This is a genomic window from Micrococcus sp. IITD107 (assembly GCF_041927415.1).
In the GTDB taxonomy this organism is placed as follows: Bacteria; Actinomycetota; Actinomycetes; order Actinomycetales; family Micrococcaceae; genus Citricoccus; species Citricoccus terreus.
In genome coordinates this window covers 283,240-741,214 of record NZ_JBHFFN010000001.1, presented here as the reverse complement: position 1 = coordinate 741,214, position 457,975 = coordinate 283,240, and the positions used below count along the sequence as shown (strand labels likewise).

The window sequence follows — 457,975 nt, the reverse complement described above, 5'->3', positions numbered from 1 at the left end:
CGGCATCCGTGGGACCGGCGCACGAGTCAGAGGTGCCCACGGACTGGGATCGGGCACAGGATGTGGCGACCCCGGCCATGGGGCTGAACGGTGACCAGCTGCTCGACCTGGTGCGCCTGCCCGCCACGGCAGACACCGGCCCCGGCACCTGCAGCTCCGCCGCGACCACCGCAGAGATGGGAGCCGTGGAGGCCGCACTGGGGTCCCGCTACGCCCACATCACCGTGACGAACACCGGGTCCCAGGCGTGCACGCTGCAGGGATACCCAGGAATCGGGGCACGCGGAGCGTGGGACCATCCGTTCGTGCTGCAGGTCGAGCAGACGGCCCTGACGCCGACCTTCGGGTACCACCCGGAGACGGAGTCCCTCACCCCGGAGGCGGTGCTCCTGGACCCGGGTGAGTCCGCAGTGGTGCCGTTCCGGTACACCGGAGACCTCGGCGGCAGTGACGCTGAACCACTGGACGCCCTGGTCCTGCAGCTGGCCAGAGACACCCCGCCGGTCCTGGTGCAGGCGGCCGCAGAGCAGGCGTTCGATCTCTCCATGTTCACCACGGTGTCCGTGGGACCCTTCCAGCTTCAGCACGATCCCGACGACGAGGAGGACAGCAGTCCATGAGCGCCACGCCCCCGAATACCGGCCCGGCCCGCAGCCAGCGCCCGCCCACCTGGGCCACCACGCTGCCGATCATCCTGGCCACGTTCCTGACCAACATCGTGATCGATCTGACCACGGACTGGAGCATGGCCGTCCGATGGGCGGTGGCGCTGGTGGTCGGCGTGCTCGTGGGCGCTGTGGTGCTCGCCTGGTGGCAGCGCTCCCGGGGGACGCGCGCCTGAGCTGCAGCTGAGGGTTTAGCGCACGGGCGGCGGGTCGTCCGTGTCCACCAGCAACGTGAACGGTCCCGAGTTCACCAGCGAGACCTCCATCATCGCCCCGAACCGCCCCGACTCCACCTGCGCACCCTGCGCGCGCAGCTCGGCCATGAAGCGTTCGTACAGCGGTTCGGCCTGATCGCCGCGTGCGGAGCGGGTCCAGGAGGGCCGCCGCCCCTTGCGCACGTCCCCGTAGAGGGTGAACTGACTGACCACGAGCAGTGGCGCCGCGGCGCTGGCGCAGGACCGCTCGTCCTCCAGCATGCGCAGGTTCCACACCTTCTGGGCGAGCTGGACGGCCTGGGCCTCGGTGTCCTCGGCGCTCACCCCCAGCAGCACCACGAGCCCTGGACCGGACAGCTCGCCGACCACCTCACCTTCGACCGTGACGGAGGCGGACCGGGCTCGTTGCAGCACTGCTCTCATGACACCATTGTGGGCACACCCGTGCCGCCCGCCGGCCCCCACGTCCGCCGTGTCCGTGGCCACCGATAGGCTGGACGGGTGAGTGACCTGTTCAGTGCCGCGTTCGACGGACCCAACGGATCCGACGAGTCCGCCGCCGAGGCCCAGGACGCCCGCACCTCATCGACCGGACGCACGCGCCCCTCCGCGCCTCTGGCCGTGCGCATGCGGCCGCGCAGTGTGGACGAGGTGGTCGGCCAGCAGCACCTGCTCCACCCGGGTTCACCCCTGCGCAAGCTCGCTGAAGGGGGAGGCGCCCGCGGAGCCGCCGGGCCGTCGTCGTTGATCCTCTACGGGCCACCGGGGACCGGCAAGACCACCTTGGCCCATGTCATCGCCCGTGCCCCGGACCGCACGTTCGTGGAGCTGTCCGCCATCTCCTCCGGAGTCAAGGACGTGCGCGCGGTGATGGACCAGGCCCTGACCGACCGCGACCTCTACGGCCGCACCACCGTGCTGTTCCTGGACGAGATCCACCGCTTCAACAAGGCCCAGCAGGATGCGCTGCTGCCCGGCGTGGAGAACCGCTGGGTGGTCCTGGTGGCCGCCACCACGGAGAACCCGTCCTTCTCGGTGATCGCCCCGCTGCTCTCGCGGTCGCTGATGCTGACCTTGCGGCCCCTCACGGACGAGGACATCTCCTCGCTGCTCCAACGCGCCGTGACGGACGAGCGTGGACTGAACGGCTCGGTCGAACTGACCGAGGACGGGCTGGACTATCTGGTGCGCATGGCCCAGGGGGATGCCCGTCGAGCCCTGACCACGCTGGAGGCCGCGGCAGGAGTCACCATCGATCGCCAGCAGATTCCCGACGACGACACCCAGGACGAGCAGGACGGCTCCCCGGGAGTGCCCCGCATCAGTGTGGAGGACGCCGCCCAGGCCATGGACCGGGCGGTGCTGAGGTATGACAAGGCCGGCGACCAGCACTACGACGTGATCAGCGCGTTCATCAAGTCCATCCGAGGCTCGGACGTGGATGCGGCTCTGCACTACCTGGCGCGGATGCTCGAGGCGGGCGAGGACCCGCGGTTCATCGCCCGGCGCCTGATCGTCTCTGCCTCCGAGGATGTGGGGATGGCCGATCCCACCGCTCTGCAGACGGCTGTCGCCGCGGCCCAGGCGGTCCAGCTGATCGGCATGCCGGAGGGAAGGCTGGTGCTGGCTGAAGCCGTGGTCCACCTGGCCACCGCGCCCAAGTCCAACGCGTCCTATGCCGCGATCAACGCCGCAGTGGCCGATGTGCGCGCCGGCCGGGCAGGGCAGGTGCCTGCGCACCTGCGTGATGCGCACTATCCGGGAGCCCAGGCACTGGGCCACGGCAAGGGCTACGTCTACTCCCATGACGAGCCGCACGGCGTGGCCCGGCAGCAGTACCTGCCGGACACGCTCAAGGACCAGCAGTACTATCGCCCCACGGACCGCGGCGTGGAGCGTGGACTGGGGGAGCGCTGGCAGCAGCTGCGGGCTCTGATCCGCGGCATGCCGGGTCCATCTCGAGACCGCGGCACCGGACAATAGGCTTTGGCTCGCGTCATCAATGCTGTTGTTGATGCTGTTATCGGAATAGTCGGAGCGCCTGGCGTGTTGAGATGATCTGGGCCGCCGTCCGACGGCCGTCACCCCCCACCTGTGAGGAGACCCTGTGACCACCCCAGCACAGAACCCGGCCGCTCGACTGATCCCGAACACCACCGAGGTGGACTACCGGATCCTGGAGAGCGTGGACACCTATCCCCAGGCCCAGGCGCTGGTGGACCGGCTCTCCGACGGCGGATTCCCGGTGGAGAAGGTGCGGATCGTGGGCACCGGCCTGCGCTCGGTGGAGCAGGTGGTCGGTCGACTGACCACGGGCAAGGCGGCCCTGCAGGGTGCGCTGCAGGGTCTGTGGTTCGGCCTGATGGTCGGCATCCTGCTGGGCATCTTCGCGGCTCCCGGCAGCTGGCTGTGGACCGTGCTGGTCGGTGTGGGCATCGGTGCCGTCTGGGGCGCGATCTTCGGGGCCATCTCCCACGCCATGACCGGCGGCAAGCGAGACTTCGCCTCACTGTCCACCTTCGAGGCGGAGGCCTATGACGTCCTCGTGGAGGCCACGCACGTCTCCCAGGCGGCCGAGATCGCCCGCGCGCCGCAGGGTCCGGCCGCCCAGGGCTGACCTGGTAGAGTAGTGCGCTGTCTGGCAAGCGCCGCCAGTTCTCCTCTGCTTCCTGTCCACTCGGGCGGGCATGAGGTCCTCGTTCTCGACATCGCCTCCGGGCGTGGTCCGATGTGCGGCGTTGCAGCGTATGACGGGCAGCGGCATGCCCCTCAGCTCTCCGATGGACGACCGGAGGCCAGGTTCCAGCCCACCCTTGTCTCCGTGGTTCCACGGTGCGCCGGCACGCAGTCACGCGGTCCGGCATCAGGGCTGGAGATCAACCACAACCGTGCCGCCTGACAAGAAAGGAGCCCTCGTGGCTTCCAACCTGCGTACCCGCCGTACCGTGCGTCACTCGCGCGCCCTCGGCATCGCCCTGACTCCCAAGGCCGAGAAGTACATGGAGCGCCGTCCGTACGGCCCCGGCCAGCACGGCCGCGCCCGTCGCAAGGCCGACTCCGACTACTCGGTGCGTCTGAAGGAGAAGCAGCGTCTTCGCGCCCAGTACAACATCCGTGAGGCCCAGATGCGCCGCTACTTCGAAGAGGCCAAGCGCACCTCCGGCCTGACCGGTGAGAACCTGGTGGAGCTGCTGGAGATGCGCCTGGACGCCCTCGTGCTGCGCTCCGGCTTCGCCCGCACCATCCAGCAGGCCCGCCAGATGGTCGTGCACCGCCACATCATGGTGGACGGCAAGCGCGTGGACATCCCCTCCTTCCGCGTCAAGGAGGGACAGATGATCCACGTGCACGAGCGCTCAGAGAAGATGGTGCCCTTCCAGATCTCCGCCACCGGCGCCCACCAGGAGGTCCTTCCGGCCGTCCCCGGGTACCTGAACGTGGAGATCGAGAAGCTGCAGTCCACGCTGACCCGCCGCCCGAAGCGCTCCGAGGTCCCCGTGACCTGCGAGGAGAACCTCGTGGTGGAGTACTACGCTCGCTGATCCTGCGAGTGCGCAGCGGCATCGCCGCCCTGCAATCCTGAGACGGCCCGGTCCTCACGCCAGAGGATCGGGCCGTTCCGTTCCCGGTGGGCACCCTGGCGGTACAGTGGTCCAGGCACTCCCGAAAGGACTTCTGTGATCAAGCGTGTTCTCATCCTCGGTGCCGGTGCGGCCGTCGGATGGATCGGCCACACGGCATTCAGCAAGGGCCGTCAGCAGCTCGGCGACCGCGCGGACCGTGCGGTCCGCGATGCCGTGAACCCAGAGACCTGGGGGCAGCAGGTGGGCCAGATGGCCGCCTCCGCCCTGGCCGCCGGTGCTCGTGGCTTCGCCAGCCAGCTGCGCGACGAGGTCCCATCGTGGCGCACCGCGGGCGAACCCCGCTCCACATCAGGAGAGAGCACCGACCCTGGGCATCGGTCGGCGCCACGTCAGCAGGCTCGTTCGTCGTCCACCTCGGGATCGCCCGATCCTGAGGCGGAGCGCCGAGCGGCAGAGCACCGAGCCCAGCTCCAGGAACGGATGAAGGACATCGCGGCCTCCACGGACTGGAGGGCAGTGGCTGAGGCGGCCGCCTCCCGGAACTGGAGAGGTGCGGCCAACAGCTTCATCAGCACTGGGCTCAGCGGGTCACGGACCACAGCTCCAGGCCAGACCATCCCCGGCACCGTGACCGATCCCACCCCCACCGACCCGTCCAACCCCGGAGAACGAAAGCAGTCATGAAGTCACAGGAAATCGCCCAGCGTTGGCTCCGGTTCTTCGAGTCCAAGGGACACGCGGCCGTACCCTCGGCCTCCCTCGTCTCCCCGGACCCGTCCCTGCTGTTCACCATCGCCGGCATGGTCCCGTTCATCCCCTACTTCCTGGGCCAGCAGACCCCTCCCCATCCGCGGGCGGCGAGTGTGCAGAAGTGCATTCGCACCGCAGACATCGAAGAGGTGGGCAAGACGGTCCGCCATGGCACCTTCTTCCAGATGTGCGGCAACTTCTCCTTCGGCGACTACTTCAAGGAGACCGCGATCCCTCTGGCCTGGGAGCTGCTGACCACCTCTCAGGACCAGGGCGGCTATGGCCTGGATCCTGAACGCATCTGGGTCTCCGTGTATGAGGAGGACGACGAGGCCGCACGCATCTGGCGTGAGGATGTGGGCTTCCCTGCCGAGCGGATCCAGCGATTCGGCAAGGCCGACAACTACTGGAACACCGGACAGCCCGGCCCGGGTGGGCCCTGCTCGGAGATCTACTACGACCGCGGTCCCGAGTACGGCCAGGACGGCGGCCCTGCGGTGGACGAGACCCGGTTCATGGAGATCTGGAACCTGGTGTTCATGCAGTACCAGCTCTCCGAGGTCCGTTCCAAGGAGGACTTCGACGTCGCCGGAGAACTCCAGCACAAGAACATCGACACCGGTCTGGGACTGGAGCGGCTGGCCATGCTGCTGCAGGGCGTGGAGAACATGTACGAGACCGATCAGGTCCGTCCCGTGCTCGACCGGGCCGCTGAGCTCTCCGGCAAGGAGTACACCTCCACCGAAGACCCGTCCGATCCGCACTACGCCGATGACGTCCGACTGCGCATGATCGCCGACCACATCCGCTCGGCGCTGATGCTCATCTCCGACGGCGTGGTCCCCGGCAACGAGGGCGGCGGCTACGTGCTGCGCCGCCTGATCCGCCGCGCCGTGCGCGCCATGCGCTTGATGGGGGTCACCGATCCAGTGCTGCCTGAGCTGCTGCCGGTCTCCCGCGATGCGATGAAGGGCACCTACCCCGTCGTCGAGACCGACTTCGAGCGGATCTCCCGCATCGCCTATGCCGAGGAGAAGGCGTTCCTGCGCACCATCACCGCCGGCATCGCCCGGCTCGAAGGTGCCGTGACCGCTGCCAAGTCCGCAGGCACCGGCATCTCCGGTGCCGACGCCTTCGAGCTGCATGACACCTTCGGCTTCCCCATTGACCTGACCCTGGAGATGGCCGAGGAGGCCGGAGTCCAGGTGGATGAAGCAGCCTTCCGCACCCTGATGACCGAGCAGCGAGACCGTGCTCGTCAGGACGCCAAATCCAAGAAGTCCGGCCATGCGGACACCAGCGGGTACCGTCAGCTGCACGCCGAGGGGGACACGGTCTTCACCGGCTACACCGAGCACACCACCGAGTCCCGGATCCGGGGGCTGCTCAGCGGTGGTGAGGTCGTCCCCTCCGGCGCGGCCGGTCAGGAGCTGGAGGTCGTCCTGGACGCCACTCCGTTCTACGCCGAGGCCGGTGGACAGGCAGCCGACACGGGTCTGATCACCGGTGACGGGTACGTCCTGGAGGTCCTGGACGTCCAGGCCCCGGTCAAGGGACTGAGCGTGCACAAGGTCCGCGTGAAGGAGGGCGAGGTGCCCAGTGGCGCCGTGGCCCTGGGACAGATCGACCTCCAGCGCCGCCTGGACGCGCAGAAGGCCCACTCCGGAACGCACATCATCCACGCGGCGCTGCACCAGATCCTGGGCCCTGAGGCCACCCAGTCCGGGTCCTTCAACAAGGAGGGCTACCTCCGGTTCGACTTCCGGTGGAGCGAAGCGCTCTCGGCGATGGCCCGTTCAGAGGTCGAAGACCTCTCGAACATCGCCATCCGCGACAACCACACCGTGCTCACCCAGGAGATGTCCCTGGACCAGGCCAAGGCACTGGGTGCCATGAGCCTGTTCGGCGAGAAGTACGGAGACCGGGTTCGCGTGGTGGAGATCGACGGCGCCTGGTCGCGTGAGCTCTGCGGAGGCACCCATGTGGGCTCCACCGCCGAGATCGGCTCCCTGGCTCTGCTGGGCGAGCAGTCGGTGGGATCGGGCAACCGCCGCGTGGAGGCGTTGGTCGGGCTGGATGCCTTCCGGCACCTGGCCACCGAGCGCACCCTGGTCAACGAGTTGACGGAGATGCTCAAGGTGCCGGCCGATCAGGTCAAGGACCGCATCAGCGGAACGATGGCGCGTCTGAAGCAGGTGGAGAAGGAGCTGGCCGGGCTGCGCGCGGCACAGCTGCAGGCAGAGGCCGGACGCCTGACCGCCGGTGCCCGCGAGGTCCAGGGCATCACGGTCCTCACCCACGAGGCCGGGCCGGTCGGGTCGGCCGATGAGCTGCGGACCCTGGGCCTGGACCTGCGCGGTCGCCTGGAGTCCGCCGCCGGCAACGCGGCCGGGACACCGGTGGTGGTGGCCCTGTCCGGGATCGCCAAGGACCGTCCGCTGGTCCTGGTGGCCACGAACCAGGCCGCTCGCGACGCCGGCCTGAAGGCCGGCGCGCTGGTGAAGACTGCCTGCGGCGTGCTGGGCGGCGGTGGCGGCGGAAAGGACGACGTCGCCCAGGGCGGCGGCCAGCAGGTGGAGAAGATCGCCGAGGCGCTCTCCGCTGTGGAGGACGCGGTGCGTGCAGAGGCCGGCCGCAGCGCATGACCGCTGCGGGAGTGCTCCGGGGTGTCCGTCTGGGCGTCGACGTCGGCAAGGCCCGTGTGGGCCTGGCCGCCGCCGATCCGGACGGCATCCTGGCCACCCCGGTGACCACACTCAAGCGTGATGCCAAGAAGGGCTTCGACCAGCGGATCATCTGCAAGGAGGCCCTGCAGCGCGATGCCGTGGTCGTCTATGTGGGTCATCCGGTGAACCTGCAGGGGAGGCCGACCGCCTCCACCGAGGACGCCGTGCACTACGCCGAGCAGCTGGCCGAACGTCTGGTGCGAGAGGGCAGTGCCGCCCAGGTGCGGCTCGTGGACGAACGGCTCTCCACCGTCACCGCCCATCAGCAGCTGCGGGAGGCCGGCCGCTCGACCCGTGACCACCGCTCGGTGGTCGATCAGGCGGCGGCGGTTCAGATCCTTCAACAGGCCCTGGATATGCAACAATCTCAGCACAAGGATGTCGGCCGCCTCGTGGGCGTGCCCGCCGAAGGACAGAAGGATTCCCCGAGTGACTGATCAGACCCCTGACGACGCAGCCGAGGACCAGCCCCAGGCACGTGCCCGGCGGGAGCAGGAGCACCGGGAGGATCGGGATCAGTCGGCGGAGCCGCAGACGTCCACCAACGATGAGCCCGAGACGCCGGCTCCACTGGTGCCGGAGGACGAGCGGGAGTACCCCGTCCTGGACGACGCCATCCACACCACCGATCGTGATGGAACACCGATCATCGTGGCCCCGTCCACCTACGGTCGCGGCTACCAGACCGTCACGGTCAATCCAGACCGGCCCCATGATGAGGCCAAGCGTGAAGCTCGTCGCAAGCGCCGGCGCCGCCGCAACTTCGTCCTGGCCGGTGCCTTCGGCGTGTTCGTGCTCGCCGTGGCGGTGCTGTCCCTGACCCTCAAGGGACTGCTGCCTCAACCCACGGCCGAGGACTATCCCGGTCCGGGCGGTGAGCCCGTGAGCTTCACCGTGAACGAAGGTGAGGGCGCCCTGGCGATCGGCAGCCGACTGGTCGAGCAGGACATCGTCGCCAGTCAGGACTCGTTCATCACGGCCATGAACCAGGCGCGTTCGAGCAATGACATCCAGCCGGGAGACTATGAGCTGAAGAAGCAGATGCCGGCCGCTGATGCCGTGTCCGTGCTGCTGCGCGAGGGACAGGAGGCCGTGCACTACGTGGCGATCAACCGCGGCATGCGTCTCTCGGAGGCATTCCAGGCACTGAGCACCTCCACCGGTCGATCGGTCGCGGAGTTCGAAGACGCCGCTGAGGACCCCACTCAGTTCGGACTGCCGTCCAGTGCGCCGAGCCTGGAGGGGTACCTGGCCCCGGGCGAGTACCGCTTCCCCGTCACGGCCGAACCGGCCGAGATCCTCACGATCCTGACCGAACCCACCTTTGAGGAGTTGGAGGACCTGGGGATCACCGACGAGGAGGAGCAGTTCCGCATCGTCACCATCGCCTCGATCGTGGAGGCTGAGGCGCTGCCGGAGGACTACGCCATGGTGGCGGGCATCATCGAGAACCGCTTGGAGCCCAACGAGGAGACCAACGGGTACCTGCAGATCGACGCCACGGTGATCTACGGGCTGGGACAGCGTCAGCTGCAGTTCTCCGAGTCCGAGAAGCAGAACGCCGACAACAAGTACAACTCGTACTACTACAAGGGCCTGCCGCCGGGGCCGATCGGTGCGCCGTCCCGCCAGGCGCTGGACGCGGCCGCCGATCCTGAGGACAGCGACTACTTCTACTGGATCACCACCAACATCGAGACCGGCGAGACGAAGTTCTCGGAGGACTACGCCCAGCATCGTGCCTACCAGCAGGAGTACCGGGAGTACTGTGCCCAGAACGCCGAGATCTGCGGGAACGCTGGGTCCATGGCAGGCGACGGTGCCACTGCGGCGCCCGAGGAGTGATCTGCGGTGAGCCTCTCCCGTCCCCGCGCCGGGGTGCTGGGGCACCCGATCGCGCACTCGAAGTCCCCGGTGCTGCACCGTGCGGCCTATCAGGCCCTCGGCCTGGACATCGCCTATGACGCCCATGACCTGAGTCCGGAGCAGCTCGACGGGTTCGTGGGAGAGATCCGTGCGGGCCAGGCTGCCCGAGGCGCCGACCGCTGGGTGGGCTGCTCGGTCACCATGCCGCACAAGGCGGCGATGGTGCCACAGATGGACCAGGTCTCTGAGCGCGTCCATCTGCTCGGTGTGCTCAACACCGTGGTCTGGGACCGCGACGGGACTGCCACCGGCCACAACACCGATGTGGACGGGATCGTGCGGGCGCTGGAGTTCGCCGGGCATGATCCGCTGCAGCGCGGAGGGACCCTCACCGTGGTCGGGGGAGGCGGCACCGCTGCGGCCGCTGTGGCCGCCGCGCGCGGGCTTGGACTGGACGCCGTGCAGCTGCTGCTGCGCAGCCCGGAGAAGGCTGCGGACCTGATCCGGCTGGCCGCGCAGCTCGAGCTGCAGGCCACAGCCCACCCCCTGGAGGAGCTCAACGCTCGAGCTCCCTCCAGCCGGGCTGTCATCGTGACGCTGCCGCCGCGGGCGGCCGACCCCCTGGTCGCCGCCCTGACGCCTCCGGCCTCGGACGGCGTGCTTCCCCCGCTGCTCGACGTGGCCTACGACCCCTGGCCGTCCGCCCTGGCCCTGGCCTGGGAGTCCCATGGTGGTCGTGTGGTCAGCGGACTCGAGATGCTGCTGTACCAGGCCGTGGAGCAGGTCCGGCTGTTCACCGAGCAGCTGCGCCGGGGTGATGCCGAGCCGGACTGGGCGGACGTCACCGCACACATGGCCGGCGCCGTGGGACTGCCCCCGCGCTGATCCCGGGGTTCACACGTCCGGGGTGAGCGGCCTCGCGTGAGAGAATCGCAGCTATGGTGCGCTGGTTGACAGCGGGCGAATCACATGGGCCCGCACTCGTAGGAATCATCGAAGGGCTGCCCGCGGGCATCCCCCTGACGACCGCCATGGTCCAGGAGGCGCTGGCCCGCCGGCGCCTGGGCTATGGACGCGGCGCACGCATGAAGTTCGAGCAGGACCAGGTCACCCTCGTGGGCGGCGTCCGGCACGGCCGCACCCTCGGCTCTCCCGTGGCGATCGAGGTGGGCAACACCGAATGGCCCAAGTGGGAGAAGGTCATGTCCGCCGATCCGGTGGACCAGGACGAGCTGGACGGGCTGGCTCGCAATGCCCCGCTGACCCGTCCCCGCCCGGGCCACGCCGATCTGGCCGGGATGCAGAAGTACGGCTTCGAGGAGTCCCGGCCCCTGCTGGAGCGCGCCTCCGCTCGCGAGACCGCTGCACGGGTGGCTCTGGGCACGGTGGCGGCCTCGTTCCTGAACGAGTTGGGCATCACCCTGGTCTCCCACACCACCGCCGTGGGCACGGTGTCCGTCCCGGAGGGGACCGCACTGCCCACACCGCAGGATGTGATCGCCCTGGACGCTGACCCGCTGCGCTGCTTCGATGCGGCGACCTCCGAGGCGATGGTGACCGAAGTGGATGCCGCCCACAAGGACGGGGAGACCCTCGGCGGCGTCGTCGAGGTGCTGGTGCATGGAGCCCCGGTGGGCTTGGGCAGCCATGTGCACTGGGACCGTCGGCTGGACTCCCGGCTCTCCGGAGCCCTCATGGGCATCCAGGCGATCAAGGGTGTGGAGATCGGCGACGGGTTCACCACGGCGGCCCGTCGTGGCAGTGCCGCGCACGACGAGATCGTGCGCGGTGAGGACGGTCATCCCGTCCGGGTGTCCAACCGCGCCGGCGGGATCGAGGGGGGCATGAGCACCGGGGGAGTGATCCGGGTGCGCGCCGCCATGAAGCCCATCGCCACGGTCCCCAAGGCCCTGCGCACGGTGGACACCTCGACCGGCGAGTCCACCCGCGCCCACCATCAGCGTTCGGACGTCTGTGCCGTCCCGGCGGCCGGCGTGGTCGCCGAGGCCATGGTCGCCCTGGTGATCGCCGAGGCAGTGGTGGAGAAGTTCGGTGGGGACAGCATCCCGGAGACCCGCCGGAACCTGCACGGCTACCTCGCCGCACTGGCGCCCCTGCCGCAACCGGACGACGTCGATCCCCAGCGCGCCGCGGCGCCCATGGGAGACCCCCTGCAGTGAGGCCCGACGACGGCCAGGGCACCTCGGGCGACCATCTCGCCCCGGTGCCGCATCAGGCCTCGACCACCGATCGCGTCCGGTCACTGGTGGAGGCTCGGACCGACAGCACACAGGTGCCCGAGGACCCCCGGTTCGCCGCTCGCCCGATTCAGGTTCCTGTGGTGCTGATCGGACCCATGGGCTCAGGGAAGTCGACCGTCGGCGCCAAGCTGGGCGACCTGCTGGGAGTGGCCGCCCTGGACACCGATCACCTCTTCGACGAGGTGCACGGACCCATCCCGGCCTACTTCGCAGTCCACGGGGAGCCGGCCTTCCGGGCGGCCGAGTCCGAGATCGTCCTCACCGCCCTCTCGGTGGCCCGGCCCACGGTGCTCTCGCTGGGCGGCGGATCCGTGATCTCCGCCACCACGCGGCAGGCGCTGCGTCAGGGTCCTGCCGTGTCCTATCTGGATGTGGACGAGACGGAGGCCCTGGCCAGACTGGGTGGGGGAGAGGGGCGACCGGTGCTCGCCGGAGACCCGGCCCGGACGTGGCGCCGTATCCGCTCCGAGCGCGAACACCTGTACCGTGAAGTGGCGACCTGGACCGTGACGACCACGGGCCTGGACGCCGATCAGGTGGCCGAGCGCATCGCCGATCTGCTGGCCGCCCAGGCCGTGCAGGCCCCTCCGACCGTCCCTGACCGGCAGCACCCCGACGACCAGCACCCAGGAGATGCCCGCTGATGAGCGAGCCCACCACTGACCCCGTCCAGCAGACTCCCGCCCCCGCACCGGAGTCGCCCGAACCGACCGTCATTCCGGTCTCCGGAGGCTCGGCCGCCGCTGCCTCAGGAGGCTATGACGTCGTCGTCGGGACCGGACTGCTGGGCCGTCTGCCCGAGCTGCTGGGGCCCCAGGTCCGCCGAGTCCTGATCATCCACCCCCGAGCGCTGCGCGCCACCGGAGACGTGGTCAAGTCCGACCTGGAGACAGCAGGCTTCACCGCTCTCTCGGCCGAGATCCCGGACGCCGAGGAGGGCAAGCACATCGAGGTGGCGGCCTTCTGCTGGCAGGTGCTGGGCCAGAACGACTTCACCCGCTCGGACGCCATCGTGGCGGTGGGCGGCGGTGCCGTGACCGATGTGGCCGGATTCGTGGCCGCCACCTGGCTGCGCGGAGTGCGTGTGGTGCACATGCCCACCACCCTGCTGGGCATGGTGGACGCCGCCGTGGGCGGCAAGACCGGCATCAACACCGCCGAGGGCAAGAACCTGGTGGGCGCCTTCCACCCGCCGGCCGGTGTGCTGGCGGATCTGGACACCCTGCTGACCCTGCCCCGCAACGAGCTGGTCTCCGGACTGGCCGAGGTGGTCAAGTGCGGCTTCATCGCCGACCCCACGATCCTGGAGATCATCGAGTCCAACCCGGAGCAGGCTCAGAACCCCCACTCCACCCAGCTGCGCGAGCTGATCGAGCGGGCCATCTCGGTCAAGGCCCGCGTGGTCTCCGAGGATCTGCGCGAATCCGGGCTGCGCGAGATGCTCAACTACGGGCACACCCTGGGCCATGCGATCGAGCACGCCGAGCGGTACCAGTGGCGCCACGGGGCCGCGGTGGCAGTGGGCATGGTCTTCGCCGCGGAGCTGGCCCGTTCCGTGGGTCGCCTGGATGACGCGACGGCGGACCGGCACCGCAACGTGCTGGAGTCACTGGGGCTTCCCGTCACCTACCGCGGAGACCGGTGGGAGACCCTGCTGGAGGGCATCCGCCGGGACAAGAAGAACCGCGGCGACCAGCTGCGCTTCGTCCTGCTGGACGGGCTGGCCGATCCCACCACCTATGACGTGCCGGACGCCTCGCTGCTGTTCGCGGCGTACCAGGAGATCGCCGAACAGTGACCGGCCAGGAGGTGGTGCTGCCGTGCGTGGCCCGCACGCGCAGGGTCACCCCTGGAGTGCCCGTAGAATGGGTCACCGGATTGACGACTGCATGACCGCTGACCGACGGAGAGAATGACTGTGGCATCGACGAACGACATCAAGAACGGCACCGTGCTGAACCTGGACGGTCAGCTGTGGAACGTCATCGAGTTCCAGCACGTGAAGCCGGGCAAGGGCGGGGCGTTCGTGCGCACCAAGCTCAAGAACGTCACCACCGGCAAGACCGTGGACAAGACCTTCAACGCCGGTGCGAAGGTCGACACCGCCACCGTGGACCGCTCGGACTACCAGTACCTGTACCAGGACGGCGAGGACTACGTGTTCATGGACACGAAGACCTACGACCAGATCAATGTCCCCGCCTCCGTGGTCGGCGACGCCGCCAACTTCATGCTGGAGAACCAGGAGGTGACCATCGCGCTCAACGAGGGCACTCCGCTGTACCTGGACATGCCCGCCTCGGTCATCCTGGAGATCACCTACTCGGAGCCGGGCCTGCAGGGCGACCGCTCCTCGGCCGGCACCAAGCCCGCCACCCTGGAGACCGGCTATGTCATCCAGGTGCCCCTGTTCGTGGAGCAGGGCACCAAGGTCAAGGTCGACACCCGCACCGGGGACTACCTCGGCCGCGTCAACGACTGATCGACGGTGAGCGCACGAGGCAAGGCCCGCAGGCGGGCACTGGAGATCCTCTTCGAGGCGGAGGCCCGCGGGACGGTAGCCACGGACGGCATCACCGCCCGCCGTGAGTCCACCGAACAGGTCATCAATCCCTACACCGTGGAGATCGTGAACGGCGTGGTGGCCGAGCAGGAGCGGATCGACGAGTTCCTCTCCTCCTACGCCCAGGGGTGGACCCTGGACCGGATGCCGGCCGTGGATCGGATCATCCTGCGGGTGGGCTCCTGGGAGCTGCTGTTCAACGACGAGATCCCGGACGGCGTGGCCGTGGCCGAAGCGGTCTCCATGGCCAAGGAGATGTCCACGGACGCCTCCCCGGACTTCGTCAACGGTCTGCTGGGCCGGCTGCAGCAGCTCAAACCCACCCTGCTGGCCTGACCCAGGGCCACTCCGATCGGTTGCCCTGGCGTGTCCGGTCACACAGTGGCCGGCGGGCCAGGGCGTCCCGACCCGCTGATACAGTGGACTGCGGACCACACACCCCCACCACGGGGATGCGTTTCCTTTAAATTCCGTCCTGTGAGGCGGGGAAGGAGGCAGTGTTGGCAATGTCCCCAGCGCCCGATCCGGCGCCGACGACTGCTGCACCGCGAGCGGCCCGGACCGTGCTGTCCGCCGCTGACGTCGACCGGGCGCTGACCCGGATCGCCCACGAGATCCTGGAGTCCAACAAGGGCCCGGAGAACCTCGTCCTGCTGGGCATCCCCCGCCGCGGCTACCCGCTGGCCCAGCGTCTGGCGGCCAAGCTGGCCGGCATCGAGCCGGGATTCGACCCAGAGGCCTCCACCGGACAGCTGGACGTCACCATGTACCGTGACGATCTGCGCCGCTCCACCTCACGCACCCCGGCCCCCACCCGCCTGCCGGCCCGCGGCGTGGACGGGGCCGTCGTCGTGCTGGTGGATGATGTGCTCTTCTCCGGCAGGACCATCCGCGCGGCGTTGGACGCGCTCTCGGACATCGGCAGACCTGACGTGGTCCGACTGGCTGTCCTGGTGGACCGCGGCCACCGCGAACTGCCCATCCGTGCGGACTTCGTGGGCAAGAACCTGCCGACCTCCACCGCCGAGCGCGTCCAGGTCCGGTTGACCGAGATCGACGGGCCGGACGGCACCGGTGAGTCGGCCGAGGACGGCGTGAGCATCTTGGACCGTGCCGACGAGCCCGGTGATGCACGATGAAGCACCTGCTCTCCACGGCCGACCTCTCCCGGTCCGATGCCCTCCAGATCCTGGACACCGCCGAGGAGATGGCCGCCGTCTCCGGGCGCGAGGTCAAGAAGCTGCCGGCCCTGCGCGGCCGCACCGTGGTCAACCTCTTCCTCGAGGACTCCACCCGCACCCGCATCTCCTTCGAGGCCGCGGCCAAGCGGCTGAGCGCCGATGTCATCAACTTCTCCGCGAAGGGCTCCTCGGTCTCCAAGGGCGAGTCCCTCAAGGACACCGTGCAGACCCTGGAGGCGATCGGCGCGGACGCGATCGTCATGCGCCACTGGGGATCGGGCGCCGCCGCTCAGCTGGCCTCCTCCGGCTGGATCACCTCCGCCGTGGTGAACGCCGGGGACGGCACCCATGAGCACCCCACCCAGGCCCTGCTGGACGCCTTCACCCTGCGCCGGCACCTGAGCCGCCGTCACGGTTCTGCCCCGCACGGGCGGGACCTGGAGGGCATGCACGTGGTGATCGTGGGGGACATCCTGCACTCCCGGGTCGCCCGCTCCAATGTGTGGCTGCTGACCACGCTCGGCGCCCGCGTCACCCTGGCCGCCCCGCCCACCCTGATGCCCTTCGGGGTGGATGCCTGGCCGTGCGAGGTCACCTACTCCCTGGACGAGGCCCTGGCCACCGGACCGGACGCCGTGATGATGCTCCGCGTGCAGGCCGAGCGGATGAAGGACGCGTTCTTCCCCTCCGCCGCCGAGTACACCCGCTCCTGGGGTCTGACGGACGAGCGCCTGGCCGTCTTCGAGTCCACCAGCGCCGCTGACGCCATCATCATGCACCCCGGCCCCATGAACCGCGGACTGGAGATCTCCTCCGCCGCCGCAGACTCACCGCGCAACACCGCACTGGAGCAGGTCACCAACGGCGTCTCCGTGCGCATGGCCGTGCTCTACCTGCTGCTCTCCGGCAGCGCCACCGACTCCCAGGAGGCCACCGTATGACCGCCACCGAACCGTCCCATCTGATCCTCGGTGCCACGCTGCCGAACGGGACCACCGCCGATGTCCTGATCCAGGGCGAGGTGATCGCCGCCGTCGGGACGGACGCCGCGGACCGCGCTGACGAGGCCACCGTGCGCATCGAGGCCGCTGGCCGGGTGCTGCTGCCGGGACTGGTGGACCTGCACACCCACCTGCGTGAGCCCGGCAAGGAGGACGCCGAGACCGTCGAGACCGGCACCCGCGCCGCGGCCATGGGCGGCTTCACCTCCGTGCACGCCATGGCCAACTCCACGCCGGTGGCAGACACCGCGGGCGTGGTGGAACAGGTCTGGCAGCTGGGCCAGGAGGCCGGCTGGTGTGATGTCCACCCGGTGGGTGCGGTCACCGTGGGCCTGGCGGGCGAGCAGCTGGCCGAACTCGGCGCCATGGCCCAGTCCCGCGCCCAGGTCCGGATGTTCTCCGATGACGGCATGTGCGTGCACGACCCCGTGCTGATGCGCCGAGCACTGGAGTACGTCAAGGCCTTCGACGGCTTCATCGCCCAGCACGCGCAGGAGCCGAAGTTGACCGCCGGTGCGCAGATGAACGAGGGGGAGCTCTCCTCCATGCTCGGTCTGGCCGGCTGGCCTGCCGTGGCCGAGGAGGCGATCATCGCCCGCGACGTGCTGCTGGCCCAGCATGTGGGCTCGCGGCTGCACGTCTGCCACGTCTCCACGGCCGGTTCGGTGGAGATCATCCGGTGGGCCAAGGAGCGCGGGATCGAGGTGACCGCCGAGGCCACTCCGCACCACCTGCTGCTCACTGAGCAGCTGGTGCGCACCTACAACCCGGTGTTCAAGGTCAACCCACCGCTGCGCCGTGAGTCGGACGTCATGGCCCTGCGCGAAGGCCTGGCGGACGGCACCATCGACACCATCGGCACCGACCACGCCCCGCACACCGCCGAGACCAAGGAGTGCGAGTGGACGGTGGCCGCCATGGGCATGACCGGTCTGGAGACCGCCCTGCCCGTGGTCCAGCACGCCCTGGTGGACACCGGTCTGATGGACTGGGCCGGCGTGGCGCGGGTGATGAGCGTGCATCCGGCGCGCATCGCGCGCCTGGAGACCCAGGGGCAGATGGACCCCGACGGCGGCCTGGCAGCAGGTGCCCCGGCCCACCTGGCGCTCTACGACCCCGGCATCACCCGCACGGTGGATCCGGAGACGCACACCACCAAGTCCCGCAACAGCCCGTACCGCGGCATGGAGCTGCCGGGCCAGATCACCGACGTGTTCTACGGGGGGCATCCCGTGGTGCGCGACCGTGCCCTGTCCACCCCGCGCCAGCACCGCTGAACCAGACTGCATCCCGTATCCCCTCCAAGCACCGAAGGACCAGACCGCCTGTGACCGAGAACGCCGCAGCCTCCCCCCTGACCTTGCTGACCGTGGCGGCGATCGCCGCCCTGATCTTCGCACTGATCGCCTGGGGATGGCGCAACCGCAAGCGACGTCAGCAGGACCTCGCCGCTCCCGCCGGGGTCCCGCAGCGGGTTTTGGACGCCGAGCCGCTGGCCGGCGCCGAAGGGATGTATGTCTCCACCGTCCGCGGTCGTGACTGGCTGGACCGGATCGCCGTGCATGGCCTGGGTCTGCGCACCACCGCGCGCCTGGAGGTCCACCCGGACGGCGTGGCCCTGCTGCGCAGCGGAGCCGAGAACCTGTTCATTCCCGCTGCGGACCTCACGGATGTGCGTCTGGAGTCAGGGATGCAGGGCAAGTTCGTGGAACGCGACGGACTGCTCGTGGTCTCCTGGATGCTGGGAGCGGACGTGGTCTCCACCGGCTTCCGCACCCGGGCCGCGGCTGACCGGGCCCCGCTGATGGAGGCCCTGCAGTCACTGACCGGCACGGCCACCGCCGCCGTTCCAGCCACCCCTGATCCCACTGACACCACCGACCGTTGATTCGCCGCTGACACGCCGTTGAGAAGAGAAGAACCCATGAGCCAGAACCACTCCCCGTCGGCCGCGTCCGCTGCAGGATCCGCTGCAGGATCCGCTGCCGCCCAGCCTGCTCTGCTCGTCCTGGAGGACGGCACCGTCCACCGTGGCCGGTCCTACGGCGCCGTGGGCACCACCCTCGGTGAGGCCGTCTTCACCACCGGGATGACCGGGTATCAGGAGACGCTGACCGATCCCTCCTACGCCCGCCAGATCGTGGTGCAGACCTTCCCGCACATCGGCAACACCGGGGTGAATGACGAAGACCCGGAGTCCCGGGCCATGTTCGTGGCCGGCTACGTGGTGCGTGACGCGGCCCGCCGCGCCTCCAACTGGCGTGCCCAGCGCACGCTGGACGAGGAGCTGCAGGCCCAGGGCGTCGTCGGGATCCAGGGGGTGGACACCCGGGCGATCACCCGTCACCTGCGCTCCGAGGGCTCCATGAAGGCTGGGATCTTCTCCGGAGAGGCTGCCGAGCGTCCGGTCGCCGAACTGGTGGCCGAGGTCCAGGGCCAGCCCTCCATGGCCGGGGCGCGCCTGGCCGAGGAGGTCACCACGGACCAGCCGTACACGGTGGAACCGGCCGACCACGGATGGGAGGGCGAGCCGCTGTTCGAGGTCGCGGCGATCGACCTGGGCATCAAGGCCGCCACGCCCCGCCACCTGGCCCAGCGTGGGGTGCGCCTGCACGTGCTGCCGGCCACGGCCAGCTACCAGGACATCGCCGCGCTGGATCCGGACGGTGTGTTCCTCTCCAACGGTCCTGGCGATCCGGCCACGGCCGACGCCCAGGTGGAGCTGCTCACCCAGGTGCTGGACGCCGGGCTGCCCTTCTTCGGGATCTGCTTCGGCAACCAGATCTTCGGACGGACGCTGGGCTTCGGCACCTACAAGCTGCCGTTCGGCCACCGCGGTCCCAACCAGCCGGTGATGGACAAGGCCACCGGACGGGTGGAGATCACCTCCCAGAACCACGGGTTCGCCGTGGATGCGCCGCTGGGTGAGGTGGTCACCGCGCCGAACGAGCGGTTCGGCCGGGTGGAGGTCTCCCACTGGTCCCTGAACGACCAGGTGGTCGAGGGACTGCGCCTGCTGGACCGCCCCGCCTTCTCCGTCCAGTTCCACCCCGAGTCGGCGGCCGGACCGCATGACTCCGCCGGTCTGTTCGATCGGTTCATCACTCTCATGCAGCAGCGCTCGGCCGCCGCCGGCACCGCCGCCGCCCAGACCACCTCCGAAGGAGCCTGACCCACGATGCCCAAGCGCACTGATCTGAACTCTGTCCTGGTCATCGGCTCCGGTCCGATCGTGATCGGACAGGCCGCCGAGTTCGACTACTCCGGCACCCAGGCCATCCGGGTGCTCAAGGAGGAGGGCATCCGCGTGGTGCTCGTGAACTCCAACCCGGCCACCATCATGACCGATCCCGAGCTCGCCGATGCCACGTACGTCGAGCCCATCACCCCGGAGGTGGTCGAGAAGATCATCGCCGCTGAGCGTCCGGACGCCGTGCTGCCCACCCTGGGCGGCCAGACCGCGCTGAACACCGCCATCGCCCTGGACAAGAACGGGGTGCTGGAGAAGTACGGCGTGGAGCTGATCGGCGCCAACATCGAGGCGATCGAGCTCGGTGAGAACCGTGAGCTGTTCAAGGGCGTGGTGGAGCGCTGCGGCGCCGAGTCCGCCCAGTCCGAGATCGTCCACACCATGGATGAGGCCCTGGCCGCCGCCGAGAAGCTGGGTTACCCCATGGTGGTCCGCCCCTCCTTCACCATGGGCGGGCTGGGCTCGGGCATGGCCTATGACGAGGCCGACCTGCGCCGGATCGCCGGAGCGGGCCTGCAGTACTCGCCCACCTCGGAGGTGCTCCTGGAGGAGTCGATCCTGGGGTGGAAGGAGTACGAGCTGGAGATGATGCGCGACCGCAACGACAACGTCGTGGTGGTCTGCTCCATCGAGAACTTCGACCCGGTCGGCGTGCACACCGGCGACTCCATCACGGTGGCCCCGGCCATGACCCTGACCGACCGCGAGTTCCAGAAGATGCGGGACATCTCCATCGCCGTGATCCGTGAGGTCGGCGTGGACACCGGTGGCTGCAACATCCAGTTCGCGGTGAATCCCGAGGACGGCCGGATCATCGTGATCGAGATGAATCCCCGCGTCTCGCGCTCCTCGGCCCTGGCCTCCAAGGCCACCGGCTTCGCCATCGCCAAGATCGCCACCAAGCTGGCCGTGGGCTACACCCTGGACGAGATCCCCAACGACATCACCCAGAAGACCCCGGCCTCCTTCGAGCCGGTGCTGGACTACGTGGTGGTCAAGGTCCCGCGCTTCGCCTTCGAGAAGTTCCCGGCGGCCGACCCCACGCTGACCACCACCATGAAGTCGGTGGGCGAGGCCATGGCCATCGGCCGCAACTTCACCGAGGCCCTGCAGAAGGCTCTGCGATCCCTGGAGCAGAAGGGCGCCGAACTGGACTTCTCCTCGGTGCCGGACCAGGCCGAGCTGGCTGAGCTGATGGACCAGGTCAGGATCCCGACGACGCAGCGCCTCTCCCAGGTCCAGCGCGCCCTGATGGGTGGGGCCAGCATCGAGGAGATGTTCGAGGCCACCGACATCGACCCCTGGTTCCTGGACCAGCTGGTGCTGATCAACGAGGTGGCGGCGCAGACCGCTCAGGCTCCGGAGCTGACCGAGCAGGTGCTGCGTCACGCCAAGCGGCACGGGTTCTCCGATGCTCAGATCGGCCTGCTGCGCCACATGGACCCCTCCGTGGTGCGCGGCGTGCGGCACGCGCTGGGGGTGCGCCCGGTGTACAAGACCGTGGACACCTGTGCCGCCGAGTTCGAGGCCTACACCCCGTACCGGTACTCCACCTATGACCTGGAGGACGAGGTCACCGAGCATGAGAAGCCCTCGGTGATCATCCTGGGGTCGGGGCCGAACCGGATCGGACAGGGCATCGAGTTCGACTACTCCTGCGTGCACGCCACGATGGCCCTGCGCGACGCCGGGTACGAGACCGTGATGGTCAACTGCAACCCGGAGACCGTCTCCACGGACTATGACATCTCCGACCGTCTCTACTTCGAGCCGCTGACCTTGGAGGACGTGCTGGAGATCATCGCCGCCGAGGAGCGCACCGGCGGGGTGATGGGCGTGTTCGTCCAGCTGGGCGGTCAGACACCGCTGAAGCTGGCCCAGCAGCTGGCGGATGCCGGAGTGACGATCCTGGGCACCTCCCCGGAGGCGATCGAGCTGGCCGAGCACCGCGGCGAGTTCGATCAGGTCCTGCAGCGTGGGGGACTGGTGGCCCCGAAGAACGGCACGGCCGTCTCCTTCGAGGACGCCAAGCGCGTGGCCGACTCGATCGGCTACCCGGTCCTGGTCCGTCCCTCCTTCGTGTTGGGCGGCCGTGGCATGGAGATCGTCTATGACGAGCCCTCGCTGTCGCGGTATGTGGAGCACGCCACCGAGATCACCCCGGAGCACCCCATGCTGGTGGACCGCTTCCTGGAGGACGCCGTGGAGATCGACGTGGACGCGCTCTTCGACGGCACCGACCTGTACATGGGCGGGATCATGGAGCACATCGAGGAGGCCGGCATCCACTCCGGCGACTCCGCCTGCGTGCTGCCCCCGCTCACCCTGGGCCCGGACACCGTGCAGCGGGTGCGTGAGGCCACGCGGATCATCGCCGAGGGCGTGGGCGTGCGCGGACTGATCAACATCCAGTTCGCCCTGGCCGCTGACGTGCTGTACGTGATCGAGGCGAACCCGCGGGCTTCCCGCACCGTGCCGTTCGTCTCCAAGGCCACCGGCGTGCAGCTGGCCAAGGCCGCGGCGCTGATCGGCACCGGCAGCAGCATCGCTGACCTCAAGGACCAGGGCATGCTGCCCTCCACCCATGACGGCTCCACCCTGCCGTTGGACGCCCCGGTCTCGGTGAAGGAGGCCGTGCTGCCCTTCACCCGCTTCCGCACGCCGGAGGGTCGGGTCGTGGACTCCCTACTGGGCCCGGAGATGCGCTCCACCGGTGAGGTGATGGGCATCGACCGGTTCTACGACACCGCCTTCGCCAAGGCCCAGACCGCTGCCGGCGGACCCCTGCCCACCTCGGGCCGGGTCTTCGTCTCGGTGGCCAACCGGGACAAGCGCGGTGTGGTCATGCCCGTCAAGCGTCTGGTGGACCTGGGCTTCACCATCGTCTCCACGGGCGGCACCGCCGAGGTGCTGCGCCGCAACGGCATCCAGGCGGACGTGGTGGACAAGATCGCCGCTGCGGACGACGAGACCGGGGCCGGCACCATCCTGGAGCAGCTCACGGCCGGTGAGGTCGCCTTGGTGCTCAACACGCCCTCGGGTGGTGACTCCCGCGGGGACGGCTACGAGATCCGCGCCGCAGCCACCTCCATCGGCGTGCCGATGATCACCACGCTGGCCGAGTTCGGCGCGGCGATCCAGGCCATCGAGGCGGTGCGCGAGCACGAATGGTCGGTGACCAGTCTGCAGGACCATGACCGAGCCCTCCAGGAGGCCATCACCCGCGCCGGGGCCGCACAGTGAACCAGCCCGACGACGTCCGGCAGGCGAGCGTTCCGGCGCCGGTCCGCGTTCCCTTCGGTCAGCGGCTGGACGCCGCGATGCAGGAGCACGGTCCGCTGTGCATGGGCATCGATCCCCATGCGGGGCTGCTGGCCGAGTGGGGACTGACGGACACCGCTGAAGGCCTGGAGACCTTCTCGCTGCGGTCGCTGGAGGCGGCCGCAGCGGAGGGGGTGGCCGCGATCAAGCCGCAGGTCGCCCTGTATGAGCGTCACGGATCGTCGGGCATCGCCGCGTTGGAACGGCTCCTGGGCCAGGCGCGCGAGGCCGAGGTGCTCACCATCGCTGACGCCAAGCGCGGTGACATCGGCTCCACCATGGCTGGATATGCAGAGGCCTGGCTCTCGGACGGATCCCCTCTGGCCGCAGACGCGGTGACCCTGAGCCCCTACCTGGGATACGAGTCGTTGCGACCGGCCATCGATCTGGCCGTCCAGAACGGCCGAGGCGTGTTCGTCCTGGCACTGACCTCCAATCCAGAGGGAGCCTCGGTCCAGCATGTCGGCGGCGCCGACGGGTCGGTGGCGCGGTCCATCGCCCGGGCCGCTGCCGTGGACAATGCTGAGGCCGGGCAGGACCATCTGGGCCCCGTCGGACTGGTGGTGGGTGCCACGGTAGCTGAGGATGCTGCGCGGCTGGGCCTGGATCTGGCCACCGTGGGCGGTGCGTTGCTGGCCCCTGGCTTCGGCGCCCAGGGAGCCACCGCCCACGGCATGAAGACCGGGTTCGGGCAGGCCTGGCCGCACGTGGTGGCGACGTCCAGTCGAGCCATCCTTCAGGACGGACCCACGATCGAGGGCCTGCGCCAGGCGATTCGTCGAAATCGGGCTGATCTGGCCGGATGACCTGTCGGCTTTCCTGGAATCGAGCCCCGGTTACCGATCAGTTTCACATTTCACTGCACCTTTGATGAGGCCTGTGCATTGTATTCAGAGGGGCACAGGTCGCTGTATAGTCTGAACCCAGATCTTGTATTCTCAGGTGTCTTTGTGGGAACCAGAACCCCACCCCGACTGGATCTCGACACCCCAAGGTGGTTCAGCATGGCATTGAAGGATCTTTCACCCCAGGAACGTGCGGCCGCTCGCGCCAAGGCGCTGGAGGCCAGGTCGGCACGGGCCGACCTGAAGGAGCAGTTCCGGCAGGAGAAGATCGGACTGCGTGAGGTGTTCGCAGCGGCGGACCAGGACCCGGCGATCGCGCGGATGCGCACCATCGACCTGCTCCAGACCCTCCACGGAGTGGGGGAGGTGCGTGCCAACGGCATCATGGACTCCTGTCAGGTGTCCCGTAGTCGTCGCCTGGGAGGCCTGGGCCGTCGCCAGCGCGAGGCGCTGATCGCCTATATTGGCCGGTAGGCCGCCTCTGGCTGGCAGGTCCCTGCACGAGCTCGCCGGGTGCGGAGGCCCGCCAGACCCCCTGCACCTGATCCACCAGCGCCTGTCCGGGAGGACCTGTGACCTCATCCAGCCCCGATGCTCCCGCGATTCCCGGACCTCGACCGGTCCGGACTCGTGAGGAGCTCAGCTCTCCAGACCGTCCACAGGTCACGGTCCTGGCCGGACCCACTGCGGTGGGCAAGGGGACGGTCTCGCAGTTCATCCGCGAGCACTTCCCTCAGGTGTGGCTCTCCGTCTCCGCCACCACCCGAGCGGCTCGGCCAGGCGAGGAGGACGGGCGGCACTACTTCTTCGTCAGTCCCGAGCGGTTCGACGAACTGGTCGAGCAGGACCAGATGCTCGAGTGGGCGGTGGTGCACGGTGTGAACCGCTACGGAACGCGGCGGGACACCGTCCAGCAGGCGTTGGACCAGGGACAGCGTGTTCTGTTGGAGATCGACCTCCAGGGAGCTCGCCAGGTGCGCGAGTCCCTCCCGGAGGCGACCTTCGTCTTCCTGGCCCCGCCGAGTTGGGACGAACTGGTCCGCCGCTTGGTCGGGCGCGGCACGGAGTCGCCTGAAGAACAGCGGCGTCGCCTGGAAACGGCTAGAATGGAACTCGCTGCCGAGCCGGAGTTCGATGCTGTGGTGGTCAATGACACCGTGGAGCGCGCCGCTGAGGAGCTGGTGCGCATCATGGGCCTGGACCCCGCTGAGCGTCGCTGAGCTCGGCACCGGCTGCCTGAGCAGCCCACCAGACTCCGCCCTCACACCGAGTGGCGTGACCCCTAGACAGACCGTGGAGACCCTGTGACCGAACTGTACGAAGGCATCGTCAACCCGCCCATCGACTCCCTGCTGGACAAGGTTGACTCCAAGTACGCCCTGGTGCTGTTCGCCGCCAAGCGAGCCCGCCAGATCAACGCCTACTACTCCCAGTTGCACGAGGGCCTCTTCGAGTACGTCGGCCCCCTGGTGGACACCAAGCTCAACGAGAAGCCGCTGTCCATCGCCCTGCGCGAGGTCGATGAGAACCTGCTGGAGATCGCCCCGGCCGTGGACGAGCCGGCCGAGCCCGCCGCTGACGAGTTCGCCGACTTCAGCCTGGAGGGCCAGGACGACTCTGCAGCCTTCTCCGATGAGGGCTTCCTGCCGGACGCTCCGGTGGCCGACGCCACCACCGACCCCGGCACCGCCACGGACGACGTCCCCGCGGCCGAGCAGGCCGAAGGCGGCGATCTGGACGGCACCCCCACCGAGGGTGACGAAGACCAGCAGTGACCCCCTGCTCCGGCCGGTGCCTCACGGCGCCGGCCGGAGCTGTCTTCAGGCCCAGAGCTCCGGATCTGCACCGGAGTGCAGCAGACAGGAGTGCCACGGATGCGGATCGTCCTGGGAGTGACCGGCGGAATCGCCGCCTACAAGTCGGCGTTGCTGCTGCGCCTGATGAAGGAGGCCGGGCACCACGTGGACGTGGTCCCCACTCCAGCGGCACTGAACTTCGTGGGGATGGCCACCTGGGAGGCGCTCTCGGGGAGGCCGGTGCACACCGACACCTTCGAGGCTGTGGACCAGGTCAACCACGTGCGCCTGGGCCGTGAGGCCGAGCTGGTGGTGGTGGCCCCGGCCACGGCGGACTCCCTGGCTCGAGCGGCGACCGGCCTGGCCTCGGACCTGCTGGGCAACGTCCTGCTGACGGCCACCTGTCCGGTGCTGATGGCGCCGGCCATGCACACCGAGATGTGGCTGCATCCGGCCACCCAGGCCCATGTGGCCACGCTGCGCGAGCGCGGTGTGCACGTGATGGACCCGGACTCGGGCCGACTCACGGGACGGGACTCCGGCCCCGGTCGACTGCCGGAGCCGGATCGGATCTGGTCCGAGGCACAACGATGGGCCGCCACCGCTCCTCGTTCCTCGCGCCAGTCAGCCCAGACTGCATCCGAGGACTCACCCCAGAGCGCTGCCCGGCATGAGTCCTGGGCATCAGTGCTGTCGTCCCCCTCGCCCTCGAAGACCGCCGCCGGCCCTCTCACCGGCCGGGCCGTCGTCGTGACCGCCGGAGGCACCCGCGAGGCACTGGATCCGGTGCGCTATCTGGGCAACCGGTCCTCCGGGAAGATGGGCGTGGCCCTGGCTGAGGCCGCTCTGGCCGCTGGGGCGTCGGTGCGGTTCATCGGGGCTGCCATGGACGTGCCAGCGCCGAGCGGTGCGGAGGTCACCCGCGTGGAGTCCACCGAGGAGCTGCGCGAGGCGGTGTTCGCCCACTGTGCCGGAGCCGACGGACTGATCATGGCTGCAGCTGTGGCCGACTTCCGCCCGGCCGACTACACCGACGCCAAGATCAAGAAGACCGAGGACGGGACCAGCCCGGTCATCACGCTGGAACGGACCCCGGACATCCTGGCCGAGACGGTGCGCCGCCGAGCCGAGGGAACGGACGTGCCGCCGGTGATCGTCGGCTTCGCCGCCGAGACCGGGGACGACTCAGGCTCCGTGCTCGAGTACGGCGCGGCCAAGCTGCGGCGCAAAGGCTGTGAGGCGCTGGTGGTCAACCAGGTCGGGCGGGACCAGGTGTTCGGTCAGGACACCACGGAGGTCACCGTGCTCTTCGCCGACGGGCGTGAACCGGTCCAGGCGGCGGGAAGCAAGGCCGAGGCGGCAACCGTGGTGGTGGAGCAGCTCGCGGTCCTGATGGGCCGTGACGTCCAGCCTGGCTAGGATGGTCCGGTGACTGACGCTGCGAACACCTCCCAGAGCCCGTACGAGTCCTACTCCGGAGTGGGAGGACGCGGACTGCGCCTGTTCACCTCCGAGTCCGTGACGAGCGGACATCCGGACAAGATCTGCGACCAGATCTCCGACTCCATCCTCGACGCGCTCCTGGCCGCCGACCCTGACGCCATGGTGGCAGTGGAGACCCTGACCACCACCGGACTGGTGCACGTGGCCGGAGAGGTCACCACCTCGGCCTACGTGGAGATCCCCACGATCGTGCGCCAGACCATCCTGGGGATCGGCTACGACTCCTCGGCCAACGGCTTCGACGGCGCCCGGTGCGGGGTGTCGATCTCGATCGGCCAGCAGTCACCGGAGATCAACGAGGGCGTGCAGTACTCCTGGGAGTGGCGCAACGGCTCCCGCGATCCCCTGGACCGTCAGGGCGCCGGGGACCAGGGCATCATGTTCGGCTACGCCTCCTCCGAGACCCCCGCCTTCATGCCCACGCCCATCTACCTGGCGCACCGACTCTCCGAGCGACTGACCCGCGTGCGCCAGTCCGAGAACGGGCTGGCCTACCTGCGCCCGGACGGCAAGACCCAGGTCACCGTGGGCTACGACGAGCATCACCTGCCCGTCTCGGTCGAGACCGTGGTGGTCTCCACCCAGCACACCGACGACGTCAGCCTGGACCAGCTGCGCCAGGACATCGCCGACCACGTGATCGCACCGGTGCTGCGAGACTCGGGACTCAAGCACGACCACACCCAGCTGATCGTCAACCCCGGGGGCCAGTTCGTCATCGGCGGCCCTGTGGGCGACGCCGGACTGACCGGACGCAAGATCATCGTGGACACCTACGGCGGCATGGCCCGCCACGGCGGCGGCGCCTTCTCCGGCAAGGACCCCTCCAAGGTGGACCGTTCGGCGGCCTACGCCATGCGGTGGGTGGCCAAGAACGTGGTGGCCAGCGGCCTGGCCGAGCGCGCCGAGTTCCAGGTGGCCTACGCGATCGGCAAGGCCCGTCCGGTCGGCCTCTATGTGGACACCTTCGGCACGGCCAAGGTCCCGGAAGAGCAGATCATCGAAGCGGTCAACCAGGTCTTCGACCTCCGCCCGCTGGCGATCATCGACCAGCTGGACCTCAAGCGTCCCATCTACGCCCGGACCGCGGCCCACGGCCACTTCGGCCGCACCGATCCGGACTTCACCTGGGAGCGGCTCGACCGCGTGGACGCTCTGCGCGCCGCCGTCGGCTGGTGACCGCCGCGCCGCCTCCGGACGACGCGCTGTTCATCCTGCCCGATCCGGAGGAAGGGCCCCGAGGCCTGCCGGAGGTTGCGGGGGGATGGCCTGACGATCCCGTGGCCCAGGTGCTGCTCGACAGCCCGGTCCCGCACCTGGACCGGGAGTTCGACTACCTGGTGCCCCGGGAGATGGACGCTGACGCCCGTCCCGGCGTGCGGGTCAAAGTCCGGTTCGGGCACCGCGAGGTGACCGGGTGGCTGATCAGTCGCACAGCAGAGCCGTCCACGGGGGCGAAGCTGCAGCCTCTGCGCCGGGTGGTCTCCGCCGAGCAGGTGCTCGCTCCTGAGGTGCTGGCCCTGGCCCGGGCAGCGGCGCGACGCTATGCCGGGACCACCGCGGACGTCCTGCGCCTGGCCCTGCCCCCGCGGGTGGCCAAGGTCGAGAAGGAGCTGCGCGAGGCGCAGGTGGTTCCGGAGGCGACCGGCCAGTCCGGGGTCACGGATACACCCTCGGGTGCTGAGGCTGAGGAGACCTCATCGGAGCCTGCATCCCAGCGGGCTCAGGTCTGGTCTGAGCTGTCCGGGGCAGAGGCCTTCTGGACGGCGGTCACTGAGGGTGGACACCCTCGTTCTGCCGTGGTCCTGCCCAGCGCGCACGGCGCCTGGGACGCCGCCGTCATCCTGGCCGACTCGGCAGCCCTCGCCGTCAGCGCAGGGCGAGGGGCCGTCGTCGTGGTCCCTGACCAGCGGGATCTGGACCGGCTGTGCCGCGCGCTGGACGAACGGGTGGGGCCAGAGGGCTACGCCCGGCTCACGGCTGAAGACGGCCCGACGCCGCGCTACCGGTCGTTCCTGCAGCTGCTGCAGGGCTCACGACGGATCGCCGTGGGGACACGGTCGGCGATCTGGGCCCCGGTGCAGGACCTGGGGCTGATCCTGGTCTGGAACGACGAAGACTCGCTGCTGGCCGAACCCCGAGCTCCCTATGCCCACACGCGGGAGGTCGCCCTGCTGCGGTCCGAGCTGGACGGCGCCGCGCTGATGTTCGCCTCCACTGCTCGAACTCCGGAGATCCAGCGGCTCGTGGAGTCCGGCTGGCTGCAGGAGCTGGCGGTGGACCGTCCGGGCCTGCACGCTGCGACGCCGCGCGTGGTCTCCACCGCGGACTCCTGGGAGTCCGAGCGTGATCCGTTCCTGCAGCGGGCACGTCTGCCTCAGGCGGCCTGGCGTGCGGCCCGGGAGGCGCTGGAAGGGCGTCACGGGGAACCCGGTCCGGTGCTGGTGCAGGTGGCCCGCAGCGGGTTCATCCCGGCGGTGCTGTGCCAGGACTGCGGCACTCCGGCGCGGTGTCAGGCCTGTGCCGGGCCGCTGGGTTACCCGGACCGTCATGCCGCCGCGCGCAGTGAGCTGGCCTGCAGGTGGTGCGGACGCCGTGAGCGTCGGTTCGCCTGTCCCGAGTGCGGGGGGCAGCGGCTGCGTGCTGGTTCACGTGGCGTGGACCGGACGGCGGAGGAGCTGGGCCGGGCCTTCCCCCACACTCCGGTGCTGTCCTCCTCGGGCGACCACATCCTGTCCACCGTGACAGATCGTCCCGCGCTGGTGGTGGCGACCACGGGCGCGGAACCGGTGGCCGAAGGCGGCTATGCGGCGGCGCTGCTGCTGGATGGTGACGCGCAGCTGCAGCGTGAAGGTCTGCGGGTGCCGGAACAGGTGCTGGCCCACTGGTTCGCGGCGGCATCGCTGGTACGGTCCCGGCGGGACGGGGGAGTCGTGGTGGTGACGGCCTCGCAGCAGGAGGTCGTCGGTGCCCTGGTGCGGATGGATCCTGCAGGCTTCGCCTCCCGCCAGCTGGAGGAGCGGCGGCAGCTGCACCTGCCGCCGGGCGCCCGCATGGCCGAGGTCATGGGTCCGGCGCCGTCCGTGGAGGCCTTCCTGACCCTGGTGGACGAGGCACTGGCCGTGCAGCCCCAACGCCCGGGCGCTCCTGCAGGGGCGCATGCCCTGCCGTGGATCGGACCGGTGCCGGTGGAGGATCCGCGCGTGCTCGGCACGGCGGAGGCCTACGACGACGTCCCTCACCGTGCGCTGCTGTTCTTCCCCTATGCGCGGGCCGAGCAGGTGGTGGGCGCGTTGCGTGCGGCCCGGTCGGCCGCCAGTGCGCGGCGGGAGCATGAGCCGGTACGCGTCCGTGTGGATCCGGCGGATCTGCCGTAGGCTCTGCGGACCGGATCGGTGACGGGCCATCCGGCGGCCCAGAGGCCACCGGGGCCACACAGGGGGAGACCATGACCACCCAGGGCATCCGTCAGATCACCGGCGTCACCATGGCAGCGGGATAGGGACTGGCACTGCTGTCCGGCTGCGCACAGGAGCCTGCCCAGTTGACCTCCGGCACGGCAGCGCAGGCCTGCACGGAGGACACCTCGGCAGACACCGTCACGGTGGATGTGCTGGAGGAGAACGCCCCGGTGGGCACGGCGGAGATCCCCGTCCTGCACAACGACTGCGACTGAGCCGCGAGTCAGCTGTTCGTCCACTGGGTCAGCGGGTCACGAACTCCTGCAGCAGCCGGGCGGTCTGCGGTGCGCGTTCGTAGTGCACCAGGTGACCCACGCCGTTCAGCATCTCGAGCCGGACCGACGGCGAGACCTCACCGACCCGCTCGGCCAGGTGCTCCTGTCCGGCCACGGAGCCCAGCTCGTCCTGCGCTCCGGCCACCAGCAGCACCGGCAATTCCAGCTGATCGGCCACGTCCAGCACCGTCCCCGACGTCGAGGCACGGTAGGACTCCACCAGCACCTGGCGGGTGTCGAACGCGGAGAAGTACTGGTGGTGCTGATCATGCAGGTAGGCCAGTGTGCGCCGGTCCTGGGTCTTGGTCATCACCGTCCCGGTGATCCACACGACCACCGGCGAGCCGAGCAGCGCCATGCCCAGCCGTTCGGGCACCGCGGCCGAGACCTCGTAGTAGCCCTGGGTCACCCGCGCCAGGACCCGTTCGAAGACTGAGCCATCTGCGCTCAGTGCCGGTTCGCAGATCGGGTTGAGCAGGGCCAGGCCCTCCCACCGGCTCGGCGACTGGGCGGCCAGGTGCGAGGCCACCACCGAGCCGAAGGAATGCCCCACCAGCGTGGGGCGAGATGCCCCGTGGCGGTGCGTGCCGTCGTCGGGAATCACGCCCAGCTGAGTCATGGCCTTCCCGATGACGGCCGCATAGTTCTCCACGGAATGCTCGGCCTGGGGGAAGGCAGGGGAGTGGCCGAAGCCGGGGAGCTCGGGCAGGTAGAGCTCGAGCTCGGGCAGGCAGTCGGCGATCAGCGCCAGGCCGTGGTGGTCACCGCGGAAGCCGTGGACCATCACCAGCGGCGCCGACGGTGCGAGGTGGTCGGCAGCCGACTCCGGGGTGTAGTGCCAGACGGCCAGGGGAGTGGGCTCTCCGGAGACCGGGTCCGGGACCTGCACCATCAGCCGCTCGGGCGTGCGTGCCGGGCGGCCGGTGATCAGGGAGGTGTCCCGAGGAGCGTGGGGGACCAGGATGCGGTCGCGCAGCCGGATCGGCAGGGGAGCGGCGGGACGGGATGGGGTGCGCACCGGCCCAGCCTATCCAGGCCGTCCCGACCCAGGGACCCGCCTCATCCGAATCACGTGCGCAGCTCATGGCGAGACACGCCGTGGCAGAACCCTGTTGGCGTGATCGTGTTCGGGAGGTGGGTGTGGTGTGCGTCTCGGTAGGCTCACTCCATGAGCGCCAGCACCGGTTCCTTCGTGATCAGCATCGACCAGGGCACCACCTCCACCCGCGCCGTGGTGATGGGGCAGGACGGCCAGGTCGTGGCCACCGCCCAGCGCGAACACCGTCAGCACTTCCCTCGGCCAGGCTGGGTGGAGCATGATCCCGCCGAGATCTGGGAGAACACCCGTGAGCTGACCGGCCTGGCTCTGACGCGCGCCCGCCTGCGCCCGGCTGATGTGGCCGCGGTGGGGATCACCAACCAGCGCGAGACCACCGTGCTGTGGGACGCGGACACCGGCCGTCCCGTGCACCGTGCGATCGTCTGGCAGGACACCCGCACGGACTCCATGATGAACCGCCTGCGAGCGGACGGGCACGAGGACGCCGTCCGGGAGAAGACCGGCCTGCCGCTGGCCTCGTATTTCGCCGCGGGCAAGATCGCCTGGACCCTGGAGCACGTGCCGGAGGCCGCCGAGCTGGCCGCCAACGGGAGACTGCGTGCCGGGACCATGGACACCTGGCTGCTCTGGAACCTCACCGGTGGACCGGACGGAGGAGTCCACGCCACCGACGTCACCAACGCCTCACGCACACTGCTGATGGACCTGACCACGTTGGACTGGGACAGCGACCTCGCCGCCGTGTTCGGGATCGACCCGGAGCTGGCCGCCGCCATGCTGCCCCGCATCCACCCCTCTGTGGGTGAGCTGGGCACCATCAGCGGCCCGATGTCCCTGGCCGGCATCCCCGTCTGCGGCATCCTGGGCGACCAGCAGGCGGCCACCTTCGGTCAGGCCGCGTTCAGCCCCGGGGACGTGAAGAACACGTACGGCACCGGGTGCTTCCTGCTGCAGAACACCGGCACGACGACGGAGACCTCCTCCCACGGTCTGGTCACCACGGTCGCGTATCAGGTGGAGGACCAGCCGGCCCACTATGCGCTGGAGGGCTCCGTGGCGGTGGCCGGGTCTCTGGTGCAGTGGCTGAGGGACAACCTGGGGCTGATCCGCACCTCGGCGGAGGTCGAGGCTCTGGCCGGGTCCGTGGAGGACAACGGTGGGGTCTACTTCGTGCCCGCCTTCTCCGGTCTGTACGCCCCGCACTGGCGACCGGACGCCCGTGGGCTGATCGCCGGGCTCACCGGCTACGTCACCGCTGGCCATCTGGCCCGCGCGGCGGTGGAGGCCACGGCCTATCAGACCAGGGATGTGCTCGAGGCCGTGGTGGCCGACACCGGGCAGCGTCCCGAGGAGCTGCGCGTGGACGGCGGGATGACGGTGAACGATGACCTGATGCAGTTCCAGGCCGACATCCTCGGTGTTCCCGTGGTCCGTCCCTTCCAGACCGAGACCACGGCCGCAGGGGCAGCCCACGCTGCCGGTCTGTCCGCCGGTCTGTGGTCCGGACTGGATGAGCTGGCCGGACTCTGGCAGGAGGACCGTCGCTGGGAGCCGGGCATGGACGCCGCCCGGCGGGATGACCTGCTCGAGCACTGGGACCGTGCCGTGGCCAAGTCCATGGACTGGGTGCAGGACGGTCCGGGTGCCTCCCGTGGCTGAACCGCGCGTGGTCCCGCCCCTGTTCACCGGACTCAGTGCCTTTCCGCTGACCCCGCTGCGTCAGGACCGGGTGGACGAGCGATCCTTCGTGCACCTGGTGGAACGCTGCGGTGCCGCCGGGGTCGACTCGATCACCGCGCTGGGGTCCACCGGCTCCTACGCCTACCTCCACCGGGACGAACGAGCGGCCGTGGCGCGGCTGGCCGTGGAGCATGCAGGACAGACACCGGTGTTCGTGGGGATCGGGGCCCTGCGCACCTCCGATGTGCTCGCCCATGCTGAGGACGCCCAGGCCGCAGGCGCCGCCGCTCTGCTGCTGGCCCCGATGACCTATCAGCCCCTGACCGATGACGATGTGGTCGGCCTCTTCGCGGCGGTCACCGCGTCCGCCTCCGTGCCGGTGATCGTCTACGACAACCCGGGGACCACGCACGTCACCTTCACCCCGGAGCTGTACGGGCGGATCGCACAGCTGCCCGGCATCGCCTCGATCAAGATCCCCGGAGTGCCCCCGGACCCGGACGAGGCGCGAGAGCATGTCTCAGGGCTGCGTGACGTGGTGCCGGAGCACATCGGTCTCGGGGTCTCCGGAGACGCGCATGCCGCCCGTGGCCTGCTCGCCGGCTGTGACTCCTGGTACTCGGTGATCGGCGGCACCCTGCCCGAACTGGCTGTGGCGATCACCCGCGCCGCGCAGCAGGGCCGCCCGGAGGAGGCTCAGGAGCTCTCCGCCCGGCTGCAGCCGCTCTGGGATCTGTTCGCCGAGCACGGCAGTCTGCGTGTGGTGGCCGCGATCGCCGAACAGCTCGGCGTGGCGGAACGCTCCTGCCTCCCGCTGCCCCTGCGCGGACTGGACGCCGCCGCACGCGCCCGCGTCGCCGACGTGATGGAGGAGTCCGTCGCCCCGCTCTGCCAGCGCTGAGGCACGGAGTAGAATGGACTGGCACACCGGTGCGCCCCCGGCGCCTGCCCGCCCTCAGCGGCAGGCGCCTGTTGTTGCCCTACGGGACGCGCCGTCGTCGGGAAGTTTCCCTGCACCCGCCCACCAGATGACAGGACCAGCGTGAACCAGCCAGCGCAGAGCACCCCAGAGACCACCGGGCCCCAGGAGTACTCGTTCCGGGCCCTAGAGGAGCGCTGGGGCGGGTACTGGGAGCAGGCCGGCACCTTCACCCCTGCCGATGACGGCTCGCGCGAGCGCAAGTACGTGCTGGACATGTTCCCGTATCCCTCGGGCGATCTGCACATGGGGCACGCCGAGGCCTTCGCCATGGGCGATGTGGTGGCCCGGTACTGGATCCAGCGCGGCTATGACGTTCTGCACCCCATCGGTTGGGACTCCTTCGGTCTGCCCGCCGAGAATGCCGCCATCAAGCGCAACGCGCACCCGGCCGAGTGGACCTACGCGAACATCGAGACCCAGAAGGGCTCCTTCCAGCGGTACGGCATCTCCGCGGACTGGTCGCGCGAGCTGCACACCTCGGACCCGGAGTACTACCGGTGGACGCAGTGGCTGTTCCAGCAGTTCCACCGGAACGGTCTGGCCTACCGCAAGGACTCCCCGGTCAACTGGTGCCCCCAGGACCAGACCGTGCTGGCCAACGAACAGGTGGTCAACGGGGCCTGTGAACGGTGCGGCACCGCGGTGACCAAGAAGTCGCTGAACCAGTGGTACTTCCGCATCACCCAGTACGCCGACCGCCTCCTGGAGGACATGGCCGAGCTGGAGGGACACTGGCCCGAGCGCGTGCTGGCCATGCAGCGCAACTGGATCGGCCGGTCCGAGGGCGCCCACGTGCGCTTCGAGGTGGAGGCTGTCGAGGGTGCCGACGGTGCTGCACCGGTCGAGCCGATCACCGTGTTCACCACCCGCCCGGACACCCTCTACGGGGCCACGTTCATGGTGGTCGCCGCGGACGCCGACCTGGCCCTGGACCTGGTGACCGAGGAGCACCGGGCTGAGCTGGAGCGCTACCGCGAGGAGCTCACCCACGTCTCGGAGATCGAGCGTCAGGCCACCGACCGCACCAAGTCCGGCGTGTTCCTGGGCCGCTACGCCCTGAACCCCCTGAACGGGGAGCGCCTGCCGATCTGGGCCTCGGACTACGTCCTGGCCGACTACGGCACCGGTGCCATCATGTCCGTGCCTGCACACGATCAGCGTGACCTGGACTTCGCCCGCGCCATGGACCTGCCCGTGCGCATGGTCGTGGACACGGGGGAGGAGGACCCGGCGGTCTCCGGTGTGGCCACCACCGGCGAGGGCACTTTGGTGAACTCCGGCGAACTGGACGGACTGGACAAGACCGCCGCACTGGCCCGGGCCATCGAGATCATCGAGGAGCGGGGCACCGGTGAGGGCACCGTGAACTACCGTCTGCGCGACTGGCTGCTCTCCCGCCAGCGCTTCTGGGGTGCGCCCATCCCGATCATCCATTGCCCAGACTGCGGTGAGGTGCCCGTCCCGCAGGACCAGCTGCCGGTGCTGCTGCCCTCGGACGTCTCCGGCGAGCAGCTGGCGCCCAAGGGGCAGTCCCCGCTGGCCAGCATCGAGTCCTGGGCGAACACCGACTGCCCGTCCTGCGGTGGCGCGGCGAAGCGGGACACGGACACCATGGACACCTTCGTGGACTCCTCCTGGTACTACATGCGCTACATCTCCCCGAACGACTCCACCCAGGTCTTCGACCGTGCGTCCGTGGATCGGTGGCTGCCGGTGGACCAGTACGTGGGCGGTGTGGAGCACGCGATCCTGCACCTGCTCTACTCCCGGTTCTTCACCAAGGCGATGTACGACATGGGCCTGATCGGCTTCACCGAGCCCTTCAAGGCCCTGCTGAACCAGGGCCAGGTGCTCAACGGCGGCAAGGCCATGTCCAAGTCGCTGGGCAACGGCGTGGACCTGGGCGAGCAGCTGGACCGGTTCGGTGTGGATGCCGTGCGGCTGACCATGGTCTTCGCCTCCCCACCCGAGGACGACGTGGACTGGGCGGACGTCTCCCCGTCCGGCTCGGCCAAGTTCCTGGCCCGCGCGTGGAGACTCGCCCAGGACGTCAGCCTGGGCGGTGCCCCGGCCGGCACGGCTCCCGACGGCGGCGATCGCTCCCTGCGTCAGGTCACCCACCGCACGGTGCAGGACGCGGCCGGGCTGCTGGACGAGCGCAAGTTCAATGTGGTGGTCGCCCGCACGATGGAGCTGGTCAACGCCACGCGCAAGACCATCGACTCCGGCGCCGGGGCGGCCGATCCCGCCGTGCGGGAGGCCACCGAGGCCGTGGCCATCCTGCTGAGCCTGTTCGCCCCGTACACCGCTGAGGACATGTGGGCTCTGCTGGGTCATGAGCCGTCCGTGGCCCGTGCGGGCTGGCCCACCGTGGACGAGTCACTGCTGGTGCAGGACACCACGGTGGCCGTGGTCCAGGTCAAGGGCAAGGTCAAGGACCGTCTGGAGGTCGCACTGGACATCTCCGCCGAGGAGCTGGAGTCGATGGCGCTGGCCTCGGAGGCGGTGCAGCGCTCGATCGGCGATGCCCCGATCCGTAAGGTGATCGTCAAGGAGCCCAAGCTGGTCAACATCGTCATCTGATCCTGCGGGCGGGCCGAGGTGTCTCGGCTCGCCCAGCAGATCCACCCGACGCAGAGGAGAGGAGCAGGATGGCCGAGATCGTCCAGTGGCACGACGACCTGCTCCAACGGCTGCGTCGCCGGCGCGGCGGTCCCTCCGGCCGCGCCAAGTACAGTCCGCGCCGACCGCGTCGTCGGGATCGGACCGCGGTGGTCACGGACTCCTCAGCGGCGCTGCCGCGCGTGGTGTTGGAGCACCCTCTGGCGGCCGGACTGCGCCAGGTGCCCATGCCCGTGATGATCGGGGACCAGATCCACAGCGAGGGCACCGCCGAACTGGACCGCGACCTGCCTCTGGCCCTGGCCGCCGGCACCACCGTGCGCACCTCTCGACCGGCCCCGGGCGTATTCTCCGGGGTCTACCAGGAGGTCGCCGAGGCCGGCTTCGCGCGCATCATCTCCATCCACCTCTCCGGCAAGCTCTCCGGCACGGCCGACGCCGCACGGATCGCCGCGCGTGAGGCGCTGATCCCGGTGACCGTGGTGGACACCGAGACCACCGGGTTCTGCCAGGGCACCGTGGTGCTGGACGCCCTGATCCGCGCGGGGTTCCATGAGCCGATCGAGGAGATCGCCGACGGTGCGCAGCGAGCCGCAGCGGACTCCCGGGTGGTCTTCACCGTCCCGAACCTGGAGCAGCTGCGGCGCGGCGGCAGGATCGGCACGGTGGCCGGGCTGCTCGGCAGCCTGTTGCAGGTCAAGCCGGTGCTGACACTGGCGGACGGCGTGGTCTCCCTGGTCGACCGTCCCCGCACCACAGCCAAGGCCGTGGATCGCATGGTCGAACTGGCCCAGGAGTCCTCCCAGGGCCGGCCGGTGCGGATCGCCGTCCACGGCTTCGGCAACGACTCTGCCGCCCACGAGCTGGCCGCTCGAGTCCAGCCAGAATCAGCCACCCCGGTGCCGGTCATCACGCTGCCCGCCGTCCTGGCGGCACACCTGGGCCTGGGCGCGCTGGGCATCACCGTCAACCCCGTGGACGAGGCAGCCCTGGGCCTGCTGCCCTGACCCGTCTCCCGTCACCCCACCAGAGCGGGAGGATCCACGGGGGATGAGCTGTTCCCGCAGTCACCCGCACAGGCATAGCGTCGCACCATGACACCATCCCCCGGTGGTCGTACCTCGGTGACGGCCCCTGCAGCTCCGCCGTCGCGGGTGCGGGTGCACAACTTCTCGATCTCTCTGGACGGCTTCGGCACCGGAGAGGGACAGACTCTGGACGCACCGTTCGGACACGCCGGACACCGTCTGCTTCAGTGGGCCCTGCCGACAGCCACCTTCGCGGCGATGGGACTGCATGGTGCGTCGACAGCCACCACCGGTGTCGACGATGCGTCTGCAGCTCGGTGGGCGGATGGCATCGGTGCGGAGATCATGGGCCGGAACAAGTTCGGGCCGCAGAGGGATCCCTGGGAGGACACGGACTGGCGAGGCTGGTGGGGTGCGGACCCTCCGTTCCACACCCCTGCCGTCGTCCTGACCCACCACCCTCGGCCCACGCTGCGGATGGATGGGGGAACCAGCTTCCACTTCATGGATGCCGCCCCCGTGCAGGCGCTGGCCGCCGCTCGCGCCCTGGCCGGTGGCCGAGACATCCGGATCGGTGGGGGTGTCTCCACGGTCCGCGAGTTCCTGGCGGCTGACCTGATCGATCAGATGCACCTCGTGGTGGCGCCGGTCCTGCTGGGCCGCGGCGTTCGGCTGTGGGACGGACTGGAGGGGCTGGACCAGCGCTTCCACATCGAGTCGACGGCCTCGCCCAGTGGTGTCACCCACCTGATGTTCTGGCGGCGCTGACTCCTGCACAGCTGAGCCACCGAGGTCGCCGGTCCACAGAACCCGGGACGTTCACCGCATCCAGGGATCCTGAGAGCCAGTCTGGAGGCATGCCCCGCCATCGTGAAGGACTGCACCGCTCTGACATCACCGAAGCCATCGACGCAACCGTCGACCCCAAGGGCAGTCGTGAGGACCTGACGGATGTCGAGTGGGAGGAGGCCCCGCCACCTGCACCCCTGTGGCGTTCGCGGATCCTCATCCCCGCAGTTCTGATGATCGCTGTGGTCGCCGTCGTGTGGTGGACCGTCTCCTGGCTGACCACTCCCGGCATCTCCGACTCCGAGACCGTCCCGGCCTCGGTGCCGCTCTCCGCGGGGGCGGCATCCGCGGAATCGTCAGTGCAACGGGGTTCACCGACCGCGGACGGGTCCAGTGAGCAGGCGCAATCGGACGATGAGGCGATCGTCCACGTGGCAGGACAGGTGCGCACACCGGGCATCGTCCGTCTTCCGGCCTCCTCGCGGGTGGTGGATGCGGTGCAGGCGGCCGGCGGACCCACAGACGAGGCACGCCTGGACCTGGTGAACCTGGCCGCACCGTTGACAGACGGCGCGCAGATCCTCGTTCCCGGCTCGGATGACGCAGCGACGTCACCCCCGGGGACCGTCCCATCCGGTGCTGCTGCGGGAGCAGGCGGGGCCGGCGCGGCCACGGTGAACGTGAATCGCGCGGATGCCACCGCCCTGGAGAGCCTCCCGGGGATCGGCCCAGCACTGGCCCAGCGGATCATCGACCATCGAGAGCAGGTCGGACCCTTCGGATCCTTCGACGATCTGGACGCCGTGTCCGGAATCGGCCCGGCGATGCTCGAGCGGCTGGACGGGCTGGTCTCCTGGTGAGACCAGAGCACCAGCACCAGCGCCCACTCACACTGGGGCCGCCGTGAGCGCGGCAGACGGACCAGCCGCCACGGGCCGTCCACCTCTGCCCGTGGACGTGCGACTGGTGCCCTCGGTCCTCCTGACCCTGGCCTGTGCCCTGTGGGCCCCGGTGGCACCCTGGGGGGCCGTGCGGCAGCTGCCGCTGGTGCTGATGGTGGCAGCTGGTCTGTGCACGGCGACCGTCCTGGTGGTCCGTCACCGTGAGCGCCATCTGTGGACTGGCCTGCAGACCGTGCTGGCGATGATGTCCGTGGCCCTGTGGATCGGGTCCATCGTGAGCGTCCAGGCGATCGCCCACCGGGAGGAGTCCAGGGCCCTGGGATGGGAACAGTCTGTGACAGCGGAGGCCACGGTGCTCGTGGAGGGGATGGCAGCTGGCCCCGCCGTGTATGCACCAGGACGGTTCGCAGACCGCTGGTACGTCCCAGCGGAGGTGGAGTCGTTCGGTCATCCGGGGGCCGCCGCCCCGCGGGAAACCCAGGTCCAGGCGGCCGGGGACGTCAGCTGGTCCTCGGTGGCACCAGGTGATCGCCTCTGCTTCACGGCAGACCTGGAGGGGGCGGGCGCCACGGTCTTCGCCCGAGTGCGCACCGTTCCTGACACCGGGCGGTGCGGCCCAGGCCGTTCCGATGTGCACGGACAGACCGGACGTGATCACCTGCGTGAGGGCCTGCGGCAGGCTGCGGCCGGGACCGTGGCGAGGGCCCCGGAACTTCTGCCTGGCCTGATCCTGGGGGACCGTTCCGTGCAGAGCCCTGAGTTGGACACGGCGATGAAGGACTCTGGCCTGTCTCACCTCTCTGCCGTCAGTGGCGCGAACTGCACACTTCTGGCCGGGGCCATCACCATGGCGCTGCGCACTCTCCGTGTCCGTCGACCTGTAGTGCTGGCCGCGGTGTTGGGCACCTTGGTCATGTTCGTGATCGTGGTGGGTCTGGAACCGTCCGTGATACGCGCCGCGGTGATGGGCGGCATCGGGGCTGCCGCCCTGTTCTTCGGGCGAGGTCGCCAGGCGCTGCCTCTGCTGTGCGTGGCGGTCTGCGTGCTGCTGTGCTGGCAGCCTGGCCTCGCCACCGAGGCGGCCTTCCAGCTCTCCGTCTGCGCCACCGCGGGGATCGTCCTGGGCGCTCGGCCTGTCGAACAGTGGCTCACCGCAGTGCTCTCCAGGTGGCTTCCCGGACCGGTGGCTGGAGTCCTCAGTGCGGCCCTGGCCGTCACGGTGTGCGCGCAGATCGCCTGCCAGCCGGTGCTCCTGCGCCTGTCCGGCAGCATCAGTGCCTACGCCGTCCCGGCGAATCTCCTGGCGGCGCCTCTGGTCCCGTTCGTCACGGTTCCCGGAACCGTGGCGGCAGCCCTGGTGCCGCTGCTGCCCGGCGTGGCGGAACTCATCCTGTGGTGGGTGGCCTGGCCGGCGGCAGGGATCGGCTGGATCGCCACCACGGTCTCCGCCTGGCCGGGCGCGTTGCATCCCTGGCCGGAGGGGTTGGTGGGCGGGGCGCTCATCGGCGTGCACCTCCTGTCCAGCCTCGCACTGCTCTGGCTGCTCCTGCGGTGGGAGAGGGTCCGTCCGGCACGGGTCCGTCGCACCGGTCGGGGCCGCAGGACTCCGGAACCTCGCCGAGTCCTCTGGGCCACGCGGGCCTGCTGGGCGGTGATCGCCGCGGGCATCGGCAGCCAGGCCGCGATCCTGGTGCCGCCTCCCGTGGGAACGGTCCCGGCCGACTGGGCGCTGGCGGTGTGTGACGTCGGTCAGGGAGACATGCTGGTCCTGCGCTCTGGCGCACGCTCGGCCGTGGTGGTCGACACCGGACCCGAACCCGGCCCGGCATCGGCGTGCCTGGACGAGCTGGACGTGGGACAGGTGGACCTGCTGGTGCTGACCCATCTGCATCAGGACCATGTCGGTGGGACGGTTGCTGTCCTGGACTGCTGCCCTCCTGCGCGGACCATCTACTCCACCTCACAGCGTCCGGTCGGCACCCATGGCGAGGACACCGTCTCCCGTCAAGCGCCGGCCGAGGCCGAGCTGGTGTCAGCGGGGGAGCAGGGCCACCACGGTCAGCAGGGCTGGGCTGTGGACTGGACGGTGCTCGCCGCCGATCACGCGGCCCGGTCGGAGAACGATGCGTCCGTCGTGCTCCACGCGGTGCTCACGGCGCCACAGGGACGTTTCACCGTGCTGCTCACCGGGGACCTGGAGGAGCAGGCGGCAGCGAACCTGGTCAGGGCCGGAGGCCTGCCCGAGTCAGTCGATGTGCTCAAGGCCAGCCATCATGGGGCACGCAACGGCGGGCTCGACATCGCCGAGACCGTGCATCCGCTCGCCAGCGTGATCTCGGTGGGAGCCGACAACGACTACGGCCACCCCCACTCACAGATCACCGGGGCGCTGTCCCGCTACGGTCCCGTGGTGCGGACCGATCACCACGGCACCTTCGTGTTCTCGGTCCGGGACGGGATCCTGGAGCCGACCGTCCGACCACGCCGCTCGGCACCGGCCAGCCGATAGGATGTCAGCCATGCCCGCACCGAGTCGTTCCCGCCGCACCAAGACCTCTGGCGCGGACTGGCGCACCGTCGGACGCGCTCCGCTGATGCTGCTCAAGGGGCCGGAGGACTTCATCGCCACCCGGGTGACGGACCGGGTCCGAGCTCAGCTCCGGGAGGCAGATCCCGGACTGGAGACCCACCGGATCGCCGCCGCCGACTACCAGGCAGGCCAGCTGTCCATCCTGGCCAGCCCCTCGCTGTTCGGTGAGGCCAAGATCATCGTGGCCGAGGGGCTTCAGGAGATGAACGAGGCCTTCTTGGCCGACTGCCTGGACTATCTCAGCGCTCCGGCAGAGGACGTCACCCTGATGCTGCGTCACACGGGGGGCAATCGCGGCAAGAAGCTCCTGGACGCGGTGACCCAGGCCGGAGTGCTCGTGGAGTGCCAGCCGATCAAGTCCGAAGCGGAGAAGTCCGAGTTCGTGGCCCAGGAGTTCCGTTCGGTGCGTCGATCCATCGACCCGGAGGCCGTGCGGGCGCTGATCGACGCCAACAGCTCCTCGCTGACCGATCTGGCGGCGGCGATCCGTCAACTCCTCTCGGACACGGAGGGTGCCGTGACCGTGGAGGTCGTGGATCGGTACTACGGAGGACGGGTGGAGGCCACCGCCTTCAAGGTGGCCGATGCGGCTCTGGCCGGCCGACCAGGACCGGCCACCGCACTGCTGCGTCATGCCCTGGCCACGGGCGTCTCGGCGCCGGCCTTGACCGGGGCCCTGGCCATGAAGGCACGTCAGATCGCCCGGATCGTGGATGCCAGGATCGGACAGGGCCAGATCGCCTCCGTGCTGGGGGTGGCTCCGTGGCAGGCACGCCAGGTGCAGGAGAGCGCCCGATTCTGGAACCCGGCCAGCATCGCGGCCGCCATCGAGTGGATCGCCCAGGCCGACGCCGAGGCCAAGGGGCTGTCCAAGGACGCCGAGTACTCCGTGGAGCGGGCCGTCACCCGGATCGCCCTCACCGCCCGCCGCTGACGGCTCACGTAAGCCTCTCAGGACACAGCGAAGCCCCCGACCAGGACGGTCGGGGGCTTCGCTGAAACGTCTGTGCTGCGGGTGTCAGCCCTGGGAGCCCAGGCCCAGCACGCGCTTGGCGATGCCGGACTTGCGGTTGGCGGCCTGGTTCTTGTGGATGACGCCCTTGCTCACGGCCTTGTCCAGCTTGCGGCTGGCGGAGGCCACTGCCTTGGTGGCGGCCTCCTGGTCACCGGCGGCAACGGCCTTGTCCACGGCGCGGATGAGCGTCTTGAGCTCGGACTTCACGGCGACGTTGCGCTGGCGCGCCTTCTCGTTGGTGAGAATGCGCTTCTTCTGGGACTTGATGTTGGCCAAGTTCGGTCCTTCTGGTTGTCAGTTGACGTGGTCGGTGAGGGAGTTTCTCGGTCATCGGCGACTGAGCGGCGTGGGGATGCCATGGGAGCCGATCCAAGAGTGCCCGTCGACCTGCGCGGACACACAGCGATAGATCTTAGCATGATCACCAGAGCAGACGGTCGCGGCCCGCCGGTGCCGTCCGTGCTCGTGCCGTGTCCTCAGGACCAACCCTGGTTCTGACGCAGCGCCTCGGCCACTCGCCCGAAGATCTGCTCCGAGAGGACGCCGCCTTCACGGCGCACGTCACGCGGGTTGACCAGCAGGATGCGGTCCAGCTTCACCTCGGAGGGCCGACCCTTGGAGTCCCAGGGGCCGGAGCCGATGTCCAGGTAGTCCCGATCGCGGGAGACGGCGTTGTTGCGGTCCCGCGTGGTCAGTTGGGCGCCGAGCAGATAGCCGTCCTGGCGCCCCACGATCAGCACGGGCCGGTCCTTGCCACGGCCGTCCAGCTCCTCGAACGGGACCCAGGTCCACACCACCTCGCCCGGACCCGCCTCGCGTCCGGCCACCGGCGCATACTCCACGTGCGCGGATCCGTGGAAGTCGCCGGGGTAGTCCAGCACCTGTCCCTCGGGGGCCACGCCGGCCCCCTGTCCAGCTGGACCACCGGATCGGCCGGCATGGCCGCCGAGGTCTCCGGACGTCGTCGGGAACCCGGTGCCTCGGGGCGGACGCGGGGAGGTGCCGCGGCCCGCGCGATCCGGCGAGCCGGCGCCGCCACGCTGCTGCTGAGACCGCTGGACCTGCTGGACCACGCGGTAGACCTGACGGCCCACGGACAGGATGCGATTGAGATTCCACGCCATGGTGTCCAAGATAGCGGCCGGGCTGAAGCATGGAAGAATGGGCAGTCAGTCCCTCTCCGCTCCACCCGAAGGAAGATGCCTGTGTCGCCCATGGCGCGCAACGCCCCGGTGCCCTCTGCCACCGATCCTGCGGTGATCCGCAACTTCTGCATCATCGCGCACATCGATCACGGCAAGTCGACCCTGGCCGACCGGATGCTCCAGTCCACCGGCGTGGTCCAGCCGCGCGACATGAAGGCCCAGTACCTGGACCGCATGGACATCGAGCGCGAGCGCGGCATCACCATCAAGTCCCAGGCCGTGCGCATGCCCTGGGAGGTGGACGGGACCGCCTACGCGCTGAACATGATCGACACCCCCGGGCACGTGGACTTCACCTATGAGGTCTCCCGCTCGCTCGCCGCGTGCGAGGGCGCCATTCTCCTGGTGGACGCCGCGCAGGGGATCGAGGCCCAGACCCTGGCCAACCTGTACCTGGCCATGGAGAACGACCTGGCCATCATCCCGGTGCTGAACAAGATCGACCTGCCCGCGGCCGATCCGGACCGGTACGCCAAGGAGATCGCCGGACTGATCGGGTGTGAGCCGGAGGAGGTGCTGCGCGTCTCCGGCAAGACCGGTGTGGGCGTGGAAGAGCTGCTGGACAAGGTGGTCGCCACCATCCCCGCACCCCAGGGCGACGCCTCCGCCCCAGCGCGGGCGATGATCTTCGACTCGGTGTACGACACCTACCGCGGCGTGGTCACCTATGTCCGCGTGGTGGACGGCAAGCTGCACCCGCGCGAGAAGATCGTGATGATGTCCACCGGCGCCACCCACGAGCTGCTGGAGATCGGCGTGTCCGCCCCGGAGTCGGTGCCGAGCCAGGGCCTGTCCGTGGGCGAGGTGGGATACCTGATCACCGGCGTGAAGGACGTGCGTCAGTCCAAGGTCGGCGACACCGTCACCAACTTCGCCAAGCCGGCCTCGGAGAACATCGGCGGCTACGAGGATCCCAAGCCCATGGTGTTCTCCGGCCTCTACCCGATCGACGGTTCGGACTACCCGGTGCTGCGGGACGCGCTGGACAAGCTCAAGCTCAACGACGCGGCCCTGATCTATGAGCCCGAGACCTCCGTGGCCCTGGGCTTCGGCTTTCGCGTGGGCTTCCTGGGGTTGCTGCACCTGGAGATCGTCCGTGAGCGCCTGGAGCGCGAGTTCAACCTGGACCTGATCTCCACCGCACCGAACGTGGTCTACGAGGTCACCACCGAGGACCGCTCCGTGGTGACGGTGACCAACCCCTCGGAGTTCCCGGAGGGCAAGATCCACGAGATCCGCGAGCCCATGGCCTCAGCCACGGTGATCGTCCCGGCGGAGTTCATCGGTGCGGTGATGGAGCTGTGCCAGTCCAAGCGCGGTCAGATGCGCGGCATGGACTATCTCTCCGAGGAGCGCGTGGAGATCCGCTACTGGATCCCGCTGGCCGAGATCGTCTTCGACTTCTTCGATCAGCTCAAGTCCCGCACCAAGGGCTACGCCTCCCTCGACTGGAAGGCCGACGGCGAGCAGGCCTCGGACCTGGTCAAGGTGGACATCCTGCTCCAGGGCGAGGCGGTGGACGCCTTCAGTGCCATCACCCACCGGGACAGCGCCTACTCCTACGGTGTGATGATGACCGGCAAGCTCAAGGAGCTCATCCCGCGCCAGCAGTTCGAGGTGCCCATCCAGGCGGCCATCGGCTCCCGGGTGATCGCCCGTGAGAACATCCGAGCCATCCGCAAGGACGTGCTGGCCAAGTGCTACGGCGGCGACATCTCGCGCAAGCGCAAGCTGCTGGAGAAGCAGAAGGAGGGCAAGAAGCGCATGAAGATGGTCGGCCGCGTGGAGGTCCCCCAGGAGGCGTTCATCGCCGCACTGTCCTCGGACGGTGCCAGCGGTGAGAAGTCCGGCGCGAAGAAGTAGCCGGTCGCCCCTGTGCCCTCCATCCTTCCCGACGGCGACCCCGCACCTGCCCACGGACGGCTGCCTTCCAGCGCCGTCCAGCAGGTGAAGGACGCCGAGGCGTCCGGTTCTGCCCGCACCTTCAGCCTGTACGTCCACGTGCCCTTCTGCACGGTGCGCTGCGGGTACTGCGACTTCAACACCTACACCGCCGAGGACCTGGGGCCCGGAGCGTCCCGCACCTCCTATGCGGGCACCGTCACGGGCGAACTGGACTTCGCCGCTGAGGCACTCCGAGCCTCCGGTGTTCCAGACAGAGCCCTGCACACCGTGTTCTTCGGCGGCGGCACCCCCACCCTGCTGCCGGCCTCCGACCTGGTCTCCATCCTGGGCCGGGCCCGGGAGCTGTGGGGCTTCGAGCCGGGGGCGGAGATCACCACGGAGGCCAATCCGGACTCGGTGACCCGTGAGTCCCTGCAGGAGCTGGCCGAGGGCGGCTTCACCCGGGTGTCCTTCGGGATGCAGTCCGCCGTCCCGCACGTGCTGGCCACGCTGGAACGCACCCATCGTCCGGAGAACGTGCCGGCCGCCGTCGGGTGGGCCCGTGAGGCGGGGCTGGTGGTCTCTCTGGACCTGATCTACGGCACGCCGGGGGAGTCCCTGGCGGACTGGCGCACCTCGGTGGAGGCCGCCGTGGCACTGGAGCCGGATCATGTCTCGGCGTACTCGCTGATCGTGGAGGAGGGCACCAAGTTCGGCGCGCAGGTCTCCCGCGGCGTCGTCCCGGATGTGGATCCTGACGACCAGGCGGACAAGTACCTGCTCACCGAGGAGCTGCTCGGTGCTGCTGGCTTCCGCTGGTACGAGGTCTCGAACTGGGCGCGGGACCTGGAGGGCGCCGGGGTGCACCAGGCGCGGCACAACCTGGCCTACTGGCGGGACCAGGACTGGTGGGGTGCAGGGCCCGGCGCGCATTCCCACGTGGCCGGGGTGCGGTGGTGGAACGCCAAGCACCCGGCCGCCTACGCCCAGCGGCTGGCCACCGGAGTCTCCCCGGCGGTGGGCCGGGAGACCCCGGATGCGAACGCGCGTCTGCTGGAGCAGGTCATGCTGGGCGTTCGGCTGGCCGAAGGTCTGGACGTCACGATCCTGGACCAGGCTCCCGACGGCGGCCAGTCGGCTCGGCAGCAGATCGCCGCCTTGATCGGTGAGGGCCTGCTGGACGGTCGCGCCGCACTGGCCGGGCGTCTGGTGCCGACCTTGCAGGGCCGTCTGCTGGACGACGCGATCGTCCGGAGGCTGCTGGGCTTCTGAGGCCGCGTCAGTGGATCAGGCGCAGGTTCAGCGGGTAGCGGTACGGCCGGCCCTTGTTGCACTGGATGCCAGCGTTGACGCCGGAGACGGTCATGAACAGCCAGATCACCACGGCGATGATCCCGAAGATCCCCCCGACGACCGGCAGCAGCGCCAACAGGTTCGCCACGATCGCCACGGCAGTGGGCGGGAGGGTGAAGTTCAGCGCCTCCTTGGCCTCCTGGGCGGTGAACGGCCCGCGGTGGCGGAAGACCAGGAAGATCACCAGAGAGGGCAGGAAGCCCAGAAGCGCACCGAAGTGGGCGAGCGTGGCCCACTGACGGTCCTCGGAGGGGGTCAGCGGCTCGGCGCGGTCGGACGAGCCCTGAAGGTGCTGGTCGCGACGTGGACCGGCGGACGATCGCGTCCGATTCGGCCCGGGCGTGTGCTGCTGGGACACCTGGTCTGCCTTTCGATCTGCTGCAGGGTGGACGGCTCTGATCTGGATGGCCGCCGGAGCGCAGGCCCACCGGCCCGGACGCTGGAGTCAGTCTATCCCCGGGAAGGCAGGCTGGTGCGGAGCCCGTGCCGCTAGGGGACGGTCAGGAAGTCGATGACCTCTTCCACCCGTCCCAGCAGTGAGGGCTCCAGATCGGCGTAGGTGGTGACCTGGGCCAGCAGGCGCTTCCACCCCAGGCCGATGTCCTCCTTGGTCCGGTGCGGCCAGCCCAGCCCGCGCAGGATCCCGGTCTTCCAGTCCTGTCCCTTGGGCACCACGGGCCAGGCCTGGATGCCCAGCACCTGCGGCTTGATGACCTGCCAGACATCCACATACGGGTGTCCGACGATCAGCACGTTGTCCCTGGCCCCGGGCACGCGCATGGCCTCGGCGGCGATCCGCTCCTCCTTGGACCCGGTCACCAGGTGGTCCACCAGGATCCCGAGGCGGCGCTCGGGGCCAGGATTGAAGTCGCGGATGGCCCCGGCCAGGTCGTCCACGCCGTGCAGGGGCTCCACCACGATCCCCTCCAGGCGCAGGTCTTCGCCCCAGACCTTCTCCACCAGCTCGGCGTCGTGGACGCCCTCCACCCAGATGCGGGAGGCACGTGCGGTGCGGGCGCGGGCGTTCTCCACCCGGACCGACCCCGACGCCGTCCGCACCGGCTTCTGCGCAGCCCGCGCCGCGGCGCTGGGTGCGGGCACCAGTTCGACCGGCTCACCGTCGATCAGGAACCCGTGGCCCAGGGGGAAGGACCGGGTCCTGCCTCTGCGGTCCTCGAGCACCACCAGGTGCACGCCACCGGACTTCTCGGTCCGGATCACCGCACCGGTGTATCCGCTCTGTGCGTCCTCGACCACCGTGCCCACCTGCGCCGGCACCGAGGCGACCGTGCGTGCGGCAGGGCGGAAGCCGCCGTCGAGGGATCCTGGTCCCCAGTTGTTCCAATCCACGGGAGTCGAGGCTAGCAACGCCGGTGGCGCACGAAGCGGTACGGCTCGCGGCTTCTCCGGGCGTCGCCGAGGCGGGGGTACTACACTTGGCACTTGGACCCCCGGAGTGCTAACTGTGCTCCGGCTGTGCTGTGACACCCGAGGAGGGATGAGATGAACGAGATGCCGCGCCGCCTGCAGGTGCTGCAGGCCATCGTGGAGGACTATGTCTCCTCCCGGGAGCCCGTGGGCTCCAAGGCCCTGGTGGAACGTCACCAGCTGGGCGTCTCCTCCGCCACCGTGCGCAATGACATGGCCGTACTGGAGGAGGAGGGGCTGATCGTGGCCCCTCACACCTCCGCCGGCCGTATCCCCACGGACAAGGGGTACCGCCTCTTCGTGGACAGCCTCTCGGAGGTCAAACCGCTCTCCGCTGCCGAACGCCGTGCAGTCCAGGCGTTGCTGGACAACGCGGACGATGTGGACGAGATGATGGCCCGCACCGTGCGGCTGCTCTCCCAGCTGACGCACCAGGTGGCGGTGTTGCAGTACCCGCACCTGGACACCGCCACGGTCCGCCACCTGGAGTTCGTGGCCCTGGCCCCGCACCGAGTGCTGGTGGTGCTGATCCTCTCCAACGGCAAAGTGGACCAGCGGGTGCTGGCCACCGAGCAGGACGCCACCGATGAGCAGCTGCTTGCCCTGAAGCAGGTCTTCCTCACGCATCTGGACGGGCTCACCCCGGCCGCGGCACCTGCCGTCCTGGCCGTCGTCCCCACCCAGGTGCCCGAGCAGGACACCGGGCTGGCCCGCAGCCTGGCCCACATGCTGGACCAGCTGATCGCCGCTGGACGCGAAGACCGGATCATCATGGCCGGCACCGCCAACCTGGCCCGGTCCACCGGGGACTTCCCCCTGACGATCGGACCCATCCTGGAGGCCCTCGAGGAACAAGTCGTGCTGCTTCGACTGTTGACGGAGATGGAGCAGGATGTGCGGGGCCTGAGCGTGAGCATCGGCTCGGAGAACGCGGGCTCGCTCGCCGACACGTCCGTGGTGGCCGCCTCCTACGGGCCCGGCTCCGTAGCGAAGCTCGGTGTGGTGGGGCCGACGCGCATGGACTATCCCGGCACCATGGCCGCGGTCCGTGCGGTGGCCCGCTACCTCTCCCGCATCCTGTCCCAGTAGAACCACAGACCACCTCTCCATTCGGAAGGAACACCGCAGACCGTGTCAGACCACTACGAGGTCCTCGGCGTCAGCAAGGACGCCTCCGCAGAGGAGATCAAGCGCGCCTACCGCAAGCTGGCCCGCAAGCTCCACCCGGACGTGAATCCCGCACCGGACGCCGCTGAAGAGTTCAAGGCCGTCACCCGTGCCTATGAGGTGCTCTCGGACGAGTCCAAGCGACGCAACTACGACGCCACCGGCCATGAGAACGGCACCGGTGGCTTCGGCGGAGGCGGCTTCAGCGGCGACTTCGGAGGGTTCTCCGACATCTTCGAGACCTTCTTCGGCGGTTCTGGCGGGGGCACGGGCGGCCGTGGCCCGGCCAGCCGTTCCCGGCGGGGTCAGGATGCCCTGATCACGGCACGGATCGATCTCGAGGACGCCGTGTTCGGGGTGGACAAGACCCTGGAGGTGGACACCGCCGTGACCTGCTCCAGCTGCGACGGCTCCTGCTGCCAGCCGGGGACCTCGCCGGAGACCTGCTCGATCTGCGGAGGTCACGGGATGGTCCGTCGTCCGGTGCGCTCGATCCTGGGCACCGTGATGGCAACCGAGAACTGTACGGCCTGCCAGGGCTACGGCACCACCATCCCGCACCCCTGCAAGGAGTGCTCCGGCCAGGGCCGGGTCCGCGAGCGCGCCGCGCTGACCATCAAGATCCCCGCGGGCGTGGCCACCGGCACCCGCATCCAGCTGGCCGGGCGCGGCGAGGCCGGCCCGGGCGGCGGACCCAACGGTGACCTCTACGTGGAGATCGACGTCCGTCCCCATGCTGTGTTCACCCGGGACGGCGACCACCTGATGGCGGCCATGACCTTGCCCATGACCGCGGCCGCTCTGGGCACCACCCTGACGCTGGAGACCTTCGACGGCGAACAGCAGATCGAGGTCAAGCCCGGCACCCAGTCCGGCGAGGTCCACACCCTCAAGGGCCTGGGCGTGGGTCGACTGCGGGGGCAGGGCCGAGGCGACCTGAATGTGAACCTGCAGGTGGAGACCCCCACCCGGCTCGACGACGACCAGCGGCGTCTGCTGGAGGAGCTCGCCTCCCTGCGCGGAGAGGAGACCTCTCCGGGGCAGGTGGAGCACCGGGGCATGTTCGCCCGTCTGCGGGAGAACTTCGAGCAGTTCAAGAACCAGTGACCCACCATCTCTTCTACGCCGAACCTGGCGGACTGGACACGGCTGCCCCGGGGCAGACGGTCTCGATCGGCGGACCCGAGGCGCGCCATGCCGTCCAGGTCATGCGCCTGGAACCGGGGGAGTGGGTCGACCTGGCCGACGGGGCCGGACGCAGGGTCTCAGGCCCCATCACCGCCGCCAGCACCACGGACCTCACTGTGCAGGTGGACAGCGTCGTGGATGAGCCGGCGCCAGCTCCACGGCTGGTCCTGGTCCAGGCCCTGGCCAAGGGGGATCGCGACCTGCTGGCCATCCAGACCGCCACCGAACTGGGCATCGACGCTGTGGTCCCCTGGCAGGCGGAGCGGTCCATCGTGCGGTGGAAGGGCGAGAAGGCCGCCAGGGCCCAGGCCAAGTGGGATGCCTCGCTGCACGCGGCCGCCAAGCAGGCCCGGCGCAGTCGCATTCCGAGCACGCGTCCGCTCACCGTGGGCACCGCCGTCGCGGAGCTGACAGGTCCCGACGTCCTGGTGCTGGCGCTGCACGAGGACGCCGCCTATAGCCTGGGTGAGGCGGTCGACCGTCACCTGGGAACAGCCGGATCGTCCGCGTCCGCTGAGCCGACCTCCGCAGTCGGGGCCGCCCATCCGGCAGAGGTGGTCCTCGTCGTCGGGCCGGAAGGGGGGATCAGCCCCCAGGAGCTGGAGGCACTGACCCAGGCCGGAGCCCACCCGGTTCGCATGGGGCAGCACGTCCTGCGGTCCTCCACCGCCGGCCCGGCCGCCACCGCCGTCCTGCAGCAGCTGCTGGGCCGCTGGCAGTCCTGACCGTGATGGACCCGGCCGGTAGACTTGCCGCGGGAGGAGGGCGACGCCCGCTCCCCGCGTTCTCACACCTGATGACACCCACCCCCAGGAGCTGAAGCACACCCCGTGACAGACCCCAAGGACCCGTTGGACGCCACTGCCCCCACCCTGCCGGACGCGCTGACCGCCGCCACCCTGGGTGCGGAGCCGGAGCTGGACCAGATCACCATCACCTTCCCCACTGCCGAGGAGATGGTCCGGACCTTCGGCGCGCAGGACGCGCTGCTGCGCATCCTGGAGGGCATCTACCCTCGGGTGGACCTGATCGTGCGCGGGGAGGACCTGGAGATCACCGGTGCCGGCAAGGACGCCGAACAGGTGCGCCAGGTGGTGGAGGACCTGCACGGGATGTCCCGGCGCGGGACCGTCATCACCCCGGCCGTGATCGAACAGGTCATCGGCCTGGTCCGGGGCGGCTCCGGCGCGGCGAAGTCCGGGCTGCTCTCCGAGTCCATCCTCTCCACCCGGGGCAAGAAGATCCGCCCCAAGACGGTGAACCAGCAGAACTATGTGGCGGCGATCGATCAGAACACCATCGTGTTCGGCATCGGCCCGGCAGGCACCGGCAAGACCTACCTGGCCATGGCCAAGGCGGTCCAGGCGCTGCAGGCCCAGGAGGTCAACCGGATCATCCTCACCCGCCCTGCGGTGGAGGCCGGCGAGCGGCTGGGGTATCTGCCCGGTTCGCTCAGCGAGAAGATCGACCCCTACCTGCGTCCGCTCTACGATGCGCTGCATGACATGGTCGAGCCCGAGTCGATCCCGCGGCTGATGGAGGCCGGCACCATTGAAGTGGCGCCACTGGCCTACATGCGCGGGCGCACGCTCAATGACGCGTTCATTATCCTGGACGAGGCCCAGAACACCACGGGCGAGCAGATGAAGATGTTCCTGACCCGGCTCGGGTTCGGATCCCACATGGTGGTCACCGGGGACACCTCGCAGGTGGACCTGCCGCGCGGCACCGACTCCGGACTGGCCCAGGCCGTCGAGGTGCTGGACGGCCTGGATGACGTGGCTGTGGTCCGGCTGCAGTCCACGGACGTGGTGCGCCACCAGCTGGTCAGCCGGATCGTGGATGCCTATGAGGAGCGCGTGCCGACCCAGCACGGGCGGCCCCGCGGACCCCAGGGCGACCACCGCGGACGGAAGGGGGGCGGCCATGGCCGTTGAGGTGGTCAATGAGTCCGGTGTCGAGGTGGACGAGCACGCCCTGCTGGAGCTGGCCCACGCGGTGATGGACGGACTGCACGTGCACCCGGCGGCCGAGCTGGCTGTGCTCTGTGTGGACGAGGCGGCCATGGAGCAGCTGCACCTGGACTGGATGGACCTTCCCGGTCCCACCGATGTGATGAGCTTCCCCATGGACGAGCTGCGCCCTGGCACGGCCACCGCCCCCACCGAGGGGCTGTTGGGCGATGTGGTGATCTGCCCCCAGGTCGCCCGGCTGCAAGCCGAGCGCGGCGGACACTCCACCCAGGATGAGATGCAGCTGCTGCTCACCCATGGGATCCTGCACCTGCTCGGCTTCGACCATGAGGACCCCGCTGAACGTCAGGAGATGTTCGAGCTGCAGGACCGTCTGCTCTCCGAGCACCTGGGTCGTCCCGCCCCACGACCCACCATGGACTGACCAGCGCCCCGCTGCGGCACCGCCGCGTCGAATCCCTGCCCCTCGAACTGAGAGACCCCTGACCTGTGTTCACCCCGATCGTGCTGGCCCTGCTGCTGGTGGCATTCCTCGCCCTGTCCTGGGTGCTCTCCGCCGCAGAGACCTCGCTGACCTACCTCTCGCGCAAGGAAGCCGAGGGGATCGTCGCCAAGAAGCCGAAGAGCCCGATCCTCACGGTCATGGCCCAGCTGCCCGAACACCTGCAGGCGCTGCGGTTCTGGCGGATCTTCGCCGAGACCGCCTCCGCGGTGGCCGCCGCCCTGCTCTTGGACTGGTTCCTGGACTCCACGTGGTGGTCGGTCCTGACGGCCACCGTGCTGATGGGCCTTGCCTCGCTGCTGCTGGTGGTGTGGTCACCTCGCCAGGTCGGGGCCCGGCATGATGTGGGCACCGCCCGCACCACGGCCGGTCTCGTGAGGGTGCTCACCCGCGTGCTGGGCCCGTTGCCGGCCAAGTTCGCCGCGCCGGGCACCCGGACGGAGGACGAAGAGGAGGAGGCCGCGGAGATCGAGGAGCGCCATTTCCGCGAGTTCGTGGCCCGCGCCAATGACGCCGATGTCCTGGAGGACTCCGAAGCGGAGCTGATCCAGTCGGTGTTCGACATGGGGGACACCATCGTCCGCGCCGTGATGGTGCCGCGCACGGATGTGGTCACCGTGGACTCCGGGACCTCCCTCGAGGACACCATGAACCTGCTGCTGCGCTCAGGCTGCTCCCGCGTGCCGCTGATCGGCGAGAGCGCGGACGAGGTGTTCGGCATGATCTACCTCAAGGACGTGGCCCAGGCCCTGCACCGCGCACGCATGGACCCGCACGAGCTGGTGGACGGGATCGTGCGCGAGGTCCGCTTCGTGCCCGAGTCCAAGCCGGTCTCCGAGCTGCTGCAGGAGCTGCAGCGCGAGGCCACGCATGTGGCGATCGTGATCGATGAGTACGGCGGCACCGCTGGGCTGGTCACCCTGGAGGATCTGATCGAGGAGATCGTCGGCGAGATCTCCGACGAGTACGACCAGCAGGACCGCCCCGAGGTCGAACCGGTGCAGGATGGACTGTTCCGCGTGGACGCACGGATGAACGTGGACGACTTCGCGGAGATCTTCGACATCGACCTCGAGGACGAGGATGACATCCACACCGTGGGTGGCCTGTTGGCCAAGGAGCTGGGCCAGGTGCCGATCCAGGGCTCCGAGGTGGAGGTCCAGGGCCTGATCCTGCACGCGGAGACCTTGGAGGGCCGGCGCAACCGGGTCGCGCGCCTGTTGGTGCGCCAAACCGAGGACTCCACCGGGCAGATCCGCCTGGACGGGTACGACGACGCCACGCTCCAGGGTGCCCACGGCACCTTCGGATCCACCACCGACTCCCGGGAGGGACGATGACCACCGACGACCTGCTGCTGGACCCCAGCGCCGCACCCGAGGGCTTCCGCGCCGGATTCGTCTCCCTGGTGGGACGCCCCAACGCCGGCAAGTCCACGCTGACCAACGCTCTGGTGGGACAGAAGGTGGCGATCACCTCCTCCAAGCCGCAGACCACCCGGCACACCATCCGCGGGATCGTGCACCGGGAGATGTTCCAGCTGGTGCTGGTGGACACGCCCGGACTGCACCGTCCCCGCACGCTGCTGGGCCAGCGGCTGAACGATCTCGTGGCCGAGACCCTGGGCGAGGTGGACGCCGTCGGCTTCTGCATCCCCGCAGATGAGAAGATCGGCCCGGGGGACCGGTTCATCGCCCAGCAGCTGGCCATGCTGAACCGCACGCCCGTGGTCGCCCTGGTGACCAAGACGGACAAGGCGAACCCGGCCCAGGTGGCCGAGCAGCTGCTGGCCGTCACCGAACTGGGTGACCAGGTGCTCGGGCCGGAGAACAAGGGAATCGGCTTCGCCGCCGTCGTGCCGGTCTCCGCCGTGAAGGGACACCAGGTCGAGGACGTGGCCCAGGTGCTCGCCGAGCAGCTGCCGGTCTCGCCCCCGCTCTACCCCTCCGGGGAGCTGACCGATGAGCCGGAGCTGATCATGGTGGCCGAGCTGATCCGCGAGGCGGCCCTGGAGGGCGTGCGCGATGAGCTGCCGCACTCGGTGGCCGTGGTGGTGGAGGAGATGAACCTGCGCGAGGACCGGCCCCAGGACCGGCCGCTGCTGGACGTGTACGCCAACGTCTTCGTGGAGCGGGACAGCCAGAAGGCCATCATCATCGGCAAGGGCGGTTCCCGGCTCAAGCAGATCGGCCAGCAGGCCCGGACCGGGATCGAGAAGCTGCTGGGCACCCCCGTCTACCTGGACCTGCGCGTCAAGGTGGCCAAGGAGTGGCAGCGCGACCCGAAACAGTTGGGCCGCCTGGGCTTCTGAGCCGCGCGCGGTGCTAGCCTGATCAGCATGCGTGACCGACAGCACAGCCTGTGCGCCCCGGACTTCCGGGCCAGCGCCGCAGGTGGACTCTGGCTACTGAGCTGCCGCAGCGAGGGCGTGCAGTCAGCCGTGGTCGCCTCCACGCACTGACACGCCAGGGCACCTGGCCGGGCCGGACCCTCGTTGCGGAGGAGACACAGACCGCCCCGCCACCACACAGTCAGTCCTTTTCGCCCGCCGGAGCATCCGGCCCTCAGAGAGACGGTGAGTCGCCATGCAGAACTTCCAGAAGACCTCCGGGATGAACTTCGCCAAGTACGCCCCGTTCCAGGACCAGATCGAGGTCAGCCTCCCGGACCGCACCTGGCCGGACCAGGTCATCACCAAGGCACCCCGCTGGTGCGCGGTGGATCTGCGCGACGGCAACCAGGCGTTGATCGACCCCATGGGCCCGGACCGCAAGATGAAGATGTTCGAACTGCTGGTGCGGATGGGCTACAAGGAAATCGAGGTCGGCTTCCCCTCGGCCTCCCAGACCGACTTCGACTTCGTGCGTCAGCTCATCGAGCAGGACCGCATCCCCGAGGACGTCACCATCCAGGTCCTCACGCAGTCCCGTGAGCACCTGATCGAACGGACCTACGAGTCCCTCGAGGGGTGCCACCGGGCGATCGTCCACCTCTACAACTCCACCTCGGTGCTGCAGCGCAAGGTCGTGTTCCGCGAGGACCAGGACGGGATCGTGGACATCGCCACCACCGGCGCCCGGCTGTGCCGCAAGTACGAGGAGCAGATGACGGGCACGGAGATCATCTACCAGTACTCCCCGGAGTCCTTCACCGGCACCGAGCTGGACTTCGCCGCCCGGATCTCCAACGAGGTCGCTGAGATCCTGGAGGCATCCACCGACCGGCAGATGATCCTGAACCTGCCGGCCACCGTGGAGATGGCCACCCCGAACGTGTACGCGGACTCGATCGAGTGGATGCACCGCAACATCGCCCACCGCGAGGGCATCATCCTCTCCCTGCACCCGCACAACGACCGCGGCACCGGGGTGGCCGCGGCCGAGCTGGGCTTCATGGCCGGTGCTGACCGGATCGAGGGCTGCCTGTTCGGCAACGGTGAGCGCACCGGCAACGTGGACCTGGTCACCCTGGGCATGAACCTGTACTCCCAGGGCATCGACCCCATGATCGACTTCTCGGACATGGACGAGATCCGCCGCACCGTGGAGTACTGCAACCAGCTCAAGGTCGGCGAGCGTGTCCCGTGGGGCGGCGACCTGGTCTTCACCGCCTTCTCCGGCTCCCACCAGGACGCCATCAAGAAGGGCTTCGAGGCGATGGACGCCGAGGCGACGGCCGCCGGCAAGGGCATCGACGAGATGATCTGGGGCGTGCCCTACCTGCCGATCGACCCCAAGGACATCGGCCGGTCCTACGAGGCCGTGATCCGCGTGAACTCCCAGTCGGGAAAGGGCGGTGTGGCCTACCTGCTCAAGTCCGAGCACAACCTGGACCTGCCTCGCCGCGCCCAGATCGAGTTCTCCCACGTCATCCAGACCATGGCCGACCGCCAGGGCGGCGAGGTCACCGGAGCCCAGCTCTGGGACGTCTTCCAGGACGAGTACCTGCCCGCACCGGAGGGACAGCCGCGCTGGGGCCGGTACCGCCTGGGCTCGGTCCAGTCCGAGACCGCGGCGGACGGCACCTTCACCATGACCGCTGAGGCCGAGGTGGACGGCCAGCTGCGCACCCGCACCGCCGAGGCCAACGGCCCCATCGCCGCGCTGCTCAAGATCCTCGCTGAGGAGGGCACCGACGTCCGCGTGCTCGACTACACCGAGCACGCGCTCTCCGAGGGCGGTTCGGCCATGGCCGCGGCCTATGTGGAGGCAGCGATCGGCGATCGCATCCTGTGGGGCGTGGGCCTGGACCACAACACCACCATGGCCAGCCTCAAGGCCGTGATCTCCGCTGTGAACCGCGCCGTGCGGGATGCCGAGCAGGTCTAGGTCCGGCGGATCGGGCTCCGGCTACGCGGCCAACAGCTACCGCACCGAGGGGCTGGTGCTGCGCACCTACTCCCTGGGCGAGGCCGACCGGATCATCGTACTGCTGACCCCGCAGCACGGCCAGGTCCGGGCCGTGGCCAAAGGGGTGCGCCGGACCACGTCCAAGTTCGGCGCCACCCTGGAGCCGTTCATGCTCTCCAAGCTCCAGCTGGTGCGCGGGCGGAACCTGGACATCATCACCCAGGCGGAGTCGGTGCGGCCCTACGGATCGCTGATCGCCGCCGACTATGACGGCTACACGGCGGCCTCGGCCATGGTGGAGACAGCGGAGCGTCTCACCCTGGCCGAGGTCCCCGGCTCTCCGGTTCCCGACGACGGCCCCGGCACCTCCCAGCTCCAGGTTGGGCTTCCGGGGCTTGTCACCGCTCCCACCCAGTACCGTCTGCTGCACGGCGCCCTGGCGGCCCTGGCTCGGCGGGCCCATGCCCCACGTCTGCTGCTGGACTCCTATCTGCTGCGGGCCCTGTCCACGGCAGGCTGGGCCCCCACCTTCACCCACTGCGCCCGGTGCGGAGACCCCGGACCGCATCGCTCCGTCAACGTCACGCTGGGCGGAACCGTCTGCCCGGACTGCCGTCTGCCCGGATCCTCCACCCCGGCTCCGGAGAGCATCGCTCTGCTGGCCGCTCTGCTGGCGGGGGACTGGGAGGTGGCCGACGCCGCGCCGAGCGGTGCCCGCCGGGAGGCGGCCGGTATCGTGGCCGGGTACCTGCAGTTCCATCTGGAACGCCATCTGAAGTCCATGTCCGTGATGGACCAGTACCGCTGAGGAGCCTCGTGACCCAGGATCCGTACCCGCACGCCGGGGGAGCGCAGCCGCCCCAGATCGATCCGCGGTTCATCCCGCGCCATGTGGCGATCGTGATGGACGGCAACGGCCGCTGGGCCAACCAGCGTGGTCTGCCGCGCACGGAAGGACACCGGGCCGGCGAGGCCGCCCTGCTGGATGTGATGGCTGGCGCCGTGCAGCTGGGGATCGAGCACGTCAGCGTCTATGCCTTCTCCACGGAGAACTGGAAGCGATCACCGGAGGAGGTCCGGTTCCTGATGGGCTTCTCCCGGGATGTGCTGCGCCGTCAGCGGGACACCCTGGACTCGTGGGGGGTGCGGATCCGCTGGAACGGGCGCCGTCCCCGACTCTGGAGCTCGGTGATCAAGGAGCTGGAGATCGCTGAGCAGCAGACGCGGCACCACACCCGCTGCAACCTGACCATGTGTGTGAACTACGGCTCTCGCGCGGAGATCACGGACGCCGTCCAGCGGATCGCCGCCGAGGTGGCCGCCGGGCGTCTGAAGCCCAGCGGGATCCGTGAGGAGACGATCGCCCGTCATCTGGAAGAGCCGGACGTCCCGGACGTGGACCTGTTCCTGCGCACCTCGGGGGAGCAGCGGCTCTCGAACTACCTGCTCTGGCAGTCCGCCTACGCCGAACTGGTGTTCCTGGACGAGCTCTGGCCGGACGTGGACCGCACCACCCTGTGGAAGGCCGTGGAGATCTACGCCCGGCGTGACCGCCGGTACGGGGGCGCTGTGGACCGGGCGAAAGCCTGATCGCTGCCGACGGGTCGCCGCCCTGTCATGCCGCTGGGAGGCAGGTGGTGGCTGGGACTCATTCCTCGTCGTCGGGAATGAGGGGGTCCACCGCGTGGCCTGGCGTGGTGTCCGGGCCCACATAGACCGACATCCACCGGAACAGCTCACGGGCCGCCTGGCGGCGCACGTCTCGGCGTGAGGCCATGACATCGTGCATGGCGCCCTCGTGGCGCACCACCGTGACGTGCCGTCCCAGCCGGGTGGCGCGCTGGGCCAGCACCTCCACGTCCAGGACACTGTCTGCGGCCAGCATCTCCTCGTTCCACTTGGTGCCGAACATGGTCTTGGCGGCCAGCATGACGTACACCGGCTCAGCCAGCCCGAGCCCGGCGGACACCTGACTGTGCCCGGCCATGACCGCCTTGAGCCAGCCCGAGGGGACGTCGAAGGCGTACTGCGGCCGCCACGCGGGGTGCAGGTCCCAGTCCCCGTCCGCCGAGACCGAGAGGGAACGCCAGTAGTGGTCCACCTTGGGCAGCTTCAGGAAGCTCTTGGGCTGGACGCGCGTCACCGGGTTGACCACCGCACTGGCCATCAGCCGCACCAGGGTGGATCCCTGCATCTCCAGCCAGGGACTGTTCAACACCAGCGCGCGCAGCCTGCCCTGGTGACGGGCGGACCACAGGGCGGCGGTCAGACCGCCCGTGGAGTGGCCCATCAGCACTGGCAGAGCCGGAACCTCCTGCGCGATCTGGTGGAGTGCGGCGCCGATCTCGTCGTCGTACACCTCCAGGGAGTCCGCCCACCCCGGAGTCTGGCCCGGCCGCAGGGAGCGGCCATAGCGGCGCAGGTCCAGAGCATAGAACGCGTAGCCGTGCGCTTCGAAGTGCTCGGCGAGCGGGGCGTTGTAGAAGTAGTCCGACCAGCCGTGCAGATACAGCAGCGGGATGCGGTCCTCCCGGCCCGGTATGGGATCAGGGCGGACCAGGGTGGCCACGTTCTGGCCCTCCTCGTCCACCTCAAGGGGAATGGTCAGACGTTGGAAGCCCTCCAGCACGTCCGGAACCCACTCACCGGGCGGAGAGTCCTCGAGCAGGTCAGGTCCATCCGCTGGGGTGATCATCCACCGAGCCTAACGGTGGCCCGGCAGCCCTGCTGCGGGAGCAGCGTGACGAAGGGCCCAGGTGCCGAGTTGCCGCCCCGGGGTGCCTACGATGGAGTCATGCTCGCACGCCACGGACTCCAGCTGCCCCGCGTCTACCCGACCTTCTTCCGACTCGCCTTCGCCGAGATGGACGCCGAGAAGGCCCATCACACCGGCTTCGGGATGATCCGGGCCGCTGAGTCCACGGGCGCCTCAGCCGCACTGCGCCGGTTCACCCGGCCGGATTGCCGCCTGGCCACGCGGGTGATGGGACTGGACTTCCCCTCACCGTTCGGATTGGCCGCGGGCTTCGACAAGCAGGGCCTGGGCACCTCTGCCCTGGCAGACCTGGGGTTCGGGCACATCGAGGTCGGCACCATCACCGGTCAGCCGCAGCCGGGCAACCCGGCACCGCGCCTGTTCCGTCTGGTGGAGGACAAGGCCCTGATCAACCGGATGGGCTTCAACAACGACGGCTCGGCCGCCGTGGCACCGCGGCTGAAGGCCACCCGGGCGAGGTTGACTCGCCGGTTCGGTGCCCGTCGTCCCATCCTGGGGGTGAACATCGGCAAGACCAAGGCCGTGCCCCTGGAGGATGCCACTCGGGACTATCTGACCTCCACCAGCGCGCTGGCCCGTCACGCCGACTACCTGGTGGTCAACGTCTCCTCGCCGAACACGCCGGGGCTGCGCCAGCTGCAGGCGATCGAGTCGCTGGCACCGCTCCTGGCGGCGGTGGGCCGGGAGGCGGACCGGACCACCGGTCGGCACGTGCCCCTGGCCGTGAAGATCGCTCCGGATCTGGCCGATGAGGACATCGATGCCGTGGCCGCCATGGCCCAGGATCTGAAGCTGGACGGCGTGATCGCCACCAACACCACCATCGAGCGCGGGGGACTGGTCACTCCGGGTGCGGAGGTGGAGCAGATGGGTGCCGGTGGACTCTCCGGTGCACCGCTGAAGGAACGGTCGCTGCAGGTGCTGGACCGGCTGCGGGCTGGTCTGCCCGAGCAGATCGGACTGATCTCGGTCGGTGGCGTCACCACCGGTGCGGACGTGGCTGAGCGCCTGGAGCGCGGTGCTGACCTGGTCCAGGGTTACACGGCGTTCCTCTACGAGGGCCCGTTCTGGGCCGCCCGGATCAACCGGGAGCTGGCCGCGGCCAGCTCCGGGATCACGCGGGGTACTGGCCGCGCTTGACCTGAGGCTTGGGCAGGCGCAGGCGGCGCAGCTGCAGGGCGCGCATGACGCCATACCAGGCCACGCCCTTCTCGACCTCGCCGAACTTCTCGGCCAGCTTCCTCTTGAGCGTGCGGCTGAGCAGGATGCCCTCCAGGATGACCAGCACCACCAGGCCCCACAGGGAGAAGGTCAGGATCAGCTGGAGCTCGGGGACGGGGATGAAGGCCAGCAGGACATAGACCAGGACCACGATCATCAGCCATTCGGCGATGCCGGTGCGAGCGTCCACATAGTCACGGGTCCAGCGCTTCTGTGGGCCCCGGTCACGAACCGGCATATGCCGCTCGTCGCCGGTCTCCAGGGCCAGGCGCATCTTGCCGCGTTCCATGGCCTCGGCCTGACGTGCGGCCTGGCGTGCCGCCTTCCGGTCATCCGGGACCAGGGGACGCTTGCGGGCGGCTTCGCGCTCACGACGCGTGGGAGTGGGCGCATTCTTGCCCTGAGAGCGGTCAGGCCGGTCCATCGGCTCGCCGTTGAGCACGGCGCCGGTCTCAGCAGGGGCGTCGACGGCGTGGGAGCCGTTCAGGGTCTCAGGGGTCTTCTTGCGTCCGAACACCGGTCCATCCTACGCGAGGCGGGCCCCGGAACCGGGCAGATCCGGGCAGTTCCACGCTGATCGGACTAGCCTGGCCCCATGTCTGAATCAAGCACTTCACAGCAGATTCCCGCCACCGCCGCCGAGCCGCTCTCTCCGCAGGTGCACCAGAGCATCGCCGAGGCGGTCGACCGGCAGCTGCCCCGGACCATCCAGACGCTCACCGAGCTGGTGTCCATCCCCGGGATCGCCTGGGACTCCTTCGATCGCGAACCGTTGGAGAGGTCGGCACAGGCCGTGGCGGAGCTGCTGCGTGGCCTCGGACTCCAGGACGTGCAGATCCTGACGGAGGACAAGCCAGCTGACGCCTCCGGTGAGGTGCGTCCGGGAGGACCGGCCGTCGTCGGGACCCGCCCGGCGGCGCCCGGGAAGCCCACCGTGCTGCTCTACGCCCACCACGACGTCCAGCCCACCGGAGACACCGCGCTGTGGGAGACCGAGCCGTTCACCGCGGTGGAGAAGGACGGACGCCTGTACGGGCGGGGGGCCGCCGATGACAAGGCCGGGATCATGGTGCACATCGCCGCACTGCAGGCCCTGCTGGCCTCCGAGAACGACACCGGTGTGGGCGTGACGTTCTTCATCGAGGGGGAGGAGGAGGCCGGGTCCCCGACGTTCCGGACCTTCCTGGAGGCCCACCGGGACCGTCTGCAGGCCGATGTGATCGTCGTGGCCGACTCCAGCAACTGGAAGGTCGGTGTGCCGGCGCTCACCACCTCCCTGCGGGGACTGGTGGACGGCGTGTTCGGCGTGCGCGTGCTGGAGCATGCTGTGCACTCGGGCATGTACGGGGGCCCGGTGCTGGATGCGCCGACGCTGTTGGCCCGGCTCATCGCCACCCTGCACGACGACGAGGGCAATGTGGCCATCGCCGGACTGAAGCAGACCCAGACCGCCGCGGTGGACTACCCCGAACAGGACTTCCGCGCCGACGCCTCCGTGCTGGAGTGCGTCCGGCTGGCCGGCACCGGCCCACTGGCTGATCGGCTCTGGAACCGTGCAGCGCTGAGCATCATCGGCACGGACGTCCCTCAGATCGAGGTCTCCTCCAACACCATCCAGCCGGTGGCGCGGGCGAAGTTCTCACTGCGTCTGGGCGCGGGGATGGATCCTGCTGCCGCGATGAAGGCCATCGAGTCGCACCTGAAGGCCCAGGACGTCTTCGGCGCCGAGGTGTTCTTCGAGGCGGGGGAGACCGGGCTGCCCTTCCACACCGACACCGATGCACCTGCCGCTCAGGCCATGCTCGCCTCCCTGCAGGAGGCCTGGGGTGTGGAGCCGGTCGAGACCGGGATCGGAGGCTCCATCCCGTTCACCGCCGACCTGGTGGAGGTCTTCCCCGAGGCCACCATCCTGGTCACCGGTGTGGAGGACCCCGATTCGCGGGCGCACTCGGCCAACGAGTCCCTGCACCTGGGTGACTTCCGTCATGCGATCGTCGCCGAAGCACTCCTGCTGGCCCGGCTGGGAGCCGAGTAGTCTGGGGAGGTCGCTGGCCGTCGTCGGGAATGAACCGCGCTGAGGCGGCGTTGGCAACCACAACGGGTCCCCCGTGACCCCGCACCAGACCGTCCCTGCGCATGTGCGCGCAGCGTGCCACGGTCCACCGAACGTCAGAAGGAGCATCATGGCCCTCTCCGCCGAAGAGACCGGAGTCGAGATCGCCGCGGCCCAGCCGGCCGACGACCTGCCCACCCACGAGGTCGAGCTGACCGAGGTCGCCGCCACCAAGGTGCGCACCCTGCTCGAGCAGGAGGGACGGACGGATCTGCGCCTGCGTGTCGCCGTGCAGCCTGGCGGCTGCTCCGGCCTGATCTACCAGCTCTACTTCGATGAGCGCGTGCTGGATGGAGACGCACTGCGGGACTTCGACGGTGTCGAGGTCATCGTGGACCGGATGAGCGTGCCGTACCTGAGCGGTGCCACCATCGACTTCGAGGACACGATCTCAAAGCAGGGCTTCACCATCGACAATCCCAACGCCGGTGGTTCCTGCGCTTGCGGTGACTCCTTCCACTGATCGGACCGTCGCCATCCCTGCCACCAGGGTCGCCGCCACCCCGAGAGACGGCGGGTCGCCGGGCATGACATGCCCGGAGACCCGCCGTTTCCATGTCATGGTCTCCCGAATGACCGGGGTAAGCTCTACAGTGAGTAGTAAACCTAGGGGCCGATCCATGACCTCTGTGAGCCGACTTCGGACGGCAGGCACGGAATGTGGCACGGCAATCGCACCGAGATGAAGAGGAAGGGCCGTCTGTGAGATCGCAGAATCAAGCCGGCAGCCGCGGTAGGCGTCTCCTGAAGGGGGGAGCGCTGGCCACCGTGGCCGCACTGGTCCTGACCGGGTGCTCTGAGCAGGTCCAGCGTGGCTGGCTGCCGGGCACGCGTGAGACCACCAACAACACCGCTCAGCTCACCGACCTGTGGGTCAACTCCTGGATCGCCGCTCTGGCTGTGGGCCTGGCGGCCTGGGGCATGATGCTGTGGTGCATGGTGGCCTACCGTCGCCGCAAGAATGAGCAGGGTTACCCCCGCCAGATCGCCTACAACGTGCCGATCGAGGCACTGTTCACGATCATCCCGATCATCATGGTCTTCACCCTGTGGGGCTTCACCGACCGCGTGCAGCGTTCCGTGAACGCCCCGGTAGATGACTCCCCGCTCGTGGTGTCCGTGTACGGCAAGCAGTGGTCCTGGGACTTCAACTACCAGTACGAGGGCCAGGAGAAGCACTACACCGGTGTCCAGGCCCAGCTGGACGGCACCGAGGGTGTGGAGGAGACTCTGCCGACCCTGTACCTGCCGGTCGATGTCCCCGTCACCTTCGAGCTGGAGTCGCGTGACGTCATCCACTCGTTCTGGATCCCTGCCTTCCTCCAGAAGCTGGACATGATCCCCGGCAAGACCAACTACCTGTACCTGACCCCGCAGGAAGTGGGCCAGTTCCAGGGCAAGTGCGCAGAGCTCTGCGGTGAGTACCACTCGGAGATGCTGTTCAACGTCGAGGTCGTGGAAGAGGACGAGTTCCAGCGCCAGCTCGATCAGATGGACGATGGCCTGCTGGAGTACGAGTACAGCCGTAACCCCAATGAGAACGATGGTGGCGCCACCCGCCAGGAGATCCCTCAGGGTGACCCGGAGATGGATCGGAGCAACGACTGATGACCACCTATGAGTACACGAGTGACGAAGGACGTGCTGCGGCACAGCCTCGTGTGGTTCCGGTCTCCAAGGGCAAGATCATTGTCAACTGGCTGACCTCTACCGACCACAAGACCATCGGGTACATGTACCTGATCACCTCCTTCCTGTTCTTCTGCATCGCGGGCGTGATGGCCCTGCTGATCCGTGCTGAGCTCTTCGAGCCCGGCATGCAGCTGCTGCAGACCAAGGAGCAGTACAACCAGCTGTTCACCATGCACGGCACGCTGATGCTGCTGATGTTCGCCACCCCACTGTTCGTGGGCTTCGCCAACGTCATCGTCCCGTTGCAGATCGGTGCACCGGATGTGTCCTTCCCGCGTCTGAACGCCCTGGCGTTCTGGTTCTTCCTGTTCGGCTCGCTGATCGCCACCGCTGGCTTCCTCACCCCGCAGGGTGCGGCCTCCTTCGGCTGGTTCGCCTACGCACCGCTGTCGAACACCACGTTCTCACCGGGTGTGGGCGGTGACCTCTGGGTCTTCGGCCTGGCATTGCAGGGCTTCGGCACCATCATGGGTGGCATCAACTTCATCACCACCATCATCACGATGCGCGCCCCGGGTATGACCATGTGGCGCATGCCGATCTTCACCTGGAACACCCTGATCACCGGTATCTTGATCCTGATGGCCTTCCCGCCGCTGGCAGCCGCCATCTTCGGCCTGGGCCTGGATCGTCGCTTCGGCGGACACATCTTCGATCCAGAAAATGGCGGCGCCATCCTCTGGCAGCACCTGTTCTGGTTCTTCGGACACCCTGAGGTGTACATCATTGCGCTGCCGTTCTTCGGCATCGTCTCCGAGATCCTGCCGGTCTTCAGCCGCAAGCCGATCTTCGGCTACAAGTCCCTGGTGTTCGCCACCACCGCCATCGCTGCCCTGTCCGTGACCGTGTGGGCACACCACATGTACGTCACCGGCTCAGTGCTGCTGCCGTTCTTCTCGCTGATGACCATGCTGATTGCGGTACCGACCGGCGTGAAATTCGTGAACTGGATCGGGACGATGTGGCGAGGGTCCATTACCTTCGAGAACCCCATGCTGTGGGCACTGGGCTTCATGGTGACCTTCCTCTTCGGTGGTCTGACCGGTGTCATCCTGGCTTCCCCGCCGCTGGACTTCCAGGTCTCGGACACCTACTTCGTGGTGGCACACTTCCACTACGTGGTCTTCGGAACCGTCGTGTTCGCGATGTTCGCCGGCTTCTTCTTCTGGTGGCCCAAGTTCACCGGCAAGATGCTCAACGAGCGCCTGGGCAAGATCCAGTTCTGGATGCTGTTCATCGGCTTCCACGGCACCTTCCTCATCCAGCACTGGCTGGGCGTCATGGGTATGCCTCGTCGTTACGCGGACTACATGGTCGAGGACGGCTTCACCCTGATGAACCAGTTCTCCACCGTCTTCTCTCTGCTGCTGGGCGCCTCGATGATCCCATTCTTCTGGAACGTGTACATCACGGCCCGCCACGGCAAGAAGGTCACGGTGGACGACCCCTGGGGCTTCGGTGGATCTCTGGAGTGGGCCACCTCCTGCCCGCCGCCGCGGCATAACTTCCACTCCCTGCCCCGCATCCGTTCCGAGCGTCCCGCTCTGGACCTGCATCACCCCGAGCTGCTGCCGTACTCCCCGCAGAACGAGCCGGAGCTCTTCGGACAGAAGGCGAGCGTCGAGTGAAAGCCAACATCAAGATCTTCGCGATCATCGGAGTCTTCTTCATCATCATCGCCACGATCTATGGCTTCTGGGTCCGCTGGACCGAGTGGGCTGGGATCCCCGCCATCTACGCCCTGGGCGGCATGGCACTGATGATCTCCTTCTACCTGTGGCTCACCGACCGCAAGTTCGGTGTCGGGCCCGCAGATGATGAGGACGGCGAGATCGAGCAGTACTCGGGCACCTACGGCAACTTCGCTCCGTGGAGCTGGTGGCCACTGGGCCTGGGTGCGGCCGCAGCCATCGTGGTCCTCGGCCTGGCCATCGATTGGTGGATCTTCTTCATGGGAGCCGGACTGGGCGTCTACTTCCTGGTGGGGTGGGTCTACGAGTACTCCCGCGGTCAGCACGCGCACTGATCATCTGAACTGAATCAGCAGGACATAGTCGGCTGTGGCCCCTCTACGGAGGGGCCACAGCCGTTTCTGGCGTCATGATGAGGAGACCTCCCTGCTTCCACGGGATTCAGATGGACCTGCATGGACCTAGGCCTGCGCGCTCCGTGAGCTGAACGTGCTTCAGCCATCGGGACGCCCCCTCGGTCTGCGCGGGGGCCCCGAATCCAAGCTGTGACCGGACAGTGATGACGAGAGGGCACACATGGGGGAGGTCGGCAGATGAACACTGGTGGGAGCGTCATGATCGGGCGCATGATGGAGCATGACACGCTACCTGGTCTCCTTTCGGAGCAACACGATGCGCCTGGCCCCAGGCGGGCTTGATGCCGTCATCGATTCCTCCCACCGAGTCATCCGCGAGGCTAAGGCAGCCGGTGTCCACCTGTTCAGCGGGGGAATCGACGAGAACGTTGATCCGGTCATGGTGCACTCTGATGGGAGCGTGACCGCAGACACCTCGGATCTGGATGGTGGATTCTGTGTCATCGAGGTCCCTACGCGGATCGAGGCGGAGAGGTGGGCGGCTCGCATCGCTCAAGGTTGCCCCGCGCCCCAAGAGCTCCGTGAGTTCGGGGAAGACCCGGAGGCATAAGGGCATCGACGACGGCCGTGATCTGACCGGTTCTGGTGGGTGTCCCTCGCGCTGGCCTCGCGCAACTGGCGGTTCTCCCGCCCTCAGCTGCTTGATGCGCTCCGTCTGCCTGGAGTGCACTGCCTGGCGTTCTGCGGTATCGATCTGGGCTGACGGACCCAGAGCGGCGAAGGGAGTTCCTTCCCGGTCCCCAGGCAGTCGCCGGCGCACTGACAGGCCTCATCAGGGTGGGGTACTCATCCGGGTGGTCCAGCACGAGGCTGGAGGCACGCCGTTTGATCTCCTCGGGAGTCCTCCTCGGCCTGCTCTGCATCTTCCAGACTCGAAGGAGCCCGTCATCACTCCGAGGACGGTTCACGACGAATGAATATTCGGCGTTCTGAGCGCCATCCGTATTGAGTTTGAGAGCCAGTGACTGCTTGAGACGTTGGGCGCCTTGAGAGCCATCGGTATTTTCGTTCAGAGCCACCTGCTTAGGCTCCTTCCGCTGGGTGTAAAGGGCACCCGGCGGAAGGAGCAATTCAATGGTAAGGAAGATCAAGGCCAAGCTCGTGCTGCAGTTACGGGCTGAGGGCCTGTCCGGGCGGGCGATCGCCGCGTCTCAGCAGATCTCGCGGAACAGTGTCGCCGAGGTGCTGGAGGCCGCCGACGCGGCCGGGGCGCGGTGGGACGACATCGCGGCACTCCCCGACGCGGAGGTGTATTCGCTGTTGTTCCCCGGCCGTGGGGAACACGAGAGTGTCTTCGCCGAGCCTGATTGGTCCCGGGTGCACCGGGAGATGGCCCGGGTAGGGGTGACGATGAGGTTGCTGCACGGCGAATACGTGGACCAGTGCGCTCAGGCGGGATCCCCGTCGATGGGCTATGACCGGTTCTGCAAGTCCTACCAGCGGCATGTGCTGGTCACCGGATTGGCCTCCCGGATCGGACACAAGGCCGGCCAGACGGTCGAGGTCGACTGGTCCGGGCCCACGATGCAGCTACTCAATCCGGCCACCGGAGAGTTGAGCCGGGTCTACTTGTTCGTGGGGTGCCTGCCGTATAGCCGGTACTCCTTCGTGGAGCCGACCCTGGATATGAAGCAGGACACCTGGCTGCGGGCGCATGTGGGCATGTTCGAGCACTTCTCCGGCTCGGTGCCGAGGATCGTGCCTGACAATCTGAAGACCGGGGTGATCAAGCACCCGAAGGAGGGCGAGATCGTCCTGAACGAGGCCTACCGGGAGATGGCGGCCCACTACTCCGCGGCTGTGCTCCCGGGACGGGTGAAGAAACCGAAGGACAAGGCCAGTGTGGAGAACACCGTGGCCCACGTGGCAACCTGGATCATCGCCGCCCTGCGCAAGCGGCAGTTCACCACGCTGGCCGAGCTCAAGGCTGCCATCGCCGTCCAGCTGAAGGCCTATAACGCGGAGCCGTTCCAGAAGCGCGCCGGCTCCCGCGCCTCGGTGTTTGAGTCGGAGGAGAAGGCGTTGCTGCGCCCGCTGCCGGCCGCCGCCTATGAGATCAGCCGCTGGGTCTACGGGCGCCGAGTAGCGCGCAACGGGCACGTGGCCTTCGCCCGGAACTACTACTCGGTGCCCTACCCACACGTCGGGGCCAAGGTCGACCTGCGGGTCACGGACACGATGCTGGAGGTCCACCGTGGCCATCAGCGGTTGGCCAGCCACCTGCTGGTGGCGGAGAACGTGGTGAATGAGTACCGCACCCACGACGCCGACCTGCCGGCCGGACCGAAGTACCGGCAGTGGGACGAGCACCGCGTCAGAGAATGGGCCGGGCGCATTGGACCATCGACGGTGACCGTGGTGGACAGGGTCTTCGAATCCGTTCCAGTGGCCGAGCAGGGCCTGAACCCGGCGCTGGCGGTGTTGCGGCTGACCCGCCGGTTCTCCGCCGAACGGGTGGAGGCGGCCTGCGGCATCGCGTTGGCCGGACCGATCCGCTCCCCGCGGTATGCCCACCTGCGCCCGATCCTGGACACCGGCCAAGACAGACCAGGAGCACTCTCCAGCAGCTCGCCCGGGACCCCGCCGGCCGAGGAGATCGGCGGTTACGTTCGTGGCGCCTCCTACTACGCGGTGGGAGGCACCCGATGAGCCGGATCGACACCGAGACCAAACGCAAGCTCCGTGAGATGGGCGCCACCGCCCTGCTGGAGTCCCTCGAGGCCCGGGACGAGACCCTGATGCTGGGCCTGGGCTTCGAGGACCAGGTCAGGCTCGTCGTGGACGAGGCCCACACCTCCTTCACCCATGCCAAGGTCGAGGGCCTGATCCGGCGGGCCGGACTGCGCTACCCCAACGCCGACCTACGCCGGGTGGACCTGCTCACCGAGCGCGGCCTGGACCAAGGGGTGATCGCCCAGCTCGGAACCTGCTCGTTCATTGACCGTCAGCAGAACGTCGTCTTCCAGGGCTTCACCGGCTCCGGGAAGTCCTATCTGGGGTGCGCGCTGGCCAAGCAGGCCTGCCAGCACCGGATCCGGGCGCACTACATCCGGATGCCGGACCTGGCCGAGGCATGGGCCCTGGCCCGGGACAAGCCCCACGGGCAGCAGACGTTCTTGAAGAAATACGCCGCGTTCACCCTGCTGGTCATCGATGAATGGCTCCTGGACCACCCGGACGAGGGGATGCGCAGCATGCTGCTGGAGCTGCTCGAGCGCCGGTATGGGAACACCTCGACGGTGTTCTGCACCCAGTACGCCCAGAAGGATTGGCACCAGCGACTTGGCTCCGGAGTCCACGCCGACGCCATCATGGACCGGATCGTGCACAACACCCTCTGGATCGAGACCGGTAGCTTCAACATGCGCGAACACACCGCGATGAACGGTCTCTAGAAACCGCCGTTGAGAGCCGGTGGCTCTGACCCCATCGGCCACCGGCTCTCAACGGCAATACAGGTGGCTCTGAAAGGCAATACTGGGTGGCTCCCAGACCCTCAAATACTCAACGAACAAGCGGCACTTCGTTATCGCCCCGTCCAGGACCACCCAGATTCCCCCGAAGTCCACCTCGGCCTCAGCAGCCGGCGCGTGCTCCTGCGGGACGAATGCCGCCATCCGGCGAACGGCCTCGACATCGATCTGCGCCACATCGATGCGCGCCCGATGCACCCGCACTGTAAGGCCCGCACCGTGGACTACGTCAGTTCCTCAGCCCCGTGCTCCTCGATCAGCCGGGCCAGAAGCAGCCAGCCTCCAGGCCACCCCTTGGCGCGGTGTGGGTTCCGGCAGGGCCGCCGACCCCAGGGCTTGAGGGACCGGTCTGCGGTGGACCCCATACCGGGCGGTCAATGCGCGAACGGCCACGAGAACCGCCCCAGGTGCCCGGCGAGTCACCCAGCCGGCCAGGGACAACCGTCCTCCTGGGGTCACCCACACCTGTCACAGTCACCGTGAGAGATGGTCCGGTGAACGTCTAGGACTCCACGAGGCGGTGGCATCGAACATGGGTGCGGTCACAGGAGGGTGAGTGTGTGGAACCGACAGATCTGGCCCTTCCAACGGCTGAGGCCCCGCACCAGATGGTACGGGGCCTCAGGGGCTCAGCGGAACTGATCAGCGATCGATGCCGTGCGCTCCATGGTCTGCCTCGACGGCGTCGTGGTGCCCATGAGCACGAGCGGCAGTCAGCTCATCCCGGGTCACGGGCTCGACACGCTCCTCGTAGAACCACTTGTTCAGCTTGGCGCGCTGCTTCTCGAGCCCGGAGACCTTGCCATCCTTGCCCGGCTGAGCGGGGACAGGGCGGCGGTTCTCGAAGCCGACCAGGCGGTAGAGCTCGTAGTCGGAGAGGTGCTCATGACGCTCACGGAACTCGCCCGCCGGAGTCATCTCGATGACGCCAGCCTCGCGGCCGTGCAGAGCGATCTCGCGATCCTTGCGCTGCAGTGCCAGGCAGATGCGACGCGTCACGATGAAGCCGATGATCGGCCCAGCGAAGTACAGGAATCGCAGGATGTACAGGACATCGTTGAGCGACATGTGGAAGTGGGTGGCGATGAGGTCCGAGGAGGCCGCAGCCCACATCACGCAGTAGAAGATGATGCCGGCTACGCCAGCGGCGGTGCGGAACGGGGCGTTGCGCGGACGGTCGAGCAGGTGGTGCTCGCGGTCGTCACGAGTGACCCAGCGCTCGATCCACGGCCAGACGATCATGCCGACCATCAGGATGCCCACGGGGATCATCGGCAGCAGCACACCCAAGGGGATGCTGTTGACGCCCCACGGGAACGGAATGTCCCACTTGAAGGAGAAGTCGCCGAGCACACCCGGCATCAGGCGCAGAGCGCCGTCGAACCAGCCGATGTACCAGTCCGGCTGGGTGCCAGCCTGGACGGGAGAGGGGTCGTACGGACCGTAGTTCCAGATCGCGTTGATGGTGAAGAAGCCTGCGAGCAGGGAGATCACACCGAACACGATGAAGAAGAAGCCACCGGCCTTGGCCGCGTACACCGGTCCGACGGGGTAGCCGACGACGTTGTCGTTGGTGCGTCCCGGGCCGGGGTACTGGGTGTGCTTGTGCACGACGACCATGAACAGGTGCACGACGATCAGCAACAGGATCGCAGCCGGCACGATCAGGATGTGCAGGACGTACAGACGGCCGATGACCGCGTAGCCGGGGAACTCCCCGCCGAACAGGAACATCGAGATGTACGAGCCGACCACCGGGATGGCCTTCAGGATGCCGTCGATGATGCGCAGGCCGTTGCCGGAGAGGACGTCGTCCGGCAGCGAGTAGCCAGTGAAGCCGGCAGCGAGGCCGGCCAGCAGCAGCAGGCAGCCCACGACCCAGTTGAGCTCACGCGGGCGACGGAACGCACCGGTGAAGAACACACGCAGCATGTGCACCGACATGGCCGCCACGAACAGCAGTGCCGCCCAGTGGTGGACCTGGCGCATGAACAGGCCGCCGCGGATGTCGAAGGAGATGTCCAGGGAGGAGGCGTAGGCCACCGACATCTCCAGGCCGTACAGAGGCTTGTAGGAGCCCTCGTACGTGGTGTGGGCCATGGAGGGATCGAAGAAGAAGGTCAGGAAGGTGCCCGACAGCAACAGGATGACGAAGCTGTAGAGGGCGACCTCACCGAACATGAACGACCAGTGATCGGGGAAGATCTTCCGGCCGAACTCCTTGACCATGGGGGAGACCCCCATGCGGGTGTCCACGAAGTTCGAGATGCGTCCGGTACGCGTTGCCGCGCTGTACTCAGTGGTTGTGCTCATGTTGATCAGCCACGCTCCCAGTAGACGGGACCCACGGGCTCCTGGAAGTCGCTGCGCGCGACCAGGAAGCCCTCTTCATTGACGGTGATGGGCAGCTGCGGCAGCGCGTGGCTCGCCGGGCCGAAGACCACCTTGGCCTCGCGCGTCACGTCGAAGGTCGACTGGTGGCACGGGCACAGCAGGTGATGGGTGTGCTGCTCGTACAGGGCCACGGGGCAACCGACGTGCGTGCAGATCTTGGAGTAGGCGACGATGCCGTCCACGTTCCAGTCTTCACGACCTTCAGAGACCTCCAGCTTGTCCGGGTCCAGACGCATGAGCAGGACCACAGCCTTGGCCTTCTCGTTCAGCTTGCCGTACTGCAGCTCGTTCAGACCTTCGGGGATGACGTGGAAGGCCGAGCCGATGGTCACGTCCGAGGCTTTGATCGGGGTGCCGGAGGGGTCACGGACCAGGCGCACACCCTCATCCCACATGGTGTGGCGGAAGCGCTCGACGCCGAAGTTCTCGGCGGCCAGGTCGCTGCGGTTGTCGGTGTCATCCAGATCGCGGAAGATCGCGATGGCCGGAAGCGGGGCCAGGGCGACGGCGCCGATCAGGGTGTTGCGCAGCAGCGGACGACGCTTGATCTGGGACTCCTCGAGGATGTCCTCGATGATGCCCTGGGCATCGGCACGGTCGGCCTCAGTGCGGACCTCGTGACGCTGCTCGACCATCTCGTGGTCCGGCATCAGGGTCTTGGCCCAGTGCACGATGCCCACGCCGATGCCGAGCATGGCGAAGGCGGTACCCAGACCCAGCAGCATGTTCTGCAGACGCAGGGTCTCTGCGGCGGTGTCCGGCCCGACCTGGCCGATCACGAAGTAGCCGACGAAGAAGAGGATGGTGCCCAGGATGGACAGCAAGAACAGGAACGCCACCTGGCGCTCGGCCTTCTTTGCGGCCCTGGGGTCTTCGTCAGCCAGTCGCGGACGGTGCGGAGGGAGTCCGGGGTTGTCGATGGCGTACGTGCCCGAGTCCTCCACACCGGCGTGCTCGACGGCGTCCGAGTGGTGCCCCGGACCCCCGTAGCCTTGCTCGCCCATAGATCTCAATCCTTTGCTTCGAGTGATGTTGACGTTGTGTGCGATCGGCGCCCCCACGGCGCCGGATCAGGTCAGGAGGACCGCGAGGTCAGCCAGACCATGAAGCCGATCAGGATGCCGAGGCCGGCGGTCCAGATGAACAGGCCCTCAGAGACCGGACCCAGCGAGCCCAGTGCGGCACCGCCCGGGGAGGGGTTGGCCTCGATGGTCTTCAGGAAGGCGATGACGTCGCGCTTGTCCTCAGGGGTGAGGTTGGCGTCGGAGAAGACCGGCATGTTCTGCGGACCGGTGGCCATGGCCTCGTAGATGTGCTTCTCGCTGACGTCGGCCAGGCCAGGGGCGAACTTGCCGCGGGTCAGAGCACCACCGGCGGCGGCGGCGTTGTGGCACATGGCGCAGTTCACGCGGAACAGTTCACCACCGCGGGCGATGTTGACGTCCTCGTGGTCGGTGTCCAGGTACTCGTCCTCGGGGACAGCCGGGCCGGCGCCCAGGGAGGCGACGTAGGCGGAGAGCTGCGCGGTCTGCTCATCGTTGAACTGAGCCGGCTTCTTCTGAGCCTGGGGACCCTGCATCTGCATCGGCATGCGGCCTGTGCCGACCTGGAAGTCCACGGAGGCTGCGCCGACGCCCACCAGAGTGGGACCGTCCTCGGTGCCGACGGCGTCGAAGCCGTGGCATGTGGCGCAGTTGGCGTTGAAGAGCTTCTCGCCCTCACTGATGTCCTCGGCGCTGTAGCTGGTGCCGGAGGTGGCGGCCTGTGCCTGATTCATGGTGCTGGCCAGGGCGTACATTCCGCCGGTGAGCAGAAGTCCCAGGACCAGCAGCACCACACCCGCGAAGGGGTGGCGGCGGTTCTGTGCGAGTGCCTTCACTGGATGGTTCCTAACGTGTTGTGACCGAAGCTGGTGTGACGGTTCCGTCTCCGGTCGGCCTGATCAAGGTGCGAGCGTCCCGGTGACGTTCGGGTTACTTCAAGAAGTAGACGATCGCGAACAGCACGATCCAGACGACATCCACGAAGTGCCAGTAGTACGAGACGACGATGGCCGAGGTGGCCTCGTGGTGCCCGAAGCGCTTGGCCAGGAAGGCGCGCCCGATGATGAAGAGGAAGGCGATCAGACCGCCGGTCACGTGGATCGCGTGGAAGCCGGTGGTGATGTAGAACGCGGAGCCGTAGGCGTGTGCCCCGACGGTCACGCCCTCGGAGAAGAGCACCGCGTACTCATAGGACTGCACGGCCACGAAGACCGCGCCCATGATGAAGGTGAGGATGAACCACTCGACCATGCCCCAGCGCTTGAAGGCGAAGATGCCTCCGGTGCGGCGCGGCTGGAGACGCTCTGCGGCGAACACGCCGAACTGAGCCGTCACTGAGGAGAGCACCAGGATGATGGTGTTCACCAACGCGAGGTTGACGTTGAGGATCGCCGTGTTCTCGGCCCACAGTTCCGGGGAGGTGGAGCGCAGGGTGAAGTACATGGCGAAAAGGCCGCCGAAGAACATGAGCTCGGATGCCAGCCAGACCATGGTGCCGATGGAGACCATGTTCGGGCGGCTCGGGAGCCCCGCGGCATGCTGGGGGAGGGTATGGGTTGCAGTCGTCACCCGCCCATTATGGCCCGAAAACTCCCCAGGCCACCAATGCGTCGAACGTGTCGGCGTGCCTCGGACATTCCCGCCTTCGGGGCATCTCACCGAACTCGCCCGGATTTCCAAGGTTTTCCTCAGGAATCGACCCCCTCGACACAGCCGGACCCGGTGCAGAAATAGCCGCCGGCGGGGTCTACCATGGCGGCGTGAAGACTCCTGCCTCAGAACTGACCTGGCCGTACATCTTCCAACGCCTGCTCGGGCGGGAGGACCTCTCTCAGGACGAGGCGGCGTGGGCCATGCGCGAGATCATGGCCGGTGCCGCCACCGATGCCCAGATCGCCGGTTTCCTCATCGCCCTGTCTGCCAAGGGGGAGACCGTGGCAGAGCTGTTGGGCCTGACGGAGGTCATGCTGGACCACGCCGTGGCACTGGACATCCCCGGAGAGACCCTGGACATCGTCGGTACCGGAGGTGACCGCCTGGGCACTGTGAACATCTCCACCATGTCCTCCCTGGTCGCTGTGGGTGCAGGTGCCACCGTGGTCAAGCACGGCAACCGCGGTGCCTCGTCCACCGCGGGTGCGGCCGATGTCATCGAAGCTCTGGGCGTGGACCTCTCCCTGAGCGTGGACAAGGTCATCCAGTGCGCCACTGAGGCGCACATCACCTTCCTCTTCGCCCAGGGCTACCATCCGTCCATGAAGTATGTGGCCCCCGCGCGCAAGCAGCTGGGCGTGCCCACTGCGTTCAACTACCTGGGACCTCTCTCCAACCCCGCACGTGTGAAGGCTCAGGCCCTGGGCTGTGCCAGTGAGCGCATGGCGCCCCTGCTGGCTGGGGTGCTGGCCGACCGCGGCATGCGCGGCCTGGTGTTCCGGGGCAGCGACGGCCGGGACAAGATCACCACGTCGGGACCCTCCACGATCTTCGAAGTGCGCAACGGCTCGGTGCAGGAGCACCAGCTGCAGCCCCAGGACTTCGGAATCCCCCTGGCGGCGGTGGAGGACCTGGCCGGTCAGGACGGTGTCCACAACGCGAGCATCGTGCGCAGCCTGCTGGCGGGGGAGAAGGGACCGGTCCGTGATGCCGTGCTGCTCAACGCCGCCGCCGGTCTGACGGCCGCGGACACCCAGGCCGAGAGGCACCTGTTCGAGCGGATCGCCGCGAACATGGAGCGGGCACAGGAGTCCATCGACTCCGGGGCCGCCGCACGTGTCCTGGAGGACTGGGTGCGCGTCTCGCGCTCCTGAGCTGAGCCCGCACAGACCGAAGGCCACCCGGCACGTGCAGGGTGGCCTTCGTGGTCAGGGAGAGCAATGGAGTCGGCGCGGCGCTCAGGAGTCGAATCCCAGCGCGAACCCCTCCTCCAGGTCGTGCTGGGAGTAGGCGCGGAAGGCGAGCATGGTCTCGGTGTCTCGGATGCCCTCGACCTTGGAGAGCCGATCGGAGATGGTGTCGGCCAGCTGGTCATACTCGCGCACGCGCACCATGGCCACCAGGTCCCAGACACCGGTCACGGAGTACACCGCAGTGATGTTCTCCAGGTCCGCGAGCTCGGTGGCGCATTCGGGGATACGGGTCGGATCGGTCTTGATCATCACGAATGCGGTCACCATGGCGGTTCCTCCTGGTCTTGACGTACAGGTCCCGACGACGGCTGGTCGCCGCAGCGGGAGGGGCGCCTCCCAGCGGGGGAGGCACGGTCAGTCTAGGACGCGCGGTCGGTCCGGCTGCGGCGCCGCAGCACTGTGACCAGGCGGCGGCCCAGCAGCAGCACCAACAGGGTTCCCGCGGCCACGAGCTGGAAGGCCAGCGCAGCGGTCTGATCGAACAGGCTCACGCGCAGCAGCAGCCCGCCGAGCACGGTGATCATCCAGCTGAGCACACCGGCCGGCCAGATCTGATGCCAGGTGTTCCAGTGCCGGGTCACCGCGGCGGCCACCAGCAGGGCGATCAGGAACGGTGCGGCGGTGCCCAGCACTCCGGCCAGATCCAGGCTGGAGTCATGGGACCGGCGTCCCAGTGCGGCGAACGCGATCACCAGGACGGCGTCGATCCCCAGGGTGATCCAGGGCCAGGCAGTGGAACGGTTTCTCTGGCCGGTGTGACTCATGGTCATCGATCTTCCCCCTGGGGGGCCTGCTGGGCGTCCAGGACGGCGATCACGGTCTCCACGGGCAGCTGTCCCGGTGCAGAGACCTGCCCGATGGAGGCAAACGTGGCGGCGGATCCGAACAGGCCTCCGCAGAGTCGGGAGGGCGTTCCCTGGGCCCCCATGGACATGGTGATGATCGGCCGGCTCATCCGTTCGGCAGCCGTCAGGGTGGACTCGAGCAGCGTCAGGACGTCCTGAGGGGTGTGCGGCATGACGGCGATCTTCAGCACGTCCGCCCCGGTGGCCTCCATCTCGGCCAGGTGGCCCAGGATCTGTGGGGCTGACGGGGTGCGCTGGAAGTCGTGGTGGGAGGCGATCACCGTGGTCTCGGAGGCCTGTGCGGTCTGGATGGCCTGCCGGGCAGTGGAACAACGGTGCTCCACGTCCACCGCATCCACTGCGGCGCAGGCGCTCAGTGCGGCCACCAGGTCCAGGTACTGCTGATCCGAGACCTCTGCCGCACCACCCTCCGCCGCCGTTCGCACGGTGGCCAGCAACGGGATGCCGCCAGCGGTCTGACGCACACGCGTCGCCAGCGCCGTCAGGTCATCCGCGCTGCGCTGGGCGTGGTCGTCCAGCAGGTCCACCCGCCACTCCACCAGGTCGATCCGCTCGGTGAGCGGATGCTCGGCCACCGCCTGCGCCTGGCGCATCAGCTCGTCTTCACTGGCGCCCGTCAGCGGCACGATCACCGCAGTGTGTCCCGAGACCAGCGTGCGCTCACCGATCGTCACGGTGCTGCTTGGATCCACGGTCGCCTCCTTCATCCTGCTGACCCTGGGGGTCGGCCATCACTGTACCGGCACCCACCGGGAGCCGAAGCCCCAGGGCGCGGGCCGGCGCCGTGGTGGTGGCGTGCCGGATGGCGGCGGCACTGATGCCGATGCTCTCCAGGTGCGCCGCCGCTCGGTCCATGGTCAGGGTGCTGCCGGCCAGGATCTCGGTGCCCGCCAGCACCGCCCGTCCCTCCAGCACGCTCAGGGTGCGATCGCCCAGACGGTGGGTGCCGCCGGTGCATCCGGTGGGGGAGAGTGCGTCCGTCACCACGGCGATCCGCTCTGGCGCGGCGATGAAGAGCAGCCGGAGCAGCGGGGCGTGGACGTGGACGCCGTCGGCGATCACCTCCAGCGTCACCTCGGGCGTGTCCAGTGCTGCGGCCACCGGTCCTGGCGCACGGTGATGCAGTCCAGGCATGGCATTGAACGCGTGGGTGAGCAGGGTGGCTCCGACTTGGAAGGCGCCCCGGGCCTGCGCATAGTCGGCCCCGGTGTGCCCGACGGCGGCGCGCACCCCCGCCGCGGTCAGGTCCCGGATGGCCTGCAGGGCACCGGGCAGCTCCGGGGCGAGGGTGACCTGACGGAGCAGTCCGTCTCCAGCTCCCAGGAGGCGATCGACGAGGTCGGCAGTGGGGGAGACCAGATGGGCTGGATCGTGGGCACCGCGATGGCTGGCCGCCAGGAACGGGCCCTCCAGATGCACTCCGGCCAGGATGGTGTCCGGGCGCGCACGTCGGTAGGCCGCCAACGCACTGAGCTGGGCCTCCAGGCGGTCGATCGGGGCGCTGACCAGCGAGGCCACCAGGGCTCCGGTCCCGTGCCGCGCGTGCAGCTCCAACGCCGGCGTGGGGTCCGTCTCCCCGTTGATCTCGACCCCGGCCCCGCCATGGCAGTGGATGTCCACGAACGCGCCTGGGGACCGGTGCGGATTCATTCGCGCTCCCGCAGCCCTTCGACCCCCAGGGCGCGGATGGCCTGGCGGGTGCGGTGGGCGGAGGCGGCGAAGCGCTCTGCCAGCTCGGGGTGGTCGTCCCAGGCGTCGGGGATCAGGTGCAGACGGGCCCGCTGGGTGCGGTCCATGCTCAGTCCCTGGATCATGGTGGGGGCGAATTCGGCGTCGGTGACGGTGAACCCGCCCTCGGGCTGTTCGGTGAACGTCAGCTCCACGATCGCGCCGTCGTAGGTCCCGGGGCGGCCGGACTCCTGCAGGGCCATCATATTGCCGGTCCCGTAGACCACCCAGACTCCGTTGACGATGTCCACCGGCTGCACCCAGTGCGCGTGCTGACCGAAGATCACATCCACCTCACCGGAGGCGGTGACCTGCTCCGCGAAGCGCTGCTGCTGGCGGTCCGGCATGGTCTGGGAGACGATCGCCACCTTCACGCCCTGGTCCGTGGTGTGGATGAACGGGCGCTCGGCCTCCTCTTGGGTGCGGTAGGCGCCGGTGGCCTCGACTCCTGCCGCCTCCAGAGTGTCCAGAGTGCGCACGAGTCCCTCGAACCCCACGTCCAGGGTGTGGTTCGAGGCGGTGGTGCAGACATCGAAGCCCAGCTCGGCGATGGTGTCCGCGATCTGCGGCGGAGCGGAGAAGTCCGGGTAGCTGGTGTAGGGACCTCCCTCGGGCGCGAACGGCACCTCCGCTTGGCAGACGGCCACATCGGCGGCGCTGATGTACTCCTGAATGTCCTCCAGCTGAGGCAGGAAGTCCATCTCACCGTTGCCCGTGTCCTGGGCATCCATCTCCGCGACCTCCCACAGGGGGGAGTGCCAGAGCAGGTCGCCGGAGACGTTCAGGGTCATGGTGCGCGGCTCGGCAGGTTCAGTCGAGGACGGGGCCGCGGACGGGGATGCCGCAGACGGACGACCCGACGACGGCGCCGTTGCCGAGGCATTCGCCTCACCAGAGGCGAGGGCCGAAGGCGGGGAGGAAGAGTCGTCCTCGGGTGTCACGGCGCAGCCGGTCGCCAGGAGAGCGACAGTGAGCAGGGCGGCACCGCTGCGCCCACTCCTGCGGTGGGCAGAGGACGCGCAGGATGAAGTCACCGATCCATCGTGACACAGCGGCGCCGTCTGACCGGCATCCACCCGCATGATCGCGCGCAGACTCACGGCAGCATGATGCTCGGATCGGTGACGACGTGGTTCAGAGGCTGCCAGCGACCAGTCGTCCGCCGACGACGGTGGCGGTGACGCGCACCGACTCGATCTGCTCGGCGGGGACCGTGTACAGGTCCTCCGAGAGCACCACGAAGTCCGCGAGCTTGCCGGGGGAGAGGGTGCCGAGGTCCGCTTCCCGGTGGACGGCCCGTGCGCTGCCCACGGTGTAGGCACGCACGGCCTGCTCCACGGTGATCCGCTCGGCAGGCACGAAGTCTGCACCGGAGGAGGTCTGACGGTTCACCAGTGCGGCGCTGTTCAGGATCGGGTCGGCACTGACCACGGAGACGTGTTCCAGGCGGTGCCGGGCGTCGGGGCGGGGTCGGATCTGCTGGGCCTCCTCGATGATGTCCATCACCACATCCAGGGCGGCGTCGCCGATGGCGTGGATGGCCAGCTGCCAGCCCGCCAGGTGGGCACCGATGAGACGCTCGCGCAGATCGGACTCGGGGAACTGCAACAGCCCCTTGTTCTCCCGCCCCTGGTCCAGATCAGCCTGGTAGTCGCAGCACATGTAGGCCGAGCGCCCGATCAGGGAGCCGTCGGAGATGACCTTGGTGGGTCCGATCCGCAGCCGGTCATCACCCATGCCCGAGCGCAGACCCAGATCCAGCGTGTAGAGCGGATGGCCTTCCTGCTCGGTCTCGCCCACGCGGTGCAGCGTGGTCAGATAGGGCATGACGGTGGCGCGCACGCCCAGCCGGCCCTGCTCCTGGGCGATCTGGAACCCGGCCAGGTCGAACCGAGACATGCCGATGTGATCCGGCGCGCCGATCCCGGGCTCCACGATCGAGGTGATGCCCAGCTTGAGCACCTCCTCCGAGCCCGCGGCCACCATGTCCGCCACGTCCTGGGCGGTGTTGGCCGGGATGTGGTCCATCACCAGGGACCTGGCCGTCTCCTGCAGGAGCCCTTCGGCCTGGCCGCTCTCGCTGGAAGGCACGGCGCCGCCGTCGGGAACGGGGACGTCACGGCGCTCCGGGAAGCCGGCGATCTCGAAGGCCTTCGTGTTGGCCACGCCGATGTGGCGGGAGTTGTGGATCAGGTAGACGGGGTGGCCGTGGCTGACCTCGTCCAGCTGCTCGGCGGTGGGGTGCTCGCCCAGCCGGTTCTGGTCGTAACCCTGGCCGATCACCCAGCTGCCTTCCGGCGCGTCTGCGGCGAACGCATCCACCGCGGCCAGCAGCTCCTCCATGGAGGAGACGGCGCTGGGGCGCAGGTCGATCTGCATGCTGGCCTGGCCGATATGGGTCAGGTGGCAGTGGGCGCCCTGGAAGCCCGGCACGACGGCGGCGCCTCCCAGGTCGTGGACCTCGCGGAGGGCGGTGGCCGGCAGATCCTCATCGAGGCTGACGATCCGACCCTGGTGGACGCCGACGGCGTGAGCGGTGGGACGCTCGGGATCCTGGGTGTGGAAGACACCGTTCGTGAAGAGGACGTCGAAGACGGGGGTGATTTGGGAGCACATGTGAGGCTCCGATCCTGGTCAGGGGAGGCGGAGCGTGGCGTCGAGTCCCGCAAGGGATCGGAGGCCCGCCTGCCGCATCGGTGTTCACTCCCGTATCTCGCACAGACTACGGGGTGGCCGGTCAGGTGACTCGCGTCAGGGCAGGGGAGTGACCTGTGTCCTTCAGACCCTGTGGCGCTCCAGGACGGTGCCGGTGCTGCCGAAGAGCACGCCGAGCGCGCCACCCACGATGATCATCAGCCAGTTCTCGTGGGCCACGGCGAAAGCAGCGCCGAGGACCAGGCCGACGACGATGTGGAGCATCAGTCGGTCGGCAGAGCTGACGCCGCCTGCGGGCGCGGGTGCCGTCCGATCGGTCTGGAGGTCGCTGTGCTGAACGGTGCTGGTGGTGGCGTCGGCGGTGAGCATGACTCCATCCTGTCCGGGGACGGGCCCCGCGCGGATCCTCCGAACGGACCGTATCGCCACCCGGTCACCTCATCCTCGAGGATGAGGTGGTACATCCGGGGGAGGACAAGACTGGTCATCGGTATCGATAAACAATAGATTGTTCTCGAGAAGCGGTGGGTTCCAGTGAGAGGTCGATGTGTGATGGATGTCCGACGAGGCAGGCAAGGCACCAGCGCCAGGCTCTCCGTGCTGGGGTGCAAGGCGACGATCGCCGTGGTGTTCCTGGCGGTCCTGTGGGCGCAGGTGTTCGTAATCCCGCGGGTGCTGCGGGATGTGGTCGGGATGTGGAGCGCCCAGCGCGTCCTCGACCTGAGCCTGGTGGGAGCGGTCACGGTGGTCGTGGGGACGTTGGCCGCCCAGGTGGTGCTGGTGTGCATGTGGCGCCTGCTGACGCGCGTGCGGCAGTCCACGGTGTTCGAGGCCCGCTCGTTCCGCGAGGTGGACGTCATCATCGGGTGCATGGCCGTGGTGACACTGTGCCTGCTGACCGCGGGCGTCGCCCTGGCACCCGGAGACGCGGCACCGGGGATCGTGCTGATGTTCGGCGTGGCAGGCGTGGCCGCTGGGGGAGCGGCGGTGCTGATGGTGGTCATGCGCATGCTCCTGACGCAGGCGGTGGAGATGCGCGCGGAGCTGGCGGAGGTGATCTGAGTGCCGATCGTGGTGGACATCGACGTCATGCTCGCCCGGCGCAAGATGCCCGTGGGGGAGCTGGCCCAGAGAGTGGGCATCACGCCGGCGAACCTGGCTGTGTTGAAGAACGGTCGAGCCAAGGCGGTCCGGTTCTCCACACTGGAGGCACTGTGCGAGGTGCTGCAGTGCCAGCCCGGCGATCTGCTGCGATGGGAGCCGGACGCGAGAGGCCAGTCGCCCTCAGGGACGGGCTGAACCGGCGACGATGATGCAGACGGCAACAGGGGAGTCGCCTTTCCCGAGATCTCGGTTACTGCAGTGGGTGAACTGATCGTGGACTGTCAGGTAAGCATCTATCTGTTACCAATGACTAGGAGAAGTGCCAAGTAGTTGCGAACAAGCGGCGAGCCTTCGCTTCGCAAGTAGTTGGCATGATCCGATCCAGTGCCGGCCTGCTCCTAACTACCCCATCACGAACGTGGTAGAGAGGCAAGGGAACATGAGCAGGCAACGCTGCGGAAACTAGAGAACCTGGATACAGTCCAGGCGCATGCAGAATCCCGTCACTACGCACCGTCTCCCAACAACTGCACCGCGAACGCATCCTGGATGTGGCCGACCTTGCAGGCATGCCCAAGGGCCGGGCCGTGGTCCTGGCCTCGGGCAATCGCCCGACCCTGATCCGCACCCAGCCCTGGTACACCGGCCCGCACGCCGAGGCCGTGAAGGCGTCCATCGCTGCGCACGACCCGCAGGCCACTCAAACGATCCGCGAGGCCGAGGACGAACAGCAAGCCGTGGAAGTCAGCAACCGGACCAGGGGGGCCTCGTGAGCGACTGGGGCGAGGACGACTACGACGGCATCCAAGCCCAGCCCAGCGAGCCGGAGCCGACTGAACCTCCGGCCGAAGAACCGACGCTGTACTACGGGTCCGTGGATGAGTTCGTGCGCGAGTACCTGCGCCACGTCTATCGGCGGGCGATCAACGGGCGCAGCCGCGTCTGGGCGGCCCGCTGGTGGGAGTACGACGAAGCGGTGATCCGCCTCGAAGCGCTCTGGCGTGCCTGGGAGCACCCACGCCTAGACCCGGCCACCGGCATGAGCGTGTGGTTCCGCGACCACGCCGATCCGCACATGGCCGTGCTCATGGACCCCGACGGACCGTTCGCGGCCGCCGACGCCAACACCGAGACCAACCACGCCCGCAAGGGCCAGCCGCTGCCGTACCAGGCCCCACCCGAGGGCCTGTTTCCCGACGTCCGTGAAGCGGGCCGTGAATCAGCGTGAGTCTCGCGCCTTAGAGTGCGTCGAGGTGTGCTCTGCGGGGCCAGGCTCGTATGTGAAGACTGTGGAGGGTGATGATGAACGATCCGACGGCCGTTGATTCCTTGCTGGAGGGCCAGCCCGATCTGCTGACCACCGATGAAATCTGCACAATCATGCGCGTCAGTCAGGGCACCGTGCTGCGGTGGATGAAGGACCAGAAGCTGCCCGTGATCTCGGTGGGACCCAGACTGCGCCGGGTACAACAGGAACACTTCCGCGAGTGGTTGTTGCAAGCCGACGAGATCAAAGACTGAGTGCTGAGATCCTGCGAAGGAGAAGGAGTCACCCCACGGTCTCGGTGAGGAACTGAACCGGGCGGGGCGCCAGTCTTGAGCGCGGGGGGAGCGATGAGGCACCGTGTGTTCATTCCCGTCTAAGACCCGCCTTCACAATAGTGTCCAAGCGCCGGTTTGGGACCCACTCTGACGGCATACTTCCGTTGGCTCTATGGGTGTAAAAGAAGGCATACCCGCCCTGACACCTTAAATCCGGCATTGCCTTTACTAGAGAGGCCGGAGGAACGGTTATGGGTGCATGTCGATTTCAGAAGTGGCCGGCACGGATTTCAGAAGTCGGCTGCACGAACCGCCAAGATCCTGCCTCAACAAAGGTTCTATAGCCTGAACTCATGGAAATGGCCTGTGCAGATTGTGGATGTGTGGTCCAACGCGGCATGATCGTGCACGCCTGCGATCGCCATCCAAGTTGTTGCTGCCGGGACGTGCCGGTCGCGCAAGTCAGCGACACTGCGGGCGAATAGCACCCGTCGTGATGGGAGCTCAACGCGTCGGCGACGGCGTCGGGCGGTGCGTGACGACCCGGGGAATGAGTCGGACGTAAGTGACCATGCCGACGAACTCGACCAGTGTCTGAGTGACCACGACGACCCCGACCAGGGACAGCGAGTCGGGCAGGGCCAGGGCGAGGGGCAGTATGACCAACGAGTTGCGGGTCGCCCCGGAGAAAACCAACGCCCGGGACGCCGGTGCATCCTGTCTGAAGACCCGGCCGGTGAGGATGCCCAGCGGGACCATAACGACCAGGAAGGCGACATAGACCGGGATGACCCGCAGCAGCGAGGACAGGTCTGCCCGGACGGCGTCGATCTGCGAGGCCACCACGACGGTGAGGGTCACCATCATCAACGGCACCATCAGCGCCTCCATTAGATCCATCACCCGCCGGGCCGCGGCGGAGCGTGCGGCCAAGAACTGGGTGATCGCGGCCAGGGCCAGGGGTATGACGATCAGCAACAGGAACGCCTCGATGAACGGGGCCACGTCGATGACGTCGAACAGTTCCGGTCCCATGAACAGGCCCAGGTAGACCGGTAGCAGCAGCATCTGCACGAGCATCAGCAGCGGGGCCGCGGCCAGCAGTCGGTCGTGGGCGGCTCCGGCCAGTCCGGAGAAGACGATGACGTAGTCGATGCACGGGGTCAGCAGGACCAGCAACACCCCCAGCAGCAGGGCCTGGTCGTCGGCGATGAACCGGGAGAGTCCGTAGACCACGACCGGGACGACGGCGAAGTTCAGCACCAGCAGTCCGGCCAGGAACCGGCCATCGCGCAGTGCCCGGCCGAGCCGGGTCAGCGGCACGCCCAAGAACGTGGCGTACAGCAGGATCATCAGCGCCGGGTTGATCGCCTGCTCCAAGCCCGGGGCGGTGGAGGGGGCGAGCAGTCCGAACGCGGCGCCGGCTCCCAGCGCCACCAGGTACAAGGGGATCCGCCATCGTTCCAGCCAGCCGATCATGAACTTCCTTTCCGGGCGAGGACCTTGCGTCCATCCTCGCGCAGCTGCCCGGTCGGCGAGACGTGCCGGTAGAGGGTCTGCCGGGTGATCCCCAGCTCCTGGCACAGGGCAGGGCATACCCGCTTGGACACTCGATCCTGACTGGCAGCGGCTGAAGTCGGCTGCATGGATATAAGGAGTCACCGGCACGAACTGTAACTTTGTGAATGCTAGGACTGTCCATAAGGGGACCCCTCACCGACACGCCAGCGACTGCCATCCCTGGTAGCGAGGCGCTCCGGGCATAGTTCAGGGAAGTGTGTGCCCACGCCGGCCGTACTTGGGTCGGCGAGTCAGCGCCACAGCCATTGCGTGTGCTTGGGCCGCGCAGTAGACAGGGAGCACTGGCACGGCCTCGAGGATGGGAAGATCGCCATGAGCAGCAAGGTGCGCCAGAGTCCGACCACCCCGGCGGGTCAGGGGAAAGGGGCAGGACTGGCGGCGCTGGAGCAGGGAGCGAACCTCTTCCAGGGAACCGCCCCGCTGAAGGACTTCGATGTCTACGTCGTTGGGTTCCATCCGGCCATGGACGACCCGCAGATGCAGATGGAGGCCCACCACTACTGCCGGGTGGTCAACGACGACTTCATCCAGTGTGTTCTCTTCGACGGCAACACCCGCGAGGCTAACCTCATCGGCATCGAGTACATCGTGTCCGAAGCGCTCTACCGGACCCTGCCGGAGCAGGAGCGCAGTTACTGGCATCCGCACAACTTTGAGATCCTCTCCGGACAGCTTGTCGCCCCGGGACTGCCCGATGTCGCCGAGAAGGCCTTCATGAAAAGACTGCTCAACAGCTACGGCAAGACGTGGCACACCTGGCACACCGGCCGGCACGACGGCGATCCGGGTCACCCGTTGCCGATGGGCGACCCGATGCTCATGTGGTCCTTCAACCGGGACGGTGAGTGTGATCCGTCGCTGGAGCAGAACCGGGAGGAGGCGATGGGATTGGACACCGTCAAGACGCGGGGCGAACGTCAGTCCTTCGTCTCCGAGGCGCATCCTCAGGAAGGTGTGAACAGGATGCGTGATCAGTTCACCGGGACCTCACCGATCCCCGGCGTCGTGGACGTCGAGGACGCTTGAGTCTGTCGCATGACAGCGGAGGAAGGTGCCGACAGGGGATTGACAGTCTCCGGCGTCGAGCCGGCCGTTGAATCCAGCAGCGATGAGATCGGGCTTGTCAAGGCTCTAGTCAGGATGCCGCTTGACTGGCAAAGAAGAGTTTGGACATCCGGGCATGGACGCGGTGTGGGCCTCAGGCGTGGCGCACGGAGGCGGCCTCCTGGTCCCGCAGGGCGGTGGTCTCCAGTTGGATGGTGGCGTGGTCGAACGAGACGGGGAAGTGCTCCTTGACGCAGGCGAGGACTTTTTCCAGGATTCGCGGGGCGTGGCCGGACTCGAAGCACCGGTCGTCGACGACGACGTGGGCGGAGAGCACCGGCAGGCCGGTGCCGATCATCGAGGCGTGCAGGTCGTGCACGTCTCGGACGTGCTCCAGGCCCAGGATGTGTTCGCGGACCTCGTCGAGGTCCACGCCCTGGGGGGTGAACTCCATCAGCACCCGCACCGTCTCGCGCAGCAGTGAGAAGGCGCGCGGCACGATCAGGGCGGCGATGAATAGGGCGGCGATGGTGTCGGCCTGCTGGAAGCCGGTGGTGTTGATGACGATCGCCGCGACGATCACCCCCACGGATCCCAGGGCGTCGTTGAGGACCTCCAGGAAGGCCGCGCGCATGTTGAAGTTCGCCCCCCGGCTGGAGGCCAGCACCGCGATGGCTGCGACGTTGGCGACCAGCCCGATGACGCCGAAGACCAGCAACTCGGTGCCGGGCACCTGCGCGGGTTCGAACAGTCGACGGATGCCCTCGACGGCGGCGTAGGTGCCGACCACCAGCAGCAGCGCCGCCTGGCCCAGGGCGGCGATGACCTCGATCCGGGCAAAGCCCCAGGTGCGGGAGCTGCTGGGCGGGCGCAGCATCATGGTCGCGGCGATGAGAGCCACGAGCAATCCCGAGGCGTCGCTCACGGCGTGGGCGGTGTCGGTCAGCAGCGCCAGGCTGCCGGTGACCACGCTGCCGACCGCCTGGGCCAGAACAATGATCGCGGTCAGGCCGAAGGCGATCAACAGTCGGGTGCGCATCCCTCGATCGGCTTGCTGCGGCACCTGACCGTGGCTGTGGCTCTGGCCGTGCTGGTGTCCGGCGCCCATCAGCCCTCCTCGGTGATCAGTGCGTCGTGGTCGTGGTGATCGCGCAGGGACAGCGACACCCCGGAGGCCCCCAGCAGCGCGTCCGCGCCCTGCATCAGATCGGCCAACCGGGACGGATCGGCCAGACAGAACCACGAGGACCGGCCCTCGGCACGCACCCTGACCAGGCCGCAGTCCCGCAAGCAGGCCAGGTGCTTGCTCACCGTCGACTGCGCCAGGTGCATGTGATCCACCAGGTCCCGGACCCGGTGCTCACCGCTGGCCAGGTGCTCCAGCAACGCCAGCCGAGTCGGTTCGGCCAGCGCATGGAACAACGCCGCGTAGGCGCCGCGGTCCTCGAACCCCGAGGGCTCGTCACGGATCGGATATATCGTCATACAACGATGATAGCCACAACCGGCGATTTGACAAGGTTGAGAACGCTACGATCGGCGTGCCGTCGGGGCGCCCGCCTTGCCCGAAGCCCGGGGGCGCCCTCAGGGCCGGGGCGCTCAGGCCGGTGAGCGTGACCTACGGCACCAGCGCCGTGCGCAGGAGTGGCGGACCCGCGACCGCCCGGGGCGCGCGACCAGCGGTCCTCCCGGACCAGACAGTCGGGAGACAATGGAGTCATGTACGCGCCGATCGACCTCCAGACCCCTCTCGTCACCCAATGGGTCGGCACGCTCGTGGCCATCGTGGGGCTGGCGGTCCTCGCCCACGGGCTGTGGCGCCGCAAGCGTTACCAGGCCCACTTGGACGACGAGGACGCCCGCTTCGCCGGACCGGACCGGACGAAGGATGCCGTCCGTGAGGTGTTCGCGGGGGCGGGGGTCCTCGTCATCGGCCTGGCGGCTGTCGCCTATGCGGTCTACGGAGACATCACCTCGCAGAACAACATCCAGGAGAACGTCGCCAAGAAATACGGGGTCGAATCGGTGGAGGACAAGGGGTGGCGCGGCAATGCGCTGCGCGCCGACGTCACCATGCCGGACGGCACCGTCCACCGGGACGTCCAAATCATCTTCGAGGACTCCGGCGAACCACAGATCAGCCGCGACCTGAGCGGCCCCGCCACCGACGGCACCGAGTAGGCCACACCGGGCGTCCGCGTTGGCTCCCGGGCACCCCGTGGCCAGGCCACGGCCCCAGCATGATCCGACCTCCACGTACCACCTGCAGCTCAGCGCGGCTGCCACGGGCGGACATACCCCATTGCCGTTCACGTCGGAGGCCGGAGGGTCGGGCCCGGGGGCGCGGCCGGTGGGGGCCGCAGTAGACAGTAGGCCTCGCCTCACCGCTGGACACGACAGAGCGGGATAGCGCCGGTGGGGAACAGCACGCAGGCGGCGCCATCATCGCCCGGCCCTGCCGCCCAGTGCCGTGGACCGGGGGACAACTGGTGGGCAGGCAGCCTGCGCCAGCCCGGCACCACCACCGACTCGAGGCAGGGCGGTCCGGCGGTGTCCCTGGATAGCAGGACGGACGACCCGAATCTGAGAGGCCGGCGCCGGGGCCACACGGCCCGGTCATTCTCCGGAGCCCGGTCGTCCTGCCTCATCACCATGCCCTCTCACCGGGGCCGGTGCCCTGGGCGGCGCGGGCAAGGACCGTAGGCGCTGTCCTCAGTGGTGGCCGGCCCGGGGATCAGGCCTCCGCGGCCTTCCACCGGCGGGCGGAGACGAACGAGTGGACGCCCAGGACCACATAGAGCAGGAGCAGGGCGAAGGTGATCGTGCTGGTGAACACGGCCGTAGGACGCTCCGCGGTGCCGGCGATCAGTGCGCCCAGCTGCAGGACGTTCATCGAGGTGCCCAGGATGCCCAGCACGGCCACGGCCAGGGCCAGGTGGATGCCGAGCTTCTGATTCTTCCGGCCAATGAGGCCCGCGACCAGGATCACCGCTCCCAGGATGGCCGGGATCAGCGCCGTCCAACTGGCGAACGCCGTGGCGATATAGGCGATGGCGCCGACGGCGATGAGCAGGACGCCGAGTCCAATGGTGATGCGAGGCATATCGCTCCTTAGGCAGATGGGGCCCACACATGTTCTACTTCTACGCGCTGTAGTAGAACCTTCTTCTACGCAGTGTAGTAGAGATGGCGTTCCGGCCTGTCGCCGCAAACCCAGCCGGGGTCTCGCATCCGCACCGCCGACCGCATCGCCATCAGGCAGGTCCGGGACGCACCCGGCGCGTCGGGACGGCACGTTGCCGGCGGCCGAACAGGGGTCGGCCCAATCCCCGTCAGTACGGCACTTGGCCACCCCGCCGGCCATGTCCTGGACCAGGTGCGTGTCCGCGCAAGCCGTGCAGGCCTGGGGGCGCTGGGAACAGGCCTGGATGCACTCGGCCAACATCTGCCGGCCGATGCCCCCCACCTGCATCGGGGAGGTGTCCAGCATGGTGCTCACGGGATGGGTCGCGGTGCGCTCCTTCGTCGATCCGAGGGATCGACGCCCACGCCCGCCCGGTCACCGACCGCGGACCGCCCCTGCGGCGCGGACGGAGGGGCCGAACCTTGAAGGTTTCGTGAAGATCGCCGCCCGCCACGGACACCGTCCGTGGTCGCCGCAATGGTGGGAAACCCCGCCGTTACTGGGATTCCGGGCCGACGCCGGCCCATGGAGGGGGCGCGGAGGCCCGCTGGCCTCCCGTGCTTCCTTCCGGGGCCCGAGGCGTGAAAGCGGCTGAGCCACCGTGAACACCATTTCCTCCCGGCCGCTCGGGACAGAGTCAGCTCACCGAAGCCCCGGGGCCCCGCGGGGTGAGCCGGTCACGGCACCGCGGACGCCGAGGAGTCCCCTACTCGCACCCGGGGCCGGGGCTCGTGGGCTCAATACTGCCGGCCTGCCCGGTCCCGGCCTCCTCGCCGCCGGGGAACAACCCCACGTCGACCTCACGTCGCGAACCCAGATCCGAGGGGCCGACCCATGCCCGCCGCACGTACACACCAGGCCCGGACCGGCGCAAGACCTGGCTGGCCTGCCCTGGGCACCGGGACTGGCTCACCGACTACCTGCGGTCCCGCGGACTGCTGAAGGACGTACTGCGCCTTGACTGAGACCCTGACGGACCGGCCGACGAAGCGCGGCCGCCTCGACTACCGCTTCCTGATCTCGCCCCAGTGGCTCGGCGGCCTGGCCTTCTGCGCCCTCTTCGCCCTCGCCTGCGCCCTGCTGGGCCAGTGGCAGATGGACCGCCGCATGGAGACCGTCGCCGAGATCAACAAGGTGCTCTCCAACTACGACGAGCCGGCCGTGCCGCTGGCCGGCAACGCCGGGCTGTTCACGGACGTGCGGCCGGAGCAGGAGTGGACCCCGGTCGAGATGCACGGGGAGTACCTCGAGGAGGACACCCGGATCGTCCGCAACCGACCCCTGGCCGGCAAGCCGGGCTACGAGGTGCTCGTCCCGTTCCGGGCGGACACCGGCGACGTGATCGTGGTCAACCGCGGCTGGCTGCCCATCGGAGACACCACCCCCGGCCGTCCCGACGTCGTCCCGACGCCCCCCGCGGGCGAGGTCACGGTGGTCACCCGCGTCAAGCCCGGTGAGCCCGACCTGGGCCGGGACGCCCCCGAGGGCCAGCTCGCGTCGATCGACCTCGCGGCGTTCGAGGACAGCGTCGGCTACGACGTGGCCGACACCGCGTACGGGCAGCTCGCGACGGAGTCCCCCACCCCGGCCGTGGCGCTGCAGCAGCCGCCGAAGCCTCCGCTGGACGAGGGCCCGCACCTGTCCTACTCCCTGCAGTGGTTCATGTTCGGGCTGATGAGCTTCATCGTGTGGGGCTACATGGCCCGGCAGCGCGCGGTCAACGACCGCGACGACCGGGAACTGGGGCTGACCGAGGACGACGGCTACCTCTCGGCCCACCGCGCGCCGCGCGCCCGCCCCGTGAAGCGCCGCGGCGGGCGGCCCACGGACGAGGAGGTCGAGGACGCGATGCTCGACGCGGTCGACTCGCGGCACTAGATCGTCACCATCAGCATGTCGCCGTCCACGGAGGCGGTGAACTCGGTCAGCGGTTTCTGGGCCGGGCCGCCGTAGGGCACGCCCGTTGCCACGTCGAAGTGCGACCCGTGGCAGGGGCAGGCGAAGGTGGGTTGGCCCCGATTCTGGCCCGGGGCCACCGTGCACCCCTGGTGTGTGCACACGGCGGAGAAGGCACGCACCGTGTCCTCGGATTCGCGGTGCAGCAACATGGTTCGACCGTCGATGGTCACGGACGCCTGGCCACCGACCGGCAGGTCCGCGGCGGGCAGGGCCGGGGTGGGGGAACCACCGGGGTGCTGTGACGGTGCGCTGGCCTCGGCCTGGAGGTCCTCCGTGCAGCCCGTCAGGCCCACCGTGGTGGCCACTCCCACCGCACCGATGACCGCACCGCGCCCCAGGAAGGCCCTCCGGGAGGTGCCGCACCCGCCACAGGCGGTGTCGCCGTCGCGGTGACCCGAAGCGGTGGGGGTGCTGGCGGTGGAGGTGTAGGTGGTGGGATCGATCGCGGAAGTCATCCGTTCATTATTCGCCGTCCGTCTCCGATCGGTGGACGCCCGTGACGTGGTTCAGGCGAGTTGGCTCAGACCGCGGCCGCGCCACATCCGTCCGGTTCAATGCTGCTGCTCGGGAACGTAGTCTCGGCTCAGACCGTGTCGGTGCGTTGGGAGGTGGAGGCCATGCCGAGGATGTCCACCCTGGAGGCCGCGTTCTGTCGCAGTGCGCCGTGGCGCCTTGTGGCCCGGCGGCTGGTTCCCTGGGCGACGCAGGGTGTGCCCCTGGCCGGGAGGGTGCTGGAGATCGGTGCAGGCAGCGGAGCGATGGCCCAAGCGATCCTTGCGGCCCACCCCCGGCTGCGTCTCACCACGACCGATGCGGACCCGGCGATGGTCCGGTCCGCGCAACGGCGCCTCGCCCGGTCCGCGGCGGAGGTACGCCAGGCCGATGCCACCGCCCTGCCCTTCGCCGAGGAGTCCTTCGACACGGTGCTGAGCTTTCTCATGCTCCACCACGTGATCCACTGGGAACAGGCGGTGGCCGAGGCGTCCCGGGTCCTGCGGCCGGGCGGGTTCTTCGTGGGCTACGACCTGCTCGCCTCGCGCGCCGCCGCCTGGCTGCATGTGGCCGACCGCTCGGCGCACCGGCTCATCGAACCGGCCGCGTTCGGACCGGCCCTGCAACATGCCGGCCTGGAGCCGGTCCGCCTCCAGGTCTCCCGCGGTGGTCGGGTGCTGCGTTTCATCGCGCACAAGCCCGGCACCGTCCAGGCCGAACCCGGTGCCGACAGGGGAGCGCGCCGAGCCGGGCGGGGCGGACCGAGGGTCCCTGGCCTCATCAGCGCTACCAGCGCCAGCGGCGCCGCGCCCGCGCCGCCCGGCCTGGAACCCGTGCCTCGACGGGAGCATCGTGGTGCGGATTCTCCCCTTCCTTCTACGGGCTGTAGAATTCCGGGGACGTCCTGCCCCGAGGGAGAGGTCCCGGAAGTACGCCATGTCCTGCGCCCAGCATTCCCGTGAGTCCGATCGCCGGAGCCCGGACCACCCGGGCTGGCCGGGACGGCGCGGCGTGCTGGCCGGTTTGGCCGGTGTGGCGTTTTTGCCGCTCCTGGCGGCCTGCGGGGCGGAGGATCCACTGGCCGCCCAGGCCGGCAACGCCGATGGCAAGAACTACATCGCCGGCGACGGGTCCGTCCTGGAAATCGCCCCGGACCAGCGCGGTGCACCGGTGCAGTTCAACTCGACCCTGTTCTCCGGGCAGCCGATCAGCACCGAGGACTTGGCCGGGGATCCGGCGGTGCTGAACTTCTGGTACGCCGCCTGCGCCCCGTGCCGGGTGGAGGCCCCGGACCTGCAGGCCCTGCACGAGCAGTTCGCCCCCGAGGGCGTCCAGTTCTTGGGCATCAACGTTCGGGACACGATCGCCACGGCGCAGGCTTTCGAGCGCAATTTCGGGATCACCTACCCCTCGGTGGAGGACCGGGGCGGGGAGGTGCTGCTGGCGATGACCGACTACGTGCCGCCGCAGGCCGTGCCCACCACCATCGTGCTGGACCGCCAGGGCCGGGTCTCGGCCCGGATCCTGGGAATCGCCGAGCCCTCCACGCTGCGCACCCTGATCACCACCGTGCTGGATGAACAGGCCTGAGCGTCCCATGACCGCCTGGACACGTCCCCTGACCGCCACCGGGACTGCGGCGGTCGGCCCCGGCGATGGGATCGGCCTTGCCGGTTCGCCGCCGCCGACGCAATGCCCCGGTGACGAGAGGCAGTCCAGGGACGAGAGGTGGCCGCGGTGAGCCAGCAGGACAACGTGCGGGTGGCCCGGGACGAGGCCGCCCAGGCCAATACCCCGCCCCCGCCGGAGTCTCCCGCCCCGGACGGTGGCTCTCCCCGCGGACGCCAGGACGTGGAACTGCCCGCCCTGGGCGTCTGGGGCACGCTGCGGTTCGCTTGGACCCAGCTGACGTCCATGCGCACCGCGCTGATGCTGTTGCTGCTGCTCGCCGTCGCCGCGGTGCCCGGGTCCCTGTTCCCGCAGCGCCCGGCCGGGCCGGGAATCGTCCAGAACTACATCGACGACAACCCGGTGCTGGGGGAGTGGCTGGACCGGTTCCAGATGTTCGATGTCTACTCCTCGGTCTGGTTCTCGGCGATCTACCTGCTGCTGTTCGTCTCGCTGATCGGCTGCGTGGCCCCGCGCGCCGTCAAGCACGCCAAGGCGCTGCGCTCGGCCCCGCCGCGCACCCCGCGCCGGCTCTCCCGGTTGCCGGAGTACGGCCGGGTCGTCCTCGAGTCCTCCGGTCCCGCACCCGTCGAGGCGGTGGAGCAGGCGGCGAACTACTTGCGCAAGCGCGGCTACCGCATCGAGGTGCGTGAGGAGCCCGACGGCGGCGCCTCCGTGGGCGCCGAACGCGGCTACGTGCGCGAGGTCGGCAATATCGTCTTCCACCTGTCCCTGATCGGGGTACTGGTGTTCATGGCCACCGGCTCGCTGCTGAGCTACCGCGGCCAGAAGATTCTCGTCGAGGGGGAGGGCTTCGCCAACACCCTGATCGCCTACGACGCCTTCACCCCGGGCAGTGCCTTCTCCGAGGAGATGCTCACTCCGTTCTCGATGACACTGAAGCGTTTCGAGTACGTCTATGACCGGCAGTCCCCGACCCACTACGGCCAGCCGCTGGATTACACGGCCGTACTGGACGTGCAGGACGGTCCCGGCGACACGGCCCGAGAGGTCGAGCTGAAGGTCAACCATCCACTGGACTTCCAGGGCACCCGGGTCTACCTGGTCGGCAACGGGTACGCCCCGGTGGTCACCGTCCGGGACGGCAACGGGGACATCGCCTTGCAGGGTCCGGTGGTGGCGCGGGTCCAGGACAATGTCTTCACCTCCTTGATGACTATCAAGGCCCCGGACGCCCGTCCCGACCAGCTCGGCTTCGTCGGCTTCTTCCTGCCCGCCGCCTACACCGGCGAGGACGGGGTGGCGGTCTCGATCGACCCCGCCCCGCTGAACCCGGAGTTGAACCTGAACTCCTACTACGGCGACCTCGGCCTGGACGAGGGCGACCCACAGAACGTGTACGTGCTCGACACCGAGAACCTCACCGAACTGAACTCCCGGAACCTCGAGGCCGGCGGCATCACGCTCAAGCCCGGGGAATCCTACGAGCTGCCCGAAGGCAAGGGCTCCATCAGCTTCGACGGGCTTAAGCGCTACGTCGGCCTGGACATCCTCTACGACCCGGGCAAGTGGGGCGTCGGCTTCTTCGCCGTGCTGGCCCTCGTGGCCCTCGGCGTGAGCCTGTTCGTGCGCCGCCGCCGCGCGTGGGTGCGTGGCACCACGGGCCCCGACGGGTCCACCATGGTCGAGTACGGGCTGCTGGCCCGTGGCGAGGACTTCGGCCTGCGCGAGGAGAACCTCACCCTGCGCCGGCAGTTTGAGAAGTTGTGGCCGGTGCAGGCACCAGAAGACATCGAGAGCACCGAGGGACCGATCGTCGTCGCCGGTGCCGCACAGAACCGAGTGGAGTGACCCATGCAACCCATCAACTATCAATTGGCCGCCTACAGCGACCTGTTCATGCTGATCGCCGCCATCGTCTACGCCGCGGCCTTCATCGCCTTCGCCCTGGACATGGCCAGCTCCTCCAAGACCATCCGGGCCCTGGAGTCCGAACTGGCCGAACAACAGGAGCGCACCGATGCGGCCCGCTCCTCTGAGGCCCGCCACAAGCAACTAGTCGGGGCCGCAGGGGGGGCGGCAAGCACCCCGACGCCGGGCCACGGCCCAGGCACGACGGCATCACCGGCCGCCGGGAACGCGGTGGGCGGCCTGGTGGACGAAGACATGGACTACACCGGGGCCACCCGGCGCCCGGCCGCCAACGTCGCGGTGGCACTGATGGTCATCGCCGCCGCCCTGCACGCCTTCGCGGTCATCGCCCGGGCCCTGGCCGCGCACCGGGTGCCGTGGGGCAACATGTACGAGTTCTGCACCACCGGCGCACTGCTCGTGGCCGCGGTCTACCTGCTGTTCCTGATCCGCAAGGACATCCGCTTCCTGGGAACGTTCGTGGCCGGGCTCGTGGTGATCATGATGGCCGCGGCCACGATGGGCTTCCCCACCCCGATCGCATACCTGCAGCCGCCGCTGCAGTCCCCGTGGATCGTCATTCACGTCTCCATCGCCGTGCTGGCCTCGGCGCTGTTCACCCTGACCTTCGCCATGAGCATCCTGCAGCTCATCCAGCACCGCCGCGAGGCCAAGGCACCCACCGGTGCCACCGGCGGGTTGGTCTTCATGCGCCTGGTGCCGTCCGCGCTGAGCCTGGAGAACTGGTCCTACCGCCTCAATGCGGTGGGCTTCATGATGTGGACGTTCACCGTGATCGCCGGCGCCATCTGGGCCGAGGCCTCTTGGGGCCGGTACTGGGGCTGGGACACCAAGGAGGTCTGGAGCTTCGTGATCTGGGTGGTCTACGCCGGGTACCTGCACGCCCGCGCCACCCGCGGCTGGACCGGGGAGCGCGCCGCCTGGCTGTCGATCATCGGCTACGCCTGCGTGGTGTTCAACTTCACCATCGTCAACATCTACTTCCCAGGCCTGCACTCCTATGCCGGCCTGCCCTCATAGAAACGCGGAGAGGGACCGGTACCGCCGAACCGGCCCGACTGCTCGCCGAGTCGCTCGGTGTGCCGGCTGCTGAAGGCTTCCACGCCGGCCCGGGAGCGGACCGGTTCGGGCCCCGCGGTCCGGCCCTGCATGTTGATGTTCCCGGCGTCGACCAGGCCGGTAGCTGGACCGGTTTTCATCCCGGTCCTGCTGCCCGCGGGCAGGCTGCCTCCGGAGTTCAGCCAAAAGCCCGTGATGGTGCTCCCCGCCTCTGGCCCGCGCGGTGGATGTGCTCGGGGCGCGCCGGCCGTGGCCCCCAGCGTCGAGGTCCTGAGGAGTGACGGTGGCGGCCGGCCCTTGTCGGGCTCCCTCTGTGGGTCTTCCGCCGAGCACGGCAGTCAGGTCACCCCCTGGTGTATAGTCATCGCATGCTGACTATTGCTTCGCGGGTTGACGTGATGAACCGGTTGGGTCGGGCAATGGCCGATCCCACCCGGTCCCGGATCCTGCTGTCCCTGTTGGAGGCGCCCGGGTACCCGGCCCAGCTCGCCCGCGAGCTGGGGCTCACGCGCACGAACGTGTCGAACCATCTGGCCTGCCTGCGCGGGTGCGGGCTGGTCGCGGCGGAGCCGCAGGGCCGACAGACCCGGTACGAGATCGTCGATCCGCACCTGACCGCGGCCCTGACCGCGTTGGTAGAGGTGACCCTCGCGGTCAATGAGACCGCACCGTGCCTGGACCCGGCCTGCACCGTGGCCGGGTGCTGCACCGGGACGGGGGGTGCGGTGTGAGCTCGGCATGTGGCTGCGATGAACCCTCCCCGAAGTCGGCGGCAAGCACCGAGGCGGAGGAGGTGGAGACCCCGTGGTGGCGCGACCGGAGCATCCTGATCCCGGTATTCTCCGGGGTCGCGTACCTGACCGGGCTGGTGCTGGAGTGGTCCGCCGCCCCGACGGCCGCGCTGGCCGTGTTCTGGATCGGATTGGTGCTGGGCGCGTCCACGTTCGCGCCCAGTGCGGTGCGCAACCTGGTCACCCAGGGCAAGGTCGGCATCGCGCTGCTGATGACAATCAGCGCGATCGGGGCCGTGATCCTGGGCTATATCGAGGAGGCCGCGGCGCTGGCCTTCCTGTACTCGATCGCCGAGGCCCTGGAGGACAAGGCGATGGACCGGGCCCGCGGCGGGCTGCGCGCCCTGTTGAAGCTGGTGCCGGAGACCGCGACGGTGCTGCGCGACGGCGCGCCGGTGCAGATCCCGGCCAAAGAGCTCACGGTCGGTCAGATGCTGCTGGTGCGGCCCGGGGAGCGGATCGCCACGGATGGCCTCGTGCGAACCGGCCACAGCAGCCTGGACACCTCGGCGATCACCGGGGAGTCCATCCCGGTGGAGGTCGGACCGGGAGAGGCGGTGTCGGCCGGGGCGATCAACACCGCCGGGGCCCTGCAGATCCAGACCACCGCCGGCGGGACGGATAACTCGCTGACCACGATCGTGGAGCTGGTCGAACAGGCCCAGGCCGAGAAGGGGGAGCGGGCCCGGCTGGCGGACCGGATTGCCCGGCCGCTGGTGCCCGGGGTGATGATCCTGGCCGTGCTGGTCGGGGTGATCGGCTCGCTGGTCGGGGACCCGGAGCTGTGGATCACCCGGGCCCTGGTGGTGCTGGTGGCCGCCTCGCCGTGCGCGCTGGCCATCGCGGTGCCGGTAACCGTGGTCTCGGCCATCGGCGCGGGCAGCAGGTTCGGGGTGATCATCAAGTCCGGTGCCGCCTTCGAACGCCTCGGCGGCATCCGGCACCTGGCCGTGGACAAGACCGGGACCCTGACCCGCAACGCCCCGACCGTGACCGCCGTCATCACCAGCGACGGAATCGCCGAGGACCAGGTCCTGGGCTGGGCGGCCGCGCTCGAGCAGCACAGCACCCACCCCCTGGCGGCCGCCATCACCGCCGCGGCCCCCACCGCGCCCGCGGCCCAGGCCGTGTCCGAACAGCCCGGTCACGGCCTCACCGGCACGGTCGACGGCCACCCGATCGCGGTCGGCAGCCCCCGATGGATCGACCCCGGGGCGCTGGGACCCCGCGTGGAATCTCTGGAAGTGGACGGCCAGACCTGCGTGTTGGTGACCCGCGACGGCACGGTCGTGGGCGCCATCGGGGTCCGCGATGAACTGCGCCCCGAGGTCCCCGAGGTCGTCCGCACCCTGGACCGTCACGGGGTACACGTCACCATGCTCACCGGAGACAACGCCCGGACCGCGCACGCCCTGGGACGCCTGGCCGGCATCGAGGATGTGCGCGCCGAGCTCCGCCCCGAGGACAAGGCCCGCATCGTCACCGAGCTGGCCCGCACCCGACCCACGGCCATGATCGGTGACGGCATTAACGACGCCCCGGCCCTGGCCGGAGCGAACGTGGGGATCGCGATGGGCGCCACCGGCTCCGATGCCGCGATCGAATCCGCGGACGTCGCCTTCACCGGCCACGACCTGCGACTGATCCCGCAGGCGTTGGCCCACGCCCGCCGCGGCCGGGCAATCATCAACCAGAACATCGTCCTGTCCCTGCTGATCATCACCACCCTGCTGCCACTGGCCATCACCGGCGTGCTGGGCCTGGCAGCCGTCGTGCTGGTCCACGAGGTGGCCGAAGTGATCGTGATCGCCAACGGCCTGCGCGCCGCCCGCACCCCCCGCCAGCCCACCGCCCAGCGCACCGGCAGCGCCCTCACACCCGCCGACCAGGTGCCGGCGGCCTAGCTGGGGGCCTGTCGGAGGGAGGGTCCGGGGTGTCGCTCTTGGGGCAGGCGACACCCTTGAAGTCCGGTCTCGCGCGCCGCCGACCCGGAGCCGGTGCTGCACGTGGCAGCGGAGTAACGGTCAGGCCGCCACGTCGGAGGGGGCCGGAGGCGAGGTATCGGCTTCCGGGCGTGGGGGCCGGGAGAGGACCAGGGCGGTGAGCAGGAAGGCCATCGGGGCGAACCCGGCCGTCAGCACCGAGATGCCGGCCAATTGCTGGTCCAGGGTGACCGGTGGCCCCCAGGTGCGCGCCATGCCGACGAACCAGTCCGGCTCCAGCACCGGCAGCACGCCGGTGGCCAGCACCACCGCCCAGACCAGCAGCGTGCCGGCCAGGACCGCAGCTGTGCGGACCCGGACGGGCCGGGGCACCGGGTGGTCGCCGAAGGGTCCCAGCACCGAGGCCATGAAGCAGAAGCCCACCGTCAGGAAGTAGAGGTTGGCCAGCTGGTGAGCGATCCAGTAGTCCAGCACCAGCCGAAAGAGCGGGGTGTAGTAAAGCAGCCCGAGCGAGACGGCCAGTATCGCGGCGCTGCGGGCCGGGGCTGCCAGGGCCGGACGGGCCGCGTCCAGCCACTCCCGGGGTCCGCGGCTGCCGTCGGTGCGCCGGGCCACGGTTCGGGAAACCAGGTCCAGCGGGGCCCCGAGGGCCAGCAACAGCGGCACCAGCACGGCCAGGGCCAGCAGCATCAGGGTGTGGGCGCTGAACAGCACCATCCCGTAGATCGTCGGCGCCGCGCAGGTCACGTAGAGCAGCAGTCCCAGTCCGGCCAGCCAGCTGGCGGTCCTCGGCCAGGGCCAGGTACGCGCCCGGCGCGCCCCCAGGAGGTAGACGACGGCGGCGGTGAGCGCGAGGGCGACCCAAATCCAGTCCCACCGCCACTCGGTGAACCACTGAACCCAGGTCAACTCGGGGGGTAGCAGGTAACCGGTGAGGACCTCGGCCGGGGTGATCGCCGGTTTGAGCTCTTGCGGGACCGGGGGGGCGGTGCGTCCCAGGGCCCCGGTGACCCCGATAATGCCGGCCATGATGCCCAGCTCGGCCAGGATCAGCCGCCAGGCGGTCCGGTCGGCCGGGACGGTGCCGAGCCGGCCGATGGACCACCGGCGGTGGGCCAGCCCGATGGCCCCGAGCAGCACGGTTCCGGCGGCCTTGAGCAGGACTAGCTGGCCGTACGCGGTGACCAGCCCCTCCCACGAGCCCAAGCGCATGGCGGAGTTGACCACCCCGGAGGCCAGCACCAGGAAGAACGCCACCCCGGCCATCGCCGAGAAGCGCTCCAGCACCGTCTGGGACAGCCGGCCCTCAGCCCCAGTGTCCCCGGGCCGGGAGGGGGTCAGGGTTGGGGCGATGATCGTCAGGGCGGCGACCCCGCCCACCCAGAGGAGCACGCCGAGCCAGTGCACGACCAGGGCTCCGACACCGGCGTAGTGATCGTCGCTGCCGGCGGCGTGGCCGACCAGGGAGATCGGGATGGTTGCTGCTGCGGCCAACCCGGCCGTGGCGCCCAGCCCGGCCGGGGAGCGGATCAGGAAGGTCAGGGTGGACACGACGAAGGCGATCACCACGACGGTGGCCCAGGCCTGGCCCACGACCAGGTCGGTGACGAAGTACGCCAGTTCCCGGGCGAACGCTTCGCTGCCCGACACCGGTTGGCCGGACAGGTCGACATAGGTGAACACCAGCACGATCACCGCCGACAGCGCCCAGAGCACGGACACGGCCGAGGCGGCGGTCATCACCCGGGTGGACGCCGGATGGGCCTCGCGCGTGCCCTGCCGATCCCCGCGGTCCCGGGCGCCGGCGCGCCGGGGCGGCAGGAGAGTGGTCGCGAACAGTAGACAGCCGACCACCACGGCCAGCGCCAGGTGGTGCACGGTCACCGCGATCGGCAACACCCACCGGGCCAGGGCTCCCGGGTCCAGGGCCTCGCGTTCGGCGAGGGCCCCGGTGAACGCAGCACTGGCCACGACGCCGGCCGCGGCCAGGACGAACGCGGCCACCAACCAGGCCGCCGCCCGCCCCGACCGGTTAGAGGTAACAGGGCGGATCGGAGCGTCCGAGCCTGGTCGAGGGCCTATCGGCGCCCCTGTCGGTGTGCCGGCGGTGCTCACTGGGGGTCCGTGGCGTCCGCGCGGCGGCGGGCCAGCAGGGCCACGACGACGATCACCAGTGCCAGCACCAGGATGACCCCCAGGGTGATGACGAAGCCGACGGGGAACCCCGCGGTGGACTCCTCCGCTGTCGCCGGCTCAGTCCCGGCCGCGGGGGTGGGCGCTGCCTGTGACGGCTCAGAGACGGTGGGTACCGGCGGGGCCGGCGCGGTGGCCGGGGTGCCGGACGGGGACGCTTGAGCTTCCGTCCCGGTCACGGTGAAGTCGAAGGTGCCCTCGATCGGATGAGAGTCCGAGGACACCACGCGCCAGGTCACCGTGTACTCTCCTGCCGGGGCCTCGGGCCGCAGCGGCTGGGCGGCGCTGTTCCCGACGATCTGCACCTCCCCGGTGGTCCAATCCGTGCCCTGGGCGTCCTCGACCAGGATCTCGGCGCCCAGGGCGAGCGGGGTGTTGCTGAAGGACACCTCGATGGCCTCCGGCGCCGCCTCCAGGGCCTGCCCGTCGGACGGGTTCGTGCCGGTCACGACATCATGGGCCACGGCCGGAGAGACGGGCCCCAACAGGGCCAGCACCAGGGCGGCCAGCACGGTCAGGATGGGCATGGCGGGCCGCACCGCGTATGGACGCAACAACTTCTACCTCCTGTAGAAAACGCCCCCCAGCCTACCAACGGGGCCCCGCCTCCGCCGTCAGGTGTGACCGGTAGCGCATCGGAGGAGTAACCTCGGGCCGGAGCACGGGCCGGAGACGGTGGTTACCGGGAGGAGCCGGAGGGCGTTTCGGTGGCGAGTTGTTCGAGGTAGGCGTTGTACGCATCGAGCTCCGGGGTGCCATGGAGGTCGGCCTCGGCGTCGGCCCGGCGAGCCTGGCGGGTATCGGCGCGGAACCATTGGTGCGCGATGAACACCAGGATCAGCACGGTGGGCAACTCACCATAGGCCCAGGCCAGCCCGCCGGCGACTTTCTGGTCGGCCATCGGGTCCAGGTCCCAGCTGGCCGGCGGGGTGGCGAAGAACTCCACGATCGGTGTGGTGGCCATCATCAGCACCACCCCGAAGAAGGCATGCAGCGGCATCTCGATGGCCACGTCGAGCAGGCGCCCGCCATAACCCTGCTTGGCCGGCAGCGGATCACTGGACAGCAGCGGGACGGTGAACAGGACCCCCGAGGCCAAAAACACCAACTCCAGCCCCGTGTGGCCGTACCAGGTGGGCAGTAACCGGTCGTCCAGGCCGCTGAGGTAGATCCCGTAGTAGGTGATCAGGAACAGCGGGATGGTGAAACCCGGGTGCAGGGCGACCCGGCCCCAGCGGGACCGCAGACCGGCATGGGCCCAGCGCAGCACCACCGCGCCCGGTCCGCGGTGGGGGGTGGCCCGCAGCAACAAGGTGCCCGGACTGCCTAAGACCAGCAGCGGTGGGATGGCCATCATCAAGGTCAGTTGCTGGAAGATGAACACCGAGAACATCTTCAGCCCGTAGCCCTCGACGCCCGCGCCCATCGTCACCGCGATGGCGGCGCATCCCACCAGAAAGCACAGGGTTCTCCACACCGGCCACCGCCGCCGCGCGCTCCACAGCCGCAGCGCCCCGGCCAGGTACAGCACGCCCAGCACCACGGCGATGGCGGGGATCAACGGGATCGGCTGCAGCGTGGGTGCCAAGAAGTTTTCCATGCTGGGAGGCTCCGTGGGGATCCACACCGGCCCGTCCATGCTGCGCTCACCCATCGGTACAAAGAGCCTCGACCATCATCGTCCCAGTCTCCCACACCCCCACCGGGGACCTCGCCTCCCGGGTCGAGACCCCCCGGGGCGTGCTCCCTCCACCCCGCAGCGCCCTGCGGCGCCGGCGGCGAGGCTCAGGGGCACGCCCCGCGGGCGGATCGCGCACCGGGCTCGCCCCGTGAGGCTCAACTCACCTCGGAGCACCCCACCCCAGGGCTCCTCGGGCGCGCCAGTCCGGCTGTGCCGACGTCGCGGGTAACACGGCGACCCTGCTGCCACCGCCCCGCAGAAGGCGGTCCGCTCACGAGGTCGGGCCCAGGGGTCCTCAGCGGCAGGGCGCCGCGCCCGGGCCTGGACAGGGCGGGACCCCGGGTGATCCGGCCTGCGTGAGAAGAGGAATAAAAACGCATTGGCCGGGCCCGGGGCCCCTGTCAGCATCTCCTGTGCCTTGGTGAGATGTACTCAGCATAGGAACCCCCGGTGGGCACCACCCGCACAGCGACTGACAGCTCCCTGGCAATCCGCAACCGGCGCGGGACGTCCTGGACGGCGCTGGGGCGGGGCATTACTGCCTGGATACGCTCGATGGTTCCTCCTCGCCGCCGGAGCGCCCCTGGAGGCGGTCCCGGACGGCGAGAAACTCAGGCGAGGCATCCCTGGGCGTCCGTATCGCCGGCCCTATCGATCCGCCACCGGCTGCCGCGCCGGCCGGAGATCTGCCGGCGGTCCTCGGGGCGGGGGGCCTCCCGTGCTCCGGCCTGTGGGGCGACCGCGGATGACGATGGATCGGTGCATCCGCCACCCCGGCCTCAGTGGACACCGGTCGTCTCGCCCGCCGGGGGCCACAACGCCACGGAGGGCAGCGTGGCGGTCTGCGTGGGCCTGATGGTGGGGGTGCGCTGAGGTCGGCTTGACCCGCAGTGTTCAGCGGACACTGTATAGTTCAGTACATGATGACTGTTACCTCTCGTGTGGATGTGATGAACCGGTTGGGCCGGGCGATGGCCGACCCGACCCGGTCCCGGATCCTGCTGACCCTGCTGCAGGGACCGGCCTACCCGGCCGAGCTGGCCCGGGACCTGGAGTTGACACGCTCGAACGTGTCGAACCATCTGGCGTGCCTGCGGGACTGCGGGATCGCGGTCGCCGTGTCCGAGGGCCGGCAGACCCGGTATGAGATCGCCGATGCGCACCTGGCGCGGGCGCTGACCGCGCTGGTCGATATCACCCTGGCGGTGGATGAGAGCGCCTCGTGCCTGGACCCGGCGTGCTCGGTGCCCGGCTGCGGCCACCCGGGGGTGGAGGCGTGATCCTGTCCTCGATCCTGCAGGCGATCGGCCTGTTCTTGGTCACGAACATCGACGACATCATCGTGCTCTCGCTGTTCTTTGGCCGCGGCGCGGGCCAGCGCGGGACCACCGCCCGGATCCTGGTCGGCCAGTACCTCGGCTTCGTCGGCATCCTGGGCGCGGCCGTGCTCGTGACCCTGGGTGCGGGTGCGTTCCTGCCTCCGGAGGTCATCCCGTACTTCGGGCTCATCCCGCTGGGCCTGGGACTGTGGGCCGCTTGGCAGGCCTGGCGCGGGGACGACGACGATGACGACGAGGCCAAGATCGAGGGCAAGAACGTCGCCGCCTGGACCGTGGCCGGGGTGACCTTCGCCAACGGCGGGGACAATATCGGCGTCTACGTCCCGGTCTTCCTCAGCGTGGGCCCGGGCGCCACGGTCGCGTACTGCGTGGTGTTCCTGGTGCTGGTGGCGGCGCTGGTGGGCCTGGCCAAGTTCGTCGCCACCCGCCGGCCGATCGCCGAGGTGTTGGAACGCTGGGAGCACATCCTGTTCCCCATCGTGCTGATCGGCCTGGGGGTCTTCATCCTCATCAGCGGCGGCGCCTTCGGCCTCTGACCGCTCCGGCCCCCGGCCGCGCAAACCCGCTGACCCACACCCCGCCGGCCCGGTCACCACACGGCGACCGGGCCGGCCGGGCGCGGGTTCGGGCGGGGGTGGTGAAGGTCCCGGTGAGGTTCTGCGGCTGGTCCGTCCACAGCATCCAGACCCCGGAGACCATCAGGACCCCGACCACCAGCAGACAGCCGCCGATGACGGTGACCACCCGGATGTTGCAGCGGATGCAAGGACAGGGCGGTGGTGACCCAGTTGATGCCGGCCGTGGCGGCCAGGACGGGGAAGGGTCCAGCCTGTACCGGTCATGCCCCCAGCGAAGCGCGCCGTAGAGACGCCGGTCGCTCCTAATTGGTTCTGCCCGCGAAGTGAGGTAAGGGCTGACCGACCGTTGAGCGTTCCTGACGCCGCGCCCACCCGCGCGTCCGCCACAGCGGAGTGGGCACCCCCGCCAGCGCCGGGGACAGTGGGGTGGCGTTGATCACCATTCCCAGGGCCCAGCTGATGAGCACGGTGAGGACGAGTTTGGCGCCGTCGTGCAGGATGCCGACGTTTACGAGGGTTTCCAGCAGCCACCCGTGGAAGAGGACCACCACGGTGCCGGTCCGCACCACGGAGTTGACCGGCCGGGACGGGACCCGCGTGATCCGGTCCACCACGGTGCTGAAGATCAGCACGAGGCCGGCGGCGGTCAGGGCGCCCACCGCCGGGGTGAGCAGGAAGGTGCCGAAGCCGGCGAACTTGATGTTCAGCGGTTCCACCCCGAGCCGGACGGCCAGCAGCCCGACGCCGACGCATCCGGTCCCGATCAGGGCCCGATTGCGCTGGATCCGGGGCAGGACACCGCGGCGGAACCCTTCACCGGCCAGCACGAAGACCAGGCACGGCAGGGCCAGCCCGAGCCCCAGGGGGGTGCGGCCCAGCAGGGAGTCCGGGAGCAGGGCCAGGGCGAGCCCGGCCACCGAGACCGCCCAGGCCACCCACGCCGGGAACCGTTCCAACCAGCGGCGCAGCAGCACCACGAAGAACAGCACGGAGATGAACCAGAACGCCCACCACGGCGGGGCCTGGTCCGAGCCGCCGTACCAGCCGTTGGCCATCAGCGGCCAGAACCCGTCGGGGGCGTCCCGGGTCCACGCCCAGGCGGCCACGCTCATGATCACGGCCCAACTCAGGTACGGCACCGCAAGGTTTGTCCACCGGGCCCGCAGCTCGTGCCCGAAAGGGCGTCCTCGGGTCCAGAAGTAGCCGGTGAGGAAGAAGAACAGCGGCATCCGCCAGATCTCCAGGTACTCACCGCCGGGCAGTCGCGGCCCGTAGGCGTGGCCGGCGACCACGGCGACGATGGAGACGATACGCAGAACGTCCACGCCGGTGTTCCGGCGGGGACGCGGTTGCGGCGACGCCGCCGGGCTCAGTGGGGGAGAGATACGGGCCTTTCGGTGCCGGTGTCCCGCGGGGCCGGTGTTCGGGTCCATGCCGGTGGGTGGGTTCGGTCCTAGACGGGGGTGGTGAAGGTGCCGGCCAGGTTCTGCAGCTGGTACATCCACAGCATCCAGACCCCGGAGACCATCAGGACCCCGACGACCACCAGCAGGGAGCCGCCGATGATGTTGAACACGCGGATGTTGCGGCGGATGTAGCTCAGGGCGGTGGTGACCCAGTTGATCCCGGCCGCGGCCAGCAGGAACGGGATGCCCAGGCCCAGGCAGTAGAGGAAGCCCAGTAGGGCCCCGCGCCAGGGATCGCCGGTGGTGGTGCTCAGCGCCAGCACGGCGCTCAGGGTCGGGCCCATGCAGGGGGTCCAGCCCAGGCCGAACACCACCCCGAGCAGCGGGGCCCCGGCCAGCCCGGTCCGGGGGGCCAGGGTGGGTTTGAGCGTGCGCTGGAAGAGGGAGAACTTGCCGACCATGACCAGGCCCATGACGATGACCAACACGCCTAGGACGCGGATCATCGGATCCTGCCAGCGCACCAGCCAGTGCCCGATGGTGCCGAAGGCGGCCCCGTAGAGGGTGAAGACCGCGGCGAAGCCCAGGATGAACAGCCCGACCCCGGTCAGCACCCGGCGGCGGTTGTCCGGGTGGGTGGGGTTGGACAGCCCGGAGACGTAGCCGAGATAGCCGGGCACCAGCGGCAGGATGCACGGGGACAGGAACGAGACGATCCCGGCGATCATTGCCAGCGGGGCGGCGATGAGCAGCGCCCCGGAGTTCACCATCTCGGCGAAGTAGTTCCCGATGCTCACACCGACCCCCGCCCGTCGGTGCGGCCCATCGGGCCGGCACAGACACCGTGGGGGCGTCGGCGGAGAGCGGGCCCGGGCCTCGTCATCGAGGAGGGCATGGTGGAAGGACGGGGCACGACGGGCAATCTCCTAAGAGCGGGGAGTGGGGTTCACCGGTGGGACCGGCTGCCCACCACAGGGGTGCCACTGCTCCGGACGCAGTACAGCAGTACACCTGGGCCGGTGCTGGTCACCGGGTGAGGGCAGGGTCCCGGTGGTGCTGCCGGGCGGCGGTGCCATAGTTCGGACATAGGCTCACCGCGCTGCCGGTGGCGGCCAGGAGGGTTTCGGCGGCAGCGAGCAGGTCCATCAGCTCGGGACGGGCCAGAGAGTAGTAGATGCTGCGCCCCTGGGTGCGGCCCTGCACGAGTCCGCAGTCCCGCAGGCAGGCCACGTGAGCCGAGACGGTGGACTGGGCCAGCCCCAGTTCCCCGGCCAGGTCCCCGACGCGAACCTCCCCCCTGGCCATCCGCTGAGCGATGGCCAGGCGCTTGGGGTCCCCCAGGGGATGAAACAGGGCCGCGGCCGGATCCAGGCCGGGCCCGGCACAGCCAGAGATGATCGCCATCTACCGATCATAACAAGGGGGGCCTGCCGTCCCGGTTCCCGCGGCGACCGGCCCGGTGCGCCGCGGTGGGGCCCGGCGGACGGTGCGCCGTTAGGACGGCTTCCAGGGGATGACGGTGCGCAGTTTGCCCCCGGCGGACAGCTGAGGGGGCTCAGGGTCAAGGGTCACACGCACGTGTGCCAGCGTCTGGTCGATCAGCACGCGCCTGAGCTGGTCGCAGGCTGCCCGCCCTGCCCGGGTGGGGTCTGTGCCGGGGGCCGGGCGCAGCCGCAGAGCGAGGCTGGCTGGGCCGGTCTGGATGATCTGGGACTGCTGCACATCGGGGACGCGATCCAGGGCCGAGCTCAGGGTCAGCGGGGTGAGCGTGGCGGTGGTGCCGTCGAGGCGGGAGAAGGGCAGCAGGTCCGCGGTGCGGCCCTGGACCCTCAGAGCCGGCAACGGATTGGCGCAGGGGCAGGGGTCGGGGCGCACCAGCACGCTGTCGCCGAGGTCGTTACGCAGGATCGGCTGGACGCGGTTAGCCAGGTTGCTCACCAACACGGTGCGTGAGGGCTGGCCCTCGGGCACGGGCGCGTGGTCGGCGTCCACCGGCTCGAGCAGTACCCAGTCGCTGTTGACATGCAGCCAGCCCCGGGCGCAGCTGTAGCTCAGGAAGGGGCATTCGGTGGCGGCGTAGCTGTGGCGCACCGTGGCGCCGAAAGCCTCAGCGATGTGGGCGTATCCGCCCTCGGCCAGCCCCTCGGCCGCAAGCACGACCAGGACCGCATGGATGTCCAACCGCCCCGCGTCCTGTTCGGCTGCCAGTAGCTCCCCGGTGGCGGCATAGGGGGCCAGCACGGCCGGGTCGAAGGCGTTGAGCTGCTCCACCAGCTGCGGCAAGGGGTCGTGCACCGAGAAGGCGCCGATGCGGGCGGCGGCCGGCCCCCGGCGCAGGCCCGCGGTGACTGCCCCGGACGCGAAGTGCCCGCCGGTGGCGGCCACCACGGCCAGACGTCCACCTCGGGTGAAGATGCGCACCAGGTCGGTCGGGGTGAGCCAGTCGCGGAGCATCCGCCCGGCCATCGCGACGGTCACGGCCCTGGACCGGTCATCGAGCAGGTACAGGCCCCGGACCCCGGTGGTGCCCGAGCTGGTGGCCACGGTGTAGCGGCCCAGCAGTCGGTGGCCGATCAGGGCGGGATCGGACACGAAGGCCTGGACATCGGCCAGGGTGAGGGCCGGATCGGTCACCCACTCGTCGAAGTGGGCCATCAGCGCGGCCTTGGTGGTGCTCGGCAGCACCCGCGGGTCGGTGATGCGCTCGGGCAGCCCCTGGTAGCGGCGGCGATAGTACGGGGAGCAGGTCCGGGCGTGCGCCACCATCACCGCCAGGCGGTCCCGTTGCCGGCGCACCAGGGCTTGGGGGCCGCCCTGGCGGGCCGCACGCGCCTCGAGCAGCAAGCGCAGGGCCTGTTTTGGCATGTCACATCCCAAGGCCGCAAGGGCAGGTGCTCCGGGGCGCCATGGTTGGCGGTCGGCGGGTGGGGCGCCTCCCCGGAGATCACCCATTATTGCGCTAATATCGCGATGTGACGATCACATGGGATGCGATGCCGCCTCGGCGCGGGCCGGTCCGGCCCACAGTGACCGGGAAGCCGGGGACATGAGCGCCGTCCCGGCCCGCCCGGCCGACGCCCGGGCGCGCGGCAGGTGTCGGGCCAGGGCGTCCCTGCTCGTGACGGCCCTCGCGCTGGCCGCAGTGGACCTGGTGGTCAAGGCCGCCGCGGTCGCCGGGCTCTCGGGCGGGCAGACGGTGGATGTGGGGCCGGTCAATCTGCGCCTCTACTACAACCCCGGGGTGGCGTTCAGTATGGGCGCGACCCTGCCTTCGTGGGTTATCATCACCGGCACCGGGCTGGTCATCGCCGGGCTGCTCTGGTACCTGTGGTCCTCGGTGCCCACCCTCACCGCGCTGTCACGTGCCGGTGGCACCGTGTTGCTCGGCGGGGCCCTCGGCAATTTCCTCGACCGGCTCGACGGGACCGGGGTGGTGGACTATCTGCACACGACCTGGTTCCCCACCTTCAACCTCGCCGACGTCTTCGTCACCTCCGGGGTGATCGCCTTGGCGCTGGGAACGATGTGGCGTCCGACACCCGACCCCACACCGAAGCCGTAACAGCCCCTGGCCATGCCCGCTTCGACGCCCGCATGCCCCCGGCAACCCCCGGCGACGATACACGTTGTGATGTACCGTTGGGGGCATGGGCACCATGACTCCGACGCATGTCTCGGCGCTGTCCCGGCTGGGCCATGCCCTGGCGGACGACACCCGGACCTGGATCCTGCTGGCCCTGCGAGCCGGCCCGGCCCGGCCCTCCCAGCTGGCTCAGGAGTTGGGGGTGTCCAAGCAGGTGATGTCCAACCAGCTGGCCTGCCTGCGTGGCTGCGGGCTGGTGTCCAGCACGGCCGAGGGCCGCAACGTCTGGTACACCCTGGCCGACCCCCGCCTGGGCCAGGCCCTGGGGGACCTGCTGGAGCTGACCGTGGCCATCGACCCGGACTGCTGCTCCGCCCAGGGGTGCACCTGCGCATGAGCGCCCCGGCCCGGAGGTCCACGCCCGTCTCGGCCGAGCGTTGCCCGGACCGGGCCCGCTGGCGGGACTGAGCATGCTTTCAGCATCCTCGGGCAAGCTGAGGAGGCTGAGCGGATGACCCATCGAGGAAGAGAGGCGTTGGTGTGAACGGACACGATCATCCCCATGCCCTGCCGGCGGCGGGCCGGCGGGGCCGGCTGGCCGTGGTCTTCGGGATCACCGCCACGATCATGGTCGCCGAGATCATCGGCGCGCTGGCCTCGGGCAGCCTGGCGTTGCTGGCCGATGCCGGGCACATGTTCACCGACTCCGCCGGGCTGCTGATCGCCCTGATCGCCGCGTCCCTGGCGCTGAAACCGGCCACGGCCAAGCGCACCTGGGGGTACCAGCGAGCCGAGATCCTCGCCGCCGCCGCGCAGGCGGCGGTGCTGCTGGCCGTGGGCGGCTTCGTGGCCGTGGAGGGCGTGCGCCGACTCCTGACCCCGCCGGCGGTCGAATCCACCACCATGCTCTGGTTCGGGGTGATCGGGCTGGCCGGCAACCTCATCGGCCCGGCGATCCTGGCCTCGACCCGGGGGCAGAACCTGAACATGAAGGCCGCGTTCCTGGAGGTGCTCAACGACGCCCTGGGCTCGGTGGCGGTCATCGTCTCGGCGATCGTGATCGCCACCACCGGCTGGACCCGGGCCGATGCGGTGGTGTCCGTGCTGATCGCCGCGCTGATCGTGCCCCGGGCCCTGATCCTGCTGCGCGACACCATCGAGGTGCTCATGGAGACCACCCCGAAGGGCCTGGACCTGGAGGCGGTCCGCACCCGGCTGGGCCAGTTGCCGCACGTGGTCGAGGTGCAGGACCTGCACGCCTCGCGCATCGACTCCGATACCCCCGTGCTCTCGGCCCACGTCACCGTGCGCGATGAGTGCCTGACCGCGCAGCACCTGGGGACCGTGCTGGCCGATCTGCAGCGGTGCGTGGCCGAGGACTTCCACGTGGCCATCGAGCACTCCACCTTCCAGATCGAACCGGCCGCCCACCGCCACACCGAGACCCACCACCCCTGACCCGCCCCTTACCCTGATACCACCGCCATCCCTACCCGATTGGAACCCTTGTGAGCACACCGACCCGCAATCCCACCCCCGCCAACTCCTCAACCTCGGGCACCACGTCCCGCAAGGCCAAGACCATCGTCTGGGTCGTGCTGGCCGCCGTGGTGGTCGCCGGGGTGATCGCCGGGGTGGTGGCCGTCGGCGCCGCTCGAAACGCCACCCCGGACGCCGCCGCGACGCAGGCCGGCCAAAGCGCCGCCCAGGGGTCCGGGCCGACCACCGCGGAGGAAGCCGGAGAGCTCGTCGTGCGCCCGAACAGCCGGGTGCTGTCCAAGGCCCCGAACGAGCAGGCCGTGCTGGTGGAGTTCCTGGACTTCGAGTGCGAGGGCTGCGGGGCGGCCTACCCGGTCGTGGAGGAACTGCGGGCCGAGTACGCCGACACGGTGACCTTCGTGACCCGTTACTTCCCGCTGCCCGGGCACCGCAACGCGATGCCCGCGGCCGTGGCGGTGGAGGCCGCCGCCCAGCAGGGTGAGTACGAGGCGATGTACCAGCGGATGTTCGAGACCCAGGCCCAGTGGGGTGAGGCCACCGAGGACAAGAGCCCGGTGTTCCGCGGTTATGCCGAGGAGTTGGGCCTGGACATGGCCGCCTACGACAAGGCGGTGGCCGACCCGGCCACCCGCGCCCGGGTCGAGGCGGACGTGGCCGACGGGACCGCGCTCGGCGTGCGGGGCACCCCGACCTTCTTCCTGGATGGTGAGATGCTCACCCTGACCTCCCTGGAGCAGTTCCGCGCCGAGGTCGACGCGGCCGCAAGCAACTGAGCCGCACCATGCGCACCCCTGCCACCGACACCGACTCACCCGTGAAGACTGAACCCCTCACCGACCTCCCCACCGAGCGCGCAGCCGATCCTGATCCGAGTGCCCCGGCGCCGGTGCCGGCTGTCGCCCGGCACCGCCCCTTCGGTCTGGTCCTGCTGGTCACCGGGGTGGTCGGTTGGGTGGCCTCGGCGATCCTGGTGCTCGAGCGCCTGGAGTTGTACGAGGATGCCGGGCACATCACCAGCTGTGACATCAATCCGTGGGTGTCCTGCGGGCGGGTGATGGGCACCTGGCAGTCCGAGCTGTTCGGCTTCCCCAACCCGCTGATTGGGATCGTGGCCTTCGCCGTGGTGATCTCGACCGCGATGGTGGTGCTCTCCGGGGCCCGGCCCGGGCGCTGGTACTGGGCCGGGCTGCAGGTCGGGGTCACCGCCGGGGCGGTGTTCGTGGCCTGGTTGTGGTTCCAGGCGTTGTTCGTGATCCACATCCTGTGCCTGTACTGCATGATCGTGTGGGCGGCGATGATCCCGCTGTTCATCCTGCTCACCGTGCGCAACCTCGCCCACGGGGTGATCCCCGCCCCCGCCGCGGTGGTGCGGTTTGCGACCGGCTGGGCCGGGACCCTGGTGGCCGTCGTGTACGTGGTCGTGGCCGGCTCGGTGTTCTGGGCCTTCTTCCCCGCCCTCACTGGCTACTGAGACCCCGGCCGTACCACCGCACTCTCGGTACCACCGCGGCGGGCCCACAGGAGCCGACCAAAACGTAGGCGGCCTGGCCTACGGGACGCCGGATTCCGGAGTGCCGGTCCCGTGGTCGGCGTCCGGCTCGTCCCGGTGCTGTTCGGAGGTACTGCTCATTCGCTCTCGTCTGTTCTCCCGCCCCCTGACCCCTGGTCCCTGACGGCGAACCCGGGGATTTCGGGACGACAAACAGGGGACCTCGAGGGCCCGGACGTTTCGGGATGGTCAGCGGCGCCCCGCGATATCATGGAGAGATATGACTTCCACACCCCAGGCGCCGGCGGATCCTGCGCCGGATAATGGCCTGGCGAACCGGTACGGGCGCCCCCCAAGCTCGGGGCCGTCGTTCCCCGCCCGCTGGGGCAAGTGGATCGCCGCCGGGGCCCTCGCCGTGGCCGTGACCCTCGCGGTGTGGTTCACCGCGGCCACCAACGGCCAGACCCTGGACTGGAAAGACGTGGGGTACAACATCAAGTCCCCCACCCAGGCATCGGTGACGTTCCAGCTCACCAAGGACTACGAAGACACGGTCGAGTGCGCCATCCAGGTGCTGTCCGAAAACTATGCCGTGGTCGGTTGGCGCACGGTCACCATCGGCCCCGAGACCCCCTCCGCGGAGAACACCCCGTCGGACAAGACGAAGTACTACGACGTCGACCTGCGCACCGACGCGCTCGGCGTCACCGGCGGCGTGAACTCCTGCTGGATTCCCGACCCCGCGTGACGCCCCCCAGATGGCCGGAACCCCCGCTGGGCCAGCGAGACGGTTCTGCGCGACTCACTTCCGGAGCCCGGCTCGAGGCATCGGCGCCACCAACCGTCAACAGGAGTTCTTGTCTCAGCCACATCGATGGCGCCCTCGGCCGCCTTCCCGGGAGCTGCCCTGGCAGGCGGCGAGTCGGCGTCGTCAGCGAACAACAGCGCTGACGTCGCGTCGACAGCTCTGGCGACCTGAGGCGCCACCGGCTGCACCACCACGCACGGAGCATCACCGCAGTGACCAGGAGGCCTCCGGCCTTGGCCCCTCCGGGCAGGCAATCGGGCATTCCCTGAGGCACGCCGACCTGCACCTGCTGATCGGTCCTGCTGGGTTTCGTCTCCGCCGGCGCCGCCCGGCTGGCCCCCGCATCGCCCAGGCCGTGGCCGGCCCGGAAACCCGGGCGACGGTGCCTGGTTACCGAGACTCGATCGTCCCGCCAAAGTGAATGTTCGTGTACCTTAACTTTTCATGGCGGACAGTGGCGCGCGACACGAGTTCACTCAGGCGGTGCGGGCGCCGTCGGGGGAGGAGTGGGTACGGCGCCAGCCGCTGCCCTGGCTGTTGGGACCGGCCTTCGTGGCGTCGGTGGCCTACGTGGATCCGGGCAACGTGGCGGCCAACCTCACCGCCGGGGCCCAGTACGGGTACCTGCTGGTGTGGGTGCTGGTGGCGGCCAATGCCATGGCCGTGCTCGTGCAGTACCTCTCAGCCAAGCTCGGGCTGGTCACCGGCTCCTCCCTGCCCGAGCTGCTGGGGAAGCGGTTGCCGCGGGGCCGGCGGCTGGCCTATTGGGTGCAGGCCGAGGGCGTGGCCGCGGCCACCGACCTGGCCGAGGTGATCGGCGGGGCGATCGCCCTGCACATCCTCTTCGGCATCCCGCTGCTGGCCGGCGGGCTGATCATCGGGGCGGTGTCCATGCTGCTGCTGGCCCTCCAGTCCCGGCACGGGCAGCGGCCCTTTGAGTTCGTGGTGACCGGGCTGCTGGTCATCGTCACCCTCGGCTTCGTCTCCGGGCTGTTCTTCGGCCCGGTCTCCTGGGGCGGGGCGGTGGCCGGGATCGTGCCGCGATTCGAGGGCACCCAGACCGTGCTGCTGGCCGCCAGCATGCTCGGGGCCACCGTCATGCCGCACGCCATCTACGCCCACTCCTCCCTGGCCCGGGACCGCCACGGCAGCCCGCCCCCGCCGGCGGCCCTGCCGCGACTGCTCAAGGCGACCCGGTGGGACGTGGTGCTGTCGCTGCTGGTGGCCGGGTCGGTAAACATCGCCATGCTGCTGCTGGCCGCCGGCAACCTCGCCGGGGTGCCCGGCACCGACAGCATCGACGGCGCCCACGCGGCGATCGCCACCGCCCTGGGCCCGGTGGTCGGCGTCGCCTTCGGCCTGGGACTGCTGGCCTCGGGGCTGGCCTCGACCTCGGTGGGCTGCTATGCCGGGTCCACCATCATGGCCGGGCTGCTGCACCGGCTCGTCCCGCAGGTGACCCGCCGGGCCGTCACCCTGATCCCGGCGCTGGTGATCATCGCCGCCGGGGCGGACCCGACCTGGGCGCTGGTGCTCTCCCAGGTGGTGCTGAGCCTGGGCATCCCCTTCGCCCTGATCCCGCTGGTCGCTCTGACCGGCAACCGCACCCTGATGGGGTCCTTCACCAACGCCAGGGCCTTGCGGGTGGCGGCCTGGGTGGTGGTGGGCCTGATCGTGGCACTGAATCTGGCCCTGATCGGGCTGATGGCCACCGGCCAGGGCTGATGATCGCCGGACAGGGCCGAGACCGGGTGTTGGGTAGCGTGGCCGGCATGGATCCGAGCGAGCTCACCCCGGTGGCCCAGGACTACCTCAAGGTCATCTGGTCGGCCACCGAATGGGGGGACCCTCCGATCACCACCACGGCCCTGGCCGCCCGGTTCGGCACCAGCGCCCCGAACGTCACCGACACCGTCAAGCGCCTGGCCGGCCAGGGGCTGGTCGAGCACCGCCCGTACAAGCCGGTCACCCTCACCGCGGCCGGACGCGACTACGCCGTGGCCATGGTCCGGCGCCACCGACTGCTCGAGACCTTCCTGGTCATCGCCCTGGGCTACGCCTGGGACGAGGTCCACGAGGAGGCCGAACGCCTCGAACATGCCGCCTCCGAGACCCTGATCGAGCGCATCGACGCCCTGCTCGACCACCCCGTCACCGACCCGCACGGGGACCCCATCCCCACCGCCACTGGACACGTCCACCGCCCCGCTCAGGCCACCCGGCTTAGCCACGCCACTCCGGGGCCCTACACCGTGGCCCGAGTCTCCGACGCCGACCCGGGCCGGCTCGCCCGCTTCCGGGAGAAGAACCTCCTGCCGGGCCAAGTCCTGCACATCACCGACCGACACCCCGATGGCACCCTCACCGGACTGCTCGGCCGACCCCGCGGACCGATCGATCTGGGTCTCGAGGAAACCACCGCCATCTGGGTGACACCCGCTCCCGGTCCCTGACGAACGACACCTCACTAGCCAGGCAGACGACCTCCTGCTCAGGACCTGGCCCGAGGAACCCCAGGAGCGTGATCCGCATCTTCACGATGTGCCAGAAATGCACATGGTTAATCTTCAAGTGCTGGCCTGACGTATTCGTGACCGGCGTATTCTCTCGATTCCAGAGCGGGAGCGGGCTACGCGGGGAGCCCAAGGTCAGAGATCGGTGCTGCGGTGGTTGATGTAGTCGGTGAAGGTGGCGCCCGCGTCGCGGCGGTGTTTGTCGGTGACTTGGTAGCTGTAATTGAGGGCGTCGGCGACGATGGGCGCGGGCATTTCCAGGACCAGGGCCCGCAGAGAGGCGTTGCGGGCGCCGAGCAGGTCGATGCCTCGCTCACGCAGGCGGCTCATGATGGTGTTCTGGTGCAGGTGTTCTCCGGGCCTCATGCCGGGGAAGAGCCAGGTGTTGGCCCGGTGCGCGGAGGTGTTCGTGTGCGGCAGCGCGTCAAGATGTGCCCGCACGATCCTGTCGAACGGGGGCGGGATCTGGAGTCGGTCGTCGGTGAAGCTCACGGTGAGCTTGCCCTCGGTGTCGTGGATCTGTGCCAGGCGCATCCGCGAGATGCGGGTGAGCGATTGACCGTAGAGCAGCAGGAACAGAGCGGCGACTTGCAGTGTGCCCGGGATCTGAGTTGAGGGTTCGGTGAGGGTCCGGAGGTGTTCCAGCCGCTGGGCCTGGCTGATGACAGGGGTGGCCTGGGCGATGCGGTAGGGGAAATCCACGGTGGGCAGGTGCCCGTGCTCGACGGCCCAACGCACGAAGCCCCGAGCCAGACTCCGGGTGGTGGGCCCACCGGCCAGCCAGGCGTCCACGTCGTGCTGAGTGCATTCCGCGGGGCTGTGTCCGCGGGCCCTGAGGTGTCCCAGCAAGCCGATGGCCATGGTGATGGACTGCTTGGCGGCCAGGAAGGTGCCCTTCTTCAGGCCCTCGGTGGCCTGAAGGTGATGTATCCGGTTCAGGTGCACCCAGAGGGCGTACTGCCGGATGATCCGGGCGTCCTCGGCGGGCAGGGCGCTGACCTTCGTCTCGAGCCAGGACTGGAAGCGTTCGATGTCCAGGTTCACCGGCTCCAGTAGTTGGTGCTCGAGGCACAAGGCGCGCAGGAAGGCGACTTTGCCGGGGCAGGGGTGCTCCTGGAAGGTCTGGTGAGTCAGGGGCAGCCGGCCTTGGGCCAGATCCCGCAGCAATTGTTCGGCGTGCCGGTTAATGGTGAGCCAGATCCGGGCGCTACGGGCGTGCTTCTGGCCGGTCAGGGCGGTAAACAGGGGGAGCAGTGGTGCAGCGATGGCCCCGGTGCCATCGTCGAGCAGCACGGTGAGGTCATCGGCCAGGCAGCAGTGGGCGCAGAGTCCGGTGCGCACGAACTGGTCCTCGCGCCCGCACCGGGTGCAGTGGAAGTCGGCCGGGATGCTGGTGCAGTCGGCGCAGGCCGGGGCGCCGTCGAGTAGCCCGGGCAGTAGGCGGTGTTGGGCGCAGCCGGGGCAGGTGCCGTGCAGGCGGGTGGCGCGCTGGTAGCAGCGCCGGCAGATCCGCCCCCCGGGCCAAGTGGCCGCGAACCTCACCCCAGTGCGGTCGCAGCGGGCGCAGGGCCCGATGAAGGCCGGCCGGCTCATTCGGGCCGGTGAATGCGGGCCCTGATCGGGCGGATGGCGTCTCTCTTCGCGGTGCTGGCCTCGGTGCCGGTGGCCTGGTGCCGGACCGGAGTGGCCACCACCGTGGTGGGGCAGAGATCTTCGAAGCTGCACTCCAACACGTCCAGCAGCGCCCCGAGCAGAGTCAGGTTCATCCGCTCCGGGGTGGCCCCGAGCAGCCGGTAGAGCTGGGAAGACGACAGGCTCACCCCGCGATCGTGCAGGTGGGGGATGAGCTCGGAGAGGTTGTTCATCCCCCGGGCGGCCATGACCTCCCGCAGCCGCCAGGTGTACTCCACGTGCCGTTTCATGGGTCAGTACTCCTTGCTGGTGGTCATTGCGGTCGCGGCCATCCGGTGGACGGCCCCGTCCACGACCCGGGCCCGGTAATCGGGGGACAGGCCGGTGTAGATCGAGGTCGTCGAGGCGTGCTCGTGGCCGACCTGTTGCTGGATGAAGAACGCGTCGTAGCCGGCCTCGATCAGGTGGGTGACGTAAGACCGGCGCAGCGAGTGGAAGTCCAGGTCATCATCCAGCCCGGCCTCCCGCTTGACCTCCTTGAAAGCCCGGCTCAGCGAGTCCGCGGCGATCGCCGCGGTGCCCCGCTCGCTCGGCCACAACCAGGTCGAACGGGCCGGGGCGTACAACGGGCGCACCTGATCGGTCCATTGCCGCAGGCATTCCACGGCCCAGTCGAACTCCGGCACGGTCAGCACGCTGCGCCGCTTCGGCGGGGAACCGCGCATGGCCTTGCCGTGCCGGACGTAGATAATTCCCGCGTTGCCGAACTGAGGTGCCCGCGGATTGGTGGCGATGTCGACCAGGTCCAGGCAGCGGACCTCGTTGCGGCGCAGCCCCCACGCGTAGGCGACCTTCATGATCGTCGCGGTGCGGAACGCCGGGATCCACCCCTTGGCCCCGGCCTGGCGAATGCGCAGCACCCGGTCATCGGCGCAGTCGAAGAGGTCCTCGAGCTCGTCCCGGGTGTACGGGCGCTTGCCCGGGGTGGCCACCGCATCCTGGGCGTGACGGGCGGTGTTCCACTCGTGGAAGACCTGCGCCGGGTGCTCACCGAACCGCTCCCAGCACTGCTCGCCCCACCCATACGCCGGGTCCGTCAGGTACTCCAAGAACATCCTCAGCGCGTTCTGGTACCCCAGCACCGTCGACCGGGCCGCACCCTTGACCGCCCGCAGCTCCAGGAAGAACTCGTCCACCACCGAGGCCGTCCACTGCCACGGGTAGGCCTCGGCGAACCGCCGGAACCGCATCACCGTGGACCGGCGGCCCTCCACCGTGCCCGCCGAGAGGTTCCGGGCGAACTGCTGGGCCGCCCACCCGTCCAGCATCGCCACCCACACCGTCTCGGCCTCGTTCAGCACGCCCGTCCCGCAGCGCAGCACCAGCGGAACACTGCCGACCGGACCGACCTCAGGCGTTCGCATAATGAGCGAAATCTTCGCACTAACCGCGAACCACCGTCAATGCTTGCCGTAAACCGCTGGTCAGCCCGGTGTTCTTGGCCCCTGTGTCCGGACATCGGTGTACTGCAAGTGCTCCGCGGCCCGCTCAGAAACCGATCTCCAGCGCTCCGTCATGGGGGAGTCGTCCCAACCGGCGGATTCGCAGAAATCGCCAACATGCCATGGTCGAGATGACATAAGGTAGATTATCGGCGTTTGGGAACGGGTCCAGGCAGGGGCTGGGTGGACCAGTGTGTCGCGGTGGTCTGCTGATGCAGTGCGAGTGACGGGCGGCCGTCCTGGTGGACGTGGGTGCTGATCGCGTCAGGCCGGGTGGTTCTCCGGGGCATTTCACGCACGTGCGGCGCTGAGTGAAGCCATGGCCGATAAGAACGCTCGGTCAGGAACGTTGCGGTTCACCAGCATTCAGCCCACTCGAGCGTCAGCACCGCCTCAAGGGGCAGGCTGGTCATCCTGCCCTTCGCTCTGCACTCAGCCAGGTGCGTTCTCTCACGTCTAGCTTTACATCATTCAAACGCAGGGTGCTGGGATGGTCGACGCTGAGCTGTTCACTCAGGATCCCTGCGGTGATCAGACCGGGCGGTGAATCGTCGCCGATACTCCGAGGGTGTCGTCGAGAAGGCCGCACCGAAGTTCTGCCGCATGGTGATCGGGCTGGAGAACCCGCACTCGGCCGCGATCTGATCGATCGGCAGGACCGTCAATTCCAGCAGACGCCGGACCTCATCCAGGCGGCGGGCACGCAGCCAGGCGGCCGGCGTCGTGCCGGTCACCTGCCTGAAGGCCCGGATGAAGGTGCGCCTGCTCATGTGGGCCGCGGCAGCGAGGTCGTCGACCGTCAGGGGGTCCTGCAGGTGCGTCAACGCCCAGTCCAGGGTCTCGGCGATCGGGCTGGACTCCTTCTTCTTCTTCGGCAGGACCGGGCGGTCGATGTACTGGGCCTGCCCTCCCCCACGGTGCGGTGCCACCACGAGGCTCCGTGCCACCTGATTGGCGGCCTCCGCGCCGAGTCGGGTGCGCACCAGGTGGAGACAGGCGTCAATGGCCGCGGCCGTCCCCGCGGAGGTCAGCACGTCCCCATGGTCGATGTAGAGGACGGTCCGGTCCACGGCGATCTCAGCATGCCGACTGCTGAAGTCCTCCAGCGCCTGCCAATGGGTCACCGCCGGGCGTCCGTCCAGCAGTCCAGCCTCGGCCACGGCGAAGGCCCCCAGGCACAGCCCCGCCACGGAGGCACCCCGGCCGTGAGCTGTACGCAGTGCCTGGGCCAACCTGGCAGAGGGCGGCCTGTGGTCCTCATGCCAGGCAGGGATCACGACGACGTCGGCAGCCGCCGCTGCACCCAGGTCCTGCAGGCCCTCCACCCGGTACCCCTCAGCCGTGCGGATCGATCCGCCGTCCTCGGTGAACAGGACCGTCTCCCACGGGGCCAGCCCCAGACGTGCGACCTCGCCGAACACCATCTGAGGCACCGACAGGTGGAACATCGTCACGCCCTCGACGCCATAGACCGCGATCCGCACGCTCATTCCCCTCTCTGTGGCCCGAATCCATCATAGGTATGCACGCGTGCCACTGGCAGTCAGGGGGTGGACCCCGGGATGCTGGATGGACTGCGTGAGATCCGCACCCTGACGAACTGGAGGTCCCACCCCATGACTGCACCCCGCCGCGCCCTGATCGTGGTCGATGCCCAGCAGGAGTACTTCACCGGACTGCTGCCCATCCAGTACCCACCGCGGGAGGAGTCGATCCAGCGGATCGCCGACGCCATCCGCGCGGCCGAGCAGCACGGGGACCCGGTGGCCGTGGTCCAGCACTCCGCAGGTGCGGGCGCGCCGGTCTTCAACCTGGAGGCGCCCGAAGGGCAGCTGCATGACGCCGTCGAGCAGCTGCGATCGGAGGACTGGAAGACCGTGGTCAAGCAGTTCGGTTCGGTCTTCCCCGGGACGGATCTGCTGGACTGGCTCCGCGAGCGGCAGGTCGACACCATCACCCTGGTGGGATACATGACCAACAACTGCATCATCGCCTCCGCCAGCGACGCCGAGGTCCACGGCCTGGCCGTGGAGGTCCTCTCGGACGCCACCGGGGCCATCGATCTGGCCAACGCCGCCGGTGCGGTGAAGGCAGAGACCGTCCACACCACGCTGATGGCACTCCTGCACTCCAACTTCGCCGCCGTGGCCTCCACCTCGGACTGGGTCACTGCCCTGGAGGTCGGTGCGCCTCTGGCCACGAGCAACCTGGTCGAGTCTGCTGCCCAGGGTCGCGCATGATCCGGCCGCATCCGCAGGGCACGGCTCCGTTCGTCCTCTCCGTCCTCGACAATGCGATCACCGGCAAGGGCCATACGGCGCAGGAGGCCTTCGCCGGGGTGATCGACCTGGCGTGCGCCGCTGACCGTCGAGGTTTCGAGCGGTTCTGGATGTCTGAGCACCACGCCATGCCGGGTGCCTCCACGTCGTCCCCGCAGCTGATGGTCGCTCGGCTGATCGGAAAGACCGAGCGCATCCGTCTGGGTGCCGGCGGGATCATGCTGCCCAACCACGTCCCGCTGGTGATCGCCGAGCAGTTCGGCATGCTCGAGGCCCTGGCGCCCGGACGGATCGATCTGGGACTGGGCCGAGCTCCCGGGACGGACGGTGCCACCGCCGCGGCCCTGCGTCGCCACCAGGGAGCCAACGAGCAGTTCCCGGATCAGGTGGACGAACTCTTCGCCTTCCTGGAGGACACGCATCCCCCAGGGCATCCCTACGGGCGAGTCCATGCGGTGCCGGGGCCCTGGCAGTCTGAGCAGAACCATGTCACGGGCTCGGACTCACTCCCCCAGATCTGGATCCTGGGATCCTCGGTGTACTCCGCCCAGTTGGCCGCGCGGCTGGGACGTCCCTATGCGTTCGCCCTGCAGTTCGGCAGTGCGGACGTGGTGAGCGCCATGCAGATCTACCGCGAGCAGTTTCGTCCCTCATCTGTGCTGGAGGAGCCGTACAGCCTGCTCAGCATCGGGACGATCGCCCTCGACGACCCGGCTGAGGCCCGCCGACATGCCGCCACCTCGGCCATGGGCATGATGCGGATGTTCCTCGGCCAGGGCTTCTCCATCCCCCATCCGGACGACGTGGAGAGGATGGCCTCCGGGGTGCGCGAGGGACAGTTCATCCGGGAGTGGACGGAACGCACCCTGCACGGCACGGCAGCGGATGTCGCCCACGGACTGGAGGCGCTGCATCAGCACACCCAGGTGGATGAAGTCATGCTGGTGACCGGTGGCCACTCCCGTGAGGTCCACACCCGCACCCTCGAGCTGATCGCAGACCACTACAGCCTGCCCGAGCACTGAGTCTCTCCGGGGTGTCTCACCCGTCGAACCGGACGTAGGCACGCACCGGCGACGGGCCGACGTCGTGGGTCTCGGTGAAACCCAAGGCCGTGTAGAAGGCGCGCTGGGAGTCATCGTCGTCGGTCAACAGCACCTTCTGGCGCACAGCGGCGAAGGGCTCGAACGCCGCCTGCACCAGTGTCCGGCCGATGCCGCGCTGGTGCAGGCCAGGGTGGACCAGCACGTCCTGCAGGTAGGCGATGGTGGCGCCGTCGCTGATCACCCGTGTCGGCCCGGCCAGTCGGTCCCCGTCCCACGCGCAGACCACGTGCGAAGAGCCGTGCAGCGCACGACCCAGCGTCTCAGGATCGCTCGTGTAGGCACTCCAGCCCACGGAGTCGTACAGGGCGAGGACGCTCTCCATCGGAGGGGCGTCAGTGGTGAGGGCGAAGGTCATGGGTGCCGCTGTATCGGGCGACTCCCCGGCCCGCCCTTCCTGCACAGGGTCCCGGCGACCTGGAGTGGTCACCAATTCCGCCTCCGCGTCTCCCGCGCACAGTCTCGTCGCGTCACGCTGATGCCATGACATCTGACCCGACACCACCCGTGAACGAGGTCCGCCTGGCCGGCAAGGTCAGCGGCGAGCCCACTGAACGGGAGCTGCCCAGCGGGGACCTTCTGGTCCAGTTCCGCCTGGTGGTCCCCCGCCCGCAGCGGAAGAAGGGGCCCGACGCCGGCTCACGCGCCTCCGTGGACACCATAGACATCGCCTGTTGGACGGCTCGCACACGCGCATCCGCAGTGAGATTCACCGACGGACTGCAGGTGGAGGTGAGAGGCGCCCTGCGCCGACGCTTCTTCGCCACCGGGGCCGGACGGGCCTCCCGCTACGAGGTCGAGGCGGTGCGGGTCCGGCGGCGTTGACGGGCCCGTTGACTCGGGCCGAGCTTGCTCTAGCCTGGCCAGATGGGTGTATGGGGACCAGCGATCTTCTCGGACGACACAGCCAGCGACATCCGCAACGAGTACCGCGAGCTGCTCGAGGACCAGGTGCCGGACGAAGAGGCCACCCAGCGGATCCTCCACCGCTACCAGGACCTCGACGACGACGAGGTGCATGTCCTGTGGCTGGCCCTGGCCGCCGCGCAGCAGCAGGCGGGACGCCTCGAGGATCGGGTCAGGGACGAGGCACTGCGGATCATCGACACCGGCGAAGGCCTCGAGTATTGGGCTGAGGAGGCTGACGACGGTGATGGGGCGGACCTGAAGAAGCGCAAGGCCGCCCTGCAGGCCCTGCGCACGAAGCTGACCGCGCCCCAGCCGTCCCGGAAGAAGACCCGTCGGCCGTACCGGCCCACCACGGACTTGGTGCCCGGAGACCTGCTGTCCTACACCCCTGAGCAGGGCGCCACCCTGGTGTTCCGGGTCATCGGCATCGAGAGCAACCGGCACTTCGAGGCACCGGTCATGCAGCGTCTGGACTGGTCCGAGCACACCGCACCGACCTTCGACCAGGCGGTGGCCCTGCCGAACCATCCTGGTGCCCCCAGGCCGGACGGAAGTGTCGATGACTGGTGCATCTGCGCGGGCAGCGGCCGCACGAAGGACCCGGACTGGCAGGGCATCGGCATGCAGCACCTAGGTCGGCAAAAGGTCTGGACGGCAGTCGACGACGCCCATTACTCCTTCGCGAACTGGGCGTTCTACGCCACGCAGTTCGAACACCCGTTCGCCCAGGAACGCCTGGGCAGCTGAAGCACCCGCACCACGCCGACTCTCTGACACGATGGACGCATGACAGCCACTCCCCTCTTCGACCTGACCGATGACCAGCTCCGCTCACGGGCGAGCGTCAAATGGGGCACCGTCGGATCGGAAGTGATCCCGGCCTGGGTCGCCGAGATGGACGTGAAGATCGCCCCGGCCATCACCGAGCGGCTGCAGCAGGCCCTGGACGCCCATGACACCGGGTACCCCGGCGAGGTAGCCGGCCTTCAGTCGGCTTTCGCGCGCTTCGCCGCCGACCGATGGAAGTGGTCGCCGCGCCCTGAGGATGTGACCGTCCACGTGGATGTGGCCAGTGCTTCCGCCACCGTCATGTCCCACCTGGCCGGCCCGGACCGCGGCGTGGTCATCATGCCTCCGGTCTACAACAACTTCTACACCTGGGTGGAGCACGCTGGACTGCACCCGGTGGAGGTCCCCCTGCTCGATGTCGCCACCGGTGGACGGATGGACCTGCAGGGCGTGCGCCGGGCGCTGGAGGACGGCACCCGGATCATCCTGCTGTGCAGCCCTCAGAACCCCCTGGGCCGGGTCTACACCGGTGAGGAGCTCGCCGCGCTGGCCGAGCTGGCCGCAGAGCACCACGCCACGGTCATCTCCGATGAGATCCACGCTCCCCTGGTCCACTCGGGCGTGGAGTTCGTCCCCTACCTCACCGTCTCGGATGCGGCCCGGACGACCGGGATCGCCGTCCATTCAGCGTCCAAGTCCTGGAACATCGCCGGGCTGAAGTGCGGACTGCTCGTGCGCTCTCCGCAGGGCCCCTGGCCAGAGCAGGTGGACCCGGCGATCACTCAGACCGAGGCAGGCCACTGGGGTGTCCTGGCCGCCGAGGCCGCGTTCCAGGACGGAACTGAGTGGTTGGACGAGGTCGTGCAGCACTTCGAAGACCAGTCCCAGCACCTGGTCGCCCTACTCGAGAAGCATCTGCCCGGAGCCCGCTGCCTCCCGCCGCAGGCCAGCTTCCTGGCCTGGCTGGACTTCAGCCCGCTCGGACTGGAGGACCCCGCGCAGTTCTTCCTGGACCACGCGCAGGTCATGCTCTCCCCCGGCGAGATCTTCGACCCCTCCTGCCGTGGCCGGGTCCGGCTGAACATGGGGACCTCGAGGGAGCGTCTCGAACGGATCATCGCAGCCATGGGCACCGCCTGGGCCGACCACCGGAACTGACCGAGCCTAGAGCTCGGCGGCCACGCGGGTGGCCTGCTCGATCGCTCGCTTGGCGTCCAGTTCCGCGGCCACATCCGCCCCGCCCACCAAGGTGTACGGCACCCCGGCCTGGTCCAGTCCTGCGGTCAGCTCCCGGCAGGAGACCTGACCGGCACAGATCACGACGTCGTCCACCTCCAGCACTCTGGCCGCGCCGGGAGTGCTCGGAGACTCAGCGGACACGAACGGCAGATCGGCGATGGCCGCCTTGCCCGCCTCCACCACCCGCTGAGCCTGACCTGCCAGGCCAGCCGGCCGTCGTCGGGAGCTCTCGGCCTGGACCGTCAGGTGCAGCCCCAGATCGTCGATCCGTTCGTAGGTGGCACCGGTGATGAACTCCACGCCTCGAGCCTTGACCGCCGCCCGGTGCACCCATCCGGTGGTCTTGCCCAGCCCGGCCCCCATCTTGGAGGTCTTGCGCTGGACGAGGTACACCTGACGCGGTGAGGGCTCCGGATGCGGCTTCTGCACTCCGCCGGCCGTGCTGAAGGAGGCGTCCACGCCCCAGTCGCGCTGCCACTCCCCCAGCTCCTGGGGTTCGTGGGCGGACGTGTGCGCCTGGAACGGGCGGTCCTCTGAATGCGGTTCAGTGAGCAGCTCTGCGACATCGAATCCGATGCCGCCGGCGCCGATGATCGCCACGCGCGGCCCGATCACCGCCTTGCCGTCCACCACGTCCGCGTAGGAGTGCACGTTCGCCCGGTCAGCGCCCGGGATGTCCACCTCGCGGGGCAGCACCCCGGTGGAGAGGATGACATGGTCATACCCACCCCCGGCGAGTTCCTCAGCGGTCGCGCGCCGCTCCAGATGCAGGGCCACCCCGGTGTCCTCGATCCGCTGCCGGAAGTACCGCAGGGTCTCGGCGAACTCCTCCTTGCCGGGGATCTGCCGAGCCAGACGGAACTGCCCGCCGATCTGCGCACCGGCCTCGAACAGGTCCACCTGGTGGCCCAGTGATGCAGCGGTGGTGGCGGCGGCCAGACCCGCCGGGCCGGCTCCGACCACGGCGATGCGGCGGCCCGTGGGGGTTGGTGCCGGTGTGCCGGAGATCGGGCGCACCGGCAGCAGCTTCCGGAACGGCTCCTCGGTCTCGCGTCCGGCCCGCGGATTCACCAGGCAGGAGGCGTTCCTGTGCTGGAAGGTGTGGTCCAAGCACGCCTGGTTGCAGGCGATGCAGGTGTTGATCCGCTCCGGGGACCCGGCCTGCGCCTTGAGCGCCCAGTCGGGATCGGCCAGGAACGGGCGGGCCATGCTGACCAGATCGGCCTGGCCCTCGGCGAGGATCTGCTCGGCGGTCTGGGGCATGTTGATCCGGTTCGAGGCGGCCACCGGGACGGACACGACCTCCTTGACCCGGCGGGTGAAGTCCACGAACGCCGCCCGCGGCACGGAGGTGACGATGGTGGGCACGCGCGCCTCATGCCAGCCGATGCCGGTGTTGAGCAGGTCCACGCCTGCGGTCTCCAGCGCCCGGGCCAGGTCCAGGGTCTCCTCCAGGGTCTGACCGTCCGGCACCAGGTCCACCATGGACATGCGGAAGGTGATCAGGAAGTCCGGCCCGGCCGCGGCGCGGATGCGGCGGACGATCTCGGTGGCCAGCCGTCGGCGCCGTGCGGGGTTGCCGCCCCAGGCATCGGTACGGTCGTTCGTGCGAGGGGAGAGGAACTGATTGATCAGATAGCCCTCCGAGCCCATGATCTCCACGCCGTCGTACCCGGCCTGCCGGGCGAATCCGGCCGCCCGCACGAAGTCCTTCACGGTCTGCTCCACCCCGCGGGTGGACAGCGCCCGAGGAGTGAACGGGGTGATGGGCGACTTCCGGCGAGAGGCGGAGGCGATCAACGGGTGGTATCCGTACCGGCCAGCGTGCAGCAGCTGCAGGGCGATCCGCCCACCGGCCTGGTGCACGGCCTCGGTGATCACCCGGTGCTTGCGGGCATCGCGTGTCGAGCTCATGGTCCCCGAGGTCGGATCCAGCAGACCGGTCAGATTCGGGGAGAACCCGCCGGTGACGATCAGCCCCACTCCCCCGCGTGCACGCTCGGCGTAGAACGCGCCCAGCTTGGAGTAGTCCTGCCCCCGGTTCTCCAGGCCCACGTGCATCGAGCCCATGATCAGACGGTTCGGCAGCTCCACACCGCCCAGTCGGATGGGTGTGAACAGGTGAGGGTATGCGGCGGAGGTCATGCGGCTATGTTACTCACTGGTAACCGCCGTGTCTGCCTCCCCGCCGTTGCGTGCAGTCGGCAGGAACCGAGCCCACCACCTGAGCTGATGCTCGAACCGCGCCTGCCGGTGCCACGGGGTGCCGGAGCGGGAGAGCTCGTGGTTCTCACCGGGGAAGATCAGCAGTTCAGACTCCACGCCCTGGGCCCAGAGCGCGTGGTAGTACCGCTGGGCGTGTTCGAGCGGACAGCGCAGATCGTCCTCGGAGTGGATCACCAGGGTGGGTGTCCGGACCCGGTGGACCTGGGCCAGAGGGCTCTGGCGCTCCACGGTCGCACGGTCCGTGCCGAAGTACTCGGGGGTGAAGAACCAGCCGATGTCGCTGGAGCCGAGCGCCGAGAGCGGATCCAGGTAGCCCCGCTCCACGATCGCTGCCGTGAACCGGTGGTCGTGCGCGGTGACCAGGGCGGTCATCAGTCCACCGTAAGAGCCGCCCATCACCCCGAGCCGCTTCTCATCCATCACGCCCACACCGGTCGAGCCGAACTCGGCCAGGGCCCCGTCCAGGAACCCGAGGATGTCCTGCAGGTCCACGGTGCCCATGGCGTGCTTCACGGCTGCACCGTGGGCGGCTCCATAGCCGTTGGAGCCGCGCGGATTGCACATGACCACGGCGTACCCGGCCTCCACCAGCACCTGGGTCTCATCGAACCAGTCGTGCGTGTACTGCGCATAGGGGCCGCCATGGATGTTCAGCAGCACCGGATGCGGCCCCTGCCCCTCCGGCACGAAAACCCAGCCGTGGACCCCCTGGCCGTCCGCGGAGGCATAGGTCCGTTCCTGCCCCAGAGCCACCGTGGTCTGCTCCCGCAGCGGTCCGTTCGGGTCGAACAGCGTGGTCAGTCCGGTCCCCCGGTGCTGGATGCCCACCTGGCCCGGCGAATCCGGGGTGGCGTAGGAGACGGCCAGGGTTCCACCGGCCTCGGAGGCACCCACCACGGACCCGGGCATCTCCACCAGCACCTCGGGCTGGCCGTGGTGGGTCATCCACACCAGCACGGTGCGTCCGCGGTCCTCGGCCAGCGCGAGCACATTGTCCTGTCCGGACAGGCGCAGCGGCCCGCCGGAGCAGTTCATGGTCTCCAGATCCGTCAACAGGCGGGGAGCCAGCCCCTGCGCCGGCTGCTCCCACCCCTCGGCCGCCTGCCGCACGGCATTCGCGGCCGAGAGCACATAGACACCGGTGTTCGAGGCCACGAACTCCTGGCCTGACTCCCCCAGGTCCGAGCCGAGCAGGTACAGCCACTCGCCGTTGCGGGAGACACAGGCACCGTCGAAGGAGAGGGTGCCCGCCGTCCCGCCGGCCACCAGCCGCACCGGTCCCGACGACGGCCCCTCACCTGCCGCGTCCACCTTGCCGGAGGCGGGACGTGCCTCCAGGACGGCCACGGCTGAGCGCAGATCCCTGCCGAATCCGGCGGCCGGAGTGGTGGTGAAGAAGATGTGCCGGGAGTCAGCGGCGTAGACCGGATCGTGGGCCTCACGCTCACCATCGGTGAGCTGACGCGCCTTCGGGAACCGGCCGTCGTCGTGCCTGTCCTTGTCCTTCTCCTCGGACCGTGCCTTCGCGGCCCTGCCACGGGGCTCGAAGACCGGCTCCTCGTCCAGGTCCGGCACGGCGATCTCAAACAGGCGCGGCAGCCGGTCGGCAGTGTAGCCGAGCCCGTTGATCCGGTAGTCGGGGCCGGTGACCAGCCGCGGGTCCTCCTGCGCGGCGCTGACCCCCTCCACTGTTCCGTACCGTCCCTCCTCCGGTTCGGCCGAGGTGAAGCACAGCCACGAGTTGTCCGGGGACCAGTTGAACCCGCGAACGCCCAGGTGTCGATCCGTCAGGATGCGTGCCTCACCGCCACCCACCGGTAGGACAGCCAGCTGGGGCGCAGATCCGGGAGCGCTGCGCAGGAAGGCGATCATGGACCCGTCCGGGGAGAACCGAGGACTGGTGTCCGCATATCCACGGGTGAGCCGGCGTGGCGGACTCGACTGGTCGGTGGGGACCAGCCAGAGCTGTCCGGTGTACCCGTCAGTGCCGAAGTCGGCTCGGGAGGTGGCCACCACCAGCTGACGACCGTCCGGGGACAGGGACGGGGTGCCGGTGGAGACGATGAGCTCAAGCTGGTCAGGACGCATGGGACCACATTAGATCCCCACCGGAGGTCACGATGCGGTTCCGTCTGCGTGCGGCGCATTGTCCCGCCCTCATGCTCAGGGCAGGATGGGAGGACGCGCGCAGAGCAGCGCCGCGTCTCGATGCCCGGCATCGAGGAACCGACCGGCGGCACAACCCCCGCCAGGAGAGGACAGCACCTGTGGGCGACTGGATCGGCGAGAACCTCTGGGCCCTGTGGCTGACCCTGGCCGTCGCCCTGGCCGTGGTCGAGGTCCTGGTGCTGGACCTGATCTTCCTGATGCTGGCCGCCGGATCTGCTGCAGCGCTGGCCACCGCACTGGCCGGAGGCGACCCCTGGCTGCAGATCGCGGTGTTCGCCGCGGTCTCCCTGCTGATGCTCGTGGTGGTCCGCCCCACCGCGCTCAAGCACCTGAAGAAGGGCAGCCCGGACCAGCTCACCAACGCCGACGCCTTGCCGGGACGGACCGTTCAGGTGCTGGAGGAGACCACCGCCACCACCGGTCTGGTCAAGGTGGACGGAGAGATCTGGACCGCGCGTGCCCCGGAAGGCCAGACCATACCGGCCGGCAGCACCGCCGAGATCGAGACCGTGGACGGGGCCACCCTGCGCGTGGCCGCCCAGCCGGAGATCGACTGGGACTCCGGCCGCACCGCCTGAACCGGCACAGAGACATCCGAGCCGGCGCCCCTGACGTCGGCCACAACACGCGGCAGACCAGCCGCAGGAGGGACGTGACGGTGGAAGTCATCATCGTGCTCATCGTCGTCGCCGTCGTGGTGGGGATCATCCTCGCCCGCGCCGTGAGGATCGTGCCCCAGGCACGCACCGGCGTGATCGAACGGCTCGGCAAGTACCAGCGCACCCAGGGGGCAGGCCTGACCCTGATGGTGCCGTTCATCGATCGCATGCTGCCGCTGATGGACATGCGCGAGCAGGTCGTCTCCTTCCCGCCGCAGCCGGTCATCACCGAGGACAACCTGGTGGTCTCGATCGACACCGTGGTCTACTTCCAGGTCACCGACGCCAAGACCGCCACGTACGGCATCGCCAACTACATCCACGCCGTGGAGCAGCTGACCACCACCACCCTGCGCAACGTGGTGGGCGGGATGAATCTGGAGGAGGCCCTGACCAGCCGCGACTCCATCAACAACCAGCTGCGTGGCGTGCTGGACGAGGCCACCGGCAAGTGGGGCCTGCGGGTCTCGCGCGTGGAGCTCAAGGCGATCGACCCGCCGCTGTCCATCCAGGACTCCATGGAGAAGCAGATGCGTGCCGAGCGCGACCGCCGTGCTGCCATCCTGACCGCGGAGGGCACCAAGCAGTCCGAGATCCTCACTGCCGAGGGGCAGCGCCAGGCCGCCATCCTCGCCGCCGAGGGCGACGCCCAGGCCCGGATCCTGCGGGCCAACGCGGAGGCCGAGGCCATCCACTCGGTGTTCGAGGCGATCCACGAGGGCCGACCGGATCCGGACCTGCTGGCCTACCAGTACCTCCAGACCCTGCCCAAGCTGGCCGAGGGCGACTCCAACAAGCTCTGGATCATCCCCTCCGAGTTCACCGACGCCCTGGGGCGGATGGGTGCGGCCTTCGGCGGCGACCAGCTGCAGAACCTGGCCCAGGCCGCCACCGGCGGCTCGCGCCGCGCCGAGCCCCAGGAACAGGCCGAGCCCGACGACGGCCAGGACCAGAGTGCTCAGGTCACCTCCGGCAAGCGCAAGACCCCCCGTCCGACCACGGCGGCTGAGCTCTCGAACTCGGGACTGAGCATCGCCCAGGTCACCGACACCTCGCTGGAGGAGGCACTGGCTCCGCCTCCGGAACTGGACGAGCACCACTCCTCCACCGCCGAGGCCGCCCTGAACGCCCCCACTGATCCGGAGCACCACCGCCCCGCCGCTCCGCAGCGTGATCCTGAGGTCCACCTGGATCAGGACGAGCACGGGCGTGGGAACAACCCCGGACTCTGAGGCGTTGGAGACGGTAGACCCCGGTAGACTCGAGGGTCGACGTCGTACCGCCCTGCTGACCGCGGGGCCGGAAGGGAGAACGAATGAGTGACCGCAGCCTGCGCGGCATGCGCCTGGGCGCACAGTCCATGGAGTCTGAGGCCGGAGTCGAGCCGGCACCGCGTCAGCAGGTCCGCTACCGGTGCGAGGACGGCGAGGAGGTGGCCGTCTGGTTCTCCACGGAGGCCGATGTGCCCGCCACCTGGACCACCAAGACCGGCAAGGAGGCTCTGCTGGTCAACGGTGAGAAGCCGGAGCCGGGCAATGAGAAGCCGGTCCGCACCCACTGGGACATGCTGCTGGAGCGCCGCAGCGTGGAGGAGCTCGAGGAGGCCCTGAAGGGTCAGCTCGCCAAGCTCCGTGAGCGCCGCGGGGAGACCGCCGGCGCCTGAGCTGGCCCCCCCTCAGACAGCGAAGAACCCCGGCAGTCCCTCACGGACTGCCGGGGTTCTTCTGAACACAGGCTTTCCCCACTCAGATCACGTGCACGCCAAGTGCTGAATCCGCCCGGCGTGTCGCGACATCTTCTGCGCACGTGATCTGTGGTGTGACTCAGCCGCGGAGCAGAGACTGCAGCTTCTCCCACCGGGCGGCCAGACCCCAGAGGGTCACGCTGGCCACAGCCTCGGCGATGATGTCTCCGCTCATCTTGGACTCACCGAACTCTCGCTCCACGAAGGTGATCGGCACCTCCACGATCCGCTTGCCCAGCTGAGCGGTGCGGAAGGTCATGTCCACCTGGAAGCCATAGCCTCGGGACTGCACACCGGCCAGGTCGATCTGCCGCAGGGTGTCCGCGCGGTAGGCGCGGTAGCCGGCCGTGACATCCGTCAGGTCCAGGCCCAGCATCAGCCGGGGGTACAGGGAGCCGGCGGCGGAGATCAGCTTGCGGTGCATCGGCCAGTTGACCATCTTCCCGCCCGGGGCCCGGCGCGAACCGATGACCAGGTCGGCACTCTGGATGGCCTCCAGCAGTCGGGGCAGCTGCTCAGGCTGATGGGATCCGTCCGCGTCCATCTCCACCAGGACGTCATAGCCGCGGTCCAGCCCCCAGCCGAAGCCGGCGATGTAGGCCCCGCCCAGGCCGTTCTTCTCGGTGCGGTGCAGCACATGGACGTTCTCGTCCTCGGCGGCGGTCTGGTCTGCCCAGCGTCCGGTGCCGTCTGGCGAGTTGTCGTCCACCACGAGCACGTCGACCTCCGGCACGGCGGCGCGCAGGCGTCGCAGGGTCAGCGGCAACGACTCGATCTCGTTGTACGTGGGAATGATCGTGAGCACTCGCATCAGCGGGGCAACCCTCCACAGGCTTGATCTCAAAGGTCTGGACCGGCGGCGAAGGCGTCAGGGGAACTCCTGTGGCCGGTGGGCACTGGTGGTCCAGTATAGGACGGGGTCAAGGAAACTCCGGGGATCGGTGCACTGTGGTTCCGCCCACGACGGTGGCCAGCAGCCGGGGCTCGGCGCTCTGGGCGTCCAGCACCGGCAGCAGCGGCGTCCCGGCACGGGTGTCCGTGCTCCAGGCTGAGACCCGTCCATCTGGGGCCTGGACGCTGAGGGACTCGACCTCCCACACGGCGAAGGTGGCGGGCGAGGAGGGGGCCAGCCGCCCAGCCATCTGCTGGTCCGGCTGCACGGATCCCGCCGGCAGCACGCGCAGTCCAGCGCGGGTGGCCACGGTGAATCCGCCTCGAGCCGAGATCCGCTGCTGAGCTTCGGGGTGCTCCAGCAGTGCGCGCACCAGTCGCCACGGCTGCGGGTGCTGGTCCCCTGATCCCCAGGAGACGGGGACACCGGCGGCCAGCAGTGCCCCGACCGGTGCGGCCACGGCACCATCCTCATCCGGGACGACGGTGACGGACACGCCCAGGGTGGACAGTGTCTGCACCTGGTCGCTGGAGAGTCCCCCGTTCCAGACCAGCCGATGACCGGCCCGTCCCAGGGCGGCCGCCCCCAGGTCCTGGGTGAGCTCGCTCAGGATCCGCAGCAGGGTGGCCACCGACTCGGAGTCCTGCGGGATGACCACGGTCTGCGCGGCGCGTTCCGTGGTCGCTCGCAGCACTCGTGCCGTCTCCTCACCCCCAGCGTCACCGGTGGGCATCTGCCAGCCGACGGCGACGTCGTCGGGAATCTGGTCTGCTGTGGCGACCTGCTGGTAGGTGACCTGAGGGTCAGCCGAGGCCGGTCCGGCGGTCAGGAACACGCCAGCCTCCGCGCCGTCGCCCGAGGCCCGGGTGGACCAGGAGTCCACGAACGCCGGGGTGACCAGGGCCCCGTTCAGGTCCACGGTCTCCTGGTCGGTGACGCCGGTGGCGCGCAGCATGCGCTCGGCAGAGTCGTCCGCTCCCACCCAGGCGATCAGGCCGTTGTCCACGATCATCGCCGTGGCGTAGGGGTCTGCGACCGAGTGGATGACGCCGTTGAGGTAGAGGGTGCTCATTCACCCAGGCTATCGACAGAGGAGAAGGAGACCACGCCGCGGCGGACGAGATCTGCCGCACGTCGGCACTGGCGGGGCAGGCCGGGGTGGCCCGGGACGTTGGCCATCTGGTCCAGCACGTCCACCACCTGACGAGCCCACCGCACGAAGTCGCCGGCGGCCAGGTCCGATCCTTTCAACGCCTCGGCCAGACTGCGTCCCCGCGCCCACCTGTGGATCGGCCAGACCAGACCGGGGTCCGGCTCCGGGGTGGGCTCGAGCTGGGCACCGCGCTCGGCCAGCTGCAGCTCGTGCCAGATCTCTCCGGCGGAGTCGAGGGCGTCCTGGAGCCGGGGCGTGGGCAGCTGCGGCACACCGGCGCTCTCCTCCCCCTTGGCGTCGAACACCAGCAGTGCCGCCAGCCCGGCCAGCTCCTCGGGGTTCATGGCATCGGCCACGCCGTCCTCCAGCAGCAGTGAGGTCAGCAGGTCCCGCTCCCCGTAGATCCGGCGCAGCGTCTGCCCCCGCGCCGTGACACCCTGATGCCCGGCCGGCGCACCCTCCAGCGGACCGGCGTCGCCGACCTCGGGATCCACGTAGCCGTAGGAGGTCAGCAGCTGGACCAGCCGGTCGAAGGTGCGGGCGATGGTGTTGGTCCGTCCGGCGATCCGGCTGTTGAGCTGATCCACCTCTCGGCGCAGCTTCCACCACCGCTCGGCCCACCGGGCGTGCTCTTCACGGTCCTTGCAGCCGTGGCAGGGATGGCGCTCCAGGGCCCGGCGCAGGTCCGTGATCCGGTCCTGCTGACCGTCGTCGCGGAAGCGGAACCCAGAGGCGGTCCGGCCCCCGGGTGCCGGACGATGCTCCCTCACGGCCGCCCGCATGGCCGAGGCGATGTCCTTGCGCTGGGTCGGCGTCTTGACCTGGATGGTCTGGGGCAGCTTCGCCCCGGCGATGGGAGTCACCGGCTCCACCAGGTCCTCCACGCCGATCCGGCGCAGCTGGGCGTCGTTGGTGATCACTCCGACCCGCGGGTTGGAGGGATTGCCGGCGGGGAAGACCACGACGGCGGTCCCCACCTTCCGCGGCCCCGGCACCTCGATCACGTCTCCGGGCAGCAGGTCCACCAGGGACTGCTGGGCGGCCCGGCTGCGGGCGCGGTTTCGGCCCTTCGAGTCCTTCTTCTCCGCTTCGGCCAGCTCCTTGCGCAGCCGGGCGTACTCGGTGAAGTCCCCCAGGTGGCAGGTCATGGACTTCTCGTATCCCGCCATCGACTCCTCGCGACTGCGCACCTCCCGGGCCAGGCCGACCACCGAGCGGTCGGCCTGGAACTGGGCGAACGAGGACTCCAGGATGGCCCGGGAGCGTTCCAGTCCGAACTGGGCGATCAGGTTCACGGACATGTTGTACGTGGGTCGGAAGGAGGAGTTCAGCGGGTAGGTGCGTCGGGAGGCCAGTCCCGCCACGGCCGCGGGATCCAGCCCTGGGCGCCACAGCACCACGGCGTGGCCCTCCACGTCGATCCCTCGGCGTCCGGCACGCCCCGTCAGCTGGGTGTACTCCCCCGCCGTGATGTTCACGTGGGACTCGCCGTTGAACTTCTCCAGCTTCTCCAGCACCACGGTGCGCGCCGGCATGTTCACGCCCAGGGCCAGCGTCTCGGTGGCGAAGACGACCTTGACCAGTCCGGCACCGAACAGCTTCTCCACCACCTCCTTGAACGGCGGGAGCATGCCCGCGTGATGTGCGGCGAAGCCACGCGAGAGTCCGTCCCGCCATCCCCAGAAGCCCAGTACGTCCAGGTCCTCGGCCGGCAGTGACTGGGCGGCCTCGTCCACCACGTGCTGGATCTGCTGCTTCTCCCCCGGTGTGGTCAGGTCCAGTCCGGCGGCCAGGCACTGCTCCACGGCACCATCGCAGCCGGCCCGGGAGAAGATGAAGGTGATGCACGGCAGCAGTCCCTCACGTTCGAGCACCCGGACCATGGTGGGACGGGAGACGCGCAGGGGGCTGCCACCGCGGTGACCTCCCTGGCTGCGGTCATCGGCGCGGTACCCACCCCGGGCACCCTCGCCTCCCCGAGAGTCGAAGCGTGCGGTGACCTGACCGCCACGGTGAGCGGCCGACGTCGTCCCTCGGCCCTGGCGACCTTCGTCCTGGTGGCCACGGCGTCCCCGGCCGCCCTGGGGACCGCGGCCCTTCTGGCCGCCCTTGGTCCGGCCCCTGGGGCCCGATCCGCGTCCGTCCCGATGCTGGTGGCGCCCTGGGCGGCCCCAGTCCGAGCGTTCATCGCGGCGGCGCTGATCCTCCGCCAGCTGGGCCAGCTCCGGATTGAGCACCAGCCGGTCCTGGGCCGCGGCCTGGTCCTGCGGCGCGTCGGACTCGGGCGCGGCGGCATCGAAGGCGACCTCCGTGGCGAACAGGTCATAGAGCGTGCTGCCGGCCATGATGTACTGCCACAGCGGGACGGGACGGTGCTCGGAGACCACCACCGAGGTGGATCCACGCACCGTGTCCAGCCAGGCGCCGAACTCCTCGGCGTTGGAGACGGTGGCCGAGAGGGAGACCAGCTGCACGTGCTCGGGCAGGTGGATGATGACCTCCTCCCACACGGCGCCGCGGAACCGGTCGGCGAGGTAGTGCACCTCGTCCATCACCACGAACCCCAGGTTGCGCAGCGTCTCCGAGTCCGCATAGAGCATGTTGCGCAGCACCTCGGTGGTCATCACGACGACGTCCGCGTTGCCGTTGATGGCCGTGTCACCGGTGAGCAGTCCCACCTTCTCCGGCCCGTACCGGGCCACCAGCTCGGTGAACTTCTGATTGCTCAGCGCTTTGATGGGAGTGGTGTAGAACGCCTTCTGTCCTCGGGCCAGGGCCAGGTGGATGGCGAACTCGCCCACCACGGTCTTGCCGGCGCCGGTGGGTGCAGCCACCAGCACGCCGTGACCCTGCTCCAGCTCCTGACAGGCCTCACGCTGGAACGGGTCCATCTCGAACCCGAGCATCCGGGCGAACTGGCCCAGTTCGGTCCGGGACTCAGCGTTGCGGCGTCGTGACGCGGCGTAGCGCTCGGCGGGGCTGAGGTCCTCCTGGGAGGGGGCATCCTGGGGGCTGCGGTCCGCGGGGGTCTCCATGCCGTCAGCCTAGGACACTGTGAAGCCACGGTGGCGGCAGGGGTGGATCAGAGCTGGTCCAGTGGCGTGGGTCCCTGGTGGATGGACGCCTCGATGTCCTGTTCTTGGGCCAGGCCACGCTTGGTTCGACGACGGTCGTTGACCAGGCACAGGCCGATCGCGATCCCGAAGAGGGTGACCAGCGGAATGGCCAGGTAGAACATGGTCATGGCGTCACCACCGGGTGCCGCCAGAGCCGCCAGCAGGGCGATGAGGAAGACGGTGATCCGCCAATGCTTGATGATCTGACGTCCCTTCAGGACGCCGATCATGTTCAGACCGACCAGGATGACCGGCAGAACCAGGGAGATCCCGAAGGCCAGGAACAGCCGCAGGACGAAGGGGATGTAGACGTCCACGTGGATGTTGTTCGTCAACTCGCCCGGCGTCAGTCCGACGAAGAACTGCGCGGCCTCGGGCAGCACGAGCCAGCCCAGCCCCACACCCAGGACGAACAACGGAACCGCGGCGACGATGAAGCCCAGCGCGTAGCGCTTCTCCTTCTTCTTCAGTCCCGGGACGATGTAGGCCCACGCCTGATAGAGCCAGACCGGCGAGGAGATCACGATGCCGATGAACAGCGAGACCTGGATCATGATGTCCAGGGGCTGACCCAACGCCGTGAACTCCACGGCCACCTGACGTTCGTCCGTGGAGAGACGGGTCACCGGGTCCACGAGGGCGTTGAAGACCGGCTCGTAGAGGAAGAACGCCGCAATGGTCGCCAAGAGCAGGGCGATGCCCGACTTGATCAGTCGATTGCGCAGCTCGATCAGATGGTCCTTCAGGGACATCTGACCGTCTGGGGTCTTGACCCGCCGCTTCTTCAGACGCGGACGGGCCACCTTGCCCTGCTTGACGGAACGGGCCGACTCGGCCGCAACGGCGACCGGGTCAGCGGAACGGGGAGCCATCAGTGATGGACCGCCAGACTACGGAAGGTCAGAGCGGTGGGAGCCGGTGCCGTGGGCATCGCGGTCACGCACGTCCTCGTCCACGATGCGACCCTCGACCGGGTCGGCATCTGCGGCGCCCCCACGCTGGGTCTTGTCCTCGTCCTTCATCTGCTTCACCTCGGACTTGAAGATCCGCATCGACTGGCCCAGATTGCGAGCCATGGCAGGAAGCTTGGGCGCGGCGAAGAGCAGCAGCACCAGCGCGATGATGATGACCAGTTGCCACCCTTGCAGTCCAGCGAACATGAGGAAGTCCTTTCGGTGTCTCTGATGGAGTCTACGTCACGGTGTACGGCCGGAGGGCGTCTTCCAGCCACTCTTCGGCGGCGTTGCGCAGCGGGGAGGGAGCCATGATGGTGAGCTCTCCGCCATGACGCGCCACGGTGGAGAAGGCGTAGTCCGGGGAGCTCAGCTGCACCTCGGCCACCAGGGAGCCGTCTGGCAGTGAGGCAGAGCTGGTGGGGTGAAACCCGTCGGCCAGGTCCTTGATGCGGTGTCCGAACCGGAGCGTCACAGCGATCTCATCGCCCTGGGCCATGAAGAGACCCGGAGCCGCGGGGAGCGGGCGCGGGATGAAGGTGTGCTCCGTCCATCGATGCCCGGCGATCCGATCCAGTCGGAAGTTGCGCAGGCCGTGGGCCTGTCGGCACCAGGCGCGCAGGTAGAGCTGACCGTTCTGCGTCTCGATGCGCAGCGGCTCGACCTGCCGGCGGGTGACCTCGTCACGTCCGGCGCCGTGGTAGGTCAGCTCCAGAACGGTGCGGGACTGCACGGCACGATGCAGGTCGGCCACCAGGTCCTCATGGGGCCCCATATCCAGACCCACGTGCACCGCATCGGCCGTGCCGCGCGTCTGGGTGGGCAGAGCCTGGATGATCTTCACGCGAGCACGACGGGCGGCCTCGACCAGAGACGGGTCCAATCCCGGGACGCTGGCCACCAGGTCCAGGCCGACCACCAGGGCGTGGGCCTCGGGCGTGGTCAGCTGGATCGGGCGGTCCAGTTCACCGGCGTTGAGGATCTCGATGTCCTCGCCGTGGTCGATCACCTCGAACTGACCGCCGGCGAAGTACCGTTCGGGCATGCCACAGTACTTCAGTGTGCGGATGCAGCGGTCCAGCTTCGCCGAGGTCAGGTCCAGTCTCTCCCGCAGCTCGGTCCGGCTCATCCGGCCACGGTGGTTCACCAGTCCCACGATGTCCACGAGATCGGCGACCTTCTCACGGTCGGAATCGCGGTTCCGAGTCGGCTTCACCGGGTGGAGCTTCACCCTGGGGGGCGGCTGGCGCTGAGCGGTCAGGGCGGACTGGAGCAGTCCATGCACGTCCGCCCGCAGATCAGGGTGGTCGCTCGGCACGACGGCAGATGCTCCAGCGGCGGCGATCTGGCCGGCGAACTCCGTAGGCCGGGAGTACTCCACGCAGATCTGGTCCCAGCCGTGGGTGGGTCCGGAGGTGGGGTCCGGTCCCAGGTCCCTGGCGCCGACGCGCAGCCATTGGACCGCTCCAGGCGCAACGAGCAGCCTGGCGTTCTCCGGCTCGGTCTCACCGGTGGCGGCGCGCCGGAACTCGTGAACATCCAGGTCCGCAGGGCGCTCCTGCACGTCCCCGGTGACGGACCCGGGGGGAATGCTCTCCGGTTCGCTGGTGAAGCGGGTGACACGGAACATGCGCTGGTCCTGCCGATCCAGATCCCAGCCGATCAGGTACCACTGTGATCCGGCGGTGAGCAGCAGCCACGGCCGGACGGTGCGGACCGCGGGGTCTCCCCCGGCCGCGGTGCGGTACCCGAAGGTCACGACGGCACCGGAACGGATCTGCTCCTCCAGCTGCATCAGGCGCCGGTCAGCTCCGGCCAGTCGGGCTCCGAAGGTGTCCAGGTCCGCCTGTTCTGCTGCGCTGAGCCAGAGCTCCTCGCGGTCCAGTCTGCCCAAGGCCCGCACCACGGCCCCGTGTGCGGCCGTGCCCTCCCAGAGGGATCGGGCCCGCAGCAGGGCGAGCCGCTCGGAATCGTCGAACTGCACATCAGGCAACGTCAGACGACTGCGGTCCACTCGGTAGCGGGTCTGCTCACCTTCTTCGGTGCCCTTCTGAGGCGCTGCGTCGCCGACGATCTCCAGCGGGATGCCGATCTCCCGCAGGGTCTCCTTGTCGCGGGAGAACATGCGTTCGAAGGCATCCTCGCTGCTCTGCTCTGCATAGGCATCGATATGTCCTCGCAGGTACTCGCGGGTGCGCCCGACTCGACCAGCGGTGAGCAGCAGCCACAGCAGCGAGACGATCCGCTCCTGGGACGCAGTGTTCTCGCTCACCGGATCAGCGGACGTCCACCAGGTCCACGACGAAGATCAGAGTCTCCCCGGGACCGATGTCCGAGCCGGCACCGGTCTCTCCGTAGGCCAGGTGCGGAGGGATCTCCAGACGGCGACGACCCCCGGGCTTCATGCCCAGCAGGCCCTGGTCCCAGCCCTGGATGACCTGGCCGACACCGACCGTGAAGGGCAGTGGGGTTCCGCGGTTCCAGGAGGCATCGAACTCGGCCCCGGTGGACCAGGCAACACCGACGTAGTGGCAGTTCACCTGGTCGCCGGGCTCGACAGCATGGCCCGAGCCTTCGATCAGGTCCTCGATCACGAGCTCCTCGGGAGGGGTGTCTCCCGGGAAGTCGATCTCAGGACGGGTGCGATCGTAGTTGCGCTGTCCGAAGGACATGTGGCTTCCTCTCTGCGGTACGGATCAGTCGGTGGGGCGGATCAGGAGTCCGAGGGGCTCGGCTCTGCCGATGGCGACTCAGCAGGCGCCGACGCCTCGTCGGAGGGAGCAGGGGCCGGTTCTGCAGGCTGGGCTGCGGGCATCGCATGCAGGATGTCGACCACGAACACCAATGTCTCATCCTGCAGCTCGCTGCCTTCGCTGGCACCGTAGGCCTTCTCCGGCGGGGCGACCAGGAGCACCTGGGAGCCCACCTTCTGTCCGGCCAGGCCCTCAGACCAGCCGGTGATGACCTGGTTCAGGCCGAAACCGGTGGGAGTGCCGCGCTTCCAATCGGAGTCGAACTCCTCACCGTCAGACCACTTCACACCCTTGTACCGCACGGTGACATGGTCGGTCTCGCCCACGGTCTCACCCTCCCCCTGGATCAGGGGCTGGACCTTGAGGTCCGTGGGGGCCTCGCCCTCGGGCTTCTCGATGGTCGGCTCGCCGGTCTCCTCGTTCAGGGTGACTTGGGGCAGGGAGTCGTCGGTGACCTCCACCGGCTCACCTTGGGCCCGGACTGGGGACGTGCCGGCGATCTGGAAGACCATCAGCTGATCGCTGCCGCCCTGCTGCCCCATCTGGGAGCCGGGGACGAAGAACGCCACCTGAGCTCCGACCCGGTTCTGGTCGAGCATGTCGTACAGGACGGCGTTGCCCTGCTTGAGGCTCTCGTCCACATAGACGGCCTCGGACCCCTGGGTGAAGTTGTCCGCCTGGATCTCTCCGCTCTCCGGGTCGGCCAGGGCCGTCTGGACCAGGGCGAGGTCGCCGGGCTCGATCTCCTCGCCGTCGCCGTCCTTGAGCACCCGGGAGGAGACCTCACTGGCCTCGATCTGCTCCTCGACCTTCACGCTGGGGCTGCCGTCCTCGGCCACCTCCAGGCTGATCCCCTCCAGGGCTTCCAGGTCCCCTGCGCCGCGCGGTTCCGGTGCTGCGCAGCCGGCCAGCAGCAGGCTGCCGGTCAGTGCCACAGAGAGCGGAGCCGCACTGAGGAGCCGACGACGGGACGAGCGTGGGGTGGGGATGCGCTGGGAGGACATGAGTTCCTTTGCTGACGATCTGGATCGGGCCGGATTCATCCTGGCACGTCACACTGGGCGGATGCTGGACGGTCCTGACCGTGTCGGATCGTCCGCCGCTGAGGGCTGAGGCAGGGTGGCCAGCAGCTCGTCGAGTCGCTCGGACGTGGTGGCGAAGGGGTCCTTCGTGCTCACGGACATCATCGGGCGGTCATTGAACTTGAGCGTGGTCCAGTCCACCGAGTACTCCTGCCCCGCGGCACGAGCCTCGGTGATGAATCTCCCGCGCAGGCAGGCACGGGTGGTGCTGGGCGGAGCGTCGATCGCCTCCTGCACCTGATCATCGGTCAGCACCCGAGCGGCGGCTCCGCGAGACTGGAGCAGAGCGAACAGACCGCGACCGGGGGTGATGTCGTGGTAGGACAGATCCAGTTGATCCAGGCGCGGCGCATCGTCAGCCAGACCGTTGCGGTCGCGGTACCGGGTGAGGAACCGGTGCTTGATGGCCCAGTCGATCTCCGTGTCGATCCCGGTGAAGTCCTGAGTCCGCACGGCCTCCAGCGACCGTTCCCACAGGTCGAGGACGGCAGCGACCCGGTCGTGATGGGGACCGTGGGCCGCGACGAATCGAGTGGCCTGTTCCAGATAGTGCTCCTGCAGCTGCAGGGCTGACCGATGCCGCCCCGAACGCAGGTTCAGCTGTGCCGTGCCGCTGAGGTCATGGGAGACCTGGCGGATGGAGCGGATCGGGTTCTCCATCTGATGGTCGCCCAGTGACCAGCCGGCCTCGATCATCCGCAGCACCAGATCGGTGGCGCCGAAGCGCACCAGCTGGGTGGTCTCGGACATGTTGGAGTCCCCCACGATCACATGCAGGCGGCGGTAGTCCGCAGCGTCGGCGTGTGGCTCATCCCGGGTGTTGATGATCGGCCGGGAGCGGGTGGTGGCCGAGGAGACGCCTTCCCACACATGGTCGGCGCGCTGGGAGAAGGCGAAGTGCGGCTGCGCGGCAGCGCCGAGGGCGTCCTCTGACGGCCGGGTCACCCAGGTGCCGGCACCGGCGTAGAGCTGCCGGGTCACCAGGAACGGGATGAGCGCTTCGGACAGGCGTCGGAACTCGACGGTGCGCGGGATCAGGTAGTTCTCGTGGGAGCCATAGGAGTTCCCGGCGGAATCGGCGTTGTTCTTGTAGAGGTAGATCGTCCCCTCGAACCCGTCCTCGCGCATGCTCGCCGTGGCCGAGTCGATCAGCCGCTGCATGATGATCTCCCCGGCCTTGTCCGTGGCGATCAACTCATCCAGGGTGGAGCACTCGGCGGTGGCGTACTCCGGGTGGGAGCCGACATCCAGGTACAGGCGCGAGCCGTTGGGGATGAAGACGTTGGAGGAGCGCCCCCACTCCACCACAGGGCGGAACAGGTAGCGGGCGACCTCCTCCGGCGTCAGCGGACGGCTGCCGGGGTGGGAGTAGTGCACCCCGAACTCGGTCTCGACGCCGATGATCCTGCGATCCACGAGGTCACTGACCGCCCTTCTGGACGAAGCCCTTGACGAACTCCTCGGCATTGGTCTCCAGCACGGAGTCGATCTCGTCCAGGAGGCTGTCCAGGTCTGCGGTGTTCGCCTGCGATGCCGCTGCACCGCCGCCGGGAGCCGGGGCGGGGCCGGGACCGAGGTCCTCCTCGCGCGGGGAGCTGGAGCCGGACTGCTGCTGCGGCATCGGGTGTTCCTCTCGTTCTGGGTCCTGAAGGGGGCCTGCGTCCAGCCTACGCGGCGGTGTCAGGGGCCGGTGCTGAGATGGCGTTGCCGGTCGACCGCGTCCAGGACCTGCAGCAACTCCTGCACCGAGCCGCCGTCGTCGTCGAAGACGGAACCGGTGTGCGCTGCCGTGCCGAGCAGCGGCTCGCGCTGGTGGAAGCGATGGACGGGACCATCCGGGTCAGGACGCAGCAGCAGGGTGTCCCAGCTGGCGCCGACCACGGCCCGTCCGTGCACGTCCACGGTCCGTCCGCGCAGCCAGGCCCGGGTGTCGGCCGGGGGCAGGTGCATGGCCTGCTGGATCACCGTCTCCTCCACCAGAGTGCGCATGGAGCCCCGCCGCACCAGGGCATGGTGCAGCCCCTTGTCCAGGCGCAGATCCGCGTACTGCAGGTCCAGCATGCCCACCCGTGGGTCGTCCCAGCCCGCCCCGTGGCGCTCCCGGTAGCCGGAGAGGAGCTGGTGCTTGGCCACCCAGTCCAGACGGTCGGCCAGCCGTCCCGGATCGGTCCGGAACAGATCGAGCGTCTCGCGCCAGGCCATCAGCACGTCCTGGGTGGCAGGATCATCCATCCCGAACCGCTGCACGTGTGCTTCTGCCGCGTCCAGGTAGACCTCCATCAGGTCCACGCCGGTCAGCTCGCGCCGGTCCGTCAGGGGGACCGTGGCCTGCAGCGTGGGGTCGTGACTGATCCTCTGCAGCGCCGCCACGGGATCCACCAGCTCCAGGCGCGGACAGGTCCCCAGCTCGATCATGGACAGCACCAGGGCCGTCATCCCACAGCGCAGCCAGGTGGAGGTCTGGGACAGGTTCGCATCCCCGATGATCACGTGCAGCCGCCGGTAGCGGTCCGCCACGGCGTGAGGCTCATCGCGCGTGTTGACGATCGGACGCCGGATGGTGGTCTCCAGCCCCACCTGCTCCTCGAAGAAGTCCGCCCGTTGGCTGATCTGGAATCCGGGGGTCCGTCCGGTCACCCCGATTCCCACTCGACCTGCCCCGCAGATCACCTGCCGGGCGGCGAAGAACGGGAGCAGGTGGGCGGCCAGTTCGTCGAAGTCCAGGGCCCGAGCCACCAGGTAGTTCTCATGCGCACCGTAGGAGACCGACTTGTTGTCCGTGTTGTTCTTGTACAGCAGCACCTGCGGGGATCCCGGCGCCTGCGCGATCCGCTTCGAGGCCGCCAGGGCCACCCGGTCCCCGGCTTGGTCCCACACCATGGCATCCAGCGGGTGGGTGGTCTCCGGAGACGAGTACTCGGGGTGGGCGTGGTCCACGTACAGCCGGGCGCCGTTGGGCAACACGAGGTTCATCAGCAGATGCACCCGTTCGCCGTGCTCGTTGTACCCCTCCCCCAGCCGGGGCCGCACCTCGTCCGTGAGCTGGGAGGGATGCGCCACGGACCGGGGCATGGTCCAGCCGCGCGCGTCCACCAGGGGCGACTCCTCGCCGTAGTCCCATTCGGTGCCGGCCACGGAACCGCCCTGAGAGGTGACCAGGTCCGCGTAGGCGTTGACCACCTCGGTGGAGAGCTGGGAATGCCCGGCCCCTGGGTTGGCCGGCGCATGCACCCCGAACTCGGTCTCCAGGCCCATCACCCGGTGCACACCCCACCCTGCGGTGTCCCGTCCTGCCGGGATCAGCGCGGCGATCTCCGCCTCATCTCGGCCTCCCGGCACCAGGGCGAACTGCCCCTGCCAGGCCGGCTGAGCCGCCGTCGGGCCGTGGTGTCCTGAGCGGGTGGCACGGGGAACCTGGGGCACATGGGTCATGAGGGATCTCCCGACGACGGCTCCTCACCCGAGCCGGTCACCTTGCCGGAGGCCAGATGCGGGGTGTGCACGAGCATGCGCAGCTGGGCCACGCGGCCTTCGCGGTGACCGGAGATGCGGGCCCAGTCCTCCGGGGTGCTGGTGTTGGGCAGGTCCTCCTGCTCCCCGAACTCCTCGGTGACCGCACGCAGCAGATGCTCCCCGCGCAGGCCCTTCACCCCGGACCCGCTGGCGGAGAGGAACTCCTTGATGGCGTGCTTCTTGGCCCGGTCCACGATGTTGGCCACCACGGCCCCGGAGGCGAAGTCGGCGAAGTGCAGGGTCCGGGTGGAGCCGTCCGTGTAGGTGACCTCCACGAACTCGGTGTCCGGGGTGCGGGCGAACATGGCGTCGGCCGTGCGCTGGATGAGCGAGTCGACGGCGGCCTGACGGTCGCCCCCGGCGGCCTGGACCTCGTCAGGGTGCAGAGGCAGGTTCGGAGTGAGGTACTTGCCGAAGATCTCCGCCGCGCCGTCCCGGTCCGGACGGTCGATCCGGATCTTCACGTCCAGCCGGCCCGGGCGCAGGATGGCCGGGTCGATCATGTCCTCGCGGTTGGAGGCGCCGATCACGATCACGTTGTCCAGGCGCTCCACGCCGTCGATCTCCGCCAGCAGCTGCGGGACGATCGTGGTCTCCACGTCCGAGGAGACGCCGGAGCCACGGGTGCGGAACAGGGACTCCATCTCATCGAAGAAGACGACCACGGGGTAGCCGTCGGAGGCCTTCTCCCGGGCCCGGGCGAAGATGGTGCGGATGTGGCGCTCGGTCTCGCCCACGTACTTGTTCAGCAGCTCTGGGCCCTTGATGTTCAGGAAGTAGGAGCGGCGCTCCTCCGTGGACCGAGAGGCCAGCGAGTTCGCCACGGCCTTGGCGATCAGGGTCTTGCCGGTGCCGGGAGGGCCGTAGAGCAGGATGCCCTTGGGCGCCTTGAGCCCGTGCTCGCGGTACAGCCCGGGATGCAGGAACGGCAGTTCCACGGCGTCACGGATCTGCTCGATCTGGGGACCCAGTCCGCCGATGTCCGCGTAGCTGACGTCCGGCACCTCCTCCAGGACCACGTCCTGGACCTCGGTGAGCGGCACCAGGTCCAGAGCGTGGCCGGTGCGCACATCCACGGTGACGGCGTCTCCCACGCGGATGCGTTCGGCGGAGAGACGGTCGGCACGGCGCACCACGCGCTGTTCGTCGCCCCGCCCCACGATCACCAGCAGGCCGGAGTCCAGGACCTCCTTGACGCGGGCCAGTTCGCCGGTGCGCTCTGCGGGCAGCACCGAGACGATGGTCAGGGACTCGTTGAGCAGCACGTCCGCGCCGGAGGTGATGCGGTGCAGCTCGATCAGCGGTGAGGCGTTGACCCTGAGTTTGCGGCCGTTGTGGATGACGTCCACGCTGGGTTCCACGGTGGCGTCGATCTCCACGCCGTCCACGGCGTCACGCTTCTCGTTCACCGCCAGCACGGTGGCGTAGCTGAAGGGTGTCTCTCCGTCCAGCTCCAGGGCGGCCTTCAGGACGGTGATCTCCTCGCGAGTGGCCTCCAGCAGGTCCACCATCCGGCGGTTGTTCCGCGCGGCGGTCTCCAGCTGGTACTCCAGGGTCCGGTTCTTCTCCACCAGCGTGGCGGCGCGGCGCTTGGCCCCGTCCAGCTGGTTGAGCAGCTGGGCCTGGGAGACGCCGCCCGCGCCGGTGTCGGTGCTGGGGGGTCCGGGGTTCGAGGAGGGATCGGCCATGGATCCAGCCTAGTGGCCTGCTCTGACCGCCCGCCTGCTGAGGCGAGACGTGACGGCTACTGGCCGGCCGTCGTCGGGCCCTGCGGGGCGCTGGACTCCGGCTGCGGGTCGGTCTCCGATGCGGCGCGGACTGAGCGCTCGGCCATGGAGGCGGCCTCCCGGGCGGACTTGCGGGCCTTCTTGTCCGTCACGGTCCGCTCCCCCAATGCCTGCGGGGTCCACCGGGTCTCATCCGACGGCAGCCAGGCCTCCGTGTCCTCCGCGGAGAACTCCGAGACCTTGGAGCGCTTCTTCAACAGCATGGCCTCCTGACCGGTGGCCAGCCGACGGCAGGTCATCAGGAACCCGGTGTGGGCCACCATCCGGTGGTCCGGACGCACCGCCAGTCCGTCCAAGTGCCAGCCGCGGACCATGGTCTCGGAGGCCTCCACCGGAGTGAACCGTCCATCCTCACGGATCGCCTCGGCCACGCGGGACATCTGCGTGGCGGTGGCGATGTAGTTCAGCCACACTCCCCCGGGTGCGAGCACGGTGGCCACCGCGTCCAGGCACTCCCAGGGGGCGAGCATGTCCAGCACCACACGGTCCACGGATCCGGGCTCGTGGTCCTGGTCCATCTGCTGGGCGTCCTTCAGATGGACCTGCCAGGCGGGGTGCTCGGCGCCGAAGAAGGTGGTGACGTTGGCCTGGGCGATCTCCGCAAACTCAGGGCGGCGTTCGTAGGAGTGCAGCCGGCCCGAGTCCCCCACAGCGCGCAGCAGGGAGATGGACAGGGCGCCGGAGCCGACGCCGGCCTCGACCACCGTGGCGCCGGGGTAGATGTCCGCCAGCTGCACGATCTGCCCGGCATCCTTGGGGTAGACCACGGTGGCACCGCGCGGCATGGAGAGCACGAAGTCGTTGAGCAGGGGCCGCAGCACCTGGTACTCGTGTCCGGAGGAGTTCTGCACCACCACGCCCTCGGGGCCGCCGATCAGATCGTCGTGCCGCAGCACGCCCTGGTAGCTGTGGAACTGTCCGCCGCGAGCCAGGGTGATGGTGTTCATCCGCCCCTTGGCATCCTTGATCTGCACGCGCTGCCCCTCCCGCAGCGGACCGCGGCGAGCTGAGGCTCCAGTGGCGGATGCGCTGGGTCGATCGGTGCGGGGGCGAGGCTCGGTGCTGGTCATCGGCGGCCAGATCTCCTTGAGGGTGGGGCGGTCCTGCCGATCCAGCAGGCATTCCAGAGTACCGAAACCAGCAGACCTCAGCGCTCTGTGCGGCGCAGCGAGAGCCGACGCATCACATCGGCCTGGCGCAGCACGCCGCAGACCTGGCCGTCGAGCCCGATCACCGCGTACTCCGAGCCGTCCACCCGGGACAGCCGGTCCACCAGCGGCGCACCGCGGTCGGCATAGCCCACCACCGCGCCGCTCGTCAGGGCACGGGCGACGGCAGAGACCGGCGTGTGCGGCAGAGCAGAGCTCGGGACGGTGGACAGCACGTGCTGGTCCAGGACCGCCTCCGGGCGTCCGGTCTCGGAGAGCACCACGACCTCGGCCCCGGCCGCGAAGGCCAGCACCTCGGACAGTGGAGTCGAGGCGGGCACACCGACTGCTGGGCGCATCAGCTCGCCCACCCAGAGGTGAGGGACGCGTTGGCGCAGCCGCCCGACGCGGATGGCCTCGGAGGCTCCGTTCCAGAGGAAGAAGCCCACCATCACCAGGATCACGATCAACGGGATGTCCGCCGGACGACCCTGAAGGAATGGCACCACCACGAGCAGCACGGCCAGCAGCAGCACGATGCCGCGTCCGGACCAGCCCGCTGCCACCGTGCCCTTGTCCTGACTCCCGGTGGCGGCCCAGACCGCCGATTCCACGATCCGCCCGCCGTCGAGAGGCAGACCCGGCAGGACGTTGAACAGGGCGACGAGCCAGTTGGCGTAGACCAGGATGTCCAGCAGCAGCCGGGCCACCCCTTCTGGTGGGGCCACCGCGGCGATCAGCGTCCCGGCCAGGGCGATGAGCACGTTCGCGGCCGGGCCGGCCAGGGCCGTCACCAAGGACCGCCCCGGGGTGGCCTGGAAGGCGCCGAACTGGGTGTGGCCACCCCACAGGTTCAGCACGATCTCCTGCGCCGGCCAGCCGAAGGCCCGAGCGCTGACGGCATGGGCCAGCTCGTGCACCAGAACGGACAGGGCCAGCAGCACCGCATACAGGAAGGCGATCCCGTAGGCTCCGATGCCGAGCTCCGGGAACAGTCGTGCCACCTGGGGACCGAACAGCAGCACCACGAAGCCGGCGATCAGCAGCCAGTTCCACGACAGGTAGACCGGAACACCGACCAGCCGCCCCAACCTGATCCGGCCGCGGCGTGAGACGCGGTCCGGCATCAGCCCAGACCCTGCGGCGGAGCGCCGGCCGCCGCCAGCTGACCGATGGCGCCGACCACCTCGGCGAGGTCACCCACGCTGCGACCGGCCAGGGTGTCCCACTGACGCCGGCGCGGATCCTCGGGCAACTCCGTGACGAGCGGGACGGCCACCGTGGGCAGGCCGGCGGCGGTGGCGGAGGTGACCCCCGGCAGGGAGTCCTCGATGACCAGGCAACGGCTTCGATCCACGCCCGGGTGCCGGTCCTGCATCCGGGACAGCGCAGTGAGATACGGCTCAGGGTGGGGCTTGCCTCGGGTGACCTGGTCACCGGTGACCATGAACTCGAAGGACCCGTCCGGGGCACGGTCCAGGATCACCTGGGCCAGCGGGGTGTGGGACATGGTGACGAGGGCACAGGGCACGCCGGCCTGGTGGAGGGCGGCCAGCAGCTCCCGGGCTCCGGGTCGCCACGGAAGGTTCTCCTGGACGCCTGCCATCACCTCCCGCAGAGCCGTGTCCACGATGGTCTCCACGTCCAGGTCCAGTCCGGCCTGCTGCAGCAGCCGCGCGCCATGGTCCAAGGACTGCCCGGTCAGGGACTGTGCCAGCCCCTCGGTCCAGGTCCCACCCTGGTCTTCGAGCATGCGTCGGTGGCTGGCGTTCCACAGCGGCTCCGTGTCCACCAGGGTGCCGTCCATGTCCCAGAAGACCGCATCCAGGCGGGAGGGGCGGTGCTGCGTGGTCTCAACGCCGGCTGGTGACGGGGACGGAGGGCGGTGATCGCCCTCGAATGGGGGGTGTCCGGAACGGTCGAGGGGCATGCATCGAGTCTAGTGTCGAGCCGCCCCGTCCTCAGCACGGGAGACCTAGAGTGGGTCCATGACCACAGACCGTGGATCCGATGATCCGACCGACCGGCAGCTCGGCGCGGGGCTGCGCTCCTACCTGAGGCGTCTGGACGAGCGCGATCCGCACCGCCGACCGGTGATCCTGATGACCGCGTTCGAGGGGTGGAACGACGCCGGGGACGCCGCCACGGATGTGCTTGACCTGATCCGCGAGCAGATCGATGCCACCGAGCTCGACTCCCTCGCGGATGACGACTACTACGACTACCAGTTCACCCGCCCCACGGTGAGCCGCGACGAGGACGGCCGTGGCACCCTGACCTGGCCGAGCACCAGGGTGTTCCGAGGCGTCCTGGATGCAGGACCGGGCGGAGACACCGGCCTGGAACTGCTGATCGTGCGCGGTGTGGAGCCCAGCTTCCGCTGGAGGGCCTTCACCGCCGAGCTGCTGGCCTTGGCGCGGCGCCATCGGGTCGACGCCGTCCTGACCTTGGGTGCGCTGCTGGCCGATGCCCCGCACACCCGTCCCCTGCCGGCCACTCCCTCCAGTGCCGACCCGCAGCTGCGTCAGGCTCTCGGTGTCTCCCAGCCCACCTATGAGGGTCCGACGGGAATCGTCGGCGTGGTCACGGACAGTGCCGTCGATGCAGGTCTTCCCACCGTCTCCGTATGGGTGGCGGTGCCGCACTATGTGGCCCAGAGCCCGTCACCCAAAGCACAGATGGCGCTGGCCGGCCGGATCGAAGAACTGCTCGAGACCACCCTGGACCTGGACCTGCTGGCCGAGGACGCTCAGGCCTGGGAGCGTGGCGTGGACGAACTGGCCACGGCAGATCCGGAGGTCTCCGCCTATGTGCAGCAGCTGGAGAAGGCGCGGGACACCGAATCGCTGCCGGAGGCATCGGGCGAGGCGATCGCTCGCGAGTTCGAACGGTATCTCAAGCGGCGCGATCCCGGCCACGGCTGACCCCGGTCCATGTGCACCGGCACCGAAGGCGCCGATCAGTCGGTGAGGCGGATGCCCAGCAGGGAGTCCACGACCGTGCTGACGGACAGCTGAGCGTCTGACACCGGCGACGAGTCCTGACGATCACGAGCCTGGGCCCCATCGGCCCACCGGTCCAGCTCCACCAGGGCGGCGGGGGCATCCAGGTCGTGGGACAAGGCGTGATGCAGGGACTGCAGGAGCTGTTCGCCGTCCCCGGGCTGCTCCTCGGTCAGGGCGGCGCGCCAGCGCTCCAGGCGTGCGGAGGCGTCCGGCAGGGACTGATCCGTCCACTCCCAGTCCGCACGGTAGTGCTGAGAGAGCAGGGCCGTGCGGATCGCCGCCGGGTCAGCGCCCTCGCGGAGCAGGTTCGAGACCAGGACCAGGTTCCCCTTGGACTTGGACATCTTCTCCCCGTCCAGGGCCACCATGCCGGCATGCAGGAAGGTGTGGGCCAACGGACGTCCGTCCACGGCGGTGGCGTGGGCGGCACTGAACTCATGATGGGGGAAGGTCAGATCCGATCCACCGCCCTGCACCGAGAACGGGACGGGCAGCAGCCGACGTGCGATCGCTGAGCACTCGATGTGCCAGCCGGGGCGTCCCTCGCCCAGGGAGCCGCCTGCCCAGCTGGGCTCACCTGGACGGGCGGCGCGCCACAGCAGCGGGTCCAGAGGTGAGCGCTTGCCCGGGCGCTGCGGGTCGCCCCCGCGCTCCGGGAAGACCTCGGCCATCTGCTCGGGTGACATGCCGGAGATGCTGCCCAGCGTCCAGTCCGTGGCGGACTCGGCGGCGGCGATGTCGAAGTAGATGTCGCCGTCGGGATCCTCGCCCTGGCCGGGCACCGCATAGGCGGTGCCGTTCTCCACCAGGCGGGTGACGGTCTCGGCCACCCAGTCCACGGTCTCGGTGGCACCCACATAGTGGTCCGGGGCCAGCACGTTCAAGGCCTGCATGTCCGTCCGGAACAGCTGGGTCTGGTCCTGCGCCAGCTCCCGCCAGTCCATTCCGGTGGCCTCGGCCCGCTCCAGCAGCGGATCGTCCACGTCCGTGACGTTCTGCACATAGCTGACCGGATAGCCGCAGGCGCGCCAGTACCGGTGGAGCAGGTCGAAGCTCACGTAGGTGTTGGCATGGCCCAGGTGGGTGGCGTCATACGGGGTGATGCCGCAGACGTAGAGCGAGGCCTCTTCGGAGGTGCCCGGGTGCTGCAGGGCACCGCTGGCGGTGTCCATCAGCCGCAGACGGTCCGGCTGGGCCGGCAGGAGGGCGGGGGACGGTGTGGACCAGGACTGCATGGGTTCCTTGCTGTGTGAGAGGGTCAGGCGCTGATGACGCCGAAGCCGAGCAGCAGATACAGGGCCAGACCCAGTCCGATCCGGTACCAGACGAACGGCTTGTAGGAGTTCGTGGAGATGAAGCGCATCAGCCAGCCGATCACCACATAGGCGGTGACGAAGGCGATGCCCGTGGCCAGCAGCGTCTCGCCCATGCCGTAGGGGCCCTGCGCGCCGGGCTCGGCCAGGGACTTGAAGAGCTTGTAGAACCCGGAGGCGAAGACCGCGGGGACGGCCAGCAGGAAGGCATATCGGGTGGCGGCCTCACGGGTGTATCCCAGGGCCAGGCCCATGGTGATGGTGCCGCCGGAGCGGGAGACGCCAGGGATCAGGGCCAGGGCCTGGGCCAGCCCGAAGAGGATGCCGTCCTTGACGGAGAGCTTCTCGAGTGGTTTGACCTGCCGGCCCAGGGTGTCCGCGGCCGCCAGGAGCACGCCGAAGACGATCAGCATGGTGGCCACGATCCACAGGGACCGGAAGGAGGAGTCGATGTAGTCCTCCAGCAGCAGCCCGAGCACGGCGATCGGGATGGAGCCGATGATGATCAGCCAGCCCATGCGGGCATCGGGATCGTTCCGGGCGACCTTGCCGACCAGCGAGCCGAACCACCGTGAGATGATCCGGACGATGTCCTTCCAGAAGAAGATCAGCACGGCCAGTTCGGTGCCGATCTGGGTGATGGCCGTGAAGGCCGCTCCCGGGTCCGCCGCATTCGGCAGGAACTCACCGACGATCCGCAGGTGGGCGGAGGACGAGATGGGGAGGAATTCCGTCAGGCCCTGCACCAGGCCCAGGATGATCGACTCTAACCAGTTCACGTCCAGCACCTTACGGCACGGGGAGATCGCTCAGGAGCATCCGCGCATGCGCCACGGCCACAGGTGACGGAGCGCACGCTGCTCACGGGCGGCGCCGGATCAGACCTCAGCGGTCCGAGGAGTCGGCAGTGTCGAACTCCTCGTCGTCCTCGGAGTCCTCGCTGTCATCGTCGTCGAGGTCGTCGTCCTCGTCATCGTCGTCCAGGACGTCGAGCGGAGTGTACTCACCGGTGGCGGCGTACAGCGCATCCTCGTAGGCGTCGAAGGCATCGGCGATGTTGAAGTACGCCGACTCCAGCGCCGGATCGTCATCGCTGCGCTTGCCTGTGGCGGCGGCGAGGTGCTCATGCAGGGCTGATACGAAGGCCTCCAGGGCCACGCGCGGATCGATGCTCATGCTCACACGGTAGCCTCAATCTGCCACGACGGCACCTGCCGAGAGGAGACCGATGCGCGAGCAGACCATGTCCAGCACCCTGGACTCCATCACGCACCGTCAGAACTGGGAGTACCTGGTGATCACCGTCTCCCCGGATGAGTCCCTGGCGCAGGCACGTCGCCGGCTCGTGGAGCATGCCGAGTACGGCAAATGGGAGCTGCAGCGCTCCATCGTCTACCGCGGCGGGATGCGCCGGTTCTGGATGCGCCGGCGCATCATCCGGGTGAGATCCACGCTGAGCTGACCGGCCGTCGTCGGGAATCAGCTGGTCAGCGGCCCCAACGCCAGGTTGGCGAAGGTGTTGTGGGCCGATTCATCGTCTGAGGGGTGGAAGACCCCGGCCATCACGTCCCGGTAGAGCCGAGTGATCTCCGCGGCGCGGTGGAACCCGGCACCGCCCGAGGCCTCCAGCGCATAGTCCACCTGGGCCTTGGCCGTCCGCACCGCCTGGGTCTTGGTGGCCACCAGCCGGGGGAACCACTCCGGCCCCCAGTCGGCTCCGGCCACGATGTCCGCCACGACCGACCGCAGCAGCGTGTCCTGGGTGATTCCCCGCAGGGTCGCCTCCCCGGCCTTGTAGCGCAGCACCGGGTCGTGGCTGAGCGGCTGTCCCGTCACTCGAGAGGTCCGGCGGGCCAGCGCCTCGGCGCCCAGCTGTGCGGCCCGCTCCCCCACGCCGGTGTAGACGGCGGCGATCAGGGTCAGGAACGAGGCGAAGATCCCGAAGGTCAGCGGATCCGCGTTGGGCCCTGCGGGGATGCGTCGCACGATCCGGTCAGCGGGCACCACAGCCCCCTCCAGGCGGGTGGTGTGGGAGTGGGTGGCACGCATGCCGAGCATGTCCCAGGACGAGTCGTCCGCGCTCCAGCCTGCCGACGCCCGGTCCAGGAACCCGAACACCAGCTGCGCGCCGTCCGGGGTCTTGCCGAACACTCCCAACCGGGTCCACACCGGTGAGAGGGTGGTGAAGATCTTCGTCCCGGTGAAGCGGTACCCGCCGTTCTCCAGCGGCTCCGCCACCGTTCCAGAGTCGAAGAGCACGGCGTCGTTGCCGGCCTCGGAGATGCCGAAGGCGAAGATCTCCCCGGCCGCCGACTCGCGGTGGATGAACTCCAGGGAGTCATCCCCCCGGGCGGCCAGGATCGAGGCGACACCGTTCCACACGTGGTGCATGTTCACGGCCAGCGCGGTGGCCGGCGCGTGCTGGGCCAGCAGACGCTGACCCCCGACGACGTCGCTCAGGTCCCAGCCCAGCCCTCCCATTTCCCGGGGAGCCAGCGCGCCGAGGTACCCGACCTGGGCCAGGTCTGTCAGGTCCTGGTGCGGGAAGGCGTTCTGCTCATCCAGTGCGAAGGCCCGTTCCCGGAAGGACTCCAGCAGTGCTGGGGTGAGCACTGTGGAGAGGTCAGCGTCGGAGTGGGGGCGGGTGGTCATCGGGCCTCCAGGAGTCGGGCGAGCACACGGCATCCGAAGTCCAGTGCCTCCACGGGGACACGTTCGTCGATCCCGTGGAACAGGCCGGTGAAGTCCAGGTCGGCCGGCAGCTGAAGGGGCGCGAATCCGTAGCCGGTGATGCCCAGGCGGGACAACGACTTGTTGTCCGTTCCGCCGGACATCATGAACGGCAGCACCGGCGCACCGGGATCCTCAGCCTGCACCGCAGAGACCATCAGGTCCACGAGGTCACCGGAGAAGGGCACCTCCAGGGAGATGTCCTGATGCTCGGGGGTGAAGTCGACTCCGTCACCAGCCAGCTCCCTGAGGATCTGCAGGACATGATCCTCCTGTCCGGGCAGAATGCGGGCGTCCACGGTGGCCGAGGCCTTGCCCGGGATGACGTTGTGTTTGTATCCGGCAGTCAGACCGGTGGGGTTGGTGCTGTTGCGCAGGGTGGAGCCGACGAACTTGGCGGCATTGCCCAGGGCCTCCAGCTGAGGCGTGGGATCGGTCTCGTCGAACTCGACGCCACAGAGCTCGGCCACCTGCTCCAGCAGGTCCCGTGTGGTCTTGGTGTAGTCCAGCGGCCATTCGTGGGCCCCGATCCGCTGGATGGCCCCGGCCAAGCGGGTGACGGCATTGTCCGGGTGGACCGCCGAACCGTGGCCCGGTGCGCCCGTGGCCGTCAGGTTCAACCAGGCCAGCCCCTTCTCGGCGGTCTGGAGAAGATAGGCTCGCTGGCCCTGGATCTCCGTGGAGAATCCCCCGACCTCGCTGATGGCCTCCGTGGCGCCCTCGAACAGCTCGGGGCGGTTCTCCACCAGCCATCGAGCGCCATAGATGCCGCCGGCCTCCTCGTCGGAGAAGAACGCGACGATCAGATCCCGCCGGGGACGCTGGCCTGACCGGTGGAGGTGCCCGAGGACGGTCAGGATCATGGCATCCATGCCCTTCATGTCCACCGCTCCGCGACCCCAGATCATCCCGTCCTTCAGCTCGGCGCCGAAGGGGTCCACCGACCATTCATCAGGGTCGGCCGGGACGACGTCCAGATGCCCGTGCAGCACCAGCGCCGGTGCGTCAGCGTCCCAGCCGACGACTCGTCCGATCACGCTGGCGCGACCCGGAGCCGACTCGATGATCTCCGGCTCCATCCCCGCCCGGCGCATCAGATCGGCACAGTACTCGGCGGCCTCAGGTTCCCCTCGGGACTCATTGCCCCCGTAGTTCGAGGTGTCGATGCGGATCAGGTCCTGACAGATCCGCACCACGTCATCGCGGTACGGGCTGGGCGCGGCATCGTCGGCGGCGGAGGTGGGCAGGGAACGCTCGTCGGTACTCATGATGCCAGCCTAGCCAGCACCTCAGACACGAGAAGGCCCCGGACACTCAGGTCCGGGGCCTTTCGAATTCCGTGCGCGGAGGGGGACTTGAACCCCCACGCCCTTGCGGGCACAGCGACCTCAACGCTGCGCGTCTGCCAATTCCGCCACCCGCGCTCACGGTCTGCCTCGTCGTTTCCGGCTCAGGCAGCGCCCACTAGCCTAACACGACTCCTGAGCCTCTCTGTCCACTCCGAACTGCCCGCTCGAACACGGTCCCTGCCTCTCCACCGGGCGGCGTCCTGACCGACGACCAGGGCCCTGCCCTGCAATAATCGACGAGATGCAGCTGAGCGTCCCTGGGCACCGCTTGGTGTCCGATGCCCTGTGCTGCACTGACCCGCTGCGACCGACCTGTGAGACGAGGACCGCCTACATGTCTGATCTTCCCGACGACCGCCCGCTGCTGCACCGCGTTGCGGAGGCGCACGGCATCCAGGTCTCCTACCAGGGACATGACGGCCTGCGTCACACCGTCTCAGATGAGACGCTCGTGGCGGTGCTGGCGGCCCTGGACTGCCCGGTGGACCCCGCAGATCCGGAGTCCCTTCATCAGGCTGAGGCGCAGCGTCGTCTGGTTCCCTGGCGCCAGGTGCTTCCTCCGACCGTCATCACCCGCGCCGGCACCACGTCCTCAGTCTCGGTGCATGTTCCCCACGGCACCGCCGTGACGGTGACGGCGGTGCTGGAGAACGGCGACCGGTGGCCGCTGGACCAGCTCGAGGACTTCACCGCTCCCGTCGAGGTGGACGGCACCCTCACCGGGCAGGCCACATTCCGCCTGCCGGCAGAGCTGCCCCTGGGGTGGCACACACTCGAGGCCGTGGTCGGCCACGACGTCGACGGTCGCACCGATGCGGACCCTGCGCTGGGCTCGGCGCACCAGGCGACCCTGATCACCACGCCGGAGCGGATCACCACCGCCGACACCTACGCGCAGCGTCGCGGTTGGGGATTGGCCCTGCAGCTCTACTCCACCCGTTCCACGCGGTCCTGGGGCATCGGAGACCTGGCCGATCTGGCCGATCTGGCCGCGCAGACGGCCGAACAGGGCGGGGACTATGTCCTCTCCAATCCGCTGCATGCCTCCGTGCCAGCCCCGCCGGTGGTGGCTTCTCCGTACTCGCCGTCCACGCGGCGGTTCGTGCACCCTCTGTATCTGCGCATCGAGGACATCCCCGAGCTGGCCCATCTCGGCCCCGCTGATCGTCAGCGTGTGGAGGATCTGGCAGTCCATCAGCGCTTCGCCAACACCCGGACGGGTTCGCTGGACCGAGACGCTGCCTATGCGGACAAGCTGGTGGCCCTGCGGCTGATCCACGGCGTCCAGCTCAGCCCCGCTCGCCGATCCGCCTACCGTGCCTACCGCGAGGCTGAAGGGTCCGGCCTGGCGGACTTCGCCCTCTGGTGCGCCCTTCGGACGGTCTTCGATCCCGTGCACCCGGTGTGGTCCGATCCGGAGCTGGTCCCCGGCGGAGCCACAGCCGAGCGGTACCGTGCCGAGTTGGCCGAGGAGATCGAGTTCCACACCTGGCTCCAGTGGCTGTGCGATCAGCAGCTGGAAGCGGCTCAGCGCACTGCTGTCACCGCCGGGATGCGCATGGGCATCATGCAGGACCTGGCCGTGGGTGCTGACCGCAACAATGCCGACGGCTGGATGCTCCAGGACCTGTTGGTCCCCACCATGTCGGTGGGGGCGCCACCGGACATGTACAACCAACTGGGCCAGGACTGGTCCCAGTCCCCGTGGCATCCGATCCGTCTGGCCGAAACCGGCTACCGCGCCTACCGGGACATGCTGCGCACGGTGCTGCGCCACGCCGGTGGCATTCGGGTCGACCACGTCCTGGGCCTGTTCCGCCTGTGGTGGCTGCCTGTGGGCGGATCCCCGACTGACGGTGCCTACGTCACCTACGACCATGAGGCCATGATCGGTGTGCTGGCGTTGGAGGCCGAGCGGGCCGGCGCCGTCGTGGTGGGCGAGGACCTGGGCACCTTCGAGCCGTGGGTCCAGGACTATCTGGCCAGCCGGGGTCTGTTGGGCACGTCGATCCTCTGGTTCGAGCAGCGCGACGGCGTCCCTCTCCCACCGGAGCAGTACCGCCGTCAGTGTCTGGCGGCCGTGAACACCCATGACCTCCCCCCCACTGCAGGCTACTTGGCCGGCGTGCACCTGGTGCTCAGGGAACGCCTGGGACTGCTGGCGGGCAGCGCAGAGGCTGAGCGGGAACGTGCGGATCGGGAGATCGGCGTGTACCTGCAGGCCGCGCAGCAGGAAGGGTTCCTGCCCCACGGCTCGCTGGAGGACCTGCTGGAGCTGGCGGAGCGGGACCCTGATCGGATCGTCGAGGCGCTGTACCGCTATCTGGCGCAGGCGCCGTCCGTGCTGCAGGCGGTGGCGCTGGTCGACGCCGTCGGTGAGGTGCGGATCCAGAACCAGCCCGGCACCCAGCAGCACCAGTACCCCAACTGGGAGGTGCCGTTGGCCGATCGTCAGGGCGCGCCGGTGCTGGTGGATCGCCTGAACGAGGTCCCCGGCTTCGCGCGACTGCTCCACGCTGTGGACGATCAGCTGCGTCAGCCCTCAGCCGGATGACGGCCTTGACCGATGACCGCTGAGTTCCGCCAGGGAGCTGACCGGCTGCCTGCTGTGGTGATGGTGTGCCTGCACACCTCTCCCCTGGCCCAGCCCGGCAGCGGTGATGCCGGCGGACTGAACGTCTACGTGCGGCATCTGGCGCAAGGCCTGGCCGACCTGGGTCACCCCGTCTGGGTGCTCACCCGGCAGGACGCCCCGGGCCAGGTCCCGGTGCCGCTCACCGCGGCAGCAGACCATCCCGACGACGGCTCCCTCGCCTGGGTGCTTCCCGTCCCGGCAGGACCGCCCTCACCGGTGGACAAGGACGATCTGCTGCCCTGGATCGACGCGTTCGCCGAAGCCGGACTCACCGAGCTGGAACGTGCCGGAGCGTGGGAGAGCGGACGGCCCGTCGTCGTGCACTCCCACTACTGGCTCTCCGGTCTGGCCGGAGCGAAGCTGGCCCGCCAGCTGGACGCGCCGTTGATCCACACCATGCACACCCTGGCCGCCGTGAAGCTGGCCCAGGACCCGGCGGCACAGGAGAGTGAGGCCCGAGAGCCGGCAGAGGCACGGTTGGCGCGGACCGCTGACCTCCTGGTGGCCAACACCCCGGTGGAACGGCAGCAGCTGATCGAGCTGGCCGGGGCGCCCGAGGATCGGATCGCCGTGGTGCCCCCGGGCGTGGACACCCACGTGTTCACCCCCGAGGGAGCCTCCGACTGGCCAGGGAAGCAGGCTGCGGTGAAGCTGCTGTTCGCGGGGCGAATCCAGTCCCACAAGGGGCCCCACGTGGCCATCGCGGCGTTGGGCGGCCTGCGGCGGACCGTCAAGCCGAACGGTTCCGACGGTGCCGCTGCCCCGGTGACGCTGCACCTGACAGGTGCTCGGTCGGGATCAGAGGCCCTGGACCTGGTGGACCTGGCGCGTCGATCCGGGGTGGAGGACTGGGTGACCGTCTCGGACCCGCTCTCCCCCGTCCAGCTGGCGGCCGCCTTCCGGGCAGCCGACGCCGTGCTGATGCCCAGCCACTCGGAGTCGTTCGGCCTGGTCGCCCTGGAGGCCCAGGCGTGCGGGACCCCGGTGCTGGCGCATCGGGTCGGCGGACTGGTCCACGCCGTGGAGGACGGAGTGACCGGGCGTCTGCTGCCGGATCTGGAACCCGCCACGTGGACAGCGGCATTGAACGACATCCTCGAGGACCTGGCTCCCTGGACAGCACTGGGCCCGGCGGCGGCGCGCCGGGCCCAGCTGTTCGGGTGGGACGTGATGGCCCGGACCATGTCCGGACTCTACGGTCGGATCAGCGGACCGGAATCTCCAGCACACCGGTGAAGTGCGGCTTGGAGCTGCGGCCGTTCCACCCCGTGACCTCCGTGCGCTGAGCGTCCGGGTGCGCATAGCTGACCTGCACCGTGCCGGGCAGCACCACGGGCGTGGCGAAGCTGATCGACCAGGAGTGTCCGGCGCCGACTGGCTCTCGGCCGGCCAGCATGCGTCCGGCCAGGTACATCCCGTGAGCGATCATCCCCTTCATTCCCAAGGCCTTGGCCGTCAGGGGATGCAGGTGGATCGGGTTGTAGTCTCCGGAGACAGCGGCATACTCTCGCCCGGTGGACCCGGAGAGTCGCCACTGCGCGGTGACCTCGGGTGGGGTGAAGTCCGGGTGAGCCGCCTTCGGGGGCCGTTCAGCGTCCTGCAGCCGGACCCCCTTGGCCAGATAGGTGGAGGTGCCCTCCCACAGCAGCTGCGGCTCCGACCCTTCTTCGGCGCTGCGGTGCACGGTGACCACTAGATCCACCGTGGTCCCAGAAGGGTGTGCGGCCAGGTCGGTGGCCGTGGCCATGATCTCCAGATCGGTCTCAGCAGGCACCGGCAGGTGATGCTGGACGCGGTTCTCCAGATGGACCATGCCCATCAGCGGCAACGGGAAGTCCGGCTCGGCCATCAGCTCCATGGCGGCCGGGAACGCCGCGACGTGGACGAGCACCGAGGGCAGGTCCTGAGGATCCACTGCCCCGAAGAGCTGTGCATAGTCCTCCACCTGGTTCTGGGAGATCCGGTGCCCGTGGACCACCACGGCATGGCCGGGCAGCTGCCGGGGACGACGCCGCCTGGTCACAGCGTCACGGACCGTCTGGGTCACGGCCGAGCGGTAGGTGGTGATCAGTGGGGCCATCTGTTCACGTTCCATCTCAGGCCCCCATGATTCCCTGGCCGCAGACCCGCAGCACGGTTCCGTTGGTGCCGCCGGCGGCATCCGAACCGAGGAAGGAGATCGCCTCAGCTACATCCACCGGACGTCCGCCCTGGGACAGCGAGTTCATCCGCCGTGCGACCTCACGGGTCAGGAACGGCATCTTCCCGGTCATCTCGGTCTCGATGAAGCCCGGAGCGACCGCGTTGATGGTGCCGCCGCGCTCGGCCAACAGCTCGGCTGAGGCCGAGGCCATGCCGATCACGCCGGCCTTGGAGGCCGCGTAGTTGGTCTGGCCACGGTTGCCCGCGATGCCGGAGGTCGAGGCCAGGGACACGATGCGCAGGTGATCACCCACGACGTCTCGAGCCTGGTCGGCCAGGAATGCCTGGTTCATGGCCAGCTGAGACTCGATGTTCACGGCGATGACCGAGTCCCAGCGGGCGGCGTCCATATTGGCCAGCATCTTGTCCCGGGTGATGCCGGCGTTGTGGACCACCAGGTCCATTCGACCGTGGCGGGTCCGGCAGTGCTCCAGGATCCGTGCTCCGGCATCGGGTGCGGTGATGTCGAGCTGGAGGCTGGTGCCGTGAATGGAGTTGACCACTGCGGCCAGCTGCTCACCGGCCGCCGGCACGTCCACACCGACCACGGTGGCCCCGTCCCGGTGCAGGGTGCGGGCGATGGCCTCACCGATGCCGCGGGCGGCGCCGGTCACCACGGCGACCTTGCCTGCCAGCGGCCGGTCCCAGTCCTGAGGCAACGCACCCTCGGAGGTCCCGACCGTCAGGAACTGTCCGGAGACGAAAGCGCTGCGGGCCGAGAGCAGGAAGCGCAGGGCACCGACGGCGCCGGGTGCGGACATCTCAGTTCCTCCGGCGAGGACCAGTCCGTTGGCGGTGCCGCCACGACGCATCTCATGAGCCAGCGAACGGGTCAGTCCTTCGACCCCCTTGCGTGCCGAACGTGCCGCAGGATCCGTGGCGTCGGAGGGATCCGCGGAGACGGTGATCACGCGCGCCGAGGACCCCAGCTGCCGCATCACCTGTCCGACCTCCAGTGCCGTGTCCGAGAGGTCAGCCGGGGTCTGGACCGCGTCGAAGCAGGCCACCACGGCGGCGAAGCGGTCCTTGGCTCCGGCATGCCGGCGGACATCCACTCCCCAGTCCAGCAGCTGGTCGGCCACCTGCTGGGCGGCGGGACCGCTGCCCAAGACCAGTGCCAGACCATCCAGGAGGGGCTGGCCAGGTGTATGCCGACGCAGCTCGACCGGCTGCGGGAGCCCGAGGGCTGCGGCGATCTTCTTGCCCAGGGGCTGGTTCACCAGGGCGGTGTAGGTGTCAGTGCTCACGGGGTGTCTCTCCTGTGGGTGAGGTGCAGTTCAGGTGGAGGATCGGTGCCGGACCTGGGGCTCAGCGGCCACGCAGGATGGCCACGATGCCCTGTCCGCCGGCGGCGCAGACGGAGATCAGGCCCAGGGATCCGGCGCCCTTCTCATGCAGCATCTTGGCCAACGAGGCCACGATGCGGCCACCGGTGGCGGCGAAGGGGTGACCGGCGGCCAGTGACGAGCCGTTGACGTTGAGCTTGGAGCGGTCGATCGCACCCAACGGGGCGTTCAGTCCCAAGCGGGTGCGGCAGAAGTCCTCGTCCTCCCAGGCCTTCAGAGTGGAGAGCACGGTGCCGGCGAAGGCCTCATGGATCTCGTAGTAGTCGAAGTCCTGCAGGCTCAGACCCTGGCGCTCCAGCAGTCGAGGCAGCGCGTAGGCCGGTGCCATCAGCAGGCCCTCATCGCCGTCCACGAAGTCCACGGCACCGGTCTCGAAGTCCACGAACTCCGCCAGGACCGGCAGTCCACGCTCGCTGGCCCACTCCTCGGAGCCCAGCAGCACGGCGGAGGCACCGTCGGTCAGCGGCGTGGAGTTGCCGGCAGTCATGGTGGCCTTCTCGCCGAGATCCTTGCCGAAGGCGGGCTTGAGAGAGCCGAGCTTCTCCAGAGTGGAGTCCGGGCGCAGGTTGTTGTCCCTGCTCACGCCGCGGAACGGCGTGATCAGGTCGTCGAAGAAGCCCCGGTCGTAGGCGGCGGCCAGGTTCTTGTGGCTGTCCAGGGCCAGCTGATCCTGGGCCTCGCGGGTGATCTCCCACTTCAGCGTGGTGCGGGCCTGGTGGTCGCCCATGGACATGCCGGTACGAGGCTCACCGGTGCCAGGTGCCTGCGGAGCCAGATGCCCCGGACGGAACTTGGACAGGGCGGTGAGCTTGGCCTTGGTGGACTTGGCTCGGTTGAGCTCCATCAGCACTGCGCGGGCGGCGTCGGAGAACACGAGGGGTGCATCCGAGATGCTGTCCACTCCGCCGCCGATGGCCGAGTCCAGCTGTCCGAGGCGGATCTTGTTGGCCAGGCCGCCGATGGTCTCCATGCCGGTGGCGCAGGCGATCTGGACCTCGTGGGCTGGGGTGCGAGGATCCAGGGCGGTGCCCAGGACGGCCTCGCGAGTCAGGTTGAAGTCCTTGGAGTGCTTGATGACGGCGCCGGCGGCGACCTCACCGATCTGCTCGCCCTGCAGTCCGAAGCGGGCCACCAGACCGTCCAGGGTGGCGGTCAGCAGGTCCTTGTTCGAGGCGGTGGCGTACTTGCCGTGTGAACGCACGAAAGGCGTGCGGTTGCCGCCGACGATCACCGCGGGTCGCAGCTCGCCGCCAGCGATGGCGGCCTTCGGGGAGTTCTTCGAGGTGTTCGAGGACGCAGAGGTCATGACGGGTCCCTTCCAGGGTCGTTCGGCGCTGAGTGCACGGTGAGGCGGAGGTGCTCGACCGTTTCTGAGACCCACAGTACCTGATACGCTCAGTCCCGTGAACACATCATCTGCTGTGCCTCCCGGACGGGGGCACACCCCGTCAGCTGCCACCGCCGATGGTCGCAGCACCCGGTGGGACGAGCACCGGCAGCAGCGCCGGACCCAGCTGATCCGCGCGACCCGAGCTGCGGTGCACGAATTGGGTCCTGATGCCTCCATGGAGGAGATCGCCGTGCATGCCGGCACCTCCAAGTCGGTCTTCTACCGGTACTTCGGAGACAAGAACGGACTCCAGAGAGCTGTCGGAGAGCGGTCGATCCAGTACCTGGAACGCGAGCTGCTCTCGGCCGTCGACGCCTCGGCCCACGCCCTGGAGGGGCTGTACAACATGGTCGAGGCTTATCTGCGCCTGGCGGAGTCCTCGCCGAACGTCTACGTCTTTGCCACGCGACTGCCCTCGGAGGAGCCCAGCCGCACCGCTCCCCGTGCCGGTTCGTCCGGGCCACCGCCCATCCAGGGGTTCTTCACCCGGATCGGATCGGTGATGGACCGTCACTATCGAGACCACCTGCGTCAGATCGGCCGTGAACCGGGACCGGACTCAAGCGCCTGGTACTGGCCAATGGGTGCCATCGGGATGGTGCGCGCCACGGGCGAGGCCTGGCTGGCCACCCCCACCGGGGCCCCCAGACCGAGCGCACAGCGCATGGCCCGAACCCTGACCACCTGGCTGACCGATGGCCTGGCCGGGCTGGGCCCGCTCCAGCCCCCCACCGATTCCCCTTCCACCTCCACCTCCACGACCCGACAGGAGTCATCATGACCACGACCTCTGAGACCACCGACCTGACCGGCGGCGGGACTGTTCCCCCGCTGGCCGACGCCGACCTGGTGGACGCCCCCATGACCTCCTCGGCGCCCGAGCCGATCGAGCCGGGCGGGCTGGACCTGTACACCGTGCAGGAGCTGCTGCTGGGCCGGTGGTCCGCCGAGCGGCGCACCGCACGGGAGAACGTGAAGAACCCGGATCTGCACAAGATCGAGGGACTGTCCATGGCCGAGCACCGCGAACGCGTGCTGGGTCAGCTGCAGATCCTGGTGGACACCGGCGCGGTCAACAAGGCCTTCCCGGAGAAGTTCGGCGGCGAGAGCAACTTCGGCGGCAACATCGCCATGTTCACGGAGCTGGTCACCGCTGACCCCTCACTGCAGATCAAGTCGGGAGTGCAGTGGGGACTGTTCGGCTCCGCCGTGCTGAACCTGGGCACCGAGCGGCACCATGACGCCTGGCTGCCGGACATCCTGAGCCTGAAGCTGCCGGGGGTGTACGCGATGACCGAGATCGGCCACGGCTCGGACGTCGCCTCGCTCGGCACCACCGCCACCTACATCCCCGAGGACGACGAGTTCGAGATCCACACGCCGTTCAAGGCCGCCTGGAAGGACTACCTGGGCAACGCCGCGCTCCACGGCAAGGCCGCCGTGGTGTTCGCCCAGCTGATCACCCAGGGCGTCAACCACGGCGTGCACTGCTTCTTCGTGCCGATCCGCTCCGAGGACGGCGAGTTCCTCCCCGGGGTCGGCGGCGAGGACGACGGACTCAAGGGCGGTCTGAACGGCATCGACAACGGTCGACTGCACTTCACCCGGGTGCGGATCCCGCGCACGAACCTGCTCAACCGCTATGGCGATGTGGACGAGAACGGGGTCTACACGTCCCCGATCGCCTCCCCCGGCCGCCGGTTCTTCACGATGCTGGGCACCCTGGTGCAGGGGCGCGTCTCCTTGTCCCTGGCCTCGGCCGCAGCCTCCGCCCTGGCTCTGAAGGGTGCCATCACCTACGGCAACCAGCGCCGCCAGTTCAATGCCACCTCGGACACCCACGAGGAGGTGCTGATGGACTATCAGCTGCATCATCGGCGACTGATCGACCGACTGGCCCGCACCTATGCGGACAGCTTCGCCTCCAATGAGCTGCTGGAGAAGTTCGACGCCGTGTTCTCCGGCACCGAGGACACCGATGACGACCGTCAGGAGCTGGAGACCCTGGCGGCAGCCATCAAGCCGCTGGTGACCTGGAACGGACTGGACACCCTGCAGGAGTGCCGTGAGGCCTGCGGCGGCGCCGGGTTCATGGCCAAGAACCGCTTCGCCTCCCTGCGCGCCGACCTGGACATCTACACCACCTTCGAAGGTGACAATAACATCCTGCTGCAGCTGGTGGGCAAGCGTCTGCTGACCGACTACTCCAACGAGTTCAAGGACTTCTCGGTGGGCACCATGTCCCGCTACGTGGCCGGCCACGCCACGGAGGCCATGGTCCACCGCTCGGGACTGCGGCGGGTGGTCCAGGCGGTGCAGGACGCCGGCTCGGAGCGCAAGAGCGCGAACTGGTTCAAGGAGGAGGAGGTGCAGCGCAGCCTGCTCGAGGACCGGGTCCGGACCAAGACCGCCAAGGTCGCCCAGGCCCTGATGCCCGCCGCCAAGAAGAGCCAGGCCGAACAGGCGGCCGTGTTCAACCGCAACCAGACCGAGCTGATCGACGCCGCCCGCAATCACGGTGAGCTGCTGCAGTGGGAGTCGTTCACGCGGGCTCTGGAGAAGATCACCGACGAGCACACCCGTCAGGTGATGACCTGGCTGCGCGATCTGTTCGCACTGCGCCTGATCGAGGACGACCTGGGCTGGTTCGTGGAGAACGGCCGCGTCTCCACCCAGCGCGCACGGACTCTGCGGCAGTACATCAACCGCCTGGCCTACCGCCTCCGTCCGCATGCCCAGGACCTGGTGGACGCCTTCGGCTACGAGCCTGAGCACATCCGCATGGACATCGCCACCCAGGACGAGGCCCAGCGCCAGAACGAGGCCGCCGAGTACTACCGTCGACTGCGTGCCTCCCAGGACGCTCCCGTGGATGAGAAGGTCCTGCACGCCCGGAAGAAGAAGGCCGACCGGGCCGCCCAGAAGTAGCCCCGGGTCCTCTGGACAGGGACCGCAGGTCCCGTTCACGACGTCGGCCCCTCACCTTCTCGCTGAAGGTGAGGGGCCGACGTCGTGGTGGCGTGGGTGGGAGGTCAGGACTCCAGCACGGAGCGGTAGACCTCCAGGGTGCGATCGGCGATCGACTCCCAGGAGAAGTGGTCGATGGCCCGCTGGCGTCCGGCTCGGCCCATCTGCGCGGCGCGCTCCGGATCGGACAGGACCGAGGTCAGGGCGGCGGCGAAGTCCTGGACGAAGCGGGTCTCATCCACCGGGGTGCCGGTTCCGTCGGCGACCTGGTCGAGCTGGACCAGCAGTCCGGTCTGGCCGTCCTGGACCACCTCGGGGATGCCGCCGGTGGCCGAGGCGACCACAGCGGTGCCGCAGGCCATGGCCTCCAGGTTCACGATGCCCAGGGGCTCGTAGATGGAGGGGCAGGCGAAGACCGTGGCGTGGGAGAGCACGGCCATCACGTCCCGGCGCGGCAGCATGCCCTCGATCACGATCACGCCGTCTCGGTTGGCCTGCAGCCCGGCGATCAGATCGGAGACCTCGGCGGCCAGCTCCGGGGTGTCCGGGGCACCGACACAGAGCACCAGCTGCACGTCCGGATCCAGCTCGGCGGCGGCGCGCAGCAGGTAGGGCACCCCCTTCTGGCGGGTGATGCGGCCGACGAAGGCCACCGTGGGCTGGTCCGGGTCGACGCCGTGGCCGCGCAGGATCTGCGCGTCCGACTCCTCGGTGGCCGGGGTCCAGAGCGCCGTGTCGATGCCGTTGTGGACCACTTGGACCTTGCCGGGGTCCACGTCCGGATAGGCGGTGAGGATGTCCTGACGCATCCCCGCCGACACGGCGATCACCGCGGCGGCGGAGTCATAGGCCGTGGCCTCGGCCCAGGACGAGATCCGGTACCCGCCCCCCAGCTGTTCGGCCTTCCACGGGCGCAGCGGCTCCAGGGAGTGTGCCGAGAGGATGTGTGGGACGCCGTGCAGCAGCGATCCCCAGTGGCCGGCCATGTTGGCGTACCAGGTGTGGGTGTGGATCAGATCGGTGCCGGCCAGCTCCTGCAGGATGCCCAGATCCGTGCCCAGGGTCTGCACGGCGGCGTTGGCGTCCTCCAGTCCGCCGGGCACCTCGTGTCCGGTGACGCGGGCGCCCTCATAGTCGGGCTCTCGGTCAGCCCCGAACGCGTGGACGCGCAGCTCCACTCGGGAGGCGAGCACCCGGGAGAGCTCGGCCACGTGGACCCCCGCTCCGCCGTAGATGGTCGGGGGGAATTCCTTGGTCACAATGTCGATCCGCACGACTCCAACGTAGTGCAGTGGCGCGCCGGGCCGATAGTGTGAAGGGAAGATCACACCGACGATGAAGCGGGGTCTATCAGATGGCGCAGAAGAAGGTGCTGGCCGTGGTGCTGGCCGGTGGCGAGGGAAAGCGGCTGATGCCGCTGACGGCAGATCGGGCTAAACCGGCTGTTCCGTTCGCCGGGTCCTACCGGCTGATCGACTTCGCCCTGTCCAACCTGGTGAACTCCGGGTACCTGAAGGTCGTGGTCCTCACCCAGTACAAGTCGCACTCCCTGGACCGCCACATCTCTGAGACCTGGCGGATGTCCACCCTGCTCCAGAACTACGTGGCCTCCGTGCCGGCGCAGCAGCGGCGCGGCAAGGAGTGGTTCCTGGGCAGCGCGAACGCGATCTACCAGTCGATGAACCTGATCCACGACGCCCGTCCGGACATCGTGGTGGTCATCGGCGCCGACCACGTCTACCGGATGGACTTCCACCAGATGGTGGACCACCACGTGGCCTCCGGCGCCGCCGCCACCGTGGCGGCCGTGCGTCAGCCGCTGGAGCTCGCCTCCTCGTTCGGCGTGATCGAGACCCGCGAGGATGACCCGTCCCGGATCGCCCGTTTCGTGGAGAAGCCGCCGACGACCCAGGGCCTGCCGGACGACCCAGGACAGTTCCTGGCCTCCATGGGCAACTACGTCTTCACCGCTGACGCACTGATCCAGGCCCTGAACAAGGACGCCCAGATGGAGGACACCGACCATGACATGGGTGGCGACATCGTCCCCTACTTCACGGAGCTCGGTCAGTGCGGCGTCTATGACTTCACCACCAATGAGGTGCCCGGTGAGTCCGGGGCCACGCACTACTGGCGTGACGTGGGCACCCTGGACTCCTACTATGACGCCCATATGGATCTGGTGAAGCCCTGGCCGGACTTCAACCTGTACAACTCGGACTGGCCGATCTTCACCCGCCAGTCGATCTCTCCCCCGGCCAAGCTCGTGCGCTCGGCCACCAAGCGACCGGGCACCGCCGTGGACTCCATGCTCTCCCAGGGTGTGGTGGTCTCCGGCGGCACCGTGGCCCAGTCCGTGGTCTCCACGGACGTGAGGGTGCTCAACGAGGCGTGGGTGGAGCAGTCCGTGCTGCTGGACGGCGTGGTGGTCGGTGAAGGCGCCCATGTGCGCAACGCGATCATCGACAAGAACGTGGTGATCCCGGAAGGCGTGCGGATCGGCCTGGACCGGGCTGAGGACGAGGCCCGCGGCTACACGGTGACAGAGTCCGGGCTCACCGTGGTCTCCAAGGGCCAGTTCGTGCCGCCCCTGGGGTGACCTGCGTCCTGATCACCCGGGGCGGCTGGCCTCAGGCGTACCGGGTGATCAGGACCTCGACGTTCAGAGCCGATCCACCGCCGCCGGAGACGATCCCCTTCAGCGGGGTCACGTCCCGGTAGTCGCGGCCGCGCCCCACCAGCACGTGCAGGTCTCCGGCCGGCTTGTGGTTGGTGGGATCCCAGCTGTGCCAGGAGCCGTCCCACCACTCGAGCCAGGCGTGGGACTGGCCGGCCACCTTCTCCCGCAGCGGGGCATCCGGACGCGGGTGGATGTACCCGGAGACGTACCGGGCCGGGATCCCCAGGGTGCGCAGCGCGCCGATGCCGATGTGCGCCAGATCCTGGCACACCCCCTGACCACTGGTCAGTGCCTCAGCGGCGCCGAACTGCACGGAGGTGACGCCAGGCTGGTAGGTCATGGTTCCGGCGAGCCAGTCGATGATGGCCTTGGCCGAGGAGTTCGGGTCCCCGGTGCGCAACCGCCGGACCTGCTCGGCGCCCTCCTCGGTCAGGGTGGACAGCCGGGTCTGAGGCAGGAAGTCGGAGAACTCATGGACGGTCTCCATCGACTCCAGCTGCTCCCAGGTGACCACCTCCCCGGCGTCCTCGCCGAAGGGGTCCTCCGGTGAGCGGTGGACCTCCACCGTGGCGGTGGCCAGCACCTCCATGGCGTCATGCGGGACGTGGATGTCGAAGGTGCTCACGCGCGATCCCCAGTAGTCCCGGTACGCCATGGCGGTGGCCTGCTGGGGAGTGATGGTGATGGAGGACTCCAGGGTGACCTGGGAGGCATCGGTCAGCGGGGTCATCCGTGCCTCGTTGTAGGAGGTGGAGACGCGGTTGTTGTACTCATACCGCGTGCGGTGGGAAATGTAGAGACGACTCATGACACCTCTCCGACCCAGGACAGTTCCTGTCCCCGGGAAAAGTACTTGTGGGTGATGGCCTCGGAGGCCCGCGCACAGGTCTCCTGCACCTGGTGCAGGTACACCGGGAGGTTCTCCTCCAGCGTGTCCGGCGTGGAGTACTCCAGGGAGGAGCGCATGTCCCCCACCAGCCGGCGGGCATCGTCCATGAACCCCACCCGCTGATAGGACGGGTCCAGGGCCATCAGTGCGTCCTCGGCGTCCTGCAGGGCCCGCAGGACCGAGCGCGGGAAGAGCCGGTCCAACAGGAGGAACTCCGCGGCGTGGTCCTCGGCCACGGAGGAGCGCTGGGTGCGCAGGAAGGACTCGTAGGCTCCGGCGCAGCGCAGCATGTTCACCCAGGACAGGCCCAGGGTTTCGGACTCCCGGGTGAGCATCATCCGCGCGGTGTTGTCCGCCCGTTCCAGGGATCGGCCCAGCTCCAGGAACAGCCAGGCTTCGTCATGGCTCATGGTGGAGTCGGTCAGGCCACGGATCATGGCGGTGCGCTCCAGGATCCAATGGCAGAACCGGTACGTGCCCACCATGTCCTTGCGATGCTGGCCCAGTCCGTACCAGGTGGTGTTGAGCGCCTCCCAGAGTCCGGAGGAGACCGTCTCACGGGCACGGCGGGCATTCTCACGAGCGGCCCCCAGAGCCCCGGAGATGGAGTGCGCGGCCACCCGGTTGTAGGCGAGGGTGTCCAGCAGTGAGGTGAGGGAGTTCTCCTCCTGCGGGGGCACGCCCATCGCCGCGAGCAGGTCCCCGGTGACCTGTTCCTGCTCGGCCGGGCTGGCTCCGTTGAGTCGTTCCAGGTGGACGTCCAGGATGCGGGCGGTGCCGTCGGCACGCTCGACATACCGGCCGATCCAGAACAGGGATTCGGCGATGCGGCTCAGCATGAGCGCTCCCCCTCTGCGGTGGTGTCGGTGCAGGGCTGGACAGGGGCACCGGCCTGACGGAACTGCTGCTGCTGTTCGCCCTGGGACTGGTGCTGGCCGCGGCGGCCCTGCTGCTGCTGTTGGCGACCACCGCGTGGGGGGCGCCGGTAGGAGGAGGCGGTGGCCGTCGTCGGGCCCTGCTGGTCCGCCGAGGACGGGACCTCCGGGAGCTGCAGCGCATCCTCATCGGTCTCGGCGCTCTGACCCACTTCATCCACGGGGCTCTGCTGGGACTCCAGCTCCCAGTCGTTGCCGACCACATGGATCTGCGGCTCGGGGGTGGGCTCGGGCTGCGGGCCGACGGCCGCCTGCGGGTCGGCGATCACCCAGGTGTCCTTGGAGCCGCCGCCCTGGGAGGAGTTCACGATCAGCGACCCCTCCTTGAGAGCCACGCGGGTCAGTCCGCCGGGAAGCACCCAGACGTCTTCGCCGTCGTTGACCGCGAACGGACGCAGGTCCACGTGGCGGGGACTGAACTGTCCACCCGCCAGGGTGGGGACCGTGGAGAGCTGCAGCACCGGCTGGGCGATCCAGCCGCGCGGATCGGCAAACACCTTGCGGCGCAGCTCCTCCAGCTCTGCGGGCGAGGCGTCCGGGCCGATCACCAGTCCCTTGCCGCCAGAGCCGTCCACGGGCTTGACCACGAGCTCGTCGAGCCGGTCCATCACCTCCTCGCGGGCTTCGCGCTCCTCCAGGCGGTAGGTGTCCACATTGGCCACGATCGGCTCTTCGCCCAGGTAGTAGCGCACCAGGTCAGGCATGTAGGTGTAGACGAGCTTGTCATCGGCCACACCGTTGCCCACGGCGTTGGCGATGGTGACGTTGCCGGCTCGGGCGGCGTTGATGATGCCGGGGCAGCCCAGCACGGAGTCGGACCGGAAGTGCATGGGGTCCAGGAACTCGTCGTCGATCCGCTTGTAGATCACGTCCACGCGCTGCTCCCCGTCCGTGGTGCGCATGTAGACCTTGTTCCCTCGCGTCACCAGGTCTCGGCCCTCGACCAGCTCCACGCCCATCAGCCCGGCCAGCAGGGCGTGCTCGAAGTAGGCGGAGTTGAACACGCCTGGCGTCAGGACCACCACCACCGGGTTCTCCACATTGGACGGAGCCGACTTGCGCAGGGCGGCCAGCAGCCGGCGCGGGTACTCCTCCACAGGGCGCACGTTCACCGAGCCGATCGCCTCCGGCAGACCCTTGGACATGGCCCGGCGGTTCTCCAGCACATAGGACACGCCCGAAGGGACACGGACGTTGTCCTCCAGCACCCGGAAGGTGCCCTCAGCGTCCCGGACCACGTCGATCCCGGAGATGTGCACGCGCACACCGCCGGCGGGACGGAACCCGTGCACTGCCCGGTGGAAGTGCTCCGAGGTGGTGATCAGGGAGCGCGGGACCACGCCGTCCTTCACCACGCTCATCTGGTCATAGACATCGTCCAGGAACGCCTCCAGCGTCCGCACCCGCTGGGTGACGCCGCGCTCGAGCACGTCCCAGTCATCCGCCGGGATCACCCGCGGCACGATGTCCAGTGGCCAGGCGCGTTCCTCACCGGCATAGTCGAAGGTCACCCCACGGTCCAGGAAGGTCCGGGCCATGGACTCGGCCCGAGCGGTCACATCCGTCAAGGAGAGGGTGCGCAGGGCCTGCTCCACGGGCCGGTAGTCCTCCCGCAGGGTCAACCCGGGCGAGAACATCTCATCCCACGCGGTGCTGCGGTCCAGCGCTGCGGCATAGCCGTCGAAGAGGTCTGACATGCACTCCAGTTTTCCACGGACCGCCCCGAAACCCCGCATGATGTCCAGAACCGGCCCAGCCAGGCGCCGTTGGCCGACCTCCGGCGGTGTGACCCAGGACATGAAACGGTGATTGAATACCGGCATGCCCGACTCTCTGCTGAACCTGGACCAGGCCAACCTCTGCCGCCAGGAGGCCGCCGACCGTTCGGCGCTGATCTCCACCCACACCTATGACGTGCAGGTGGACGTCAGCGGCGCCCAGGACCTGGACCGCCCGGACTTCCCCACCGTCACCACCATCACCTTCTCCTGCGCGGAACCAGGGTCCACCACCTTCCTGGACTATCTGCACCACAGCGTGGAGTCCGTGGAGCTCAACGGGGTTCGGCTGGACCCCGCACAGCACGTCGGAGCGGCACGGATCCTGCTGCCGGACCTGCAGGCCGAGAACACGGTGACCGTGGTGGGCAGCTCCCGCTACTCCTCCTCCGGTGAGGGTATGCACCGCTTCCAGGACCCCGCTGACGGCCAGGTGTACCTCTACACCCAGTACGAGCCCGCCGACGCGCGCCGAGTCTTCCCCAACTTCGAGCAGCCGGATCTGAAGGCACGATTCACCTTCCACCTCACCGGCCCCGCCGACTGGGTGCTGGCCTCCAACCAGCCGGAGTCCGGGCGGCGGCCGAGCCGTCCGGCAGACGGGCCCGACGGCGGCTCCGTCACCGTGGACTTCTCCCCCACCCCCGCGCTGTCCACCTACATCACCACCCTGCTGGCCGGTCCCTACCACCGGGTGGAGGACACCTGGGGCGGCCACCCGGAGTCCGGCGCGCCCGAGGTGAGGCTGGGACTCTACTGCCGCCAGACCATGGTCCCTGCCCTGGACGCGCACACCCTGTTCGGGGTGACCAAGGCCGGTCTGGACTTCTTCCACGGACTGTTCGGCGTCCCCTACCTGTGGGGCAAGTACGATCAGGCGTTCGTGCCCGAGTACAACCTCGGTGCCATGGAGAACCCCGGACTGGTCACCTTCACCGAGCAGTACCTCTTCGAGTCCCAGGCCACCCAGGCCCAGTTCGAGGGCCGGGCGACCACGATCATGCACGAGATGGCCCACATGTGGTTCGGGGACCTGGTGACCATGACCTGGTGGGACGATCTCTGGCTCAAGGAGTCCTTCGCCGACTACATGGGCACCCTGGCCGTCGCCGAGGCCACCGAGCACACCGGTTCCTGGACCACCTTCGCCTCGCGCCGGAAGGCCTGGGCCTATGTGCAGGACCAGTACCCCACCACCCATCCGATCGTCGCCAACATCACCGACCTGGAGGCGGCCCGTCAGAACTTCGACGGGATCACCTACGCCAAGGGCGCCTCGGTGCTCAAGCAGCTGGCGGCCTACGTGGGCCGGGACGCCTTCATCTCCGCCTCCCGCGAGTACTTCGCCCGGCATGCGTGGGGCAACGCCGAGCTCGCCGACTTCCTGGCCGTGCTCGGAGAGGCCTCCGGTCAGGACATGCAGGCCTGGGCCGAGACCTGGCTGCAGACCTCCGGCGTGCCCGAGCTGTGGCTGGAGGACTCTCAGGAGGGCGACGGCGCTCTGGTGCTGCGCCAGGAAGGATTCGATCCGGCGGCCGGTCAGGCCGTGCTGCGCCCCCACGTGCTGAAGGTGGGCCGCTATGAGCCGGATGCCCACGGCACACTGGTGCGCGTGGCCGAGGCCGAGGTCCACGTGCCGGCAGGCGCCTCCGGTGACCGGACCGTCGTCGGGAATCTGGGACGTGGAACAGCGGACGGCACCCGCCTGCTGCTGGTCAATGACGAGGACCTGACCTACGCGAAGATCCGCCTGGACGAGAAGTCACTGCGCGCCGTGCTGGAGCACCCGGTTCAGGACAGCCTGGCGCGGGCCACCGTATGGGCGGCGCTGTGGAGCATGACCCGCGACGGGCTGATGCCGGCGCGGGTGTTCGTGGACGCGGTGGCACGGCTGTCCGCCTCCATTCCGGATGTGGGCGTGTACTCCCAGGTCGTGGAGCAGGCGGTGACCGCCGTGGAGCGCTTCACCCCGGCCGATGAGCGCGAGCAGGTGCGCGGCGTCCTGGCCGAGGCGCTCATCAGCGCACTGCGCGAGATCGGGCCGGGCAGCGACCGGCAGCGCTCGGCCTTGCGTGCCTACGCCCGGCTGGCCCGTGCTGCCGGGGAGCCGACGGCGGATCAGTTCATGCAGGTGCTGGAGCCGTTGGCCCGCCGTGCCCAGACGGGGGTGCCGGAGGGACTGAGCGTGGATGCTGAGGCACGGTGGTTGGCGCTGATCGCGCTCGCCGCCCTGGGCCGGGTGGACCGCTCGGCACTGGATGCCGCCCGCCAGGACGAGGTCACCGCTCGCACCTCGGTGTGGCACGGGACCGCCGTGGCCGCCCTGCCGGAGCCGGCCCTGCGTGCCGGCGTGTGGGAGGCGGTGATGACCGGGCAGGCCGACGGTGAGGTCCTCTCCAACGACCAGCTGACCGCGCTGGCCGACGGTTTCACCGCCTCGCGGCCGGACCTGACCGCTGCGTTCTCCGCCCGGTTCTGGCCAGAGCTGGAGGGGATCTGGTCCAGTCGATCCAACGGACTGGCCAGCCGCACCATCCACGGGCTGTTCCCCGCCGCCCAGGATGCGGTGCCGGGCGGACCTGCGGCACAGGAGTCGCACCCGGTGGTGCAGTCGGCGCAGTCCTGGCTGGATGACCACCCGGCGGCCCCGCGCGCACTGCGCCGGATCATCGTGGAGGAGCTGGACAACCTGCGACGCGCCCTGCGCGCCCAGGCGAGCTGAGGCTGGGAGGGGACCGGCCGTCGTCGGGACGGACTGACGGCGGCCGGTCGCCCGGTGCGAGGACCAGCCGAGAAATCAGGGCACGCGGTGGGTCCACTCCGGGGTGCTGAACTTGGTGCGGGCCAGTTCCTCGGCGCGGGCGATGTCCTCCGCGGAGAGTTCGGCGAGCTGAGCGCCGGTGCGCTCGGTGAAGGTCTGGATCATCACGTCCCAGATCTCCGCGCGGCTCAGGCCGGTCTGCCTGCGCAGCGGGTCCACGCGCTTCTTGGCCGAACGGATGCCCTTGTCCCGGATCTTCTCCTTGCCGATCCGGAGCACGTCCATCATCTTGTCCGCGTCGATGTCATAGCTCAGCGTGGCGTGATGGACCATGCCGCCGTTGGCCAGACGTTTCTGCGCGGCGCCGCCGATCTTGCCCTGGGGTGTGGCGATGTCGTTGAGCGGCTGATAGAACGCCTCCACGCCGGTGCGCGCCAGCGACTCCATGGCCCACGCGTCCAGGAACGGGTAGGAGTCGGCGAAGCTCATCCCGTCCACCAGGGACTGAGGCAGGTAGAGCGAGTAGGTCAGGCAGTTGTCCGTCTCCATGAACATGGCCCCGCCGCCGGTGATCCTCCGGACCAGGGTCACCCCGTGGTGTTCCATCCCCTCGGGGTCCACCTCGTTCACCACGGACTGGAAGGAGCCGATGAACACCGCAGGATCCGTCCACTGCCACAGGCGCATGGCCGGTGCGCGGCGACCGGCACCCACGTCCTCAGCCAGGATCTGGTCCAGAGCGGCATTGACGGCCACCGGCAGCGGTGTGGGCGGGATGACCTGCCAGGCGTGGTCCTCCCAGGTGGTGGCATGCCCCAGGGCGCGGCGCACGGCCGTGGCGACGGACTCAGGATCGAAGCCGAACATCACGGTCTCCGGCCCGACGGCGTCACGCACCGTCTGCGCGATGGTCGCGTGGGGTGCATCCGTGGGCAGACCCCGCAGCGAGGCGTTGATCTGCTCGAGGGCCTCGTCTGGCTCCAGGAAGAAGTCGCCGTTGATGCTGGCGGCCGTGACGGTCGCACCGGTCTCATCCGTGGTGAGGTCGGCGACCACGAGCTTGCCGCCGGAGACCTTGAACTCTCCGTGGTGGGTGTGCTGGGGCTGGGGCGCGGCGAGGTTCTCTGCTGAAGTCACCGGTCCATCCTAGGCTCGGAGGATGACCGCACTGCCAGCTCACCCGTCCCCGCCCGCCGGACCCGCAGACCCCACTGCCGGGACGGTCCCTGCCGGTGTGGCCCTGCTGGGGTGGGTGGCGGCCCTGGCGGTCCCCCTGTGGGTCGGCGCCGGGCGGTTCCTGACGGGCACGGCCGGAGACCTGGCCCTGGTCTACGCCCTGACCCTGGTTCCGGTGCTGTTGGTGCTCTCCGTGGTGGCGTTGGCCGTGCCCGGCAGCCGGCCTGCTCGCCGCCCGTCGGTCCGGGCAATGGTGGCCCTGGGACTGGCCTGGATCTGCGGCCTGGGTCTGGGTCTGACGCTGCCGGACACCGGTGAGGGCGCGTCCTCGGTCCTGGAGGCCTGGGCGGGGCCGGAGATGAGCGGGGTCGCGGCGGCCCTGAGCAACCCCTTCGCCATCCTGATGGTGCTGCTGGCCGCCATCGGCTGTGTGCTGGCGGTGCGGGACTCCCGCCCCGGTGGCCCGTCTCGAGTGACGGACGAGGACGACCGGCAGGGCACGGGCCGATTCCCTCTGCTGGACGTCTGAGGCGGGTCCAGAGACAGCACTGGACCCGACTGCCGGAGCAGACGGGTCCAGGTGAAGCTGTGTGTCGGCGTGAGCCGGTCCTGCGCGAGGGCGGGAGGATCAGGCGTCGGCCTTCTTGCCGCCGAAGCCCTTGAAGCGGGCGTTGAAGCGCTCCACGCGGCCGGCGGTGTCCATGATGCGCTGCTTGCCCGTGTAGAACGGGTGCGAAGCGGCCGAGATCTCGACGTCGATCACCGGGTAGGTGTTGCCGTCCTCCCACTCCATGGTCTTCTCGGAGGTGGCGGTGGTGCGGGTGAGGATCTTCTCGCCGGAGGCCAGATCGTTGAAGATCACCAGCTGGTACTCGGGATGGATGTCAGTCTTCATGGGTATTCCTTCGCAGGTGCCACTGGATTTTGCCAGCGGCGGGAAGAGGTCAGGGTTGGATGGCCGCAGAACGGCCAGCTGTCCACTATACACCCCGGGCGCGCAGCTCCCAGAACGCCACGGCGGCCGCGGCGGCGACGTTGAGCGAGGACACCCCGGCGGACATGGGGATCATCACGTGGTCGTCGCAGGCGTCCAGGGTGGCATGCCGGACACCCGGTCCCTCGCTGCCCAGCACGAGTGCCAGCCGCTCCACCTCACGCAGGTGCGGTGCATCCAGGAGAACCGCACGGTCGGTCAGCTCCAGGGCCACCACCCGGAACCCCAGGTCCTGGAGGCGGCGCACCCCCGGGACGGTGCCGTCGTCGGGATGCTCGCCGGAGGCGAAGCGCGACCAGGGAACCTGGAAGACGGTGCCCATGGAGACACGGATGCACCGGCGGTACAGCGGGTCAGCCGAGGCCGCACTGAGCAGTACGGCGTCCATCCCCAAGGCTGCGGCGGATCGGAAGATCGCGCCCAGATTGGTGTGGTCCACCAGGTCCTCGACCACCACCACCCGTCGGGCGCCGTGAAGCACCTCCTCCACCGAGCGCGGGGCAGGACGGTCCATGGCGGCCAGGGCTCCGCGGTGCAGGTGGAAGCCGGTGATCTGCTCCAGCATCTGGTCCGAGCCGGTGTAGACCGGCACGTCCGGGTGCACGGCGAACACGTCCTGCATGGACTTCAGGTAGCGGTGGGAGAGGAAGAACGAGCGCGGGGTGTGCCCGGCGTCCAGGGCACGGCGGACCACTTGGGAGGACTCGGCCAGGTAGATCCCGTGCTCAGTGTCCTGGCGGCGGCGCAGGGCGGCGTCGGAGAGGGAGCAGTACATCTGGACGCGCGGGTCCTGTGCGTCGGTCAGTTCAATGGGCTGTGCTGGGGAGGTCACGCCGGCCCCGCTCAGCCGTTGGCCAGGCGCAGCAGCATGCTGACCAGGCCGGCCAGGCCCACCACCACGATCACTGCGCGCAGCCAGTTGGGATTGATCCGCCGGCCGATGCGTGCGCCCAGGCTGCCGCCGACCATGGAGGAGACGGCGATCAGCAACACGGCGCGCCAGTCGATCCGGTCGAAGGCGAAGAGCAGATAGGACACCGCCGCGATCAGGTTCACCGCCAGGGAGAGCCAGGTCTTGACCGCGTTGGCGTGGACCAGGGTGCCGGCCATGAACACACCCAGGATGCCCATCAGCAGCACACCCTGGGCCGCCACGAAGTAGCCGCCGTAGATGCCGGCGGCGAAGACGAGGATCCACAGGGCGGGGCTGATGGGACGGGAGGGGACCTGGGGCTCGGCTGCGCCGGCCGGCTGGCCGGGCACCTCCGCTGTGGGATCGGCCTTGCGTCTCCGGACCCAGGCCTGCAGCCGCGGCTGGAAGATCACGAAGCTCAGCGCCACCACGATCAGGATCGGCGCCGCCACCCCGAAGACCTCGGGAGGGAGCAGCATCAGCAGGAACGCGCCGATGACGCCGCCGGAGAGCGAGGCCAGGGTCAGCGGCACCAGCACCGCCCGGGACTCGCCGAGCTCGCGCCGGTAGCCGACCGTGCCGGAGACCCCGGCGGCCACCAGACCGATCGCATTGGAGATCTGGGCGGTGACCGGAGGGAAGCCCATGGCCACCAGGACAGGAAAGGTCACCAAGGTGCCGGACCCGACCACCGAGTTGATGGTGCCGGCCCAGAGTCCGGCGAGCAGGATCAGCAGGACCTGCCAGAGGTCCAGTCCGAGCACGTCCAGGGTGAGGAGGTCTCCCACGCCGGTCAGGCGGCGACGGCCGTGTACCGGCCCTCGGTGACGGAGACCTTCAGCGGGACCCCGAACGTCTCGGACAGGTTCTGCTCGGTCAGGGTCGTCTCGAGTTCGCCGGCGGCCACCACCGAGCCGCCGCGCATCAGCAGGGCGTGGGTGAACCCGGGTGGCACCTCCTCCAGATGGTGGGTGACCAGCACCAGCGCGGGGGCGTCCTCGTCCTGGGCCAGCTCGGTCAGGGAGGACACCAGGGATTCCCGGCCGGCCAGGTCCAGGCCGGCGGCGGGCTCGTCCAGCAGCAGCAGCTCCGGGTCGGTCATCAGGGCGCGGGCGATCAGCACCCGCTTGCGCTCGCCCTCGGACAGGGTCCCGAACCGGCGGTCCTCCAGGCCCTCCAGACCCCACTGGGCGGCCAGGTCACGGGCCCGGTCCTCGTCGAAGGACTCATAGCCCTCGTTCCACCGGCCGGTCACCCCCCAAGAGGCGGTGACGATCGCATTCAGCACGGTCTCGTTCTCCGGCAGCTGGGTGGCCAGTGCGGCGGAGGACAGGCCGATCCGCGGACGCAACTCGAAGACGTCCACCGCCCCGATCACCTCGTCCAGGATCCCCACCATGCCGGCGCTGGGGTGCAGCCGTGCGGCGGCCACCTGCAGCAGGGTCGACTTCCCGGCACCGTTGGGGCCCATGATGATCCAGCGCTCCCCCTCGCGCACCTGCCAGCTGATCTCCCGGACCAGCTCCTTGCCGCCGCGGGACACGGTCACGGCGGCCAGCTCCAGCACGGAGTCGCCGGAGGGGATGAACAGGTCCGGGTCCATGGGTCGGTCGGGGACGTGCGAGGTCTCGGAGACAGGAGGGGTCATGGACAGAACACTAGGCTAGGACCGCCCCCCGAAGCACGAAAGGCCCCGGCATGCCGCGCACTCCTTCCCCCGACTCCTCCCGTCCTGCAGGCCTGACGGTCCTCTACCGCGCCGCGGGCTCCGGTGAGGCCAGCACTCCCGACGACGTCACGCACCTTCCGCAGGACGCTGAGCGGGTCTCCGGCGTCGGCTTCCAGGGCTGGCGCTGGACTGCGGCCGACGGAACTGACATCGCCTCGCCGGCCGGCGATACGCCGGGTTCTGTCCTCACGCCAGACCTGGTCGAGGCCGGCTACCACCTGGCGGAGGTGCCCGCGCCGGCCGCCGGTGCCGAACGGCGGATCCTGGTGATGGACGTGGACTCCACACTGATCCAGCAGGAGGTCATCGAGCTGCTGGCCGCCCACGCCGGACGGGAAGCAGAGGTCGCCGCGGTCACCGAGGCGGCCATGCGCGGGGAACTGGACTTCGCCCAGTCACTGCATCACCGCGTGGAGGCCCTGGCCGAACTGGAGGCGAGCGTGATCGAGAAGGTGGTGGCCGCCGTCGTGCCTCAGCCAGGTGCCCGGGAACTGATCGGCGCCTTCCGCACAGCAGGGTGGGCCGTGTGTGCGGTGTCAGGGGGGTTCACCCAGGTGCTCCAGCCGTTGGCCGCGGATCTGGGCCTGGATCGGCACCGGGCCAATGAGCTGGAGATCGTGGACGGTCGACTCACCGGCCGGGTCATCGGACCGGTGGTGGACCGCGCGGTCAAGGCCGAGTCGCTGCAGGAATGGGCCGCGGAGTTCGGGGTGGACCAGACCGGGACGATCGCCGTGGGCGACGGCGCCAATGACATCGACATGCTGCAGGCTGCGGGGCTGGCCGTGGCGTTCTGCGCCAAGCCGGCCCTCCGCGAGCACGCCGACATCGAGCTGGACGTGCCCTCACTGGACGTGATCCGGGTCCTGGCCGGACTCTGAGCCGTCTCGAGGTTCTGCACCTCCGAACCGGAAAGGCCCTGCCGCACGGGGCAGGGCCTTTCCGGTCAGGGGGTGTGGAATCGTCGGACGTCAGCCCTGATGCTCGGCGTCGGGGTCTCCCCCGGCGGCGGTCAGGAAGTCCTCGGCCCCGCCCACGTACTCGGTGTAGCCCACCGGCAGGTCGTTGCGGCCCACCAGGACGGCGATCTCGGCGGCGAACTCCTCCACGGAGTAGAGCTTCCCGGCGGCCTCACGGCGGGCCTCGATCGCACCCGGCTCGGCACGGTTGAGCATGGTGGCGGTGATGGTGCCCTCGATCATGTCTCCGGAGACCACCACGAACCCGATGCCCCGGTCGCGCAGATCCGGGATCCGCTCCCGCAGCGCGACCTCACCGGCGCGCTTGGACTGGGCCACCGGGGTGTAGGCGTCCATGGTGGGCACGGAGTCGATGAAGTGCGCCTGGTGACTGGTCACGAAGATGACCTGGGAACCGGCCTTCAGGTGCGGCAGCGCGGCCTCGAGCATGGCCAGCTGGGAGTCGCGGTTGAGCACCATGGCGTAGTCCTCGCCCATGGAGGACTCCATGCCACCGGAGGCGTTGAGGACCAGCAGGTCCAGGGAGCCGAACTCCTGCACCGCCGTGTCCACCATGGCCCCGCGCCCCTCGGCGGTGGTGATGTCCGCCCCCACCGCAACAGCCCGGCCGCCAGCGTCCTGGATCCCGGCCACCACCTTGTTCGCACGGGGCGCCTTCTGGCGATAGTTGACCACCACGCCGGCACCGCGTGCGGCCAGCAGCTTCGCCGTCTCGGCACCGATGCCACGGCTGGAGCCGGTGATGATCGCTCCTCGTCCGGCCAGGTCCTGGGCGGTGCTCGGGGTGCTGCTGGGGGTCTGCTGTGAGTCGCCCTGCGGGCTGCTGTTCTGCGCGTCGCTCATGGGGATCAGTGTCCCATGCCCAGGCCGCCGTCCACGGGGATGACGGCCCCGCTGATGTAGGCCGCCTCGTCCGAGGCCAGCCACCGCACCACTCCGGCCACTTCGGAGGCAGCCGCGAAGCGTCCGGCGGGAATGGACTTCTGATAGCTCTTCTTCAGGTCCTCGTCCAGCGCCTGGGTCATCTCGGTGTCGATGTACCCGGGGGCCACCACATTGGCGGTGATGTTGCGCGAACCCAGCTCACGGGTCAGGGACCGGGCCATGCCCACCAGCCCGGACTTCGAGGAGGCGTAGTTGATCTGTCCCGGGGAGCCGTAGAGACCCACCACGGAGGAGATCAGGATGACCCGGCCCTTCTTCAGGCGGATCATGCCCTTGGAGGCTCGCTTGAGCACCCGGAAGGACCCGGTGAGGTTGGTGTCGATCACCGAGGTGAAGTCCTCTTCGGACATGCGCAGCAGCAGCTGGTCCTGGGTGATGCCCGCGTTGGCCACCAGCACCTCCACCGGACCGTGCGCGGCCTCCACCTCGGAGAACGCCCGGTCCACCGACTCGGCGTCGGTGACGTCAGCCTGCACGGCGAACAGTCCGTCCGGTGCCTCACCGGAGCGGGAGGTCACCGCCACCCGGTCCCCGTTCTCCCGGAACGCCTGGGCGATCGCCAGCCCGATCCCCCGGTTGCCGCCGGTCACCAGGACACTGCGTCCGGTGGGAGTCTCGGTCTGGGTATTCTCCTGGGCCATGGGTCCTCCTGGTGCTGGGGTACGGTGAGGGCGCTCACCGGGTGCTGGTCCACCACTCTAGTGAGGACAGTGAGACAATGGAGGACATCTGTTTCGCCCTTCGCCCGCACGGAGACCGTCATGTCCAGCCGCCCCGCCGCCCCCGGCTCCTCGCCCGGCGCGCGCAGGTCTGCTCGGCACCACCCCTCCCACGCGGCTGACGAACCCGCAGTCCAGCGGATCACCAGCGCCCCCGAGCCCCATTCGGCTGACCTGGATCGGCGGATGGGCCGCTACCTGTGGCAGATGGGCATCCGCACCGGTTGCTTCGTGGGCGCCTTCTTCGCCTCCGGCTGGCTTCAGCTGGTGCTGATCATCGGCGCGATCGTCCTGCCCTACATCGCCGTGGTCCTGGCCAACAACGGCACCGTGAGCAACGGTGAGGTGCTGCAGCAGATCCCCGCGGATCAGCCCGCGCTGGGCTGGGAGGGCCACCAGGGCTCTCCCACGGCAGAGCGGCCCGACGACGGCCCCGTCCAGGGAGTCGTCCTGGTCACCCGCGCACTGCCCAGCGGCACGGGCAGTCACGCCCAGGATGAGGCCTCCTCCCCGACCTCCGGCGACGGGGCGGTCTGAGCATGACGGAGAGGACACCCGGAATGAGCACGCCTGGACTCCCGGATCTGCTCGGCTCGCTGGGCTCCGCCACCGGCCGATCGGCACAGACTCGGCAGCAGGCTGCCGGGCCGGATCAGGCGCAGTGCTCACGCAAGGGCTGCCGTGGTGCCGCCGCCTGGAGACTGGAGTGGAATAACCCGAGGATCCACACCCCGGATCGCCGCAAGACCTGGTTGGCCTGTGCCGAGCATCGGGACTGGCTCACCGACTACCTGCAGTCTCGAGGACTGCTCAAGGACGTGCTTCCCCTGGACGCACCGGAAGGACGTGCATGACCGGCACCATGGACCCCGATCAGACCCTGGAGGACCAGGCACCGGCCGCCGAGCGTAAGCCCAAGCTGGACTTCGGCTTCGTGCTCTCGGCCAAGTGGCTGGGTGGGCTGGCGTTCTGCCTGCTCTTCGCCTTCGCCTGCGCCCTGTTGGGACAGTGGCAGATGGACCGCCGCATGGAGGCCGTGGCCGAGATCAACAAGGTGCTGGAGAACTATGACGAGCCCGCCGTTCCCTACTCCGAGGCGCAGGACCTGTTCACCGACTTCCAGCCCCAGGACGAATGGACGCCGGTGGTGCTGCAGGGAGAGTATCTGGAGCAGGACACCCGGATCGTGCGCAACCGGCCGCTCAACGGTCGTCCCGGCTACGAGGCCCTGGTTCCGTTCCGCACGGACACCGGCGAGGTGATCGTGGTCAACCGCGGCTGGCTGCCGATCGGCAACTCCCCCGGTCGCCCGGACACCGTCCCCGCGCCACCCTCCGGTCCCGCTGAGGTGACCGTCCGGGTCAAGCCCGGCGAGCCCACCCTGGACCGCGACGCCCCGGAGGGACAGCTGGCCTCGATCGACCTCGTCGCGTTCGAGGAGTCCGTGGACTACCCGGTGGCCCGGGCCGCCTACGGGCTGCGGGCCGTCGAGGACCCGGCACCGGCCACCTCACCGCAGCTGCCGGCCAAGCCCCCACTGGATGAAGGACCACACCTGTCCTATTCGCTGCAGTGGTTCATGTTCGGCCTGATGAGCTTCGTGGTGTGGGGCTACCTGGTGCGCCAGAAGGCGGTCAACGACCGTGAGGACAGGATCCACGGGTTCACCGAAGAGGACGGATACCTCTCGGCCCACCGCCCCGAGCGCGCCAAGCCGGTGCGGCGCCGCGGAGGGCAGCTCACCGACGAGGAGATCGAAGACGCCCTGGTGGACGCCGGCGAATCCCGCTGACCCCACCGGAACGGATGATCCGGCTGGGGGCCTGGCCGGTCAGGCCAGGGAGATCAGGTCCTGGTACTCCGCGTTCCACAGGTCCTCCACGCCGTCTGGCAGCAGCACCACCCGTTCCGGGTCCAACGCCTCCACGGCGCCTTCATCGTGTGTCACCAGCACCACGGCGCCCTGGTAGGTGCGCAGGGCGTTGAGGATCTCCTGGCGTGAAGCCGGGTCCAGGTTGTTGGTGGGCTCGTCCAGCAGCAGCACGTTGGCCGAGGAGGCCACCAGCGTGGCCAGGGCCAGACGGGTCTTCTCACCGCCGGACAGCACCCCGGCCGGCTTGTCCACGTCGTCGCCCTGGAACAGGAAGGACCCCAGGATGTTGCGGGCCTCGGTGTCCTTCAGGTCCGGAGCGGCCGTGCGCATGTTCTCCAGCACGGAGCGCTCGGTGTCCAGGGTCTCGTGCTCCTGGGCGTAGTAGCCCAGCTTCAGGCCGTGCCCGGCCACGATCTGGCCGGTGTCCGGCTGCTCCACTCCGGCCAGCATGCGCAGCAGGGTGGTCTTGCCGGCGCCGTTGAAGCCCAGGATGACCACGCGTGAGCCGCGGTCGATGGCCAGGTCCACACCGGCGAAGATCTCCAGGGAGCCGTAGGACTTGGAGAGGTCCTCGCCCATGAGCGGGGTCTTGCCACAGGGTGCCGGCTCGGGGAACCGGATGGCGGCCACCTTGTCCGCGGCCCGCTCCCCCTCCACATCCTTCATCAGTCGCTCGGCCCGTTTGATCATGTTCTGGGCGGCCACAGCCTTGGTCGCCTTGGCCCGCATCTTGTTGGCCTGGTCCATCAGGGCCCCGGCCTTCTTCTCGGCGTTGGCGTACTCGCGGCGGCGGCGGGCTTGGTCCTGCTCGCGCTGGAGCTGGTAGTTCTTCCACCCCATGTTGTACACGTCCATCACCTGACGGTTGGCGTCCAGGTAGAGGACCTTGTTCACCGTCATCTCCATCAGGTCCACATCGTGGCTGATCACGATGAACCCGCCGGGGTAGGACTTCAGGAAGTCCCGCAGCCAGACGATCGAGTCATGGTCCAGGTGGTTCGTGGGCTCATCCAGCAGCAGCACATCGGCATCGGAGAACAGGATCCGGGCCAGCTCCACACGACGCCGCTGTCCACCGGAGAGGGTCTTCAGGGGCTGCTCGAGGATGCGGTCCGGCAGGGCGAGGTTCGCGCAGATCGTCGCCGCCTCAGACTCGGCCGCGTAACCGCCCTGGGAGGTGAACTCGGCCTCGAGCCGAGCGTAGCGGGACATCGCGCGCTCACGGATGGCGTCGTCGGCGTTGGCCATGTCGTCCTCGGCCTGGCGCATGCGGCGGATGGTCTGATCCAGGTCACGTGCGGAGAGGATGCGCTCCCGCGCCGTCTGCTCCATGTCCTCGATCTTGGGGTCCTGCGGCAGGTAGCCGATCGACCCGCGGCGGGTCACCGTCCCGCCGGTGGGCTGTCCGCCGCCGGCCAGGACCTTGGTCAGCGTGGTCTTGCCGGCGCCGTTGCGTCCCACCAGGCCTACCTTGTCCCCCTGGGCCACGCGGAAGGTGACGCCCTCCATCAGGAGTCGTGCTCCGACGCGCAGTTCAAGATCGGTGACGGCAAGCACAGTGAGGGAACTCCTACAGACGATGGGGTCCCGCCTCGGTCGGTGACGCACAACACGGCCGGAGCCGGGCCCGGCCTAGACTGCCGGTGGTGCATTGCGGGACCCGTCCAGTCTACGGGTCGGACCGCAGCACCGTGTCCCGTCGGTGCCGCCGACCTCCGCCCCTGAGCTCAGGAGTCCGTGTGTCCTCATCCGTCCCCGCCCAGCCCCACCGCACCCTGCACGGCGCTTCCGCTCTGCCGGTGCCCACCCAGGTGGCGGTGACCGGAGTGTTCGCGGCGCTGATCGCCGTGGCGGCCATGCTCCCGCCCATCCCGGTCGGCGGCTTCGGCGTCCCGATCACCCTGCAGACCTTCGCGGTGATGCTCACCGGAATCGTCCTCGGTGCCCGGCTGGGCTTCCTGGCCGTGCTGCTCTACCTGGTGGCCGGCCTGGCCGGACTGCCGGTCTTCTCCGGCTTCAGCGGTGGGCTCGGCGTGCTGGCCGGGCCCAGCGCCGGCTACCTGCTGGCCTTCCCGCTGGCCGCTGCATTGGCCGGAGCCCTGACCACGCTGGTGCTGCGCCGCACGGCCGGCCGCGGCTTCGGGCGGTGGGCACTGGTGTTCCTGTCCGCCATGGTGGCCTCCTTCACCTTCGTGCACCCGATGGGCATCGGCGGCATGATGATCGCCCTCGAGCTGGACGTGATCACCGCGCTCGGCGCCGACATGGTCTTCTGGCCCGGCGACGTGCTCAAGAACGTCCTGGCCACCGCGGTGGCCGTCACCCTGTTCCGGGCGTTCCCGGGTCTGGCACAGCGCCGCTGGTGATCTCGGACCGCCTGCCCGCCGCCTCCGCGGGGAGCATCACCTTCCGGCAGGTCGGCGTGGAGGTCCCGACGACGTCCCCCGGGCAGGAGCAGCGCCCCGGCTCCCAGCCGGGCACGGTGCGGATCCTGGAGGGTCTCGATCTGGAGCTGACCGAGGCGCGGGTGTGCGTGATCGGGGCCAACGGCTCAGGCAAGTCCACGCTGATCCGACTGCTCAACGGACTGGTCAGCGCCTCCACCGGGCAGGTCAGTGTGCACGGCCTGGACCCGGCCGTGCAGACCGCCGAGGTCCGCGCCCAGACCGGGTTCGTGTTCACCGATCCGCTGGTCCAGCTGGTCATGCCCACCGCAGGAGAGGACGTGGAGCTCTCCCTGCGGCGGACCCATGCCCGCCGTGCTCAGCGCCGCTCGGCCGCCGCCGATCTGCTGGCCGAGTTCGGCCTGGGTGGGCTGGCGGACCGAAGCGTCTACGATCTCTCCGGCGGTCAGCGCCAACGACTGGCCCTGGCCACCGTGCTGGCCACCGACCCCGTCCTGCTGGTGGCCGATGAGCCCACCACCCTGCTGGATCTGGCCTGGACCCTGGATGTGCAGGAGCTGCTCCTGTCCCGTCCGGGCACCGGCCGTTGCCGGCAGCTGGTCTACACCACCCATGACCTGGAGTTCGCCGCGCTGGCGGACCGCTGCCTGGTGATGGACCGTGGCCGAGTGGTCCACGACGCCGCCGGCCCCGATGCGGTGCGCTGGTATCGAGAGCTCGTGCACTCCAGACGGACCGGCCAGGACTGAGGCGCCGTCCATGACCACGTTCGCGCGGCTCTTCGATCACCGCCCTGGTTCCTCCCCGGTGCACCGTGCGCCGCTGGGACTGAAGTACCTGGTGGTCCTGGCCGTCACCGTCCTGGTGGTCTCCTGGAGGGCACCGCTGGTGGCCCTCGCCGCGCTGGCCGTCGTCGTGGTCCTGCACGGTGCGGCGGGTCTGATCGGAAAGTTCCTGGCGCCGCTGCGCAGACTGTGGCCGCTGCTGCTGGTGGTCGGTCTGGCCCGCTGGATCTCGGAGGTCTGGGTGCGCCCGGCCGGACAGGCCGCTGGACCGGACGTGGGCGGAGCCGTGCTGAACGCTGGGGTGGTCGTGGTGGGGGTGTATGCCGCTCTGACCGCTGCGCGGCTGCTGCTGCTGACCACCCCAGGACCGGACCTGTTGGACGGGATGGAACGGTTCTTCGGGCTGTTCCGGCCGCTCGGCGTCCACCCTCAGGCGGCGGCGCTGGCGGTCAACGTGATGGTCCGCTCGATCCCCTGGGTGGGGACCGCCGTCGAGGAGACCTCCGAGGCGCTGGCCGCCCGGGGTGTGCGACGCACCCCACAGAGGCTGATGCTGCCGGTGCTGGTGGCCACGGTGGGATATGCCCGTGCCACAGGAGAGGCGCTGGCCGCTCGAGGGCTGCCGGACGAGCCGGAACACCGCCACCAGGAGGACACGGCGCCCTGATGCCGTTCAGCTCGCTCCCCCACTACACTCAGGCGCATGAGCTTCAACGACAACATCAGACTGGACTCCTCCCGCGTCCGGGACTCTCGCGGTGGTGGAGGCGTGGGCCGGGGCGGTGGCATCGCGATCGGCGGTGGCGCGGGCCTGTTGGTCCTGCTGTTGTCCATCTTCGCCCCGGGGCTGGCCGAGGATCTGGGCCTGACCGGAGGAACCCAGACCCAGCGGCAGCAGCCCAGCGGCCCGCAGGCGATCGACGAGTGCCAGACCGGCGCCGATGCCAACGAGCGGATCGACTGCCGGATCCTGGCCACCGTGGAGTCCGGCGACGCCTTCTGGAAGCCGTACCTGGCCCAGTACCAGGTGCAGTGGCGCGAACCCGGCGTGGAGCTGTTCGCCGGACGGGTGAACACCGCCTGCGGTGCGGCCACCTCCGATGTGGGCCCGTTCTACTGCCCCGGGGATGAGTCCATGTACTACGACACCGAGTTCTTCGATGTGCTCGAGTCCCGGTTCGGCGCCTCCGGCGGACCGCTGGCCGAGGAGTACGTGGTGGCCCACGAGTACGGGCACCACATCCAGAACATCGTGGGCTACCTGCAGTACTCCCAGCAGGGCGGTACCGGCCCCACCTCCGGGGCCGTCCGCGTGGAGCTGCAGGCCGACTGCTACGCCGGCATGTGGGCCGGCCATGCCGCCACCACCACGGATCCAGAGTCAGGCGAGACCTTCCTGCAGGAGGTCACCGAGACCGATCTGCGTGATGCCCTCTCCGCCGCGGCCGCGGTGGGCGACGACCGCATCCAGCAGGCCTCCACGGGCCGGGTGATGCCCGAGGCGTTCACTCACGGCACCTCTGAGCAGCGGATGAAGTGGTTCATGCACGGCTACCAGACCACCGACATCAACCAGTGCAACACCCTGGACCACCCGAATCTGGACCAGCCCTGATCGGCTGACCCCCATCACCGGATCTCCACGGACACTTCGCAGACGAGAACGGGACGTCACCTGGCAAGGTGACGTCCCGTTCTCGTGATGGCGGTCTGATCAGATGTTGAACCCGAGGGCTCGCATCTGGTCGCGGCCGTCGTCGGTGATCCGCTCCGGACCCCACGGCGGCATCCATACCCAGTTCAGTCGCCACTCGTCCACCATGGTGCTGACGGCACGAGAGACCTGATCCTCGATCTCATCGGTCAGCGGGCAGGCGGCGGTGGTGAGCGTCATGTCGATCAGCAGGGCCCCGTCCTCGGCGTAGTGCACGCCGTAGAGCAGCCCGAGATCGACCACATTCACGCCCAGCTCGGGGTCGATGACGTCCTTGAGCGCCTCCTCGATGTCGTCGAGGGGTGTCTGTGTGTTCTCCGTCATCAGGTTCCTCAGGCTCCGGCCGTGGCGGTCTCGAAGCGGACGTAGCCCTCGTTCTCCAGGCGGTCGGCCAGCTCGGGTCCACCGGACTCGGCCACCTGGCCGTCCACGAAGACGTGCACGTAGTCCGGCTTGATGTAGCGCAGGATCCGGGTGTAGTGGGTGATGAGCAGGGTGCCCATCTGGTTCTGCTCCTGGGCCCGGTTGACGCCCTCAGAGACCACGCGCAGGGCGTCCACGTCCAGGCCGGAGTCGGTCTCGTCCAGGACGGCGAACTTGGGCTTGAACAGCTCCAGCTGCAGGATCTCCACGCGCTTCTTCTCACCGCCGGAGAAGCCCTCGTTCACGTTGCGGTTGGCGAACTCGGGGTTGATCTTCAGCGCCTCCATGGCGGACTTGACGTCCTTGGACCAGTGACGCAGCGAGGGGGCCTCGCCGTCGATCGCGGTCTTGGCGGTGCGCAGGAAGTTGGTCATGGTGACGCCGGGGATCTCCACCGGGTACTGCATGGCCAAGAACAGGCCGGCGCGGGCGCGCTCGTCCACGTCCATCTCCAGGACGTCCTCGCCGTCCAGGGTGATGGAGCCGGAGGTGACCTCGTAGCGGGGGTGGCCGGCGATCGTGGCGGCCAGCGTGGACTTGCCGGAGCCGTTGGGGCCCATGATGGCGTGGGTCTCACCGGTGTTCACGGTCAGGCTCACGCCCTTGAGGATCTCCTTGGGGCCTTTCTCGGTCTCGATCGAGACGTGCAGGTCCTTGATCTCCAGGGTTGACATGCGTGTTCTCCTCACAGGTTCCGTCTCAGGGACGGAGTGGTCTTCAAGTGGTGTGGTTCAGGGGGTGCGGGAGCGGTCTCCCGCGGTCGGAGGCGAGCCTCAGGCGTTGAGCACGGTGGAGGTGTCGACGAACACCTCTCCGTCCTGTTCGGTCAGCGCGTACACGGACACCGGATCGGTGGCGGGCAGCTGGTTGGGCCGTCCGCTCACCAGGTCGAAGGCCGACCCGTGCCCGATGCACTCCAGCGCGCAACCCTCCACGAAGCCGTCCGAGAGCGACACCTCCTCGTGGGAGCAGATGTCGTCCAGGGCGTGCAGGGTGCCGTCGGAGTCGCGGGCCACGGCCACGGGGTGTCCGTCCACCTCGAACCGCTGGACCTCGCCGGGCCCGATCTCGCTGGAGGCGCAGACGCGCTGACCGGCCGCCATCAGAGCTGGGTCACCTCGAGTTCGGTCTCCATGATCTCGGTGAGCTCCTGCTCGACGTCCTCGATCCCGATCTTCTGGATGATCTCGTTGAGGAAGCCGCGCACCACGAGCTTGCGCGCCTCGGACTCGGGGATGCCGCGTGCCATCAGGTAGTACAGCTGCTCCTCGTCGAAGCGGCCGGTGGCCGAGGCGTGCCCGGCACCTTCGATCACGCCGGTCTCGATCTCCAGGTTCGGCACGGAGTCGGCACGGGCACCGTCGGAGAGGAGCAGGTTCTGGTTCTTCTCGTAGGTGTCCGTGCCTTCGGCCTCCTTGCGGATCAGCACGTCCCCGACCCACACGGTGTGAGCGTCCTGGCCCTGCAGCGCGCCCTTGTAGAGCACGTTGGAGGTGCAGTTCGGCACGGCGTGGTCCACGAACAGACGCTGCTCCAGGTGCTGGCCGGCGTCGGCGAAGTACAGGCCGTAGAGCTCGGACTCGGCACCGGGACCGGTGAACCGTGCGGTGGGGGTGAGCCGGACCAGGGAGCCGCCATAGGAGATCGCCACATGCTTGAAGGTGGCGTCCTTGGCCACAGCGGCCTGCTGTGCCGAGGCATGCACGGCGGAGTCCTCCCAGGCCTGGATGCTGGTCACGGTCAGACCGGCCCCGTCCTGGACGTCGAACTCCACGTTCTGGGCCACCACGGCCGAACCGCGGTGGGTGATCACGACGTCGGCGCGGGCATGGGGTCCCACGACCACCAGCAGGTGCTGGGCCGACGCCTCGGCCGCGGTGCCCTCCACGGTGATGCGGATGGGCTCGCCCACCTCAAGCTCGGCGGGCACGGTGACCACGGTGGCCTGCTCGAAGGAGTTCCAGGCGGCGGCGGACACCCGGTCGTCCGGGGTCAGCACGGAGCCCAGGCGGGCGTCCTCACGTCCCACGGTCTCCACGGTGATCCCGTCTTGCGCCTGGACCTGCACGGACGGTGCCGTGCCGGTCAGCCGGGACTGGTCGCCGTCGGGAAGGTGCAGGCCAGCCAGACGCTGCAGCGGGGTGAAGCGCCAGTCCTCCTCACGTCCGGTCAGGACCGGGAAGTCGGCCAGCTCACGGGAGGAGATGCGGTCCGCGCGGGAGGTGCCGAAGGCGGCGCGGCCGTCGGCCCCGGAGACCTTCGCGGAGGGGTCCACGTGGGACTCCACCGCACCGGTCTCGGCCGAGCCGGGAACGGTGGCATCGGTGCCAGCGGTCAGCTCGGTGGCCAGCTGCTCGCCCTCTTCCCCCATCCCGGGGATGACGGGGGTCCCGGCGCCCTCGGTGGAGAGCTCGTCCAGGGTGATGTTCTGTGTGTCGGTCATATCAGCCCACCGATCCTTCCATCTGCAGCTCGATGAGCTTGTTCAGTTCCAGTGCGTACTCCATCGGCAGCTCACGGGAGATCGGCTCGATGAACCCGCGCACGATCATCGCCATGGCCTCCTGCTCGGACAGCCCGCGGCTCATCAGGTAGAAGAGCTGCTCCTCCGAGACCCGGGAGACCGTGGCCTCATGCCCCAGGGTGACGTCATCCTCGCGGATGTCGATGTACGGGTAGGTGTCCGAGCGGGAGATGGTGTCCACCAGCAGGGCGTCGCAGACCACGGAGTTGGCCGAGTTCTCGGCACCCTCCTTGACCTGGACCAGACCGCGGTACGCCGCCCGGCCGCCGCCGCGCGCCACCGACTTGGAGACGATCGAGGAGGAGGTGTTGGGCGCCAGGTGGACCATCTTGGATCCGGTGTCCTGGTGCTGGTCCTTGCCGGCGAAGGCGATCGAGAGGGTCTCGCCCTTGGCGTGTTCACCGGTGAGGTAGACGGCGGGGTACTTCATGGTGACCTTGGAGCCGATGTTGCCGTCGATCCACTCCATGGTGGCGCCCTCTTCGCAGACGGCGCGCTTGGTCACCAGGTTGTACACGTTGGTGGACCAGTTCTGGATGGTGGTGTAGCGCACGCGGGCGCCCTTCTTGACCACGATCTCCACCACGGCGGAGTGCAGCGAGTCGGACGTGTAGATCGGGGCGGTGCAGCCCTCGATGTAGTGCACGTACGAGTCCTCGTCCGCGATGATCAGGGTGCGCTCGAACTGGCCCATGTTCTCGGTGTTGATCCGGAAGTAGGCCTGCAGCGGGATCTCCACGTGCACGCCCTTGGGGACGTAGACGAAGGAGCCGCCGGACCACACCGAGGTGTTCAGGGAGGCGAACTTGTTGTCGCCCACCGGGATGACGGAGCCGAAGTACTCCTTGAAGATCTCCGGGTGCTCCTTCAGGCCGGTGTCGGTGTCCAGGAAGATCACGCCCTGCTCCTCCAGGTCCTCACGGATCTGGTGGTACACGACCTCGGACTCGTACTGCGCGGCCACACCGGCCACCAGACGGGCGCGCTCGGCCTCGGGGATGCCCAGACGCTCATAGGTGTTGCGGATGTCCTCGGGCAGGTCCTCCCAGGACTGGGCCTGCTTCTCGGTGGAGCGCACGAAGTACTTGATGTTGTCGAAGTCGATCCCGGAGAGGTCTGCGCCCCAGGTCGGCATCGGCTTGCGGTCGAAGTACTTCAGGCCCTTCAGGCGCAGGTTGAGCATCCACTCGGGCTCGTCCTTCTTGGCCGAGATGTCCCGCACCACGTCCTCGTTCAGGCCGCGGCGGGCGTTGGCGCCGGCGTCGTCGGAATCGGCCCAGCCGAACTGGTAGGCGCCGATCGCCTCCAGCTCGGGGTTCTTCTCCAGGATCTCGGAGATGACACCGGGGTCGGTGTCCTCCGTGATCCGATCGGTGATCTGATCGGTCATCTCAACCTCTCTCACTTGCACTTCTGGCAGTTCGGTTCAGTCTTGGGTGGGTCTGGTGGTCGGTGGCCTCCGGCTCAGCCGGTGGCGGTTCCCGACGACGGCCGGTCGGCTCGCGCGGGAGGCTTGCGTCCCAGCGGGACATGGGTGGTGCACACATGCCCACCGGTGGGCATGGTGGACAGGCGCCGCACATCCACGCCGAGCAGGCGGGCGAAGACCTCGGTCTCCTCCTCGCAGAACTCCGGGAACCGTGCGGCGACCTCCTGCAGGGGACAGTGTCCCTGACAGATCTGCGCGGCCCGCATCACCGGCAGTGAGGTCCGGTCTGACTGAGGGGCGTGCTGACGGTCCGGACCGGGTCCGGTGGTGGGCAGACCGGCCAGGCGGATGCTGGCGGCGAAGCCGAGCTCGTCCAGGACCCGTGCCAGCGTGTCCGTCCGCACCTGCAGATCCTGGACGGACTCACCTTGTGCCTCGGCGGCGGTGATCGCCTCGAGGAAGCGGCGCTCCACTTCGGCGAAGCGGTCCTGGGCCACCAGGCGGATCGCCTCGACGCCCTGCATCTGCGCCAGCCGGCCCAGCGCGTCCGTGGCGATGGTGAGGTAGTCGTCGCCCAGATCGGCCTGGCCCTGCTGGCTGACCACATACCGGCGGGATGGACGCCCGGCACCGCGGTTGCCGGCGATCAGCTTGATCTCCACGGTCCCCTCCTCGGAGAGGACGTCCAGGTGCCGACGCACCGCTGCGGCGGTCAGATCCAGCTGACGTCCCACCTCGGCGGCGCTCACCGGCCCGTGCGTGAGCACGACCTGCAGCACCCGCTCACGGGTGCTGTCTCCGGTCAGCACCGCTCCGGTGCCGGTGGGCACACTGGAGTCCGGCGCTGTGCGCGCGACGTCGGGGGAATACACAACTTTATTCTTACCTATTCGGGATACCGGTTCCAAGTGAGGGGACCCTCAGTCGAGGACGATTCCGCTCCCAGCGCAGGCGACCCCCGGGTCTCAGACCGTCGGGCGCGACTTCTACACGACGTAGAACTCAACGCACGCGCGGCTAGACTGTCTCGGTGTCCTCTGTGCCCCCTTCCCCTGCAGCGTCGGTGACGTCCGTGCCGGCCGACCCCGCCGTCACCAGACACCTGCATGCGCAGGGCCCTGCCCCCACCGGTGACGTCCAACTCCAGTTGACTGATGTGCACCACAGCGTGCGCAGCCGCCGTTCCACTGTGGAGATCCTGCGGGGAGTGGAGCTGACCGCCCGCGCAGGCCAGGTCACCGCCCTGCTGGGACCCAATGGAGCCGGCAAGACCACCACCCTGATGGTCGCGCAGGGACTGGAGCGCCCCACCTCCGGCACCGTGCGTCTGCTGGATCAGGATCCTTGGCGGGCTGGCGCGGATCTGCGCAGCCGGGTCGGCGTGATGCTCCAGGACGGCGGACTGCCCCTGGCCGCCACACCGGAGCCACTGCTGCGTCATGTCTGCACCCTGTACCGCGATCCCGTGGACATGCCGCGGCTGATGGAGCGTCTGGGCATCGACGAGTTCGCCCGCCGAGACATTCGGCGCCTCTCGGGCGGTCAGCGCCAGCGCGTCTCGCTCGCCGCCGCGCTGGCAGGGCGGCCCCAGGTGATCTTCCTGGACGAGCCCAGTGCCGGACTCGACCCGGTCTCCCGCCAACTGGTGTTCGAGCTGATCCGCGAACTGCGGGCCTCCGGCATGGCCATCATCCTCACCACACACCTGCTCGATGACGCCCAACGCCTGGCCGACCACGTGGTCCTGCTCCGCCAGGGCCGCGTGGTGCGCCGCGGGACTGTCTCTGAACTGACCTCCACCTCGGAGGCACCGGCCCTGCACTTCCGCGTGGACCGAGCAGTGCCCTCCGTGGCGCTGGATGAGGTGCCTGCGGGGCTGACCGTCCAGGCCGAGCCGGGCCACTCCTCTGCCGGCGGCGGGACGCCGACCGGCAGCTCCTATGTGGTGCACGGTGCCCAGAGACCCTCGGACCTGGAGGCCCTGGCGGCCTGGTGGACCCGTCACGACCTGATGCCCACGGATCTGCATCTGGCCCGCCGGTCCTTGGAGGACGTCTTCCTGGAGGTCACCCCGTGAGCGGTGTCGAGTCCTCGCTGCAGCCCGCGCGCGCAGCCCACGCCCAGCCGCTCGTCCGCCGGGTGCTCTCCCAGAGCGGATACGAGACCTGGACCGCCCTGAAGAACGGCGAGCAGCTGCTCGTCTCGATCATCCTGCCGCTGCTGGCCCTGTTCGGGACCGTCTGGACCGGACTGCTGGACACCCCCACCACTCGAGGGATCGATCTCGCCGTCCCCGGCGTGCTCGCTCTGGCCGTGCTCAGCTCGGCCTTCACCGGCCAGGGGATCGCCACCGCCTTCGAGCGCCGCTACGGGGTGCTGGCCTACCTCTCCACGACTCCCCTGGGGCCGGCCGGCCTCCTGCTGGGCAAGGCTCTGTCCGTCCTGACCCTGCTGACCGTGCAGGTCACCGTGATCGGCGGCGTGGGCCTGGCCCTGGGATGGCGTCCTGACCTGGCCGGCATCTCCTGGGCGGTGCTGTTCCTGATCTGCGGTGCGGCGACGTTCACGGCTCTGGGGCTGCTGATCGCTGGGACCACCAAGCCCGAGGCCACCCTGGCGCTGACGAACCTGCTCTGGGTCCTGCTCGGCGCGCTGGGCGGGGCGGTCTTCCCCGTCCCGGACGTGGGCATCTGGTCCGCGCTCGCCGCGTTCCTGCCCTCGGCCGCACTCGGCGACGGCCTGCGTGCATCCCTCCTGCACGGCACGCTGGACGGACCCGCCCTGCTCATCCTGCTCAGCTGGGCGGTCCTGGCCACCCTGGCCGCCGTGAGGTGGTTCCGGTGGAGATGACCGCCCCTGCACTGACCTGTCCTGATCCCCTGACCCCTAGGAACCTGACGTGACCTCCTCCACCCAGCCTGCCGCCGTCGGGACTGGTCCTGACGTGGGCCTGCCGCACGATGCCGCTGTGCCCCGGTCTGCTGAACCCGTGCTGGACGGGCCCCGGTGGCTGCCCTCCACCATCACCCGCACCACCTACTGGCTGGCCATCGCCTCACTGATCTCGGAGATCGGGATCATCGTCACCGGAGGTGCGGTGCGTCTGACCAAGTCCGGCCTGGGCTGCCCTACCTGGCCCAAGTGCACTCCCGAGTCCCTGACCAACACCCCGGAGATGGGCATCCACGGGATCATCGAGTTCGGCAATCGGACCCTGACCTTCGTGCTGGGCTTCATCGCCCTGGCCATGCTCCTGTGGGTCTGGCGGATGCGGCGCAGCCACCCGTCCCTGTTCGGGATGTCCTTCGGCCTGCTGCTGGGCATTCCGGCGCAGGCGGTGGTGGGCGGCATCACCGTGCTGACCCAGCTCAATCCCTGGGTGGTGGCGGGGCACTTCATGGTCTCGGCGACCATGGTGTGCGTGGCCACGCTGCTGGTCAACCGCGTGGGCCTGGAGTGGCGGGTCCGCTCCGAGTCCGGCACACCGCCGCAGCTGGTGGACGGCCCGACGACGCCGCTGTCCCGCGGTCTGGCCTGGATCGTGTTCATCTCCGGCTGGGCCGCGGTCTACCTCGGCACCGTGGTGACCGGCACCGGCCCACACGGCGGTGACGCCACCGCGCCCCGGCACGACTTCGACCCGTTGATCGTCACGCGCATCCACGTGGTGCCGGTGTACATCATGGTGGCCGCCGCGGTGCTGCTGATGATCGTGGTGCTGCGCCAGGACTCCTCCCGGGGGCAGCGGATGTCGACCGTCCGCGTGCTGATGGTGGTGCTCTTCCAGGGACTGATCGGGTACGTCCAGCACTTCAACGGTCTGCCCATCCTGCTGGTCCTGCTCCACATGCTGGGGGCCGCGCTGATCGTCTGGGCCATGACGAATGCGCTGGACCGTCAGCGCTCCACGTACACGGCCCGCGTGGCTGAGGCCGTGGAGGCCGGTCCCGAGCAGATGGCCCAGGCCCGGGCGTAGAAGCCCCGGGCCCCCGGGCATGCTCCGGGGAGGGCAGCGGAGCACAGACGAGACAGGCCGACCGGAACGATCCGGTCGGCCTGTCCTGTGTCCGGGACTGTGTGGGAGTGCCGGGTCAGTGGATGACGCCGGGCACCGGCATCAGCGGCGAGCCCACGAAGGGATCCACCGCCAGGGCGACGAACAGCAGCGTCAGATAGGTGATGGACAGGTGGAAGACCTTCATGGCCTTCTTGTCCGTGAAGTCCGGCTTCTGGGCTTCGCGGTAGAGCACATGGCACTCGTAGATGAACCAGGCGCCGGTGGCCACCGCGGTGGCCGTGTAGACGATGCCGGCCCAGCCCATGGGCACCAGCAGCAACGAGCAGGCCACGGTGGCCCAGGCGTACAGCACCACCTGGCTGGAGACCACGCGGGCGGAGGCCACGGCCCCGAGCATGGGCACCTCGGCGTTCTGGTAGTCCAGCTTGTACTTCAGCGACAGCGGCCAGTAGTGCGGCGGGGTCCAGAGGAAGATGATCAGGAACAGCACCACGGCGGGCCATTCCACGGTCTCCCGGACGGCGGCCCAGGCGATCAGGACCGGGAAGCAGCCGGCGATCCCGCCCCAGACGATGTTCTGCTCGGTGCGCCGCTTGAGCACCAGGCTGTAGACCACCACGTAGAAGAAGATGGCGCCGGCCCCCAGCAGGCCTGCCAGCAGGTTGGCACCGAAGGTCAGGATGGCCAGGGAGAGCACCGTGAGGACCCAGGAGAAGACCAGCGCCTCGCGCGGCGTCACCTCACCGGTGACCAGCGGACGGTTCTCGGTCCGCTTCATGACGCGGTCGATGTCCCGGTCGATGTAGCAGTTGAAGGCCCCTGAGGCACCGGCTGCCAGTGCACCGCCGACCATGGTGGCGACCATGGTCAGGATGTCTGGGAATCCCCGCTGGGCGAAGATCATGGTGGGAAGCGTGGTGACCAGCAACAGCTCGATCACCCGCGGCTTGGTCAGGGCGAGGTAGGCCGCGGCCTTCCGCTTGAACCCGATGCCCTGGCGCACCGTGGCGTCAGCCGCGTGCTCCGGAGTGCCGGTGGTGGGTGCGTCAAGGGAGGTGGGCATCTACTTCTCACGGTTCGAAGGCAGGAACAGGACAGAGGGCAGGGAACAGCCCATATACAGGGTCCAGTGTACCGCCGAAGGTCATCTGGAACCGGCATTGCGTCAGACCCGGACCCAGACCACCCTGATCGGGCTAAGCTGGCAGAGGCCGCCAGCGGCCTGCCCTGGACGGCTCAGTCGCCAGATCCGGGGCTCCGTCTCGACCCGTCAGGAGCATCACTGTGACCTCAGCCCCGGCAACTCCCACCGACGAGAAGGCCCTGGACCGGACCCGTCCGGCCCGTGAGTACACCTACTCCGATCAGGATCGCCGGGCCGTGGACACTCTCCGCGTGCTGGCCGCCGACGCGGTGGAGAAGGTCGGGAACGGACACCCCGGCACGGCCATCTCGCTGGCCCCAGTGGCCTGGCAGCTGTTCCAGAACGTCATGCACCTCGACCCGACGGACCCCCAGTGGGCCGGACGGGACCGTTTCATCCTCTCCGCCGGCCACACCTCGCTGACCCAGTACCTGCAGCTGTTCGCCGCCGGCGCAGGTCTGGAGCTGGAGGACCTGGAGTCTCTGCGCACCTGGGGTTCGAAGACTCCCGGCCACCCGGAGCACGGCCACACTGACGGCGTGGAGATCACCACCGGACCGCTCGGACAGGGCCTGGCCTCCGCCGTGGGCTTCGCCTATGCCCAGCGCCGACTCCGTGGACTGCTGGACCCGGAGGCGGCCCCGGGCACCAGCCCCTGGGACCACCACGTGTTCGTCATCGCCTCAGACGGTGACATGCAGGAGGGCGTCACCTCGGAGGCCTCCTCCTTGGCCGGGCACCAGCAGCTGGGCAACCTCGTGGTGATCTACGACGACAACGAGATCTCCATCGAGGACGACACCAAGGTCGCCTTCAGCGAAGACGTCTCCGCGCGTTACGAGGCCTACGGCTGGCATGTCCAGCGCGTGGACTGGACAGCCTCCGGCGACTACATGGAGGACACCGAACAGCTGTACCGGGCCCTGGAGTCGGCCAAGGCCGAGACCGGGCGTCCGTCCCTGATCAGTCTGCGCACCATCATCGGCTGGCCCTCGCCCACCAAGCAGGACACCGGTGGCATCCACGGCTCCAAGCTCGGCTCTGAGGAGCTGCGCGGCCTGAAGGAGATTCTGGGCTTCGACCCGGAGGCCTCCTTCCAGATCGAGGACGAGGTCCTGGCACATGCACGCAGCATCGCTGGGCGTTCAGCCGAGTACCGCGCTCAGTGGGAGCAGGCCTACCAGCAGTGGCGCACCGACCGCCCTGAGGCGGCTGATCTGTACGACCGCCTGAAGGATCGCCGTCTGCCCGACGGGTTCGCGCAGGCCTTCCCCCGGTTCGAAGCCGACTTCGGTCCTGAGGCCACGGGCCTGGCCACCCGTGCCGCCTCCGGCAAGGTGCTGTCCGCGCTGGCGCCGGTGATGCCTGAGCTCTGGGGCGGTTCGGCCGACCTGGCCGGGTCCAACAACACCACCATGGACGGCGAATCCTCCTTCATCCCTGCCGAGGCTCAGACGGACACCTGGAGCGGTGGCCCCTACGGCCGCACCCTGCACTTCGGCATCCGCGAGCACGCCGCCGGAGCCATCGTGAACGGGATCTCCCTGGGATCTCTGCTGCGCGCCTACTCCGGCACGTTCCTGATCTTCTCGGACTATCAGCGACCGGCCATCCGGATCGGGGCACTGATGTCCACCCCGGCCATCTATGTGTGGACGCACGACTCCATCGGCCTGGGCGAGGACGGTCCTACCCACCAGCCGGTGGAGCAGCTGGCCAGCCTGCGGGCGATCCCCGGACTCGACGTGGTCCGCCCGGCCGATGCCAACGAGGTCTCCTGGGCCTGGCGGACGATCCTGGAGAACACCACCCATCCGGCCGGCATCGTGCTGTCCCGCCAGAACCTCCCGGTGTTCCCCCGTGATGAGCAGGGCTTCGCCTCGGCCGAGGGCACGGCGCGGGGAGCCTACGTGCTCCTGGACGCCACCGATGCCAGGGGCTCGGTCGTCGAGCCCCGGGCCATCCTGATCGGCACCGGATCCGAGGTGCAGCTGGCCGTCGAGGCCCGCGATGCCCTGCAGGCCGAAGGTGTCCCCACCCGTGTGGTCTCGGCCCCGTGCCTGGAATGGTTCGACGCCCAGGACGAGGACTACCGCCGCTCGGTGCTGGGCGACCTGACCTCCCTGGACGGGCCGGTCCGGGTCTCCGTGGAGGCGGGGGTCTCCCAGGGCTGGATGAAGTACACCGGCTTCCGCGGTGCCCAGGTCTCCCTGGAGCACTTCGGAGCCTCCGCCGACTACCAGACCCTGTACCGCGAGTTCGGCATCACCGCTGACGCGGTGGCCCAGGCCGTGCGCGACCTCACGGCCAGCGCGTTCTGACCGGTCTGCGCGCCCAGCCGATCCGATCACCTCAGGAGCACACCATGACGGAGCAGAACCAGAACACCCAGGCACTGGCCGAGGCCGGTGTGTCCATCTGGCTCGACGACCTCTCGCGCCACCGCATCACCTCAGGCAACCTCCAGGAGCTGATCCAGACACGCTCCGTGACCGGCGTGACCACCAATCCCTCCATCTTCGCCGCGGCGTTGAAGGACGGCGGTCCGTACCGCGAGCAGCTCCAGGAGCTCGCCCGGGAGGGAGTCGATGTGGAACGCGCCGTCTTCGAGCTGACCACTCGAGACGTGCGTGAGGCCTGCGATGTGTTCGCACCCGTCCACCAGCAGACCGATGGCGTGGACGGACGCGTGTCCATCGAGGTGGACCCGCGCTCTGCCCGCGAGGCCGAGGCCACGGTGAGCGAGGCACGCGAGCTGGCGGCCGCCGTCGGGCGAGACAATGTGCTGATCAAGATCCCGGCGACCACTGAGGGGCTGGAGGCCATCACCGCCGTGCTGGCCGAGGGCATCAGCGTGAACGTCACGCTGATCTTCTCCCTCACCCGGTACCGCGAGGTCCTCAACGCCTGGCTGCTCGGCCTGGAGCAGGCCCTGGCGGCCGGACACGCGCTGAAGGACATCCACTCCGTGGCCAGCTTCTTCGTCTCCCGTGTGGACACGGAGGTCGACCGCCGTCTGGACGCCTCGTCATCCCCCGGAGCCGGCGACCTGCGCGGCCTGGCGGGACTGGCCAACGCCAGGCTCGCGTACCGCATCTTCACCGACACCCTGGACACCGAACGATGGCGTCTGCTCGCCGATGCCGGAGCCCGGCCGCAGCGTCCCCTCTGGGCCTCGACCGGCACCAAGGACCCGGCCCTGCCGGACACGCTCTACGTGACCGGACTGGTGGCTCCCGGCACCGTGAACACCATGCCCGAGAAGACCCTGGAGGCCCTCGCCGACCACGGCGTCGTCCAGGGGGACACCATCAGCTCTGCCTATGAGACCTCGGATCGGATCCTGGACTCCGTGGGCCATGCTGGGGTGGACTACCAGGACGTGGTGCGGACGCTGGAGGACGAGGGTCTGCAGAAGTTCGTGGACAGCTGGCAGGAGCTGCTGCAGACCGTCCGCACCGCCCTGGACCAGCACCGTTCGACCACCTGACCACCGACGACGTCGATGCCGTTGACCAGACCCCTCTGAAGGAGACCCTCATGAGCTCGCTTGGACTGCAGGCCACCGGAGCCGCCCTGGAGGCGGTGGACCGGCACGTGCCGACCCTGGTGGAGGACCGCGTGGCCAGTCGACTCGCGCAGAAGGACCACACCCTGTGGGGGCCTGCTGCGGAGGAGGAGGCGTCCCAGCGTCTGGGCTGGATGGACCTGATCGAGGACTCCAGGGCCGTGCTGCCTCAGATCGAGCAGCTGCGCCGGGATCTCCAGAACGAGGGCATCACCCGGATCGTCCTGGCGGGAATGGGCGGTTCGTCCCTGGCGCCTGAGGTCATCGCGGCCACCGCGGGCCGGGAGCTGACGGTCCTGGACTCCACCGACCCGGAGATGGTGGGCAACGTGCTGGCGGCGGACATCCAGCAGACCGCACTGGTGGTCTCCTCCAAGTCCGGATCGACGGTGGAGACCGACTCCCAGCGTCGGGTCTTCGAGCAGGCCTTCACCGACGCCGGGCTGACGGCCGGTCGTCACATGATCGTGGTCACCGATCCCGGCTCACCGCTCGAGCAGACGGCCACGGAGGCCGGCTACCGTCAGGTCTTCACCGCCGATCCCACCGTGGGTGGCCGGTACTCCGCGCTGACGGCGTTCGGGCTGGTCCCCACCGGGCTGGCTGGCGTGGACGTGGCCGCTCTGCTGGACGACGCCGAAGAGGCCATGGAGATGCTCCGAGACGACGACGTGGACAACCTGGGCCTGCAGCTCGGCGCCGCGCTCGGTGGGACCACTCCCCTGCGGAACAAGCTGATCTTCTCGGACGAGGGCTCCGGCATCCCCGGTTTCGCCGACTGGGCCGAGCAGCTGATTGCGGAGTCCACCGGCAAGGAGGGCACCGGTGTCCTCCCCGTGGTGGTGCACGCCGGCGATCCTGAGACCCAGTCTCCACTGGCGGAGGCCGCCGATCTGCTCCAGGTGCGCCTCGTCGCCGGCCCCGAGGACCGGGACGACGAGGAGTCCCTGGAACCCCGGACCGGAGACCATGCGATCGAGGTGTTCGGCTCACTCGGAGCCCAACTGATCCTGTGGGAGTTCGCCACGGCCGTGGCCGGGCGCCTGTTGGGCATCAACCCCTTCGACCAGCCTGACGTCGAGTCGGCCAAGGCCGCCGCTCGTGGCCTGTTGGACAGCCCCACTGAGCAGTCCCCCGCCGATCGCACGCTGAACGGGATGGACCTGCGCGGTCCAGCCGACATCATCGACGCCGAGGACCTGGCCGCTGTGCTGCGCGGCGTGGCCCAGGCCGTGCCCGCCGACGGCTACCTGTCCATCCAGGTCTACCTGGACCGGCTGGGCATGGCCGAGGTGGAGCAGCTGCGTCCCGCTCTCGCGTCCCTCGCCGGGCGTCCCGTCACCTTCGGCTGGGGGCCACGGTTCCTGCACTCCACCGGTCAGTACCACAAGGGCGGTCCCGCCCACGGCGTGGTGCTGCAGATCACCGCAGACTCGGACACGGACCTGGAGATTCCCGGCCGTCCCTTCACCTTCGGCACGCTGATCGCCGCTCAGGCCGCCGGTGACGCCTCGGTCCTGCGAGAGGCCGGACTGACGGTGGTGCAGGTGCACCTGACGGACCGCCGCGCCGGTGTGGCCGAGCTGCTGGGCGCCGTGAGCAGTGCCTGAGGTGTCCGGCGGACGGAATCCGCTCCGCAGCCCGCTGGATCGGCGCCTGACCCGGATCGCCGGTCCCTCAGCCCTGGTGCTCTTCGGAGTCACCGGAGACCTGGCTCGCAAGAAGCTGCTTCCCGCGATCTACGACCTGGCCCACCGCGGCCTGCTGCCGCCGAGCTTCTCACTCGTCGGATTCGGCCGGCGGGACTGGACCGACGACCAGTTCACCGCTGAGGTGCGCAGCAGCGTCGAGGCCTCCTCGCGCACCGAGTTCAACGAGACGGTCTGGAACCAGCTGCGCGGCGGCTTCCGCTTCGTCTCCGGCGGGTTCGACGACGCCACGGCCTATGAGGACCTCGGCGCGGTCCTGAGCGAGCTGGAGGGCTCCCGTGGTACCGGGGGGAACACGGTCTTCTATCTCTCCATCCCCCCGGACTGGTTCGAGGAGGTCAGCCGCCAGCTGGCCGATCATGGACTGGCCGGCCGAGACGGTCAGCGCACGTCAGCGGCGGCCACTGCACCCTGGCGTCGCGTGGTGATCGAGAAGCCCTTCGGCCATGATCTCACCAGCGCCCGAGAGCTCAACGAGGTGATCGAGCAGGTCTTCGAACCCGATGCCGTCTTCCGCATCGACCACTATCTGGGCAAGGAGACCGTCCAGAACCTGCTGGCCCTGCGCTTCGCCAACCGCCTCTTCGAGCCTCTGTGGAACTCGAACCATGTGGACCACGTGCAGATCACCATGGCCGAGGACATCGGAATCGGAGGCCGTGCCGGATACTACGACGGCGTGGGTGCGGCCCGTGACGTGATCCAGAACCACCTGCTCCAGCTCCTGGCCCTGACCGCCATGGAGGAGCCGATCTCCTTCGCCGCCGATCACCTGCGTGCAGAGAAGGAGAAGGTGCTGGCCGCCGTCGTGGTCCCCGAGGACGACGACGCCCTGGCGGCGTCGTCGGCCCGGGGACAGTACACCGGAGGGTGGCAGGGCGGTGAAGAGGTCACCGGCTTCCTGGACGAGGAGGGGTTCAATCCAGACTCCACCACGGAGACCTACGCTGCTCTCAAACTGTGCATCCACACGCGCCGCTGGGACGGCGTCCCGTTCTATCTGCGAGCAGGCAAGCGTCTGGGCCGCCGGGTCACGGAGATCGCCGTGGTGTTCAAACGCTCCCCCAATCTGCTCTTCCCAGGCCACGACTCCGACGAGTTCGGTCAGAACGCCGTGGTCATCCGTGTCCAGCCGGATGAGGGTGTCACCATCCGCTTCGCCTCCAAGGTCCCCGGCACCCAGCGCGAGGTGCGCGATGTGACCATGGACTTCGGCTATGGCCACGCCTTCACCGAGGACAGCCCCGAGGCCTACGAGAGGCTGATCCTGGACGTCCTGCTCGGCGAACCGCCGCTGTTCCCCCGCCAGGCCGAGGTGGAGCTGTCCTGGAAGATCCTGGATCCGTTCGAGGAGCATTGGGCGGCACAGCCGGGCCAGCCCGAGCCCTACTCCCCCGGCAGCTGGGGCCCGGCCGGTGCTGACGCACTGATGGCTCGTGACGGACGCACGTGGAGGAGACCCTGATGATCGTCGACCTCACCGATGTGACCACCTCCACGGTGGCCAAGGAGATGAACCGACTGCGCGAGTCCGGCGGCGTCGTCGCTCTCGGCCGGGTGCTGACCCTGGTCATCTCCACCCGCCCGGAGTACGTGGAGAAGGCGCTCACCGCCGCGAACCTGGCCAGTCGAGAGCACCCCTGCCGGATCATCGTGCTGGCCGCCGGGGATGCACAGGCACCCACCCGCCTCGACGCACAGATCCGGGTCGGCGGAGACGCCGGGGCCTCAGACGTCGTCATCCTCCAGGGGCAGGGCGCCAACGCCACAGAGTCCGAATCGCTGATCGGAGCGCTGCTGCTCCCGGATGCACCCATCGTGGTCTGGTGGCCCCACGATGCCCCGGAGGTGCCCGCCGCATCGCCGCTGGGACGCATCGCCCACCGCCGGATCACGGATTCAGCCGCCGGTCCTCACGCGCGCAGCGCCCTGATGGCCCTGCGCACCTCGTACCGGGCCGGGGACACCGATCTGGCCTGGACCCGGCTGACCGGATGGAGGATCCAGCTGGCGGCCATCTTCGACCATCTGAACGCCAATGAGATCAGGTCCGTCACCGTGGAGGGCGCCGTGGACTCGCCCTCGACTATCCTCTTGGCGGCCTGGCTGACCCAGTGTCTGCACGTCCCGGTCACCATGGCCCGGTCCAAGGCCGGCCAGGGCATGCGGGCAGTGCGCTTCAGCAGGATCGGCGGTGACGTCGTGCTCTCTCGGATGGCCGGTGACGTGGCCTCGCTCTACCAGCAGGGCCACCCCGTTCAACGGATCGCCCTGGCGCGCCGGACCGACCAGGACTGCCTGGCCGAGGAGCTGCGCCGGCTCGATCCAGATGAGGTCTTCGGCGATGTGGTTCAGAACGGGCTGGCCCTGACCGACCTGAAGGAGGTGGCTCCCAGTGAACGCTGAGACCCCTGACGACCAGCTGCGAGTCCACACGGACCGGCAGGCACTCTGCAGGACCGTGGCGGAGGATCTGCTCGACGTCCTGCGCGAAGCGGTGGACACGCGCGGAACCGCCTCAGCCGTCCTGACCGGCGGCGGCACCGGAACTGGGATCCTCGAGGCTTTGGCCGCACCGGAGCTGGCTGGGCAGGTGGACTGGTCCGCAGTCCATCTCTGGTGGGGCGACGAACGGTTCCTGCCTGCCGGCAACGGGGAACGCAACGAGGTCCAGGCCACGGATGCCCTGTTGAGCGCGCTGGTGGAGGACCACGGTCTGCCGCCGGAGAACATCCACCGGATGCCGGCTGCGGCTCCTCAGGCGGCCCGGTCAGTGAACGAGGTGCACGATGCCGCCAGGGTCTACGCAGCCGCGCTGGCTGACCACGCCGCGGCCGACCCGGGCCCGGACCCCCGTCTGCCGGTGCTGGATGTCGTGCTGCTCGGCATGGGGCCGGACGCACATGTGGCCAGTCTGTTCCCCGGCCTGCCCGGGCCCTCGGCCACCGGCCAGACGGTGATCGGGGTGACGGACTCCCCCAAGCCTCCTCCGGAACGGATCTCCCTGACCCTGGAGTCATTGGGAACGGCCCGTCGGGTGTGGCTCGTGGTCGCTGGCCAGGACAAGGCCGAGACCGTCTCCACCGTCCGGGATGCCCGCGAACGAGGACAGCGGGACGCGAATCGCCTGCCGGCCACTGCGGTCAACGGAACCGTGCAGACCCGGTGGGACCTGGACCGGGGCGCCGCCGGGTTGGAGGACACCGGCGCCGACTGACACCGGCACACTGCATGACGAAGGGGCTCAGACCAATCGGTCTGAGCCCCTTCGTCCGTCGGCCTGACCGGAGGTCAGAAGTCCTGGGAGAAGCGCATGATCAAGCCGAGCGCGACGACGATGGCACCCCAGAACACCCCCAGCAGGATGGTGAGGCGGTTCAGGTTCCGCTCAGCCACACCGGAGGCACCGAGGGACGAGGTCACTCCACCTCCGAACATGTCCGACATACCACCGCCGCGGCCCTTGTGAAGCAGGATCAGCAGAGTCAGCAGCAGGCTGATCACGCCCAACGCGATCTGCAGGATGAGGGTCAGGACGTCCACGATGCTCTTTTCTGCGCGGCGGTCAGTCGGTCAGGAGGTGATGCTCGAACCTGACAATGCTAGCAAACTCGTCCACCTCCAGGCTGGCACCGCCCACGAGCACGCCGTCCACGTCACGTTCACGCAGGATGCTCGCCACGTTCCCGGACTTCACTGAGCCGCCGTAGAGCAGCCGCACTCGCGAGGCTGTGTCGGCGTCGTACAGGTCCTCGAGCTCGGCACGCAGGGCTCGGCACATCTCCTGGGCGTCCTCCGGGCCGGCCACCTCACCGGTGCCGATGGCCCACACCGGCTCATAGGCCACCACGAGGTCGGCGACCTGGTCGGCGCTGAGCCCATCCACTGCGGCCCGCATCTGCCCCAGGGTGTGCTCCACATGCTGACCGGCCTGACGGACCTCGAGACCCTCACCGACGCACAGGATCGGGCCCAGGCCGTGCTCCAGGGCGGCCTTGACCTTGCGCTGCACGACCTCGTCGGACTCAGCGTGGATCGTCCGGCGCTCCGAGTGACCCACCAGCACGTAGGTGCAGCCCAGCTTGGAGAGGAACTGCCCGGAGATGTCGCCAGTGTAGGCACCGCTGGTCTCCGGCGAGAGGTCCTGTCCACCGTAGACCAAGGGAAGACGGTCCGCGGCCACCAACGTCTGCACGCTGCGCAGATCGGTGAACGGCGGGAAGACCGCCACTTCCACCCGCTCGAAGTCATGGTCGGCATCACTGAGCGTCCAAGAGAGCTTCTGAACCAGGGTGACTGCCTCGAGGTGGTCCAGGTTCATCTTCCAGTTGCCGGCGATCAGCGGCGTGCGGTCATAGACGCCATCGGTCTTCGCGGTCATCTCAGGCACCATCCTTCTCGGACGAGCTCAAGGCCTGGACGCCCGGAAGGGTCTTGCCCTCCAGGTACTCCAGCGACGCACCGCCGCCGGTGGAGATGTGCCCGAACTGAGAGTCCTCGAAGCCGAGGGTGCGCACAGCGGCCGCAGAGTCTCCACCTCCGACCACGGTCAGGCCGCGCGACTCGGTCAAGGCCTGGGCCACCGACCGGGTGCCGGCGGAGAAGGCCTCGAACTCGAAGACACCCATGGGGCCGTTCCAGAACACGGTGCGCGCCTCACGGATCTCCTGGGAGAAGGCCTCCGCGGTCTCCGGCCCGATGTCCAGTCCCATGGCTGAGTCACCGTGGGCACCGGTGGTCAATGCGTCCACCGGCAGTACCTCGTGCTCTGCATCCGCCGAGAACCCGGAGGCCATCACGATGTCGGTGGGCAGCACGATCCGAGCTCCACCCCCAGCGGAGCGCTTGAGGTAGTCCTGCACGACCTCCACCTGGTCCTCCTCCAGCAGCGAGGAGCCGACGTCGTGACCCTGTGCCTTGAGGAAGGTGAAGAGCATGCCTCCGCCGATCAGCAGAGTGTCAGCCCGGTCGATCAGGTTGTCGATGACAGCCAGCTTGTCCGAGACCTTCGATCCGCCCAGCACCACGACGTAGGGCCGCTCGGGTTCACCGGTCAGCTTGGAGAGGACATCCAGTTCAGTGGCCACCAGGGTTCCCTGGTAGGCGGGCAGTCGTGAGGCGATGTCATACACGGAGGCATGCTTGCGGTGGACCGCTCCGAACGCGTCGTTGACATAGGCCCCGCCCTCGCCCACGAGGGCCGCCATCTCATCGGCCAGGGTCGAGCGCTCGGACTCGTCCTTGGAGGTCTCGCGGGCATCGAATCGGACGTTCTCCAACAGCAGGACCTCACCATCCTGCAGTTCTCCTGCCAGGGCCTGAGCGGAGGATCCGGTGACGTCCTCGGCCAGCCGCACGGTCAGGTCACTGATCTCGGCGAGCCGATCTGCGGCGGGCCGCAGGGAGTACTGCGGGTCCGGCTGACCCTTGGGTCGGCCCAGGTGCGCCATCACGATCACCCGTGCGCCGGCCTCAGACAGGGCCCGGATCACCGGAAGAGAAGCACGGATACGTCCGTCGTCGGTGACAGTGCCGTTGTCCAGCGGCACGTTCAGATCGGAGCGGACCAGCACGGTGCGTCCATCGACACCGGCGGAGATCAGGTCTTCAAGGTTCTGGGAGCTCATCGTGGGATTCTCTTCTCGCAGCAGGGCCAGGTGGTGGGAATGCGACCACGGCCCGTGCGGACGATGTCCGCACGGGCCGTGGTCATGGGGTCAGAGCTTGGAGGCGACCAGAGAGGTCAGGTCCATGAGCTGGGAAGTGTAGCCCCACTCGTTGTCGTACCAACCGATGATCTTCACGGTCTTGCCGATCGACTTGGTCAGCGGAGCGTCGAAGGTGCAGGCGGCCGGGGAGGTGATGATGTCCGAGGAGACGATCGGATCCTCCGAGTAGACCAGGCGACCCTTCAGTCCCGCGGTCTCGGACGCCGCCTTGAACGCCGCGTTGACCTCCTCCTCGGAGGCTTCACGCTCCAGCTCGACGGTCAGGTCGGTGGCCGAACCGGTGATGACCGGCACGCGCATGGCGAACCCGTCCAGCTTCCCCTTCAGGGCCGGGAGGACCTCGCCGATGGCCTTGGCCGCACCGGTGGAGGTGGGCACCATGTTCTGCGCCGCGGCCCGAGCACGGCGACGGTCCTTGTGGTGCGGGTTGTCGTGCAGGTTCTGGTCGCCGGTGTAGGCGTGGATGGTGGTCATGATGCCGTCCACGATCCCGAAGGAGTCGTTCAGGACCTTGACCATCGGTGCCAGACAGTTGGTGGTGCAGGAGGCGTTGGAGATGATGTCCATCGAGGAGGCGTCGTACTCGACCTCGTTGATGCCCATCACGAAGGTGCCGTCGACGTCTTTGCCGGGGGCCGAGAGGATGACCTTCTTCGCACCGGCCTCGATGTGCTTGCGCGCATCCGGGCCCTTGGTGAACTTGCCGGTGCACTCGAGCACGATCTCCACGCCCAGCTCACCCCACGGCAGCTGACTCGGGTCCTTCTCCTGGAAGGTGCGGATGGTGACGCCGTTGGCCACGATGTTGCCGTCGACGACCTCGATGTCGTGGGCGTAGCGGCCCAGGATCGTGTCGTACTTGACCAGAAGGGCCAGGTCCTCTGGGTCGCTCAGGTCATTGATGGCCACGATCTCCAGATCGTGCCCCTCCTGCTCGATGACGCGCAGGGCGTTGCGTCCGATGCGGCCGAATCCGTTGATGGCGATCTTGGTCACTGTGAAGCCTTTCAGTGGGGCTGATGGTGCAGGACGTCGGGTCTGGAATCCAGGGTGCAGACTCGCTGAGGGCGGGCCGGTGGTGCCGACCCGCCCTCAGCGGAGGATCACAGGGTGATGAGCTTCTGGGCGCCGGTGCGTGCGGCCTCGAAACGGGCGGAGACGTCAGCCCAGTTCACGATGTTCCACACGGCCTTGACGTAGTCGGCCTTCACGTTCTGGTAGTCCAGGTAGAAGGCGTGCTCCCACATGTCCAGCTGGAACAGCGGGATGGTGGCGACGGGAACACCGTTCTGCTGGTCGTAGAACTGCTCGATGACCAGGTTTCCGCCGATCGGCTCGTAGGCCAGCACAGCCCAGCCGGAGCCCTGGATGCCCAGAGCCGCAGCGGTGAAGTGAGCCCGGAACTTCTCGAAGGAGCCGAAGTACTCGTCGATGGCTGCGGCCAGCTCGCCCTCAGGCTTGTCACCGCCGTCCGGGGAGAGGTTCTTCCAGAAGATCGAGTGGTTGGTGTGTCCACCCAGGTTGAAGGCCAGGTCCTTGGAGAGCTGGTTGATGGAGCCGAAGTCCTCGGCATCGCGGGCAGCGGCCAGCTTCTCCAGGGCCGTGTTGGCGCCCTTGACGTAGGTGGCGTGGTGCTTGGAGTGATGCAGCTCCATGATCTTCGCGGAGATGTGGGGCTCCAGTGCCGCGTAGTCGTACGACAGCTCGGGAAGGGTGTATTCAGCCATGGTTCCTCCTTGGTGGACTCTTCGGCTCGGGCCGACCTGTCACGGCCGAACCCGGTCAGGGTGGGCATCGAGCCCGGATGCGCCTGAAGGCGCACGGGGCAGAGCCATCACCTCTCATCCTAGGCAGAACGGGGGCCTGATGGTCCACCCGTTCCGCTGTCAGCGGGAATGTTCAGGAGACGTTCAGCTCTCCGGGTCATCGGCCGTCACAGCGGCGTCAGTCCCGGGCAGGCCCTCCTCGGCAGCCCGCTTGTCGGCCATGGCCAGCAGACGCCGGATCCGTCCGGCGATCGCGTCCTTGGTCATGGGCGGATCGGCGAGCCGCCCCAGCTCATCGAGGGAGGCCTGCTTGTGCTGGATCCTGAGTTCGCCGGCGTAGCGGAGGTGGTCCGGAACCTCTTCCCCCAGGATCTGCAGGGCACGTTCCACCCGTGCGCCGGCCGCGACGGCAGCCTGGGCCGAGCGGCGCAGATTGGCATCGTCGAAGTTGGCCAGTCGATTGGCGGTCGCGCGGACCTCTTTGCGGGTCCGACGTTCCTCCCAGACCAGGACGGTGTCATGGGCGCCCATGCGCGTCAGCAGAGCAGAGATGGCGTCTCCATCGCGGATCACCACCCGATCCACGCCGCGCACCTCGCGCGCCTTGGCCATGATCCCCAGGCGCCGGGCCGCTCCGCACAGGGCCAGTGCCGCCTCCGGACCTGGACACGTGACCTCGAGCGCGGAGGAGCGACCGGGCTCAGTCAGAGACCCGTGTGCCAGAAAGGCTCCGCGCCACACCGCCTCGGCGTCGCCGACCGAGCCGTTGACGATGGTGGAGGGCAGTCCGCGAACTGGCCGCCCCCGCACGTCCAGCAGGCCGGTCTGCCGCGCCAGTGACTCGCCGTCGCGAATGACGCGGATGACGTAGCGGTTGCCGCGGCGGAGGTTGCCGCCCGAGACCACGATGATCTCGCTGCCGTGGCCATAGACCTCCCCGATGGCCGCACGCAGTCGACGTGCCGTGGCGGCCTGGTCCAGCTCGGCCTCGATGACGATCCGGCCGGAGATGATGTGCAGGCCGCCGGCGAACCGGAGCATCGCCGAGACCTCAGCCTTGCGCTCAGAGGAGCGCTGCACGGCAACGCGTGCCAGCTCCTCCTTGACTGCTGTGGTCAGGGCCATGTGATTCGCCTCGCATATCGGGTCGGGTGATGGGGACAGTGAGCCTCACTGCGGAACGGTGGTGCCGCTCAGGAAGTGCCGAAGGCCTCCTGGAAGGCGACGGCGAGCCGCAGGGGGTCATGCACTGCACCACTGGATCCGGCCCCCACCTTACTAAACAGGACTCGGGCACCGAGCCGGGCGGAGGCCTCTTCGAAGGACTGGCGGTCACGCACGCTGCCCGGGTCGGCGATGATCACGTCCAGGGCGAGTCCGGGTGCCGTGGTGCGCAGGACCTCGAGGTGGTCTTCGGCGTTCATCCCCGTGGTCTCGGTGGTCTCGGTGGTGAGGTTCATCACCAGGGCCCGACGAGCCGGAGTGTTCACCAAGGCGTCCCGCTGTTCGGAGAGCATCAGGTGGGGCAGGACCGAGGTATACCAGGAGCCGGGCCCCAGGATCACCCAGTCAGCCAGTTCGATCGCCTCGAGGGCCTCCGGGCAGGCCGGAGCGTTCTCCGGTTCCAGCCGGATGTGCGACACCCGACCGTTTCGACCGGCCTCGGCCAAGGCCGCCTGTCCGTGGACCACCTGATGGCGCAGGGCCCCTGACTCCTCGGACAGGATCGTCCCGGACATCACCAGGGGGACAGTGGACATCGGCAGGACCTTGCCGCGGGCCCCCAGCAGAGCGCCGGCCCATCGCAGGCCGGCCACCGGGTCCCCGAGCAGTTCCCAGAGGGCCACGATGAGCAGGTTGCCCAGAGCGTGGTCATCCAGGGTCCCGTCCACCCCGTCTTTGGATCGGAAACGGTGCTGCATCACATCGCGCCAGGTGGTGCCCCAGTCCGTGTCATCGCACAGTGCCGACAGGGCCATCCGGAGATCCCCAGGCGGCAGCACGTCCATCTCCTGACGGATGCGTCCCGAGGAGCCGCCGTCGTCGGCCACGGTGACCACGGCGGTGATCTCCCCCGCAATCAGTCGCAGGGCAGACAGGGTGCCGTACAGTCCGTGTCCCCCACCCAGTGCGGTGACGCGCAGTGAGGGATCGTAGGGGTGCGTTCCGGAGGATCGGGGACGCGGACGAGTGGTGACCGGAAGCTGGCCGGTGAAATGGATGGTCATTCCCGCCCCATGTCCCGGTGCTGCAGGTTCACGGTGACGCGCGGCAGCTGGCCGAGTCGCCGTGCCAACTCGGCGGAGACGGCGACGGAACGATGCTTGCCGCCGGTGCAGCCCACTGCGATCGTGGCGTAGTGCTTGTTCTCTCGGCGGTAGCCCTCCAACACGGGCTGGAGCATGTCATGGAAGGAGCTGACGAACTCCTCGGTGCCGTCCTGGCCGAAGACGTAGGCGGCCACCTCCTCGTCCAGCCCTGTATGGGGCCGCAGCTCCGGCACCCAATGCGGGTTCGGGATGAACCTCACGTCGGCCACGAAGTTGGCGTCCTGGGGCAGGCCGTACTTGAACCCGAAGCTCATCACGTTCAGCCGCAGGACGATGGGCCCGTCCTCCGTGAACAGCTCGGTCACGGTCGTGGCCAGGGCGTGGACGTTCATCTCCGTGGTGTCGAGCACGAGGTCGGCCCGGTCCTTGAGCTCTTTGAGGAGGATCCGCTCTGCGGCGATCCCGTCCGGGATGCGGCCTGATCCCTGCAGGGGGTGTGGACGGCGGCCGGATTCGAAGCGACGCACGAGCAGCTCGTCCGCGGCGTCCAGGAACAGCACCCGGTACTCCACACCGTTGGTGCGGAACTGGGTCAGCGCCTCCTGGATGTGCTCGAAGAGCTTGCGCGAGCGGACATCGATCACCAGTGCCAGCTTCGGGATGGCCTCCGGTGATCGCGCCACCAGGTCCGCCAGGGTGCCGAACAGCTGCGGCGGGATGTTCTCCACCACGTACCACCCGTGGTCCTCCAGAGCGTGGGCGGCGGTGGTGCGGCCTGCCCCGGACATCCCAGTCACGATGAGCACTTCGGACCTGGGAGGCTTCACCGGTGTCAGATCCTCGTTCATGGTTCCAGCCTACCGATCCTCGGGACCCCCCGAAGACCCCGAGGTGAGGTGACGGTGGATGCTCTCCGCCAGCGCGGGACCCACCCCGGGCACCTGCTGGATCTCCTCCACTGTGGCGCCGCGAAGACGTTTGACGGACCCGAAGTGCTTGAGCACGGCGGCCCGGCGTGCGGGGCCGAGCCCGGTGACGCCGTCCAGGGCGGAGGCGGTCATCGACGTGGAGCGTCGCTGCCGGTGGAAGCTGATGGCGAATCGATGGGACTCATCGCGCAGGCGCTGCAACAGGTACAGCCCCTGGGAGGAGCGCGGCAGCACGAGGGGGAACTGCTCTCCCGGCAGCCACAGCTCCTCCAGGCGTTTGGCCAGACCGACGACCGGAAGGTCAGTGATGCCCAGATCCGCCAGCGCGCGGGCGGCCGAGGCCACTTGGGGCGGGCCGCCGTCGACCACCACCAGCGACGGCGGATAGGCGAAACGCCTGCTGGATGGCGCCCGAGCCGCGTGGCCCTCTCCGTCCGACTCGGATGCGCTCTGCTCCCCCACCGGTGCGTCGTCGTCGGGGTCCTCCGGGATCTGGCCGGAGGCCAGGGGGCCACGCTGCGCGAGGTCCTCCACATAGTGTCGGAACCGGCGGGTGAGGACATCGCGCATGGCAGCGGTGTCGTCCTGGGCGGCGTCCCCGGTCACCGTGAACTTGCGGTAGTCCTGCTTCTTGGGGAGCCCGTCCTCCACGACCACCATGGACCCGACGACGTTGGTGCCCGAGACGTGGGAGATGTCGTAGCACTCGATCCGCAGCAGCGGCTCCGGCAGCTCCAGGGCCTCCTGCAGCTCCTGCAGGGCCGCTGACCGGGCGGTGAGGTCACCGGAGCGCCGGGTCTTGTGCAGACGCAGAGCCAGATCGGCGTTCTCCTGCACCGTGCCCATCAAGGCCCGTTTGTCTCCGCGCTGGGGCACCCGCAGGCTCACGGCCGCTCCGCGCAGCCCGCTCAACCAGGTCTGGACCTGGTCGGCATTCTCAGGCAGCTGGGGCACCAGGATCTCGCGCGGGATCCGACTGGTGTCCTCCAGGGCGCCGTAGACCTGCTCCAGCAGCGCCTCGATCATCTGGGGACCTGAGGCGTCAGAGACCTTCTCCATCACCCAGCCGCGCTGGCCGCGGATCCGCCCCTCCCGCACATGGAAGACCTGGACGGCGGCCTCGAGCTCGTCCTCCGAGAGCGCGAAGATGTCCGCCTCAGTGGAGTCCGGCAGCACCACGGCATTGCGCTCGAAGACGCGTCTGAGGGCGGCGATGTCATCCCGACGCCGGGCGGCGTCCTCGTACCGCAGATCGGCCACGGCCTCGGACATCTCCTGCTCCAGACGCCGGATGTGCTTCTGCGCATCCCCGGCCATGAAGTCGCAGAAGTCCTGAGCCAGTGCCCGGTGGTCCACCTCGCTGATCCGACCCACGCACGGTGCGGCGCACTTGTCGATGTAGCCCATCAGACAGGGTCGGCCGGAGAGCTCGGCGCGGCGGAACACTCCGGAGGAGCAGGAGCGCACGGGGAAGACCCGCAGCATCAGGTCCACGGTCTCGCGGATCGCCTTGGCTGGGTGGAAGGGACCGAAGTACTTCACGCCCTTGCGCTTGTCCCCGCGCATCACCATCACCCGGGGGTACGTCTCGTTCATGGTCACGGCCAGGTACGGGTAGGACTTGTCGTCCCGGTACATGATGTTGAACCGCGGCGCATACTCCTTGATCCAGGTGTACTCCAGCTGCAGCGCCTCCAGCTCCGAACCCACCACGGTCCACTCCACGGCCGCGGCGGTGTGGACCATGGTGCGGGTCTTGGGGTGCAGCCGTGACGGGTCGGCGAAGTAGGAGGTCAACCGAGAGCGCAGGCTCTTGGCCTTGCCCACGTAGATGACGCGCCCGTCCGGGTCGCGGAAGCGGTAGACGCCTGGCTGGGTGGGGATCTCCCCGGTCTTCGGGCGGTAGCTGGACGGGTCGGTCATGCCTGAGACGAGGAGCTGTTGTACTCATCCACCCGCTCCTGGCCGGTCAGCACGGCGATCGCGTCCATCACCTGGGCCGTGGCGTCGCGGCGGACCGGCAGCGGGTGCTTGCGCCCGAGATGTTCGAACTGGAGGGGTTCGCCCACGGTGACGGTGAAGTGCCGCGGTCGGAAGCCGTTGGAGCCGGGAGGCTGCAGCTGTTCGGTGCCGATCAGCCCCACGGGGACCACGGGGACGCCGGTGGCCAGGGCCAGCCAGCCCACGCCCGTGCGCCCTCGGTACAGACGACCGTCCCTGCTGCGCGTGCCCTCGGGATAGATGCCCACTCCCTGTCCGTCCTCGACCAGCTCCACGAGCCGGTCCAGGGCGGCCACCGATGCCGCCTGCTCTCCTCGTTGAACGGGGATGGAGCCCACGGACTCGAAGAACTCCTTCATCACCCAGCCCTTCACACCGGACTGGGTGAAGTACTCGGCCTTGGCGAAGAAGTGCACCATCCGCGGCATGGTGGCCTGGATGATCACCGAGTCCAGGAAGGACAGGTGGTTGGAGGCCACGATGAACCCGCCCTCAGTGGGCACGTTCTCCAACCCGGTCACGGTGGGCCGGCAGGTGGTCTTCAGGGCCAGTCGGAATCCGGTGCGCAGTGCAGGGCTGGTCATGACACCCCATTCTGCAGTGTCCTGCACACGGTGGGCAGATCCACCGGGTCGGAGCACAGGGCCGTGGCGGACTCCAGCTCGCCGGGAGCGGAGAATCCCCAGGTCACGCCCACACTGGGCAGGCCGTGGTGCTCGGCTCCGTCCAGGTCATAGTGCCGGTCCCCCACCATCACCACATCGATCACGGGGCGTGCCTGGTCTCCGGTGGACCTCCCGACGGCGGCCAGGGCCTGGGCGATCGCCTCCACCTTGGTGCCGTGGGCAGGCAGGGGCGCCTGCTCGTCGTCGGAGGCGCCGCAGACGGCGTGGAAGACGTGGTCCAGCCCCTGCAGGGCCAGCAGGCGACGCGCAGCGGACACGGGCTTGGAGGTGGCCACGGCCAGGACGTGGTCCTGGGCCAGGTCCTCCAGCGCCTGAGGGATCCCGGGGTAGGGGCGGCTGGCGGCCATGCCGGTGGCCCAGTATGCGGCCCGGTAGTCCCGGATCAGCGTGGACACGTTCTGCTCGGTGACGCCGTCCAGGTTGAGCAGGCCGGTGCGCAGCGGTGGGCCGACGAGGGAACGCAGCTGCTCCGGCGTGGGGGTGGGCAGACCGTGCCGGACCAGAGTGGCGGCGATGCCCCCGGTGATGGAGCCGGCCGGGTCCACCAGGGTTCCATCCAGGTCCAGCAGGATCACCGGCCGACCGTCCACCGCCCCGCTCTGGTCCAGTTCCACCGATCTCACAGGATCTCCGCCAGGAACCGTCCGGTGTGGCTGGCCTCCACCCGGGCGACCTCCTCCGGTGTGCCGGTGGCCACGATCCTGCCGCCGCCGGAACCGCCCTCCGGACCGAGGTCGATGAGGTGGTCTGCGGTCTTGATGACATCCAGGTTGTGCTCGATGGTGATGACGGTGTTGCCCTTCTCCACCAGTCCGTTGAGCACGTCCAGCAGCTTGCGGATGTCCTCGAAGTGCAGACCGGTGGTGGGCTCGTCCAGCACGTAGACGGAGCGGCCATTGGAGCGGCGCTGCAGCTCGGTGGCGAGCTTGACCCGCTGGGCCTCGCCGCCGGAGAGCGTGGTGGCCGGCTGGCCCAGCCGCACATAGCCCAGTCCGACGTCCACCAGGGTGTTGAGGAAGCGGGAGATCTTCGTGTATGCGGAGAAGAACTCGGCGGCCTCCTCGATCGGCATGTTGAGCACCTCGGCGATGTTCTTGCCCTTGTAGTGCACCTCCAGGGTCTCCCGGTTGTACCGGGCCCCTTCGCACACCTCACAGGGGACGTAGACGTCCGGCAGGAAGTTCATCTCGATCTTCAGGGTGCCGTCACCGGAGCACGCCTCGCAGCGACCGCCCTTGATGTTGAAGGAGAACCGTCCGGGCTGGTAGCCGCGCACCTTGGCCTCGGGCGTCTCGGCGAACAGCTGCCGAATGGCGTCGAACACGCCGGTGTAGGTGGCCGGGTTGGACCGTGGCGTGCGTCCAATGGGGCTCTGGTCCACGTGCACCACCTTGTCCAGGTGCTCGAGTCCCTCCACGCGCCGGTGCCGCCCGGGCACGTGGCGGGCGTTGTTGAGCTGATTGGCCAGGACCTTGTACAGGATCTCGTTGACCAAGGTGGACTTGCCTGAACCGGAGACACCCGTGACCGCGGTGAACACGCCCAGGGGCACCTCCACCGAGACATCCTGCAGATTGTTCTCCCGGGCCCCGACGACGGTCAGCTTCCGTTCCGGATCCAGCGGCCGGCGCTGGGCCGGGACGGGGATGGAACGTCGTCCGGACAGATAGTCGCCGGTGATGGACCGCTTGTTCTTCTTCAGACCGGCCAGGGACCCGGAGTGCACGATCTCTCCACCGTGCTCGCCGGCGCGGGGGCCGATGTCCACGATCCAGTCCGCCTCGGCGATGGTGTCCTCGTCATGCTCGACCACGATCAGGGTGTTGCCCAGGTCGCGCAGGCGCAGCAGGGTCTCGATCAGGCGCCGGTTGTCCCGCTGATGCAGACCGATGGAGGGCTCGTCCAGCACATACAGCACTCCCACCAGGCCCGAGCCGATCTGGGTGGCCAGACGGATGCGCTGGGCCTCACCGCCGGAGAGGGTGCCGGCCGGGCGCTCCAGGTTCAGGTAGTCCAGTCCCACGTCCAGCAGGAAGTGCAGGCGGGCCAGGATCTCCTTGAGGACCTGATCGGCGATCTGCAGGTCCCGCTCGCTCAGGTCCAGCCCCTCCAGGAAGTCGATCATCTCCGGCATGGGCAGGTTCGAGGCCTCGGCGATGGAGCGTCCACCGACCAGCACGGAGAGCGAGGTGGGGTTCAGCCGGGTGCCGTTGCAGGCCGGGCAGGGGATCTGCCTCATGTAGGACTCGTAGCGGTCCCGGGCCTGATCGGACTCGGTCTCCAGGTGCTTGCGGTGGATGTAGTCCACCACGCCCTCGAACCCCTGCGTGTACTTGCGCTCCCTGCCGAAGCGGTTGCGGTACTGGACCACCACCTTGTAGTCCTTGCCGTGCAGGATCGCGGTGCGGGCCGTCGTCGGGAGATCCTCCCAGGGCGTGTCCATGGAGAAGCCGAGCTCCTCGGCCAGACCGGACATCAGGCGCTGCCAGTACTCCGAGGTGGACTTCCCCATGGACCAGGGCGCCACGGCGCCCTCGCTCAGGGCGAGCTCCGGGTTGGGGACCACGAGCTCCTCGTCCACCTCCAGACGGGTGCCGATGCCGGTGCAGGTGGAGCAGGCGCCGAAGGGGTTGTTGAAGGAGAAGGAGCGCGGCTCGATCTCATCGATGGTCAGCTGGTGGCCGTTGGGGCAGGAGAGCTTCTCCGAGAACGAGCGGTAGCGCGGGGTGCCCTCGGCGTCCACCGCATCCCATTCACCACTGTTGGCCTTGCCGGGATCCACCTGGGCGTCCACGTCCACGAAGTCGATCACCACGAGGCCGTCGGCCAGCTTCAGGGCGGTCTCCACGGAGTCGGTCAGCCGCTGGCGGATCCCCTCCTTCATGGCCAGGCGGTCCACGACGACGGCGATGGTGTGCTTGACCTGCTTCTTCAGCTTCGGCGGATCGGAGAGCTGGATCTGTTCGCCGTCCACGATCGCCCGGGAGAAGCCCTGGGTCGCCAGCGAGGAGAACACGTCCACGAACTCGCCCTTGCGGCCGCGGGCCACCGGGGCCAGCACCTGGAAGCGGGTGCGTTCGGGCAGGGCGGTGAGCTGGTCCACGATCTGCTGCGGGGTCTGGCGCGAGGCCGGCTCGCCGCATTCAGGACAGTGCGGGACGCCGATGCGCGCCCACAGCAGCCGCATGTAGTCGTACACCTCGGTGATGGTGCCGACGGTCGAACGCGGGTTGCGGTTGGTGGACTTCTGATCGATGGAGACCGCTGGGGAGAGCCCCTCGATGAAGTCCACGGCAGGCTTGTCCACCCGGCCCAGGAACATGCGGGCATAGGAGGACAGTGACTCGACGTAGCGACGTTGCCCCTCGGCGAAGATGGTGTCGAACGCCAGGGAGGACTTGCCCGAACCGGACAGTCCGGTGAAGACCACCAGCGAGTCCCGGGGGATGTCCAGGTCCACGTTCTTCAGGTTGTGTTCACGGGCCCCCTGGACGACGATCCGATCCGGATCGATGCTCTTGCCGCCGGACGCCGGACCTGAGGCGAGGCCGCGTCCCCGCCCCGACGTCTGGGCGGCTCCGCGGTCAGCGGTGGAGGTGCGGGCGGTGGACGGGGATGACTTCTGACGGGATGCGGACACGCCCTCCACTGTATTCCAGCACCCCTGTCGAAGTCATGTTCGAATCCGGTGGATCCGGCATCTTCCCGGGCGTGCTTCGCGCAGGGCGGAACAGCGTCAGCGCGGTCCGCCAGAGCCGAACACGGACTCTAGCTGCCGGACCGCCTGAGCGCGACTGAATCCCAGGGATCGTGCCCGTTCGGCATACACCTGGGCGGCCTCCAGCAGGTGCCGACGCGACTCGTCTCCATTGTGGGCCACCACCGTGCCCAAGCGAGGCCGTGCCGTGACCACGCCGGCCTGCTCCAGCTCCTTGTACGCGCGCGCCACGGTGTTGGCGGAGACGCCCAGGCCCGAGGCCAGCGCCCTCACCGTGGGAAGCCGCGTGCCCACGCCCAGCCGCTGCTGCTGGATCAGCTCGAGCAGACCGGTGCGCACCTGTTCGAAGGGCGGGACCGTGGAGTTGGTCTTGATCGTCAACGCGTTCAGAAGCCAGACCGGGATCTCCGTGGTGGTCATCTCTCCGGTCCTCCTCCAGGCGGCACCCGCACCACCTGGCGCGAGCAGGGCAGTCAGTCCTGCCCAGTCTAAAGAGGTTTCGCCTTCAGGCCAGAAACAGATGCCAGCAGTCGGTGCTCTCTTGCCCCCGGGCAGGTGTGCGTCCCTAGACTGTCCCCCATGCCCACAGCTTCCTCAGCGATCCAGCTGCTCCATGACCTGCCCCGTGTGACGATCCGTCAGCGCTCGGTCTCGGAGATGGACAACAACGTCTACCTCATCACCTCCAAGACCTCCGGCGTGCAGGTCTTGATCGACGCGGCGGCTGAAGCTCCCGCGATCGGCGAGCTGATCGAGTCGGCGCGTGAGGACACCCCGTGCGCACTGCGCCTGACCACCGTGATCACCACCCACCGGCACTGGGACCACATTCGGGCATTGGCCGAGGTGGTGGAGCAGACCGGTGCCGGCACCGCCGCCGGCGTGGACGACGCTGAGGCGATCACCGAGGAGACCGGCGTGGCCCAGAAGGGTCTGCTGCAGCACGGCGACACCGCCACCTTCGACGGGATCAGCCTGCGCGTGGTGGGCCTGCGCGGACACACCCCCGGCTCTGTCGCCCTGGTCTACGAGCCGGAGGACGGGGCACCGATCTGCTTCAGCGGCGACTCCCTCTTCCCCGGAGGGGTGGGCAACACCCAGCAGGACCCCGACCGGTTCGCCTCACTGTGGACCGATGTGAAGGAACGCCTCTTCGACGCCTACCCCGATGACACCGTGGTCCATCCAGGACACGGCGCCTCCACCACCCTGGGCCAGGAACGTCCCCACCTGCAGGAGTGGCGCGAGCGGGGCTGGTGACCCGGCGATCCTGGCGCCGCGGCGGATGGTCTCCGCCCGCCCACTAGGCTGGCAGGGATGCTCCTCACCGACCTGCTTCCCCTGCCCCATACCGACGACACCGGCACCGATCCCACCATAGGCACCCCCGAGCCCGATGCGGTCTACGATGCCTTCCTGCACTGGACCCGGCAACGGGAGATCACGCTCTATCCGGCCCAGGATGAGGCGGCCATGGAGCTGGTCCAGGGCCACCACGTCATCCTGGCCACCCCCACCGGGTCGGGGAAGTCGCTGGTGGCCGTGGCCGCCCATGCCCACGGGCTGGCCATCGGACGTCGCAGCTACTACACCGCGCCGCTGAAGGCCCTGGTCTCGGAGAAGTTCTTCGCCCTCGTCGAGATCTTCGGCGCGCAGAACGTGGGGATGGTCACCGGGGACTCCTCGGTCAACGGGGATGCGCCGATCATCTGCTGCACCTCGGAGATCCTGGCCAACCTGGCCCTGCGCCAAGGGTCGGGCCTGGAGGTGGGACCGGTGGTGATGGACGAGTTCCACTTCTACGCCGACCCGCAGCGTGGCTGGGCCTGGCAGGTCCCCCTGCTGGAGCTGCCCCAGGCTCAGTTCCTCCTGATGAGCGCCACCCTGGGTGACACCACCCGCTTCGAGAAGGACCTGCAGGAGCGGACCGGACGCACTGCTGTCACCATCGCCCACGCCGAACGGCCCATCCCGCTGAGCTATGAGTGGTCGGAGCAGCACGTGCAGGATGCGGTGGAGGAACTGGTCACCACCCACCAGGCACCGGTCTATGTGGTCCACTTCTCCCAGCTGGACGCCGTGGAACGAGCCCAGTCCCTGTCCTCCCTGTCGATCGCCACGCGGGAGGAGAAGGACCGCATCGCCGAGCGCATCGCCGGGTTCCGCTTCTCAGCCGGATTCGGCAAGACCCTGAACCGACTGGTCCGCGCGGGCATCGGCGTCCATCACGCCGGCATGCTGCCCAAGTATCGTCGCCTCGTCGAGCGGCTGGCCCAGGAGGGCCTGCTCAAGGTCATCTGCGGCACGGACACCCTCGGGGTGGGCATCAACGTGCCCATCCGCACCGTGCTGATCACGGCACTGAGCAAGTTTGACGGCGAACGCACCCGCCTGCTCAATGCCCGCGAGTTCCACCAGATCGCCGGTCGAGCCGGACGGGCCGGATTCGACACCGCCGGCACCGTGGTGGTCCAGGCCCCGGAGCACGTGATCGAGAACGCCCGAGCCCAGGCCAAGGCCGCCGCGAAGTTCGCCGGGGTCAAGGACGAGGCCGAACGGGCCAAGCGGATGAAGCAGTCCACCAGGTCCTCACCCAAGAAGACACCACCCCAGGGGTTCGTCTCCTGGGGCCGGGCCACCTTCGAGAAGCTGACCACCGCCGAGCCCGAGGCCATGTCCAGCCACATGCGCGTCAACCATTCGATGCTGCTGAACATCCTCGAGCGGCCCGGCGATCCGGTCATCGCCGTCCGACGGCTGCTGCGCAGCACGCACGAGACCCCTGCTCGGCAGGCGGCCCTGATGCGACGTGCTCTCGGGATCTTCCGTGAACTGCTGGCCACCGGCGTGGTGGAGAAGCTCCCCCAGCCCGATCCCGAAGGCCGCACGGTCGAGCTCACGGTGGACCTGCAGCCGGACTTCGCCCTGAACCAGCCGCTCTCCCCCTTCGCGCTCGCGGCCTTCGAGCTGCTGGACCCGGCAGATCCGGAGTACGCACTGGACATGGTCTCGATCATCGAAGCCACCCTGGATCCGCCACGCCAAGTCCTCTCAGCCCAGCTCAAGAAGGCCAAGGGCGAGGCCGTGGCGGCCATGAAGGCCGAGGGCATGGACTACACCGACCGGATGAACGCGCTGGACGAGATCACCTACCCCCAGCCGCTCGCCGAGCTGCTGGAGCAGCAGTTCGAGGTGTACCGAGCGCAGGCACCGTGGCTCAACGACTTCGAGCTCTCCCCCAAGTCGGTGGTGCGCGACATGTTCGAACGGGCCATGGGCTTCACCGACTACGTGAACTTCTACGGGATCGCCCGGTCCGAAGGCGTGCTGTTGCGCTACCTGACCGATGCCGTCAAAGCCCTGCGCCAGACCATCCCCCAGGACGCCCGCACCGAGGAGATCGACCTCATCCTGAGCTGGCTGGACGAGATGGTCAAGCAGACCGACTCCTCCCTGCTCGAGGAGTGGGAGGACCTGCTGGCCGGGGACATCGACGAGCTGAAGAAGGACCATGAGGCCCTCGAGCCCCCTGCTCCCCCACGCCTGACCTCCAACGTCCCCGTGTTCACGGTGATGGTGCGCAACGCCATGTTCCGGCGGGTGCGCCTGTTCGGTGACGAGCAGGACCGGGCCCTGGCCGAGCTGGACGCGCCCGACGGCGGCCCCTCACGGAACGCGGTCTTCTCACCGGATGACTGGGCGGACGCGATGGACGGCTACTTCGGTGACTACGAGGACATCGACGATGGGCCCGCGGCCCGCGGTCCGCAGTACTTCCGGGTCAACACCACGCCATCGCCGGAGCCGGGAGGCGGCGTGCCCGAGGGCGTCACCGGTCAGCGTTGGTGGGCGGTGCGGCAGATCCTGGTGGATCCGGAGGGCAATCTGGACTGGGGCATCAACGCCATGGTGGACCTGGACGCCTCGGACGAGTTCGCCCGTCCGGTCATCCAGGTGGTCTCCGTGGGCGCACCTGAGGCAGGCTGGGCGCTATGAGCCCTCAGCACAGCGAATTCCTCCCCGGCGATCCCCGAGGATTCGCCGATCCCACCGCGGCTGCGCATCGTGTCGGTCATCAGGACCGTCTCCTGGACGGCACCGCGATCACCGATCACTGGTTCGAGCTGCCCCTGGACCACGCTCACCCGGCGGGGAGGACGATCACCGTCTATGCCCGTGAGTACGTCCATGCCGACCACGCCGGGTCCGCAGTCTCCCCCGGGCATCAGGATCTGCCCTGGCTGCTGTACCTGCAGGGCGGGCCCGGCGGCCAGGGCGTGCGCCAGGCGCGCTTGGGCGGATGGATGAAGGAGGCCGCCCAGCGCTTCCGCATCCTGATGCTGGATCAGCGCGGAACGGGCCGTTCCACCCCGGTGACACGCCAGACCCTCCCGGCAGAGGGCAGCCCAGCACAGCAGGCCGACCACCTGGCGCATTTCCGGGCGCCCTCGATCGTCCAGGACGCGGAGATGATCCGCCGTGCCCTGGGGGCCGACCCCTGGACGGTGTTCGGCCAGAGCTTCGGCGGATTCTGCACGCTGAGCTACCTCTCCTGGCACCCGGAGGGCATGGCCCGTGGCCTGATCACCGGCGGACTGGCTCCGCTGGACGGAGCCGCCGACCGGGTGTACCGAGCGACCTACGCACGCATGAGGACCCGCAGTGAGCAGTTCTTCTCGGCTCACCCGCAGGACCGAGACCAGCTGGCTCGGGTGTACCGACGTGCCCGGACCGGCTTGGAGGTGCTGCCCGACGGCTCACCGGTCACCGTCGGTCGGGTGCAGATGCTCGGCATGCTCCTGGGCGGGAACACCCGGATGGACCAGCTGCACTATGTCCTGGAGCAGGCCTTCGCCGACGGCTCCACCGATCCCGGTTCAGACCGGGAGACCGCGCCGGAGGACCGGCCGCTCTCGGACGCCTTCCTGCACCTGCTCTACCAGCAGGTCAGCCGGGCCGCCAACCCGCTCTACCTGGTGATGCACGAGTCGATCTACGCCCAGTCGGCCGAGATGACCCACGGACGGGAGGCCACCGGCTGGGCAGCCCAGCGAGTCCTGGCCGAGCACCCGGACTTCGATCCGGACCGGGCCGAGACGCCGTTGTTGACCGGGGAGATGGTGTTCGACTGGTACCCGGAACTGGATCCGGCCCTGCAGCCGATGGCCGAGGTCACCGAGCTCCTGGCCCAGCGCACCGCCTGGGGCCCCCTCTATGACCTGCAGACCCTCGAGGTCAACACCGTTCCGGTCGCTGCCGCAGTGTACACAGACGATGTCTATGTGGACCGAGACCTGTCCCTGGAGACCGCCGGACGCGTCCGCGGCCTGCAGGTCTGGGAGACCGATGAGTACCACCATGACGGCATCGGCGACGACGGGCCGGCCATCCTGCGGCGCCTGCTGGAGATGACCGAGTCCTGACCCACACACAGAGACCCCATTGAGACGGCACAGGCCCCGGAGCGCGAGCTGCACTCCGGGGCCTGAACGGCAGGCGGTGGGTCAGACCTGGGGACCGCCGCGGTCCACGATCTGCTGAGAGACCGGCGCCGACTGCCCGGTCGCCTGAGCGGAGGCCAGGCGCGTCTCATGGGCGGTGCGGATGATCCGGGAGTAGCTGTCCTTGTGGTCGATCAGCTCGTCCCGGAACTTCTGGGGCACCTGCTCGGCGGCCTGGGTCCACTTGTCCATCAGGGCCTCGGCCTCGCGGCGGTCCTGCTCCGGGGACTCCTCGGCCAGCTTGGTGTAGCGGAAGGAGTAGCGCTCGGCGTTCTGCAGCGCCCGCAGGGCCTGTCCCTTGGGGCTGGAGAGCGAGACCACCACGGTGATCGCCAGGATGCCGACGACCACGAGCAGGGACATGGTGGTCGGAATGGTCTGGACCGGAACGTTCTCACCGTTGTTGATGAAGGGCAGGTTGTTGTCGTGCAGGGCGTGCAGCACGAGCTTAACGCCGATGAAGGCCAGAATGGCCGCCAGACCGTACGAGAGGTACACGAGGCGATCCAGCAGACCATCGATCAGGAAGAACAGCTGGCGCAGTCCCATCAGCGAGAACGCGGTGGCGGTGAAGACGATGTACGCCTCCTGGCTGACGCCGAAGATGGCGGGGATGGAGTCGAAGGCGAAGAGGATGTCGGTGGCGCCGATGGCCACCATGACCAGCAGCATCGGGGTCATCACCCGCTTGCCGTTCTCCCAGGTGAAGAGCTTGTCGCCGTCGTACTTGTCCGAGGCCGGGAGGATCTTCTTGGCCAGGCGGACCATGATGTTGTTCGCCTCGTCCTCGGAGTCGTCGTCATCGCGCAGCTCGCTGCGGAGCTGCTGACCGGCCACGAGCAGCAGGAACAGGCCGAAGAGGTAGAAGACGTCGGACCAGGCCTGGATGATCACCGCGCCCAGCAGGATGAAGGCGGTCCGGGAGATCAGGGCGAAGGTGATGCCGAACAGCAGCACCTTCTGCTGGTACTCGCGCGGCACCTTGAAGGAGGCCATGATGATGAGGAAGACGAAGAGGTTGTCCACACTCAACGCCTTCTCCAGGATGTAGCCGGTGTAGTACTCCACCGCATGCTGGGTGTCGCCGAAGGCGAAGAAGACGAGGCCGAACAGCAGGGCGATGCCGACGTAGATGGCGGACCAGATGGCCGCTTCCTTGATCGTCGGGATATGCGCCTTGCGCACGTGGAAGATGTAGTCGAAGGCGAGCAGGCCCACGATCAGTGCGATCGTGATACCCCAGGTGAGACCGTTGATCTCCATAGGCTGACAGACTTTCCGTGAAGAGGGTCCGGCTGTGCCTCGGTGCGCCGCCCCACGGATGGACATCAGGGCGAAGTGCACAGAGACACCCGGTCGGGTGTGTGCCGCAAGTCTCTCCGCCCCACTGTCCGCCGTTGCGTCCAGTGCTGGCCCCTGCGCCCGGCTGACCGCCGCCTCTCGGCTCGGCCCGCGTGCTGACGTCCGCAGTGTTCGGGATACTCCCCTACGCCGTGGGAAAGTCTACAGCCTGATCTGCGGGCCGCCTCGGACCGCCACCGCACAGAAACACTGATACTGAGGGATTATCAACTGATCTGCCAGAGCCAGAGCAGCAGCACGCCACCGGCGGCCAGCCCCCACGAGGTCAGCGAGCCCACCAGGAACTCCTCGGCGCGGCCACCTCGGCGACGGTCGGCGGAGATCTCCGGGAACCGCACGATCCCCTTGGCGGCCATCAGCGCTCCGATGATCCCTTCGGCGCCGGCCAGCGCCAGGCCGAAGACGAGGATCCGCTCCATGGGGCCGATGTACCGCCCTCCCTTGAGTTCGAGCTCCTCCTCGGAGCCGGAATCACCCGCGTCGGACGCCACCGCCGGGGGCGCGTCGGCATCAGCACGACCGGCCAGAGAGAGCACCGATCTGGTGATCCTGTTGCCGGACTCCGTCAGGAACAGCACCACCACGGCCCCAGCCGCCAGCACCGGGACGCCGGACGTCCCTCCCATCCGCCCGGCCAGCACATCCACCAGGGTCGAGACGGCCAGGATGGCCGACAGGACCGCGCCGGCCGATCTCCACCGCTCCTGCGTCCAGCCCCAGCCCACCATGACGGCCGCTCCCACGGCGGCCGGGAGCAGCCCGAGCGGGCCCATCAGCACGCCGCAGATCACCGCGACGACGGCCGTCACCACCACCTGGACCGTCACTCGGGCGGCCACGCGCCATGCCGGACGGGCGTGCAGGAATCCGCGCAGCAGCACGTCCAGCAGGTCATGGGCAGCGACAGCCGCCAGGATCACGAGGGTGAAGGAGATCGTCACCGGCCCCGCTCCTCTCGTGGAACCTCACCCAGCAGTCGGTCGGCCTCCAGCAGGTGAGCTCCTCCAGAGCGGTGGACCGCCTGCGAGACAGCGGACTGGGAGACCCCCTCCTGCTGCGCCGCCTCGGTCTGGGTCAGTCCGTCCAGCAGATGCCCGAGCAGTCGGCGTTCCCGGGCCTTCAGCCGCCCCACCACGTGATCGCGCAGCAACAGCTGAGCATTCAGCGACGCGGTCAGCTCCGGCGCGGGTCCGACATAGGCGGTGGCCAGTCCGGACGGCCGGTGCGATCCAGCGGCCTCGTCGACGGCTTCCCGAGCCCGGTACCAGGCCGTCCCCTCCAGGATGTCCCCCTCGGCACGTCGCTCGACCACGCGCAGCTCTCCCTCACCGAGCCCGTACCGCAGCACGACATTCTCGGGCAGGAACACGGCGACCCGCAGCGTGGCTCTCAAGGCGTCCTGCCAGGTGCGGTAGACCGCCTGGAACTCATCCCCCACCGTCGCCCAGCCACCCTGGAGGGGACGCACAGCCTGCTCGGCTCGCGCGAACGCCTCGTGGATCCGCTGTTGGGCGGACGCGCGGTCGGCCAGCTGTCGCGAGCCCACGATGTCGGCCACCAAGGCCACTGCCGGGCGGTTCTGCTCTGTCATGAGCTGGACAATACCACTGATACCGTCCCAATATCAGCACTTTTGTCAGGCGTGGCCTTCACGCTTGATCTGGCGCAGCTCCTTCTTCAGCTCGGCCACTTCATCGCGGATGCGCGCCGCCAGCTCGAACTGGAGGTCGACAGCGGCCTGGTGCATCTGGGCGCTCATCTGGGCGATGAGGTCCTCCAGATCCTTGGCTGGAAGCGCAGCCAGGTTCGCCGCGCTGGCCGGCGTGCCGCCGCCGTCGTGGTCCTGGCTGTCTGCGGCACCCGCCGCGGCCGCCTTGGCCCGCTGCTCATCGGTGATGGCTGCGGTGTATCCGCGCTTGCCGGCCCCGTACTCGAAGCCGACCTTGATCCCGCCCATGCCGCCGAGCAGGTCAGCGGTGTCCGCGTCCTCGCGCGCCAACTGATCGGTGATGTCGGCGATCCGCTTGCGCAGCGGCGTGGGATCGATCCCGTGCTCCTTGTTGTACGCCTCCTGGACCTCGCGCCGGCGGTTGGTCTCGTCGATCGCCAAGCGCATGGAGTCGGTGATCCGGTCGGCGTACATGTGCACCTGACCGGAGACGTTGCGGGCGGCACGGCCGATGGTCTGGATCAGCGAGGTGGAGGAGCGCAGGAAGCCCTCCTTGTCCGCATCCAGGATGGCGACCAGCGAGACCTCCGGCAGGTCCAGGCCCTCCCGGAGCAGGTTGATGCCGACCAGGACGTCGAAGGTCCCCTTGCGCAGCTCACGCAACAGCTCGACGCGTTTGAGGGTGTCCACGTCCGAGTGCAGGTACTGCACCTGCACCCCGTGCTCCAGCAGGTACTCGGTCAGGTCCTCGGCCATCCGTTTGGTCAGGGTGGTGACCAGCACCCGTTCGTCCTTCTCCGTGCGGACGCGGATCTCCTCGAGCAGGTCGTCGATCTGACCCTTCGTGGGCTTGACCACCACCTCGGGGTCCACCAGCCCGGTGGGACGGATGATCTGCTCCACCACACCGTCGGCCTGGGCCAGCTCGTACTTGCCCGGGGTGGCGGACATGTAGACGGTCTGGCCGATGCGCTCCAGGAACTCGTCCCACTTCAGCGGACGGTTGTCCATGGCCGAGGGCAGACGGAAGCCGTGCTCCACCAGAGTGCGCTTGCGGGACATGTCCCCCTCGAACATGGCGCCGATCTGCGGAATGGTCACATGGGACTCGTCCACCACGAGCAGGAAGTCGTCCGGGAAGTAGTCCAGCAGACAGTGCGGGGCCGAGCCGCGGGGGCGGCCGTCGATGTGCAGGGAGTAGTTCTCGATCCCGTTGCAGTAGCCCATCTGCTGCATCATCTCGAGGTCGTAGGTGGTGCGCATGCGCAGCCGCTGGGCCTCCAGGAGCTTGTTCTGGGACTCCAGCTCCTGCAGCCGTTCGCGCAGCTCGTCCTCGATCGAGGTGATGGCCCGGTGCATGCGCTCGTCGCCGGCCACATAGTGCGAGGCCGGGAAGATGTACATCTCCTCCTCGTCCCGTACCACCTGGCCGGTGAGCGGGTGCAGGGTCTGGATGGAGTCGATCTCGTCCCCGAAGAACTCGATCCGCACCGCGAGCTCTTCGTACATGGGGATGATCTCCACGGTGTCCCCGCGCACGCGGAAGGTGCCGCGGTGGAAGTCGGTGTCATTGCGCACGTACTGCATCTTCACGAACTGGCGCAGCAGATCGTCCCGGTCCATCTGCTGGCCCCGCTGGAGGGTGACCATCTGCTCGATGTACTCCTCGGGGGTGCCCAGACCGTAGATGCAGGAGACGGTGGCCACCACGACGACGTCACGCCGGGTGAGCAGGGCATTGGTGGCTGAGTGCCGGAGACGTTCGACCTCTTCGTTGATCGAGGAGTCCTTCTCGATGAAGGTGTCCGTCTGCGGGACGTAGGCCTCCGGCTGGTAGTAGTCGTAGTAGGAGACGAAGTACTCGACGGCGTTGTTCGGCAGCAGCTCGCGGAACTCATTGGCCAGCTGGGCGGCGAGGGTCTTGTTCTGCACCATGATCAGCGTGGGCCGCTGGACCTGCTCGACCAGCCAGGCCGCGGTGGCGGATTTGCCGGTGCCGGTGGCGCCCATCAGGACGACGTCCTTCTCCCCGGCGTTGATCCGCTCGGCCAGTTCGGTGATGGCTTTGGGCTGGTCTCCGGAGGGCTGGAACTCCGAGACGACCTCGAACGGGGCCACCACACGGTTGATCTTCTGGGCGAGGCTCATGTCTCTACGCTACGCCGCAGCCGTGGTGGTGGCCCCGTTCAGGGGGTAATTTCTCAGCCGGCGGACGGCTCCGGCTCGGGCTGCTCTCCGCGGAGGACCGGTTCCACGTAGGCCTCCCAGAACCGGCCGGTGGTGCGGATGAGATCCTCCAGTCCGGCATCGTTGACGATCACCACATCCGCTGCGGCGCGCCGCTGTTCGTCCGTGGCCTGCGCGGCGATGCGCGCCCGTGCCTCGTCCTCGTCCATCCCCCGGTCCCGGACCATGCGGGCCACGCGCTCCTCAGCGTCGGCCAGGACCACCAGGACGAGGTCGTACAGGGATGCCTGACCGGTCTCCACCAGCAGGGGCACGTCCTGCACCACCACGGCCTCCGGTCCGGCCTGCTCCACGACCCGTCGCCCTTCGGCGCGCACCAGCGGGTGGATGATCGCGTTGAGCCGCTCTCTCGCGTCGGCGTCTGAGAAGACCAGTCGAGCCACGGCGGCACGGTCCATCTCACCATCCGGGCCGATCACCTGCTCTCCGAACTCCTCCCGCACGCGAGCCAGGCCCGGAGACCCGGCGGCCACCACAGCCCGGGCGATGGCGTCGGCGTCCACCACCACGGCGCCTCGCCGAGCCAGCTCAGCGGCCACGGTGGACTTGCCGGAGGCGATGCCACCGGTCAGGCCGATGTGCAGCCGTGGGCGTGGGCCGCTCTCAGGGTGTTCCTGTGGCGACTCAGACATGGTCCACCGCCGTCGAACCGGCGCCGGACGCCTCGCGCAGCACCGGAGAGACATGCTCGTCCCAGACGCCTACGACCTGGCTCCGCAGCTCGTCCAGGCCAGCGTCGTTGACGATCACCACATCGGCCAGCTGACGACGCTCCTCGTCGGTGGCCAGGCTGTCGACGCGGGTCCAGGCGTCCTCGCGGCTGATGCCGAACTCCTCGATCATGCGATCGACCTGGGTCTCAGCCGGCGCCTCGACCACGACGACGAGATCGAAGTGCGGGGCCTGACCGGTGGCCACCAGGTCACGGATGTCCTGGACCACCACGGAGTGCTGTCCGGCCTCGCGGCCGCGCACACGCGCCTCCTGGCGCACCAGCGGCAGCACCAGGTCGTACAGACGGGCCCGGGCGGTCTCGTTGCCGTTGGCCAGGTCCTGGAGTGCCAGCAGGTCGATCGAGCCGTCCTCGGCCTGGATGCTGTCACCGAAGATCCGCACGACCTCCTGGTGGGCTTCGGTGCCCGGCCGCAGCACGTGCTGCCAGATCTCGTCGGTGTCCAGCACCACGGCGCCGAGCTCGCGGAAGACCTCGCCCACGGTGGACTTGCCGGCCGAGAGCCCACCGGTGAGGCCGACCTGGAGGACCGGCTGGCCCTCCTGCTCGCGCTGCCAGTGCCAGGTGCGCGGCTGATGGGTGTCGTGCTCGGGCTCGGTGCCGAGCTGGTACTCGGGACGGATGACGAAGTCCTCGACGGCGGAGGCATCCTCCTGGGCGCGGCGATGGTACTCCTCCGCCGGGAGGACGCGCTTCCACTGACGGGTGCGCAGCGGACGCGCCGAGCCGGCATCCTCACGCAGGGCCTGCAGCAGCAGGATGCACTGCATGCAGGAGAGGAACATGACCGGTGCACCGATCACGATGATGACCTCCTGCAGCGCGTCCAGGCCCTGCTCGCCGGAGGTGGTGAGGATGGCGGTGCAGACGGCGCCGACGGCCAGTGCCCAGAAGATGCGCTGGCGACGCGGTGCCTCGTCCTCATGGCCGTTGGCCATGGCGTCCATCACCAGCGCACCGGAGTCGATCGAGGTGATGAAGAAGACCGTGATGATGATCAGGGTGACGACGGCGATCACACTGAAGGCCGGGAAGGACTGCAGGAACTGGAACAGGGCGGCCTGCGCGTTCCCCTCCTCCACGATCGTCTCGGTCAGTGACCCGGCCGTGCCCTCAGCCCGGTCGATCCGGAAGGCGTTGTAGCCGTAGACCCCCATCCAGACGATGACGAAGGCGGTGGGCAGGCCGATGGTCGCGGCCACGAACTCGCGGATGGTGCGACCCTTGGAGATGCGAGCCACGAACATGCCCACGAATGGTGCCCAGGTGACCGTCCAGGCCCAGTAGAAGACCGTCCAGTCGCCGGACCACTCACCGTTGCCGAAGGTGTCGTTGAAGAAGGACAGGGCCGGCAGTGCGGCGATGTAGGCACCGGCCGACTCGACGATGCCGCGCATGGTGTTCATCGTGGCGCCGAACATCAGCACGAAGACCATCAGGGCGATGGCCAACACGATGTTGATGTAGGACAGGCGCTTCACACCCTTGTCCATGCCGACCAGCACCGAGGCCAGGCCTACGGCCGTGATGACGGCGATGATCGCTGCCTGGATCCAGCCGGCCATCGGGATGCCGTAGACGTAGGACATGCCGCTGTTGATCTGCATGGCGCCCAGGCCCACGGAGACCGCGAGGCCGAACACGGTGGCCACGATGGAGATGATGTCGATCAGCTTGCCCCAGGGGCCGTGGATGCCGTCGCCCAGCAGCGGCTGGAACGCGGAGGACACGCGCGGAGGCAGCTTGCGCTTGTAGGTGAAGTAGCCGAAGGCCAGGCCCGGGACGATCAGCATGCCCCACATGTGCACGCCGAAGTGGAAGTTGGCGATCGACATGGCCTCGGTGGCCGCCCGGTCGCTGGCCGGCTCGGTGCCGTACAGCGGCGGGTTGGCGAAGTGGTTCATCGGCTCGGCCACACCCCAGAACATGAGCACAGCGCCCACGCCGGCGGCGAACAGCATGCCGAACCAGGCCAGTCCGCTGTACTCCGGCACAGCGTCGTCGTCGCCGATCTTGAGTCGCCCGTAGCGGCTGATGGCCAGTCCGATGGCGAAGATCACCAGGAAACTGGCGGCGAGGGTGAAGTACCAGCCGGCGTCGTAGCGGAGGAATCCGGCGGCCTCACCGAAGAAGGTGCGGACCTCGACCGGGAAGATCCCCATGGCGGCGGTGAAGAGGATGATGACGGCTGCCGACAGGAAGAAGATGGGTGCGCTGGTGCGCAGCCCGAGCATGTTGTGCAGTCTCGTGAGCATGTGCGAGTGCTTCCGGGTTGACGGGGATCCGCCCCATGACGGACCCTGTGCGCGGTGGGCACGATCACCTAGGCTACCGGGGACCGGCCGACCAGCGCAGATCGGAGGGTCAGCAGGGCGCCCGATGTTACCGAACCGTAGTCTTCTGGTCTGTGGAGGTCTGCCCTGTCAGCCCAGGCCCCTGACCTCTCTAGAGTGGTGTGCATGGTCTCCGACTCCCCCACTCCTCACGGCTATGCTGTCCTGCCACAGAGGTTCAGGACCACGCCGGTGAAGCATGAGATCGAGGTGCGGAACTCGCAGTTCATCGCCCACCTGGCACGGGTCGAGACGGAGGATCAGGCCAGGGACTTCATCGAGTCGGTCCGCCGGGAGCACCGCCAGGCGCGGCATGTCTGCACGGCCTTCGTGCTGGGTGACCGCCAGCAGACGCGGCGCTCCAACGACGACGGCGAGCCCGCGGGCACAGCAGGCGCCCCCATCCTGGAGGCGCTCACCCGCCGGGAGACCACGCCGACTCACGGTGATCGCCCACCTGCCGGGGCACCCGAGGTGCGAGACCTCTCCGACGTGTGCGCCGCCGTCGTGCGCTATTTCGGAGGCGTCAAGCTGGGCGCGGGCGGCCTGGTGCGGGCCTACTCGGAGTCGGTCTCGACCGCCCTGGACACCGTCCGGCTGGTCCGGCGAGAGCCGATGCGGATCTGGCAGATCCAGGCGGATCCTGGCAGAGCTGGACTCTGGGAGAACGAGTTCCGAACGGCCGGCTGGACCGTGGACGCCGTGGACTACGGTGCCCGCGATGTCACGGTGAGGCTCGCCCTGCCGGAGACCGAGGAGGCCGCGTCGCTCTTGGAGTCCCAGGTGGCGGCGCTCTCCGGCGGCCAGGTCCAGCCCCAGGCCGTTGGCGAACGATGGATCGATGTCACCGGGAGGACCTCATGACCTCGACCGTTCCTCCCGGGCAGACGCCGGACGCCGTCCTGGGTCGTCTGGCCACGACCCTGACACAGGACTTCCCCTTCGCGGACCTGGTGCGGGATCCCCTGCCGACCGGCGCTGGACTGCAGGCGCACGACGCCGCGGACCTGCTGCTGCTGGACACCGTGGCCACCTGGGCGCAGGCCCGGCATCCCCTCGACCCGGTGGTGGTTCTGGACGACCGGCATGGTGCGCTGACCCTCCCGCTGCTGGCCGCCGGGGTCTCGGTCCGTCTGGGCCAGGACTCCCTGTCCCATGAGCGCTCAGTCGCTCTGAACGCCCAGCGGTTCGCAGCGCATCTCGCAGCATCCGGACAGCTCACGCGGGGGGAGATCGGCCCGGAGCTCCTGGCCGGTGCCCGCACGGTCCTGCTTCCGCTCCCCCGGTCCCTGGACGCGCTGGACCAGACCGCGCATCTGGTGGCTGAGCATGCGCATGAGGATGTGGTGGTGCTGGCCGGCGGTCGGGACAAGCACATGAGCCCGCGCATGAACGAGGTCCTGACTCGCAGCTTCACGTCCGTGGTGGCTGGGCGTGGCCGTTCCAAGTCCCGGGTGATCACCGCTCGTGGGCCCCGGCGCGGGCGCCCGGCTCCCTTCCCGCGCACGCGTGCGCAGGAGCTTCCCGACGTCGGCTCAGTCACCTTGGCTGCCTACGGCGCCACCTTCGGCGGGGCACGTCTGGATCCGGGCACACGCCTGCTGCTCGAGGCGATGGCCGCCGCCGTCCACTCCGGCACACTGACGACCGAGCGGGCGATCGACTTGGGCTGCGGCAACGGCACCATCGCCCTGTGGCTGGCGTTGCAGTGGGCTGGACTGAGCGTGCTGGCCACTGACCAGTCTGCGGACGCCTGCCGCTCCGCCGAGCTGACAGCCCGGGAGAACGGCGTCCTGGACCGAGTGGAGATCAGGCGGGACGACGCTCTGTCCTCAGTCGACGAGGCGTCCGAGCCGCTCGTGGTGCTGAATCCGCCGTTCCATGACGGCAATGCCGTGGACCCGGGGGTGGCTCAGCGGCTGATCGCCGAGGCCGCCCGAGTGCTCGAGGACGGTGGCCAGCTGTGGTGCGTCTGGAACTCACACCTGCGGTACCGGCCCCTGCTGGAGCGGCTCGTCGGACCAACCCGCCAGGTGGCCCGCGACCGCCAGTTCACGGTCACCGTCAGCTCTCGGCGCCGCTGAGGGACCTCAGAGAGCAGCTCTCAGCCCCCCACGGTGCCGATGATCCGCTCCCGCAGGACCTGGATCTCACGGCGGCGCGGACACTGTGCGTTCTACGCAAAGACGCCCGGTCCCTCCGACCTCCACGCAGGGTGGGGATCGGGGAACCGGGCGTCTCGTGGCTGCTCAGACCCTCAGGGAGTCCACGGCGAACCTGATCTGCAGATCAGTTGCCGGTGAGCTTCTCGCGCAGGGCGGCCAGAGCCTCGTCCGAGGCCAGGGTGCCGGCGTCGGTGGCCGGAGCCTCCGAGGAGTACGAGGTGGAGCCGGACTCGACCGGGCCAGCCTCTGCCTCTTCGGTGGCGGCACGAGCGACCTGCTCCTTGTGAGCCTCCCAGCGGGCCTGGGCGTCGGCGTACTGCTGCTCCCAGGCGGCGCGCTGGGTCTCGAAGCCCTCGAGCCATTCGTTGGTCTCCGGGTCGAAGCCCTCGGGGTACTTGTAGTTCCCCTCCTCGTCGTACTCGGCGGCCATGCCGTACAGCGCCGGGTCGAACTCGGTGCCCTCGGGGTCCACGCCCTCGTTGGCCTGCTTCAGGGACAGCGAGATGCGGCGACGCTCCAGGTCGATGTCGATGACCTTGACGAACAGCTCGTCGTTGACGGAGACGACCTGCTCAGCGGTGTCGATGTGACGCGAGGCCAGCTCGGAGATGTGCACCAGGCCCTCGATGCCGTCCTCGACGCGCACGAACGCACCGAACGGAACCAGCTTGGTGACCTTGCCCGGCACGACCTGGCCCAGGGCGTGGGTGCGGGCGAACAGCTGCCACGGATCCTCCTGGGTGGCCTTCAGCGACAGCGAGACACGCTCGCGGTCCATGTCCACCTCGAGCACCTCGACGGTGACCTCCTGGCCGACCTCGACGACCTCGGAGGGGTGGTCGATGTGCTTCCAGGACAGCTCGGAGACGTGCACCAGGCCGTCCACGCCACCCAGGTCCACGAAGGCGCCGAAGTTGACGATGGAGGAGACGGTGCCGGTGCGGACCTGGCCCTTCTCCAGCTTGTGCAGGAAGTTGGAGCGGACCTCGGACTGGGTCTGCTCCAGCCAGGCGCGGCGGGACAGGACCACGTTGTTGCGGTTCTTGTCCAGCTCGATGATCTTGGCCTCGAGCTCCTGGCCGATGTACGGGGCCAGGTCGCGGACGCGGCGCATCTCGACCAGGGAGGCGGGCAGGAAGCCGCGCAGCCCGATGTCCAGGATCAGGCCGCCCTTGACGACCTCGATGACGGAACCGGTGACCACACCGTCCTCGTCCTTGATCTTCTCGATGTCGCCCCAGGCGCGCTCGTACTGAGCCCGCTTCTTGGACAGGATCAGGCGCCCTTCCTTGTCCTCCTTGGTGAGGACCAGGGCCTCCACGGAGTCACCCACGGCGACGACCTCGTCCGGGTCGACATCGTGCTTGATGGAGAGTTCGCGGGACGGGATGACGCCCTCGGTCTTATAGCCGATGTCCAGCAGGACCTCGTCACGGTCGACCTTGACGACGGTGCCTTCGACCAGATCGCCATCGTTGAAGTACTTGATGGTCTCATCGATGGCGGCGAGGAAGTCCTCAGCAGATCCGATGTCGTTGACGGCGACCTGCGGGGCGGTGGAGGTGATGGTCATGTAGTAGGGGCTCCGATGTGGATTGTTCACTCGGCCGGGGTTCGGCGCCGAAGCGCGGGCACCCGGATAGTGGGTTCGTATGGATGATGGTCTTCGCACAGAAAGTGCTCGGCCAGTCTAGTCCCGTGGACAAGCAGAAATCAAAAGCCTGTCATGGAGTGCACGGGACGGTCCTGAGCGAGCATCCGTCCCAGCTCGGCCACGGCACCGGGGCGATGCTCGGTGACCAGCGCGCTCTGGCGCAGCACCTCTGGGGAGATCCCGCCCAGCCACACGCTGCCCAGCTCCGCCACGTCCATGCTGAGGTCCGGCGCGGCGGTGGACTCGGCGCGTGAGACCGTGGCCTCTCCCCCGACGACGTCCACGCGCCAGGTGCCCTCGGCCCACCCCATCGAGTCGGTCACCGTCAGGAGGATCGACCCGTCCTGGGACCAGGGACGCGCCGAGAGTGCCGCCGGAACGTCAAGGATCCGCAGCCAGAGCCGGTCCTGGGTGAAGGTCGTCCGGATCCGCCGACGGTCCACCACCATCGCCTCGAGCAGACCATCGTCCGGTGCCGCCTGCCAGCTGATCCGGTCGATCAGGTCCAGCGATCCCAGGAACTGCCACAGAGCGCGGTGACTCTGCGCCGTCGTGGTGATGAGGGACTGGACCTCCATGGTCTGGGGTTTCTTGTCCCAGCCGGCGAAGCGATAGGTGACGAAGCCGCGGGGTCTGCCGCCGTCGTCGTAGTGGACGGCCGCGTAGAGGCCGGTGCCCTTGCCGCCGTTGCGGTGCAGGTTCGCGTCCGCCTCCTCCACCCGGTAGGAGGCCGTGCGCTCCACCGAGCCGGGGGTCTGCAGGTAGGCACGGCGATACAGCTCGTCGCCGAGCCCGTCCAGCTCGCGAGGCTCCACCAGCCGGACCGAACCGGTGGGGGCCGGTCCGCGGAGGGGCAGACCGCCCTGGACCTCGACCTCGATGGACCGGAAGGAGTTGGCCACGCCGAAGCCGAAGCGGGAGTAGATCCCTCCCTCCGAGGCCGTCAGCGCGGCGACCGGCACACCCCGGTCCAGGGAGGTCTGCAGGGACTCGCCCATCATGGCGCGCAGGATCCCCCGGCGCCGGTGGGTCGGGGACACCGTGACGTTGGAGATCAGCCAGGCCGGGACCTCACGCCCGCCGCCGACATGCAGTCCCTTGACGAAGTCCACGAAAGTGCCCACCGGGTCGGTCTGGGCCGGGTCGGCGTCCTGGGGGTAGACGCCCAGGAACCGGCGTCCGTCCTGGAGGCTCAGGCCGAGCCACTGGTCCAGGGCCTCTCCGGTGGGCGGCTCCTCGTAGAAGCCCCGCTCCACGGTCCGGTACTGACGGGCTACGGCCGGGTTCTCGGCGGCGGAGACGCTGGACTGGGTGAGCTCACGCAGGATGAGGCCGTGCTCGGCCAGGTGGTCCGTGATGGGGGTGCGGGTGTCAGTGTGCGGCATCGTGCCAACTCTGCCCGGCGCCCACTGAGACGTCCAACGGGACAGTGAGGTCCGCGGCCCGTCCCATCCGTTCGGTGAGCAGTGTGGTGGCGGCCTCCAACTCCTCCACGGGCACCTCCAGGACGAGCTCGTCATGGACCTGCAGCAGCATCCGGGTGGCCATCTGCTCCTGCTCCAGACCGCGGGCCACATCCAGCATGGCCCGCTTGATGATGTCTGCGGCCGAGCCCTGGATCGGCGCGTTCAGGGCGGCGCGTTCGGCCATGTCCCTCAGCTGGCGGTTGTCGCTGTTCAGGTCCGGGAGGTAGCGGCGTCGCCCCTCGATGGTGGAGGTGAACCCGTCCTGACGAGCCTGTTTCACCACGTCCTGCAGGTAGTCGCGCACGGCGCCGAAGCGGTCGAAGTACCCCTTCATCAGCTGCCGCGCCTCGTCCACGGGGATCTGCAGCTGCTTGGAGAGCCCGAACGAGCTCAGCCCGTAGGCCAGGCCATAGCTCATCGCCTTGACCTTGGCGCGCATCTCGCCGGTGACGTCCTCCGGCTCCACGCCGAACACCTGGGCGCCGACGAACCGGTGCAGATCCTCGCCCTCGCGGAACGCCTGGATCAGACCGTCGTCCCCGGAGAGGTGGGCCATGATGCGCATCTCGATCTGGGAGTAGTCCGCGGTCAGCAGCCGGTGTCCCTCCCCCGCGACGAACACCTCTCGGATCCGGCGGCCCGCCTCGGTGCGGACCGGGATGTTCTGCAGGTTCGGGTGCAGGCTGGAGAGGCGACCGGTGGCGGCCGTGGTCTGCGAGTACGTGGTGTGGATCCGGCCATCCGGCGCCACCGACTCGCGCAGGCCCTCCACGGTCTGGCGCAGCTTGGTGGCGTCCCGGTGGCGCATCAGGTTCTCCAGGAACGGATGCTGGGTCTGGGCCAGCAGATCCTGCAGGGACTCGACATCCGTGGAGTAGCCGGTCTTGGTCTTGCGCGTCTTGGGCATGTCCAGCTGTTCGAACAGCAGGGTCTGCAGCTGCTTGGGGGAGCCCAGGTTCACCTTTGCCCCGCCGGTCTCCTCGGCCACGGAGGCCCACGCCGACTCCTGGGCCGCCTCGATCGCCTCGGTGAACTCCCCGTACAGGGTGTCCAGCTGCTGCCGGTCCACCTCGATGCCGGCCAGCTCCATCTGCACCAGCACATGGGCCACGGGGATCTCCAGGCCCTGCAGCAGCTGCTGACCACCGCGCTCCACCAGCTGCGGGGTGAAGGTCTCGGAGAGCCGGCGCACCATCCACGCGGATCGCACGGACTGCTCGGCCTGGGCGCGCAGCTGCTCGGCGGCGTCAGGGTCCGTGCCGTCCAGGTCCAGTTCGCCTTGGCCGCTGGACTGTCCCTGGTCCGACTCCACCTCGAGGGTGGACTGCAGGTGGGTCTGCACCAGCGCATCGAGTCCGTAGGAACGGCGGTCCGGCTGGATCAGGTAGGCCGAGAGCGCCACGTCGTCCACCACACCGGCCAGGGTGATGTCCTGCCCCAGTCCGCTGCGGTGTCCCGCCGAGGCCAGGGCCTTGGCGGCGGCCTTCATGTCATGCACGGCCTTGTCTTGGCCGGCATCGGCCAGATACCTCCCGACGACGGCCCCCACCTCCGTGCCTGCCGCACCGGTGTCCTCGCCCCGCACAGCGAGGGACACGTACAGACCCCGCTCCTCGGTGGCCAGGGCGACTCCCACGGGCACGCCGTGGTCTCCGGGGGCCGGCACCTTGCGCTTGGGCAGCAGCGCGGGACCATCGAGCACCACGTGCACGCCCATCAGCGCCGAGGACTCCTCCTGCAGGAACCGCTCCAGCTGGTCGGCGGACTCGGCGATCTCGAACTCAAGGGTCTCCTCGGCCTCGGGCGCCGGGGCATCCTCCCCGAGACGTTCGGCGATCGTGTCGAACAGGCGCTGACGGACCGTGTTGAACTGCAGGGCGTCGAAGAGCTCCTCGATCGCCTCGCGGTCCGGCTGCTCCAGTGCAGTGGCCTCCAGCTCCACGGGCAGCTCCAAGTCCCGGATCAGGGCGTTGAGCCTGCGGTTGCGGCGCACATCCTCGGCGTGGGCACGCAGGTTCTCACCGGCTTTGCCCTTGATCTGTTCGGCGTGCTCCAGGACCTGCTCGGAGGTGCCGTACAGGCCGATCCATTTGGCCGCCGTCTTGGGCCCCACTCCCGGGACGCCGGGCAGGTTGTCCGCCGTCTCCCCCACCAGGGCCGCCAGGTCGGGGTAGTTCGCCGGATCGACCCCGTACTTCTCGCGAATGGCATCAGCGTCCATGGGCGGGATGTCGGAGACGCCCTTCTTGGGATAGAGCACCAGGGTCTGGTCGGTGATCAGCTGGAAGGCGTCACGGTCGCCGGAGACCACGCGGGTCTCCCAGCCGACGGCCTCGGCGCGGGCGGCGAAGGTGGCCACGATGTCGTCGGCCTCGAAGCCGTCCATGGTCACGGTGGGGATGTTCATCGCCTGCATGACCTTGACGATCAGGTCCACCTGGCCGTGGAACTCCTCAGAGGTCTTGGACCGCCCCGCCTTGTACTCGGTGTAGTCCTCTGAGCGGAAGGTGGGGGTGTCCAGATCGAAGGCGACCGCCACGTGCGTGGGCCTCTGCTGGCGGATCATGGTCAGCAGCATGTTCGTGAACCCGTAGACGGCGTTGGTGTGCTGACCGGTGTCGGTCACGAAGTTCTCCACCGGGAGGGCGTAGAAGGCACGGAACGCCATGGAGTGTCCGTCGATGACGAGCAGGCGAGAGGGCGTGGCGGAATTGCTGGAGTCGGTCACGGGTGCCAGCCTAGTGCTCATGGACCAGCCCAGCGATGTCAGCTACACCCCCGGTGTCACCCCGCAGCCCACCCCCGAGGAACGGGAGGCGCTGATGCGGGCTCACGGCATCCCGCCGGAGATGTTCGACCGGATGGGGCCCTTCGGCGTCAGCCCCCTGGCGGCGAAGATGGGCATCGTCTTCCAGGAGCTGACCGCAGATCTGCTGGTGGCCACCATGCCCGTGGCCGGCAACGAGCAGAACGCCGGGCTGCTGCACGGCGGTGCCCACCTGGTGCTCGGGGAGACCCTGGGTTCGGTGGCGGCCGTGCTGCATGCCCAGGAGAAGTTCGGCGAGCTTCGGCCGGTGGTCGGCATCGAGATCGGGGCTTCCCACCAGCGGGCGGCCGCCTCCGGCACCGTGACCGGGACCTGCACCCCCATCCACCGGGGGCGGACCCTGACGACCCACGAGATCGTGGTGACCGACGAGGCCGGGCGGCGACTGTCCACCATCCGGATGACGAACATGATCCTGGACCGGCCGTCGTCGTGACCTGCCTGCCGCTCACGTGCAGGCGAGAGCACCCGCCGGCGTGTAATCTGTAGAGGCCGCGTGACCGAGCAGGTCGCGCAGCCAGGCCCGAATGGCGGAATTGGCAGACGCGCCGCACTCAAAATGCGGTACCTCACGGTGTGTGGGTTCAAGTCCCACTTCGGGCACCACTGGCCTCGACCCCTTGCAAACAAAGGGATCGGGGCCTATTCATTTCCCGCCGACGGCAGCCGCGAGACCTCCCCACCGACCGTTCCGGGGACACTTTTGGGGACACTTCGCTCAGACCCCGCGCTCGCGGCAGGTGTCAGGAGGGTGTTGAGCCGGTCGGCGGCGTCGGCGATGAGCTCGGGCATGACGTGGCTGTAGGTGTTCATGGTCAGGGTGATGGTGGAGTGGCCGAGGATCTCCATGACGACCCTGGCGGGGACTCCGAGCTGCAGCATGATCGTTGCGGCAGTGTGCCGGGCGTCGTGCAGGCGCACGTCGGGGACGCCGGCGACCTGCAGGAGGGCCTTCCAGTGGGCGCGGTCGGTCTGGTGCCGCACGGGGCGCCCGTCGGCCCGTGCGAAGACCGGCTCGTAGGTCTTGCCGTCCTGAACGTGAGGGGTCCACTTCTCCCCCGCCTGGACGCGCTCCTCGAGCTGGGTGGTCCGTTGGGCGCGCAGCTGCTCGATCAGGGCCGCGGGGAGCTTCAGGACTCGTTCGGAGCTGGTGTCGTTCTTCAGGGTGGCGAAGCGGGCGGGTACGCCGGCCACGGGTCGGGCCCACTGCTGGTCGATGGTGATGGTCCCGGCCTTCAGGTCGACCTTGTCCCAGCACAGCCCGAGCACCTCGGACTGGCGTAGGCCCAGGGACAGGGCCAGGGTCCACCGTGCGGGCTGGGCCGTGGTGGCGGCCGAGGCGAGCAGCTGGCGCGCCTCGGCGCCGGTCAGCGGGGTGATCTCGGTCCGCTCGGCCGAGGGCACGTCCACTCGGGCGCAGGGGTTGGCCACCAGGTGGCCGCGCTGCACGGCGACCTTCAGGGCCCGCGAGAGCACCCGGTGGGCCTTCTGGATCATGGACCCGGCCCGGCCGCCCTCGCGCATGACCCGGTGGAGGTGCTCGATGTGCTCGGGGGTGAGCTTGTGCAGCCGGACGTGGCCCAGGGTCGGGGTGATCCAGACTCGGTTCAGGGACTTGTAGGCGTCCAGGGTGGCGGGCTTCACCCTCGTGGCGGCCGGGCCTTCGAGCCAGTGGGTCATCCACTGTTCCAGGGTGGTGCCCTTGTCCAGCACCAGGACGCCGGCCTCGGCCTGCCTCACGACCTCCTGGGCCGCGCGCCGCGCCTCGGCCGACGTCGCCCCGTAGACATTGCGCCGGCGGGCCACACGCTGGCCCTTGGCGTTCAGCCGGGTCCCGACGGTGACCTTCACGACCCACCGCCCGTCAGCCTGCTTGACCGGCTTGGTGCCCTCACCGTTGCCGCGCCGTGTGCTCATGACCGTTCCTCCGAACCTGTTCCAGGGGGCACGAAACCAATCGGCGCACGGTGCCCGGTGTGCCAGCGGGAACGACGAGAATGCGGGAGAGTCTACTGTTCGTTGATTGGCAGCGGCATGGTAGGAGCCGCTTGGTCGATTCCCACGAGGGCGTAGGTGCTACGGCGGGGCCTTGAGTCGGCAGAGACCGTGTAGGTGGTGACCTCCACTTCGGCAATGACAGGCTGGTCCAGGTGCTCAAGGCGGCGGACCTGCCTCATGAGGTTGCTGGTGGGGACGGAGATCCGGTAGGTCCGTTCGTCTGCTGCGCGGAGCCAAATGGCGGCTACTGACTGGCGATGCCCATCGAGAATGCCGTGGAGACGTCGCCGCGTGGTGGTCTGAGATTCCACCCGCGTGGCCCGAAGAATCCGGAAGGCTCCGGCCTGGTTCATGCTCAGACCGACATGGTCTGTCCCTGGGGCGTCGTACATGCCATCGATGTTCCACCCAGCCTCGTAAACCTTCTTGACCGTCGAACGGAGTTTCCCGATCGCCTCAACGGGCAAGGTGGCGAGGTCATCGGCCAGGTCATCGTCCGTGGCATCACTGCCTGCAGCTTGCAGGACTCCAGCGACCCTCCGGAGGGCATCGGACTCTGCCGTGAGCGTAGGGTCATGGGCTTGGCCCTGGCCATCAATCGCTGGCTCATCTGGCTCGACTGCCTCGAAGGTGACACGGACACTGCCAGGGCCGAACGATGCACGGAGCGTGGTCGGAAGTCGCCGCTTGCGGCGCAGTGGCTTCGAGATCTCCTTGACGGTCTCGGAGAAGCCTGTGACGAACCTGCCGAATCGAGCCGCGTCCGTTGAATGGTCCACAACGTCCCCGTCCCGCAGGTGCAGCTCCAGCGTCGCCTGCGTCGTCTGTGGCTCGAACTCGTGCAGCACTGCGGCCAGGTCCGGGTCCTCCATGGCCATGATTCGGAGAGAGTCGCGCTCGTGGTTGCTCAGCTCGTCGTCCGCTCCGACCAACGAATGCCAGTACTGGCGGAAAGCGTCCTGGCGCTGCTGGATCTGGTCGTTCACAGCAACACCTCCACGTATCCCTTGGTCGAGCCCTGCATGATCCGCCGGTCGCTGCCACGAATCGAGGACCATAAGATTTCCCAGTACGCACGGCGTGCTTCATTATCCCGTGGGAATGCGAAAGCGTCGATCAACCCGCCGTAGGGCCGCAGCGGATCCTTGCCCTCTCGCCGAATGGTGAACACCTTCGACTTCTCCCAGTCTTGGAGGGACTGATACTGCTCAGGCTGGATGCCCAGGCAGAAGTCGACATCACTGGGCGCCGCGAAGTCCTTGTGCGTCACGAACCCGCCGTCCATGAAGATCTGCGCACCAGGAAAGTACGCCGATACCTGCGTGGCCCATGGAAGCACCGCGCTCCAGATCCGCTCACGCTCTACTCGGAAAGGCGCATCCTGAACGAAGACCTCGTAGATCTCATCCAGCGTTGCCGGGTGGGCTCCGGGGGGCAACAAGGGATAAGGGCGATCTTGCAGTGCCGGAAGGACCACGTTCAGTCCTCCCTGGCCTTCACACCATCAGGCTGCCGAGTATCCAGATAGTCCTGCCACATCTCATCAGGCCCACCCACCGCTCCCCCGGTCTTCTCGCCAGAGCTAATAACCGGGCCATCATCAGCACTTTCGCGCTCGCGGTCCTGGTGGTCTGCTGGGTGGGTGTCCTGCTCATGAGTGCTCTCCATCCGTCGTCGGATCTCGCCAAGCAGCTCCTCGTTGGAGGCTGCTTCGAGACCAGCGACGGTCACAGAGGTGGGAAGACCCATTGCCCTGGCGACGCTGGCCAGCACGTGTTCGACGTCGATCCTGAACGCCTTCGCCAGAGCGGTGACAGTCGCGCTGTCGGGCCTCCGGTCCAGCGAGTCACGGTTGTCATTCAGGAGCTTGCTCAGGACCTGGCGGCTGGGCCCACCGGCGCGTTCCACATCGGCAGGACGCATCCGGCGCAGGTCCATCTGCTCCTGGACGAATCGTCGGTACTCGTGCATGGCCTCAGTCTTCGGAGAGTTGGTGTCGGGCGCCATTGGTCGCCAGACGGACGGTCAACCACGATTCAGCGCGCCGCGCCGATTCGTTGTCAACCAGAGTAGGCGACGGGGACTGCATATCCCGCGAAGAAGCAACGAAAGAACGGCAATAGAGGGGTTGACAGGATGTCAACCCAGGGTGGAGAGTGGTTGCGTTACGGTTGACAACTAGAAAGGCAGCGGCAACGATGGACCTCACGCAGAAGCGCAGACGACGAGCGAAAGGACGCTGGATGAGGCTCCGCGACTACCAGCTGCTCGTCCGGTACATGGAGGACCGAGATATGACTCAGGCTCGCCTCGGGCGGTACGCCGAGGTCTCTCGGCAGTTCATTCATTGCCTGACTACCGGACAGAAGACCACGTGCACGCCGGCCGTTGCCGAGCGCATTGAGGAGGCCCTCGGCTTGCTCAAGGGCACTCTTTTCGAGCCCAAAGGGTTGCCTCAGGAGCAACTCTCGACACCTCATGGTGGACGACTCGAGAGGGTCGCGTCGTGAGAGAGCGCATGGCCCGGAAATGAAAGTGCCCCCACCTGGGCCAACAGGTGAGGGCGATGTCGGAGTACCAACCAATCAGATCAAGCACTCAGCAACATGAAGGAGTCTATCGTGGCCACTCCCACGAAGCCGAAGAGACGAGTGTCTGAGGCGACCCGCCTCTACTCGATCCCCGGGGCCGCCGATGTGCTCGGCGTCTCGGTCCGAACTGTCTACCGACTGATCGAGCAGGGCCGACTGCGCGCGATCGACATCAGCGAGTCGCCCCGGCCCCGCGCCCGTGTCCGTGCTGATGACCTGCAGCAGTTCATCGACGTGCGAACCCCGGAGAGTGCGTTCCGCCGTCGTCGCCTGGCGGTGGCGTCATGAGCACGCTCAGAACGCGCACTGCCCAGCGGGACTACCGGTCAGTCGTCGTGAGCTCGGACGAAGTCCGGAACCACGATCGTGTCGTACTTATCGAGAAAGTCCCTCAGGGCGTCGAAGACCGCATCGTCCTTGAGCTCAATGTCCTCCGAGGCGTCGTCGGATTCGATGAAGTGAACCTGAGTACCACCGTTCACTACGAAGAGTGCACTTTGGACCGGATCACCAGGCAGCTGGACGCGTACAAGCGTCGTCTCTCCCGCGAGCATGCGGTCAGTGAGAAGCCGGCGAATCGGGACGAAGACGGCGTTAGCGCCGTTCCCCGTGAAGTTGAACGTCGAACCATTGATGATCATTTGAGGCATGATGCTTCCCCTTCTGTAGGTGCCGACCCGGCTGTGGAAGAAACGGGTCTGGCTGTTGTTGAGCCTACGGATGGGGATGACAGTGCGGTAGATGGCCCTTTCCCCTCGAGGGCTGCCCGTGCTGAGGGGGTGGGCGCGGCCGGTGCGAGTGCGGCGCCCACCCCTGACTCCAACACGTTCTTCGAGTGCCCCTCGTGTGGGTGGGCGACCGGCGTCGCGGGCGCTTCGTTGGACTACTACGAGGATCGGAAGCTGTTGGAGCAGTGGGAGGAGGACGTCCAGCTCCACACAGCCGACTGCGCGGAGCGCCTGCACCCTCGTGATGAGGGCACGGTCGCCCTGCCGATGGCGGTGTTCAAGAAGCTGAACCCGCACACCGGCATCCCGGGAACCATTCTTCGTTGCCCGCTGTGCCGGACGTCGTACTGGTTCGAGCGGACCAAGCACGGCCGGAAGATGCTGGTCGAAGCGATTGCGGACCACATGGATCACACGAGGGTTGCCCGATGAGCGCGGCGCTGCAGCAGTTCGAGTTCGAGGGCACGTTGCTCCGGACGGTGGAGATCGACGGTGAGCCGTGGTTCGTGGCGAAGGACGTGGCCACGGTCCTTGGGTACCGGGCCGCCAGCGACATGACCCGCACTCTCGCCGAGGACGCAAAGGGTACGCACCAGGTCGAGACCCTTGGTGGGGCCCAGTCTCTTGGGGTGATCTCGGAGCCGGCTCTCTATCACGTGGTGCTCCAGCGGCAGGACGGCTGGGTGAAGGCTCCTGAGCTGCGTGATCAGGTGAAGCGGTTCCAGCGGTGGGTCACTCACGACGTGCTCCCGCAGATCCGGCAGACCGGCGCGTATGGCGCTGCCCCGGCGGCGCACCCGGACATGCTGACCCGCTCGGACCTCGCTCGCATGGTGCTCGCCGCGGAGGAGGAGAAGGCCGCGGCGGTGGCCCAGCTGGAGGCCGCGGCGCCGAAGGTGGCCTATCACGACCGGTACGTCGCCAATGATGACGCGGTCACGGTGAAGGTGTGGGCAGCACAGTTCGGTCTGTCTGAGCCGCAGGCACGTGCCCTGCTCGTGGGCCGGAAGGTCATCTACTCACAGGTGATCGGTCAGAAGTACTCCGCCCGGGAGAACCGTGTGGTGGAGGTCCGGGAGTACCGGGCCTACGCCAGGTTCATCGAGTGGTTCGATCTGCGGCCGCAGCACAATGCGCCGCGGCATCACAACGGCCAGGTCCGGCAGACGCTCTACGTCCGCCAGGAGGCCGCCCTGCAGCTCGGGCAGAAGCTCGGGCTGGGCGCCGCTCAGCCACACATGGAGGTGGCCGTCTGATGGCTGAGCGCGAGCGTGCGAATCAGATCGTGATCCGTCGCCGTGGGCGTGAGAAGCCGGCGGCGCTGAAGCCGTGGGTGTTCTACCGGGACGCTCGGTCGCTGGAGAAGGCCGTGCAGAAAGCGTGCCGGGTGTTGGAGGGCACATTGGGGATCACTCCCCCGGACCACGTGGAGATGGTTGGTGATTGGCGTCAGTGCCGGGGCCGGTTCCGCACTGACGGGGTGGAGTACGAGTTTTTCCCGGTTGCTGATCCGTCCCGCCCGGCTCAGGTGCAGGCCCGGCCCGCTCCGGTGGAGGGGGTGTCTCAGCGGTGGTGAGCCTTGTCGAGGTGACGTCGGGCTGGTCGTTCGCGGCCCGTCGTCGGGTGTTCGTGTGGGCGCCGATCGCGCTGGTGGCCGGGTGTGTGTTCCTGGCGACGGCGATGTTGGCGAATGGTCCGGCCGTGGTGGCCGGGCTGGTGATGGTGGCGGCCGCGTTCGGCGCGGTCCTTGATGACAGAGACGACCGGCCCGAGTGGGCCGATGAGCAACAGGAGCAGGACATGACAGAGGCACTGATGGATGACCACGCCCGGAAGGACGGGGCCATGGCCCTGGTGCAGGCCGCTGAGGTGGCTGTGGACCGGGCCCGGGCCGCGTTGGCCGAGGCGGACCGCGTGGGGCTGCTGGAGCAGGCGGAGATCTTGGAGGCGCTGATGAGACGGTCCTTGGAGCTCTACCCGGAGGCCGAGCGCAAGGCTGACGAGGCTGAGGTGTACGACCAGGAGGACTCGGCCTGGCCGGAGGACCAGCTGGCGGCCGCGCGCCGCCCGGTACCGGCACTGGATCTGGCTGTGTCTCGGCTGGACAGGATGGACGGTGTCGGTCGCGGCTCTCGTCCGGTGGACCGTGTGGTGTTCGGGGGTGCCCTGTGAACGCGATCTCGCAGTCGACGTATGAGCCGATGTTGGTGGACAAGCTCCGCCCTCACCCCCGGAACATCCGTCACGAAGTGAAGCCGTCCGAGGAGTTGGTGGACTCGATCCGGTCTTCGGGAATCCTGCAGCCCCTGGTGGTGGCACCGCACCCGACGCTGGAGGGTGACTACACGGTGATCGCGGGTCATCATCGGTTGGCCGCGGCGAAGAAGGCCGGCCTGCTGCAGGTCCCGGCGGTGATCCGGCACGACCTGCTGGGCGATGAACAGCAGATCCCGGCCATGGTGGCCGAGAACCTGGCACGGAAGGACCTGACCCCGACGGAGGAGGCCGACGCCTACCAGACCATGCTCTCCTTCGAGGGGTGGGACGTGAAGCGCGTGGCCCGGGAGACCGGGTCCGGCGCCCGCCGGGTCCGTGAGCGGGCCAAGCTGGCCGGCCTGGCCGAGGAACACCGGCAGGCCCTGGACTCCGGGCAGCTGACCCTGGAGCGGGCCCTGGCGATCGTCGCCCTGGATGACCACCCGGATCTGCAGGAGCAGATGGTGCAGAAGGCCACGACGGAGACCCACAACTGGGAGTTCTACCGCAAGCAGATCACCGAGCAGGCGGAGTGGCGCCGGCAGATGCCGAAGGTCCGCAAGGAGCTCGAGGCCGCTGGGGTGAGCATTGTGGACCGGCCTGAGGTCAGCTATTGGGAGCCTGAGTATCCCTACGCTCGTGTGCACCGATGGGACGGGTCGTTCGAGGAGGCCGCGGCTGCCGGGCTCAAGGCCATCGTGGACGAGGACTCCCGTGGCACGCCGGACTGGGTGCGTGAGAAGTCGGCCGTATCCGAGACGGAGGAGACCGACGAGGAGCGGTCAGCCCGGGAGGAGCGTGAACAACGTGAAGCCCGGATCCGCGAAGCGGAGGCCGCGCTGGCCACGGTCGTGGAGGTCGAGACCCAGTGGATCAAGACCGTCTGCGACAGAGCCCGCCAGGGTGAGAAGGACATCACTGACGTGATCCGGGCCTGGTTCGGCCATGAGTTGGTCAAGCTCTACGCCTACGGCGGCGGAAGCCAGCCGCGGCAGAACCTGGCCAGCCTGTATGACATCAAGGACCGGTGGGACCGGGCGACAACAGAAGAGCTGGAGGAGTGCTTCACCGGCAACGCCGACTTCAACACCTGCCTGTTCACTCTCACATCGGCCCGGGGCAACATCGCCAACCTGCATGCGTGGAGGCCGGAGCATGGCCACAGCAACGGCTGGCTGGCCCTGCGCGCTGATCTCGGCTGGGAGCTCACCGACGCGGAGAAGGCTGCCCAGGCCCTCGCGGCCGAGCTGTACCCGGCCAAGCCTGCCCCCGCGCCCGACCAGGACGAGGACCTGGACGACGAGGACGGTGAAGACCAGTGACCGTCGAGCTCCCCGTCGTCCGCCAGAACGGGCGCCGCTATCCACGCGCCCAGGTCCGCCGCGGCGAAGACCTCCGGTGGGAGGTCACGACCGAGCTTCGCCCCGGGATCTTCGTCTCCGATGCCGGCACGACCACGACTGCGGCCACGAGCTTCATCACCTGGCCCAGCGCCCTCTACACCGCCCACCAGGACATCAGCCAGCTGCGCCGCTACCAGGAAGCCCCGGGAGTGGGTGATCCCCTGTGAGACGTCACGGAGCCGCACCCACCACGATGACCGCTGAGGCCCCGCGCTCCCAGGCCTGGAAGATGAGGGCCCGGTGTGTGGGGACTGACCCGGAGCTGTTCTACATGGTCTCGGCTGAGGCCACGGAGACCGCCCTGGCGATCTGCGCGCAGTGCCCGGTCATCGAGGCCTGCCTGGCTGAGGCGCTGCAGCAGGAGGGCACCAGTGGCCGGCACGCCCGGTTTGGGGTCCGTGGCGGCACGACGCCGCTGGAGCGCTTCAAGCACGCGGCCCGGCCCAGGAAGTCCCGGACGGTCAAGCGCCGCCCGGAACGCAAGCCCCGGGCGGAGTTGACCGCGTGAGCATCTCAGTGATGGCACCGGCCACCGCGGGCACGTTCACAGTGCTGTTCCCGATCGACGACGTGGACATGAAGCTCGGTGAGCTCAAGGACGAAGCCCGCGACCGGACTACCGCCGCCGCAGACGAGGCAGGTCTGATCCGGACTTCCCCGGTCCAGATCGAGGTCAACCAGCAGACCCGCCTGATCTCCACCAAGGTCCAGGTGAAGTGGCACGGCGCCCAACCCGTCATCAGGGGGTACGTCGACTGATGAATGACGGACCCAGTTGCCCCCACTGCGGAGGCGAGGCCTTCCGCCACGTTCGTGACCTGCCGAACGGAACCATCATCGTCGCCTGCCTGATGTGCAAGGCGGCCTCTGACCCCAAGGAGTGGACATGACCAACGAGTTCCGGTGCCAAGCCTGCGGCGCCCGCGTGACCGGGTCCCTGACCTACATCGAGAACGTGGCCGACAGCCACCTCTGCCCAGCCCCGGCACCTGAGCGGCTGAGGCGGGTGACTGCCTCGGGAGCCGTGGTCTACGTGGACGGCACCACACCGGTCTGCCGCGTGGTCGTGGACCACCCTGAGCACCCTGCGGAGTTCCGGCACCGCCTGATCGGGTGGATCGGCACCGGAGGGTTCACCCCGAACAAGCACGCCAACACCGTCCTCGGCCCCGAAGTCCTCCGGGCGCTCGCGGATCTGGTCGAAGAGCTGTCCTGAGCGAGGTCCCGACGGCGGCGCCGCACCCTGACCCGCCGAACCATGACCATCTGTGGGTCTGCCAGGTGTGCGGCCGGCCCCGAGTAGTACCGGGTCTCGCGAGGGACTGCGAGAGAAGACATGAGAGAGGTGAACGATGAGAGTGACAGCCAATGCGAAGGCGCTTCTGAACGCTCTGGCGGCGTTGACGCCGTTCGTGGACAAGGGAAGCGACGCAGGGCCGGCAGGGATGATCCACCTGTCCTATGTCCAACACGGGGGCCTGGTGGCCACTGCCTATGGGTGGGGCCCCGCGGCCGCGTGGGTGGATGCTGAGTCAGAGGACGGTGAGTTGGCCTCGTTCGCGATCGAGGCGCGTGACGCGGCCACTGTCCAGGGTGCGTTCCGGCGCTCCACAGGTGGGATCGTGATCGATGTCGAGTCCAAGGTGCTCAAGGCGGTCTCGAAGACAGTCCAGATCGTGGGAACCCAGGCCGTGGAATCACGGGTGGAGAAAGACGAGATCGCCTACTCGATCACGTTCCGCGAAGATTCGGGCCTATTCGGCAACAGGATGCTGAAGGTCTCTACCGCTGCCCAGCCGGAGGTGAACCTGGCCGAGCTGTGGGAGGACCTGGAGGCGCCTCTGCTGCATCCGGTGCCCGCCTTGGATGAGCACTCCGCCTCCGTCGTCGGCCTGTCCCGGTTCAAGGCTGCCGAGAACGTCTACGGAAAGACCCCGAAGATCACGGCGGCCGCGCCTGGTGGTTCTTTGCTCGTCCGTGTCGGGCAGGACTTCATCGGCCGCGCGCTCGGCTACGGCGAGTCGGGCGAGTTTGACCGGGACCGCTCAGCATGGAGCCAGCGGCTCAGAGCACAGCTGGAGGCCGCGGCATGAGCGGGGAGAGATCAGGACGAGCCGGGCATGAGTGCACCGGTGATCAGCGGTGCGGCTCCACTGGCGAGGACCCCGCCGACGGCACCGGCGGTGGTATTGGAGACCCATGTTCCCGTGGCGCGCAAAGCTGCTTTCAGGAAGTGTTCGCGGTCTTCTTCGGAAAGGACAACAGCGAGGGGCAGAGCGGCGCCCGCGGCTTCGTTGGTCCGCGCCCGCAGTTTGACAAGGTCGACCTCATCGTCGCCGAGCAGCTCGAGGCACTCCCGGATCATCTGAATGAGGCGATCCCGGTCTTCATGGAAGTTCTCGGGAACCGCCCCGAGGATCTCGCGCATTTCTTCAAGGGCCTCTCGGAGACACTCGCGATCCTCATCCGAAAGAGAGAGGGGTGACCGAGTGGCTTCGAAACGGTACAGGCGACCGAGCGATCGCATTGCTGTTTTGTTCTCAGTACTCAGTGGCTCGACCGCTGACTGGGACCACTTGGCTTCAGGAACTATGACGACCTTCCAGAGAGACCGTATCAGCTCCTCATATTCGGCACGATCCTCGAAGCCGCTGATGAAGTCCTCCGCAGCGAACAGATACTCAAGGGCTTCCCGGTGTCGAACCCAGTCGACCCGCCCATTTCCAATCCGCTGGGCCTGTACAACGGCGTTCTTCGACCACCAGTCGTCAAGAATTTCCAGGAGGCTAGTGAACGGGTTCGTCTGCATGACAAGGATCCTAACCACGAATGGCAGTGACGCCTGATGCCCTTCTTCCAAGTCGATGACCAGCTACAGGTCAATCAGAAAGCAATCGCGCTCGCTGAGATGGCGATGGACGACAACCTCCGCGGTATCGCTGCCCTTGGACTTTGGACGCTGTCGGGGTCCTGGGTGCAGGCCGCCGGCACTGACGGGCGCATCCCGCTGACGCAGCTCACCCGCTTCCTGCTGAACCGACGCGTCGCCGTCGAGCTCGCGGATCTGCTGGTAGAGCGCCGGCTGTGGCACGCCACCGGTCATGACTGCCCGGTCTGCCCCCAGCCCGATGCGGACGCCTACGTGTTCCATGACTGGTTCCAGATGAAGTACGACCATGCGGTCGATGTCAGGCTCAAGCGAGCCAAGTCCAAGGAACTCAAGGACCCGGCGCTGATCGCTTCTGTTTGGGCGCGGGACTGCACAGACGACCCGGCCGTCGCGGCCGTTGGGCGCTGCAGGTACTGCAAGACCGAGTTGAAGCGCAAGGATACTCGGTCGCAGAACCGCCCGGAGATGGATCATGTGGATCCCAAACTGGCCGCGGGCGTGACCAACGTGGTCCTGTCTTGCTACCAGTGCAACCGCACGAAGGGCCAGCGCACGCCTGAGCAGGCGGGCATGACTTTGCACCCAGCGCCCCGCCAAACTGATGCGGCCGCTGCTGATCGGACTCCCCAGGCTGCCGCTGACGCTGGCGCCGGGTCGAAGCCTGGCGCAGCTGGCCCTCATACCGATGTCAGGGCCGGTGCTGAGCGTTTCCCCGTGCCGCCGGCGCTTGAGCCTCCGAGCTCGAGCACCGGGACCAGTGAACAGGACCAGCCTGGTACCAGTGGTGGTCGACCTGATGGAGATGCTCTCCTCGGGCGTACGCGTGGGCACGAGCGCCCGGGCAGGGCAGGGCAGGGCAGGGCAGGGTCTGGAAAGGGTAAGGGCCAGGGTTCCGGTGGGGCTGGGCTTGGTGAGGGTTCGGGCCAGGGCTCAGGCCAGGGTGGCCGCCGCCGTCGTCGTGGATCCCGTGGCCGTGGAAGATCTGGTCAGCCTCAGACAAGACCGGACCACAAGCAACCCTCGGGAGGTGACCCACCAGTGCAAGGGACGAATGAACCTCCGATAGGCCGAGCTGGTGATGCTCCTGAGGTGCTGACCGGTGGCCGGTATGGGTCTCCGTACTTCGGGTGGAGTGGGCCTCCGTCGTTCGTGGAGGAGTCGGTGTGCGTGGAGCACGGTCTGGACAAGCCGTGTCGGAAGTGTGAGGGAGGCGAGCAGTGAACCAGGTGGAGTACAGGGCGATGGCGGCCAAGGACATGACGGAGAGGGCGCTGCAGGAGAAGGTGATCAGGCTGGCCCGGTCGCTGGGGTGGTTGGTCTATCACACCCATGACAGTCGGCGGTCGGTGAAGGGCTTCCCTGACCTGGTGCTGGTGCATCCGAAGCGGGGCTTGCTTTGGCGTGAGCTGAAGACGATGAAGGGTCGGCTCTCTGCTGAGCAGGTGGAGTGGCTGACCGAGCTCGAGGCTGCTGGCCAGGATGCTGCCGTGTGGCGTCCGGATCAGTGGGTCTCGGACGAGATCGCGAAGGAGCTGGGGCTGTGATGGGTGATCTGACCTTGGCTCAGGAGGTGTCCTCGGCCGTGGCTCGTCTGACGCGGACGACTCCGCAGCTGGTGGTGGCTGGGGGTGATGACGTGGTCTATCTGGCTCCGGCTCTGCTGGGCGAGTTGCGCGCCGCGGCGCATCCATCGGGTGAGTCATCGTCTGGGTCGGTCTCGGTGACCGCGGGTGCGCCGGCCTCGCTGGACGCACTGGATCTGATGGTGCGACTGGAGACCGAGATCAACCATGCGTACTGGCTGGTGCGTGATGCGACCAGGCGGCCAGGGTTCGGTGGGTACACGCTCGAGGAGCGCCTGGAGTACGCGGCCGCTCGGGTCCTGGAGAACGAGGGGCCGGTGCCGTTCCAGGGTCCGGGCGTAATCCGTGAGCGTGCTCTGGGGATCTTGGCTGACGCACCCAAGTGGGTGAGATCCATCGAGCGGTTCTTCGACCCACCCAAGGTCGTTCCGCTGACGGGGCATGCCTGTCCGGTCTGCTGGGCGGAGAAGACCGCAGTGCAGATCGAGCCAGGCGAGTTCGTGGATCAGGCGGCACTGACGGTGACGTTCGGTGCGCAGCTGGTGGCGGCGTGTGGTGAGTGCGGTGCCCGGTGGCCGGGTGATCAGATGCTGGACCTGGCGGCCCAGATCGGTGGGGACACGCAGGTGATGCGGCATGTGCTTGGAAACGCGACGGGTGACACCGTATCCTGAGAGTGCTTACCAGAGCTGTCGAAACTTTCAGAAGCCCCGGGCCCATCGGTCCGGGGCTTCGTCGTTCCCGGAGGTGTGCTCATGGCCCTGGCCTCGACGGCCTCGCGCGGGTATGGCGGGGACCACCAGAAGATGCGGAAGAAGTACGAGCCGCTGGTCAAGGCAGGCAAGGCCACGTGTGCTCGGTGTGGTGATCCGATTGCCCCGCTCGAGCCCTGGGACCTCGGGCACACCGACGACCGCACCGCGTGGACTGGTCCCGAGCATCGTGACTGCAACCGTCGAGCCGGGCAGGTGAACGCAACGGCAACGCGCCTGGAGCGCAACGCCATGACCGTCCGCGACTGGTGATCCGCTCCCGGGGAGGGGCGTCGATATCCCTGTGATTCTGCGGCCAGATGACTCCGCCCGGTAGTCATCTCCCTCCCCGACCGCACCGACGTTACGTTACCGATCCAGCCTGCCGACGCAACGGTAACGCCTAGTCAGGACGAGGATGGTGGTCAGCGTGGAGGTCGCGTGCGCTGAGTGCCATGAGCCGTTCGAGGCCAAGAGGTCCACGGCCCGGTACTGCTCGGACCGGTGCCGGGTGCGCGCTCACCGCAAGAAGGGCCCGAGGATGCCCTCACCGGTGAAGAAGGCCGCGGCGCAGGCCACGGCCCGCGCTGCGCTCGCCGACACGAACGAGGCTTCCACTCCCCCTCCCGTCGAGGACGAAGAAGCCCCGGTCCTGGACACGGTGGAGGCCACCGTCCGCGCCGAGCTGGTCAAGGCCGGCAAACAGGGCACCGTGCTCGGCCAGGCCGCCCTGGTCCTGGCTCGCCGCCTGGACATCCCCTCCCTGGATACCGGCTCTGCGATCGCCGCCCTGGTGAAGCAGCTGGCAGCCACCCTGGACGCCGCGCTCGCGGACGCTGAGGAGGATGTGGACGAGTTGGAGATGATGCGCCGTCGCAAGCAGGAGAAGCTGGCCAGCGGATGATGAGGGAGGTCCGTGATGATCGGGGCTCCGACGCTGGTTCCGCCGGCGTACTTGACCGGACCGGACTACCACGACACGTTCGGCCCCGAGGTCGCGGACCTGTGCGAGGCGATCGGGTTCGCCCCTGACCCGGAGCAGCGGCTCGGCCTGGACATGCTCTTCGGCTTCGACAAGAAGGGCAAGTCCACCGCGTTCGAGTTCGCCTGCATCTGCTGCCGACAGAACATGAAGACCGGCCTGTTCAAGCAGGCCGCCCTGGGATGGCTCTACATCACCGACCAGAACCTCGTGGTCTGGTCCGCCCATGAGTTCAGCACCTCGCAGGAAGCCTTCCGGGACATGGAGATTCTGATCGAGGGCAGCACCTTCCTCTCCAAGCGCGTGAAGAAGATCAACCGGGCCAACGGCGAAGAGGCCATTGAGCTGCGGACCGGCCAGCGTCTGAAGTTCAAGGCCCGCACCAAGCACGGCGGCCGTGGCCTGACCGGAGACAAGATCGTCCTGGACGAGGCCTTCGCCCTGCAGCCGGACCACATCGGCGCGCTGATGCCCACCCTCTCCGTCCGACCTGACCCGCAGCTGGTCTACGGCTCCTCCGCCGGCGTGGCTCACTCCGAAGTGCTGCGCGGGATCCGCGATCGCGGACGGACCGGAGCCTCTCCCCGTCTGGCCTACTGCGAATGGTGCGCCCCGCGCCGCTCCTGCGCTGCCGATAACTGCGACCACGAGCCCCGCAAGTGGGACGGCTGCCAGCTGGACAACGTCGAGAACTGGCATGCCGGTAATCCCCTGCTCGGGCGAGTACGGGCAAACGGCTCAGGACTGACCCTGGAGTACGTGCGGGCTGAGCGCGAGGCTATGGGCGGGGTGCTGATCCAGGAGTTCATGCGCGAACGCATGGGCTGGTGGGACGACCCCTCCACAGCCGACATCTTCGGTGCCGGAAAGTGGGAGAAGGGCGAACGCGAGAACCGCCCAGAGGGGCTGGTCCTCTCTGGACTGGCCGTGGCCGTGGCCATGGACCTGAAATCCTCCGCAATCGTGGGCGCCGGTGTCAACGACGAGGGCGTGTGGCTCCGCGTCCTGCAGCACGGCCCCGGCACGAACTGGGCCGTAGACCGCGCCAAGCAACTCCAGGAGACCTACGGGGTTACCGTCGTGATCGACGGTAAGGGACCCGGCGCAGTCCTGATCCCCACCCTGGAGCGCGAGAACGTCACCCTGCACGTGGCCACCACCCAGGACGTCCTGGACGCTTTCGCCAACCTGCGCTCGCGGGTCACCGACGGCACGGTCCTCTACACCCCCGCCAAGGAACTTGACGCCGCCGTGCAGGGCGCCGCGCTCCGCCCGGTGGGTGACCGCTTCGCGATCGGCCGCAAGGCCTCTACGAACGATGTCAGCCCCCTGGAGGCCGCATCCCTGGCCTCCTGGCAGGCTACCCTCGGCCCCACCCCGAGCCGGTCCGCGTACGAGTCCGACGACTACGACGACGAGGACCTCATGTACGTCTGACCCACTGAGGAGACCCATGGATCTGGCAGCACTGATCATCTTCGCCCTGGTGGTGGCCGCGCTCGCGGTCGCCGTGGCGGTGTTCACCGGTCACTCCTGGTGGTCAGAGCGGCGCGCCTGGCGGCGTGTGACAGCTCGCCGGGTGGTCGTGAACCTGGTGAACGGGGAGGCCGTGGACGGGCTCCTGGTGGCCCGTGACGGACCTCTCCTGACCATCCGGGACGCTGCCCTGATGGGTGCCTCCGACGAGCCTGTCCCGATCGACGGTGAGCTGCTGCTGCACCTCGGCCAGATCGACTACATGCAGTTCCCCAGTTCCTGACGTGAGGCGGTGATCCCATGGGCTTCGTTGTCTCGCAAGGCCAGGTCGCCGCTCTCTCCCGGGCACAGATCACCGTCTCCAACTCGATGCAGGTCACCGAGACCTACACCGCGGCGTACGAGGCGATCTGGCGGGCCCATGGTTCGGTGCGCACGGTGATCGGGTTCCTGGGACGTAACATCGCCCAGCTCGGCCTGCACGTCTACGAACGGGTCTCCGATGAGGACCGCCGTCGTGTCCGTGACCATGAGCTGGCTCGGCTACTGTCCCAGCCCTCCCCTTTCCAGACCCGGTACGACTTCTTCGACGCCATGGTCCAGGATCTGGCGATCTTCGACCGGTACCTGGCAGTCAAGGCCAAAGCCACTGGCTCTGAGTCGACGCGGGCTCTGATCCGTGTACCTCCGACTCAGTTCAAGCCCGTGGGTGAGAACTGGATCTACCCTGAGGCGTTCGAGGTCAAGGGCTCCAAAGGCAAGAGGTCGTACACACCGGACCAGGTCCTGTTCATCACCGGGTACTCCCCCACCGGTGACCTGCTCGGGTCCTCCCCGATCGAGTCCCTGCGTGCGGTGCTGGCTGAGGAGTACGAGGCCGCTCGCATGCGCGCCCAGACTTTCCGCAACGGCGCCCGTACCAATGGGTACATCGAGCGGCCCCTGGGCGCGGACTGGTCCAACCAGGCCCGCGACCGGTTCAAGGCCGGGTGGCGCGCCCAGTACGTCGGCAACGGCCCGCAGGCCGGTGGCACCCCGATCCTCGAGGACGGGATGAAGTTCGTCGCGGCCTCGCAATCGGCCAAGGACCTGCAGTACATCGAGTCGCGCAAGCTCACCCGCGAGGAGGCCGCGGCCGCGTACTTCATCCCGCCCCCAATGGTCGGTCTACTGGACCATGCCACGTTCTCGAACATCAAGGAGCAGCACAAGCACCTGTATCAGGACACGCTCGGCCCCTGGCTGCAGCGCATCCAGCAGGCACTGATGCTCAGTCTCTCCGGCGACTTCCCCGACATGGGCTCCCTGTACGTGGAGTTCAACATCGAGGAGAAGCTGCGCGGCTCGTTCGAGGAACAGGCCGCCCAGCTGCAGACCGCCACCGGTGGTCCGTACATGACCCGCAACGAGGCCCGCGCCCGGCAGAACCTCCCGGCGATCGAGGGCGGGGACGAGCTGATCGTCCCGCTGAACGTGATCACCGGCGGGCAGGCCTCCCCCACGGATGCCGGCACCCAGAACCTGACGTCTGCACCGGCTGCGCTGGTCAAGGCCCGGGCCAAGGGCACCGAGTTCGAGATCAAGGCCGTCACCTCCGACGCGGTTCCCGAAGATCACCAGGCCCGACTGGCCAAGCTCTTCGCCGGCTTCTTCGCCCGGCAGCGCCGCGCGGTCCTCTCTGCCGCTGGTGCGAAGGACGCCGACTGGTGGGACCAGGACCGGTGGGACAACGAGCTCTCCGAGGACCTGCTTGACGAGGCACTGTCCGTCTCTGAGGCCGCAGCCATCGGCGTGCTGACGGAGATGGGGATCGACTCCGACGAGTACTCCCAGGACCGGACCAAGGCCTTCCTGAAGAAGGTCACGGCCCGGATCGCCGGTCAGGTCAACGGCACCACGTACGAGGCGCTCGCCGCCGCGTTCGAGGACGGAGGGGCCGAGGCCGCCGAGCACGTGTTCGACGTGGCCGAGGAGTCCCGGGCCACGGCCTCGGGGATGACCGCGGCCGCCACGTTCGTCGGGTTCGGCCTGGTCGAAGGACCACGGCAGACTCGGCCCAAGGCGCGCAAGCGGTGGCAGGTCAACTCCGGCAACCCCCGCGCCTCCCACGCCTCCCTGAACGCCGAGGAGGTCGGCATCGATGAGGAGTTCTCCAACGGCATGCCCTGGCCGGGCAGCTTCACCGGAGACGTCGAAGAAGTGGCCGGGTGTCAGTGCTCGGTCGTGATCATCACCTGACCGCAGGAAGGAATCATCATGCGCATCAAGAATGTGCCCCTCGGCCGGGTGAAGGCCGGCCCCGACGACGGACTCGCCGAGGGCGAGTTCATCGTCTACCCCTCCACGTTCACCCGGCAGCCGGACTCCTACGGCGACGTCGTCGCCAAGGGAGCGTTCACCGAGACCATCCAGCAGTGGAAGAACTCCGGGGACACCCTCCCCGGACTGTTCGGTCACCGGATGGACGACCCGGACTTCTACATCGCCTCGGCTCTGGACCTGGGCGAGGACGACCACGGCTGGTGGGTCAAAGGAGCCTTCGACATGGAGTCCCCCAAGGGCCCCCACACCTACCGGCTGGTGAAGTCCCGCCGGCTGCGCCAGCTCTCGTTCGCCTTCGACGTCCTCGAGGAGGGCGCCGTGGAGCTCGAGGACGGCACCAAGGCCAACGAGCTGCGCAAGCTGCGCGTCCACGAGTTCAGCTTCGTGCCGATCGGCGCGAACCAGGACACCTCCGTGGTCGCCATCAAGGCGCTCGCGGAGAACGCCATGGTGGAGCTGAAGGCTGGCCGGGTGCTCTCGGCCAAGAACGAGTCCACGCTGCGTGAGGCCCTGACCCAGATCCAGGGCTCGGCGCAGCAGATCAAGGATGTCCTGTCGGCCACGGAGCCGGCAGGCAATGACCAGGAGAAGGCCAGCGGTACCCGCGAGGTCAACGACGAGGAGCCCGGTCGGGCCAAGTCGGAGGAACCCAGCGCCAGCCCGTCCGCAAAGACCCTGGCAGAGGCGTTCGAGCTCGAAGTAGCTCTCGCCTGACCACCTGAACACCCGGGCCCTGGAGAACGTCTCCGGGGCCTTACCCATTCCCTGGAAGGAACACCACCATGTCGAAGCTGAAGATGCTTCAGGACTCGGCTCAGGCGGCTGCCAAGTCTGCACGCGAGATCGCTGAGAAGGCTGCTGCCGAGGGCCGGTCCCTGACCGCTGATGAGAAGTCCGACTACGACCAGCAGATGGCCAAGGGCCGTGACCTGCTGGAGCAGATTAAGACCGCCAAGGCCGACGCCGAGGTCCTGGATCAGGCCAAGTCCCTGGCCCAGGACATCGGCGGCCACGCCGTGGACGACCTGGTCCTGCAGAAGTCCGCGGACAACACCGAGAAGCGGATGAAGAACCTGGGCCTGGAGGTCGTCTCCTCGCCCCAGTTCAAGTCCATGCTCTCCCCGTTCAAGAACGCCGATGGTTCGATCCACATCCCGGATCGCGCCTCGGTCAAGTCCGACCCGATCAAGCTCAAGTCGCTGTTCACCGGCGGCTCGGGCACCTCGGCGGGCGCGTTCGTGGTCCCGGAGCAGACCGGCATCATCGAGATGCTCGGCCGTCGCACCCTGACCATGCGTGATCTGATCAGCGTGCGCCGCACGTCCTCGGACACCGTGGAGTATGTGCGCCAGACCGCACACACCAACGCCGCGGCCGCCGTGCCCGAGGCACAGTCCGCAGCCCCGATCGACGGGACCACGGTCACCAACGTGACCGGCGGCCTCAAGCCCGAGGGCTCCTGGACCTTCGAACGTGTCTCCACCTCGGTGAAGACCATCGCCGAGTGGGTCCCGGTCACCAAGCGCGCGCTGGCTGACGCCGCGCAGCTGGAGGACCTGATCCGCGACGAGCTCGAGGCCGACCTGGCCGAGGCCGAGGAGAACCAGATCCTCAACGGTGACGGCGTCGGTGAGAACCTGACCGGCATCCTGAACACCTCCGGGATCCAGACCCAGGCCTTCGACACCGACATCTTCACCTCGGTGCGCAAGGCCATCACCAAGGCCCGCGTGATCGGCCGCGTGGTCCCCAACGGCGTGGTCCTGAACCCCGTCGACGTTGAGCGCGTGGACCTGGCCCGTGAAAACGGGACCACCGGCCGCTTCCTGGGCGCCGGCCCGTTCACCATGGGACCGCGCACCCTGTGGGGTCTGCCGATAGTGGAGTCCGAGGCCATCCCGGAGAAGACCGGCCTGGTCGGGGACTTCGCCAAGGCCGTCCTGTGGGACCGCGAGGACGCCACGGTGACGTTCTCCGACTCCCACGCGGACTTCTTCGTTCGCAACCTGGTCGCGGCCCTGGGCGAGGAGCGTGTGGCCTTCGGGACCACCCGCCCGACCGCCATGGTCGAGACCACCGTGGCCGCCTGACCGGCATCCACAACCAGCGGTGGCCCTGTCCTGACCGGCAGGGCCACCGCGCCCACCATCTGACCTGACCAACAGGAGAGCATCATGCCGTCCCTGAAGCACTACGAGATCACCAACGACCGCGGGTACACCACCACGATCAAGCTGTCCGACCCGGACGCGAAGAAGCGCGGTCTGCTCGGCAAGGACATCGACCCCGAGGCCAAGAAGCCGGCCCGCCGTTCGACCCGGGCCAAGCAGACCCCGGCGCCGAAGAACAAGCAGGCCACCGCTCCGGACGACAAAGCCGCCGACTCCGACGGAGAGAAGCAGGCCGACGGCGAAGCAGAGGCCTCCGCCAAGGAGGGCTTCGGCGAGGCCTTCGAGAACAAATCCTGAACCACTGAGAGGAGGGGGCAACCATGACCGAGCCCATGCTCACCGCACAGGACCTGATCGGGTACCGAGGTGCCCCCTTCTCTCAGCCAGCGATCGACGGAGCCGTGGACGCCATCCGCACCGCATGCGAATGGCACATCGCCCCGGAGATCGAGACCACCCAGACCCTGCAGACCTTCGGCACCGACATGCTGGTCCTGGACTCACTGCGCGTCGTCGCCGTCACCAAGGTCGTGGGCTCCACACTGTTCGGAGACGAACAGCCGCTGGATACCGCCCGCGTGCGGATCCTGGACAACGGGATCGTCTACCTGCCCGGCGGGTTCCCAGAGATCACCACCATCACCTACCGCCACGGCTTCACCGAGTGCCCCGACGCTCTGAAGGGCATCGTGGCAGAACGCGCCCTGAGCGGCTCCCAGGGCCGAGTGAAGTCCGAGTCCCTGGCCGGACGATCTATCGCACTGGCGGACGGGTACGACCCCGCAGGCGAGGCCGTGCTCTCCCGCTACCGGCTCGGAAGGGCACCCTGATGAACCTCATGACCGAACCGGTCGGACTCAGACGCCGCGGACAGCCCACCGGAGACTACGACGACTACGGCAACCCCATCTACGCGGCCCCGACCACCACAGTCGTCCACGGGTGGATCGAGCCCCGCACTTCAGGGGAGAACACCGCGGCCCGGGAGCAGATGGTCTACGGCTACTGGGTCAACCTCCCACTGGACACCGCGCTCGCGGGCGTGGATGCCGTGGTGCTGTTCGGCACCCTTACCGTCACCGATCCCCCGCAGCTGGTGGAGGGCACCGGTGAGGAGTACTTCGTGGTCGGTGAGCCTGGCCGCCAGCCTGGCGGGTTCCTGGTGCCGGGCTTCATCAAGGCCGCCGTGGAGAGGGTGACCGGCTGATGGCTGAGGTCACGATCTCTTACGAGCTGATCCAGAGGGCTGCACAGCACGTCGACGTTCGGGAACGGACCAAGGAGCTCGCCGAGAAGGTCGCACGCCGCGCCGAGCGGATCGCGGCCGAGGAGGGCGTGGAGATGACCGTGACGGTCCAGTCCGGCACCCGCCCGGGCGGCCGACCGTTCTCCAACGTCGTCAGCGACAACGTCGAGCAGGAGTGGGGCGGCCACCGGGTCAAGCGCCGGCGGATCCTGGGCCGTGCCGGTGAGGGGGTCTGATGCGCTGGCCGGACATCGAGAAGGCTCTCACCGCCGGTCTCCGGGCCGAGGCGATCGCGGACCGGGTCGGCACCAAGGTCCCGGACAACATCGAGCAGCTGTCCCGGTTCGTGCGGATCGCTCGCGGTCCCGGCTCGGACGACTCGATCACCGACTCCCCACTGATCGACGTGGAGTGCTTCGCCCAGGACTACGGCGCCGCGTCCGCTCTGGCCGAAGACATCCGCCAGTACCTGCACTCCCTGACCGGGCACCGCGTCGGCGGAGTCCTCATCGACCGGGTCACCACGGCCACCGGCCCGACCTACGTCGACTACGGCAACCCCGGAACGAACCGGTTCGTGGCCTCCTACCGCCTCGAATACCGGCAGCACTGACCCACAACTGAATAACCCCAACCGTGGCCCCCTGGGCCTGCAGAGCACGCCAACCAACCCTGAAGGAGGGCCACCATGGCAACGTATAACGAGGTCAAGGGACACAACCGGGCGAACATCCGGAAGATCCTCGAACACAGCATCTTCATGAAGCCGGCCGAGGACACCGACCTGGAGATCACCAAGGTCTGGGACTCCTCCGGCGTCTTCGTCCCCGAGGGGTACACCCCGGTCGGACTGACCACCAAAGCCGACGGCGCATCCTGGTCTCGCGATCAGGAGGTCTCCGACGTCGAGTCCCAGGGCTACGGCTCGTACACCCGCCGCGACTTCATCAAGGACATCCCCGGCCTGGGCTTCACCATGCAAGAGTCCAAGCGTCAGAACCTGGAGATCCACCACGGCGTGGACCTCTCCGGAGTCACCACCGACGCCGACGGCAACTTCTACTTCGACAAGCCCTCCCGACCCGCCTCCCGCCAGTACCGGGTCTTCGCCCTGGGCAAGGACCACGACGGACCTGACGCGATCTACGTGGCCCGCTGGCTGCCCCTGGTCGACGTCACCGAGAACGCCGAGCAGGCATGGAAGGACGGCGAGGAGCTGAAGTACCCCGTCACCCTCTCCGCCACCGTCGATGACAAGTTCGGCACCTCCATGCGCGAGATCTGGGGAGGCCCGGGCCTGGACCACGCCGCCATGGGCTTCCCTGCCCCCGCCGCAGCCGGAGCCTGATCGGCCCCACTGACCGGTGGCCCGGCTACCTGGTGGGCCGGCCGGGCCACCTTCAGCACCCCCACGCCCACCACCTGAACGCACCCCGCACCACAGCCAAGGAGGACCCCCGTGGCCACCAAGAAGAAGACCCCAGATCCCACCACGTTCACCCTCACCAAGGGTGACCGCGAATGGACCACCGCCGACCGCACCGAGGTCACCAACCTCCGCGCTCGCGGGTGGAAGCTCGAGGCCGCGCCCGAGCCCGAAGCAGCCGAGGCCCAGGTCCCGGACGCTGCAGCTGACGCTCCCGCCACTGCAGGCAAGTAGCCGGCAACCGCAATACCCCACCATCTGAAAGGCCCACCACCATGGCAACGAAGAAGCTCTCCGAGTTCAAGACCTGGGACCAGTACGTCCAGGAGGCACAGCACGACCCGTTCGTGCTGCAGATCTCTGAGAAGGAGTCCGTCACGATCGAGGCCCCCACCGGGCACCGGCTGATCCAGTTCAACCGTGCCGCCCGCTCCGGTGATGCCGAGGCGATGCTGATCATGCTCTGCGGTGACGCCTGGGAGCAGCTCGAGGAGCGCGTTATGGGCGCCGGCCACAAGGCCATGGAGTCCCTGATGATCGATCTGATGGAGTTCTTCGACCTGACCGAGGAGGTCACCCTGGTCGGGCCCGGCAAGGGTGACAAGCCTGGCCCGGTGAAGACAGTGAAGGATCCGCGCGAGATCTCCAAGCTGCTCAGCCAGGGGTACCGCCCCGTGGGGGAAGCCGTCTCCCGTACCTGATCCACATGGTGGATCGGTACGGGGACGAGATCGAGGCAGACCTGCACCATATCGGCCTGGACCTGCTGGACTTCTTCCGTGGCCGGTACTCCTGGCGGAAGCTGGACGTGTTGCTCCAGCGCATGCCGCGCACCAGCTTCTTCGTCGCGGCGATCGCCAACGACGCCGAGCACGCCGAACGGGTCTTGGTCCTGGAGGAAGAGCGCAAGCGCCGCGGGATCCCCGAGCCTGTCGCTCGTCCGTCACTGACCGAATACTCGGCCGAGGTGGCCCGTCTGGATCTGGTCGTGGACTGGCTGCAGGCGATGCACCTCAAGCTCGAGCACCTGCGCTCGGGCCGCCCGCCGGGACGGCATGTGCCCCAGCGTCGACCGGAGACCGCTCTGGACAGGGCCAAGGCCCTGCGCCGGTGGGCACAACACGACGCACTCGTGGATGAAGTCGAGCAGGCACGTGCCCGGAGGGCAGCAGTCGGATAACTGAACACTGGATGGGGGTGCTGGTATGGCTCAGGCCGATGATGCAGTCTGGCTGCCGGTACTCCCGTCCATGAAGGGCTTCGGCCCGGCGCTGGCCAAGGGTGCCGCCTCGGACGCGGACAAGGTCGGCAAGGACACCGGCGCCCGGTTCGGCAAGGCCCTGGCGATCGGAGTCACCGCCGTCGGCGCAGCTGGGCTGGCCGCTGGTACGGCGCTGTACAAGGTCGGCGAGGTCTTCGACGACGTCACCGACACCATCCGCACCGGCACCGGGGCCACCGGCAAGGACCTGGACGCCATGGTGGCCTCGGCCAAGCGGGTCGGCCAGAACGTGCCCGCGGAGTTCTCCGCGATCGGCACAACCATCGCCGATGTGAACACCCGTATGGGTCTCTCAGGTGACGTCCTGGAGACCGTGGCCTCCCAGTACTTGGAGGCTGGCCGCATCCTCGGCGAGGACGTGGACATCACCAAGACCTCGGCCGCGTTCAACGCCTTCAAGATCGAGGGCGAAGACGTCGTCGGGGCCATGGACCACCTCTTCCAGGTCTCTCAGGCCACTGGCGTGGGAATGAACGACCTGGCCTCCAATGTCTCCCGCAACGCCCCGGCGCTGCAGACCCTGGGCTTCTCCTTCGAGGAGGCCACCGCGATGGTGGGTTCCTTCGACAAGGCCGGCATCAACTCGGGCCAGGTCATGGCCGCCATGTCCAAGGGCCTGGTCACCCTGGCCAAGGACGGTGAGAAGCCCCAGGAGGCCTTCCAGCGCGTTGTCGGGGAGATCGACGGGTACATCGCCAAGGGCGACGAAGCCGGGGCAGTGAACCTGGCCTCCAAGGTCTTCGGCACCCGTGGTGCCACCCAGTTCATCGGCGCGCTCAAGGCTGGCACCCTGAACCTGGACGACATGTCCAAGGCCGCCGGGCAGACCGGGGACAGCATCCTCGGGGTCGGTGAGGACACCGCCGACTTCGCCGAAGAGTGGCAGAAGTTCAAGAACAACGTCCTGGTCTGGCTCGAACCGATGGGCGCCGCCGTGTTCGGTGCTCTCGGCACGGTCATGGGCGAGGTCACCGAGGGGGTGAAGCTGTTCGGAGCCGCCTGGGAGGCGAACGACGGCAAGATCACCTCATCCGGGCTGCCGGGCCTGTTCGAGCGCCTGGGACACTTCTCTCGCCAGACCTTCGACTACATCAAGGCCAACGTCGTCCCCACCCTGCAGAACCTGTGGAACTGGGTCGTAGAGAACAAGGGCGCACTGCTCTCACTGATCCCCGCAGTGGCCGCCGGCGCGGCGGTGTTCGGCGCCTATTTCGCGATCACCAAGGCCATGGCCACCTACAGCGCGATCATCGGCTGGTTCAAGGCCACCACCCTGGCCCAGCAGGGCTTGAACGCGGCCATGCGCGCCAATCCCATCGGCCTGGTCGTTGCCGCGCTCGCGGCCCTTGTGGCAGCCGGTGTCTGGGCGTACAACAACGTCACCTGGTTCCGGGACGGGGTGAACACCGCCTGGCGGGTGATCTCCTCAGCGGTCTCCTTCGCCTGGACCCGAGTGGTCCAGCCCGTGTTCCGTGCCCTTTCGGACTTCGTGACCAAGGTCCTGGGCCCGGCCATCTCCTGGTTCTGGTCTCGTGTGGTCCAGCCCGTGTTCGGGTGGGTCGGTGATCGGATCTCCGGGATCTGGAATGGCGTGGTGAAGCCGGTCCTGACGCTGATGCGCGACATCTTCGTCAAGGTCGTCGGCCCGGCGATCAACGACTGGTGGACGAACACCGTCCGGCCCGTCTTCCGTGCCGTCGGTGGCTGGATCTCCGACACCTGGAAGAAGCACATCCAGCCGATCCTGGCCGCCTTCGGCGCGTACTTCGACAAGCATCTGTCACCGAAGATCCGGGCCGGTGTCGAGGTCATCGGTCGAATCTGGTCGGGACTGAAGAAGTCCTTCGCCGATCCGATCAACTGGGTGATCACCAACGTGTGGAACAACGGCATCGTACGTGCGTTCAACTCCGTGGCAGATGCCGTCGGCTCCAACGCCAAGCTGGGCCGAATCGGGATCATCGGCACCGGTGACTCCATCAAGCGGGGCAACTCCAAGGGCGTCGGCGGTGTCACCACCGTGGGCATGCGCGCCAAGGGCGGACCCGTCCGCGCCGGGCAACCCTACATTGTGGGCGAGGAAGGACCAGAGCTGATCTGGCCCAACCAGCCCGGGTGGGTCTCCACGGCCGCTCAGACCGCCAAGGTTCTGGCCGCCGGACAGGACATGCCCCTCGGCCTGTCGCAGGCCGCAGCGGGCCGGCGCCCCTCCGAGGCGATGCTCCCGATGGGCGGGAACATCATCACCGACGGGCTCGGCGCGATCGGCAAGGGACTCTCCTGGGTGGTCGGCGAGCTGGCCAAGGGCGCTCGCGGGCTGCTTGATCCGCTGCTGGGCATGGCGACTAGAACGTTGTCGGGCTTCGGCCTGGCGGGTCAGATGGCTGGCAGCACGGTGAAGAAGGCTGCGGACCTGATCTTCGGGTGGGCCGGTGGCGAGGACAAGAAGGGTGCCGAGGGCGGGTTCTTCGGTGGGGACTACAACGGTCCTCGCTCGGGCCTGGTCCGTCCTGCTGGTGGCCCGATTACCTCGTGGTTCGGGAAGCGGTGGGGCTCGATCCACTCGGGCATTGACTTCGCGGTGCCGATCGGCTCTGCCATCCGGGCTGCCTGGTCTGGTGTGGTCCAGCGTGCCGCGTGGAACGCTCTTGCCGGGCACACCGGCAAGGGCATGGTCCTGGGCCACGGCGGGGGCAGGGGTTCGTACTACGGGCACCTCTCCCAGTGGCTCAAGGCCCCGGGCGCGACGGTGAAGGCCGGCGAGGTGATCGCACTGTCGGGCAACACGGGTCGGTCCACTGGTCCTCACCTTCACTGGGGTGCGCTGCAAAACGGCCGCCCTGTCAACGCCAACGCCCTGTTCCGAGACAACGGCGGGTCAGTCCCCCATGGGCTGAACCTGGTCTGGAACGACACAGGCCGGGACGAGCTGATGCTCAACCACAAGGACGCCATGGCCACCGCTGAGGCGCTCCGGGCCCCGCAGGTCCCCGGAACGATGATCGTCCGGATCGGTGAACGCGAGTTCGTCGGGTTCGTAGAGGACATCGGTGATGCTCGGTTGGCCCATCACGTGGGTGGGGCTGTGCAGGTGCGTCGGCAGTTCGCCGGCGCGTGATCAATCAGAGAGGACGGTGAGCCGGTATGGCCATCAGCTGGGGATCCCCCACGAGCTCGAGCGGCAATGCGCTGCGGCTGGGCTATGAGCTGACCGTCTCACCGTCCTCTCCGACGGCGTCGACCACCTCGGTCACGGTGACCTTGAAGCTGTACGCGGGCACCCGGTTCGGGTCCTACGATGACTTCAACTCGTACTCCGTCTCGGGGGACTTCACTGCCTCGGGGTCGAAGAGCCTGAACCACACGTCCAGTTCGTCCTGGTCTACGACCAACGTGACCCTGATTGGGTCCTGGTCCAAGTCCGTCAGCCTCTCCTACACCACGAGGGCTACGGTGCGCTTCTCGGCGACGATGTCCGGCGTGGAAGCTGCGCCGGGGACCGCTCGGGTCTCTGGTGCGGTGACGGTGCCGTTGCGTCCGGTGTCCGCTCCTGCAGCGCCGACCAACGTGACCGTGCGCCGTGCTCATGACGCCCAGCACGGTCTCTACTGGGACCGGAACGCCACGACGGCGGCACCCTACGACCGGCAGCGCATCGACCGCTATGACTCCGTCACAGGTGGTTACAAGACGATTGCCACCGTCTCCGGAACGGCCACTGCGTTCACGGATTCCTCGACGGTGGCCAACCGCCGGTACAGGTATCGGCTGGTGGCGATCAACGCTGCGGGATCTTCAACTCTGGGTGAGTCCAACGCGAGCCCGTTCTTCTTCACCAGTCCCACGGGCCCTTCGGAAACTCAGGCCACCAAGCGGGGCGCGGACATCTTGGTCCAGTGGTTCCGCCGTGCCCTGGATGTGGCCCGGTACGAGGTCCAGGACTACGCGGACGGGATCGCCCAGACGCCAACAGTCCTGACGACAGCCAACGCCGCTCAGTGGTGGCACACCAGCGCGGACCCGTCCAAGACCCACCGGTACAGGGTCCGGGCGGTGATCGAGGACCCGGTCGTGGGCCGCCTCGAATCTGCCTGGTCCGTCTACTCCAACACGGTCCAGCTGCAGGCCCCGCCGGCGGCACCCTCGAACCTGAAGCCAGGGTCCGGGGCGATCGACGCGACTGAACCGGTCCCACTGACCTGGGCTCACAACGCCGTGGACACCACGGAGCAGACCGCCTACGAGTTCCAGCACCGTCCCCAGGGCGGTACCTGGACCACGACCGGCAAGGTCGCCAGCCCCACCTCTCGGCACACGGTGCCCGCGGACACGTGGGCCAACGGACAGTCGATTGAGTGGCAGGTCCGCACCTGGGGCGATCACGCAGACGCCTCGCCATGGTCTCCTCTGGCGGTCCTGGGGACCTCGGCGCGACCAACGGGAACGATCCTCTCTCCGACCGGCACCCTGAACGGGTCTGTTCTGATCGCTGAGTGGGCGTTCTACGACTCGGAGGACTCCCAACAGGCCTCGGCGCGTGTCTCGCTCTACGACGCCGCTGGCGCCCTCCTGGAGCGTCAGACCATTGTCGGCCCGGCCATGTCCTACCGGTTCAGCACAAGAGTGCAGGACGGGCAGGAGTACCGGCTCGGGATCCAGGTGATGGATGCGGCCGGGGTGTGGTCGCTGGAGGCCCAGCAGGCCATCCCCGTGGCCTACGCCTCCCCGCCCTCCGCACTGGTGGACGCCACCTGGGACCTGGAGACGGGGACGATCTCCGTGCAGATCACCCATCCAGAGCCGGATGCAGCTGAGGTCGATGCCGTCTCGTGTGAGCTATGGCGATCGGCCAACGGCGACGAGTGGGTGCAGATCGCAGCCGACCTGCCGCTGCAGACCACAGTGGTGGACCTGATCCCGGCCACCGAGGGCGTCAACCACTACCGAGTGCTGACGTACTCGGCCCTGCCCTCCACCGCGGAGAGCCATTCACTGGCAGTCCCAGTGAATGGCAGGGGCTGGATCTTCATCAACGCCGGCCCGAACTTCTCCGAGATGGTCAAGGTCAGAGACAACGCCAAGACCAGCTTCTCCCCCACCCGCGCTCGCAGCCTGCACCACTTCGCGGGTCGTCAGTACCCGGTGGAGGTGGCCGGTCAGGCACGCACGCTGGGGATCACTGCTCAGGTGCGCCTGGGTGGTGGTTCCTCGACCTGGGACGAGATTGAGCAGCTGCTCGATGGTCCGGCCCCGTTCTGCTACCGGGACCACACCCGGCGGGCGTTCGTGGGTAACCCGTCCTTCTCACACTCGTTCGAGCGAATCATCCGTGAGGCGAGTCTCTCCTTCGATCGGATCGACTACCAGGAGTAGGAAAGGGGGGTGGGCCGGTGAGCGCGCAACTGTTCCTGATCGACCGGCCCACCTGGGTCAACCCGGCGCCGCTCCTGGCCGCGAATCGTGAGCAGGAGTGGTCGTTCAAGCTGCTGAACCAGAACGACGCCCTGGTGGATGACCTGGACGGGGTGACGGACTGCTCTCTGACGTTCAACGTCAACGCAGAGGTCCGGGGCGGTGGGTCCCTGACCTACCTGGGGCCGGAGATCGACTGGCATCGTCACCGTATCCAGCCCTGGATCACGGTCCGCGCGTCTGGCCAGGAGCAGTCGTGGCCGCTGGGCGTCTTCATCCCCTCCCGGCCCCGGGACCAGTACGGCGATGCGCAGGAGCCGGTCACCTTGGACCTGTACGACAAGTCCAAGATCCTCGGCGAGATCGAAGCGGATACCGGGTACTCCCTGCCAGCCGGCGCCGTGGTCACCGACCGGGTTCGCGACGTGCTCACACGCAACCGGATCCGCCCACTGGCCGTCACCGACTCCCCGGCCACCGCCCGCACTGGCCGGGGGTGGGAGTGGGGCACTGCCATCAAGACCGTGGTCAACGAGATGCTCGAAACGATCAACTACTTCAGCCTCTACGTCGACCCCTACGGCGTCTACCGGGCAGACCCTTACACCCGCCCCCAGGACCGCTCGCCGGCCTGGCACTTCCGCGACGACGCCCAGGGCATCTACTCACCCGGATTCACTCGGGAACGCGACGAGCATGGCGTCCCCAACCGGGTCGTCCTGGTCTCTGCCGTGGAAGCGGACGTCCGACCGCTTATCGCCCGAGCACAGATCACCGACCCTAAGCACCCCATGTACTGGGCGAACATCGGCCAGATCCGCAGCTACCGTCGCGACAACGTCGCAACCACAGACCAGACCACCCTTGATGCCATGGCCACCCGCATCCTCGAGGAGAAGCAGCGCGTCAACTCGACCTACCAGATCGAGCACCTTCCCATCCCGATCAACATCAACGACGCCGTCCACTTCACCCGCGCTGCCCGCAGCATCGACGCCCTCACCACCGTCCAGTCCATGGAGCTCTCCATGGACAGCGCACTGTGCCGCACCACTCTGCGAGAGGTCATTGCAGCATGAACAACCCCCTTACCGGCCTCGTCACGCAGCGCGCGACTCCCGCGTCCGCCTCAGAGGTGCCGAAGCCCACCGGCCCGGTCACCACCCGAGGATTCGCCGACGTCACCAGCACCGCTCCTCTCCGGATCCAGCGCATAGGCGACGACCACCCCTACGAAGAAGACCCCATCAACCTCGCACCCGCTGTTGAAATCGGTGACTTGGTGCGGTTCGAGCGGGACGACGGACAGCTGATCATCCTCGGCCGCGTCCACAACAGCTGACAGGAGACCTCACCGTGGGATTCCAGCACTACGATGGCGGCGTGATCGCCGACCAGGCCACCGGGCGGCCCCTCATGAGCCAGACGGTGGAGATCTTCGACGAAGAGACCGACGCACCGATCCAGGCCTACCGGGAAGGCCAGCCGGTCCGCCTGGTCACCGGCGCCCACGGGTTGATAGGCCAGTTCCAGACCGAGGATTCCACCCGCCGGGTCCGCATGGAGGTCGGCCCGGTCCGGCTGCGCCAGTGGTCCCAGGAGATGGTCGATGCTGCCGCTGACGCCTCCGGGTCCATCTCGGCTGCCCTGGAGCAGGTCGAGGTGGCGCGATCGGAGGCCGCGGCGATCGTGCCCCGCATGGAGCAGATCGAGGCCATGGCCGGGCTCGCCCCGGGCGAGGTCACGGACGCTCAGACCGCGAACCTGATCACACGCGCTGACACCTCCACCCGGGACGCGCTTAACGCCGCGACTGTGCAGGTGGTCAACTCACCGGCTGAGCAAATGCTCTACGTCACGCCCCGAGGCAAGGACACCAACGACGGACTGACTCTGAGCACTGCAAAGCAGACGCTGGCCGGGGCTGTCCAGGCCCTCGGCGGCAAGCCTGGGGTTATTCACCTTGGCGTGGGCACCTTCCCCGTGACTGGCACCATCCCACTCCCCTCAGGAACCCTCATCCAGGGCGTGGGCCGAAATATTGGCGCCTCGCTCATCAACTTCACCGGGACAGGTGTCATGTTCCGGGCCAACCCGGGCACCCGGTCCTACAACCAGAAATTCCAGGACGTACTGCTCAACGGTCCCGGTAAAACATCTGCGACGACGGCATTGGACCTGGCCGACGTATCGCAGGCTCGTCTGGATGGGGTGACCATTGGCAGTTTCGGTACGGGCATCCATCACCGCTCGCAGGTGCTCGGTGGTGCCGTGTACAACACGGTGACCGACGCTCTGATCAACTCTTGTGGCACCGGCGTCCGGTTCGACAAGGACGGGTCCAACGGCTCCAGGTGGTTCGGAGTCAAGTTCGGGGCCTGCGATATCGCCGTGGACATCATGGACTCGAACCAGAACAACTGGCTCGCGTGTCAGTTCGAGCTGAACGGGACCGCCTTCCGCATTGACGCGACGCTGGCCGGACTCTCGGATAACAACTCGTTCGCCTACTGCCGCTTCGAGCGGAACACCGCCCCATGGCACATCGGGTCCGCCAACGTTAGGGACACGGTCATCGACCGGCCTGCTTTTTTCGGGCCGCTGGGAACGCCAGTGGACCTGGGACAACGCACTCAGATCAACGCATCAGCCCCCCTGCTTCCCCCGCCTGGTTCGCAGCGGGTGACTCTGACCCGAAACGGCGACTTCACACTGGGGAACGGGGAAGAGATCGTTCTGATGAACGCATCTGGGACCACCGCCACCCTGCCAGCCGCTACCACCGTCAAGCCTGGCCGGACCTACACGGTGAAGAATATCTCCCCTTCCACCACCACCCCAGTCCATGTGGCGACGGATGGTGGAACCATCGACGGGTCCGCATCAGTGGACCTGGCCCGATGGCAGTCCGGCGTCTACATGTCAGACGGCACTAACTGGCTCACCATCTGACCTGTCCTCATCACCGGAATAGCGCGCTCCACCCCGAGGCCCCGCCACCGTGCGGGGCCTCTCTCATGCCAGCACCACTAGGAGGTGCCAGTGGAAGCAATCGACGCCATCCCCTGGGGCGCACTCACACCCTCAGCCCTCCTCCTGCTCGCCGTCCTGCTCGTCCTACGCGGCGACGTCATCCCACGCCGCACCGTCGAACGCGAGCTGGCCTCGAAAGACGCGGAGATCGCCACCTGGCGCAAAGCGTACGAGACCGAGGGGGAACAGTCCCGCGTCCTCACCGAGACCAACCGCGTCCTCACCACCGAGGTCGGGGCCACCATCGCCAAGGTCATGGATGCACTCCAAGAACGGTCCCAGAGAGGGGCTGACCATGAGTAACCGCCACCGCTGGATCCCTTGGCTCCGGTCCCACGAGTCCCCCGCAGACACCGGGGCGCTCGAAGCAGTCAAAGATGCCCAGCAGGGGCTCTCCCAAGCCAAGGCTGAGCAGGCCCGTGCCCAGCAGCTTGCCCGAGACCTGCGCGCCATCCGGCAGAAGAACCACTTCTCAGAGGCCATCGCCGCCGCCTACAGGGGGGAGCACCCATGACCGCAATCGAGACTGTGATGCTCGTCGCCAACATCGTCGCACTCGCCACCGTCGGCATCTTCATCGCCGCCTACTCCCGGGTGCGCTGGTGGGTCACCCCCACCGGGCAGAACGTCATGGCGGTCGCCGTCGTCATAGTGGCACTGCTCACCGTTGGCGTGCTCCGCCGATTCGACGCCCCCGCCACCGACCCCCTGGTCCTCATCGCCCACGTCGCCACCAGCATCACCATGGCCTGGCGCACCGCCCTGCTCTGGCAAGCCCAGCACCCCCACGACCCCGACGACCAGGAGGACTGACCCATGACCGACACCACTGCACACCCGGAGACCGAGGACGACCACACCCCGGCGGACGCCGAAGTCGTCCACACCGACGACGAGGAGAACTGACCATGGTCACCTACGCACCCCCGGTAGGACCGAACTCCCGGCACCTGCTGCCCGGCTCCGACTACGCCGCCGCCGGTACTGGACCCAACGACCCGGTACGCCGAGGCCCCCACGCGGGCCTGGACTTCCAGCCGGTCGCCCGCGGCAATGCTGACCCCGTTGACTGGCTGGTCGGCGGCACGATCACCCGCATCGTCCGCAACCGCGTCCAGGGGTCCGGGGCCGATTCGCTGTACCGCCACCACACCGGGAACGCCGTCGAGTGGGCCGGAGACGACGGACGGCTCTGGCACTACCGGCACATGCCACAGTGGGCCATGAAGGACCTGCGGGTCGGTCAGCGCGTCGAGGCCGGTCGGCTGGCCACCCACATGGGCACCACCGGCAACAGCAACGGCGTGCATGTGCACATCGGCTGCCGCGTCGATGGGCGCTTCGTGGACCCTGAACCGATCCTGCGCAACGCGGGGGTCTGGCCCATTGGCTACACCGCCAAGCCGGCCCCGGAGCGGATCACACCGGCCTCTGTGGACCCGTCCAAGCACGTCCGCTCTGAGCTGTCCATCCGGCAGATCTGCATCAAGGCTGGGCACGGGGACGAGAAGACCTCCACTGGGCTGCTGATCGAGCGGTACCAGCACCGTCAGCTCGCCCCCTACCAGTTGGTCCACGACCGCCAGTGGGGCACTCGCACTGATGCCCACTACCAGTGGACCCTCGCACTCCAGCGCGCCATGAACGCCTGGAAGGGCAACAAGGTGGCTGAGGACGGCGACTACCGGCGGGTCACCAAGGAGCGCGTACTGGACCTACAGCGACGCAACCTCAAGGGCGCGTATTGGCGGGCTGGCGGACGTGTCGCAGACGGAATCCCCGGCCCGATCTTCTGCAAGATGCTTGGCATCCGACCCCACCCGTAAGGAGAGATCATGGCTGAGACCATCACCCCGACCGGGCGGGTTATCACTCCCGGCACCCCCACCCAGGTGGCGCATCCGGGACGGGCTATGGTGCGCACAGCCGCCTCCTACGCCCTGGCCGCCCTGGCAATCGTCATCGCCGCCATCCCCGTCATCCAGGAAACCCTGGGACCGCACCTGCCGGAAGCGTGGGTAGCCTGGCTGGTCGGCGCGGCCGCACTCCTCGGTGCCGTGCACACGGCGGTCACCCGGATCATGGCCCTGGACCAGCTACAGGACGCCCTGCGCAAGCTCGGACTGGGGACCGGCGTGGAGACCGAGCAGCCCATTGAGGTTGACCAGACTCCACCGCCGGCGGACTACACGACGCGCCACCGGGCAGACTGACCAGCCCCACACACGACACCGCCCCCCACCCGCATCTCGCGGGTGGGGGGCGGCTCTTTGCGCGTTGGGTTCAGTAGGACCATTCCCAGGCGCCGCCAGTCTCGATGAACATGTTCTCGTAGACCAGAGTCCCACTAGGGTCGGCCACGTCTAGGACGAGTTGGCCCTCTGCGGATTCGTTGTCACCCAGTTCGCCGGGTAGTTGCTCGGCGTCCCGGAGGCAACTGAACGCACCAAACGTTCCTGGGTCAGCGTTGGACGTTTTGCCATCGGCGCCGATGGTCTTGAACTCCATGGGCAACATGGTGAATCCGGACTCGTATGTGGCCGCGCGGACCCCGTCGAAAGTTTCGATCTCCACATCCAGGACGATGAAGTGCCCGTTCTCCGGCTCGGCTGAGGGATCGCCCGTGCACCGGGGGTCTGCGGTGATCTTGTTGATGCGGAAGTCAAGCAGAGTCTCCGCGCCGTTGGTCATCCCTGCCCAGTCGCCAAGGTCCTTCACGAGATTGCCCCGAGCATTGGTCTCCCCGTCGCCGTAGTCCTTCTCGGATGAGTCAGAACTGGATGCGCTCGACGAGTCGCTCACTGCGGGGGACACCGATGCCGAGGGCGATTCGGAGGCCGACCCGGACGGTGATTCGGATGGCGACGCTGAACTAGAGGCCTCAGCTGACGGCGTCTTGGTCGGCTCAGCTGTGACGGTCACAGTGGCGGGTGCGGCCTCAGGCGTGCCCTGGCCACAGCCGGACAGAGCGAGTGATGCGACGGCGCCGAGAACGAGAGTCGGAAGGGAACGAGGGATGGGCATGGGTCCTCCAGATGAGCAGTGGTGGTCTCAGGCTACTTCCCGTTCTGGCGGGCCAACAGCCGGGAGCATGCCCTCCCTTCTCCGGGGACACTTTTGGGGACACTTAACGGGCACGAAGTGTCATTCTGTGGCACATCGTGGGACGGTGTAATCTGGAGGAGTTCCGCGTCCCCCTTGGGATTCCGGGGCAGACCGAACAGCGACACGGCTTGTCGCACCGCTCTCAAAATGCGGTACCTCACGGTGTGTGGGTTCAAGTCCCACTTCGGGCACATGTCAGATCTTTCAGCTTCCGCGCCGACTCCGGAGCGCCTGCGGGTCGTGGTGGCCGAGGACGAACCGCTGATCCGGATGGACATCGTGGAGATCCTCACCGCTGAGGGCTACCAGGTGGTCGGGGAGGCCGAGAACGGCCAGCGCGCCGTGGACCTGGTCCAGCAGCTGGTGCCGGACGTCGTGCTGATGGACGTGAAGATGCCCGTGTTGGACGGCATCAGCGCCGCCGAGCAGATCGCCTCGGAGAAGATCGCCCCGGTGGTCCTGCTGACCGCGTTCAGCCAGCGCGAGCTCGTGGAACGGGCCCGGGATGCCGGTGCCATGGCCTATGTGGTCAAGCCGTTCAGTGAGAAGGACCTGGTGCCTGCGATCGAGCTGGCCGTGGCCCGCTTCGACGAGCTGCGGGCCCTGGAGGACGAGGTGTCCGACCTCGCCGAGCAGTTCGCCACCCGCAAGATCGTGGAGCGCGCCAAGTCCCTGTTGACCTCGCAGATGGACATGAGCGAGCCGGAGGCCTTCCGCTGGATCCAGAAGTCCTCCATGGACCGTCGGCTGACCATGCGTGAGGTGGCCCAGACGGTCATCGACCAGATGGGCTGACCCCGCACCGGAAGCCGGTACGGGGTCAGCGCGCCAGCGGCGGCGGGACCGGCTCAGTAGGCCGAGCGGGCGGGCCAGATGCCGACCGGCTCGTAGTACGGACGCTCGTAGCCCTCCAGAGTGGCACTGCTGTCCAGCAGGTCACCGATCCGGTGCACCTTGAGCGTGTTGGTGGAGCCGGCCTGTCCGGGAGGTGACCCGGCGGCGATGACCACCAGGTCGTTGATCTGGGCGATGCCGGCCTGGGTCAGTCCCTCGTCCACCTGTGCGGTCATCTTGTCCGTGGAGTCCGCGAACGGCACCATCCAGGGATGGACTCCCCAGGACAGGCACAGGATGTTGTGTGTGTGCTCCACATGGGTGAACGCGTAGATCATCTGCTGCGGACGCAGTCGGGACAGCCGGCGCGCGGAGTCGCCAGTCCGGGTGAAGGTGGCCAGGTGCTTCACATCGAGCTGGTTGGCGATCTCCACCGCAGCGCGGGTGATGGCGCCGCCGCGGGTCTTGGGGCGTGACCCCAGCGGCTGGATCCGGTCCAGCCCGTGCGTCTCCGTGGACTCGATGATGTTGGCCATCGTCCGCACGGTCTCCACCGGGTACTTGCCCACGGAGGTCTCGCCGGAGAGCATCACGGCGTCGGCGCCGTCCAGCACGGCGTTGGCGCAGTCGGAGGCCTCGGCGCGCGTGGGACGTGGATTGTCGATCATCGACTCCAGCACCTGGGTGGCCACGATCACCGGCTTGGCCCAGCGGCGGGCCAGCTCGATGGCACGCTTCTGCACCACCGGGACGTCCTCCAGGGGCAGCTCCACACCGAGGTCACCACGAGCGACCATGATGGCGTCGAAGGCGTCCACGATCTCGTGGATGGCCTCGACGGCCTGGGGCTTCTCGATCTTGGCGATGACGGGGATCTTCCGCCCCTTCTCCTCCATGATCTCGTGCACGCGGGAGATGTCCTGACCGGAGCGGACGAAGGACAGGGCCACCATGTCCACCCCCAGGTCCAGCGCCCAGCGCAGGTCCTCCTCGTCCTTGTCCGAGAGGGCTGGGACGTTCACAGCCACACCGGGCAGGTTGATGCCCTTGTTGTCGGAGACCTTGCCGCCGACCGTCACCTCGGTGATCACGTCGGTGTCGGTGACCTCCACGGCGCGCAGGGCGACCTTGCCGTCATCGATCAGCAGGGTGTCGCCCACGCGCACATCCTGCGGCAGACCGGCGAAGGTGGTCCCGCAGATCTCCCGGGTGCCCTCGACCTCACGATTGGTGATGGTGAAGGTGTCCCCGACGGCCAGCTCGTGCGGCCCATCGGAGAACCGCGCCAGACGGATCTTGGGTCCCTGCAGGTCGGCGAAGATCGCCACTGGCCGACGTGCATCCGCAGCGGCCTGGCGGACCGTGGTGTACGTCTGCTCGTGGACCGTGTAGTCGCCGTGGCTCATGTTCATCCGAGCGACGTCCACTCCGGCATCGATCAGGGCTCGGGTGTTGTCGTATCCCTGGGTCGCAGGACCGAAGGTCGCGACGATCTTGGCATGTCTCATGCAGTCAGCCTATCCAGCCCCGAGGTCCAGGGCGCACCGCGCTCTGGACCTCGGGGCCATTGTTCGTGTGGTGATGGTCTGAAGTTCATCGGCGGATCAGCCCACGCCGATGGCCCGGTCCTGGGGACGGACCGGTGAGGGCAGGCGCGTCCAGCCCTCCAAGTGGCGGTCCACGGCGGAGGCGCACGCCCGTCCCTCGGCGATGGCCCACACCACCAGCGATGCCCCTCGGCCGGCGTCGCCGCAGGCGAACACGCCTGGCACCTGGGTCATGTAGGTCTCGTCCCGGGCCAGCAGGCCGCGGTGGTCGCTCAGGCCCAGCTGCTCCTGCAGGCCGGTCTCCTCGACCCCGGTGAACCCCAGGGCCAACAGCACCAGATCCGCAGGGATCTCGTGCTCGGTGCCGGGGATCGGTCCGCGGGAACCGTCCGGACGGTACTCGGTCTCAGCCACCTTCAGGGCGCGCACCCGCCCGTGCTCATCGCCGAGGAACTCGACCGTGGAGGCCAGATAGGTGCGCGTGCCGCCCTCCGCATCGGCCGTGGACACCTCGAACACGTGGGGCGTCATGGGCCAGGGCTCGTTGGCCGGGCGCTGGCACGGCGGCTTGCGTCCAATCGCCAGCGTGGTGACCGAGGCGGCGCCCTGACGGTGGGCGGTGCCGATGCAGTCTGCACCCGTGTCACCGCCGCCCAGCACCACCACGTGGCGGCCCTCAGCAGTGATCTGGTCGGGGACCTCGTCACCGGCCACCACGCGGTTGGACTGGACCAGGTACTCCATGGCCGGGTGGATCCCATCCAGAGTGCGCCCGGGCAGCTCCAACTCGCGGGGCCGTTGCGCTCCGGTGGCGACGATCACGGCATCGTAGCCGCGCCGCAGCTGATCCCAGGAGATGTCCGTGCCCACGTCCACACCTGTCCGGAAGCGGGTGCCCTCGGCCTCCATCTGCTCCAGACGACGGTCCAGGATGTCCTTCTCCATCTTGAAGTCCGGGATCCCGTAGCGCAGCAGGCCACCGATCCGGTCGTCGCGCTCGTACACCGCCACGGTGAAGCCAGCGCGAGTGAGCTGCTGGGCCGCTGCCAGTCCTGCAGGACCGGAGCCGACCACGGCCACCGTGTGGCCGTTGAGACGTTGAGGGATCACGGGCTCGAGCCAGCCGTTCTCGAACACCGTCTCAGCGATCGAGACCTCGACCTGCTTGATGGTGACGGCGGGCTGGTTGATGCCCAGGACACAGGAGCTCTCGCAGGGAGCCGGGCAGATCCGGCCGGTGACCTCGGGGAAGTTGTTGGTGGAGTGCAGCCGTGCGGCCGCCTCCTCCATCCGCCCTTGGCGCACCAGGTCGTTCCACTCCGGGATCAGGTTGCCCAGCGGACAGCCGGTGTGACAGAACGGCACTCCGCAGTCCATGCAGCGGCTGGCCTGGGTGCGGACCACAGACGGGTCCTGGCGCTCATAGACGTCCTTGAAGTCCATGATGCGCACCGGCACCGGACGGGACGGGCGCTCCTGGCGCTCACGATGGGTCAGGAATCCACGGGGATCAGCCACGGGTCGCCTCCAGAATGCGTGCCCAGGCGGTGTCCCCGTCCGGGTCGAGTCCCTCGTCCATGACTCCGGCGCGCGTGCGCAGCACGGCGTCGTAGTCGCGGGGAAGGACCTTGGTGAATCGGTCCAGGGAGCTGGGCAGGTCCGCCAGCAGTGCGGCGGCCACCTCCGAGCCGGTCTCGGCGTGATGCCGCTCCAGCAGGTCGGCGATGATGCTTCGGTCCTCCGGGTCCGGCTCCAGCAGGAGCAGTTCACCGGTGGTCATCGCCAAGGGGTTCAGGTTGTCCCGGTCCAGGTCCAGGACCCAGGCCGTGCCGCCGGACATGCCGGCACCGAAGTTCCGACCGGTCCGGCCCAGGATCAGCGCCTGGCCGCCCGTCATGTACTCGCAGCCGTGGTCACCGATCCCCTCGACCACCGCTGTGGCTCCGGAGTTGCGGACCAGGAAGCGTTCTCCGACCCGGCCGCGCAGGTAGAGCTCCCCGCTGGTGGCTCCGTAGCCGATCACGTTGCCGGCCACCACGTTCTGTTCGGCGGCGAATCCGGCTGAAGCGTCAGGTCGCACCACGATCCGCCCGCCGGAGAGTCCCTTGCCCACGTAGTCGTTGGCGTCTCCGGAGAGTCTCAGTGTCACACCGGCGGGAAGGAAGGCACCCAGGGACTGGCCGGCCTCCCCCTGCAGGTTGACCTCGATCGTGTCGGCGGGCAGGTCCTCGGTCAGACGCGCCCGCGTGACGTGGAATCCGAGCATGGTGCCCACAGCACGATCGGTGTTGATGATGCGCTCGGTGACGCTGACCTTCTCACCGCGCTCCAGGGCCGGAGCAGCGGCCTCGATGAGCCGGTTGTCGAAGTGCTGGTCCAGCTCGTGGTTCTGCGGTCCAACATTCAGCAGCGGACCGGTCCCCTCCCGGTCCGCAGGGTCGTACCCGTCCAGGATCGCGGACAGGTCCAGCCCTGCGGTCTTCCAGTGGTGCTTGGACTCGTCCACGCCGAGGCATTCGATGTGGCCGATGGCCTCGTCCAGGGAGCGGAAGCCCAGTTCGGCCAGGTATTCGCGCACCTCCTGGGCGATGAACTCGAAGAAGTTGACCACGAACTCGGGTCTGCCGGTGAACCGGTTGCGCAGCTCCGGGTTCTGGGTGGCCACACCGACCGGACAGGTGTCCAGGTGGCAGACGCGCATCATGATGCAACCCGAGACCACCAGCGGTGCGGTGGCGAAGCCGTACTCCTCGGCGCCGAGCAGTGCGGCGATGACCACGTCCCGACCGGTCTTGAGCTGACCGTCCACCTGGACCACCACACGGCCACGCAGCCCGTTGAGCATCAGGGTCTGCTGCGCCTCGGCCAGGCCCAGCTCCCAGGGAGCACCGGCGTGCTTGAGCGAGTTCAGAGGTGAGGCTCCGGTTCCGCCGTCATGACCGGAGATCAGCACGACGTCGGCCTTGGCCTTGGTCACGCCAGCGGCCACCGTGCCCACTCCGGACTCGGAGACCAGCTTCACGTGGACGCGGGCCTCAGGGTTGGAGCGCTTGAGGTCGTAGATCAGCTCCGCCAGGTCCTCGATCGAGTAGATGTCATGGTGAGGCGGCGGGCTGACCAGGGAGACGCCCGGGGTGGAATGGCGGGTCTCCGCCACCCACGGGTACACCTTGGAGCCCATCAGCTGCCCGCCCTCGCCGGGCTTGGCGCCCTGCGCCATCTTGATCTGCAGGTCGTCAGCGGTGGCCAGGTACAGGCTCGTCACTCCGAAGCGTCCCGAGGCGATCTGCTTGATGGCACTGCGCCGTTCCGGGTCCAACAGCCGCTCGGGGTCCTCTCCACCCTCGCCCGTGTTCGACTTGCCGCCCAGCCGGTTCATGGCGATGGCCAGCGTCTCGTGGGCCTCCCGGGAGATCGAGCCGTAGCTCATGGCGCCCGTGGAGAAGCGTTTGACGATCGCCTCCACCGGCTCCACCTCGGTGACCGGCACCGCTGGACGCGAGCCACGCTCCAGAGTCAGCAGCCCCCGCAGGGTCATCAGGTCCCGAGACTGATCGTCCACCCGGCGGGTGTACTCCTTGAACACGTCATAGCGGCGCTCCCGAGTGGAGTGCTGGAGCCGGAACACCGTCTCCGGATTGAACAGGTGCGGTGGGCCTTCCCGGCGCCACTGGTACTCACCTCCCACCTCGAGCTCGCGGTAGGGGTTGATGTCATTGCCGTCCGGCGGGTAGGCCTGCTCGTGTCGCGCTCGGTTCTCGGCCGCGATCACGTCCAGACCCACCCCGCCCATGGGCGAGTGGGTGCCGGCGAAGTAGCGGTCCACCACGGAGCGGGCCAGGCCGATCGCCTCGAAGGTCTGGGCACCGCAGTAGGAGGACACCGTGGAGATGCCCATCTTGGACATGATCTTCTGCACCCCCTTGCCCAGAGCCTTGATCAGGTTGCCGACCGCCTGCTCAGCGGTGAGGTCCTGCAGGGCGCCGATCCGCACGAGCTCCTCGGCGGACTCCATGGCCAGGTAGGGGTTCACGGCCGAGGCGCCGTAGCCGATCAGCACCGCCACGTGGTGCACCTCGCGGACGTCTCCGGCCTCGACGATCAGCGAGGTGCGGGTCCGGTTGGCCGAGGCCAGCAGGTGGTGGTGGACGGCCGAGAGCAGCAGCAGTGACGGGATCGGCGCCCACTGGGCGTTGGAGTCACGGTCAGACAGGACCACGTAGTGCACTCCGCGGTTCACCGCGGCCGAGACCTTCTCACAGATCTCGGTGAGGCGGGCCTCCAGGTCGGCTGCGCCGCCGTCGGGCCGATAGAGCCCCCGCACCTTCAAGGCCACGCGGGTGCCGTCGTCGTCCCTGAGGTTGGCGATCTGCGCCAACTGGTCATTGTCGATCACCGGGAAGTCCAGGTTGATCTGACGTGTGCGCACCTGGCGAGTGGAGAGCAGGTTCCCATCCGGCCCGATGGAGGTGCGCAGCGAGGTGACCAGCTCCTCGCGGATCGCGTCCAGCGGAGGGTTGGTCACCTGGGCGAACGACTGGGTGAAGTAGTCGAAGAGCAGCCGCGGCCGCTGGGAGAGCACCGCGATGGGGGTGTCCGTTCCCATGGCGCCCAGGGGCTCTGCACCGGTGGCCGCCATCGGCTTGAGCAGCACCCGCAGCTCTTCGGAGGTGTACCCGAAGGTGCGCTGACGGTGCTGGATGGAGGTGGACGAGGGCAGCACGTGCTCGCGCTCAGGAAGAGAGCCCAGGTCCAGCAGGTTCTCCTCGACCCACTGCTGCCAGGGCTGCGCCGAGGCCACCTCGGACTTGATCTCGTGGTCCTCCACGATCCGACCCTCAGCGGTGTCCACCAGGAACATCCGCCCCGGAGCGACCCGGCCCTTGCGCACCACCCGCGCCGGTTCGATCTCCACCACACCGACCTCAGAGGCCAGCACCACCAGGCCATCGTCGGTGACCCAGTACCGGGCCGGACGCAGACCGTTGCGGTCCAGCACGGCGCCCACCTGAGTGCCGTCGGTGAAGGAGACCGCCGCCGGGCCGTCCCAGGGCTCCATGAGCATGGAGTGGTACTGGTAGAACGCCCGACGGGCCGGATCCATGGTGGCGTGGTTCTCCCACGCCTCCGGGATCATCATCATGATGGCATGGGCCAGCGGACGCCCGGAGAGCATCAGCAGCTCGGCGACCTCGTCGAAGGAGGCTGAGTCCGAGGCGCCCGGCGTGCAGATGGGGTAGAGCTCCTCGGGCACCTCCCCGAGCAGCTCATGCGCCAGCATCGACTGGCGGGCCCGCATCCAGTTGCGGTTGCCCTTGACCGTGTTGATCTCACCGTTATGGGCCACCGTGCGGAAGGGCTGAGCCAGTGGCCAGGACGGGAACGTGTTGGTGGAGAAGCGTGAGTGCACGATCGCCAGGCGCGTGGCGAATCGGGGGTCGGAGAGGTCGGGGTAGAAGGGCTCGACCTGGGCGGTGGTCAGCATGCCCTTGTAGACGATGGTCTTCGAGGAGAGCGAGGGGAAGTAGACCCCGAGCTTGTTCTGGGCCAGCTTGCGCAGGCGGAAGGCCCGGGCGTCCAGGCTGCCGACCGCATCGGAGACATCGGCGATCCGGAGGAAGAGCTGGACGAAGCGTGGCATGCAGTCCCGTGCCGAGCGGCCGATCACCGAGTCGTCCACCGGGACCTCACGCCAGCCGAGCACCTGCAGACCCTGTGCCTGAGCCAGACTCTCGACTCCGGTGACACAGGCGGAGAACTCGGCGTCGTCGTCGGGAAGGAAGGCGGTTCCGGCGGCGTACTCCCCCGGCGCCGGCAGCGGGAAGTCCACCACGGCCCGGAAGAACTCGTCAGGCAGCTGGGTCAGCAGTCCCGCGCCGTCTCCGGTGCCCTCGTCCGCGCCGACGGCGCCGCGGTGCTCCAGATTGCGCAGCGCGGTGAGCGCGTGCTCCACGATGTCATGCCCCGGGGTGCCGCGCAGAGTGCTGATCACGGCCAGTCCACAGGCGTCCCGCTCCTGGTCGGGGCGGTAGAGGCCCTGTTCACCGGGACGCGAGGCGAAACGGTTGAACGGGTTCTTGGGGTCCCGGGCCAGCTGGGCCTCGGCGGTGTCGGCCGGCAGCGGGGTGCCCTCAGGCTGCTGGCCGTCGGCCTCGGGCTGCGGGGCGTGATCGGACGTCATGACGTCGGTCCTTCCTGTGGGCGACGGGAGTCGCGGGGAAGGGGACGTCGTTGGCCCCGGTCCAGGACGGCGATGCCGCCCGGGAACAATGTGCAATGCGGTCGATCCTAGCGGCCAGGCTCACATGCCTGTGCCGTGTGTCACTCCTGTGACGCAGTGTTGCGCGAGGCCTGTCCCGGTGTCCGATCCGCCGGCTCCACGGGGGTCGTCTCCAGTGCGCCAGGATCGCTCTCCTCGACCGCGTCCGGCTCCGGCTCGCGTCCGGGCAGCCACACGGAGTCGGCTTCGGCACGCCTCTCCGGGGTGCGCGGGCGGGTGGCCCAGAGCCAGATCAGGAACGCCACCGCGATCAGGAACAGCAGCAGCGAGGTCCACACGTTCAGCCGCTCGGTGATCCCCAGGATGGTGATCATCTCGGCGTCGTCGATGCGCAGGCGCTCGATCCACACCCGTCCGGCCGTGTACCAGGCCACGTAGGCCCAGAGCATCATGCCGCGGCGCAGACGCAGACGCCGGTCCAGCAGCAGCAGGATGGCCACGCCGAGCAGGTTCCAGAGCATCTCGTAGAGGAACGTGGGGTGGAACAGGGTCCCGGCCATGTACTCGGAGGGGAAGTTCGGGTGGCCGGACGAGACCTGCAGGCCCCACGGCAGATCGGTGGGCCCGCCGAAGAGCTCCTGGTTGAAGTAGTTGCCCAGCCGTCCGATGGCCTGGGCCAGCAGCACGCCCGGGGCGACCACATCGGCGTAGGCCGAGAGCTTCACCCCGTACCGGCGGCAGCCGATCCAGGCTCCCACGGCGCCCAGGGCCACGGCACCCCAGATGCCCAGGCCGCCCTCCCACACACGCCAGATCCTGGTCAGGTCACCGGTGCCGTCGAACCCGGGTCCGAAGTAGGCGTCCGGGGAGGAGAACACATGGTACAGACGAGCGCCGACCAGCCCGAACGGAATGGCCCAGAGGGAGATGTCCACGACTCGCCCCTCGGGACCGCCGCGGGCGGCCCAACGGCGGGAGGCCAGCCACAGTGCCACGATGATCCCGGCCAGGATGCACAGGGCGTAGGCATGCAGCTTCGTGAAGCCCAGGTCGAATCCGTCCCAGGTCGGGGCCGGGATGGCGGCGGGGACCACGACGGCGGCCAGCGGGCTCACGCGGTGGCCTCGCGCTGGGTGCCACGTGCCAGGTCTGCGGCGAGCCGGCCGACGGCGGCCGGTCCCCCGTCACGCAGGGCGGCGACGAGGGCGGTTCCCACGATGGCACCGTCCGCGTACCGGCCGATCTCCCGGATGTGCTCCGGGCGGGAGACGCCCAGTCCCACGCAGACGCGGGGAGCGCCGGCCTCATGGGCGGCGGCGACCACGGACTCGGCGGCGTTGGACACCTGGTCGCGGGCACCGGTGACGCCCATGACCGAGACGCCGTAGACGAAGCCACGGGAGACCTCGGTGATCAGCCGGACCCGTTCCGGGGTCGAGCTGGGGGCGGTCAGGAAGATCCGGTCCAGTCCGTACCGGTCCGAGGCCGCGAACCACTCCTCGGCCTCCTCGGGAACCAGGTCTGGCGTGACGATGCCCGCTCCCCCGGCCTCGGCCAGACGACGGGCGAAGGCGTCCACGCCCATCCGGCCCACCAGGTTCCAGTAGGTCATCACCACCACCGCCGCGTCGGTGCGCTCGGTGACGGCCCGGACGATCTCGAAGACCTGATCCACGCGGAACCCGTCCGCCAGGACCTGGCTCGTGGCGGCCTGGATGACCGGACCGTCCATCACCGGGTCGCTGTAGGGGATTCCGATCTCAATCACGTCCGCGCCGTTGCGCCCCAGCTCCACGGCGGCCTCGATCGAGTCCTCCACCGTGGGGTATCCGGCCGGCAGGTAGCCGATCAGGGCGGTGCGGCCCGCTGCGCGAGCCCGCTCGATCGCCTCGGTGGTCAGGGAGCGGACGGAGGAGTCCTGGGTACGGCTCGTGTCCTGGGGGGTCGATGCGCTCATCAGTCCTGTGCTCCTTCGGGTCGAGCGGCCACGGCCGCGGCGTCCCCGCCTTCGGGCGTGGGGGCATCGGGCAGCATGTCGAACCACTTGGCGGCGGTGGAGACATCCTTGTCACCACGGCCGGAGAGGTTGACGACGATGATCCGCTCCTGCCCCGACGGGGTGTCTGCTGAGACCTCGCCGGCGTCCGCCCACCGCCGGGCCAGGCGCAGGGCACCGGCCAGGGCGTGGGATGACTCGATGGCCGGAATGATCCCCTCGGTCCGGCACAGCCGTTCGAAGGCGGACATGCATTCGTCGTCGTTGACCGGCTCGTAGATCGCCCGTCCGGTGTCGTGCAGCCAGGCGTGCTCTGGGCCCACCGCGGGATAGTCCAGCCCCGCGGAGATCGAGTGGGAGTCGATGGTCTGCCCATCCTCGTTCTGCATCAGGTAGGTCCGCGCGCCGTGCAGCACGCCGGTGCGGCCCAGGGTGATCGAGGCGGCGTGCCGCCCGGTGTCCATGCCTTCGCCACCGGCTTCCAGTCCGTAGAGCTGGACCTCAGGGTCGTCCAGGAACCCGTGGAAGATGCCCATCGCGTTGGAGCCCCCGCCCACGCACGCCATGACGGCGTCCGGCAGACGGCCGGTCTGCGCCAGGACCTGTGCCCGGGCCTCCTCCCCGATGACCCGGTGGAACCACCGCACCATCGCCGGGAAGGGAGCCGGTCCGGTCACCGTGCCGAGCAGGTAGTGGGTGGTCTCCACCGAGGCGACCCAGTCACGCAGAGCCTCGTTGATGGCGTCCTTGAGCGTCCGGGCCCCGACGGTCACGGGCACCACCTCGGCCCCGAGCAGACGCATGCGGGCCACGTTGAGGGCTTGGCGCTGGGTGTCGGCCTCCCCCATGTACACGGTGCACTCCATGCCGAACAGCGCGGCCGCGGTGGCCGTGGCCACTCCGTGCTGCCCCGCTCCGGTCTCGGCGATCAGTCGGGTCTTGCCCATGCGCCGCGCCAGCAGCGCCTGGCCGATGACGTTGTTGATCTTGTGGGAACCGGTGTGGTTCAGGTCCTCGCGCTTGAGGAAGATGCGCACCCCGGGCACTGCTGCGGCGAAACGCGGGACCTCGGTGAGCAGAGAGGGGCGGTTGACGTAGTCGGCATACAGCGACTCCAGTTCAGAGATGAACTCCGGATCCTCCTGAGCCTGCTGGAAGGTGCGGTCCACCTCGTCCAGTGCGGCGATCAACGACTCCGGCATCCACCGACCGCCGTAGGGGCCGAAGTAGGGTCCCTGCTGACCCTGGTAGGGCCCGTCGTGCTGCAGATCGGGCTGCTGGGTGAACGGTGTGGAGTCAGTCATGGACCTGCTCGTCTCCTGCGGGTGGTGCGGTGGGTATGGGACCGAGCCTCGGCTGAGGGTCAGCGGACGGCCGCGGAAGCGGACCGGAAGTCCCGGATGGCCTGAGCCGGATCGCCGTGGCGGACCAGGGCCTCGCCGACGAGGATGGCGTCCGCGCCGTGACGGGCATACTCGGCCACGTCCTGTGGTCCGTCCACGCCGGACTCGGCGATCTGGGCCACGTCCGAGGGCAGCAGAGGCGCCAGACGACCGTAGGAGGAGGGATCCACCTCCAGGGTCTTCAGGTTCCGGACGTTCACCCCGATGATGCGCGGCTTCAGGGCGGCCGCGCGTTCGATCTCCTCCGGGGTGTGCGCTTCGATGAGGGCGTTCATGCCGAGCTCATGGGTCAGGTCGAGGAAGCCTCGCAGCTGGGCGTCGTCCAAGGCGGCGACGATCAGCAGGACCAGGTCGGCGCCGTGGGCGCGGGCCTCATGGATCTGGTACTCGTCCACCGTGAAGTCCTTGCGGAGCACGGGGATGTCCACGGCCGCACGCACGGCATCCAGATCGGCCAGAGAGCCGCCGAAGCGTCGCTGCTCGGTGAGCACGGAGATCACGGCTGCACCACCGCGCTCATAGCTGCGGGCCAGGTCAGCCGGCGCGGCGATGTCCGCCAGGGCCCCCTTGGAGGGACTGGAGCGCTTGACCTCGGAGATCACGCGCAGCCCGGAGGCATCGGATCGACCACCGCGCAGTGCAGCCCACGCGTCACGGGCCGGCGCGACCTGGAGGGCCCGCTCGCGCATCTGCGCCAGGGAGGTCTCCCGACGACGCGCCTCCAGGTCCTCTCGGACGCCGACGATGATGTCGTCGAGGACTGTGGGCATCAGTGGCGGGCGATCTGAGAGTTGTCCACGCCCTTGCCGGCCTTCTTCAGCACGAATCCGGCGATCAGACCGGCCACGATGAAGGCACCGCCCACGATCACGACGATCCAGGTCTCGGAGAGCATGCCGAACATGATGATGACGGCACCCACGATCGCCAGCAGCACCAGAGCCCAGCTGGCCACGGAGTTGCCGTGGCCGATCGGCTCGGCGTGGGTGGGGTCGTTCAGCACCCGGCCGTCGTCGGTGATGGTCAGCTCACCGCCGCGGCGATGGGCGGCGGTGTGGTCGGTCGTGTGCGAGGTCGACATGACCCTGCCTTTCCTGAGGTGGGATGCTGCGCGACGCCCCTGGCCACTCCCGGGAGGAGCAGCGCCTCGTGTGCGCAGTCGTGTCATCGTGTCTTGCTGTCATTCTGCCACGACGCGCGGGGTGACCCGGTGGATGTCTCCCGTCATGTCCCCGGCGGCGGACGCTCCAGGCCTCAGGTGGGGTCATTCCCCCGTGAGAGCTGGTCCCAGGCGTCGATCTCATCCAGATCCTCGTCCGGCCGACTCTGCTCGGTACCGCCCGGTCCGCCCTGAGGACGGGACGTGCCAGAGGGGTCAGCGGACGAGCCCGTGTCATACCGTCGGCTGGTCAGAGCCCACCGACGGCCGAAGACCAGTACGGCCACGCCGCAGAGCGCCAGGGCAACGGACACCGCCAGGGCGATCCACGGCCAGACGGTCACGACGTACTCGGACGCGAGGGCTGTGGTGCCGGTGGCACTGCCGACAACCGACTGGGCCGCCTCCGCGGGGTTGGCCGCGACCTGCACAGAGGCCACTGCCCCGGCCAGTCCGGCCAGGACCAGCAGAGCGGCGATCACCGTCCGTGCGACACGACGGGCGATGGACAGCGCCGCACCGCCAGCCATGCCGACCAGCGCCATCGCCGGGACCACGGCGGCCGCGTCATTGCCGGTGGTGGCCACCGAGGTCTCGGACAGACCGTCGAGACCAGAGGCCTGGACCCAGGTCTGGGCACCGGCACCCAGCAGGGCTGCTCCAGCGGCCACGGCCCACAGGACGGCGGTGCGGCGGGTCACCGCGCCGCGTCGGACCGGCCGGCCCACCTGCTGCACCTCCTCGCTCATGCCGACCCCCGCTCGCTGCCGCTCAGGTCCGTGAGGGAACCGGCCGCCAGCACCGCCCGCATCGGCGCGCTGGCCTTGGTCACCGTCTCCTCGGCCTCCGTCAGCGGAACGGAGTCCGCCACGATCCCCGCGCCGGCCTGGACGTAGGCCATGCTGTCCACCAGCAGCGCCGAGCGGATGTTGATCGCCATGTCCATGTTCCCGGAGAGGTCGAAGTACCCCACGACACCCCCGTAGGGGCCACGACGCTGAGGCTCCCACTCGTCCAGCAGCTGCAGGGCCCGGGGCTTGGGGGCCCCGGAGAGGGTGCCGGCCGGGAAGGCGGCGGCCAGCACGTCCAGCGCCGAGACCGAGTCGTCCAGTCGCCCCTCCACGTGGGAGACCAGGTGCATGATGTGGCTGAAGCGCTCCACCTCCATGAACTGGGTGACCGAGACAGTGCCCGGGCGGCAGACCTTGGAGAGGTCGTTGCGGGAGAGGTCCACGAGCATCAGGTGCTCGGCGCGTTCCTTCTGGTCATTGACCAGGCTCTTCTCCGCCAGGTGGTCCTCCTCCACCGTCGCACCGCGGGGGCGGGAGCCGGCGATCGGGTGCGTGACCACACTGCCGTCCTTGACGGTGACCAGCGCCTCGGGTGACGAACCCACGATCTGGTACTGGCCGCCGTCGGGCCGTTCGAAGGTGAACAGGTACATGTAGGGGCTGGGATTCATGGCGCGCAGCACCCGGTAGATGTCCAGTGCCGAAGCCGTGGTCTCGGTGCTGAACCGCCGGGAGACCACCACCTGGAAGACCTCGCCGTCCACGATCGCGCGCTGGGCCTTGGCCACCGCGTCCAGGAAGCCCTCCTGGGTCCAGGAGTCCTGGATGTGGGCGGCGACGTCGATGTCCTGCCAGTTGCTCGAGGCCGCGGAGACCGGGTCCGCCTGCGGCTGGCGCAGTCGGTCCGCCATGTCCTCCAGCCGGTCCACGGCGTGCTGCCAGGCCTGCTCGGCACCGGACTCCAGGCCGTCCTGGTTGATGGCGTTGGCCACCAGGGTGACGGTGCCGTCCACGGTGTCATGCACGGCGAGGTCGGTGATCAGGTTCATCGCCAACTCCGGCAGCCCGAGGTCATCCGGCGGGGGTGTGGGCAGATGCTCCCAGCGGCGCACCGTCTCCCACCCCAGGAATCCGGCCATCCCGGAGACGAGGTTGGGCAGCTCCGGGTGGGCCTGGTTCCCGGTGCCGGCCGAGAGATGCTCCAGGGTGGCACGCAGCACCTGAAGCGGGTCGCCCTGCCGGGGAACCCCTGCGGGCGGCTCCCCCTGCCAGTGCGCCTGTCCGTCCCGGGTGGTCAGGGTGGCCGAGCTGCCGGCCCCGATGAAGGAGTACCGGGACCACACCCCGCCCTGCGCGGCCGACTCCATCAGGAAGGTGCCGGGGCGGTCGTCGGCGAGACGGCGGTAGATCCCCACGGGGGTGAGGGCGTCGGCCAACAGGGTCAGCGTGACCGGGATGACCCGACGACGTCCGGCCAGTCCCACGAACTCCTCGCGGCTGGGGGTGATGGTGCCGAGATCACGCACGGGGGTCCTCCTGGGTCGGCTCGGGGATGGAGACCGGCAGCTCGCGGCCGTCGAAGCAGCTGCGTGTGCCGGTGTGGCACGCCGGGCCGATCTGGTCGACCTGGACCAGCAGGGCGTCCGCGTCACAGTCCAGGGCGACGGAGACGGTGCGCTGTTCATGTCCGGAGGTGTCCCCCTTGCGCCAGTACTCCTGACGGGATCTCGACCAGTACCAGACGCGACCGGTGGTCAGGGTGCGGTGAAGTGCCTCATCATCCATCCACCCCAGCATGAGCACCTCTCCGGTGTCATGCTGCTGGGCGATCGCCGCCACCAGTCCGTCCGGGGTACGAGTGAGCCGATCGGCGATCTGCGGGTCCAGCGTGTCCATGGTGATCCAGTCTAGGTGCGCGCGAGGGTCCGGTTCCCCAGGGGGCGCGGATTGTCGCCGGGCGTGCTACGTTGCGAACGTCATGACCCTTGCATCCTTCCGCCCCTGGCGGCGGCGCCCCACGCCCCCACCGTCCACCGATCCGTCCCGCCCGGCGGTGTCGGATCCCACCCGTGCATCAGCCGGGGCAGGACCGCAGGCCGTCTGGACCACGCCCACCGGTGCTCCGCACGACTTCACCACCGCCTCACGTGAGGCGCTCGTGGAGGCTCTGGTGGCGGCCGGTCCCGGACATCGGACCCTTTGCGAGGGCTGGCAGACCGAGCATCTGGCGGCCCACATCCACCTGCGCGAGACGTCTGCGCTGGCGGCGGGACTGGCCCTGAAGCCCTGGTCCGGCCCGCTCGAGCGCCGGACCCGTGAACTGGGCGATGCCTCGACCGGGTCCCGGCAGTACCAGCAGCTCGTGGACCGAGTGGCCCGTGGCACGGCCGGATCCGAGCGCGTGGTCACTCGTCTGCGGGCCGCGGCACCAGTGCGCCGTGCCGCTCAGGCGGCCAACCTGCTGGAGTTCTTCGTCCACACCGAGGATGTGCGCCGGGCCCAGGACCGGTGGGCGCCGCGACGGCTCTCCGATGACTACGCGGATGTCCTGTGGGAGGAGCTGTCTCGGCGGGCCCGTCTGCTCTACCGCACGGCTCCCACGGGCGTCCGGCTGGTCCGCACGCCCCGGACCGGTCGAGCCATGGAGGGCACCGCCACCGTGGTCGCTCGTCCCGGTGAGCCCCAGGTGACGATCACCGGACCCACGGGCGAGCTGATCATGCATGCCTTCGGCCGGCGGGACCAAGCCCTGGTGCTGGTGGATCCGCCCGGTTCTGCACTGGAGGGCTGACCGGCCGTCGCCACCGGGGGTCGACTGCGCAGCGAAGACCTTCAGTGGACGGGAGTCTCCACGGTGCGGGTCAGATAGGAGTAGGAGGCCACCTGCCGGAAGCCTTCCTGCAGGTAGAGTCCTCGAGCCGCTGGCGCAGTGTGCTCCACCTGAAGCCAGAGACCGCTCAGTCCCAGCTGGCGTGCCTGGTGGAAGGTTCCCCGGAGCAGCGTCCGGGCCAGCCCCTGCCCGCGGTGCCCCGGATCCACCCACATGCTGTAGATCCCGCCGTACACGGCATCCGAGTCCGGGCGGGGATCCGGCACGAGGGAGACCTTGGCCACGGCGATCGCCGTGCCGGAGTCATCCATCAGTCGCAGGAAACGCGAACGCACTCCGCTGAGCAGCTGACGGAAGACCAGGTCCGTGGCCGCATCCATGTCCCGGGCCAGTCCCCGGCGGATCGCGTCCATCCAGGCGGCGTCTGGGGTCTCGTTCACCAGGATGCGCCCGTCCCACGCCGCCGAGTCCAGGTTCTCGCCCACCTGCGTCCAGAGCACATCGGTGGGAGCCACCGACCGGTACCCCCGGGCGAAGAGGAATTCAGCCAGCTGCCGATGGTGACCTGCCCACTCGGCGGGACGGCCGTCGTCGGGGGTGTCCCCCCGGGGCGGGACAGACGCGGTCCGCCAGAGCTGGAAGGTGGGTGCCAGCCACCGCTCAGCACTGCGGTGCTCCACCTCCGAGACCGCTGACTCGAAGTCCGCAGGGTCGCGCGGCGCTCCCCAGGGCAGCACGCTGTTGGCTCGGCGGGTCAGGCCGGAGGAGAAACGGACCGTCCAGTCCTGCAGGGACTGGGTCTCCAGGGCCGGCCAGCCGGCTGCGCTGAGCCGCTGGAGGGTGAGGAGGTCGACGTGGTGGGCGGACTCAGCGGACAGGATGGCCGGCCCCCCGCAGTGCGTCCTTGACCCGGGCGAGCATGTCCACCGGGCCGAAGTGGAAGATCGACGCGGCCAGGACGGCGTCTGCGCCGGCGTCGATGGCCGGGGGGAAGTGCTCGGGCGCTCCGGCGCCGCCCGAGGCGATCAGGGGCACGCGGGTGACGGCCCGGACATCCCGGATCATCTCCAGGTCGAATCCCTGCTGCGTGCCGTCCGCGTCGATCGAGTTCAGCAGGATCTCCCCGACACCGCGTTCGGCGGCCTCCCTGCACCACTCCACGGCGTCCTTGCCGGTGCCGGTGCGGCCCCCGTGAGTGGTCACCTCATAGCCCGAGGCGATGCTCGGATCCGTGGTGCGGCGCGCGTCCAGGGAGAGGACGAGGACCTGGGAGCCGAAGCGCCGAGTGATCTCGTCGATGACCTCAGGGCGGGCCACGGCAGCCGTGTTGATGGAGGCCTTGTCCGCCCCGGAGCGCAGGAGTCGATCCACATCCTCGGCGGTGCGCACTCCCCCGCCGACGGTGAGCGGGATGAAGACCTCCTCGGCGGTCTGGGAGACCACCTCGAAGGTCGTGGCTCGGTCTGCGGTCGAAGCGGTCACGTCCAGGAAGGTCAGTTCATCGGCACCGGCCTCGTTGTAGCGCCGGGCCAACTCGACCGGATCACCGGCATCGCGCAGAGAGGCGAAGTTCACGCCCTTCACCACCCGCCCGGCGTCTACGTCCAGACAGGGGATAACACGTACGGCAAGAGTCACAGCGGCTGCTCCTCGACAGGCTCTACAGACGGATCGCGTGGATGGCCGAGGCCAGGATGGCTCGAGCGCCGAGGGCGTAGAGGTCGTCCATCACCTTGTTCATCTGGTCCTTCTGGACCATGGAGCGGACAGCGACCCAGTCCTCGTCCTGCAGAGGCGAGATGGTGGGCGACTCCAGCCCCGGTGTGACGGCGGCGGCGGCATCCAGCAGATCACGGCGCACGTCATAGTCGATCATCACGTACCGGCGGGCCACGAGGACGCCCTGTAGACGACGCATCAGCACCGAGCGGGCCTCCTCTGAGGCGCCGGAGGGTGCGATGAGGATGGCCTCGGAGGTCATGATCGGATCGCCGAAGGTCTCCATGCCGGCGGCCTTCAGGGTGCTGCCCGTCTCCACCACGTCAGCGATCGCATCGGCCACGCCCAGGGAGACGGAGGACTCCACGGCACCGTCCAAGTGGACGATCCGCTCGGGGGTGACCGACTGGGTGGCCAGGTAGTCCTCCAGCAGTCCGTCATAGCTGGTGGCGATCCGCTTGCCCTCCAGGTCGGCCAACGAGGAGTACCGGCCTGCGGGGGCGGCGAAGCGGAACGTGGAGCGGCCGAAGCCCAGGGCCATGATCTCCTCGGCGGTGTCCCCCACCTGGGCGTCCTGGAACAGATCGCGTCCGGTCAGACCCAGGTCCAGAGTGCCGGAGCCGACGTAGACCGCGATGTCCCGCGGACGCAGGTAGAAGAACTCGACCTGATTGTCCGGATCGCGCATGACCAGTTCACGGCTGTCACGGCGCTGGCGGTACCCGGCCTCGGTGAAGATCTCACGGGCCGCCTCGGACAGGGCCCCCTTGTTGGGCACGGCGATACGGAGCATGCGGTTCCTCCTGGGAGGGGTCGGGCCGGTCGGCGGAGTGCGGTGCGGGCAGGACTCAGAGGTGGCGGTAGACGTCGTCCAGGGTCAGGCCCTTGGCGATCATCATCACCTGCAGGTGGTAGAGCAGCTGCGAGATCTCCTCGGCCGTCTCCTGGTCGGACTGGTATTCCGCGGCCATCCAGACCTCGGCGGCCTCCTCCACGACCTTCTTGCCGATCTGATGGATGCCCGCGTCCAGCTCTGCCACGGTGCCGGATCCCTCCGGCCGGGTCTGGGCCTTCTGGGTCAGTTCGGCGAAAAGGTCTTCGAAGGTCTTCACCAGTCCAGGGTAGCGACCTGAGACCGTCTCACCGCTCCGTGACGTCGTGCGCCTGCTCACCCTGGCCGCGCAGGGCCATCTCCGTGAGCACGGCGGCCTCGAACGCCTCGTACCCCTTGTCCTCGGACGATCCTTCGAGTCCGGCTCGGTCCAGTGCCTGCTGATCGGTGTCACAGGTGAGCACGCCGAAGCCGACCGGAGTGCCGGTGCGGAGGGAGACGTCCACCAGTCCCTGGGTGGCCCCGGAGCACACGTAGTCGAAGTGAGGAGTGCCGCCCCGGATGACCACACCGAGCGCGACCACGGCATCCACGACCGGGGCCAGCCGTGCTGCGGCCACGGGCAGCTCGAAGGTCCCGGGGACCCGCACGATCTGCGGAGTGATGCCGAACTTCTCTGCGGCACGCAGTGCACCGGCCAGCAGTCCGTCCATCACCTCGGTGTGCCAGCGGGCGGCGACGATCGCCACCCGGAGGTCAGCCGCACGGGCTTCGGCCACCGCCTCGGGGGCGGTCTGCGGTGCTCCATGTCCACTCATCGGGTCACTCCTGCTTCGGCGGTTCGGTGGTCTGAGGGTGTGGTCTGGTCCAGATGCCGACTGAGGTCTTCGATGCTCACCAGCGGCAGTCGGTGGGTGTCGCTGAACTCCCGCAGCGCCGGAAGGCGCATCATCTCTCCGGAGTCGTGCACCAGCTCGGCGATGACGCCCACCGACTCACGGCCGGCCAGGCGGCACAGCTCCACGGATGCCTCGGTGTGGCCTCGCCGCTCCCGGACCCCGCCGGGGACGGCGCGCAGCGGGAACACATGTCCGGGGCGGGTGAAGGAGGAGGGTCCAGAACGGGGTGAGGCCAGCGCCTGCAGCGTGACGGCGCGGTCCGCGGCGGAGATGCCCGTGGTGATCCCGGAGGATGCATCACAGGTGACCGTGTAGGCGGTCTGCTTCGGATCGTCGTTGACCAGGGTCATGGGCGGCAGGTCGAGACGGTCCGCCGTCTCCCCCGGCAGGGCTGCGCACAGCACCCCTGAGGTGTGCCGCACGGTGAAGGCCACCAGATCAGGCGTGGCGGCATCAGCCGCGAAGACGAGGTCGCCTTCGTTCTCACGGTCGGCATCGTCCACCACGACGACGGCCCCGCCGGCTGCCAGCGCGAGGATCGCGTCCTCGATGGCGTCCAGTCGCACGGCGTCCATCAGGCACCTGCTTCCACGGCAGCGGCGGGTGAGGCGGCAGGGCTGGAGGTGAAGGCCGCCAGCCTGGCGGTGTAGCGGGCGATCACGTCGACCTCGAAGTTGACCTGGGCACCGGTGCTGACCCCACCCCACCTGGTGCGGTGCAGGGTCTCCGGGATGAGTCCGACCTCGAACCAGGGGGCAGGGTCCTCCGGGGCGCTCACGGCGGTCACTGTCAGGGAGACCCCGTCCACGGCGATGGATCCCTTCTCGGCGATCAGCGGAGCACAGTCCACCGGCATCTGGATGCGGACGCGGCGCCACCCGCCGAGGTCCTCGGTCTGCACGATCCGCCCGGTGGCGTCCACATGACCCTGGACGATGTGCCCGTCCAGGCGGCCTCCGGCCGGCACACAGCGTTCCAGGTTGACGGTGTCCCCCGGGGCGAGTGCGCCGGTGGTCGTGCGCCGCAGGGTCTCGCCCATGACGTCCACGGTGACGGTCTCTCCGTCCACGGATGCGGCGGTCAGACAGGTGCCGTTCACCGCCAGAGAGGCCCCGAGGTCGAGGTCCTGCGCTGAGGTGGGGGCGTGCAGCACGAGCCGCGCTGCGTCGGATGCGGGCAGCAGCTCGACGTCTCGGACGGTGCCGAGCTCAGAGATGATTCCGGTGAACATGGTCCTCCTGGTCACAGGGGTGGTCGAGGGGTGTCAGGTGCAGCAGGACGTCGCGGCCCAGCTGCCGGATGGACCCGCCGTCGGCGGGGTCCAGGTCGAAGTGACGGGCGTCGGTGAGGGTCTGCACACCCAGAGCGGTCAGCCCCGGTGCTCCGTCGCCGAGCGCGAGCGGTGCCTGGTAGAGGAAGAGTTCATCCACCAGGCCGGCGGCGATCCACGCCGAGAGCACGGTGGGTCCGCCTTCGATCAGCAGATGGCGCACCGGCCTCTGGAGTGGCTGATCGGCAAGCGTCTGCAGGACCTGCTGCGGCGAGCGGGTCCGGACGTGCAGCCAGTCGGCCCGGCGCAGGGCGGCCTGACCGGGGATCTCCCGCAGGCCCTGCACCACGGGCAGCGGCTGCCGGTCCAGATCTGCGCCCACGGCATCACGGGCGGTCAGCCGCGAATCGTCGCTGATGACGGTGCCGGTCCCGACCACGATGGCATCGACCCGCGCTCGGACCTCATGGGCATGCCGTCTCGAGGGGCCACCGGTGATCCACTGGCTGGTGCCGTCGGCCGCCGCCACTCGTCCGTCCAGGCTCTGAGCCAGGTGGGCGGTGATGAACGGCCGCCCCTCCATCTGAGCTCGGTGCCATCGTCGGTTCAGCTGGGCCGCCCCGTGATGTCCGCTCACCTGGACCACGTCCACACCGTGCCGTGCCAGCCGTGCCGCCCCGCCGTCGTCGGGACCGGTGGGATCCGGGACCGCGTAGCGCACGGCTCCCAGGCCGGCGTCCAGGATGGCCCGGGAACAGGGCCCGGTGACGCCGTGGTGGTCACACGGCTCCAGGGTGATGTGGATGGTGCAGTCCCTGAGCGGTGGCAGGCTCTCCTGCCCGGCCCGACGGCGGTACGCGGCCAACGCGTCCACCTCGGCATGGTCGGTGCCTCGGCCTCGGTGATGGCCCGTGGCCAGCACGGTGCCGTCCGGTGCCGTGATGACGGCCCCGACCAGAGGGTTGGCTCCGCGGGGGCCACGCAGGGCCTCGGTCACCGCCGTGTCTAGCAGGACGGTGTCCCGGTCGGTCTCCTGCAGGGTCGTCGCCCTCACTGCAGGGTGGGGTCAGGCATGACGGTCTCCACCTGCGGCTTCTCGTTCGCCTTGGCTCGGAGCCAGACGAAGAAGCCGATGAGCGTGAAGACGCCGTAGAACAGGTACATGAAGGCGCTGGCGTAGTAGCCGGCACTCCAGAGCAGGGGGACGCCGACCACGTCCACGGCCACCCAGATGAGCCAGAACTCCACCCACCCCTTGGCCATCCCATAGGTGGCCAGCAGGGACCCGACGAAGGTCCAGGCGTCGGCCCAGACCGGCTCCCAGGAGCCGAGCGCACGGAACACCGGCGTCAGGGCGATGGTGCCGACGATCATGGTCAGGACGATGCCGATCCGGGCCTTCCATCCGGCCCACTGGGGCGTGATGGCGGTGTCCTGACCGCCGGCCTCGCCCTCATGCTGGGTGCGGCGTTCGGCACGGGCGGCCCGCCACTGGACCCAGCCGTAGACCGAGACGGCGATGAACATGATCTGCCGACCGGCCTGGCCCAGCAGGTTCGCGGTGTCGGCACCGCCGAACAGGCTGGAGAGGAAGACGGTCAGCAGGATGATGTTGCCGATGATGCCGACGGGCCAGGCCCAGACCTTGCGGCGCATGCCGCCCAGAGCTGAGGCGAGGCCGAAGACGTTGCCCACGACTTCGCGGACGAGCAGTCCACCCCCGCCGACGGGGATGTACCAGTTGAACAGATCGATGAGCCACCGCAGTGCGTCCATGTGTGATCCTCCTTCGGAGCGCGGCGGCTCCGGGGGATCATGCTGCGGCCTGACGGATGCCCGTGACAGGCACCGATGCGGCGAAGGTGCACCGCAGGTCGGCGGCGGTCGACAGCCTGTCGACCGGTGCGCCTCGTGCGGCGCCCACCGTGGTCGGCAGGTGCGGCACGTGCTTCTCCCATCCAGACTGTGACTGTCGGTACCGGAATTCCACCGGTTCAACCGCTGTACAGACACTCACGGGTGTGAGGTTGACGAGCGGGTCGCGGACTTTGACCGCCGGTTCGGAATTTCACCGACCCCGGAGCACGTGCCGTCCAGTATGCCAGACGTGAGGCCCACCACGCTCACGTTTCACTGTGTGACACAGCTCTCAGACCAGAGGTGCTCGGCGCAGCTGGTCGATCGCCGCTTCGGGGTCATCCGCTCCGTAGACCGCAGATCCGGCGACGAAGACGTCGGCTCCGGCCTCCGCCGCCCTCAGGATGGTCTCCCTGGTGATGCCGCCGTCCACCTGAAGGGCCACGGGGACCCCGGCTCCGTCCAAAGCCTGGCGGGCTCGTCGGATCTTGGGCAGGACCACGTCCAGGAACGGCTGGCCGCCGAATCCGGGCTCCACGGTCATCAGCAGCAGCATGTCCAGCTCAGGAAGCATGTCCAGGTACGGCTCCACGGGGGTGGCCGGCTTCAGGGCCATGCCGGCACGGGCACCTCGGTGGCGCAGCTCGCGGGCCAGCCGGATTGGCGCGCCGGAGGCTTCGGCGTGGAAGGTCACCGACTCTGCTCCGAGGTCCGCATACTCCGGTGCCCATCGATCGGCGTCCTCGATCATCAGGTGGATGTCGAGCGGCAGTGAGGTGGCCTTCCGGATCGCTGAGACCACCGGAGCCCCCAGGGTCAGGTTGGCCACGAAGTGGTTGTCCATCACGTCCACATGGACGGCGTCGGCCGTGCTGATCCGCTCGAGCTCCTCGGCCAGCCGGGCGAAGTCCGCCGAGAGGATGGAGGGGTGGATGTGGATGGGTCGTTCGGCGAGCATCAGGACTCCTGGTCAGGATCGATGGCGGCGGCGCCCGAGGGTCGGGCGCGGAACAGGGCCAGGAACATGGCGTCTGTGGCATGCAGATGCGGCCACAGCTGGGCCGTGCCAGGGTGCTCTGGACCGGCCACGGTGGACCGCTCCAGGCCTGGTGCCACGGAGATCATCGCGTCGGGCGCATCGAGGAGCTCGAGCTGCGGATGTCGGCGCAGCAGATCCTGCACCTGGACCACGGTCTCGGCCGGGTGGGGAGAGCAGGTGACATAGGCCAGCACTCCTCCCGGCGCCAGGACTCCGACAGCGCTGTCCAGCAGCTCTCGTTGGAGGTCGGTCAGCGGAGCCAGGTCGGAGGGCTGCCGGCGCCACCGGGACTCCGGACGACGCCGCAGGGCCCCGAGACCCGTGCACGGGGCATCGACCAGGATCCGATGGAAGTCCCCGGAGGGGCCCCGGCGGTCCTCTCCGATGGTCCGGCCGTCGCCGGTGCGGAGGGACCAGGACTGCTGGGGCACGGCGGTCAGCGCCTGCTCCACCAAGCGGGACCGATGGGCCGCCACCTCGTTGGCCAGCAGATGCGCCCCGCGTTCGGCGGCCAGCGCAGCCAGCAGGGCGGCTTTGCCGCCCGGGCCGGCGCACAGGTCCAGCCAGCGTTCTGGTTCGAATCCATCGCGCTGATCGAGCGGGGCCGCCGCCAGGGCTCTGGCCGTGAGCTGGGACCCCACGTCCTGCACCCGGACCGTGCCTTCGCGGACGCCAGGGATCCGCCCTGCATCACCGCCACGGAACAGCGCCGAGCCTGGAGCCAGCGGGCCGGCCTCAGCGCCGTGCGCCAGGACCGGGTCCAGGTCACCGAGCCCAGGCAGGGCCACCAGGTTCAGCACCGGAGCGGCATTGTCGGCCTCCAGCAGGTCGGTGATCTCCTGCGCAGGTCGACCATGGGTGACCAGCGATTGGCGTAGCGCCCGGACGATCCACTGGGGATGGGAATGGCGGATGGACTGGGCGGATTCACTGGTGGGGTCGGGAGTGAGCCGGTCCAGCCACTCGTCGCGATCCTGCGCGGCCACCTTGCGCAGCACGGCGTTGACCAGGCCCGACGGTCCGGCGCCGATCTGGTCCCGGACGAGCGCGACCGTGGAGTCGAGCGCGGCGTGGGCCTTCACGCGCATCCCGAGGAGCTGATGGGCGCCGAGTCTCAGTGCGTCCAGGACGGGGGCGTCCAGCTGTCCCAGAGGGCGATCGACGCACTCCGCCAGGATGGCGTCGTACAGCCCCTGCCCTCGCAGGGCTCCGTAGGTCAGCTCGGTGGCGAAACCGGCATCCCGCTGGTCCAGGTGGTGATGGGCGATCCTCTGCGGCAGCACCAGGTTGGCGTAGGCATCGTCCTGGGACACCGCACGCAGAACCTCGTACGCCGTCAACCGCGCCGGGTCTGCCGTACGACGACGCTCCCGCGGCACTGAGGCGGAGTACTTCCGTGGTCCGCCCGACTGTCCACGGTTGCGGGTGCGGCCCTGGCTGTCGCGGCGGGGGCCTCCACGGCGACTGGACGAGCGGCCCGCGTCCTGCTGGCCTGGAGGTGTCATGAATGCTCTCCTGTGATGAATCGTCGGCCCGGGTCCTGGCCGCGGAACCAGTCGACGGCGCGCATGGGCTTCTTCCCCGAGGGTTGGACCTGGTCCAGTCGAACCGTCCCGTCTCCGCAGACCAGGTGCAGGGTCCGCTTGGTGGCGACCAGGGAACCACTCGGACGCCCTTCTGCCAAGACATCGGCGCTCCCGTGGTCCGGCGAGGCCCCGATCAGCTTGATCCGCTGGGGTGTCGGCTCGTCCGTCTCAGCCCAGGCGCCGGGCTCCGGGGTGACACCGTTGATGCGGGCCGCCACGACGACGGCCGGCTGGGCCGGGTCGATGCGACCATCGGCCTGGGTCAGTTTGGGGGCATAGCTGGGCTCGCCCACCTGCGGCGTGGCCTGAACATCACCGGCGTGGATCTGCTGGACCGTCCGCGCCAGCAGCTCTGCCCCCCTGACGGCGAGATCGGCCAGGACCTCGCCGGCGGTCTCGTCGCTGCGCAGCTCACGGTCGAGCTGGGAGAAGACCGGTCCGGTGTCCAGCCCCTCCTCGAGCTGGAAGACACAGGCGCCGGTCCGATCTTCTCCGGCGATCACGGCATGCTGGACCGGAGCGGCGCCCCGGTAGGCAGGCAGCAGGGAGAAGTGGAGGTTGACCCATCCGTGGCGCGGAAGGGCCAGTCCCGCAGGTGGAACCAGTCCGCCGTAGGCCACCACGGCGGCGATGTCCAGGTCCAGACCGGCGATCTGCTGGAGCACAGGCGCTCCCGACTCGCCGGTGAGGCGGGCGGCCTTGAGGAGAGGGATGCCGAGCTCGTCGGCCTTCTGGGCCACGGGCGAGGGAGTCAGGACCCGCTTGCGCCCGAGGGGGGCATCCGGACGTGTGAGCACCGCAACGACGTCCGCGCCAGCGGCCACCAGTGCCTCCAGTGAGGGCACCGCGGTCTGCGGAGTCCCGGCGAACAGCACCCGCGGCGGAGTGTCCTGCGCGGGGATCATCGTACCGCTCCGATCATGATGGTCCAGTTCACAGTGGGGTTCCTCGTGGTCACCCGACCACCCTAGTGGGCACGCCGTCTGCCACTGGAGCAGCGGTGGGCGGCGGAGGACCGATCGGTCGCAGAGCCGGGCCCGCCTCCTCTGCTCGCCGAGAGTGCTCCCAGACCTGTCGCAGCGCCCAGAACTTGTGCCAGTGCGCCGGCAGGACCTGGGGATTGGCCTGATGGGCCACCACCTCGGTCTGTCCGACGGCCACTCCCAGCAGCAGCCCGGCTTCGCCGTGCTCCCACGGCGCCCAGGTCCCGGCAGCGGCGTCGACCAGCTGCTCCTCGGCCTTGAGGCCTGCCACCAGCTGCATCACCACTTTGGGATCCAGGGACTTGACTCGGCCGTCACGCGTGGTGCCCTTGGTCTTGTAGTCGACCAGACACACGCGTCCCCCGATGGTGGCGACCAGGTCCAGCGTCCCGGCGTAGCCGACACTGGCGTTCCAGACCGTCAGCTCCGTGGCGAGCGGGCGGACCTCGTAGAGGTCCCACCACTCGTCGAATCGATCAGCGTAGGCGGACTCGCCGTGCTCGGCCAGACGTTCCCTCGCCTCAGCCATCGTGTGCGGACGCCCCAGCGCCCGCAGCCCCACCTGCTCGCAGTAGTCGTGGACCCGGTCCCCGCGCGCGGCTGCCTGGTCCCGGTACCGGGCGGCGGCGTCGGAGGCCTGGCGCGCCACCGTCTTGAGCTGGGCCTTGGAGCCGACGGCCTGGGGTAGGCGCGGGTCATCCACCACAGCGGTGGCCGCCATATGGCCGATCCACCCGTCCAGGTCCACACTCTGCTGGCCGATGACGGTGGTGATGGAGGGGACCTCGGGCAGTCCGCCCAGGCTCCGGGCGTACATGCGACCGGCTGCGGTCTGGTGGGCAAGCTGTGGCTGGGTCATGGTGATCCATTCTCCCATCGGCACGGACACGTTAGGGCGGTGCCAGGCAGCCGCCTGCCACGACTGCGCACCGGGTGAGACACGCCACGCCCCCATGATTGGACGTGCTGGCCGAGGTGGGATAAAGTCGCTGTCTGTTGGAAATCGCGGTGACCGACCAGATCGGTCACCTGTTTTCTGTGCGGATGTAGCTCAGTTGGCTAGAGCGCCACCTTGCCAAGGTGGAGGTCGCGGGTTCGAATCCCGTCATCCGCTCGCAAGTCTCCACAACCCTGGTCGGGTGGCCGAGAGGCGAGGCAGCGGCCTGCAAAGCCGTATACGCGGGTTCGAATCCCGTCCCGACCTCGCAGCATGGGCTGTCCGCTAGGATGGAACCTGCTTCACTCAAGGATCCGGTTGCACCGGACACCTCGAGCGCGATTGGCGCAGCGGTAGCGCGCTTCCCTGACACGGAAGAGGTCACTGGTTCGATCCCAGTATCGCGCACAGACGGTCTGACTCTCAGACCGATCTCGCGGATGTAGCTCAGTTGGCTAGAGCGCCACCTTGCCAAGGTGGAGGTCGCGGGTTCGAATCCCGTCATCCGCTCCACAACAGGAAGCCCGGACCGCCAGGTCCGGGCTTCTTCGTTCTTCGGAGGGGCAGTCAGCCGCACTCACCGCATCAGTGCCTCGCCCTGCTTCCGACTCCTCACGTCAGCGACTGATCCGGCCGATGGGGCCATGGGTCCGGCGCGTCGTGCATGAAGGGCGATCCACAGTGCCAGGGCCCCATGAAGTGGGGTGAGGAGCAGGAAGAGCAGCCCTGTCCAGTCGTCCTCGCGCGAGGACAGTGCCCCTGCCGTGACGATCAGCATGATGGACAGGCTCGACAAGGCGAGTATCCCGACCCGGCTGGCGCCTGGACGCGAGACGCCTGCGGTCACCATGCCCCAGGTGAGGACGGCGGAGACCAGGCTCAGCAGCAGCATGGCGAGGAGCATGGCCCACGCGTCCACGACGAGAACGGGTACCAGAGGAACGAGAGCCCAGGGCAAGAGGGACAAAACGGCATAGAGGACAATCACTGCTGTCTTGACGTTCAAGCCATGTCCCTTCAGATGCGTTCGATCACGGTGACCGGAGAGACATGATCACAGGGTCAGGCGGTCGATGGTGCGTCCGCTCAGGCCCCCTCGGTCTCCCCCGTCTGCCCTTCGCGGACCAGAGCCGTCATCCTCGAGACCGTGCGGAAGTACTTCTTCATGTAGCCGCCGTTCATCATCTCCTCCGTGAAGAGCTGATCGAAGGCCGTCCCGGAGGCGACTACGGGAACGTCCTTGTCGTAGAGGCGGTCAGCCAGGACCACGAAGCGCAGCGCCATGGCCTGCTCGGTGATGGTCTGCACCTCATGCAGCACCATGACGTCGATGTCCTTGACCAGTTCTCGGTACCGGCTGGGGTGGACCCGGGAGAGGTTCGCGGTCAGATCAGAGAACCGGTCATCGGAGATCACCCGAGCCTCGGGGAAGTTCTGGGTGGCCACCGCCATCAGCTCATGATCGGCCAGGGGCTCCGGCGCCTTGGCCAGCCCGCGGTGACGGTAGTCCTCGCCATCCACCTTGAGCACCTCGAACTGTTCGGAGAGGACCTGGATCTCCCGCTTGAAGTCCACCGCCGCGAAGCGGCCTTCGCCCAGCGACCCGGGCAGCGTGTTCGACGTGGCCGCCAACTTCACGCCGGCGTCTGCCAGCTCACGCATCAGGCGGGACATCAGGACCGTGTCACCGGGATCGTCCAGCTCGAACTCATCGATGCAGACGAGCCGGTACTCCTTGAGGATGTCCACCGTCCGCCGAAACGAGAGTGCTCCGACCAGGTTGGTGTACTCCACGAAGGTGCCGAAGGCCTTGGGGCCCGGCGCCGCGTGCCACAGCGAGGCCAGCAGGTGGGTCTTGCCCACGCCGAAGCCGCCGTCGAGATAGATCCCGTTGGGCTGGGCCCCGGAACCACGGGACGACTTCTTCTTGCCCCCGAACAGTCCGGAGAGGAATCCTCCCGACGCTCCGGCTCCGCCGGGCCCTCCCATGGAGGCGGCGAAGTCACGCAGTCGCTGCACGGCCTGGGCCTGGGACGGGTGTGCCGGATCGGGGATGTACGTGTCGAAGGAGACCTCACCGAATCGGTAGGAGGGGTGGAACCCCTCGAGGAGCTCCTCGGCAGTGACCTGCGGGGTGCGCTCGGAGAGGTGAACGGTCTCGGCCACGATCGGCTCCATCCTGGCACTGGGCCACTGCGGACTGGTGAAGGCGTCTCCCCCCACTGGCGCGCAGCGCAAGGAGACCCTGTCACTCTACCGGGGTGACCGTCGTCGGGAGGGTGACGGGGCGTGCCGAAGCGAGGGGCTCCTCCCCCGCTGTGTCCGCTCAGAGCCGAGAATGTGGCGCCGTATGACCTCCAGAGGTGTCTGAGTGCTCCTGACGCCCATCCGACCGCGACTCTGCGAGGCCGCACCGATAGGCTGGCGGAGGCCTATGACGGCTTTCTGCCCCCTCCACCGACCGGATCGGGCTCCAGCGACACGAAAGGCTCAGTCGAGGATGACCAGCACCACCGAGAACACCGAGTTCAGCGAGTACGCCCACCCGGAGAAGCTCGTCTCCACCCAGTGGGTGGCAGACCATATCGGCGACGAGAACGTGGTGGTGCTGGAGTCCAACGAGGACACCCTGCTGTACAGCACCGGACACATCCCCGGTGCCATCAAGATCGACTGGCACACCGAGCTCAACGATCCCGTGACCCGCGACTTCGTGGGACCTGAGGCCTTCGCGGAGATGGCCGCCTCCAAGGGGATCGGCCCCGACACCACCGTGGTCTTCTACGGCGACAAGTCCAACTGGTGGGCCGCCTACGCCCTGTGGGTCTTCACCCTGTACGGCCACCGCGACACCCGACTGATGAACGGCGGACGGGACAAGTGGATCGCCGAGGGACGTGAGCAGACCCGCGAGGTTCCCCAGGTCCACCGCGCCGAGTATCCCGTCACCCAGCGTGATGACACCACCGAGCGCGCCTCCCGCGAGGATGTGCTGGGCCACTTCGGCAAGCCGCTGGTGGACGTGCGCTCCCCGCAGGAGTACACCGGAGAGACCACGCACATGGCCGGCTACCCGCAGGAGGGCACCCTGCGCGGCGGCCACATCCCCACGGCGGCATCGGTCCCCTGGGCCAAGGCCGCGAACGAGGACGGCACCTTCAAGTCCCGCGCCGAACTGGAGGCCCTCTACCGTGACGAGGCCGGCCTGGGTGACGCTGACGAGGTGATCGCCTACTGCCGGATCGGTGAGCGCTCCTCCCACACCTGGTTCGTGCTCAAGCACCTGTTGGGCTACCAGAACGTGCGCAACTACGACGGCTCGTGGACCGAGTGGGGCAATGCCGTTCGCCTGCCGATCGCCGTTGGTGAGGAACCGGGCGAGGCACCCTCGCTCTGAGCGGGCCGTCCTTCCGCGGGGACACTGACGCCGGTCAGGACTAGGCTGGGGTGCGGCGCTGACGCTGCACCCCAGCTCTGTTCTGACCCGACGCCGTTCTCCAGCACCCGTCCGAAGGGACCTTCTGCCGATGACCACCTCCGAGCTTCCTGCCTCCCTCGCCGAGATCGTGGAGGACTTCCAGTCCGTGCCGGATCCGCAGCGGCTGGAGCTGCTGCTGGAGTTCTCCGACGAGCTGCCGGACCTGCCCGAGCGCTACGACGGGCACACTGAGGAGATGGAACAGGTCATCGAGTGCCAGACACCGCTGTTCCTGGCCGTGGAGCTGGACCGCAGCGGCGACCACTCCGCAGACCCGTTGGTGCAGCTCTACGTCGCTGCGCCGGCGGAGGCGCCCACCTCCCGCGGTTTCGCCTCGGTGCTGCAGCAGGGGGTGGCCGGCCTGCCGGCTTCGACCGTCCTGGAGGTGCCGGAGGACCTGGCCTCCCGCCTGGGTCTGGCCAAGGCGCTGACGCCCCTGAGGCTGCGCGGGATGTCCGCTCTACTCGGTCGGCTCAAGCGCAATGTGCGCGAGCAGCTGGCCGAGTCCACCGGTGACCAGGCCTGACCGCTCCCGCCGGGCCACACCCGCGCTGGCGGCTGTGCTCGCCGCAGGGGTCCCCCACGAGGTCCTGACCTACACCGTGACCGAGGTCCACCCGGGCCAGGGGTATGGGCTGGCCGTGGCCCGGGCCTTGGGGATCGACCCCGCTCAGATGTTCAAGACCCTGATGGTCCAGGGACCGGAGGGACAGATCGGCACTGCCGTGATCCCGGTGGAGTGCTCTCTGGAGCTGAAGTCGGCGGCGGTCGCCTTCGGCTGGAAGAGGAGCGTGCTGGCCACACCGGAGGTCGCCGAGCGGCGCTCCGGATCGGTGGTCGGCGGGATCTCTCCTCTGGGGCACCGCCGCCCCTCGCCGGTGGCGTTGGACCGGTCGGCACAGGATCTGGAGGAGCTGGGCGCATCGATCATCGTCTCCGCCGGCCAGCGTGGACTGAGCCTCCAGTTGTCCCCCGCAGACCTGGTTCGCCTCACCGACGCCATGGTCGTTCCGCTGACGGTCCCCGTCTGAGCCGCCGTTGCGGCACGGGCTCAGTCCAGTGCGGATGCCCCGCCGGTGGTGGCCACCAGGTACTCGGCGATCGCGTTCTGGGTCGCCTGCAACGCCTCCGCCACCGAGTCGCGGGTGGACCCCTCACCCACCGGAGTGGTGGACAGCGCCCTCAGATCCGCGGTGTGCCGGTCCGGGAAGACCACATGGAGCAGCCGGGTGCTGCGCAGCAGGGAGATCAGCGGCCAGGTGACGGCGTCTGCCGGGGCCGATCCGTAGAGCACCTCTCCGATCCGGGCCCGCAGGTCCAGTTCCGGGTTCGGGTCCGCCTCCGGGTACCGCTCCCGGCGGAAGAGACCCAGCACCTTCCCCTCCGTGTGCTCGATGATCCCCCGGGACTCCAGTGACTGCAGCAGGGCCTCCCGCAGCTCGGACCGGGAGAAGCGGTTGATCCACTGTTCGGCATCGCGCGGCGGGTGCTCCCGGCCGTGATCGGCGATGATGCCCAGGACCTGGGCCAGGGGACGCTCCAGACCCTCCACCGCAGACCCTGACGCCGGCTCGACCAGGACCTCATCCCGTGTCACCGTCAGGTGCCCTCGCCCCGCCAGATCCGCCAGCACGGCCCCGGCCAGGGCCAGTCCGGAGGTGGAGCCGTCCAGCAGGAGCCGGCCGCCGCGCTCGTCCAGATCCAGCAGCAGGAAGTACTCGGCCAGGTTCAGGGGCCGATCGGTGGCACCCGCGGGCGCGGACTCGTGCGGTGTGGTGGTCATGGTCGGCTCCTGAGGGTCGGTGCGGTCGAAACGGGTGAAGCAGTCGAGTCGTTCGGCAGCTCAGTCCTGCGCCGGGGAGGCGGCTCGCTCCTGAGCGGACTGCCGGTGGACGGTGGCGACCCGCTGGCCCACGGTGATCGCCGAGGCCACGGCCAACAGCCCCAGGACCACGGTGAGGGTCCAGACCGAGAGCCCCAGGCCCACGAGCCCGGCGAACACCAGGGTCACCACGAGCCGTTCGGCCCGTTCGGCGATCCCGGTGTTGCAGTCGAATCCCAGCGCCTCGGCCTTGGCGCGAGCGTAGGAGACGAGCATGCCCAGGGCCATGCAGGCCACGGCCAGGACACCGGTGGGCGGATGGTCTCCGGCGCCGAGGAACCAGACGGTCAGTCCCAGGAACACGGCGGCGTCCTGCACCCGGTCCAGGGTGGAGTCCAGGAAGTTGCCCCACCGACCGGAGCTGCCGGCGAGTCGGGCCATCACCCCGTCCAGCACATCGGAGAAGACGAACGCGGTGATGAACATCGTCCCCCAGAACAGCTCGCCCCGGGGGAAGAACACCAGAGCCCCGACGACGACGCCCAGGGTCCCCACGATCGTCACCGTGTCAGGGGCCACGCCCCAGCGCAGCAACACTCGCGCCGGAGGCGTGAACAGCCGGGTGAAGAAGGCCCGCGCGTGGCGGTTGAGCATCAGCCCGCTCTCCTGTCGAACTCCTGCTCGGCGTCCAGCCAGGCCTCGGCCACGGCCTGCCTCACGGTGCCCAGGGTCTGGGCCATGTTCTTGGTCTGGGCGATGATCGGCAGGAAGTTCCCGTCCCCGCTCCACCGTGGCACCACATGCTGGTGCAGATGGGCTGCGATCCCCGCCCCGCCGGTCACACCCTGGTTCATGCCCAGGTTGTACCCGGTGCAGTTCGAGACGCGCTTCAACGCGACCATGGCGATCTGGGAGAGACGAGCGAACTCGGCGGTCTCCTGTGGCGTCAGGTCCGTGTAGTCCGGCACGTGGCGGTAGGGACAGACCAGCAGGTGCCCGGGGTTGTAGGGGTAGAGATTGAGCAGTGCGAAGCATGTGGTCCCACGGACCACGATCAGTGCGTCCTCGTCCGACCGGCTCGGTGCGGAACAGAACGGGCAGGTCTCCTCACCGGAGACCTGGTCCTGCCCCTTGCTGACGTAGGCCATCCGATGCGGGTTCCACAGGCGCTGGAACCCGTCGGAGACACCGGCGAGCTGGAAGTCGTCGGTGACCTGGCCGTCGTCGGGAACCCCTGGGGTCACTGGCTGCGCTCCCTGGTCCGCACCGCGCTGATGATGCGTTCGATCGCATCCTCCACCGGCACGCCGTTGTCCTGGCTGCCGTCCCGGAAGCGGAAGGAGACGGCTCCAGCCTCGGCGTCCTCACCGCCGGCGATCAGCACGAAGGGCACCTTCTCCTTGGAGGCGGTGCGGATCTTCTTGGGGAACCGGTCTGAGCCGTCGTCCAGCCGGGCGCGGATGCCGGCGGCCTGCAGCTTCTCGACCACCTCGGCGAGGTAGTCGTTGAATGCCTCGGCGACCGGGACGGCCACGACCTGCTCCGGGGCCAGCCAGGCCGGGAAAGCGCCGGCGTAGTGCTCGGTGAGCACGCCGAGGAAGCGTTCGATGGATCCGAACAGGGCGCGGTGGATCATCACCGGACGCTGACGGGAGCCGTCGGCGGCCTGGTACTCGAGGTCGAAGCGCTCGGGCAGGTTGAAGTCCAGCTGGATGGTGGACATCTGCCAGGTGCGACCGATGGCGTCGCGGGCCTGGACCGAGATCTTGGGTCCGTAGAACGCCGCGCCGCCCGGATCCGGGACCAGGTCCAGTCCGGAGGCCTGGGCGACCTCCTCCAGGGTGCGGGTGGCCTCATCCCAGACCTCGTCCGAGCCGACGAACTTCTCCGGGTCCTTGGTGGAGAGCTCCAGGTAGAAGTCGTCCAGGCCGTAGTCCTTGAGCAGGTCCAGCACGAAGTTCAGTGTGGTGGTCAGCTCGTCCTTCATCTGCTCGCGGGTGCAGTAGATGTGGGCGTCGTCCTGGGTCATGCCGCGCACGCGGGTCAGGCCGTGCACCACACCGGACTTCTCATACCGGTAGACCGCGCCGAACTCGAACAGCCGCAGCGGCAGCTCGCGGTAGGAGCGTCCCCGGGAGCGGAAGATCAGGTTGTGCATGGGGCAGTTCATCGGCTTGAGGTAGTAGTTCTGCCCCTGCCGGGTGATCTCCCCCGTCTCCGGGTCCCGTTGCTCGTCGATGTGCATGGGCGGGAACATGCCGTCCGCGTACCAGTCCAGGTGGCCGGAGACCTCGTAGAGATGCTGCTTGGTGATGTGCGGGGTGTAGACGAACTCATAGCCGGCCTCGGTGTGGCGCTGGCGGGAGTAGTCCTCCATCTCCTTGCGGATGATGCCGCCGCGCGGGTGGAACACCGGCAGGCCCGAGCCCAGCTCGTCCGGGAAGGAGAACAGGTCCAGTTCGGAGCCCAGCTTGCGGTGATCGCGCCGCTCAGCCTCGGCCAGGCGCTCCTGGTAGGCCTTCAGGTCCTCCTTGGTGGGCCAGGCGGTGCCGTAGATGCGCTGGAGCTGCTTGTTCTTCTCGTTGCCCAACCAGTAGGCGGCGGCGGAGCGGGTCAGGGCGAAGGCGTTGGAGATCAGCTTGGTGTGGGGCAGGTGGGGCCCGCGGCAGAGGTCGCACCACACGGCTTCGCCGGACTTGCGGTCCACGTTGTCGTAGATGGTGATCTCTCCGGCACCGACCTCCACGGAGGCCCCTTCACCGGCGTCCTCGGCGTCGTCCTTCTTGCCCAGCAGCTCCAGCTTGTAGGGCTCCTGCGCCATGGCCTCGCGGGCCTCGTCCTCGGTGACCACCCGGCGGACGAAGAGCTGGTTGGTGTTGATGATCTTCTGCATCAGCTTCTCGATCGCCTTCAGGTCCTCCGGGGTGAAGGGCTCGGCGACGTCGAAATCGAAGTAGAAGCCGTCAGTGATGTAGGGCCCGATGCCCAGCTTGGCGTCCGGGCGCAGCTGCTGCACGGCCTGGGCCATCACGTGGGCGGTGGAGTGGCGCAGCACGTTCAAGCCGTCCTGCTCAGAGATGTCCACGCCCTGCACGTCGGCACCGGCGGGGATCTGCCGGGAGAGGTCCTGCAGCTCACCGTCCACCCTCATCACCACGGTGGTGCGTTCGTCCTTGAACAGGTCCAGGCCGGTGGTCCCCGAGGTCACCTCCCACTGCTCCGCGTCGACGGTGATGGTGATCAGATCCTGCTGTGACGCCTCAGACACGGACGTACTCCTTCTCGGGTAGGGCTTCAGGGCTGGTGGCATACGGTGGCCACCGCCAGCCATCGGTCATTCTAGGTCAGGTCTGGGTCCGGTCCGGGACGACTGGCTGCCCCCGTCCTGGGCACAGAGTGACGAATCCAGGTCACTTGGGTGGGGGTCACGTCACTCTGTGCCTGAGGGGGTCAGCGGTCAGGGGCGGGGAGCAGCTCCCAGGTCTCCGGGTGAGGCACCGGCACCGGACGGTGCTGATCGGCTCGCCGAGGTGGCGGGCTGGTGTGGCGTTGTCCTCCCGTGGCGTCCGGGTTCTCCGGCGGTGCCCCGACGGCGGCGCCCACCTTGACCGGCCAGCCGCCGGTGGAGTGGTGGGGCACGTCCGGCAGGGCCCCCGGAGCGTCCCAGGGTTGTCCGGCCCGGCGCGCGGCCGCTGCCTGACGGTCACGGCGCAGCCAGGCCCGCCACTGCTCCCGGGTGCTGTCCAGATAGTCGGGGTCCGGCAGGGTCTCCGGGCGATGCAGGTCCCAGGCGCGGATGGCCTGCAGGCTGATCGCCTTCGGCCCGGTCCGCCGGGTGGTCCCCTCGATCAGCATCAGCCGCGCGGAGAAGAGCATCTCACCGGTCTGGTGCTGGGCCTCGGTGAAGAAGGAGGCGTCGATGCAGCCGGTGCCGTCATCCACCGAGATGAACACCACCCGCTTGCCCGAGCGCATGGGCGGGGTCTGGGTGGCCACCCGGACCCCGGCGACCAGCACCCGGGACTGGGAGCGCAGCGAGAGCAGGTCCTCTGCGGCGGTCACCCCCAGGGCGTCCAGGTAGGGACGGTGGGACTCCATCAGGTGGGCACTGGTGTCCATGGCGGTCAGGTCCAGTTCGGTGCGCACCTGCTGGTCCCGGCTGGGGCTGGGGAACATCGGGGTGAGTGCGGCGGTCTCGGTGTCCGGCAGTGCGAAGGAGAGCTGTCCGTCCACCTGCCGACTGCCTGCCCGGCGGCGGCGGCCGTTCGGATGGTGGCCCAGCGGAGCCGAGCTGCCGGTGCCGGCGTGCTGCAGCTCCAGGTGGTGGACCAGGTCTGTGCGGGAGGCCCCACCGGGCGGCAGCAGACAGTCCAGGGCTCCGAGCTGGGCGAGCCGCTCCAGGTTCCTGCGGGTGGGCCGGGCACGGTCACGCACATCGGCCAGGGAGGTGTAGGGCTGGCCGGCCACCAGACGCTTGATCTCGGTGCCACTCAGCCCGGACATGCTGGTGAAGGCCATCCGCACGCCCCACCGGCCCTGGCCGCCGTCGGGAAGCTCCGGGTGGGAGGGCACCCACTCCAGACGGAAGCGGTCCGTGGAGGCGTTCACATCCACCGGGAGCACCGGGATGCCCATGCGGCGGGCCTCGGCGACCATCAGCCGCCGGGGATACATGCCGGGGTCGTGCTCGAAGATCCCGGTCAGGAACGCCTCCGGATGGTGGGTCTTGAGCCAGGCGGAGTGGTAGGTGGGCACGGCGAACGCGGCGCCGTGGGCCTTGCAGAAGCCGAAGGAGCCGAAGGCGTGCAGGGTCCCCCAGACCTCGTCGATCACCTCCAGCGAGTAGCCGCGGGCCAGGGCCTCGCGCCGGAAGAAGGCCTCCACGCCCTGCTCCCCCGGCCCGCCGATCTGCCGGCGGAACTCGTCGGCTTTGGCCAGCCCACACCCGGTCATCACATCGAACATGCGCAGCACCTGCTCGTGGAAGACGGTCACCCCATGGGTCTCGGCCAGCACGGGTGCCAGGTGCGGATGGGGGTAGCGGGTCATCCCCCAGCCGTGGCGCTGCTCCAGGAAGGGGCGGACCATGTCCGACTGCATGGGGCCGGGGCGGAACAGGGAGATGTCGATGATCAGATCGTTGAACTCCACCGGGGCCATCTTCCCGATCAGCTCGCGCTGGCCGGGCGACTCGATCTGGAAGCAGCCCAGGGTGTGGGTGGTGCGGATCATCTCATAGGTGGCCGGGTCATCCAGTGGCACCTGCTCCAGGTCCACCTGCTCGCCCGTGGTCCGTTCGATCTCCTGCAGGGTGTAGGCGATGGTGGACTGCATGCGAACCCCGAGCACGTCCAGTTTGAGCATGCCCATGGGGTCCATGTCGTGTTTGTCGAACTGGCTCATGGGCAGCCCGATTCCTGAGGGCTGGACGGGGGTGCGGTCCAGCAGGGTGGCATCCCCCAGGATCACTCCGCAGGGGTGCATGGAGATGTGCCGGGGCAACCGGTCCAGGCGCTCGGTCAGGTCCACCAGCAGGTCCAGCTGCTGCTGTCCCTGTCTGCGCCCGGACTCCACGCGGTCGGAGAAGCCACGCAGCTCCGGCATCCGGTCCATGGCCTCGCGGAAGCTGGACGCGGAGAAGCGCCACATCTGCTTGGCGATCCCGTCCACCTGGTCCGATTCCATCCCCAGAGCCAGCCCGGCATCCCGGACCGCTCCGCGCACCCGGTACCCGTTCTGCATGCTCATCAGGGTGGTGCGCTCGGCCCCGAACCGCTCGAACATGGCCCGGTAGACCTCGTGCCGGCGGGCTGACTCCACGTCCACATCGATGTCCGGCAGCGTGGAGCGGTCTTGGGAGAGGAAGCGCTCGAAGATCAGCTCGTGCTCCAGGGGGTCCACGTTGGAGATGCGCAGCACGTGGTTCACCAGGGAGGAGGCGCCGGAGCCGCGCGCTGAGACACGCACCCCCATGCCCTCGATCATCCGCACCACCTCGGCCACGGTGAGGAAGTAGCTGGCGAAGCCGAGCCGTTCGATGATGCCCAGCTCGTGCTCCATCCGCTGCTCCAGCTCCCGCCCCTCATGGGTGGCGGCGAACCGTCCGCCGCTGACCAGGTGCGGGTACCGGGCACGGGCGCCGGCCAGGGAGCGATTCCTCAGCTCGCGCTCCGGCGCGCCGCTGATGCCGATCACGGAGGCTTCTGGCACCACCGGACGCATCCAGCCCAGGTCCGGCCCCGGATCCATCCTGCAGAGATCGGTCAGCTCTGCGGTCTGCTGCAGCAGCTCCTGCACGGCATCGGCTCCCTCTCCGGAGTCCCTGCCGATCTCCCGGGCGATCTGCTCCATGGCGGCACCCGGTTTGAGCCAGCCCTGCCCGTTGGGCTGGAGGTCGTCCAGAGCCTCCAGGGAGCTCAGGGTGCGTGCCGCGTCCAGCACGTCCGCGGTGGCGGCTCCGTCCGGCGCGGCATAGCGCACGGCGTTGGTCAGCACGGCCGGCACACGCGTGTCCCGGCTGGCCCGCAGCATCCGCACGGCATGCGCGGTGGAGAGCCGCTGCCCGGGTGGGGACAGATGGGAGACCACCTCCACCCTCAGCGACCCGGCGGGCAGAACAGCCTTCCACCGGCGCAACAGGGTCCGCCCCTGCGTGTAGCGGCGCGCGGCCATCGCCTGCCCCACCTCGGAGCCGGGCCCCACCAGGACATAGAGCAGCGGTTCGGCGGGGTCCTCACCGGAGGCGCGCGCGGCCAGTTCGGCCACCCTGACGTAGGGAGACCCGCCTGCCGAACCCCCGGTGGTGTGGGCGTGGGCATCGGAGATCAGTCGGCACAGGGCACGGTAGCCCGCCCCGTCGCAGCCACCCCGGGCCAGCACCACCACCCGACCGGCAGGATGCTGCGGAGCATGGCCCGTCACCGGAACAGCCACCTGACCGTCTGGACCGACGCCGTCCCACGCCACTGCCAGATCCACACCGACCACCGGGGCCAGCCCGGCGTTCAGACAGGCCTGGACGTGCTTGGCCATGCCATAGAGCCCGTCACGGTCCGTGCAGGCCAGGGCGTCGGCACCGTCCGCCGCAGCGGCCTGGGCCAGCTCCTCCGGCCAGGACACTCCGTAGTGCGCGCCGAAGGCACTGGCCACATGCAGATGCGTGAACCCGGCCCCGGCACCCATCAGGCGCTCTCCCGCAGGTCCTGCCGGACGGCGTCGTGGATCTGGATCAGCCGCCACCGTCCGGAGTCCAGGTGGTGGGAGATGTCCAGGGTGAGCAGCGGCGAGCGGGGCGCACGGGCCAGACGGACCTGCACCCGCCAGACCTCGTGGTCCACCAGTCCGGCACCGCGTCCGCGCTCGGCTCGGCGCTCCTCCGCCCACCACCGGCGCCGCTCGAACCAGCGCACCGGTTCAGCGGCCACCACATACGTGCGCCCGTTCCACTCCAGCTGCTCCGGCACTCCGGCCGAGGATCGGCCGACGGCCACCGACTGTGTGAAGACTCCCATGAGATGTGTTCCTGCCCTCTGACGTTCTGTCCTCCCCGCCGCGGGGATGCGACGGGGTGTCCAGGTCCACGGGCTGCAGGTCGGCACCGTCTGGGAAGGAACGGTCCGAGCAGCACCGGTGACCCGGCTTCAGGTGGGACGCGCGCGACACGCCGGACGGGAAGTGCGTGACGACTGCGCCCCACCATGGTATTCGAACATCTGTTCGATCACCAGTCAGGACAGTAGGCAGGGGCCCGGACACGTTAAGCGCGGAGGCGTCACGGTGCAGCGCCTTGTCCTGTCCGGCCGATCCTCTACGGTGTCGCCATGCCCGCTCTGCACGATGTCCATGACCCTCTGGTCGCTCGCACCTGCGTCCTGCTGCTCGACGCCGTCGAGCTGCTCCACCGGCGCGGACTCCACCAGGTCCGGGCCCTGCCCTACATGGCCCCGTCCGGCATGTACTGGCGGTGCGAGGTCAGCGCCGGCCAGTCGGATCCCCGCACCGGAGAAGCCCGGACGGTGCGCTACACCATGGGCGACGGCCCGGAGCTCCCCGGCCTCCGGGTCACGGCGAGCACCACCACGGCCCAGGTGGCTGATGCACTGCATCACGCCGTGGGCGCCCCCTCACCGGAGGCGAGCGATCCGGCCTACACGCGCTGGTATGCCGAGCTCCTGGCGGCCTGCCGGGAGCATCAGGCGCTGCCGGTGGCGTTCTCCGACTCCTGGGGTCCGGTGGACGGATGGGAGATCGGCTGGAACTCCGGCGTCCTCCATCCGCAGCCGCCGGAGCGGGAGCACCCCGCGCGGCGTCCAGAGGAGAGGGCCTGATCGTCACGGCCGCCCGGTCACAGCAGCGTGCCCTGCTCCTCGGTGAGCGGCTCGATCAGATCGGGCCCATTGTTCCGCACAGTGCCCACCGCCGGGTCCACCTCATGCAGGGTCCACTCGGCGGCGGTGCCGTAGGCCCGGGCCAGCACCAGGTCCACGAGCTCCTGGGCCTGAGCGGCCGATCCCAGCTTCTCCGGCCGCAGCCACTCATCCATGGTGGCCCGATCCATGGGCAGGGGAAGCCGGTCGTGCAGTCCGTGCAGTCGATCCAGGGTCTCGTCCCCGCTGCCGGCCTCGGGAGACGGGCCGGTGAGGATGGTGCAGCTGAGCACCCACTGGCCGGGCTCCCCCTCGGCCACCGCAGGGTCCCGCCACCACTCGTAGAGACCGGCGAAGAACGTCATCGCCCCGTCCGCACGGTGCACGTAGAAGGGCCGCTTCCGAGCGGCCTTGCCGTCCGGCCCCTTCTCTCCGGGTCCGGGCTTGAGCCACTCGTAGTAGCCGTCCACCGGGATCGCACAGCGCCGGGCCCTCACGGCCGATCGGAACGTCGGCTTCTCCGTCACGGTCTCTGAGCGCGCATTGAACGCACGCACCCCCACGGAGAGGTCCTTGGCCCAGATCGGCACCAGACCCCACCGGGCCACGTGGACTTCTCGCCGCACCTGCGGCGCTCCGGATGCCTGAGGCGAGGGGCCGTCGTCGGGACCCTGGTCCGGGTCCACCGGGCGCTCCAGCACCACCGTCACATCAGCGGTGGGCGGGACGTTCCAGCTCGGCGGCGGCAGCACCAGCTCCTCCTCCGGAGGCAGCGCACCGGCCTCGGCCACCAAGTCCCCGATGGCCCGGGCCATCACGAATCGTCCGCACATGCCACCAGTGTGCCACCGTCAGTCGGTGCCGGCCTCCGGGTCCACCACGCCGATCGCCACCGCCAGGTCCTGCCAGCTCATGCCCACGCCCTTGAACACCCGGGGGCGCGAGGTGTCCGCCTCCACGGCGCCGGTGACCACGTCCTTCAGGTCCACCAGGTCGGCCTCGGCCAGGGCACCCTCCTCGATCGCCATCACCACATCACCGGCCTCCCGCAGGGCCGTCTCCCGGTCCTCCACCACCACCTGGGCACGGCCCATCAGGGTGGCGTCCAGCTCGCGGCGGTCCGGCTCATGCGAGCCCATGGCCACCACACAGGCGGTGTCCGGGACCAGAGATCCGTCGAACAGCGGCTCACCTGCCGAGGTGGTGCAGGCGATCAGGTCAGCGCCGCGCACCTCCTCGGCGTCGCCGGCCCGCGCAGACATCCCCTGAGAGACGGCGTGCTCGACGGCGGCCGTCACCTTCTCCGGTGACCGGCCACAGATCACGACGTCGGTGAAGTCACGGATCGCTGCCAATGCGTCCAGGTGCCCCAGGGCCTGCAGGCCGGTCCCGAAGACGACCAGCTTCTGCGCGTCCCGCGCGGTCAGGTGATCCGCAGCCACGGCGGAGACGGCAGGGGTGCGCAGTGCTGTCAGCCCGTTGCCCTCCATCAGTGCCTGCAGGCTCAGGGTCTCGGAGTCCATCAGCACGTAGGTCGCCTGGATCCGGGGCAGCCCCCGCTCCGGGTTGTCCGGGGAGACCGAGGCGACCTTGGTGCCAGCCCAGTCACCCAGGACCGAGGGCATGAGCAGCAGGTGTCCGGTCTGGGCCGGGACGTTCATCCGGGCCGGATCCTGCTGGGGATCGAACCCGGACTGCAGGGCAGCCTCCACCAGACGGCGGGCCCGATCCACCGGCACCGCCTGCTCCACCTGCTCGGCACTGAACCAGGCTGGGCCAGCACCCCCGCCGCCCAGGCGCCGGGCGTCGTCGTGCCCTGCTGCCTGAGGTGCGTGGGGAGCTGACTGGTCGGAATGCTGAGGGGTGGTCATGCAGGTCCTCCTGGAGGTGATGAAAACGGATGAGATGGTGCCGATGACGGCGATCAGGCGCCAGTGCCGCCAGCCGCCGTGGGGATGCCGGCAGCCTCGTCAGCGGCGGCCTCCTTGCGGGCGATCGCCGGGGCGAAGAACACGGCGATGATCGAGATCGCAGCGGTCAGCAGGATGTACAGGGCGATCGAGACCCAGGCGCCGTTGAACTCCTGGAGCAGGAAGGTGGCGATCAGCGGTGCCGTTCCGCCGGCCAGTGCCGCGCCGATCTGGTAGCCCAGGGTGACGCCGGTGTAGCGGACGCGGGCGGAGAAGATCTCCGAGCACAGGGTGCCCAAGGTGGCGGTGACCGGAGGCCAGACCACACCGAGGCCGATGATCACGGCGGCGAACACCGCCCAGTCCTGCTGCAGGTCCAGCAGGAGGAAGAACGGGAACGCGAACGCGGCGATCAGGATGGCGCCGGTGAAGTACACCTTGAACCGACCCACGCGGTCCGAGAGGGAACCCATGATCGGGATCATCACCGTGGACAGTGCCGCGCCGGCCGTGACGGCGTTGAGCGAGACGGACTGCTGGTAGCCCAGGTTCCCGGTGGCGTAGGAGACCACGAAGGTGGCGAAGATGTAGAACGGGGCGGTCTCCACGACCTTCACGCCCACTGCCACGAGCACAGCACGCCAGTGGTGCTTGAGGGTCTCGGCGATGGGCAGCTTGGGGATCTCCCCGGACTCCTTCGCCTTCTTGAAGTGCGGGGTCTCCCCCATGCCACCACGGATCCACAGGCCCACGATGACCAGCAGGATCGAGGCGATGAACGGGATGCGCCAGCCGATGCCGGTCAGGAACTCCTCACCGAACATGGACACCAGGGCGAACGCGGCCGAGGCCAGCAGCATGCCGATGGTGATGCCCATCTGCGGCACCGAGCCGAAGAATCCACGTTTCTCCTTCGGTGCGTACTCGTAGGCCAGCAGCAGCGCGCCACCCCATTCACCACCTATCGCCAACCCCTGCAGGATCCGGCAGACCACCAGCAGGATCGGCGCCAGGATGCCGACCTGGTCGTAGGTGGGCAGCAGGCCGATCGCCACGGTGGCCCCGCCCATCAGCGACAGGGTCACCACCAGGGTGACCTTGCGGCCCACTCGGTCCCCGAAGTGCGAGAAGACGATGCCACCGAGCGGACGGATGAAGAACGTCAGCGCGAGGGTCAGGTAGGACAGCATCTGGGATACGTAGGGGTCATCCGTGGGGAAGAACTGCTTGTTGAAGATCAAGGCCGAGGCGGTGGCGTAGAGGAAGAAGTCGTACCACTCGATGGAGCTGCCCGCCAGGGATCCGGAGAGGACCCGGAGGTTCGTGGTCGGCTTGCCCACTTCGGGGGCTTCGCCCGGACCGGCTGGCGTGTGCTGTCCTGGAGAAGTCTGCGCCCGGGAGTGCCCCGGTGTCTGATGCTGCTGTGGTGCGTTCACTGTCGTTCCCTTCGTGAGTGACCTGCACCACAGTACAATGTTACATGTTCCGGTGCCAGAGCAGCCGGACATCAGGAGGACGGCACCGTCGGGCGAACCTCTCAGCCGATGCCTGGCTCATCCTCGCCCGCCCACACCCCGGACACATGACCGAGGTGGGCGTTCATCAGCTCCTCCATCTGCACGCTGTCACGCGCTGCCAGCGCCCGGACCATCTTCCGGTGCTCCTCGGCGGTCTCCACCAATCGGCCTTCGGCGGCCAGGTCCTTCAGTCCGGTCAGGCGGGTCATGGAGCGCAGGGACCGCACATGCCGAACGGCCACCTCATTACCGGCCGCCTCCAACAGACCCAGGTGCAGATCCATGTCCGTCCGGATGAACTCGACCAGGTCCCCCGCGGCGGCGGCCTCCACGGACTGGTCAGCCAACTCCTGAGAGCGTCCCAACAACCCCTCGTCCACGCCCCGCTCAGCCACCTGGACCATCAGTGGCACCTCGATCAGCCGGCGCAGCTGCAGGATCTGACGCCGTGTCTCCTCAGAGACCTCGATGACGCGGTAGCCCTTGTACCGGATCGGATTCACATGCCCCTCGGTGGCCAGGTCCAGCATCGCCTCCCGGACCGGCGTGGCCGAGACCCCGAACTCTGCCGCCAGGGTGGGCGCGCTGAGCACTTCCCCCGGACGCAGGTCGCCGGCCACCAGAGCATGCCGCAGCCGCGCGGCCACCTGGTCCCTCAGCGGCAATGACCGCTGTTCGGCCAGCCGCAGAGGCTCGCGTCCTGCGTGGCTCATCTCCGCTCGATCCATGCCACCAGTGTGCCGCACCCTGGACCCGGCACGGTTCGGCCCAACCACCTGCCATGTGATGGACTGGTCACTGCAGACCCCCACAACGTGCCCGACGACGGCGCCTCACCTTCGGTGTGACGGTCGCCTTCGCCCGTGGTGCAGGACAGGAGCAGAACCGTGCCTCAGACCGTGCGTGGCGTGATCGCCATGGAGAAGGATGCCCCGGTGAGCATCCAGGAGATCGTGATCCCCGATCCTGGGCCCGGAGAGGCCGTGGTGGACATCCTGACCTGCGGGGTGTGCCATACCGACCTGCATTACGTCCAGGGTGGGATCGGGGATGAGTACCCGTATCTGCTGGGCCATGAGGCCACCGGAATCGTCTCCCTGATCGGTGAAGGCGTCACCGAGGTCGCAGTCGGTGACAAGGTCATCCTGAACTGGCGTGCCGTGTGCGGTGAGTGCCGGGCCTGCGCCAAGGGGCAGCCTCAGTACTGCTTCGACACCCACAACGCCACCCAGAAGATGACCCTGGCCGACGGCACCGAGCTCTCCCCGGCACTGGGCATCGGCGCGTTCTGTGAGAAGACCCTGGTCGCGGCCGGCCAGTGCACCAAGGTCGAGGGCGTCACCGAGGACCAGGACGCCGCCGTGGGCCTGCTGGGCTGCGGCATCATGGCCGGCATCGGGGCGGCCATCAACACCGGAGCCGTCCAGCGCGGCGAGTCCGTGGCCGTCATCGGCTGCGGCGGCGTCGGAGCAGCCGCCATCGCCGGCGCGTCCCTGGCCGGGGCCACCACCATCATCGCCGTGGACCTGGACCCCAAGAAGCTCGAGGCCGCCCAGAAGCTGGGTGCCACCCACACCATCGACTCCAGCCAGACCGACCCGGTCGAGACCATTCGGGAGCTGACCGGAGGGTTCGGCGCCGATGTGGTCATCGACGCCGTGGGCCGGCCCGAGACCTACACCCAGGCCTTCTACGCCCGGGACCTGGCCGGACGAGTCGTCCTGGTCGGCGTGCCCACTCCAGAGATGACCCTGGAGCTGCCGCTGCTGGATGTCTTCGGCCGCGGAGGGTCGCTGAAGTCCTCCTGGTACGGGGACTGCCTGCCCTCCCGGGACTTCCCCATGCTCGTGGAGCAGTACCGACTGGGCCGGTTGGATCTGGATGCCTTCGTCACGGAGAGGATCTCCCTGGACCAGGTCCAGGAGGCCTTCGGCACCATGGCCTCCGGCGACGTGCTGCGCTCGGTGGTGGTCGTCTGATGGCACGCATCGACCATCTGGTCACCTCCGGCACCTTCTCCCTGGACGGGGGGACGTGGGAGGTGGACAACAACGTGTGGATCATCGGCGGCGCCGAGCACTGCGTGGTCATCGACCCCGCCCACGATGCCCGCGCCGTCTGGCGCAAGGTCAACGGACGCCAGGTCCAGGCCATCCTGCTCACCCACGGCCATGACGACCACATCCGCGCGGCCATGGACTTCCGGGAGCTCGTGGACGCCCCCGTGCTGCTGCACCCCGAGGACCGGATGCTCTGGGACGCCGTCTACCCCGACCAGGGACCGGACGGGACCCTGACCGACGGCGAGACCTTCACCATCGCCGGCACCGATCTGCACGTGATCCACACCCCCGGCCACTCCCCCGGCTCGGTCTGCTTCCACGCACCCGATCTGGACGGCGGCACGCTGTTCTCCGGAGACACCCTCTTCCAGGGCGGCCCCGGGGCCACCGGCCGGTCCTACTCGGACTTCGACACCATCATCGACTCCATCCGCACCCGGCTGCTCACCCTGCCCGAGCACACCGTGGTCCACACCGGACATGGAGACGACACCAGGATCGGAGACGAGGAACCCCACCTGCAGGAATGGATCGAGCGCGGCCAGTGAACCGACCGCGCGTCGTGCTGCTCGGCGGCGCGTCCGGGGCGGGCAAGTCCTACCTGGCGCGCCGCCATGGGCGTCCTCACCTTGAGCTGGACGCCTACTACCACGAGATCTCCGACGACGGCCGAAGTGGCGTGCACTTCCCACGCACCCCTTACGGAGAGATCGACTGGGATGACCCACGCACCTGGAACCTGCAGGCGGCTGTGGATGCCTTGGTCGAGCTGATCGAGACGGGCCGCACGCGCATGCCCGACTACTCCATCACCACCTCATCGGTGGTCGGCAGCACGACCCTGGAACTGGGCACAGCGGATTCCTCTGCCGCCACGGTGAGGCCGGGACAGTCCGCAGACCTGATCGTGGCGGAGGGTGTCTTCGCGGATGTGGCCGCGCAGCCCCTGCGGGCGGCCTGCGCCGACCTCGGCGTGCGTGTGGACGCGTACTACATCGACCAGAACACCTTGACCACGGCCACCCGGCGGTTCGCCCGGGATGTGGCAGAGCGGCGCAAGCCGATCCCCTTCCTGGTCCAACGAGGCTGGGCCCTGGCACGCTCGGAACGCAGGAGCAGAGCACGACACCTGGGCGCGGGCTTCGTCCCCGTTCCCAAGTCCCGCCTCCGCGCGGGCATCCCCGAGCCGTGATGTTCTCAGGGACTGAGCTGCCGGTGTTCCTCTCCAGCCGGTGACGGCGGAACCAGTGTGGCCAGATCCTCGAAGTCCAGACCGCGGTGTGGCCCCAGCCGGTCCCGCAGTCGATCGATCACGGTCTGGACCTCCACCGGAGGCTCGGTCCCGGCAGCGGCTCGGGCCTGGTCCGCAGCCCCAGCTGTCTCCGGATCCCAGTCCAGTTCCAACGCCGCATACACGGCCATCAGGACTGCCTGGATGGGCCCAGGATCCTGGATGACCCAGGAGGAGGAGAACAGCCACGCCCCGGAGACCGCACGCTGGGCGGTGCCGATCAGCTTCACCGGGCCACCGTGCGGTCTGTTCCCGTGCACCGAGTACTCGCCCGGGCAGTACTCCCCCGCGATCTGCCCGATCTCAGCGTCCACGCCCGCATCGGCAAGGACCTGACGGTACAGCCCCGCGAAGGATCGGAATCGTTCACGGGATCCGAGCACGGCGTCCGGCTCCGCCTGCAGGTGGTCCACCACCAAGGACCCCTGGTGGTACGCGGCTGCCCGTCCACCGGCTTGACGGACCACCGGCGTGAAACCATGGGCCAGGCAGGCCTGCCGTGCGGCCTCGAATCCGGGCAGTCGGACATCGCGCTGACCGAAGGCCACTGTCGGCTGGGGACGGTAGACCCGCACCAGCGGCCCGCTCAGTGTTCCGGACTGCAGGGCCCGCAGCAGCCTCACGGAATAGTCCAGGTCCCCCACAGCGCCCAGGCTTCTGGTCTGCACACACCAGGTGACCGGCTCACCCCAGGTGAGGGGTCCGTCGTCGGGAATCTGGGTCTCCTTCACGGGGTGGAGGGGATCCTGCGGATGGTCTGGATCTGTTCCGAGCGTCCGAACGGACCGTGGACATCGTGCAGAACGGCGGAGGTCAGGCCCACTCCGTCTGGACCCACGTTCGAGGTGGTCTGCAGACCCAGATGCTCGCCCGCAGGGAGGCGATGAAGATGGATCTGCAGATCCACGTTGGCGAAGCTGTGCCCACCCGGCCCGGCCTCGAGGACGGGTGCCACGCCGTTGGCGGTGTCCACCATGCCGACCAGCTTCACGAGCGGGTCCGTCTGCTCGCCCTCGACCATCGGGTACGGGTTGGTCAGCCAGGTGCGCCCGTGTCCGGGCGCGTGGTCCTCCAGCGCCGAGACCTCGACGGAGTCGATGTACCCGCCGGGCCACCGGCCCATCTGCGGGTACGGCACGGCGGCGTCGGGGCCGGGCATCAACGGATCATGGCGTGTGCTGACCGAGGACGTGTCCGAGGTGGCCAGACGCCAGGCCCTTCCCACCAGACACGGCCTGCCCCGGCTCACCATGACCGCCTCCACGAGCTCAATGGTCCGCCCGGGGCGGATGGTGGTGGTGACCACGTCGAACTCCTGGCCGTGGAGGGTTCCGAGGATCTCGAAGTTCAGACGGGCGATGCGCAGGTCCTCGCGCCGCTGATGGGCCATGATTTCAGCGGTGAGCAGCCCGCTCACCGGAGCCATGTGCTGCTCCTCTTCCCGCCAGGCGCCCTGCGTGTGCACGGTCGGGTGGAATCTGGAGCGTGAGGGCCCGTCGGAGCGGATCTCCTCGAGCCGGACGTAGTAGGCCTCCGCAGAGGCCCAGTGCGCCGCCGTCATCGACGGGGTCCGGAGCGGCCCATCGTCAGGTAGGCCAGAGGACCGAGGAAGTTGACGAAGCTCGCCACCGCCCAGGCCGCCTTGGGACCGCGGACCCGCTCGGCCGGTCGGCGTGCCAGGTCCACCAGGGCCACGCCCTGCAGGGCGATCTGGGCTGTGGCGACCGCCACGATGCCGGCACGGGCCGCGGGGCTGAGGTCGGCCCACCACCGACGAGTGTCATGTCTCTGATCCATGCGCTCCATCCTGCCAGACCGGCGCCCCTCGGAGGCGTCACCGGGTGTGCGTCGCGATCACCTTGGTCTTGGACACCCCGGCGGCGTTCTGCGACTGCAGCGACCACTGCGTCCTCGTCCCCTCAGCCACATCGAACCGGCCACGCACCCAGTCCCCGCCCAGGGTCGCCGTGCGCTCCCACGGGCCGTAGTCCGACGTTCCGGCCGGAGCCACCCGACGCCGCACCACATACCGCTCGGCACCCTCACCCGGCAGCCACGTCACCGTCAGCCGTCCCGACTCCCACACCTGGTCGCGAGGGGTGACCATCCCCGGCGGCTGCAGCCGCTCCGGACGGTCGTGGGTGGCGATCACCTTGGTCTTGGACACCCCGGCGGCGTTCTGCGACTGCAGCGACCACTGCGTCCGCGTCCCCTCAGCCACATCGAACCGCCCACGCACCCAGTCCCCGCCCAGGGTCGCCGTGCGCTCCCACGGGCCGTAGTCCGACGTTCCGGCCGGAGCCACCCGACGCCGCACCACATACCGCTCGGCACCCTCACCCGGCAGCCACGTCACCGTCAGCCGCTCCGACTCCCACACCTGCGAGACCGGGGTCACCATCCCCGGGATCTGCACCTGCCCGGGGGGTCGGTACTCACCGTGGGTGCGGATCGCGGCGTCCACGGTGGCGCCCACGCTGCTGCGGATCTGCGGGAGCTGCGCCTCCAGGTACGGCCCGGGGCATTCGGTGGCGTTGGTGGTGCTGTGGCCCAGGATCGTGTGGACCGTCACCTGCGTGCCGCTGGTCCACCGCGCGGTCCCCTTCCCGCTCTGGGTCAGGACCACCTTCGCCGTGGGGTCCACGTCGTAGCGGTAGGCCTGCCAGGCCAGGACTCGCTTCATCGCGTCGACCATCGCGGTCGGCGGGGCGGCCCCGGCCGAGGAGTAGTCGAACCGGCCCATGCCGGACACGCCGATCGTGTCCGTGTTGAATCCTCCGGCCTGCGCGCCGATGACCGGCGCCTCGATGGCGCCTCGCCGCCCCTCGTAGATCACCCCGTAGCGGTCCACCAGGAACTGGTAGCCGATGTCGCCCCACCCCAGGGTGGCCGCGTGGTACCGGTGGATGCCGCGGATCTGCTCGTACGCCCCGGCCCGCGTGTAGTTGTTCGACCCTGCGGTGTGGTGGATGTACATCGCCTTGAGGTCCTTCGAGGGGGATCCCCAGTCCAGGGTGATCGACTCGTCGGCCCCCCACTGCTCACGCGTGACGATGGCGGGCTTGAGGACGGACTCGTGGTTCGTGGTGGTCGCCAGCGGCTGCACGGTGTGGGACGCCAGGACGGCGCGCACCGGCTCCTCGCCCGTCTGCTGCGCGGTGGCCGCTGATGCGGTCTGGGCTTGGCCGGCCCTGTCCTCGATGCCCTCCAAATGGGGCGATGCGGGAGACGCAGGAGCCAGCTGGCCGTCCGTCGCCGCAGTGCCCGGATCGATCAGCTGCAGGTCCAGTCCTTCCGGGACCTCGCCGTCGACCGTGGAGACACGGACCTGGACGGCATCCCCACCGCTGGAGACCAGCGGCTCGGTGCCCACACGGGTCAGCCCGGGCCGCTCATTGCCGTCATGGATCTCCAGACTGGTCCATTCGGTCCACTCAGCGTCCTCTCGCACTCGCACGGAGACATCCGTCACCTGGCCGGCGCCGCTGATGTCCCAGGTGACACCGCCGACCACGAAGTCGATGGTCTCCACCGGATCCGTCAGCACGGCCACCTGTGCGGGATCCCCGGCGGGGGCGTCGATGGCGTCGGCCAGGGAGGAGGCCGTCAGGTCCTCGGCCTCGGGAACCGCGTCGATCGACGGCGACTCCACGCCTTCGGTGGCCCTGGCCGCCAGCTCCGGGGCCGCCTCCGGCACAGCCTCGGGCGCGATGCCGGCCAGCGCGACCGTCTGGTCCTGCTGACCGGTCACCGCAGACGCGGACTGGCCCTGGCCGCCCGGGTCCCCCACGAGAGCCTCCTCGGACGGGGACGATGCCACCGCGGCCGCGGCCGCGGTCTCCGTGGGGGCCGGTGCGGCGACCGCTGCCGGCAGGACGGTGGTGGCGACGATCACGGACAGCGCGGCGGCGAGGCCACGGTGGAGCGCAGGATGGGCATCCCTGGACATATGACATTCCCTCAGCTGGTGCGGTGCGTAGGCGAAGACAGACATGACCCCCCCGTGACAGGGTAGCAACTGCCGACGCCTCAGGGTGCCGCCGCGTCGTGTTCGCCCCGCCCGGCGACGCTCGGACCCGTCGACGCGACGACGCCGGCCCCTCGGAAGGAGCCGGCGTCGTGCACAGCGGGGATTCACGGGAGCACCGTGACCGGGGTCAGAAGTCCCAGTCGTCGTCCTCGGTGTTGACGGCCTTGCCGATGACGTAGGACGAGCCGGAGCCGGAGAAGAAGTCGTGGTTCTCGTCCGCGTTCGGGCTCAGCGCGGAGAGGATCGCCGGATTCACATCGGTCACCGTCGAGGGGAACATCCCCTCGTACCCGAGGTTCATCAGGGCCTTGTTCGCGTTGTAGTGCAGGAACTTCTTGACGTCCTCGGCCAGGCCCACCGCGTCGTAGAGATCGTGGGTGTACTGGACCTCGTTCTCGTACAGCTCGAAGAGCAGCTCGAAGGTGTAGTCCTTCAGCTCCTGCTGGCGTTCAGCCGACTCCTTCTCCAGGCCGCGCTGGTACTTGTAGCCGATGTAGTACCCGTGGACGGCCTCATCACGGATGATCAGACGGATCAGGTCGGCGGTGTTCGTGAGCTTGGCGTGGGAGGACCAGTACATGGGCAGGTAGAAGCCCGAGTAGAAGAGGAAGGACTCCAGGATGGTGGAGGCCACCTTCTTCTTGAGCGGATCGTCGCCGTGGTAGTAGTCCAGGATGATCTGGGCCTTCTTCTGCAGGTTCTCGTTCTCCTGCGACCAGCGGAAGGCGTCGTCGATCTCTCGCGTGTTCGCCAGCGTGGAGAAGATCGACGAATAGCTCTTGGCGTGCACCGACTCCATGAAGGCGATGTTGGTGTACACGGCCTCTTCGTGGGTGGTCAGCGAATCGGGGATGAGCGAGACCGCGCCGACCGTCCCCTGGATGGTGTCGAGCAGGGTCAGGCCGGTGAAGACCCTCATGGTGAGCGTCTTCTCCTCCTCGGTGAGCGTGGCCCAGGACTGGATGTCGTTGGACAGCGGCACCTTCTCAGGCAGCCAGAAGTTGGAGGTGAGACGGTTCCAGACCTCGACGTCCTTGTCGTCCTGGATCCTGTTCCAGTTGATCGCCTCGACGTGGTCCAGTGTCTTGACCGCTTCGGCCATGATGAGTCCTCACTCTGCTGTGCAGTGCTCGATGCAGGGTTGCGTGCTGTGGTTCGGGGGTGGTGCCCGGCGGCGGCATGCCAGAAGCACGCCGCCGCCGGAGTCGGTGGTGGTCAGAGGGCGCCGACCACAGTCGGGGTCAGAGCATGCAGGAGACGCAGCCCTCGACCTCGGTGCCCTCCAGCGCGAGCTGACGCAGCCGGATGTAGTAGATCGTCTTGATGCCCTTGCGCCAGGCGTAGATCTGCGCACGGTTCAGGTCACGCGTGGTGGCGGTGTCCTTGAAGAACAGCGTCAGGGACAGGCCCTGGTCCACATGCTGCGTGGCCGCGGCGTAGGTGTCGATGATCTTCTCGTAGCCGATCTCGTAGGCGTCGTCGTAGTACTCCAGGTTCTCGTTCGAGAGGAAGGGAGCCGGGTAGTAGACGCGACCGAGCTTGCCCTCCTTGCGGATCTCGATCTTCGAGGCCACGGGGTGGATGGAGGACGTCGAGTTGTTGATGTACGAGATGGACCCGGTGGGCGGGACCGCCTGCAGGTTCTGGTTGTAGATCCCGTGCTCCATCACCAGGGCCTTCAGCTGACGCCAGTCGTCCTGTGTGGGGATCTGGACCTCGGACTCGGCGAAGAGCTCCGCCACGCGGGCGGTGGCCGGAGCCCACTCCCGCTCCGTGTACTTGTCGAAGAACTCTCCGGAGGCATAGGTCGAGTCCTCGAACCCGCCGAAGCGCTGCCCGGTCTCCTGGGCGATCAGGTTGGAGGCGCGCAGGGCGTGGAACAGCACCGTGTAGAAGTACATGTCGGTGAAGTCGATGCCCTCCTCGGATCCGTAGTGGACCCGCTCCCGAGCCAGGTATCCGTGGAGGTTCATCTGACCCAGACCGATCGCATGGGAGGAGGAGTTCCCCCGCACGATCGAAGGCACCGAGTTGATCTCCGACATGTCGGACACCGCGGTCAGAGCACGGATCGCCGTCTCGATGGACTGACCGAAGTCCGGCGAGTCCATGGTCTTGGCGATGTTCATCGAGCCCAGGTTGCAGGAGATGTCCTTGCCCACATGGGTGTATCCCAGGTCGTCGCCGAACTCGGAGGCCTCGGAGACCTGCAGGATCTCCGAGCAGAGGTTGGACATGGTGATCCGGCCCTTGATGGGGTTGGCGCGGTTGACGGTGTCCTCGAAGACCACGTACGGGTACCCGGACTCGAACTGGATCTCCGCCAGCGTCTGGAAGAACTCGCGGGCGTTGATCTTGGTCTTCTTGATCCGCGCGTCGTCCACCATCTCGTAGTACTTCTCCGTCACGGAGATCTCGGTGAACGGCACCCCGTAGACGCGCTGCACGTCATAGGGGCTGAACAGGTACATGTCCTCGTTCTTCTTGGCCAGCTCGAACGTGATGTCCGGGATGACCACGCCCAGGGACAGGGTCTTGATGCGGATCTTCTCGTCCGCGTTCTCCCGCTTGGTGTCCAGGAAGCGGTAGATGTCCGGGTGGTGGGCGTGCAGGTACACCGCTCCGGCGCCCTGGCGGGCCCCGAGCTGGTTCGCGTAGGAGAAGGAGTCCTCCAGCAGCTTCATGACCGGGATGACGCCGGAGGACTGGTTCTCGATCTGCTTGATCGGTGCGCCGTGCTCGCGGATGTTCGTCAGCGACAGGGCCACACCGCCGCCCCGCTTGGACAGCTGCAGGGAGGAGTTGATGCCCCGGGCGATCGACTCCATGTTGTCCTCGATGCGGAGCAGGAAGCAGGACACCAGCTCACCGCGCTGGGCCTTCCCGGCGTTCAGGAAGGTGGGGGTGGCCGGCTGGAAGCGCCCGCCGATCATCTCGTCCACCAGGTGGGTGGCCAGCGCCTCGTCGCCCCGGGCCAGGTGCAGGGCCACCATGCAGACCCGGTCCTCATAGCGCTCCAGGTAGCGCTTGCCGTCGAAGGTCTTCAGGGCGTAGGAGGTGTAGAACTTGAACGCGCCCAGGAAGGTCGGGAAGCGGAACTTGGCCTTGTAGGCGCGGTCGTAGAGGCCATGGATGAACTCGGTGGAGTACTGCTCCAGGGTCTCACCCTCGTAGTACTGGTGCTCCACCAGGTAGGCCAGCTTCTCGTCCAGATCATGGAAGAACACGGTGTTGGTGTTCACGTGCTGCAGGAAGTACTGCCGCGCCGCGGCGTGGTCCGCTTCGAACTGGATCCGCCCGTCCGGACCATAGAGATTCAACATGGCGTTCAGCTCGTGGTAGCCGAGGTTCTGCCAGGCATCCGGCATCTGCTTGGCAGAGCGGATCATGTCCTGTTCGGTCAGCGTTGCTCCCAAAACCGTTCCAATCCTTCTCGGACGGCCACGACATCCTCAGCCGTGCCCATCAATTCGAATCTGTACATCAGGGGCACACCGCACTTGGCGGAGACGATGTCCCCGGCCAGGCAGTAGGCCTCATAGAAGTTGGTGTTTCCTCCGGCGATCACGCCCTGGATCAGGTCCCTGTTGGCCTTGACGTTGAGGAACTTGATCACCTGCTTGGGCACCGCGCCCTTGCCGTCTCCCCCGCCATAGGTGGGCAGCACGAGCACGAACGGCTCGGTGGCCAGCAGCGTGGGCTCCTTGGTCATCAGCGGCAGCCGGGCAACCTGCTCGGCGGCGAAGCCCAGCTTGCCGACGAAGCGGTGGGTGTACCCGGATGCCGAGGAGAAGTAGATCAGCCGAGCGGACACCTGCCGGGGCGATTCGGCCTCGGCGGTGTCCGTTGTCCTCTCGACCAGGGCTGACCTCATGTCCGAGCCTTCGGTGATCAGGCCACCGAGGCCGCTGCCGACTGGGCGAGCTCCTCGATCTTGTCCGGACGGAATCCGGACCAGTGGTCGGCATCGGTGATGACGACCGGGGCCTGCATGTAGCCCATGGCGCGCACGCGCTCGAGCGCCTCGGCATCCTGGGACATGTCCACGGACTGGTAGGCGATGCCCTTCTTGTCCAGGGCGCGGTAGGTCGCGTTGCACTGGACGCAGGCCGGCTTGGTGTAGACGGTGACGGTCATGGTCGCTCCTCTGTGGTGCTGGAGATGACGGGGTCCGCCATGCTCCGTGGTTCACGGTGTTCGGGAAGTCTGTGGGGCCGGCTGCAGGTGTTCACGGGAAGTCCTGGAGCCACGGCCACTGAGGGCCGCTTGCTCGAATAGATACTACATCTTGGGATCGAGGAGTGGTGCGACCACAAGATGATGTGCTTACAAGTGTGTCATTCTGTCCCCGCTTCGTCCACAGGCCACGAGCCGAGGTGTGGACGGGCCAGCAGTCGCTCGATGGCTCAGAACCCACGGGATCACGCGGCACGGACACGCGAGGTCCGACCGAGGCCCGGCCGCCGTCCACAGGTGTGGAGAAGACTGGTGCGAGGTTGTTCACAGCATCGGCGAATCTCGCCGACGGGCGTGTCGCCCGGCGCGTCGTCGTCTCAGGGACGAGCCGGGTCCAACACCGCATCCAGATCGAAGAAGGGGTCCAGGAACCCTCGCCCGGCCAGGTCACGGTCGAAGGTGAGCCCGTCCAGATTGATGCGTGCCTGACGCAGATAACCCTCGTGCCGCTGCATCCAGTGCGGGGTGGAGGTGTCCACCCCGTAGAAGAACTGGAAGCCGGCATCCTGGAGCAGCTCGTACTTGGGCCCTGAATAGGGCGGGACGCGCGAGATGTCGGCGCCGAACGGATAGATCAGGTGGTGGGTCTCCCCCACGACCGGCTGGACTTCGGCGGCCCAGAGATCGGTGTCACGACGCATCCGGTCCATTCCCGAGGTCGTCATGCTCAGGTGGCCCCAGGAATGGGAGGCGAAGACCCACCCGTCCTGCTTCAACGCCTCCTCCACCTGGGTCGCCTCGGCCTGTTTGGCTGCGATGTCGGGGTCGTCGGAGTACTCCGACTCGGAGGTCCGGTGCCCCAGCACCCCGTTGTATCCGGTCACCGCCAGGATCCCCTTGGCGCCCCGGTAGGACAAGTCAGGGTGCTCGTCCACGAAGCGGTCGACCACGGGCACCACGTCATAGGCGCCGCGGTGCTCGTTGCCCTCCGCGTCGATGTAGGTGTTGGTGACCGAGCCGTCCTCGTCCAGGACCAGGCTGCGGGCGAAGCCGTCCTGCTCCATGTACTCGTAGTAGTTCACATCGTCCTGGGAGAGCACGAGCGGCTTCTTCCCTGGCGGCAGATGGATGTCCCGATACTGCATCTGCCCGTCCGCGTCCAGCGCTGCGATGTCGTCTGGACTCACCAGCACGAAGTCGTTGGCGTGCAGCTGTTCCAGGATCGCCTCGAACTCCTTCAGGGTGACCATGTAGTCCAGATAGCCCTGCTGCATGTGGTCACCGTCGAAGGCCCGCTCCGGATCCACGATCAGCGAGTGGACGAATACATGGGAGATCGCCCCGTTGTCCTCCCAGACCACCGTCTCAGCCTTGCCAGCGGCGGCCTGGTCGCGCAGCTCTTGGGCCTCGCCGGAGTCGATGCCCTCCAGAGTCTTGACGGCGGCATCGTAGTCATAGCTGGCCACCTGGAAGCGTGCGGACTCCACGGCAGCCGCACGGCGCTGCTCCTCCTGCTGGGCGGCCTGCTCCTCGGCGGAGGGAGCGGACGGACTGGCTCCCTCCGAGGAGGGACCACTCTCGCACGCCGTCCCGGCCACCAGCGTGGCAGCCAAGATCCCGGTCAGGACGAATCGCCGTGTGTCCATGGTCCCCTCCTCGTCGGAACTGCGGTGCCGGCTCACGCCAGCTGTCCGCGCTCAGGCATCAGCCTCTCACTGGGCGTCGTTCCAGGACCAGACGTCGTCGCCTCGCAACGTGGCGTCAGCGCCGCCGTCGCAGTAGATGACCTGTCCGGCCAGGTGGGTGTTCTCCTCGCTGGTCAGCCAGGCCAGCAACGTGGCGATCGACTCCGGAGGCTGGTGGTAGTTCAGGGGCATGGGCACGTGGGAGTCCACCATGGCCCGGCTCTCCTCGGTCGCCAGCAGCTGCTGGGTCATCGGGGTCAGCACGGTCCCCGGCGCCACGGCGTTGAGCGGGATCCCCGCGCCGGCCCACTCCGGGGTGATCGAGGCCCGGCGCACCCACCGGGACAGTGCCCGCTTGGACGAGGGGTACACCGCATACCCGGCTTGGGGGCCCTGGTCGGCGAAGCTCTGGGCGATCTCGAGTCCGCGGGCCTCGTCCCCCGCCAAGGCGGCCTCCACCATCTCCGGCGAGTTGGGCTGCAACGAGGCCATGGAGGACACGACGGCGGCCCGCGGGTGGGGTGCCGCAGCCAGGGTGGGGCGCAGGGCCTCCAGGAACTCGACGACGCCGAAGTAGTTCACCGACAGGGTGGCCGGGACCGGAGCCGAGATGCCGGCACAGGCGATCACGGCGTCCACGGAGCCCCCGGACAGTTCCACGGCCTGCGCAGCGGCGTCCTGGCGGCCCTGCCGTGTGGACAGGTCGGCCTGGACGTCGGCGTCCTTCAGGTCGACGCCGATCACCCGCTGTCCACGCTCACGCAGCAGTGCCGCGGTGGCAGCACCGATCCCTGAGGCCGAGCCGGTGATCACAGAGGTCCTGGTCATGATGAGTCCTTCACTCGCGGCGATGGTCTGCACTCATCCTGTCACCCCTGAGCTCAGGGGTGATCCAGGGCCGCCAGGGTGTCGCGGACCTCCGGCAGATAGTCCTGGTCACCGGCGATCTCCAGCTGATCACGCAACCGGGTCAGCCACTGCCGTCCGGCGTCGCGGTCTCCCAGGGCCACCAGATGTCGTCCGAGGTGCAGGGTCCACAGCCAGACACCCTCCTCGTCTCGGTCCCGCAGGGCCCGACGGCGAGCGTCGTGGAAGACCTGCGCGGCTCGATCCGGCTGTTCGGAGGCCACGGCCGCCTCCGCCAGGTCCAGCACGATCTCATCGATCAGCGCCGGCTGATCCGTGAACTGGTCCGCATGGGCTGAAGCACAGGCCAGGGCTGCGTCCAGACGCGCCACCGCATCGGTGTGCCGCCCCCTCAGGGTGGAGATCTCGCCGGCGAGCACCAGCGAACGGACGTGCAGGGGCACGTCCTCCCCGGGGTGGGCCTCCAGCTCGCGCACCGCGCGGTCGATCAGGACTGCGTCCTCATCCAGCCTCTCGGGACGGGACTGGACCTGGTCGCCGACGAGGTCCAGGCCCTGGTCGACCTCGAGCTCAGCCTGCTCCACCCAGACCGCGGCCTGAAGGAGTCGGTCACCGTCCCGTCGGGCCCAGTCCTGGATCCGGCCAAGCGCCGAGTGGGCACTGTCGGCATCTCCGATCGAGGTCAGCAGTCCGGCCAAATGGAGTTCCAGGCGTCGAGCCGTCTGCTCCTGGTCGGCGGACTCGTAGGCGGTCACCGCCTGGCGGTACAGTTCGGCGGCGGCCACCAGGCTGCCCTCGTCCTCCAGGTCGGCGGCCGCCTCCCACAGCTCCTCTGCCAGACCGGCTGGATCAGGGAGCTCGCTGGGCGCAGTCACCGGTTCAGGCCTCCGAGGCGGCGCGCTGGGTGGCTTCGTCGAACTCGGTCTGCCCACGGTCACCGGTGAGCATCTTGTAGGTGACGCCGGCGATCAGTGCGCCCACGATCGGGGCGACGATGAACAGCCACACCTGCGACAGCGGCTCAGGACCGGCGAACCAGGCGACGCCGAGGGAGCGGGCCGGGTTGACGGAGGTGTTGGACACGGGGATGGAGATCAGGTGGATCAGTGTCAGGGCCAGACCGATGGCCAGGGGCGCGAAGCCCTTGGGCGCGTGAGTGGAGGTGACGCCCAGGATGACCCAGATGAACACCGTTGTGAGGATGATCTCGATCAGCAGGACGGCCACCAGAGAGTAGCCGCCGGGTGAGAGGTCCCCGAAGCCGTTGGTGGCGAAGCCGGATTCGACGGCGTTGAAGCCCGGTGCGCCGGAGGCGATGACGAACAGCAGTCCGCCGGCCACGGTTGCCCCGAGGATCTGGATCAGGATGTAGGGCAGCACGGCGGCGACCTCGACACGACCGGCGACCCAGAGACCCAGCGTCACGGCCGGGTTGAAGTGACCGCCGGAGATGTGGCCGAGCGCGTAGGCGCCGGTCACCACGGTCAGTCCGAAGGCCAGGGCGACGCCCAGCCAGCCGATGCCGACCGGGAACCCGGCTTCGGTCATGGCGGTGGCAGCCAGCACGGCCGAGCCGCAGCCGCCGAACACGAGCCAGAAGGTGCCGAGGCCCTAGGCCCAGAGTCGATGCATCATGGTGGGCTTCATCAGGGATGACCTTTCCAGAGGTGCGAGGAGGGACGTCGAGGCCCAGGGCACTCTCCCAGACCCGGCACAGCAGTAGGGCCCGGATCCTGGTGGATCCGGGCCCTGCTGGGTCTCAACGAGACCTGCGGTGGAGGTAAGGGGATTCGAACCCCTGACCTTCTGCATGCCATGCAGACGCGCTACCAACTGCGCCATACCCCCGCGTTTCTGCGACCTTCCGGCCGAAGCAACTCATTCAGAGTACACACGCTCTGGGGACCGTTGCAAATCGACGAGCTGTGGTCCCTGTCACTCGCTTCGGCGCCTCTCTCAGACGTTGTAGTCGGCAATCCTCCAGGAGGTCTGCCGGCCCCCTTCATGGCCAGGATCCCGCTCGCCGAACTCGCCCTCGAGGACGATCATCCGACCGTTCTGGAGTCGCTCCAGGGAGGCGTAGGAGGCGGCTGCGGACTGTCCCTCCCCCACCAGCAGCGCGGTGGCCGCGCGCAGACATCCACCATGGGCGACCACCAGCACCTGCTGATCGTCGTGCTGGCACCACTGCGTCGGCGTGCTCGCCGAGATCAGTCCCCGCAGGGTGCGGATCACGCGCAGGCCGGCCTGCCCAGGGGTCTCCCCGCCCACGGGGCCATGCTCGGGGTGGGCCGCACGCCAGGCGGCGAAGTCCTGGGGCCATCGCGCGGAGATCTCCGCGTAGGTCAACCCCTCCCAGTCTCCGCCCGCGGTCTCCATCAGCCCGTCATCCAGGGTGATGTCCAGGCCGCGATCCCTGACGGCGATCTCCGCCGTGCGTCGTGCTCGCCCCAGAGGCGAGGCGTACACGGCATGCAGGTCGGTCTCTGCCAGACGCCGCGCGGCCTCTTCGGCCTGCTGGAGCCCGGTGGCGTTCAACTCGATGTCGGTGCGCCCCTGGTATCGCTCAGCGGCATTCCAGTCGGTCTGCCCGTGACGCAGCAGCAGCAGTCTCACGCCTGGGCGGACTCCTGATCGGTGGTGCCCACCTGGTCGGTCGGTGCGGAGACGGCCTCCGGCAGCCCGAGATCGATCAGCGGGCTGTCCTTCCACAGGCGGTCCAGCGCGTAGAAGGCGCGCTCCTCATCGTGCTGGACGTGGACCACGAAGTGTCCGAAGTCCAGCAGCACCCAGCGCCCCTCGGCGCGGCCTTCCCGGCGGAGCGGCTTGAGATCGTGCTCCTCACGCAGCACATCCTCGATCTCGTCCACGATCGCGTTGACCTGCCGTTCGGAGGGAGCCGAGGCGATCAGGAAGGCATCGGTGAGGCCGATCCGCTCGGCCACGTCCACCGCCAGGATGTTCTCGGCCTGCTTCTCCAGGGCGGCGTGGGCGGCCGAGGTCAGTGCGGTCAGGGTGGTCTGGGGTACGGTCACGGGTTCTCCTGGTGGGGTGTGGTTCAGGTGAGGGTCAGGATCAGTGCGACCACCAGGGCGATCAGCCCCAGGGCCAGCCCACCCGCTGCGATCAGCAGCATCCTGCGCTCTCGTCCGACCGCCTCGGAGGCGGCCAGGGAGTCGAGTCCATGGGCGTGGGCCGCCTGCACCGGCTCGTGGCGCATGTCCGGCTCTCGCGGCTCTGAGACAGCGGCAGGGCCCGACGACGTCCCGGCGGCTGAGGCGTTCAACCGCGCCGCACGCTCGGCGAGAGCCTCCTGGCGACGCTGGATCTGCGGATCCACGACGGTGGGATCGCTGTGCTCAGACGTGGCCATGAGCTCAGCCAGCTCGGTGGCCTCCTGCGCGATCGCCGCCCGCTCGGCCTCCAGGGCGGCGGAGCCCAGAGCCTCGGGGTCAGCTGCGAGGGAGTCCAGACTGGTGACCGGCGCCTCGGCACGCCGCGCTGGAGTCGAGGATGCGGCGGGCCCTGCCTCAACGGTGTCCTGGGCCGGCGCCGGCCAGTCCGGCAGGAGTCCCTGTTCGCGCAGGCGCCGGGCCTCACGCCGGGTCCTCGGCTGGGGCACCGGGGCGATCTGCGGGACCATTCCGGTCCACGGGGTGATGTCCGTGGGTTCGGTGCTGGCCACCGGAATGTCGATGAACGCCGCCGTGGACGTGAGTCCCTCCGGAGTCCCGGCCTCGGATTCGGCTCGCCGGTGCTGCCGGTGGGAGCGCCGGGGCGGCTGCTCAGGCGTGGATGCGCTCATGCCGAGGTCTCCACGGCGGCGGTGCGCTGTCCTCGGGTGAGGTTGTCCAGGGCCACCTGATCGGACTCAGCGTCCGCGCGGTACAGACGATGCTTGGCGATGTACTGGACCACTCCGTCCGGCACCAGATACCAGACGGGCTTGCCGTCGTTGACCCGCAGGCGGCAGTCAGTGGAGGAGATCGCCATGGCGGGGATCTCCATCAGGGAGATGTCCGCGTCCCGTCCGAAGTCGTTGAGTTCATGCCCTGGACGGGTGACACCCACGAAGTGGGCGAGGTCCCAGATCTCGTCCACGTCCTTCCAGGTCATGATCTGCTCCAGGGCGTCCGCCCCGGTGATGAAGAACAGTTCGGCGTCCGGCCGCTGGGCGCGCAGGTCTCGCAACGTGTCGGCGGTGTAGGTGGGACCGGGACGATCGATGTCCACCCGGGAGACCGTGAAGCGGGGGTTGGATGCGGTGGCGACCACCGTCATCAGGTATCGGTGTTCCGCTGGGGAGACCTTTTTCCCGGCCTTCTGCCAGGGCTCGCCGGTGGGTACGAAGACGACTTCATCCAGGTCCAGCTCTGCGGCGACCTCGCTGGCTGCAACCAGGTGGCCGTGGTGGATGGGGTCGAAGGTCCCGCCCATGATGCCGAGACGGAACCGGCGCGCGGGTGCTTCGGTCACAGAGTCAGGACCCGGTGATCAGTGACGTGCTCGGTGGGCGCCGTGTGCGGTGCCGTGCGTGTCCACCGCCGTGGTGGGGGCAGGGTGGCGCTTGCCGACCGAGGTGAAGGACAGGGTGACGAGCAGCAGCAGCATCAGCATTGCGAAGACGCCCCAGCCGAAGACCCAGGCGGGGAAGATCAGCTCGTTGACCACGTGGTGGCCGCCCTCGGCAGCCAGGATGGTCACGCCGGTCTGGATGGTCTGCATGGTTCTCCTCAAGATGGCCGGTGCACACGGGCACAGCACGGTCAATGGTCGCTGGACTCATCCTAGCTGGTCGGCGGACCGAACGAGGTCAACCTCGGCCAGGACGACGCCCCATGATGCTCCTGGGTCAGCTGCGGACCTGGCCGCTGCCGCGCAGGATCCACTTGGTGGTCGTCAGCTCCTCCAGGCCCATGGGTCCGCGCGCGTGCATCTTCTGGGTCGAGATGCCCACCTCGGCGCCCAGCCCCAGTTCCCCGCCGTCCGTGAAACGGGTCGAGGCATTGACGATCACGGCCGCGGAGTCGATCTCGTTCACGAACCGGTCCGCATTCGCCAGGTCGTTGGTCACGATCGCCTCGGTGTGACCGGTGGACCACCGGCGGATATGGTCCATCGCCTCGTCCAGGGACTGCACGGTCTTCACCGCCATCTCCAGCTCGAGGTACTCCCGGCCCCAGTCCTCCTCCTGAGCGGGGCGGATCTGTTCCTCGGCCAGGTCCTGGGGCAGCCAGCGGCGGGCTGCCTCGTCCACGTGGAGCACGACGCCGGCCCGGGCCAGAGCACTGAGCACGGCGGTCCCAGCCTGCTCGGCTTCGGCGTGCAGGATCAGGGTCTCAGCGGCATTGCAGACCGAGGTGCGCTGCGTCTTGGCGTTGAGGGCGATGTCGACCGCCATCTGGACCGGGGCTGTGGCGTCGATGAACAGGTGCACGTTCCCTTCGCCGGTCTCGATGACGGGCACGCGTGCGTTCTGCACCACGGACTGGATCAGGTCATGCCCGCCTCGCGGGATGAGCACATCCACGCTGCCGCGCTGGGACATCAGCTCGGTGGCCCCGGCTCGGCCCAGATCGTCGATCCCCTGGACCAGGTCGGCCGAGAAGCCCTGTGCCTCTGCGGTCTCCCTCAGGATGGCGATCAGGGCTCGGTTGGTCTGCGCGGCGGCAGAGCCTCCGCGCAGGATGACCGCGTTGCCGGACTTCAGGGCCAGACCGGCGATGTCCACGGTGACGTTGGGGCGGGCCTCGTAGATGGCACCGACCACACCGAGCGGCACTCGGATCTGCTGCATCCGCAGTCCATTGGGCAGGTTGCGACCGCGGACCACGTCTCCCACGGGGTCGGGCAGGGCGGCCAGATCCTCCAAGGCCGTGGCCAGAGCCTCCAGACGGGGCCGGTCCAGGGTGAGACGGTCCAGCATCGCCTGGCTGGTGCCGTTCTCCCGGCCGGCCTCCAGGTCCAGGCCGTTCTGGCGCAGCAGGTAGTCGGCGTGAGATCGCAGGGCCTGAGCCATGGCGATCAGGGTGTCGTCCTTGCGGGCGCGTCCGGCCTGGGCGAGCTCGGGAACGGCTCGCCGAGCGCGCTCGGAGGCGGTGCGGATGGCGGCCTGCACGTCCGGGGGCGCCTCCGTGGACTGCCCCTGGGCCGGCTCGGGTACGGGGTTCGCCTCGTCAACGGCGTTCGCTGCAGAGTGTTCCTGGTTCGCTGGGATGGGAGCCATGTCAGACAGGATAGGCGCAGGAGCTGCTGGTCGGCATTCTACAGCGGCGGGATGACGCGGACGCAGTCGTCCGTGTGGACCACCACCCGTTCGTACTCCGGTCCCAGGTCTGCCCTCAGCTCTGCGGTGGAGCGTCCCAGCATCCGTGGCAGTTCACCGGCCGAGTAGTTGACCAGGCCACGGGCCACCACGGTGCCGTCCGGATCGGCCAGCTCCACGGGGTCACCGGCCTCGAACCGTCCCTCCACACCGATGATCCCGGCGGGCAGCAGTGACCGGCTGTTGCCGACCACCGCCTCCACGGCACCGGCGTCGAGCAGGAGTCGTCCACGCACGTCCGCGAGCAGTCCCAGCCAGGCCGAGCGTGCACTGCGGCGCCGGCCGGACACGGCGAACCAGGTCCCCACGTCCTCCCCTGCCCAGGCCGCTGCCGCCCGGGGCGCGGAGGTGAGCAGGGCGGGGATCCCTGATCCGGTGGCGATCCTCGCGGCCTCGACCTTGGTCACCATTCCGCCGGTTCCCACACCGGCGGGTCCGGCTCGACCGATCACCACACCGTCCAGGTCCTCTTCAGAGCTGATCTCCGGGATCCGCCGGCTGCCGGGGCGGCTGGGCGGTCCGTCGTAGAGGGCGTCCACATCGGAGAGCAGCAGCAGGGCGTCGGCCTTGACCACGTTGGCCACGAGGGCGGCCAGGCGGTCGTTGTCACCGAAGCGGATCTCCTGGGTGGCCACGGTGTCGTTCTCGTTCACCACCGGGACCACCCCGAGGGCGAGCAGCTTCTCCAGGGACCGGTGGGCGTTGGTGAACTGGGTCCGGCGGATCAGGTCCTCGGCGGTGAGCAGCACCTGGGCCACGGTCAGCCCATGACGCTGGAAGGATTCCGTGTAGTGGGAGAGCAGTCGTCCCTGCCCGACGGCGGCCGCGGCCTGCTGGGTGGCCAGGTCACGTGGGCGTTTGGGCAGCCCCAACGGCGCCAGTCCGGCGGCGATGGCTCCCGAGGAGACGAGCACCACCTGGGTGCCGGCGGCCCGGGCCTGGGCGAGCACATCGGTCAGCGCGTCGATGGCCTCCCGGCTCACCCCATCGGAGGTGGTGAGCGAGGAGGATCCGATCTTCACCACGAGCCGACGAGCATCACACAGGGACGCCCGGGAGGTCACCGGCGTGGACGGGGTGCGCGTGGAACGGACAGCACTGCTCATGCTCAGTCTCCAGAGCTGGGCTCAGTCCAGATGCCGGCCTTGCGCTCGGCCTCCAGCTCGGCCCGAGTGGCGGCACGGGCCTGCTTGCGCTGTTCGTACTCGTCACGCTTCTGCGCACGCGTGGCACGCTCGCGCTCCTCCATGCGCAGGTCGCTGCCACGGGGACCGCCGAGCAGCTCGGCGCCGGCTGCCATGGTGGGCTCCCAGTCGAAGACGACACCGCTCTCGTCATCGCCGATCACCACGGCGTCGCCCGGGGTGGCACCGGCCTTGAACAGGCCGTCCTCCACGCCGAGGCGGTTCAGTCGGTCCGCCAGGTAGCCCACGGCCTCGTCATTAGCGAAGTCGGTCTGGGCGATCCACTTCTCCGGCTTGGAACCGAGCACGCGGAACAGCGGCTCCAGGTTCCGCTCTTCGCGGCGGATGGTGAACTCGGGTGCGCGTGAGGATCGGGGGCGCACCACGACGGGGACCACCGGTTCAGGCTCGGCCTGGCGGGCCCGCGCCTGGGTCACCAGCTCGGCCATGGCGTACTTCAGCGGATCCAGACCCTGGTGGGCCAGAGCCGAGACCTCGATGACCTTCAGTCCACGGCTCTCCAGCTCGGCCCGGACCATCTCGGCCATCGCCTGGCCGTCGGGCAGATCCGTCTTGTTCAGGGCCACGATGCGGGGCCGCTCATTCAGCGGCACCACGCCGTCGCCGCCCTGGGAGAAGATCGGCTCCACTGCATAGGCCGCCAGTTCGGCCTCGATGGCCTCGAAGTCGGCGATGGGATCGCGATCGGACTCCAGGGTGCCGCAGTCCAGCACGTGGACCAGGGCTGCGCAGCGTTCGACGTGACGCAGGAACTCCAGTCCGAGCCCCTTGCCCTCGGAGGCGCCGGGGATCAGACCGGGGACGTCGGCCACGGTGTAGCGGACCTCTCCGGCCTGGACCACACCCAGGTTGGGCACCAGGGTGGTGAAGGGATAGTCCGCGATCTTGGGGCGGGCGGCAGACAGGGCCGCGATCAGCGAGGACTTGCCGGCGGACGGGAAGCCGACCAGCGCGATGTCCGCCACGGTCTTGAGCTCCAGCACCACGTCGCGGGCATCACCGGGGATGCCCAGCAGGGCGAAGCCGGGGGCCTTGCGCTTCTGCGAGGCCAGGGCCGCATTGCCCAGTCCTCCCAGTCCGCCTTCGGCCACCACATAGCTGGTGCCCTCGCCGACCATGTCGGCCAGGATGTTGCCCTCCCGGTCCTTGACCACGGTGCCGTCCGGCACGGTCAGCACCAGCGACTCACCGTGCTTGCCGTGACGGAAGTCGCCCTTGCCGCCGTCGCCGTTGCCGGCGTGACGATGCGGTGCATGGTGGTAGGCCAGCAGCGTGGTGGTCTGGCTGTCCACCACCAGGGTGACGTCGCCGCCGTTGCCGCCGTTGCCGCCGTCGGGGCCGCCGAGGGGCTTGAACTTCTCCCGCTTCACCGAGACGCAGCCATGCCCCCCGGTGCCGCCGGAGACATGCAGGACCACGCGGTCCACGAAAGCTGCCATGACTGCCTTTCTGGTGGACCGGACATGATGGCCCACAGATCAGGGTGAAGTAGGTGGATAGACGCAGGCGGGGGCGGGCCGGGAAGGCCCGCCCCCGCCGGAGCGTCACTGCTGGGGAGTCACTCCCCGGACTGCTGCTGGATCACTCAGCGGCAGCAGGCACGATGTTGACGACGGAGCGCCCACGACGGTTGCCGAACTCGACGGCACCGGCGGTCAGGGCGAACAGGGTGTCGTCCTTGCCGCGGCCCACGTTCAGGCCCGGGTGGAACTTGGTGCCGCGCTGGCGCACCAGGATCTCGCCGGCGTTGACGGACTGACCGCCGTAGCGCTTGACACCGAGGAACTTCGGGTTGGAGTCGCGGCCGTTCCGGGAGGAACTGCCGGCCTTCTTATGTGCCATGATGCAATCCTTTGCTGTGTGAGTCCCAGTCCGTCAGCCTCGCACAGAGGGCTTGGTCGGCTGGACGGTGGACTCGGGGTGGGATTCTTCAGGTGGAGCGCCGTCAGGCGATCTCGGTGACCTTCACGGTGGACAGCTCAGAGCGGTGGCCCTGGCGCCGGATGTAGCCGGTCTTGTTCTTGAACTTCTGGATGATGATCTTGTCACCGCGGGAGTGACCGATCACCTCAGCGGTGACCTTGACCTGGGACAGGGCATCGGCACCGGTCGTGACCTTGTCGCCGTCCACCAGCATGACGGGGGTCAGCTCCACGGAGCCACCGGCCTCAGCGGGGACGCGGTCAAGGGTTATGAGGTCTCCCACAGAGACCTTTTCCTGGCGGCCGCCAGCGCGGACAATCGCGTACACCACTTGGGACTCACTTCTCTCGACGTTTTCGTTCTGACGTTGTTCTCACTGCTGCTGGGGCCACTGACCACGGCGGGCATCCTGCCTCTCGACGTCCCGGACCTGGGACCCTCCGCACGGGCGGGTCGGTCCCACTCAACGGGAGTGGAGCAGATGACTGAAGAGAGCCGGTCGGCCCATGAGACCCTGGATTCAGGGCACACAAGCCACAGTGGTGGCGCAGCACCGAGTGACCATCCTACCCGCCACTCGGTGACTGCGCCAAATGACACGCTCACTCGGTGCGAGCGATGTCCTCTGCCTTGACACCGACGCCGAGCATCATCGGCGCGGCCGACGGCGCGGATCCCGACTGCTCGGACTCCGAGCCCGTTGAGGGGGCCTGGCCGGCACTGGCGCTGAAGGTGCTGCCGCTGGCCGTGCCCGGGGCGATCTCCACGGTCTGGATGTCCGCGCCGGTGCCGTCCGAGGACGCGGCCCGACGGCGGCGACGGGCAGGACGGGCCGGAGCCTCAGACTCGGTGGTCGGGACCGCCTGGGTCTGCGGCTGCTGCTGGCGGGAGTCCAGCGCGTCCTCCAGTCGGCTCAGATCAGCGGCCGAGCGGTCCCGAGACCGGCCCGTGCCCTGCGGAACCTCGACGGTCTCCCCGCCCAGCGTCAGCACCGGCCCCGAGGACTGCCTCTGCTCCGCCTCCTGTCCGGAGTCGTCCTGGGTGGCGACCTCGGTGCTCGACTCAGCCGATTCGGCCCGACGAGAGCGACGACGGCCGCCGCGCGAGCCGGTCGAGGCCCGGCTCTGCTCAGCGGTGTCCTGGGACCTCTCCGAGGGCGCCTCCGGAGCGGGGGCCGTCTCCTGCTGTGCCTGCTCCTGCCCGGACGCGGACTGCTCAGGTGCCTGGGCGTCGTCGGGCCGGTCTGCGCTGGTCTCCTCGGCGTGGTGCGTGGTGGCCGCGGCGATCGTGGCGAAGGCCGCCCGGGCGGCTTCAGCGCGAGCCTGGCGCTCGGCCTCCTCCTCCGGGGTCAGTGTGGACGAACCGTTCTCGGTGCCGTTCTGCTCCGAGGCGCCCCGCTCCGCCTGGCGTTCGCGGTTGCGGCGCCGCCGCTCGGACCGCGAGCTCTTGCGCGATCCCTCTCCGGAGTCCTGCCCGCTGCCTTCACCCCGGCTGGGACGCGGCTCTCCATGGGAGTTGTGGGCACGGCGATGCTCCACCGGGACGTCGTGGGTGATGATGCCGCGACCGTTGCAGGCCTCGCAGGTCTCGGAGAAGACCTCCACCAGGCCGGTCCCCATGCGCTTGCGCGTCATCTGGACCAGCCCCAGCGAGGTGACCTCGGCCACCTGGTGCTTGGTGCGGTCTCGGCCCAGGCACTCCACGAGCCGGCGCAGCACGAGGTCCCGGTTGGACTCCAGCACCATGTCGATGAAGTCGATCACGATGATGCCGCCGATGTCCCGCAGGCGCAGCTGCCGGACGATCTCCTCCGCGGCCTCCAGGTTGTTCTTGGTGACGGTCTCCTCCAGGTTGCCTCCGGAGCCGGTGAACTTGCCGGTGTTCACATCCACCACGGTCATCGCCTCGGTGCGGTCGATCACCAGCGAGCCGCCGGAGGGCAGGTAGACCTTGCGTTCCAGCGCCTTGTGCAGCTGCTCGTCGATCCGGTGGCCGGAGAAGAGATCCTCGCCGTCGTGGTCCTCGGGCTTCCACTGCTCGACTCGGTCCAGCAGGTGGGGGGCCACATAGGTCACGTAGGCCTCGATGTTGTCCCAGACCTGCTCACCCTGCACGATCATGCCGGAGAAGTCCTCGTTGAAGACGTCACGGACCACCTTGATGGTCAGGTCCGGCTCGGAGTAGAGCAGTTCAGGGGCGAGCACCTTGGTGGAGGTGGAGCTGGCCTCGATCCCCTCCCACTGGGCACGCAGGCGGTTGATGTCGTTCATCAGCTCCTGCTCGGACGTGCCCTCTGCGGCGGTGCGCACGATCACTCCGGCGTTCTCCGGCAGGTGGTCCTTGAGGATCTTCTTCAGGCGCGCACGCTCCACATCCGGGAGCTTGCGGGAGATGCCGGTCATCGACCCGCCGGGCACGTACACCAGGTACCGGCCGGGCAGGGAGATTTGGCTGGTCAGACGGGCACCCTTGTGGCCCACCGGGTCCTTGGTGACCTGGACCAGGACGGAGTCGCCGGACTTCAGGGCGTTCTCGATCTTCTTGGGCTTGCCGTCCAGCTGCGCGGCGTCCCAGTTGACCTCTCCGGCGTAGAGCACGGCGTTGCGGCCCCGTCCGATGTCCACGAACGCGGCCTCCATGGAGGGCAGCACGTTCTGCACCTTGCCCAGGTAGACATTGCCGATGAGGGAGTCCTGCGTGGTGTTGGAGACGAAGTGCTCCGCCAGCACGCCGTCCTCCATGACGGCGATCTGGATCCGGTGCTCGCGCTGGCGGACCAGCATCTTGCGGTCCACCGACTCTCGGCGGGCCAGGAACTCGGCCTCGGTGATCACATGGCGGCGGCGGTTGCCCTGACGGGAATCGCGGCGGCGCTGCTTCTTGGCCTCGAGGCGCGTGGAGCCCTTGAGGCTGGTGACCCCCTGCGGACCGGTGCTGGTGGCCTGGCGCGGTGCACGCACACGCGTGACGGTGTGCTCCGGATCCCCGTCCGAGCCGCCCTCGAGCTCGAGGTCGGCCTCACCACGGCGGCGGCGGCGACGGCGGCGCGAGACCGATCCCGTGGAGCCGTTGCCCTCGTCATCGGACCCGGTGTCGGCGTCCTGATCGGTGGTGGCCGAGTCGTCCTCGGAGGACCCGGACTGGTCCTGCTCGGACCGGCCCTGGTCCGATCCCCCGCTGGAGCCACGGCCCCGCGAACGGCGACGACGGCTGCGGCTGCGGCCCCCGGACCTCTCCTGCTGGCCGTCGGCGTCCTGCTGATTGTCCTGGTCATCACGGTCGTCGCGATCAGCGTCATCCTCGGCGCCAGCCGCGGACTGACGCCGCTGGTCATCCTGACGGCGGCGGCTCGGGACCGGCTGGATGGCAGAGAGATCGGGAGCCTGGAAGATCACGGCCAGCGGATCCACGACGGCGAAGGGGTCCGCCTCGGGCTCAGCGTCGGACTCCGTCTCGGTCGGCTGATCGGACACGTCGTGCGCGCCGGCGGCCTCAGGTGCATCGGCGTCCTCGGCCGAGGGCTCCTCGTCGGCCTCATCGACCTCGGGAACGTCCGAGGCGGTGATCAGTTCGGGCTGCTCGGCGGTCTGCGCCGTCGGCTCCTCTACTGCGGGGGTCGTGACCTCCGCGGCTTCTGCTGCGTCCGCGTCGACGGGTGTTGCGGTGTTCTCATTCTCGGCCGTCATGGACAGCACCTCCAGTCCCGCCACCGGTCCACACTCCCGGCCACGGGACAACCAGGTCCGCGTCGGCTGCGTTGCCCCCGGGGGGCGTCCGACCGTGTGATCGGACTCCGGGGTGCCGCCGTCCTGCGGACTCCATGAAGTCTGGGGTGAACCGGTGGTCGGTCCCCGCCGGATGCGGGGCGCCGGATGCCGGAACCAGCGACGTCCGGACTCGGTCCCACCTGTCGTTCCAGGTGCCGTCAGCGGTCTCCGTCAGGCTGCGCGTGCACGGCAGTGCCGCCTCCAGCCGGCGACACTGTACTGGTCGCCTCGGTTCATCGCCTCCGGCCCGGTGGCCGTCTGCTGGATCCACGCACGGTGTGGCCGTGTGCAGATCAACGATCATTCTCTCACACCGGCAGTGGAGACAGCGGCTGAGAGCGGGCTGTGACCGGCACGGGCTCGCCCACGGTCACGACGACGGCCCCGCACCAGATCTAGACTGGCCGGGTGAGCGCATCCTCCCGCACCTCGTCATCGTTCGATCCGGCAGCACCCCAGGACCCCTGGGACGCCGGACTGTCCCCGCACCCTGTCCAGGACCAGGAGATGCCCTGGTATGCCCGCCATCGCGGGACTGCAGTGATGCTGCTGGTGACGGCCGTCGTCGGGATGATCGCCACCTGCATCCTGGTGGCCGAGCGCCTGGCGCTCTCGGCGGACCCGAATTATGTGACCAGCTGCGACCTGAATCCGTGGGTCTCCTGTGGGGCCGTGATGAAGTCCGAGCAGGCGATGGCCTTCGGCTTCCCCAACCAGTTCATCGGGCTGGTCAGCTTCGCCGTGGTGATCACGGTGGCCATGGGCCTGTTGGCCGGGGCACGCTATCAGCGCTGGTTCTGGCGGGGCCTGAACCTGGGCGTGGCCGCCGGCTTCGCCTTCTGCGTGTGGCTCTGGTACCAGGCGGTGTACGAGATCACCGCCCTGTGCCTGTACTGCATGATCGTCTGGGCCATGATGGCCCCGATGCTGGTCCTGCTCACGGTGCGCAACCTGCAGCACGGCGTGATCCCGGCCTCGCCCCGTCTGCGACAGATCGCCGCAGACTGGGCGTGGCCGGTGATCGCCCTGCTCTATGTGGCCGTGATCGGCTCGATCCTGCTGCGCTTCGGGCTGGGCATCTTCCAGATGGGCTGATCAGCCGAACCAGATCTCCAGCTCACGCTCAGCGGAGAGGGTCGAGTCCGAACCGTGCACCAGGTTCTTCTGCACCGAGGTGCCCCAGTCTCGACCGAAGTCGCCGCGGATGGTGCCGGGGGCCGCCAGGGTGGGCTCGGTGGAGCCGGCCAGCGAACGGAACCCCTCGATCACTCGGTTGCCCTGGAGGCGCACCGCCACCACCGGACCGGAGGACATGAACTCGACCAGCGGCTCGAAGAACGGCTTGCCCTGGTGCTCCTCATAGTGCTTCTCCAGCATGGTGCGCGTGGGCACGAGCATCTTCAGGTCCGCAATGACGTAGCCCTTGGCCTCGATCCGGGCCAGGACGACGCCGGTGAGGTTGCGCTCCACGCCGTCCGGCTTGACGAGGACGAGGGTCTCTTCGACGTGAGTGGTCACAGAAGCTCCTTGGTGTTGTAGGGATCTGACTCCACTGTATCCGGCCGGATCAGTCCTGTTCGGCGCGCAGGCGCTCCTCCGCCGCATGGCGCTCGGCGTTCTCCCGGTCCAGCTGTCCGCCCTTGGTCACGGCGTACCACCAGGCCAGTCCGAAGCCGACCGCCACGAAGAGCATGGTGTACTCCAGGACAGAGGCGGCCAACAGGGCCAGCTGGATGCCCCAGCCGATCCAGTAGCCCAGGGGCCGACGCAGCAGGGCGCAGTCCAGGATGGCGATGACCGCCAGGACCAGGGACACCCAGAGCACCCAGCCGTGGGTGCCCTCCTGACGGTGCAGGTTGACGATGGTGATGCCGAAGAACACCAGCACCACCGCCTCCATCACCAGCACGGTGGAGGCGAAGGTCACCCGGATGGACCGGGGCTTCTTGATCTGACCGGGCTGCCAGGCACGCTGAGACTTCGTCTCGCGCTGGGGACGCCAGTCCTCGGTGCCGCTCATCGACGGTCCTCCTGATGGTCCTTCTGGTCGTCGGTGTCCTCGTCGTCCCCGAACAGATCGGAGTCGTCGTCGTCCTCGTCCAGGCCGAGCCCGAGGTCCAGTTCCTCGAGGTCGCCCAGATCAGGGGGCATCACGTCCACGGTCCCCAGACCCCCGCGGCCCTGGTTCTGCTCCGGTGCGGTCTCCACCGCTCCGGCGCCCAGCAGCTCACGAACCTCAGCGATCACCGTGATCGAGCCGGTCACCAGCACCCCGCCGCCGGTCCCGGCATTCAGTCCAGGGTCCCCGGCGTCCAGTGAGTCCACGGCCTCGGAGCGACCGACGGCCCATTCCAGGGCATCGGGCAACGACTCGGTGGCGTAGAGGTCCTCCTCCGGCCAGCCGGCATCCAGGGCCAGCTGGCCCAGTTCCCCCGCCGGGATGGCCCGAGGCGAGGAGGACTGCGTGAGGCACAGGTCGGAGACCTCGTCACCGAAGCGCTCGTAGAGCTCCTGCAGCATGCCCAGCGCGTCCTTGTCCTGCAGGATGCCCACCACCAGCACCAGTCGACTGAAGCTGAAGGCCTCCTCCACGGCAGCGGCGGTGGCGGCCAGGCCGGCGGGGTTATGCGCGGCGTCCACCACGATGGTGGGGGCGGCCCGGACGACCTCCAGCCGTCCGGGTGAGGTGACCTGGGCCAGCCCCTGCTGGAGCAGCTCGTGGTCCAGCTCCTGTTCGCCGCCTCCGAGGAAGGCCTCCAAGGCGGCCACGGCCACGGCCAGGTTCTGTGCCTGGTGGGCTCCGTGCAGAGGCAGGTTCAGGCCGTTGTAGCTGCCGGCCAGTCCCTGGACATCCACCTGCTGTCCGCCCACTGCCACCGCTCGGGACTGCACGCCGAACTCCACGCCTTCGAAGCGGAACGGCACGTTCGCCTCGCGGGCGGCGTCCAGCAGCACCTGGGCTGCGTCCGGATCCTGCGCCGCCGAGACCAGGAACCCTCCGGGTTTGATGATGCCGGCCTTCTCTTGGGCGATCTCCCCGGGCGTGTCCCCCAGCAGATCGGTGTGGTCCAGGGAGATGGGGGTGACCACGGAGACCTGGCCGTCGGCCACGTTGGTGGCGTCGGTGATCCCGCCGAGACCGACCTCCAGGATCATCACGTCCACGGGGGCATCGGCGAAGACGGCGAAGCCCAGGACGGTGACGGCCTCGAAGTAGGTCAGCGGGTTCTCCCCCGCCTGCTCCAGCTCTGCGTCCACCACCTCGACCATGGGCAGGATCTCGTTCCAGGTCCGCACGAAGGTCTCATCGTCCACCGGCGCGCCGTCCACGCTGATCCGCTCGGTGACCGAGCTCAGATGCGGTGAGGTGTACCGCCCGGTGCGCAACCCGTAGGCCCGCAGCGCCGACTCGATCATCCGGGCGGTGGAGGTCTTGCCGTTGGTCCCGGTCAGGTGGATCACCGGGGCGGAGTGCTGGGGCTCGCCCAGCAGCTCCATGGCCCGCCGCAGCGGCGCCATGCGTGGCTCCATCCGGTTCTCCGGGGCCCGGTCCAGCAGGTCTCGGTAGACCTCGCGCACCGAAGCGGGTGCGTCCTGCCCCATCCCCGCACTCCTGTCCATGGTCATGCCCGGCTCACCGCCACCTGGACCAGCTTGGTGGCGTCATCGGCCGGATCCTGGCGCGGGTCGGCAGCTCCCGAGTCCTCCAGCACCAGTTCGGTGGTCAGGGTCTCCTCGGCCACCAGGTCCTGGTGAGCCCGCACGGCCGCCACGACTGGAGCCGGACCGGTGATCACGGTGCGGACCCGGTCAGAGACCTCCAGCCCGGCGTCCTTGCGGGCGGCCTGGACGGCACGCACCACATCCCGGGCGGTGCCCTCGGCGGCCAGGTCGGCCGGCACCGCGGTGTCCAGGACCACGAAACCGCCCGGGATGACCGTCACGGCGCGTTCCTGCTGGGAGGAGGCGGCGTCGTCAGGAGAGCCCACGGTGGTCTCCAGGGTGTACTCGCCCTCCTGCAGGGCGATCCCGCCCGCGGTGACGGTGCCGTCCTCGGCGACCGACCAGTCCCCGGACTTGGCGCCCTTGATGGCCACCTGGACCTGCTTGCCCAGACGCGGTCCTGCGGCGCGGGCGTTGACCGCCAGCTGCTGGGAGATCCCGAAGTCCGCGGCGGAGACCTCGGAGGCGTCCAGCAGCTCCACCGACTTCAGGTTCAGCTCGTCCCGGACGATGTCCGCGAAGGCTCCCTGCAGGCCGGCGGCGGCCGGCACCACCACAGTCAGCTGGCGCAGGGGCAGGCGCACCCGGCGCTTGGCGCCCTTGCGCAGGGAGGACCCGGCGGAGGCGATGCGCCGCACGGTCTCCATCCGCTCCACCAGCGCCTCGGCGTCCTGCTCGGAGTCGAACCCGGAGAAGAACGGGGCGGCGTCCGGGTAGTCGGTCAGGTGCACCGAGCGGCCGCCGGTCAGTCCGCGCCAGATCTCCTCGGAGACCAGCGGCATCAGCGGTGCCGCGGCCCGGCAGAAGGCCTCCAGACAGGTGTAGAGCACGTCCAGCGCCTGGGTGTCCTCGTCGAAGAACCGGTGCCGGGAGCGTCGCACGTACCAGTTGGTCATGGTGTCCATGTAGGTGCGCAGGGCGTCGCAGGCGTCCGAGACCTCGTAGGCGTCCAGTCCGGCCTTGACCTCGCGCAGCATCCGTCCGGTGGCGGCCAGGATGTACTGGTCCAGCGGGTCGGTGGAGGTGTGCCGGGCCTGGGCACGGTACCCGTCCGGACGCTCTCCTCCGGCGCGGGCAGTGTTGGCGTAGAGGGAGAAGAAGTGCCAGACGTTCCAGGCCGGCAGCAGCACCTGACGGGCGCCCTCACGGATGCCCTCCTCGGTGACCACCAGGTTGCCGCCGCGCAGGATGGGGCTGGCCATTAGGAACCAGCGCATGGCATCCGAGCCGTCCCGGTCCAGCACCTCGGACACATCCGGGTAGTTGCGCAGGGACTTGGACATCTTCTGCCCGTCCGAGCCCAGCACGATCCCGTGGCTGATCACGTTCGAGAACGCCGGCCGGTCGAACAGGGCGGTGGCCAGGATGTGCATGGTGTAGAACCAGCCGCGGGTCTGGCCGATGTACTCCACGATGAAGTCGGCCGGGTTGTGGGTGTCGAACCACTCGCGCTGCTCGAACGGATAGTGCACCTGGGCGTAGGGCATGGAGCCGGAGTCGAACCAGACGTCCAGCACGTCCTCCACGCGGCGCAGGGTGCCGCCGCAGCCCTCATGCTCCACGGTCAGCTCGTCGATCCAGGGGCGGTGCAGATCCGGTTCGCCGGCGGCGTTGAGCGGCAGGCGTCCGAACCGCTCCTGCAGCTCAGCCAGGGAGCCGAACACCTCCTGATGGGTGCACTCGAGGTCGTCGCACTGCCAGACCGGGATGGGCGAGCCCCAGTACCGGTTGCGGGAGATCGACCAGTCGCGGGCGTTCTCCAGCCAGCGGCCGAACTGCCCGTCCTTGACGTTGCCCGGGATCCAGTTGATCTGCTGGTTCAGCTCCAGCATCCGGTCCTTGAACTCGGTCACCTTGACGTACCAGGAGGTGATGGCCCGGTAGATCAGGGGCGTGCGGCAGCGCCAGCAGTGCGGGTAGGAGTGCTCGTAGCTGGTCTCCTTCACCAGGCGCCCCTCCGCGCGCAGGGCGCGGATGATGGTGCGGTTGGCCTCGAAGACCTGGACGCCGGCGATCTCGGCCAGCACCCCCCCGCCACGGTTCGGGTCTGCGAACAGCGGCAGGAAACGGGCGCCGTCGTCCACGGAGAGCACCACGGGGATCCCGTTGGCCTCGCACACCCGCTGATCGTCCTCACCGTAGGCCGGGGCCTGGTGGACCACGCCGGTGCCGTCCTCGGTGGAGACGTAGTCATCGGCCAGCAGCCGCCAGGCGTGGGCGGTTCCGTAGGTGTCATCGCCCTCGGCGTCCACGAAGTAGGTGAACAGCGGGGCGTAGCGCAGCCCGGCCAGGCGAGCACCCAGGTAGGTGCCGGTCACCGCCTCGGTGACGGAGCCGGCGTCGGGATAGCCCAACTCCTTGGCGTGCGCGGCCAGCCGGTCCTGGGCCAGCAGGTAACGCTTCCCGGTCACCCCTTCGGCGGCGTCCGGACCGGCCGGCACCACCACGTAGGTGATCTCCGGCCCGACGGCCAGGGCCTGGTTGGTGGGCAGGGTCCAGGGCGTGGTGGTCCAGGCCATCACCTCGACGCCGGCCAGCTCAGCTGCCAGCGCGGCATCGGCTCCCCCGGCGGGCACGTCGGCGGGGTCCTCGGGCAGGCCCTGCAGCGTGAAGGAGACGGTGACGGAGGGGTCCTGGCGCTGCTGGTAGACGTCGTCGTCCATGCGCAGCTCGTGGTTGGAGAGCGGGGTCTCGTCCTTCCAGCAGTATGGCAGCACGCGGAAGCCCTGGTAGGTCAGGTCCTTCTCATGCAGGGACTTGAACGCCCACAGCACCGACTCCATGAACTCGGGGTTCAGGGTCTTGTAGTCGTTCTCGAAGTCCACCCAGCGGGCCTGGCGGTTGACGTAGTCCTTCCACTCCTCGGTGTACTTGAGCACCGAGGCGCGGCAGGCGTCGTTGAAGCGGTCGATGCCCATGGACTCGATCTGGGCCTTGTCCGTCATGCCCAGCTGTTTCATCGCCTCCAGCTCGGCGGGCAGGCCGTGGGTGTCCCAGCCGAAACGGCGCTCCACCCGGCGGCCCTGCTGCGTCTGGTAGCGGGCCACCAGATCCTTGACGTACCCGGTGAGCAGGTGACCGTAGTGGGGCAGGCCGTTGGCGAAGGGAGGTCCGTCATAGAAGACGAACTCGTTGGGGGTGCCGTCCTCGGTGTGCGCCGGGCGAGCGTCGATGGAGGCCTGGAAGGTCCCGTCCTGGTCCCAGTAGGACAGCACGCGCTCCTCGATCTCCGGGAAACGGGGAGAGGCGGGGGTGCTGGCCGGGTGCTCGGGGTTCGAACTGGCGAGGGGGTACACGGGCGGTCCTTCGTGCGGGGTCGGCTGCTGGTCTGCAAGGACGCCGTGCGGCGCGGTACCACCCTGCTTGCCGCCTGCCGTTCCGGGGGTGCCGGTGCGGCGGACGACCGCTCGTGACTGCTGTGACGGGCTTACCCGTCCGGTTCTACTGGGGTCTGCACGCGGTGTCTGGAGACGTCCGGGCGGGACCTGTTCTTCCGGAGGCTCACCGGTGATGGCCGGGTCAGTGCCTGTGCGGTCCAGTGTATCGCGGGTTCAGCCCTTCCGGATCAGCTTGTGGGCCGCAGCCTGGGCCACGGGACGGACCACGATCTGGTCCAGGTTCACGTGATGCGGGGCGTTGACCGCGTAGGCGCACACGTCTGCCACATCCTCTGGAGTCAAGGGGTTCTCCACGCCGGCGTAGACGGCGTCGGCCTTGGCCTGGTCACCGCCGAGCCGGTTCAGGGAGAACTCCTCGGTGTGGACCAGTCCAGGCAACACCTCGATCACCCGGACATCATGCTCGGCCTCCTCCAGCCGCAGTGCGCCCACCAGTCCGTGCTGGCCCATCTTCGCCGCGTTGTAGCCACCCCCGCCCTCGTAGGAGACCAGCCCGGCCGTGGAGGTCAGCACCAGCACGGTGCCCCGTCCGGAGGCCCTCAGCATGGGCAGGAACGCCTGGGTGACATTCAGCGTGCCGAGGACGTTGGAGCGGAACATGGTCTCCCACTGCTCCAGCTTCCCCTCGGCCACAGAATCAGTGCCGAGCGCACCGCCGGCGATCGCCAGCACGGTGTCCGCTCCCCCGGCGGCCTCCACGTGGCCCCTCACCCGGGCCACCTGGGCCGGATCGGTCACGTCCGCGGGCAGCGGGATGACCTTCCCGACGCCGGCCCCCTCACCGGCCGCTTCCTCGGCCAGGTCCTGCAGGCGCTCAGCACGGCGGGCCACCGCGTAGACGGTCCAGCCGTCCTGGGCCAGGCGCAGGGCGGTGGCCCGCCCGATGCCGGATGAGGCTCCGGTGACGACGGCGGCGTGGGCGATGGAGGTCTCTGCGCTCATAGACCCAGGGTAGACCGGCCCGTCAGATGGTGATGGCGATCTTGCCCCTCACGTCCCCGGCCTCCAGCCGCCGCATCGCCTCGCCGACGTGGTCGAGGGGGTAGGTGGAGTCCACGCTGGGCGTCACCGTGCCGGCCGCCATCAGTGCCGCGAGCTGCTCCTGATCACTGGCACGCTCCTTGCTGGCGAGCATGGTCAGACGTTGAGGCACGAACGCGGAGAGGATCGAGGCACGCAGGGATCGGCCGAACCCCCCTGTCCAGCGCCCTCCCTCTTCACCGCCGACGATCACGAGTGTTCCTCCCGGGGTCAGGGCCCTGCGCAGTCGCGACAGTGGTGAGTTGCCGGCGATGTCGAGGATGAGGTCGTACCGGTGGGTGCCATCGGCGAAGTCCTGGGAGGTGTAGTCGAGCACGTGGTCAGCCCCCAGCGACCGCACGTCACCGAGCTTGGAGGTGCTGCACACGGCGGTGACCTCGGACTCGAAGACTCGGGCCAGCTGCCCCGCGTAGCTCCCGACTCCACCGGACGCGCCGATGACGAGGACTCGCTGTCCCCGACTGATCCTGCCGACCTCGGTCAACGCCTGCAGTGCCATGCCGGCAGAGATCGGGACGACGGCCGCCTGGGCGAACGTCAGATTCGGCGGCTTGTGGGCCAGTTTGTCCTCGCGGACGGCAGCGTACTCGGCGAAGGAGCCCCGGGAGATCCCGAACACCTCGTCGCCTGGAGCGAACTGCGTCACTGCAGATCCGACGCCGACGACGACGCCCGCCACATCGAGCCCCGGCACGCGGTTCTTCGGTGCGCGAAGACCGAACCCCAGGATCCTGACCAGATACGGCTGCCCGGTCATCAGATGCCAGGTCCCTCGATCGAGGCCAGCCGCCCTGACCTGGATGAGCACCTCCTCCTCGGCGATCTGTGGCCGGGCGATCCGTGCAGATCGGAAGACCGCGGCGGACCCGTAGGCGTCCTGCACGATGGCGCGCATGGACGTGCGGATGGGTGTGGCAATGCTGCTCATGTCGTTCCCTCACGGAGCGTAGGTGATCGGTGGATTCCACAGGATCCTGCTGCGCGGAGGGGTGACGGATGCGGTCACGCAGACTGAGCGGCTGGTGTGCTCATGGTGGTCCTGATCTCAGCCGAGGTCAATCGTTGGGGGCCGTGGCACGTGGCCGTGCCCCGAGCATGCACGGCTGTCGTCAGGACGTGTCTGCGGATTCGGAGCGCCTGCGCGCACCGTGGGATGATGGGCGGCATGGCTGACCACGCGCAGGGCACAGACACGCCCATCTCCGATCCGAACGCATCCACTTCCGGCACCGCCGCCACCTCGGTGAACGTCCCTGACCGCCCCGCCCTGGAGGGCCTGGAGGACAAGCTCTCCGAGCGCTGGCGCACCGAGGGCACCTACGCCTTCGAGGCTGACACCACGCGCGAACAGGTCTACTCGATCGACACCCCGCCGCCCACCGCGTCCGGGTCTCTGCACGTGGGTCACATGTTCTCCTACACCCAGACCGACGTGCTGGCCCGCTTCCAACGGATGAACGGCAAGAACGTGTTCTACCCCATGGGCTGGGATGACAACGGCCTGCCCACCGAGCGGCGCGTGCAGAACTACTACGGTGTGCGGTGCGATCCCACCAAGCCGTACGTGGAGGGCTACCGCCCCCCGGAGACCCCCGCGAAGAACCAGCGCGACTGGGACGTGGTCTCCCGCAAGAACTTCATCGAGCTGTGCGAGGAGCTGGCGGTCGAGGACGAGAAGGTCTTCGAGGCGCTGTTCACCCGCCTGGGACTGTCCGTGGACTGGTCGCTGACCTACCGGACCATCGACGACGTCTCCCGTGCCGTCTCCCAGCGTGCCTTCCTGCGCAACCTGGCCTCTGACGACGCCTACATGGCCGAAGCTCCCACCCTCTGGGACGTCACCTTCCGCACCGCCGTGGCCCAGGCCGAACTGGAGGACCGGGAGATGCCCGGCGCCTACCACCGGATTCCGTTCTTCACCGAGTCCGGCGAGCAGGTCATCATCGAGACCACCCGCCCCGAGCTGCTGCCGGCCTGCGCGGCTCTGGTGGCCCACCCCGACGACGAGCGGTACCAGGGCCTGTTCGGCACCATGGTCACCTCACCGCTGTTCGAGGTCCCGGTGGAGGTCAAGGCCCACGCCCTGGCCAAGCCGGACAAGGGCTCGGGCATCGCCATGGTCTGCACCTTCGGCGACCTGACCGACGTCACCTGGTGGCGTGAGCTGCAGCTGCCCACCCGAACGCTGATCGGCCGGGACGGGCGCTTCCACGCCGAGACTCCCGAGTGGATCACCAGCGAGGCCGGACGTGCCCACTACGAGGCGCTGGCCGGCAAGACGGTGTTCTCCGCCAAGGAGGCCGTGGTCGCTGCACTGAAGGAGGCCGAGCTGCTGGACGGCGAACCGAAGAAGATCACCCACCCGGTGAACTTCTACGAGAAGGGCGACAAGCCGCTCGAGGTCATCTCCTCCCGCCAGTGGTACATCCGCAACGGCGGACGTGACGCAGCTCGTCGGGACGCCCTGGTCTCGCGTGGGCGGGAGGTCGCGTGGCACCCGGAGTTCATGCGCTCTCGCTATGAGAACTGGGTCGAGGGCCTGAACGGCGACTGGCTGGTCTCCCGTCAGCGGTTCTTCGGTGTGCCGATCCCGGTCTGGTACCCCCTGGACCAGGACGGTGAGCCGGACTACGAGCACCCGATCCTCCCCTCTGACGAGGCGCTGCCCGTGGACCCCGTGGCCGAGGCCGCTCCGGGCTATGAGGAGTCCCAGCGCGATGTCCCGGGTGGTTTCACCGGCGATCCGGACGTCCTGGACACCTGGGCCACCTCCTCGCTGACTCCGCAGATCGTGGGTCAGTGGAGCCGTGACGAGGACTACTTCGGTACGGTCTTCCCGTTCGACCTGCGTCCCCAGGGACACGACATCATCCGGACCTGGCTGTTCTCCACCATGGTCCGTGCTGAGGCCCTGAACGAGTCCATCCCGTGGAAGCACACCGCGCTCTCGGGCTGGATCCTGGACCCGGACCGGAAGAAGATGTCCAAGTCCAAGGGCAATGTGGTGGTCCCCACCGACGTGCTGGATGAGTTCGGCTCCGATGCTGTGCGCTACTGGGCTGCCTCGGCCAAGCTCGGCGCGGACACGGCCTACGAGGTCGCGCAGATGAAGATCGGGCGACGCCTGGCCATCAAGCTGCTCAACGCCTCCAAGTTCGCCCTGAACCTGGGTGCCACCGAGCAGAACGTGATCCGCTCCGCTGAGCAGGCAGCGGTCATCACCAACCCTCTGGACCGTGCACTGATGGTGCGGCTGCGGGAGACCGTGGAGCAGTCCACCCGGGCATTCGAGGCATATGACTACGCCCGCGCGCTGAACCTGACGGAGTCCTTCTTCTGGCAGTTCACCGATGACTATGTGGAGCTGATCAAGGACCGTGCGTACGGAGGACACGGCGAGGGCGAGCAGGCGTCCGTGCTGGCCGCCCTGGCGACCACGCTGGATGCCCTGCTGCGCCTGCTGGCACCCTTCCAGCCCTTCGCCACGGACGAGGTCTGGGGCTGGTGGCGCTCCGGTTCGGTGCACCGCGCGGCCTGGCCGGGCCTGGCCCAGGAGGTCACCGGCATCCAGGCGGCCTCCGACGGCGGCGACGCCGGTGTCCTCTCCACGGTCGCCCAGGCCCTGGGCGGGATCCGCAAGTCCAAGTCCGAGGCCAAGGTCAAGCAGCGCACCGAGGTGCGTTCTGCTGTGGTCACGGCTCCAGCCGACCGACTGGAGCAGCTGCGCGGCGCCCTGCAGGATCTGAAGGCCGCCGGCAACGTCACCGACCTGTCCCTGGTGGAGGGCACACCGGAGGGTGACGCCGTCCTGGTGGTCTCCGACGTGGAGCTGGCACCCGCCGAGGACCAGTGAAAGCGCCTTGACGCCGTGATGCCCGCCGAGTTGCGACCGGCGGGCATCACGGACTGTATTCAGTCAGCCCCGACTCGAGGTCAGGGAGTCATCGTCTGATGGAGTACGAGATGTGGGTCTCGTAGCGTTTGGCGTCGAAGAAGTACTGGCACGCGTAGGACACACGGAGACCGGTGATGGCCCGGTAGCGCTTCAACTTGTCCACCGCGACCAGAGTCTTCTTCTGGCAGTCGTGATAATTACCTGAGTAGATGTACATGTTCTCCACGGCGGCGGCTGGGGCGGCTGTGCCCACCAGGCCCGACGCAGCCAGCGCGCCGACGGCGAGTACGGACGCCACGCCCTTCTTCATACCCATGCTTCCTCCTCCCTCGTCATTGTCTCCGATCCCCTCGGAGCACACGACGAGGCTACTCCCCCAGCGCCAGGCGAGTCCAGACTCAGTCGAACTGGGGCTGGGTGGTGCGGGAGCGCTTGATCTCGTAGAAGTACGGGAACCCGGCCAGGGCCACCGCGCCGTCGAAGATCCGGCCGGCTTCCTCGCCGCGCGGGATGCGCGTCAGCACCGGACCGAAGAAGGCGGTGCCGTTGAAGGAGACCACGGGAGTGCCCACGTCGTCCCCGACCAGGTCGATCGCCTCCTGGTGCGAGGAGCGCAGCTTCTCATCCTCAGCATCGGTCTTCGCTGCATCGAGGATCTCGGCGTCGTAACCCAGTTCCTGGAGGGCCTCGGCGATCACGGCCTCGTAGTCCTTGTTGCCCTGATTGTGGATCCGGGTGCCCACGGCGGTGTACCACTCGCCCAGGGCCTCCACGCCGTGGCGCTCACGGACCTGGATCGCGGCACGGGCCGGGAGCCAGGCCTTCTCCATGCGCTCCAGGTAGCCCGGGTCCAGGTCGCGGCCCTCGTTCAGGACAGAGAGGGACATGGCATGCCAGGTGACCTTCACGGGGCGGACCTTCTCGACCTCGAGCATCCACCGGGAGGTGATCCAGGCGAAGGGGCAGGTCGAGTCGAACCAGAAGTCGACCTTCTGGGTGTCCTGTGCGGTCTGCGGGGTCTCGGTCACGAAAGCGCTCCTTGAATGCTCGGGATCGGGCGGTTCAGCCCGTCACACGGTCCAACAGGTGATCAGGCTGACTTGTTCCGCCGCTTGCGGTCCACTTCACGGGAGATCAGCGTGGGCTCGGCGCCGTCACGGACCACATCTGCGGTGATGACCACCGTGGCGATGTCGTCTCGGGAGGGCAGATCGAACATGACCGGCTTCAGGACCTCTTCCATGATCGATCGCAGTCCACGGGCACCGGTCCCCCGTTCCTCGGCCTGCTCGACCACCGCGTCCAGGGCGTCCTGGTCGAACTGCAGCTCCACGCCGTCCAGCAGGAACATCTTCTGGTACTGCTTCAACAGGGCGTTCTTCGGTTCAGTCAGAATCTGGATCAGCGAGGCTCGGTCCAGGTTCTCCACGGTGGTGATCACCGGGAGGCGCCCGATGAACTCGGGGATCAGGCCGAACTTGAGCAGGTCCTCGGGGCGCACCTCGGAATAGGTGACGTCTCCGCTGCCCAGATGGTTCAGCGGAGCGCCGAAGCCGATCCCCTTGCGTCCGGCCCGGGAGCCGATGATCTCGTCGAGTCCGGCGAAGGCACCGGCCACGATGAACAGGACGTTGGAGGTGTCGATCTGCAGGAACTCCTGATGTGGATGCTTGCGCCCGCCCTGGGGCGGCACGGAGGCCACCGTGCCCTCCAGGATCTTCAACAGCGCCTGCTGGACGCCCTCGCCGGAGACGTCACGGGTGATCGAGGGGTTCTCCGACTTGCGCGAGATCTTGTCGATCTCGTCGATGTAGATGATCCCCTGCTCGGCTTTCTTCACGTCATAGTCTGCGGCCTGGATGAGCTTGAGCAGGATGTTCTCCACGTCCTCGCCCACGTAGCCAGCCTCGGTCAGCGAGGTGGCGTCGGCCACGGCGAAGGGGACGTTCAGCATCCGGGCCAGCGTCTGGGCCAGATAGGTCTTGCCGGAACCGGTGGGACCGACCATCAGGATGTTGGACTTGCCGACCTCCACATCGGAGAGGGAGTCCTCCAAGGAGGCGTGCTGTTCCAGGTGCTCGGCGAAGGAGGACTCCTTGCCGGCAGTGTGCCCGCCGCGGATCCGCTTGTAGTGGTTGTAGACGGCCACCGCCAGAGACCGCTTGGCGGCGTCCTGGCCGATCACGTACTCCTCGAGGAAGGCGTAGATCTCCTTGGGCTTGGGCAGCTCGACCTCAGCGGTCTCCACGACCTCCGCGAGCTCCTCCTCGATGATCTCGTTGCACAGTTCGATGCACTCATCGCAGATGTAGACACCGGGGCCGGCGATGAGTTTCCTGACCTGCTTCTGGCTCTTTCCACAGAACGAGCACTTGAGCAGGTCAGCGCTTTCGCCGATGCGTGCCATGCGGGGGTCTCCTCAGACATCAGGGGGGCGATCGCGGGTGATGGGCCGGTGGTCGACCGGGGCTATCGATCGCAGTTTGTCCAGCATACGTCCGGTGCCGGACGCGATAGCGGTCCGCAACGGCGGATGTCGGCACCGACCCGGGTCGACCACAGCTGAAGGGCCGCCACCCGGTCTTGGGAGGCGGCCCTTCAGTGTCGATTCAGCGGATCAGCCGATCTCAGCTGCTCAGCTGGGGGCGGCTGATCTTGCGGGGCTCGAGCACCTCGTCCACCAGGCCGTACTCCTTGGCGCCCTGGGCGGAGAGGAACTTGTCCCGGTCGATGTCCTGACGGACCTGCTCCGCGCTCTTGTTGGTGTGCGAGGCCAGCGTCTCCTCCATCCAGGTGCGGATGCGCAGCAGCTCCTCCGCATGGATCTGCAGGTCGGTGGCCGTGCCGCGGTCCCCACCCATGGAGGGCTGGTGGATCAGCACGCGCGCGTTGGGCAGCGCCAGTCGCTTGCCCGGGGCACCGGCAGCCAGCAGCACCGCGGCCGCAGAGGCAGCCTGTCCCAGGCACACGGTCTGCACCTCAGGACGGATGAACTGCATGGTGTCGTAGATCGCGGTCATGGCGGTGAAGGAGCCGCCCGGCGAATTGATGTAGAGCGTGATGTCGCGCTCGGAGTCCATGGACTCCAGCACGAGCAGCTGGGCCATGATGTCATCGGCCGAGGCGTCGTCCACCTGGGCGCCGAGGAAGACGATGCGATCCTCGAACAGCTTGGCGTAGGGGTCCTGGCGCTTGAAACCGTAGGGGGTGCGCTCCTCGAACTGCGGCAGGATGTACCGCGAGGTCGGGGAGGTCCGCCCGATGCCGGAGGGCATGCCGGGCTGATCGGTCATTCCGGTGGGGTACTGGTTCATCATCTGAAGGTCTCCTGGACAGAGCTGGTGACGTCTGACGGGGTCGGTCGGTTGGATCGGCTGGAGCTGGAGCAGACAGCTCAGCTGTCCACGCCACCGCCGCCGGTCACGGTGCCGGCCCGCTCGGCGATGTGGTCGAAGAAGCCGTACTCCAGGCCCTCCTGAGCGGTGAACCACTTGTCACGCTCATTGTCCTTGAGAATGGTCTCCACGGTCTGACCGGTCTGCTCGGCGGTCAGCTCGGCCATGACCTGCTTCATGTGCAGGATCAGCTGGGCCTGGATGCGGATGTCCGACTCGGTGCCGCCGATGCCGCCGGAGGGCTGGTGCATCAGGATGCGCGCATGCGGGGTGGCGTAGCGCTTGCCCTTGGTGCCGGAGGAGAGCAGGAACTGCCCCATGGAGGCGGCCATGCCGGTGGCCACGGTCACCACATCATTGGGGATGTACTGCATGGTGTCGTAGATCGCCATGCCCGCGGTGATCGAGCCGCCCGGGGAGTTGATGTACAGGTAGATGTCCTTGTGCGGATCCTCGGCCGAGAGCAGGAGCATCTGCGAGCAGATGGCGTTGGCGTTCTCGTCCATCACCTCGGATCCCAGCCAGATGATGCGTTCCTTCAGCAGCCGGTTGTAGATGTAGTCCTCGCGGGCCGCCGGGTCCACCGACGCCATGCGGGGTGCGGGAGTGGATGCAGTCATTGCGCCCTGCCTTCCTGATGCTCTGGCCGTGTGCGCGTCGGGTCCGGACACAGGTCCGGCTCACCGGCCGCGCGATTTCTTCGAGACTACTGTCACGGCTCGTCCACCACCCGTGCGGCACCGCACTGTTCGCTGTTGGCGCATGGTCCGCACCGGTTGCCTCAGCAGGTCCCGACGGCGCCCGGACAGCAGAGCGCCCGGGTCGCCGCCCTGCCCCGTAGGGGTGGGAGGCGCCCGGGCGCCTGGTGGATCACCGGAGAGGATCAGCCCTCGGTGGTCTCCTCAGCCTTCTGGGCCGGTGCCTTCTTGGCAGCCGGCTTGCGAGCCGGAGCCTTCTTGACCGGAGCCTTCTTCTCGGTCTGCTCGGCGCCCTCGCCCTCAGCCTTCTTGGCCGGAGCCTTCTTGGCCGTGGTGGACTTGGCAGCCGTGGTCTTGGCGGCGGCGGTCGACTTGGCGGCCGGCTTACGAGCCGGAGCCTTCTTGGCCGGAGCCTTCTCCTCCGTCGCTTCGCCAGCCTCGGCGTCGTCGGCCTTCTTGGTCGGAGCCTTCTTGGCCGTGGTCGACTTGGCAGCCGTGGTCTTGGCGGCGGTCGACTTGGCGGCCGGCTTGCGAGCCGGAGCCTTCTTCGCCGGAGTCTTCTTCTGTGCGGCCTCATCAGCCGAGTCAGCAGACTCAGCAGAGTCGGCAGACTCCGGGGAGTCGGCGGAATCGGCCGAATCAGCGGAATCCGCCGAGTCAGCAGACTCCACAGCATCCTGGCCGCCCGGGGTGACGAAGGCGGTCAGGTCGACCTTGTTGCCGTCGGTGTCGGTGACCTCGGCGTACTCCAGCACCTTGGCCAGGGCCTTGCGGCGGCGCACCTCGCCCATGATCATCGGGACCTGGCCGGCCTGGTCCAGCATCTGGGCGAACTGGTTCGGGTCCATGCCGTACTGGGAGGCGGTGGTGATGATGTACTCGATCAGCTCGCCCTGGTCCACACCGATCTCCTCGGCGTCGGCCACGGCGTCCAGGATGACCTCGTTGCGGAAGGCCTCGCGGGTGTTCTGCTCGACCTCGGCGCGGTGCTCCTCGGTGTCGTGGTCATCACCCTCGGTGTGGCCGCCCTGGGCGAAGTGCTGCTCGACCTGCTCGGTGATGATCGAGTCCGGCACGGCGACCTCGACGAGCTTGACCAGCTCCTCCAGGACCTTGTCGCGGGCCTCGACGCCCTGACCGGTGACGGCGCCCTCGGCGGCCTGCTTCTTCAGGTCCTCCTTGAGCTCGTCGATGGTGTCGAACTCGGAGGCCAGCTGGGCGAACTCGTCGTCGGCCTCGGGCAGCTCACGCTCCTTGACGGCGTCGAGCACGACCTTGACCTGCGCCTTCTCGCCGGAGCGATCGCCGCCGGCCAGGGTGGTCTCGAAGATGGCGTCCTCGCCGGCGGACAGACCCTCCAGGGCCTCGTCCATGCCGTCGAGCATGGTGCCGGCGCCGACCTGGTAGGACAGACCTTCCGCCTGGTCGACCTGCTCGTCGTCGATGGTGGCGGTCAGGCTGATGGTGACGAAGTCGTCCTTCTTCGCCGGACGCTCCACGTCCTTGAGGGTGCCGAAGCGGGAGCGCAGGTCGTCCAGTGCCTTCTGCTCGTCCTCCTCGGTGGCGGCGGCGGGCTCGACGGTGACCTTCAGGCCCTTGTAGTCGGGCAGCTCGATCTCCGGGCGCACGTCCAGCTCGGCGGTGAACTTCAGCGGAGCCTCAGCGTCGCCGTCGGTGCCGGGCGTGGAGGTGATCTCCACCTCGGGGCGGGAGAGAGGCGTGATCTCGGCCTCGATCAGGGCCGCCTGGTAGAACTCGTTCAGACCCTCGTTGATGGCGGTCTCGATCACGAAGCCGCGGCCGACCCGCTGGTCGATGATGCGCGCCGGCACCTTGCCCTTGCGGAAGCCGGGAACCTGGATCTGGTTCGCCACGGTGGAGTAGGCCTCGTCGATGCGCGGCTTGAGGTCCTCGAAGGGGACCTCCACGTCCAGCTTGACCCGGGTGGGGCTGAGGTTTTCTGCGGTGCTCTTGACCACGTAGGACTCCTGTAGATGGATCGGGAACGTCGTACTGATGCTTGATGTCGAGATGACGTCGGGGTGACAGGATTTGAACCTGCGGCCTCACGCTCCCAAAGCGCGCGCTCTACCAAGCTGAGCTACACCCCGCCGATCCGCCCTCGAGCGCACAGCAGTGCACCGTCAGGGCGGAGACGGACCGTCCAAGACTACCCCCTGCATTCAGCAGGCGAGTAATCACGGTTCCAGGTGACCTCGTCCCGGAGGCACAGCAGGTCCCGACGACGGCGCGTCCACCAGGGCGATCAGCGAGCCTTTTGCAGAGCGAGGGTTCCGGTTGGTAGGCTCAACCTCGCTGTTCCGGGGATGTAGCTCAATGGTAGAGCCCCAGTCTTCCAAACTGGCTACGCGGGTTCGATTCCCGTCATCCCCTCCGCATCCCAGCAGGGCCCCTGACCGATCCGGTCCGGGGCCCTGCTGCTGTTCTGGACCGTCTCCGTCCTGCTCACGCCTGACAGACGGCGCAGCGGTACAGCTTGCGCTGGACCATCTCCTCCACCACGATCGCGTCGGCACCGTCCCGCGAGGTGGTCCCGCAGACCAGGCAGGTCTGTCCCTGCCGCTGGTACACGTAGGTCGCATGCTCCGGCCACGCCTCGGCCTCCGGCACGCCGGGCCGGTGCTCCGGTGCGGTGGTGATGATCCGTCCGCGTCTCACTCCGATCCCCATCAGCAGGACCAGGTCCTCCCACAGGCCCCGCAGTTCCTGGTCGGAGAGCGACCGCGCCGGACGGTGGGGGTCGATCCGCTGCCGGAACAGTGTCTCCGCGCGGAAGATGTTGCCCACACCCGCGATGATCGACTGATCCATCAGCACGGCGCCGATGGCCCGCCCGGTCCGGCTGGCTCGCCGCACGAACTCCCCCGCGTCCGCCTGCGGATCCAGCGGATCGGGCCCGAGGCCCGAGCGCACCGTCTCCACCTCACCCGGCGTCAGGACGCGGCAGATCGAGGCACCCACCAGGTCCGCCCAGCCGTGCTGGGTCACCAGCCGCACGCGGGTGGTCGGCGTGGGTTCCGGCGGCTCCGCCGCCGCTCTCCCAGCCACGGCGTCACCTGGCGCACCTGCGGAAGGCGACCGGCCGTCGTCGGGAAGGGGGTGGGCAGGGTCAGCCGACTCACGGTGGATCTCCCGCTCGCCGATCCTCCGGGGTGCACCGATGGAGGAGGCCACCGTGAAGGTGTGGTCCCCGCCGAAGGTCCAGGCCCCGTACATCCCCAGGTGCACATTGAGGGTGTGACCGTGGTCGAAGGTGAGGAAGAAGTGCTTGCCGTGGGCGATCGACTCCACGGGAACATGACCGTCCAGCTGAGCGGCACCCTCGGCGAACCTCCCCTGCGGAGAGGTGGCCCGCACCGACTGCCCCACGAACGTGTCCTGGAACTGCCGGGCGAGCCGGTGGATGGAATGGCCCTCAGGCATGGGACACGCGCTCCGAGCGGTTGCCGCAGAGAAGGATCACATCTGGACTTCGCCGGTGCGCTCGTAGTGCCCGATCTTGCCGATCCGGCGCACGTGGCGCTCGTCATTGCTGAAGGGCTCGGCCAGGAACGCCTCGATCAGCTCGGTGGCCTCCTCCAGGGAGTGCTGACGCCCGCCCACGGCCACCACATTGGCGTCGTTGTGCTCGCGGGCAAGCCGGGCGGTGTCCAGGTTCCAGGCCAACGCCGCACGGATGCCCTCGACCTTGTTCGCCGCGATCTGCTCGCCGTTGCCGGAGCCGCCCAGCACGATGCCCAGGGAGTCCTTCCCCTCGGCGCGCTCGGCGGCCACCGCCCGGGCGGCGTTGATGCAGAAGCCGGGGTAGTCGTCCTGGGCGTCGTACTCCTGGGGCCCGTGGTCCACCATCTCGTAGCCGCGCTCGGCCAGGTGCCGCTGCAGGTGGGCGGAGAGCTCGAGGCCGGCGTGGTCAGTGGCGATGTGGACGCGCATGGGGGCTCCTGGTTCGGTCGGATCGGACGGGCCTGTGGGGTCGCCATCCACCCTACCGGCGCGGACGGTCCCCAGATCCTGTGCAGTGGGACACATCGGTGGCACAATGGGGAGTTGCTCATCGCTTGTTTCACATCTGGTGCCACGACGGACTCTCAGCCCCGTCCTCACCCCTGTCACCACCGTCGCCCTGGAGGCTCTGTGTCCACTCTGAACATCACCCGCGAGGAGGCCCGCGTCCGCGCTGAGGCGCTGTCCGTGGAGTCCTACGAGATCGATCTTGACCTCACCCTGCCGGGAGACCACTTCCGTTCACGCACCACGGTCCGGTTCCGCGCGTCCGAGGACGCCGTGGGCGGTCAGACCTTCATCGACTTCGTCTCCACGAACCTCACCGCCGTCACCCTCAACGGCACTGAGCTGGGCTCGGACTGCTCGGACGGCACCCGCATCACCGTGGGTCCGCTGGCCGCAGAGAACACCCTGGTGGTGGACGGCCTGGCCGACTACATGAACACCGGAGAGGGCCTGCACCGCTTCGTGGACCCGGTGGACCAAGAGGTCTACCTCTACTCCCAGTTCGAGGTGCCGGACTCCCGCCGCATGTTCGCCGTGTTCGAGCAGCCCGACCTCAAGGCCACCTTCGCCTTCACCGTCACCGCTCCGGACCACTGGGCCGTGGTGTCCAACTCCCCCACGCCGGAACCTGTTCGCGCTGAGCTGGCCGAGGGCTCGCCGTTCTCCGGCGCCTCCACCTGGACCTTCACGCCGACGCCACGGATCTCCTCCTACATCACCGCGCTGATCGCTGGCCCATACCGCTCCACGCACTCCGAGCTGACCAGCGCCGACGGGCGGACCATCCCCCTGGGTGCCTACTGCCGGGCCTCGCTGTTCGAGCACCTGGACGCGGAGAACATCTTCGAGCTGACCCGCCAGGGCTTCGAGTTCTTCGAGGCCCAGTTCGGCACGCCGTACCCGTTCGAGAAGTACGACCAGCTCTTCGTGCCCGAGTTCAACGCCGGCGCCATGGAGAACGCCGGGGCCGTCACGTTCCTGGAGAACTACGTGTTCCGCTCCCGTGTCCCCGAGGCCATGGTGGAGCGCCGAGCCATCACCGTGCTGCACGAGCTGGCCCACATGTGGTTCGGCGACCTGGTCACCATGAAGTGGTGGAACGACCTCTGGCTCAACGAGTCCTTCGCCGAGTTCATGTCCACCCTGGCCGCGGCGGAGAACACCAAGTACATCGGAGCCTGGACCACGTTCTCCTCCATGGAGAAGGCGTGGGCCTACCGCCAGGACCAGCTCTCCACCACGCACCCGATCAAGGCCGAGATCCGCGATCTGGACGATGTCCTGGTCAACTTCGACGGCATCACCTATGCCAAGGGCGCCTCGGTGCTGCGCCAGCTGGTGGCCTGGGTGGGCCAGGAGAACTTCATGGCCGGCGTGCGCGAGTACTTCGGCCAGCACGCCTGGTCCAACACCGAGCTGCCGGACCTGATGCGCGAGCTCGAGGCCTCCTCCGGCCGCGACCTGTCCGAGTGGACCCGGCTGTGGCTGGAGACCTCCGGGGTGAACACCGTCTCGGTGGAGGTGGACACGCAGGGCGAGGGTCCCGACGGCGTCATCACCTCCCTGCGCCTGGTCCAGTCCGCGCCCCGCGGGGTGGAGCAGGGCGAGCCGGGAGACGCAGTGCTGCGTCCTCACCGCATGGCGGTGGGCTTCTATGACCTGGACGACGACGGCCGGCTCGTCCGCACCCAGCGGTACGAGCTCGATGTGGACGGCGAGGTGACGGAGGTCTCCGAGGCTGTCGGCGCGCGCCGCCCTGCGCTGATCCTGCCCAACGACGATGATCTGGCCTACGCCAAGATCCGCCTGGACTCGGCGTCCTGGACGATGGCCGCCGAGCGGCTCAAGGACGTGGCGGACTCCTTGCCGCGCACCCTGCTGTGGGGTGCCGCGTGGGACACTGCTCGGGACGGAGAGGCCACGGCGCAGTGGTTCGTGGACCTGGTGCTGGCCAACATCGGCCACGAGGTGGACTCCTCGGTGGTGCAGACCCTGCTGCGTCAGCTCAACACCGCCCTGTCCCTCTACACCCCGGAGGACCAGGCCTCGCAGCTGCGGGCGACCGCCGCAGACCGTCTGCTGGAGCTGGCTCGTGGCGCCGAGGCCGGGTCGGACAACCAGCTGCAGTTCATCAAGGCCTTCGCCCAGCATGCCCGCACCGGCGAGCAGCTGGACACCCTGGCCGGGCTGCACTCGGCAGAGCAGTCCCTGGACGGGCTGGACCTGAACACCGACCTGAAGTGGGAGATGCTGACCGGGCTGGTGGCCGGCGGCCGTGCCGGTGAGTCCGAGATCGCGGCGGCCGAGCAGAACGATGCCACCGCCACCGGTGCCCTGGCGGCGGCTCAGGCCCGGGCCGCTGTGCCGACCGCTGAGGCCAAGCAGCGCGCCTGGGACCAGGTGGTGTCCGGGGAGCTGTCCAACACCACCCAGCGCAATGTCCTGGCTGGGTTCGCCCGCACCAACGACCCCGCTCTGCTGGCCGGCTTCGCACCGCAGTTCTTCGAGGGCGCCGAGGAGCTGTGGGCCTCGCGTTCGCACGAGATGGCCGAGTCCGCCGCCATCGGCCTCTTCCCCACCTCCCAGGTCTCACAGCAGACCGTGGACGCGGCGAACACGCTGATCGAACGGGCCCGGGAGAAGCAGGCCGCTCTGGCCCGCACGGTCGCGGAGTCCCGCGATGAGGTGGTCCGGGCACTCAAGGCGCGCGCCACCCGCTGATCCCGCCACACCGCAGCTGCACCGCAGGGCCGGGTCGTCGTTCAGACGTCCCGGCCCTGTTCCGTCCGGATCGTTCACGCCGCCCCACGCGGTAGGTTGGAGGGTGTGAACCACAGCTTCTCCCTGCGCGCAGAATGGACCGGGAACCGCGGCACCGGCACCTCCGGCTACAAGGACTACGACCGTGACCTGGTGATCCAGGCTGAGGGCCCCGGTGAGCTTCAGGGCTCGGCCGCCCGAGCCTTCCACGGGGCCGAGTCACGGTGGAATCCGGAGCAGCTGCTGCTGGCCGCCCTCACCGAATGCCACCTGCTCTCCTACCTGCACAGCGCCACCCAGGCGGGCGTCGTCGTGACCGGCCTGGCCTGCCGCGCCGAGGTGACCTTGGAGACCACCTCGGACGGTGCCGGGCAGATCACCTCCGCCGTGCTGCGGCCTGAGGTGTGGCTGGCCGAGGAGTCCCAGCGGGAGCAGGCCGATGGCCTCCATCCGCAGGCTCATGAGCGGTGCTTCATCGCCCGGTCGGTGAACTTTCCGGTGACGATCGAACCAGAGGCGCCACGGCAGATGCCGCATCTGCCGGAGTTCAGCAGCCGACTCGGCGCACCGATCGCCGTCCTGCGGCCCCGTGAGGCCAAGCGCCCGTCCCAGGTGACGGGGCTGGAGAACCGGCCGGTCTCCCCCGGTGCGGCCCACACCCCGCCGTTCACTCGGACCTCTGAGACGGGTGCGTCGCCGGCAGCCGCCACTGCGGCTTCCCCGGCCGCATCCGCTCCGGCAGAGCCGCAGTCCACCTTCTACGATCAGGTCGGCGGACATGAGACCTTCGCGAAGCTGTGCCGGGTGTTCTACGAAGGCGTGGCACAGGATCCGCTGCTCAAGCCCATGTACCCGGAGGAGGACCTGGGACCGGCTGAGGAGCGGCTGCTGCTGTTCCTGGAGCAGTACTGGGGCGGCCCGCGGACCTACAGCGAGCAGCGGGGCCATCCGCGGCTGCGCATGCGCCACATGCCGTACACCATCGACTTCGAGGCACGAGACGCCTGGCTGCGCCACATGCGCACGGCCGTGGACTCCCTGGAGCTGGCCCCCCTGCACGAGCACATGCTCTGGGACTATCTCGAGCGCGCGGCCCACTCCATGGTCAACTCCGCCTGAGTCTCACCCGGCGTTCCACAGGTCCGTGTAGAAGGACAGCTTCTCGGCGTTCCTCTCGATCCCGTAGGCCCGCAGGAATCGGTCCGTCCAGTCACTCCGGTCCGCCGGAGCCGGCAGATTCCAGGCCAGGCTCATCAGCGCCGGGGCCAGGTCAGCCCATCGGTCGGCGACCCCGCACATGCCCACATCCACGTACCCAGTGCACTCCAGACGGCCGTCCTTCCGAGCCAGCAGCGTGTTCGGTGTGCAGGCGTCGCCATGGCACACCACCGGGTCCAGGGCAGGGATGGGTCGTCCGTCCGGCGCACCTCCTCGGGCAGCCACCGACCAGGTGAAGGGACAGCCGGTCAGGGGCACCGCATCGTGGAAGCGTCGCAGTGCCCGTCCCAGGGCGTCGACGGCCTCCTCCGGCTCTGCCATCAGATCCGGGTCCGCCGCCGAGGCTCCCGGAAGCCCCTCCGTCCACAGCCAGCCGACGCCGTCCCGCACTCCGGCATCGAGCACCGCCGGAACCGGGACGAAGGTCTGCAGCCAGCGCAGCCGTTCGACGTCCGAGAACACCTGGAACTCGGGATGGACCGGCCCCACCTTGAGGAACTCGCGGTCCGCCCCGTCGCCGATCTGCCAGGTCACTCCCCCGATCTCGTTCAACCACACCGGCACGGCGGATCTGCCGTCCAGGATCTGCTCAACCTGCAAGGGCGGGGCGCCCATCTCGCCCGGTGTTGGTCGCCGAGCAGGACGTGTCACAGCCGAGGAGAGGTGCGGCACAGCACGTGACCGGCCGGGGAGCTGAGCCGGGTCCATGGCCCCTGAGCGTGCACGGTGGCCGAACCGCCCGGGGTGAGGAATCCCAGTCCATGGGCGGCGAAGGCGGCGGCGGCCGGCAAGATGCCCTCGTGCTCGTTCGGGCCGCCGAGCATGCGGCCCCACACCGCGGCACGCGCCTGGGCCACCATGGACGCGCCAGGGTCCGTGGGCAGGGCCGATCCGAGCTCTCGCACGCCGTCCTGAGCGATCTGCTGCAGCTCGGCGTCCTCCACCACGGCCACCGGCTGCCACCCGCTGCGGGGAGGCGTCACGGCCGTCCAGGTCACCGACTCGGTGACGGGAGGATGGGCCAGTGCGGTCAGCCCCTCACCCTGCATCCGCGCCAGCCGCTCCAGGATGGAGGAGATCGGGTAGACCTCGTCCACGGCGGGGCTCGCCGGCTCGGTCAGCCGCAGCGTCCGCAGCCCCAGTGCCACCGGCACCCGGTCGCCGAGCCCCCGAGGCTGCAGGACCGAGACCCAGGCGGCCAGAACCGAGCCAGCGCTCTGCAGGCGAACCCCGGTGTCGGACATCGCCTTGGCCCGGGTCAGGAAGCGTTCCAGGTCCCGCACGGCATCCAGGTCGTCCAGGACCAGCGGTTCGGGCGTGGAGGAGGCACGGGGACGGGACACAGACGCGGCAGACATGCCGTCCATTGTCCCATCCCGGCCCCCCGCGCCCGGTCTAGGATGGCGGGCAGGCCCTCTGGGCCCGCAGACTCCACCGGCGCTGGCCGCGCCACGGCGAAGGGACCCCCATGACCGGTGACCAGGGACGACGTCGGCTCACGCGGCGAGGTGCGCAGCGGCCGGTCCCAGCGCCCGAGGATCCCACCGATCTGCTGCGTCAGGTGCTGACTCTCGAGGACGGCGGAGCCGATCCCCGCACGGGAGACCTGACCTTCACCGGGCAGACACCTCGGCAGGCCCACGGCCGGGTCTTCGGCGGCCAGGTGATGGCCCAGTCGCTGATCGCCGCGTTCCGGACCGTGGATCCTGGGCGCGCAGCCCACTCCATGCACTGCTACTTCATCCGTCCTGGTGATGCCCAGAAGCCGATCGCCTTCACCGTGGAGAACCTTCGGGATGGACGGTCCTTCTCGGTGCGGCGGGTCCACGCCAGCCAGGACGGCAAGGCGCTGATGTCCCTGACCTGCTCGTTCCAAGAGCCCTCCGGGGGGCTGGAGCATCAGGCGCCCATGCCCCAGGGTGTGCCGGATCCTGAGTCCCTGCCCTCCACAGCGGACCGGCTGGGACATCTGAACCATCCGATCGCTCACGAGTGGTCGTGGGCCCGGCCCTTCGACATCCGGCATGTGGACGCACCGGTGTACCTCCACCCGGCTCAGGAGAAGGTGGCCACCAACCTGGTGTGGATGAAGACCTTCACCCCGGTGGAGGGGGACGCGAACGTCCAACGGGCCGCCCTGGCCTATGCCTCGGACTACACCCTGCTGGAACCGGTGCTGCGCCGCCACGGACTGGCCTGGGTCCGCCCCGGGATGAGCGTGGCCTCCCTGGACCACGCCATGTGGTGGCACCGCCCCGCCCCGGTCGACGAATGGCTGCTGTACGTCCAGACCAGCACCTCAGCGCAGGGATCCCGTGGACTCGGTCAGGGCCGGATCTACACGCGCAGCGGGGAGCTGGTGGCCTCGGTCGCCCAGGAGGGGATGATCCGGGTGCCCACCGGCGTGCAGTCCTCCATGCGCAACGCCGTCCAGGACCTGGTGCTCAAGACCGCGTGGCGGCGACCCACCCGCTGAATCACCCCATCGTCACCCTCCCCCTTCCTGTGAACCGCCTCACAGGCGCGCCTGTCATGGTCTAGCGTGATCACCATGGACACGCACACTGCAGATCAGCTTTCCCAGCATGGTCGAGACCGCGAGGACGGGGCCGCTCCGTTCCGCGCCGTCGGGCCCTGGGCCGACTCCAGAGCCGACGCTGCCAGCCAGGTGGTCTTCACGGCGGTGCACACCGGTCATGACCTGCGCGACGAAGTCCGTGAGCTCATGATCCTGGACGAGGACACCCGGCTGCGCGAGGAGGACCCCTTCACCGATCGTCTGGGCGCTGGGGTCGGATCCGGACTGGTGATGAACCGCTCTCGGTTCGAGGTGGACGTGAACCGTCCGCGGGCCACCTCCGTCTATCAGACCCCGGACGAGTGCTGGGGACTGGACGTGTGGCGGGACGGACGACTGCCGGATGACATCGCCGAACGCAGCCGCGAGGTCCACGATGCCTGGTTCGCCGAGCTCGGCCGACGCTTGGACGTGCTGGCCGCCCGCGGTCCGTTCGTGGTCTTCGACATCCACTCCTACAACCACTACCGGGACGGACAGGACCAGCCGCCCGCACCCCAGGACGGCAACCCGGACATCAACGTCGGCACCGGCTCCCTGGATCGTGAACCCTGGATCCGGGTCGTGGATGCCTTCATGGAGGCCATGGGGTCGCCCACGGTGGCGTCCACCGGTCGTTCCCTGGACGTCCGTGAGAACGTGCGGTTCTGGGGCCAGAACCAGGCCCGGTGGATCCACCGGCGCTACCCGGACACCGCCTGCGTCCTGGCCCTGGAGTTCAAGAAGACCTGGATGGACGAATGGACCGGTCAGCCGGACCAGGAGCACATGGAGCAGCTGGCCCAGATCCTGGCCTCCACCGTGCCCGCGGTGACCGAGGCGCTGAAGCAGGTGAAGGTGCCCACGCCATGACCGCGAAGACACCGCGAACCACACCAGATGAACCTGCCCCGTCCACCAGCGGGGGCATCTCCCTGCGTGACCGTGCCATCGACCATGAGCTGGCCCTGGTCTCCCAGAGCTTCCGCTTCCTGCTGGACGTCACCCCGGTGAACGTCGAGCCTGCCCGGGAGGAGTTCCTCTCCAGCGGTCGACTCCCCGAGTTCGTCTACCGAGACCTCGAGGACGACCCCGATGTGCTGCGCCGGGTCCTCAAGGACATCCCCATCCAGGAGGTCGACGACGCCGTCCTGGGCACCCTGCTGCGCAACAAGCACCGTGAACTCTCCCTGCAGATCGATCTGCTCGAGTCCCGGGACACCGAGGCCTTCATGCCGCTGAGCATCGAGCTCTACGGCGCCATCACCCCCTCCCTGCGCCATACCGCCGAACAGATCCTCGAGTCCGTCACGGTGCCCAAGTCCACCAAGGACAGCAGCTACCGGGCCGAGGAGTTCCTGAAGCTGGCCTTCGAGGAGATCGGCCACTACCGCGAACAGGACCCGGACATCGAGATGCACGCCGAGATCCGTGAAGACGTCTCCGGCGTGATGGTCTCCGGCGAGTCCCTGCTGATGGGACCGTCCTCCAAGGTGCAGAAGGTGCGTGCCGCTGCGCTGCTGCACCATGAGGTCGGCACACACCTGGTCACCCATGTCAACGGTTCGGCCCAGCCGGTGAAGATCATGGGCAGCGGCCTGGCCGGCTATGACGAGACCCAGGAGGGACTGGCGGTGCTGGCCGAGGTCGCCTGTGGGGGGCTGACCGCCTTCCGGCTGCGTCAGCTTGCCGCCCGCGTGCTCACCGTGCATCGCATGGTCTCCGGAGCGAACTTCGCCGAGGCCCACCAGGCGCTGCTGGAGGACGGCATCCCCGCCTCCTCGGCCTTCACCACCACCATGCGTGCCTTCCGCTCCGGTGGCATGACCAAGGACGCCATCTATCTGCGCGGCATGCTCGAGCTGCTCGAGCACCTCAAGGACGGAGGTTCCCTGGACCTGCTGCTGCTGGGCAAGTTCGCCCTGGAGGACCTGCCGCTGGTCACCGACCTGCAGGAGCGCGGCGTCCTGGAGCCGCCCCGGCTCACCCCGCGGTGGTTGGAGGACGAGGATTCCGCGGCCCGTCTCGGACGCGCCGCCGCCCTGGGCGATCCGGCGCTGCTGGTCGCCTCCTGACCTCACGCACCACCTCATCCAGACCTTCCACACCCCGTCCCCGGAGGAGACCCCATGAAGATCGGATTCGTCGTCAACGACGTCGCCACCGAGAAGCACACCTACACCACCACCCGGCTGGCCATGGCCGCCAGCCAGGCTGGCCACGAAGTCTGGCTCACCGGCACCGGTGACTTTGCCTACGAACCCGACGGCACCCTGTCCGTCCGGGCGGCCGGCGCCGGTGACAAGAACTACCGTTCCCTGGAGCGGTACCTCGAGGACGTGCAGAAGCCGGAGTCCAGCAAACAGGTCTCGGTGCATGACTTCGACGTGGTGATGCTGCGCAACGACCCGGCCGATGACGCCTCCGACCGCCCGTGGGCACCCACCGCCGGAGTGGCCTTCGGACAGCTGATCGCCTCCACGGGCGTCCTGGTCGTCAACGACCCGCACACGCTGGCCAACGCCCTCTCCAAGGCCTACTTCCAGCACTTCCCCGAGGCTGTTCGCCCCAAGACACTCATCTCCCGTGATGAGGCCATGATCTCGGATTTCGTGGACGAGATGGGCGGCAAGGCCGTGCTCAAGCCCCTGCAGGGCTCAGGCGGCTCCAGGGTGTTCCTGGTGGACCGCAAGGAGTCCCCCAACCTGAACCAGATCGTCGAGGCGATCGCCCGTGACGGCTACGTGGTGGCCCAGGAATATCTGCCGGAGGCCAAGAACGGCGATGTCCGCATGTTCCTGATGAACGGACGGCCACTGCAGGTGGACGGCGAGTACGCAGCCTTCCGCCGCCGCAACGCCGAGGGGGATGTCCGCTCGAACATGTCCGCCGGCGGCAAGGCCGAGAAGGCCAAGGTCACCGACGAGATGCTGCACATGGTCGAGCTGGTCCGGCCCAAGCTGGTCGCCGACGGCATGTTCCTGGTCGGCCTGGACATCGTGGGCGACAAGCTCATGGAGGTCAACGTCTTCTCCCCCGGCGGCCTGGGCTCCTGCCAGGAACTGTACGGGGTGGACTTCGCTCCGGCCATCATCGCCGACCTCGAGCGCAAGGTCGATGTCCGCCAGCACTACTCGGCCCGCCTGAGCAACACGGACCTGGTGACCATCTGAGGTCTGCGCCAAGCCAGCACGACGACGCCCCCGCACCTTCCCTGTGAAGGTGCGGGGGCGTTCGCAGTCCAGGCAAGCTGGACTGACGGAGGGGATCAGTCGCGGGTGAGCTTGCGGTGCGTCACACGGTGCGGGCGTGCGGCCTCCGGGCCCAGACGATCGATCTTGTTGGCCTCATAGGACTCGAAGTTGCCCTCGTACCAGTACCAGTTGGCCGGGTCCTCCTCGGTGCCCTCGTAGGCCAGCATGTGGGTGGCCACGCGGTCCAGGAACCAGCGGTCGTGGGAGATGACCACGGCGCAGCCGGGGAACTCCAGCAGGGCGTTCTCCAGGGAGGTCAGGGTCTCCACGTCGAGGTCGTTGGTGGGCTCATCGAGCAGCAGCAGGTTGCCGCCCTCCTTGAGCGTCAGGGCCAGGTTCAGGCGGTTGCGCTCACCACCGGAGAGCACTCCGGCGCGCTTCTGCTGGTCCGGGCCCTTGAAGCCGAACGCCGAGACATAGGCGCGCGAGGGCATCTCCACGTTGCCGACCTTGATGTAGTCCAGACCATCGGAGACGACCTCCCAGAGGGACTTCTCCGGGTCGATCCCGCCGCGGGACTGATCCACGTAGGAGATCTTGACGGTGTCGCCGATCTTCAGGTCGCCGCCGTCCAGCGGCTCCAGGCCCACGATGGTCTTGAACAGGGTGGTCTTGCCGACGCCGTTGGGACCGATGATGCCCACGATGCCGTTGGGCGGCAGGGAGAAGGACAGGTTGTCGATCAGGACGCGATCCCCGAAGCCCTTCTTCAGGTTCTTGGCCTCGATCACCTGGGTGCCCAGACGCGGTCCCGGCGGGATCTGGATCTCCTCCAGGTCCAGCTTGCGGGTCTTCTCTGCCTCAGCGGCCATCTCCTCGTATCGGGCCAGACGGGCCTTGGACTTGGCCTGACGACCCTTGGTGTTGGAGCGGACCCAGTCCAGCTCCTCGGAGAGGCGCTTGGCCAGCTTCTGGTCCTTCTTGCCCTGGATCTCCAGGCGGGCACGCTTCTTCTCCAGGTAGGTGGAGTAGTTGCCCTCATAGGGGTAGAGACGGCCGCGGTCGACCTCACAGATCCACTCGGCCACGTGGTCCAGGAAGTACCGGTCGTGGGTCACCGCGACGACGGCGCCGGGGTAGGAGGCCAGGTGCTGCTCGAGCCACTGCACGGACTCGGCGTCCAGGTGGTTGGTGGGCTCATCGAGCAGCAGCAGGTCCGGCTTCTGCAGCAGCAGCTTGCACAGGGCCACGCGGCGACGCTCACCACCGGAGAGCTTGGTGACATCGGCATCGCCCGGAGGGCAGCGCAGGGCGTCCATGGCCTGGTCCAGCTGGGAGTCGATGTCCCAGGCGTCGGCGGCGTCGATCTCCTCCTGGAGCTTGCCCATCTCCTCCATCAACGCGTCGAAGTCCGCGTCAGGATCGGCCATCTCCTCGGAGATCTGGTTGTAGCGCTGGATCTTGCCGTAGATCTCGCCCACGCCCTCCTGGACGTTGCCGAGCACGGTCTTCTCCTCGTTCAACGGCGGCTCCTGCATGAGCATGCCCACCGAGTACTCGGGAGAGAGCCGGGCCTCGCCGTTGGAGGGCTGGTCCAGTCCAGCCATGATCTTCAGGATCGTGGACTTTCCGGCGCCGTTGGGGCCGACCATGCCGATCTTCGCTCCGGGGAAGAAGGACATCGTCACGTCGTCCAGGATCAGCTTGTCGCCCACCTTCTTGCGGGCCTTGACCATGGTGTAGATGAATTCAGCCATGCTCTCCAGGCTAGACCCTGCCCGCTTGATTCCTCGCATCGAGGAACGTGGCTGCCGCCACCAGCCCGAGGTGGCTGCCGGGGCGCGGTGAGACCGGCCCCGGCCGCCAGCGGGTCAGTACGCCCCGACCGGTGCCGGGTGCGCGGTCAAGGGGGCTCCCCAGTCATCGACGCCCGCCGTGGAGGGGCCAGGGTCCGTGAACCCCGTGGACTCCCCTGCGCCATCGGTGATCTCTCCGGTCTCGGTGTCCACGTGGGACGGGGCAGCCGCAGCGGGGGACTGTTCCGATGCCTCGTCCGCGTCGTCCTCCTGGTCCTGCTGGTCCTCTGCATCGGAGGATGCCGAGGTCTTGGGGTTGACGCGGTGGAACAGGGACGTGCCCCAGACCAGGTCATGGCCGACGGTGTCCGCCTCGATCTCGATGGCCGTGCCCGACTTCTCCTCCGTCTGCCAGTCGCGGATGCGCAGCCGACCGGTGACGATGACCGGCTGCCCCTTGTGAAGACACATGCCCGCGTTCTCGGCCAGCGCCCGGAACATGTTGACGGTGTACCAGTTGGTGGTGCCGTCCACCCACCCCTGGGACTGCTTGTCGAAGCGACGCTCGGTGGAGGCCAGCCGGAAACTGGACATCCTCTGCCCGGACTTCATGGTCCGATTGTTCGGGTCGGTGGCGACGAAGCCGCGCACGGTGATCAGATCGCTCATGATGAGCCCTTCCTGTGGTGCCGGAGCACGCCCGGCGCTGACACCGCCGGTGGGTCCGGAGGCGGCCGGCACCCGTCCTGTCCGGCGCCGACAGGACCAGTCCAGATCCGAACCGCCGCAGGCACGAGGGGTCTGGTGCGGATTGGGGACCGCTGCCGACGTCAGGTCTGCTGTGCAGGAGGGGACCAGGTCCGCGCAGGGTCCTCCCGCCATGCCCGGTAGACTGGCCTGCGCCTAGCCTCAGTAGCTCAGCGGATAGAGCAGGAGCCTTCTAATCTCTTGGTCGGGGGTTCGATTCCCTCCTGGGGCGCCATACCGACGGTCCACCGGGTCGTCACCAGCACCAGATGCCTCGGAGGGTGGATCCGTGATCGAGTCTGAGCAGCGGACCCGCCGAGACGGTGCCGTGGACCGCGGCCCTCGTCTGGACGCCGCCACCTGGCTGCAGCTGGGCCTGGTGATGACCGTGGCCGCCGGCCTGTACCTGGTCCACTCCCTGCTGCGCTTCCGCAACTACGAGGCCAAGGGCTACGACCTCGGCATCTTCGATCAGGCGGTGCGCCAGTACGCGCTGTTCCGTGAGCCGATCGTGGCCGTCAAGGGTGCTGACTTCCACATCCTCGGCGATCACTTCCATCCGATCCTGGCGGGCTTGGCCCCGCTGTACTGGATCTGGGACGACCCTCGGGTGCTCAACATCGCCATGATCGCGGCGCTGGTCTCCTGCGCGATCCCCGTCTACCTCTTCGCCCGGCGCCGGTTCAGCCACGCGGCATCGCTCATCGCCGCCGCCGGCCTGCTCCTGTGGTGGCCGTTCCAGGCCATGGTCAACTGGGACTTCCACGAGATCACGCTCGGCGTCCCGGTGATCGCCTGGGTGATCTGGGCCCTGGACGCCCGCCGACCCTGGCTGGCCGTGGGCCTGGCCTCGATCCTGCTGCTGGTCCGCGAGGACATGGGCATCACCCTGCTCGCCCTCGCCGTGGTCCTGCTGATCAAGCGCGCCTGGCTGCAGGCTGTGGTGACAGCGGTGCTGGGCGTGGCCGGGTACTACGTGGCCACCTCCGTGGTGATCCCGCACTTCTCCCCCACCGGGGACTTCGGCTACTGGCAGTTCACGGCGCTGGGCCCGGACCTGACCAGCTCGATCCGGTTCATGTTCACCGAGCCCTTCGCCGCCGCCGCGGTGCTGTTCGACCACCCCCTGAAGGTCGCCCTGTGGCTGCTGCACTTCGTGGTGCTCTGGCTGCTGCCGGTGCTCTCTCCCTACACGCTGATCGGCCTGCCGATCCTGCTGTCCCGGCTGTTCAACGACCGGCTGAACGTGTGGAGCCCGGTCTACCAGTACGACGCGATCCTCGGGGTCATCTTCCTGCTGGCCGCCCTGGAGGCTCTGGGCCGTCTGCTGGCCTGGACCGACTCCCGCGCCGAGCGTCGGTGGGGTGCGTCCCGAGCCGAGGGGCCGTCGTCGGGCTCCTCCAGCGCTGTGCGCTGGGCCCGGTCCTCCACCGCCGTCGTCTCCCCCGCCTCCCGCGGACGCCGCCTCCCGTTGGTCTTCACGACGACGTTCCTGGCCTGCGCAGTCCTGGGCACCCTGGCCTTCCCCCAGGTCTTCCCCCTGCAGCGCACCGTGACCGGCTCGAACTGGGGACTGCCCGAGCACGCCCAGGCGTTGGATCGGGCGGTGCAGATGATCCCGGACAATGTGTGCGTGGAGGCCGCGGACAACGCGGTGCCGCACCTGGTGGACCGCACGTATGTGGGACTGCACGGGGACATCGGGGACGATCTGGCCACGTGGATGATCATCGACACCACCGTGGAGGAGCTGGGCGGCTGGGACCCGCTCACCCCGGACCAGGCGCTGGAGCGCGGCGAGCGGCTGGGCTACCAGGTGGTCTCCGCGGACGATGACGGCGTGTGGGTCCTGCACCGGGACCAGCCGGTGGATCCCACCTGCGTGGGCTACGCCGGCTGAGCCGAGGCCCGCACCGGACCGCGGCCGGCCGGCGGCAGCAGGAACCGGTCAGGATCGTCCTCCAGCACCCCGGCGAGCGGGTCGTAGAGCGGCCGATCGGCACCCGGTCCGCGCCGCACAAGGTCACGTTCGGGGTCCCGGATGTCCTGGAGCACCGAGACGCAGATCCAGATGACCGCGGCCATGTGCAGCACGATCCCGGAGCCGTACCAGAGCGGGATCCAGAGGGCGCCGTCGCCGAACGCGCCGTTCGAGGTGATCCGGGCCGACTCCATCCACACTCCGCCCCAGTGGTAGACCTCCACGGCCTGCCAGATCCAGAACTGACGCCAGTCGGGGCGGGCGAGCACCACCAGCGGGATCAGCCACATCACGAACTGCGGCGAGTAGACCTTGCCCAGCAGCAGGAACGCCGCCACGATCAGGAAGCACAGCTGGGCCATCCGGGGACGGTGCCGTGCAGACAGGCCCAGCCAGGCGATGCCCAGGCAGCACAGGGCGAACAGTCCGTTGGAGATCAGCGAGAAGGTCTCCCCGGACCAGCCGGTCCAGGTGAAGGCCAGCCACATCGAGGAGAAGGAGACGTCCCGGTCCCCGGAGAAGGTGTAGAACCGGCTCCACTGCTCGAAGGCGGTGAGCATGAACGGGACGTTGACCAGCAGCCAGGCCACGATGCCCGCCACCAGGGACTTCACGAACACCCCCCACCGGCCCGTGCGCCAACACAGCACCAGGATGGCGCCGAAGAAGAACAGCGGGTAGAGCTTCATGGCCGCGCCCAGGCCCAGGACGAACCCGGCCAGGGTGGGCATCCGGCGGGACCACAGCAGCAGCCCCAGGGAGGCCAGCATGACCGCCCACAGGTCCCAGTTCAGGTACCCGGTGAGGATGATGCCCGGGGCCACGGCCACCATCAGGGCGTCCTTGGCCCGGCCGCGCGCACTGTAGGCGGTGGCCACCAGCACGATGATCCAGCACAGTGCCGCACCCACCGCGTTGATGTCGAAGTAGGTGACCGTCCGCTCCAGGGTGGCGCCCTCCCCCGGCACGAGCCACGCGGTCACCCCGGCCACCACGGCCAACAGCGCCGGGTACTCCATCCACTGCTCCTCCGGCAACGGGGTGAAGAACGGGAACCAGCCCTCCGCCAGGCCGCGCGTGGGGAAGAGCTGTCCGAAGTCCGAATAGCACATGTGGATGTGCACGTCCGGCGTGGCCCAGCCATTGATCCGGCACCACTGCTTGGTCAGCAGGGCGATCACCGCGGCCACCACCGTGACGCCGATCAGCACCAGCACGAGTCGGCGGTCCGGACCATGGGGGCCAGCCGCCCCGACCCGGTCCAGCAGCGGATGTGGGGCGCGTGAGGAGGAGGAACGGGACATCAGTGCTCCTGGGGTTCGGTGGTGGTCGCCGGGGACGGTGCACGAGCACTGCGGCGCAGGGCTGCCCAGCCCGCGAACGGGAACAGGGCGGAGGTCTTGGGGTCCAGGGCCACGATGTACACCAGGTACAGCGCACCGGCCACGGCAGTGATGATGCGCACCCACAGCAGCGGGATCCACTGGGCCACGGAGAGCTGGTCCACCACGCCGATCACCACGAGCAGCATCACCAGCAGGTGCAGGCACCACACGGGCCAGCCCGTCCAGCGGCGCACCACGGCGAACATCGGCAGCACCCACAACAGGTACCAGGGCTGGATGATCGGCGCCAGCAGCACGGCGGCCAGCAGGGCCAGGCCGGTGGCCAGCACCGGGTTGATCGGCCTCCGGGTCAACGCGAGCCAGGCGGTGAGCACCAGGGCGGTCACCGTGCCCAGCGAATAGAGCACGCTGGCCGGCGGACGCACTCCGGTGTGGAAGATCATGTCCACCAACCAGCCCACACCCAGGCCCAGCAGCCCGAACGGAGCGTAGGGGAAGGCGGCGTCCCCGGAGGTCGCCATGGCCGGGATCCAGCCGAACCACAGGCCGCTGAGCATCCCGACGACGGCCAGCACCACCAGTGCCACGGCGCCGGTGAGCACCCACGAGCGGATCCGATCGGCCAGCCCGGGGACCGGCCGGGGCAGGCCGTCCGGAAGCCCGGGACGGGCACTGCCGGTGTGCATGAGCAGCCCGGCGAACGGCAGGGCCAGCACCGTGAGCGGTTTGATCGCCACGGACAGGGCCACCAGCACCAGTCCCAGACCGTTGCGCACCGGGTCCGCGGTGGAGCGCAGCAGCACGAACCCGCACAGCAGCAGGCCCAGCATGAGCGAGTCGTTGTGGACGCCGGCCACCATGTACAGCGCGAAGAGCGGGTTGGCCACGCAGATCCAGACCGCCCACCCGGATTCGGAGCCGAACCGCTGCGCCAGCCGAGGCACCGCCCACAGGCACAGGGCCAGCCCGGCCACCGCGATCGCGCGGAAGAGGATCACCGCCGGTTCCGGACTGCCGTGCGTGACGAACCAGACGAACTGGGCCATCATCAGGAACAGCGGCCCGTAGGGAGAGGGCGACTCGGCCCAGATGCTGTCCGCGCCGTGCATGAACCAGCCGGGCAGGGCCGAGACCCCTTCCTCATAGGGATTCAGTCCCGCGTGCAGCAGCCGCCCCTGGGCCAGGTAGGAGTAGACGTCCCGGGAGAAGATCGGGAAGGTGAACAGCAGCGGAGCGGTCCACAGCCAGGTCGCCTGGATCACGGGGCCCCGTCCGTCCGCCCACCGTCCCTCCAGACGCTGGCCCAGGCGCAGCCAGGCCCGGACCAGGACCAGGCAGCCGATCACCAGCAGCACGGCGCAGAGGATCACGCCGACCGGTTCCACCCGCACCGGGTTCAGCACGGTGGTGCGGGCGAACCACGAGCTGGGGGTGGTGGCCATCCACCCCACGCCCCAGGAGCCGACCATGATCAGCAGGGACCCCAGGAGCCCCTGCAGCAGCGAGTGGCCGGTGGCCTGGTCGTCGCCGCCGATCAGCCATCGTGTGGCCGGGGCCGTCTCCAGCCGGCGCCGCCCGGCCTCGACCAGTCCGCGCAGATCCGACTGCAGCGTGCGGTGAGCCGTGCTCACGAAGCCGCCGGCCGTCGTCGTACCCGTCTCCACAGGGACTTCAGCGCCGGACGGACGTGCCACTCCTCCTTCATGATCCTGCTGGTCAGCGGGTCCAGCAGCAGGATCCAGAGCATGCAGCCCCAGGAGACGATGGTGGACAGGACCTTCAGGGGCTGCTCGATGTCCAGGAACTGCCAGACGAAGAGCTGGTCGGCTGCGCCGAAGGCCACGAAGAAGGCCACCGTGAAGACGACCCACTTCAGCTGCCAGTCGGAGCGGATGCCGATCACCGCGAAGAACGGCAGCAGCCAGAGCAGGTACCAGGGCTGGATGATCGGCGAGAGGATGACCAGCGCGGTGAAGGCCCAGGTCATGCGCTGCATGAGGTGCTCGTGGCGGCCACGGAACATCAGCCACAGCACCACCAGGACTGAGAGCAGCCGCCCGGCGGTCTTGAACGTGTCCAGCACCCAGTGGTCCGGGATGTTCAGCGAGTCCAGGACCACCTTGGTGGCCTCAGCCGCGATGCCCACTGGGGACCACGGCACCGAGCCGGTCCCGGTGCCGAGCATGACGGTCAGCCAGCCCCAGCCGAATCCGTTGAGGACCCCGACGACGGCCATCACGGCCCCGGCGATGCCGGCGGTCAGTGCCCAGAAGGTGAAGCGCCGGGTCCAGGATGCCCCGCGCCCGGCCCAGAGCAGGCCGATGAAGGGCAACAGGACCAGGGTGATGGGCTTGATGCCGACCGAGGCCGTCACCAGCAGCACGCCGAGCAGTCCTCGCCCGGTGGCCACACACCAGACGCCGGCCAGGGCGAGACCGACCATGAGGGAGTCATTGTGCCCGGAGGCGACGAAGCTGATGATGAACAGCGGATTGGCGACGGTGATCCACTGGGCGCGGGCCCCGTCGGTGCCCAGCAGGCGCGCCAGCAGCGGCACGAAGACCATGATCAGCACCACGCCCGCCACCGCGACCAGGCGGAACAGGAAGATCGCCAGGTCGGGGGACTCCGTTCCGGCGATCCGCATCACCGCTTCCTCGATCCAGAGGAACACGGGCCCATAGGGGGTCTCGGTGTCCGCCCAGGTGGTGTCGGCCCCGAGCTGGAACCAGTTGGAGAGCGTGGAGATCCCGTCTTCGTAGGGGTCCTGTCCGGCGACCATCAGCCGTCCCTGGCCCACGTAGGCGAAGATGTCCCGGGAGAAGATCGGCAGACAGAACAGCTGGGGCAGGCACCACAGGGCGCTCACCCAGTTCACCGTGCGCAGAGCGCCCGGTCCGAAGGGGCGCAGCACCTGACCGAGCCGGATCCACGCCCAGAACATCAGCCAGCAGCCGATGGTCAGGGTCAGGGTTCCGGTGATGACGCCGGACTCCGTGGTGCGCCAGGGGATCAGCCACTGCCACCGGTTGATCGGCGAGACGGAGGCCAGCCAGCCGACGGAGAGTGACCCGGCCAGCACGGCCAGGGAACCGAGGAAGCCGACGACCACGGGGATCCAGACCGCGCCGGAGCGGGTCACGGAGACCGGATCCGTCCGGGTGGCGGGCACGCTCATCAGGGGCGGATCCTTCCAGGGCTGCGGAGACTGCGCACAATCTATCATCGGCGTGGCGGCTACTGTGGGAGGCGTGGCAACGACAGCAGACAAGCTCGTATGGATCGATTGTGAGATGACCGGACTGCACCCGGACCGGGATGCGCTCGTGGAGGTGGCGGTGCTGGTCACCGACCCCGAGCTGAACGTCCTGGGCGAGGGGGTGGATGTGGTCATCCGGCCCCCGCAGGAGGCGCTGGAGCAGATGGACGACTTCGTGCGGACCATGCACACCACCTCCGGGCTGCTGGAGCAGCTCGAGCACGGCGTGAGTCTGGACGAGGCCTCGGAGAGGGTCATGGAGTACATCCGCGCGCACTGCCCTGAGCCGGGCAAGGCGCTGCTGGCCGGCAACTCGGTGGGACAGGACAAGGCGTTCCTGAGTCGGTACATGCCGGCAGTGACTGATCACCTGCACTACCGGATCGTGGACGTCTCCACGGTCAAGGAGCTGGCCCGCCGCTGGTATCCCCGGGCCTATTACCAGTCCCCCGAGAAGACCGGCAACCACCGGGCCCTGGGGGACATCGTGGACTCCATCAACGAGCTGCGCTACTACCGCGAGGCCATCATGGTCCCCGCACCGGGGCCGGACTCCGAGACGGCCAAGTCCATCAGCGCGCGCATCGCCGGGACGGATGGCGCACTGGGCAGCTGAAAAACCGTGTACACTTGAACGCGCTGCCAGGAACGGATCGCTCCGTTCCAGCGCATGGTGGGTGTAGCTCAGTCGGCAGAGCGTCTGGTTGTGGTCCAGAAGGTCGCGGGTTCAATCCCCGTCACTCACCCCAGGTCAGAGGCCCGGAATCTCCTTCGAGGTTCCGGGCCTCTGCTGTTGTCATACTGGGTCCATGCCACTGCAGAGTCCAGACACCGTGGTCGCAGACCGGAGGCTCGGCTCCCCTGGGGGTCTGGCGGGGGCTGCTGGCGTCTCCTTTTCGGCGTTCATCCTCTTCGGGCTGTTCCTGCCCGGCTGGGGTCACCTGGTGCTGGTGGCGAGCCTGCTGTTGGCCTGGCGTGTGGACCGCGAGCTCGGACGGGATCTGACCCTGATCGGTGCGGGAATCGCCGTGGTGAGCACCACGTCCGTGGAGGCGGACCTGCGCTGGGACCGGTTCTTCGTCCTGGGCGCGGTGCTGACCGCCGCCGTCCTGGTCCCGCTGGCCTTGGACCGGCTGTGGCTGAAGCGTCGTGCGATCGTGTACCCGTGGCGCACCGCCAAGCGGTGGAACCGGGTCCAGTGGTCCTATGTGGTGGCGGTCCCCCTGTTGGGATGGGCGATCCTGCCGGCCTACTTCATCCACTCCGGCGCGTATCGGAACTGGCCGGCCGTGCACGAGGCCTCCGAGCTGGCCCGGTTCTTCGTGGGCGTGAACTTCGTGGGCCTGTGGGACGAACTGTTCTTCATCTGCACCTGCTTCGCCCTGCTGCGCCGGCACTTCCCGCTGTGGACCGCGAACATCCTGCAGGCGGTCATCTTCGTCTCCTTCCTGTGGGAGCTGGGCTACCGCTCCTGGGGTCCGCTGCTGACCATCCCGTTCGCCCTGTTGCAGGGCTGGATCTTCAACCGCACCCGCAACCTGACCTACGTGGTGGTGGTGCACCTGCTGTTCGACGTGATCGTCTTCCTGGCGATCGTGCACGCCCACAACCCGGAGTGGCTGCGGATCTTCGTGTACTGATCAACCCCTCCCCCACACCGGCCTGCTCTGATAGACACAGAGCATGACCGTGTACGGATTCCACGCATCCCACGAGCAGATCTCCCCACGGCAGCTGCTGGCCGACGTCCAGCTGGCCGAGCAGGCAGGGTTCCAGGCAGCCATGTGCTCGGACCACCTGGAGCCCTGGTCCAGCCGGCAGGGCCACTCGGGGCTGGCATGGGCCTGGCTGGGCGCCGCCCTGGCGACCACCGACCTCACCTTCGGCACCGTGACCGCACCGGGACAGCGCTACCATCCGGCCGTCGTCGCACAGGCCATCGCCACCCTGGGCCAGATGTACCCGGGCCGGTTCTGGACTGCCCTGGGGACCGGCCAGCACGCCAACGAGCACGTCACCGGCGAGGCCTGGCCGCGCAAGGACCTGCGCCAGCAGCGGCTCGAGGAGTGCGTGGACATCATCTCCCGCCTGCTGGACGGAGAGACGGTCTCCCACGAAGGACTGGTCACCGTGCACGAAGCCACCGTGTGGGAACGCGCCGACCCGAAGCCGCAGCTGATCGCTCCGGCCATCAGCGCCGAGACCGCCGAACGCGGGGCCCGGTGGGCGGACGGTCTGGTCACCATCAACCAGGATCCGGCCACGCTCACCGAGATGCTGCGCCGCTGGGAGGACGCCGGCGGGGCTGACCACCGCATCCTGCAGATCCACCTGTGCTGGGCGCCCACGGACGAACTGGCGTGGAGCATCGCCCAGGACCAGTGGCGTTCGAATGTCTTCTCCCCGCCGGCCAACACCGACCTACGCGTGGTGGACTACGACGCCGTGAGTGCCGACGGGGTCAGCCGGGAGCAGCTGGAGCGCTCCGTGCTGATCGGCTCGGATCTTGGCGAGCTCACCCAGCGCATCCAGGACCTGGCCGATCTGGGCTTCGACGCCGTCTACCTCCACCACGTGGGCCAGGACCAGCGCCCGTTCCTGGAGGCCTTCGGCGAGCGCGTGCTCCCCCAGCTGCACTGACCCGTTCCCGCTGCTTCACCCCCAAGGAGAGTTCCATGCTCAAGACCGAGACCTCAGACCTGTGGTGGAAGTCCGCCGTGGTCTACTGCCTGGACATCGAGAAGTTCTTCGACGCGGACGATGACGGCGTGGGCGACATGGTGGGCCTGGCCCAGCGGATCGACTACCTGGCCGAACTGGGCGTGACGTGCCTGTGGCTGATGCCGTTCTATCCCACCGATGACCGGGACGACGGCTACGACATCATCGACTACTACGGCGTGGACTCGAGGCTGGGCACCCACGGGGACCTGGTGGAGCTGATCCGCACCGCCAAGGACCGGGGCATGCGGGTGATCGCCGACCTGGTGGTGAACCACACCTCCCACAAGCACCCGTGGTTCAAGGCCGCACGGTCCTCGAAGGAGAGCCCCTACCGGGACTTCTACGTCTGGCGGGACGAGCCGCCCACGGACACCTCGGACGATGTGGTCTTCCCGGACCAGGAGGACTCGCTGTGGGCCTATGAGGAGAAGACCGGTCAGTACTACCTGCACAACTTCTACACCGAACAGCCCGATCTGAACATCGCCCACCCGAAGGTCCAGGAGCAGATCGCCAAGATCATCGGGTTCTGGCTGCAGGTGGGTCTGGACGGGTTCCGGGTGGATGCGGTGCCGTTCTTCATCGAGGACCGTGGCCTGCCGAAGCGGTGGTCCGAGCTCTATGGTGACCCCCATGAGTACCTGAGGGAGCTCAAGGCCTTCATGGGCCGTCGTCGGGGCGATGCCATCTTCCTGGGTGAGGTCAATGTGACCTACCGGGACCAGGTGGACTTCTTCGGCGGAGCCGAGGGCGATGAGCTGACCATGATGTTCGACTTCGAGCTGATGCAGCGGATGTACCTGGCCTTGGCCCGGCAGGATGCCACCCCCATGGTCCAGACGCTGCGGCGCCGGCCCACGCTGGCCCGGCACAGCCAGTTCGCCAACTTCGTGCGCAACCACGACGAGCTGACGCTCGACAAGCTCACCAAGAAGCAGCGCCAGGAGGTGTTCGAGGCGTTCGGTCCGGAGGAGGACATGCAGCTCTTCGACCGGGGGCTGCGCCGCCGTCTTCCCCCGATGCTGGACGGGGATCCGCGCCGAATCCGGATGGTCTACTCTCTGCTGTTCGCCCTGCCCGGCACGCCCGTGCTGTTCTACGGGGAGGAGATCGGGATGGGCGAGAACCTTCAGATCGAGGGGCGGATGGCGGTGCGCTCCCCCATGCAGTGGACCGCCGGCAAGAACGGCGGATTCTCGACGGCGGCTCCGTCGCGTCTGGCGGCACCGGTCACCGAGGGTGCCTACTCACCGGAGTTCGTCAACGCCGAGCAGCAGCGCTCCGATCCGGACTCGCTCCTGGCCTTCATCAGCACCTTGGCCCGGCGGTACCGCGAGTGCCCCGAGGTGGGGATGGGCGAGTTCGAGGTGCTGGACCATGAGGTCCCGGCGGTGCTGGCCCACCGCTGCACCTGGGCCCAGTTCGGCGGCGGGACGGCCAGCTCGGTGCTGGTGCACAACCTTGCGCCGGAGGCCACGGAGATCACCGTGACGCTGCAGGACGTGGAGGAGGGCACCGAGGTGCTGGACCTGCATGACGGTTCGCACCGGACCGTGGAGGCCGGCGGTCGGCTCACGGTCTCCCTGGACGGGTACGGTCACCACTGGCTGCGTCTGCTGCTGCCGGGTGACCGTCGGCTGCACTAGAGGTCCGGTCCCCGCCCACGGGCCGCCACGGGCGCAACCGAGTTCAAGCCGCGCTTCCACCTGCAGACCCACGACTGTGGCCGGCGGTCTGGCGGACCGGATCGGCCGGGTGAAGATCCTGCGCATCGGCATCATCTTCAGCATCGTCGGTTCCCTACTGATCGTGCTGACCCCGGAGAACGCCGGAATCACCTCCGCCATACTGTTGGCCGGGCGCACCGTCCAGGGCCTCTCCGCCGCGTGCATCATGCCCTCCGCGCCGGCCGATGATGTGGGGCTGCATGATCACCGGCCTAGGAGTGCTCCTGTGCTCCACCACATTCCTGCACCTGAGCGAGTACGTGGTCCTGACCGTCATCGGCTTCACCCTGTTCGGCATCGGGCTGGGCTTCTACGCCACGCCTTCCCTGGATGCCGCCCTGTCCACGGTGCCCGACTCCGCGGCAGGTGCCGCAGCGGGCATGTACAAGATGGCCTCCTCGCTGGGCAATGCCATGGGAGTGGCCATATCGGCAGCCATCTATGCGGCCGGACAGCTGGTCGACCCCGCCCTAACCCAGGAATGGGGACTGTTCGTGGGGCGCCAGGACAACCTGGTTCTGCGCTTCGGCGGTGCCATGGGGCTACTCTTCAATGTCACCATGGTGTGTGTAGCCCTGGCCTCGATCATCGTCACGGTCCCCGCCACACCAGCACCCCTACGGACCGTTCAACGGGCCCGCCCACCGCGCGCCTGGACATGGCCCCGCCGCCGTTGGGCAACTGTGGCACCGCACCGTCCCCATCCACCCCACCTCAAGGAGCATCATGACCGTCGTGAAAATCAACGCCATCTCCGTCCCGGAGGGCCAGGGCACTGAGCTCGAAGCGCGCTTCGCAGCCCGCAAGCATGCCGTAGACCAGGCCCCGGGCTTCGAGGGCTTCCAGCTGCTGCGCCCGGTCCAGGGCGAGTCCCGGTACTTCGTGGTCACCCACTGGGCCACGGAGGAGGACTTCGAGGCGTGGCGTTCAGGACGCAACACCGGGCACGACGACGGCCAGCAGCGTCAGCCGGTCGCCACCGGTGCCGATCTGCTGGAGTTCGAGGTCGTGGACCTGGGATGAGGACGAGGGCCGCAGGCCCCTTCCCGGACCCTTCCACGATTGGCTAGGGTCGGCTGCATGACGCATATCACCTCCATGCTGACGACCCACCCTGACGCCCCTCAGATCGACCAGGAGAAGCTGGCGGCATGCATCGCCGCCTGCTTCGAGTGTGCCCAGGCCTGTACGGCCTGCGCAGACGCGTGTCTGGCTGAGGAGCATGTGGGCCACCTCCGGTCCTGCATCCGCACCAATGCCGACTGCGCCGACGTGTGCGGCACTACGGGCAGGGTCCTATCTCGGCTGACCGGTCAGTCTGATCAGGTCGACACCATCCGCGCACTCGTGGAGGCATGCCGAGCCTCCTGCGCCTCCTGCGCGGAAGAGTGCGGCAGCCATGCCGAGATGCACGAGCACTGCCGGATCTGCGCCGAAGCCTGCCGCCGGTGCGAGCAGGCCTGCGCTGACCTTCTCAGCGTCTTGGCCTGACCGGCCCGCCCTGGGTCTGCCGCTCCCGGACTAGAATCATCCGGTGCAACAGGGAGGCGCGCCCCCCTGCCCACCCGATCCCTCCAGTCCACGACCCCCAGGAGTGCCCAGCATGGCCATCCGTCCCATCACCGTCCACGGCGAGCCGGTCCTGCACCGACGCGCAGCCGATGTCGAGGTGATCGATGACGAGATCCGCACCCTGGTCCAGGACATGTATGAGACCCAGGTGGCGGCACGTGGCGTAGGACTGGCTGCACCTCAGGTCGGCGTGGGGCTGCGCATCTTCACCTGGACCTTCGGGGACACCGGCCCGGTGCCCAACACCGGCCACGTGATCAATCCGGTGCTGACGCTGCTGGGCAAGGTCTCCCAGGAGGAGCCGGACGAGGAGACCGAGACGGAGGGGTGCCTCTCCGCACCGGGCTACGGCTTCCCCCTGAAGCGCTCGGATCACGTTCGTCTCCAGGGCTTCGACGTGGACGGCAACCCCATTGACTTCGAGGCCACCGGCTGGTTCGCGCGCATCATGCAGCACGAGTACGACCACCTCGACGGCTATCTCTACGTGAACCGGCTGAACGGCAAGTGGACCCGCCGCTGGAAGAAGGCCCTGCGCCGCGAAGGCTGGACCGTGCCGGGCACCACGTGGATGCCTGGCGAGGATGAGGACCCCTTCGGCCACGATGAGGTGTATCCGGCCGAGATCGCCGGCTCCGGTGAGGACACCGCCACCGAGGCGCCCGCCCCAGAGACTGGCCGGCGCTGAGTCTCTTCACGACCGCCAGAACACGTTCCGCTGCGCCGTCCTGGCTGGATCCAGGTACGCCGCCGGGATGAACCACGGCACACCCTGGCGATTCTCAATGCTCCACGCGCCGGCGTGCACCGCGTGATGGTGGTGTGAGCACAGCAGCACCCCGTTGTCCACGCTGGTGGGACCGCCGAAGTCCCAGTGCTGGATGTGGTGGACCTCGCACCAGGGCGCTGGCATCGAGCAGTCCGGTGCCGCGCACCCGCCGTCACGGGCTGCGACGGCGCGACGCAGGCGGAGCGGGAACGGCCGCTGTTCCCGGCCGGTGTCCAGGACGCGCCCCTGTCCGTTGAGTACCACAGGCAGCACCGTTCCGTCGCAGAGCCACCGGCGGATCGACGTTGGGCTGATGGGGCCGGTGAATGCCGCCGAGGAGATGAATCGATCGCCCGTGGCGTCCGCCGGATCCCCGGTGGCGCCCAGCCGCTACGGTGATCCCAGAGCCTGGAGCAGGGATCCCTTCCGCGCCTGCAGCTCAGCGTCCGACGGTACGTCTCCGTCTGGATCGATCGCCGCCTCGAACCAGGCGAGCCAGTGTGCGGCCACTCGACGCATGACGTCTGGGTCAAGCCCCTGGGCCTGTGCGGTCAGTGTCACCTCGGCCTCGCGCAGCAGGGAGGCCACCCGAGCGTGGTCGACCTCACGGTGACTGCCCAGCCTGCGTGCGGTGGACAGTGCCGAGGCGATGTGGTCTACAGAGCTGGACGGGATGGTCCCCTGAGTCAGAGCTTCGGCCAGCATCGGCCAGACCGGCGGCAGGACCTCGGTCTGGCGAGGCGGGGCTGGGTATCGGCGGAGTAGACGCCCCAGTCCTGGTCTGCCGCTGGTGTGAGGACCGGCGGCAGTGCGTCGAGGAAGCCGGGATCCACGGCACGAGGGGCAATCTCGGCCAGCAGAGTCGCAGCGGCCTCGAGCAGGTCACCGAAGCCCTGCCCGTCCAGATCTGTCCCCAACACCTCGGTCATGGTCTCCACCTCCGCCCGTTCGATCCGTGTCCCGACGCCCACCGTCAGCTTTTCGTACACATATTCGAACACAGGCGACGGACAGGTTAAGGGGAGGAGCCCCGGTCCTGGAACGCCACCTCCGAGGGTCCGCTGTGCAAGAGGCGGAACTGCTCGGCAGACAGAGAACGGGGCGGCCCCACCGTCTCCGGTGGGACCGCCCCGTTCGTCAGTCGCTCAGGTCAAGACCTGGACGTCAGGCCTTCGGGAAGGTGGGCAGCGCGTCGCCGGCCATCTTCTCGATCACACGGACCACCTGGCAGGAGTAGCCGAACTCGTTGTCGTACCAGACGTAGACGATGGCGTGGGTGCCGCCGTTGACGATGGTGGCCAGACCGTCCACGATGCCGGCGCGGTTGGAGCCGACGAAGTCCGTGGAGACGATCTCCGGGGAGTGGATGTAGTCGATCTGTGCCCGCAGCTCACCGGTCAGGGACTCGGTGCGCAGGCGGGTGTTCAGCTCCTCCACGGTGGTGGGCTTCTCCAGCTCCAGGTTCAGGATCGCCATGGACACGTCCGGGGTGGGGACGCGGATGGCGTTGCCGGAGAGCTTGCCCTGCAGCTCGGGAAGTGCCTTGGCCACGGCCTTGGCCGCACCGGTCTCGGTCAGCACCATGTTCAGCCCGGCGGCACGTCCACGGCGCGAGCCCTTGTGGAAGTTGTCGGTCAGGTTCTGATCGTTGGTGTAGGCGTGGACGGTCTCGACGTGGCCGTGGTCGATCCCGTACTCATCGTTGATGACCTTGAGCACCGGAGTGATGCCGTTGGTGGTGCAGGAGGCGGCGGAGAGGATGGTGTCGCCCTCGGCGATGTCCTCGGAGTTCACGCCGAAGACGATGTTCTTGATGTCGCCCTTGCCCGGTGCGGTGAGCAGCACCTTGGCGGCACCCTTGGCCTTGAGGTGTTGCCCCAGGCCCTCCTCATCCCGCCAGCGGCCGGTGTTGTCCACGATGATCGCGTTGTCGATCCCGTAGGAGGTGTAGTCCACGGTGGCCGGGTCGTTGGAGTAGATCACCTGGATGTCGGTGCCGTTGGCGGTGATCGTGTTGGTCTCCTGGTCCACGGTGATGGTGCCCTCGAAGGGACCGTGGATGGAGTCGCGGCGCAGCAGGGATGCGCGCTTGACCAGGTCGTCCTCGGAGTTCTTGCGGACCACGATCGCCCGCAGACGCAGTGAGGAGCCGCCGCCGGCGTGCGAGAGCAGGATGCGGGCCAGCAGACGCCCGATGCGGCCGAAGCCGTAGAGGACCACGTCGGTGGGCTCGGTGATGCCCTGGCCGCCCTGACCGGCCACGTCAGCCAGCTCGGTCTCCAGGAAGGCCTTCACGTCTGAGCCGCCGGACTGCTTGAACTTGTTGGCCAGGCGGGCCAGGTCCACCGAGGCGGCGCCCAGGTCCATCTGCGCCATGGCCTCCACGAGGGGGTAGGTCTCCTCGACCGGCAGCACGGCCTCGTCGATCTGACGGGCGTAGCGGTGGGCCTTGATGATGTCGATGACGCCCTTGTGCACCAGCTGACGGCCGTAGATGCTCGTCACCACGTTGTGGTCGCGGTACAGGGTGCCGATCAGCGGCACCATCTTCTCGGCGAGTGCCTCGCGGTTGTTCCAGCCGGTCTCGGCGGTGTTCTCTGCCACGGTGGGTCCTTCCCTCGTTGGCCCTGTTCCCAGGGGGCGACGGCGCTGTCGCCTCAAGCGCCCGGCGGGCGCACGTCAGATGACGGTCACGGCCCGTCGTGGCCGTCCGCGGCCCCGGCAGGGCTCGGCAGTGACAGTCTAGTGAATTCCTGGCCCCGTCACGGAACGGCAGGGCCCGACGACGGCCGGTCCAGGATGCGATACGCGTCACCGAGCACTCGGTATGGGAGGACGTGCCTGCGGGGGGCGACCGCCGTGGGGATCGCAGGGCACTGAAGGGTGCAGGTGCGAGGGAACGGGCCGGCGGTACGCCGGGTTCTGTGCCTCGGCCGGATCGCTCCAGCCGAGGTGACGGCCATCCATCTAGGCCTGCCGTTGCCGGCAGGCTCGAGCGGCCAACCCGGATGCTCAGGCGGGCAGCCTTCGAACGCATCCTGTTCGGCCTTGCTCCGGATGGGGTTTACCGAGCCGACCCCGTCACCGGGGCCGCTGGTGGTCTCTTACACCACCCTTTCACCCTCACCTGCGCCGTTCGGTGCGAACACCGACCGGGCGGGCGGTCTGCTTTCTGTGGCACTGTCCTGCGGGTTGCCCCGAGTGGCCGTTAGCCACCATCCTGCCCTGTGGAGCCCGGACGTTCCTCGTGCCCTCATCCCGCGAACAGGAGGGGCACGCGGCCGTCTGCCGGCCCGTTCCGAGGGTCCAGTCTACGTCTGCCACCCCGTTAGGCTGGACCGGTGCTGATCCTGCTGCCGCCCTCGGAGGGCAAGACCTCGCCGCGCTCCGGCGCACCCCTGGACCTGGACACCCTGATCTTCCCCACCCTGGCCGGCGAGCGCCGCACGGTGCTGGGCACCTTGACCACGGCCTCGGCTCTGCCGGACGCACTCTCGGTCCTGGGCGTGGGCGCCTCCCTGGAGGAGGAGGTCCGGGCGAACGTGGACCTGCTGGAGGCTCACGCGGCTCCCGGCCATCAGGTGTACTCCGGGGTGCTCTTCGACGCGTTGGACTACTCCAGCCTCTCGGACGGCGCCCGGACCCGTGCCCGCAAAGACGCCCTGGTCTTCTCCGGGCTGTTCGGCGCCACCGCACTGGGGGACCGCATCCCGGCCTACCGCCTGCCGATCACCGCCAAGCTGCCGGGCCTGGGCGGACTGGCGGCGTGGTGGAAGCCGAGGATCGGGCCGGAGCTGGACGGACTCGCCGAGCACACCGGCGTGGTGGTGGACTGCCGCTCGGGCGGTTACGCGGCCCTGTGGAAAGCTCCGGCCGAGACCGCGGTGACCGTGGACGTGTTCCAGATGCGAGCGGGCAAGCGCACCGTGGTCTCACACTTCGCCAAGCACACGCGCGGACTGGTGGCCCGGATCCTGCTCGAGGCCGGCGGCCGAACGGTGCGGTCCCCGCAGTCTGCGGCTGAGGCCGTGGCGCAGGCCGGGGACGGTGCGCACGCCGTGGGCCATCAGTGGGAGGTCGACTTGGTTCCCGCTCACGGGAAGACCTCGGCCAAGCTCGAGGTCACCCTTCCCGAGTCCTGACGCCTGCATCTGCGGGTCAGACATCCACCTCACGAGCCCCCGAATCCGTGGATGAGGTCGATTTCTGACCTCTGGATGGATCCGCCGTGGGTCAGGCCGGGTCGGCCACCAGCTCCACCTCGAAGCCGTTCGGCGCCTCCAGGTAGGCCGCGTAGTGGTTCCGGCCGCCCGCGAAGGGGTGCTGCTCGGCGAAGAGCAGCGTGAAGCCCACCGCCTGAGCCGCCTGCGCCAGGCGGTCCACGTCTGCTCGTGAGCCAGCACGAAAGGCCAGGTGGTTCACGCCGGGCCGGAGTCGGTCATGCGCCCCCGCGGACACGTCCGGCCCGCGCTCGATCACCAGGTACTCCCCCGCGCCCTGGTAGCTGGCCCCCTCGGACCACTCCCCGCTGAGCACGTACCCCAGCTCCTCGAACAGCCACCCCAGGGTGCGCCGCGCCGCCGCCAGATCCTCCACCCAGATCTCCACGTGGTGCAGTCGCCCGGTGGGCGTCGCAGAGCCGGCAGAGGATGAGCTTCCCGACGACGGCTCCGTCGCCTTCTCGGCGGCCGGAGCCTTCTGCGCCCCCTCGCCGGGCGCGCTCACCGGGACTTTGGAGGCACCGGCGTCCCACTGCGTCCCCGCGGCGCCGGCATCCATGGCCTCATTGGAGAGCTGGTCGGCGTCCTTGTTCTTCTCCCGCGGGATCCACTCGTAGGTGACCTGTCCGGCGGGGATGATGCTGCGGGCCTGGGCGGCCAGGCGGCGCATGTCCTCGTGCTTGATCTTCCAGCGGCCGCTCATCTGCTCGACCACGAGCTTGGAGTCCATCAGGGCGTGCACACGGGCCTCGGGGTCGATCTGGCGGGCCATGGTCAGCCCGGCGATCAGCCCGGAGTACTCAGCCACGTTGTTGGAGGCCCTGCCCAGCGGCTGGGCGTCCGTGGCGAGGATCTCCCCGGTGTCTGGGTCCCGCACCAGCGCACCGTATCCGGCCACGCCGGGGTTGCCGCGGGAGCCGCCGTCGGCCTCGACCTGCAGGGTCCGTTGAGTCTGAGAAGTCGTCTGCACCTCGGACACGTTAGCCGGTTCAGTCCGCGTCACGGACGAGGATGGCACCGGTGTCCGGGCAGTAGGCCAACCGATCCGCAGGGGTCGCCTTGATCTGCTCCAGCTCCACGGGGCTGATGCCCATGCCGGAGGCCTCTGATCGGTTGCCCACCAGTCGGGCCGCGCCGATCCCGCCGGTGCGTGCGCGGATCTTCTCGTACAGGGCCACCAGGTCAGCCGGCAGCGCGGCGGCCTGCTGCTGGCGGGTGCCGGTGAGCTCTTTGCCACGGGCCGCCACCTGGGCGGCCTCGGCCTTGACCGCTCGTCCACGCGCGTTCGCCGCCGCTTCGGCCTCGGCGTGGGCCTGCTGAGCGGAGGCGTGGGCGGACTCGGCCTGTTCCACGGCGCCCATGGTCTCCAGCTCGGCGTCCTCCTGCTCACCCACCAGGCGCTGCAGGGTCTCGATCTCGTGCTGCATGCCCTGCAGGTCCTTGGCCGAGCCCTGCCCGGACTCCATCCGCTTCTGGTTCCGATCCAGGTGCTCGCGCGTGGAGCTCACCTTGCGCTCGGCCTCGGTCTGGGCCGACTGTGCGGTGCCCAGCTGCTCCTGGGCGGCCTGGACCTCGGCCTGGAGCCGGTCCGCCTCAGTCCGCAGCCGCTGGTACTCCGCGTCCTGCCGCAGGGCCTGCATGCGGGTCCGGGCCTGGTCCAGCTCGGTGTCGGTGCGCTGCAGCTCCAGCAGGGCCAGCTGGTGGGCGGGGCTGACGGTGGTCGGTGCCGACATGGCTCCTCGATTCCTCGGTTCTGACGGATCTGACGTTCTTGACGGAGGCGCGGTCCTGTGCCCGACCCTACGCGCCCGGCGTGAGGACGAAGTCCCAGGGATCGGTGTTCCGGCCGGAGACGGCGATGTCCACCTCGAACCCGCGGTCGGTCAGCAGGTTGTCCAGGGTCTGGGCGGCAGCGGGCAGCCACAGCCACTCACTGGCGAAGTGGGAGACCTCGATCAGATACGGACGGCCCCCGTTGAGCAGGGCGGTCTCGCGGGCCTCCGAGGCCGGGTGGTGGCGCAGATCGGCGGTGATGTAGACGTCGGCACCGGAGGCACGGACCTGGTCGAACAGGCTGTCCCCTGCACCGCCGCAGACTGCCACCGTGCTGACCAGGCCGTCCCGGTCGCCGGCCACACGGACGCCTCCGGCCACGGCGGGCATGGCGGAGAACACCCGCGCGGCGAAGTCGGCCAGGGTGAGCGCCTGCGGCAGGGTGCCCACGCGCCCGATCCCCTCCTCCGGCAGTCCGTCCTTCGCCGGAGCCAGAGGACGCAGGTCCTCCAGTCCCAGGATCTCGGCGATCACATCCGAGACCCCACCCACCGCGGAGTCGGCGTTGGTGTGGCAGGTCAGCAGTCCGCAGCCGCCCTCGATCAGCGTGTGGACCAGCTGTCCCTTGTAGGAGGTGGCCGCCACCGTGTTGACTCCGCGCAGCAGCAGCGGGTGGTGGGTGATCAGCAGCTGGGCACCGGCGCCCACGGCCTCGTCCACCACCTCCATCACCGGGTCCACCGCGAAGTGGATCCGCTGCACGGGGCTCTCCGGACGGCCGACCACCAGTCCGGTGGCGTCCCACCCCTCGGACAGGCTCTGCGGCCACAGCTCCTCCACCGCCTCCAGCACCTGGGCGAGGGTGGGAGTGGAGGGTGAGGCTGACAGCGTCTGATCGGTGCTCATGTCCCCATTGTGCCGCGTGTCACGCCCGACGACGGCAGGCTGGCCGGGTGCCTGGCCCACCGCACGCAGCGGTCCGGGAATGATCGGGGCCTGCCGATTGCTGACCCGGGTGTGAGCGAGAACCAGACCTCCCCCGCGCCCGACGCCGCCGACCGCTCGGTCGGAGGTGACGGCCGCTCCACCCTGCGTGAACTGACGGTGGCCGGCGGCTGCTTCTGGTGCCTGGACGCCGTGTACCGCCGTGTGCGGGGTGTGCAGGCGGTGGAGTCCGGCTACACCGGTGGGCACACCGAGGACCCGGACTATCGATCGGTCTGCTCAGGGACCACCGGTCATGCCGAGGCCGTCCGGGTGCTCTTCGATGAGTCCGTGGTCCCCGCTGAGGTCATCATGGACCTGTTCTTCACCGGGCATGATCCCACCACCCTGAACCGCCAGGGCCATGACATCGGCACCCAGTACCGCTCGGCACTGTTCCCTACAGACGCCGCCGACGAGCAGCTCTTCCGGGAGTCGATCGAACGCCACCAGCCCCTGTGGCAGGACCCGATCGTCACCACCATCGAGCCCCTGGGTCCCTGGCACCGCGCTGAAGATGTCCACCAGGACTTCTACAGCCGTCAGCCGTACAACGGCTACTGCCAGGTGGTCATCAACCCCAAGCTGGCCAAGGTCCGGCAACGTTACGCCCAGTGGCTGGACTGAGAGGCCTCGGTCCGCGACGCTTCTAGGCTGGACCGGATCTGTGCCTCCGCGCAGGTCAGCACGCTGAGCAGCACCCCTCACCCGTCGACATCACATCCCCCCATCGGAAGGACACCGCACTCATGGGCAAGATCCTGGAGAACATCACCGAGGCCGTGGGTCACACCCCCCTGGTCCGCCTGAACCGCCTGACCGAGGGCCTGCCCGCGCAGGTGGCGGTCAAGGTGGAGTTCTACAACCCGGCCAACTCCGTGAAGGACCGGATCGGCGCGGCCATCGTGGACGCCGCTGAGGCCTCCGGCCAGCTCCAGCCCGGCGGGACCATCGTGGAGGGCACCTCCGGCAACACCGGCATCGCCCTGGCCATGGTCGGCGCCGCGCGCGGCTACAAGGTGGTGCTGACCATGCCCGAGACCATGTCCAACGAGCGCCGGGTCATGCTGCGTGCCTACGGCGCGGAGATCGTGCTGACCCCGGGCGCGGACGGCATGCGTGGAGCGGTGGAGAAGGCCCAGCAGATCGTGGAGACCACCGAGAACGCGATCTGGGCCCAGCAGTTCGCCAACCAGGCCAACGTGCAGGCCCACTATGACACCACCGGGCCGGAGATCTGGGAGGACACCGAGGGCGCCGTGGACATCCTGGTCTCCGGCATCGGCACCGGCGGCACCATCACCGGCGCTGGACGCTACCTCAAGGAGCAGAAGCCCGAGGTGACGCTGGTGGCCGTGGAGCCGGCCGACTCCCCCATCCTCTCCGGCGGCAAGCCCGGTCCGCACAAGATCCAGGGCATCGGAGCCAACTTCATCCCTGAGGTGCTGGACACCGAGCTCTACTCCGAGGTCTACACCGCCACCCTTGAGGAGTCCGTCTCCACCGCCCGTGCCCTGGGGACCCAGGAGGGCATCCTGGGCGGCATCTCCGCCGGTGCGATCGTGGCAGCCGCCCTGGAGCAGGCCAAGAAGCCGGAGAACGAGGGCAAGCTGATCGTGGCGATCGTCCCCGACTTCGGTGAGCGCTACATCTCCACCGTCCTGTACGAGGACATCCGCGGCTGACCGGTCCCTCCGACCCCGGACCGCCACCGCACCACTTGATGCCAGCACCACCGAAAGGCCCCGCATGGGACTGATCTCCCGCCTGAAGGACACCCTGAAGGAAGACATCGCCAACGCCCGCGCGCACGACCCTGCCGCGCGCGGCGACCTGGAGGTGGCACTGGCCTATTCGGGTCTGCACGCGATCTGGGCCCACCGCGTCTCGCACGCCATGTGGCAGCACGAACGGCTGAAGACCCCGGCCCGTCTGGTCTCGCAGGCCGCGCGGGCGGTGACTGGGATCGAGATCCATCCCGGTGCGCAGATCGGCCGGCGCTTCTTCATTGACCACGGCATGGGCGTGGTGATCGGTGAGACCGCCGAGATCGGCGATGACGTCATGCTCTACCACGGGGTCACCCTCGGAGGCCGGTCCCTGGCCAAGGTCAAGCGCCACCCCACCCTGCACGACGGCGTGGTGGTCGGAGCCGGGGCCAAGATCCTGGGTCCGGTGGAGATCGGTCAGGGATCCTCCGTGGGCGCCAACGCCGTGGTGGTCAAGGACACTCCCCCGGACTCGATCGCCACCGGCATCCCCGCCACCTTCCGCGTGCGCGGCGCCTCCGAGCACCAGGCGGCGGTGGACCCGGCGGAGTACGTGGACCCCGCCATGTGGATCTGATCTGAGCACCCAGCCCGACGACGCCCGTCACCTTCCGCTGAAGGTGACGGGCGTCGTCGTGGCAGGGGTGTGCTGAGTCGCACCAGCCCGCTCAGGCGGGGATGGTCCCGCCCCAGTCGGTGAAGTAGTACTGGACCGGATCATGCGGGATCTGCTCCCAGATCTCCGGGTCCAGGCGCTGCACGGCGCCGGTGGCCAGACCGGAGAGCCAGGCCTCCACACCCAGCACGTTCTGCTGGATCAGCTTGCCGCGAGCCTTCTGGCCCAGGCTGCCGTCACGGGTGTTGCCGGAGGTCTCGAAGAAGATGGCCGCATTGGAGTGGCCCGTGGGGTTCAGTCCGTTCCAGTTCAGCCCCATCATCATGGCCGAGACCACGCCGCCATGGATGTCGATCACCACTCCCTCACCGACGTCGTAGCGGTCGGTGGTGATGTGGCCACGGTGGTCCACCTGCTGCCAGACATGGCCGGCCATCTGACGGGTCAGCACGTCATACTCCCCGCCGCGGATGCCCGGCAGGGTGGGTCCGCCCGGAGCCAGGGAGACGCCCAGGGACAGGGTGATGGCCTCTCCGGTGGTCCGGTCCACCTTCATGCCCTGATGGTGGATGTCCAGGGCGTACTCGGGCTTGACCATGGTCCAGTACTCGTACCAGGCGCGGGACTCACGGGCACGGAAGCCGTTGACGGCCCAGTCGCGGTTCAGGTCCACGGTGAGCGGACGGCCGTTGGCACCCAGGCGAGGCTGGTTCGTGGTCTCGTCCCACAGGGTGGTGGTGCGGGTGTTCATCTCCGAGCCGTCGGGGTTGTAGACGGGGATGAAGTGGATGGTGAACTGCTCACGGATCTGCCGGCAGGTGGGGCTGCCGCTGGAGGCCAGGGACCTCAGCACGGTCATCAGCGAGTCCAGGCCATAGGGCTCGTCGCCGTGGATGCGGCCCTGGATCCACAGATGCCGCGTGCCGGTGCCGACCTGGGCGACGTACAGCTCCCGCCCCTGCTCGGAGAGGTACTCGGCGGTGCCGACCTCGCGCAGGGTGGTGACCGTGACCGCGCCGCGCGAGGTGCGCTGCAGCTGTTCCAGCCCCTTGATCATGTCCCCGTAGGTGCGGATGGCGCTGGTGGGGGTGTTGTTCGGGTTGGGGTAGGTGGTGGCCGCCGCTGGGCCAGCGAGAGCGGGGGTGGCGGCCAGTGCGCCGAGCGCACCGAGTGCGGTCAGTGCTGTCCGGCGGGAGATCTGAGGGCCTGAAGGAGTCTGGGAGATGATGCGAGTGTGATCCATCTCACGCACGCTAGTCCTCTGGAACCTGACCGATCAACGGACTCGACCGCACTCGGCGCGGCTACGGACCGGTAGCAGACATCCGGTGGCCGGAAGACGGGCCCACGGTCAATCCGTCTCCCGGCCGGACCGGATCAGGCGGTGATCTCCGAGCGGTCGCCGGACCACAGGGTGTGGAAGGCGCCCTCGCGATCGGTGCGGCGGTAGGTGTGCGCGCCGAAGTAGTCGCGCAGCCCCTGGGTCAGGGCGGCCGGCAGTCGGTCCTGGCGCAGACCGTCGTAGTAGGCCAGGGCCGAGGAGAAGACCGGGACGGGCACTCCTGCGGCCACCGCACGGGCCACCACGCGCCGCCAGGCGGGGACAGCCTGAGCGATCGCCTCGGTGAACTCCGGGGCGAACAGCAGGTTCAGCGGCTGTCCCTCGGCCACGGTGCCCGGCTCCGGGTGACGCTCGGTGTCCCGCCCCCCGTAGGCCTTCATGATGGTGTCCAGCAGGTCGGCGCGGATGATGCAGCCGTTGCGCCACAGTGAGGCGATGGTGCCCAGGTCCAGGCTCCACCCGTACTGGGCGCCGGCGGCCTGCAGCATGTCCAGGCCCTGCGCGTAGGAGACGAGCTTGGAGGCGTAGAGCGCCAGCCGCACGTCCTCCACGAACGCCTCCCGGTCCTCCCCTTCGGCCAGGCGAGCCACTTCGGCCTCGTCCAGTCCGGCCTGCAGGGTCTTCTGGGCCTGGGCACGCACGGCGGTCTGGCTGGAGAGGGACCGGGCGAACACGGACTCGGCGATCGCGGCGATCGGGGAGCCCAGGTCCAGGCCGGAGATCGCCGTCCAGCGCCCGGTGCCCTTCTGCCCGGCCTCGTCCACGATCAGGTCCACCAGCGGGCGCTGGGTCTCCACGTCCACCTGGGAGAGCACGTCCGAGGTGATCTCGATCAGGTAGCTGGCCAGCTCGGTGCGGTTCCACTGATCGAAGATCGCGGCCTGCTCGGCCGGTTCGTACCCGCCCACGCGGCGCAGCAGGTCGTAGGCCTCACCGATCACCTGCATGTCCGCGTACTCGATGCCGTTGTGGACCATCTTCACGAAGTGCCCGGCCCCGTCGGTGCCGATCCACGCGCAGCAGGGGTCGCCGTCGTAGTCCGCGGCGATGCTCTCCAGCAGCGGACCGAGGGCCTGGTAGGACTCCTTCGGGCCCCCGGGCATGATGGCCGGGCCGTTGAGTGCACCCTCCTCGCCACCGGAGACGCCCACACCCACGAAGTGCAGGCCCTGCTCGGCCAGCGCGGCCTCACGGCGGCGGGTGTCCTCATAGTGGGAGTTGCCGGCGTCGATCACGATGTCCCCGGCCTCCAGCAGCGGGATCAGCTGCTCGATGACATCGTCCACCGGCTGGCCGGCCTTGACCATCACCAGCACCCGGCGCGGGGTGGCCAGGTTCGCCACCAGCTCGGTCAGGGTCTCGGTGGGAATGAAGTCGCCCTCCTCGCTGAACTGGGCCACGAGGTCGTCGGTGCGGGCACGGCTGCGGTTGTGCAGGGCCACGGTGTAGCCGTTGCGGGCGAAGTTGCGAGCCAGGTTGGCGCCCATCACGGCCAGCCCGGTCACCCCGATGTCCGCCCGTCCCTCACGGCCGTCTCCGGGTGTGGCGGCCTGGCGGGCCTGTCCGGTCTCCGGCCCCTCCTGCGGGTCCAGCTTGTCCTTGGCGGTGGTGATCGACTCGCTCATGTGCGCTGCCTTCCCGGGCGTCGGTGCGCCCTGAGAGTGAGGTGAGGTGGAGGGGAACGTTGCTCTGTGCACCAGCCTACGCGCGCGGGGACTCACGGAGCCGAACGGGACACCTCATGCAGGTCCTCGGCGATCCCTTCGGCCAGCAGCTGTGCCCCGGACTCGGACAGGTGCAGTCCGTCCGTGGTGTGGTCCGGGTCCGCGTAGCGCCCGTCCGGTCCGCGCAGCCGCTCCCACGGGTCCACCAGCTGCCAGCCGCGCTCCTGCGCCGCCTGCGCCGTCAGCTCGTTCCAGGCCTGGGTCCGCTCCGCCACCTCGGCGTTGATCGGCCCCACGCCCACGACGACCACGCGCTCCTCCGGGTACCCGGTGCGCTCGGCGATCGATCCGATCTGCTCCACGTAGTCCGCGTGCGCCGCGGTGAAGCCGCCGCTGTCCGGGGAACCTGCCCGACCGGCGTCGTTGGTGCCCAGGAAGGCGAGCAGCCATTGAGCCTGCACCTCGTCCTCACCGGTGCGCAGGTGGACCTGGAGGACTTCATCCGCCGTGGCACCCCAGCGGCCGGCGGCACCGACCACGGCCACGCCGTGATCGTCCACATGGTGCACCCAGGACTGCGGGCCGGTCCGTCCCGCGCGCAGATCCGGGGAGTCGGCCACGGTGAGCGAGTCTCCGTAGACCTCCACGGTCACCGCCTGCTCAGCCTGCTTCGGCGCCTCAGCAGCGGGTCCCGACGACGGCGCCGCACCCGAGGAGGACGGCTCGCCTCCCCCGGTGGGCTGGCTCCCGCAGCCGGCGAGGACGAGCAGGGCCGAGGCGGCCAGCGCGGCCAGCCGGCAACGGGTGCGCATCAGTCGCCGACGGCGTCCCGACCGCGCTGGACGATCAGCGGATCCGGGGTGCCCACCACCTCGTGGTCCTTGTCCTCGTACTCGAACTGGGAGAGGAAGTAGCGCATGGCGTTCAGGCGAGCGCGCTTCTTGTCATTGGACTTGATGGTGGTCCACGGGGCGTGGTCGGTGTCCGTGTGCAGGAACATCTTCTCCTTGGCGTCCGTGTAGTCCTCCCAGCGGTCCAGGGACTCCAGGTCCATGGGCGAGAGCTTCCACCGGCGCACCGGGTCGATCTGCCGGATGGCGAAGCGGGTGCGCTGCTCGGAGCGGGTCACGGAGAACCAGAGCTTGGTCAGGTGGATGCCCTCGTCCACGAGCATCTTCTCGAACAGCGGCACCTGGTTCATGAACGTGGCGTACTGCTCGTCGCTGCTGAAGCCCATGACCCGCTCCACACCGGCCCGGTTGTACCAGGAGCGGTCGAAGAGCACGATCTCGCCCTCCGTGGGGAAATGGTTGATGTAGCGCTGGAAGTACCACTGGCCCTGTTCGCGGTCGGAGGGCTTGTTCAGCGCCACCACGCGCGCGGTCCGCGGGTTCATGTACTCGGTGAAGCGCTTGATGGTGCCGCCCTTGCCGGCGGCGTCCCGTCCCTCGAAGACGATGATGTGGCGCTGGCCGGTGTCCTCGCCCCAGTACTGCAGCTTGAGCAGCTCGATCTGGAGGTTGTACTTCTCCAGCTCGTACTCCTCGCGGGACATCCGCTCCTCGTAGGGGTAGTCCTCGCGCCAGGTCTCCACGGCCTTGCCGTCCGGGGCGATCAGGTCCGGGTCAGGTGTGTGGCCGTCGATGACCTTGTACCCGCCGTCACGCAGCTTGTCGATGAACTCTCGCAGGTTCTCACGGGGCACGTTCGGGGTCAGCTGCATCTTCTCGGTCTCCTCCTTGAGCTCCACGCACCGGGCCGCAGGACGGTCAGCGGCTCCTGCCGCCCAGACACCACCCTGGGGGTGCACCTTCATTCTCCCCCAGATCCGTGTGGTCCGACTACGCTGACATCAGACACCAGGTGCGGCGCATCCGCGTCCGGCCGTGACCCCAGGGGGAACATCACATGACCGCTCAGGACCTCGCCGGACACTGGACCATCGACCCGGCCCACTCACGGATCGGATTCTCCAGCCGTCACGCCATGGTGGCGCGCGTGCGCGGCGCGTTCAACGAGGTCACCGGAGAGGTCACCGTGGATCCGGCCGACCCCGCCCGCTCCTCGGCCACGATCCGGGTCCAGATGGACAGCGTGGACACCCGCAACGCCCAGCGGGACGAGCACCTGCGCAGTGCCGACTTCTTCAATGTGGCCGAACACCCGGAGATGGTCTTCATCTCCCACCAGATCGACGAGGTGGAGGACAACAGCTTCATCGTCAACGGAGAGCTGACCATCCGTGGCATCACTCGGCTGCTCTCCGTGCCGCTGGAGCTGATCGGCATGGACACCGATCCGAACGGCCAGGTCCGCGCGGGCCTGGAGGGCAGCCGGCGGATCGACCGCCGCGACTGGGACGTCACCTGGAACACTCCCCTGGACTCCGGAGGGGTGCTGGTCAGTGACAAGATCTCCCTGGAGTTCGAGATCTCCCTGGTCAAGCAGGCCTGATCCGGCCTGCCAGGGCGCGGGGCCGCCGTCGGGAAAGTCTGAAATGTGACTTTGATAACGTCCTGGGGGTGACCCTCTCAGACACTCCTGACACGCATCCTCGCCTGGACCACGCGGCAGATCCCGCACCTCCAGCGCAGCCGGGACTCACCGCCTTCGGCCCGGACTTCCCCTTTGCCTACGACACCTGGCTGACCCACCCGGACGGCCTGGGGTCGGTGCCGCCCGAGTGCCACGGCGAGGAGGTGGCGATCATCGGAGCCGGGATCTCCGGACTGGTCGCGGCCTACGAGCTGATGCGGATGGGGCTGCGTCCGGTGGTCTACGAGGCCTCGCGTCTGGGCGGTCGACTCCGCTCCGAGCCGTTCGCGGACGGAGACCCGGCCACCATCGCCGAACTGGGCGGGATGCGCTTCCCCCGGTCCTCCGCCGCGTTCTTCCACTATGTCGACCTGCTGGGGCTGCAGACCAGACCCTTCCCCAACCCGCTCACCGAGGCCGCTGGCTCCACGGTGATCGAGCTGGCCGGTGAGGCCTGGTACGCCCAGACCCTGGATGATCTGCCCCCGCTGTTCCGGGAGATCGCCGAGGCGTGGGACGGCGCCCTCGAGACGGTCCTGCACCTGGGACAGCTGCAGCAGGCCATGCGCGCCCGGGACGCCGCCGCGGTCAAGCGCATCTGGGACGAGCTGGTCCCCCGGTGGGACGACCACTCCTTCTACGAGTTCGTGGCCTCCTCGGAGGAGTTCTCCCAGCTGAGCTACCGGCACCGTGAGGTCTTCGGCCAGGTGGGCTTCGGCACCGGCGGCTGGGACTCGGACTTCCCCAACACCATGCTGGAGATCCTGCGGGTGGCGGTCTGCGAGTACGACGACGACCAGCACCTGATCCAGGGGGGCGCCGAGCAGGTGCCCCGCGGGCTGTGGGATCGGCCCGTGGACGACGCCGTGCACTGGCCGTCCGGGACCTCGCTGTCCTCCCTGCACGAGGGGCGGCACCTGGGCGCGGTGACCCGCGTGTACCGCACGGCTGACGGACGGCTGGGCGTGGTGGACGCCGAGGGCGAGGAACGGACCTACCGCACGGTGCTGGCCTCCTGCCAGACCTGGCTGCTGACCACCCAGGTGCAGGTGGAGGAGGAGCTGTTCTCCCAGGAGGTGTGGATGGCACTGGACCGCACCCGGTACATGCAGTCCTCCAAGACCTTCGTGAAGGTGGACCGTCCGTTCTGGAGGGACATCGATCCGCAGACCGGGCGGGAGCGGATGTCCATGACGCTGACCGACCGGCTCACCCGCGGCACGTACTTCTTCGAGGACGGGCCGGATGATCCGGCGGTGATCTGCCTGAGCTACTCCTGGATGTCCGATGCGCTGAAGATGCTCCCCCATTCGGCCCAGCGGCGCGCCGACCTGGCGCTGCAGGCCCTGGATCGGATCTACCCCGAGGTGGACGTGCGCCAACACATCATCGGTGAGCCGATCACCGTCTCCTGGGAGGCCGACCCGTATTTCCTGGGCGCGTTCAAGGGCGCACTGCCCGGACACTACCGGTACAACGAGCGCATGTTCGGACACTTCGTGCAGACGGACCTGCCCACCGAGCAGAAGGGCATCTTCCTGGCCGGCGACGACGTCTCCTTCACGCCTGCCTGGGCCGAGGGCGCCGTGCAGACCGCGCTCAACGCCGTCTGGGGCATCGTGGACCACCTGGGCGGGAGCACCCCGGAGGCGAACCCCGGCCCGGGCGATGTGTTCGATCAGCTGCGCCCGGTACGGTTGCCGGCATGAGCCCCGCCTCCATCACGTCCCTGAAGGCCCCTCCACCGCAGCCGATCCGGGTGGCGGCCGCCCAGTGCCGCCCGATCCCGGAGGACGTCCCGGCGAACCTGTCCCTGATGGACCGCCTGCTCGCCGACGCCGCGGGGCAGGACGTGGATCTGGTGGTCTTCCCCGAGATGATGCTGACCGGCTACGGGATCGGAGCCGAGGCGGTGTCCCGGCTGGCCGAACAGGTGGACGGACCGTCCGGACAGTCGGTGGCCGAGATGGCACACCAGCACGGGGTGGCGGTCTGCTTCGGCCACCCCGAGCGGGGCGGTCAGGCGGTCTTCAACAGCGTGAGCCTGGTGAGCGAGTCCGGCGAGCGCCTGACCGGCGGGCGGAAGATGCACCTGTTCGGGGACGTGGACGCGCAGCAGTTCTCCGCAGCTGACCGCGCGCCGCAGGTGGCCACGTGGCACGGCTGGACCGTGGGAACGGCGATCTGCTTCGACGTCGAGTTCCCGGAGACCACCCGACTGCTGGCCGAGCAGGGTGCTGACCTGGTCCTGGTGCCCACGGCGAACATGGTGGGCTTCGAGGTGGTCAACCGGGTGCTGGTCCCTGCTCGTGCGGCCGAGAACCAGCTGGCCCTGGTGTACGCCAACCACACCGGTTCTGACCCGCTCTTCGACTACAACGGGGACAGCCTCATCGCCGGTCCGGACGGCTCCATCCTGGCTGAGGCCTCTGCCACCGGGTCTCCCACCGGTGAGCAGCTGGTCATCGCAGACCTTGATCCCCACAGGGTCCTGGATGCCCGGCGTGACTTCTCCTACCTCACCCAGCGCCGGACCGACCTGTACTGACAATCGTCGGCGCCCGCTGCTCCTGCGACCTACACTGTCGCCATGGATCGCATGACCCCCTACGGGCCGGAACACCTGGCCGTGCTCGTGGTGATCGTCGTCGTCGGGATCCTGGCGGTGGTCCACGCCCGCCAGGTGCGCGGCACCCCTGCTGAGCACCGCCTCACCCGCGGCGCCGGCTGGCTGCTGCTCGTGGTCTCGCTCCTGTGGATGGCCTGGGGGCTGCTGCCGCAGAACTGGGACATCGAGCAGTCGCTGCCGTTCCACTTCTCCGACGCCCTGCGCATCATCACCGCGATCGCCCTGATCACCCGTGCGGGCTGGGCGGTGGCGGTCAGCTTCTACTGGGGCCTGACCCTGAACCTGCAGTCGGTGCTGACGCCGGACCTGACCTACCTGGGCGACCCTGTCCTGGAGTTCAGCCTCTACTGGTTCCTGCATGCCATGGTGCTGTGGGCCCCGCTCGTGCTGGTGTGGGGACTGGGCTATCGGCCGACCTGGCGCGGCTATGGGGCGGCCTTCGGCATCGCAGTGGGGTGGGCCGGTGTGGCGGCCGTGGCGAATGCGGTCACCGGCGCCAACTACGCCTATCTCGCCCATGCCCCGGCGGGACCATCCCTGTTGGACGTGCTGGGTGGCTGGCCCTGGTACATCGGGGTCGAGTTCCTCCTGGTGGGCGCCGTCTGGGCACTGATGACCTGGCCCTTCACGACGACGGCCCGCACCGAGCACGCACCGCTCGCCGACCGCTGGGGTCTGGTGAGGAGGCGGGCCATCCCCGCAGCCGCGGCCTCGCCGACTACCCGCGCGTTCGCTCGGTCTTGAGCCTGACTGCCCGGCGCCAGTCTCGCGCAGAGGAGATCGTCGCCCCGAAGAGCAGCAGGAGCATGCCCGCGCGGAAGACGCTCTCCAGGACGGGCACCTCATCCATGCCGAGCCCTTCCACCAGCTGCGCTGCGAAGAGGACCGTCCAGGCGGCGGCCAGCGCCCCGGTGAACAGGGTCATCCGCCGCGGCCGGACCACCGGATCCTCGGCGAGCGCGTGGGCGTAGTCCCAGGGCGAGCCGAACTCCTCGACCGCCAGGTTGCCGGACTGCTGGGCATGGGTCAGCGCCTCATGGACTGCCCGGTCCACGTCGCTGTCCTCGAGCACTCGCCGGTGGAACAGCGCCGAGCGGACCTGGTCGGCCCAGGTCCGATCGCCCACCGGTTCTTCGGCTGTGTGCACCCGGCGGGGCAGGCCCAGATCATCGTGCGCGCCGCTGCCGGGAATCCGCTGGGCCAGCTGCCAGGCGACCACGGCCAGGAGTGTCCAGGCGCCGGTCGCGATCCAGATCCAGGGCACCCCCTGCGGCAGCAGCACATCCTGAGTGGCCATGGCCACCACGGCGATCACCACAGCGGAGACCGCCACTACGACGACGGCCGCGGCCACGGCGCGCAGGTTCCCTCGGCGTCCCAGGGTGGAGGAGTAGACGGCGTGCAGCAGGATGATCGGCACGGCGATCGCGCCCGGCACCAGGATCCAGCCCAGGCTCATCTGGCCCGGGCCCCATCCCGGGATCACCGTGAAGAGCACGAACAGGAAGGACAAGCCTGCGGCCACGGCGGGGATGCCCCACAGGGCCGAGCGCAGGCTCCAGGTGTTCTCCGTCTCGCCGCGGTGCCGGATGAAGCGCTCCGGGTTCTCTCGCAGCCAGCGGTGCACCGTCGCCTCCGCCCACACGCCCGGTTCCCCGTGGAGCTGTTCCAGGGACTGGGCCGATCCTCGTGCAGCCTCGGCCGCGCGGCGCACCTCGCCCTGCGCCGGGGATGACTGGACCTGGGAGAGCAGCAGCCGGAAGTAGGCATCCCGTGACCAGTCCAGGTCGCGCTCGGAGTGTCCGTGGTCCTTGACCTCGGACTCCAGCCGCTCCAGGTGTTCGGTGGTGTCCTTCATGGTCCCTCCCCCTGGGCACCCGTGGTGACGGGGCCGTCGTCGTGCTCTGTGGCTGCGTCCGCGGTCAGGGCGGTGACCAGTGCCGCCCACTGGGCGCGCTCCTGGACCAGCTGTGCTGTCCCCTGGGCGGTGAGCCGGTAAGTCCGCCGCCCCGGGCCGGTCTGGCCTGGTTCCCAGGTGGAGGCGATCAGCCCGTCCTCCTCCAGCCGTCCCAGTAGCGGGTAGAGCGATCCACCGCGGGGCCGGCCGAAGCCGCGGCCCTCCAGCTCGGTGGCGAGCCTGTAACCGTGGCGGGGGCCGCCCCGCAGCACAGCCAGGATGGCCGTGGGCAGCGCCGTGCGAGACCAGGCCGCGGGCCACTGCTGCCCTGCCGCTGACCCCATCGCCTCACCTCTGTACGATGGGTACGTTACGTACGTACCCCTCAGTACACCCTGCATGCACCAGGGGGGTCTCGTCAAGGCGCCGCGGTGCCTGCGCTAGCATGGCGAGGTCCGGTCTGACCGGGTTCGGGGCCAATAGCTCAGTTGGTTAGAGCACTTCGTTTACACCGAAGGGGTCGGGGGTTCGAGTCCCTCTTGGCCCACCCACCTGAATCTCTTCGCACCGCCACGGCAGCCGCCACATCAGCGCACCCGTGGGAGGACCTATGGAAGGATCGCACCTCCCGATGGAGCAGGACTGGCACCCTCGCGCGCGGGCGTGGATCTCGGAGCACCTCGGCGTTGAGTACCTGAAGATCGACCAGGTCCGCGAGCGGCACTGGGGGTCGATCTGGACGGTGGACACGGGTGATCAGCGCTGGTGGTTCAAGCGCGGCCATCCCCGCCTCCACCACGAGGTCGCTCTGCGGCGGATCCTGCGTGACCATGCACCGGCACTGATCCTGCCGGTGGTCGCCGATCACCCCACTGAAGGATGGATGCTCACCGAGGATCAGGGCGGAACGCTCTCCGTTCGCGCCTCCAAGCATCCAGACCAGGGGCTACGGATCCTCAGGGAACTCGCCCAGGCCATCGCACAGGTGCAGCGCTCGGTCCCCCTGGAGGCTGTGACCGGCCTGTGGCTGGACGAGTTCGCGCCTGACCGTGCGGTGGAGACGCTCGACCGAGCCCTGGCATGGTTCGCGGCATTGCCTCCGGGCCACCCGGCCCATGTGGACACCGGGCGCCGGACCAGTGCTCTGGCGGCGATGGAGGACGTGGTGGTGCGCTGGGCGCGCCTCCGCTCGGACGGCATCCCTGATCTGGCGATCGACCACAACGACCTGCACTTGGGCAACGCCTTCCCCGGCCCGCTGATCTCCGATGGGGGCGATGCCGTGATCGGACACCCCTGCGGCACGGTCAGGCACCTGTCGGTCACCGCACAGCGCCTGCAGGGCACGCGTGCCGCCGAGACGGTGAAGGGTGCCTACCTGTCCGAGTGGGGCGACCCGGCGGAACTGGACGAAGCACTGGAGACTGCCGTGCGGCTGCAGGTGCCGAACAGGCTGAACTGCTGGTGGCGGCTGGACTCTCCGGACATGGTGACCGAGTACGCGCAGTACATCAACCCGCTGATCGACGAGATCGGCCAGGGCTGGGACACCGTCACCGAACCCTGATCCAGCATGCGATCACGATCACGACAGATGTGGTCTCGCTCGGCGTGTCGCGGCATGCAGCGCGCACGTGTTCAGAGGTTCAGGTGGGACTGGGGGGTGCGTTCCTCGCCTGGGGCTGCCTGGATCCGGTGCAGGACGGTGCCGTCCACGTCGATCAGCACGCTGGAGCGCCGGGCACGGCCGGACTCGGGGTCGAACTCCCCCAGCAGCTGTGCCGCGGCACCGTGCGGCCAGAAGTCGGAGAGCATCGGGATGCTGATCCCCCTCTCCTCCGCCACGGCGCGCAGCACCGGCGCGGGGTCACAGGAGACGATCCGCAGGGCGATGGCCTGATCGGCCAGCTGGTCGGCCAACGACTGCATCCAGCCCAGCTCGCGGGTGCACACCGGGGTGAAGGCCCCCGGCAGGAAGGCGATCCAGCAGCGCGAGGCGACGGAGCCGCCGTCGGGAAGGAGGAAGCCCTCCGTCCGCTCGCCTGACGGGGCCAGCGGAGGCCAGGCCCACGGCTGGCCGTGCTGATCGCGCAGACGCGGGGTGGTCGGCGGTACCACCGGGTGGGCCGTCAGGACTTGCGGCGGCCGACCAGTCGTGTGGCCGACCAGTCCTCGGAGACGCCCGCTGTGGTGGTCACGTGCAGGCCGGCGGTGGGAGCGGCCTCATTGGCATCCGCGGGATCCACGTAGCCCTCACGGCCCTTGCGCGGGGTGAACAGCCAGACCGGGCCGGAGTCCAGTGAGGTCTGCACGTCCACGAGGGCATCGGTGAGGTCGGTGACGTCGCCGTCGTCCTCACGCCACCACAGGATGACGGCGTCCACGGGCTCCTGGTCGTCCTCCGTGAGCAGCTCGGAGCCGAGTCCGTCCTCCAGCGCGTCACGGAAGTCGAAGTCGACGTCATCGTCGTAGCCGAACTCCTGGACCAGCTGTCCGTGGGTCAGACCCATCAGCTGTGCTGGTCCCTCTCCGGCCTCCGCGGTGGGTGCTGCGGCTGCCGACTCTGGCTGGTTCACGTCACGTTCCTCTCACATCCTCAGTGGATCCTGTGGAATCCAGGGCCCACCGGGCGGGGGCCCTTCCGACCAAGGGTACTGCCCTGCCGCCCTGAGGGCACGCCGCACCCCAGACAAGCGGTCCGTCACCGACGTCACGCAGGCTGACCCTGGGGTCCCACAGGCACTACAGTCGACACTGGAAGTCCTGGCCCAGGGACGCCGCAGGACAAGATCCCGACGGCAGCCCGGTCCGGCACCGTGGACACCATCCGCTATGAAGAGAGGTTGCCGTGAGCGCAGCTGAAGAAAGCTCCCATATCCTCAGTGGCCTGACGAATCAGATGCCCGACAAGGATCCGCAGGAGACCGCCGAATGGATCGAGTCCTTCGACGGCCTGGTGGAGTCGCGTGGCACCGAGCGCGCTGAATACATCATGCGCAGCCTGCTGCAGCGAGCCGGCACCAAGTCGGTGGGCGTGCCCATGGTCACCACCACCGACTACGTCAACACCATCCCGGTGGACCAGGAACCCGAGTTCCCGGGCGACGAGGAGATGGAGCGCCGCTACCGCAACTACCTGCGGTGGAACGCGGCGATGATCGTCCAGCGCGCCCAGCGCAAGGGCGTGGAGGTCGGCGGCCACATCTCCTCCTACGCCGGTCAGTCCACCCTGTACGAAGTGGGCCTGAACCACTTCTTCCGCGGAGCCGACCACCCCGGCGGCGGCGACCAGATCTTCTTCCAGGGGCACTCCTCCCCCGGCAACTACGCCCGTGCCTTCCTGGAGGGACGCCTGACCGAGGAGGAGCTGGACGGGTTCCGCCAGGAGAAGTCCAAGGCCCCGCACGGCCTGCCCTCCTACCCGCACCCGCGGATGAAGCCGGACTTCTGGCAGTTCCCCACCGTGTCCATGGGCCTGGGGCCCTCCAATGCCATCCTGCAGGCCCAGTTCAACCGGTACCTGCACAACCGCGGCATCAAGGACACCTCGCAGCAGCACGTGTGGGCGTTCCTGGGCGACGGCGAGATGGACGAGCCGGAGTCGCGCGGCGCACTGCACATCGCCGCCAACGACAAGCTGGACAACCTCACGTTCGTGGTCAACTGCAACCTGCAGCGCCTGGACGGACCGGTGCGCGGCAACGGCAAGATCATCCAGGAGCTGGAGGCCTACTTCCGCGGCGCCGGCTGGAACGTCATCAAGGTCCTGTGGGGCCGCGAATGGGACCAGCTGCTGGAGAAGGACGACGACGGCGAGCTCGTGCGCATCATGAACGAGACCCTGGACGGCGACTACCAGACGTACAAGGCCGAGGACGGCGGATTCGTCCGCGAGCACTTCTTCGGCCGCTCCTCCACCACCAAGGAGATGGTGGCGGAGATGAGCGACGACGAGATCTGGGGCCTCAAGCGCGGCGGCCACGACTACAAGAAGGTCTACGCCGCCTACAAGGCCGCCATGGAGTACAAGGGCAAGCCCACCGTCATCCTGGCCCAGACCATCAAGGGCTACGGGCTGGGCACCCACTTCGAGGGCCGCAACGCCACCCACCAGATGAAGAAGCTGACGGTGGAGGACGTGAAGATGTTCCGCGACCGTCACCGCATCCCGGTCACGGACGAGCAGATCGAGAACGATCCGTACAACGTGCCCTACTACCACCCGGGCCCGGATGCACCGGAGATCAAGTACATGATGGAGCGGCGCAAGGAGCTGGGCGGATTCCTGCCCGAGCGCCGGTCCACGTACTCCAAGCTGCCGCTGCCCCCGGAGTCTGCCTACAAGCAGGCCAAGAAGGGCTCGGGCAAGCAGCTGGCCGCCACCACCATGGCGTTCGTGCGTCTGCTCAAGGACCTGATGCGGGACAAGAACATCGGCCAGCGGATCGTGCCGATCATCCCGGACGAGGCCCGCACCTTCGGCATGGACTCGTTCTTCCCCACCGCGAAGATCTACAACCCCAAGGGGCAGAACTACCTCTCCGTGGACCGGGACCTGTTCCTGTCCTACAAGGAGTCCCCGCAGGGCCAGCTCTTCCACGTGGGCATCAACGAGTCCGGTGCCACCTCGGCGTTCAACGCCGCCGGCACCTCGTACGCCACCCACGGCGAGCTGATGATCCCGGTGTACATCTTCTACTCGATGTTCGGCTTCCAGCGCACCGGGGACACCTTCTGGGCGGCAGCGGACCAGATGGCCCGCGGGTTCGTGATCGGCGCGACCGCCGGACGGACCACCCTGACCGGTGAGGGCACCCAGCACGCGGACGGGCACTCCCCGATCCTGGCCGCCACCAACCCGGCCGTGAAGCACTACGACCCGGCGTTCGGCTACGAGATCGCCCACATCGTCCGCCAGGGCCTGGAGGACATGTTCGGCGACCACGACCGCGGCGAGGACGTGCGCAACGTCATGTACTACCTCACCGTGTACAACGAGCCGATCCAGCACCCGGCCGAGCCGGAGGACCTGGACGTGGAGGGCCTGCTCAAGGGCATCTACAAGTACCAGGACGGTCAGGGCGAGGGACCCAAGGTCCAGCTGATGGGCTCCGGTGTCTCCCTGCCGTGGGCGATCGAGGCCCAGCAGATCCTGGCCGAGGACTGGAACGTCTCGGCGGACGTCTGGTCGGTGACCAGCTGGAACGAGCTGCGCCGCGAGGCGGTGGCGGCCGAGCGGAAGGGCTTCATGAACCCCTCCGAGAAGGCCCCGGTCCCGTACATCACCACCAAGCTGGCCGGCGCTGAAGGACCGATCGTGGCCACCACGGACTACATGACCATGGTCCCGGACCAGATCCGCCAGTACATCCCGAACCGCTTCGCCACCCTGGGTGCCGACGACTTCGGGTTCGCGGACACCCGCGCAGCGGCACGCCGCCACTTCGCCATCGACTCCCACTCGATGGTGGTGCGTGCCCTCCAGATGCTGGAGCAGGAGGAGAAGGTCGAGAAGGGCACCGCGGCGAAGGCCTTCGAGAAGTACCGGATCGACGACGTCTCCGCCGGCACCACCGGCAATGCCGGAGGCGACGCGTAAGGCGACCCCTCGCCTGCTCTCCCTGAGCAGGCCCGACGACGGCCGGTGAGGTTCCAGCGGGACCTCACCGGCCGTCGTCGTTCCCGGCGTCTGTGGAGTGGACCGCGACGCCGCAATTGTGGGAAGTCCACAATCCAGGCCCTATGCTCGAGCACATGTCAGAGGCTCGCATCACGCCCCCGCCGCGCAAGGTCTCCGAAGAGTCCCTGCGCCGGCTGAGGTCCCATCTGGGATCGCTGAACACCGCCACCCTGCAGCGGCTGGACAGCACCCTGCCCTGGTACCGCAAGCTCAGCCCGGACGACCGCTCCTCCCTGGGCATGGTGGCCCAGCGCGGCCTGACCGGGTTCCTGGCCTGGTTCGAACGGCCCTCCACCACCATGACCACCCTGCTGGCCGAGGTCTTCGGCGGAGCCCCCACCGAGCTGACCAAGGCGATCAGTCTGCAGAAGGCCCTGCAGCTGATCCGCACCGTGGTGGACGTGGTGGAGGCCCTGGTGCCCGGGATCGTGCAGGACCGGGACCAGTCCGCGGTCCGCGAGGCGGTGCTGCGCTACTCCCGGGAGATCGCCTTCGCCCTGGCCGACGTCTATGCCCGAGCCGCCGAGACACGCGGCGCCTGGGACTCACGACTGGAGGCGGTGCTGCTGGACGCCGTACTGCGAGGAGACGAGCCGGATGAGATCCGCTCCCGCGCCGCCGCCGTGGGCTGGAACGGCACCGACGGCGTGCTGGTCATGGCCGGCAGCACCCCCACCACTGATCAGCCCGGGTTCATCTCCGATCTGCGCCGATCGGCTCTGCGCGCCGGCCTGGACCTGATGGTGGGAGTCCAGGCAGAACGTCTCATCCTGGTGGTGGGAGGGGTCGTGGACCCGGCCCGGTCCGCCGAGGTGTTCGTGGGGGGCTTCGGGGACGGACCGGTGGTCTACGGCCCCATGGTGGACTCTCTGACGGAGGCCCATCGCAGCGCCCGGGAGGCCCTGGCCGGGCTGTCCGCTGCCTGCGCCTGGACCCGAGTGCCTCGCCCCGCCGACACCCAGGACCTGCTCCCCGAGCGGGCACTGCAGGGAGATCCCACCGCCACTGAGGTCCTGCTCCACCGCGTGCACGCTCCACTGGCCGCCGCCGGCACCAACCTGCTCGAGACCGTGGACACCTACTGTGAGCTCGGACATTCCCTCGAGGGCACCGCCCGGGAGCTGTTCATCCACGCCAACACGGTGCGCTACCGGCTGCGGCGGGTCTCGGAGATCACCGGCTGGGATCCGCTGGTCCCCCGTGACGCCTACGTGCTGCAGACGGCCCTCGCCGTCGGCCGGCTCCATGCGCCGACCGAAGCCCCCAGCTTGTAGGAACCCTCCAAAGAGGTTCGATGAGGTTGGTGTCCGTGGCGCCGGGCTGGCGGGCCTTGAGGCTGACAGAGTTGGACCATGCTCGCCATCGTGTGCCCTGGACAGGGCTCCCAGACCCCCGGATTCCTCTCCAGTTGGACCGAACTGGACGGCGTCACCGACCGGCTGGCCGCGTGGTCCGAGGCCGCTGGAGTCGACCTGACCGCCCACGGCACCGTCTCCGACGAGCAGACCATCAAGGACACCGCCGTGGCACAGCCGCTGATCGTGGCGGCCGGGCTGCTCTCGGCCCACGCGTTGGGCGTGCAGGACCTGCCTGCCGGAGGCTGGATGGCCGCCGGCCACTCGGTCGGTGAGATCACGGCCGCGGCGCTGGCCGGTGTCCTGACCCACGAGCAGTCACTCGAGTTCGTGCGCATCCGCGCCACCGGCATGGCTGAGGCGGCCGGAGCCACTCCCACCGGCATGTCCGCTGTCCTGGGCGGCGACCCGGACGAGGTCACCGCGCGGCTGGAGGAGCTGGGCCTGGTCCCGGCCAACGCCAACGGCGGCGGTCAGACCGTGGCCGCAGGCTCCTTGGAGGCCCTGGCCACGTTGGCCGAGGAGCCACCCGCCAAGGCCCGGGTCATCGCCCTGAAGGTCGCAGGGGCCTTCCATACCCCGTACATGGAGTCGGCCGTGCCGGCGCTGCGTGACTACGCCGCAGGGCTGCAGCCCCAGGACCCGACTGTCACGCTGCTGTCCAACCGCGACGGGCAGACCGTGACCGACGGGTCCGAGGTGGTGGAACGACTGATCGACCAGGTCACCCGCCCGGTCCGCTGGGACCTGTGCATGGAGTCCCTGGGTGCGGCAGGCGTCACCGGCATCCTGGAGCTGCTTCCTGGAGGCACCCTGACCGGCCTGGCCAAGCGAGCGCTCAAGGGCACGCCCACCCTGGCGGTGAAGTCCCCTGACGACCTCGAGAAGGCCCGGGCCTTCATCACCGAGCACGCCACCCCTGTGGCTGACTGACGCCGAGCCGCCCTTTTCTCCCCACAGACCGAGGACCCCATGAGCACCCCCACCTTGAAGCAGTACACTCCCGCGGCCGGCAGCCGCATCCTGAGCGTGGGCGCCGCCCGCGGCACCCAGATCGTGACCAACGACGACATCGCCGGTCCCATCGACTCCTCGGACGAGTGGATCCGGCAGCGCACCGGGATCATCACCCGCCATCGCGCGGATGCCGACACCTCGCTGCTGGACCTGGCCACCGAGGCCGCCCGGGAGGCCGTGGAGCGGGCCGGGCTGACCGGTGAGGACATCGACGCGGTGATCGTCTCCACGGTGACCTTCCCCTATGCCACCCCGTCCGCGGCTGCGGCGCTGTGCCACAACATCGGCGCCACGCCCGCACCGGCCTATGATGTCTCGGCCGCCTGCGCCGGTTACTGCTACGGGGTGGCCCAGGCCGACGCCCTGGTCCGTTCCGGCATGGCACGCCACGTGGTCGTGGTGGGCGCCGAGAAGCTCTCCGATGTCATCGACGGCACCGAACGCTCCATCTCCTTCATCCTGGGCGACGGCGCCGGAGCAGTGGTGGTCGGCGCCTCGGATGAGCCCGGCATCGGCCCCAGCGTCTGGGGCTCGGACGGCGAACGGTGGGAGACCGTCTCCATGACCCGCTCCCAGCTGGACATGCGCGACGCCATTGAGAAGGCCCGCACCACTGGAGACACCACCGAGCTGACCGACCCGGAGAACAAGCTCTGGCCCACCCTGCGCCAGGACGGACCCAGCGTCTTCCGCTGGGCGGTCTGGTCCATGGCCAAGGTGGCCCAGCAGGCCTTGGACGCGGCCGGCGTCGGGCCCGAGGACCTGGCCGCCTTCCTGCCCCACCAGGCCAATGCCCGGATCATCGATGAGATGGCCAAGCAGCTGAAGCTGCCCGAGTCCGTGGTGATCGGCAGGGACATCGCCGATGCCGGGAACACCTCCGCCGCGTCGATTCCGCTGGCTATGCACCGCGTGCTGGAGGAGAACCCCTCCCTGAGCGGAGGTCTGGCCCTGCAGATCGGATTCGGCGCCGGACTGGTCTACGGCGCGCAGGTCGTCCGCCTGCCTTGAGCAACTCCGCGTGCCAGACTGGCACCGGGAACACCATCACCCACCCCGGGCCGGCAGAACCGCCGGTCCGTCACCTCACCGAAGGAGAACACTGTGGCAACCAAGGAAGAGATCCTGCTGGGCCTGGCCGAGATCGTCAACGAGGAGACCGGCCTGGAGACCGAAGAGGTCCAGCTGGACAAGTCCTTCACCGACGATCTGGACATCGACTCCATCTCGATGATGACCATCGTGGTCAACGCCGAGGAGAAGTTCGATGTGAAGATCCCGGACGAGGAGGTCAAGAACCTCAAGACCGTCGGTGACGCCGTCGACTACATCGACAACGCCCAGGCCTGACCCTCTGCGGGACCCGATGGGCCGGGGCTGGATGATGATCGCCCCGGCCCATCCCCCGCACCCCTGAACCGAACGATTCCCCGATGTCTGGGCAGCACGCCGCAGACCACTGAAGGCAGACCCATGACACGAACAGCAGTCATCACCGGACTCGGCGCCACCACCCCCATCGGCGGTGACGTGCCCACCCTCTGGAAGAACGCCCTGGCAGGCACCTCCGGAGCAGCCACCCTCACCGACGACTGGGTGGAGCAGTACTCCCTGCCCGTCACCTTCGCCGCCCGCGTGAGCACCCCGGCCTCCGAGGCGCTCAGCCGCGTGGAGATCAAGCGTGCCGACCCCTCCACCCAGTTCGGCCTGATCGCCGCCCGGCAGGCCTGGGCCGACGCCGGGCTCGAGGGCTCGGTGGGAGAGGGCCTGGACCCCGAGCGGTTCGCCGTCTCCTTCGGCACCGGCATCGGCGGGGTCTGGACCCTGCTGGACGCCTGGGACACCCTGCGTGAGAAGGGTCCGCGGCGGGTCATGCCGATGACCGTTCCCATGCTGATGCCCAACGGCCCCGCTGCCGCCATCAGCCTGGACCTCGGTGCCCGCGCCGGTGCTCGCACCCTGGTCTCCGCCTGTGCCTCCGGCACCGAGGCCCTGCACCTGGGACTGGAGCTGATCCGCTCCGGTGAGGCCGATGTGGTCCTGTGCGGCGGTGCCGAAGCGGCCATCCACCCCATGCCCCTGGCCGCGTTCGCCTCCATGCAGGCGTTGTCCCGCCGCAACGATGAGCCCGAGCGAGCATCTCGACCCTACGACCGCGACCGTGACGGCTTCGTCATGGGAGAGGGCGCCGGCGCCCTGGTGCTGGAGTCCGAGGATCATGCCCGAGCACGCGGAGCGAAGATCTACGCGGAGTTGGCCGGCACTGGCGTCACCTCCGACTCCCACCACATCACCGCTCCTGAACCGGAAGGCCTGGGTGCATCTCGTGCCCTGCGCCAGGCCCTGCACTCGGCCGGTGCGGCTCCGACCGAGGTCTCACACGTCAACGCCCACGCCACGTCCACCCCGGTCGGTGACAAGCCCGAGTACGTGGCCCTGAAGGCCGTGTTCGGTGACCACCTGGAGAACATGTGCGTCTCCGCCACCAAGAGCCAGATGGGTCACCTGTTGGGCGCCTCCGGCGCCGTGGAGTCCGTGCTGACGGTGTTGGCCCTGCACGAGCGCAAGGCACCGGTGACGATCAACCTGGAGAACCAGGATCCGGAGATCCCGCTGGACGTGGTCTCCGGTGCTCCGCGTGACCTGCCGGCGCAGACCATGGCCGTGAACAACTCGTTCGGTTTCGGCGGGCACAACGCCGTCACCCTGTTCCGTTCGGTCTGATCCCGGTCTGCCCGGAACACGAGTCAGGACCTGCCACGCACTGGTGTGGCAGGTCCTGACTCGTGTCTGGGGTCGTGACGAAGCGGGGGTCAGCCGACCTGGTGCAGCCAGCGCACCGGAGCGCCCTCAGCGGCCTGGCGGAACGGCTCGAGCTCCTCGTCCCACGCCTCACCCAGGGCCAGGCTGAGCTCGTGGAAGACGGCAGAAGGATCACCGGCACCCTGCTCGTAGGCGAAGCGAATCCGGTCCTCGGAGACCATGATGTTGCCGGTCACGTCCGTGGTGGCATGGAAGATGCCCAACTCCGGGGTGTGGGACCAGCGGCTGCCATCGCAGCCTGCGGAGGCCTCTTCGGTGATCTCATAGCGCAGGTGGGCCCACCCACGCAGGGCTGAGGCCAGGCGAGAGCCGCTGCCCTGCGGTGCGGTCCAGCTGATCTCGGCACGATAGGCGCCAGGGGACGCCGGTTGAGCCGTCCACTCGAGGGCATCCTGGGCACCCAGGACTGACCCCACTGCCCACTCGATGTGCGGGCAAAGCGCGGCTGGAGCCGAGTGGATGTACAGGATTCCACGGGCTGGTGTTGCAGACATACGTTCCTCCCAGTGCTGTGCGGTACGTCTTCCCCAACGACCACTGCAGCGGGACGGATCCGAAGGATCCACGGGAGGCGGCGCCGAAACGCCGGTCTGTGTGTATTCAGATGCGAGTGAGGCCACCCGTCGGTGGCTTCCGGACCCATTGTGCCCTAGTCCCGGCCCCAGTGCCACCAGGCGGAGGATCAGAGAACGTGTCGGGGCCCGGGCATTAGGCCCGGGGGTGCGCCTGCTGGTACCCCTGGCGGAGCCGTTCGATGGAGATGTGCGTGTACAGCTGCGTGGTCTGGAGGGAGGAGTGGCCCAGCAGTTCCTGGACGGCACGCAGGTCCGCGCCCCCGTCCAGCAGGTGGGTCGCCGCCGTGTGGCGCAGCACATGTGGACCCCGTGCCGAGGTGTCGCCGAGTGCGGCCAGCAGGTCATCCACCAGGGTGCGGATCTGGCGGACCCCCAGTCGTCCACCACGGACACCCAGGAACAGGGCGTCGGCATCGCGGCCGGGGTGAGCGGCGGGGTCCTGTCTCTGGAGCTGAGGGCGCCCGTGACGCAGCCAGCGGTCCAGGGCCTGCCCAGCCGGGACCCCGAAGGGCACGGTGCGCTCCTTGTCCCCCTTGCCGGTCACGCGGAGGGTGCGTCGTTCATGGTCGATGTCAGCCCGGTCCAGTCCGGCCAGTTCCGCCACCCGGATGCCGGTGGCGTAGAGGACCTCCAGGACGGCGACATCGCGCAGCGCCACCGCCCGCTGCGCCGGTGAGCCCTCCGGGGGCGGTTCGGATCCGGACGACGCGGCGGTACGAGCGCGCTGCTGAGCGGTCTCGATCAGGCGGTGGGCCTGACCGGCGTTCAATGCCTCCGGCAGCGACGAGGACCGGCGGGGGCTGGACAGACGCAGAGACGGGTCGGTGGGCCGACGCCCCTCTCTGACGGCCCAGGCCATGAACGTCCGTACCGATGCGGTCTTGCGGGCCAAGGTGGACCGCGCCGCCCCCGTGCCGGAGAGTCGCCCCAGCCAGCCCCGCAGATCGTGCAGGTCCACGGTCTCCAGCACGGCCGGCGGCAGGGTCTGGGCCTCATCCGTCCATCCGGAGGCGGTCAGCACGTCGTGGACGAGGCCATACAGGTCCGAAGTGTAGGCCCGGATGGTCTGCGGGGAACGGTTCCGCTCGTGCTGCAGGTGGACCGCGAAGTCCTCCACCCAGTCACGGTCCTGGGCGGAGATCCGTGGTGGTGGAGGGTCTGCGGACATGCCTCCACTGTGCCACGTCCGACTCAGCGTCCAGCGGACCCCCGCCGCCAACCCCCTGCATGCTGTTCGGCCAGCCCCTGCCGTCCCAGGCGCGTCAGCACGCCCAGCACCGTTCCGGTGCCCAGTCCGGCCACCGAACAGATCCGCGCGACCTCGGCCGGTGCCCGGACCGGAAGCGCCTCGAAGACGAGCAGCTCCTCGACCGTGAGGTGATCGTGCGCCCGCCCCTGCTCCCCCGCCTTCGTGGCGCCGGCGGCGGGGCTGGGACGGGAGAGGCCGTCGTCGGGAAGGGCATGGTGCGGCATCAGGGAGGTGATCTCGTCAGCCTCGGTGACGAGGGTGGACGGGGTCTCCCTCAACAGACGGTGGCACCCAGCCGATGCGGCGGAGGTGATGGGTCCGGGGACCACCCCGACCTCACGTCCCAGGCCGAGCGCATGTCCGGCCGTGTTCTGGGCACCGGAGCGCCAGCGCGCTTCGACCACGACGACGGCCCCGGCCAGTGCGGCGATCAGCCGGTTCCGGGCGAGGAAGCGGTACCGGGTGGGGCTGGCTCCCGGCGGCATCTCCGAGATCAGCAGCCCGGTCTCGGCCACCTGATGCAGCAGCTGCTCGTTGCCCGCCGGATATAACCGGTCCAGGCCACCGGCCATCACGGCCATGGTCGGCGGCTGTCCCTCCCCGGTGGACAGGGCTGCCCGATGCGCGGCGGCGTCGATCCCATAGGCACCGCCGGACAGGACGGTCATGCCGCGCCGGGCCACCCCGGACCCCAGCTGGGCGGTGACCTGCTGCCCGTACTGGGTGGCCTCACGAGAGCCCACCACGGCGACGGTCCGATGCGCCGCAGGGATCGAGGACGCGCCTCGGCACCAGAGCGCCAAGGGGGCCTGCTCGCCGAGGTCATCCACGGCCTCGGGCCAGTCCGGGTCGCCGGGGACCAGCAGTCGGCCGCCCAGGCGGTGGATCGTCTCGAGGTCTCGGTCCGGCGCCAGGTCAGCTCGACGTGTGCTCCACCGTTCCTGTGCAGCGGACCAGGTCCTCGAGGTGACCCGGTGGCCCTGGTCGGCAGCGGCCACCACGAGGTCCTGACGTTCGCCCGGTTCAGGGGCGTCCGGCCCGCCGAGCACCTGCAGCGCCCGTTCGGCTCCCCAGCAGCGGACGGCCAGAGCGCCCAGCCCGTCACCGGGTTCGAGCAGACGGGTCAGGGCGGCTCGGGCGCGACGCTCGTCCACAGTGGGTCCAGTGGAGGGGTTCATGTGTCCTCACGCTCCGTGCGTCGGCGCAGATAGAGGGCGGTGTCGATGTCTGCGGCCGTCGGCGTCTCCGATCCGTTCAGGTCCGCCACAGTCCAGGCCACCCGGAGCACTCGGGCATAGCCGCGGGCGGTCAGCTCTCCGTGGTCCAGGGCGTGGTCCAGTGCCCGGCGGACCGCACGGTCAGGTGCCAGGCGGCCCTGGCGCAGTGCTGAGGCGGGCAGGTGGGAGTTCCTGCTCAACCCCCACGGCGCCAAGCGGGCCAGCTGCCGATCCACGGCGGCCTGGACCCGCTCGGCCACCGAGGCGCTGCTCTCACCTCCAGCACCCCGAGTCAGAGCCGAGGCGTCCAGGGCGGGCACAGTGACCTGCAGATCCACCCGGTCCAGCAGCGGACCCGAGAGCTTGGCCGCGTACCGACGGCGCTGCAGTGAGGTGCATCGGCACCGGGCCGCACGCCCGATGCCCCAGCCGCAGGGACACGGATTGGCCGCCAGCACCAGCTGGAACCGCGCAGGATAGGACACCGCACCGGCGGCCCGATGCAGGGTCACGGTCCCTGATTCCAGCGGCTGGCGCAGGGCATCAAGCACGCGCCGTTCGAACTCAGGGGCCTCGTCCAGGAACAGCACCCCGCCGTGGGCCAACGAGGCCGCCCCGGGCCGGGCCAGACCGGATCCGCCGCCGACCAGTGCGGCCATACTGGAGGAGTGGTGCGGGGCCACGAACGGTGCAGCACGGACCAGGCTGGCCGCCTCCCCGGACCTCGGCGTCAGGGACCGGACAGCGGTCACCTCCAGGGCGGTGCGGTCATCCAACGAGGGCAGGATACTGGGCAGCCGTTCGGCCAGCATCGTCTTCCCGGCGCCAGGGCTGCCCTCCAGCAGCAGGTGATGCCCTCCTGCTGCAGCCACCTCCAGGGCGTACCGCGCCTCGGACTGACCGGTGACGTCCGCCAGGTCCGGCAGCTCCGCCGCAGTGATGACACGGAGTCTCGGAGTGGCCCCTTCCTGGTCCGCCCCGTCCTCGGGCCGGTGCCGACAAGCCGGGGGGCGGATCACGGCGGGGATCGTCACCGGGTCCGGGTCTCCTCCGAAAGCTCGGATGACCTCGGACAGGGTCTCGAAACCCCTCACCCGGGCACCTGGCACCAGGGATGCCTCCTCGACTGATGCGGCCGCCACCACCACGTCCGGATGACCGGCATCCACGGCGGCCATGACCGAGGGCAGGATCCCCGGGGCGTGCCGCAGCCGTCCATCGAGACCGAGTTCGGCCAGGAACACCGCCTGGTCGGTGCCGGTGACCTGCCGGTCAGCGGTGTAGGCCGACATCACGATGGCCAGATCGAATCCCGGGCCTCTCTTGTGCAGCGCCGCCGGGACGAGATTGACGGTGAGGTGCCGACGAGTCAGCGGCAGTCCGGAGTTCCGGGCCGCGGCCTTGATCCGATCTCGGCTCTCCTGCAGAGACTGATCCGGCAGTCCCAGCAGGACGAATCCTGGCAGGGACTGACCGATGTCCGCCTCCACCTCCACCAGGTGCCCGTGCATCCCGGTCAAAGCGACCGCCAGCGTCCTGCCCATCAGCGCCCGGGTCACACGGGGGCGCTGGGCAGGTGCCTGCGCGCTCACGGCTGCAGGTCCTTGAGCAGCTCGATCTTCAGTCCGCCGCCGGCGGGGATGAGCACGGACACGGCGTCCACCCGCCAGCGGTCCCGGTGTGACACCCCGGGGTGCTCGGCGGCCCAGGCTCGTGCCAGTCGGTGCAGACGTTGCAGTTTGCGCCGATTGATCGACTCGAAGGGCTCCCCGTAGCCCACGCCTCGGCGGGTCTTCACCTCCACGGCGACCCACCAGCCCTGGACCTCGGCCACGATGTCCAGCTCCCCCGCCGGGCACCGCCAGTTCCGATCCAGGATCCGGTATCCCTGGTCCTGGAGCCACCGAGCTGCCAGGTCCTCCCCGTACCGCCCCAGGGCGGTGTGTGCGGTCGAGGCCACGGGCACGTGCCGGGTGGTCTCGTCCGCACTGCTCGTCTGGTCTGTCTGCTGCGTCTGCATCTGTGCACCTCCACGACCACTGTGGCGCGGTGGCAGGTCATGATGTGGCCGTCCCGGTGCGACTGTGGACAGGATCAGTGGACGAATCCGCTGTGCAGGAGCGGACCGAGGGTGGCGAGCCAGATCAGATCAGACCAGGTCAAGCTGGGTCAGGACAGAGGGCCGTCCGGCATCCCCAGATCCTCAGCGGTCGGCAGCTCCTCGACGTTGACGTCCTTGAAGCTGAGCACACGCACCTTCTTCACGAAGCGCTTGGCCCGGTAGATGTCCCACACCCAGGCGTCCTCGAGCTTGACCTCGACGTACAGGTCCGAGCCGTCCGCATGGGGGGTGACGGTGACCTCGTTGGCCAGGTAGAACCGCCGCTCGGTCTCCACCACGTACCGGAAGAGCCCGACGACGTCACGGTACTCCCGGTAGAGCTGCAGCTCCATCTCGGCCTCGTAGTCATCCAGATCGTCGCCGCTCATGCCCTCCATTGTGCACCGTCCTGTCCCTCGAGCAGATCGCCGAACAGCTCGTCCTGCTGCACCACGGGTTCGGGCAGCAGCCGCCAGGAGCGGCGGTGGTGTTCGGTGATCCCCCGTTCCACCAGAGCTCGCCGATGCCCTTCGGCCCCGTACCCCTTGTTGCCGGCCCACCCGTAGTCCGGGAAGGCGGCGTCCAGCTCCACCATGATCTGATCCCGCTCGACCTTGGCCAGGATGGAGGCAGCCGCGACACTGGCGCACCGCGCATCGGCCTTGACCTTCAGATGGATCCTGTCCGGGCGCGGGCACAGCCCCGTGCAGACCTCGTCGGGCGTGCGGGTGAGCCAGTCGTCCCGTCCATCCAGCAGCAGAACCGGGACCGCGCCGTCCAACTGCGCGATCAGGGCGTGCCAGGCCCGGCGCCCGGCCAGCCCCAGCGCCGTGCTGAGCCCGTACCGGTCGATCTCCGCCGGTGCGGCATGCCCGACGGCGGCCCCCGCGGCCCACGCGCCGATCTCACCCACCAGGGCGGCTCGCCTGGCCGGAGCCAAGGCCTTGGAGTCCTGCACGGCCGGGTGAGCGCCGTCGTCGGGAATCCTCACGGCCACCACGCCCACGGTGACCGGACCGGCCAAGGCACCGCGTCCCACCTCGTCCATCCCGGCCACCAGGCCCGAGCCCTGCACCAGGGAGGACTCGATGCTCAGGTCAGGCAGGGTGCGGGTGGAACGGAGCAGACCAGTGGGACTCACTGCTGGCCGGGCTCCACAGCCCTGGGTTCGGGCACCTGCTCGAAGGCCTCCCGGTCTCCGCCGGCCCCGCCCCAGCGGGTGATCGGCCAGGCGATGACCTCGGCCCGGCCGGTCACATCATCCAGGTCGATGAAACCTTCCCCCGGGCCGTGCTGGTGCATGCGCGAGTCCGCGGAGGCGTTGCGGTGATCGCCCATCACCCAGACCTTGTCCTCGGGGACCACCACGTCGAACGGGATGTCCGAGGGGGTGGCGCCGGGGTGGAGGTAGGGCTCGTCCACCGGCACGCCGTTGACGGTGATCGCGGTGCCGTCGCCGGCGGCCGCCACGTGATCGCCGGGCATGCCGATGACGCGCTTGACCAGGTGCTGTTGGGAGCTGTCCGGCATCAGGCCCACGAACTCGAGCGCGTCCCGGACCGGATTCGCCGGACGCGGGGCCGGCTCGGCCAGCCAGCCCTTGGTGTCCTGGAAGACCACCACGTCTCCGCGATCCAGGCCGAAGGGCTCGGGGATCAGCAGGTTCACGAAGATCCGGTCATCCACCTGCAGCGTCTCCTCCATGGAGCCCGAGGGGATGAAGAAGGCACGGAAGAGGAAGGTCTTGATCAGGAAGGAGATGACGAGCGTGATGCCGACGATCCAGAGGATCTCCTGGACGCCCTTCCAGAGTCGCTGACTCGAGGTGGGCTCCTGAGTGTCCGCGGCCGTTGCGCTCGAGCCGACCTCGTCCGGGCGATGGCTGTCTCCCGGCAGGTCCTGACGTCGCGAGGCCTCGTTGTCCTGATCCACTACCGGTCCTCTCCGCCGTCGCCCTGCACCGGGCCGTCACTGGCCCGACCCTCCACTGTACCGGCCGGACCACGCCGCTCGGTGGGCCAGACGATCTGCGTCACCCGCCCCTCCACCTTGCCCAGCGGAATCATCCCGCCCCCGGGTGCCCCCAGCAGGGCCCGCGAGTCCACCGAGGCTGCGCGGTGATCCCCCAGCAGGAACAGCCGCCCCTCGGGGACCTCCACGGTGAACGGCACCTGGGAGGCCGGCGCGTCCGTGCTGGCAGACTCAGCCAGGTAGGGCTCGGCCAGTGGCTCACCGTTGACCTCCAGCAGCCCCTCGTCCGTGCAGCAGCGCACACTGTCTCCGCCCACGCCGATCACGCGCTTCACGTAGGCGCTGGGGTCCGGGGCCAGGCCCAGCCACTGGGCCGCCCCCTGAAACGCCCGCTCCACACTGGTCCGGGACTGATACTGCGTCAGGCTCCCCTCGCCGTCGAACACCACGATCTGCCCGCGCTGGACCGGCGCCCCGCGGTAGGCCCCGCGGTAGGCCTCGCGGTCCACCGCCACGCGGTCCCCCTCCTGCAGCGTGGGCTCCATGGATCCGGAGGGGATCAGGTACAGATCCGCCACGGTGGAGCGCAGCAGGGCGGCGCCCAGCACCGCCATCACGACGACGGCCACCCCGGACAGCGCCCAGCGGCGCCACCGGCGGGATCGGGTGGCGGACGGACGTGGAGACTCGGTGACGGCGGTGCTGTCCATCAGGGTCCTGGTGTTCGTGAGCTCGGGGGCAGAGGTTCGCAGACGCCACGGGCGCCGGACTCCTGGTGGGGAGTTCCGGCGCCCGAGGTGGTGCGCAGGGCAGATCAGGCCTTGGAGGCGTCCTTGCCGAAGTCGCGCTTCTCCTTGATGCGAGCGGCCTTGCCGTGACGATCGCGCATGTAGTACAGCTTGGCGCGGCGGACGTCACCCTTGGTGACGACCTCGATCTTCTCGATCACCGGGGAGTGCACCGGGAAGGTGCGCTCCACGCCCACGCCGAAGGAGACCTTGCGCACGCGGAAGGTCTCCCGGATGCCGTGGCCCTGACGGCCCATGACGTAGCCCTGGAAGACCTGGACACGGGCGGTCTTGCCCTCGACGATGTTCACGTGCACCTTCACGGTGTCGCCGGGACGGAAGTCCGGGACATCGGTGCGCAGGGACGCGGAGTCCAGAGTGTCAAGGATGTGCATGTGTGCTTCTCCTGGTGGACGCCACAGGTCATCCACGTGGTCGACGGCTCACCCGCTGGGTCTGCTGGTGCAGACGTCAGGAGAGGCAGAGCCGGAGCTGTGAGTCCGGTCAGACCGTGTGGCCGCCGGATGGCCGTGCTGTTGACGCCCGCCCCCTGTGGCAGGTCGCGCGCCCAGCTGGCACAGCGACCCATTATGCCACAGTTCGACGAAGCAGACCGATCAGCCGGACCAGCCGGATCAGTCCTCCTGGGCCACGGTGGAGACGTCGAGCCGCTCCAGAAGGTCCGGACGGCGGCGCTGGGTGCGTTCCACCTGCTGTTCATGGCGCCAGGCGGCGATCTTCCCATGGTCTCCGGAGAGCAGGATCTCCGGGACGTCATGACCTCGCCAGGAGGAGGGCTTGGTGTAGACCGGATACTCGAGGAGCCCGTCACTGTGGGACTCCTCCACCAGTGACTCGGGGTTGCCCACCACGCCGGGCACCAGACGGCCGATGGCCTCGACCATCGCCAGTGCGGCCACCTCTCCCCCGTTCAACACGTAGTCCCCCAAGGAGACCAAGCGGACCTCATAGTGCTCCTGCGCCCAGTGGAAGACCCGCTCGTCGATCCCCTCATAGCGGCCACAGGCCACCACCAGATGGTCGGCCGCGGAGAGCTCCTGGGCCACCTGCTGACGAAAGAGCTGGCCCGAGGGCGTCGGCACCAACAGGACGGGACGACGGCCAGTCTCCCCCTCCGCGTCCAGCGCCAGTGGGGAGTCGGCCGCGATCTGCTCCAGGGCCAGGGCCCAGGGCTCGGGCTTCATGACCATGCCGGCACCGCCTCCGTAGGGCGTGTCGTCCACAGTGCGATGCCGGTCGAAGGCGTGCTCCCGCAGATCGTGCACGCGGATCTCGAGCAGTCCCTCTCGGCGGGCCTTGCCGATCAGGGAGACGTCCAGGGCGCCCAGGTACTCCGGGAAGATCGTGACGACGTCGATCCTCATCCCTGGGCCTCCGGTCCGGCTGCCGTCTTGTCTTCGTCGGTCTCGGCGTTGAGTGTGAGCAGACCTGGTGGTGGAGTCAGCAGCACCGTCTGCGCGTCCAGGTCCACGTCGGGGACGATCTCGTCCACGAAGGGGATCAAGGCCCGGTGGCCGCCGTGACGCTCGTCCAGCTCCACGTCCAGCAGGTCCTGGACCTCACCGGTGATCAGAGCGGCGACCTCGCCGACCCGCTCCCCGTCGACCAGCACTGCCAGTCCGAGCAGGTCCTCCTCGTACCAGGCGTCGTCCTCACCGGCCACGTCCGGTGCCGCGAAGAGCTCCGTTCCCCGCAGGGCGTCGGCGGCGTTGCGGTCCGGGCACTCCTGGAACGCGAGCACCAGGATCTCCTTGTTCCATCGGGCTCGGGTCACCGTCAGCAGGGCCGGCGCCGTGGCACCGCGGGCAGCGCGAGTCTGCAGCTGCGCTCCGGGGACGAACCTCTCCTCGGGAGCATCGGTGAACAGCTGGACGGTGACCTCGCCTCGGATCCCATGCGGCTTGCCGATCCGGGCCACCCGGACCAGATCATCGGCGGCGCTCTCAGTGCTCTCAGTGCTCTCGGTGCTCATCTGAAGGGTCCTCCATCAGGAGTCGGTGCGGTCGCGATGACCGGGGTGGTCAGGGCTGGTGGTCACAGCACGATGGCCCGCGTCCGGAGGAACTCCGGCCACGGGCCATCGGATCATGCTGGTCGAGCTGCGCTGGTCAGCGTCGGCGGTCGGTGTCCACCACGTCCACTCGGACCGGATGGCCGGCAAGGCCCTCCAGCACGGTGCGGAGTGCGGTGGCGGTCCGACCCTGACGGCCGATGACGCGACCCAGGTCAGAGGGGTCGACGCGCACCTCGAGCACTTCACCGCGCCGCTGGTTGCGCAGGTCCACCCGGACGTCGTCGGGAGAATCCACGATTCCCCGGACCAGGTGTTCCAGCGCCTCCTGCAGCATGGTCACTCGGACTTCTCGTCGGCCGGAGCCTCGGAGGTCTCCTCAGCGGCCTCTGCCGGTGCGTCCTCAGTGGCCTCGGCAGACTCTGCGGGGGCCTCCTCGGTGGACTCGGCCTTGGGGGTGATGGCCTCGGGCAGGATGACCGAGCCCTTGGCGGGAGCCACGAAGGCCTCCTTGGGCTGCTTGGTCTTCAGGGTGCCCTCGGCGCCCTCCAGGCCCTTGAACTTCTGCCAGTCACCGGTGACCTTGAGCAGGGCCATGACCTGCTCGGTGGGCTGGGCGCCCACGGACAGCCAGTACTGGGCACGCTCGGAGTCGACCTCGATGAACGAGGGCTCCTCGGTGGGGTGGTACTTGCCGATCTCCTCGATCGCGCGACCATCCCGGCGGGTGCGGGAGTCGGCGACGACGATGCGGTAGTAAGGTGCGCGGATCTTGCCCAAACGCTTCAGACGAATCTTGACGGCCACGGGTGTGGTTGCTCCTGGTTCTTGGTTGCAGGCGCAGTCTGAGGTCCGGCCGTGGGGTTGGCGGTTCTCTCGTGACTGCTGACGGAACGTCGACGCGGAGGATAGAGGGTCGTCCTGCCGACGGTTCAGTACCGTCCTATTGTGCCAGATGCATCGCCGGTTCTCACACCGACGGCGCGGCGGCCTCGGCCAGGATCAGCCGGGTGTCCCACGGATCACGCACGTGCAGGGCCTGCCCGGTCTGCTCGATCACATGGCCGGCCGTGAGAAGTCGGTCCGCCACTGCCGCCAGGCCCTCTCCGCGCGGCAGCGCGATCTGCACGCTGCCCAGACCCAGGGTGTTGCGGCGTGGCCCCACGCCCGTGGAGTTCCAGGTGTTCATGGCCATGTGGTGGTGGTACCCGCCAGCAGAGACGAACAGGGCCATCGCGCCGAAGGTCGTGGTGCGCTCGAACCCCAAGACGTCGACGTAGAAGTGCTGGGCCGTCTCCACGTCGCCGACCTGGAGGTGGACGTGCCCCACCTGCGCCGGCGCCTGATGCAGTCCGGAGACGGCCTGCTCGGTCAGGTGCTCCTGGAGGAAGCGGTCCCACGGCAGGTAGAGGGTGTCCATGGAGACCTGGTCACCGTTCCACTGCCACTGATCGCGCGGGCGGTCCCAGTAGAGCTCGATGCCGTTGTCGTCCGGATCCTGGAAGTAGAAGGCCTGGGAGACCAGATGGTCTGAGGAGCCCACGAACCGGGTGGGATCGACCTGCATGGCCGTGTAGACCGTGGCCGCCAGGGAGGCCTGATCCGGGAAGAGGATGGCGGTGTGGTACAGCCCGGCTTCGCCGCGACCGGGCAGCTTCAGACCGCGGGCCTCCTCGATCGCCACGAGAGGCACCCCGACCCTGCCCAGCACCACGTCCGGGCCATGCTCGGCCACCGGGACCAGACCGAGGGCCCGCTCGTAGTACGAGCTCAGGCGAGGCACGTCATCGGTCTTGAGGGTGACCACCCCCATGGTCAGCTCGGCCGGCAGCAGGTCCTCGGCCGGCCGTCCGGAGATCGGCTGGTACGGGGTGGACGGCGTGAGGGAGGCAATGGTCATGGTGGAACTCCTGGTGCGGTGCCGCTCTGCGGCAGGTCATCTCGTCACCGTGGACAACGTGTTTGAGGATTCAAGTATTTCCGGAGGCCCCGACGACGACGGCTCGGCACCAGGGCAGGTGCCGAGCCGTCGGACAGAGGCTCCGGTGAGCGTGGTGCTGGTCAGTCGCGCAGGAACTTCTCGAATCCCTTGGGCAGGTTCAGGTCCTCGGCGGAGAAGCCGTCCTGTCCCAGCTGCCCGTCACGACCGAACGCCGCACCCGTGGCCTGCTGGGCCGAACGCTGACGCCGCTCCTCCAGTGCCTTCATCTCGGCAGCGGCCTTGGCCGGATTGCCCGAGCGGGGCTTCTGGGCCTTGCCCTTCTTGCCCTTGCCCTTGCGAGCCGCACCGGCTCCCATGCCGGGCATTCCCGGCATTCCCGGCATGCCGCCCCCACCGGCGGCCATCTTCTTCATCATCTTCTGCGCCTGGCCGAACCGCTCCAGCAGCCCGTTGACCTCGGAGACGTGGACGCCCGAGCCCTTGGCGATGCGAGCCCGGCGGGAGCCGTTGATGATCTTGGGAGCCACCCGCTCATGCGGGGTCATCGACCGGATGATCGCCTCGATGCGGTCGATCTGCCGATCGTCGAACTGTTCGAGCTGCTGGCGCATGCCCTGGGCGCCCGGCATCATCATCAGCAGCTTCTTCATCGAGCCCATCTTCTTGAGCTGCTGCATCTGGTTCAGGAAGTCGTCGAGGGTGAAGTCCTCCTGGTCGACGAACTTCTGGGCCATCTTCTGGGCCTCGGCCTTGTCCCACGAGCGCTCAGCCTGCTCGATCAGCGACATGACATCGCCCATGTCCAGGATGCGCGAGGCCATGCGGTCCGGGTGGAAGACCTCGAAGTCGGTCAGCGCCTCGCCGGTGGAGGCGAACATCACCGGCTTGCCGGTCACGGAGCGCACCGAGAGGGCGGCACCGCCACGCGCATCGCCGTCCAGCTTGGTCAGGACCACGCCGGTGAAGCCGACGCCGTCGTTGAAGGCCTGGGCGGTGGCCACAGCGTCCTGACCGATCATCGCGTCGATGACGAAGAGGACCTCGTCCGGCTGAACGGCCGCGCGGATGTTCGCGGCCTGCTCCATCAGCTCGGCATCGACGCCGAGACGACCGGCGGTGTCCACGATCACCACGTCATACTGACGGTTCCGGGCCTCGGCCACGCCGTCGCGTGCCACTTGGACCGGGTCACCGGTGGCCGCTTCGAACTCGCTGGAGACGCCCGGGTGCGGCGCGAACACGGGGACGCCGGCCCGTTCGCCGTTGACCTGGAGCTGCTTGACGGCATTGGGTCGCTGCAGGTCGGCTGCCACGAGCAGCGGGGTGTGCCCCTGGTCCTTGAGGTGCTTGGAGAGCTTGCCGGCCAGCGTGGTCTTGCCTGCACCCTGGAGGCCCACGAGCATGATCACCGTGGGCGGGTTCTTGGCCAGGGAGATCCGGCGGGTGTCGCCGCCCAGGATCTGGACCAGCTCGTCGTTGACGATCTTGACCACCTGCTGGCCGGGGTTCAGCGCCTGGCTGACCTCCGAGCCCAGCGCCCGTTCCTTGACCTGACCGATGAACTCGCGCACCACGGGGACCGCCACGTCCGCGTCCAGCAGAGCGCGACGGATCTCGCGTGCGGTGGCGTCGATGTCCGCATCGGTGAGCCGCCCCTTGCCCTTGAGGTTCTTGAAGGTGGACGTGAGGCGATCGGAGAGGGAGTTGAACACGGGGTGCTCTTCCTGTGGTGGTCGATGATGGGCCGGAGTCCTCCGGACCGCAGGGTCTGTGGTCTGACGCGTCGAAAGCCGGGGGCAGACCGCGTTCAGCGGTCCGCCCCCGGCGGTGAAGCTGTCGCGGCCGTCGCCGCACTCTCAGCGCAGACTACCGGTTATCCAGGGTAGCAACTCGGCGGTCCTGCCCGGCGGCATCGAGCTCGACGCCGCCGGTGTCCTGCTGGGGATCAGCCGTGGACTCGGCGTCGGCGTAGGAGGAGCCCATGCCGTATCCGCCGAACGCGTAGGCCGACTCGCGGTGCTGGGAGAGATCCACCCCCAGCTCCTCGTCCTCAGCGGAGACCCGCAGTCCGATCGTGGACTTCAGCACCAGCCCGATGATGAGGGTCACCACTGCGGCGAAGACCATGGCCACGACGACGGCCACCACCTGGGCGACCAGCAGCATCCCGTCTCCGCCGTACAGCAGACCTGCCCGGCCGTCGTCCATGGGCAGACCGAACAGGCCGATCATCACGGTGCCGACGATGCCGGCCACCAGGTGCAGACCCACCACGTCCAGGGAGTCGTCGAAGCCCAGCTTGTACTTCAGCCCCACGGCCAGAGCGCAGAGGACGCCGGAGACCAGGCCGATCACGATGGCGCCGACCGGGTCCACGAACGCGCAGGCGGGGGTGATGGCGACCAGCCCGGCGACGATGCCCGAGGCAGTGCCCAGAGAGGTCGGACGCCCGATGCGCAGGGTCTCGGTGATGATCCAGCCGATCATCGCGGCCGCCGGGGCGGCCAGCGTGTTGACCCAGATGAGTCCTGCCTCGGTGGCGTCGCCAGCAGCACCGCCGTTGAAGCCGAACCAGCCGAACCACAGCAGGGTGGCGCCCAGCATGACGAAGGGGATGTTGTGCGGGCGATGGCCCGGGTCCGTGCCGAAGCCGGCGCGCTTGCCCAGCAGCAGTGCCAGCACCAGGGCGGCGGTGCCGGCAGAGATGTGGACCACCAGTCCGCCGGCGAAGTCCACCGCTTCCCCGAGTGCGGTGCCGATGGCGCCGTCGGCCGAGAGCAGCCCTCCACCCCAGACCATGAAGGCCAGCGGGCAGTACACCAGCGTGACCCAGACCGGGACGAAGACGCACCAGGCGCTGAACTTGGCACGGTCTGCCACGGCGCCGGAGATCAGCGCCACGGTGATGATCGCGAAGGTCGCCCCGAAGCCGATGCCGATCATGTCCTCAGTGCCCACCGCCGAGTACAGTCCCAGGTCGGCCAGGGGGTTGCCGACCATCTGCAGGAAGCCATCGCCACCGGTCATGTTGTAGCCCCACAGCACCCAGACCAGCCCGACCAGGCCGATCGAGACGAAGGACATCATCATCATGTTCAGCGAGGCCTTGGCCCGCGTCATCCCACCGTAGAAGAACGCCAGTCCCGGCGTCATCAGCAGCACCAGCGCGGCGCACACCATCATCCAGATGTGCCCCGCATTCAGTTCGATCGTGTCCACAGGCTCTTCCTCTCACCAGGGGCGCTGTCCCTGAGACGGGTGATGTCCCCGGAGGGGACCGGCGGAACAGCGCTCTGGTTAAGAGCATGGGGGCACCGTGTTACACGGTGCCCCCAGGGCCGTTTCGATCAGATGACCGGTGCGGCCGGTGCGTTACAGCTGTGTTGCGGATCTCACGGCTCGAGCAGTGCGTCCACGAAGCCCTCGGCGTCGAAGGGCGCCAGGTCGTCGGCTCCCTCGCCCAGCCCGATCAGCTTGACCGGGACACCGAGCTGACGCTGGATCGCCACCACGATTCCGCCCTTGGCGGTGCCGTCCAGCTTGGTCAGCACGATGCCGGTGATGTCCACGACCTCGGCGAAGACCTTGGCCTGGGTCAGACCGTTCTGTCCGGTGGTGGCATCCAGCACCAGCAGGACCTCGTCCACCTCGGCCTGCTTCTCCACCACCCGCTTGATCTTGCCCAGCTCGTCCATCAGGTTCGACTTGTTCTGCAGACGGCCGGCGGTGTCGATGATGACGACGTCGGACTCCTGCTCGATGCCCACGCGCACGGCCTCGAAGGCCACCGAGGCCGGGTCGGCACCGTCCTGATCGGACTTCACGGTGTCCACGCCCACGCGAGCACCCCAGGTGGCCAGCTGCTCGGCGGCAGCGGCTCGGAAGGTGTCAGCAGCGCCGAGCACGACCTGGCGCTCCTCAGCCACCAGCACGCGGGCGATCTTGCCCACGGTGGTGGTCTTGCCCACGCCGTTGACGCCCACCACCATCATCACGGCAGGACGGCCGTCCTTGCGGGTGGCGGCCAGACGGCGGTCCATGGAGGGGTCCACCATGGCAGCGAGCTCCTCCCGCAGCAGGGTCCGGACCTGCTCGGGGCTGCGGGTGCCCTCCACGGTGACGCGCTCACGCAGGCGGTCCACCAGTTCCATCGTGGGCTCGGTGCCCAGATCAGCCATCAGCAGGGTCTCTTCGACCTCGTCCCAGACGTCGTCGTCGATGGTGTCCCGGGAGAGCAGGGCCAGCAGTCCCTTGCCGAAGATGTTGTTGGACTTGACCAGGCGCGCGCGCAGCCGGGCCAGGCGGCTGCCGGCCGGCTCGGGCCGGTCCAGTGCAGGAGTTGCCGGGGCCTCGGGCTCGACGATCTCCGGCTCGGCGGGAGCGGCCGGGGCCTCGGGCTCGACGACGGCGACGTCCGTCGTCTCCTCCCGGTCCAGGACGGCCGTCGAGCCGGTCGGCGCGGGGTCGTTGGCGTCGCGGGTGGTCGGGTAGGCGCCCTTCGGCGGCTTGGGCCGACGGTCCAGCAGGCCCAGCAGCACGAGGCCGACGACGAGGATGGCAGCAAGAGCAATCAGAGAGATGGGGTCCACCCCTCCAGTCTGGCACAGCGTCGCCGCGGGAGCCCGGCTCGGCCGGACCATGAGAGAATCGGGGCCATGCCCGCAGACCGCTCTGTTTCCCCGCGCGTGAAGCGGACTCCTCTCCCCCGGGAGATCAAGGTCCTGGTCGCGGCGGCCTTCATCATCGCGATCGGCTTCGGCATCATCGCCCCGGTGCTGCCCCAGTACGCCCAGTCCTTCAATGCCTCAGCCACCGCCGTCAGCGCCGTGGTCTCCGCATTCGGCCTGACGCGCCTGCTGTTCGCGCCCGTCTCCGGCAAGGTGACCAGCCGGTTCGGCGAGACCCCCGTGTACATGACCGGCGTGCTGGTCGTCGCCCTGTCGATGTTCCTGATCGCCTTCGCCCAGGACTACGCCCAGCTGCTGATCTTCCGCGCGCTGGGCGGCATCGGCTCGACCCTCTTCACGGTCTCGGCCATGGCCTTCCTGGCCCGCAAGTCCCCGCCGACCATCCGCGGCAGGGTCTCCGGCGCCTACGCCTCGGCCTTCCTGATCGGCAACATCGCCGGTCCGGTGGTGGGCTCACTGCTGGCGGCCTTCGGCTACCGCGTCCCGTTCCTGATCTACGGAACCTCCCTGGTGATCGCCGCGGGATTGGTCTTCTTCCTGCTGCGGGACTCTCGTCTGGCCGACCGTGCCGCGCCGGATCGCCGCAGCTCCATGCCGCTGTCCGAGGCCTGGACGCATCACGCCTACCGTGCCTCGCTGACCTCGTTCTTCGCCAACGGCTGGGCCACCTTCGGGGTGCGCAACTCGTTGACCCCGCTGTTCGCCGCCGGCGCCTTCACCGGTGCCGGGGCGGTGCTGGACGGCCCGCAGATGGCCGGTGCTGCGCTGTCCGTGTTCGCCGCCGGCAACATCGTGGCGGTGACCTTCTTCTCACGGCTCTCGGATGTGCATGGCCGCAAGCCGCTGATCATCATCGGTCTGATCGTCGCGGCGGTGGCCACCGGCGTGATCGGATGGGCCACCAGCCCCTGGCTCTTCCTGGGCCTGTGCGTGGTGGCCGGGATGGGCACCGGGCTGCTCAATGCGCCTCAGCAGGCGGCCATCGCCGACCTCGTGGGTCAGGAGCGCAAGGCTGGATCGGTGATGTCCACGGCGCAGATGTCCGCCGACCTCGGAGCGATCATCGGGCCGCTCGTGGCCGGACTGGTGGTGGACGCCGCAGGCTATGGCTGGGCGTTCGCCCTGACCGGCGGCGTGCTGCTGGTCGGTGCCCTGTCCTGGACCTTCGCCCCGGAGACGAACCTGCCGGTGGCACCCGGCGGCCCCAGGACCGGAGCACTGCCGAAGATCACTCCCCCGGATCCCCAGGAGGATCTGCGGCACCGTCCAGACGCTGGCTGATCACCTGGCTGATGCCGTCGCCACGCATCGAGACGCCGTAGAGCGCATCGGCCACCTCCATGGTCCGCTTCTGGTGGGTGATGATGATCAGCTGGCTGTCGCGCTGGAGCTCCCGGAAGATCTGCAGCAGTCGGCCCAGGTTCGTGTCGTCCAGGGCGGCCTCGACCTCGTCCATCACGTAGAACGGGCTCGGGCGGGCCTTGAAGATCGCCACCAGCATGGCCACGGCCGCCAGGGACCTCTCTCCCCCGGAGAGCAGGGAGAGCCGCTTGACCTTCTTGCCCGCCGGCCGTGCCTCCACCTCCACACCGGAGCTGAGCAGGTCATCCGGATCGGTCAGGAAGAGCCGCCCCTCGCCCCCGGGGAACAGGGTGGCGAAGACGTGCTGGAACTGCTCGGCGGTGTCCTCGAATGCGGATCGGAACACGGTCAGGACGGTGTCGTCCACGTCCTGGATGATGGCCAGCAGGTCCTTCCGGCTGGACTCCAGGTCCTGAAGCTGCTCGGAAAGGAACCGGTGGCGTTCCTCCACGGCGTCGAACTCCTCCAGAGCCAGTGGATTGACCCGGCCCAGGGCGGACAGCTCGCGTTCAGCGCGGCGCAGCCGCTTCTGCTGCTCGGCCCGGTCGAAGGGCACGGTCTCCGGCTCTCCCGCCGGCACGACCACCTGATCGGAGCCGGCGTCTGCCGCTGACCCCTCGTGGGGCTCCGGGGGCGGGCCGGCGGGCACCGGAACCTCCGGCCCGAAGTGCCCGAGCAGGTAGTCCGGTGTCATGCCCAGATCCTCCCGGGCCCGTTCCTGCATCTGGTCCAGCCGCAGTTGCTGCTCCTGCCGCGCCATCTGCGCCGCATGGAGCCGCTCCTGGGCCTGGGTCACGCCGGAACGGTCCTCGTCGGCGGCCTGGCGCAGCTCGTTCAGTCGCCGTTCCAGCTGTTCCCGTTCTCGATCCAGCTCCTGTCGGTCGGCGGCGGCGCGGGTCACGGCGGCGTCCAGCCACGACCTGGCCTGCCCGACGGCGGCCCCCACCGCCTCCAGCCGGCGCAGGCGGGTGCGGCGCTGGGTCTCGGATCGCTCGTACTCCGTTCGAGCCAGGTCCGCGGCGGCGACCGCGCGTCGAGCCTGGTCTGCACGGTGCCGGGTCTGGCCCTGGACGGACTCCGCGGTGCGCAGCGCCAGTCGTGCCTCGGTCTCGGCATGTCGAGCCTGGGCGGCCGCCTCCTCAGCGGCGTCGCGCTCGGCGGAATCCACCGGGGAGGTCTCGGCGCCGTCGGTCGGTGCAGCCGAGGCCGACTCCCCCGCCACCGACCTCGCGGCCTCCTCGGCCTGCCGCTCGGCCTCGGTCACCACGTCCTGATACTCCTCGAGTCGCCGTGCCAGGGCCTCCCGCTCGTCCGCCAGGGACGCCCCCTCGTCCTGGGCGAGCTGGAGCTGTTCGGTGAGCCGTGCCAGGTGTTCGGTGACGGCGGTGTACCGGGCATCGGACGCGTTGAGCTCCTCCAACGCGAGGGCCTCTGCCTCCTGCGCGGCCTGAAGCCGTTCCCGCATCCCAGCTTGGGCGAACCGCAGGCGATCCAGTTCATGCGAGGTCTGCACGGTGATCTCGGCGGCCCGGTCGGCGGCTGCCTGTCGCTCGATCCTGCTGCCGGCACCGGTGCCCTGTCCGTCGAACCAGCCGGGTCCGTGCACGGCACCGTCGCGCGTCACCGCCCTGCGGCGGGCGCTCTCTCCGTCCACGCCGGACACCACCTCCCGCGCCTGCTCCAGGTCCTCGACCAGGACCACCTCATCCAGCAGCAGGCGCAGCGTGGCGGTCAGACCCGGATCGTCGGTCTCCACCACGGACGCGGCGGGCACCCCAGGTGAGGTGTCTGCCGACGGTGCCGGGCCGTCGTCGGGAACCTCCAGGAGGGGGTGCAGCAGCCGGACCGCCGTGGCGCCGGCGGCCTCCAGGGTCTGCAGCGCCGATTCCACGGCCTGTACGTGCGGGAGGACGAGCTGCTCGCCCGGGCCACCCAGCGCGGCGGCGACGGCGGCCTCCCAGCCTTCGCTGATGCGCACCCGCTCGGCCAGGCTCCGCACCGAGTGATCGGTCAGGGCCGAGATGGCGGCGTCGGCCGCCGGCTCCAGCAGCTCCTGGAGTGCCTCGCGCCGGGCCGTGGCCTCACGGTGAGCGGCTTCGGCCTCGGCCACCTGCGCCTGGAGTGCCGCATCCTCCTGCTGGGCCTGAGCGGCCTGTTCGGCGGCCTGCTCGTAGGCGGCGTCCAGGGCCTCTTCGGTGTCCATGGACCCGGCCAGTCGGTTCTGCTCCGCGGTCAGCTCGGCGCGCAGACGCTCCACGGTCTGCGCCGAGTCCTCAACGCGCTGGGCCAGTCGAGCGTCCTGGGCGGTGAGGGACTCCTGCCGGGCGCGGGCCGCCTCGGCACGACCGGCGGCCACCGCCGCGGCCTGACGACGGTCCGCGATGCGCTGCAGGGCACGCGTGTACGCCTCGTGCGCCTGGCGGGCTGTCGCCTCAGCCGTCTGCCGCTGGGCTGTGACCTGCTCCAGCTCAGCGCGCACCTGCTCCACTGCCGCGTCGGCCTGCTCGGCCTCCTGCTGAGCCCTCTCAGCCAGAGCACGGGCCGTCTGCGGGTCCGGTCCACTGGGCGCGGGGGCAGCGTGCCGACGCGACCCGACGCGCTCCTCCACCACGGCGGCCAGGGAACGGTACCGCTCCGCCAGAGTGGAGAGCTCGTACCAGTGGCGCTGTGCCGCCGCGGCGGCGTCTGAGACCGACTGCGCCTGGGAGCCCAGGCTGGCCGCCTGGCGCTCGCCCTCGGCCAGCCGAGCCTGGGCCTGGGCCAGCGCGGCCTCCAGGTCCCGGTCGCCTTCTGCCAGCTTCCCGACGGCGGCCCGCTGGGTGGTGAGGTCATCGGCCAGCAGGCGAGCTCGGGCATCCCGGACGTCGAACTGGATGCGCTGGGCCTTCCGAGCGGTGGCGGCCTGGCGGGAGAGCGGCCCGAGCTGACGCCGGACCTCCTCGGTCAGATCACGCACCCGGTCCAGGTTGGCCCGCATGGACTCGAGCTTGCGGACGGTGCGCTCCTTGCGCCGCCGATGCTTGAGGATCCCGGAGGCCTCCTCGATGAAGCCGCGGCGCTCCTCCGGGGTGGCCTGCAGGATCCGGTCCAGCTGCCCCTGACCCACGATCACGTGCATCTGCCGTCCCAGCCCCGAGTCCGAGAGCAGCTCCTGGATGTCCAGCAGTCGGCAGGATGCCCCGTTGATGGCGTACTCCGACCCGCCGCTGCGGAACAGGGTCCTCGAGATGGTGACCTCGCTGTACTCGATCGGCAGGGCACCGTCGGCGTTGTCGATGGTCAACGTCACCTGGGCTCGGCCCAGCGGAGCACGGCCGGAGGTGCCGGCGAAGATGACGTCCTCCATCTTGCCCCCGCGCAGGTTCTTGACGCCCTGCTCCCCCATCACCCAGGCCAGGGCGTCCACCACGTTGGACTTTCCCGAGCCGTTGGGGCCCACGACGGCGGTCACCCCGGGTTCGAAGTGGAAGGTGGTGGCGGAGGCGAAGGACTTGAACCCGCGCACGGTCAGGGTCTTCAGATACACGGGCCGAGCCCCCTGACCGTGGACAGCTCACGGGGCCCGCCGTGCGCTCGCGCTGGCAGTTCCACCATCAGCCGGTGAAGTCCGGCAGCCGATCACCCAGGCCGAACAGATGCCGGATCGCGGCCACCGTCCGCTCCCCGGCTCGCCCGTCCCCGTAGGGGTTCACAGCAGTGGCCATGGCATGGTGGGCGTCGGCGTCGTCCAGCAGGGTCTGGACTTCGGTGTACACCCGATCCTCGTCCGTGCCGATCAGTCGGACCGTGCCCGCGGCGACCGCCTCCGGCCGCTCGGTGTTCTCCCGCATCACCAGGACCGGCTTGCCCAGGCTCGGTGCCTCCTCCTGGACCCCGCCGGAGTCGGTGAGCACCAGGGTGGCCATCGAGAGCAGCCGGGTGAACTCGCCGTAGGCCAGGGGCTCGGTGACGATGACGTGCTCCAGCCCCTGGAGCTGCGGGAGGATGGCCTCTCGGACCACCGGGTTCTTGTGGACCGGCAGCACGAAGTCCACGTCCGGGTAGGTCCGGGCCAGTCGAGCCAGAGCGCGGCCGACTCCGCGCATCGCCTCTCCCTGGTTCTCCCGTCGGTGCGTGGTCACCAGGACCAGCCGCCGATCGGACCGGCCGAGCTGCTCCAGCGCGGGGTCGCTGAAGGGCACCTGCTTCTGCACGACCTCCAACAGGGCATCGATCACCGTGTTGCCCGTGACACAGATGTCCTCCGGCCGCACGGCTTCACGCAGCAGGTTCTCGCGGCTGGTGGCCGTGGGGGCCAGGTGCAGGCTGGCGATCTGCGAGGTCATCCTGCGGTTGGCCTCCTCCGGGAACGGGGAGAACAGGTCGAAGCTGCGCAGGCCGGCCTCGGCGTGGATCACGCGGATCCCACGGTGGAAGGCCGCGATCGCTCCGGCCACCGAGGTGGTGGTGTCGCCCTGGACCACGACAGCGTCCGGGACCGTCTGGTCGAACAGCGTGTCCAGTCCTTCGATCGTCCGGGTCAGCACGCCGTTGAGGGTCTGGCGCGGGCGGATGATGTTCAGGTCGTGGTCCGGCACGATCCCGAAGAGGTGGTTGACCTGGTCCAGCATCTCCCGATGCTGGCCGGTCACGGTGATCACACACTCCAGATCCGGTGCTGCCAGCAGGCCGGCGACGATCGGCGCCATCTTGATCGCCTCGGGCCTGGTCCCGTAGATCGGCATGATCGTCGTCATCGGCTCCCCCTGTCTCCGGTGGCGTCAGACATAGTTGATGCTGACCTGCTGCAGTCGACTGCGGACCTCATCACGGATCTTCATCGCCGCGGAGTTCCGGCCCTTGCTCAGCTCCTCGGTGAAGGACTGGTACTGGGCGATGACCTCCTTGGCCGGGCCGTCGGCGATCAGTTCTCCCTTGTCGATCCACACCACTCGGCTGCACATCGACTTCAGCGTGGACATGGAGTGGCTGACCAGGAAGACACAGCCGGCCTGGGCGCGCAGCTCGTCCATGCGCGCCTTGGTCCGCCCCTTGAACTGGGCGTCTCCGGTGTTGAGGGCTTCATCGATCACCAGGATCTCTGGATCCACGGCGCAGGCGATGGCGAACCGCAGTCGCGAGGACATTCCCGAGGAGTACGACTTCAGCGGCAGGTACACGGACTTGCCCAGGCCGGAGAGCTCGACGATCGAGTCGAACTTCTCCTCGACCTGCTCCGGCGTCATCCCCATCGCCAGGCAGCCCAACTGGATGTTCTGATCTCCGGACAGTGCCTGGACGAGTGCCGCGTTCACACCCAGCATGATCGGTGTGGTCCGGGCCCGGACCGTGCCGGAGGTGGGCCGGATCTGACCGCAGATCAGCTTGCTCAACGTGGACTTGCCCGATCCGTTGCGCCCGACGATGCCCACGGACTCTCCCTGATGCACCACCAGTGAGAGCGGCTGCAGTGCACGCACGGTGACCGTGGGGTCACGGCGGACCACGGAGTAGAGCAGGCGCTTGAACCAGGGCAGCTTGCGGTGCTGTTCGCCGTGGGAGGAGGTGACCTTGTACTCCATGCTGACGTTGTCCAGCACCACCACCGGCTCGTGCGTGGTCTGGGGCGTGGTCGCTGTCTCAGTCATTCTGCACCGTACTTCTCTTCGCTGGCCCAGAAGAAGACCAGTCCCACCGCCAGGGTCCCGATCGACCAGCAGGCCAGGATCAGCCAGGACTGGGGTGAGGAGACCGAGTCGTACAGGATCGCGTTGCGCGTGATGTCCAGCACCTGGTGCATGGGGTTGAACTCAAGGATCGCCAGGGCGGTGGGATGGGAGACGAAGCGTTCGAAGGAGTAGAACACGCCCGAGCCGTACATCCACAGCCGCAGGGCGAACGGGATGAGCTGGGCGAAGTCCGAGACCGTGGAGACCAGACGGGCGATGAACAGCGACAGGCCGAGGTTGAGCAGGAACTGCAGGGCCAGCACCGGGATCACCAGTAGCCACTTCCAGCTGACGGGCTCGCTGGGCGGCAGCAGCAGGATCAGGGCGAACATGGCCACGAAACCGGGCATGAAGCCCATCAGCTCACGCAGGTTCTCCGCCAGCGGCAGCGTGGCACGCGGGAACTGGAAGGCGCGCACGACGTTGCGGTTCTGCTGCAGGGACCGCGCCCCACCGCTGACCGATCGGCTGGTGAACTGGAACATGAAGACGCCGATGATCAAAAAGCCCAGGAAGTTCTGCACACCGCGCGAGGTCTGCAGCAGGATGCCGAAGATCAGGAAGTAGGTGAGCCCGTTCAGGACGGGTGTCAGGACCAGCCAGAGGTTGCCCAGGAAGTGCGAGGTGTTCTGCGACTGGAGTCGACTGCGCGCGTTGTAGAAGACGAAACTCCGGTACGACCACAGCTCGGCGATGTATCTGAACAGTCCGGGCCGCTCGCCCACGCGCCCCAGCTGTGCTCCGGGGACGTCGATGGGGGCCACTGCTCTGACGGGGGCATCTGGCACCAGCTCGTCACTGCCTTTCACGATGGTCGAATCGACGCGGCGGACACGTCGTCACAGATCTTATCGGCCCCAGAGGCCCGCCGTGGGACCTCAGCGTTCCAGAAGGGTCCGGTACAGCTCACCGATGCGTTCGGCGTTGGCCGCCCAGGTCCGCTCCGAGACGGCCCACTGCCGGCCGGCGTGGCCGAGACGCTCACGCCGAGCGCGGTCCTCGAGCAGACCCTCCAGCGCCTGGGCCAGCGCCGCGGGATCCTCTGGCGGCACCAGCAGCCCGGTCCGCTCGTGGTGGACCAGTTCCGCCAGGGCAGGAAGGTCGGAGGCCACCACCGGGCGACCGGTCGCCGAGGACTCGACCGACTTCATCGGCGTCACAGCCCGGGTCACCGAGGTGTCCCGGC

At 68.7% G+C, this 457,975-nt stretch carries 431 protein-coding genes, 13 tRNA genes, 1 other RNA gene, 4 pseudogenes and 1 riboswitch (1 of these 450 cut by a window edge); of the genes and pseudogenes, 216 read left to right on the top strand and 233 right to left on the bottom strand.

All coding sequences use genetic code 11. From position 1 onward, the window contains the following. The first annotated feature begins 62 nt into the window (after positions 1–62). Positions 63–620, top strand: a complete 558-nt coding sequence (locus ACEXHE_RS03540; RefSeq protein ID WP_260061591.1) for a DUF4232 domain-containing protein — start codon at positions 63–65, stop codon at positions 618–620. Continuing rightward, positions 617–841 (top strand): hypothetical protein, encoded by a 225-nt coding sequence (locus ACEXHE_RS03535; protein WP_356966512.1) that lies wholly within the window; start codon positions 617–619, stop codon positions 839–841. The genes ACEXHE_RS03540 and ACEXHE_RS03535 overlap by 4 nt, the downstream gene beginning before the upstream one ends. A 15-nt stretch (positions 842–856) precedes the next feature. Here the strand turns inward: ACEXHE_RS03535 and dtd are convergent, their stop codons facing one another. Continuing rightward, positions 857–1,303 (bottom strand): D-aminoacyl-tRNA deacylase, encoded by a 447-nt coding sequence (gene dtd / locus ACEXHE_RS03530; protein WP_374784721.1) that lies wholly within the window; start codon positions 1,301–1,303, stop codon positions 857–859. 204 nt (positions 1,304–1,507) lie between these two features. Between dtd and ACEXHE_RS03525 the strand changes: the two genes are divergently transcribed. The 27 genes from ACEXHE_RS03525 to ACEXHE_RS03395 all read left to right on the top strand — a co-directional run bounded on the left by ACEXHE_RS03525 (position 1,508) and on the right by ACEXHE_RS03395 (position 31,203). Continuing rightward, on the top strand, positions 1,508–2,863 hold the full coding sequence (locus ACEXHE_RS03525) for a replication-associated recombination protein A (protein ID WP_374784853.1): 1,356 nt from the start codon (positions 1,508–1,510) through the stop codon (positions 2,861–2,863). A 124-nt stretch (positions 2,864–2,987) separates the two neighbouring features. Next, the gene (locus ACEXHE_RS03520) at positions 2,988–3,497 is read left to right on the top strand and encodes a general stress protein (protein ID WP_356966506.1); all 510 of its coding nucleotides are present in this window, start codon (positions 2,988–2,990) and stop codon (positions 3,495–3,497) included. 298 nt (positions 3,498–3,795) lie between these two features. Then, positions 3,796–4,422: a 30S ribosomal protein S4 gene (rpsD, locus tag ACEXHE_RS03515; protein WP_091696261.1), complete on the top strand. Its 627-nt coding sequence runs from the start codon at positions 3,796–3,798 to the stop codon at positions 4,420–4,422. 135 nt (positions 4,423–4,557) lie between these two features. After that, complete coding sequence (locus ACEXHE_RS03510) at positions 4,558–5,148, top strand: hypothetical protein (protein WP_374784720.1); 591 nt, start codon at positions 4,558–4,560, stop codon at positions 5,146–5,148. Then, positions 5,145–7,859, top strand: coding sequence for an alanine--tRNA ligase (gene alaS, locus ACEXHE_RS03505; RefSeq protein ID WP_374784719.1), 2,715 nt, complete (start codon positions 5,145–5,147; stop codon positions 7,857–7,859). Before ACEXHE_RS03510 ends, alaS begins: the two co-directional genes overlap by 4 nt. Then, positions 7,856–8,377 (top strand): Holliday junction resolvase RuvX, encoded by a 522-nt coding sequence (gene ruvX / locus ACEXHE_RS03500; protein ID WP_091696253.1) that lies wholly within the window; start codon positions 7,856–7,858, stop codon positions 8,375–8,377. Before alaS ends, ruvX begins: the two co-directional genes overlap by 4 nt. Beyond that, positions 8,370–9,785 (top strand): endolytic transglycosylase MltG, encoded by a 1,416-nt coding sequence (gene mltG, locus ACEXHE_RS03495; RefSeq protein WP_374784718.1) that lies wholly within the window; start codon positions 8,370–8,372, stop codon positions 9,783–9,785. The genes ruvX and mltG overlap by 8 nt, the downstream gene beginning before the upstream one ends. A 6-nt stretch (positions 9,786–9,791) precedes the next feature. Next, complete coding sequence (locus ACEXHE_RS03490; RefSeq protein WP_374784717.1) at positions 9,792–10,691, top strand: shikimate dehydrogenase family protein; 900 nt, start codon at positions 9,792–9,794, stop codon at positions 10,689–10,691. Between the two features lie 53 nt (positions 10,692–10,744). Next, positions 10,745–11,986, top strand: a complete 1,242-nt coding sequence (gene aroC / locus ACEXHE_RS03485; protein ID WP_374784716.1) for a chorismate synthase — start codon at positions 10,745–10,747, stop codon at positions 11,984–11,986. A gap of 161 nt (positions 11,987–12,147) precedes the next feature. Next, the gene (locus ACEXHE_RS03480) at positions 12,148–12,711 is read left to right on the top strand and encodes a shikimate kinase (RefSeq protein WP_374784715.1); all 564 of its coding nucleotides are present in this window, start codon (positions 12,148–12,150) and stop codon (positions 12,709–12,711) included. Beyond that, positions 12,711–13,865, top strand: a complete 1,155-nt coding sequence (gene aroB, locus ACEXHE_RS03475) for a 3-dehydroquinate synthase (RefSeq protein WP_356966491.1) — start codon at positions 12,711–12,713, stop codon at positions 13,863–13,865. The genes ACEXHE_RS03480 and aroB overlap by 1 nt, the downstream gene beginning before the upstream one ends. A 120-nt stretch (positions 13,866–13,985) precedes the next feature. Then, complete coding sequence (gene efp / locus ACEXHE_RS03470) at positions 13,986–14,549, top strand: elongation factor P (protein ID WP_091696673.1); 564 nt, start codon at positions 13,986–13,988, stop codon at positions 14,547–14,549. A gap of 6 nt (positions 14,550–14,555) precedes the next feature. Beyond that, positions 14,556–14,966 carry a transcription antitermination factor NusB gene (gene nusB, locus ACEXHE_RS03465; protein WP_091696238.1) on the top strand — a complete coding sequence of 137 codons (411 nt, stop codon included), beginning with the start codon at positions 14,556–14,558 and terminating at the stop codon, positions 14,964–14,966. 170 nt (positions 14,967–15,136) lie between these two features. Next, a complete protein-coding gene (gene pyrR / locus ACEXHE_RS03460; RefSeq protein WP_374784714.1) occupies positions 15,137–15,769 on the top strand; it encodes a bifunctional pyr operon transcriptional regulator/uracil phosphoribosyltransferase PyrR in 633 nt (210 codons plus the stop codon). Beyond that, the gene (locus tag ACEXHE_RS03455) at positions 15,766–16,752 is read left to right on the top strand and encodes an aspartate carbamoyltransferase catalytic subunit (RefSeq protein ID WP_277244864.1); all 987 of its coding nucleotides are present in this window, start codon (positions 15,766–15,768) and stop codon (positions 16,750–16,752) included. Before pyrR ends, ACEXHE_RS03455 begins: the two co-directional genes overlap by 4 nt. Next, a complete protein-coding gene (locus ACEXHE_RS03450; protein ID WP_374784713.1) occupies positions 16,749–18,089 on the top strand; it encodes a dihydroorotase in 1,341 nt (446 codons plus the stop codon). The genes ACEXHE_RS03455 and ACEXHE_RS03450 overlap by 4 nt, the downstream gene beginning before the upstream one ends. Before the next feature lie 50 nt (positions 18,090–18,139). After that, positions 18,140–18,700, top strand: a complete 561-nt coding sequence (locus tag ACEXHE_RS03445) for a hypothetical protein (protein ID WP_374784712.1) — start codon at positions 18,140–18,142, stop codon at positions 18,698–18,700. A 36-nt stretch (positions 18,701–18,736) separates the two neighbouring features. Beyond that, positions 18,737–19,984 carry a glutamine-hydrolyzing carbamoyl-phosphate synthase small subunit gene (gene carA / locus ACEXHE_RS03440; protein ID WP_374784711.1) on the top strand — a complete coding sequence of 416 codons (1,248 nt, stop codon included), beginning with the start codon at positions 18,737–18,739 and terminating at the stop codon, positions 19,982–19,984. Positions 19,985–19,990: 6 nt separating this feature from the next. Then, the gene (gene carB / locus ACEXHE_RS03435; RefSeq protein ID WP_374784710.1) at positions 19,991–23,305 is read left to right on the top strand and encodes a carbamoyl-phosphate synthase large subunit; all 3,315 of its coding nucleotides are present in this window, start codon (positions 19,991–19,993) and stop codon (positions 23,303–23,305) included. A 77-nt stretch (positions 23,306–23,382) separates the two neighbouring features. Further along, entirely contained in the window at positions 23,383–24,189 is an 807-nt protein-coding gene (gene pyrF / locus ACEXHE_RS03430; protein WP_374784852.1) for an orotidine-5'-phosphate decarboxylase, read from the top strand. 198 nt (positions 24,190–24,387) lie between these two features. Further along, the gene (gene mihF, locus ACEXHE_RS03425; RefSeq protein WP_091696223.1) at positions 24,388–24,702 is read left to right on the top strand and encodes an integration host factor, actinobacterial type; all 315 of its coding nucleotides are present in this window, start codon (positions 24,388–24,390) and stop codon (positions 24,700–24,702) included. Positions 24,703–24,830: 128 nt separating this feature from the next. After that, a complete protein-coding gene (gene gmk / locus ACEXHE_RS03420; protein ID WP_374784851.1) occupies positions 24,831–25,448 on the top strand; it encodes a guanylate kinase in 618 nt (205 codons plus the stop codon). An 84-nt stretch (positions 25,449–25,532) separates the two neighbouring features. Then, a complete protein-coding gene (gene rpoZ, locus ACEXHE_RS03415; RefSeq protein WP_091696221.1) occupies positions 25,533–26,003 on the top strand; it encodes a DNA-directed RNA polymerase subunit omega in 471 nt (156 codons plus the stop codon). Between the two features lie 99 nt (positions 26,004–26,102). Next, positions 26,103–27,443: a bifunctional phosphopantothenoylcysteine decarboxylase/phosphopantothenate synthase gene (locus ACEXHE_RS03410; RefSeq protein ID WP_374784709.1), complete on the top strand. Its 1,341-nt coding sequence runs from the start codon at positions 26,103–26,105 to the stop codon at positions 27,441–27,443. A 60-nt stretch (positions 27,444–27,503) separates the two neighbouring features. After that, on the top strand, positions 27,504–28,706 hold the full coding sequence (gene metK, locus ACEXHE_RS03405) for a methionine adenosyltransferase (RefSeq protein ID WP_374784850.1): 1,203 nt from the start codon (positions 27,504–27,506) through the stop codon (positions 28,704–28,706). Then, positions 28,703–30,904, top strand: coding sequence for a primosomal protein N' (locus tag ACEXHE_RS03400; protein ID WP_374784708.1), 2,202 nt, complete (start codon positions 28,703–28,705; stop codon positions 30,902–30,904). The genes metK and ACEXHE_RS03400 overlap by 4 nt, the downstream gene beginning before the upstream one ends. 167 nt (positions 30,905–31,071) lie before the next feature. Then, on the top strand, positions 31,072–31,203 hold the full coding sequence (locus ACEXHE_RS03395) for a hypothetical protein (protein WP_356966474.1): 132 nt from the start codon (positions 31,072–31,074) through the stop codon (positions 31,201–31,203). A gap of 28 nt (positions 31,204–31,231) precedes the next feature. On the opposite strand, the gene ACEXHE_RS03390 is transcribed toward ACEXHE_RS03395, so the two are convergent. Further along, positions 31,232–32,281: an alpha/beta fold hydrolase gene (locus ACEXHE_RS03390; RefSeq protein ID WP_374784707.1), complete on the bottom strand. Its 1,050-nt coding sequence runs from the start codon at positions 32,279–32,281 to the stop codon at positions 31,232–31,234. Positions 32,282–32,431: 150 nt separating this feature from the next. On the opposite strand from ACEXHE_RS03390, the gene glpK reads away from it, so the two are divergent. The 8 genes from glpK (at position 32,432) to holA (ending at position 43,850) form a co-directional block, all read left to right on the top strand. Beyond that, positions 32,432–33,982 (top strand): glycerol kinase GlpK, encoded by a 1,551-nt coding sequence (gene glpK / locus ACEXHE_RS03385; RefSeq protein WP_374784706.1) that lies wholly within the window; start codon positions 32,432–32,434, stop codon positions 33,980–33,982. A gap of 19 nt (positions 33,983–34,001) precedes the next feature. After that, complete coding sequence (locus ACEXHE_RS03380; RefSeq protein WP_374784849.1) at positions 34,002–34,904, top strand: dihydrodipicolinate synthase family protein; 903 nt, start codon at positions 34,002–34,004, stop codon at positions 34,902–34,904. 141 nt (positions 34,905–35,045) lie between these two features. After that, positions 35,046–37,568 (top strand): leucine--tRNA ligase, encoded by a 2,523-nt coding sequence (leuS, locus tag ACEXHE_RS03375; RefSeq protein WP_374784705.1) that lies wholly within the window; start codon positions 35,046–35,048, stop codon positions 37,566–37,568. 68 nt (positions 37,569–37,636) lie between these two features. Beyond that, a complete protein-coding gene (locus ACEXHE_RS03370; RefSeq protein ID WP_374784704.1) occupies positions 37,637–38,614 on the top strand; it encodes a DegV family protein in 978 nt (325 codons plus the stop codon). An 87-nt stretch (positions 38,615–38,701) separates the two neighbouring features. Further along, entirely contained in the window at positions 38,702–39,403 is a 702-nt protein-coding gene (locus ACEXHE_RS03365; protein ID WP_374784703.1) for a dihydrofolate reductase family protein, read from the top strand. Between the two features lie 89 nt (positions 39,404–39,492). Then, positions 39,493–40,284, top strand: coding sequence for a ComEA family DNA-binding protein (locus ACEXHE_RS03360; RefSeq protein WP_356966462.1), 792 nt, complete (start codon positions 39,493–39,495; stop codon positions 40,282–40,284). Between the two features lie 43 nt (positions 40,285–40,327). Then, the gene (locus tag ACEXHE_RS03355) at positions 40,328–42,835 is read left to right on the top strand and encodes a ComEC/Rec2 family competence protein (RefSeq protein WP_374784702.1); all 2,508 of its coding nucleotides are present in this window, start codon (positions 40,328–40,330) and stop codon (positions 42,833–42,835) included. 10 nt (positions 42,836–42,845) lie between these two features. Then, on the top strand, positions 42,846–43,850 hold the full coding sequence (gene holA, locus ACEXHE_RS03350; protein WP_177227863.1) for a DNA polymerase III subunit delta: 1,005 nt from the start codon (positions 42,846–42,848) through the stop codon (positions 43,848–43,850). A gap of 84 nt (positions 43,851–43,934) precedes the next feature. Here holA and rpsT read toward each other — a convergent pair whose 3' ends face one another. Continuing rightward, a complete protein-coding gene (gene rpsT / locus ACEXHE_RS03345) occupies positions 43,935–44,207 on the bottom strand; it encodes a 30S ribosomal protein S20 (protein WP_091696195.1) in 273 nt (90 codons plus the stop codon). Between the two features lie 200 nt (positions 44,208–44,407). Continuing rightward, positions 44,408–45,055, bottom strand: a complete 648-nt coding sequence (locus ACEXHE_RS03340) for a type II toxin-antitoxin system PemK/MazF family toxin (RefSeq protein WP_374784701.1) — start codon at positions 45,053–45,055, stop codon at positions 44,408–44,410. A gap of 81 nt (positions 45,056–45,136) precedes the next feature. On the opposite strand from ACEXHE_RS03340, the gene lepA reads away from it, so the two are divergent. Both lepA and hemW read left to right on the top strand, forming a co-directional pair. Next, on the top strand, positions 45,137–46,999 hold the full coding sequence (gene lepA, locus ACEXHE_RS03335; RefSeq protein WP_374784848.1) for a translation elongation factor 4: 1,863 nt from the start codon (positions 45,137–45,139) through the stop codon (positions 46,997–46,999). A 12-nt stretch (positions 47,000–47,011) separates the two neighbouring features. Then, positions 47,012–48,292 (top strand): radical SAM family heme chaperone HemW, encoded by a 1,281-nt coding sequence (hemW, locus tag ACEXHE_RS03330; RefSeq protein ID WP_374784700.1) that lies wholly within the window; start codon positions 47,012–47,014, stop codon positions 48,290–48,292. A gap of 7 nt (positions 48,293–48,299) precedes the next feature. Here hemW and ACEXHE_RS03325 read toward each other — a convergent pair whose 3' ends face one another. Then, positions 48,300–48,731: a DUF4870 domain-containing protein gene (locus tag ACEXHE_RS03325; RefSeq protein WP_374784699.1), complete on the bottom strand. Its 432-nt coding sequence runs from the start codon at positions 48,729–48,731 to the stop codon at positions 48,300–48,302. A gap of 131 nt (positions 48,732–48,862) precedes the next feature. After that, the gene (locus tag ACEXHE_RS03320; protein WP_374784698.1) at positions 48,863–49,723 is read right to left on the bottom strand and encodes a DUF3097 family protein; all 861 of its coding nucleotides are present in this window, start codon (positions 49,721–49,723) and stop codon (positions 48,863–48,865) included. Between the two features lie 153 nt (positions 49,724–49,876). Here ACEXHE_RS03320 and hrcA point away from each other — a divergent pair, with 153 nt between their 5' ends. The 11 genes from hrcA (at position 49,877) to ACEXHE_RS03265 (ending at position 60,570) form a co-directional block, all read left to right on the top strand. Then, positions 49,877–50,890 carry a heat-inducible transcriptional repressor HrcA gene (gene hrcA, locus ACEXHE_RS03315; protein WP_374784697.1) on the top strand — a complete coding sequence of 338 codons (1,014 nt, stop codon included), beginning with the start codon at positions 49,877–49,879 and terminating at the stop codon, positions 50,888–50,890. A 42-nt stretch (positions 50,891–50,932) separates the two neighbouring features. Further along, a complete protein-coding gene (dnaJ, locus tag ACEXHE_RS03310; RefSeq protein WP_374784696.1) occupies positions 50,933–52,075 on the top strand; it encodes a molecular chaperone DnaJ in 1,143 nt (380 codons plus the stop codon). Further along, positions 52,072–52,881 carry a 16S rRNA (uracil(1498)-N(3))-methyltransferase gene (locus ACEXHE_RS03305; RefSeq protein WP_374784695.1) on the top strand — a complete coding sequence of 270 codons (810 nt, stop codon included), beginning with the start codon at positions 52,072–52,074 and terminating at the stop codon, positions 52,879–52,881. Before dnaJ ends, ACEXHE_RS03305 begins: the two co-directional genes overlap by 4 nt. A gap of 105 nt (positions 52,882–52,986) precedes the next feature. Next, positions 52,987–54,093 (top strand): PhoH family protein, encoded by a 1,107-nt coding sequence (locus ACEXHE_RS03300; RefSeq protein WP_374784694.1) that lies wholly within the window; start codon positions 52,987–52,989, stop codon positions 54,091–54,093. Further along, positions 54,083–54,553 carry an rRNA maturation RNase YbeY gene (gene ybeY, locus ACEXHE_RS03295; protein WP_374784693.1) on the top strand — a complete coding sequence of 157 codons (471 nt, stop codon included), beginning with the start codon at positions 54,083–54,085 and terminating at the stop codon, positions 54,551–54,553. Before ACEXHE_RS03300 ends, ybeY begins: the two co-directional genes overlap by 11 nt. A gap of 65 nt (positions 54,554–54,618) precedes the next feature. Further along, positions 54,619–55,971, top strand: coding sequence for a hemolysin family protein (locus ACEXHE_RS03290; RefSeq protein ID WP_374784692.1), 1,353 nt, complete (start codon positions 54,619–54,621; stop codon positions 55,969–55,971). Next, a complete protein-coding gene (gene era, locus ACEXHE_RS03285; RefSeq protein ID WP_356966441.1) occupies positions 55,968–56,942 on the top strand; it encodes a GTPase Era in 975 nt (324 codons plus the stop codon). Before ACEXHE_RS03290 ends, era begins: the two co-directional genes overlap by 4 nt. A gap of 27 nt (positions 56,943–56,969) precedes the next feature. After that, entirely contained in the window at positions 56,970–57,092 is a 123-nt protein-coding gene (locus ACEXHE_RS03280) for a hypothetical protein (protein ID WP_374784691.1), read from the top strand. A gap of 124 nt (positions 57,093–57,216) precedes the next feature. Further along, complete coding sequence (gene leuA / locus ACEXHE_RS03275; protein WP_260061544.1) at positions 57,217–58,959, top strand: 2-isopropylmalate synthase; 1,743 nt, start codon at positions 57,217–57,219, stop codon at positions 58,957–58,959. Continuing rightward, entirely contained in the window at positions 58,943–59,788 is an 846-nt protein-coding gene (recO, locus tag ACEXHE_RS03270) for a DNA repair protein RecO (RefSeq protein WP_374784690.1), read from the top strand. Before leuA ends, recO begins: the two co-directional genes overlap by 17 nt. An 8-nt stretch (positions 59,789–59,796) precedes the next feature. After that, positions 59,797–60,570 (top strand): isoprenyl transferase, encoded by a 774-nt coding sequence (locus tag ACEXHE_RS03265; RefSeq protein ID WP_374784689.1) that lies wholly within the window; start codon positions 59,797–59,799, stop codon positions 60,568–60,570. A 58-nt stretch (positions 60,571–60,628) separates the two neighbouring features. Here the strand turns inward: ACEXHE_RS03265 and ACEXHE_RS03260 are convergent, their stop codons facing one another. Beyond that, a complete protein-coding gene (locus tag ACEXHE_RS03260) occupies positions 60,629–61,675 on the bottom strand; it encodes an alpha/beta hydrolase (protein ID WP_374784688.1) in 1,047 nt (348 codons plus the stop codon). Between the two features lie 99 nt (positions 61,676–61,774). Between ACEXHE_RS03260 and ACEXHE_RS03255 the strand changes: the two genes are divergently transcribed. Beyond that, complete coding sequence (locus ACEXHE_RS03255) at positions 61,775–62,896, top strand: quinone-dependent dihydroorotate dehydrogenase (protein WP_374784687.1); 1,122 nt, start codon at positions 61,775–61,777, stop codon at positions 62,894–62,896. Here ACEXHE_RS03255 and ACEXHE_RS03250 read toward each other — a convergent pair. Then, positions 62,871–63,494, bottom strand: coding sequence for a DUF3043 domain-containing protein (locus ACEXHE_RS03250; RefSeq protein WP_374784686.1), 624 nt, complete (start codon positions 63,492–63,494; stop codon positions 62,871–62,873). The genes ACEXHE_RS03255 and ACEXHE_RS03250 overlap by 26 nt on opposite strands. A gap of 78 nt (positions 63,495–63,572) precedes the next feature. Between ACEXHE_RS03250 and ACEXHE_RS03245 the strand changes: the two genes are divergently transcribed. From ACEXHE_RS03245 to ACEXHE_RS03215, 7 genes are all read left to right on the top strand, one after another. Further along, the gene (locus tag ACEXHE_RS03245; protein WP_374784685.1) at positions 63,573–65,012 is read left to right on the top strand and encodes a dipeptidase; all 1,440 of its coding nucleotides are present in this window, start codon (positions 63,573–63,575) and stop codon (positions 65,010–65,012) included. 148 nt (positions 65,013–65,160) lie between these two features. After that, positions 65,161–65,553 (top strand): iron-sulfur cluster assembly accessory protein, encoded by a 393-nt coding sequence (locus ACEXHE_RS03240; RefSeq protein WP_091696157.1) that lies wholly within the window; start codon positions 65,161–65,163, stop codon positions 65,551–65,553. A gap of 296 nt (positions 65,554–65,849) precedes the next feature. Then, complete coding sequence (gene coxB / locus ACEXHE_RS03235) at positions 65,850–66,698, top strand: cytochrome c oxidase subunit II (RefSeq protein ID WP_374784847.1); 849 nt, start codon at positions 65,850–65,852, stop codon at positions 66,696–66,698. Further along, positions 66,698–68,410 (top strand): cytochrome c oxidase subunit I, encoded by a 1,713-nt coding sequence (gene ctaD / locus ACEXHE_RS03230; RefSeq protein WP_374784684.1) that lies wholly within the window; start codon positions 66,698–66,700, stop codon positions 68,408–68,410. The genes coxB and ctaD overlap by 1 nt, the downstream gene beginning before the upstream one ends. Further along, a complete protein-coding gene (locus ACEXHE_RS03225; protein ID WP_091696153.1) occupies positions 68,407–68,808 on the top strand; it encodes a cytochrome c oxidase subunit 4 in 402 nt (133 codons plus the stop codon). Before ctaD ends, ACEXHE_RS03225 begins: the two co-directional genes overlap by 4 nt. Before the next feature lie 1,155 nt (positions 68,809–69,963). Continuing rightward, complete coding sequence (gene istA, locus ACEXHE_RS03220) at positions 69,964–71,538, top strand: IS21 family transposase (RefSeq protein WP_374784683.1); 1,575 nt, start codon at positions 69,964–69,966, stop codon at positions 71,536–71,538. Next, the gene (locus ACEXHE_RS03215; protein WP_374784682.1) at positions 71,535–72,284 is read left to right on the top strand and encodes an ATP-binding protein; all 750 of its coding nucleotides are present in this window, start codon (positions 71,535–71,537) and stop codon (positions 72,282–72,284) included. Before istA ends, ACEXHE_RS03215 begins: the two co-directional genes overlap by 4 nt. A 114-nt stretch (positions 72,285–72,398) precedes the next feature. On the opposite strand, the pseudogene ACEXHE_RS03210 reads toward ACEXHE_RS03215, so the two are convergent. From ACEXHE_RS03210 to ACEXHE_RS03190, 5 genes and pseudogenes are all read right to left on the bottom strand, one after another. Continuing rightward, positions 72,399–72,634, bottom strand: a pseudogene (locus tag ACEXHE_RS03210) (IS21 family transposase); the annotation flags it as partial. 370 nt (positions 72,635–73,004) lie between these two features. Further along, a complete protein-coding gene (locus ACEXHE_RS03205; protein WP_091696143.1) occupies positions 73,005–74,675 on the bottom strand; it encodes a cytochrome bc complex cytochrome b subunit in 1,671 nt (556 codons plus the stop codon). A gap of 5 nt (positions 74,676–74,680) precedes the next feature. Continuing rightward, a complete protein-coding gene (locus tag ACEXHE_RS03200; protein ID WP_091696141.1) occupies positions 74,681–75,760 on the bottom strand; it encodes a ubiquinol-cytochrome c reductase iron-sulfur subunit in 1,080 nt (359 codons plus the stop codon). Between the two features lie 71 nt (positions 75,761–75,831). Next, positions 75,832–76,635 (bottom strand): cytochrome c, encoded by an 804-nt coding sequence (locus ACEXHE_RS03195; RefSeq protein ID WP_356966422.1) that lies wholly within the window; start codon positions 76,633–76,635, stop codon positions 75,832–75,834. 94 nt (positions 76,636–76,729) lie between these two features. Beyond that, complete coding sequence (locus ACEXHE_RS03190; protein WP_281247570.1) at positions 76,730–77,308, bottom strand: heme-copper oxidase subunit III; 579 nt, start codon at positions 77,306–77,308, stop codon at positions 76,730–76,732. Between the two features lie 251 nt (positions 77,309–77,559). Here ACEXHE_RS03190 and trpD point away from each other — a divergent pair, with 251 nt between their 5' ends. Further along, on the top strand, positions 77,560–78,606 hold the full coding sequence (gene trpD, locus ACEXHE_RS03185) for an anthranilate phosphoribosyltransferase (protein WP_374784681.1): 1,047 nt from the start codon (positions 77,560–77,562) through the stop codon (positions 78,604–78,606). A gap of 84 nt (positions 78,607–78,690) precedes the next feature. Here trpD and ACEXHE_RS03180 read toward each other — a convergent pair whose 3' ends face one another. From ACEXHE_RS03180 to ACEXHE_RS03150, 7 genes are all read right to left on the bottom strand, one after another. Further along, positions 78,691–78,972 (bottom strand): Lrp/AsnC family transcriptional regulator, encoded by a 282-nt coding sequence (locus ACEXHE_RS03180; RefSeq protein WP_091696135.1) that lies wholly within the window; start codon positions 78,970–78,972, stop codon positions 78,691–78,693. A 92-nt stretch (positions 78,973–79,064) separates the two neighbouring features. Beyond that, complete coding sequence (locus ACEXHE_RS03175) at positions 79,065–79,475, bottom strand: DUF3054 domain-containing protein (protein WP_245760636.1); 411 nt, start codon at positions 79,473–79,475, stop codon at positions 79,065–79,067. Beyond that, complete coding sequence (gene aroD / locus ACEXHE_RS03170) at positions 79,472–80,263, bottom strand: type I 3-dehydroquinate dehydratase (RefSeq protein WP_374784680.1); 792 nt, start codon at positions 80,261–80,263, stop codon at positions 79,472–79,474. The genes ACEXHE_RS03175 and aroD overlap by 4 nt, the downstream gene beginning before the upstream one ends. Beyond that, positions 80,232–81,221 (bottom strand): N-acetylglucosamine-6-phosphate deacetylase, encoded by a 990-nt coding sequence (locus ACEXHE_RS03165; protein ID WP_374784679.1) that lies wholly within the window; start codon positions 81,219–81,221, stop codon positions 80,232–80,234. Before ACEXHE_RS03165 ends, aroD begins: the two co-directional genes overlap by 32 nt. Beyond that, complete coding sequence (locus ACEXHE_RS03160; protein WP_374784678.1) at positions 81,218–82,090, bottom strand: CapA family protein; 873 nt, start codon at positions 82,088–82,090, stop codon at positions 81,218–81,220. The genes ACEXHE_RS03165 and ACEXHE_RS03160 overlap by 4 nt, the downstream gene beginning before the upstream one ends. A 343-nt stretch (positions 82,091–82,433) precedes the next feature. Then, complete coding sequence (locus ACEXHE_RS03155) at positions 82,434–83,915, bottom strand: amidohydrolase (RefSeq protein ID WP_374784677.1); 1,482 nt, start codon at positions 83,913–83,915, stop codon at positions 82,434–82,436. A 162-nt stretch (positions 83,916–84,077) separates the two neighbouring features. Further along, complete coding sequence (locus tag ACEXHE_RS03150) at positions 84,078–84,323, bottom strand: hypothetical protein (RefSeq protein WP_374784676.1); 246 nt, start codon at positions 84,321–84,323, stop codon at positions 84,078–84,080. Positions 84,324–84,506: 183 nt separating this feature from the next. Here ACEXHE_RS03150 and ACEXHE_RS03145 point away from each other — a divergent pair, with 183 nt between their 5' ends. The 5 genes from ACEXHE_RS03145 (at position 84,507) to ACEXHE_RS03125 (ending at position 86,579) form a co-directional block, all read left to right on the top strand. Beyond that, the gene (locus ACEXHE_RS03145) at positions 84,507–85,016 is read left to right on the top strand and encodes a DUF2975 domain-containing protein (RefSeq protein WP_091696120.1); all 510 of its coding nucleotides are present in this window, start codon (positions 84,507–84,509) and stop codon (positions 85,014–85,016) included. Beyond that, on the top strand, positions 85,017–85,253 hold the full coding sequence (locus tag ACEXHE_RS03140; protein ID WP_374784675.1) for a helix-turn-helix domain-containing protein: 237 nt from the start codon (positions 85,017–85,019) through the stop codon (positions 85,251–85,253). Positions 85,254–85,609: 356 nt separating this feature from the next. Continuing rightward, positions 85,610–85,831, top strand: coding sequence for a hypothetical protein (locus ACEXHE_RS03135; RefSeq protein WP_374784674.1), 222 nt, complete (start codon positions 85,610–85,612; stop codon positions 85,829–85,831). Beyond that, positions 85,828–86,286 (top strand): DUF4913 domain-containing protein, encoded by a 459-nt coding sequence (locus ACEXHE_RS03130; protein ID WP_374784673.1) that lies wholly within the window; start codon positions 85,828–85,830, stop codon positions 86,284–86,286. Before ACEXHE_RS03135 ends, ACEXHE_RS03130 begins: the two co-directional genes overlap by 4 nt. Positions 86,287–86,357: 71 nt before the next feature. Next, on the top strand, positions 86,358–86,579 hold the full coding sequence (locus ACEXHE_RS03125; protein ID WP_374784846.1) for a helix-turn-helix domain-containing protein: 222 nt from the start codon (positions 86,358–86,360) through the stop codon (positions 86,577–86,579). Positions 86,580–87,104: 525 nt separating this feature from the next. On the opposite strand, the gene ACEXHE_RS03120 is transcribed toward ACEXHE_RS03125, so the two are convergent. Both ACEXHE_RS03120 and ACEXHE_RS03115 read right to left on the bottom strand, forming a co-directional pair. After that, on the bottom strand, positions 87,105–88,079 hold the full coding sequence (locus ACEXHE_RS03120) for an arsenic resistance protein (RefSeq protein WP_374784672.1): 975 nt from the start codon (positions 88,077–88,079) through the stop codon (positions 87,105–87,107). Continuing rightward, positions 88,076–88,186: pseudogene (locus tag ACEXHE_RS03115) on the bottom strand (recombinase family protein); the annotation flags it as partial. The gene ACEXHE_RS03120 and the pseudogene ACEXHE_RS03115, both read right to left, overlap by 4 nt. A gap of 307 nt (positions 88,187–88,493) precedes the next feature. On the opposite strand from ACEXHE_RS03115, the gene ACEXHE_RS03110 reads away from it, so the two are divergent. Next, positions 88,494–89,207 carry an OBAP family protein gene (locus tag ACEXHE_RS03110; protein ID WP_374784671.1) on the top strand — a complete coding sequence of 238 codons (714 nt, stop codon included), beginning with the start codon at positions 88,494–88,496 and terminating at the stop codon, positions 89,205–89,207. Positions 89,208–89,379: 172 nt separating this feature from the next. Here ACEXHE_RS03110 and ACEXHE_RS03105 read toward each other — a convergent pair whose 3' ends face one another. Further along, positions 89,380–90,333 (bottom strand): cation diffusion facilitator family transporter, encoded by a 954-nt coding sequence (locus ACEXHE_RS03105; RefSeq protein ID WP_374784670.1) that lies wholly within the window; start codon positions 90,331–90,333, stop codon positions 89,380–89,382. Then, positions 90,333–90,710, bottom strand: coding sequence for an ArsR/SmtB family transcription factor (locus ACEXHE_RS03100; RefSeq protein ID WP_374784669.1), 378 nt, complete (start codon positions 90,708–90,710; stop codon positions 90,333–90,335). The genes ACEXHE_RS03105 and ACEXHE_RS03100 overlap by 1 nt, the downstream gene beginning before the upstream one ends. Before the next feature lie 234 nt (positions 90,711–90,944). On the opposite strand from ACEXHE_RS03100, the gene ACEXHE_RS03095 reads away from it, so the two are divergent. After that, a complete protein-coding gene (locus ACEXHE_RS03095) occupies positions 90,945–91,406 on the top strand; it encodes a hypothetical protein (RefSeq protein WP_374784668.1) in 462 nt (153 codons plus the stop codon). Between the two features lie 553 nt (positions 91,407–91,959). On the opposite strand, the gene ACEXHE_RS03090 is transcribed toward ACEXHE_RS03095, so the two are convergent. After that, a complete protein-coding gene (locus ACEXHE_RS03090) occupies positions 91,960–92,328 on the bottom strand; it encodes a hypothetical protein (protein ID WP_091696770.1) in 369 nt (122 codons plus the stop codon). A 1,038-nt stretch (positions 92,329–93,366) separates the two neighbouring features. On the opposite strand from ACEXHE_RS03090, the gene ACEXHE_RS03085 reads away from it, so the two are divergent. Continuing rightward, positions 93,367–94,287: an SURF1 family protein gene (locus ACEXHE_RS03085; RefSeq protein WP_374784667.1), complete on the top strand. Its 921-nt coding sequence runs from the start codon at positions 93,367–93,369 to the stop codon at positions 94,285–94,287. On the opposite strand, the gene ACEXHE_RS03080 is transcribed toward ACEXHE_RS03085, so the two are convergent. After that, positions 94,284–94,823, bottom strand: a complete 540-nt coding sequence (locus tag ACEXHE_RS03080) for a Rieske 2Fe-2S domain-containing protein (RefSeq protein ID WP_374784666.1) — start codon at positions 94,821–94,823, stop codon at positions 94,284–94,286. The genes ACEXHE_RS03085 and ACEXHE_RS03080 overlap by 4 nt on opposite strands. 135 nt (positions 94,824–94,958) lie before the next feature. Here ACEXHE_RS03080 and ACEXHE_RS03075 point away from each other — a divergent pair, with 135 nt between their 5' ends. From ACEXHE_RS03075 to ACEXHE_RS03050, 6 genes are all read left to right on the top strand, one after another. Then, positions 94,959–95,822, top strand: coding sequence for a methyltransferase domain-containing protein (locus tag ACEXHE_RS03075; protein ID WP_374784665.1), 864 nt, complete (start codon positions 94,959–94,961; stop codon positions 95,820–95,822). Then, positions 95,797–96,450, top strand: coding sequence for a TlpA family protein disulfide reductase (locus ACEXHE_RS03070; protein ID WP_374784664.1), 654 nt, complete (start codon positions 95,797–95,799; stop codon positions 96,448–96,450). The genes ACEXHE_RS03075 and ACEXHE_RS03070 overlap by 26 nt, the downstream gene beginning before the upstream one ends. A 147-nt stretch (positions 96,451–96,597) precedes the next feature. Beyond that, positions 96,598–98,340: a cytochrome c biogenesis protein ResB gene (locus ACEXHE_RS03065; RefSeq protein WP_374784663.1), complete on the top strand. Its 1,743-nt coding sequence runs from the start codon at positions 96,598–96,600 to the stop codon at positions 98,338–98,340. 3 nt (positions 98,341–98,343) lie between these two features. Beyond that, on the top strand, positions 98,344–99,441 hold the full coding sequence (ccsB, locus tag ACEXHE_RS03060) for a c-type cytochrome biogenesis protein CcsB (RefSeq protein WP_374784662.1): 1,098 nt from the start codon (positions 98,344–98,346) through the stop codon (positions 99,439–99,441). Positions 99,442–99,848: 407 nt separating this feature from the next. Next, positions 99,849–100,211 carry an ArsR/SmtB family transcription factor gene (locus ACEXHE_RS03055; RefSeq protein ID WP_374784661.1) on the top strand — a complete coding sequence of 121 codons (363 nt, stop codon included), beginning with the start codon at positions 99,849–99,851 and terminating at the stop codon, positions 100,209–100,211. Then, the gene (locus ACEXHE_RS03050; protein WP_091697105.1) at positions 100,208–102,175 is read left to right on the top strand and encodes a cation-translocating P-type ATPase; all 1,968 of its coding nucleotides are present in this window, start codon (positions 100,208–100,210) and stop codon (positions 102,173–102,175) included. The genes ACEXHE_RS03055 and ACEXHE_RS03050 overlap by 4 nt, the downstream gene beginning before the upstream one ends. Before the next feature lie 120 nt (positions 102,176–102,295). Here ACEXHE_RS03050 and ACEXHE_RS03045 read toward each other — a convergent pair whose 3' ends face one another. The 3 genes from ACEXHE_RS03045 to ACEXHE_RS03035 all read right to left on the bottom strand — a co-directional run bounded on the left by ACEXHE_RS03045 (position 102,296) and on the right by ACEXHE_RS03035 (position 106,061). Further along, positions 102,296–104,218 (bottom strand): cytochrome c oxidase assembly protein, encoded by a 1,923-nt coding sequence (locus tag ACEXHE_RS03045; RefSeq protein ID WP_374784660.1) that lies wholly within the window; start codon positions 104,216–104,218, stop codon positions 102,296–102,298. Positions 104,219–104,325: 107 nt separating this feature from the next. Continuing rightward, positions 104,326–104,934 (bottom strand): copper resistance CopC family protein, encoded by a 609-nt coding sequence (locus ACEXHE_RS03040; protein WP_245760666.1) that lies wholly within the window; start codon positions 104,932–104,934, stop codon positions 104,326–104,328. A gap of 152 nt (positions 104,935–105,086) precedes the next feature. Next, positions 105,087–106,061: a cytochrome c oxidase assembly protein gene (locus ACEXHE_RS03035; RefSeq protein ID WP_091696784.1), complete on the bottom strand. Its 975-nt coding sequence runs from the start codon at positions 106,059–106,061 to the stop codon at positions 105,087–105,089. Positions 106,062–107,008: 947 nt separating this feature from the next. On the opposite strand from ACEXHE_RS03035, the gene ACEXHE_RS03030 reads away from it, so the two are divergent. Then, positions 107,009–107,368, top strand: a complete 360-nt coding sequence (locus ACEXHE_RS03030) for an ArsR/SmtB family transcription factor (protein WP_374784659.1) — start codon at positions 107,009–107,011, stop codon at positions 107,366–107,368. Next, the gene (locus ACEXHE_RS03025) at positions 107,365–107,964 is read left to right on the top strand and encodes a cadmium resistance transporter (RefSeq protein WP_374784658.1); all 600 of its coding nucleotides are present in this window, start codon (positions 107,365–107,367) and stop codon (positions 107,962–107,964) included. Before ACEXHE_RS03030 ends, ACEXHE_RS03025 begins: the two co-directional genes overlap by 4 nt. Positions 107,965–108,308: 344 nt before the next feature. On the opposite strand, the gene ACEXHE_RS03020 is transcribed toward ACEXHE_RS03025, so the two are convergent. The 4 genes from ACEXHE_RS03020 to ACEXHE_RS03005 form a co-directional block, all read right to left on the bottom strand. Next, positions 108,309–109,331: an acyltransferase family protein gene (locus ACEXHE_RS03020; protein ID WP_374784657.1), complete on the bottom strand. Its 1,023-nt coding sequence runs from the start codon at positions 109,329–109,331 to the stop codon at positions 108,309–108,311. Between the two features lie 128 nt (positions 109,332–109,459). Further along, a complete protein-coding gene (locus tag ACEXHE_RS03015) occupies positions 109,460–110,209 on the bottom strand; it encodes a cytochrome c biogenesis CcdA family protein (RefSeq protein ID WP_091696795.1) in 750 nt (249 codons plus the stop codon). A 229-nt stretch (positions 110,210–110,438) separates the two neighbouring features. Beyond that, positions 110,439–110,816 (bottom strand): ArsR/SmtB family transcription factor, encoded by a 378-nt coding sequence (locus ACEXHE_RS03010; RefSeq protein ID WP_374784656.1) that lies wholly within the window; start codon positions 110,814–110,816, stop codon positions 110,439–110,441. A 90-nt stretch (positions 110,817–110,906) separates the two neighbouring features. Then, complete coding sequence (locus ACEXHE_RS03005; RefSeq protein ID WP_374784655.1) at positions 110,907–112,277, bottom strand: phenylacetate--CoA ligase family protein; 1,371 nt, start codon at positions 112,275–112,277, stop codon at positions 110,907–110,909. Between the two features lie 181 nt (positions 112,278–112,458). On the opposite strand from ACEXHE_RS03005, the gene lspA reads away from it, so the two are divergent. The 8 genes from lspA (at position 112,459) to ACEXHE_RS02965 (ending at position 119,245) form a co-directional block, all read left to right on the top strand. Beyond that, a complete protein-coding gene (gene lspA, locus ACEXHE_RS03000) occupies positions 112,459–112,974 on the top strand; it encodes a signal peptidase II (protein WP_374784654.1) in 516 nt (171 codons plus the stop codon). 85 nt (positions 112,975–113,059) lie between these two features. Continuing rightward, a complete protein-coding gene (locus ACEXHE_RS02995) occupies positions 113,060–113,392 on the top strand; it encodes an ArsR/SmtB family transcription factor (RefSeq protein WP_374784653.1) in 333 nt (110 codons plus the stop codon). Positions 113,393–113,535: 143 nt separating this feature from the next. After that, positions 113,536–114,453, top strand: a complete 918-nt coding sequence (locus ACEXHE_RS02990) for a cation diffusion facilitator family transporter (RefSeq protein WP_374784652.1) — start codon at positions 113,536–113,538, stop codon at positions 114,451–114,453. Between the two features lie 50 nt (positions 114,454–114,503). Continuing rightward, the gene (locus ACEXHE_RS02985; RefSeq protein ID WP_374784651.1) at positions 114,504–115,268 is read left to right on the top strand and encodes a DsbA family protein; all 765 of its coding nucleotides are present in this window, start codon (positions 114,504–114,506) and stop codon (positions 115,266–115,268) included. An 8-nt stretch (positions 115,269–115,276) separates the two neighbouring features. Then, the gene (locus ACEXHE_RS02980) at positions 115,277–115,966 is read left to right on the top strand and encodes a vitamin K epoxide reductase family protein (RefSeq protein ID WP_091696811.1); all 690 of its coding nucleotides are present in this window, start codon (positions 115,277–115,279) and stop codon (positions 115,964–115,966) included. Between the two features lie 298 nt (positions 115,967–116,264). Further along, on the top strand, positions 116,265–116,732 hold the full coding sequence (locus tag ACEXHE_RS02975) for a DUF4307 domain-containing protein (RefSeq protein WP_374784650.1): 468 nt from the start codon (positions 116,265–116,267) through the stop codon (positions 116,730–116,732). Positions 116,733–117,236: 504 nt separating this feature from the next. Continuing rightward, on the top strand, positions 117,237–118,517 hold the full coding sequence (locus tag ACEXHE_RS02970; RefSeq protein ID WP_374784649.1) for an Nramp family divalent metal transporter: 1,281 nt from the start codon (positions 117,237–117,239) through the stop codon (positions 118,515–118,517). Between the two features lie 47 nt (positions 118,518–118,564). Further along, positions 118,565–119,245, top strand: coding sequence for a metal-dependent transcriptional regulator (locus ACEXHE_RS02965; RefSeq protein ID WP_374784648.1), 681 nt, complete (start codon positions 118,565–118,567; stop codon positions 119,243–119,245). Between the two features lie 195 nt (positions 119,246–119,440). Here the strand turns inward: ACEXHE_RS02965 and ACEXHE_RS02960 are convergent, their stop codons facing one another. From ACEXHE_RS02960 to ACEXHE_RS02945, 4 genes are all read right to left on the bottom strand, one after another. Continuing rightward, complete coding sequence (locus ACEXHE_RS02960) at positions 119,441–120,646, bottom strand: hypothetical protein (protein ID WP_374784647.1); 1,206 nt, start codon at positions 120,644–120,646, stop codon at positions 119,441–119,443. Between the two features lie 248 nt (positions 120,647–120,894). Further along, positions 120,895–121,227 carry a helix-turn-helix transcriptional regulator gene (locus ACEXHE_RS02955; protein ID WP_091696820.1) on the bottom strand — a complete coding sequence of 111 codons (333 nt, stop codon included), beginning with the start codon at positions 121,225–121,227 and terminating at the stop codon, positions 120,895–120,897. A 3-nt stretch (positions 121,228–121,230) separates the two neighbouring features. Further along, positions 121,231–122,361 (bottom strand): tyrosine-type recombinase/integrase, encoded by a 1,131-nt coding sequence (locus ACEXHE_RS02950; protein ID WP_374784646.1) that lies wholly within the window; start codon positions 122,359–122,361, stop codon positions 121,231–121,233. A gap of 587 nt (positions 122,362–122,948) precedes the next feature. Continuing rightward, positions 122,949–123,929, bottom strand: coding sequence for a GlxA family transcriptional regulator (locus ACEXHE_RS02945; RefSeq protein ID WP_374784645.1), 981 nt, complete (start codon positions 123,927–123,929; stop codon positions 122,949–122,951). Between the two features lie 126 nt (positions 123,930–124,055). Here ACEXHE_RS02945 and ACEXHE_RS02940 point away from each other — a divergent pair, with 126 nt between their 5' ends. Together ACEXHE_RS02940 and ACEXHE_RS02935 are read left to right on the top strand one after the other, a co-directional pair. After that, positions 124,056–124,679: an isochorismatase family protein gene (locus tag ACEXHE_RS02940; RefSeq protein WP_374784644.1), complete on the top strand. Its 624-nt coding sequence runs from the start codon at positions 124,056–124,058 to the stop codon at positions 124,677–124,679. Then, complete coding sequence (locus ACEXHE_RS02935) at positions 124,676–125,743, top strand: LLM class flavin-dependent oxidoreductase (protein WP_374784643.1); 1,068 nt, start codon at positions 124,676–124,678, stop codon at positions 125,741–125,743. The genes ACEXHE_RS02940 and ACEXHE_RS02935 overlap by 4 nt, the downstream gene beginning before the upstream one ends. Before the next feature lie 16 nt (positions 125,744–125,759). Here the strand turns inward: ACEXHE_RS02935 and ACEXHE_RS02930 are convergent, their stop codons facing one another. Next, entirely contained in the window at positions 125,760–126,179 is a 420-nt protein-coding gene (locus ACEXHE_RS02930; protein ID WP_374784642.1) for a GNAT family N-acetyltransferase, read from the bottom strand. A 125-nt stretch (positions 126,180–126,304) separates the two neighbouring features. Between ACEXHE_RS02930 and ACEXHE_RS02925 the strand changes: the two genes are divergently transcribed. The 3 genes from ACEXHE_RS02925 to ACEXHE_RS02915 are packed head-to-tail and all read left to right on the top strand — an operon-like array spanning position 126,305 to position 128,677. After that, positions 126,305–126,646 (top strand): single-stranded DNA-binding protein, encoded by a 342-nt coding sequence (locus ACEXHE_RS02925; protein WP_091696832.1) that lies wholly within the window; start codon positions 126,305–126,307, stop codon positions 126,644–126,646. 42 nt (positions 126,647–126,688) lie between these two features. After that, positions 126,689–127,477, top strand: a complete 789-nt coding sequence (locus ACEXHE_RS02920) for a DUF4259 domain-containing protein (protein ID WP_374784641.1) — start codon at positions 126,689–126,691, stop codon at positions 127,475–127,477. A 39-nt stretch (positions 127,478–127,516) separates the two neighbouring features. Then, positions 127,517–128,677 carry a MalY/PatB family protein gene (locus ACEXHE_RS02915; RefSeq protein ID WP_374784640.1) on the top strand — a complete coding sequence of 387 codons (1,161 nt, stop codon included), beginning with the start codon at positions 127,517–127,519 and terminating at the stop codon, positions 128,675–128,677. 6 nt (positions 128,678–128,683) lie between these two features. Here the strand turns inward: ACEXHE_RS02915 and ACEXHE_RS02910 are convergent, their stop codons facing one another. Both ACEXHE_RS02910 and ACEXHE_RS02905 read right to left on the bottom strand, forming a co-directional pair. Next, positions 128,684–130,903, bottom strand: coding sequence for an FAD-dependent oxidoreductase (locus ACEXHE_RS02910; RefSeq protein ID WP_374784639.1), 2,220 nt, complete (start codon positions 130,901–130,903; stop codon positions 128,684–128,686). Between the two features lie 9 nt (positions 130,904–130,912). Then, positions 130,913–133,072 (bottom strand): S9 family peptidase, encoded by a 2,160-nt coding sequence (locus ACEXHE_RS02905; protein ID WP_374784638.1) that lies wholly within the window; start codon positions 133,070–133,072, stop codon positions 130,913–130,915. 179 nt (positions 133,073–133,251) lie between these two features. On the opposite strand from ACEXHE_RS02905, the gene ACEXHE_RS02900 reads away from it, so the two are divergent. The 3 genes from ACEXHE_RS02900 (at position 133,252) to ACEXHE_RS02890 (ending at position 135,475) form a co-directional block, all read left to right on the top strand. After that, positions 133,252–133,731 carry an NfeD family protein gene (locus tag ACEXHE_RS02900; RefSeq protein WP_091696844.1) on the top strand — a complete coding sequence of 160 codons (480 nt, stop codon included), beginning with the start codon at positions 133,252–133,254 and terminating at the stop codon, positions 133,729–133,731. 80 nt (positions 133,732–133,811) lie between these two features. After that, entirely contained in the window at positions 133,812–135,044 is a 1,233-nt protein-coding gene (locus ACEXHE_RS02895; RefSeq protein WP_091697112.1) for an SPFH domain-containing protein, read from the top strand. A gap of 83 nt (positions 135,045–135,127) precedes the next feature. Continuing rightward, positions 135,128–135,475 (top strand): RNA polymerase-binding protein RbpA, encoded by a 348-nt coding sequence (locus ACEXHE_RS02890; protein WP_091696847.1) that lies wholly within the window; start codon positions 135,128–135,130, stop codon positions 135,473–135,475. A gap of 160 nt (positions 135,476–135,635) precedes the next feature. Here ACEXHE_RS02890 and ACEXHE_RS02885 read toward each other — a convergent pair whose 3' ends face one another. From ACEXHE_RS02885 to ACEXHE_RS02815, 15 genes are all read right to left on the bottom strand, one after another. Next, complete coding sequence (locus ACEXHE_RS02885; protein WP_374784637.1) at positions 135,636–136,367, bottom strand: polyprenol monophosphomannose synthase; 732 nt, start codon at positions 136,365–136,367, stop codon at positions 135,636–135,638. 109 nt (positions 136,368–136,476) lie between these two features. Then, a complete protein-coding gene (locus ACEXHE_RS02880) occupies positions 136,477–137,520 on the bottom strand; it encodes a hypothetical protein (RefSeq protein WP_277245101.1) in 1,044 nt (347 codons plus the stop codon). Beyond that, positions 137,517–140,636, bottom strand: coding sequence for a DEAD/DEAH box helicase (locus ACEXHE_RS02875; RefSeq protein WP_374784636.1), 3,120 nt, complete (start codon positions 140,634–140,636; stop codon positions 137,517–137,519). Before ACEXHE_RS02875 ends, ACEXHE_RS02880 begins: the two co-directional genes overlap by 4 nt. A gap of 47 nt (positions 140,637–140,683) precedes the next feature. Further along, entirely contained in the window at positions 140,684–141,589 is a 906-nt protein-coding gene (tatC, locus tag ACEXHE_RS02870) for a twin-arginine translocase subunit TatC (RefSeq protein WP_374784635.1), read from the bottom strand. 18 nt (positions 141,590–141,607) lie between these two features. Continuing rightward, the gene (tatA, locus tag ACEXHE_RS02865) at positions 141,608–141,877 is read right to left on the bottom strand and encodes a Sec-independent protein translocase subunit TatA (RefSeq protein ID WP_374784634.1); all 270 of its coding nucleotides are present in this window, start codon (positions 141,875–141,877) and stop codon (positions 141,608–141,610) included. Between the two features lie 31 nt (positions 141,878–141,908). After that, positions 141,909–143,942: a helix-turn-helix transcriptional regulator gene (locus ACEXHE_RS02860; RefSeq protein ID WP_374784633.1), complete on the bottom strand. Its 2,034-nt coding sequence runs from the start codon at positions 143,940–143,942 to the stop codon at positions 141,909–141,911. 4 nt (positions 143,943–143,946) lie between these two features. After that, on the bottom strand, positions 143,947–144,342 hold the full coding sequence (locus tag ACEXHE_RS02855) for an FKBP-type peptidyl-prolyl cis-trans isomerase (RefSeq protein ID WP_091696862.1): 396 nt from the start codon (positions 144,340–144,342) through the stop codon (positions 143,947–143,949). Positions 144,343–144,383: 41 nt separating this feature from the next. Next, a complete protein-coding gene (locus tag ACEXHE_RS02850) occupies positions 144,384–145,427 on the bottom strand; it encodes an FKBP-type peptidyl-prolyl cis-trans isomerase (RefSeq protein WP_374784632.1) in 1,044 nt (347 codons plus the stop codon). A gap of 48 nt (positions 145,428–145,475) precedes the next feature. After that, a complete protein-coding gene (gene pafA, locus ACEXHE_RS02845; RefSeq protein WP_374784631.1) occupies positions 145,476–146,921 on the bottom strand; it encodes a Pup--protein ligase in 1,446 nt (481 codons plus the stop codon). 4 nt (positions 146,922–146,925) lie between these two features. Further along, entirely contained in the window at positions 146,926–147,126 is a 201-nt protein-coding gene (locus tag ACEXHE_RS02840) for a ubiquitin-like protein Pup (protein ID WP_260061155.1), read from the bottom strand. A 59-nt stretch (positions 147,127–147,185) separates the two neighbouring features. Continuing rightward, positions 147,186–148,937 carry a depupylase/deamidase Dop gene (gene dop, locus ACEXHE_RS02835; RefSeq protein WP_374784630.1) on the bottom strand — a complete coding sequence of 584 codons (1,752 nt, stop codon included), beginning with the start codon at positions 148,935–148,937 and terminating at the stop codon, positions 147,186–147,188. Then, positions 148,934–150,706: a proteasome ATPase gene (gene arc / locus ACEXHE_RS02830; protein WP_374784629.1), complete on the bottom strand. Its 1,773-nt coding sequence runs from the start codon at positions 150,704–150,706 to the stop codon at positions 148,934–148,936. The genes dop and arc overlap by 4 nt, the downstream gene beginning before the upstream one ends. A gap of 56 nt (positions 150,707–150,762) precedes the next feature. Continuing rightward, positions 150,763–151,875: a tRNA (adenine-N1)-methyltransferase gene (locus tag ACEXHE_RS02825; protein WP_374784628.1), complete on the bottom strand. Its 1,113-nt coding sequence runs from the start codon at positions 151,873–151,875 to the stop codon at positions 150,763–150,765. Positions 151,876–151,952: 77 nt separating this feature from the next. Continuing rightward, a complete protein-coding gene (locus ACEXHE_RS02820; protein WP_374784627.1) occupies positions 151,953–153,080 on the bottom strand; it encodes a site-2 protease family protein in 1,128 nt (375 codons plus the stop codon). Further along, complete coding sequence (locus tag ACEXHE_RS02815) at positions 153,080–153,883, bottom strand: HAD family hydrolase (RefSeq protein ID WP_374784626.1); 804 nt, start codon at positions 153,881–153,883, stop codon at positions 153,080–153,082. The genes ACEXHE_RS02820 and ACEXHE_RS02815 overlap by 1 nt, the downstream gene beginning before the upstream one ends. A gap of 58 nt (positions 153,884–153,941) precedes the next feature. Between ACEXHE_RS02815 and ACEXHE_RS02810 the strand changes: the two genes are divergently transcribed. After that, positions 153,942–154,877, top strand: coding sequence for a PAC2 family protein (locus ACEXHE_RS02810; RefSeq protein WP_374784625.1), 936 nt, complete (start codon positions 153,942–153,944; stop codon positions 154,875–154,877). A gap of 35 nt (positions 154,878–154,912) precedes the next feature. On the opposite strand, the gene mshC is transcribed toward ACEXHE_RS02810, so the two are convergent. The 3 genes from mshC to ACEXHE_RS02795 all read right to left on the bottom strand — a co-directional run bounded on the left by mshC (position 154,913) and on the right by ACEXHE_RS02795 (position 157,447). Beyond that, a complete protein-coding gene (gene mshC, locus ACEXHE_RS02805; RefSeq protein WP_356966369.1) occupies positions 154,913–156,193 on the bottom strand; it encodes a cysteine--1-D-myo-inosityl 2-amino-2-deoxy-alpha-D-glucopyranoside ligase in 1,281 nt (426 codons plus the stop codon). A gap of 23 nt (positions 156,194–156,216) precedes the next feature. Next, entirely contained in the window at positions 156,217–157,050 is an 834-nt protein-coding gene (locus tag ACEXHE_RS02800; protein WP_091696887.1) for an undecaprenyl-diphosphate phosphatase, read from the bottom strand. A 106-nt stretch (positions 157,051–157,156) separates the two neighbouring features. Continuing rightward, positions 157,157–157,447 carry a hypothetical protein gene (locus tag ACEXHE_RS02795; RefSeq protein ID WP_374784624.1) on the bottom strand — a complete coding sequence of 97 codons (291 nt, stop codon included), beginning with the start codon at positions 157,445–157,447 and terminating at the stop codon, positions 157,157–157,159. Between the two features lie 52 nt (positions 157,448–157,499). Here ACEXHE_RS02795 and ACEXHE_RS02790 point away from each other — a divergent pair, with 52 nt between their 5' ends. Then, on the top strand, positions 157,500–157,733 hold the full coding sequence (locus ACEXHE_RS02790; RefSeq protein WP_091696891.1) for a DUF5703 family protein: 234 nt from the start codon (positions 157,500–157,502) through the stop codon (positions 157,731–157,733). 17 nt (positions 157,734–157,750) lie between these two features. On the opposite strand, the gene ACEXHE_RS02785 is transcribed toward ACEXHE_RS02790, so the two are convergent. From ACEXHE_RS02785 to ACEXHE_RS02775, 3 genes are all read right to left on the bottom strand, one after another. Further along, positions 157,751–158,923: an acyl-CoA dehydrogenase family protein gene (locus tag ACEXHE_RS02785; protein ID WP_374784623.1), complete on the bottom strand. Its 1,173-nt coding sequence runs from the start codon at positions 158,921–158,923 to the stop codon at positions 157,751–157,753. Further along, the gene (locus ACEXHE_RS02780) at positions 158,920–160,269 is read right to left on the bottom strand and encodes a M20/M25/M40 family metallo-hydrolase (protein WP_277246096.1); all 1,350 of its coding nucleotides are present in this window, start codon (positions 160,267–160,269) and stop codon (positions 158,920–158,922) included. Before ACEXHE_RS02780 ends, ACEXHE_RS02785 begins: the two co-directional genes overlap by 4 nt. A 72-nt stretch (positions 160,270–160,341) precedes the next feature. After that, positions 160,342–160,425: transfer RNA gene (locus ACEXHE_RS02775), tRNA-Leu, on the bottom strand. Between the two features lie 259 nt (positions 160,426–160,684). Here ACEXHE_RS02775 and malQ point away from each other — a divergent pair. Both malQ and ACEXHE_RS02765 read left to right on the top strand, forming a co-directional pair. Then, entirely contained in the window at positions 160,685–162,904 is a 2,220-nt protein-coding gene (gene malQ / locus ACEXHE_RS02770; RefSeq protein WP_374784622.1) for a 4-alpha-glucanotransferase, read from the top strand. 12 nt (positions 162,905–162,916) lie between these two features. Beyond that, positions 162,917–164,221 carry a glycosyltransferase gene (locus ACEXHE_RS02765; protein ID WP_374784621.1) on the top strand — a complete coding sequence of 435 codons (1,305 nt, stop codon included), beginning with the start codon at positions 162,917–162,919 and terminating at the stop codon, positions 164,219–164,221. Here ACEXHE_RS02765 and ACEXHE_RS02760 read toward each other — a convergent pair. The 3 genes from ACEXHE_RS02760 to ACEXHE_RS02750 all read right to left on the bottom strand — a co-directional run bounded on the left by ACEXHE_RS02760 (position 164,190) and on the right by ACEXHE_RS02750 (position 167,839). Beyond that, positions 164,190–165,065: a MaoC/PaaZ C-terminal domain-containing protein gene (locus tag ACEXHE_RS02760; protein WP_356966358.1), complete on the bottom strand. Its 876-nt coding sequence runs from the start codon at positions 165,063–165,065 to the stop codon at positions 164,190–164,192. The genes ACEXHE_RS02765 and ACEXHE_RS02760 overlap by 32 nt on opposite strands. A 16-nt stretch (positions 165,066–165,081) precedes the next feature. Then, positions 165,082–166,434: a 3-oxoacyl-ACP reductase gene (locus ACEXHE_RS02755; protein WP_091696904.1), complete on the bottom strand. Its 1,353-nt coding sequence runs from the start codon at positions 166,432–166,434 to the stop codon at positions 165,082–165,084. A gap of 61 nt (positions 166,435–166,495) precedes the next feature. Beyond that, complete coding sequence (locus tag ACEXHE_RS02750; RefSeq protein ID WP_374784620.1) at positions 166,496–167,839, bottom strand: acetyl-CoA C-acetyltransferase; 1,344 nt, start codon at positions 167,837–167,839, stop codon at positions 166,496–166,498. Positions 167,840–167,936: 97 nt separating this feature from the next. On the opposite strand from ACEXHE_RS02750, the gene ACEXHE_RS02745 reads away from it, so the two are divergent. Beyond that, positions 167,937–168,704: a TetR/AcrR family transcriptional regulator gene (locus tag ACEXHE_RS02745; protein WP_356966352.1), complete on the top strand. Its 768-nt coding sequence runs from the start codon at positions 167,937–167,939 to the stop codon at positions 168,702–168,704. Next, positions 168,701–170,851, top strand: coding sequence for an acyl-CoA dehydrogenase (locus tag ACEXHE_RS02740; RefSeq protein ID WP_374784619.1), 2,151 nt, complete (start codon positions 168,701–168,703; stop codon positions 170,849–170,851). The genes ACEXHE_RS02745 and ACEXHE_RS02740 overlap by 4 nt, the downstream gene beginning before the upstream one ends. Before the next feature lie 104 nt (positions 170,852–170,955). Here ACEXHE_RS02740 and glgA read toward each other — a convergent pair whose 3' ends face one another. Further along, positions 170,956–172,164 (bottom strand): glycogen synthase, encoded by a 1,209-nt coding sequence (gene glgA / locus ACEXHE_RS02735; RefSeq protein ID WP_374784618.1) that lies wholly within the window; start codon positions 172,162–172,164, stop codon positions 170,956–170,958. An 80-nt stretch (positions 172,165–172,244) separates the two neighbouring features. Here glgA and glgC point away from each other — a divergent pair, with 80 nt between their 5' ends. Further along, complete coding sequence (glgC, locus tag ACEXHE_RS02730) at positions 172,245–173,489, top strand: glucose-1-phosphate adenylyltransferase (RefSeq protein WP_374784617.1); 1,245 nt, start codon at positions 172,245–172,247, stop codon at positions 173,487–173,489. Positions 173,490–173,520: 31 nt separating this feature from the next. Here glgC and ACEXHE_RS02725 read toward each other — a convergent pair whose 3' ends face one another. The 3 genes from ACEXHE_RS02725 to ACEXHE_RS02715 are packed head-to-tail and all read right to left on the bottom strand — an operon-like array spanning position 173,521 to position 177,091. Continuing rightward, complete coding sequence (locus ACEXHE_RS02725) at positions 173,521–174,378, bottom strand: transglutaminase N-terminal domain-containing protein (protein ID WP_374784616.1); 858 nt, start codon at positions 174,376–174,378, stop codon at positions 173,521–173,523. Continuing rightward, positions 174,375–175,298 carry an alpha-E domain-containing protein gene (locus tag ACEXHE_RS02720; RefSeq protein WP_374784615.1) on the bottom strand — a complete coding sequence of 308 codons (924 nt, stop codon included), beginning with the start codon at positions 175,296–175,298 and terminating at the stop codon, positions 174,375–174,377. Before ACEXHE_RS02720 ends, ACEXHE_RS02725 begins: the two co-directional genes overlap by 4 nt. After that, positions 175,292–177,091, bottom strand: coding sequence for a circularly permuted type 2 ATP-grasp protein (locus ACEXHE_RS02715; protein ID WP_374784614.1), 1,800 nt, complete (start codon positions 177,089–177,091; stop codon positions 175,292–175,294). The genes ACEXHE_RS02720 and ACEXHE_RS02715 overlap by 7 nt, the downstream gene beginning before the upstream one ends. Positions 177,092–177,215: 124 nt before the next feature. Here ACEXHE_RS02715 and pepN (ACEXHE_RS02710) point away from each other — a divergent pair, with 124 nt between their 5' ends. Next, complete coding sequence (gene pepN / locus ACEXHE_RS02710; protein WP_374784613.1) at positions 177,216–179,894, top strand: aminopeptidase N; 2,679 nt, start codon at positions 177,216–177,218, stop codon at positions 179,892–179,894. A 75-nt stretch (positions 179,895–179,969) separates the two neighbouring features. Here pepN (ACEXHE_RS02710) and ACEXHE_RS02705 read toward each other — a convergent pair whose 3' ends face one another. After that, positions 179,970–181,070 carry a biotin/lipoate A/B protein ligase family protein gene (locus tag ACEXHE_RS02705; RefSeq protein ID WP_374784612.1) on the bottom strand — a complete coding sequence of 367 codons (1,101 nt, stop codon included), beginning with the start codon at positions 181,068–181,070 and terminating at the stop codon, positions 179,970–179,972. Positions 181,071–181,092: 22 nt separating this feature from the next. Here ACEXHE_RS02705 and ACEXHE_RS02700 point away from each other — a divergent pair, with 22 nt between their 5' ends. Further along, the gene (locus tag ACEXHE_RS02700) at positions 181,093–181,638 is read left to right on the top strand and encodes a hypothetical protein (RefSeq protein WP_374784611.1); all 546 of its coding nucleotides are present in this window, start codon (positions 181,093–181,095) and stop codon (positions 181,636–181,638) included. 99 nt (positions 181,639–181,737) lie between these two features. Here ACEXHE_RS02700 and ACEXHE_RS02695 read toward each other — a convergent pair whose 3' ends face one another. The 4 genes from ACEXHE_RS02695 to ACEXHE_RS02680 all read right to left on the bottom strand — a co-directional run bounded on the left by ACEXHE_RS02695 (position 181,738) and on the right by ACEXHE_RS02680 (position 184,619). Next, positions 181,738–182,004, bottom strand: coding sequence for a type B 50S ribosomal protein L31 (locus ACEXHE_RS02695; RefSeq protein WP_091696934.1), 267 nt, complete (start codon positions 182,002–182,004; stop codon positions 181,738–181,740). Positions 182,005–182,089: 85 nt separating this feature from the next. Beyond that, positions 182,090–182,935, bottom strand: coding sequence for a TrmH family RNA methyltransferase (locus tag ACEXHE_RS02690; protein WP_374784610.1), 846 nt, complete (start codon positions 182,933–182,935; stop codon positions 182,090–182,092). 11 nt (positions 182,936–182,946) lie between these two features. Continuing rightward, the gene (locus tag ACEXHE_RS02685) at positions 182,947–183,804 is read right to left on the bottom strand and encodes a sulfite exporter TauE/SafE family protein (RefSeq protein WP_374784609.1); all 858 of its coding nucleotides are present in this window, start codon (positions 183,802–183,804) and stop codon (positions 182,947–182,949) included. A gap of 5 nt (positions 183,805–183,809) precedes the next feature. After that, positions 183,810–184,619 (bottom strand): ABC transporter ATP-binding protein, encoded by an 810-nt coding sequence (locus ACEXHE_RS02680; RefSeq protein WP_374784845.1) that lies wholly within the window; start codon positions 184,617–184,619, stop codon positions 183,810–183,812. Positions 184,620–184,714: 95 nt separating this feature from the next. Between ACEXHE_RS02680 and serB the strand changes: the two genes are divergently transcribed. Further along, on the top strand, positions 184,715–185,626 hold the full coding sequence (gene serB, locus ACEXHE_RS02675) for a phosphoserine phosphatase SerB (RefSeq protein ID WP_374784608.1): 912 nt from the start codon (positions 184,715–184,717) through the stop codon (positions 185,624–185,626). A 90-nt stretch (positions 185,627–185,716) separates the two neighbouring features. On the opposite strand, the gene ACEXHE_RS02670 is transcribed toward serB, so the two are convergent. Continuing rightward, positions 185,717–186,568: an SDR family oxidoreductase gene (locus ACEXHE_RS02670; protein ID WP_374784607.1), complete on the bottom strand. Its 852-nt coding sequence runs from the start codon at positions 186,566–186,568 to the stop codon at positions 185,717–185,719. 5 nt (positions 186,569–186,573) lie between these two features. After that, the gene (locus tag ACEXHE_RS02665) at positions 186,574–187,311 is read right to left on the bottom strand and encodes a beta-ketoacyl-ACP reductase (RefSeq protein WP_091696946.1); all 738 of its coding nucleotides are present in this window, start codon (positions 187,309–187,311) and stop codon (positions 186,574–186,576) included. A gap of 120 nt (positions 187,312–187,431) precedes the next feature. On the opposite strand from ACEXHE_RS02665, the gene ACEXHE_RS02660 reads away from it, so the two are divergent. The 3 genes from ACEXHE_RS02660 to ACEXHE_RS02650 are packed head-to-tail and all read left to right on the top strand — an operon-like array spanning position 187,432 to position 189,181. Beyond that, positions 187,432–187,926, top strand: a complete 495-nt coding sequence (locus ACEXHE_RS02660) for a DUF3099 domain-containing protein (RefSeq protein ID WP_374784606.1) — start codon at positions 187,432–187,434, stop codon at positions 187,924–187,926. 23 nt (positions 187,927–187,949) lie between these two features. Further along, entirely contained in the window at positions 187,950–188,243 is a 294-nt protein-coding gene (locus ACEXHE_RS02655) for a hypothetical protein (RefSeq protein WP_374784605.1), read from the top strand. Beyond that, on the top strand, positions 188,240–189,181 hold the full coding sequence (locus tag ACEXHE_RS02650) for an SURF1 family protein (protein WP_245760668.1): 942 nt from the start codon (positions 188,240–188,242) through the stop codon (positions 189,179–189,181). Before ACEXHE_RS02655 ends, ACEXHE_RS02650 begins: the two co-directional genes overlap by 4 nt. Before the next feature lie 39 nt (positions 189,182–189,220). Here the strand turns inward: ACEXHE_RS02650 and ACEXHE_RS02645 are convergent, their stop codons facing one another. Continuing rightward, entirely contained in the window at positions 189,221–190,819 is a 1,599-nt protein-coding gene (locus tag ACEXHE_RS02645) for an ABC-F family ATP-binding cassette domain-containing protein (RefSeq protein ID WP_091696953.1), read from the bottom strand. A 182-nt stretch (positions 190,820–191,001) separates the two neighbouring features. Between ACEXHE_RS02645 and ACEXHE_RS02640 the strand changes: the two genes are divergently transcribed. The 4 genes from ACEXHE_RS02640 to ACEXHE_RS02625 are packed head-to-tail and all read left to right on the top strand — an operon-like array spanning position 191,002 to position 194,067. Further along, a complete protein-coding gene (locus ACEXHE_RS02640; protein ID WP_374784604.1) occupies positions 191,002–191,628 on the top strand; it encodes a biotin transporter BioY in 627 nt (208 codons plus the stop codon). Then, on the top strand, positions 191,625–192,416 hold the full coding sequence (locus ACEXHE_RS02635; RefSeq protein WP_374784603.1) for an energy-coupling factor ABC transporter ATP-binding protein: 792 nt from the start codon (positions 191,625–191,627) through the stop codon (positions 192,414–192,416). The genes ACEXHE_RS02640 and ACEXHE_RS02635 overlap by 4 nt, the downstream gene beginning before the upstream one ends. Before the next feature lie 10 nt (positions 192,417–192,426). Continuing rightward, the gene (locus ACEXHE_RS02630; RefSeq protein WP_374784602.1) at positions 192,427–193,119 is read left to right on the top strand and encodes a CbiQ family ECF transporter T component; all 693 of its coding nucleotides are present in this window, start codon (positions 192,427–192,429) and stop codon (positions 193,117–193,119) included. A gap of 36 nt (positions 193,120–193,155) precedes the next feature. Then, the gene (locus tag ACEXHE_RS02625; protein WP_091696958.1) at positions 193,156–194,067 is read left to right on the top strand and encodes a neutral zinc metallopeptidase; all 912 of its coding nucleotides are present in this window, start codon (positions 193,156–193,158) and stop codon (positions 194,065–194,067) included. A 99-nt stretch (positions 194,068–194,166) separates the two neighbouring features. On the opposite strand, the gene ACEXHE_RS02620 is transcribed toward ACEXHE_RS02625, so the two are convergent. The 6 genes from ACEXHE_RS02620 to ACEXHE_RS02595 form a co-directional block, all read right to left on the bottom strand. Then, positions 194,167–194,490 (bottom strand): metal-sulfur cluster assembly factor, encoded by a 324-nt coding sequence (locus ACEXHE_RS02620; protein ID WP_091696960.1) that lies wholly within the window; start codon positions 194,488–194,490, stop codon positions 194,167–194,169. Positions 194,491–194,498: 8 nt separating this feature from the next. After that, positions 194,499–195,263, bottom strand: a complete 765-nt coding sequence (gene sufC / locus ACEXHE_RS02615) for a Fe-S cluster assembly ATPase SufC (RefSeq protein WP_374784601.1) — start codon at positions 195,261–195,263, stop codon at positions 194,499–194,501. 99 nt (positions 195,264–195,362) lie between these two features. Then, on the bottom strand, positions 195,363–195,692 hold the full coding sequence (locus tag ACEXHE_RS02610) for a non-heme iron oxygenase ferredoxin subunit (protein WP_091696966.1): 330 nt from the start codon (positions 195,690–195,692) through the stop codon (positions 195,363–195,365). Further along, entirely contained in the window at positions 195,692–197,032 is a 1,341-nt protein-coding gene (gene sufD, locus ACEXHE_RS02605) for a Fe-S cluster assembly protein SufD (RefSeq protein WP_336704893.1), read from the bottom strand. Before sufD ends, ACEXHE_RS02610 begins: the two co-directional genes overlap by 1 nt. 1 nt (position 197,033) lies before the next feature. Further along, positions 197,034–198,503, bottom strand: coding sequence for a Fe-S cluster assembly protein SufB (gene sufB, locus ACEXHE_RS02600; RefSeq protein WP_260061201.1), 1,470 nt, complete (start codon positions 198,501–198,503; stop codon positions 197,034–197,036). Positions 198,504–198,577: 74 nt separating this feature from the next. Then, on the bottom strand, positions 198,578–199,414 hold the full coding sequence (locus tag ACEXHE_RS02595; protein ID WP_374784600.1) for a helix-turn-helix transcriptional regulator: 837 nt from the start codon (positions 199,412–199,414) through the stop codon (positions 198,578–198,580). A gap of 275 nt (positions 199,415–199,689) precedes the next feature. Here ACEXHE_RS02595 and ACEXHE_RS02590 point away from each other — a divergent pair, with 275 nt between their 5' ends. The 3 genes from ACEXHE_RS02590 to ACEXHE_RS02580 all read left to right on the top strand — a co-directional run bounded on the left by ACEXHE_RS02590 (position 199,690) and on the right by ACEXHE_RS02580 (position 202,518). Beyond that, positions 199,690–200,619: an ABC transporter ATP-binding protein gene (locus tag ACEXHE_RS02590; RefSeq protein ID WP_374784844.1), complete on the top strand. Its 930-nt coding sequence runs from the start codon at positions 199,690–199,692 to the stop codon at positions 200,617–200,619. Beyond that, positions 200,616–201,392, top strand: a complete 777-nt coding sequence (locus ACEXHE_RS02585) for an ABC transporter permease (RefSeq protein ID WP_374784599.1) — start codon at positions 200,616–200,618, stop codon at positions 201,390–201,392. The genes ACEXHE_RS02590 and ACEXHE_RS02585 overlap by 4 nt, the downstream gene beginning before the upstream one ends. 118 nt (positions 201,393–201,510) lie before the next feature. Further along, entirely contained in the window at positions 201,511–202,518 is a 1,008-nt protein-coding gene (locus ACEXHE_RS02580) for a heme A synthase (protein ID WP_374784843.1), read from the top strand. Positions 202,519–202,633: 115 nt separating this feature from the next. On the opposite strand, the gene ACEXHE_RS02575 is transcribed toward ACEXHE_RS02580, so the two are convergent. Further along, positions 202,634–203,623, bottom strand: coding sequence for a heme o synthase (locus ACEXHE_RS02575; protein WP_091696976.1), 990 nt, complete (start codon positions 203,621–203,623; stop codon positions 202,634–202,636). A 221-nt stretch (positions 203,624–203,844) separates the two neighbouring features. On the opposite strand from ACEXHE_RS02575, the gene tkt reads away from it, so the two are divergent. The 6 genes from tkt to pgl are packed head-to-tail and all read left to right on the top strand — an operon-like array spanning position 203,845 to position 212,198. Beyond that, entirely contained in the window at positions 203,845–206,025 is a 2,181-nt protein-coding gene (gene tkt / locus ACEXHE_RS02570; RefSeq protein WP_091696978.1) for a transketolase, read from the top strand. A 44-nt stretch (positions 206,026–206,069) separates the two neighbouring features. Beyond that, positions 206,070–207,194 carry a transaldolase gene (gene tal / locus ACEXHE_RS02565; RefSeq protein WP_091696981.1) on the top strand — a complete coding sequence of 375 codons (1,125 nt, stop codon included), beginning with the start codon at positions 206,070–206,072 and terminating at the stop codon, positions 207,192–207,194. Positions 207,195–207,244: 50 nt separating this feature from the next. After that, positions 207,245–208,882 carry a glucose-6-phosphate isomerase gene (locus tag ACEXHE_RS02560; RefSeq protein WP_374784598.1) on the top strand — a complete coding sequence of 546 codons (1,638 nt, stop codon included), beginning with the start codon at positions 207,245–207,247 and terminating at the stop codon, positions 208,880–208,882. After that, positions 208,875–210,446 carry a glucose-6-phosphate dehydrogenase gene (gene zwf / locus ACEXHE_RS02555; protein ID WP_374784597.1) on the top strand — a complete coding sequence of 524 codons (1,572 nt, stop codon included), beginning with the start codon at positions 208,875–208,877 and terminating at the stop codon, positions 210,444–210,446. The genes ACEXHE_RS02560 and zwf overlap by 8 nt, the downstream gene beginning before the upstream one ends. Beyond that, a complete protein-coding gene (locus ACEXHE_RS02550) occupies positions 210,446–211,387 on the top strand; it encodes a glucose-6-phosphate dehydrogenase assembly protein OpcA (RefSeq protein WP_374784596.1) in 942 nt (313 codons plus the stop codon). Before zwf ends, ACEXHE_RS02550 begins: the two co-directional genes overlap by 1 nt. After that, complete coding sequence (gene pgl, locus ACEXHE_RS02545) at positions 211,377–212,198, top strand: 6-phosphogluconolactonase (RefSeq protein WP_374784595.1); 822 nt, start codon at positions 211,377–211,379, stop codon at positions 212,196–212,198. The genes ACEXHE_RS02550 and pgl overlap by 11 nt, the downstream gene beginning before the upstream one ends. Before the next feature lie 74 nt (positions 212,199–212,272). Here the strand turns inward: pgl and secG are convergent, their stop codons facing one another. From secG to ACEXHE_RS02480, 13 genes are all read right to left on the bottom strand, one after another. Next, positions 212,273–212,524: a preprotein translocase subunit SecG gene (secG, locus tag ACEXHE_RS02540; protein ID WP_091696990.1), complete on the bottom strand. Its 252-nt coding sequence runs from the start codon at positions 212,522–212,524 to the stop codon at positions 212,273–212,275. A gap of 22 nt (positions 212,525–212,546) precedes the next feature. After that, positions 212,547–213,362, bottom strand: coding sequence for a triose-phosphate isomerase (gene tpiA / locus ACEXHE_RS02535; protein WP_356966300.1), 816 nt, complete (start codon positions 213,360–213,362; stop codon positions 212,547–212,549). Position 213,363: 1 nt separating this feature from the next. Beyond that, the gene (locus ACEXHE_RS02530; RefSeq protein WP_374784594.1) at positions 213,364–214,608 is read right to left on the bottom strand and encodes a phosphoglycerate kinase; all 1,245 of its coding nucleotides are present in this window, start codon (positions 214,606–214,608) and stop codon (positions 213,364–213,366) included. A 90-nt stretch (positions 214,609–214,698) separates the two neighbouring features. Further along, positions 214,699–215,706: a type I glyceraldehyde-3-phosphate dehydrogenase gene (gene gap / locus ACEXHE_RS02525; RefSeq protein WP_374784593.1), complete on the bottom strand. Its 1,008-nt coding sequence runs from the start codon at positions 215,704–215,706 to the stop codon at positions 214,699–214,701. 107 nt (positions 215,707–215,813) lie between these two features. Beyond that, a complete protein-coding gene (locus tag ACEXHE_RS02520; protein WP_091696999.1) occupies positions 215,814–216,437 on the bottom strand; it encodes a superoxide dismutase in 624 nt (207 codons plus the stop codon). 183 nt (positions 216,438–216,620) lie between these two features. After that, a complete protein-coding gene (gene whiA / locus ACEXHE_RS02515; RefSeq protein ID WP_260061402.1) occupies positions 216,621–217,601 on the bottom strand; it encodes a DNA-binding protein WhiA in 981 nt (326 codons plus the stop codon). Positions 217,602–217,669: 68 nt separating this feature from the next. Then, positions 217,670–218,704, bottom strand: coding sequence for a uridine diphosphate-N-acetylglucosamine-binding protein YvcK (gene yvcK / locus ACEXHE_RS02510; protein WP_374784592.1), 1,035 nt, complete (start codon positions 218,702–218,704; stop codon positions 217,670–217,672). Next, entirely contained in the window at positions 218,701–219,594 is an 894-nt protein-coding gene (rapZ, locus tag ACEXHE_RS02505) for an RNase adapter RapZ (protein ID WP_091697006.1), read from the bottom strand. Before rapZ ends, yvcK begins: the two co-directional genes overlap by 4 nt. A gap of 9 nt (positions 219,595–219,603) precedes the next feature. Next, on the bottom strand, positions 219,604–221,598 hold the full coding sequence (gene uvrC / locus ACEXHE_RS02500) for an excinuclease ABC subunit UvrC (protein WP_374784591.1): 1,995 nt from the start codon (positions 221,596–221,598) through the stop codon (positions 219,604–219,606). Beyond that, positions 221,595–222,260, bottom strand: a complete 666-nt coding sequence (locus ACEXHE_RS02495; protein WP_091697012.1) for a 1-acyl-sn-glycerol-3-phosphate acyltransferase — start codon at positions 222,258–222,260, stop codon at positions 221,595–221,597. Before ACEXHE_RS02495 ends, uvrC begins: the two co-directional genes overlap by 4 nt. Then, the gene (locus ACEXHE_RS02490) at positions 222,257–222,976 is read right to left on the bottom strand and encodes an HAD hydrolase-like protein (protein WP_374784590.1); all 720 of its coding nucleotides are present in this window, start codon (positions 222,974–222,976) and stop codon (positions 222,257–222,259) included. The genes ACEXHE_RS02495 and ACEXHE_RS02490 overlap by 4 nt, the downstream gene beginning before the upstream one ends. 5 nt (positions 222,977–222,981) lie before the next feature. Beyond that, positions 222,982–225,876 (bottom strand): excinuclease ABC subunit UvrA, encoded by a 2,895-nt coding sequence (gene uvrA, locus ACEXHE_RS02485; protein ID WP_091697139.1) that lies wholly within the window; start codon positions 225,874–225,876, stop codon positions 222,982–222,984. A 222-nt stretch (positions 225,877–226,098) separates the two neighbouring features. Beyond that, positions 226,099–226,500, bottom strand: a complete 402-nt coding sequence (locus tag ACEXHE_RS02480; protein ID WP_374784589.1) for a GntR family transcriptional regulator — start codon at positions 226,498–226,500, stop codon at positions 226,099–226,101. Between the two features lie 159 nt (positions 226,501–226,659). Here ACEXHE_RS02480 and ACEXHE_RS02475 point away from each other — a divergent pair, with 159 nt between their 5' ends. Genes ACEXHE_RS02475 through ACEXHE_RS02465 form a run of 3 tightly spaced genes read left to right on the top strand, consistent with a single transcriptional unit; the run spans position 226,660 to position 231,503 of the window. Next, entirely contained in the window at positions 226,660–227,340 is a 681-nt protein-coding gene (locus ACEXHE_RS02475; protein ID WP_374784588.1) for an MBL fold metallo-hydrolase, read from the top strand. Between the two features lie 57 nt (positions 227,341–227,397). Next, a complete protein-coding gene (locus ACEXHE_RS02470) occupies positions 227,398–230,076 on the top strand; it encodes a DEAD/DEAH box helicase (RefSeq protein WP_374784587.1) in 2,679 nt (892 codons plus the stop codon). Next, positions 230,073–231,503, top strand: a complete 1,431-nt coding sequence (locus ACEXHE_RS02465) for an alpha/beta fold hydrolase (RefSeq protein WP_374784586.1) — start codon at positions 230,073–230,075, stop codon at positions 231,501–231,503. The genes ACEXHE_RS02470 and ACEXHE_RS02465 overlap by 4 nt, the downstream gene beginning before the upstream one ends. Before the next feature lie 81 nt (positions 231,504–231,584). Here ACEXHE_RS02465 and ACEXHE_RS02460 read toward each other — a convergent pair whose 3' ends face one another. The 6 genes from ACEXHE_RS02460 to coaE (ACEXHE_RS02435) form a co-directional block, all read right to left on the bottom strand. Then, a complete protein-coding gene (locus ACEXHE_RS02460) occupies positions 231,585–232,844 on the bottom strand; it encodes a TerC family protein (protein ID WP_374784585.1) in 1,260 nt (419 codons plus the stop codon). 305 nt (positions 232,845–233,149) lie between these two features. Next, positions 233,150–233,884 carry a hypothetical protein gene (locus ACEXHE_RS02455; protein WP_374784584.1) on the bottom strand — a complete coding sequence of 245 codons (735 nt, stop codon included), beginning with the start codon at positions 233,882–233,884 and terminating at the stop codon, positions 233,150–233,152. After that, a complete protein-coding gene (locus ACEXHE_RS02450) occupies positions 233,881–234,534 on the bottom strand; it encodes a SatD family protein (protein ID WP_374784583.1) in 654 nt (217 codons plus the stop codon). The genes ACEXHE_RS02455 and ACEXHE_RS02450 overlap by 4 nt, the downstream gene beginning before the upstream one ends. A gap of 45 nt (positions 234,535–234,579) precedes the next feature. Then, entirely contained in the window at positions 234,580–236,760 is a 2,181-nt protein-coding gene (gene uvrB / locus ACEXHE_RS02445) for an excinuclease ABC subunit UvrB (protein ID WP_091697035.1), read from the bottom strand. Positions 236,761–236,813: 53 nt separating this feature from the next. Then, positions 236,814–237,491, bottom strand: coding sequence for a dephospho-CoA kinase (gene coaE, locus ACEXHE_RS02440; RefSeq protein ID WP_091697038.1), 678 nt, complete (start codon positions 237,489–237,491; stop codon positions 236,814–236,816). After that, positions 237,484–239,847, bottom strand: a complete 2,364-nt coding sequence (gene coaE, locus ACEXHE_RS02435) for a dephospho-CoA kinase (RefSeq protein ID WP_374784582.1) — start codon at positions 239,845–239,847, stop codon at positions 237,484–237,486. Before coaE (ACEXHE_RS02435) ends, coaE (ACEXHE_RS02440) begins: the two co-directional genes overlap by 8 nt. A 270-nt stretch (positions 239,848–240,117) precedes the next feature. On the opposite strand from coaE (ACEXHE_RS02435), the gene ACEXHE_RS02430 reads away from it, so the two are divergent. Next, positions 240,118–240,789, top strand: a complete 672-nt coding sequence (locus ACEXHE_RS02430; protein ID WP_374784581.1) for an IMPACT family protein — start codon at positions 240,118–240,120, stop codon at positions 240,787–240,789. Beyond that, on the top strand, positions 240,786–242,009 hold the full coding sequence (locus ACEXHE_RS02425; RefSeq protein WP_374784580.1) for a class I SAM-dependent methyltransferase: 1,224 nt from the start codon (positions 240,786–240,788) through the stop codon (positions 242,007–242,009). The genes ACEXHE_RS02430 and ACEXHE_RS02425 overlap by 4 nt, the downstream gene beginning before the upstream one ends. 205 nt (positions 242,010–242,214) lie before the next feature. Here the strand turns inward: ACEXHE_RS02425 and rpsA are convergent, their stop codons facing one another. From rpsA to polA, 3 genes are all read right to left on the bottom strand, one after another. Further along, positions 242,215–243,663 carry a 30S ribosomal protein S1 gene (rpsA, locus tag ACEXHE_RS02420; RefSeq protein WP_091697049.1) on the bottom strand — a complete coding sequence of 483 codons (1,449 nt, stop codon included), beginning with the start codon at positions 243,661–243,663 and terminating at the stop codon, positions 242,215–242,217. A gap of 140 nt (positions 243,664–243,803) precedes the next feature. Next, entirely contained in the window at positions 243,804–245,129 is a 1,326-nt protein-coding gene (locus ACEXHE_RS02415; protein ID WP_374784579.1) for a GNAT family N-acetyltransferase, read from the bottom strand. Then, positions 245,116–247,938: a DNA polymerase I gene (gene polA / locus ACEXHE_RS02410; protein WP_374784578.1), complete on the bottom strand. Its 2,823-nt coding sequence runs from the start codon at positions 247,936–247,938 to the stop codon at positions 245,116–245,118. The genes ACEXHE_RS02415 and polA overlap by 14 nt, the downstream gene beginning before the upstream one ends. 19 nt (positions 247,939–247,957) lie before the next feature. On the opposite strand from polA, the gene ACEXHE_RS02405 reads away from it, so the two are divergent. Further along, positions 247,958–248,473: a hotdog fold thioesterase gene (locus ACEXHE_RS02405; protein WP_245760675.1), complete on the top strand. Its 516-nt coding sequence runs from the start codon at positions 247,958–247,960 to the stop codon at positions 248,471–248,473. A gap of 85 nt (positions 248,474–248,558) precedes the next feature. Beyond that, a tRNA-Leu gene (locus ACEXHE_RS02400) sits at positions 248,559–248,643 on the top strand. A 36-nt stretch (positions 248,644–248,679) separates the two neighbouring features. On the opposite strand, the gene ACEXHE_RS02395 is transcribed toward ACEXHE_RS02400, so the two are convergent. The 4 genes from ACEXHE_RS02395 to ACEXHE_RS02380 form a co-directional block, all read right to left on the bottom strand. Next, on the bottom strand, positions 248,680–249,954 hold the full coding sequence (locus ACEXHE_RS02395; protein ID WP_374784577.1) for a tyrosine-type recombinase/integrase: 1,275 nt from the start codon (positions 249,952–249,954) through the stop codon (positions 248,680–248,682). Positions 249,955–250,046: 92 nt separating this feature from the next. After that, positions 250,047–251,021, bottom strand: coding sequence for a hypothetical protein (locus ACEXHE_RS02390; RefSeq protein ID WP_374784576.1), 975 nt, complete (start codon positions 251,019–251,021; stop codon positions 250,047–250,049). Further along, the gene (locus ACEXHE_RS02385) at positions 251,018–251,512 is read right to left on the bottom strand and encodes a hypothetical protein (protein ID WP_374784575.1); all 495 of its coding nucleotides are present in this window, start codon (positions 251,510–251,512) and stop codon (positions 251,018–251,020) included. The genes ACEXHE_RS02390 and ACEXHE_RS02385 overlap by 4 nt, the downstream gene beginning before the upstream one ends. Positions 251,513–251,514: 2 nt before the next feature. Then, entirely contained in the window at positions 251,515–251,973 is a 459-nt protein-coding gene (locus ACEXHE_RS02380) for a hypothetical protein (RefSeq protein ID WP_374784574.1), read from the bottom strand. 683 nt (positions 251,974–252,656) lie between these two features. On the opposite strand from ACEXHE_RS02380, the gene ACEXHE_RS02375 reads away from it, so the two are divergent. The 11 genes from ACEXHE_RS02375 to ACEXHE_RS02325 all read left to right on the top strand — a co-directional run bounded on the left by ACEXHE_RS02375 (position 252,657) and on the right by ACEXHE_RS02325 (position 259,106). Further along, positions 252,657–252,914: a helix-turn-helix domain-containing protein gene (locus ACEXHE_RS02375; RefSeq protein ID WP_374784573.1), complete on the top strand. Its 258-nt coding sequence runs from the start codon at positions 252,657–252,659 to the stop codon at positions 252,912–252,914. Then, positions 252,911–253,786 carry a hypothetical protein gene (locus ACEXHE_RS02370; protein WP_374784572.1) on the top strand — a complete coding sequence of 292 codons (876 nt, stop codon included), beginning with the start codon at positions 252,911–252,913 and terminating at the stop codon, positions 253,784–253,786. The genes ACEXHE_RS02375 and ACEXHE_RS02370 overlap by 4 nt, the downstream gene beginning before the upstream one ends. Beyond that, positions 253,783–254,610: a BRO family protein gene (locus ACEXHE_RS02365; protein ID WP_374784571.1), complete on the top strand. Its 828-nt coding sequence runs from the start codon at positions 253,783–253,785 to the stop codon at positions 254,608–254,610. Before ACEXHE_RS02370 ends, ACEXHE_RS02365 begins: the two co-directional genes overlap by 4 nt. Continuing rightward, positions 254,610–254,930: a hypothetical protein gene (locus ACEXHE_RS02360; protein ID WP_374784570.1), complete on the top strand. Its 321-nt coding sequence runs from the start codon at positions 254,610–254,612 to the stop codon at positions 254,928–254,930. Before ACEXHE_RS02365 ends, ACEXHE_RS02360 begins: the two co-directional genes overlap by 1 nt. Beyond that, positions 254,927–255,526, top strand: coding sequence for a hypothetical protein (locus tag ACEXHE_RS02355; RefSeq protein WP_374784569.1), 600 nt, complete (start codon positions 254,927–254,929; stop codon positions 255,524–255,526). Before ACEXHE_RS02360 ends, ACEXHE_RS02355 begins: the two co-directional genes overlap by 4 nt. Positions 255,527–255,555: 29 nt before the next feature. After that, positions 255,556–256,932 carry a ParB/RepB/Spo0J family partition protein gene (locus ACEXHE_RS02350; protein WP_374784842.1) on the top strand — a complete coding sequence of 459 codons (1,377 nt, stop codon included), beginning with the start codon at positions 255,556–255,558 and terminating at the stop codon, positions 256,930–256,932. Continuing rightward, on the top strand, positions 256,929–257,180 hold the full coding sequence (locus tag ACEXHE_RS02345) for a hypothetical protein (RefSeq protein WP_374784568.1): 252 nt from the start codon (positions 256,929–256,931) through the stop codon (positions 257,178–257,180). Before ACEXHE_RS02350 ends, ACEXHE_RS02345 begins: the two co-directional genes overlap by 4 nt. Beyond that, on the top strand, positions 257,177–257,521 hold the full coding sequence (locus ACEXHE_RS02340; protein ID WP_374784567.1) for a WhiB family transcriptional regulator: 345 nt from the start codon (positions 257,177–257,179) through the stop codon (positions 257,519–257,521). Before ACEXHE_RS02345 ends, ACEXHE_RS02340 begins: the two co-directional genes overlap by 4 nt. Continuing rightward, on the top strand, positions 257,518–257,772 hold the full coding sequence (locus ACEXHE_RS02335; protein WP_285179615.1) for a hypothetical protein: 255 nt from the start codon (positions 257,518–257,520) through the stop codon (positions 257,770–257,772). The genes ACEXHE_RS02340 and ACEXHE_RS02335 overlap by 4 nt, the downstream gene beginning before the upstream one ends. A 127-nt stretch (positions 257,773–257,899) precedes the next feature. Next, the gene (locus tag ACEXHE_RS02330) at positions 257,900–258,229 is read left to right on the top strand and encodes a hypothetical protein (protein ID WP_374784566.1); all 330 of its coding nucleotides are present in this window, start codon (positions 257,900–257,902) and stop codon (positions 258,227–258,229) included. A gap of 136 nt (positions 258,230–258,365) precedes the next feature. Continuing rightward, on the top strand, positions 258,366–259,106 hold the full coding sequence (locus tag ACEXHE_RS02325) for a hypothetical protein (RefSeq protein WP_374784565.1): 741 nt from the start codon (positions 258,366–258,368) through the stop codon (positions 259,104–259,106). A gap of 11 nt (positions 259,107–259,117) precedes the next feature. Here ACEXHE_RS02325 and ACEXHE_RS02320 read toward each other — a convergent pair whose 3' ends face one another. After that, the gene (locus ACEXHE_RS02320; RefSeq protein WP_374784564.1) at positions 259,118–259,822 is read right to left on the bottom strand and encodes a hypothetical protein; all 705 of its coding nucleotides are present in this window, start codon (positions 259,820–259,822) and stop codon (positions 259,118–259,120) included. Positions 259,823–259,885: 63 nt separating this feature from the next. Next, the gene (locus tag ACEXHE_RS02315) at positions 259,886–260,164 is read right to left on the bottom strand and encodes a hypothetical protein (protein ID WP_374784861.1); all 279 of its coding nucleotides are present in this window, start codon (positions 260,162–260,164) and stop codon (positions 259,886–259,888) included. 12 nt (positions 260,165–260,176) lie between these two features. Between ACEXHE_RS02315 and ACEXHE_RS02310 the strand changes: the two genes are divergently transcribed. From ACEXHE_RS02310 to ACEXHE_RS02170, 29 genes are all read left to right on the top strand, one after another. Further along, positions 260,177–261,124, top strand: a complete 948-nt coding sequence (locus ACEXHE_RS02310) for an HNH endonuclease signature motif containing protein (protein WP_374784841.1) — start codon at positions 260,177–260,179, stop codon at positions 261,122–261,124. A 5-nt stretch (positions 261,125–261,129) separates the two neighbouring features. Next, complete coding sequence (locus ACEXHE_RS02305; RefSeq protein WP_374784563.1) at positions 261,130–261,447, top strand: VRR-NUC domain-containing protein; 318 nt, start codon at positions 261,130–261,132, stop codon at positions 261,445–261,447. Then, positions 261,447–262,160 (top strand): hypothetical protein, encoded by a 714-nt coding sequence (locus ACEXHE_RS02300; protein WP_374784562.1) that lies wholly within the window; start codon positions 261,447–261,449, stop codon positions 262,158–262,160. The genes ACEXHE_RS02305 and ACEXHE_RS02300 overlap by 1 nt, the downstream gene beginning before the upstream one ends. An 81-nt stretch (positions 262,161–262,241) precedes the next feature. After that, on the top strand, positions 262,242–262,511 hold the full coding sequence (locus ACEXHE_RS02295; RefSeq protein ID WP_285179607.1) for a hypothetical protein: 270 nt from the start codon (positions 262,242–262,244) through the stop codon (positions 262,509–262,511). A 157-nt stretch (positions 262,512–262,668) separates the two neighbouring features. After that, complete coding sequence (locus ACEXHE_RS02290) at positions 262,669–263,142, top strand: hypothetical protein (RefSeq protein WP_374784561.1); 474 nt, start codon at positions 262,669–262,671, stop codon at positions 263,140–263,142. 15 nt (positions 263,143–263,157) lie between these two features. Further along, complete coding sequence (locus tag ACEXHE_RS02285; RefSeq protein WP_374784560.1) at positions 263,158–264,657, top strand: hypothetical protein; 1,500 nt, start codon at positions 263,158–263,160, stop codon at positions 264,655–264,657. A 16-nt stretch (positions 264,658–264,673) separates the two neighbouring features. Next, positions 264,674–264,979, top strand: coding sequence for a hypothetical protein (locus tag ACEXHE_RS02280; protein WP_374784559.1), 306 nt, complete (start codon positions 264,674–264,676; stop codon positions 264,977–264,979). A 17-nt stretch (positions 264,980–264,996) separates the two neighbouring features. Next, complete coding sequence (locus ACEXHE_RS02275; RefSeq protein ID WP_374784558.1) at positions 264,997–266,934, top strand: phage portal protein; 1,938 nt, start codon at positions 264,997–264,999, stop codon at positions 266,932–266,934. An 18-nt stretch (positions 266,935–266,952) separates the two neighbouring features. Next, positions 266,953–267,732: an HK97 family phage prohead protease gene (locus ACEXHE_RS02270; RefSeq protein ID WP_374784557.1), complete on the top strand. Its 780-nt coding sequence runs from the start codon at positions 266,953–266,955 to the stop codon at positions 267,730–267,732. A 68-nt stretch (positions 267,733–267,800) separates the two neighbouring features. Then, positions 267,801–269,108, top strand: a complete 1,308-nt coding sequence (locus ACEXHE_RS02265; RefSeq protein ID WP_374784556.1) for a phage major capsid protein — start codon at positions 267,801–267,803, stop codon at positions 269,106–269,108. Positions 269,109–269,192: 84 nt separating this feature from the next. After that, positions 269,193–269,486: a hypothetical protein gene (locus ACEXHE_RS02260; RefSeq protein WP_374784555.1), complete on the top strand. Its 294-nt coding sequence runs from the start codon at positions 269,193–269,195 to the stop codon at positions 269,484–269,486. Between the two features lie 23 nt (positions 269,487–269,509). Further along, complete coding sequence (locus tag ACEXHE_RS02255) at positions 269,510–270,019, top strand: hypothetical protein (RefSeq protein ID WP_374784554.1); 510 nt, start codon at positions 269,510–269,512, stop codon at positions 270,017–270,019. Next, positions 270,019–270,396: a hypothetical protein gene (locus tag ACEXHE_RS02250; protein WP_374784553.1), complete on the top strand. Its 378-nt coding sequence runs from the start codon at positions 270,019–270,021 to the stop codon at positions 270,394–270,396. The genes ACEXHE_RS02255 and ACEXHE_RS02250 overlap by 1 nt, the downstream gene beginning before the upstream one ends. Beyond that, complete coding sequence (locus tag ACEXHE_RS02245; RefSeq protein WP_374784552.1) at positions 270,396–270,671, top strand: hypothetical protein; 276 nt, start codon at positions 270,396–270,398, stop codon at positions 270,669–270,671. Before ACEXHE_RS02250 ends, ACEXHE_RS02245 begins: the two co-directional genes overlap by 1 nt. Beyond that, the gene (locus ACEXHE_RS02240; protein ID WP_374784551.1) at positions 270,671–271,048 is read left to right on the top strand and encodes a hypothetical protein; all 378 of its coding nucleotides are present in this window, start codon (positions 270,671–270,673) and stop codon (positions 271,046–271,048) included. Before ACEXHE_RS02245 ends, ACEXHE_RS02240 begins: the two co-directional genes overlap by 1 nt. Positions 271,049–271,123: 75 nt before the next feature. After that, positions 271,124–271,783, top strand: coding sequence for a hypothetical protein (locus tag ACEXHE_RS02235; protein ID WP_374784550.1), 660 nt, complete (start codon positions 271,124–271,126; stop codon positions 271,781–271,783). 111 nt (positions 271,784–271,894) lie between these two features. Then, positions 271,895–272,095, top strand: a complete 201-nt coding sequence (locus ACEXHE_RS02230) for a hypothetical protein (protein ID WP_374784549.1) — start codon at positions 271,895–271,897, stop codon at positions 272,093–272,095. 41 nt (positions 272,096–272,136) lie between these two features. Continuing rightward, positions 272,137–272,562 carry a hypothetical protein gene (locus ACEXHE_RS02225; RefSeq protein ID WP_374784548.1) on the top strand — a complete coding sequence of 142 codons (426 nt, stop codon included), beginning with the start codon at positions 272,137–272,139 and terminating at the stop codon, positions 272,560–272,562. 5 nt (positions 272,563–272,567) lie between these two features. Then, entirely contained in the window at positions 272,568–273,041 is a 474-nt protein-coding gene (locus ACEXHE_RS02220) for a hypothetical protein (protein WP_374784547.1), read from the top strand. Between the two features lie 25 nt (positions 273,042–273,066). Further along, complete coding sequence (locus ACEXHE_RS02215) at positions 273,067–276,261, top strand: phage tail tape measure protein (RefSeq protein ID WP_374784546.1); 3,195 nt, start codon at positions 273,067–273,069, stop codon at positions 276,259–276,261. A 26-nt stretch (positions 276,262–276,287) separates the two neighbouring features. Continuing rightward, entirely contained in the window at positions 276,288–278,516 is a 2,229-nt protein-coding gene (locus tag ACEXHE_RS02210; protein WP_374784545.1) for a hypothetical protein, read from the top strand. A gap of 17 nt (positions 278,517–278,533) precedes the next feature. Then, a complete protein-coding gene (locus ACEXHE_RS02205; protein ID WP_374784544.1) occupies positions 278,534–279,634 on the top strand; it encodes a hypothetical protein in 1,101 nt (366 codons plus the stop codon). Then, positions 279,631–279,897 (top strand): hypothetical protein, encoded by a 267-nt coding sequence (locus tag ACEXHE_RS02200; RefSeq protein WP_374784543.1) that lies wholly within the window; start codon positions 279,631–279,633, stop codon positions 279,895–279,897. Before ACEXHE_RS02205 ends, ACEXHE_RS02200 begins: the two co-directional genes overlap by 4 nt. A gap of 14 nt (positions 279,898–279,911) precedes the next feature. Next, positions 279,912–281,507, top strand: coding sequence for a hypothetical protein (locus ACEXHE_RS02195; protein WP_374784542.1), 1,596 nt, complete (start codon positions 279,912–279,914; stop codon positions 281,505–281,507). A 90-nt stretch (positions 281,508–281,597) separates the two neighbouring features. Then, on the top strand, positions 281,598–281,891 hold the full coding sequence (locus tag ACEXHE_RS02190; RefSeq protein WP_374784541.1) for a hypothetical protein: 294 nt from the start codon (positions 281,598–281,600) through the stop codon (positions 281,889–281,891). Further along, complete coding sequence (locus tag ACEXHE_RS02185; RefSeq protein ID WP_374784540.1) at positions 281,884–282,102, top strand: hypothetical protein; 219 nt, start codon at positions 281,884–281,886, stop codon at positions 282,100–282,102. The genes ACEXHE_RS02190 and ACEXHE_RS02185 overlap by 8 nt, the downstream gene beginning before the upstream one ends. Continuing rightward, positions 282,099–282,401, top strand: coding sequence for a hypothetical protein (locus ACEXHE_RS02180; RefSeq protein ID WP_374784539.1), 303 nt, complete (start codon positions 282,099–282,101; stop codon positions 282,399–282,401). Before ACEXHE_RS02185 ends, ACEXHE_RS02180 begins: the two co-directional genes overlap by 4 nt. A gap of 95 nt (positions 282,402–282,496) precedes the next feature. Further along, entirely contained in the window at positions 282,497–283,414 is a 918-nt protein-coding gene (locus ACEXHE_RS02175; RefSeq protein WP_374784538.1) for a peptidoglycan DD-metalloendopeptidase family protein, read from the top strand. A 9-nt stretch (positions 283,415–283,423) separates the two neighbouring features. Continuing rightward, positions 283,424–283,801, top strand: coding sequence for a hypothetical protein (locus ACEXHE_RS02170; protein WP_374784537.1), 378 nt, complete (start codon positions 283,424–283,426; stop codon positions 283,799–283,801). A gap of 70 nt (positions 283,802–283,871) precedes the next feature. Here ACEXHE_RS02170 and ACEXHE_RS02165 read toward each other — a convergent pair whose 3' ends face one another. Then, positions 283,872–284,279: a hypothetical protein gene (locus ACEXHE_RS02165; protein WP_374784536.1), complete on the bottom strand. Its 408-nt coding sequence runs from the start codon at positions 284,277–284,279 to the stop codon at positions 283,872–283,874. Positions 284,280–284,804: 525 nt separating this feature from the next. Here ACEXHE_RS02165 and ACEXHE_RS02160 point away from each other — a divergent pair. Both ACEXHE_RS02160 and ACEXHE_RS02155 read left to right on the top strand, forming a co-directional pair. After that, a tRNA-Leu gene (locus ACEXHE_RS02160) sits at positions 284,805–284,884 on the top strand. A gap of 1 nt (position 284,885) precedes the next feature. After that, positions 284,886–285,488 carry an ANTAR domain-containing response regulator gene (locus ACEXHE_RS02155; RefSeq protein ID WP_374784535.1) on the top strand — a complete coding sequence of 201 codons (603 nt, stop codon included), beginning with the start codon at positions 284,886–284,888 and terminating at the stop codon, positions 285,486–285,488. A 53-nt stretch (positions 285,489–285,541) separates the two neighbouring features. On the opposite strand, the gene pyk is transcribed toward ACEXHE_RS02155, so the two are convergent. The 11 genes from pyk to hisI form a co-directional block, all read right to left on the bottom strand. Next, positions 285,542–287,035: a pyruvate kinase gene (gene pyk / locus ACEXHE_RS02150; protein ID WP_374784534.1), complete on the bottom strand. Its 1,494-nt coding sequence runs from the start codon at positions 287,033–287,035 to the stop codon at positions 285,542–285,544. A gap of 96 nt (positions 287,036–287,131) precedes the next feature. Next, positions 287,132–288,592 carry a glutamate synthase subunit beta gene (locus ACEXHE_RS02145; RefSeq protein ID WP_356966267.1) on the bottom strand — a complete coding sequence of 487 codons (1,461 nt, stop codon included), beginning with the start codon at positions 288,590–288,592 and terminating at the stop codon, positions 287,132–287,134. Continuing rightward, positions 288,585–293,255 (bottom strand): glutamate synthase large subunit, encoded by a 4,671-nt coding sequence (gene gltB, locus ACEXHE_RS02140; RefSeq protein WP_374784533.1) that lies wholly within the window; start codon positions 293,253–293,255, stop codon positions 288,585–288,587. Before gltB ends, ACEXHE_RS02145 begins: the two co-directional genes overlap by 8 nt. A 140-nt stretch (positions 293,256–293,395) precedes the next feature. Continuing rightward, entirely contained in the window at positions 293,396–294,400 is a 1,005-nt protein-coding gene (lgt, locus tag ACEXHE_RS02135; RefSeq protein ID WP_374784840.1) for a prolipoprotein diacylglyceryl transferase, read from the bottom strand. A gap of 5 nt (positions 294,401–294,405) precedes the next feature. Beyond that, entirely contained in the window at positions 294,406–295,251 is an 846-nt protein-coding gene (trpA, locus tag ACEXHE_RS02130) for a tryptophan synthase subunit alpha (protein WP_091697069.1), read from the bottom strand. Further along, the gene (gene trpB, locus ACEXHE_RS02125) at positions 295,251–296,594 is read right to left on the bottom strand and encodes a tryptophan synthase subunit beta (RefSeq protein WP_374784532.1); all 1,344 of its coding nucleotides are present in this window, start codon (positions 296,592–296,594) and stop codon (positions 295,251–295,253) included. Before trpB ends, trpA begins: the two co-directional genes overlap by 1 nt. A 59-nt stretch (positions 296,595–296,653) precedes the next feature. Then, positions 296,654–297,463, bottom strand: coding sequence for an indole-3-glycerol phosphate synthase TrpC (trpC, locus tag ACEXHE_RS02120; RefSeq protein WP_374784531.1), 810 nt, complete (start codon positions 297,461–297,463; stop codon positions 296,654–296,656). Then, the gene (locus ACEXHE_RS02115) at positions 297,463–297,774 is read right to left on the bottom strand and encodes an HGxxPAAW family protein (protein ID WP_374784530.1); all 312 of its coding nucleotides are present in this window, start codon (positions 297,772–297,774) and stop codon (positions 297,463–297,465) included. Before ACEXHE_RS02115 ends, trpC begins: the two co-directional genes overlap by 1 nt. 173 nt (positions 297,775–297,947) lie before the next feature. Next, entirely contained in the window at positions 297,948–298,601 is a 654-nt protein-coding gene (locus tag ACEXHE_RS02110; RefSeq protein ID WP_374784529.1) for a Trp biosynthesis-associated membrane protein, read from the bottom strand. Continuing rightward, a complete protein-coding gene (locus ACEXHE_RS02105) occupies positions 298,598–300,169 on the bottom strand; it encodes an anthranilate synthase component I (RefSeq protein WP_374784528.1) in 1,572 nt (523 codons plus the stop codon). Before ACEXHE_RS02105 ends, ACEXHE_RS02110 begins: the two co-directional genes overlap by 4 nt. Beyond that, entirely contained in the window at positions 300,162–300,539 is a 378-nt protein-coding gene (gene hisI / locus ACEXHE_RS02100) for a phosphoribosyl-AMP cyclohydrolase (protein ID WP_091697085.1), read from the bottom strand. The genes ACEXHE_RS02105 and hisI overlap by 8 nt, the downstream gene beginning before the upstream one ends. Positions 300,540–300,621: 82 nt before the next feature. Here hisI and ACEXHE_RS02095 point away from each other — a divergent pair, with 82 nt between their 5' ends. Beyond that, positions 300,622–301,434: a TIGR03085 family metal-binding protein gene (locus ACEXHE_RS02095; protein ID WP_374784527.1), complete on the top strand. Its 813-nt coding sequence runs from the start codon at positions 300,622–300,624 to the stop codon at positions 301,432–301,434. A gap of 41 nt (positions 301,435–301,475) precedes the next feature. Here ACEXHE_RS02095 and ACEXHE_RS02090 read toward each other — a convergent pair whose 3' ends face one another. The 13 genes from ACEXHE_RS02090 to ACEXHE_RS02030 form a co-directional block, all read right to left on the bottom strand. Then, positions 301,476–302,210, bottom strand: coding sequence for a GNAT family N-acetyltransferase (locus ACEXHE_RS02090; RefSeq protein ID WP_374784526.1), 735 nt, complete (start codon positions 302,208–302,210; stop codon positions 301,476–301,478). A gap of 130 nt (positions 302,211–302,340) precedes the next feature. Then, entirely contained in the window at positions 302,341–303,111 is a 771-nt protein-coding gene (gene hisF / locus ACEXHE_RS02085; RefSeq protein ID WP_356966245.1) for an imidazole glycerol phosphate synthase subunit HisF, read from the bottom strand. Positions 303,112–303,133: 22 nt separating this feature from the next. After that, positions 303,134–303,985: an ATP phosphoribosyltransferase gene (gene hisG / locus ACEXHE_RS02080; RefSeq protein WP_091694012.1), complete on the bottom strand. Its 852-nt coding sequence runs from the start codon at positions 303,983–303,985 to the stop codon at positions 303,134–303,136. 55 nt (positions 303,986–304,040) lie between these two features. Further along, positions 304,041–304,304 (bottom strand): phosphoribosyl-ATP diphosphatase, encoded by a 264-nt coding sequence (locus tag ACEXHE_RS02075; RefSeq protein ID WP_260061371.1) that lies wholly within the window; start codon positions 304,302–304,304, stop codon positions 304,041–304,043. Between the two features lie 28 nt (positions 304,305–304,332). After that, positions 304,333–304,842 carry a 6,7-dimethyl-8-ribityllumazine synthase gene (gene ribH, locus ACEXHE_RS02070; RefSeq protein WP_374784525.1) on the bottom strand — a complete coding sequence of 170 codons (510 nt, stop codon included), beginning with the start codon at positions 304,840–304,842 and terminating at the stop codon, positions 304,333–304,335. Next, on the bottom strand, positions 304,839–305,498 hold the full coding sequence (gene ribB / locus ACEXHE_RS02065) for a 3,4-dihydroxy-2-butanone-4-phosphate synthase (protein ID WP_177227805.1): 660 nt from the start codon (positions 305,496–305,498) through the stop codon (positions 304,839–304,841). Before ribB ends, ribH begins: the two co-directional genes overlap by 4 nt. Further along, a complete protein-coding gene (locus ACEXHE_RS02060; RefSeq protein WP_374784524.1) occupies positions 305,498–306,154 on the bottom strand; it encodes a riboflavin synthase in 657 nt (218 codons plus the stop codon). Before ACEXHE_RS02060 ends, ribB begins: the two co-directional genes overlap by 1 nt. After that, positions 306,132–307,247, bottom strand: coding sequence for a bifunctional diaminohydroxyphosphoribosylaminopyrimidine deaminase/5-amino-6-(5-phosphoribosylamino)uracil reductase RibD (gene ribD / locus ACEXHE_RS02055; RefSeq protein WP_374784523.1), 1,116 nt, complete (start codon positions 307,245–307,247; stop codon positions 306,132–306,134). The genes ACEXHE_RS02060 and ribD overlap by 23 nt, the downstream gene beginning before the upstream one ends. Then, positions 307,244–307,969, bottom strand: coding sequence for a nicotinamide riboside transporter PnuC (gene pnuC / locus ACEXHE_RS02050; RefSeq protein ID WP_374784522.1), 726 nt, complete (start codon positions 307,967–307,969; stop codon positions 307,244–307,246). The genes ribD and pnuC overlap by 4 nt, the downstream gene beginning before the upstream one ends. Before the next feature lie 165 nt (positions 307,970–308,134). Next, positions 308,135–308,283: riboswitch (FMN riboswitch) on the bottom strand. Between the two features lie 59 nt (positions 308,284–308,342). Continuing rightward, positions 308,343–309,008, bottom strand: a complete 666-nt coding sequence (gene rpe / locus ACEXHE_RS02045; RefSeq protein ID WP_374784521.1) for a ribulose-phosphate 3-epimerase — start codon at positions 309,006–309,008, stop codon at positions 308,343–308,345. After that, on the bottom strand, positions 309,008–310,594 hold the full coding sequence (locus tag ACEXHE_RS02040) for an RsmB/NOP family class I SAM-dependent RNA methyltransferase (RefSeq protein WP_374784520.1): 1,587 nt from the start codon (positions 310,592–310,594) through the stop codon (positions 309,008–309,010). Before ACEXHE_RS02040 ends, rpe begins: the two co-directional genes overlap by 1 nt. Beyond that, entirely contained in the window at positions 310,591–311,580 is a 990-nt protein-coding gene (gene fmt, locus ACEXHE_RS02035) for a methionyl-tRNA formyltransferase (protein ID WP_374784519.1), read from the bottom strand. The genes ACEXHE_RS02040 and fmt overlap by 4 nt, the downstream gene beginning before the upstream one ends. A 49-nt stretch (positions 311,581–311,629) precedes the next feature. Next, a complete protein-coding gene (locus ACEXHE_RS02030) occupies positions 311,630–312,517 on the bottom strand; it encodes a cytochrome (protein ID WP_285179571.1) in 888 nt (295 codons plus the stop codon). Positions 312,518–312,698: 181 nt separating this feature from the next. On the opposite strand from ACEXHE_RS02030, the gene ACEXHE_RS02025 reads away from it, so the two are divergent. The 4 genes from ACEXHE_RS02025 to ACEXHE_RS02010 all read left to right on the top strand — a co-directional run bounded on the left by ACEXHE_RS02025 (position 312,699) and on the right by ACEXHE_RS02010 (position 313,108). Further along, positions 312,699–312,772 (top strand) — tRNA-Gly (locus tag ACEXHE_RS02025). A gap of 19 nt (positions 312,773–312,791) precedes the next feature. Then, positions 312,792–312,862 (top strand) — tRNA-Cys (locus tag ACEXHE_RS02020). A gap of 69 nt (positions 312,863–312,931) precedes the next feature. Then, a tRNA-Val gene (locus ACEXHE_RS02015) sits at positions 312,932–313,003 on the top strand. Between the two features lie 28 nt (positions 313,004–313,031). Then, positions 313,032–313,108, top strand: a tRNA-Gly gene (locus tag ACEXHE_RS02010). A 64-nt stretch (positions 313,109–313,172) separates the two neighbouring features. On the opposite strand, the gene ACEXHE_RS02005 is transcribed toward ACEXHE_RS02010, so the two are convergent. Together ACEXHE_RS02005 and zapE are read right to left on the bottom strand one after the other, a co-directional pair. Next, positions 313,173–313,499 carry a hypothetical protein gene (locus ACEXHE_RS02005; RefSeq protein WP_374784518.1) on the bottom strand — a complete coding sequence of 109 codons (327 nt, stop codon included), beginning with the start codon at positions 313,497–313,499 and terminating at the stop codon, positions 313,173–313,175. 182 nt (positions 313,500–313,681) lie between these two features. Continuing rightward, positions 313,682–314,761, bottom strand: coding sequence for a cell division protein ZapE (gene zapE, locus ACEXHE_RS02000; protein WP_374784517.1), 1,080 nt, complete (start codon positions 314,759–314,761; stop codon positions 313,682–313,684). Between the two features lie 334 nt (positions 314,762–315,095). On the opposite strand from zapE, the gene ACEXHE_RS01995 reads away from it, so the two are divergent. The 3 genes from ACEXHE_RS01995 to ACEXHE_RS01985 all read left to right on the top strand — a co-directional run bounded on the left by ACEXHE_RS01995 (position 315,096) and on the right by ACEXHE_RS01985 (position 317,104). Continuing rightward, on the top strand, positions 315,096–315,992 hold the full coding sequence (locus tag ACEXHE_RS01995) for a sulfurtransferase (protein ID WP_374784516.1): 897 nt from the start codon (positions 315,096–315,098) through the stop codon (positions 315,990–315,992). A gap of 130 nt (positions 315,993–316,122) precedes the next feature. Further along, positions 316,123–316,599, top strand: coding sequence for a SufE family protein (locus tag ACEXHE_RS01990; protein WP_260061357.1), 477 nt, complete (start codon positions 316,123–316,125; stop codon positions 316,597–316,599). Further along, positions 316,586–317,104: an aminoacyl-tRNA deacylase gene (locus tag ACEXHE_RS01985; RefSeq protein ID WP_374784515.1), complete on the top strand. Its 519-nt coding sequence runs from the start codon at positions 316,586–316,588 to the stop codon at positions 317,102–317,104. Before ACEXHE_RS01990 ends, ACEXHE_RS01985 begins: the two co-directional genes overlap by 14 nt. Before the next feature lie 20 nt (positions 317,105–317,124). Here ACEXHE_RS01985 and ACEXHE_RS01980 read toward each other — a convergent pair whose 3' ends face one another. From ACEXHE_RS01980 to ACEXHE_RS01955, 6 genes are all read right to left on the bottom strand, one after another. Then, a complete protein-coding gene (locus ACEXHE_RS01980; RefSeq protein ID WP_356966223.1) occupies positions 317,125–317,856 on the bottom strand; it encodes a GPP34 family phosphoprotein in 732 nt (243 codons plus the stop codon). A 60-nt stretch (positions 317,857–317,916) separates the two neighbouring features. Further along, on the bottom strand, positions 317,917–318,549 hold the full coding sequence (gene pgsA / locus ACEXHE_RS01975; protein ID WP_374784514.1) for a phosphatidylinositol phosphate synthase: 633 nt from the start codon (positions 318,547–318,549) through the stop codon (positions 317,917–317,919). Then, positions 318,549–319,139, bottom strand: a complete 591-nt coding sequence (locus ACEXHE_RS01970) for an HIT domain-containing protein (protein WP_245760551.1) — start codon at positions 319,137–319,139, stop codon at positions 318,549–318,551. The genes pgsA and ACEXHE_RS01970 overlap by 1 nt, the downstream gene beginning before the upstream one ends. Beyond that, entirely contained in the window at positions 319,136–321,163 is a 2,028-nt protein-coding gene (thrS, locus tag ACEXHE_RS01965) for a threonine--tRNA ligase (protein WP_374784513.1), read from the bottom strand. Before thrS ends, ACEXHE_RS01970 begins: the two co-directional genes overlap by 4 nt. Positions 321,164–321,345: 182 nt before the next feature. Then, the gene (locus ACEXHE_RS01960; protein WP_374784512.1) at positions 321,346–325,077 is read right to left on the bottom strand and encodes a DNA polymerase III subunit alpha; all 3,732 of its coding nucleotides are present in this window, start codon (positions 325,075–325,077) and stop codon (positions 321,346–321,348) included. Further along, a complete protein-coding gene (locus ACEXHE_RS01955) occupies positions 325,077–325,406 on the bottom strand; it encodes a DUF6504 family protein (RefSeq protein WP_091694081.1) in 330 nt (109 codons plus the stop codon). The genes ACEXHE_RS01960 and ACEXHE_RS01955 overlap by 1 nt, the downstream gene beginning before the upstream one ends. A 309-nt stretch (positions 325,407–325,715) precedes the next feature. Between ACEXHE_RS01955 and ACEXHE_RS01950 the strand changes: the two genes are divergently transcribed. Beyond that, complete coding sequence (locus ACEXHE_RS01950) at positions 325,716–326,222, top strand: hypothetical protein (protein ID WP_356966211.1); 507 nt, start codon at positions 325,716–325,718, stop codon at positions 326,220–326,222. 17 nt (positions 326,223–326,239) lie between these two features. Here the strand turns inward: ACEXHE_RS01950 and ACEXHE_RS01945 are convergent, their stop codons facing one another. The 4 genes from ACEXHE_RS01945 to ACEXHE_RS01930 form a co-directional block, all read right to left on the bottom strand. After that, positions 326,240–327,094: an SOS response-associated peptidase gene (locus tag ACEXHE_RS01945; RefSeq protein ID WP_374784511.1), complete on the bottom strand. Its 855-nt coding sequence runs from the start codon at positions 327,092–327,094 to the stop codon at positions 326,240–326,242. Between the two features lie 18 nt (positions 327,095–327,112). Continuing rightward, the gene (locus tag ACEXHE_RS01940; RefSeq protein WP_374784510.1) at positions 327,113–328,132 is read right to left on the bottom strand and encodes an ornithine cyclodeaminase family protein; all 1,020 of its coding nucleotides are present in this window, start codon (positions 328,130–328,132) and stop codon (positions 327,113–327,115) included. 53 nt (positions 328,133–328,185) lie between these two features. Continuing rightward, positions 328,186–329,607 carry an MFS transporter gene (locus tag ACEXHE_RS01935; protein ID WP_374784509.1) on the bottom strand — a complete coding sequence of 474 codons (1,422 nt, stop codon included), beginning with the start codon at positions 329,605–329,607 and terminating at the stop codon, positions 328,186–328,188. Between the two features lie 101 nt (positions 329,608–329,708). Next, positions 329,709–330,416, bottom strand: a complete 708-nt coding sequence (locus tag ACEXHE_RS01930; protein WP_374784508.1) for a GntR family transcriptional regulator — start codon at positions 330,414–330,416, stop codon at positions 329,709–329,711. Positions 330,417–330,575: 159 nt separating this feature from the next. On the opposite strand from ACEXHE_RS01930, the gene ACEXHE_RS01925 reads away from it, so the two are divergent. From ACEXHE_RS01925 to ACEXHE_RS01915, 3 genes are read left to right on the top strand one after another with little or no spacing between them, the layout of a single operon-like run. Continuing rightward, positions 330,576–331,667, top strand: a complete 1,092-nt coding sequence (locus ACEXHE_RS01925; RefSeq protein ID WP_374784507.1) for an S-(hydroxymethyl)mycothiol dehydrogenase — start codon at positions 330,576–330,578, stop codon at positions 331,665–331,667. Next, positions 331,667–332,299, top strand: a complete 633-nt coding sequence (locus ACEXHE_RS01920; RefSeq protein ID WP_374784506.1) for an MBL fold metallo-hydrolase — start codon at positions 331,667–331,669, stop codon at positions 332,297–332,299. Before ACEXHE_RS01925 ends, ACEXHE_RS01920 begins: the two co-directional genes overlap by 1 nt. Next, positions 332,296–332,943 carry a uridine kinase gene (locus tag ACEXHE_RS01915; RefSeq protein ID WP_374784505.1) on the top strand — a complete coding sequence of 216 codons (648 nt, stop codon included), beginning with the start codon at positions 332,296–332,298 and terminating at the stop codon, positions 332,941–332,943. Before ACEXHE_RS01920 ends, ACEXHE_RS01915 begins: the two co-directional genes overlap by 4 nt. Before the next feature lie 5 nt (positions 332,944–332,948). Here ACEXHE_RS01915 and ACEXHE_RS01910 read toward each other — a convergent pair whose 3' ends face one another. From ACEXHE_RS01910 to ACEXHE_RS01795, 24 genes and pseudogenes are all read right to left on the bottom strand, one after another. Further along, positions 332,949–333,773: a biotin/lipoate A/B protein ligase family protein gene (locus ACEXHE_RS01910; protein WP_374784504.1), complete on the bottom strand. Its 825-nt coding sequence runs from the start codon at positions 333,771–333,773 to the stop codon at positions 332,949–332,951. Further along, entirely contained in the window at positions 333,770–334,603 is an 834-nt protein-coding gene (locus tag ACEXHE_RS01905) for a thioesterase family protein (RefSeq protein ID WP_374784503.1), read from the bottom strand. The genes ACEXHE_RS01910 and ACEXHE_RS01905 overlap by 4 nt, the downstream gene beginning before the upstream one ends. Beyond that, positions 334,600–334,839 carry a PLD nuclease N-terminal domain-containing protein gene (locus ACEXHE_RS01900; RefSeq protein WP_374784502.1) on the bottom strand — a complete coding sequence of 80 codons (240 nt, stop codon included), beginning with the start codon at positions 334,837–334,839 and terminating at the stop codon, positions 334,600–334,602. Before ACEXHE_RS01900 ends, ACEXHE_RS01905 begins: the two co-directional genes overlap by 4 nt. A 37-nt stretch (positions 334,840–334,876) precedes the next feature. Continuing rightward, entirely contained in the window at positions 334,877–336,991 is a 2,115-nt protein-coding gene (locus ACEXHE_RS01895; protein ID WP_374784501.1) for an N-acetylmuramoyl-L-alanine amidase, read from the bottom strand. 208 nt (positions 336,992–337,199) lie between these two features. After that, positions 337,200–338,174 (bottom strand): class 1b ribonucleoside-diphosphate reductase subunit beta, encoded by a 975-nt coding sequence (nrdF, locus tag ACEXHE_RS01890; RefSeq protein WP_374784500.1) that lies wholly within the window; start codon positions 338,172–338,174, stop codon positions 337,200–337,202. Between the two features lie 139 nt (positions 338,175–338,313). Next, positions 338,314–340,461, bottom strand: a complete 2,148-nt coding sequence (gene nrdE, locus ACEXHE_RS01885; RefSeq protein ID WP_374784499.1) for a class 1b ribonucleoside-diphosphate reductase subunit alpha — start codon at positions 340,459–340,461, stop codon at positions 338,314–338,316. 11 nt (positions 340,462–340,472) lie between these two features. Next, positions 340,473–340,946, bottom strand: coding sequence for a class Ib ribonucleoside-diphosphate reductase assembly flavoprotein NrdI (gene nrdI / locus ACEXHE_RS01880; RefSeq protein ID WP_091694131.1), 474 nt, complete (start codon positions 340,944–340,946; stop codon positions 340,473–340,475). A gap of 17 nt (positions 340,947–340,963) precedes the next feature. Then, positions 340,964–341,209, bottom strand: coding sequence for a glutaredoxin-like protein NrdH (gene nrdH, locus ACEXHE_RS01875; RefSeq protein WP_091694135.1), 246 nt, complete (start codon positions 341,207–341,209; stop codon positions 340,964–340,966). 416 nt (positions 341,210–341,625) lie between these two features. Further along, on the bottom strand, positions 341,626–342,894 hold the full coding sequence (locus ACEXHE_RS01870) for a polysaccharide deacetylase (RefSeq protein WP_374784498.1): 1,269 nt from the start codon (positions 342,892–342,894) through the stop codon (positions 341,626–341,628). Positions 342,895–342,960: 66 nt separating this feature from the next. Beyond that, positions 342,961–343,761 carry an SDR family oxidoreductase gene (locus ACEXHE_RS01865; RefSeq protein WP_356966181.1) on the bottom strand — a complete coding sequence of 267 codons (801 nt, stop codon included), beginning with the start codon at positions 343,759–343,761 and terminating at the stop codon, positions 342,961–342,963. A 53-nt stretch (positions 343,762–343,814) separates the two neighbouring features. After that, positions 343,815–344,675 carry a hypothetical protein gene (locus ACEXHE_RS01860; RefSeq protein ID WP_374784497.1) on the bottom strand — a complete coding sequence of 287 codons (861 nt, stop codon included), beginning with the start codon at positions 344,673–344,675 and terminating at the stop codon, positions 343,815–343,817. A gap of 4 nt (positions 344,676–344,679) precedes the next feature. After that, positions 344,680–345,408 (bottom strand): annotated as a pseudogene (aqpZ, locus tag ACEXHE_RS01855) (aquaporin Z); the annotation flags it as partial. A 167-nt stretch (positions 345,409–345,575) separates the two neighbouring features. After that, a tRNA-Ala gene (locus ACEXHE_RS01850) sits at positions 345,576–345,648 on the bottom strand. A 108-nt stretch (positions 345,649–345,756) separates the two neighbouring features. Continuing rightward, complete coding sequence (locus ACEXHE_RS01845; protein WP_356966175.1) at positions 345,757–346,416, bottom strand: histidine phosphatase family protein; 660 nt, start codon at positions 346,414–346,416, stop codon at positions 345,757–345,759. Continuing rightward, positions 346,413–346,835 (bottom strand): ribosome silencing factor, encoded by a 423-nt coding sequence (gene rsfS, locus ACEXHE_RS01840; protein ID WP_356966173.1) that lies wholly within the window; start codon positions 346,833–346,835, stop codon positions 346,413–346,415. The genes ACEXHE_RS01845 and rsfS overlap by 4 nt, the downstream gene beginning before the upstream one ends. A gap of 23 nt (positions 346,836–346,858) precedes the next feature. After that, positions 346,859–347,605, bottom strand: coding sequence for a hypothetical protein (locus tag ACEXHE_RS01835; protein WP_374784496.1), 747 nt, complete (start codon positions 347,603–347,605; stop codon positions 346,859–346,861). Continuing rightward, a complete protein-coding gene (gene nadD, locus ACEXHE_RS01830) occupies positions 347,602–348,276 on the bottom strand; it encodes a nicotinate-nucleotide adenylyltransferase (RefSeq protein WP_374784495.1) in 675 nt (224 codons plus the stop codon). Before nadD ends, ACEXHE_RS01835 begins: the two co-directional genes overlap by 4 nt. An 18-nt stretch (positions 348,277–348,294) precedes the next feature. Further along, positions 348,295–348,525, bottom strand: a complete 231-nt coding sequence (locus ACEXHE_RS01825) for a hypothetical protein (RefSeq protein ID WP_374784494.1) — start codon at positions 348,523–348,525, stop codon at positions 348,295–348,297. Positions 348,526–348,652: 127 nt separating this feature from the next. After that, positions 348,653–350,026: a glutamate-5-semialdehyde dehydrogenase gene (locus ACEXHE_RS01820; RefSeq protein WP_374784493.1), complete on the bottom strand. Its 1,374-nt coding sequence runs from the start codon at positions 350,024–350,026 to the stop codon at positions 348,653–348,655. Positions 350,027–350,064: 38 nt separating this feature from the next. Beyond that, a complete protein-coding gene (gene proB / locus ACEXHE_RS01815; protein WP_374784492.1) occupies positions 350,065–351,231 on the bottom strand; it encodes a glutamate 5-kinase in 1,167 nt (388 codons plus the stop codon). A gap of 2 nt (positions 351,232–351,233) precedes the next feature. Further along, positions 351,234–352,769 carry a GTPase ObgE gene (gene obgE / locus ACEXHE_RS01810; protein WP_374784491.1) on the bottom strand — a complete coding sequence of 512 codons (1,536 nt, stop codon included), beginning with the start codon at positions 352,767–352,769 and terminating at the stop codon, positions 351,234–351,236. A 142-nt stretch (positions 352,770–352,911) separates the two neighbouring features. After that, positions 352,912–353,172 carry a 50S ribosomal protein L27 gene (gene rpmA, locus ACEXHE_RS01805; RefSeq protein WP_091694178.1) on the bottom strand — a complete coding sequence of 87 codons (261 nt, stop codon included), beginning with the start codon at positions 353,170–353,172 and terminating at the stop codon, positions 352,912–352,914. Between the two features lie 103 nt (positions 353,173–353,275). After that, a complete protein-coding gene (gene rplU, locus ACEXHE_RS01800) occupies positions 353,276–353,584 on the bottom strand; it encodes a 50S ribosomal protein L21 (protein ID WP_091694181.1) in 309 nt (102 codons plus the stop codon). A 271-nt stretch (positions 353,585–353,855) separates the two neighbouring features. After that, on the bottom strand, positions 353,856–356,939 hold the full coding sequence (locus tag ACEXHE_RS01795) for an Rne/Rng family ribonuclease (RefSeq protein ID WP_374784490.1): 3,084 nt from the start codon (positions 356,937–356,939) through the stop codon (positions 353,856–353,858). 489 nt (positions 356,940–357,428) lie between these two features. Between ACEXHE_RS01795 and ACEXHE_RS01790 the strand changes: the two genes are divergently transcribed. Then, positions 357,429–358,115 carry a vitamin K epoxide reductase family protein gene (locus tag ACEXHE_RS01790; RefSeq protein WP_374784489.1) on the top strand — a complete coding sequence of 229 codons (687 nt, stop codon included), beginning with the start codon at positions 357,429–357,431 and terminating at the stop codon, positions 358,113–358,115. Here ACEXHE_RS01790 and ndk read toward each other — a convergent pair whose 3' ends face one another. The 6 genes from ndk to ACEXHE_RS01760 form a co-directional block, all read right to left on the bottom strand. Continuing rightward, positions 358,116–358,538 carry a nucleoside-diphosphate kinase gene (gene ndk / locus ACEXHE_RS01785; RefSeq protein WP_091694191.1) on the bottom strand — a complete coding sequence of 141 codons (423 nt, stop codon included), beginning with the start codon at positions 358,536–358,538 and terminating at the stop codon, positions 358,116–358,118. Between the two features lie 49 nt (positions 358,539–358,587). Continuing rightward, positions 358,588–359,040 carry a DUF4233 domain-containing protein gene (locus tag ACEXHE_RS01780; protein ID WP_260062734.1) on the bottom strand — a complete coding sequence of 151 codons (453 nt, stop codon included), beginning with the start codon at positions 359,038–359,040 and terminating at the stop codon, positions 358,588–358,590. After that, positions 359,037–360,623 carry a folylpolyglutamate synthase/dihydrofolate synthase family protein gene (locus ACEXHE_RS01775; protein ID WP_277245579.1) on the bottom strand — a complete coding sequence of 529 codons (1,587 nt, stop codon included), beginning with the start codon at positions 360,621–360,623 and terminating at the stop codon, positions 359,037–359,039. The genes ACEXHE_RS01780 and ACEXHE_RS01775 overlap by 4 nt, the downstream gene beginning before the upstream one ends. A gap of 20 nt (positions 360,624–360,643) precedes the next feature. Further along, positions 360,644–364,039 carry an isoleucine--tRNA ligase gene (ileS, locus tag ACEXHE_RS01770; RefSeq protein ID WP_374784488.1) on the bottom strand — a complete coding sequence of 1,132 codons (3,396 nt, stop codon included), beginning with the start codon at positions 364,037–364,039 and terminating at the stop codon, positions 360,644–360,646. 255 nt (positions 364,040–364,294) lie between these two features. Then, positions 364,295–365,083 (bottom strand): SDR family oxidoreductase, encoded by a 789-nt coding sequence (locus ACEXHE_RS01765; RefSeq protein WP_356966151.1) that lies wholly within the window; start codon positions 365,081–365,083, stop codon positions 364,295–364,297. 22 nt (positions 365,084–365,105) lie between these two features. Further along, a complete protein-coding gene (locus ACEXHE_RS01760; protein ID WP_374784487.1) occupies positions 365,106–366,110 on the bottom strand; it encodes an NAD(P)-dependent alcohol dehydrogenase in 1,005 nt (334 codons plus the stop codon). Between the two features lie 237 nt (positions 366,111–366,347). Here ACEXHE_RS01760 and valS point away from each other — a divergent pair, with 237 nt between their 5' ends. Further along, positions 366,348–369,035, top strand: a complete 2,688-nt coding sequence (gene valS / locus ACEXHE_RS01755; RefSeq protein ID WP_374784486.1) for a valine--tRNA ligase — start codon at positions 366,348–366,350, stop codon at positions 369,033–369,035. A gap of 88 nt (positions 369,036–369,123) precedes the next feature. Here valS and ACEXHE_RS01750 read toward each other — a convergent pair whose 3' ends face one another. The 7 genes from ACEXHE_RS01750 to ACEXHE_RS01720 form a co-directional block, all read right to left on the bottom strand. After that, complete coding sequence (locus tag ACEXHE_RS01750; RefSeq protein WP_356966145.1) at positions 369,124–369,393, bottom strand: hypothetical protein; 270 nt, start codon at positions 369,391–369,393, stop codon at positions 369,124–369,126. Between the two features lie 82 nt (positions 369,394–369,475). Continuing rightward, positions 369,476–370,105 carry a DsbA family protein gene (locus ACEXHE_RS01745; protein WP_356966144.1) on the bottom strand — a complete coding sequence of 210 codons (630 nt, stop codon included), beginning with the start codon at positions 370,103–370,105 and terminating at the stop codon, positions 369,476–369,478. A gap of 62 nt (positions 370,106–370,167) precedes the next feature. Next, positions 370,168–371,484, bottom strand: coding sequence for an ATP-dependent Clp protease ATP-binding subunit ClpX (clpX, locus tag ACEXHE_RS01740; RefSeq protein ID WP_091694216.1), 1,317 nt, complete (start codon positions 371,482–371,484; stop codon positions 370,168–370,170). Between the two features lie 220 nt (positions 371,485–371,704). Next, a complete protein-coding gene (locus tag ACEXHE_RS01735; protein ID WP_091695210.1) occupies positions 371,705–372,391 on the bottom strand; it encodes an ATP-dependent Clp protease proteolytic subunit in 687 nt (228 codons plus the stop codon). An 80-nt stretch (positions 372,392–372,471) separates the two neighbouring features. Continuing rightward, a complete protein-coding gene (locus tag ACEXHE_RS01730) occupies positions 372,472–373,065 on the bottom strand; it encodes an ATP-dependent Clp protease proteolytic subunit (protein WP_091694220.1) in 594 nt (197 codons plus the stop codon). Positions 373,066–373,355: 290 nt separating this feature from the next. Continuing rightward, on the bottom strand, positions 373,356–375,149 hold the full coding sequence (tig, locus tag ACEXHE_RS01725) for a trigger factor (protein WP_374784485.1): 1,794 nt from the start codon (positions 375,147–375,149) through the stop codon (positions 373,356–373,358). A 58-nt stretch (positions 375,150–375,207) separates the two neighbouring features. Further along, positions 375,208–375,281: transfer RNA gene (locus ACEXHE_RS01720), tRNA-Pro, on the bottom strand. A 212-nt stretch (positions 375,282–375,493) separates the two neighbouring features. Here ACEXHE_RS01720 and ACEXHE_RS01715 point away from each other — a divergent pair. Further along, positions 375,494–375,564 (top strand) — tRNA-Gly (locus ACEXHE_RS01715). Between the two features lie 72 nt (positions 375,565–375,636). Here ACEXHE_RS01715 and ACEXHE_RS01710 read toward each other — a convergent pair. After that, entirely contained in the window at positions 375,637–376,614 is a 978-nt protein-coding gene (locus tag ACEXHE_RS01710) for an Fpg/Nei family DNA glycosylase (RefSeq protein WP_374784484.1), read from the bottom strand. A gap of 36 nt (positions 376,615–376,650) precedes the next feature. After that, positions 376,651–377,124: a ribose-5-phosphate isomerase gene (locus tag ACEXHE_RS01705; protein ID WP_356966137.1), complete on the bottom strand. Its 474-nt coding sequence runs from the start codon at positions 377,122–377,124 to the stop codon at positions 376,651–376,653. Positions 377,125–377,325: 201 nt separating this feature from the next. Between ACEXHE_RS01705 and pepN (ACEXHE_RS01700) the strand changes: the two genes are divergently transcribed. The 3 genes and pseudogenes from pepN (ACEXHE_RS01700) to ACEXHE_RS01690 all read left to right on the top strand — a co-directional run bounded on the left by pepN (ACEXHE_RS01700) (position 377,326) and on the right by ACEXHE_RS01690 (position 381,081). Beyond that, on the top strand, positions 377,326–379,923 hold the full coding sequence (gene pepN, locus ACEXHE_RS01700) for an aminopeptidase N (protein WP_374784483.1): 2,598 nt from the start codon (positions 377,326–377,328) through the stop codon (positions 379,921–379,923). A gap of 105 nt (positions 379,924–380,028) precedes the next feature. Next, positions 380,029–380,460 (top strand): annotated as a pseudogene (locus ACEXHE_RS01695) (OsmC family protein); the annotation flags it as partial. Positions 380,461–380,757: 297 nt separating this feature from the next. Then, positions 380,758–381,081, top strand: a complete 324-nt coding sequence (locus tag ACEXHE_RS01690; protein WP_245760586.1) for a globin — start codon at positions 380,758–380,760, stop codon at positions 381,079–381,081. Between the two features lie 3 nt (positions 381,082–381,084). On the opposite strand, the gene ACEXHE_RS01685 is transcribed toward ACEXHE_RS01690, so the two are convergent. Then, complete coding sequence (locus ACEXHE_RS01685; protein WP_374784482.1) at positions 381,085–381,795, bottom strand: aminoglycoside 3'-phosphotransferase; 711 nt, start codon at positions 381,793–381,795, stop codon at positions 381,085–381,087. Between the two features lie 32 nt (positions 381,796–381,827). Then, positions 381,828–382,538: a hypothetical protein gene (locus tag ACEXHE_RS01680; RefSeq protein WP_356966131.1), complete on the bottom strand. Its 711-nt coding sequence runs from the start codon at positions 382,536–382,538 to the stop codon at positions 381,828–381,830. Positions 382,539–382,648: 110 nt separating this feature from the next. Here ACEXHE_RS01680 and ACEXHE_RS01675 point away from each other — a divergent pair, with 110 nt between their 5' ends. The 4 genes from ACEXHE_RS01675 to ACEXHE_RS01660 all read left to right on the top strand — a co-directional run bounded on the left by ACEXHE_RS01675 (position 382,649) and on the right by ACEXHE_RS01660 (position 386,910). Next, the gene (locus tag ACEXHE_RS01675) at positions 382,649–383,656 is read left to right on the top strand and encodes an acyl-CoA thioesterase (RefSeq protein WP_374784481.1); all 1,008 of its coding nucleotides are present in this window, start codon (positions 382,649–382,651) and stop codon (positions 383,654–383,656) included. 75 nt (positions 383,657–383,731) lie between these two features. Further along, positions 383,732–384,610, top strand: a complete 879-nt coding sequence (locus tag ACEXHE_RS01670; protein ID WP_374784480.1) for an N-formylglutamate amidohydrolase — start codon at positions 383,732–383,734, stop codon at positions 384,608–384,610. Then, positions 384,607–385,812: a flavohemoglobin expression-modulating QEGLA motif protein gene (locus ACEXHE_RS01665; RefSeq protein WP_177227806.1), complete on the top strand. Its 1,206-nt coding sequence runs from the start codon at positions 384,607–384,609 to the stop codon at positions 385,810–385,812. The genes ACEXHE_RS01670 and ACEXHE_RS01665 overlap by 4 nt, the downstream gene beginning before the upstream one ends. A 54-nt stretch (positions 385,813–385,866) precedes the next feature. Further along, entirely contained in the window at positions 385,867–386,910 is a 1,044-nt protein-coding gene (locus tag ACEXHE_RS01660) for a glutathione synthetase (protein WP_374784479.1), read from the top strand. A gap of 95 nt (positions 386,911–387,005) precedes the next feature. Here ACEXHE_RS01660 and ettA read toward each other — a convergent pair whose 3' ends face one another. Together ettA and ACEXHE_RS01650 are read right to left on the bottom strand one after the other, a co-directional pair. After that, positions 387,006–388,688: an energy-dependent translational throttle protein EttA gene (ettA, locus tag ACEXHE_RS01655; protein ID WP_091694261.1), complete on the bottom strand. Its 1,683-nt coding sequence runs from the start codon at positions 388,686–388,688 to the stop codon at positions 387,006–387,008. Between the two features lie 114 nt (positions 388,689–388,802). Continuing rightward, a complete protein-coding gene (locus ACEXHE_RS01650; RefSeq protein ID WP_277244697.1) occupies positions 388,803–389,396 on the bottom strand; it encodes a single-stranded DNA-binding protein in 594 nt (197 codons plus the stop codon). A 237-nt stretch (positions 389,397–389,633) separates the two neighbouring features. Here ACEXHE_RS01650 and ACEXHE_RS01645 point away from each other — a divergent pair. Both ACEXHE_RS01645 and ACEXHE_RS01640 read left to right on the top strand, forming a co-directional pair. Continuing rightward, positions 389,634–389,709: transfer RNA gene (locus ACEXHE_RS01645), tRNA-Arg, on the top strand. A 147-nt stretch (positions 389,710–389,856) separates the two neighbouring features. Next, positions 389,857–391,374 (top strand): DUF2079 domain-containing protein, encoded by a 1,518-nt coding sequence (locus tag ACEXHE_RS01640; protein WP_374784839.1) that lies wholly within the window; start codon positions 389,857–389,859, stop codon positions 391,372–391,374. On the opposite strand, the gene ACEXHE_RS01635 is transcribed toward ACEXHE_RS01640, so the two are convergent. The 3 genes from ACEXHE_RS01635 to mptB (ACEXHE_RS01625) are packed head-to-tail and all read right to left on the bottom strand — an operon-like array spanning position 391,362 to position 395,979. After that, positions 391,362–392,759, bottom strand: a complete 1,398-nt coding sequence (locus tag ACEXHE_RS01635) for a glycosyltransferase family 87 protein (protein WP_374784478.1) — start codon at positions 392,757–392,759, stop codon at positions 391,362–391,364. The genes ACEXHE_RS01640 and ACEXHE_RS01635 overlap by 13 nt on opposite strands. Further along, complete coding sequence (mptB, locus tag ACEXHE_RS01630; RefSeq protein WP_374784477.1) at positions 392,759–394,495, bottom strand: polyprenol phosphomannose-dependent alpha 1,6 mannosyltransferase MptB; 1,737 nt, start codon at positions 394,493–394,495, stop codon at positions 392,759–392,761. The genes ACEXHE_RS01635 and mptB (ACEXHE_RS01630) overlap by 1 nt, the downstream gene beginning before the upstream one ends. Continuing rightward, positions 394,429–395,979: a polyprenol phosphomannose-dependent alpha 1,6 mannosyltransferase MptB gene (gene mptB, locus ACEXHE_RS01625; protein WP_260062372.1), complete on the bottom strand. Its 1,551-nt coding sequence runs from the start codon at positions 395,977–395,979 to the stop codon at positions 394,429–394,431. The genes mptB (ACEXHE_RS01630) and mptB (ACEXHE_RS01625) overlap by 67 nt, the downstream gene beginning before the upstream one ends. Before the next feature lie 73 nt (positions 395,980–396,052). On the opposite strand from mptB (ACEXHE_RS01625), the gene orn reads away from it, so the two are divergent. The 9 genes from orn to def all read left to right on the top strand — a co-directional run bounded on the left by orn (position 396,053) and on the right by def (position 402,771). Then, positions 396,053–396,676, top strand: a complete 624-nt coding sequence (gene orn, locus ACEXHE_RS01620) for an oligoribonuclease (RefSeq protein WP_374784476.1) — start codon at positions 396,053–396,055, stop codon at positions 396,674–396,676. 57 nt (positions 396,677–396,733) lie between these two features. Further along, a tRNA-His gene (locus tag ACEXHE_RS01615) sits at positions 396,734–396,809 on the top strand. Between the two features lie 60 nt (positions 396,810–396,869). Beyond that, on the top strand, positions 396,870–397,700 hold the full coding sequence (locus ACEXHE_RS01610) for a type II CAAX prenyl endopeptidase Rce1 family protein (protein ID WP_374784475.1): 831 nt from the start codon (positions 396,870–396,872) through the stop codon (positions 397,698–397,700). A gap of 43 nt (positions 397,701–397,743) precedes the next feature. Continuing rightward, positions 397,744–398,700 (top strand): TIGR03885 family FMN-dependent LLM class oxidoreductase, encoded by a 957-nt coding sequence (locus ACEXHE_RS01605; RefSeq protein WP_374784474.1) that lies wholly within the window; start codon positions 397,744–397,746, stop codon positions 398,698–398,700. 35 nt (positions 398,701–398,735) lie between these two features. Beyond that, positions 398,736–400,430, top strand: coding sequence for an alpha-amylase family protein (locus ACEXHE_RS01600; protein WP_374784473.1), 1,695 nt, complete (start codon positions 398,736–398,738; stop codon positions 400,428–400,430). A gap of 281 nt (positions 400,431–400,711) precedes the next feature. Next, on the top strand, positions 400,712–401,290 hold the full coding sequence (locus tag ACEXHE_RS01595) for a hypothetical protein (protein WP_374784472.1): 579 nt from the start codon (positions 400,712–400,714) through the stop codon (positions 401,288–401,290). After that, positions 401,238–401,534 carry an antibiotic biosynthesis monooxygenase gene (locus ACEXHE_RS01590; protein WP_091694288.1) on the top strand — a complete coding sequence of 99 codons (297 nt, stop codon included), beginning with the start codon at positions 401,238–401,240 and terminating at the stop codon, positions 401,532–401,534. Before ACEXHE_RS01595 ends, ACEXHE_RS01590 begins: the two co-directional genes overlap by 53 nt. A gap of 57 nt (positions 401,535–401,591) precedes the next feature. Beyond that, positions 401,592–402,002, top strand: a complete 411-nt coding sequence (locus tag ACEXHE_RS01585; RefSeq protein ID WP_374784471.1) for a four-helix bundle copper-binding protein — start codon at positions 401,592–401,594, stop codon at positions 402,000–402,002. A 112-nt stretch (positions 402,003–402,114) separates the two neighbouring features. Beyond that, positions 402,115–402,771: a peptide deformylase gene (gene def, locus ACEXHE_RS01580; protein ID WP_374784470.1), complete on the top strand. Its 657-nt coding sequence runs from the start codon at positions 402,115–402,117 to the stop codon at positions 402,769–402,771. 6 nt (positions 402,772–402,777) lie between these two features. On the opposite strand, the gene ACEXHE_RS01575 is transcribed toward def, so the two are convergent. The 5 genes from ACEXHE_RS01575 to rnpB all read right to left on the bottom strand — a co-directional run bounded on the left by ACEXHE_RS01575 (position 402,778) and on the right by rnpB (position 406,149). Next, positions 402,778–402,996 (bottom strand): HNH endonuclease signature motif containing protein, encoded by a 219-nt coding sequence (locus ACEXHE_RS01575; protein ID WP_374784469.1) that lies wholly within the window; start codon positions 402,994–402,996, stop codon positions 402,778–402,780. A 246-nt stretch (positions 402,997–403,242) separates the two neighbouring features. Continuing rightward, entirely contained in the window at positions 403,243–403,557 is a 315-nt protein-coding gene (locus tag ACEXHE_RS01570; RefSeq protein WP_374784468.1) for a hypothetical protein, read from the bottom strand. Further along, positions 403,539–403,853, bottom strand: coding sequence for a hypothetical protein (locus ACEXHE_RS01565; RefSeq protein ID WP_374784467.1), 315 nt, complete (start codon positions 403,851–403,853; stop codon positions 403,539–403,541). The genes ACEXHE_RS01570 and ACEXHE_RS01565 overlap by 19 nt, the downstream gene beginning before the upstream one ends. A 163-nt stretch (positions 403,854–404,016) precedes the next feature. Further along, positions 404,017–405,456 carry a glyceraldehyde-3-phosphate dehydrogenase gene (locus ACEXHE_RS01560; protein ID WP_374784466.1) on the bottom strand — a complete coding sequence of 480 codons (1,440 nt, stop codon included), beginning with the start codon at positions 405,454–405,456 and terminating at the stop codon, positions 404,017–404,019. A gap of 291 nt (positions 405,457–405,747) precedes the next feature. Continuing rightward, positions 405,748–406,149, bottom strand: an RNA gene (rnpB, locus tag ACEXHE_RS01555) — RNase P RNA component class A. Positions 406,150–406,193: 44 nt separating this feature from the next. Here rnpB and ACEXHE_RS01550 point away from each other — a divergent pair. Further along, entirely contained in the window at positions 406,194–406,994 is an 801-nt protein-coding gene (locus ACEXHE_RS01550; protein WP_374784465.1) for a YaaA family protein, read from the top strand. A gap of 91 nt (positions 406,995–407,085) precedes the next feature. Here ACEXHE_RS01550 and ACEXHE_RS01545 read toward each other — a convergent pair whose 3' ends face one another. From ACEXHE_RS01545 to ACEXHE_RS01535, 3 genes are all read right to left on the bottom strand, one after another. Then, entirely contained in the window at positions 407,086–408,042 is a 957-nt protein-coding gene (locus ACEXHE_RS01545; protein ID WP_374784464.1) for a reverse transcriptase-like protein, read from the bottom strand. Between the two features lie 19 nt (positions 408,043–408,061). Further along, positions 408,062–408,805, bottom strand: a complete 744-nt coding sequence (locus tag ACEXHE_RS01540; protein ID WP_091694313.1) for a zinc ribbon domain-containing protein — start codon at positions 408,803–408,805, stop codon at positions 408,062–408,064. Between the two features lie 67 nt (positions 408,806–408,872). Then, positions 408,873–409,751 carry a Nif3-like dinuclear metal center hexameric protein gene (locus ACEXHE_RS01535; protein WP_091695235.1) on the bottom strand — a complete coding sequence of 293 codons (879 nt, stop codon included), beginning with the start codon at positions 409,749–409,751 and terminating at the stop codon, positions 408,873–408,875. A gap of 183 nt (positions 409,752–409,934) precedes the next feature. Between ACEXHE_RS01535 and msrA the strand changes: the two genes are divergently transcribed. The 3 genes from msrA to epsC all read left to right on the top strand — a co-directional run bounded on the left by msrA (position 409,935) and on the right by epsC (position 412,175). After that, the gene (gene msrA, locus ACEXHE_RS01530) at positions 409,935–410,456 is read left to right on the top strand and encodes a peptide-methionine (S)-S-oxide reductase MsrA (protein ID WP_374784838.1); all 522 of its coding nucleotides are present in this window, start codon (positions 409,935–409,937) and stop codon (positions 410,454–410,456) included. Positions 410,457–410,578: 122 nt separating this feature from the next. After that, positions 410,579–411,514 carry a cysteine synthase A gene (gene cysK / locus ACEXHE_RS01525; protein WP_374784463.1) on the top strand — a complete coding sequence of 312 codons (936 nt, stop codon included), beginning with the start codon at positions 410,579–410,581 and terminating at the stop codon, positions 411,512–411,514. Positions 411,515–411,578: 64 nt separating this feature from the next. Then, a complete protein-coding gene (epsC, locus tag ACEXHE_RS01520; protein ID WP_091694321.1) occupies positions 411,579–412,175 on the top strand; it encodes a serine O-acetyltransferase EpsC in 597 nt (198 codons plus the stop codon). Positions 412,176–412,266: 91 nt separating this feature from the next. On the opposite strand, the gene ACEXHE_RS01515 is transcribed toward epsC, so the two are convergent. From ACEXHE_RS01515 to ppk2, 4 genes are all read right to left on the bottom strand, one after another. Next, positions 412,267–413,457: a M14 family zinc carboxypeptidase gene (locus tag ACEXHE_RS01515; RefSeq protein WP_374784462.1), complete on the bottom strand. Its 1,191-nt coding sequence runs from the start codon at positions 413,455–413,457 to the stop codon at positions 412,267–412,269. A gap of 134 nt (positions 413,458–413,591) precedes the next feature. Further along, entirely contained in the window at positions 413,592–415,043 is a 1,452-nt protein-coding gene (gene gndA / locus ACEXHE_RS01510; RefSeq protein WP_374784837.1) for an NADP-dependent phosphogluconate dehydrogenase, read from the bottom strand. A 230-nt stretch (positions 415,044–415,273) separates the two neighbouring features. Beyond that, positions 415,274–416,032, bottom strand: coding sequence for an SGNH/GDSL hydrolase family protein (locus ACEXHE_RS01505; RefSeq protein ID WP_374784461.1), 759 nt, complete (start codon positions 416,030–416,032; stop codon positions 415,274–415,276). Continuing rightward, positions 416,032–416,943 carry a polyphosphate kinase 2 gene (gene ppk2, locus ACEXHE_RS01500; RefSeq protein WP_091695245.1) on the bottom strand — a complete coding sequence of 304 codons (912 nt, stop codon included), beginning with the start codon at positions 416,941–416,943 and terminating at the stop codon, positions 416,032–416,034. Before ppk2 ends, ACEXHE_RS01505 begins: the two co-directional genes overlap by 1 nt. 185 nt (positions 416,944–417,128) lie before the next feature. Between ppk2 and ACEXHE_RS01495 the strand changes: the two genes are divergently transcribed. From ACEXHE_RS01495 to ACEXHE_RS01480, 4 genes are all read left to right on the top strand, one after another. Further along, positions 417,129–417,674, top strand: coding sequence for a YceI family protein (locus ACEXHE_RS01495; protein ID WP_285179521.1), 546 nt, complete (start codon positions 417,129–417,131; stop codon positions 417,672–417,674). 68 nt (positions 417,675–417,742) lie between these two features. Further along, positions 417,743–419,464 (top strand): flavin monoamine oxidase family protein, encoded by a 1,722-nt coding sequence (locus tag ACEXHE_RS01490; protein ID WP_374784460.1) that lies wholly within the window; start codon positions 417,743–417,745, stop codon positions 419,462–419,464. Then, entirely contained in the window at positions 419,461–420,303 is an 843-nt protein-coding gene (locus tag ACEXHE_RS01485; protein ID WP_374784459.1) for a carbon-nitrogen hydrolase family protein, read from the top strand. Before ACEXHE_RS01490 ends, ACEXHE_RS01485 begins: the two co-directional genes overlap by 4 nt. 42 nt (positions 420,304–420,345) lie before the next feature. Then, positions 420,346–421,128 carry a TIGR02206 family membrane protein gene (locus ACEXHE_RS01480; protein WP_374784458.1) on the top strand — a complete coding sequence of 261 codons (783 nt, stop codon included), beginning with the start codon at positions 420,346–420,348 and terminating at the stop codon, positions 421,126–421,128. Here ACEXHE_RS01480 and ACEXHE_RS01475 read toward each other — a convergent pair. Then, positions 421,103–422,242 carry a hypothetical protein gene (locus ACEXHE_RS01475; RefSeq protein WP_374784457.1) on the bottom strand — a complete coding sequence of 380 codons (1,140 nt, stop codon included), beginning with the start codon at positions 422,240–422,242 and terminating at the stop codon, positions 421,103–421,105. The two genes, ACEXHE_RS01480 and ACEXHE_RS01475, sit on opposite strands and share 26 nt — an antisense overlap. Further along, complete coding sequence (locus ACEXHE_RS01470; RefSeq protein ID WP_374784456.1) at positions 422,239–422,625, bottom strand: PadR family transcriptional regulator; 387 nt, start codon at positions 422,623–422,625, stop codon at positions 422,239–422,241. Before ACEXHE_RS01470 ends, ACEXHE_RS01475 begins: the two co-directional genes overlap by 4 nt. A gap of 129 nt (positions 422,626–422,754) precedes the next feature. On the opposite strand from ACEXHE_RS01470, the gene ACEXHE_RS01465 reads away from it, so the two are divergent. Beyond that, positions 422,755–422,828, top strand: a tRNA-Val gene (locus tag ACEXHE_RS01465). 63 nt (positions 422,829–422,891) lie between these two features. After that, complete coding sequence (locus ACEXHE_RS01460) at positions 422,892–423,848, top strand: hypothetical protein (RefSeq protein WP_374784455.1); 957 nt, start codon at positions 422,892–422,894, stop codon at positions 423,846–423,848. Between the two features lie 71 nt (positions 423,849–423,919). Here ACEXHE_RS01460 and ACEXHE_RS01455 read toward each other — a convergent pair whose 3' ends face one another. Continuing rightward, positions 423,920–424,399 carry a redoxin domain-containing protein gene (locus ACEXHE_RS01455; RefSeq protein WP_374784454.1) on the bottom strand — a complete coding sequence of 160 codons (480 nt, stop codon included), beginning with the start codon at positions 424,397–424,399 and terminating at the stop codon, positions 423,920–423,922. 11 nt (positions 424,400–424,410) lie between these two features. Then, on the bottom strand, positions 424,411–424,791 hold the full coding sequence (locus ACEXHE_RS01450; protein WP_091695258.1) for a DUF3052 domain-containing protein: 381 nt from the start codon (positions 424,789–424,791) through the stop codon (positions 424,411–424,413). A gap of 389 nt (positions 424,792–425,180) precedes the next feature. Here ACEXHE_RS01450 and aceE point away from each other — a divergent pair, with 389 nt between their 5' ends. The 6 genes from aceE to fabF all read left to right on the top strand — a co-directional run bounded on the left by aceE (position 425,181) and on the right by fabF (position 433,057). After that, positions 425,181–427,880: a pyruvate dehydrogenase (acetyl-transferring), homodimeric type gene (aceE, locus tag ACEXHE_RS01445; RefSeq protein WP_374784453.1), complete on the top strand. Its 2,700-nt coding sequence runs from the start codon at positions 425,181–425,183 to the stop codon at positions 427,878–427,880. Between the two features lie 155 nt (positions 427,881–428,035). Beyond that, a complete protein-coding gene (locus ACEXHE_RS01440) occupies positions 428,036–429,235 on the top strand; it encodes a helix-turn-helix domain-containing protein (protein ID WP_317726664.1) in 1,200 nt (399 codons plus the stop codon). A 78-nt stretch (positions 429,236–429,313) separates the two neighbouring features. Continuing rightward, on the top strand, positions 429,314–430,249 hold the full coding sequence (locus tag ACEXHE_RS01435) for an ACP S-malonyltransferase (RefSeq protein WP_277244657.1): 936 nt from the start codon (positions 429,314–429,316) through the stop codon (positions 430,247–430,249). Between the two features lie 39 nt (positions 430,250–430,288). Next, positions 430,289–431,344, top strand: a complete 1,056-nt coding sequence (locus ACEXHE_RS01430) for a beta-ketoacyl-ACP synthase III (RefSeq protein ID WP_260062961.1) — start codon at positions 430,289–430,291, stop codon at positions 431,342–431,344. A gap of 93 nt (positions 431,345–431,437) precedes the next feature. Continuing rightward, on the top strand, positions 431,438–431,683 hold the full coding sequence (locus tag ACEXHE_RS01425; RefSeq protein WP_091694372.1) for an acyl carrier protein: 246 nt from the start codon (positions 431,438–431,440) through the stop codon (positions 431,681–431,683). A 123-nt stretch (positions 431,684–431,806) separates the two neighbouring features. Further along, positions 431,807–433,057 (top strand): beta-ketoacyl-ACP synthase II, encoded by a 1,251-nt coding sequence (fabF, locus tag ACEXHE_RS01420; RefSeq protein WP_260062960.1) that lies wholly within the window; start codon positions 431,807–431,809, stop codon positions 433,055–433,057. An 89-nt stretch (positions 433,058–433,146) separates the two neighbouring features. Here the strand turns inward: fabF and ACEXHE_RS01415 are convergent, their stop codons facing one another. The 18 genes from ACEXHE_RS01415 to ftsY form a co-directional block, all read right to left on the bottom strand. Beyond that, positions 433,147–433,650 (bottom strand): DUF3145 domain-containing protein, encoded by a 504-nt coding sequence (locus ACEXHE_RS01415; RefSeq protein ID WP_260062799.1) that lies wholly within the window; start codon positions 433,648–433,650, stop codon positions 433,147–433,149. A gap of 214 nt (positions 433,651–433,864) precedes the next feature. Continuing rightward, positions 433,865–434,899 carry a tyrosine recombinase XerC gene (locus ACEXHE_RS01410; protein ID WP_374784452.1) on the bottom strand — a complete coding sequence of 345 codons (1,035 nt, stop codon included), beginning with the start codon at positions 434,897–434,899 and terminating at the stop codon, positions 433,865–433,867. Between the two features lie 23 nt (positions 434,900–434,922). Next, complete coding sequence (gene dprA, locus ACEXHE_RS01405) at positions 434,923–436,158, bottom strand: DNA-processing protein DprA (protein WP_374784451.1); 1,236 nt, start codon at positions 436,156–436,158, stop codon at positions 434,923–434,925. Continuing rightward, the gene (locus ACEXHE_RS01400; protein WP_374784836.1) at positions 436,155–437,741 is read right to left on the bottom strand and encodes a YifB family Mg chelatase-like AAA ATPase; all 1,587 of its coding nucleotides are present in this window, start codon (positions 437,739–437,741) and stop codon (positions 436,155–436,157) included. The genes dprA and ACEXHE_RS01400 overlap by 4 nt, the downstream gene beginning before the upstream one ends. Positions 437,742–437,785: 44 nt before the next feature. Beyond that, on the bottom strand, positions 437,786–438,217 hold the full coding sequence (locus ACEXHE_RS01395) for a YraN family protein (RefSeq protein WP_091694390.1): 432 nt from the start codon (positions 438,215–438,217) through the stop codon (positions 437,786–437,788). Positions 438,218–438,366: 149 nt separating this feature from the next. Continuing rightward, on the bottom strand, positions 438,367–438,687 hold the full coding sequence (locus ACEXHE_RS01390) for a DUF2469 domain-containing protein (RefSeq protein WP_374784450.1): 321 nt from the start codon (positions 438,685–438,687) through the stop codon (positions 438,367–438,369). Then, the gene (locus ACEXHE_RS01385; protein WP_374784449.1) at positions 438,684–439,439 is read right to left on the bottom strand and encodes a ribonuclease HII; all 756 of its coding nucleotides are present in this window, start codon (positions 439,437–439,439) and stop codon (positions 438,684–438,686) included. The genes ACEXHE_RS01390 and ACEXHE_RS01385 overlap by 4 nt, the downstream gene beginning before the upstream one ends. Beyond that, a complete protein-coding gene (gene lepB / locus ACEXHE_RS01380; protein ID WP_374784448.1) occupies positions 439,436–440,230 on the bottom strand; it encodes a signal peptidase I in 795 nt (264 codons plus the stop codon). The genes ACEXHE_RS01385 and lepB (ACEXHE_RS01380) overlap by 4 nt, the downstream gene beginning before the upstream one ends. Then, the gene (lepB, locus tag ACEXHE_RS01375; RefSeq protein WP_374784447.1) at positions 440,230–440,979 is read right to left on the bottom strand and encodes a signal peptidase I; all 750 of its coding nucleotides are present in this window, start codon (positions 440,977–440,979) and stop codon (positions 440,230–440,232) included. Before lepB (ACEXHE_RS01375) ends, lepB (ACEXHE_RS01380) begins: the two co-directional genes overlap by 1 nt. Positions 440,980–441,083: 104 nt before the next feature. Further along, complete coding sequence (rplS, locus tag ACEXHE_RS01370; protein ID WP_091694399.1) at positions 441,084–441,452, bottom strand: 50S ribosomal protein L19; 369 nt, start codon at positions 441,450–441,452, stop codon at positions 441,084–441,086. Positions 441,453–441,692: 240 nt separating this feature from the next. Next, positions 441,693–442,442: a tRNA (guanosine(37)-N1)-methyltransferase TrmD gene (gene trmD / locus ACEXHE_RS01365; RefSeq protein WP_374784446.1), complete on the bottom strand. Its 750-nt coding sequence runs from the start codon at positions 442,440–442,442 to the stop codon at positions 441,693–441,695. Next, on the bottom strand, positions 442,439–443,050 hold the full coding sequence (gene rimM / locus ACEXHE_RS01360; protein ID WP_374784445.1) for a ribosome maturation factor RimM: 612 nt from the start codon (positions 443,048–443,050) through the stop codon (positions 442,439–442,441). Before rimM ends, trmD begins: the two co-directional genes overlap by 4 nt. Before the next feature lie 136 nt (positions 443,051–443,186). Further along, the gene (locus ACEXHE_RS01355) at positions 443,187–443,426 is read right to left on the bottom strand and encodes an RNA-binding protein (RefSeq protein WP_091695273.1); all 240 of its coding nucleotides are present in this window, start codon (positions 443,424–443,426) and stop codon (positions 443,187–443,189) included. 2 nt (positions 443,427–443,428) lie between these two features. Next, on the bottom strand, positions 443,429–443,896 hold the full coding sequence (rpsP, locus tag ACEXHE_RS01350) for a 30S ribosomal protein S16 (protein ID WP_091694410.1): 468 nt from the start codon (positions 443,894–443,896) through the stop codon (positions 443,429–443,431). Between the two features lie 163 nt (positions 443,897–444,059). Then, a complete protein-coding gene (locus ACEXHE_RS01345) occupies positions 444,060–444,989 on the bottom strand; it encodes a VOC family protein (RefSeq protein ID WP_374784444.1) in 930 nt (309 codons plus the stop codon). A 161-nt stretch (positions 444,990–445,150) separates the two neighbouring features. Continuing rightward, positions 445,151–446,743, bottom strand: coding sequence for a signal recognition particle protein (ffh, locus tag ACEXHE_RS01340; RefSeq protein WP_277244641.1), 1,593 nt, complete (start codon positions 446,741–446,743; stop codon positions 445,151–445,153). A 154-nt stretch (positions 446,744–446,897) separates the two neighbouring features. Further along, on the bottom strand, positions 446,898–448,241 hold the full coding sequence (locus ACEXHE_RS01335; RefSeq protein ID WP_336704515.1) for an ammonium transporter: 1,344 nt from the start codon (positions 448,239–448,241) through the stop codon (positions 446,898–446,900). Positions 448,242–448,423: 182 nt separating this feature from the next. Further along, on the bottom strand, positions 448,424–449,620 hold the full coding sequence (ftsY, locus tag ACEXHE_RS01330; RefSeq protein WP_356966045.1) for a signal recognition particle-docking protein FtsY: 1,197 nt from the start codon (positions 449,618–449,620) through the stop codon (positions 448,424–448,426). Between the two features lie 66 nt (positions 449,621–449,686). Here ftsY and ACEXHE_RS01325 point away from each other — a divergent pair, with 66 nt between their 5' ends. Continuing rightward, positions 449,687–451,000: an MFS transporter gene (locus ACEXHE_RS01325; protein WP_374784443.1), complete on the top strand. Its 1,314-nt coding sequence runs from the start codon at positions 449,687–449,689 to the stop codon at positions 450,998–451,000. Here ACEXHE_RS01325 and smc read toward each other — a convergent pair. The 5 genes from smc to ACEXHE_RS01300 form a co-directional block, all read right to left on the bottom strand. Then, positions 450,948–454,607 carry a chromosome segregation protein SMC gene (gene smc / locus ACEXHE_RS01320; protein WP_374784442.1) on the bottom strand — a complete coding sequence of 1,220 codons (3,660 nt, stop codon included), beginning with the start codon at positions 454,605–454,607 and terminating at the stop codon, positions 450,948–450,950. The genes ACEXHE_RS01325 and smc overlap by 53 nt on opposite strands. Before the next feature lie 67 nt (positions 454,608–454,674). Continuing rightward, positions 454,675–455,817, bottom strand: coding sequence for a non-hydrolyzing UDP-N-acetylglucosamine 2-epimerase (gene wecB, locus ACEXHE_RS01315; protein WP_374784441.1), 1,143 nt, complete (start codon positions 455,815–455,817; stop codon positions 454,675–454,677). Between the two features lie 24 nt (positions 455,818–455,841). Then, positions 455,842–456,708 carry an ABC transporter ATP-binding protein gene (locus ACEXHE_RS01310; protein WP_374784440.1) on the bottom strand — a complete coding sequence of 289 codons (867 nt, stop codon included), beginning with the start codon at positions 456,706–456,708 and terminating at the stop codon, positions 455,842–455,844. Continuing rightward, the gene (locus ACEXHE_RS01305; protein ID WP_374784439.1) at positions 456,705–457,553 is read right to left on the bottom strand and encodes an ABC transporter permease; all 849 of its coding nucleotides are present in this window, start codon (positions 457,551–457,553) and stop codon (positions 456,705–456,707) included. Before ACEXHE_RS01305 ends, ACEXHE_RS01310 begins: the two co-directional genes overlap by 4 nt. A gap of 114 nt (positions 457,554–457,667) precedes the next feature. Continuing rightward, positions 457,668–457,975: the final stretch of a glycosyltransferase gene (locus ACEXHE_RS01300; protein WP_374784438.1), read on the bottom strand. 2,689 nt of this gene lie beyond the right edge of the window; 308 of the gene's 2,997 nt are visible here — the last part of the coding sequence; its start codon lies off the right edge, out of view; its stop codon occupies positions 457,668–457,670.

Coding starts and splice junctions, on each gene's coding strand:
- ACEXHE_RS02925 (WP_091696832.1), top strand. CDS start 126,305: ATGACATCTGACCCGACACCACCCGTGAACGAGGTCCGCCTGGCCGGC.
- ACEXHE_RS03090 (WP_091696770.1), bottom strand. CDS start 92,328: ATGCCTCGCATCACCATTGGACTCGGCGTCCTGCTCATCGCCGTCGGC.
- ACEXHE_RS03005 (WP_374784655.1), bottom strand. CDS start 112,277: ATGCCAAAACAGGCCCTGCGCTTGCTGCTCGAGGCGCGTGCGGCCCGC.
- ACEXHE_RS02005 (WP_374784518.1), bottom strand. CDS start 313,499: ATGCTCCTCGCCATGCTGCTGCTGAGCCTGGTCTCCGCCGTCCTCACC.
- ACEXHE_RS02405 (WP_245760675.1), top strand. CDS start 247,958: ATGGACCAGCCCAGCGATGTCAGCTACACCCCCGGTGTCACCCCGCAG.
- ACEXHE_RS01730 (WP_091694220.1), bottom strand. CDS start 373,065: ATGGCGTCGGTGGACCCGGCGGCCCGCGAGGACTACATCTACAACCGG.
- ACEXHE_RS03255 (WP_374784687.1), top strand. CDS start 61,775: ATGCTCGCACGCCACGGACTCCAGCTGCCCCGCGTCTACCCGACCTTC.
- ACEXHE_RS02225 (WP_374784548.1), top strand. CDS start 272,137: ATGGCAACGAAGAAGCTCTCCGAGTTCAAGACCTGGGACCAGTACGTC.
- ACEXHE_RS02965 (WP_374784648.1), top strand. CDS start 118,565: ATGGATCCGAGCGAGCTCACCCCGGTGGCCCAGGACTACCTCAAGGTC.
- ACEXHE_RS01395 (WP_091694390.1), bottom strand. CDS start 438,217: ATGCAGACGCAGCAGACAGACCAGACGAGCAGTGCGGACGAGACCACC.
- ACEXHE_RS01450 (WP_091695258.1), bottom strand. CDS start 424,791: ATGGGTCTGACCCACGGACAGCTGGTCCAGGAGTTCGGCTACGACGAT.
- ACEXHE_RS01570 (WP_374784468.1), bottom strand. CDS start 403,557: ATGCTGGCCGAAGCTCTGACTCAGGGGACCATCCCGTCCAGCTCTGTA.
- ACEXHE_RS03160 (WP_374784678.1), bottom strand. CDS start 82,090: ATGACCCTGAACGTCTCCGGCGACCTGCTCTGGCACTCCCCCCTGTGG.
- nrdI (WP_091694131.1), bottom strand. CDS start 340,946: ATGAGGTCAGCCCTGGTCGAGAGGACAACGGACACCGCCGAGGCCGAA.
- lspA (WP_374784654.1), top strand. CDS start 112,459: ATGAGCGCCGTCCCGGCCCGCCCGGCCGACGCCCGGGCGCGCGGCAGG.
- ACEXHE_RS01895 (WP_374784501.1), bottom strand. CDS start 336,991: ATGTCCAGGGATGCCCATCCTGCGCTCCACCGTGGCCTCGCCGCCGCG.
- rplS (WP_091694399.1), bottom strand. CDS start 441,452: ATGCACATCCTTGACACTCTGGACTCCGCGTCCCTGCGCACCGATGTC.
- ACEXHE_RS02665 (WP_091696946.1), bottom strand. CDS start 187,311: ATGGCCCAGGAGAATACCCAGACCGAGACTCCCACCGGACGCAGTGTC.
- ribB (WP_177227805.1), bottom strand. CDS start 305,498: ATGGACGCCGTGCGACTGGACGCCATCGAGGACGCGATCCTCGCGCTG.
- trpB (WP_374784532.1), bottom strand. CDS start 296,594: ATGACTGACTCCACACCGTTCACCCAGCAGCCCGATCTGCAGCACGAC.
- nrdE (WP_374784499.1), bottom strand. CDS start 340,461: ATGATCCGCTCTGCCAAGCAGATGCCGGATGCCTGGCAGAACCTCGGC.
- ACEXHE_RS02550 (WP_374784596.1), top strand. CDS start 210,446: ATGATCGTCGACCTCACCGATGTGACCACCTCCACGGTGGCCAAGGAG.
- ACEXHE_RS01760 (WP_374784487.1), bottom strand. CDS start 366,110: ATGAGCAGCATTGCCACACCCATCCGCACGTCCATGCGCGCCATCGTG.
- sufB (WP_260061201.1), bottom strand. CDS start 198,503: ATGACCGATCAGATCACCGATCGGATCACGGAGGACACCGACCCCGGT.
- ACEXHE_RS02780 (WP_277246096.1), bottom strand. CDS start 160,269: ATGAGTACCGACGAGCGTTCCCTGCCCACCTCCGCCGCCGACGATGCC.
- ACEXHE_RS01505 (WP_374784461.1), bottom strand. CDS start 416,032: ATGCGCACCCGTTGCCGGCTGGCCGCGCTGGCCGCCTCGGCCCTGCTC.
- def (WP_374784470.1), top strand. CDS start 402,115: ATGGCCATCCGTCCCATCACCGTCCACGGCGAGCCGGTCCTGCACCGA.
- ACEXHE_RS01680 (WP_356966131.1), bottom strand. CDS start 382,538: ATGTCTGCCGCGTCTGTGTCCCGTCCCCGTGCCTCCTCCACGCCCGAA.
- gltB (WP_374784533.1), bottom strand. CDS start 293,255: ATGACGTCCGATCACGCCCCGCAGCCCGAGGCCGACGGCCAGCAGCCT.
- ACEXHE_RS02855 (WP_091696862.1), bottom strand. CDS start 144,342: ATGTCCTTCGGACAGCGCAACTACGATCGCACCCGTCCTGAGATCGAC.
- aroB (WP_356966491.1), top strand. CDS start 12,711: ATGAGCGAGCCCACCACTGACCCCGTCCAGCAGACTCCCGCCCCCGCA.
- hisG (WP_091694012.1), bottom strand. CDS start 303,985: ATGCTCCGTATCGCCGTGCCCAACAAGGGGGCCCTGTCCGAGGCGGCC.
- pnuC (WP_374784522.1), bottom strand. CDS start 307,969: ATGGACGCACTGCGGTGGCTCATCGATCTGTTCAACTGGTACATCCCC.
- ACEXHE_RS01540 (WP_091694313.1), bottom strand. CDS start 408,805: ATGTCGGCACCGACCACCGTCAGCCCCGCCCACCAGCTGGCCCTGCTG.
- ACEXHE_RS02470 (WP_374784587.1), top strand. CDS start 227,398: ATGCTCCTCACCGACCTGCTTCCCCTGCCCCATACCGACGACACCGGC.
- ACEXHE_RS03370 (WP_374784704.1), top strand. CDS start 37,637: ATGGCCGAGATCGTCCAGTGGCACGACGACCTGCTCCAACGGCTGCGT.
- ACEXHE_RS02560 (WP_374784598.1), top strand. CDS start 207,245: ATGAGCTCGCTTGGACTGCAGGCCACCGGAGCCGCCCTGGAGGCGGTG.
- ACEXHE_RS02280 (WP_374784559.1), top strand. CDS start 264,674: ATGGATCTGGCAGCACTGATCATCTTCGCCCTGGTGGTGGCCGCGCTC.
- ACEXHE_RS03145 (WP_091696120.1), top strand. CDS start 84,507: ATGGATGTCCGACGAGGCAGGCAAGGCACCAGCGCCAGGCTCTCCGTG.
- ACEXHE_RS02240 (WP_374784551.1), top strand. CDS start 270,671: ATGCGCTGGCCGGACATCGAGAAGGCTCTCACCGCCGGTCTCCGGGCC.
- ACEXHE_RS02030 (WP_285179571.1), bottom strand. CDS start 312,517: ATGACCCAGCCACAGCTTGCCCACCAGACCGCAGCCGGTCGCATGTAC.
- ACEXHE_RS01460 (WP_374784455.1), top strand. CDS start 422,892: ATGGAAGGATCGCACCTCCCGATGGAGCAGGACTGGCACCCTCGCGCG.
- whiA (WP_260061402.1), bottom strand. CDS start 217,601: ATGGCCCTGACCACAGCAGTCAAGGAGGAGCTGGCACGCGTTGCCGTG.
- pepN (WP_374784613.1), top strand. CDS start 177,216: ATGCCCGACTCTCTGCTGAACCTGGACCAGGCCAACCTCTGCCGCCAG.
- ACEXHE_RS03035 (WP_091696784.1), bottom strand. CDS start 106,061: ATGGGTGAGCGCAGCATGGACGGGCCGGTGTGGATCCCCACGGAGCCT.
- ACEXHE_RS02360 (WP_374784570.1), top strand. CDS start 254,610: ATGGCTGAGCGCGAGCGTGCGAATCAGATCGTGATCCGTCGCCGTGGG.
- ACEXHE_RS01635 (WP_374784478.1), bottom strand. CDS start 392,759: ATGTCCCGTTCCTCCTCCTCACGCGCCCCACATCCGCTGCTGGACCGG.
- ACEXHE_RS03125 (WP_374784846.1), top strand. CDS start 86,358: ATGATGAACGATCCGACGGCCGTTGATTCCTTGCTGGAGGGCCAGCCC.
- fmt (WP_374784519.1), bottom strand. CDS start 311,580: ATGATCCCCGCGCAGGACACTCCGCCGCGGGTGCTGTTCGCCGGGACT.
- uvrB (WP_091697035.1), bottom strand. CDS start 236,760: ATGAGCCTCGCCCAGAAGATCAACCGTGTGGTGGCCCCGTTCGAGGTC.
- ACEXHE_RS02810 (WP_374784625.1), top strand. CDS start 153,942: ATGACCACAGACCGTGGATCCGATGATCCGACCGACCGGCAGCTCGGC.
- ACEXHE_RS03205 (WP_091696143.1), bottom strand. CDS start 74,675: ATGAGCACAACCACTGAGTACAGCGCGGCAACGCGTACCGGACGCATC.
- aroC (WP_374784716.1), top strand. CDS start 10,745: ATGGTGCGCTGGTTGACAGCGGGCGAATCACATGGGCCCGCACTCGTA.
- ACEXHE_RS02655 (WP_374784605.1), top strand. CDS start 187,950: ATGAGCACGCCTGGACTCCCGGATCTGCTCGGCTCGCTGGGCTCCGCC.
- ACEXHE_RS01495 (WP_285179521.1), top strand. CDS start 417,129: ATGACCGCTCAGGACCTCGCCGGACACTGGACCATCGACCCGGCCCAC.
- ACEXHE_RS02185 (WP_374784540.1), top strand. CDS start 281,884: ATGAGTAACCGCCACCGCTGGATCCCTTGGCTCCGGTCCCACGAGTCC.
- ACEXHE_RS02850 (WP_374784632.1), bottom strand. CDS start 145,427: ATGTCCTCCCAGCGCATCCCCACCCCACGCTCGTCCCGTCGTCGGCTC.
- ACEXHE_RS02680 (WP_374784845.1), bottom strand. CDS start 184,619: ATGGACCCGGACCTGTTCATCCCCTCCGGCGACTCCGTGCTGGAGCTG.
- ACEXHE_RS02885 (WP_374784637.1), bottom strand. CDS start 136,367: ATGCGAGTGCTCACGATCATTCCCACGTACAACGAGATCGAGTCGTTG.
- ACEXHE_RS02175 (WP_374784538.1), top strand. CDS start 282,497: ATGGTCACCTACGCACCCCCGGTAGGACCGAACTCCCGGCACCTGCTG.
- ACEXHE_RS01955 (WP_091694081.1), bottom strand. CDS start 325,406: ATGGGAGTCTTCACACAGTCGGTGGCCGTCGGCCGATCCTCGGCCGGA.
- ACEXHE_RS03105 (WP_374784670.1), bottom strand. CDS start 90,333: ATGGGCGCCGGACACCAGCACGGCCAGAGCCACAGCCACGGTCAGGTG.
- ACEXHE_RS01780 (WP_260062734.1), bottom strand. CDS start 359,040: ATGAGCGGCACCGAGGACTGGCGTCCCCAGCGCGAGACGAAGTCTCAG.
- ACEXHE_RS02905 (WP_374784638.1), bottom strand. CDS start 133,072: ATGCGTCCTGACCAGCTTGAGCTCATCGTCTCCACCGGCACCCCGTCC.
- ACEXHE_RS01585 (WP_374784471.1), top strand. CDS start 401,592: ATGACGCATATCACCTCCATGCTGACGACCCACCCTGACGCCCCTCAG.
- rapZ (WP_091697006.1), bottom strand. CDS start 219,594: ATGAACGAGGATCTGACACCGGTGAAGCCTCCCAGGTCCGAAGTGCTC.
- ACEXHE_RS01595 (WP_374784472.1), top strand. CDS start 400,712: ATGATCACCGGCCTAGGAGTGCTCCTGTGCTCCACCACATTCCTGCAC.
- ACEXHE_RS02760 (WP_356966358.1), bottom strand. CDS start 165,065: ATGGCCCCACTGATCACCACCTACCGCTCGGCCGTGACCCAGACGGTC.
- uvrC (WP_374784591.1), bottom strand. CDS start 221,598: ATGACCGACCCGTCCAGCTACCGCCCGAAGACCGGGGAGATCCCCACC.
- holA (WP_177227863.1), top strand. CDS start 42,846: ATGCCCGCACCGAGTCGTTCCCGCCGCACCAAGACCTCTGGCGCGGAC.
- ACEXHE_RS02940 (WP_374784644.1), top strand. CDS start 124,056: ATGACTGCACCCCGCCGCGCCCTGATCGTGGTCGATGCCCAGCAGGAG.
- ACEXHE_RS01900 (WP_374784502.1), bottom strand. CDS start 334,839: ATGGATCAGAGACATGACACTCGTCGGTGGTGGGCCGACCTCAGCCCC.
- ACEXHE_RS01765 (WP_356966151.1), bottom strand. CDS start 365,083: ATGAGCGCAGAGACCTCCATCGCCCACGCCGCCGTCGTCACCGGAGCC.
- ACEXHE_RS01515 (WP_374784462.1), bottom strand. CDS start 413,457: ATGGATCACACTCGCATCATCTCCCAGACTCCTTCAGGCCCTCAGATC.
- ACEXHE_RS01410 (WP_374784452.1), bottom strand. CDS start 434,899: ATGTCCGCAGACCCTCCACCACCACGGATCTCCGCCCAGGACCGTGAC.
- ACEXHE_RS02285 (WP_374784560.1), top strand. CDS start 263,158: ATGATCGGGGCTCCGACGCTGGTTCCGCCGGCGTACTTGACCGGACCG.
- ACEXHE_RS02095 (WP_374784527.1), top strand. CDS start 300,622: ATGACCCTTGCATCCTTCCGCCCCTGGCGGCGGCGCCCCACGCCCCCA.
- carA (WP_374784711.1), top strand. CDS start 18,737: ATGAGCCAGAACCACTCCCCGTCGGCCGCGTCCGCTGCAGGATCCGCT.
- ACEXHE_RS02790 (WP_091696891.1), top strand. CDS start 157,500: ATGCGCGAGCAGACCATGTCCAGCACCCTGGACTCCATCACGCACCGT.
- tatA (WP_374784634.1), bottom strand. CDS start 141,877: ATGTTCGCTGGACTGCAAGGGTGGCAACTGGTCATCATCATCGCGCTG.
- ACEXHE_RS03190 (WP_281247570.1), bottom strand. CDS start 77,308: ATGGTCTCCATCGGCACCATGGTCTGGCTGGCATCCGAGCTCATGTTC.
- ACEXHE_RS02970 (WP_374784649.1), top strand. CDS start 117,237: ATGGCGGACAGTGGCGCGCGACACGAGTTCACTCAGGCGGTGCGGGCG.
- ACEXHE_RS01945 (WP_374784511.1), bottom strand. CDS start 327,094: ATGTGCGGACGATTCGTGATGGCCCGGGCCATCGGGGACTTGGTGGCC.
- cysK (WP_374784463.1), top strand. CDS start 410,579: ATGGGCAAGATCCTGGAGAACATCACCGAGGCCGTGGGTCACACCCCC.
- arc (WP_374784629.1), bottom strand. CDS start 150,706: ATGGCCGATCCCTCCTCGAACCCCGGACCCCCCAGCACCGACACCGGC.
- mptB (WP_260062372.1), bottom strand. CDS start 395,979: ATGAGCGTGCCCGCCACCCGGACGGATCCGGTCTCCGTGACCCGCTCC.
- ACEXHE_RS02880 (WP_277245101.1), bottom strand. CDS start 137,520: ATGAGCACCCTCTACCTCAACGGCGTCATCCACTCGGTCGCAGACCCC.
- ACEXHE_RS02995 (WP_374784653.1), top strand. CDS start 113,060: ATGGGCACCATGACTCCGACGCATGTCTCGGCGCTGTCCCGGCTGGGC.
- alaS (WP_374784719.1), top strand. CDS start 5,145: ATGAAGTCACAGGAAATCGCCCAGCGTTGGCTCCGGTTCTTCGAGTCC.
- ACEXHE_RS02300 (WP_374784562.1), top strand. CDS start 261,447: ATGGGTGATCTGACCTTGGCTCAGGAGGTGTCCTCGGCCGTGGCTCGT.
- ACEXHE_RS02310 (WP_374784841.1), top strand. CDS start 260,177: ATGAAGTACGACCATGCGGTCGATGTCAGGCTCAAGCGAGCCAAGTCC.
- hrcA (WP_374784697.1), top strand. CDS start 49,877: ATGAACGAGATGCCGCGCCGCCTGCAGGTGCTGCAGGCCATCGTGGAG.
- rpsA (WP_091697049.1), bottom strand. CDS start 243,663: ATGACCATCACCTCCACCGCCCCGCAGGTCGCCGTCAACGACATCGGA.
- ACEXHE_RS02295 (WP_285179607.1), top strand. CDS start 262,242: ATGGCCCTGGCCTCGACGGCCTCGCGCGGGTATGGCGGGGACCACCAG.
- fabF (WP_260062960.1), top strand. CDS start 431,807: ATGACACGAACAGCAGTCATCACCGGACTCGGCGCCACCACCCCCATC.
- ACEXHE_RS02700 (WP_374784611.1), top strand. CDS start 181,093: ATGACCGCACTGCCAGCTCACCCGTCCCCGCCCGCCGGACCCGCAGAC.
- ACEXHE_RS03030 (WP_374784659.1), top strand. CDS start 107,009: ATGATGACTGTTACCTCTCGTGTGGATGTGATGAACCGGTTGGGCCGG.
- ACEXHE_RS01825 (WP_374784494.1), bottom strand. CDS start 348,525: ATGCAGACCATCCAGACCGGCGTGACCATCCTGGCTGCCGAGGGCGGC.
- ACEXHE_RS02320 (WP_374784564.1), bottom strand. CDS start 259,822: ATGCAGACGAACCCGTTCACTAGCCTCCTGGAAATTCTTGACGACTGG.
- malQ (WP_374784622.1), top strand. CDS start 160,685: ATGTCTGATCTTCCCGACGACCGCCCGCTGCTGCACCGCGTTGCGGAG.
- yvcK (WP_374784592.1), bottom strand. CDS start 218,704: ATGACCATCCATTTCACCGGCCAGCTTCCGGTCACCACTCGTCCGCGT.
- ACEXHE_RS02165 (WP_374784536.1), bottom strand. CDS start 284,279: ATGACCAACGGCGCGGAGACTCTGCTTGACTTCCGCATCAACAAGATC.
- ACEXHE_RS02750 (WP_374784620.1), bottom strand. CDS start 167,839: ATGACCTCTGCGTCCTCGAACACCTCGAAGAACTCCCCGAAGGCCGCC.
- ACEXHE_RS01640 (WP_374784839.1), top strand. CDS start 389,857: ATGACCGTGGCCGCCGGCCTGTACCTGGTCCACTCCCTGCTGCGCTTC.
- ACEXHE_RS01650 (WP_277244697.1), bottom strand. CDS start 389,396: ATGAGCGATCTGATCACCGTGCGCGGCTTCGTCGCCACCGACCCGAAC.
- ACEXHE_RS02255 (WP_374784554.1), top strand. CDS start 269,510: ATGACCGAGCCCATGCTCACCGCACAGGACCTGATCGGGTACCGAGGT.
- ACEXHE_RS02215 (WP_374784546.1), top strand. CDS start 273,067: ATGGCTCAGGCCGATGATGCAGTCTGGCTGCCGGTACTCCCGTCCATG.
- ACEXHE_RS03080 (WP_374784666.1), bottom strand. CDS start 94,823: ATGACTTCCGCGATCGATCCCACCACCTACACCTCCACCGCCAGCACC.
- ACEXHE_RS03365 (WP_374784703.1), top strand. CDS start 38,702: ATGACACCATCCCCCGGTGGTCGTACCTCGGTGACGGCCCCTGCAGCT.
- ACEXHE_RS02910 (WP_374784639.1), bottom strand. CDS start 130,903: ATGACCTCCGCCGCATACCCTCACCTGTTCACACCCATCCGACTGGGC.
- ACEXHE_RS02695 (WP_091696934.1), bottom strand. CDS start 182,004: ATGAAGACTGACATCCATCCCGAGTACCAGCTGGTGATCTTCAACGAT.
- istA (WP_374784683.1), top strand. CDS start 69,964: ATGGTAAGGAAGATCAAGGCCAAGCTCGTGCTGCAGTTACGGGCTGAG.
- ACEXHE_RS01835 (WP_374784496.1), bottom strand. CDS start 347,605: ATGAGCGCATCCACGCCTGAGCAGCCGCCCCGGCGCTCCCACCGGCAG.
- ACEXHE_RS02795 (WP_374784624.1), bottom strand. CDS start 157,447: ATGAGCATCGATCCGCGCGTGGCCCTGGAGGCCTTCGTATCAGCCCTG.
- ACEXHE_RS02180 (WP_374784539.1), top strand. CDS start 282,099: ATGACCGCAATCGAGACTGTGATGCTCGTCGCCAACATCGTCGCACTC.
- ACEXHE_RS03215 (WP_374784682.1), top strand. CDS start 71,535: ATGAGCCGGATCGACACCGAGACCAAACGCAAGCTCCGTGAGATGGGC.
- ACEXHE_RS01440 (WP_317726664.1), top strand. CDS start 428,036: ATGTCAGAGGCTCGCATCACGCCCCCGCCGCGCAAGGTCTCCGAAGAG.
- hisI (WP_091697085.1), bottom strand. CDS start 300,539: ATGGACACGCTGGACCCGCAGATCGCCGATCGGCTCACTCGTACCCCG.
- ACEXHE_RS01865 (WP_356966181.1), bottom strand. CDS start 343,761: ATGACCAGGACCTCTGTGATCACCGGCTCGGCCTCAGGGATCGGTGCT.
- ribH (WP_374784525.1), bottom strand. CDS start 304,842: ATGAGTGGACATGGAGCACCGCAGACCGCCCCCGAGGCGGTGGCCGAA.
- serB (WP_374784608.1), top strand. CDS start 184,715: ATGCCGCGCACTCCTTCCCCCGACTCCTCCCGTCCTGCAGGCCTGACG.
- ybeY (WP_374784693.1), top strand. CDS start 54,083: ATGGCCGTTGAGGTGGTCAATGAGTCCGGTGTCGAGGTGGACGAGCAC.
- sufC (WP_374784601.1), bottom strand. CDS start 195,263: ATGTCAACCCTGGAGATCAAGGACCTGCACGTCTCGATCGAGACCGAG.
- ACEXHE_RS02740 (WP_374784619.1), top strand. CDS start 168,701: ATGACCACGACCTCTGAGACCACCGACCTGACCGGCGGCGGGACTGTT.
- ACEXHE_RS02415 (WP_374784579.1), bottom strand. CDS start 245,129: ATGCCGCACACTGACACCCGCACCCCCATCACGGACCACCTGGCCGAG.
- ACEXHE_RS01535 (WP_091695235.1), bottom strand. CDS start 409,751: ATGAGCACCGATCAGACGCTGTCAGCCTCACCCTCCACTCCCACCCTC.
- ACEXHE_RS03360 (WP_356966462.1), top strand. CDS start 39,493: ATGCCCCGCCATCGTGAAGGACTGCACCGCTCTGACATCACCGAAGCC.
- ACEXHE_RS01485 (WP_374784459.1), top strand. CDS start 419,461: ATGAGCCCCGCCTCCATCACGTCCCTGAAGGCCCCTCCACCGCAGCCG.
- ACEXHE_RS01750 (WP_356966145.1), bottom strand. CDS start 369,393: ATGGGTATGAAGAAGGGCGTGGCGTCCGTACTCGCCGTCGGCGCGCTG.
- ACEXHE_RS01665 (WP_177227806.1), top strand. CDS start 384,607: ATGACCGCGAAGACACCGCGAACCACACCAGATGAACCTGCCCCGTCC.
- ACEXHE_RS02575 (WP_091696976.1), bottom strand. CDS start 203,623: ATGCCCACCTCCCTTGACGCACCCACCACCGGCACTCCGGAGCACGCG.
- ACEXHE_RS02825 (WP_374784628.1), bottom strand. CDS start 151,875: ATGACCAGCACCGAGCCTCGCCCCCGCACCGATCGACCCAGCGCATCC.
- ppk2 (WP_091695245.1), bottom strand. CDS start 416,943: ATGCAGCTGACCCCGAACGTGCCCCGTGAGAACCTGCGAGAGTTCATC.
- ACEXHE_RS02380 (WP_374784574.1), bottom strand. CDS start 251,973: ATGGACCTGCGCCGGATGCGTCCTGCCGATGTGGAACGCGCCGGTGGG.
- nrdH (WP_091694135.1), bottom strand. CDS start 341,209: ATGACCGTCACCGTCTACACCAAGCCGGCCTGCGTCCAGTGCAACGCG.
- ACEXHE_RS02980 (WP_091696811.1), top strand. CDS start 115,277: ATGCGCACCCCTGCCACCGACACCGACTCACCCGTGAAGACTGAACCC.
- ACEXHE_RS01355 (WP_091695273.1), bottom strand. CDS start 443,426: ATGCTGCAGGAGGCGCTGGAACACCTGGTCCGGGGAATCGTGGATTCT.
- valS (WP_374784486.1), top strand. CDS start 366,348: ATGGCTGACCACGCGCAGGGCACAGACACGCCCATCTCCGATCCGAAC.
- ACEXHE_RS02840 (WP_260061155.1), bottom strand. CDS start 147,126: ATGCCGCAGCAGCAGTCCGGCTCCAGCTCCCCGCGCGAGGAGGACCTC.
- ACEXHE_RS02350 (WP_374784842.1), top strand. CDS start 255,556: ATGTTGGTGGACAAGCTCCGCCCTCACCCCCGGAACATCCGTCACGAA.
- ACEXHE_RS02630 (WP_374784602.1), top strand. CDS start 192,427: ATGACCACGTTCGCGCGGCTCTTCGATCACCGCCCTGGTTCCTCCCCG.
- ACEXHE_RS01400 (WP_374784836.1), bottom strand. CDS start 437,741: ATGGGCAGGACGCTGGCGGTCGCTTTGACCGGGATGCACGGGCACCTG.
- ACEXHE_RS02040 (WP_374784520.1), bottom strand. CDS start 310,594: ATGACACCTCCAGGCCAGCAGGACGCGGGCCGCTCGTCCAGTCGCCGT.
- trpA (WP_091697069.1), bottom strand. CDS start 295,251: ATGAGCGCATCGACCCCCCAGGACACGAGCCGTACCCAGGACTCCTCC.
- ACEXHE_RS02520 (WP_091696999.1), bottom strand. CDS start 216,437: ATGGCTGAATACACCCTTCCCGAGCTGTCGTACGACTACGCGGCACTG.
- dprA (WP_374784451.1), bottom strand. CDS start 436,158: ATGAACCCCTCCACTGGACCCACTGTGGACGAGCGTCGCGCCCGAGCC.
- ACEXHE_RS03410 (WP_374784709.1), top strand. CDS start 26,103: ATGCGGATCGTCCTGGGAGTGACCGGCGGAATCGCCGCCTACAAGTCG.
- ACEXHE_RS03055 (WP_374784661.1), top strand. CDS start 99,849: ATGCTGACTATTGCTTCGCGGGTTGACGTGATGAACCGGTTGGGTCGG.
- ACEXHE_RS02275 (WP_374784558.1), top strand. CDS start 264,997: ATGGGCTTCGTTGTCTCGCAAGGCCAGGTCGCCGCTCTCTCCCGGGCA.
- tpiA (WP_356966300.1), bottom strand. CDS start 213,362: ATGACCGCGAAGACCGATGGCGTCTATGACCGCACGCCGCTGATCGCC.
- tatC (WP_374784635.1), bottom strand. CDS start 141,589: ATGGCTCCCCGTTCCGCTGACCCGGTCGCCGTTGCGGCCGAGTCGGCC.
- ACEXHE_RS02945 (WP_374784645.1), bottom strand. CDS start 123,929: ATGAGCGTGCGGATCGCGGTCTATGGCGTCGAGGGCGTGACGATGTTC.
- ACEXHE_RS03455 (WP_277244864.1), top strand. CDS start 15,766: ATGAAGCACCTGCTCTCCACGGCCGACCTCTCCCGGTCCGATGCCCTC.
- ACEXHE_RS01670 (WP_374784480.1), top strand. CDS start 383,732: ATGGACACGCACACTGCAGATCAGCTTTCCCAGCATGGTCGAGACCGC.
- ACEXHE_RS01980 (WP_356966223.1), bottom strand. CDS start 317,856: ATGACCACCACACCGCACGAGTCCGCGCCCGCGGGTGCCACCGATCGG.
- ACEXHE_RS01590 (WP_091694288.1), top strand. CDS start 401,238: ATGACCGTCGTGAAAATCAACGCCATCTCCGTCCCGGAGGGCCAGGGC.
- ACEXHE_RS03120 (WP_374784672.1), bottom strand. CDS start 88,079: ATGATCGGCTGGCTGGAACGATGGCGGATCCCCTTGTACCTGGTGGCG.
- ACEXHE_RS02480 (WP_374784589.1), bottom strand. CDS start 226,500: ATGACCACCACGGAGATCCCGGTCTGGCTTCTGAACGCGTTGACGATC.
- ACEXHE_RS01470 (WP_374784456.1), bottom strand. CDS start 422,625: ATGGGGTCAGCGGCAGGGCAGCAGTGGCCCGCGGCCTGGTCTCGCACG.
- ACEXHE_RS03240 (WP_091696157.1), top strand. CDS start 65,161: ATGGCCCTCTCCGCCGAAGAGACCGGAGTCGAGATCGCCGCGGCCCAG.
- ACEXHE_RS01475 (WP_374784457.1), bottom strand. CDS start 422,242: ATGAAGGACACCACCGAACACCTGGAGCGGCTGGAGTCCGAGGTCAAG.
- ACEXHE_RS02245 (WP_374784552.1), top strand. CDS start 270,396: ATGGCTGAGGTCACGATCTCTTACGAGCTGATCCAGAGGGCTGCACAG.
- ACEXHE_RS03280 (WP_374784691.1), top strand. CDS start 56,970: ATGCGTGACCGACAGCACAGCCTGTGCGCCCCGGACTTCCGGGCCAGC.
- ACEXHE_RS02930 (WP_374784642.1), bottom strand. CDS start 126,179: ATGACCTTCGCCCTCACCACTGACGCCCCTCCGATGGAGAGCGTCCTC.
- ettA (WP_091694261.1), bottom strand. CDS start 388,688: ATGGCTGAATTCATCTACACCATGGTCAAGGCCCGCAAGAAGGTGGGC.
- ACEXHE_RS02820 (WP_374784627.1), bottom strand. CDS start 153,080: ATGCCGGACCGCGTCTCACGCCGCGGCCGGATCAGGTTGGGGCGGCTG.
- ACEXHE_RS02425 (WP_374784580.1), top strand. CDS start 240,786: ATGACCTCGACCGTTCCTCCCGGGCAGACGCCGGACGCCGTCCTGGGT.
- ctaD (WP_374784684.1), top strand. CDS start 66,698: ATGACCACCTATGAGTACACGAGTGACGAAGGACGTGCTGCGGCACAG.
- ACEXHE_RS03165 (WP_374784679.1), bottom strand. CDS start 81,221: ATGAATCCGCACCGGTCCCCAGGCGCGTTCGTGGACATCCACTGCCAT.
- ACEXHE_RS01920 (WP_374784506.1), top strand. CDS start 331,667: ATGGCACGCATCGACCATCTGGTCACCTCCGGCACCTTCTCCCTGGAC.
- ACEXHE_RS02620 (WP_091696960.1), bottom strand. CDS start 194,490: ATGACGGAGAACACACAGACACCCCTCGACGACATCGAGGAGGCGCTC.
- ACEXHE_RS01990 (WP_260061357.1), top strand. CDS start 316,123: ATGACCACCTCCGAGCTTCCTGCCTCCCTCGCCGAGATCGTGGAGGAC.
- ACEXHE_RS02625 (WP_091696958.1), top strand. CDS start 193,156: ATGAGCTTCAACGACAACATCAGACTGGACTCCTCCCGCGTCCGGGAC.
- aceE (WP_374784453.1), top strand. CDS start 425,181: ATGCCCGACAAGGATCCGCAGGAGACCGCCGAATGGATCGAGTCCTTC.
- ACEXHE_RS03535 (WP_356966512.1), top strand. CDS start 617: ATGAGCGCCACGCCCCCGAATACCGGCCCGGCCCGCAGCCAGCGCCCG.
- ACEXHE_RS01960 (WP_374784512.1), bottom strand. CDS start 325,077: ATGGGTGCCGGGGCCGGGTTCACGCATCTGCATGTGGCCAGTGCCTTC.
- ACEXHE_RS02315 (WP_374784861.1), bottom strand. CDS start 260,164: ATGGAACACGTAGGCGTCCGCATCGGGCTGGGGGCAGACCGGGCAGTC.
- ACEXHE_RS03175 (WP_245760636.1), bottom strand. CDS start 79,475: ATGACCATGAGTCACACCGGCCAGAGAAACCGTTCCACTGCCTGGCCC.
- ACEXHE_RS02170 (WP_374784537.1), top strand. CDS start 283,424: ATGGCTGAGACCATCACCCCGACCGGGCGGGTTATCACTCCCGGCACC.
- pgsA (WP_374784514.1), bottom strand. CDS start 318,549: ATGCTCAACCGCCACGCGCGGGCCTTCTTCACCCGGCTGTTCACGCCT.
- ACEXHE_RS01675 (WP_374784481.1), top strand. CDS start 382,649: ATGACCGGTGACCAGGGACGACGTCGGCTCACGCGGCGAGGTGCGCAG.
- ACEXHE_RS03180 (WP_091696135.1), bottom strand. CDS start 78,972: ATGGTGACCGCATTCGTGATGATCAAGACCGATCCGACCCGTATCCCC.
- glpK (WP_374784706.1), top strand. CDS start 32,432: ATGAGCGCCAGCACCGGTTCCTTCGTGATCAGCATCGACCAGGGCACC.
- ACEXHE_RS03200 (WP_091696141.1), bottom strand. CDS start 75,760: ATGGGCGAGCAAGGCTACGGGGGTCCGGGGCACCACTCGGACGCCGTC.
- ACEXHE_RS02110 (WP_374784529.1), bottom strand. CDS start 298,601: ATGAGCGAGGAGGTGCAGCAGGTGGGCCGGCCGGTCCGACGCGGCGCG.
- ACEXHE_RS02915 (WP_374784640.1), top strand. CDS start 127,517: ATGACAGCCACTCCCCTCTTCGACCTGACCGATGACCAGCTCCGCTCA.
- ACEXHE_RS02060 (WP_374784524.1), bottom strand. CDS start 306,154: ATGTTCACCGGAATCATCTCTGAGCTCGGCACCGTCCGAGACGTCGAG.
- ACEXHE_RS02650 (WP_245760668.1), top strand. CDS start 188,240: ATGACCGGCACCATGGACCCCGATCAGACCCTGGAGGACCAGGCACCG.
- trpC (WP_374784531.1), bottom strand. CDS start 297,463: ATGCCCACAGTCCTCGACGACATCATCGTCGGCGTCCGAGAGGACCTG.
- mshC (WP_356966369.1), bottom strand. CDS start 156,193: ATGCAGTCCTGGTCCACACCGTCCCCCGCCCTCCTGCCGGCCCAGCCG.
- ACEXHE_RS01345 (WP_374784444.1), bottom strand. CDS start 444,989: ATGACCATTGCCTCCCTCACGCCGTCCACCCCGTACCAGCCGATCTCC.
- mihF (WP_091696223.1), top strand. CDS start 24,388: ATGGCATTGAAGGATCTTTCACCCCAGGAACGTGCGGCCGCTCGCGCC.
- ACEXHE_RS02920 (WP_374784641.1), top strand. CDS start 126,689: ATGGGTGTATGGGGACCAGCGATCTTCTCGGACGACACAGCCAGCGAC.
- ACEXHE_RS01905 (WP_374784503.1), bottom strand. CDS start 334,603: ATGACGGCGGCGCACTGGGCCTCTGCGGAGGCCTACTACGTCCGGCTC.
- dop (WP_374784630.1), bottom strand. CDS start 148,937: ATGACCCATGTGCCCCAGGTTCCCCGTGCCACCCGCTCAGGACACCAC.
- ACEXHE_RS02250 (WP_374784553.1), top strand. CDS start 270,019: ATGAACCTCATGACCGAACCGGTCGGACTCAGACGCCGCGGACAGCCC.
- ACEXHE_RS02975 (WP_374784650.1), top strand. CDS start 116,265: ATGACTTCCACACCCCAGGCGCCGGCGGATCCTGCGCCGGATAATGGC.
- ACEXHE_RS02715 (WP_374784614.1), bottom strand. CDS start 177,091: ATGTCAGACCTCTTCGACGGCTATGCCGCAGCGCTGGACCGCAGCACC.
- ACEXHE_RS02670 (WP_374784607.1), bottom strand. CDS start 186,568: ATGAGCGACGCGCAGAACAGCAGCCCGCAGGGCGACTCACAGCAGACC.
- pyrF (WP_374784852.1), top strand. CDS start 23,383: ATGCAGGAGCACGGTCCGCTGTGCATGGGCATCGATCCCCATGCGGGG.
- ACEXHE_RS01390 (WP_374784450.1), bottom strand. CDS start 438,687: ATGAGCGGCGACGATCTGGATGACTACGAGGCCGAGATGGAGCTGCAG.
- ACEXHE_RS02785 (WP_374784623.1), bottom strand. CDS start 158,923: ATGACCACCCGCCCCCACTCCGACGCTGACCTCTCCACAGTGCTCACC.
- ACEXHE_RS01575 (WP_374784469.1), bottom strand. CDS start 402,996: ATGCCAGCGCCCTGGTGCGAGGTCCACCACATCCAGCACTGGGACTTC.
- sufD (WP_336704893.1), bottom strand. CDS start 197,032: ATGACCGACACACAGAACATCACCCTGGACGAGCTCTCCACCGAGGGC.
- carB (WP_374784710.1), top strand. CDS start 19,991: ATGCCCAAGCGCACTGATCTGAACTCTGTCCTGGTCATCGGCTCCGGT.
- ACEXHE_RS03010 (WP_374784656.1), bottom strand. CDS start 110,816: ATGGCGATCATCTCTGGCTGTGCCGGGCCCGGCCTGGATCCGGCCGCG.
- tal (WP_091696981.1), top strand. CDS start 206,070: ATGACGGAGCAGAACCAGAACACCCAGGCACTGGCCGAGGCCGGTGTG.
- ACEXHE_RS03040 (WP_245760666.1), bottom strand. CDS start 104,934: ATGCCCATCCTGACCGTGCTGGCCGCCCTGGTGCTGGCCCTGTTGGGG.
- ACEXHE_RS02610 (WP_091696966.1), bottom strand. CDS start 195,692: ATGGCGGCCGGTCAGCGCGTCTGCGCCTCCAGCGAGATCGGGCCCGGC.
- ACEXHE_RS02660 (WP_374784606.1), top strand. CDS start 187,432: ATGTCCAGCCGCCCCGCCGCCCCCGGCTCCTCGCCCGGCGCGCGCAGG.
- nrdF (WP_374784500.1), bottom strand. CDS start 338,174: ATGGCCGAAGCGGTCAAGACACTGGACCACGTCGAGGCGATCAACTGG.
- ACEXHE_RS01795 (WP_374784490.1), bottom strand. CDS start 356,939: ATGACGGCCGAGAATGAGAACACCGCAACACCCGTCGACGCGGACGCA.
- ACEXHE_RS02365 (WP_374784571.1), top strand. CDS start 253,783: ATGAGCGCGGCGCTGCAGCAGTTCGAGTTCGAGGGCACGTTGCTCCGG.
- ACEXHE_RS03095 (WP_374784668.1), top strand. CDS start 90,945: ATGTACGCGCCGATCGACCTCCAGACCCCTCTCGTCACCCAATGGGTC.
- ACEXHE_RS01995 (WP_374784516.1), top strand. CDS start 315,096: ATGACCAGCACCACCGAGAACACCGAGTTCAGCGAGTACGCCCACCCG.
- ACEXHE_RS02155 (WP_374784535.1), top strand. CDS start 284,886: ATGTCAGATCTTTCAGCTTCCGCGCCGACTCCGGAGCGCCTGCGGGTC.
- ACEXHE_RS01325 (WP_374784443.1), top strand. CDS start 449,687: ATGCCCGCAGACCGCTCTGTTTCCCCGCGCGTGAAGCGGACTCCTCTC.
- ACEXHE_RS02265 (WP_374784556.1), top strand. CDS start 267,801: ATGTCGAAGCTGAAGATGCTTCAGGACTCGGCTCAGGCGGCTGCCAAG.
- ACEXHE_RS01435 (WP_277244657.1), top strand. CDS start 429,314: ATGCTCGCCATCGTGTGCCCTGGACAGGGCTCCCAGACCCCCGGATTC.
- ACEXHE_RS01430 (WP_260062961.1), top strand. CDS start 430,289: ATGAGCACCCCCACCTTGAAGCAGTACACTCCCGCGGCCGGCAGCCGC.
- ACEXHE_RS03260 (WP_374784688.1), bottom strand. CDS start 61,675: ATGATCACCCCAGCGGATGGACCTGACCTGCTCGAGGACTCTCCGCCC.
- gndA (WP_374784837.1), bottom strand. CDS start 415,043: ATGGGCGCCAACCTGGCTCGCAACTTCGCCCGCAACGGCTACACCGTG.
- obgE (WP_374784491.1), bottom strand. CDS start 352,769: ATGGCAGCTTTCGTGGACCGCGTGGTCCTGCATGTCTCCGGCGGCACC.
- proB (WP_374784492.1), bottom strand. CDS start 351,231: ATGAGCAGTGCTGTCCGTTCCACGCGCACCCCGTCCACGCCGGTGACC.
- ACEXHE_RS02890 (WP_091696847.1), top strand. CDS start 135,128: ATGAGTGACCGCAGCCTGCGCGGCATGCGCCTGGGCGCACAGTCCATG.
- rimM (WP_374784445.1), bottom strand. CDS start 443,050: ATGAGCACCGAGAGCACTGAGAGCACTGAGAGCGCCGCCGATGATCTG.
- ruvX (WP_091696253.1), top strand. CDS start 7,856: ATGACCGCTGCGGGAGTGCTCCGGGGTGTCCGTCTGGGCGTCGACGTC.
- ACEXHE_RS03070 (WP_374784664.1), top strand. CDS start 95,797: ATGTCCTGCGCCCAGCATTCCCGTGAGTCCGATCGCCGGAGCCCGGAC.
- ACEXHE_RS03110 (WP_374784671.1), top strand. CDS start 88,494: ATGAGCAGCAAGGTGCGCCAGAGTCCGACCACCCCGGCGGGTCAGGGG.
- pyk (WP_374784534.1), bottom strand. CDS start 287,035: ATGAGACATGCCAAGATCGTCGCGACCTTCGGTCCTGCGACCCAGGGA.
- ACEXHE_RS01940 (WP_374784510.1), bottom strand. CDS start 328,132: ATGACCACCCCTCAGCATTCCGACCAGTCAGCTCCCCACGCACCTCAG.
- coaE (WP_091697038.1), bottom strand. CDS start 237,491: ATGTCTGAGTCGCCACAGGAACACCCTGAGAGCGGCCCACGCCCACGG.
- ACEXHE_RS01775 (WP_277245579.1), bottom strand. CDS start 360,623: ATGGGGCAGGACGCACCCGCTTCGGTGCGCGAGGTCTACCGAGACCTG.
- ACEXHE_RS02475 (WP_374784588.1), top strand. CDS start 226,660: ATGCCCACAGCTTCCTCAGCGATCCAGCTGCTCCATGACCTGCCCCGT.
- epsC (WP_091694321.1), top strand. CDS start 411,579: ATGGGACTGATCTCCCGCCTGAAGGACACCCTGAAGGAAGACATCGCC.
- lepB (WP_374784447.1), bottom strand. CDS start 440,979: ATGGACAGCACCGCCGTCACCGAGTCTCCACGTCCGTCCGCCACCCGA.
- ACEXHE_RS02370 (WP_374784572.1), top strand. CDS start 252,911: ATGAGCACGCTCAGAACGCGCACTGCCCAGCGGGACTACCGGTCAGTC.
- ACEXHE_RS02220 (WP_374784547.1), top strand. CDS start 272,568: ATGGTGGATCGGTACGGGGACGAGATCGAGGCAGACCTGCACCATATC.
- ACEXHE_RS02465 (WP_374784586.1), top strand. CDS start 230,073: ATGAGCCCTCAGCACAGCGAATTCCTCCCCGGCGATCCCCGAGGATTC.
- ACEXHE_RS02395 (WP_374784577.1), bottom strand. CDS start 249,954: ATGAGCACACGGCGCGGCAACGGTGAGGGCACCAAGCCGGTCAAGCAG.
- ccsB (WP_374784662.1), top strand. CDS start 98,344: ATGCAACCCATCAACTATCAATTGGCCGCCTACAGCGACCTGTTCATG.
- rpmA (WP_091694178.1), bottom strand. CDS start 353,172: ATGGCACATAAGAAGGCCGGCAGTTCCTCCCGGAACGGCCGCGACTCC.
- ACEXHE_RS01310 (WP_374784440.1), bottom strand. CDS start 456,708: ATGACTGAGACAGCGACCACGCCCCAGACCACGCACGAGCCGGTGGTG.
- ACEXHE_RS03450 (WP_374784713.1), top strand. CDS start 16,749: ATGACCGCCACCGAACCGTCCCATCTGATCCTCGGTGCCACGCTGCCG.
- clpX (WP_091694216.1), bottom strand. CDS start 371,484: ATGGCACGCATCGGCGAAAGCGCTGACCTGCTCAAGTGCTCGTTCTGT.
- ACEXHE_RS02460 (WP_374784585.1), bottom strand. CDS start 232,844: ATGGAGATCAACGGTCTCACCTGGGGTATCACGATCGCACTGATCGTG.
- ACEXHE_RS01480 (WP_374784458.1), top strand. CDS start 420,346: ATGGATCGCATGACCCCCTACGGGCCGGAACACCTGGCCGTGCTCGTG.
- ACEXHE_RS02955 (WP_091696820.1), bottom strand. CDS start 121,227: ATGAAACGGCACGTGGAGTACACCTGGCGGCTGCGGGAGGTCATGGCC.
- ACEXHE_RS03340 (WP_374784701.1), bottom strand. CDS start 45,055: ATGGCGTGGAATCTCAATCGCATCCTGTCCGTGGGCCGTCAGGTCTAC.
- ACEXHE_RS01735 (WP_091695210.1), bottom strand. CDS start 372,391: ATGAACCAGTACCCCACCGGAATGACCGATCAGCCCGGCATGCCCTCC.
- ACEXHE_RS01710 (WP_374784484.1), bottom strand. CDS start 376,614: ATGCCTGAGGGCCATTCCATCCACCGGCTCGCCCGGCAGTTCCAGGAC.
- rpe (WP_374784521.1), bottom strand. CDS start 309,008: ATGCTCGCCGAACGACCCATCCACATCCACCCCTCCATCCTCTCGGCG.
- glgC (WP_374784617.1), top strand. CDS start 172,245: ATGGCGCAGAAGAAGGTGCTGGCCGTGGTGCTGGCCGGTGGCGAGGGA.
- ACEXHE_RS02725 (WP_374784616.1), bottom strand. CDS start 174,378: ATGAGTCGTCTCTACATTTCCCACCGCACGCGGTATGAGTACAACAAC.
- ACEXHE_RS02875 (WP_374784636.1), bottom strand. CDS start 140,636: ATGGAGACCCCCGCGGACCGCAGCCCCCAGGATGCCCCCTCCCAGGAG.
- ACEXHE_RS01610 (WP_374784475.1), top strand. CDS start 396,870: ATGCCACTGCAGAGTCCAGACACCGTGGTCGCAGACCGGAGGCTCGGC.
- trmD (WP_374784446.1), bottom strand. CDS start 442,442: ATGAGGATCGACGTCGTCACGATCTTCCCGGAGTACCTGGGCGCCCTG.
- ACEXHE_RS01705 (WP_356966137.1), bottom strand. CDS start 377,124: ATGCGCGTCCACATCGCCACTGACCACGCCGGCCTCGAGCTCTCCGCC.
- ACEXHE_RS03245 (WP_374784685.1), top strand. CDS start 63,573: ATGTCTGAATCAAGCACTTCACAGCAGATTCCCGCCACCGCCGCCGAG.
- ACEXHE_RS02330 (WP_374784566.1), top strand. CDS start 257,900: ATGACCAACGAGTTCCGGTGCCAAGCCTGCGGCGCCCGCGTGACCGGG.
- ACEXHE_RS02200 (WP_374784543.1), top strand. CDS start 279,631: ATGAACAACCCCCTTACCGGCCTCGTCACGCAGCGCGCGACTCCCGCG.
- ACEXHE_RS01950 (WP_356966211.1), top strand. CDS start 325,716: ATGCCCGCTCTGCACGATGTCCATGACCCTCTGGTCGCTCGCACCTGC.
- ACEXHE_RS02210 (WP_374784545.1), top strand. CDS start 276,288: ATGGCCATCAGCTGGGGATCCCCCACGAGCTCGAGCGGCAATGCGCTG.
- dtd (WP_374784721.1), bottom strand. CDS start 1,303: ATGAGAGCAGTGCTGCAACGAGCCCGGTCCGCCTCCGTCACGGTCGAA.
- ACEXHE_RS03155 (WP_374784677.1), bottom strand. CDS start 83,915: ATGTGCTCCCAAATCACCCCCGTCTTCGACGTCCTCTTCACGAACGGT.
- ACEXHE_RS02530 (WP_374784594.1), bottom strand. CDS start 214,608: ATGAGCTCCCAGAACCTTGAAGACCTGATCTCCGCCGGTGTCGATGGA.
- ACEXHE_RS02815 (WP_374784626.1), bottom strand. CDS start 153,883: ATGCCCCTCGACCGTTCCGGACACCCCCCATTCGAGGGCGATCACCGC.
- ACEXHE_RS02765 (WP_374784621.1), top strand. CDS start 162,917: ATGACCGCTGAGTTCCGCCAGGGAGCTGACCGGCTGCCTGCTGTGGTG.
- ACEXHE_RS01870 (WP_374784498.1), bottom strand. CDS start 342,894: ATGGACACACGGCGATTCGTCCTGACCGGGATCTTGGCTGCCACGCTG.
- wecB (WP_374784441.1), bottom strand. CDS start 455,817: ATGACGACGATCATGCCGATCTACGGGACCAGGCCCGAGGCGATCAAG.
- ACEXHE_RS01660 (WP_374784479.1), top strand. CDS start 385,867: ATGAAGATCGGATTCGTCGTCAACGACGTCGCCACCGAGAAGCACACC.
- ACEXHE_RS01600 (WP_374784473.1), top strand. CDS start 398,736: ATGCTCAAGACCGAGACCTCAGACCTGTGGTGGAAGTCCGCCGTGGTC.
- era (WP_356966441.1), top strand. CDS start 55,968: ATGACCACCGACGACCTGCTGCTGGACCCCAGCGCCGCACCCGAGGGC.
- ACEXHE_RS02325 (WP_374784565.1), top strand. CDS start 258,366: ATGAGAGTGACAGCCAATGCGAAGGCGCTTCTGAACGCTCTGGCGGCG.
- coaE (WP_374784582.1), bottom strand. CDS start 239,847: ATGCTCACGAGACTGCACAACATGCTCGGGCTGCGCACCAGCGCACCC.
- recO (WP_374784690.1), top strand. CDS start 58,943: ATGCCGAGCAGGTCTAGGTCCGGCGGATCGGGCTCCGGCTACGCGGCC.
- ACEXHE_RS03525 (WP_374784853.1), top strand. CDS start 1,508: ATGCGGCCGCGCAGTGTGGACGAGGTGGTCGGCCAGCAGCACCTGCTC.
- ACEXHE_RS01685 (WP_374784482.1), bottom strand. CDS start 381,795: ATGGGCGCCCCGCCCTTGCAGGTTGAGCAGATCCTGGACGGCAGATCC.
- ACEXHE_RS02260 (WP_374784555.1), top strand. CDS start 269,193: ATGCCGTCCCTGAAGCACTACGAGATCACCAACGACCGCGGGTACACC.
- ACEXHE_RS01415 (WP_260062799.1), bottom strand. CDS start 433,650: ATGTCTGCAACACCAGCCCGTGGAATCCTGTACATCCACTCGGCTCCA.
- ACEXHE_RS01605 (WP_374784474.1), top strand. CDS start 397,744: ATGACCGTGTACGGATTCCACGCATCCCACGAGCAGATCTCCCCACGG.
- ACEXHE_RS01820 (WP_374784493.1), bottom strand. CDS start 350,026: ATGGCTCCCATCCCAGCGAACCAGGAACACTCTGCAGCGAACGCCGTT.
- ACEXHE_RS03100 (WP_374784669.1), bottom strand. CDS start 90,710: ATGACGATATATCCGATCCGTGACGAGCCCTCGGGGTTCGAGGACCGC.
- ACEXHE_RS02235 (WP_374784550.1), top strand. CDS start 271,124: ATGGCAACGTATAACGAGGTCAAGGGACACAACCGGGCGAACATCCGG.
- ACEXHE_RS01930 (WP_374784508.1), bottom strand. CDS start 330,416: ATGGATCGAGCGGAGATGAGCCACGCAGGACGCGAGCCTCTGCGGCTG.
- ACEXHE_RS02495 (WP_091697012.1), bottom strand. CDS start 222,260: ATGACCAGCCCTGCACTGCGCACCGGATTCCGACTGGCCCTGAAGACC.
- ACEXHE_RS02950 (WP_374784646.1), bottom strand. CDS start 122,361: ATGCGAACGCCTGAGGTCGGTCCGGTCGGCAGTGTTCCGCTGGTGCTG.
- ACEXHE_RS03150 (WP_374784676.1), bottom strand. CDS start 84,323: ATGCTCACCGCCGACGCCACCACCAGCACCGTTCAGCACAGCGACCTC.
- ACEXHE_RS02720 (WP_374784615.1), bottom strand. CDS start 175,298: ATGCTGAGCCGCATCGCCGAATCCCTGTTCTGGATCGGCCGGTATGTC.
- ACEXHE_RS02270 (WP_374784557.1), top strand. CDS start 266,953: ATGCGCATCAAGAATGTGCCCCTCGGCCGGGTGAAGGCCGGCCCCGAC.
- leuA (WP_260061544.1), top strand. CDS start 57,217: ATGCAGAACTTCCAGAAGACCTCCGGGATGAACTTCGCCAAGTACGCC.
- pyrR (WP_374784714.1), top strand. CDS start 15,137: ATGTCCCCAGCGCCCGATCCGGCGCCGACGACTGCTGCACCGCGAGCG.
- ACEXHE_RS02450 (WP_374784583.1), bottom strand. CDS start 234,534: ATGACAGAGCAGAACCGCCCGGCAGTGGCCTTGGTGGCCGACATCGTG.
- ACEXHE_RS02935 (WP_374784643.1), top strand. CDS start 124,676: ATGATCCGGCCGCATCCGCAGGGCACGGCTCCGTTCGTCCTCTCCGTC.
- ACEXHE_RS02115 (WP_374784530.1), bottom strand. CDS start 297,774: ATGTCGACCTCGCACACGACCGACCACACCGCCGCCCATCGCCGCGGC.